The organism is Brevibacillus laterosporus DSM 25 (assembly GCF_002706795.1).
Lineage (GTDB): Bacteria > Bacillota > Bacilli > Brevibacillales > Brevibacillaceae > Brevibacillus_B > Brevibacillus_B laterosporus.
The window spans coordinates 4,968,604-5,400,144 of the sequence record NZ_CP017705.1 but is presented as its reverse complement, the minus strand read 5'-3'; the positions used below and the strand labels follow the sequence as shown (position 1 = coordinate 5,400,144).

Annotated in this window: 277 protein-coding genes, 15 pseudogenes and 3 riboswitches (1 of these 295 only partly in view); of the genes and pseudogenes, 231 read left to right on the top strand and 61 right to left on the bottom strand. The window is 40.1% G+C overall.

Annotation, left to right across the window (positions count from 1 at the left end; translation table 11 throughout):
• The first annotated feature begins 2 nt into the window (after positions 1-2).
• The 20 genes and pseudogenes from BrL25_RS26645 to BrL25_RS24535 all read left to right on the top strand — a co-directional run bounded on the left by BrL25_RS26645 (position 3) and on the right by BrL25_RS24535 (position 14,788).
• Positions 3-344, top strand: coding sequence for a cbb3-type cytochrome c oxidase subunit I (locus tag BrL25_RS26645; RefSeq protein WP_418230135.1), 342 nt, complete (start codon positions 3-5; stop codon positions 342-344).
• Between the two features lie 11 nt (positions 345-355).
• Positions 356-799: a hypothetical protein gene (locus BrL25_RS26640; protein WP_418230073.1), complete on the top strand. Its 444-nt coding sequence runs from the start codon at positions 356-358 to the stop codon at positions 797-799.
• A gap of 263 nt (positions 800-1,062) precedes the next feature.
• A pseudogene (locus BrL25_RS24580) lies at positions 1,063-2,678 on the top strand (ABC-F family ATP-binding cassette domain-containing protein).
• A 158-nt stretch (positions 2,679-2,836) separates the two neighbouring features.
• Complete coding sequence (locus tag BrL25_RS26135) at positions 2,837-3,745, top strand: hypothetical protein (protein ID WP_236848082.1); 909 nt, start codon at positions 2,837-2,839, stop codon at positions 3,743-3,745.
• Between the two features lie 50 nt (positions 3,746-3,795).
• A pseudogene (locus BrL25_RS26430) lies at positions 3,796-4,188 on the top strand (SNF2 helicase-associated domain-containing protein); the annotation flags it as partial.
• On the top strand, positions 4,186-4,704 hold the full coding sequence (locus BrL25_RS26175) for an SNF2-related protein (RefSeq protein ID WP_250645114.1): 519 nt from the start codon (positions 4,186-4,188) through the stop codon (positions 4,702-4,704). The pseudogene BrL25_RS26430 and the gene BrL25_RS26175, both read left to right, overlap by 3 nt.
• Positions 4,705-4,727: 23 nt before the next feature.
• A pseudogene (locus BrL25_RS26425) lies at positions 4,728-5,207 on the top strand (DEAD/DEAH box helicase).
• A 121-nt stretch (positions 5,208-5,328) separates the two neighbouring features.
• Positions 5,329-5,502 carry a helicase-related protein gene (locus tag BrL25_RS26120; RefSeq protein WP_236848080.1) on the top strand — a complete coding sequence of 58 codons (174 nt, stop codon included), beginning with the start codon at positions 5,329-5,331 and terminating at the stop codon, positions 5,500-5,502.
• Positions 5,493-5,759: a C-terminal helicase domain-containing protein gene (locus tag BrL25_RS26115; protein WP_236848079.1), complete on the top strand. Its 267-nt coding sequence runs from the start codon at positions 5,493-5,495 to the stop codon at positions 5,757-5,759. Before BrL25_RS26120 ends, BrL25_RS26115 begins: the two co-directional genes overlap by 10 nt.
• Positions 5,760-5,875: 116 nt before the next feature.
• Entirely contained in the window at positions 5,876-6,055 is a 180-nt protein-coding gene (locus BrL25_RS26110) for a hypothetical protein (RefSeq protein ID WP_236848078.1), read from the top strand.
• A gap of 153 nt (positions 6,056-6,208) precedes the next feature.
• Positions 6,209-6,406: a hypothetical protein gene (locus tag BrL25_RS26105; protein WP_236848077.1), complete on the top strand. Its 198-nt coding sequence runs from the start codon at positions 6,209-6,211 to the stop codon at positions 6,404-6,406.
• Positions 6,343-6,693 (top strand): hypothetical protein, encoded by a 351-nt coding sequence (locus tag BrL25_RS26100; RefSeq protein WP_236848120.1) that lies wholly within the window; start codon positions 6,343-6,345, stop codon positions 6,691-6,693. Before BrL25_RS26105 ends, BrL25_RS26100 begins: the two co-directional genes overlap by 64 nt.
• 145 nt (positions 6,694-6,838) lie before the next feature.
• Entirely contained in the window at positions 6,839-7,108 is a 270-nt protein-coding gene (locus tag BrL25_RS26095) for a 4'-phosphopantetheinyl transferase family protein (RefSeq protein ID WP_236848076.1), read from the top strand.
• Positions 7,084-7,380: a 4'-phosphopantetheinyl transferase family protein gene (locus tag BrL25_RS26090; protein ID WP_236848075.1), complete on the top strand. Its 297-nt coding sequence runs from the start codon at positions 7,084-7,086 to the stop codon at positions 7,378-7,380. The genes BrL25_RS26095 and BrL25_RS26090 overlap by 25 nt, the downstream gene beginning before the upstream one ends.
• Before the next feature lie 179 nt (positions 7,381-7,559).
• The gene (gene adh / locus BrL25_RS24560; protein ID WP_018670556.1) at positions 7,560-9,080 is read left to right on the top strand and encodes an aldehyde dehydrogenase; all 1,521 of its coding nucleotides are present in this window, start codon (positions 7,560-7,562) and stop codon (positions 9,078-9,080) included.
• Positions 9,081-9,118: 38 nt separating this feature from the next.
• A complete protein-coding gene (locus tag BrL25_RS24555; protein WP_018670557.1) occupies positions 9,119-9,460 on the top strand; it encodes a DUF779 domain-containing protein in 342 nt (113 codons plus the stop codon).
• Positions 9,461-9,790: 330 nt separating this feature from the next.
• Positions 9,791-10,849 (top strand): FecCD family ABC transporter permease, encoded by a 1,059-nt coding sequence (locus BrL25_RS24550; RefSeq protein ID WP_018670558.1) that lies wholly within the window; start codon positions 9,791-9,793, stop codon positions 10,847-10,849.
• Positions 10,850-10,852: 3 nt separating this feature from the next.
• Positions 10,853-11,887: a FecCD family ABC transporter permease gene (locus BrL25_RS24545; protein ID WP_018670559.1), complete on the top strand. Its 1,035-nt coding sequence runs from the start codon at positions 10,853-10,855 to the stop codon at positions 11,885-11,887.
• 57 nt (positions 11,888-11,944) lie between these two features.
• Positions 11,945-13,660: an ABC transporter ATP-binding protein gene (locus BrL25_RS24540; protein ID WP_026315059.1), complete on the top strand. Its 1,716-nt coding sequence runs from the start codon at positions 11,945-11,947 to the stop codon at positions 13,658-13,660.
• A gap of 78 nt (positions 13,661-13,738) precedes the next feature.
• A complete protein-coding gene (locus tag BrL25_RS24535) occupies positions 13,739-14,788 on the top strand; it encodes an NAD(P)/FAD-dependent oxidoreductase (protein ID WP_018670561.1) in 1,050 nt (349 codons plus the stop codon).
• Between the two features lie 196 nt (positions 14,789-14,984).
• On the opposite strand, the gene BrL25_RS24530 is transcribed toward BrL25_RS24535, so the two are convergent.
• Together BrL25_RS24530 and BrL25_RS24525 are read right to left on the bottom strand one after the other, a co-directional pair.
• Positions 14,985-16,637: an ABC transporter substrate-binding protein gene (locus BrL25_RS24530; RefSeq protein ID WP_018670562.1), complete on the bottom strand. Its 1,653-nt coding sequence runs from the start codon at positions 16,635-16,637 to the stop codon at positions 14,985-14,987.
• 131 nt (positions 16,638-16,768) lie between these two features.
• A complete protein-coding gene (locus BrL25_RS24525; RefSeq protein WP_018670563.1) occupies positions 16,769-17,791 on the bottom strand; it encodes an ABC transporter substrate-binding protein in 1,023 nt (340 codons plus the stop codon).
• Between the two features lie 303 nt (positions 17,792-18,094).
• Between BrL25_RS24525 and BrL25_RS24520 the strand changes: the two genes are divergently transcribed.
• On the top strand, positions 18,095-18,784 hold the full coding sequence (locus tag BrL25_RS24520) for a helix-turn-helix transcriptional regulator (protein ID WP_018670564.1): 690 nt from the start codon (positions 18,095-18,097) through the stop codon (positions 18,782-18,784).
• Between the two features lie 17 nt (positions 18,785-18,801).
• Positions 18,802-20,097 (top strand): L-cysteine desulfidase family protein, encoded by a 1,296-nt coding sequence (locus BrL25_RS24515; RefSeq protein ID WP_018670565.1) that lies wholly within the window; start codon positions 18,802-18,804, stop codon positions 20,095-20,097.
• A gap of 99 nt (positions 20,098-20,196) precedes the next feature.
• Here the strand turns inward: BrL25_RS24515 and BrL25_RS24510 are convergent, their stop codons facing one another.
• A complete protein-coding gene (locus BrL25_RS24510) occupies positions 20,197-20,901 on the bottom strand; it encodes a YjjG family noncanonical pyrimidine nucleotidase (protein WP_018670566.1) in 705 nt (234 codons plus the stop codon).
• 224 nt (positions 20,902-21,125) lie between these two features.
• On the opposite strand from BrL25_RS24510, the gene BrL25_RS24505 reads away from it, so the two are divergent.
• The 3 genes from BrL25_RS24505 to BrL25_RS24495 all read left to right on the top strand — a co-directional run bounded on the left by BrL25_RS24505 (position 21,126) and on the right by BrL25_RS24495 (position 23,608).
• A complete protein-coding gene (locus BrL25_RS24505; RefSeq protein WP_018670567.1) occupies positions 21,126-22,460 on the top strand; it encodes a CoA-disulfide reductase in 1,335 nt (444 codons plus the stop codon).
• 33 nt (positions 22,461-22,493) lie between these two features.
• The gene (locus BrL25_RS24500; RefSeq protein ID WP_018670568.1) at positions 22,494-22,874 is read left to right on the top strand and encodes a RidA family protein; all 381 of its coding nucleotides are present in this window, start codon (positions 22,494-22,496) and stop codon (positions 22,872-22,874) included.
• A gap of 161 nt (positions 22,875-23,035) precedes the next feature.
• A complete protein-coding gene (locus tag BrL25_RS24495) occupies positions 23,036-23,608 on the top strand; it encodes a DNA-3-methyladenine glycosylase I (RefSeq protein ID WP_018670569.1) in 573 nt (190 codons plus the stop codon).
• A 110-nt stretch (positions 23,609-23,718) separates the two neighbouring features.
• Here the strand turns inward: BrL25_RS24495 and BrL25_RS24490 are convergent, their stop codons facing one another.
• Entirely contained in the window at positions 23,719-24,984 is a 1,266-nt protein-coding gene (locus tag BrL25_RS24490) for an MFS transporter (protein WP_146066368.1), read from the bottom strand.
• Between the two features lie 61 nt (positions 24,985-25,045).
• Here BrL25_RS24490 and BrL25_RS24485 point away from each other — a divergent pair, with 61 nt between their 5' ends.
• The 5 genes from BrL25_RS24485 (at position 25,046) to BrL25_RS24465 (ending at position 28,686) form a co-directional block, all read left to right on the top strand.
• Positions 25,046-25,180, top strand: a complete 135-nt coding sequence (locus BrL25_RS24485; protein ID WP_018670571.1) for a 3-hydroxyacyl-CoA dehydrogenase NAD-binding domain-containing protein — start codon at positions 25,046-25,048, stop codon at positions 25,178-25,180.
• A 211-nt stretch (positions 25,181-25,391) separates the two neighbouring features.
• Positions 25,392-26,582 carry a hypothetical protein gene (locus BrL25_RS24480; protein ID WP_018670572.1) on the top strand — a complete coding sequence of 397 codons (1,191 nt, stop codon included), beginning with the start codon at positions 25,392-25,394 and terminating at the stop codon, positions 26,580-26,582.
• 208 nt (positions 26,583-26,790) lie between these two features.
• Entirely contained in the window at positions 26,791-27,003 is a 213-nt protein-coding gene (tlp, locus tag BrL25_RS24475; protein WP_018670573.1) for a small acid-soluble spore protein Tlp, read from the top strand.
• Between the two features lie 199 nt (positions 27,004-27,202).
• The gene (mnmA, locus tag BrL25_RS24470) at positions 27,203-28,333 is read left to right on the top strand and encodes a tRNA 2-thiouridine(34) synthase MnmA (protein ID WP_018670574.1); all 1,131 of its coding nucleotides are present in this window, start codon (positions 27,203-27,205) and stop codon (positions 28,331-28,333) included.
• Positions 28,334-28,350: 17 nt separating this feature from the next.
• Positions 28,351-28,686: a hypothetical protein gene (locus BrL25_RS24465; RefSeq protein ID WP_018670575.1), complete on the top strand. Its 336-nt coding sequence runs from the start codon at positions 28,351-28,353 to the stop codon at positions 28,684-28,686.
• 128 nt (positions 28,687-28,814) lie between these two features.
• Here BrL25_RS24465 and BrL25_RS24460 read toward each other — a convergent pair whose 3' ends face one another.
• Positions 28,815-30,212 carry an amino acid permease gene (locus tag BrL25_RS24460; protein WP_018670576.1) on the bottom strand — a complete coding sequence of 466 codons (1,398 nt, stop codon included), beginning with the start codon at positions 30,210-30,212 and terminating at the stop codon, positions 28,815-28,817.
• A 165-nt stretch (positions 30,213-30,377) separates the two neighbouring features.
• Here BrL25_RS24460 and BrL25_RS24455 point away from each other — a divergent pair, with 165 nt between their 5' ends.
• Positions 30,378-31,988: an acetate--CoA ligase gene (locus tag BrL25_RS24455; RefSeq protein ID WP_018670577.1), complete on the top strand. Its 1,611-nt coding sequence runs from the start codon at positions 30,378-30,380 to the stop codon at positions 31,986-31,988.
• Positions 31,989-32,183: 195 nt separating this feature from the next.
• Here BrL25_RS24455 and BrL25_RS24450 read toward each other — a convergent pair whose 3' ends face one another.
• Positions 32,184-32,297 carry a YjcZ family sporulation protein gene (locus tag BrL25_RS24450; protein ID WP_099327300.1) on the bottom strand — a complete coding sequence of 38 codons (114 nt, stop codon included), beginning with the start codon at positions 32,295-32,297 and terminating at the stop codon, positions 32,184-32,186.
• 156 nt (positions 32,298-32,453) lie between these two features.
• Between BrL25_RS24450 and BrL25_RS24445 the strand changes: the two genes are divergently transcribed.
• The 11 genes from BrL25_RS24445 to BrL25_RS24395 all read left to right on the top strand — a co-directional run bounded on the left by BrL25_RS24445 (position 32,454) and on the right by BrL25_RS24395 (position 43,748).
• On the top strand, positions 32,454-32,687 hold the full coding sequence (locus tag BrL25_RS24445; protein ID WP_018670578.1) for a hypothetical protein: 234 nt from the start codon (positions 32,454-32,456) through the stop codon (positions 32,685-32,687).
• Between the two features lie 356 nt (positions 32,688-33,043).
• Positions 33,044-33,367 carry a thioredoxin family protein gene (locus BrL25_RS24440; protein WP_018670580.1) on the top strand — a complete coding sequence of 108 codons (324 nt, stop codon included), beginning with the start codon at positions 33,044-33,046 and terminating at the stop codon, positions 33,365-33,367.
• A 111-nt stretch (positions 33,368-33,478) separates the two neighbouring features.
• Positions 33,479-34,531, top strand: coding sequence for an ABC transporter substrate-binding protein (locus BrL25_RS24435; protein ID WP_018670581.1), 1,053 nt, complete (start codon positions 33,479-33,481; stop codon positions 34,529-34,531).
• Between the two features lie 33 nt (positions 34,532-34,564).
• The gene (locus tag BrL25_RS24430) at positions 34,565-35,488 is read left to right on the top strand and encodes an ABC transporter permease (protein ID WP_018670582.1); all 924 of its coding nucleotides are present in this window, start codon (positions 34,565-34,567) and stop codon (positions 35,486-35,488) included.
• Positions 35,482-36,279 (top strand): ABC transporter ATP-binding protein, encoded by a 798-nt coding sequence (locus BrL25_RS24425; protein WP_018670583.1) that lies wholly within the window; start codon positions 35,482-35,484, stop codon positions 36,277-36,279. The genes BrL25_RS24430 and BrL25_RS24425 overlap by 7 nt, the downstream gene beginning before the upstream one ends.
• A gap of 65 nt (positions 36,280-36,344) precedes the next feature.
• Positions 36,345-37,565, top strand: a complete 1,221-nt coding sequence (locus BrL25_RS24420) for a branched-chain amino acid ABC transporter substrate-binding protein (RefSeq protein WP_018670584.1) — start codon at positions 36,345-36,347, stop codon at positions 37,563-37,565.
• Between the two features lie 70 nt (positions 37,566-37,635).
• Positions 37,636-37,746: riboswitch (SAM riboswitch) on the top strand.
• 147 nt (positions 37,747-37,893) lie between these two features.
• The gene (locus tag BrL25_RS24415) at positions 37,894-38,979 is read left to right on the top strand and encodes a sugar ABC transporter substrate-binding protein (RefSeq protein WP_018670585.1); all 1,086 of its coding nucleotides are present in this window, start codon (positions 37,894-37,896) and stop codon (positions 38,977-38,979) included.
• Between the two features lie 80 nt (positions 38,980-39,059).
• Positions 39,060-40,553 (top strand): sugar ABC transporter ATP-binding protein, encoded by a 1,494-nt coding sequence (locus BrL25_RS24410; protein WP_018670586.1) that lies wholly within the window; start codon positions 39,060-39,062, stop codon positions 40,551-40,553.
• Position 40,554: 1 nt separating this feature from the next.
• Positions 40,555-41,556, top strand: a complete 1,002-nt coding sequence (locus BrL25_RS24405) for an ABC transporter permease (protein WP_018670587.1) — start codon at positions 40,555-40,557, stop codon at positions 41,554-41,556.
• Positions 41,557-41,658: 102 nt separating this feature from the next.
• A complete protein-coding gene (locus BrL25_RS24400) occupies positions 41,659-42,750 on the top strand; it encodes a mandelate racemase/muconate lactonizing enzyme family protein (protein ID WP_018670588.1) in 1,092 nt (363 codons plus the stop codon).
• On the top strand, positions 42,747-43,748 hold the full coding sequence (locus BrL25_RS24395; protein ID WP_018670589.1) for a C40 family peptidase: 1,002 nt from the start codon (positions 42,747-42,749) through the stop codon (positions 43,746-43,748). Before BrL25_RS24400 ends, BrL25_RS24395 begins: the two co-directional genes overlap by 4 nt.
• A 753-nt stretch (positions 43,749-44,501) precedes the next feature.
• Here the strand turns inward: BrL25_RS24395 and BrL25_RS24385 are convergent.
• Positions 44,502-46,007: a class I adenylate-forming enzyme family protein gene (locus BrL25_RS24385; RefSeq protein ID WP_018670591.1), complete on the bottom strand. Its 1,506-nt coding sequence runs from the start codon at positions 46,005-46,007 to the stop codon at positions 44,502-44,504.
• A 198-nt stretch (positions 46,008-46,205) separates the two neighbouring features.
• Between BrL25_RS24385 and BrL25_RS24380 the strand changes: the two genes are divergently transcribed.
• From BrL25_RS24380 to dacB, 11 genes are all read left to right on the top strand, one after another.
• Entirely contained in the window at positions 46,206-47,429 is a 1,224-nt protein-coding gene (locus tag BrL25_RS24380) for an alanyl-tRNA editing protein (protein WP_018670592.1), read from the top strand.
• A 67-nt stretch (positions 47,430-47,496) separates the two neighbouring features.
• Positions 47,497-47,679 (top strand): hypothetical protein, encoded by a 183-nt coding sequence (locus tag BrL25_RS24375; protein ID WP_018670593.1) that lies wholly within the window; start codon positions 47,497-47,499, stop codon positions 47,677-47,679.
• A gap of 275 nt (positions 47,680-47,954) precedes the next feature.
• Entirely contained in the window at positions 47,955-48,929 is a 975-nt protein-coding gene (locus BrL25_RS24370; RefSeq protein ID WP_018670594.1) for a PfkB family carbohydrate kinase, read from the top strand.
• A 384-nt stretch (positions 48,930-49,313) separates the two neighbouring features.
• A complete protein-coding gene (tnpA, locus tag BrL25_RS24365; RefSeq protein ID WP_157775854.1) occupies positions 49,314-49,718 on the top strand; it encodes an IS200/IS605 family transposase in 405 nt (134 codons plus the stop codon).
• Between the two features lie 2 nt (positions 49,719-49,720).
• Positions 49,721-50,806 carry an IS200/IS605 family element RNA-guided endonuclease TnpB gene (tnpB, locus tag BrL25_RS24360; RefSeq protein WP_099327299.1) on the top strand — a complete coding sequence of 362 codons (1,086 nt, stop codon included), beginning with the start codon at positions 49,721-49,723 and terminating at the stop codon, positions 50,804-50,806.
• 188 nt (positions 50,807-50,994) lie between these two features.
• Positions 50,995-51,198 (top strand): hypothetical protein, encoded by a 204-nt coding sequence (locus BrL25_RS24355; protein ID WP_018670597.1) that lies wholly within the window; start codon positions 50,995-50,997, stop codon positions 51,196-51,198.
• 384 nt (positions 51,199-51,582) lie between these two features.
• The gene (locus tag BrL25_RS24350; protein ID WP_018670598.1) at positions 51,583-53,400 is read left to right on the top strand and encodes a SpoIID/LytB domain-containing protein; all 1,818 of its coding nucleotides are present in this window, start codon (positions 51,583-51,585) and stop codon (positions 53,398-53,400) included.
• A gap of 249 nt (positions 53,401-53,649) precedes the next feature.
• Positions 53,650-55,494: an LTA synthase family protein gene (locus tag BrL25_RS24345; protein ID WP_018670599.1), complete on the top strand. Its 1,845-nt coding sequence runs from the start codon at positions 53,650-53,652 to the stop codon at positions 55,492-55,494.
• 132 nt (positions 55,495-55,626) lie between these two features.
• Complete coding sequence (locus tag BrL25_RS24340; RefSeq protein ID WP_018670600.1) at positions 55,627-56,316, top strand: metal-dependent hydrolase; 690 nt, start codon at positions 55,627-55,629, stop codon at positions 56,314-56,316.
• Positions 56,316-56,960, top strand: coding sequence for an NUDIX hydrolase (locus tag BrL25_RS24335; protein WP_018670601.1), 645 nt, complete (start codon positions 56,316-56,318; stop codon positions 56,958-56,960). Before BrL25_RS24340 ends, BrL25_RS24335 begins: the two co-directional genes overlap by 1 nt.
• 291 nt (positions 56,961-57,251) lie before the next feature.
• Entirely contained in the window at positions 57,252-60,137 is a 2,886-nt protein-coding gene (dacB, locus tag BrL25_RS24330) for a D-alanyl-D-alanine carboxypeptidase/D-alanyl-D-alanine endopeptidase (protein ID WP_018670602.1), read from the top strand.
• Between the two features lie 84 nt (positions 60,138-60,221).
• On the opposite strand, the gene BrL25_RS24325 is transcribed toward dacB, so the two are convergent.
• On the bottom strand, positions 60,222-61,211 hold the full coding sequence (locus BrL25_RS24325) for a phosphotransferase (protein ID WP_018670603.1): 990 nt from the start codon (positions 61,209-61,211) through the stop codon (positions 60,222-60,224).
• Positions 61,212-61,472: 261 nt separating this feature from the next.
• On the opposite strand from BrL25_RS24325, the gene BrL25_RS24320 reads away from it, so the two are divergent.
• Together BrL25_RS24320 and BrL25_RS24315 are read left to right on the top strand one after the other, a co-directional pair.
• Positions 61,473-62,021: a cysteine hydrolase family protein gene (locus BrL25_RS24320; protein WP_018670604.1), complete on the top strand. Its 549-nt coding sequence runs from the start codon at positions 61,473-61,475 to the stop codon at positions 62,019-62,021.
• A gap of 14 nt (positions 62,022-62,035) precedes the next feature.
• A complete protein-coding gene (locus BrL25_RS24315) occupies positions 62,036-63,478 on the top strand; it encodes a nicotinate phosphoribosyltransferase (RefSeq protein ID WP_018670605.1) in 1,443 nt (480 codons plus the stop codon).
• Positions 63,479-63,567: 89 nt separating this feature from the next.
• On the opposite strand, the gene BrL25_RS24310 is transcribed toward BrL25_RS24315, so the two are convergent.
• Together BrL25_RS24310 and BrL25_RS24305 are read right to left on the bottom strand one after the other, a co-directional pair.
• Positions 63,568-65,421: an ATP-binding protein gene (locus BrL25_RS24310; protein WP_018670606.1), complete on the bottom strand. Its 1,854-nt coding sequence runs from the start codon at positions 65,419-65,421 to the stop codon at positions 63,568-63,570.
• Between the two features lie 22 nt (positions 65,422-65,443).
• On the bottom strand, positions 65,444-66,442 hold the full coding sequence (locus BrL25_RS24305; RefSeq protein ID WP_018670607.1) for a BMP family ABC transporter substrate-binding protein: 999 nt from the start codon (positions 66,440-66,442) through the stop codon (positions 65,444-65,446).
• A 332-nt stretch (positions 66,443-66,774) separates the two neighbouring features.
• On the opposite strand from BrL25_RS24305, the gene BrL25_RS24300 reads away from it, so the two are divergent.
• On the top strand, positions 66,775-68,472 hold the full coding sequence (locus BrL25_RS24300; RefSeq protein ID WP_018670608.1) for a M3 family oligoendopeptidase: 1,698 nt from the start codon (positions 66,775-66,777) through the stop codon (positions 68,470-68,472).
• Between the two features lie 140 nt (positions 68,473-68,612).
• On the opposite strand, the gene BrL25_RS24295 is transcribed toward BrL25_RS24300, so the two are convergent.
• Both BrL25_RS24295 and BrL25_RS24290 read right to left on the bottom strand, forming a co-directional pair.
• The gene (locus BrL25_RS24295; RefSeq protein WP_018670609.1) at positions 68,613-68,921 is read right to left on the bottom strand and encodes a protein YxiS; all 309 of its coding nucleotides are present in this window, start codon (positions 68,919-68,921) and stop codon (positions 68,613-68,615) included.
• A gap of 19 nt (positions 68,922-68,940) precedes the next feature.
• Positions 68,941-69,645, bottom strand: a complete 705-nt coding sequence (locus tag BrL25_RS24290) for a SprT-like domain-containing protein (protein WP_026315069.1) — start codon at positions 69,643-69,645, stop codon at positions 68,941-68,943.
• 191 nt (positions 69,646-69,836) lie between these two features.
• On the opposite strand from BrL25_RS24290, the gene BrL25_RS24285 reads away from it, so the two are divergent.
• The 13 genes from BrL25_RS24285 (at position 69,837) to BrL25_RS24225 (ending at position 80,632) form a co-directional block, all read left to right on the top strand.
• On the top strand, positions 69,837-70,241 hold the full coding sequence (locus BrL25_RS24285; RefSeq protein ID WP_018670611.1) for a DUF2203 domain-containing protein: 405 nt from the start codon (positions 69,837-69,839) through the stop codon (positions 70,239-70,241).
• 255 nt (positions 70,242-70,496) lie between these two features.
• Positions 70,497-71,564, top strand: coding sequence for an ATP-binding protein (locus tag BrL25_RS24280; protein ID WP_018670612.1), 1,068 nt, complete (start codon positions 70,497-70,499; stop codon positions 71,562-71,564).
• 130 nt (positions 71,565-71,694) lie between these two features.
• A complete protein-coding gene (locus tag BrL25_RS24275; RefSeq protein ID WP_018670613.1) occupies positions 71,695-72,630 on the top strand; it encodes a S66 peptidase family protein in 936 nt (311 codons plus the stop codon).
• Between the two features lie 109 nt (positions 72,631-72,739).
• The gene (gene deoD / locus BrL25_RS24270; protein WP_018670614.1) at positions 72,740-73,450 is read left to right on the top strand and encodes a purine-nucleoside phosphorylase; all 711 of its coding nucleotides are present in this window, start codon (positions 72,740-72,742) and stop codon (positions 73,448-73,450) included.
• A 127-nt stretch (positions 73,451-73,577) separates the two neighbouring features.
• On the top strand, positions 73,578-73,757 hold the full coding sequence (locus BrL25_RS24265) for a hypothetical protein (RefSeq protein WP_018670615.1): 180 nt from the start codon (positions 73,578-73,580) through the stop codon (positions 73,755-73,757).
• Positions 73,758-73,914: 157 nt separating this feature from the next.
• Positions 73,915-74,412 (top strand): hypothetical protein, encoded by a 498-nt coding sequence (locus tag BrL25_RS24260; RefSeq protein ID WP_018670616.1) that lies wholly within the window; start codon positions 73,915-73,917, stop codon positions 74,410-74,412.
• 251 nt (positions 74,413-74,663) lie between these two features.
• Positions 74,664-74,804: a hypothetical protein gene (locus BrL25_RS26085; RefSeq protein ID WP_236847756.1), complete on the top strand. Its 141-nt coding sequence runs from the start codon at positions 74,664-74,666 to the stop codon at positions 74,802-74,804.
• A 45-nt stretch (positions 74,805-74,849) separates the two neighbouring features.
• Positions 74,850-75,044, top strand: a complete 195-nt coding sequence (locus BrL25_RS24250) for a hypothetical protein (RefSeq protein WP_018670618.1) — start codon at positions 74,850-74,852, stop codon at positions 75,042-75,044.
• Between the two features lie 491 nt (positions 75,045-75,535).
• Positions 75,536-75,925 (top strand): VOC family protein, encoded by a 390-nt coding sequence (locus BrL25_RS24245; RefSeq protein ID WP_018670619.1) that lies wholly within the window; start codon positions 75,536-75,538, stop codon positions 75,923-75,925.
• A gap of 274 nt (positions 75,926-76,199) precedes the next feature.
• The gene (locus BrL25_RS24240) at positions 76,200-77,369 is read left to right on the top strand and encodes an FAD-dependent monooxygenase (protein ID WP_018670620.1); all 1,170 of its coding nucleotides are present in this window, start codon (positions 76,200-76,202) and stop codon (positions 77,367-77,369) included.
• Between the two features lie 86 nt (positions 77,370-77,455).
• Positions 77,456-78,406 carry a pyridoxal-phosphate dependent enzyme gene (locus tag BrL25_RS24235; RefSeq protein ID WP_026315070.1) on the top strand — a complete coding sequence of 317 codons (951 nt, stop codon included), beginning with the start codon at positions 77,456-77,458 and terminating at the stop codon, positions 78,404-78,406.
• 285 nt (positions 78,407-78,691) lie between these two features.
• Positions 78,692-79,465, top strand: coding sequence for a LolA family protein (locus tag BrL25_RS24230; RefSeq protein WP_018670622.1), 774 nt, complete (start codon positions 78,692-78,694; stop codon positions 79,463-79,465).
• Positions 79,466-79,666: 201 nt separating this feature from the next.
• A complete protein-coding gene (locus BrL25_RS24225) occupies positions 79,667-80,632 on the top strand; it encodes a YpdA family putative bacillithiol disulfide reductase (RefSeq protein ID WP_018670623.1) in 966 nt (321 codons plus the stop codon).
• A gap of 99 nt (positions 80,633-80,731) precedes the next feature.
• Here BrL25_RS24225 and BrL25_RS24220 read toward each other — a convergent pair.
• A pseudogene (locus tag BrL25_RS24220) lies at positions 80,732-82,109 on the bottom strand (MFS transporter).
• Between the two features lie 295 nt (positions 82,110-82,404).
• On the opposite strand from BrL25_RS24220, the gene BrL25_RS24215 reads away from it, so the two are divergent.
• From BrL25_RS24215 to BrL25_RS24185, 7 genes are all read left to right on the top strand, one after another.
• The gene (locus BrL25_RS24215; RefSeq protein ID WP_018670624.1) at positions 82,405-84,825 is read left to right on the top strand and encodes an exo-beta-N-acetylmuramidase NamZ domain-containing protein; all 2,421 of its coding nucleotides are present in this window, start codon (positions 82,405-82,407) and stop codon (positions 84,823-84,825) included.
• Positions 84,826-84,849: 24 nt separating this feature from the next.
• Positions 84,850-86,928: a glycoside hydrolase family 3 protein gene (locus tag BrL25_RS24210; protein ID WP_018670625.1), complete on the top strand. Its 2,079-nt coding sequence runs from the start codon at positions 84,850-84,852 to the stop codon at positions 86,926-86,928.
• Positions 86,929-86,941: 13 nt separating this feature from the next.
• A complete protein-coding gene (locus BrL25_RS24205) occupies positions 86,942-87,814 on the top strand; it encodes a divergent polysaccharide deacetylase family protein (RefSeq protein WP_018670626.1) in 873 nt (290 codons plus the stop codon).
• Positions 87,815-87,999: 185 nt separating this feature from the next.
• Positions 88,000-88,296, top strand: a complete 297-nt coding sequence (locus BrL25_RS24200) for a hypothetical protein (RefSeq protein WP_026315071.1) — start codon at positions 88,000-88,002, stop codon at positions 88,294-88,296.
• A gap of 20 nt (positions 88,297-88,316) precedes the next feature.
• A complete protein-coding gene (gene yidC, locus BrL25_RS24195) occupies positions 88,317-89,096 on the top strand; it encodes a membrane protein insertase YidC (protein WP_018670628.1) in 780 nt (259 codons plus the stop codon).
• Positions 89,097-89,317: 221 nt separating this feature from the next.
• On the top strand, positions 89,318-89,545 hold the full coding sequence (locus BrL25_RS26635; RefSeq protein ID WP_081621593.1) for a GNAT family N-acetyltransferase: 228 nt from the start codon (positions 89,318-89,320) through the stop codon (positions 89,543-89,545).
• A gap of 107 nt (positions 89,546-89,652) precedes the next feature.
• Entirely contained in the window at positions 89,653-90,084 is a 432-nt protein-coding gene (locus BrL25_RS24185) for a CHRD domain-containing protein (protein ID WP_018670629.1), read from the top strand.
• 312 nt (positions 90,085-90,396) lie between these two features.
• Here BrL25_RS24185 and BrL25_RS24180 read toward each other — a convergent pair whose 3' ends face one another.
• The 4 genes from BrL25_RS24180 to BrL25_RS24165 all read right to left on the bottom strand — a co-directional run bounded on the left by BrL25_RS24180 (position 90,397) and on the right by BrL25_RS24165 (position 94,445).
• Positions 90,397-91,761: a sensor histidine kinase gene (locus BrL25_RS24180; protein ID WP_018670630.1), complete on the bottom strand. Its 1,365-nt coding sequence runs from the start codon at positions 91,759-91,761 to the stop codon at positions 90,397-90,399.
• A complete protein-coding gene (locus BrL25_RS24175; RefSeq protein WP_018670631.1) occupies positions 91,762-92,445 on the bottom strand; it encodes a response regulator transcription factor in 684 nt (227 codons plus the stop codon).
• 308 nt (positions 92,446-92,753) lie between these two features.
• Positions 92,754-93,131, bottom strand: a complete 378-nt coding sequence (locus BrL25_RS24990; RefSeq protein ID WP_140576349.1) for a hypothetical protein — start codon at positions 93,129-93,131, stop codon at positions 92,754-92,756.
• Between the two features lie 36 nt (positions 93,132-93,167).
• Positions 93,168-94,445, bottom strand: a complete 1,278-nt coding sequence (locus BrL25_RS24165) for a glycoside hydrolase family 18 protein (RefSeq protein ID WP_018670633.1) — start codon at positions 94,443-94,445, stop codon at positions 93,168-93,170.
• 396 nt (positions 94,446-94,841) lie between these two features.
• On the opposite strand from BrL25_RS24165, the gene brnQ reads away from it, so the two are divergent.
• The gene (brnQ, locus tag BrL25_RS24160; RefSeq protein ID WP_018670634.1) at positions 94,842-96,164 is read left to right on the top strand and encodes a branched-chain amino acid transport system II carrier protein; all 1,323 of its coding nucleotides are present in this window, start codon (positions 94,842-94,844) and stop codon (positions 96,162-96,164) included.
• Between the two features lie 1,138 nt (positions 96,165-97,302).
• On the opposite strand, the gene BrL25_RS24155 is transcribed toward brnQ, so the two are convergent.
• Entirely contained in the window at positions 97,303-98,478 is a 1,176-nt protein-coding gene (locus tag BrL25_RS24155) for a radical SAM/SPASM domain-containing protein (protein WP_018670636.1), read from the bottom strand.
• Positions 98,479-98,614: 136 nt separating this feature from the next.
• Between BrL25_RS24155 and BrL25_RS24150 the strand changes: the two genes are divergently transcribed.
• The 3 genes from BrL25_RS24150 to BrL25_RS24140 all read left to right on the top strand — a co-directional run bounded on the left by BrL25_RS24150 (position 98,615) and on the right by BrL25_RS24140 (position 101,836).
• Entirely contained in the window at positions 98,615-99,133 is a 519-nt protein-coding gene (locus BrL25_RS24150; RefSeq protein WP_018670637.1) for a cation-binding protein, read from the top strand.
• A gap of 32 nt (positions 99,134-99,165) precedes the next feature.
• Complete coding sequence (locus tag BrL25_RS24145) at positions 99,166-100,260, top strand: TIGR04053 family radical SAM/SPASM domain-containing protein (protein WP_018670638.1); 1,095 nt, start codon at positions 99,166-99,168, stop codon at positions 100,258-100,260.
• A gap of 283 nt (positions 100,261-100,543) precedes the next feature.
• The gene (locus BrL25_RS24140) at positions 100,544-101,836 is read left to right on the top strand and encodes a NarK family nitrate/nitrite MFS transporter (protein WP_018670639.1); all 1,293 of its coding nucleotides are present in this window, start codon (positions 100,544-100,546) and stop codon (positions 101,834-101,836) included.
• A 58-nt stretch (positions 101,837-101,894) separates the two neighbouring features.
• On the opposite strand, the gene BrL25_RS24135 is transcribed toward BrL25_RS24140, so the two are convergent.
• Positions 101,895-102,602 (bottom strand): Crp/Fnr family transcriptional regulator, encoded by a 708-nt coding sequence (locus BrL25_RS24135; protein ID WP_018670640.1) that lies wholly within the window; start codon positions 102,600-102,602, stop codon positions 101,895-101,897.
• Positions 102,603-102,825: 223 nt separating this feature from the next.
• On the opposite strand from BrL25_RS24135, the gene BrL25_RS24130 reads away from it, so the two are divergent.
• From BrL25_RS24130 to BrL25_RS24105, 6 genes are read left to right on the top strand one after another with little or no spacing between them, the layout of a single operon-like run.
• Positions 102,826-103,866, top strand: a complete 1,041-nt coding sequence (locus BrL25_RS24130; protein WP_018670641.1) for a hypothetical protein — start codon at positions 102,826-102,828, stop codon at positions 103,864-103,866.
• Positions 103,853-106,027 (top strand): molybdopterin oxidoreductase family protein, encoded by a 2,175-nt coding sequence (locus BrL25_RS24125; protein ID WP_018670642.1) that lies wholly within the window; start codon positions 103,853-103,855, stop codon positions 106,025-106,027. Before BrL25_RS24130 ends, BrL25_RS24125 begins: the two co-directional genes overlap by 14 nt.
• On the top strand, positions 106,020-106,586 hold the full coding sequence (locus tag BrL25_RS24120) for a 4Fe-4S dicluster domain-containing protein (protein WP_018670643.1): 567 nt from the start codon (positions 106,020-106,022) through the stop codon (positions 106,584-106,586). Before BrL25_RS24125 ends, BrL25_RS24120 begins: the two co-directional genes overlap by 8 nt.
• Before the next feature lie 18 nt (positions 106,587-106,604).
• On the top strand, positions 106,605-107,135 hold the full coding sequence (locus BrL25_RS24115; RefSeq protein ID WP_018670644.1) for a QcrA and Rieske domain-containing protein: 531 nt from the start codon (positions 106,605-106,607) through the stop codon (positions 107,133-107,135).
• Entirely contained in the window at positions 107,125-107,310 is a 186-nt protein-coding gene (locus BrL25_RS24110) for a hypothetical protein (protein WP_026315072.1), read from the top strand. Before BrL25_RS24115 ends, BrL25_RS24110 begins: the two co-directional genes overlap by 11 nt.
• Before the next feature lie 29 nt (positions 107,311-107,339).
• Positions 107,340-107,747 (top strand): hypothetical protein, encoded by a 408-nt coding sequence (locus BrL25_RS24105; protein WP_018670646.1) that lies wholly within the window; start codon positions 107,340-107,342, stop codon positions 107,745-107,747.
• Between the two features lie 93 nt (positions 107,748-107,840).
• On the opposite strand, the gene helD is transcribed toward BrL25_RS24105, so the two are convergent.
• Positions 107,841-110,189 carry an RNA polymerase recycling motor HelD gene (helD, locus tag BrL25_RS24100; protein ID WP_018670647.1) on the bottom strand — a complete coding sequence of 783 codons (2,349 nt, stop codon included), beginning with the start codon at positions 110,187-110,189 and terminating at the stop codon, positions 107,841-107,843.
• Between the two features lie 379 nt (positions 110,190-110,568).
• The gene (locus BrL25_RS24095; RefSeq protein WP_018670648.1) at positions 110,569-112,554 is read right to left on the bottom strand and encodes a glycosyl hydrolase family 18 protein; all 1,986 of its coding nucleotides are present in this window, start codon (positions 112,552-112,554) and stop codon (positions 110,569-110,571) included.
• 331 nt (positions 112,555-112,885) lie between these two features.
• Between BrL25_RS24095 and BrL25_RS24090 the strand changes: the two genes are divergently transcribed.
• The 13 genes from BrL25_RS24090 to BrL25_RS24025 all read left to right on the top strand — a co-directional run bounded on the left by BrL25_RS24090 (position 112,886) and on the right by BrL25_RS24025 (position 123,878).
• On the top strand, positions 112,886-114,907 hold the full coding sequence (locus BrL25_RS24090) for a BglG family transcription antiterminator (RefSeq protein ID WP_026315073.1): 2,022 nt from the start codon (positions 112,886-112,888) through the stop codon (positions 114,905-114,907).
• A 7-nt stretch (positions 114,908-114,914) separates the two neighbouring features.
• The gene (locus tag BrL25_RS24085) at positions 114,915-116,048 is read left to right on the top strand and encodes an amidohydrolase/deacetylase family metallohydrolase (RefSeq protein WP_018670650.1); all 1,134 of its coding nucleotides are present in this window, start codon (positions 114,915-114,917) and stop codon (positions 116,046-116,048) included.
• Positions 116,039-116,416, top strand: coding sequence for a PRD domain-containing protein (locus BrL25_RS24080; RefSeq protein WP_018670651.1), 378 nt, complete (start codon positions 116,039-116,041; stop codon positions 116,414-116,416). Before BrL25_RS24085 ends, BrL25_RS24080 begins: the two co-directional genes overlap by 10 nt.
• A 12-nt stretch (positions 116,417-116,428) precedes the next feature.
• Positions 116,429-116,788, top strand: a complete 360-nt coding sequence (locus BrL25_RS24075) for an SFCGS family glycine-rich protein (protein WP_018670652.1) — start codon at positions 116,429-116,431, stop codon at positions 116,786-116,788.
• A 13-nt stretch (positions 116,789-116,801) separates the two neighbouring features.
• A complete protein-coding gene (locus tag BrL25_RS24070) occupies positions 116,802-117,152 on the top strand; it encodes a DUF4312 family protein (RefSeq protein WP_018670653.1) in 351 nt (116 codons plus the stop codon).
• A 23-nt stretch (positions 117,153-117,175) separates the two neighbouring features.
• Positions 117,176-117,964 (top strand): DUF4311 domain-containing protein, encoded by a 789-nt coding sequence (locus BrL25_RS24065; RefSeq protein ID WP_018670654.1) that lies wholly within the window; start codon positions 117,176-117,178, stop codon positions 117,962-117,964.
• 1 nt (position 117,965) lies between these two features.
• Positions 117,966-118,616, top strand: coding sequence for a DUF4310 family protein (locus BrL25_RS24060; RefSeq protein ID WP_018670655.1), 651 nt, complete (start codon positions 117,966-117,968; stop codon positions 118,614-118,616).
• An 87-nt stretch (positions 118,617-118,703) separates the two neighbouring features.
• Positions 118,704-119,804, top strand: a complete 1,101-nt coding sequence (locus tag BrL25_RS24055; RefSeq protein ID WP_026315074.1) for a DgaE family pyridoxal phosphate-dependent ammonia lyase — start codon at positions 118,704-118,706, stop codon at positions 119,802-119,804.
• A gap of 13 nt (positions 119,805-119,817) precedes the next feature.
• Complete coding sequence (locus BrL25_RS24050) at positions 119,818-120,540, top strand: KDGP aldolase (RefSeq protein ID WP_018670657.1); 723 nt, start codon at positions 119,818-119,820, stop codon at positions 120,538-120,540.
• Between the two features lie 346 nt (positions 120,541-120,886).
• Positions 120,887-121,582, top strand: a complete 696-nt coding sequence (locus BrL25_RS24045) for a response regulator transcription factor (protein WP_018670658.1) — start codon at positions 120,887-120,889, stop codon at positions 121,580-121,582.
• Positions 121,575-122,702, top strand: a complete 1,128-nt coding sequence (locus BrL25_RS24040; protein WP_018670659.1) for a sensor histidine kinase — start codon at positions 121,575-121,577, stop codon at positions 122,700-122,702. The genes BrL25_RS24045 and BrL25_RS24040 overlap by 8 nt, the downstream gene beginning before the upstream one ends.
• Positions 122,703-123,022: 320 nt before the next feature.
• The gene (locus BrL25_RS24035; protein ID WP_018670661.1) at positions 123,023-123,226 is read left to right on the top strand and encodes a hypothetical protein; all 204 of its coding nucleotides are present in this window, start codon (positions 123,023-123,025) and stop codon (positions 123,224-123,226) included.
• 313 nt (positions 123,227-123,539) lie between these two features.
• Positions 123,540-123,878 carry a hypothetical protein gene (locus tag BrL25_RS24025; protein ID WP_018670663.1) on the top strand — a complete coding sequence of 113 codons (339 nt, stop codon included), beginning with the start codon at positions 123,540-123,542 and terminating at the stop codon, positions 123,876-123,878.
• 313 nt (positions 123,879-124,191) lie between these two features.
• Here BrL25_RS24025 and BrL25_RS24015 read toward each other — a convergent pair.
• A pseudogene (locus BrL25_RS24015) lies at positions 124,192-124,682 on the bottom strand (Tn3 family transposase); the annotation flags it as partial.
• Positions 124,683-124,889: 207 nt separating this feature from the next.
• On the opposite strand from BrL25_RS24015, the gene BrL25_RS24010 reads away from it, so the two are divergent.
• Positions 124,890-125,174: a PBECR3 domain-containing polyvalent protein gene (locus tag BrL25_RS24010; protein ID WP_018670666.1), complete on the top strand. Its 285-nt coding sequence runs from the start codon at positions 124,890-124,892 to the stop codon at positions 125,172-125,174.
• A gap of 235 nt (positions 125,175-125,409) precedes the next feature.
• Here the strand turns inward: BrL25_RS24010 and BrL25_RS26630 are convergent, their stop codons facing one another.
• A complete protein-coding gene (locus BrL25_RS26630; RefSeq protein WP_372486483.1) occupies positions 125,410-125,724 on the bottom strand; it encodes a hypothetical protein in 315 nt (104 codons plus the stop codon).
• A 43-nt stretch (positions 125,725-125,767) separates the two neighbouring features.
• Between BrL25_RS26630 and BrL25_RS23995 the strand changes: the two are divergent.
• Positions 125,768-126,037 (top strand): annotated as a pseudogene (locus tag BrL25_RS23995) (Tn3 family transposase); the annotation flags it as partial.
• 137 nt (positions 126,038-126,174) lie between these two features.
• A complete protein-coding gene (locus BrL25_RS23990) occupies positions 126,175-127,017 on the top strand; it encodes an arylamine N-acetyltransferase family protein (protein ID WP_018670668.1) in 843 nt (280 codons plus the stop codon).
• An 859-nt stretch (positions 127,018-127,876) separates the two neighbouring features.
• Here BrL25_RS23990 and BrL25_RS23980 read toward each other — a convergent pair.
• The 4 genes from BrL25_RS23980 to BrL25_RS23960 form a co-directional block, all read right to left on the bottom strand.
• Positions 127,877-128,638, bottom strand: coding sequence for a class I SAM-dependent methyltransferase (locus BrL25_RS23980; RefSeq protein ID WP_018670670.1), 762 nt, complete (start codon positions 128,636-128,638; stop codon positions 127,877-127,879).
• A 124-nt stretch (positions 128,639-128,762) separates the two neighbouring features.
• Positions 128,763-129,449 carry a queuosine precursor transporter gene (locus BrL25_RS23975; RefSeq protein WP_018670671.1) on the bottom strand — a complete coding sequence of 229 codons (687 nt, stop codon included), beginning with the start codon at positions 129,447-129,449 and terminating at the stop codon, positions 128,763-128,765.
• Between the two features lie 467 nt (positions 129,450-129,916).
• Entirely contained in the window at positions 129,917-130,405 is a 489-nt protein-coding gene (locus BrL25_RS23965) for a hypothetical protein (RefSeq protein ID WP_018670674.1), read from the bottom strand.
• 61 nt (positions 130,406-130,466) lie between these two features.
• Positions 130,467-131,273 carry an ABC transporter ATP-binding protein gene (locus tag BrL25_RS23960; protein ID WP_018670675.1) on the bottom strand — a complete coding sequence of 269 codons (807 nt, stop codon included), beginning with the start codon at positions 131,271-131,273 and terminating at the stop codon, positions 130,467-130,469.
• Positions 131,274-131,526: 253 nt separating this feature from the next.
• Here BrL25_RS23960 and BrL25_RS23955 point away from each other — a divergent pair, with 253 nt between their 5' ends.
• The 27 genes from BrL25_RS23955 (at position 131,527) to sucD (ending at position 158,609) form a co-directional block, all read left to right on the top strand.
• A complete protein-coding gene (locus tag BrL25_RS23955) occupies positions 131,527-132,957 on the top strand; it encodes an NAD(P)/FAD-dependent oxidoreductase (protein ID WP_018670676.1) in 1,431 nt (476 codons plus the stop codon).
• Between the two features lie 97 nt (positions 132,958-133,054).
• Positions 133,055-133,207: riboswitch (adenosylcobalamin (AdoCbl) riboswitch) on the top strand.
• A 54-nt stretch (positions 133,208-133,261) separates the two neighbouring features.
• Positions 133,262-133,657: a DUF4430 domain-containing protein gene (locus BrL25_RS23950; protein WP_018670677.1), complete on the top strand. Its 396-nt coding sequence runs from the start codon at positions 133,262-133,264 to the stop codon at positions 133,655-133,657.
• Positions 133,647-134,198 carry an ECF transporter S component gene (locus tag BrL25_RS23945; protein ID WP_018670678.1) on the top strand — a complete coding sequence of 184 codons (552 nt, stop codon included), beginning with the start codon at positions 133,647-133,649 and terminating at the stop codon, positions 134,196-134,198. Before BrL25_RS23950 ends, BrL25_RS23945 begins: the two co-directional genes overlap by 11 nt.
• Before the next feature lie 268 nt (positions 134,199-134,466).
• Complete coding sequence (locus BrL25_RS23940) at positions 134,467-135,606, top strand: 1-propanol dehydrogenase PduQ (RefSeq protein ID WP_018670679.1); 1,140 nt, start codon at positions 134,467-134,469, stop codon at positions 135,604-135,606.
• Between the two features lie 191 nt (positions 135,607-135,797).
• A complete protein-coding gene (locus BrL25_RS23935; RefSeq protein WP_026315076.1) occupies positions 135,798-136,151 on the top strand; it encodes a BMC domain-containing protein in 354 nt (117 codons plus the stop codon).
• A gap of 2 nt (positions 136,152-136,153) precedes the next feature.
• Positions 136,154-136,591: a EutP/PduV family microcompartment system protein gene (locus BrL25_RS23930; RefSeq protein ID WP_018670681.1), complete on the top strand. Its 438-nt coding sequence runs from the start codon at positions 136,154-136,156 to the stop codon at positions 136,589-136,591.
• A 46-nt stretch (positions 136,592-136,637) separates the two neighbouring features.
• On the top strand, positions 136,638-137,210 hold the full coding sequence (locus BrL25_RS23925) for an ANTAR domain-containing response regulator (protein WP_003336170.1): 573 nt from the start codon (positions 136,638-136,640) through the stop codon (positions 137,208-137,210).
• Positions 137,206-138,627, top strand: coding sequence for a sensor histidine kinase (locus tag BrL25_RS23920; RefSeq protein WP_026315077.1), 1,422 nt, complete (start codon positions 137,206-137,208; stop codon positions 138,625-138,627). The genes BrL25_RS23925 and BrL25_RS23920 overlap by 5 nt, the downstream gene beginning before the upstream one ends.
• 128 nt (positions 138,628-138,755) lie before the next feature.
• Complete coding sequence (gene eutA / locus BrL25_RS23915; protein ID WP_018670683.1) at positions 138,756-140,186, top strand: ethanolamine ammonia-lyase reactivating factor EutA; 1,431 nt, start codon at positions 138,756-138,758, stop codon at positions 140,184-140,186.
• A 29-nt stretch (positions 140,187-140,215) separates the two neighbouring features.
• On the top strand, positions 140,216-141,580 hold the full coding sequence (locus tag BrL25_RS23910) for an ethanolamine ammonia-lyase subunit EutB (RefSeq protein ID WP_018670684.1): 1,365 nt from the start codon (positions 140,216-140,218) through the stop codon (positions 141,578-141,580).
• A gap of 171 nt (positions 141,581-141,751) precedes the next feature.
• A complete protein-coding gene (gene eutC, locus BrL25_RS23905) occupies positions 141,752-142,525 on the top strand; it encodes an ethanolamine ammonia-lyase subunit EutC (protein ID WP_372486628.1) in 774 nt (257 codons plus the stop codon).
• Positions 142,526-142,542: 17 nt separating this feature from the next.
• Positions 142,543-143,196, top strand: a complete 654-nt coding sequence (gene eutL / locus BrL25_RS23900; RefSeq protein ID WP_018670686.1) for an ethanolamine utilization microcompartment protein EutL — start codon at positions 142,543-142,545, stop codon at positions 143,194-143,196.
• Between the two features lie 10 nt (positions 143,197-143,206).
• On the top strand, positions 143,207-143,878 hold the full coding sequence (locus tag BrL25_RS26335) for a BMC domain-containing protein (RefSeq protein WP_018670687.1): 672 nt from the start codon (positions 143,207-143,209) through the stop codon (positions 143,876-143,878).
• Between the two features lie 3 nt (positions 143,879-143,881).
• Entirely contained in the window at positions 143,882-145,348 is a 1,467-nt protein-coding gene (locus BrL25_RS23890) for an acetaldehyde dehydrogenase (acetylating) (protein WP_018670688.1), read from the top strand.
• A gap of 113 nt (positions 145,349-145,461) precedes the next feature.
• Entirely contained in the window at positions 145,462-145,746 is a 285-nt protein-coding gene (gene pduA, locus BrL25_RS23885) for a propanediol utilization microcompartment protein PduA (RefSeq protein ID WP_003336180.1), read from the top strand.
• 131 nt (positions 145,747-145,877) lie between these two features.
• Positions 145,878-146,645 carry an ethanolamine corrinoid cobalamin adenosyltransferase gene (locus BrL25_RS23880; RefSeq protein WP_018670689.1) on the top strand — a complete coding sequence of 256 codons (768 nt, stop codon included), beginning with the start codon at positions 145,878-145,880 and terminating at the stop codon, positions 146,643-146,645.
• A gap of 10 nt (positions 146,646-146,655) precedes the next feature.
• Positions 146,656-147,291 (top strand): ethanolamine utilization phosphate acetyltransferase EutD, encoded by a 636-nt coding sequence (gene eutD / locus BrL25_RS23875; RefSeq protein WP_018670690.1) that lies wholly within the window; start codon positions 146,656-146,658, stop codon positions 147,289-147,291.
• A gap of 12 nt (positions 147,292-147,303) precedes the next feature.
• Positions 147,304-147,984: an ethanolamine utilization protein gene (locus BrL25_RS23870; protein ID WP_018670691.1), complete on the top strand. Its 681-nt coding sequence runs from the start codon at positions 147,304-147,306 to the stop codon at positions 147,982-147,984.
• Positions 147,985-147,996: 12 nt separating this feature from the next.
• Positions 147,997-148,269 carry a EutN/CcmL family microcompartment protein gene (locus BrL25_RS23865; RefSeq protein ID WP_018670692.1) on the top strand — a complete coding sequence of 91 codons (273 nt, stop codon included), beginning with the start codon at positions 147,997-147,999 and terminating at the stop codon, positions 148,267-148,269.
• Positions 148,262-148,807, top strand: a complete 546-nt coding sequence (locus BrL25_RS23860; RefSeq protein ID WP_018670693.1) for a BMC domain-containing protein — start codon at positions 148,262-148,264, stop codon at positions 148,805-148,807. The genes BrL25_RS23865 and BrL25_RS23860 overlap by 8 nt, the downstream gene beginning before the upstream one ends.
• A gap of 17 nt (positions 148,808-148,824) precedes the next feature.
• Positions 148,825-149,940: an ethanolamine utilization protein EutH gene (gene eutH / locus BrL25_RS23855; protein WP_018670694.1), complete on the top strand. Its 1,116-nt coding sequence runs from the start codon at positions 148,825-148,827 to the stop codon at positions 149,938-149,940.
• Between the two features lies 1 nt (position 149,941).
• Positions 149,942-150,415 (top strand): cupin domain-containing protein, encoded by a 474-nt coding sequence (locus BrL25_RS23850; protein WP_018670695.1) that lies wholly within the window; start codon positions 149,942-149,944, stop codon positions 150,413-150,415.
• A 253-nt stretch (positions 150,416-150,668) separates the two neighbouring features.
• Positions 150,669-152,129: a DASS family sodium-coupled anion symporter gene (locus BrL25_RS23845; protein ID WP_018670696.1), complete on the top strand. Its 1,461-nt coding sequence runs from the start codon at positions 150,669-150,671 to the stop codon at positions 152,127-152,129.
• Positions 152,130-152,294: 165 nt separating this feature from the next.
• Positions 152,295-155,138, top strand: coding sequence for a 2-oxoglutarate dehydrogenase E1 component (locus BrL25_RS23840; protein WP_018670697.1), 2,844 nt, complete (start codon positions 152,295-152,297; stop codon positions 155,136-155,138).
• Positions 155,139-155,143: 5 nt separating this feature from the next.
• On the top strand, positions 155,144-156,385 hold the full coding sequence (gene odhB / locus BrL25_RS23835) for a 2-oxoglutarate dehydrogenase complex dihydrolipoyllysine-residue succinyltransferase (protein ID WP_018670698.1): 1,242 nt from the start codon (positions 155,144-155,146) through the stop codon (positions 156,383-156,385).
• 140 nt (positions 156,386-156,525) lie between these two features.
• Positions 156,526-157,686, top strand: a complete 1,161-nt coding sequence (gene sucC, locus BrL25_RS23830; RefSeq protein WP_018670699.1) for an ADP-forming succinate--CoA ligase subunit beta — start codon at positions 156,526-156,528, stop codon at positions 157,684-157,686.
• A gap of 20 nt (positions 157,687-157,706) precedes the next feature.
• Complete coding sequence (sucD, locus tag BrL25_RS23825; protein ID WP_018670700.1) at positions 157,707-158,609, top strand: succinate--CoA ligase subunit alpha; 903 nt, start codon at positions 157,707-157,709, stop codon at positions 158,607-158,609.
• Positions 158,610-158,789: 180 nt separating this feature from the next.
• On the opposite strand, the pseudogene BrL25_RS23820 reads toward sucD, so the two are convergent.
• The 3 genes and pseudogenes from BrL25_RS23820 to BrL25_RS23810 all read right to left on the bottom strand — a co-directional run.
• A pseudogene (locus tag BrL25_RS23820) lies at positions 158,790-159,254 on the bottom strand (M24 family metallopeptidase); the annotation flags it as partial.
• A 446-nt stretch (positions 159,255-159,700) separates the two neighbouring features.
• The gene (locus tag BrL25_RS23815) at positions 159,701-160,471 is read right to left on the bottom strand and encodes an N-acetylmuramoyl-L-alanine amidase (protein WP_035311948.1); all 771 of its coding nucleotides are present in this window, start codon (positions 160,469-160,471) and stop codon (positions 159,701-159,703) included.
• A 22-nt stretch (positions 160,472-160,493) separates the two neighbouring features.
• Entirely contained in the window at positions 160,494-160,880 is a 387-nt protein-coding gene (locus BrL25_RS23810) for a hypothetical protein (protein WP_099327350.1), read from the bottom strand.
• A 260-nt stretch (positions 160,881-161,140) separates the two neighbouring features.
• Between BrL25_RS23810 and BrL25_RS23805 the strand changes: the two genes are divergently transcribed.
• From BrL25_RS23805 to BrL25_RS23795, 4 genes are all read left to right on the top strand, one after another.
• On the top strand, positions 161,141-162,427 hold the full coding sequence (locus tag BrL25_RS23805) for a helix-turn-helix domain-containing protein (protein ID WP_018670704.1): 1,287 nt from the start codon (positions 161,141-161,143) through the stop codon (positions 162,425-162,427).
• Positions 162,428-162,443: 16 nt separating this feature from the next.
• Positions 162,444-162,569: a hypothetical protein gene (locus BrL25_RS26290; protein WP_018670705.1), complete on the top strand. Its 126-nt coding sequence runs from the start codon at positions 162,444-162,446 to the stop codon at positions 162,567-162,569.
• A 267-nt stretch (positions 162,570-162,836) separates the two neighbouring features.
• Positions 162,837-163,037: an aspartyl-phosphate phosphatase Spo0E family protein gene (locus BrL25_RS23800; RefSeq protein ID WP_018670706.1), complete on the top strand. Its 201-nt coding sequence runs from the start codon at positions 162,837-162,839 to the stop codon at positions 163,035-163,037.
• 82 nt (positions 163,038-163,119) lie between these two features.
• Entirely contained in the window at positions 163,120-164,007 is an 888-nt protein-coding gene (locus BrL25_RS23795; RefSeq protein ID WP_018670707.1) for a PIN domain-containing protein, read from the top strand.
• A 718-nt stretch (positions 164,008-164,725) separates the two neighbouring features.
• Here BrL25_RS23795 and BrL25_RS24985 read toward each other — a convergent pair.
• The 4 genes from BrL25_RS24985 to BrL25_RS23770 all read right to left on the bottom strand — a co-directional run bounded on the left by BrL25_RS24985 (position 164,726) and on the right by BrL25_RS23770 (position 167,971).
• Positions 164,726-164,896 (bottom strand): hypothetical protein, encoded by a 171-nt coding sequence (locus BrL25_RS24985; protein WP_155802991.1) that lies wholly within the window; start codon positions 164,894-164,896, stop codon positions 164,726-164,728.
• A 191-nt stretch (positions 164,897-165,087) separates the two neighbouring features.
• Positions 165,088-165,624 (bottom strand): DNRLRE domain-containing protein, encoded by a 537-nt coding sequence (locus tag BrL25_RS23785; RefSeq protein WP_018670710.1) that lies wholly within the window; start codon positions 165,622-165,624, stop codon positions 165,088-165,090.
• Positions 165,625-165,781: 157 nt separating this feature from the next.
• The gene (locus BrL25_RS23780) at positions 165,782-166,342 is read right to left on the bottom strand and encodes a hypothetical protein (protein WP_018670711.1); all 561 of its coding nucleotides are present in this window, start codon (positions 166,340-166,342) and stop codon (positions 165,782-165,784) included.
• Positions 166,343-166,981: 639 nt separating this feature from the next.
• Positions 166,982-167,971, bottom strand: coding sequence for a CgeB family protein (locus BrL25_RS23770; protein WP_018670713.1), 990 nt, complete (start codon positions 167,969-167,971; stop codon positions 166,982-166,984).
• A gap of 290 nt (positions 167,972-168,261) precedes the next feature.
• Here BrL25_RS23770 and BrL25_RS26625 point away from each other — a divergent pair, with 290 nt between their 5' ends.
• Positions 168,262-168,462, top strand: a complete 201-nt coding sequence (locus BrL25_RS26625; RefSeq protein ID WP_161985537.1) for a superinfection exclusion protein — start codon at positions 168,262-168,264, stop codon at positions 168,460-168,462.
• 1,370 nt (positions 168,463-169,832) lie between these two features.
• A pseudogene (locus BrL25_RS23755) lies at positions 169,833-170,106 on the top strand (DinB family protein).
• A gap of 224 nt (positions 170,107-170,330) precedes the next feature.
• Here the strand turns inward: BrL25_RS23755 and pabB are convergent.
• Positions 170,331-171,869 (bottom strand): aminodeoxychorismate synthase component I, encoded by a 1,539-nt coding sequence (gene pabB, locus BrL25_RS23750; protein WP_236847755.1) that lies wholly within the window; start codon positions 171,867-171,869, stop codon positions 170,331-170,333.
• A gap of 283 nt (positions 171,870-172,152) precedes the next feature.
• Between pabB and BrL25_RS23745 the strand changes: the two genes are divergently transcribed.
• The 32 genes from BrL25_RS23745 to BrL25_RS23585 all read left to right on the top strand — a co-directional run bounded on the left by BrL25_RS23745 (position 172,153) and on the right by BrL25_RS23585 (position 251,741).
• Positions 172,153-172,803 (top strand): anthranilate synthase component II, encoded by a 651-nt coding sequence (locus BrL25_RS23745; protein ID WP_018670716.1) that lies wholly within the window; start codon positions 172,153-172,155, stop codon positions 172,801-172,803.
• A 255-nt stretch (positions 172,804-173,058) separates the two neighbouring features.
• Positions 173,059-173,505 (top strand): hypothetical protein, encoded by a 447-nt coding sequence (locus tag BrL25_RS23740; RefSeq protein WP_140576310.1) that lies wholly within the window; start codon positions 173,059-173,061, stop codon positions 173,503-173,505.
• A gap of 127 nt (positions 173,506-173,632) precedes the next feature.
• The gene (locus BrL25_RS23735) at positions 173,633-174,253 is read left to right on the top strand and encodes a TetR/AcrR family transcriptional regulator (RefSeq protein WP_026315079.1); all 621 of its coding nucleotides are present in this window, start codon (positions 173,633-173,635) and stop codon (positions 174,251-174,253) included.
• Positions 174,254-174,272: 19 nt separating this feature from the next.
• Complete coding sequence (locus BrL25_RS23730; RefSeq protein ID WP_018670719.1) at positions 174,273-175,835, top strand: o-succinylbenzoate--CoA ligase; 1,563 nt, start codon at positions 174,273-174,275, stop codon at positions 175,833-175,835.
• A 17-nt stretch (positions 175,836-175,852) separates the two neighbouring features.
• A complete protein-coding gene (locus tag BrL25_RS23725) occupies positions 175,853-176,266 on the top strand; it encodes a MaoC family dehydratase (RefSeq protein ID WP_018670720.1) in 414 nt (137 codons plus the stop codon).
• A 26-nt stretch (positions 176,267-176,292) separates the two neighbouring features.
• Positions 176,293-177,306, top strand: coding sequence for a 3-oxoacyl-ACP synthase (locus tag BrL25_RS23720; RefSeq protein WP_026315080.1), 1,014 nt, complete (start codon positions 176,293-176,295; stop codon positions 177,304-177,306).
• A gap of 1 nt (position 177,307) precedes the next feature.
• Positions 177,308-179,209 (top strand): 6-bladed beta-propeller, encoded by a 1,902-nt coding sequence (locus BrL25_RS23715; protein WP_018670722.1) that lies wholly within the window; start codon positions 177,308-177,310, stop codon positions 179,207-179,209.
• An 83-nt stretch (positions 179,210-179,292) separates the two neighbouring features.
• Complete coding sequence (gene fabG, locus BrL25_RS23710) at positions 179,293-180,054, top strand: 3-oxoacyl-ACP reductase FabG (RefSeq protein WP_018670723.1); 762 nt, start codon at positions 179,293-179,295, stop codon at positions 180,052-180,054.
• Positions 180,055-180,580: 526 nt separating this feature from the next.
• Positions 180,581-181,543 carry a 2,3-diaminopropionate biosynthesis protein SbnA gene (gene sbnA / locus BrL25_RS23705; RefSeq protein ID WP_018670724.1) on the top strand — a complete coding sequence of 321 codons (963 nt, stop codon included), beginning with the start codon at positions 180,581-180,583 and terminating at the stop codon, positions 181,541-181,543.
• A gap of 90 nt (positions 181,544-181,633) precedes the next feature.
• On the top strand, positions 181,634-182,902 hold the full coding sequence (gene fabD / locus BrL25_RS23700; RefSeq protein ID WP_018670725.1) for an ACP S-malonyltransferase: 1,269 nt from the start codon (positions 181,634-181,636) through the stop codon (positions 182,900-182,902).
• A gap of 45 nt (positions 182,903-182,947) precedes the next feature.
• Positions 182,948-186,688, top strand: coding sequence for a non-ribosomal peptide synthetase (locus BrL25_RS23695; protein WP_018670726.1), 3,741 nt, complete (start codon positions 182,948-182,950; stop codon positions 186,686-186,688).
• Between the two features lie 25 nt (positions 186,689-186,713).
• Entirely contained in the window at positions 186,714-192,788 is a 6,075-nt protein-coding gene (locus tag BrL25_RS23690) for a type I polyketide synthase (RefSeq protein ID WP_018670727.1), read from the top strand.
• A gap of 29 nt (positions 192,789-192,817) precedes the next feature.
• Positions 192,818-194,092: a diaminobutyrate--2-oxoglutarate transaminase gene (ectB, locus tag BrL25_RS23685; protein ID WP_018670728.1), complete on the top strand. Its 1,275-nt coding sequence runs from the start codon at positions 192,818-192,820 to the stop codon at positions 194,090-194,092.
• A 40-nt stretch (positions 194,093-194,132) separates the two neighbouring features.
• Positions 194,133-195,101 (top strand): ornithine cyclodeaminase, encoded by a 969-nt coding sequence (locus BrL25_RS23680; RefSeq protein WP_018670729.1) that lies wholly within the window; start codon positions 194,133-194,135, stop codon positions 195,099-195,101.
• Between the two features lie 28 nt (positions 195,102-195,129).
• Complete coding sequence (locus BrL25_RS23675; protein WP_018670730.1) at positions 195,130-202,893, top strand: non-ribosomal peptide synthetase; 7,764 nt, start codon at positions 195,130-195,132, stop codon at positions 202,891-202,893.
• 255 nt (positions 202,894-203,148) lie between these two features.
• Complete coding sequence (locus BrL25_RS23670) at positions 203,149-210,918, top strand: non-ribosomal peptide synthetase (RefSeq protein ID WP_099327298.1); 7,770 nt, start codon at positions 203,149-203,151, stop codon at positions 210,916-210,918.
• A 111-nt stretch (positions 210,919-211,029) separates the two neighbouring features.
• Positions 211,030-223,896: a non-ribosomal peptide synthetase gene (locus tag BrL25_RS23665; RefSeq protein ID WP_018670732.1), complete on the top strand. Its 12,867-nt coding sequence runs from the start codon at positions 211,030-211,032 to the stop codon at positions 223,894-223,896.
• Positions 223,897-223,965: 69 nt separating this feature from the next.
• A complete protein-coding gene (locus BrL25_RS23660) occupies positions 223,966-228,045 on the top strand; it encodes a non-ribosomal peptide synthetase (protein WP_018670733.1) in 4,080 nt (1,359 codons plus the stop codon).
• A gap of 27 nt (positions 228,046-228,072) precedes the next feature.
• Complete coding sequence (locus tag BrL25_RS23655; protein WP_018670734.1) at positions 228,073-233,760, top strand: MupA/Atu3671 family FMN-dependent luciferase-like monooxygenase; 5,688 nt, start codon at positions 228,073-228,075, stop codon at positions 233,758-233,760.
• Between the two features lie 21 nt (positions 233,761-233,781).
• Complete coding sequence (locus BrL25_RS23650; RefSeq protein ID WP_018670735.1) at positions 233,782-235,389, top strand: serine hydrolase domain-containing protein; 1,608 nt, start codon at positions 233,782-233,784, stop codon at positions 235,387-235,389.
• 56 nt (positions 235,390-235,445) lie between these two features.
• Positions 235,446-239,402 (top strand): non-ribosomal peptide synthetase, encoded by a 3,957-nt coding sequence (locus BrL25_RS23645; RefSeq protein WP_018670736.1) that lies wholly within the window; start codon positions 235,446-235,448, stop codon positions 239,400-239,402.
• Positions 239,403-239,606: 204 nt separating this feature from the next.
• Positions 239,607-241,136 (top strand): spore germination protein, encoded by a 1,530-nt coding sequence (locus BrL25_RS23640; protein WP_018670737.1) that lies wholly within the window; start codon positions 239,607-239,609, stop codon positions 241,134-241,136.
• A 6-nt stretch (positions 241,137-241,142) separates the two neighbouring features.
• Positions 241,143-242,246 carry a GerAB/ArcD/ProY family transporter gene (locus BrL25_RS23635; RefSeq protein WP_018670738.1) on the top strand — a complete coding sequence of 368 codons (1,104 nt, stop codon included), beginning with the start codon at positions 241,143-241,145 and terminating at the stop codon, positions 242,244-242,246.
• Positions 242,243-243,364 (top strand): Ger(x)C family spore germination protein, encoded by a 1,122-nt coding sequence (locus BrL25_RS23630; protein ID WP_018670739.1) that lies wholly within the window; start codon positions 242,243-242,245, stop codon positions 243,362-243,364. Before BrL25_RS23635 ends, BrL25_RS23630 begins: the two co-directional genes overlap by 4 nt.
• Positions 243,365-243,445: 81 nt before the next feature.
• Positions 243,446-244,042, top strand: a complete 597-nt coding sequence (locus tag BrL25_RS23625; RefSeq protein WP_018670740.1) for a hypothetical protein — start codon at positions 243,446-243,448, stop codon at positions 244,040-244,042.
• A 140-nt stretch (positions 244,043-244,182) separates the two neighbouring features.
• Positions 244,183-244,698 carry a hemerythrin domain-containing protein gene (locus tag BrL25_RS23620; RefSeq protein WP_018670741.1) on the top strand — a complete coding sequence of 172 codons (516 nt, stop codon included), beginning with the start codon at positions 244,183-244,185 and terminating at the stop codon, positions 244,696-244,698.
• Between the two features lie 153 nt (positions 244,699-244,851).
• Positions 244,852-246,435 (top strand): acyl-CoA synthetase, encoded by a 1,584-nt coding sequence (locus tag BrL25_RS23615; protein ID WP_018670742.1) that lies wholly within the window; start codon positions 244,852-244,854, stop codon positions 246,433-246,435.
• A gap of 308 nt (positions 246,436-246,743) precedes the next feature.
• Positions 246,744-247,394, top strand: coding sequence for a DsbA family oxidoreductase (locus tag BrL25_RS23610; RefSeq protein ID WP_018670743.1), 651 nt, complete (start codon positions 246,744-246,746; stop codon positions 247,392-247,394).
• Positions 247,395-247,440: 46 nt separating this feature from the next.
• The gene (locus BrL25_RS23605) at positions 247,441-247,845 is read left to right on the top strand and encodes a nuclear transport factor 2 family protein (protein ID WP_018670744.1); all 405 of its coding nucleotides are present in this window, start codon (positions 247,441-247,443) and stop codon (positions 247,843-247,845) included.
• Between the two features lie 272 nt (positions 247,846-248,117).
• Positions 248,118-248,861, top strand: a complete 744-nt coding sequence (gene gpmA / locus BrL25_RS23600) for a 2,3-diphosphoglycerate-dependent phosphoglycerate mutase (RefSeq protein WP_018670745.1) — start codon at positions 248,118-248,120, stop codon at positions 248,859-248,861.
• Between the two features lie 619 nt (positions 248,862-249,480).
• Positions 249,481-251,022: a PTS transporter subunit EIIC gene (locus BrL25_RS23590; RefSeq protein ID WP_018670747.1), complete on the top strand. Its 1,542-nt coding sequence runs from the start codon at positions 249,481-249,483 to the stop codon at positions 251,020-251,022.
• Positions 251,023-251,051: 29 nt separating this feature from the next.
• Positions 251,052-251,741: an N-acetylmannosamine-6-phosphate 2-epimerase gene (locus BrL25_RS23585; protein ID WP_197235430.1), complete on the top strand. Its 690-nt coding sequence runs from the start codon at positions 251,052-251,054 to the stop codon at positions 251,739-251,741.
• Between the two features lie 102 nt (positions 251,742-251,843).
• Here BrL25_RS23585 and BrL25_RS23580 read toward each other — a convergent pair whose 3' ends face one another.
• Complete coding sequence (locus BrL25_RS23580) at positions 251,844-252,656, bottom strand: MurR/RpiR family transcriptional regulator (protein ID WP_018670749.1); 813 nt, start codon at positions 252,654-252,656, stop codon at positions 251,844-251,846.
• 233 nt (positions 252,657-252,889) lie between these two features.
• On the opposite strand from BrL25_RS23580, the gene BrL25_RS23575 reads away from it, so the two are divergent.
• The 3 genes and pseudogenes from BrL25_RS23575 to BrL25_RS23565 all read left to right on the top strand — a co-directional run.
• Entirely contained in the window at positions 252,890-256,180 is a 3,291-nt protein-coding gene (locus tag BrL25_RS23575) for a DEAD/DEAH box helicase (RefSeq protein ID WP_018670750.1), read from the top strand.
• Positions 256,181-256,430: 250 nt separating this feature from the next.
• Entirely contained in the window at positions 256,431-256,721 is a 291-nt protein-coding gene (locus BrL25_RS23570) for a hypothetical protein (protein WP_018670751.1), read from the top strand.
• Positions 256,722-256,791: 70 nt separating this feature from the next.
• Positions 256,792-257,037, top strand: a pseudogene (locus BrL25_RS23565) (GNAT family N-acetyltransferase); the annotation flags it as partial.
• Between the two features lie 176 nt (positions 257,038-257,213).
• On the opposite strand, the gene BrL25_RS23560 reads toward BrL25_RS23565, so the two are convergent.
• On the bottom strand, positions 257,214-258,086 hold the full coding sequence (locus BrL25_RS23560) for an aminoglycoside 6-adenylyltransferase (protein ID WP_018670753.1): 873 nt from the start codon (positions 258,084-258,086) through the stop codon (positions 257,214-257,216).
• 321 nt (positions 258,087-258,407) lie between these two features.
• Between BrL25_RS23560 and BrL25_RS23555 the strand changes: the two genes are divergently transcribed.
• The 7 genes and pseudogenes from BrL25_RS23555 to BrL25_RS23525 all read left to right on the top strand — a co-directional run bounded on the left by BrL25_RS23555 (position 258,408) and on the right by BrL25_RS23525 (position 267,122).
• A complete protein-coding gene (locus BrL25_RS23555; protein ID WP_018670754.1) occupies positions 258,408-258,782 on the top strand; it encodes an FAD-binding protein in 375 nt (124 codons plus the stop codon).
• Positions 258,783-258,844: 62 nt separating this feature from the next.
• Positions 258,845-259,991 (top strand): annotated as a pseudogene (locus tag BrL25_RS23550) (IS3 family transposase).
• A 293-nt stretch (positions 259,992-260,284) separates the two neighbouring features.
• On the top strand, positions 260,285-261,709 hold the full coding sequence (locus BrL25_RS23545; RefSeq protein ID WP_099327287.1) for an IS4 family transposase: 1,425 nt from the start codon (positions 260,285-260,287) through the stop codon (positions 261,707-261,709).
• Between the two features lie 317 nt (positions 261,710-262,026).
• Positions 262,027-262,329 (top strand): hypothetical protein, encoded by a 303-nt coding sequence (locus BrL25_RS23540; RefSeq protein WP_018669844.1) that lies wholly within the window; start codon positions 262,027-262,029, stop codon positions 262,327-262,329.
• 1,395 nt (positions 262,330-263,724) lie between these two features.
• The gene (locus tag BrL25_RS23535) at positions 263,725-264,081 is read left to right on the top strand and encodes a lactococcin 972 family bacteriocin (RefSeq protein ID WP_236847741.1); all 357 of its coding nucleotides are present in this window, start codon (positions 263,725-263,727) and stop codon (positions 264,079-264,081) included.
• Positions 264,082-264,183: 102 nt separating this feature from the next.
• Entirely contained in the window at positions 264,184-266,475 is a 2,292-nt protein-coding gene (locus BrL25_RS23530) for a DUF1430 domain-containing protein (protein ID WP_018669847.1), read from the top strand.
• Between the two features lie 5 nt (positions 266,476-266,480).
• Positions 266,481-267,122 (top strand): ABC transporter ATP-binding protein, encoded by a 642-nt coding sequence (locus BrL25_RS23525; protein WP_018669848.1) that lies wholly within the window; start codon positions 266,481-266,483, stop codon positions 267,120-267,122.
• A 649-nt stretch (positions 267,123-267,771) separates the two neighbouring features.
• Here the strand turns inward: BrL25_RS23525 and BrL25_RS26075 are convergent.
• Positions 267,772-267,980 (bottom strand): annotated as a pseudogene (locus tag BrL25_RS26075) (hypothetical protein); the annotation flags it as partial.
• A gap of 152 nt (positions 267,981-268,132) precedes the next feature.
• Here BrL25_RS26075 and BrL25_RS26070 point away from each other — a divergent pair.
• The 20 genes and pseudogenes from BrL25_RS26070 to BrL25_RS26045 all read left to right on the top strand — a co-directional run.
• Positions 268,133-268,234: pseudogene (locus BrL25_RS26070) on the top strand (RNA polymerase subunit sigma-70); the annotation flags it as partial.
• 433 nt (positions 268,235-268,667) lie between these two features.
• Complete coding sequence (loaP, locus tag BrL25_RS23510; protein WP_018669850.1) at positions 268,668-269,258, top strand: antiterminator LoaP; 591 nt, start codon at positions 268,668-268,670, stop codon at positions 269,256-269,258.
• A 199-nt stretch (positions 269,259-269,457) separates the two neighbouring features.
• Positions 269,458-270,204, top strand: coding sequence for a 4'-phosphopantetheinyl transferase family protein (locus tag BrL25_RS23505; protein ID WP_018669851.1), 747 nt, complete (start codon positions 269,458-269,460; stop codon positions 270,202-270,204).
• Positions 270,205-270,337: 133 nt separating this feature from the next.
• Positions 270,338-271,006 carry an MBL fold metallo-hydrolase gene (locus BrL25_RS23500; protein WP_018669852.1) on the top strand — a complete coding sequence of 223 codons (669 nt, stop codon included), beginning with the start codon at positions 270,338-270,340 and terminating at the stop codon, positions 271,004-271,006.
• 20 nt (positions 271,007-271,026) lie between these two features.
• The gene (gene fabD / locus BrL25_RS23495) at positions 271,027-274,464 is read left to right on the top strand and encodes an ACP S-malonyltransferase (protein WP_018669853.1); all 3,438 of its coding nucleotides are present in this window, start codon (positions 271,027-271,029) and stop codon (positions 274,462-274,464) included.
• Positions 274,457-274,705, top strand: coding sequence for an acyl carrier protein (locus BrL25_RS23490; protein ID WP_018669854.1), 249 nt, complete (start codon positions 274,457-274,459; stop codon positions 274,703-274,705). The genes fabD (BrL25_RS23495) and BrL25_RS23490 overlap by 8 nt, the downstream gene beginning before the upstream one ends.
• On the top strand, positions 274,683-275,912 hold the full coding sequence (locus BrL25_RS23485; RefSeq protein ID WP_018669855.1) for a beta-ketoacyl synthase N-terminal-like domain-containing protein: 1,230 nt from the start codon (positions 274,683-274,685) through the stop codon (positions 275,910-275,912). Before BrL25_RS23490 ends, BrL25_RS23485 begins: the two co-directional genes overlap by 23 nt.
• 19 nt (positions 275,913-275,931) lie before the next feature.
• Positions 275,932-277,188, top strand: coding sequence for a hydroxymethylglutaryl-CoA synthase family protein (locus BrL25_RS23480; protein WP_018669856.1), 1,257 nt, complete (start codon positions 275,932-275,934; stop codon positions 277,186-277,188).
• The gene (locus tag BrL25_RS23475; protein ID WP_026314992.1) at positions 277,188-277,964 is read left to right on the top strand and encodes an enoyl-CoA hydratase/isomerase; all 777 of its coding nucleotides are present in this window, start codon (positions 277,188-277,190) and stop codon (positions 277,962-277,964) included. The genes BrL25_RS23480 and BrL25_RS23475 overlap by 1 nt, the downstream gene beginning before the upstream one ends.
• 77 nt (positions 277,965-278,041) lie before the next feature.
• Complete coding sequence (locus BrL25_RS23470; protein WP_018669858.1) at positions 278,042-287,194, top strand: non-ribosomal peptide synthetase; 9,153 nt, start codon at positions 278,042-278,044, stop codon at positions 287,192-287,194.
• 70 nt (positions 287,195-287,264) lie between these two features.
• Positions 287,265-288,149 (top strand): pentapeptide repeat-containing protein, encoded by an 885-nt coding sequence (locus BrL25_RS23465; protein WP_018669859.1) that lies wholly within the window; start codon positions 287,265-287,267, stop codon positions 288,147-288,149.
• An 89-nt stretch (positions 288,150-288,238) separates the two neighbouring features.
• A pseudogene (locus BrL25_RS26620) lies at positions 288,239-305,911 on the top strand (beta-ketoacyl synthase N-terminal-like domain-containing protein); the annotation flags it as partial.
• 283 nt (positions 305,912-306,194) lie between these two features.
• Complete coding sequence (locus tag BrL25_RS23455) at positions 306,195-328,508, top strand: non-ribosomal peptide synthetase (protein WP_018669861.1); 22,314 nt, start codon at positions 306,195-306,197, stop codon at positions 328,506-328,508.
• Between the two features lie 24 nt (positions 328,509-328,532).
• On the top strand, positions 328,533-340,679 hold the full coding sequence (locus BrL25_RS23450) for an SDR family NAD(P)-dependent oxidoreductase (protein ID WP_018669862.1): 12,147 nt from the start codon (positions 328,533-328,535) through the stop codon (positions 340,677-340,679).
• 15 nt (positions 340,680-340,694) lie between these two features.
• Positions 340,695-345,317: pseudogene (locus BrL25_RS26685) on the top strand (amino acid adenylation domain-containing protein); the annotation flags it as partial.
• A gap of 24 nt (positions 345,318-345,341) precedes the next feature.
• Positions 345,342-346,853: pseudogene (locus tag BrL25_RS26680) on the top strand (non-ribosomal peptide synthetase); the annotation flags it as partial.
• Between the two features lie 48 nt (positions 346,854-346,901).
• Positions 346,902-348,260: an FkbM family methyltransferase gene (locus BrL25_RS26675; protein ID WP_429795361.1), complete on the top strand. Its 1,359-nt coding sequence runs from the start codon at positions 346,902-346,904 to the stop codon at positions 348,258-348,260.
• A gap of 1,030 nt (positions 348,261-349,290) precedes the next feature.
• Entirely contained in the window at positions 349,291-350,751 is a 1,461-nt protein-coding gene (locus tag BrL25_RS23440; protein WP_018669864.1) for an LA2681 family HEPN domain-containing protein, read from the top strand.
• Positions 350,752-350,859: 108 nt separating this feature from the next.
• Positions 350,860-351,243: an AlbA family DNA-binding domain-containing protein gene (locus BrL25_RS26050; protein WP_026314994.1), complete on the top strand. Its 384-nt coding sequence runs from the start codon at positions 350,860-350,862 to the stop codon at positions 351,241-351,243.
• A gap of 46 nt (positions 351,244-351,289) precedes the next feature.
• Positions 351,290-351,505 (top strand): hypothetical protein, encoded by a 216-nt coding sequence (locus BrL25_RS26045; RefSeq protein WP_026314995.1) that lies wholly within the window; start codon positions 351,290-351,292, stop codon positions 351,503-351,505.
• 651 nt (positions 351,506-352,156) lie between these two features.
• On the opposite strand, the gene BrL25_RS23430 is transcribed toward BrL25_RS26045, so the two are convergent.
• The 3 genes from BrL25_RS23430 to BrL25_RS23415 form a co-directional block, all read right to left on the bottom strand.
• Complete coding sequence (locus BrL25_RS23430) at positions 352,157-352,615, bottom strand: hypothetical protein (RefSeq protein WP_018669865.1); 459 nt, start codon at positions 352,613-352,615, stop codon at positions 352,157-352,159.
• Between the two features lie 800 nt (positions 352,616-353,415).
• Entirely contained in the window at positions 353,416-353,664 is a 249-nt protein-coding gene (locus tag BrL25_RS23425) for a hypothetical protein (RefSeq protein ID WP_018669866.1), read from the bottom strand.
• 692 nt (positions 353,665-354,356) lie between these two features.
• Entirely contained in the window at positions 354,357-354,617 is a 261-nt protein-coding gene (locus BrL25_RS23415; protein WP_018669868.1) for a hypothetical protein, read from the bottom strand.
• A 305-nt stretch (positions 354,618-354,922) separates the two neighbouring features.
• Between BrL25_RS23415 and BrL25_RS23410 the strand changes: the two genes are divergently transcribed.
• From BrL25_RS23410 to BrL25_RS23400, 3 genes are all read left to right on the top strand, one after another.
• A complete protein-coding gene (locus BrL25_RS23410) occupies positions 354,923-355,240 on the top strand; it encodes a magnetosome magnetite crystal formation protein family (protein WP_018669869.1) in 318 nt (105 codons plus the stop codon).
• A gap of 361 nt (positions 355,241-355,601) precedes the next feature.
• On the top strand, positions 355,602-355,922 hold the full coding sequence (locus tag BrL25_RS23405; RefSeq protein WP_018669871.1) for a hypothetical protein: 321 nt from the start codon (positions 355,602-355,604) through the stop codon (positions 355,920-355,922).
• A 166-nt stretch (positions 355,923-356,088) separates the two neighbouring features.
• Positions 356,089-356,742, top strand: a complete 654-nt coding sequence (locus BrL25_RS23400) for an ABC transporter ATP-binding protein (protein ID WP_018669872.1) — start codon at positions 356,089-356,091, stop codon at positions 356,740-356,742.
• A gap of 143 nt (positions 356,743-356,885) precedes the next feature.
• Here the strand turns inward: BrL25_RS23400 and BrL25_RS23395 are convergent, their stop codons facing one another.
• From BrL25_RS23395 to spoVAC, 4 genes are read right to left on the bottom strand one after another with little or no spacing between them, the layout of a single operon-like run.
• Positions 356,886-357,092 carry a DUF1657 domain-containing protein gene (locus tag BrL25_RS23395; protein ID WP_018669873.1) on the bottom strand — a complete coding sequence of 69 codons (207 nt, stop codon included), beginning with the start codon at positions 357,090-357,092 and terminating at the stop codon, positions 356,886-356,888.
• A gap of 28 nt (positions 357,093-357,120) precedes the next feature.
• The gene (gene spoVAE / locus BrL25_RS23390) at positions 357,121-357,474 is read right to left on the bottom strand and encodes a stage V sporulation protein AE (RefSeq protein WP_018669874.1); all 354 of its coding nucleotides are present in this window, start codon (positions 357,472-357,474) and stop codon (positions 357,121-357,123) included.
• The gene (gene spoVAD, locus BrL25_RS23385) at positions 357,471-358,484 is read right to left on the bottom strand and encodes a stage V sporulation protein AD (RefSeq protein ID WP_018669875.1); all 1,014 of its coding nucleotides are present in this window, start codon (positions 358,482-358,484) and stop codon (positions 357,471-357,473) included. The genes spoVAE and spoVAD overlap by 4 nt, the downstream gene beginning before the upstream one ends.
• A 1-nt stretch (position 358,485) precedes the next feature.
• Positions 358,486-358,971, bottom strand: a complete 486-nt coding sequence (spoVAC, locus tag BrL25_RS23380; RefSeq protein WP_018669876.1) for a stage V sporulation protein AC — start codon at positions 358,969-358,971, stop codon at positions 358,486-358,488.
• Positions 358,972-359,113: 142 nt separating this feature from the next.
• Here spoVAC and BrL25_RS23375 point away from each other — a divergent pair, with 142 nt between their 5' ends.
• From BrL25_RS23375 to BrL25_RS23360, 4 genes are all read left to right on the top strand, one after another.
• The gene (locus BrL25_RS23375; protein WP_018669877.1) at positions 359,114-359,974 is read left to right on the top strand and encodes a DUF421 domain-containing protein; all 861 of its coding nucleotides are present in this window, start codon (positions 359,114-359,116) and stop codon (positions 359,972-359,974) included.
• 415 nt (positions 359,975-360,389) lie between these two features.
• Positions 360,390-360,586: riboswitch (cobalamin riboswitch) on the top strand.
• Positions 360,587-360,846: 260 nt separating this feature from the next.
• Positions 360,847-361,944 carry a FecCD family ABC transporter permease gene (locus BrL25_RS23370; RefSeq protein ID WP_018669878.1) on the top strand — a complete coding sequence of 366 codons (1,098 nt, stop codon included), beginning with the start codon at positions 360,847-360,849 and terminating at the stop codon, positions 361,942-361,944.
• Between the two features lies 1 nt (position 361,945).
• Positions 361,946-362,749, top strand: coding sequence for an ABC transporter ATP-binding protein (locus BrL25_RS23365; protein WP_018669879.1), 804 nt, complete (start codon positions 361,946-361,948; stop codon positions 362,747-362,749).
• Positions 362,750-362,840: 91 nt separating this feature from the next.
• A complete protein-coding gene (locus tag BrL25_RS23360) occupies positions 362,841-363,800 on the top strand; it encodes an ABC transporter substrate-binding protein (RefSeq protein ID WP_018669880.1) in 960 nt (319 codons plus the stop codon).
• A 450-nt stretch (positions 363,801-364,250) separates the two neighbouring features.
• Here BrL25_RS23360 and BrL25_RS23355 read toward each other — a convergent pair whose 3' ends face one another.
• Positions 364,251-365,111 carry a polysaccharide deacetylase family protein gene (locus BrL25_RS23355; RefSeq protein WP_018669881.1) on the bottom strand — a complete coding sequence of 287 codons (861 nt, stop codon included), beginning with the start codon at positions 365,109-365,111 and terminating at the stop codon, positions 364,251-364,253.
• Between the two features lie 160 nt (positions 365,112-365,271).
• Positions 365,272-366,663, bottom strand: a complete 1,392-nt coding sequence (locus BrL25_RS23350) for a hypothetical protein (protein WP_018669882.1) — start codon at positions 366,661-366,663, stop codon at positions 365,272-365,274.
• A 392-nt stretch (positions 366,664-367,055) separates the two neighbouring features.
• Between BrL25_RS23350 and BrL25_RS23345 the strand changes: the two genes are divergently transcribed.
• Both BrL25_RS23345 and BrL25_RS23340 read left to right on the top strand, forming a co-directional pair.
• Positions 367,056-367,874: a purine-nucleoside phosphorylase gene (locus tag BrL25_RS23345; RefSeq protein WP_018669883.1), complete on the top strand. Its 819-nt coding sequence runs from the start codon at positions 367,056-367,058 to the stop codon at positions 367,872-367,874.
• 53 nt (positions 367,875-367,927) lie between these two features.
• On the top strand, positions 367,928-369,136 hold the full coding sequence (locus tag BrL25_RS23340) for a NupC/NupG family nucleoside CNT transporter (protein WP_018669884.1): 1,209 nt from the start codon (positions 367,928-367,930) through the stop codon (positions 369,134-369,136).
• Between the two features lie 100 nt (positions 369,137-369,236).
• Here BrL25_RS23340 and BrL25_RS23335 read toward each other — a convergent pair whose 3' ends face one another.
• Positions 369,237-370,037, bottom strand: coding sequence for a DeoR/GlpR family DNA-binding transcription regulator (locus tag BrL25_RS23335; protein WP_018669885.1), 801 nt, complete (start codon positions 370,035-370,037; stop codon positions 369,237-369,239).
• Positions 370,038-370,421: 384 nt separating this feature from the next.
• On the opposite strand from BrL25_RS23335, the gene mtnA reads away from it, so the two are divergent.
• The 3 genes from mtnA to BrL25_RS23320 all read left to right on the top strand — a co-directional run bounded on the left by mtnA (position 370,422) and on the right by BrL25_RS23320 (position 373,798).
• Positions 370,422-371,483, top strand: coding sequence for an S-methyl-5-thioribose-1-phosphate isomerase (gene mtnA, locus BrL25_RS23330; protein WP_018669886.1), 1,062 nt, complete (start codon positions 370,422-370,424; stop codon positions 371,481-371,483).
• A gap of 35 nt (positions 371,484-371,518) precedes the next feature.
• Positions 371,519-372,370 carry a class II aldolase/adducin family protein gene (locus tag BrL25_RS23325; protein WP_018669887.1) on the top strand — a complete coding sequence of 284 codons (852 nt, stop codon included), beginning with the start codon at positions 371,519-371,521 and terminating at the stop codon, positions 372,368-372,370.
• 162 nt (positions 372,371-372,532) lie between these two features.
• On the top strand, positions 372,533-373,798 hold the full coding sequence (locus BrL25_RS23320) for an MFS transporter (RefSeq protein WP_018669888.1): 1,266 nt from the start codon (positions 372,533-372,535) through the stop codon (positions 373,796-373,798).
• A 99-nt stretch (positions 373,799-373,897) separates the two neighbouring features.
• Here BrL25_RS23320 and BrL25_RS23315 read toward each other — a convergent pair whose 3' ends face one another.
• Entirely contained in the window at positions 373,898-374,236 is a 339-nt protein-coding gene (locus BrL25_RS23315; protein WP_018669889.1) for a histidine triad nucleotide-binding protein, read from the bottom strand.
• A 307-nt stretch (positions 374,237-374,543) separates the two neighbouring features.
• On the opposite strand from BrL25_RS23315, the gene BrL25_RS23310 reads away from it, so the two are divergent.
• The 3 genes from BrL25_RS23310 to BrL25_RS23300 all read left to right on the top strand — a co-directional run bounded on the left by BrL25_RS23310 (position 374,544) and on the right by BrL25_RS23300 (position 377,297).
• Positions 374,544-375,809 (top strand): Glu/Leu/Phe/Val family dehydrogenase, encoded by a 1,266-nt coding sequence (locus BrL25_RS23310; protein WP_018669890.1) that lies wholly within the window; start codon positions 374,544-374,546, stop codon positions 375,807-375,809.
• Between the two features lie 278 nt (positions 375,810-376,087).
• The gene (locus BrL25_RS23305) at positions 376,088-376,951 is read left to right on the top strand and encodes a M15 family metallopeptidase (protein WP_018669891.1); all 864 of its coding nucleotides are present in this window, start codon (positions 376,088-376,090) and stop codon (positions 376,949-376,951) included.
• Between the two features lie 112 nt (positions 376,952-377,063).
• A complete protein-coding gene (locus BrL25_RS23300) occupies positions 377,064-377,297 on the top strand; it encodes a hypothetical protein (protein WP_018669892.1) in 234 nt (77 codons plus the stop codon).
• A 114-nt stretch (positions 377,298-377,411) separates the two neighbouring features.
• On the opposite strand, the gene BrL25_RS23295 is transcribed toward BrL25_RS23300, so the two are convergent.
• Positions 377,412-378,293, bottom strand: coding sequence for a LysR family transcriptional regulator (locus BrL25_RS23295; protein WP_018669893.1), 882 nt, complete (start codon positions 378,291-378,293; stop codon positions 377,412-377,414).
• A gap of 108 nt (positions 378,294-378,401) precedes the next feature.
• On the opposite strand from BrL25_RS23295, the gene BrL25_RS23290 reads away from it, so the two are divergent.
• Complete coding sequence (locus tag BrL25_RS23290; RefSeq protein WP_018669894.1) at positions 378,402-379,670, top strand: APC family permease; 1,269 nt, start codon at positions 378,402-378,404, stop codon at positions 379,668-379,670.
• Between the two features lie 111 nt (positions 379,671-379,781).
• Here BrL25_RS23290 and BrL25_RS23285 read toward each other — a convergent pair whose 3' ends face one another.
• Entirely contained in the window at positions 379,782-380,663 is an 882-nt protein-coding gene (locus BrL25_RS23285) for a YitT family protein (protein ID WP_018669895.1), read from the bottom strand.
• 315 nt (positions 380,664-380,978) lie between these two features.
• Between BrL25_RS23285 and BrL25_RS23280 the strand changes: the two genes are divergently transcribed.
• The 6 genes from BrL25_RS23280 to BrL25_RS23255 all read left to right on the top strand — a co-directional run bounded on the left by BrL25_RS23280 (position 380,979) and on the right by BrL25_RS23255 (position 387,008).
• Positions 380,979-381,377 carry a MerR family transcriptional regulator gene (locus BrL25_RS23280; RefSeq protein ID WP_236847739.1) on the top strand — a complete coding sequence of 133 codons (399 nt, stop codon included), beginning with the start codon at positions 380,979-380,981 and terminating at the stop codon, positions 381,375-381,377.
• A gap of 59 nt (positions 381,378-381,436) precedes the next feature.
• Positions 381,437-382,765, top strand: coding sequence for a hemolysin family protein (locus BrL25_RS23275; protein WP_026314999.1), 1,329 nt, complete (start codon positions 381,437-381,439; stop codon positions 382,763-382,765).
• Between the two features lie 380 nt (positions 382,766-383,145).
• Positions 383,146-384,528 (top strand): glycine--tRNA ligase, encoded by a 1,383-nt coding sequence (locus tag BrL25_RS23270; RefSeq protein ID WP_018669898.1) that lies wholly within the window; start codon positions 383,146-383,148, stop codon positions 384,526-384,528.
• A gap of 408 nt (positions 384,529-384,936) precedes the next feature.
• Positions 384,937-385,266, top strand: coding sequence for an antibiotic biosynthesis monooxygenase family protein (locus tag BrL25_RS23265; protein WP_018669899.1), 330 nt, complete (start codon positions 384,937-384,939; stop codon positions 385,264-385,266).
• A 235-nt stretch (positions 385,267-385,501) separates the two neighbouring features.
• A complete protein-coding gene (gene ytvI, locus BrL25_RS23260; protein ID WP_018669900.1) occupies positions 385,502-386,557 on the top strand; it encodes a sporulation integral membrane protein YtvI in 1,056 nt (351 codons plus the stop codon).
• Positions 386,558-386,777: 220 nt separating this feature from the next.
• Positions 386,778-387,008 carry a hypothetical protein gene (locus BrL25_RS23255; protein ID WP_018669901.1) on the top strand — a complete coding sequence of 77 codons (231 nt, stop codon included), beginning with the start codon at positions 386,778-386,780 and terminating at the stop codon, positions 387,006-387,008.
• A 167-nt stretch (positions 387,009-387,175) separates the two neighbouring features.
• On the opposite strand, the gene BrL25_RS23250 is transcribed toward BrL25_RS23255, so the two are convergent.
• A complete protein-coding gene (locus BrL25_RS23250) occupies positions 387,176-387,796 on the bottom strand; it encodes a pyridoxamine 5'-phosphate oxidase family protein (RefSeq protein WP_018669902.1) in 621 nt (206 codons plus the stop codon).
• A 459-nt stretch (positions 387,797-388,255) separates the two neighbouring features.
• Here BrL25_RS23250 and BrL25_RS23245 point away from each other — a divergent pair, with 459 nt between their 5' ends.
• Positions 388,256-389,596 (top strand): globin-coupled sensor protein, encoded by a 1,341-nt coding sequence (locus tag BrL25_RS23245; RefSeq protein ID WP_018669903.1) that lies wholly within the window; start codon positions 388,256-388,258, stop codon positions 389,594-389,596.
• A 67-nt stretch (positions 389,597-389,663) separates the two neighbouring features.
• Positions 389,664-390,644, top strand: coding sequence for a S66 family peptidase (locus BrL25_RS23240; protein WP_026315000.1), 981 nt, complete (start codon positions 389,664-389,666; stop codon positions 390,642-390,644).
• A 71-nt stretch (positions 390,645-390,715) separates the two neighbouring features.
• Here BrL25_RS23240 and BrL25_RS23235 read toward each other — a convergent pair whose 3' ends face one another.
• The 8 genes from BrL25_RS23235 to BrL25_RS23200 all read right to left on the bottom strand — a co-directional run bounded on the left by BrL25_RS23235 (position 390,716) and on the right by BrL25_RS23200 (position 396,730).
• Entirely contained in the window at positions 390,716-390,925 is a 210-nt protein-coding gene (locus BrL25_RS23235) for a DUF2905 domain-containing protein (RefSeq protein ID WP_018669905.1), read from the bottom strand.
• Between the two features lie 45 nt (positions 390,926-390,970).
• Complete coding sequence (def, locus tag BrL25_RS23230; protein ID WP_018669906.1) at positions 390,971-391,492, bottom strand: peptide deformylase; 522 nt, start codon at positions 391,490-391,492, stop codon at positions 390,971-390,973.
• A gap of 217 nt (positions 391,493-391,709) precedes the next feature.
• Positions 391,710-392,114, bottom strand: coding sequence for a VOC family protein (locus tag BrL25_RS23225; RefSeq protein WP_018669907.1), 405 nt, complete (start codon positions 392,112-392,114; stop codon positions 391,710-391,712).
• An 81-nt stretch (positions 392,115-392,195) separates the two neighbouring features.
• Positions 392,196-392,777 carry an SMI1/KNR4 family protein gene (locus tag BrL25_RS23220; protein WP_018669908.1) on the bottom strand — a complete coding sequence of 194 codons (582 nt, stop codon included), beginning with the start codon at positions 392,775-392,777 and terminating at the stop codon, positions 392,196-392,198.
• A gap of 441 nt (positions 392,778-393,218) precedes the next feature.
• Positions 393,219-394,793: an FAD-dependent oxidoreductase gene (locus tag BrL25_RS23215; RefSeq protein ID WP_018669909.1), complete on the bottom strand. Its 1,575-nt coding sequence runs from the start codon at positions 394,791-394,793 to the stop codon at positions 393,219-393,221.
• Positions 394,794-394,901: 108 nt separating this feature from the next.
• Entirely contained in the window at positions 394,902-395,333 is a 432-nt protein-coding gene (locus tag BrL25_RS23210; protein WP_081621567.1) for a TIGR03943 family putative permease subunit, read from the bottom strand.
• The gene (locus BrL25_RS26615; RefSeq protein WP_412679223.1) at positions 395,267-395,875 is read right to left on the bottom strand and encodes a DUF1980 domain-containing protein; all 609 of its coding nucleotides are present in this window, start codon (positions 395,873-395,875) and stop codon (positions 395,267-395,269) included. The genes BrL25_RS23210 and BrL25_RS26615 overlap by 67 nt, the downstream gene beginning before the upstream one ends.
• Before the next feature lie 48 nt (positions 395,876-395,923).
• A complete protein-coding gene (locus BrL25_RS23200) occupies positions 395,924-396,730 on the bottom strand; it encodes a permease (protein ID WP_236847738.1) in 807 nt (268 codons plus the stop codon).
• 315 nt (positions 396,731-397,045) lie between these two features.
• Here BrL25_RS23200 and BrL25_RS23195 point away from each other — a divergent pair, with 315 nt between their 5' ends.
• From BrL25_RS23195 to BrL25_RS23170, 6 genes are all read left to right on the top strand, one after another.
• Positions 397,046-397,633 carry a TetR/AcrR family transcriptional regulator gene (locus BrL25_RS23195; RefSeq protein WP_018669911.1) on the top strand — a complete coding sequence of 196 codons (588 nt, stop codon included), beginning with the start codon at positions 397,046-397,048 and terminating at the stop codon, positions 397,631-397,633.
• A gap of 36 nt (positions 397,634-397,669) precedes the next feature.
• Positions 397,670-398,290 carry a DUF47 domain-containing protein gene (locus tag BrL25_RS23190; protein WP_018669912.1) on the top strand — a complete coding sequence of 207 codons (621 nt, stop codon included), beginning with the start codon at positions 397,670-397,672 and terminating at the stop codon, positions 398,288-398,290.
• A 17-nt stretch (positions 398,291-398,307) separates the two neighbouring features.
• On the top strand, positions 398,308-399,306 hold the full coding sequence (locus tag BrL25_RS23185) for an inorganic phosphate transporter (RefSeq protein ID WP_018669913.1): 999 nt from the start codon (positions 398,308-398,310) through the stop codon (positions 399,304-399,306).
• Between the two features lie 176 nt (positions 399,307-399,482).
• Positions 399,483-399,911: an Rrf2 family transcriptional regulator gene (locus BrL25_RS23180; RefSeq protein ID WP_018669914.1), complete on the top strand. Its 429-nt coding sequence runs from the start codon at positions 399,483-399,485 to the stop codon at positions 399,909-399,911.
• A 180-nt stretch (positions 399,912-400,091) separates the two neighbouring features.
• Positions 400,092-402,374 (top strand): DEAD/DEAH box helicase, encoded by a 2,283-nt coding sequence (locus BrL25_RS23175; RefSeq protein WP_018669915.1) that lies wholly within the window; start codon positions 400,092-400,094, stop codon positions 402,372-402,374.
• Positions 402,364-403,746 carry a ribonuclease H-like domain-containing protein gene (locus tag BrL25_RS23170; RefSeq protein WP_018669916.1) on the top strand — a complete coding sequence of 461 codons (1,383 nt, stop codon included), beginning with the start codon at positions 402,364-402,366 and terminating at the stop codon, positions 403,744-403,746. The genes BrL25_RS23175 and BrL25_RS23170 overlap by 11 nt, the downstream gene beginning before the upstream one ends.
• Before the next feature lie 101 nt (positions 403,747-403,847).
• On the opposite strand, the gene BrL25_RS23165 is transcribed toward BrL25_RS23170, so the two are convergent.
• Positions 403,848-404,327, bottom strand: coding sequence for a DinB family protein (locus BrL25_RS23165; protein ID WP_018669917.1), 480 nt, complete (start codon positions 404,325-404,327; stop codon positions 403,848-403,850).
• 246 nt (positions 404,328-404,573) lie between these two features.
• Here BrL25_RS23165 and BrL25_RS23160 point away from each other — a divergent pair, with 246 nt between their 5' ends.
• From BrL25_RS23160 to BrL25_RS26330, 4 genes are all read left to right on the top strand, one after another.
• Positions 404,574-405,113, top strand: coding sequence for a GNAT family N-acetyltransferase (locus BrL25_RS23160; RefSeq protein WP_018669918.1), 540 nt, complete (start codon positions 404,574-404,576; stop codon positions 405,111-405,113).
• Between the two features lie 734 nt (positions 405,114-405,847).
• A complete protein-coding gene (locus tag BrL25_RS23150) occupies positions 405,848-407,644 on the top strand; it encodes an ABC transporter ATP-binding protein (RefSeq protein WP_018669920.1) in 1,797 nt (598 codons plus the stop codon).
• Between the two features lie 14 nt (positions 407,645-407,658).
• On the top strand, positions 407,659-409,449 hold the full coding sequence (locus BrL25_RS23145) for an ABC transporter ATP-binding protein (RefSeq protein WP_018669921.1): 1,791 nt from the start codon (positions 407,659-407,661) through the stop codon (positions 409,447-409,449).
• Between the two features lie 543 nt (positions 409,450-409,992).
• A protein-coding gene (locus BrL25_RS26330; protein WP_018669922.1) for a non-ribosomal peptide synthase/polyketide synthase crosses the window boundary here: on the top strand, positions 409,993-431,541 show its 5' portion. Its footprint extends 14,991 nt past the window's final position; only the first 21,549 of its 36,540 coding nucleotides appear in the window; it begins with the start codon at positions 409,993-409,995; its stop codon lies off the right edge, out of view.

Below are 431,541 nucleotides of genomic sequence, written 5' to 3'. Positions count from 1 at the left end.
AAATGCTACATGTTATCTTGACTTTAACCGTAGTATTCCCATCGCTTATGACGGCATTTTCGCTATTTGCCGTATTTGAAACATCTGGACGTAAAAAGGGTGCAAAAGGTTTGTTTGGCTGGTTTTGGAAATTGCCTTGGAAGGATGCTCGCTTCTTTGCTCCAATGCTGGGTATGCTAGCTTTTATTCCAGCAGGTGCAGGTGGAATTATTAATGCGAGTAACCAGATGAACGCAGTTGTGCATAATACAATCTGGGTTACGGGGCACTTCCATTTAACGGTCGGAACTAGTATAGCGCTTACATTCTTTGGAATTATACGTATTGGTTATTGCCAAATTTAACAGGCCGGAAAATGACCCCTGCCCTACATCGAGTGGGAATTTTGCAAGCTGTCATGTGGTCGGTTGGTATGTTACTGATGTCAGGAGCAATGCATTATCTTGGTTTGCAAGGTGTGCCACGTCGTACCGATTACACCACTTACTTTAACAATGCGGAGGCTCTAAGCTGGATACCTCCACAACAGCTAATGGGTTTTGGTGGTGCGATTCTATTCTTTGCAGGGATACTTATGGTAGGGATTTTATTCTATCTCATCTTTAAGGCACCAAAAGGCGAGGAAGATTATCCTATTGCTGAATCCCAAGAAGCAGTTGAGCGTACTCCAAAAATTTTAGAGCGCTGGTCTTTATGGCTCGGTGTTGCCGTATTCCTGATTATCGTGGCCTATGCATATCCGATCTATCAATTGATTGACCATGCACCTCCTGGCTCAAAACCGTTTATAACCTGGTAAAAAATCAAAAAATCATCTGCGGTATTTCCTTCTAAAAAGGAGTATGTCTGTGGATGGTTTTTTATTATGAGAAAGTAAAAAAAACTGTGTTCTACTTGAGTACTATTGGTCGCTTACATGAATTTTTAATTAAAAAAAGGAAGGATTCACATGCTAAAATTTGCTGTGTTAGGTGTTAATAAATAGAAGGGGTTAATTTTTAGATGTAAATGTAGTAAAATATACGTTTGAAGAAGAAAATGTATATTAAAGGATGAGATTGAATGATAAGTACAAATGGTGTTACCCTGCGATATGGGAAACGCGCTTTGTTTGAAGACGTAAATATCAAGTTCACACCTGGTAACTGCTATGGATTAATTGGGGCAAATGGAGCTGGTAAGTCTACATTCCTGAAGATTTTATCTGGCGAAATTGAACCAAACAGTGGAGAAGTTATTTTAACTCCTGGGGAACGTCTTGCCGTACTAAAACAAGATCATTATGAGTTCGATGAATGCGAAGTCTTGAAAACGGTAATGATGGGTCATAGAAGATTATTTGACATCATGGAAGAGAAAAATGCTCTGTACATGAAAGAAGATTTCTCTGAAGCAGACGGCATTCGTGCGTCTGAATTGGAAGGAGAATTCGAAGACTTGAATGGTTGGCAAGCAGAATCTGATGCTGCCGCTTTATTGATTGGTCTGGGAATTTCTGCTGAATTCCATGATAAAAAATGCTAGAGCTAGACGGAAGCTTAAAAGTACGTGTATTGCTGGCACAAGCTTTATTTGGAAACCCAGACATCCTGCTACTCGATGAGCCTACCAACCACTTGGACATCGAATCTATTCGTTGGCTAGAAAACTTCTTAGCTAACTATGAAATACTGTTATTGTCGTATCCCATGACCGTCACTTCCTGAACCAAGTATGTACGCACATTGCTGACATCGACTTTGGTAAGATTCAAATGTATGTGGGGAACTACGATTTCTGGTATGAATCAAGTCAGCTGGCTCTTAAGTTAATGAGAGAGCAAAACAAGAAAAAAGAAGAGAAAATTAAAGAATTGGAAAGCTTTATTGCACGTTTTAGCGCCAATGCTTCTAAATCAAAACAAGCAACTTCTCGTAAGAAGATGTTGGATAAAATTTCGTTGGATGATATTAAGCCTCCAGCCGTCGTTATCCATTTATTAACTTCAAGCCTGAGCGAGAAGCGGGTAAAAACATTTTGGAAATTGAAGGCTTATCCAAGACCCTTGAAGGTGAAAAACTTTTCGACAATCTTCACCTCATTATTAATAAGGGTGATAAGATTGCGCTTGTTGGGCCAAATGGCCACGTAAAATCAGCCCTGTTCCAAATTTTAATGGGCGAAATGGAAGCGGATAGCGGCACATTTTCTTGGGTGTTACAACTTCTCAAGCATACTTCCCTAAAGATAACTCTGAGTACTTTGATGGATGCGATTTATCGTTGGTTGACTGGTTGCGTCAATACTCAAAAAATCAAGACGAAACATTCTTGCGCGGCTTCTTAGGCAGAATGCTGTTCTCTGGCGAGGAAGCATTGAAAAAAGCCAATGTTTTGTCTGGTGGTGAGAAAGTACGTTGCATGTTGTCCAAAATGATGATGGTGGGCGCAAATGTTATCATGTTAGATGAGCCTACTAACCACTTGGATCTGGAATCTATTACAGCATTAAATAATGGTTTAATTGAATATGATGGTACAATGGTATTTGTTTCACATGACCATCAGTTTGTTCAAACCATTGCCAACCGGATAATTGAGATTACACCAAATGGTATCATTGATAAAATGATGACATACGATGAATATCTGGAAAGCGAAGAGATCAAACAACTTCGCGAAAAATTGTACAGCGAGTAATGAAAAAGAAAAGAGGGTTAACCGGTTAAGGCTAACCCTTTTACTAAAAGCTGGAGGGCATCAATGACGACGTTGCACGGTATCTGGTTACCAGATGCTTTTTTCTTTTCTGTTTGCGCGGCGGCGAGATTGTACCCGTCAGTAATTGGATGGAACAATTGTCGACCGAACAACAGATGAAATTGATGAAGTCTGGAAAAGTGGGCATCCGTACTTTTCAAGTTCCATATTGGTTTGATCAAGGTGAGTATTACCCGTCCAATAAACCAAAATTGATGGTACAACAGATTAATGGACTAAGTATTACCATGAAGGAAGCTTTACCATTCCTGTGGCAGACGGATGAAGCAATGTTACAGCATAGCGGTTTTATTCAAGGTGATAGCCTGCGCTACTACCAAAAAGTAGCTCAATTTGTCCTACATATGCTATGGCATGCAAATATTCGACCAGGTGTACAGGTACGTAAAGGAAAACGGTACGGCTATGCAGTGGCAGACGCCAGTTGGGATATAGACCTGACCAAGGAAGAAGTGCGCACATTTTCGCATACTTTGGCGCTTACTATGCCTGCCATCTGTCGAGCGTATGACCCACAAAAGACAGGTGGAAGCGACATCATGACAGATCCGCACCACATACAATCGGATTTTTTACAAAATGCAATACAAACTACCGTACTTGACTGGCTGGATTTGGAAAGCGAAGAGTTACGTCAACAGCTCAGCAAAGGTAAGGGAGATTTCTCTTTACAGTGGCTACGAGGATTACTCACTCGGGCTATGGAACCCATTGAGGGAACAACGAAAGAGCTGCAAAGCTTTAAGCAGCAAGTAGATATGTGGACAAAAGGAGAAGGACGGAATAAACGGGATTGTGTGGGGCAGTATGCAATGCGTCTGTACTTACGTCTGGAACCTCCTCAACAGCTCGAATTAGAAGTAGGAGAGTCTATTTTTACATTGCATGTGTATCTACAACCTGTGACAGAACCTTCTCGTCTTATTTCAGTTAAGGATATTTGGTTGGGATCTGGTGAGGCTGTAGCCTTTTTGGAAAGTGGTTAGGTAGAGCCCAAGAATTTTTGTTGGAACAATTGGGATGTGCGTCTTTACACATGCCAGCGTTAGCAGCAGTGCTGCGCCAAGGATTGGTGGAACAAATACAGTTGCCTGTACACGAGGCTTTTCATTTTCTACAAGAGATAGCCCCACGCCTGCAAGCAGAAGGAGTTGGTGTTCAATTACCTTCTTGGTGGTTAAAGCGTGGACGCAAACGGTTAGGCTTAAAGCTTAGAGTCATGCAGGATCACTCCCTTTACGCAGCGGATTCATCAGCTGTAATTCATCGTTTAGGTTTAACATGAAATCATCCGTTTTGATGCTAAAGCAGCTTTGGGGGACCAAGAAATAAGCTTGGCCGAGTTAGAAAAAATTGCAGATTCTAAACTCCCTTTATCCAATTAAGAGGGGAATGGACAGAAGTAAATCAAGAATCAGTTAAGCGGATGTTGCAATATTTAAAACGAGCAGAGCAAGATGAAATCACGCTTCACGATATGCTCTATTTGATGGCCGAGATGGAAGCAAGTGATGAATGGCAAGATATTCCCGTTGTTGATTTCGAACTTCCTATAGCGCTTGATGATTTATTACATGGACGACTAGAACAGAATTTAGACCATATTGACACCCCACAGGGTCTGCAAGGAGTGTTGCGCCCCTATCAAAAACGTGGGTATGCATGGCTACAGCTCATGTCAAAATTAGGCTTTGGCGTCTGTTTGGCAGATGATATGGGGCTGGGAAAAACGATACAGATGATTACAGTTTTAATGGCAGAGAAGCTATCAGCACCGGCTATAATCGTGTGCCCGACCTCATTGATGAATAATTGGAGTAAAGAAATTGAAAGATTTGCCCCAACACTACGGGTGTATACGCACCATGGACCAGAACGCTTGCATCAAAAAGACCTGCAAGCAAAAGTAGCTGAACATGATGTTGTGATTACTTCTTATTCTTAGTCAATCGTGATTTAGATGATTTAATGGAAATCAAATGGTCCTATTTGGTGTTAGATGAGGCTCAGAATATCAAAAACAGTAAAAGTAAACAGGCGAGAAGCGCCATGAAAATACATGCTCAACATCGAATTGCGATGACAGGTACACCAATTGAAAATCGGCTAAGTGAGCTTTGGTCGATCTTCCATTTTTTAAACCCGGGTTACTTAGGAACTTAACGCAATTTCGCACTCAATTCACGTTACCTATTGAAAGATATCGTGAGCAGGAACGTATGGAATCTCTACGGAAATTGGTAAAAACCGTTTATCTTGCGGCGTTTAAAAACAGATCCTAGCATTATTGTGGATTTACCAGAAAAAATCGAAAGTAAAACATATTGCACACTGTCAGAGGAACAGGCTACCTTATATCAAGCAGCCGTTAATCATATGATGCAAAAAATCAATTCGGTAGAAGGAATGCAACGTCGTGGTATGTCCTGCTACTTAAACTCATCTTAAACAAATTTGTGACCATCCAGCCCTTTATTTACACCAGTCTGCCGATCATTTAGATCGTCGTTCTGGTAAAAGTACGGCGTGTGACTGAACTTGTTCACGATATAATGGAGCAACAAGAGGCGTGTTACTATTTACGCAATATGTAGACATGGGAAACATGCTTGCCAAGCATTTTCGTGAGGTTTTACAAGAGGAAGTTCTCTTCTTGCATGGAGGGGTCAGTAAACAAGAGCGTGATGATATGATAGATCGCTTCCAGTCTGGTATGGGACCGCGTATCTTATTTTGTCACTAAAAGCTGGCGGTGTCGGTCTGAACTTAACCAGAGCAAATCACGTTATTCATTTGATCGTTGGTGGAACCCTGCCGGTCGAAAATCAGGCGACCGATCGGGCATATCGCATCGGTCAAAAGAAAAATGTGCATGTGCACAGGTTAATTTGTCAGGGAACGCTAGAGGAGCGCATTGATCAGCTGATGGAACGAAACGGGAATTGGCAGAACAGGTCATTCATTCTGGGAACAGTGGATTACCGAGTTATCTGCAAATGAGTTACACTCCTTATTTGAGCTACGTGAGGATTTGATCTGCCCAAGAGGAGGATGATTTGTTGTGAAACCGCAAAAATCGAGCGTACAGATTGAGTGGGTCGCCCGCTTAAAAAGAATTGATTCGAAAGGCGGGTGGGGCACAGCGGAATCAGCGTGGACGTACAAAAGCAAAAGAAGGCGGAGTACTAGAATGGGAAGCCTTTGATGCTGGCATAAAAGCAAAGGTAACAGGGGCGAATCAGGCACATTACACGGTCTCACTTAGCCCAAAAATCGATGCATGTAAGCCGCGATAAAGCTTTATATATGATTAGACAATCTCCTCTTTTACAGCTCAGTTATTAGGCGGGACATTTTCCGAAGAACTCGCTACTACTCTAGTTGATCAAGGATTAGAAGTTCTTCCAGATTCGCTAGAGGAATGGAATGCTCATTGTAGTTGCCCCGATATGGTTGGTTATTGCAAACATGTATACGCGTTGTATTATCAACTGCTAGCGGAAGCGGAAGATGACCCATTTGTCTTTTTTAGCATTTCTTGGGCTACAGCGTCTGATATTATAGGTGGTTTCGGGAGCAGTGGTTGCCAGAAAGCGTACCCTTTGCGGGAGAAGGCGTGGTACACCAAGAAAAATCGAGCCTACTAGAGCAATCCCCTTTACCTGAACTATTGGATACAGGTATCGATGAGGAAGTGGGGGCAGTGTTTTTGCGTAGAGCGGTTGACCACGGCTCCTTTTTTCAGACAGCCCCTCATTTTTCAGCGATGACTATTTCTTTTGCGCAAGAGAATATTCTACCTGAGCAACTGCTTTTAATCTGGGGACCACCTGCATTTGCTGTCCGAAAAGAAGCTGCGATGATTGGAGTCCTACAAGAAGTGTATCGGATTGTAAGTAAGAAAGCTGGAGAGGAGATAGCTACATTGCCATGAAAGTGTTTGCGATAAAAGTACCCGATACGTATACAGAAGAGTTGTATCGGGAGTTGCTTTCTCTGCTTCCGTTTGACCGTCAAGAAAAAGTGAATCGCTATCTTAAAACGGAGGATAAATGGCGTTCCTTGCTTGGGAGGTACTGGTGCGCGTGCAATTGGCTCAACGGATGCGTCTTTTGCCGAAAGAGATTCGATATGAGACAAATGCATATGGCAAGCCATTTGTTACGGGGGAGGGTGCGTGCGAATTTAATGTATCGCATTCTGCTAGCTGGGTAGTGACTGCTTTAAGTGCTTACCCAATTGGTATTGATGTCCAACAAATCAAACCAATTAACTTACAAATTGCTGACCGATTTTTTTCTGACAAGAGCGCCAAGACTTATTCTTGTTACCTGAAGCTGATCAACTAGAATGTTTTTTTAGATATTGGGCGTATAAAGAGAGCTATATTAAAGCAGTGGGGAAGGGACTTTCTTTACCGCTTGATTCTTTTACGATTCAGTATAAGTCCCCAAATAGAGCTACGGTATACGCTGATCAAATGCCTACTGGTTATCATTGTCGGGCTTTTCATGTGGACGAGATGTATAAAATAGCCGTGTGTACAAAAAAGGATCAGTTTTGTGAGCAGATTACAATTGTAGAAATGGAAGAGTTGGCAAGCAAGCTCTTACAAACATAGGTGGAAAGACGAAACGAAAGGGTTATCACATGTTTATGGGATAGCCCTTTTTTGTCGAATAAAGTCTCAAACTCTCTGTTTTTGTTTACAAAGTTCTGAAAATTACGATACTATTTATAGAGAATGAGCATAAGGTAAAACTATCAACCCTATTTGTAGGATGTGAAGGAGGTTTTCCCATGATTTATGCAAATCCGAATCAATCAGGAGCCAAGGTAACGTTTAAAACTAGATACGACAATTATATTGGTGGTAAATGGGTAGCACCTATTCATGGAGAATATTTTGATAATGTTACTCCGATTACTGGAAAAACATTTTGTGAAATAGCCAGATCAAGTGCCGAGGATGTTGAACTGGCACTTGATGCAGCTCATGAAGCCAAAGATGCGTGGGGCAGGACTTCCCCAGCGGAACGCGCAACGATCCTAAATAGAATTGCCGATCGAATTGAAGCTAACCTAGAGATGCTTGCGGTGGCTGAGACATGGGAAAATGGAAAACCTGTGAGAGAAACCCTAGCAGCGGATATTCCACTTGCGGTTGATCACTTCCGTTATTTCGCAGGTTGTTTACGCTCGCAGGAAAGTTCAATTAGTCAAATTGATCAGGATACAGTTGCCTATCATTTTCATGAGCCACTTGGCGTCGTTGGGCAAATTATACCGTGGAACTTCCCGTTGTTAATGGCTACGTGGAAGCTAGCACCAGCGCTTGCAGCCGGTAATTGCGTGGTGCTGAAGCCAGCAGAACAAACACCGGTTTCAATCCTAGTGCTCATGGAACTAATCGGTGATTTATTACCTCCAGGGGTAGTTAATGTGGTCAATGGTTTTGGGTTAGAAGCAGGTAAACCGCTTGCATCGAGTAATCGTATTGCTAAAATTGCTTTTACAGGTGAAACGACTACAGGAAGACTTATCATGCAATATGCATCGCAAAATATTATTCCTGTGACATTGGAGCTAGGTGGTAAATCGCCAAATATATTCTTTGAAAATGTATGTGCGAAAGATGATGCCTTTTTAAACAAGGCGATTGAAGGATTTGTCTTGTTTGCACTCAACCAAGGAGAGGTATGCACATGCCCATCCCGTGCGCTTATTCAGGAATCCATCTATGATCAATTTATGGAGAAGGCACTGGCACGGGTTGCCTCCATCAAACAAGGGAATCCTCTGGACACAGAAACCATGATTGGTGCTCAGGCTTCATCCGAACAAATTGAAAAAATCCTGTCCTATTTAGAAATTGGAAAAGCTGAAGGGGCAGAGTGCTTGATTGGTGGAGAACGAAATCAGCTGGGAGGTGAATTGGAAGGAGGATATTACGTCAAGCCGACTGTGTTTAAAGGACACAATCGAATGAGAATCTTCCAAGAAGAAATATTTGGCCCAGTAGTGAGCGTGACGACGTTCTCTGATCCAGAAGAAGCCTTGTCTATCGCAAACGACACGCTATATGGACTAGGGGCAGGTGTATGGACAAGGGATATCAATCAAGCCTACCGCTTTGGACGTTCTATTGAAGCAGGACGTGTATGGACTAACTGCTATCATGCTTATCCAGCACATGCCGCCTTTGGTGGTTATAAAGTATCTGGAATTGGGCGAGAAAACCATAAAATGATGCTGTCACATTATCAGCAAACAAAAAATCTTCTGGTAAGCTATAGTGATCAAGCATTAGGATTCTTTTAAACAGGCAGTAGCCAAACAACATGGGATGAGGGGATAACATGGGGGTACAGCCAAAGGTGTTGGCAACAGATGCAGCGCTCGCTTTAATTGAAAAGCTTACAGCCAAATATGGTCCCCTCCTGTTTCATCAATCTGGGGGCTGTTGTGATGGTAGTTCTCCGATGTGTTATCCTGCGGGAGAATTGTTAATTGGCGATCATGATGTACTGCTTGGAGAGATCGGCAATACTCCTTTTTATATGAGTGAAGCTCAGTATGAATATTGGAAGCATACCCAACTGATTATTGATGTGGTTCCAGGACGCGGAGGAATGTTTTCGCTGGAGGGACCAGAGGGTGTTCGATTCTTAACACGCTCGAGATTGTTTACAGAAGAGTAAACTTGTGAGTGAAATTGATAGATGTTAGGTGATTGATAATCAGAATATAGATAGTAAAAGGCTTGGTCGTTTTGAACGATCGAGTCTTTTTTTTGCCGAGACATGATATCAATTATTCATTTTGTACAAAAAAATCCTTCAGTTTGTCCATTGTCATGAATGATGGCAGTGATCTATAATCATTAAAGTGAAAATGAGAATCACTTTCATTAAATGGTGAGATCAGGAGGGATTTTTTTTCACATGATCACGTGGAAGAGACCATTTGATCATGAAGTTGTCTAAACACCAGAACAACTTACATATTACATTGATGAAAAGGTGGCACGAATGAGTCAAAAGGCCAATGTAAGTAAAGTAGCAGTTACAGACATCCATAACATCAATGTGAGTTCTCGTCCGTGGGCAGTGACATTGATAGTAATCGGTGGTCTTAGCTTGCTAGTACTAGCTATTATTTTATCCGTTTCCTTTGGGGCAGCCGATATTCATTTCCTTGTTGTCTGGGAAGCTATTTTCTCATTTAATCCAGATAGTACTCAACACCAAATTATACAAGAGCTTCGCTTACCACGTGTTCTTGGAGGAGCTATGGTTGGGGCTTGTTTTGCTGTTGCAGGAGCAATTATGCAAGGAATGACCCGAAATCCGTTAGCAGATTCCGGCTTGCTAGGAATAAATGCCGGAGCTGGTTTTGCTCTGGCACTTTGTTTTGCCTTTTTTCCAGGACTGCCATTTATGTATTTGATCTTGTGGTCGTTTCTTGGTGCAGGTGTAGGAGCAGGAATGGTATACGGAATTGGCTCGCTGGCTAAAGGCGGATTAACACCAGTTCGTCTCGTGTTAGCCGGTGCAGCACTGAGTGCTTTATTATCAGCACTAAGCGAAGGAATAGCCCTTTATTTTCGCATCGGTCAGGATTTAGCATTTTGGTATGCTGGGGGCGTGGCAGGGACGAAGTGGATTCAGCTTCAGATCATGTTTCCTTGGATTGCTGTTTCGATCATAGGAGCGATTGCTTTATCTCGTTCGATTACCATGCTTAGTCTTGGTGAGGACATCGCAAGAGGACTTGGTCAGAAAACCTTATTGGTAAAGCTGGTTGGGACTCTTCTTGTTTTAATTTTAGCCGGTGCAGCGGTTTCGGTAGTTGGTGCAGTAGGCTTTGTGGGGCTTATTATCCCCCATTTAACCCGTTATGTAGTGGGGGTCGATTATCGGTACATCATTCCCTGCTCAGCTATACTTGGAAGTTTACTGGTGGTTTTCGCTGATTTAGCTGCCAGAATGATTAACCCTCCCTTTGAGACACCGATTGGGGCATTAATAGCACTCATAGGTGTTCCGTTCTTTCTATATCTGGCACGTAAGGAAAGGAGGGAGCTGTAGGTTATGGAAAGTGTAACGACTACGAAAACAGAACGGCTTAGATTAAAACGTGGCTTCACGGTGATATTTATATTTAGCATTCTGATTATCATTGCTTTTATTTTAAGTATGAATACGGGATTTATTCGATTGTCTCCACTGGAATTGTTACAAACGCTGTTTGGAGCAGGTACAGACAAGCAGAATTTAATCTTGTTTGAATTTCGCCTTCCACGCATCGTGATCTCAATCTTGATTGGTGCTGGCTTAGCCGTATCAGGTTGTGTGATGCAGGGAATTTCCCGGAACGCATTAGCTGATCCTGGTATTCTCGGTATAAATGCAGGTGCTGGTTTAATGGTAATGCTATTCATTTCTTTTTATCCAACAACAGCAGCTGCACCGATCTTTTTATTGCCTGTTTTAGCTTTGATTGGTGCAGGCTTGACTGCAGCTCTTATCTACTCACTTGCCTACAAACGATACGAGGGACTTTCACCAACGAGACTTTTACTTAGCGGGATTGCTGTTGCAGCAGGGATAAGTGCTGCCATGATCGTTTTGACACTTAAAATCAGCCCGGAGAAATACCAATTTGTAGCAACATGGTTAGCTGGGAGTATATGGGGAACCAATTGGAATTTTGTTTTGTCATTACTTCCATGGATCTTGATCTTACTACCATACGTGTACTATAAGGCACGAATCATGAACGTACTAAATCTTGGAGAGCAGGCTGCCATCGGACTTGGCGTGTCTGTATCAAGAGAACAACTGGCTTTGATAGCAGCAGCAGTTGGACTTGCTGGCGCTTGTGTCGCAGTTAGTGGGGGAATTGGCTTTGTAGGACTAATTGGACCGCATCTAGCACGGCGATTGGTTGGACCACGACATCAAATATTGATCCCAACGGCAGCTCTAGCTGGGGCATTGCTTGTCATCACGGCAGATACGATTGGTCGATGGATGTTACAGCCATCAGAAATTCCGACTGGAATAGTGGTAGCTGTTATTGGTGCTCCCTATTTCCTCTATCTGTTGGCACGATCGAAAGCATAGCATGACTGTCTATATACATTGGTTGGAAATACAAAAAAGGGGGCTTTATTGAAAAACATGATAAAACGTTTCTTTGCCTATTATGTTCCTTACAAGAGATTGTTTATGCTGGATTTTGGCTGCGCAGTCTTTGCAGGTCTATTGGAGCTTTGTTTCCCACTTGCTGTTAATTATTTTGTTGACGATCTGTTGCCAGGCGGGAAATGGGATATCATTTTATGGGCATCGCTTGGCTTACTATTTATTTATGCCCTGAATACATTTTTACTTTATATTGTCAACTATTGGGGACATATGCTGGGAATAAACATTGAGACTGATATGCGCAAGAAACTATTCGATCATATACAGAAGCTGTCATTCCGCTTTTTTGATAACAACAAAACAGGTCATCTGATGTCGAGATTAACAAACGACATGAATCAAATTGGTGAGATGGCTCATCATGGACCAGAAGATTTATTCATAGCGCTGATGACTTTGACAGGTTCCTTTACACTGATGTTGTTCATTCATTGGAAACTTGCGGTATTTACCTTTGTGGTCATTCCTGTGATTATTTGGTTTGTTGTCTACTTTAATAAAAAAATGACCGAAGCCATTCACCAATTATTTACTGATATTGGAGATTTCAATGCGCGAGTGGAGGATAATGTTGGTGGCATTCGTGTTGTGAAGGCTTTTTCAAATGAGGAGCATGAGAAAACGAAGTTCGCAGTAAATAATAGTAGATTTCGTTTAACGAAGCTGGTTTCCTATAAGCTTATTGCCAAAAATGGGTCAATTAGTTATATGATGATGCGTTTTGTAACGGTTTTTGTGATGGTGTGCGGCACGTGGTACGTCATTAATAATGAGCTTACATACGGTGAGTTTATCGGCTTCTTGCTATTAACAAATGTCTTTTTCCGACCTATTGAGAAAATTAACTCTATCATAGAGAGCTACCCGCAAGGATTTGCCGGGTTCAAACGGTATGTGGAATTACTAGATACAGAACCAGACATTGCGGATGCACCTCATGCAGTTGAAATGGGGGTATTTACAAAGGCAATTCGTTTTGAAAATGTTTCATTTGGATATGAGAATGAAACGAAGGTACTAAATAACGTTCAGTTAACGATTAACAAGGGAGAAACAGTGGCCTTTGTGGGTCCATCTGGGGCGGGTAAAACGACTTTGTGCAGCCTGCTTCCGCGTTTTTATGAAGTACAAGCTGGAAAAATTATGATTGATAATGTGGACATTCGTGAGTTGAAACAGGAATCCTTGCGAAGACAGATCGGGATTGTACAGCAGGACGTATTCCTGTTTTCGGGGACAATCCGCGAAAATATTCTTTACGGGAAGCTACATGCTACAGAGAATGAGATATGGGAGGCAGTCAAAAGAGCAAGACTGGATGAATTTATTCTTGCTCAACCAGATGGATTGGATACGGTTATTGGTGAGAGGGGCGTTAAGCTGTCAGGGGGACAGAAGCAAAGGCTCTCTATTGCCCGAATTTTTATAAAAAATCCACCAATTCTTATTCTTGACGAAGCCACTTCAGCACTGGATACGGAGACAGAGGTCGCTATTCAGCAGGCGTTGACCGAGCTGTCAGAAGGAAGAACTACGCTTGTGATTGCCCATCGCTTAGCAACCATTAAAAATGCGGATCGAATCGTTGTAGTAGCAGACCAAGGAATTATAGAACAGGGAAGTCATCAACAGCTACTATCTGTAGGAGGCATATACAGTAGATTGCATGAAGCACAATTTGGTACCTAATTCTATTAATTGATGCTACATGCTTGTTTCTCTACTTGTGTGTATTACGAAAATGATTAGAAAGTTGGAGATAGGAATATGACTGAACAGCTAGAGCTATTTGATGTGACGATTATAGGGGGTGGCCCGGCTGGCATGTATACCGCTTTTTACAGTGGTATGCGTGATCTAAAAACGAAATTGATCGAGGCAAAGCCGGAGCTTGGGGGACGGATGCTCATTTATCCAGAGAAAATGATCTGGGATGTTGGTGGTGTGACCCCGATTCTATGTGAAAAATTAATCGGACAATTGGAACAGCAGGCTAGAACATTCGATCCAACAATCGTACTAGGCCAACAAATCACAGGACTTTCTCGACAAGAAGATGGAACATTTATTCTTACTGCGGCAACTGGTGAGAAGCACCATACGCGAACCATTATTTTAGCAATTGGGTACGGAATATTGACCATGCAAAAGCTAGGGATTGAGGGTGCTGATCGTTACGAAGTCACAAACCTACATTATACCGTTCAAGAGCTGGAGGTGTTCCGAGGCAAACGAGTGCTTATTTCAGGTGGTGGTAACTCTGCGGTTGACTGGGCTAATGAATTAGAACCAATTGCTGAAAAAGTAACGATTGTCCACAGACGAGATCAATTTGGCGGACATGAGAAAAACGTCTCAATGATGAGAGAATCTTCTGTAGATATACGGACACCTTATGCTGTAACACAGCTCCATAGTAATGGACAGAGTATAGAACAGGTAACGATCACCCATATGGAAACAGACGAAACTGAGCTCATCGAGGTGGATGCTGTGATTGTTAATCATGGACTAAAATGTGATTATGGTCCACTCGTCGAATGGGGGCTAGAAATGAAAGATGAGCTAGCCGTTGTGAATGGAAAGCTGGAAACGAATATACCTGGTATTTTTGCTGCGGGTGATTTTGTCGATTATGATAGTAAGGTTCGATTAATTGCTGGAGCGTTTACGGACGGGGCACTTGCTTTGAACAGTGCGAAGCTATATCTAGACCCTGAGGCGCCAAAAGTAGCATACGTTTCTTCGCACAATATTCGCTTTAAAGAAAAGAACAAGCAACTGGGATTGGATGATGATGATTACCGCAACGTATGATAAGAGGATTTTCAGCCATGCTCGTATGGTAATTATGCAGTAAACATCGTGATCATCTTTCAAAAAGAAAGCAGATAGACACAAGTCCAAATAGGGAGTGTCTGTCTGCTTTTTCATGTCTTGATAGAAAAATATTTGCTTAGCTAGCAGGACCAATTCGTTTTTTTGTAATACGGCTGAAAGGGCGCTAGGCTAACTAGACGATGAGCTGGGGGAGAGATTCAAGTAACCACTCTCTGGTCATTGCATCCGCATAATTCCATATCTCTGCTTCTATCAGATATACGTATCCATCGCGAACGGCTGGAAGGTTTTTCCACGAGGGGGTGTCCATTAGTTTATCGGTCGCTTGTTTAGATTCCACATTAGCTGATAAAAGCATGAAAATCCGATCACCAGCATATAGTGGCAAAGCTTCCTCCGAGATTTCAATAAAACCTGAACCTGAATCCAGGATTTCTTGTATTTTGGGTACAGGTTGAAAACCCAGCGGATGATAAAGTGCCGATGATAGACCTGTAGTACCCATGACATACAAATGCTTGCCATGTTCATAGATAAAGACGGAGGCGGTTTCTCCGGGTTTTATTTTGGAACGTAGCTGCTGCCACATGCTAGTAGCTTTTGTATCATACCCGTCTAACCATTTTTTTGCCTCTTTTCTCTTATCTAGTATTCTGCCAAGTGTTTGAATACGTTCAGCAAGAGGTGCAAATGAATTAAATGTAACCGTAGGGGCAATCCTTGAAATCTTTTTATATTCATTTTCGTCAGCATTAGCGAAAATAATCAAATCTGGTTTGAGAGCCATCGTTTTTTCCGGATTAATAGGTAAGCCGATATCTTGTACTTCAATTCCCCGATCTTTATAGATAGGGTGATCCATCAAAGCATATCCGCCACCGACGGCCTTCACACCTAAAGCCAGCAAATCCCCATATGTTTCTCCATGATAAATGATGCGTTTGGGATGCGAGGGAATTTTAACCTCATGACCTGTCCAGTCCTTAACTGCCTTTCCACGACGCATCAAAAGTGCATACTGCTTAGGAGCAATCCCTGTCATTTGACGAAAGCGGCGGTTGAAATAATATTCATCTGAAAATCCGACTTGGCAAGCAATTTCCCGCAGGGGACTGTTCGAATGGATTAATAATTCCTTCGAATGGTTAATGCGTAGCTCGGTCAAAAAGTCCAGCGGTTTTTTCCCCGTTAATTCTTGAAAGATCGTTGTGTATTTCCAGGGAGCTACATTAGCTAGGTGTGCAAGCTGTTTAACTGTAATGTTGTACATATAGTTTTTTTTCATATAATGAATCGTGTTTTCTACTGAGAGAGTTGAATGAAACGACTGATTGTAATGAAGATTATGTTCAAACAGAAAGCCTAGTAAGTCCTGAAAATGAAGATGCTGTTTAAACCATTCAAGCTCTGAATTATAGTTGTTTCCCGCATATAATGCTTCGGTAAGACGATTTAACCGTGAGAACGGGTATACCGCTATTTCCTGCTTGTCAGGCAAGATGTTTCCAGAATATGAGGTATGCTGGGATTCACCTATTTGGATTACGGTAAACGTAATCTGATAGAATTGAATTTCACTATCGTATCCATTTTCAATCTGAAGCGTACTTCCCGGGGGAAGTGAATAGCATTTTTCAGGCAATAATTGAAAGACGTCCGTGTCGATATGTATAGTGCCCTTTCCCTTATTAAAAATGAACAGGGTATGGTATTGAGAAGTTTCAATTTCGGACTTCCATCCTACTGGCTTAATGATCATTTCAATAGTTGATAGATGAAAAAGCAAGGAACGGAGTGGAACACAAGTAGATTTTAGCTGAGTCAATCTGTTCTCCTCCTCATTGGTGAGAATTATTATCAGTTCTGTTCATTGTATAAAAAGAAAAGAAGCTTTTCAATAATCTTTGAAAAGCTTCTTTTGTATTCTATTCACATATTTTGTAAGGGATAACCAGCTTATTTTTTAAGTAGCTTAGGTAATTCCTCTATCAGCCATTCTCTTGTTAAAGCATCACTACCAGATTTAACGATATCAAGGGAATAGACATGTCCCTGTTTTACGCCAGGTAGCTCCTTCCAAATTGCTGTTTTTAGTAAATCATCTGTAGATCTCTTCGCTTCATCAGCGATAGGAACGAGGATAAAAATCCGATCACCGGCATATTTTGGCAGAAGCTCCATGGATATTTCTTTAAATCCTGTATTATTGTTCAATATTTCTTGAATAGGTGCGGTTGGTTTAAAGCCATTTGGCTGGTATAGCACTTGTGAAAGCCCTGTGCTTGCCATGACAAATAACCGATTTCCAGGATAATAGGTGAACACAGAAGCAGTCTCGTCATTTCCTATCCCTGCTGCATGTAACTCATCCCACATCTTGTTATCCTTGGCATGGTAACCAGCCAGCCACTCCTTTGCTTGTTGCTCTTTCCCAACAATGCTACCTAATAAAGTGATACGTTCGTCCATCGGTGCAAAGGTATCGAACATAATCGTAGGTGCAATTTTAGAAAGCTGTTCGTATTCCTTTTCATCTGTACTTCCAATAATAATTAAGTCTGGTTCAAGACCCAACGCTTTTTCAAGGTTGATTGGAAAGCCGACATCTACAGTGTGTTGTTTGACTTTATCTTCATAAACTGTGTCTGTAATCCAATTGGAGGACGTACCGACAGCATTTATCTGTAGGGCTACTAAATCACTAAATGTTTCGCCAGCAAAAATGATGCGTTGTGGTGCAACAGGAATCACTACAGAATGCCCTTTATAATCTGTATATTTTTGTGTAGAAACAGTTGTATCCTTCATATCTGGTTTTGCGTTCTCAGAAGGGGTAGGTGTATTTTTGGGAATGGTTTGTATCGAAATTTTTTCTGTGCTGCTTTTCTGCTCTTCTGAAGGGCTACCACAGCCCACTGACACTGCTCCAATCATTGCAATCATACAAAAATTAACGATATATTTTCGGATTTGAATCATTGTACACGTTCCTCCAGCATGCTCATGTTATTTTAAAGTAATGATTATCATTATCAGCAACTAAATGAATAATAAAGGATGATTTTCAGTAACTCAATGGACAAACGCAATCCATCCATTTTATTTTGTACAAAAGGGAGAAGGGAAGTAGGGAGGGGGATGTAGGGAAGAAGAGATAGGCTGGATTGACATCATCTTCAAACAGTTTTAGGGACCAAAACATGTAGAAAAAATATTATTGTGATGATAAAATCTTATTATCTTTTTTATCGCTAACAATGATGGAAAACGGAGAAATACAGCATGCAGAATAAAACAGTATTACAGATGTATGTTCCACTCGTCTCCTTTATCGCCTCCATTCTCGGCAAGCACTCAGAGGTTGTATTACACGACTTATCACAGCAGGAAACCTCTATTATCGCGATTGAGAATGGACATATTAGTGGGAGAAAAATAGGGGATGCACCGACGAATCTGGTCTTACAGGTGCTACAGGATAAGACCTATTTAAAAAAGGAATTTATTGCAAACTATAAGGCATACGGTAAAAATGGGAAGGTTTTTCGTTCATGGAGCTATTTCATTAAAAATCCAGCAAATGAACTAATCGGTGTGCTTTGTGTCAATTCGGATGTGGAACATTTTGAAAAAGCAAAAGAGTGGATCGATAGCTTTTTACACATCGGGGAGCAACAGCAGGAGGTAGATCAAACAGGACGTAGAGATACAGAACACCTGCCGGAGCACCTGCATGGTCAGGCGGAGGATGTACTTGCTAGCATGATCCATCAAACGATGATGGATATACCAACTCCACCGGAACGGATGACGGTGCAAGAGAAAATGGAGATTGTGAAAAAATTGTACCATCAGGGTGCTTTTCAGTTAAAAGGCGGGGTACATGCGATCTCTAAGCAATTAAAATCCTCAGAACCTACTATTTATCGGTATTTACACAAAATCAAAGAAGAAGAGAAGGACTTATTTTAACGAAAAGGAAGACGGCTATGAGAGATATGAGCAAAAAGATTGTACAGCTATTAGAAAAAGAATTGGTTGTTGCTCTTGGGTGCACGGAGCCTGTAGCGATTGCTTGGGCAGCCTCTGTCGCCAAAAGTTATCTGGAAGCCGCCATTACCTCTATTGATGTAACAATTAGTGCTAATGTGATGAAAAATGCTATGGCAGTTGGAATACCCGGTATGCAACAAACCGGCATAGATTTTGTGTCTGCATTAGGTGCTTTGGCAGGCGATCATGAGCGAAAGCTGGAAGTATTGAAGAATGTCGTACCTGAAGCTGAACAACAGGCGCTCGAATTCGTTGAAGCTGGTAATGTCACGATCCAATTAGCGGACACTCCCAAAAAACTATACATTGAAGTAACTGTCCACACAGCCTCTGATTACGCCAAAGTGATCATAGAAGATATGCATACAGAGATCAGACGGATTGAAGTGAGTGGAGCCACTGTATTTGAAAAGGAATGCGATTACTATCATGAGCAGGGCGGAAAAGAAAAAGACATATGTGAAACCCTGACACTAGATAGTATCTATCAATTTGTTATGGAAATACCTCTTGATGATCTGACTCTGGTCAAACAAAGTATTGAGCTAAATAGAGCAATTTGCAACGAGGGTCTGAAAAACAACTACGGTTTACAAGTCGGTAAAATCCTCAAGGATAATGTTGCCAAGGGATTATTGTCTGATGACTTAATTACTCATGCCATGTCATTAACTGCCGCAGGTTCAGATGCACGGATGGCAGGAATCATGCTACCGGTTATGTCAAATTCGGGTAGCGGGAATCAGGGAATCTCTGTAACCATGCCGGTGGTAGCTGTTGCAGACAAATTGGGATCATCCGATGAACAGATGATTCGAGCCGTTACCTTTAGTCATTTAGTAGCCATTTGGATTAAATCAAAATTCGGTAGATTATCTGCATTGTGTGGGGTGACTGTTGCGGGAGCTAGCGCGGCTGCGGCGATTACGTATCTACTCGGCGGTAATCTCAATCAAATCTCTTTTGCCATTCAAAATACGATTGGAAATGTAACAGGTATGCTTTGTGATGGGGCAAAAGCAGGCTGTGCTATGAAGGTGTCTACCTGTACAGGAGCAGCCGTACAATCAGCTCTGCTGGCGTCACAGGGGATGGGGGTACCGGGAACAAATGGGATTATTGATGAAGGATTAGAAAAAACCATTGATAACTTCTGCCGACTAGGGAATGAAGGCTCTGGCAAAATGGATGAGCTGATGCTTGAGATGATGGTTAAGAAGCAAAAGAAATAAACAAGGACTATCATGTAATCTATAAGTGGGTCAATTGTGGCAATTTATGGATTACATGATAGGTAAGATCATGTAAAAAATTTTCGGTATAAATGAAATTTAAAGGATTGTTGAGTTGATTTTTAACATTCGATAAAGCTCATCAAGCTTTTGTATTTGATAGGTTGGCACAATATCAGTGTCATTAGGTTTCAATTCGGGATTGAACCAACAGGTGTCTAGACCGGCTAGCTGTCCGCCTTTTATATCCGCGCTTAGGGAATCTCCGATCAGTAAGCCTTTTTCTACGGAGAAATTAGGAATTCGGGCAAAGACGTAATCAAAATATTCCTTCATTGGCTTCTGAAACCCAGTATCCTCCGAAACAAAAATATCCTTACATAACGGATATAATCCTGAATCACGTAAGCGTTTATACTGAGTCTTGGAAACACCATTCGTAACAATATATATATCATAATGACTGTGAAGGCTTGTTATTAATTCAAAGGCCCCAGTAACCAGCTGATGTCCCTCTTCTAGGTAGCTACGATAGTTTTTCTCCAATAAGGCTCCATCAACCTCTTGATCATATTCCTTAAGTAGAATGGAAAAGCGTGTATTTATTACCTCATCTCGATCTATTTTTCCTTCCTCAAAGTCTCTCCATAGACCTTGGTTTATGCTTTTATAACGTGCTTCAATTTCAGGGGTTAAGAGAATGTTTTGATCCTTGAAAAGGAAGTGTAACGCTAAGTTTTCTGCTGCACCAAAATCTAAAAGTGTATCATCTACATCAAATAATAAGGTTTGATAATTTTTCAAAGCTCTCCCTCATTTTCTTACTTGTTGTTTTGTTTTTTAGTATAGCATTTTTTATTTTGTTATTTTAAAAAATGGAATTATGAATCAAAAAATGAAATATTCTGCAAAACTCGATAACAATAGAAATAACATGGATGCACTCGTCCTGCGGTGGCAATGCTAGCTGTTAGAATCCCTTTGATTGGGGTAAATAGCATATATAGCATACAAAAGGAGAGCAGCGGATGAAAATTATTATTATTGGTGGCGTTGCAGCCGGTATGAGTGCGGCAGCTAAAGCAAAGCGAATGCATAAAGACGCAGAGATTATTGTCTATGAAATGACGGAAGAGGTATCGTTTGGTGCATGTGGGTTGCCTTATTTCGTGGGAAATTTCTTTGAGAACCCTAACCAAATGATAGCCCGTACAAAAGAGCAATTTGCAGATTCGGGGATTTTGGTCCATACGAAGCATCAAGTGACTTCGCTTCATCCACAGACGAAAACCATTCGAGTAAAATCGTTAAAAACCGATCAAGAGTTTGATGATCAATATGACAAGGTTATGATTGCTACGGGAGCGTCTGCGGTTGTACCTCCGTTTGATAACAAAGACCTTGTGAACATTTTCACGCTAAAGAGTATGCAGGATGGTGTAGCCTTAAAAGAAATAGCAATGAAGCCTGATTATAAACGAGTAGTGGTCATCGGTGGGGGTTATATCGGGATGGAAGTCGTGGAAGCTATGCAAAATCTAGGGAAAGAGGTACGATTGATCCAAGCAGATAGCCGTGTGCTTCCTGAAACATTCGATGAAGAAATCACCGAGATCATGTCCGAAGGAATTCTTCGTAAAGGTGTACTTTTACATACGGAAGAGCGTGTGCAGGGTTTTGTCGGAGAAATGAGAGTAGAGCGTGTAATAACGGATCAGGGTCAATATCCAGCTGATATCGTAGTGATAGCTACCGGTGTGCGTCCGAACACGCAATTTCTTAAAGAGACAGGGATTACTATGCTGGAAAATGGAGCGCTTGTAATTAATGGGCATGGAGAGACTTCTCTTCCAGATGTCTATGCCGCTGGGGATTGTGCCACGGTCTATCATTTGGTAAAAAAGCAATCAGTCTACATCCCGTTAGCCACCACAGCCAATAAACTAGGGCGCATTGTAGGAGAAAATCTTGTGGGTCATAACAGCCATTTTCCCGGAACATTAGGCTCTGCCTGCATAAAGGTACTAGATTTGGAAGCAGGTCGTACAGGACTTTCAGAAAAGGAAGCAAAGGAGCTGGGGCTTTCCTATAACACAATCATGATTCGTGACAAAAATCAGACCAATTATTATCCGGGTCAGGTAGACATTCATGTGAAACTGATTTATGATGCAAAGACAAAGGTCATTCTTGGTGGACAAATCATTGGGAAACAAGGGGCTGTCTTACGGGTTGATGTGCTCGCAGCTGCCATTCACAACAAGATGACAACTGAAGATTTAGGAATGCTTGATCTATGCTACTCTCCACCATTTTCCCGAACATGGGATGTGCTTAATATAGCGGGGAATGTAGCAAAATGATCGAAGAGTAAAGAATCTAGGGGAGGATCAATAATGAACAGACAGGTTATTCATACCGAAAAAGCACCTCAAGCTATTGGACCATACTCACAAGCTATTGTAGTAAATGGCATGGCTTATACTTCAGGTCAATTAGGGTTTAAGCCAGGTACCGCAGACCTATTTGAAACAGTAGAAGAACAGACTCATCAAGCGATGAAGAATTTGCAGGCTATCTTAGAAGAAGCGGGTACAAGCTTGAAGAATGTAGTGAAAACGACTGTATTTGTTCAGGATTTGAACGACTTTGCCAAAGTAAATGAAGCCTATCATACATATTTTCAACAAGCTGCTCCTGCACGTAGTTGCGTACAAGTTGCTGCCTTGCCTAAAGGTGCGCTAGTAGAGATTGAAGCGATTGCAGTCGTTGAGTAAGAGCAGAGTAGTAGGTTAGGTTTTTAGGAAAAGCACCTTTGCTTATCATGAAGCATAGGTGCTTTTTTAGTATTAATTCTTGCTTACCGGTTTAACATTCGATATGATAGACTAATAACAAAAGAACGTTTGTTCGGTTCGGTATTAAGGAGGAAAAGTAAATGAATAGATGTGGTTGGGTAAATCAAGACCCCTTGTACATCGATTATCATGACAAGGAATGGGGCGTACCAGTCTACGATGATCGGTTACTCTTTGAATATATAAATTTGGAAGGGTCTCAAGCAGGACTTAGTTGGTACACCATCTTAAAAAAAAGAGAGAACTATCGTCTAGCTTTCGATCAATTCGAGCCATCCAAAATTATTGCCTACGATGACAAGAAAATAGCAGAGCTGATGAATAATGAAGGAATTGTGAGAAACAAGCTTAAAATACAAGCCGTTATTACCAACGCGAAGGCGTATTTTGCTATTGTAGATGAATTTGGATCGTTTAGCACATACATATGGTCATTTGTAGATGGAAATCCTATCCAAAATCATCCGTCTAGTTTACAAGACGTTCCGGTAACCACAGAAATTAGTGATAGGTTAAGCAAAGATTTGAAGAAGCGTGGTTTCAAGTTTGTTGGTTCTACGATTTGTTATGCCTTTATGCAGGCTGTTGGAATGGTAAATGATCATGTTCAAGACTGCCATTGCTATCAAAAGCAAGTAGCAGAGAAGAAATAAAGACCCTCTTCTAATTCATCTGTAAGAAATCCACAGGTATGTTATTTGCTACAACCGTTATTACATGCTCTTAGCTACCAGCGTTACAACAAAATCAGTTTGGATAGTACTTACATGTTTGGCGTTTGGTGACTTATTCGATCATGGGGTAACGTGAAACATAGGAACGCTCCAATTGCAGGCATTGCAAGAATCACACATAAAATAGGAAAAAGACCAATTCGATCAGCTAGCATTCCCAACACTAGTAAGCAAATGCCTGATAAACCACCCGTAAATCCAATAACAAGGCTAGAAGCCATCCCAGCACGTTTTGGCATTAAATCCTGGGCGAAAACAACAGCAACTGAGAAGGTAGACATGAGTACTAGTCCGAGTGTAAACAGCAGAAGCATCGCTGTAAAGCCATTCATCCACGGGAGAAGCAAGGCAAGGGGTGCACTAAGGATGAGAGACAATTGGAGAACTCGGCGCATGCCAAAACGGTCACCTAATGATCCTCCAGCTAGCGTGCCGATTGCTCCACCTAGTAAGAAAAGAAAGCTGTAGACCCATACATCCGATTCTTTCGTGCCATAGGTAGCTATTAGAAAAAGGGGAAAGAACATGACAATTCCTGCATTGGCTAAGGTTCTACAGGCGATCACTGTAACTAAAGCCTTAAGACCAGGCTTAATGGGTGGTTTTTCTGTAGCTTCAAGGAGGTTGTTTTTGACTTGCAAGGCTCCATTTCTCTTTGCAAAAAAGAAAAAGACACAAGCAAACACCATTGCGATGCTATACAACCAGATCGTTCCACCAAGACCGGTCAGGGAGAGGAACCACAAACTCAGCGGGGCCAAAGCCATTCCTGCATTCCCACCAATTTGAAAGATGGATTGAATGGTACCACGTTGCAAGCCTGGTAGTTGATGAACGCATTTGTTAGCGTCAGGATGATACGCCGCTGATCCGAGAGAAGCGATCATGACTGCGAATAATAACCAATAAAAATTGCCACTCCATGAAATCGCGTAAATGCCAGTACCTAGCATAAGAAATCCTAGAGGAATGAACCACGGTTTTTCACGTTGGTCTGAAAATAATGCGAGAAATGGTTGGAAAAAACCACCGAATAGATTGTTTACTAGTACAAGTAAACTCATTTGGGTGTAGGTAAGTCCGTAATACAGATGAAGTAAAGGTAAAATGGCTACAAGAACGCCGTTAAAAAAATCATTAGCCAGATGAGAGACACTTAATAGACCTAATCTGACTTTCATTTGTGCATACAAAAGGAATCCCCCTAATCGCCATCCATTTTCTATAGATACTTGTTGATATGGATAATCATATATCCATCTATTTAGAGATACAATCGTTTTGTGAAAATTCAAGTAAATCTTTCCCTGATTAGAGATTCTCTTTTACAAGGAAAGAAAATAGGGGGACTTGCATATGGTGAAAAGAGTAGCGGTCATTGGAGCAGACGTAATGGGGCACGGTATCGCTTTGGCATATGCCAGTGCTGGAATACAAGTCAACTTATTTGATCCAGATGAACGTATGCGTCAAAAACGATTAACTTGCTAGAAACGAGCATGAATCTGTTATGTTGAAACTGGAAAACTTGGAGTTAAGACAGGAAAAGGATTATTCACCTATACAGATGAAAAAATATCACGAGAAACGTACAGGCGTGATGTGCATTTTCTGCGTTTGTTAGCCTTACAACAAGAACATGATCTTGTATGAATACTTTCATGAGTAAAAGTAAGAACATCAGTGAAATGGAGGTTGTAGTATGACTGCTACTTCAATCAATAAAGGGATGTTTATGTATGCATGGACGGTTTATGAGGTCGGGACAGAGCATATTTTAACTGATATGCAAAGAATGGGGTGCGATACGGTGGTGCTAAATAGCAGCTACCATCAGGGACGGTTTTTTCAATCCCAAGCCGAGCAGTTTCTACAAGTACCACACGCAGGAATATTTTTTAGGCCCGATCCAACACGCTATGGTCGAATACAGCCAGTTGTACATCGTTCGATAGCAAAAGAGGAATTATTCCCACGGATGAGGGAAGCATGTCAAAAGCAAAATATGCATTTTCATACTTGGTGGGTAGGTGTGCATAATTCTGCAATAGGTAGCCAATTTCCTGAATTATGTGTTCAAAATGTATGGAAAGATACGTTTACATACAATTTATGCCCAGCTCAGCCAGACGTAAAGGAATATATAACAGCTTTATTCGAAGATACATTAATTCATGTTCAACCAGAACGGATTATGGTAGAAGCAGCTGCTTTTATGACGATGAAGCATGGCGGCCATCATGAGATAAATCTGTTGCATATAGGTGAAGCGGCGCAATGGTTACTTTCACTTTGTTTCTGTCCAGCATGTAAGCACACTGCGACGGAGAGCGGCATTGATGGAGATGCTGTACAAGAGTTGTCGAAACGCTTGCTCCAACCGATGCTAGCTCAAGATTACGGCCCACTCCCAGAAGAAGGTAGCCAAATCGCATACCTGATGCTCTCTTATCCTGAACTGTATGCATACCAGCAATCTCGTGAACAAACCATTACAGACCTAGTTGCTAGCCTGCATGAAATTGCAGGACGTTATCAGGTAAAAATAGATTACATTCCATCCTCTACACCGTTTTCTGTAAACCAATCCTTCTATGAGGGCGTGTCGTTACGAAACATTGCGTCCTATGTCGATCGTTTTGTTCCATTAATGTATACAGACCAGTCTGACTCTCTTCGGTACGGAGTTCAAAATCTGCGATTACACGATCCTCGACAAGAGGTTGGTGTTGCGCTTTCTCTACATCATCAACGAATGAAATCAAAGGGGGCTTTGATAGAGAAGGTGAAAACCGCGGTAGAAGAGGGAGCGAGTTGTCTATATTATTATAATTATAGTTTAGCAAATGACAGACGATTATCCTGGGTTCGAGCAGCCAACGAATCTGTTTAGCCAAGTTACATAAGATAAGTCGACTTTTTGTCACGTCTACGTCCGAATTTCAAATATTCGGGCGTTTTTTGCTGATACGGGATGAATCAATTTTAGCCAAAAACCTGATGTGGAGATAGAAAGTTATTACCTGTCAATGTGCATAAAATCTCCTTTTCGGGAAAAAAATATATGATATTCTAGCAATTTATTTAGGAGGAAAATACACATGGCAAAACCAGACGATCGTTCTGACAATGTCGCAAAGCTAAAACAAATGATCGAAAACACACAACAAAATATTAGCGAGACAAAAGATTACCTGCAAGCGCATGGGGACGAAATCTCCAATAAGGAACGCTCAGACCTAGAAAATAAAAACGCTCGTCGTGAAAACAGTTTAGATTCTTTCAGTTCCGAGGTTGAAGACGAACTGCAATAAGAAGGCATATATCTGATGTAATTGAGTGACCGTTAGTGCCAAGTGTACTGCGGTTTTTTTATATAGAGTAGCAATTTTGCATATCATTTCCCTTTCCTTTTTATTTTTAGTATAATAAACTTATTTTCAATCGTTCTTATTGTGAATATCAACTATGAATGGAAATAGGAAGTTTGTTGGTGCAGAGAGGGGATTTAACATGAAAAAACCTGAAGATACACGTGTCGTTGTCGGGATGTCCGGTGGGGTCGATTCTTCCGTGACCGCTTTGCTTCTCAAGGAACAAGGCTACGACGTAATCGGCATCTTCATGAAGAACTGGGACGATACGGACGAATTTGGTCATTGTACAGCAGAAGAGGATTATCATGATGTGCGCCGTGTATGTGACCAAATAGGTATACCTTACTATACAGTTAATTTTGAGAAAGAATATATGGATAAGGTATTCTCCTATTTTTTAGATGAATATAAAAGTGGACGAACACCTAATCCAGATGTAATGTGTAACCGAGAGATTAAGTTCGGTGAATTCTTGAACAAAGTCATGGACTTGGGTGCTGACTATGTAGCAACGGGTCACTATGCGCGTGTGGAACTACGTGATGGTGAATATAAATTGCTAAGAGGCGTTGACGAAAATAAAGATCAAACCTACTTTTTGAATCAATTGGGTCAGAAACAATTAGCTAAGACCCTGTTTCCGATTGGACATTTACCAAAAAAGCAAGTTCGTGAAATTGCTGATCGAGCAGGTCTTGCTACAGCTAAGAAAAAAGATAGCACAGGCATCTGCTTTATCGGAGAACGTAATTTCCGTGAGTTCCTCCAAAACTATCTGCCTGCGAAACCAGGCAAGATTGAAACAACAGATGGAGAGGTTATCGGAAGCCACGATGGCTTGATGTACTACACATTAGGACAACGACAAGGTCTTGGCATTGGTGGAGGAGCAGGAGAAGGACTGCCATGGTTTGTAGTTGACAAGGATTTAGAGAGAAACGTTCTCATTGTCGGACAAGGCTCTAACCATCCTTGGCTTTACTCATCTTATCTGATCGCTGAACAAGTGAAGTGGGTAAGTGATGAGCCAAAAGAAGATGTATTGACCTGCATGGCTAAATTCCGTTATCGTCAACCGGATCAACAGGTTACGGTTCGTCGCATTGAAAATGGTACCTACAAGGTCGAATTTGCAGAACCACAAAAAGCGGTAACTCCTGGGCAAGCAGTTGTCTTTTACCAAGGTGAAGAGTGCCTGGGTGGGGGTACCATTGATAAGGTATATATAGATGCGAAGGAAGCGGCAAAAGCTAACGCACAAGCTTAGTCGCAAGGAGGAACCGGATGGACAGTACAAAGAAATCGAAATTGCTGATCATCGGATTTTTGGTCGTAAGCGTACTAGCAGTTATTGCGGCATTCTTTGGATTTAGACAAGCAAAAGATGCGAATGTAGATACAATCAAGCAGGCAATTGCTCAGCGAGGCGGACAAGTTACTTCTGCTACTGTAATACCACTAGAAAAAAGCCCTTTTGACAAAAGTAATAAGGGTAACACGATTTATCAGGTAGAATATCAAAAAGCGAATAAAAGCTATGTTGCCTATTATCGAGCTTTTAATGAGCTGTCTATTATTCGTGAACCGGAAAAGTGGATTTATCCAGACGAGAAAAAATAAGGGGACGTCTATTAGAAGGAAGCGAATCAATAATTTCGATGATAATCAGAAAAAGCAGGTGAGGAGCGAAAACTCCTTCCTGCTTTTTTTGTATACTTTTAAGGCTTGAGCTGTTGCTTTGTACTGTATCAAGCTGATTTCTTAAAAGCGAATGGATAGATTAAAATAGCACTAAAGAAAAGTCCCATCCCCAGTAAAAGTGTTTCTAAATCTGCTATTCCTGTTTTAATCACCCACAATGAGTAAAGCGTTGCTAAAATTCCAACGCAACCATCCAGCACCCTTGTCCGTGTTTCACCTATACGATAAGTTTCACCCGTATAAACCAACTTCAGTTGATAGAGGGCAGATACAATATACGGAATCAGATAAGCTAGGGTTGCTACCGTGATGACAAAGGTAAACGCACCTGCGATCGTGTTAGAAATGGTGGAGAAGACAAAGAGCTGTGTGCATAAATTGGTAATTAATAGGGCTTGAGCCGGACTACCATGTTGATTCGTTTTTTCAAAGATTTTAGGGAACATCCCTGCTTGAGCTGCTTGATAAGATACCTCAGAACCTACTAAAATCCAGCCAATAGTTGTCCCCATTAGGGAGAAAATCGCTAGTAGAGCCAACACAATGCCTCCAGTAGGTCCCATAATAGCAACGAGTGCATCTGCTAGTGGTTTATCTGAATGACGAAGTGCTTCTACAGGTAGCACCCCCATGGTCAGTAATGTGATTAATACATAAATAAAAACAACAATTACTAATCCAAGGATGGTAGCTATTTTTACATCTCGCTGAGAGCGAGCTCGTGCTGATAGAATCGAAGCAGACTCTATTCCCACAAATGCCCATAGCGTTGAAATAGCGGCTAGATTGATTTGTTCAAGTAATCCATGCTCTACTGTAGAACCAGCTTCAGACATCGGATAATAGAACGAACCCATCATAGACCATTGGAAAATGGAAAGAGCAGCAACCATGAAAAAGACAAATCCGATCACTTTTGTGGCTGTTGCCATAAAATTAAGTCTGCCGGCTACTAGGGTGTTACGGCATAAAATGAAATGTGTCCCCCATAAGTAGATCGTACAGACTAAAAAGGTGATTAGTTTTCCCGTTTCAACCGGAAAAGAGCCAATTTGAAATAAAACGCTCGTTTGTTTCATGATAGGGAAAAAGGTGGAAAGATATCCGGCAAATGTTGTGATAATCGCTACATTTCCTGACCAATTCGCTACCCAATAACCCCAAGCAATTGTAAAACCAAATACTTTACCCCGTCTTGGATTGCGAAACAAGGCAGAGGCATAACTTTGTGGGCCTGCAGTAAGATCAGGTCGACGAATTGCTAAATTCCCAAAGACGAGCCCAATTAATAAGACTCCAAATCCGGTAAGCAACCATGCTAAGGTGACTGCTAAGGGACTAGCTAGTCTTGCTAAGGAACCCGGTAGCATAAAGATTCCTGAACCCACCATATTACCTACCACAATGGCGGTTAGCATCCAAGCTCCCCATTTTTTTGTTGTCATTGATGTTCCCTCCATGTTGCAAAAAACACGAACAAATCATAGCAGATGATTAATATTTATGCAATCAAACAGGATATTTACATATTTGTCTTAGAAAAAGGAATTTTCAGAAAATAAATAGAATTCCTTATTAAATAACAGTTACATCTAAGGGAGGGATTTATCATGTCAACAGATAAGCTAAGAGAAAATGAAATAATTGAGATTCCGTCGCTGTATAACTTTGCATCTGAAGTAGAGAGATATGCTCTCCTTCATCCCGAAAAGGCTGCACTTGTGATTGTCTCAGAAGATGGGAAGGAAGAAATGCTTTCCTACGAGCAATTACGCATTTATATGAACAAACTTGTGAACGCTTTCTTGAACTGTGGAATTGCTCGCTATGATAAAGTGCTTGTATTAGTACCACGTGGGATAGAAGCATATGGTATTTATTTAGCTTTACTTAAAATGGGTGTTGTCGTCATGCCCGGCTCTGAAATGCTCAGGGGGAAGGATATTGCGTACCGTGCTAATCATGCAGAGGCTAAAGCAATTATTGCTACAAAAGAACTGCTATCCGAAATAGATGGCATTCGAAGCGAGTGTGAGTCACTAGCGTATTTTATTTCAGTGGGGGAGCATAGAGAAGGATGGCAGGAGTTATCTGATATTCTAGAAGGAGCAGCAGAAGAAGCCCAGAGCGTAGTTACAGGCTCGGATGAGCTTGCCTTCTTATCTTACACGTCTGGTACGACTGGTGGTCCCAAAGGTGTCTTGCATGTGCACGGTTGGCCGTTTGCTCATTTGGCTGTTGCAGCTACATACTGGCTTGACGTTCAAGAGAATGATCTGGTTTGGGCAACAGCAGGTCCTGGATGGGCAAAGTGGATATGGAGTCCTTTTGTATCCACATTAGGCAAAGGTGCAACCGCGTTTGTCTATAAGGGTAAATTTAGACCTGATACCTATTTATCTTTGTTACAAAAATATCCCATTTCAGTTTTGTGTGCCACTCCGACGGAATACCGGCTGGTAGCGAAAATGCCAGATCTGGCAAGCTATAAGCTTACAGCTTTACGCTCTGCTTGTTCAGCAGGTGAACCTTTAAATCGTGAGGTAATCGAGACGTTCCGACGTACATTTAACCTGACTGTACGAGACGGATACGGGCAAACAGAAAGTACTTTGCTGGTAGGAACATTTGTTGGAATGGAACCACGTCCGGGTTCGATGGGGCGCCCTTCTCCCGTGGTACGAATTGCGATTATCGACGAGGAAGGCAACGAAGTGAAAAAAGGGGAGGTGGGAGATATTGCTGTCGATCGAGAAATGATAGCCTTATTTAAAGGCTATTTGAACGATCCAGAACGAACACAGCGAGCGTTTCGAGGTGATTGGTATGTAACGGGGGATCAGGGGTGTCAGGATGAGGATGGTTATATTTGGTTTGAGGGTCGTTCCGATGACATTATTATCTCGTCTGGTTATACCATTGGGCCGTTTGAGGTAGAAGATGCTTTAGTAAAGCATGAGGCCGTAGCAGAATGCGCAGCAGTAGCTAGTCCAGATCCCGATCGCGGACAGATTGTAAAAGCCTTTATCGTATTAAAACAAGGAGTGGAAGCTTCTGATGAATTGATTATTCAATTACAGGAGCATGTAAAAAGCTTAACGGCCCCTTATAAATATCCACGCAAAATTGAGTTCGTCAGTGAGTTGCCCAAAACGACTTCTGGTAAAATCAGAAGGATAGAGCTACGCCAGTCTGAAAGGTCTTCAGAGAGAATGAAATAGGATTAAAGATCATGTAAAAAGACGCCTTCATTCTGGCGTCTTTTTACTCTGTTATAAATCAGATATAGAGATGGTGACTCATATAGGAGACGGCTATATTCTTAGCTACCTAATTTCTAGTGATGGATATAATTCTGCCATTATTCACCAGCTCCTATATGAAATAGGCCATTTCTTACTCGGGTGTCTCAGTGCCTAGCAGCGGGAGCCGCAGCCATCGAAGCAGCAACTGATAATCACCAGTAGAATGAACAACACTAGGATACAAGAGAAATCGCCACAACCATTACCACCAAAGATACTTGACATTTTATATCACCCTCCTTTGTCTCTGCCCTATATCAATATGTCATGAATGGGTGGATGGTTATTGACAGAGATAAAGTTTTTGCGCCCAAAAAGATGGAAGCTTGGGCGAAAACAGGTTATGGTAAGGATTAAGAAAAGGTAAAGGAGGGAATGAACATGGGGGAGTGCAAGCTAGATCACAGTCAGGCGGATGTCTTGCAAAAATGGGCGGATCAACAGGCTTACGTACCAAAAGCATTGGCAGAGCAGATACAGGTATTTTTGCAAAAGGATCTGTCTCAGTCAACTTTAAACGAACTGTTTCATGCGCTTAAAAAATACGACTTGGCAGGAGACAGCGAGCGTGAAGTTCGCAACAAAAAGTTACTGGACTGGGTCTCTTTGCCGTAGATGAGAAAAAGCACTCTTTACGCAGAGAGTGCTTTTTTATCGATACTAATTTATAGTGGCGTAGGCGATTATAAATCATAAATTTGCTTTCATTGGTATGTTACTATTGAGCATGCTATTGCAAAGGTATTATCGAGGATTGTTGTGGGTCGTATTTTCTTTTGTTTTTGGTGGAGTGCTACGTGATCCAGCAGAAGCAGTAGTCGGACGTTTCGTTGTATTGTTATGTTTGGACATTGTGACACCCCCTTTCTACACAAAACCAATCTGACCCATAGTATGGCTTGTCTTGTTACAATCATTCATTATCCCCAAGAATAGGAATTTATTTTGTGAAGGGAGGGAAGAGAAGCAACGTGCGAGAAATCATAGATTACCAAAAAATGATTCAGGTAGATTTATTACAGACAGAATACTCGATATTCTATTTGTATACGCCATTGTGTGGAACCTGTCAAATTGCTAGTCTGATGGTTACGATGCTAGAGCAGCTCTTTCCAGAGGTAGTGTTTTATCGAGTTAATATTAATGTTCATAAAAAGCTAGCACAAGACTGGCAAATTACCAGTGTCCCTTGTCTCATTATTTACCAGCGTGATAGAGAAGTAGCACGAAAATATGCTTTTGAATCCGTGCCGGATCTATATTCTTGGCTAAAATCCTTTTCTAAAGTTCACTAGTAATCGGGTATATGCCCGATAAAATAATTTTCTAACTCTTCAAAAAATAATTGATTAATGGTAACATAGTTAAGTGTGTAGATACTTGTAGAAGGTAAAGGGGGATTCTGTGTGAAAGGTAACATAAGACAAGCAAAGTTCGTTTTGGCCTTATTTTCAACGCTTATGCTTTTGATTGCAACCGCCTGTAGTCAGACTAGCACGGCTCCAGCTAACAACCAAAGCGGAGCAGCTTCTGAACCTCAATCGACTGCAAATGAAGCTAAAGTCATTAAAGTCGGAATTGTGCAAATAATCGAACATCCTGCATTAGATGCAGCGAAGGACGGATTTATAGCCAAAATGAAGGCAAACGGTTTTGAGGAAAATAAAACCGTGGTATATGATCTTCAATCTGCGCAGGGCAATATGGATACAGCGATTCAAATTGCCAAAAAATTCGCTGGCGACAAGGTTGATCTCATTCTTGCTATTGGCACCCCAGCTGTTCAAGCAGCAGCACAAACAACCACAGATATCCCTATTCTGTTTACCGCAGTGACCGACCCAGTAACTGCCGGATTAGTTAATTCAATGGATAAACCAGGTGGTAATGTATCGGGTACTACAGACATGAATCCCATAGAAGAGCAATTATCGTTGATTAAAAAATTAAAAGCAGATGCAAAAAATGTAGGTGTAATTTATAACTCTGGGGAAGTTAATTCAAAAGTACAGGTAGATAAAGCTAAAGAGGTAGCTGGAAAATTAGGTCTGACAATTATAGAAGCTGCGATAACAAACCCAACAGAGGTAAAGCAAGCCGCAGAGTCTATGGTAGGTAAAGTAGATTCCTTTTATGTACCAACAGATAATATGGTAGTGTCCTCTATATCAGCAGTTGTAAGTGTAGCCGAAGCACAAAAAATCCCTGTGGTCGCTGGAGAAGAAAACTCTGTAAAGAGTGGGGCAATTACTACTTTTGGTATTGATTATAGTCAGCTTGGTGCCCAAACAGGAGATATGGCTGCTAACATTCTTAAAGGAGAAAGTAAGGTTGGCGATATGCCAGTGGAGTCCCAAAAAGAAATGAAGTTGGTCATCAATAAGAAGGCTGCTGAAAAAATGGGCATTACATTGCCAAAGGATCTAATAGACCAAGCTGTACAAACCTTTGACCAATAGGCAAATGATATAGGAACCAAAGAGGAGGAAGCAATGACCATTGCAATCGTTGGCGCATTCGAACAAGGTCTACTCTTCGCAGTCATGGTGCTAGGCGTTTTTTTAACCTTTCGAATTCTGAATTTTCCTGATTTGACGGTAGACGGAAGTTTTGCCATGGGAGGAGCCATCGCAGCTACAGTTATCATAGATGGAATGAATCCGTTTTTAGCAACCTTACTTGCAATGGTAGGTGGTGCGCTTGCAGGAATATTTACTGGGATTCTGACAACAAAGGGGAAAATAAATGGCCTCTTGGCAGGTATTTTAACGATGATTGCCTTGTATTCTATCAATTTACGTATCATGGGTAAAAAATCAAATTTACCACTTTTACGTGAGGAAACACTGTATACAAAAGCCCAGGCAGTCTCTATATTTGATTTTCACATTTATGGTGTCTCATTAGCGAGTACGATCGTTTTTCTCATTATGGTGTTGATCTTGAAAGTAGTCATGGACTGGTTTTTGCATACGGATTTGGGATTAGATATTCGAGCGACAGGTGATAATGATAGGATGATTCGTAGCTTCGGGGCTAATACAGATACGACTACGATTATAGGTCTGGCCTTATCAAATGCACTTGTAGCTGCTTCTGGAGCTCTAGTGGCACAACATCAAGGTTTTGCGGATGTAGGAATGGGAATTGGAATGATTGTCATCGGACTTGCTTCCGTCATTATTGGAGAGGTACTGTTTGGGACAAAAAGTATGATGCGACTCACGCTTGCAGTCATTCTTGGTTCTATTGTGTATCGATTAGTGATTGCGTTTGCTCTGCGTGCGGGTTTCCTCGCATCTGATATGAAGCTGATCACGGCGATTATTGTAATCGTTGCCTTGGTTTTACCAAACCTGATGAAGGGTGTCTGGAAAATAGGTAAAACGGTGAAAGGAGGCAAACGGTCGTGTTAGAGATAACCAATGTCACCAGAGTATTTAACCAAAATACTGTGAATCAAAAAATTGCACTTAACAATATTAATGTAAAGCTAGAACACGGTGATTTCGTGACGGTGATTGGTAGCAATGGTGCTGGAAAGTCTACTTTGATGAATACGATCTCCGGTGGAATCATCCCTGACACAGGAAATATTTTTATTGATCATCAGAATGTAACCAAACTGGGTGAGCATAAGCGAGCTGCGTTGATTGGTCGAGTTTTTCAAGATCCAATGGCAGGTACGGCTCCCCAAATGACGATTGAAGAAAACTTGGCTATTGCTTATTCCCGTGGTCGTCACCGAACGCTTTCCCTTGGTGTAACCAATAAAAAAAGGGTGTTTTTTCAAGAGAAGCTGGCAATGTTAGACCAGGGATTGGAAAATCGTTTGAAAACGAAGGTAGGCTTTCTATCTGGCGGACAACGTCAGGCACTGAGTTTGTTAATGGCTACGTTTATCAACCCCAAATTATTGTTGTTGGACGAACATACGGCCGCTTTGGACCCAAAACGTGCTCAGTTAATCGTTGATTTGACTCGAAAAGTAGTGGAGGAAAACAACCTGACCACGCTCATGGTTACTCATAACATGGAGCAGGCCCTGCATATGGGGAATCGTTTATTAATGCTACATGAGGGGAAGATCATTTTGGACCTTCCTCAAGAGAAAAAAGAGCAGATGACAACAAGAGATTTGTTGCAGGCCTTTGAAGAGGCAAGAGGCGGAGAAGCTTTCTCAGAAGATCGTTATATTTTAGCGTAAACCGCCGTGAAACTTTTAAAAATTCAGAACATTCAACTAAGTGAATGGCGAAAGAGGGACAAGACATGAAAGTAAATAAAAAATCACTTGCGTTCGTATCTTCCATTTTATTGGCTGGGGCTGCTTTGTCAGGTTGTGCAGGGGGGAATAATGCGAGCTCAGGCACTACACAACAAGGGGGCAGTGATGGGGGAAGTGCCTCCACAGGCGGAGAAAAAATTGTGATTGCTCTAGTTGGTCCACTGTCTGGTTCTGCATCAGACTATGGTGACTCCGCAAAAGCAGGTGCTGAATATGCACTGAAATTAAAACAGAAAGAATTAAAAGACTTAGGCCTCAATGTTGAATTAAAGCCTTTAGACGACCAAGCGGAACCAAAGCAGGGAGTTGTGAACGCACAGATGGCGATAAACGACAACAATGTAGTAGCAGTTGTAGGCCATGTGACTACCGGTTCATCTTTGTCTGCTGTAACGGCCTATGAAAAAGCTGGTTTGGTAATGGTTTCGCCATCTACAACAGGACCGGATTTTACTGAGGGTGGTAAAAAGGTAGCACATCGTATTTGTGCTCGTGATGATGAACAAGGACGAAGAGCGGCTATTTATGCGAAGAATACCTTGAATGTGAAAAATGCGATGATCATTCATGATAAACAAGCGTATGGTCAGGGCTTAGCGGATGAAGTGAAAAAGCAATTTGAGCAGGATGGTGTTTCTGTTCTGGGGTTTGAAGGCTTGACTGCTGGAGAGAAGGACTACAGCGCAGTGGTGAACCAAGTGTTAGCGAAGAAACCAGAAATGATCTACTTTGGTGGTTATTATGCAGAAGCTGGAATTCTAATTAAACAGTTGCGCGAAAAAGGATTTACCGGTGTGTTTATGGGCGCAGATGGTCTCGATTCCGGTGAAATGTTTACTATTGCTGGATCAGCAGCAGAGGGTGTCGTGTTTACTTCCACTGTTGGCGATGTAACAGCAACAGAAGAGGGGAAAAAATGGATTCAGGAATTTGAAGGCTCAACAGGCAAAAAATTGGGAATATTTACATCGTTTGGCTACGATGCGATGGCTGTAGCGATCAACGGTATTGAGGAAGCGGCTAAAGCGAATGGCAACAAAAAGCCAACCCGTGCCCAAGTGTTAGAGGCCATTCACAAAACACAGGACTTTACAGGACAGTTTGTAAACGTTTCTTTCGATGATAAAGGTGACAATAAGAATGCTCAGGTGTTTATTTATAAATATGCGGGCGGTTCTAAGAAATTTGAAGGTGAAGCAAAATAAGCTATTGACATGGTCAAGGACCCAGGTGTAATATCTGTTGTAAGAAAAAACGTTAAAAATTTAAAATACTCTCTTATCAAGAGTTGGCTGAGGGACTGGCCCGATGACGCCCGGCAACCTAATGTCTGTTTGACAAGACATCAAGGTGCTACCTCCTGCAGGGAAACCTGAGAGATAAGAGGCGTAGTGGGTTTTCATATACACAAGCCTCTTTTCTTAGGAAAAGGGGCTTTTTTATATCGAGTAGTACCCAGCTTTGAATGAATCAATGTACATTGTACATGTTTTCACAAACAGCAGATATATGACACCAAAGGGGAGAAACATTATGAAGGGTCTAATCAACAAAACATCTGTCTATTTATTCGCAATATTCTTATTATTAGGGAGTGTACTAAGTGGTTGTGGTGCAACTACAACCTCTACATCAAAAGCAACATCATCCGATAACGTGACAGCATCAAGTAGTGAAGCAAAAGGGGATCAAGGTACAGCAGATAAGAAAAAACGAATTGCGTTAGTGGTGCAATTTAATATTGGATCGTTTTCGTCTCAATATATTTCAGGTGTGAAGGAAGAGATAGAGAAGCTAGGTGGAGAACTGACGGTTTTAAGTGGGGATAATGATCTTGCCAAAATGGCTTCACATTTAGACGCAGCTGTTACCCAACAATTTGATGGGATTCTGTTAGATCATGGGCGTGCAGATAGTTTGACACCAGGAGTTCAAAAGGCCGTGGCCCAAAAAACTCCGATTGTAGCGTTTGATACAGGATTAGATATTCCAGGGGTGACGGTAGTAGAGCAAGATGATATCAAATTGGCTGAACAAACATTAAACCAAATGTCACAAGACACAGGTGGCAAAGGAAATATTGTGAAGATATGGGTAGCTGGTTTTACTCCAATGGAACGTCGTCAAATCGCTTATAAGGCATTTATGGACAAAAATCCAGGCTATAAAGAGATTGCTGCATTCGGCTCAGCGTCTGCAAATACAGCTTTGGATACACAAGCACAAATGGAAGCGATTTTGAAGCAGCATCCAAACAAGGGAGATATCACAGCGGTTTGGACTGCTTGGGATGAATTTGCAAAAGGCGCAACACGTGCTATACAGCAAGCTGGTCGCAATGAAATTAAGGTATATGGCATAGATATGAGCGATGAAGATTTACAGATGATTCAAGATCAGAATTCACCTTGGGTTGCAACGGCAGCTGTAGACCCTTCTGATATTGGGCGGGTACAAGCGCGATACTTGTTTAAGAAGCTGAAAGGTGAGCAGGTACCAGATAAGGTAAGCTTGAACCCTGTGCTAATTACACGTGAACAATTGCCTAAGGAGCCTGTGAAAATGGCTGATTTGAACAAGTACGTGAAGGAATGGGGAACTAGCACGCAAGGTCAATAAGAAAGAACAGGGGTGAAAGGGGTTTGGCAAAAAAGTTGCCAGACCCCTTGTAAAATCCGCGCATGGAAGGGGAGAGCACATTGACAGCATTAGAGATGAAAGGGATCAAAAAAGCATTTCGCTCTGTTCCAGTTTTATGCGGCGTGGATTTTGATGTGAAGCCAGGTGAAATTCATGCTTTGCTGGGGGCAAATGGAGCTGGCAAGAGTACGTTGATGAAAATTATGACAGGTGCTTATACGCTAGACAATGGTCAGATTTTCATAGATGGAAAAGAAGTTAGTCTGACACAGCCGCAAGATGCCAAGGCTCATGGTATCCAGTGTGTATATCAGGAAGTGGATACAGCACTCATCGGGTATGGAAGTGTGGCAGAGAATATTTTGCTGGAAGAATTTATTGAAGGGGGACGCTCTCCTTTTATCAACTGGCGAAGCCTGGAAGAAAAAGCAACACAGGCACTCAAGCGATTAGGACTTGATTTGCCCGTACAAAAAAAGGTTGAGGAATTAACTTTATCGGAAAAGCAGTTGGTTCTTTTAGCCAAGGCAATTGTACAAAAAGCTAAAATTATTATTTTAGATGAGCCAACAGCACCTTTAAGTCAAGCAGAAACAGTGCAGTTATTCCAGATCATCAAACAATTACGTGAACAAGGGATTGGAATCGTATTTATCTCCCACAGAATGCCAGAAGTCTTTGAGATTAGTGATCGAGTTACGGTGTTACGAGATGGGAAGCTGGTTATGTGTAAACAAGCAAGTGAGACCAATCCACAAGAAGTAATTACAAGTATGCTAGGAAAAGCACTGTCTCAGGAATATCCGAAAGAGCAGGTTAATATTGGAGAACGGTTGCTTGAATGTAGAAATTTACAGGCTGGACCACGTGTACGTAACCTTTCCTTTACAGTTCATGAGGGTGAAATTGTAGGGATTGCAGGCCTAGTTGGTGCAGGGAAGTCAGAATTAGCGCGAGTTTTATTTGGAGCTGACCCACTGACCTCAGGAGAAGTATACAAAAGAGGGCAAAAGGTGAAATGTACATCGCCAAAAGCAGCTGTTGATGAGGGGATTGTCTTGGTTCCCGAAGAGCGTCGGAGGGAAGGCATTGTTACAGAAGAATCCGTAGCTGTTAATTTAACAATGTCTACACTTCATAAATATAGCCGATTCGGGTTTATACGTTCTCTGTTAGTTAATGAAGCTGTGAAAGGCTTGATTCAGACATTACAGATTAAGGTGGCTAGCCCACAGATGCCCATTGGTTCATTAAGTGGAGGAAATCAACAAAAAGTAGTGATTGGCAAATGGCTGGCGACTGAAGCCGATATCTTTGTGCTTGATGAGCCGACGAAGGGTGTTGACGTAGGAGCCAAATCAGAAATTTATAGAATTATCGGTAATCTAGCTAAAAAGGGAAAGGGGATTGTGTACCTTTCATGTGAGTTCGAGGAGCTGGTAGGGATTGCAGATCGTATTTTGGTGATGTACGACGGAGCCTTCGTTAAAGAACTAAGCCGGTCACAAGCAACAGAAGAAACCATCATGTATTACGCGAGCGGAGGACAGTAGTATGGCACAAGGAACAGGTAAAGAAAAGCTTTTGCATCTTCTTTTTCGATATGGAACATTAGGTTTTATTGCGTTCATCATCGTTTTGTTTAGTATCATAAATGAGTATTTTTTCACGTTTAACAACATTACTGGCATCTTAAATTCAATCTCTATCGTTACGCTGGTAGCTATTGGAGTCACGTTTACTCTTATTGTCAATGGCTTTGATATGTCAGTAGGATCTATCGTATCACTAGCTTCCGTCGTGTCAGCCTCCATAATGGTCTGGTTTGAACAAAGCATGTGGCTAGCTGTTTTGGTACCGATAGTAGTAGGAGGTCTTATTGGGCTATGTAATGCTTTTCTTGTGGTGAAAGTCAGAATTCCTGATTTGTTAGCAACTTTAGCTGCTCTCTACATTGTGAAAGGAATTCATCTGGTATACACGAAAGGGTACTCGATTACTTCTAAAATGGTCATGCCAGATCAGACAACAGCACCAGGAGCTATATCTCCATCCTTTTTGAAAATTGGACAAGGGACGATAGCGAACGTTCCCATCTCTGTTATTATCATGATTGTAGCAGTAGTTCTGGTGTATGTCTTTCTTCATTATACGCGTTACGGACGTTTGCTCTATGCGGTTGGGGGTAATCGGGAGGCGGCTCGCTTATCAGGGATTCCGGTTGATCGCTACCGTGTTCTAGCCTATTTGCTATCAGGACTCTTTTGTGGTTTGGCAGGAGTTTTGATGACGGCGCGTATCGGGACTGGACAGGTAGATGGAGGCGCTCCTTTGTTAATGGATGCGGTCGCGGCAGCATTTGTCGGCTATTCTGTGTTAGGGGCTGGTAAACCAAATGTCGGGGGTACTTTTGTAGGTGCTGTTCTGATTGGTGTACTTTTGAATGCTTTGACCATGCTGAATTTGCCTTACTATGCACATGATATTGTAAAGGGTACTGTGCTTATTTTAGCATTGTCGGCTACTTACTATCAGTTGAGACATCGCTCCAGGTAAGGTTGGAATGGGCGAACCCAGATAATTTTGGTATACTACGGTTATTATTTTAACGTGTCATTTACTGAAGTATTCCATAATTCCAACAACTGGAGGTTCCTCATGAATATTACTGACATAGAGATCAGACGTCAATTTGTGCCGCTGATTAAACCTTTTAAAACAGCCTTGAGAACGGTAATTACTTCAGAATCGATCATTGTAAAAGTGACGACCGATACTGGATGGCATGGTTTTGGGGAAGCTCCTGCCACTGTGGTCATCACTGGTGATAGTCTTGATAGCATTGAGGGGGCTATCCTGCATGTTATTCGTCCACAATTAGTCGGAAAATCTCTGTCTAACTATGAAGATATTTTTCAAACACTCCATCGTTGCATTGTGGGCAATAATAGTGCAAAAGCAGCAGTTGATATGGCTATTTATGATCTAGTAGCGCAAAAAGCCAAAATGCCATTGTATCAGTTTTTAGGAGGCTTCCGAAGCAGTATGGAAACTGATTATACGGTTAGTGTAAACTCTCCTCAGGAGATGGGAGAGGACGCCGTTTCCTATTTGCAGGCTGGCTTTGATACGCTAAAAATTAAAGTAGGCAAAGATAATATTGAACATGATATCCTGCGTATTCAGGAAATTCGTAACCGTGTAGGCAATCAGGTCAAAATTAGACTGGATGCTAATCAGGGCTGGGGAGTCAAGGAAGCGATCCGCTCCATTCGCAAGATGGAAGAGATGGGATTGGCTATTGAATTAGTGGAACAGCCGGTTAAAGCACATGATATTGAAGGTCTAAAGATGGTTACGGACCATGTGGATACGCCAATCATGGCTGATGAAAGTGTATTTGGTCCAGCGCAAGCCTATGAAGTATTAACAAAACGTGCTGCAGATTTAATCAATATTAAATTAATGAAAGCTGGCGGTATTTATAAAGCTCAACAAATTAACCAATTGGCTGAGTTATGTGGTGTAGAGTGCATGGTAGGAAGCATGATTGAGACTCGTTTGGGAATCACTGCAGCTGCTCATTTTGCCGCAAGTAAAAAGAATATTACCCGCTTTGACTTTGATGCCCCATTAATGTTGCGGCATGATACAGTAAAAGGTGGCGTCGTGTATGAGGGGCGATTCATGAAGCTAACCGATGCGCCTGGATTAGGTATTACTGATGTGTTGGAGGTAGAACACACATGAGTACAAGTAAACAGCAGTATGTTGTTAGTGTAAATGTAGCAACCCTTTGGACGTCTCCTGAATCACCACGTGAGTTAGACCAGCCTGCATTACAAAATCCTGCTCAGCTCCTTGAGTGGTTGAAGGTTCTTGGCTATCACGAGCGGCTGGAACTTTGTGAAGCAAACAAAACACAGACGCAGGTATTGTTTGGAACAATTGTTCAAGTAGAGGAAGAGGCTGGAGATTGGGTAAAAGTGCTCGTCAGTGACCAGCCTACTCTCAAAAATAAAAAAGGGTATCCTGGATGGATGCCTCGTACTCAATTGGCTCTTGTCAATTGGCCAATATCTACACCAGACGAGCTAATTGCGATCGTACAAGTGAGCAAGGCGTGCTTGTATGTTGAAAAGGAAGGTCCTGACAAAGATGTTAGTGGAGAAGGTATGCTCCAGCAGAAAGCAATAGAGCTAGAATTGAGCTATCTGACTGCACTGTCTGTAGTCGAACAAGAAGATATGTGGGTTCGAGTACAAACACCAATCGGAGAGCGGTGGCTGAATAAGTCAGATGTGTCTATTCGTACACGTGATGAGAAGGGCGATGTGTCAGGAGAACTCATTGTGCAAGCAGGTAGGCAATTTCTAGGGTTGCCCTATCTGTGGGCTGGAGCCTCTTCATTTGGCTATGATTGTTCAGGATTTGCTTATTCCATGCATAAAGCATTTGGCAAAATAATTCCTCGTGATGCTTCCAATCAGGCAAAATTTGGTCTGGAGATACCGCTTGAAGAGGTACAACCTGGAGACCTGTTGTTTTTTGCCTATGAACAAGGAAAAGGTGCTATTCATCATGTAGCCATCTCCCTGGGAGGTACACGTATGCTTCATGCTCCTAAGACAGGACGGTGTGTAGAAGAGCTAGAGATTATAGGACACCCTGATTATGAATCAGAACTATGTATTGCCCGTCGCTACTGGCATTTAACAAAACCTATTTCTATTCATGACGATAAGTAATCCTAAACAGCGCTAGTACATCATAAACAGATGAAACAGCCCGACTTACCACTAGGAAGTGGTATGATGGGCTGTTTTACTTATGTACGATCATCTAAGGATGCGGGTTTATAAATGTAATGGATATCTTTCAAAAGAGAGAAGGGCAAAAAAACTACTCTTCGAAGAGTAGCAGTTTCGGATCATAAGTCATAGGATTAAAAAATGATTTCAGTGTACAGTCCTTACGATTATACATAACGTTTCCGAAAGAAATCCTAACATCTTCAAAAAAGGATGGGATTATGATTAAAGGTACGAGCTGAATTTCGGTAGCGAAGCGTAGGTGGTGTGTTTTACGAGCTTCTTTTTGGACCAAACAAAAAGAAACCGCCTCCAATGGCTACAATAAAGATAGAAATTAGGAGTGTGAACATATAGGAACCTCCCTCTACAAGTAAAAGTGCCGAAAGAAAACAAGTGAAATTTTTGTGTCTTCCTTATAATAACACAATTTTAACACATTTTTGTAACAATGTATTCATTAGTTTGCCCTAAAAATTGAAAAGCTCTCCTTTAAGAAAAACTAGTTCTGTTAAAAACGCCGCTCAGAACCGCCTTTGTCGTCTAAAGAACTCTGGATTAGTAAATTTATGAAAGTAAAAAAGGATAGGAAGCTCGCCTAACCTGAAAAAAAGAAAAACTTGGAACCAGAAGAGTAGTCTCTCCAAGTTTCCAAGTTTTTTACATACGTAAAGGCATCCACATCGCTTTTTATTCCATGACAAGTGCTTGTTCTCGTAAGCTTTGTTTAAGCACTTTTCCTAAGCTATTCTTAGGCAGTGCATCCGTGAATCTAATTTGAGGAATTTTATAAAGAGCGAGTCTTTGTTTGCAGTATTCGATAATGTTATCCTGCGAAAGGGCACTTCCTGTTTCTTTCACTATATAGGCACACGGGATTTCACCCAAAATTTCATCTGGGACAGCAATTACTGCTGCTTCTAAAACCTGAGGTAATTGCATAATAACATCTTCTACCTGATCGGGATATACATTCCTTCCACCAGACACAATGACATCCTTATATCTTCCCATAATATATAGGAATCCTTCCGCATCTAATTTGCCGCTATCGCCAGTATGTAGCCAATCTTCTCTCAACACCTTATTTGTGGCGTCAGGATTATTCCAATAACCCTTAAATACATAGGGGCTTTTCACAACGATTTCTCCAATTTCTCCGATAGGTAGCTCCTCACCCGTTTCGGGATGGATAATTTTACATACAACTTTTGGCATGAGCTTTCCAGCAGATTCGGCTTTTTCAAGACCCATTTCAGGAGTATAAAAGCTAATTCCAATTGCTTCTGTGCATCCATATGTGATTGACATAGAAATTCCTAGTTCGTGATATTGTTTGATTAACGTAGAGGGGACTTTTGTGCCGCCTGTGCTGGCAGTTTTAAGTGATGTCGTTTTTCTCTGGCTTTTGTTAAATTCATGTAGCATATAGGTAAAAATATAAGGGAAAGCAATCATCGTCGTAATACTCTCTTGATCAATCATTTCCCAAATTTTTACTGGATCATAATCATGCAAAAAGACAAGCGTATTACCAGAAACGATACTGTATAACATGTTATTAATCGAACTTAGGTGATAGAGATGGTGGACGGCAAGGAATCGCTCATTTTGATGAGCAGTGGAATTGGAAAAAAATTCTTTAAAGGATTCGGAGAAACTACGATGGATGAGCTCACAAGCTTTTGGATTACCAGTGGTACCGGAAGTAAAGCAGTAAAATGCGGTATCGGTTTCGCTTACGGTAATAGAGGGTTCTGTAACAGGATAGTTGCCCATAAAGATTTCTTCAAATGTTGCAGAGGTATCCATTCCTATACCAACTAGTATGGAAATGGGGAGTAGATCCTTTTCAGGAAGAGCTTTTGCAAATTCTTGGTCATAGAAGAGGATTTTCGGCGCAGATGTTTTGATGATACCTTCTAACTCATAAGAGGAATAAGTAAGATTTAATGGAACAACAATTGCCCCAATTTTTAATGCAGCCATCATGATAGTAGGAAAAGGGTGATTGTTTTTACACAATATGGCCACCCGATCACCTTTTTGTATGCCTATTCCCAATAAATAATGTGCCAATTGATTGACTCTTTCATTATACGTTTGAAATGAATAGCGGGTGGACCCACCAACGAGAGCTTCCAAACTAGGTGTTTTCTCAGCACGAATTTTTAGCATTGTTTGTAAGGAATACATAAGATAACCTCATTTCCTATTATTTTCAGCCGGAATGTAAGAGCTGTTTTTGAAAAAGATTAATCTTGTTTATGTATAAAATTGTATTTTAAATGTTTGGTTATTATGTATAATTTTACCTTATGTAAATGATTTTGTGTGCTACTTTTGCCCTTTTCACTCTGTTCCCTCTATAATAGAGGCGGAGGTGTGAGTAGCATGTTAATTTCAGCGACAACCAAACTCTACTATCAAAATCCTTATTGGCGGGAATGTACAGCAACCGTCTTACACCAAGTCACCGATGAATTTCAGAAAAACTGGGTTGCATTTGACCAAACCATCTTTTATCCAACAGGTGGAGGCCAGCCACACGATACAGGATACATAGGGCAACAAAAGGTACTAGATGTTGAAGAGAGAGAGGGAGTAATCTGGCATCAAATAGATAGCCCACTCGTTTCAGATGTAAAGCCAATTCAGATGAAAATTGATTGGGAGCGACGCTTGGATCATATGCAACAGCATGCGGGGCAACATATTTTATCCGCAGCATTTGCTGAGGAATATAGGGCGACTACCATCAGCTTTCATTTAGGTCAAGAAACCTGTACTATTGATTTGGATATGAAAGAATTAACCGATGAGATGGCAAAAGAAGTGGAAGCCTATGCGAATCAAATCGTGCTTGAGAATCGGGATATAACGGCACGTTTTGTAAATGAAGAAGAGCTAGAGAAATATCCGTTACGTAAAAAGCCGACTGTTGAGGAAGATATTCGTCTGGTTATTATTCCGGACTTTGACTACAATCCTTGTGGAGGAACACATCCAAATCGCACAGGTGAAGTAGGCCCGATCCTTATTTTGCAGTGGGAGAAGCATAAGGGGCATATTCGTTTAGAGTTTACAGTAGGTAAGAGAACAGTAGAGCGAATACATAGTAAGCATGCTTTGCTAAGACAGGTTAGCCGTCTTTTACAAACGAATGAAGCTGGTTTGCAGGAGGCTGTATTACGATTACAAGCGGAACAGAGCGCAATAGCTAATGAGCTGTTACAAGTAAAAGAAGAGTTGCTCTCCTATGAGTCAGTCGAGCTACTTCGTAAAGCAGAACCACTTCCTGATAGGATGTTTATTACGCAATTGTATGAAGAGCGTCCCTTGTCTGAGCTTCAAAAATTAGCACAGCTCATAACGAATCAGGCAACGAATGCGATTGTTCTTTTACTTACAGGTGGAACGAAGCAGCAATTTGTTTGTGCATGTGGGAAAGAGGCGCATATTGAAATGAACACCTGGGTAAAACGTATTCTACCACGTGTCGAAGGAAAGGGTGGAGGTAATATATTGATAGCACAAGGTGGTGCAGCTTCTACTTACAGTCTGGAGCAAATTCATACATATGCAAGAGAAGAATTGCATGCCTTGCTAGAAAAATAGGTTATTGAACGCTTTCTAAAAAAGCTATACAATAGAAAGTAGTTTTCGATGAAGAAGGTGTAAATTTATGTCAGAGGAACAAGCTCCAAAAAAAATTAGCTTAGCTGAAGCGATGAAACAAAGACTGGCTCAGAAAAAACAACAGTCAAATGACAAGGAATTTCAAAAAGGGAATCAATCAACTAAAGTTCTAAAGACGCAAAACAACAAGAAGCCTAACAATCAACGTAGAAGAACAGGCGGCTCATAGGATTTTTGACAACCAAAGCTTGGCATGAGCGAATGGAGAAACGCGAAATGTTTCTTGTTCGCTCTTTTACTTTTGAAAGGGTAAGCATAGAGTACGTTCGTTTTATCTGTATACAGAAGCACCATGTTTTTCTTCGATAAACAGGTATTGCCGAACAGTTTTGCCATTTAACTATTGTTGAATGTTATCGAATAAGGTAATATTACAATAATGTAAATGGCATATGGATTGGTTATCATGACATAAAACAATACAAAGACAGGAGTCTAGTGATTATGAGTCTTTTTCTCTCTGTTCTAGGAACAGTTTTTATGGATGTGAAAGGATTTCCGTTTCAAGCATATGAGGCCAAAAACCGGAATCTAGGTAATGTCCAATTTGTTCATGGCGGAGTAGGACGTAACATTGCTGAAAATCTTGGGAGAGCGGGCTGTCCAACCGCTTTTGTATCGGTACTAGAAACAACGGGTATGGGTCCAGACGTTGAGAATCGTTTGAAAGCAGCAAATGTAAGTACGGATTATTCTCATTATACCAAACATGGTGGAATGGGAATGTGGATGGTTATTCTGGATGAGACTGGAGAATTACAAGGCTCTATTTCTCAAATGCCAGATTTAAAACAGATGGAACAATTGATTAAGGATAGAGGAGAAGAAATCGTTCTGGCTTCCTCCCACATTATTACTGAGTTGGACTTAAATCACGAAATCATATCTCTAATCACGAGCCTAGCCAAAAAGCATAACAAACCAATCTATGGTTTGCCAGCTAATATGGAAATCGTGCTTGAACACCCAGAGCTTCTACATGAATTTGATTGTTTTGTTTGTAATAATTATGAAGCGGACAAAATTCTCGGTATTGATTTTACCAATATGGAAACTGCGGATCAATTAGCGGTACTCACTGACTACATGAATCATTCCGGTCTACAACAAATGGTAATTACGTTAGGTGAGAAAGGCTCTGTATTCTATGACAAGAAGACGGGAGCTCGAGGACACCAGCCTGTATTCCCTGTGAATCTAGTAGATTGTAGCGGTGCAGGAGATGCTTACTTCTCTGGTATTGTTATGGGACTCTCTACAGGTTTAACTCTTCAAGAAGCAGTTATATGTGGCACTAGAGTCGCAGGATGGACGATTGAGTCAACAGAGAGCATCTGTCCTGATTTGATGGAGAAAATTGAACAAAACCAAGAGATGCGTGACTTGCTTTTTCGACATAAATTAGTAGGACAGGCATAGAAAATCAGGAACTAACCCTTGAGGTTGGTTCTTTTTTTTGAAGCTTCTTTTTATATGATTCGTCACAAGGTAAGAAAATTATTTTACGTAATAATTAATTTTTAACAATGGGTCATGAAGATAAAGTTTATCAACCGTGCCGTAAAACCCCCTCTACGAATTTCGCTGATTGGGTAGAAAAAATTTGGCCTTCCAGAATCGTTTCTAAGGCGTTTTTCGATGGTGGGGAGCCATATTTGTACCCCATAAAAACAGATGAAAAGCCCTCTTTTTTGCGACAGGGGGCTTTTTCAACACTCTGAGTACTTTTTTTTTCGCTGATTTACGTTAGATATGCTAAATATATCTAACGGCATGTGGTATAATTAGCCATAGGTGATGGCTTTGAGTAGATCAGTGGAAAGTAACCACAATATCGTATTTGATTGTAAATACCACGTTGTCTTTTGTCCAAAGTATCGCAAAAAGGTTTTGATTGAACCAGTAGATGTTCGATTAAAGGAATTGTTTCTTGAAAAAGCACAGGAATTGCGTGCTGAAGTGGTTGAGATGGAAATCATGCCCGATCACGTTCATTTGCTCATCACATGCGATCCTCAATTCGGAATCCACCGAATAGTGAAACATTTGAAGGGCTATACATCCAGAGTTTTGCGGATGGAATTTAGACATCTCAAAAGTAGACTCCCCTCACTTTGGACAAACTCTTACTTTGTTGCCACAGTTGGGACTGTTCAACTGGATGTGATTAAACAATACATTGAGTCACAAAAAGAAAGGAGTGATTGAACATGCACAGAGCTTACAAATTTCGTTTGTATCCAAACAAAGAACAAGCAACACTCATCAACAAAACTATCGGATGCACTCGCTTTGTATTCAATCACTTTCTTGCGAAGCGAAAGGATGCTTACGAACAAGAACAGAAAACACTCAACTACAACGATTGCTCTGCCCTGCTCACACAACTCAAAAAAGAGATAGAGTGGCTGAAAGAAGTAGATTCCACTGCCCTGCAATCCACTTTGAAAGATTTGGATTCTTCGTACAAAAAGTTTTACAAGGAAAAGAAAGGATATCCTAAATTCAAGAGCAAGAAGAATCCAAAGCAATCCTACACATGCAAGATGAACATCAAAGTGGAAGGTGATCGCATTAAACTACCTAAACTTGGATGGGTTACATTTGCGAAGTCAAGAGAAGTCGAAGGACGCATTCTCTCGGCTACCGTTAGAAAAAATCCTTCAGGCACATACTTTGTATCTGTTTTGTGCGAAACAGAGATTCAACCCCTATTACAAGCAGAAAAGACTGTTGGAGTTGATCTTGGCATCAAAGACTTTGCCATTCTTTCGACAGGTGAGAAAATAGCCAATCCCAAAGTTCTTCGCTACTACGAAAAGAAGCTTGCTACTTGGCAACAGAAACTGTCCAGACGTAAAAAAGGTGGTCAGAACCGAGAAAAATCACGAAAACAAGTAGCTCGTCTACATGAAAGAATATCGAACACACGAAACGATTTTCTACATAAACTGTCAACTCAACTGATTCGTGAAAATCAAACGATCTGCTTGGAAGACTTACGTGTGGAAAACATGATCAAGAACCACAAGCTTGCGAAAAGCATTGCAGATGCGTCATGGTCGGCATTCAGAACCATGCTGGAATACAAAGCAGCTTGGTATGGAAGAACAATTTCCATTGTGGGGAAACAATTTCCGTCTTCGCAGTTGTGTTCTGGTTGTGGATACCAAAATAAAGAGGTAAAGAATCTCAATTTGCGTAATTGGACATGCCCGAACTGCGGCGTACAACATGATCGTGACAAAAACGCTGCCATCAATATTGAGCAAGAAGGACTTCGATTGTTGGCATAACCAACTGAACTGTGGGACACACAGGGATAGCTTGGTAAATTTCACTCCGTTAGGAGTGACTACCCAAGAATCCCCTGCGTTTAGGCATGGGGAGTGTCAAGCTTGTCGTATTTCCTTTCAAGCCATTAGGCATACTGATTAGCAAAAAAGGCGATGCCTTGTACAGCGTTAGGAGGCATGTAGAAGCAATGATTGGTTATCAAGTAACCTGGCAAGATGGAGGTCAAATAAAAAAAATACTCGATGATTTCTCTATTCCATATCGTTTGAAAAACCAGGTAGGTCAACTAATTTTTTTGTTTCCCCAGTTACCTTTTGGTAAAGATGTGTTTATTCGCGAAGTGTTTTCATTATATACCAGTACACTTTCTTCCCAAAATGAGCATAGTTAGCTTTTCATTCAGTAGGGTTGGGTTTCAGCAGAGGTATTTGCTGGTACTACAACCCTTTTTAAATGGAGTAAAAAATTTTAAAAAACAGTAGCATTGACATTTTATATAGAAAAAAATCCCAAAAAATAAATTGAATTTGGTTTTCGAAATTTTAGTAATACTAAACAAAATAAACTGATTTTTGAATATATACATGCATTACATATGGTTTTTAGCCTATTTCTGATATTTTTTTTCAAATTTAGTGAAACTATTTGCTAAGTCTTGAGTCTATAATAGAAGGGAAAGTTATCCAAAAAAAAACACAAAAGGGTAGCAAATGCTTGCCTGATAAAGACCTTTTAAGGGGACAGGCCTTGTATAGGAACTGAAAGGAGTTACAACATGAAAAAAACAAGTTCGATCCTGTCATTGGTGGTGCTCATGTCAACGGCCATCACACCGAGTGCTTTAGCAAGCCAGTTAAAAGCCCCTGTGCTTGTGGCTAGTAACACAGATGCATACCGATCAATGGATCAAATTAATCAAGGAACGTATCTCACGGAGAAAATCATGACGAAGGATGCGGCCAAGAAAACGATTGAATTGGAACGATCGGGGTTACTTACATTAGCGAATGATGTACAAGTATATCAATTATCTGGCGATTCGCTCGTTCCAAAATCTTTGGCAGATGTGCGTGTTGGTGCTGAAAATGTCAGAGTATATGTAAATGGGCAAAATCAAGTCAACCAGTTGATCCTAGAGGGAGAAACACGCGCAGATCGGATGCGCATAGGATTGTACAATACAGGCTTTGGTTCGCTTGATCACACTACATTTCAGGCAAAGTCAGCAGAGGGCTTGTACCTTATTGATAAAAAAACGAACCAGCAATATGAGGTTGCTCCCAATCAAGTTGTAAACATCACGAATCAGGGCAACACTCTAACTGTTAGCGTTAATAACCAAACGCTGGTTTCTATGTCGGAACGTCTTTATGTGGTACCTGCTGATAATAAAGATGGGATGACAGAGGTGTTGAGTCTCAAGCGGGCGCAAGGAACACCTAAATATCGAGGTATGCTGGAAATTCAACCATCCACATCTCATGGTAAGCTATCTATCATTAACGAATTGTCTCTTGAGCAATATTTGTTTCAGGTAGTACCGAGTGAGATGCCAGCATCCTTTGGAGAGGAAGCATTAAAAGCACAGGCAATCGCGGCACGTACATATGCCTTAAGCGATTATTATAGCAATCGCTATGCTGCAAAAGGCTTTCATGTAGATGATAGTACGATGAGTCAGGTTTACAACAATACCCCAGAAAATGCGAAAGTGACAAATGCAGTAGAGGCAACAACAGGTCTCATCATGAAGTATCAGGATGAGCTAGTTGATGCACGTTATTTCTCATCTTCTGCTGGAGTGGTGGCAGGACGTCACGAAATTTGGCCTGATACGATTACACAACAGTTTCCAGGAAGCAGTGTTCCTTATTTGATTCCACAGAGCTTTGTCATGGAATCTCAAAAGAAAGAAGGATTTTTACCAGTAACAATTGCAAGTGAGGAAGATATGCTTTCTTTTGTCAAAGATTTATCAATCGTGAGTGTGGATTCCCAATCTCCATTTTTCCGATGGAAAGTTGAATTATCCAAAGGGGAGCTACAAAATACGATTAACAAGAATCTAGCTGCTCGTGCTGCCGCTGATCCAAATGGGGTATTTATCAGCCATGGTGATGGGGAGTTTGTGAAGGGAACTATTCCTGCTAACGGTGTAGGTGAACTATATAATCTTTATGTAAATAAACGTGGTCAGAATGGAAACATTCAGGAGTTAATTCTGGAAGGAAGTAATGGTACTTTTAAAGTGGTAAAGGATTACAATGTACGTTATTTGCTTCGTCCTACTAAGATCTATACCGGTGGTGGAGATGTTATTCTTCATCGAGCTTCGGGTGATTCTTCTCAATATGACACAAAACAAGCAATGAAGAATTATAGCCTGTTGCCATCTGGTTTTGCTGCCTTTGAAGTAAGTCAAGATGAACAAGGTAATCTTCAAAACGTCATCATTTATGGTGGTGGAAATGGTCACGGCGTAGGGATGAGTCAGTATGGTGCCTCGACACTTGATAAGCTAGGGCTACCTGTAGAGCAAATTCTCCAAACCTTCTATCCTAACCACCAATTGGTAAATCTGTATCAATCTTAGAATGTAGAACTTTGTTGAATTCTTGTGTAAATTATGTCAATAAGAAAAGATGGCCGTTTGGTCATCTTTTCTTATAAGGTTTCATTCACAGAAAAAAGAGTTTACAATTATTGGATTATTCACAATCAGACTTATTTCCTGATAGTATAGGTGCTACTTTGAAAGGTTTATGGTAAGATATTTTGGTCGGAAACACCTCATACTAGGTAGGACCGGCCGACAATTGATTAAAAGAGAGGCTTACAAAAAATGAATTGGAAAAAATATTCTCTGATAACGTCTCTGTTACTCCTATCTAAATTCTTTTGGTTTAGAATTTTTATCTACGATGACCGCAACCCTTTTCGTTTGCTATGGGCCGAAACAAGCTCTGTTCTGTTGATCGTCGTAATCTTTACCTTGCTTTTTTATAAGCGTAAAACATTGATGTATACGATTGCTAACTTTTTATTGTCTAGCTTTATGCTGGCTATCGTTGTGTATTTTTCCTACTATGGAAAAATCATGACCTACCAAGCCTTCATGCAAATCGGACAGGTTAAGGACGTTTCTTCTAGTATATTTTCGTTAATTAAACCACAGTACTTTGTGCTCTATCTGGATTTAGTTATTTTCTTACTCTGGTATCGCTCTGTGAAAAAGAAAAAACAAGAGGTAGCCCAGGCACAGTTGGACATGACTTTGGTAAAACGTCTACTATTAGCAGCTTGTTGTGTGGTGGTTCTGTTCTCTTTAGAGGGGGTAAAAGCAGAACGAACTGCCGGAATTCAAAACGAAACAAAAAAAGCGCAACAACAAGGTTTAATTACTTTTCAGGTCAATAGTTTCTTGAAAGATCAGAAGGTTCCTGTATGGAATGAGGAGTATACAGCACGTATAAAGCAATTAAAGGCTGAACGTGAAAAACAGCAGCCGAAGCAATTATTTGGGGCTGCAAAAGGCAAAAATGTGATGGTTATTCAAATGGAGGCTTTCCAAAACTTTGTGCTTAATAAAGAAATAAACGGTGTTGAGATCACTCCAAATCTAAACGCTTTGATTAAGGAAAGCTATTATTTCCCACACTTTTTCCAACAGGTGGGGCAAGGAAACACCTCAGATGCTGAATTTATTAGCAACACGTCGATTTATCCAGTAGGGACGTCACCGATGTCTGTTTCTTTTGGGGAAAGAGAAATTCCGAGCTTGCCTCGCATGTTAAAGGAACTAGGCTATACTAGTATGACTTTCCACGTAAATAAGGCAGATTTTTGGAATCGAGACGTAATGTATCCGGGGCTAGGTTTTGATAAATATTATGATACTGAATTCTTTGGATATGAGGATATTGTTGGGCTTGGTCCATCTGACGAGATTTTATTTGATAAAACCTTACAGGTTTTGGAGGAACAACAAAAGCAAAACCGACCGTTCTACTCTCAAATCATTACCTTGTCGGGACACCACCCTTTTGTTATTCCGCAAGAGAAGATCACACTTTCATTACCACCAGCTTGGGAAGGGACAAATGTAGGGAACTATATACAGGCCCAGCATTATGTAGATAAGCAGCTAGGAGCTTTATTTGCGAAAATGAAGCAAAATGGACTCTGGGATAATACGGTTATTGCTCTCTATGGAGATCACTATGGCATCACACAAGACGAACAGGATAAAGATGGGAAACCGATTATCGAGAGCTTGACGGGACATGTTTACGATAAAGTGGATGCGTTCACGGTACCACTGATTGTTAAGGTTCCAGACAATACAACGGGCAAGACGATGGATAATATGGGTGGTCAGATTGATATTATGCCAACTATCGCTAATTTAGTTGGACTTGATCTTTCAAACACCACTTATTTTGGTCAGGACTTACTCAATACAACGCACAACGTATTGGGAGAACGTTTTTATATGCCAAGTGGTTCCTTTATTAATGATGACATTCTGTTTATTCCTGGTCAGAGCCTTGAAGACGGTTCTGCTACCAATATTAAAACACATGAAGCTGTTGTTGACTTGGAACCTTACAGAAAAATGTATGATGAAATTCTAGAGCTTTTGTCTATATCTGATGCTTACGTGAATCAATTACCAATGCGAGATTAAGCAGGATCATAATTTTTGAAGAGCCGTTGTTTAAAGACGGCTCTTTTTGTTGCATAAACCTAACAAAAGAGGACAGCCTAGCTTTTTTTCGTGTATAATAATGGATATTACACAGACGAAAAGAGGGTTATAATGCGCATTCAATTTCATGGGCACTCTTGTGTACAATTGACTCATGATCATCATTCCATCATTATTGATCCATTCTTGACAGGAAATCCTATTGCCACAAGTAAGCCAGAGGATATAAAAGTAGACTATATTTTATTAACGCATGGACATGGAGATCATATTGGTGATGCGGTACAGATTGCCAAACAAAACGATGCTACGATTATTTGTATGGTAGAGCTAGCCCATTATCTAGGCTGGAAAGGTGCCAAAACCATGGGATTTAACATTGGTGGAAAAGTTCAGCTCCCATTTGGCTCAGTAAAAATGACGCAAGCTTTTCATAGTACAGGCATTGTTTTTAACGACGAACAACAGATTATTTATACAGGAATGCCGGCTGGACTCGTCATAAATATGGGGGGTAAAACCCTTTATCATGCTGGAGATACGGGGCTTTTTGGTGATATGAGACTAATTGGTGAGCTGCACCAACCCGATATTGCCTTCTTGCCAATAGGTGACCATTTTACAATGGGACCAGAAGATGCTTTACTTGCTGCGGAGTGGACAAGGGCTAAAACAGTCGTACCAATTCACTTCGATACGTTCCCTCCAATCAAGCAGGATGGACATGCCTTTGTTAAGGAATTAGTGAAAAAGGGAGTACAGGGCAAAGTAATGCAACCGGGAGAAAGCTGGGAGGTATAATGGACGATCGACAGTTAGAAAGTGTTATTAAACAAATATCAACCCGTCAGCGTGGCATCCTAGGCCAGGAAGAATCTCGCAGAACAGCGGTGCTTGTTCCATTGATCCGTAATGAACGTGGAGAATGGTCTATTTTGTTCGAAAAGCGTGCTTCCACGTTAAGAAGTCAGGCGGGCGAAATTTGTTTTCCAGGCGGACATATTGAGCCAAGCGATCACAATGAATGGGAAGCAGCTAGACGCGAAACTTCAGAGGAGCTAGCTCTTGATCCTGATAAGATCGTGTATGCAGGAGATTTAGATATTTTAGTTTTGTCTTCGAGCTTACTAATTTATCCTTATGTTGGGTTTGTGCATACGAAAATCTCTGGGCTTACTCCTAACCCAGACGAGGTGGAGGAAGTTTTTGCTGTCTCGTTACAAACCCTTTTGGGCACCATACCTGATCGTTTTGATATTGACCTACGTTTTGAACCAGGTGAGGATTTCCCCTATCATCTAATTGCGAATGGGCGAAATTATAAGTGGAGACATGGAAAGCTACCTGAATATTTTTATGAAGCAGATGGTTACATTATCTGGGGATTAACTGCACGTATTCTTATGCATTTTTTACAATTTTTTCGCAAGCAATCAAAGAAATAAGTGTCAACGAAACTTATCGGAAAAATAAGGGAGACATGGTATATAAGGGACTGAAGTCCTAACTGTATCATGTCTTCTTTGGGTTTTTATTTTTTGAAAAATACAAATAATGAATATAAAATGAATAATTGGGCTGGTAAATGAATTGTATTTTACGAATTTATAGTTCTAGGCTTACCTGTTTTTGCTTATTTAAGAGTAAGGGCACCTTTCGTGTGATTGTAGGTTCCTACTTAACATGCATGGCAATGCTTGGCTTTGTTTACTCTATATAGAAGAAGGAGGAAAGCAATGAAGGGAAAAAACAGTCTTACGCTGTGCTCGCTACTTACAGTGGTGCTTCTTATGCAGCTGGTATTCACACCTGTTACCGCTTTGGCAAGCAAAATGGAAGCAAGCATGGTTGGCCGTCAGATAGATTCGTTGCTTGAAAAGCTTTCGCAAGAGGATGTAAGCAAAGGGATGTATGCAGGAATCTCTGTATACAATCTAAATAAAGAAGCCTTCTTATATCAGCATGAGGCAGATAAGAATTTTATTCCAGCATCTAATATGAAGCTGTTCATTGCAGCTGCTGCTTTGGAAGAATTAGGTGCTGATTATCAGTTTAAAACCGAAATATATACAGACGGAAAAGTGAGCCAGAATGGAACACTTCAAGGTAATCTCGTAGTAAAAGGCTACGGTGATCCAACTTTAGAAACAAAGGATTTACAAAAAATGGCCACTGAATTGAAACAAAAAGGGATCACAGGCATTCAAGGTCAGGTGTATGTGGATGAGAGCTATTTCGATGATATACGTCTGGGGCCAGCATGGATGTGGGATGACGAGGTGTATGCTTATAGCGCACAAATCAGCGGATTGTCTTTACATAAAAATAGCATGGAGGCAGTAATCACACCTGCAAAAGAAGTAGGGAAGCCAGCTTCTGTTAGCATAACACCCATAAATGAGTACGTAAAGGTTATTTCGACTGTCACCACAACGGATAGTAAGGAGAGCGAGGTCACTGTTGAACGAATGATTGGGCATAACCAATTAATCATAAAAGGTACAATTGGAAGAGATGCCATTCCTTATAAAGAAGACGTTACCATGGAAGATCCTGTCCTGTACGTTGGGGATGTGTTTCAGTCTATCCTACAGTCAGAAGGGATTTCGATCATCGGGAAAAAAACGATTCAAAAAACGAGCTTAGTCAAAGGAACACCTATCGTGACTCATTATTCTCGTCCTTTATCAGAGATCGTTCTAGCATTGAATAAAGATAGTGATAATTTTTATGCAGAGATGCTAACCAAGACATTGGGGGCGGTAAAAAAAGGAAGCGGTAGTTGGCATGCTGGTACAGAGGCAATCACCGAGGTGTTACGTGAGGCTAAGTTTCCAGGAACATATTTACAGGTAGATGGATCAGGATTATCTCGTCTTGATTTGATCACACCAAATCAGATGATAGCTCTTCTCCGTTATGTGCAAAAGAAAGAATATCAAAAAGCATTTGAAGCTAGTTTACCTATCGCTGGTATTGATGGTACATTAAAAAGCCGTATGAAAGAGACCAAAGCAGGTAGTAATCTGATAGCCAAAACCGGTTCAATGGGTGGTGTAAACAGCTTATCAGGGTATGTCACGGCTACTAATGGGGATAAACTTGCTTTCTCCATTATGATTAATGGAATCTATAAATCGAAGTACGCAACTCAGCTACAAGATTCGATTGGGAATGTGCTTGCCGAATACCCCGTGCTACCAGAAATACCCAGTGAAGTATCAGCTAAATCGACTTATGAATTAAGTGCACTGCTTGACCCGTTGTGGGAAGATCCAGCTCTAGCCAATGTGCATGGTAGTATGATTGTTAGTTCTTTAGATCGAGCAGGATCAAAAGTGACCTTGTATGAACATCAGGCGGATCGTTTGTTGATACCAGGTACGATTATCAAGGAGCTGACAAGCATTGGAGCGCTAGTAACATTGGGAGAGAATTATTCTTTTAAAACAGAAGTACTACTGTCGAAACCTGCCAACGCTGGTGGTGTGGTAGAGGGGGATATTATTATTAAGGGCTATGGTGACCCCACTTTACGTGCAGATCATCAAAATGATGAGGGGCAAGGACCCACATTGGAACAATTAGTTGGTTTTTTAACAGAAAAAGGGATCACACAGGTGAATGGTAATATTCTAATTGATCAGAGCTATTTTGACCGTCAGTTAGTAGGATTGGGCTGGCCGTGGGATGCTGAGAAGCAACTTGCGAAAATAAGCGCTCTCACAAGCGAAGCTGGAAAAGTAAAGCTTACTTATAAGCCTGGCTTGAAAAAAGGTGATCCGGTTATCTTTGATATGTGGCCAAAAACAAATTATGTAGTCATCTATCAAGATGCATCCACAGTCGGTAAGGGAGCAAATAATACGTTTATTATGAAAAAAGAACGAGCTAAAAACGTTTTTCGTTTGCTTGGAGAATTGCCAATGGGAACAAAAGAGCAGCAGGAGCTTGTCTCGGTAGAGGAACCAGCCATTTATTCAGGAGTACTATTTCTGCAAAAAATGAAGGATGCGGGTATCAAGGTATCGCCTACTAGTAAAGTACTTTTAGGACAAGTGACAAAGGAAGCGATGAAGCTAGGAGAGGTACAATCCTTGGCACTGCAAGATATCCTGACCTTGCAGAATAAAAATGATGATCATTTGATTGCAGAAATGGTCAATAAAACGATAGGAATAAGGAAAGCGGGAAAGGGAACGACTGAAGCGGGGTTAGCAGCTACCCAGGTGATTCTGAAGGCCTGGGGTGTAAATACGAATTATGACATGCTGGATGCTTCAGGTGTGACCCGTTATAATCTCCTTTCAGCAAGACAACTAAACGATGTCTTACTTAAATTAGCTGGGCAAAAGGAATATCCATTGTTTTACAACTCTTTACCCATCGCCGGTGTGGATGGGACACTGAAAAACAGGTTAAAACGCACAGATGCTCAGGGAAATCTGCGTGCATTGAGTAGCCAATTACAGGGTGTATCGAGTATTACCGGTTATGTTACTACGAAAAAGAATGAGCGTCTTGCTGTGACGATAATTCTAAACGGTTATACGAGCTCTCCAGAGCAAATGAGCAAATGGGAGGATAAAGTTTTGAAATTATTAGCTTCTTATCAAGAGTAAATGCCAAAGAGGGTCTGAAGGGATTGTGATATAGAGGTGATCTTTTTCGTAGCAAAAAAGGAAAGGTACAGAGAGTAGCCAAGCTCAGCAATAGAGCTTGGCTTTTCGGCACATGTAAAGTGTTTTTTTCCACTCATTCTTCACAAATGTAGCGACTTCTTTTGTGTTCATTTTTTTATACAAGCCTTTACGTAGAAAACGTTCGAACATGTGGGGGAATGCAAGGTCAATATAAAGAAGCCCTAGCTCGTGTGACTGTAGCGGATTTTCCTGTTGATATGCCTGTAAAAAAGATTTGAAGCGTGATGCGTTAAACGTTTTATGTTTACGCATGATCATAAAGTGCATTCGAGAAATGTCCTTGGAAACAAAATCGTGTCGGATGTCTTCCCAATCGATGAGATAAGGAGTGTTTTTGTGAAACATGGTGTTTCGAGGATGGTAATCCCCATGACATAAATAATGCTGATCATCTGGATACGATTTCCATTGGTGGTAAAATGGATAAGCAAGTAACTTTTTATAGGCCCATTCTGCACGTGATCCAAAACGTTTGCAGTAACGTACAATCCATTTGATTTTAGGAGATTCAGAGCGAAGATGCTTCTTATACCACTCATCAATACGTCTTTTATCCGCTTGATATTCATTTTCCCAGTCTAAGGCTCCCATGGCTCTACAGCCAGTTGGGGGAGAAAATCCTAAAGAGCGTTTATGAAACCGACCGATGAGTGAGCCCAGCCTTAAAATGTTTTCCATGGATGAAGCAGTGGGACTTTTTCCTGTAATCCATTCCTGTAAAATGTATTGTTTGTTTTCGAATGTAAAGTATGGTTGTCCGCTTACTGTTGGGTATTCACGTGGGATCAAAATGTTTTTTTCATGCAGATGCTCTTGAGCAGCCCGGATGTAGCGCATACGATTCTTCTGCTCTTGCTTTCCTTTGAGGAGATAAATGCCTTGATCGGTTATGATTTTACTTACATGTACAGATGAGATTCTACTTAAATTTTTACTCGAGCGTATTGTCAATCCATATTGTTCTTTCACTTTTTCTGCAAGATGCTTGTTCATGAGAATGCTCACATCCTCTAAGTCGTTATCTTTTCAGTTTATGACATACGAACAGTTGTGTACCTGTACCACTTGATTCTTGCCAACCGAGCGTCAAAAATCATGGAGCTACATACTTGGTTTTGGAGTACGGTTGGTGGATTACAAAGTGCTATTTTCTTGGTTTGACAACGGTATGTCCTCATCATACAATGATGCATATGAATGCAAAGCGGCACACATTTAGATGGAGAGCCGCCTTCGGGAAGGAGATGTGGCTGTATGAACCGTGCACTACTTATTATTGATTATACAGTTGACTTTGTCGCGGATGAGGGAGCACTAACATGCGGAGCACCTGGACAAGCTATTGAGAATCGCATTCTTTCGTTAATCGAAGAGTTTCTGCAAAACGGGGATGAGATTATCATGGCCGTTGATCTTCATGAGGAGAATGATCCTGACCATCCTGAGACAAAACTATATCCTCCTCATAACATTCGTGGGACACATGGCCGCGATCTTTATGGGGGTGTTCAAACGATTTATGAACAAAATAAAGAACGTATGATATGGATGGATAAAACAAGATACAGTTCTTTTACAGGAACCGATTTGGATATTCGTCTGCGGGCAAAAGGTATCACGGAAGTGCATTTGACTGGTGTATGCACGGATATTTGTGTACTCCATACAGCAGTTGATGCGTATAATCGTGGATTTCAAGTGGTCATTCATGAGGATGCCGTACAAAGCTTTTCGTCTACAGGGCATGAATGGGCCTTGCAACACTTCAAGAATGCGATGGGCGCTACCGTCGTGTCAAAATAAAGGAGCTGCCAGCTGTGAACTATGAGAATTTGACGTTACATACGGACAAATATCAGATCAACATGATGTATGCTCATTGGAAAAATGGTACGCACAATCAAATTCGTGTCTTTGAGGCTTATTTCCGGAAGCTACCTTTTGGGAATGGCTTTGCTGTGTTTGCCGGATTACAACGGGTTATTGAATATATAGACAATCTACACTTTACGAAACAAGAGCTGGAGTATCTGGCTGAGCAGGAAGAAAATTATGAACCGGCTTTCTTAGAAGAACTAGCAAAATTACGTTTTACAGGTCAACTTCGTTGTATGGCAGAGGGTACTATCATTTTTCCAAATGAGCCATTGCTACAGGTAGAAGCTCGTGTTTTTGAAGCACAATTAATTGAAACCGCAATCCTAAACTTTATTAACTACCAGATATTAATCGCGACAAAAGCGGCACGTATTCGTTTAATTGCTCCAAACGAGACTTTGTTAGAGTTTGGTACCAGACGAGCACAAGAAGCAGATGCAGCCGTCTGGGGAGCACGCGCAGCTTATTTGGCGGGTTTTGATGCCACGTCTAACATGCGGGCTGGTATGCTGTTTAAAATCCCTACAAAGGGTACACACGCTCATTCTTGGGTGCAGGATCATGCTACAGAGGAGGAAGCGTTTGAGAAATTTGCAAAGGCACTTCCTGAAAATGTGGTTTTGCTTGTTGATACATACGATACATTAAAAAGCGGGGTACCTAACGCCATCAAGGTGGGAGAAAAGCTACGCAAAGAAGGTAAACGCTTGAAAGGCATTCGGTTAGATAGTGGGGATATAGCTTATTTATCGAGAAAAGCTCGCAAGATGTTAGACGATGCCGGATTTCCAGAAGTAGCGATTATAGCATCCAATGATTTAGATGAGAATGTTATTTTTAACCTAAAAATGCAAGGAGCTCAAGTAGATACCTGGGGTGTCGGAACCAAGCTAATTACGGCGGAGGATAATCCGGCATTAGGTGGAGTTTATAAGGTGGTAGCCAAGAAAGAGGAAGATCACTACATTCCTACGATTAAAATCTCGGGAAATCCAGAAAAAATTACAACACCAGGAAATAAGCGTGTATATCGAGTAATTAACAAGGATACGGGCAAGGCAGAAGGGGATTATATCGCAATGGCAGAAGAACAGGTTCATGGTCTGCCACGAATTATGCTATTTGATCCCGTTCATGTTTATCTCCATAAATTCGTGGAGAACTACGAGGCAATCGAGCTGTTACAAACGATCTATACAGATGGAGTCTTGATGTATCAGTCGCCTTCTTTGGAAGAAACGAAAGAATATCATAAACAACAATATCAACTGTTCTGGGATGAGTATCTACGTAAATTAAATCCAGAGAGATACCCAGTTGATTTAAGTCAATTAGTATGGGATACCAAAATGAATCTTATATCGCAGCATAAACAAAAATAGAATAGATAAATAAGAGGGCGTTCGATTAGTCGAATGCCCTCTTTGTTTGTTGTAAAGTAAAGTTTTATTTGCTTTTTATGAATTTCTCACTACTCATTATGGTCTGATCCTTCATTCTTTTTTGATTGGTGGGGAAGGTCAATCGTAATGGTAGTACCTTTGCCTAATTTGCTCTCTATCTGCATTTCTCCACCATGATTGCTAACAAGACGCATTGTAATAGGCAAACCTAAACCGGTTCCTCCTTCTTTTACAGAGAAGAAAGGATCCATCACACGTGATAGATACTCATCAGGGATACCGTTTCCGGTATCAATAATGCGAATACGTACACCTGATGTTGTTTCGGTACAAACAACTTTTAGTTGGCCCCCTTGAGGCATTGCCTCCATGCTATTTTTCATTAAATTTAACAAAACTTGCTTCATTTGCTCCTGATCAACATAAAGAGAAATGGTTGGAGGACAAATAAATTTCATCTCAATTCCATGCAGAAGAGCTTCTCCCTTAGTTAAGGTAAAGATGGAGTTCAATAGCTCTAAGGCAGGAATTTCACGATTTATAGGCGTTGAGGGTTTTGACAAGAGCAACATTTCTGTAACGATTTTGTTCACACGCTCAATTTCTTGTAGGACAAGTGCCAAGTGGTATTTTTTACGTTCTTCCTTTGTGAGCTTTTGTTGTAATAGCTGAATAAATCCGTAGATTACTGTCAGAGGGTTACGAATTTCATGAGCGGCTCCAGCAGCTAATTGTCCGACTAAAGCCAGTTTTTCTGATTGATTAATATATTGTTGTACCTGTTCTTGTTCGGAAATATCGGATAAAACAACCATCCATCCCATATTTCCTTGATCGCTATCACGCAGGGGTACATAGGAAACTAAACCAAGGAAAGGTGAGTTATTCTTATGTAATAGCTCCATTTTTTTATTCTCAAACCAAACCGAATCACAATTAATGCTAGGATCATCTTTTGATACCCAGACTTGTGGAGTCACTGTGCGTGGATATGATTCTTCATCTAGTTGCACTAATTCTAAGGCTTTGCGATTAATATAAACTTCACCAGTAACAAAATGGCGGGTAATAATCCCTACAGGTAAGGAATCAAGAATCTGTTCTCGAACATGCTTTTCTTGGGCTAAAATTTGATTTTGACGTTCCCCTTGTTGAAAGAGAATGGAAATGTTACGCGACATCTTATTACATTCTTGTGCTAGTTCATAAAATTCATCGCGTACACTGTACGTAATTTGTTGACCAAAAGTCCCATGCGAAACCTCTCGCACTTGTCTCAGGAGCGACCGGATAGGACGCATTAGTTCTTTTCGGAAGTAGAGTGTACAAAATAAGCCGAACAAGATAGAGGCTACCGAAATGGTATATGTAATAATCAGTGAAAATTTTAATCGCTTGCTACTGTTTAGCACTTCTTCTGATGTTTTCGTTTCAATTGTTCGTAAGGATAAACTGACGAATTTCTCTAAATAAGCAATTTTGGGGTCTACCTCTGTGGTCAAAACGAAGGTAACAGCATCTACATTGTTAGCCTTGAGTAATGGATCTACTTTATTTAGAAAAATAAGATCTAATTCATGAATGAGGTCGATGATTTGGAAAAATTCCTTGTTTTCCTCATTTCGTTTTAACATTGTAAACGTATCTCGTAGCTCAAATACCGTATAGTATTTTTCCAGATAGTTCGGTTCACGAGTTGATACATACATTTGTAAGGCAAACATCTTGGTATACAATTGATTTTTTAGTTCTAATAAAGCATTGGTTTGCGGAACAACCTTTTGCGTTAAATGAGATTCCTCAGAGGTTACCTTGGTGATCTGATAACTATTAAGAATTGCAACGGAGCCAATGAGAAGCATCATCACAAAGTAACTTAACATCATTTTCATCTGAAATCCCATGTTGCGAAAAGGGGACATTAATATCCCTCCTAAGCCATTATCAATGGGCATTGGCTCGTTTTAATTTTTCTATGGTATGATTCATTTCCATTTGGACGGAGACAGGAACCATCTTTCCATAAGGACCTAAACAATTAACGTTTTCATTAAGCCCATACAACACAGTACCACTTTGAAGCTTTTTTTGAAGATATTGTTCAATTAAGGTTGTATAAATTTGTTCTACGTCTTGCACGAGGCTAGAAATTACATGGTTCGGAGCTAAGAAACGCTGGTCACTAATATATCCGATAGCTAGGACATTTCGCTTTTGCACCTCATTTATTACTTGTAAATTAATACTATCTCCGGCAGAGTAAATCACATCAGCTTTATGCTTAATCATTAAGTTACGAGCTGCTTTGACTGCAGCCTTCGTATCATTGTAATCGGGTATAAACTTGATCAAAGCTCTTGCGGAAGGATCTGTTTCTTTAACTCCACGTTCTAATCCCTTAGCAAGTGGCTTATCATTGGGCATATCTGCAACGATAAAGCCCACTGTTTTTGTTTTGGACATCAGTGTAGCCAGCTTACCAATAATATATCCCGCTGGTTCCATATCAAATTGAATGACTGTTTGATTTGGATAATGGGCAGTTCCATTGAGAGTGACAAAACGTGTGTTCGGATAAATTGCAGCTACTTCTGTAAATGGTTCTGAGAAAACAATTCCGTGACCCATAATTAAATCATAACCTGAATCTGCTAGGTTGGACGCGACTGCCTTAATTTTATGTCGATCCACTTCTTGCACGATCTCTAGGTCAAAATGGTACTTGTCTTGTAGTTTATACATAGTCTGTAATGCTGCACTATTCCATGCTTGATCGAAAGTAGGACCTTCTAAAATTAAAGCAATTTGGTGCTCGGCTACATTTTTTCGTGTGAACTCTTGAATTTGTTTCATATTTAAAAGAAACTGAAAGGTTAGGAGCAAAAGTAACCAGATTACCAAAGCTCCAATAATGTAGACGAAACCCTTGGATTGTTCGGTCACTTCATTTCCTCCCATAGGTGACATATACCATAATTGAACATTAGTTCTCATTTGCAAGATTCGACAAATAATAACAATTTCCTGCTTGGTTTAATCATACATATTAATAACATAAAAGATGTTTTTTTGAAATAAGTAAATTTTATCCTTTGAAAGTATAAATTGTAAGAAAAAACGAGAGATAGGCTAAATGATACAAATATATCAGGAAAATAGACATATTGAAATAAATTTTTGCTAATGGTAGTCAGTTTAATGTGATCCTAACAAAAAAAGCAGGAGTTTTCCTTTCAAAAACGAATCCAAATAGATAAGGGGGGAGATAACATACCATGTTACAATTTAAGAACTTTCCATATGAACGAATTGATATGTCACAATTAAAATATGAATTTACTGAACAGTTGAATAATTTTACAGAAATGAGTACTTATGAACAAGAAGAGGCAGCCATAACCGCCATACTCGCCTTACAGCGTAAATTCCTTACCGCTTGGAGCATTGCTAGCAATCGTTTTTGTATGAACACGGAAGATGATTTTTATAAGAAAGAACAAGAATTTTACGATGAGCAGGTTCCGTACTTTGATGAGTGGAAGAACCAATATTATCGTGCCATCTTACATTCTCCCCACAGAGAGAAGCATGAGCAAAAGTGGGGTAAGGTTTATTTTGCATTGGTAGAAAAGCAAATGAGTACCTTCTCTCCAGATGTTCTTTATGATCTGCAAGAGGAGAATAAATATTGTAGTGAATATGTAAAATTGATAGCAAGTGCGAAGGTTGAATTTGAGGGTAAGGAGCTATCCTTACCAGAGCTGGGACCTTATCAGCGATCAACTGATCGGGATATCCGTAAAAAAGCTATTGAAACAAAATATCAATACTTAAAAGATCATGAAGCAGAACTAGATCAAATTTTTGACAAGCTTGTTCAAATCAGAACGACCATTGCTCATAAACTAGGCTTTCCTTCGTTTGTGGAGCTAGGCTATGCTCGTATGCAGCGAATTGACTATGATCAAGAGATGGTTAGCGTATTCCGTGAACAAGTGAAAAAGCAGATTGTACCGGCTGTGAATCGCCTTAAAGAACGCCAACGACAACATATTGGAGTCTCGACTTTAACTTATTATGATGATCCTTTGTTGTTTCCTTCTGGGAATCCAGTACCAAAGGGGGACCCAGAGTGGATTTTAGAAAACGGGAGAAGAATGTATAAGGAGCTATCATCTGAGACGAACGAGTTTTTCCAAATGATGGTAGATAGAGGCTTGCTTGACGTGTATAGTAGAAAAGGCAAGGCAGCAGGTGGCTACTGTGATTATTTTCAGGATCAACAAGTTCCATTTATTTTTGCCAACTTTAATGGAACCTCACACGATGTTGTTGTACTAACACATGAGGTAGGCCATGCCTTCCAAGCTTATTCAAGTAGACACATTTCAATGCCTGAATGCATCTTCCCAACTAGTGAATCAGCTGAGATTCACTCCATGAGTATGGAATTTTTAACATGGCCATGGATGCCTCTCTTTTTTAAAGAAGACGCTGAGAAATTTAAATATGAGCATGTACATGATAGCCTTTCCTCTATTCTATATATTTGCATGGTGGATGAATACCAGCATTATGTATACGAAAACCACACGGCGAGCGTGGAGGATCGTAAACAGGCTTGGCGGCAGCTAGAACGGGAGTACCGTCCTTATTATAACTTTGAAGAGAATGATTATTTGGATCGAGGAAACTACTGGCACCAGCAGCGTCATATCTTCAAGTTTCCATTCTATTATATTGATTATGGTCTTGCCCAGATCTGTGCCTTCCAGTTTTGGCAATTAGCTAATAAAGATCGAGAACAAGCATGGAAAAACTACTTGCGTATTTGTGAGGTAGGAGGTAGCAAAAGCTTTACGGAGATCGTGGAGCTAGCAGGGCTACATTCACCATTTAAGGCAGGCTGTTTTGATTCAGTAGTTCAGGACATAGTAGACTGGTTAGAACAAGCCAATTATGAAAATATGTAAGAATGTAGTAGTATATGAATAGAATGACCGGGTGTACGCGACAAGCTACTACGTACGCCCGATCATCCGTGATCTTCAAACATTCAGGTTTCAACTCATAATAAGCACGCTTTTCCGTATATTGGTAATGAGTCATCTTCTTAGCTTTTTTGTTTTGCTAGTCTCTCTATCTCCTCATTCACCACATAAGCGAGATCGTCATTTTCATACATGGTTAACATTGCTAGTAGGGTTTCATTTTCAATGGTGCCAGCTTCCTCCTCGGGAACAGTTAGCTCCATTATTTGGTTAAGTAACGGATTTTGACCTTGCTTGGGATAAGCCCTTTGATATAGCTCATGTGGGTCAAGCCTATGATTCACGCACCATTGTGCAAAGACAAGAATCATCATATGTTCATCATGTTGATATTGTCGGATGATCTGTTCCTCTATTTCTTTACGGCTCATTTTATTTTCTCCTTTACGATTACACTTCTACTTGTACAAGACGCCCATCAGGCAAACGGATAACATACTCTTTACATACAAGTGTTGCTTTACAACAAGGGCTTTTATCCTTTTTACGCGCTTTTTTTAAAATATCTGCCTTTGTGCCGCACTCGGAACAGTATGTCTGATATCCTTCCAACATTTTAACCGCAAACAATGGAGCTCCTATACGCCTACATTCGGCTACGAACTCTGGTGTACCATCTGCAAAGGGCTTTTTTTGCAAGCACAGGTGGTAATGAACAAGCTCATGTTTGAGAGTGGCTATGACATGCTGGGCACCAAATTGGTTGTATTGCCACAGACTTTGTACAATTTTAATAGGCTTTTGATGTGTTCGCTCAAATATAAACCTTCCTGCGGCATCCTTTACCGATTTATCCCATTCGATAGGGATTTTACAAGGTCGGCCAAAATATTGAAGGCTTAATTGATTACCAATTTGATACAATTCCATTGAGGAAGAGGTGTCAATTCTCCAAACGGAACGCTCTTGAAAGCTGGTAGAATGTGATAAAGATTGTTGTTTTTCTTTTGTAAACTGTTTTATTTGCTGAATCAATTCATAAACGTCCTGATAGGAGAGTTTCTCCAATATCAGCTCACGTTTTGGGTCAACAACAAAAAGATGGGCGTATAAATATTTTAACATGAGGGCGGTTGGTTTTTGGTTACTATTCATACCTCTATTGTAGCGAGAGAAAAACAAAGATGGCAAGAAAAAATAACTACTTTTAGAGACGAGGTATTTACAGTTCTTTGGATTACATTAGAAGGCGTTTTCATGTAAAATATTTAGAAGAAAAATGAATAATGTGATAAGTCTGTTGTTATTTATAAGTAAATTTATAGCGTAGAAGGGAGAAAGTCTGTATGAGTAAAAAATACTTTAGTCTAGATGAAGCGAATGAATATATCCCGTTTCTAGAAAAAGAGCTCCTTTTTTTACGAGATCAAAAGCGCGAAATTTCTGAGAAATACCACCGTTTACAAATTGTTAAAAGCCATGTTGACCATATTGGGATTAATGACTTCGCCGATCATGAGGCTTTTGAATTAGAATGTCAGTTGGAATTTTTGCATATGGAGTATACCATGCATGCTGAAGCGATTGAAAAGCATGGTATGAAGGTTAAAGAAGTAGAGCTTGGGTTGGTGGATTTTCCAGCTATTCTAGATGGAGTAGAGGTATATCTCTGTTGGAAGTTAGGAGAGGGGAGTGTTAGCCACTATCATGGAGTGGAAGAAGGATTTCTCGGTAGAAGAAAAATTTCGTAGTTTCTACTCGGTTTCTTCTTCGTCTATGAATCAGAACTAACTCATAATACAAACGAGGGATGAGCTGAAGAAATATGCTTGTCCCTTTATTTTATTTAGCTTTAGATCGCTGTTCTTTTCATATACAAAAGACTAGTCATGTTTTTGCAGTTTAACAAAAACTGGTTGCAAGAAAATGTATATATAGGGTCGAATGTAAGAGGAGGATGTTTTTTAGTAGACAATTAAGGATCGCAAAGCTGGAGAGGGAAAACAATGCAGACTGAGTTAGCCACGTTTTCATTTCTGATGAACCAAGTAAAAGACATTATCTACTTGATAAAAGTAACAGCAGATCATCAATTTGTTGTGTTGCAGGTAAATGAAGCATTTTTAGAAGCTACTGGATATAAATATGAGGAAATTGTTGGGAAAAAAGTACAAGCATTCCTCAAAGAAGAATTAGTGCTCTTTTCTGTGGATAAATGCCAAGAAGCCGTACAACAGCAATCTACAGTCGAATATGAAGAAAGCCTGAACGCTCCGTTTGGTACATCTACGTACGAAATTGCCTTACATCCCATCCAGCAAGTAAACTCAACTCAGTTTGTAATAGGGATTGTACGCAACATTACAGAACGTAGATTAATAGAAGAAAAATTGTGTAAATCTGAGAAGCTATGGGTAGTAGGCCAGCTTTCAGCTGCCATTGCTCATGAATTACGTAATCCCTTAACCTCTTTAAAGGGTTTTCTTAAATTAATGGAGAAGCAAATGGAAAACAGGGATGAGGGGATAAAGAAGTATTTACAGATCATGGGGGGAGAATTCGAGCGAATCGAACAGATTGTTGATGGATTTATGCAGCTGTCTTTACCAGAACCTATACAACGTGACTTTCTATACCTCCCAAGCCTTGTAGAGGAAGCGATTGAGCTGTTCTATGAAGAAAATCAATCACTAATCCTAGATATCCAGATTGATTTTCATTTCTATGGAGAAATACCCATGGTTAGCTGTGATCGCGATTTAATGAAGCGAGTTTTACTCCACCTTTTCATGAATGCAGCCGAGTCAATGCCTGATGGGGGAGATATTTTTTTGACGGTGTATGTAAATGAGTTAGAGGTATGTATAGCAGTAGTGGATGAAGGTATCGGCATTGAAGAAGAACGCTTACAGCGATTGGGAGAACCCTTTTATTCGACGAAAGAAAAAGGAACAGGATTGGGACTTACTATGTGTTATCAAGTTGTGAAACAACACCAGGGGAGAATTATGATTCATAGTCAGGAAAAGGAAGGAACGATTGTTACCATTGCCCTTCCCATAAATCCTTTATAAAAATTCGACTTTTTGAAAAGATAGGTAAAGATTCATTAAAGAAGAGGGATAAGAAGCTTGATACAGCTCATACGTATAGAAAATGAGTTTGAAAAATAACCATGCATCAGACAACTAGGGGGAGTCGTACATGAATAAAGGACGTACATTACAAGTTGGAGATTGTGTTGGGTTACTAGCTCCCGCAAGTCCAGTAGAGAGTGATCGAGTAGAGAAAGCGATACAAGAGGTAGAAGCAATGGGATTACGTGTTAAAGTAGGGCCTAGTAGCTACCGATCCTTTGGCGGATATCTGAGTGATACACCGGAAAATAGGACTTGTGAATTGGAGAATATGTTTAGCGATCCCGAGGTGAATGCGATTTGGTGTCTGAGAGGAGGCTATGGTACACCACAACTTTTAAACTTATTAGATTACTCTATTATAGCAGAGAATCCAAAGCTATTTATTGGCTATAGTGATATTACAGCTTTGCATACGGCATTTATGCAAGAGGCTTGTTTAGCCACCTTACATGGTCCAATGGCAGCAGTAGAACCAGTTAATGGTTTTAATCCCCTTTCCAAAGGGTACCTAGAACGGGTACTTTTTTGTGCAGAGCCATTGGGTGAAATTGTAAACCCGCCTGAGATAGCTACTCGTTGTCTTGTGCCTGGTGAAGCTTCTGGCGCTATTGTAGGGGGAAATCTAAGCTTAATTTGTGCGACGTTAGGAACAGAATACGAGCTTGATACGACCAATAAAATTTTATTTTTGGAAGATATAGATGAAGAGCCATCTCAAGTGGATCGCATGTTAACTCAGTTAGCTTTAGCAGGAAAATTCTCCGATGCAAATGCAATCGTCTTAGGCTCATGGGAGGCCTGTTTGCCAAAAGAGGGGAAAGAAAGCTTTACGGTGGAGGAGTTATTTGAAAGAATTATTGTTCCCTTTCAGAAACCTACATTAGCCAATATGCAAATCGGACACGATTCCACTAATCTCCCTTTGCCATTAGGTGTAAGAGGTACTGTTATCTCTCATGAAGGAATACTCTGTGTGGAAGAAAGTCTAACGATAGAATGAGGATTGTGAGAATTTAGCTATGATATGTAAGTAGGATAGGGTATAATACGGGAGGCGTCTCTTTTGATGCCCGTCCAACTATCTCTTACATAACTGGAGGGACACGAACATGAGTGTACATATCGAAGCTAAAGAAGGCCAAATTGCAGAATCAATTTTATTACCAGGTGACCCATTGCGTGCCAAATACATTGCTGAAACATTCTTGGAGAATCCAGAGTGCTTTAATAATGTTCGCGGTATGTTAGGATTTACAGGTACTTATAAAGGAAAACGTGTTTCTGTTATGGGAACAGGAATGGGTGTACCATCTATTTCTATCTATGTTCATGAATTAATTAATTCATATGGCGTGAAAAATTTGGTTCGTGTAGGTACATGCGGTGCGATCCAAAAAGACGTAAAGGTTAGAGATGTCATCATTGCGATGTCTTCCTCTTCAGACTCTGCCGTTAACAAAGTACGCTTTAACAATATCGATTACGCACCAACAGCTAACTTTGACTTGTTGAAAAAAGCGTATGACGTAGCGACTGAACGTAACATGCCGACTAGAGTTGGTAACGTATTTACAAGTGATTCATTCTACAATGATGATGCGACTCGTCTGCCAAAATTGGCTGAATACGGAGTCCTAGCGGTTGAAATGGAAACAACTGCGCTGTACACAATCGCAGCAAAATTTGGAGCTCGTGCGTTGTCTGTCCTCACAGTAAGTGATCATATTTTGACAGGTGAGGAAACAACAGCTATGGAGCGTCAAACTACCTTTAACCAAATGATTGAAGTTGCATTGGAAGCAATTATTGCAGAAGCGTAAGAAATTGTTATAGTCGTCCTGCCTGTTTAATCGGGCGGGACTATTTTTTTACTTAAAAATGTTTCAAACTACATAAAAGCGGTTACAACCAATATGTGGAATTTAAAACACAGGGAGATGGTCATAGTTGATAGCTCAACTAATCGAGCAAACCGAGCGTGCAGAGAAACAATTAGAGCGTATTCGTCACAGGCTTTTGGGCATTCATCAACGATTAGATAGTACCGAAAACCGTTTATCGAAAATTCGGAGTCAACTAGTAACCATCGACCAGCGCTTAACTAACATTCAAAAAGGCTGTAGTTAACTTATTAAAATTCCACAAAAATAAGCCTTATCTGCAAAAAAGATAGGGCTTACTACTTTTATAAAGGTGATAAACTGTTCCTAGACAGAATTGGGTTTGAAAGTACAAAACAATGATTATACTGTTTCATACATATGAGTAGCAGGAGGAGAATCGTATGTATGTTCAGCTACAAAAGGATGCTCAAGGGCAGTTGGAAATCATTGTGCTGGGTGAAAAGGTACAACTAGATAGTAATAATGTAGCCCTTCTTTCTGGGCGTTGGGCAGAAGCATTAAAGCCTAGTGATTTGCCCAATGGCATTTCATTTCGTTTGGTAGGAGAATTAAGTAATGGACTCGGATTTTTTAAAGAGGATCACGTTACCTTTTCCAGAGGGAAGAATAGGACGAGTCTTGAATTTAAGGTAAGTTCGATTTACTACTATCATGAATGGGACGGTATGTTTTCATTAGATGATACCATTTTGAAACGTAAGCTTGTATTACAACAATCAGATCAATTTACGTTTATTGCACACGTGAAAAAAGAGAAATGCACTCATTTACGCTTTTACTTTGAGCTAGAATCGACAGAGGATCAGTCTTTGGTAGAAATACTAGAGATGGCCATGATTCGTTTGAGTTGTTTAGAAGGATATGGATATAAAATGTGAGACCCAGAAATGCTGGGTCTTTTTTTTGAGGAAAAAGGCTCAATTTGTATGCTTGTACGGTTCCAAAGAAATTATTTTTTAATATATTACTGGTGTATGGCAAGCATTTGTAAAATTTTCTGTGCCATGGTTATTTTGTTATAGAGAGGTGCTATAAGATGGAACTTTGCCGATTTTTTTGCAGATTGCTTGGTTACAAATCTTGTATTCCTCCGCTGAGAAACGTATGTAACAGGTTCCTAAATGTAGAGGTGGATATCACAACGACAGCGGGTGAAATTGTTATTTTTGTTGTAGAAGTTGGAAGTGGTTTCGTGAAAGGAATTGATTCGAGTAATCATATTGTGCTGATACCCTATACAGCTGTGCTAGCTATTCGACCAGCTAGCTAACGACAAACCATTGAAGATCATTCTCTTAAGAAAGGGGTTACAGCAATGCTTAGAAAAGAGCTAGAAGATTATGTGGGCTTTGAAGTACAGGTCCATGTGTTACAGCGTATTATTAATGGGATCTTGCGAGATGTAACGAATGCTACTGTAACGGTCAGGACACTAGATAGTCCCGGTTATGATGAGTATGTGGATGTCGAAGTGCCTATTTTGAATATCTCCTATGTAACCATTCTTTAGGTCATGAAAACACACTCGCTTTTTAATAGTATTCCAGTCCAAAATGAAGAAAAGCATTGCTCTGATTAGTAAAAAAACGTCATCTCCCCGTGGTGGCTTTTATCAGGGTGATCTTATTGTCAAGATTCCGTATGTAAAGCTTTAAACACTCGCTGGATTAGCGGGTGTTTTTTTATAGGGATGGTTTGACTGACCTAATTGCTTGGAATGTGATTTCAAGCTCTCTTGGTAGCGTAATACAAAGTACAAAAATGATCTGTAATTTTAATTTGTCTGTGGATGTATGTATAATCTGCTTGTTTTTAAACAAATATATTTTAAAAGTATAAAATGTCTTGATTTTATAAATATTTTTATTTAAAATGTCTGTAAGTCACAATTTCCTTTTTTTGCATAAGAACTATATATTTTCCAAAAGAAAGGAGGGTTTTGTATAGTTTGGTCTACTTGAAAAGGTGATGAAAGTGCAAGTAAATTAGGGAGGGATTTAGATGAAAAACTGGGTTCAGTTCAGAATAGCAAGACCAACAGATAAATTTGAAGAGGTTATCAGCTTTTATGAAACAGGTTTAGGGTTAAAACGGATAGGTAGTTTTGAAAATCATGAAGGGTATGATGGAATCATGTTTGGGTTACCTGATGCAGAATATCATTTAGAATTTACCAAGCATGTGAACGGAAGCCCTTGCCCAGCTCCAACAAAAGATAATTTACTGGTATTTTACATGCCTGATATAAATGAAATTCAGAAAATTACCGCTAGATTGCAGTCTATGGGCTATTATGCGGTGGAACCAGAGAATCCTTATTGGAAAGAAAAAGGTACTACCATAGAAGATCCTGATGGATGGAGAATTGTATTAATGAATGCAGCAGAGTAAGAGGCTGAGAAACGTTTACTTTAACCTTCACCTAACAAATAACAGTTCAGAGGATGTAACAGCATACGTTTAGTACGGATTTGTAGAGCCTGTTAGAATCACATTTTTAACAGGCTCTTTTGTATAAAATAGTGTCTGAATCTGATTTTCTGGATTTATTGCTGGTATCCATATTGATCTTCTATTTAAATACTCGTTCTTGTCATAAATTTCTATATGTAACAAGAATAAGTGATAATGATTTTCAATAATGTATATAGGAGGTGAATTATCCTTGAAAATTTTAATTTCGGGAAGTGGGATTGCTGGGTTAACATTGGCTAATTGTCTTTTATCTTATGGTTATCAACCTGTTGTTATTGAAAAAGCCAGTTCTTTTCGATCTATAGGTTCGGTTATTAGTTTACGCGGTGACGCCCTTTTTGTTTTAAGTAAACTAGGCTTACTAGAACATGTGAAAAAATGTGGGGTTGTAATAGAGACAAGGCGTTTTGTTCATGCAGATGGCAGTGAGTTGAGAAATATTGACTTCAGAAAGTTTCATATACAACAAGGTGGTTCAATTGGGATTCATCGTTTTTCCTTACATCAAATCCTCTATGAGGCTATTAAAAACCAAATTGATATTAGATTTAATACTACAATTCAATCTTTCACACAATACGAAGAAAGTGTTCAGGTTTGTTTTCAAGACGGTAAGGAAGAATCTTTTGATTTCGTGTTTGGAGCAGATGGTATCCATTCCCAAATAAGAAAATTGATCATGGGCAATCAATTTGAAGAACAGCTAGATGTAGGATTTTCCGTATTTACAATTCCTAAGCCTGCACTCCTAATCAGAAATTTGGATACAAACCAAACACTAGAGTCATTAATGCCAGGTTATTATGTTCAATGTGGTATGGATGAAGAGTATGTTTGGGGAATGTTTATCTACAAACAAAAGCATCGTGAACAACTGAAGAACGTTAACAATAAAGAATTTTTGCTATCTTTATGCAAAGATATTACATGGGGCATTAAAGAGATTATTGAACAAATTGATAACCCATTAAACATCTTTCAAGATACAATGACACTCGTAAAGCCATCAAAATGGAGCCAAGGACGAATTGTATTAGTTGGCGATGCCGCTCATGCTATGACATTTATGTCAGGAACCGGTGGTGGAAAGTCAATGTTAGGCGCCTACCATTTAGTTGAGGAATTAATGAACTGCTCAACACATAATGAAGCATTTCAAAATTATGAATCCTATTTAAAGCACGCAGTTCAAAAAACACAGAAAAAATCAATCAAAGCAGCTCACTTCTCTTCATCAGACAATCGGGTTATGGTCTACTTTAAGAAAGCACTTCTTAAATATTTTCCAACCTTTCTTATGAATGCCGTGTTAAAAAATCTCTTCATCGTAAAACCACAAAATACCTCAAATACTTTGTAAATAGGGTTGGAACAGACTGTAGTGCCAGTACTTCAAAACCTAAAATTCCATAGAATGGGGAATCTGAACTAATGAACAAATATCATATGAATGTAGAGTATTTACAAGAATTTGGGAATGCAATAGGCAACACCTCTCTAATCAACATCCCTTGCCCCGCACTTCATGGAAAAATATATGCGAAGTGCGAATGGGAAAATCCAACCGGTTCTATAAAAGATAGGACAGCTTATTTTCTAATGAGAGAGTTAATTACTACTCATCTGAATGAAAACAAAGAAGAAGACTTACATGTCTTAGAATATAGTGGAGGAAGCTTAGCTGTTTCCTTAGCTGTTATATGTAAAAAACTTGAAATACCATTAACGTTAGTTCTAAGCGCTGCTTCAAGCAGAAGCTTATTAGATAAAATAGCAGCTTTGCATGCGGAGATTATCCTTGTTGATAAATCAAAGGGTTTTTGGGGCGTTATGGAAGAAACCATTAGACTTAGTAAAGAAAATCCATCGTGGTCATTTCTTTATCAACATGAAAATAAAGCGAATTTGTTGGCACATAGAATGGGGACTGGCCAAGAAATTGTCAAGCAATTAGCAGGTAAGAAGATTGATGCTTGGGTAGCTTCAGTGGGAACTGGAGGAACCTTAATAGGAGCATATGAAACAATTAAACAAACACACCCCGATGTTGAACTTCATTTGGTAACACCTGCTGAGCTTCCCTATGGAAGTGAGCAACCTCCAAACGGTTTGAAAAAATATGCAGGATCAGGCGGATTAGGGCTTGGGAAAAAACAAACCTTTGTCGCTAGCCAAGAAATGTGCATTACGAAACAATGGAGTTGTACTTTCCAAGAAACCTTAGTGGAAATGAAGAATTTTTATGAGCAAACAGGTATACGTATTGGAACATCTGCAGCAGCAAATGTAATCATTGCCAAAAAAGTAGCAAGTAAACTTGGGCCAGAATCTACTATTGTTACTGTTTTTCCAGATAAAGGATCAGCAGAAGAATGGGAAGAAGCTGATAACCTTTAAACTAGAAGGAAAGGGCCGTAATGATTAGATTGCGGGTGAGAGGAAAGGATTCGACCTACAGAAAGCATAGATTTCTGTAGGTTTTTTCTGTTCCAAAAAGAAATGAAAAAAGTTGTTATATCATGTAACATTTATCAAATGTCTCCGTCAAAGGTAATGAAACAATAAAAAAACAAATTTGCTACATGAGAGCTGAAAGGCTGATAGAGTAGAAATCATGCATTGTTTTGACTATTTATTAACAAAATTAACATTTTATATTGAGGATTCGGGAGGTTTTTACAAATGAAAAAGAAAATGATCGCAGTCGTTTTAGCGGGAGCAACCCTAGTAGCAACAGGAGCATACGCACAAGAGAGTGTATATGATAAATATGTGAAAACAAATGTTTACGATGCAAGTGGGAAGGTGATTGGGCAGACGAGAGCAGGTACTGATTCTTTACTTGAGGCGAAAAATAGTAAAATGACGATGGATCAAGTATATGAAGAGTTAATGAAAAAAATGGAGATGGTTCCACTTTATAAAGAAACAACCGTAAAACGTGATCAAAAAGGAAAGATCATAACTTCCACAGCGAAGGAATGGTATAGTCCTTTAGATAAAGGATATCGGATTGAGGAAAAAGACAATACAGGGGTTGTCACCTATAATGTATTTAATGGTAAATCCTCTCTTAGCTATCGTGAAGGTGCTAAATCAGCAAGTGAAATCACGGCTGCATCTGAACAAAAGGTAGTAAACAACGATGTTTTTTATCTACGTGAATTAAAAAACAACCACAAGCTACAATTCCTAGGGGAAGAAACCATTAACAATCGTGCAACGTATCATATCATGGCGATCCCTACTGAAAAGGATGATCTTCAAGTAGAGATGTGGATGGATAAAGAAACGGGTGTTGCCATGAAGTCAATTACAACTGTTTTTGGCTTACAAGGGATCACTGAAGTAACAAAATTAGATTTTTATCCTGAGTTTACAAAGGGATTATTTGAACTTACAATGCCTTCTGACGTAAAAGTTTACAAAGATATGCAATTCGCACCGCAAAAATAAGCAATGGATATTTGAAAACAATCTAAAAGTGTATAAAAAGTGAAGGAAACCCTTGAGTATCTCCTAGTGTAAGGTGGGACTTGAGGGTTTTTCCTATGCAGAAATACACTTGTACAACACATTCCTTGGTTTACATGACTTATAATAAAAGAAAGGATAAAAAAAGAGATGCAAAGATTCAGCTGGAAGGAGAGTTCATCTATGGAGGAAATCATTATTATTGGAGCTGGCCCATGCGGTTTGTCAGCGGCTGTAGCATTAAAAAAACGCGGAATCAATCCGCTCGTGTTGGATAAAGGAAGCTTGGTACATTCAATCTTTCGCTATCCTACCTATATGATTTTTCATAGTACCTCAGAGCTATTAGAAATTGGGCAGGTTCCCTTTACTACTCCGAATGAAAAACCGACGCGCTTGGAGGCCTTACATTACTATCGAATGGTTGCCAAGCGTTATAATATTCGCGTGCAGACCTATGAAGAAGTGGGAAAGATCGATAAAGTCGATCATCATTTTGTTGTGTCTAGCACAGATCGCTTCGGTTCCTCCAACCAATATGAAACAAAGCGCGTTGTGATCGCTACTGGTTATTTTGACAATCCTAACCGCTTAGGCGTAGCTGGAGAAGAATTGCCAAAAGTAAGTTCCTTCTATACAGAGGCTCATCCTTATGCAGGGATGGAAGTAGCTATTGTAGGGGGGAATAACTCTGCTGTGGATGCAGCTATGGATTTAGAACGGGCGGGGGCCAAAGTCACAGTGATCTGTCGTAGTGAGGAGCTTTCTTCTCGTGTGAAAGCGTGGACTCGTCCTATATTTGAAAGCTTGTGTGAAAAAGGTCGTATCAAAGTGTACTATTCTTCAGAAATCCAAGAGATTACAGATAGAATGCTGACGATAAAAAAACCTGAGGGATTTACGCAAATTCCTAATGATTTTGTCTTTAGTTTAATTGGTTATCGACCTGATCGTCAGCTGTTACAAGCTTTGGGAGTAGAGCTAAATAAAGAAACGGGAGCGCCGATATTTGATCCAGCTACTATGGAGACGAATGTTCCCGGTGTATTTGTTGCAGGAGTGATTGTCTCTTCTTTACACGCTAATGAAATTTTTATTGAAAACGGCAGGTTCCATGGCGAGGTACTAGCTGAGAGCTTGGCTACGTAATAGATGAAGTGACCTAAGTATTTGCTTATTCTAGGTTGAGAGCAGATGAGCCGAGATCCTTTGTCAGGTTATCGGCTCATCAGTCATACTAGAATTACTTTATTTTCGTTTATAAGTCAACGTGTAAATGATGACTCCAAACAATACAGAAATTGTTAAAGCAAGCGACACATTGCTGTATAAAAAAGCAGTAGAAACGGACAATGTAGGAAGTATCGGGAAATCAAGTAAGTGTTTCGATAACAGCCCACCCACAATCGCTACCCCAATTCCTTCTGATAAAAAGCAGGATAGGTTAAGCATTCCCATTCCTGCACCGGTTTCTTACAGATGCGAGTGTTTCAGCAACACTAGAGGAGATCACGGTTTTAACAAATGAGAGACCTCCAAAAGTCAGTATCAACATTACGGTTGTTAGCCATGGAGATTTATCTACGAACAATGAAATAACAAGGAAGCTTAGCACTATAAAAAAGGCTCCAAGATACAATACAAACGTATTTCCTCTTTTATCCACCAGACTTCCACCAAGGAAACCGAAGAAAATGACGCTGATCGTACCGGGAAACAGGATACCTCCGCCAATCATCCCTGTTGACAAATGATATACATCCCTCATCATATAAGGAACCATCGAAATAAAGCCAGCAACGGTACCTAATAGAATACCTCCTACCAAAACGCCCATCAAAAACATCCGATTTCCAAACAAAGAAGGTTCAATAAAAGGTTGTTTCGTACGACGGATATACAGAGAAAATATCAAAAGCACGACAACGCTGATTAGTAAATAGAACCAGCTATTTACCACTGAATATAAGGTAAACAATACAATCCCAATGGATAGCAATACTGCTCCAAGTACGTCCACTTTTTCCTTACGTGAAGGTTCGTTCGGTAGTACTTGTATAAGGAACGAGAGTGAGATCAATGTGATTATAGGGAGAACAAAAAGGAGAGACCAGTGGAAATGATGCGAAATAGTTCCACCGATTGCAGGTCCAATTCCCTCGCCAAAGGCAACCATAGAGCCGATCATACCAAAAGCCCTGCCCCGACTTTCTGCATTGATATACCTTGCAACAATCACCATGAATATAGCTGGTACCGCAGATGCTCCAGCTCCCTGAATGGCACGTGCAACAATAACAGCAGGAAAATATGCTTGTGCTAGTAAACCAAAGAGTGAACCCCCACTGTAAATCAAAAGGCCAATAATTAGTAACTTCTTAACCCCATACGTATCAGAGATTTTGCCATATACGGCAGATCCGATAGCAAAAGCGATCATGAAGCTCGTATTGATCCAGTTTACATAAGAGGGCTGAAGACCATATTGTTGGGCAATATCAGGGAGTGATACATTAAACACTGTTTCATTAAAAACGCTAAAAAAGGCAAGAAAGCTAAGCCACAAGAGTATTTTTTTTGCGTTTCCAAAGGTGTGGATTGGTAGATCAGCTTCTAGGTCAGTCATTGCGTTGCTTCTTAATTCATTTCCATCTTTTTTCACCAAATGATGCCCCTTCCCTAAGTAAAGGGGAATCGCGCAGGTTACAGGGCAAATGATGCGTTTTCCCCTTGGATTTTTTGCGCCCGAATCATTACTGTGAACTTCATATAAACGCCTCCTAAAAAAATATATGTAACATTATATCATAAATAATTTTTGAATTGCCTTAATTTGTAAAACTAAATCTAAAGAGTCTTTTCATCTAATTTTTGTCATTTATTTCAGCCTTGAGGGTAGACTACAAGGCGAGGTGATGGAAGTGGGTAGCCAAAAGTTGCGAGCCATACGTCTTCAAGCTAGAAGTACCTATGTGTTCGTTTGCTTGCTTTTGTGGGTCAGTCTTGTTAATGGGAGCTCCTCTATCTTAGCTCATGAAACAAAGGTAAAGCAGGTGAATCAAGTTATTGCTGGTATTGATGTTCTCTTATTACATCCTGAGCTGTTAGCTGGTAAAAAAATTGGACTCATTACCAATCAGACGGGGGTAACCAAGGATTTGATTAATGATCTGGACGCGTTACAGCAAAAAGGTCTGAACGTAGTTGCGCTTTATGGTCCAGAGCATGGGATATGGGGGGTAAAGCAGGATGGTGAGCCAACTACATTTTCTTCTGTACCGACACATGTAAAACAACATCCTATCCCTATATTTGAACTATATCAAAAGAGACCAGAACAGATTGCTATACTTTTTGCTTCCACGGATATTCTGTTGATTGATCTACAGGATGTGGGGGTACGCTATTACACCTATGCTTCGACTCTTGCTTATGTATTGGAGGCTGCTAAATTGGCAGATAAACCAGTCATGGTACTAGATCGTCCCAATCCGTTAGGTGGAGTTAGGATAGAGGGACCTATATTAGAAGAAAAGTGGAACTCATTTATAGGAATAATGCCTATTCCTCTGCGCCATGCAATGACGATCGGGGAGCTTGCTCTCTTTTATAATGAAGAAATTATGCCTAACAAACGTGGAGGGAAGGTCAACTTACGAGTACTTCGAATGCAAGGCTGGAAACGTGAGATGACCTGGGAGCAAACTGGACTATTATGGGTAGCTCCTTCTCCTAATCTACCTACAGTAGATTCTGCTTGGCTATATGCTGCGACGGGATTACTAGAAGGAACAAATCTTTCAGAAGGAAGAGGGACAACTCATCCATTCGAATGGATTGGTGCCCCTTTTATTGATGCACATCGATTGCGAGTAGATCTTGAAGGGGCAAATCTTCCAGGGGTAGCCATTCGCGAAGCACATATGGAGCCGATGTATGGTAAATACAAAGGACAAACCATACATGGTGTGCAAATTTATATAACAGATCGAACAGCTTATGATAGCACCTTAACGGGGCTTACATTGTTACATATTATTAGGAAACGTTACCCTCAGCATTTTAGATGGAGAGAGGATGGCTGGATTCACTATATGGCAGGTACTCGTTCCTTGCAGGAGGCAGTGGATCATTATGACTTTACCTCAAATACTCGCAATCTACAGCAGATAATTCGCACGTGGAGAGAAGCTTTACAACCTTTTGTAAAGGTGCGTCAAAAATATCTGCTTTATCGTGAAAGTGGACCAGGAAAACGCGGAGAGGGGATGAGAGATGAAGTGAATCAGGCGATTGAGAAGGCCATTGAAGACAAGATAATTCCAGGTGCCGTAGTAGCAATCGTTTCAAGAGGAAAAAGGAAAATCGAACGAGCATACGGGCATGCCTATCTATATCAAAATAAAGCTGGAAAACTAGCAGAGAAGCCCGTAAAAATGACGGAAAAACATATATTTGACATCGCTTCCCTAACAAAGTTATTTACGGCTGTGTCGGTTATGCAATTAGCAGAGAAACAAATTGTGCACCTAGATAAGCCAGTGGCTACGTATCTCCCCGATTTTGCCTGTAATGGAAAACAGAATATTACCATTCGGCAGCTTATGACCCATACATCTGGATTTGCCCCTAGTATACGACTGTATAGGATACCAGGTGATCGTGAACATCGGATGAAGGCTGTACTAATGCTTAGACTCAAAAATCATCCAGGTGAAAAAGTAGTGTATAGTGATCTCAATTATATTGTGCTGGGGTACTTGATCGAACAGTTAACGGGTAAACGTCTGGATCAATATATGCAGGAGAATCTATTTAACCCATTGGGGATGAAACATACAGGATTTTGCCCCAAAGTAGATAAGAAGAAAATCGTAGCCACTGAACAACAGCCATGGACAAAACGTGACGTCATCTGGGGAAGTGTACATGATGAGAAGGCATGGGCCTTAGATGGTGTGGCTGGACATGCTGGATTATTTAGCAATGCAGATGATCTATTACAATTTGCTACTATGATTCTTCATAACGGAAAGGGAAGTAGAAAACGAGTCCTAAGAGCAGAGAGTGTACGAGAAATGCTCTCGAATCAATTATCAAATACTTGCTCGAAACAAATGGGGCTTGGATTTGAGCGAGATCAACCCTGGTACATGGGGCATGGTTTTGTCACGCCAAGCGTAGGACATACTGGATTTACGGGCACTTCATTGTTAATAAATCAACACCAACAGTCTATCGTGCTGTTATTAACGAACCGAGTGCATCCGACAAGAGAGAAACCCTCCCTCAATGCTTTGCGCCAAAAAATTGCTACCTTGGCTGCAATAGAAGGGGAGTAATCAACATGTGACGGAGGCCTATTCATGAAACGAAAGCATATTTTCGCTTATACGTCAGTCAGCTTGATTCTCTTTGCTTGTTTTTTCATTCCCCTTTTATCAAAGGACAGAGCAGATATCATGCGAACATCAACTGTTTCCACTATTTACCCTACGGATTTATTGTTCGCGCAAAATCTTCCTGAAACACCCAAGATATACTCCACCAAACAGATTCAATTACAGGCATTACATACCTATGCCGATGGGCATCTCACCAAGGCCCAAGCTAATATAAGCTGGAGCTCAAGCAATACGCAAGTAGCAACGGTTTCGAGAGAAGGGCTTTTAACCATACAGGGTAAGTTGGGTCAAACAGTCATTTTAGTGTCAGATGGAACCTACCATGATCGCTTGGTTCTTAAAAGAATGGACAAGAAAAGTGTGAAAATCCTTGCTGAGAAACAGGATAGATACGATGTTATTCCTCGGATGCTTGCTAACATGAGTGTGGCTGAAAAAGTAGGACAGACACTAATGCCAAGCTTTAGTATGTATGGTGGAAAGCCTTTCCATGAAGTGACACCAGAAATTGCGAATATGATAAAGAAGCTTCATTTAGGTGGCATCATTTTATTTAAAGACAGCTTAGATGAAACCAAACAAATTGTTCAACTAACGAATGCTCTTCAAACAACTCAACATAAATTTGGTTTACTTATTGGTACTGATCAGGAAGGGGGGATTGTTTCACGACTGAAACAAGGGACAAATATGCCAGGTAATATGGCATTAGGTGCAACAAGAAATCCAAATCTAGCATATCAGGCAGGACAAGTAATGGCAGACGAACTGCTTTCACTTGGGATCAATTTAGATTTTGCACCAACCATAGACGTCAATAATAATTCTAAGAATCCAGTGATTGGTGTACGCTCTTATGGTGAGAACCCACAATTGGTAGCCAAAATGGGGACTTCCTTTATTGCAGGTATGCAGAAAACAGGAGTCGTGGCTAGCGGAAAGCACTTTCCCGGACATGGCAATACATCGGTAGATTCCCATGTAGGCTTACCAGTCATTTCGTATGGGGAAACACAGTTGGAACAAGTTGAGTTCATCCCATTTCGACAAGCGATTAAGGAGGGGGTAGATTCTGTCTTAGTCGCTCATATAGCTTTTCCACAGATCGAGTCCACAAAGGTAATGTCTAATCAAAAGGGTAAATCTATTTACCTACCAGCAACCCTATCGCCTAGGCTCATCCAAGGTTTATTACGCAAAGAGTTTGGTTATGATGGATTAGTTATTACGGATGCTATGGATATGGGAGGTATTACACAACATTTCGAGACAGTGGATGCCAGTATTCGTGCAATGAATGCTGGTGCGGACATTATTTTAATGCCCCCAGATGTTGAAAAGGTAAGTCTAGGAATGCAGGAAGCTGTCATGGCGGGAGCGATTAAGAAAGAACGTTTGGATGAAGCTGTCAGACGAATACTGTCAGTAAAGATTAGAAGAGGAATTTTTCCGCAGGAACAGAGGCCAAGTGTACCTATCCTTCAACAAATCGCAGAGAAATCCATAACTTCAGTGGCCCACAAACAAGTGGAGCGAGCAATTGCTGAACACTCCATTACAGTGGTCAAAAATGACGGATTGTTACCTCTTCATCCCTCTTCGACACAGAAAATAGCTGTGATTGGTCAGAAATATACGAGTGAACTGACTAAGGAAATCCAGAAATATCATCAGAATACAGTAGCGATTACTATTGCCCATGTGGTCACAGCTGAGCAACAAAAAGAAATAGATCGTGCCGACGTATTGATGGTATTGCCAGATTCACTCTCAGGTGGCATACAATCCGTAAATCAGGTATTAACAAAACAGATTCAACAAAAGAAAAAGCCGGTAATTATGATTTCTACACGAAATCCATATCAACTGACTTATTTTCAAAACGTCCCTGTGTATGTGGCGCAATATGGATATGCAAAAGTAAGCTTTCAAGCCACAGCTGCGATTCTGTTTGGTAAATTGAAAGCGAAGGGAAAGCTACCTGTTACGATCTACGATACGAAAGGCAATGTTTTGTATCCCTATGGTCATGGACTTTAAGGATTAAAATAGAGTGAAAAGGGATGCTGTTGCACATACTACCAAAAAAGGTGTAAAGGTAGGTTTATGTATGTGGATTGCTTCTAAACTAGGAATAGTCTTGATGCTATGTGGAGCACTTGTATGCTCCTCAGTCACAGCTTCTGAACAAAAAATTCCCGAACCCATTAAAACACACAAAGTTGCCCTCATCATAGACGATTTTGGCAACAATATGAAAGGAACAGAGGAAATTCTTAATTTACCTATTCCTTTAACCATTGCAGTCATGCCATTTCTGCCAAGTACAAAAAAAGACGCAGAAATGGCCCATCAAAAGAAACACGATGTAATTGTTCACATGCCGATGGAACCAATGAAGGGTCCTAAAAACTGGCTAGGTCCTGGAGCACTTATGAGTAATTTAAGTGACGAGGAGATTCGTCAGCGAGTGAACAAAGCGATTGATGATGTTCCGCACGCAATAGGCATGAACAATCATATGGGATCTAAAATTACCCAAAATCCCCGTATTATGCGGATTGTATTGCAGGTATGTAAAGAACGAGGGCTTTTTTACATTGACAGTAAGACCTCTTATAAAAGCATTGTTGGGCAGGTCGCCCGAGAATTGCAGGTTCCTTACATTGAGAACATGATATTCTTAGATGATGTGCATACGACTTCACACATCGCGAAACAACTGAAGCTCATTAGTGAAAAAGTGAAGCAAAATGAAGCATGTATTGCTATCGGCCATGTAGGCCCTGGTGGCAAAAAAGTTGCCAAAGCCATACTCAGCTATTTACCTCAATTACAAAAAGAAGCCACTATCATGCATGTATCTCAAATGGTAAATGAGAAACAAGCTACACCCACAAAGACTGAAAAGGGGACGAAAAAATAAAGAAAAAACGATCACAGCCATAGCTCTATCTCAGGTCAATTTATGAGTGATTGGCTGCTTTTTTTTGTTCAAAAACAGTCTTCTCCTTCCTGAAAATGTTACTATCCAACCCACTCCCACAATGGATGGGCAGTATGTTACAATAGGAACTGTACTTGCTAGTAATGTACAGATAGGGAGGTGAGATGCACGTGGTGGATGAATTAATTGGTTTGTCATTACCTTATGTTTGGTTGCTCTTCTGGGTATCTATAATCGTGATTCCATGTTGTCAATTACTATTTACCCACATCGTTGGTAAACGTCAATCAATGCAATACGAAGAACGTTTTGAATGGCGTCAACAGCTGGTGACAATGCCAATACGTTCGTCTTTTATTAACTTATATCGACGCGTACCTATGCGAAAAGAGAAGCGAGCAACCACGTCATCAGATGATACACTCCCAATCGTTCTCCTTGTTTGTTTATCGAGTTTGTAAACAATGAGGAGGATTTGTTCATGAAAGCTGTACGTAAATCATTACCTGTATTTTTACTTGGTGCTTTGGTGTTGTTACTGAGCGGGTGTAGCAATACGGCTCCGATAACATCAGATAGTCCTGGTATCTGGGATCACTTTTTTGTTTATCCATTCTCTTGGTTGATCCAAAACGTTGCTAGCGTAACAGACGGTAATTATGGGTTAGCAATTGTCATTATGACGCTGTTGATTCGAACTCTTTTATTGCCTCTCATGATGAAGCAAATGAAAAGTGGAGCTTCCATGAGAAAGCTGCAACCGGAAATTGATAAACTGAAAAGAAAATATAGTAATTCCAATCAGGACCCCAAACAAGCACAAAAAATGCAAATGGAAATGATGGAACTGTACAAAACAAGCGGAGTCAATCCAATGGCAGGTTGTCTACCCGCTCTCGTTCAAATGCCGATTTTAATGGCATTTTACTTCGCGATTCGTCGCACACCAGAGATTGCTGACCATTCATTTATGTGGTTTAACTTGGGTCATGCTGATCCGTTTTATATATTGCCTTTACTAGCAGCAGCTACAACCTTTTTCCAAACGATGCTGTCAAGCAAAATGACTCCTGCTATGGGAGCTAATAATATGAAGATTTTCTATTATATGATGCCGATCATGATCTTTATGGCAGGGATGAATCTACCAGCAGCACTTCCGCTGTACTGGGTCGTGGGTGGAGTATTTTCGCTCGTGCAAACCTATTTTTTAAATAAGGTGTATCATCTGCCGCTAACTTCTTCTACTAGTACAAAATAAACGAAAATGATCACGAAGAGGATAGTTGTTCATTTGAGCATGGATGACTATCCTCTTTTCTTTGTTAAAAAAAAATTGTATTTTGCAGCCCACTAGATCATAGGTGAAATTGTAGAATTATGGAATGAGAATTGTATAGAAACAGCAGAATGTGAGTTAACAGAGGGCGATAAGTAGCTATCACACATCAGATTACGAAATATTGTGAATCTACATATGAAATGGTGTATGTAGCATTTGATGAAACATCTAAACTAGTCGGTTTTGGTCTCGCATCCCTAAAAAAAGATTTAATAATAGAGTACTGCTATGGGCAAATCGATGAATTGTATGTAGTCCCTGAATACCGCAGGCGGAAAACAGGGCAAGCAATTGCTGAGAAATTGAGTGACTGGCTCCATTCTCAAGAGGCTTCTCCTATTTATGTAAGCAGATCAGTTGCTCTCTGACGGAATCAAATCGTTAGAGGGCTGTTTATTTTGTATTCATCTGAAGTAGTTGAACATACAAGCCATTCTTGATCTTCTTAATAAAATACTATAAAGGAGGTATAGAGATGACAATACAATTTCGGGCTAAGCTGCGAGGTTCTGAGGAAGTCCCACCTGTTTTCACAAATGCTACTGGAACCGCTGCGTTCAAGCTAAGTGCAGATAATAGCCGACTTGATTTTCGTTTATCGCTACATGAGCTACGTAACCTGACTCAAGCTCATATTCATATCGGGGCAAGAGGAGTTAATGGACCTATAGTGGTATTCCTTTTTGGGCCAGTACAACGTGGAATTAGTGTATGCGATGCTACTGTGACTGGATCTATTACTAGTGCAGATTTAGTTGGTCCACTTCAAGGAAGAACACTCGCCGAATTAGTGCAACTTATTTTAAGTGGAGAAACCTATGTAAATGCTCATACCACTCAACATCCTAATGGGGAAATACGTGGTCAGATACGTAGAGTTGAAAAAGTTTGTATTTGTAAATGCTAGGCTGTTTACTCATTACTTTAAGTAGATAGGATCAAGACTCAACGCCTATTTCAGCAGAATGGGCAAAATTTTGACAGGCTTTAGATGTACGGTTTTGTCAAAGCTAATATCTGTTTGGAAATGAAAAGAAAACCCTTTTAGCAAACCGCCTGTAACAAGGCGGCTTTTTTAAGAAAAACTTCAATTAAATGAGATGTTACTATGGAAGTAAAGACTAGTAGTGACTGGTAGCCTATATGAAAAAGTCGTTTCCTATTTTGTAAAGAAACGACTTTTTATATACTAGTTATGGAGGAAGAAGGTCGATTCTTATTAACAGGGGAGCCATATTACAACCTCAGTTCCTCCCGTGTGTGTTCTTCGCATCTCGATACGCCCATGGTGCAAATCAACGATTGATTTGGCGATTGATAAGCCAAGCCCGCTTCCTCCTTTTTCACGAGTTCGAGATTTATCTACTCGATAGAACCGTTCAAATACATTTGCACGTTCTGCATCTGGAATTCCCACACCAGTATCTTTTATATGAATCTCAACCCAAGATTCGGTAGAAAAGACATGAACCTCTACAAAGCCTTCCTCTGTGTATTTTTTTGCATTATCTAACAAAATATCAAATAGTTGACGAATTTTACCTGTATTCATAGGCAGTGTTAATGGAGTATCCCAAGAAAAGTGAAGCGAAAGGTGTTTAGGAAAAACTGTTGTCCAAGTGGTACGGATTTCTTCTAACAAAGGAACCATATCTTGAGTCGCAAATATGGCTTCTCTAGAAGTATTATCCTGTAACTTAGCAAGAGATAGTAGATCTTCAATCAACTCAAAAAGGCGAGAACACTCTTGAAGCATGGCAGAAAGCGCCTCATCTCTTACCTCAGGATTATGCTTTCCCCAGCGTTGAAGTAGTCGTGCATAGCCTTCAATGATAGCGAGTGGCGTTTTAAATTCATGAGAAGCATCTGCAATAAATTGTTGTTGTTTACTGAAGGCATCCTCTACACGATCTAATAGGGAATTAAAAGCTAAGACTAAATCTTTGATTTCAACATCATTCGTGATTATGGGAAGACGTGTACCTAAATCTTCAGCTTCTTTTTTTTGAATCTGCTCAATCAATTGGGTTAACGGCTGTAGTCCAATTTGGGTCAATTGATAGACACCGATGGCTGAAATGACAAAGGTAGAGATAGCAGACCAGCAGAGAATTTGAATCAGAATCCGAAGAATGGGACGGATCTGTTCATTGTCCTGAATGATGGTTAGTAAGAGGACATCAGGAAAACCAGGTAATTGAACGGATTGCATGGAGCTAATCACATTTTTTTGATTACCTAAGTCCTCTTCCGTCCAACCAGTACCAATCACAGAGGCTAGGTTTTTTTTAGTAGAGGTTTCTAATAGAATCGCTTGATGAACATCAGCATATTTCAACAGTACATCCTTTACAACTTGAAGATTAGTTGTTTTATAGTCCAATGTTGCTTTCTGTAATTCATTTAAAATCGTAACAATCTTCTTTTGTAGTTGCTTTTGTTCATATTGATAGACCAAGTTACTAGTAGACATGTAGACAAACAAATTCATAAATAACAAAAACAGAGTCATTGCAGTAGTCAATATGATGGTTAACCGCCAAGTTAAGGAAGTGGGCATACGTCTAGCTACTTTTTTTAACATTTATTCCACCCGCAAGCTGTAGCCAACTCCACGAATGGTATGGATTAATTTTTTGGCTCGTTTTCGTTCAATCTTATTGCGTAAGTAGCGGATATACACATCGACTACGTTGGTATTGCCCATAAAGTCGAATCCCCAAACTGCTGTCAACAATTGTTCTCGTGTCAAAGCTTGTTCCTGATGATTGGCCAAGTACAACAATAGATCAAATTCTCGTGGGGTTAAAAGAATTTCCTTCGTATCGCGGAAAACACGACGGTTCTGTACTTGGATTTCAAGAGAGTCGATGTGAAGGATTTCCTGGTTCTTGGAAACAACCGGACGAAGATTAGCACGGATTCGGGCAAATAACTCTTCGATAGCAAAGGGTTTAGTTAAATAATCATTAGCACCGCTGTCTAGTCCAGCAACAATATCGGTAACCTCATTACGTGCCGTAAGCATGATGATTGGAACCTCACTCCCTGTTTCTCGGATACGCCGACACACCTCAATACCAGAGATTTGAGGAATCATGACATCCAATAGAATGAGATCGTACTCGTTATGTAAGGCTCTTTCAAGTCCAATTGCCCCATCATGACAAATCTCTACTTTATATCCCTCATTCATTAATTCCAATTGTAAATAACGTGCAAGGTTTTTCTCATCTTCTACTAAGAGAAAGCTCCCTGTCGGACTCATGCTCCCTGTCACCTCTGCTTTGTAAATCTATGCTGATATTCCAAAAAACAGGTATATCTGTAGTAGTGTAACCAGCTTATCCCTCTTTTACCAATTATCATTAAATTATGCTGGAGGTATTATAGAATAGTTGTAAGATATTACAAAGAGCGGAACGACTTTACTACACAAGATAAACAGGAAGCTTTCTCGCAAGGCTATTTTTATTCAAGAGCTTTATCACGATTAAAAGAGGTAAATGATCTAGTTCAAAATACAAGCATGAGTAGATTACTTTGGAAGGTTAGCGACTTGGGGGAGCCCATATGCTACTTAGAAAATCCTCCAGTTATGAGCCCTTGTGATAAAGGAGCAATACTTGTTTTTAGACTACTGTAAAACTGCTGAACGGCAGGAGTGTACAATAGGTGCTTTTGCTGATTATAGGCTCCAATTTTCATGTTTGAATCTTGTAATGAATGCAAATCATTCTGTAATAGATGAGCAGTTTCACTTTTGGGATAATCGCGTAGAATTTGACGATAGTAACCTTGCAAACCAGGTTGCAGTAGCAGTGTTTGCGGTTCATAAACCGGACTTTGCGGCATTCCTTTTATATAACAGAGCAAATAGGCGCGGTACATAGAATAGACAGTGTTGCGTTTTGTGCAAGAAGAGAGCTTGGCGAAATGAGACTGTCGGAACACACGACAGTCTCGCTTAGGTTACTCAGATCGGGTGTATCAAGATTTTTTAACTTGAAAGGTATGGTCCAATAGCACCCAGTTTTGCCTAAAGGGAATGCCTAATCTCCAATAGCTGATTCCACGTAATTTCAGCTCCTGCAATAAAGAAAACTTAGCACGCATGGAGCGTGCATCTTCAAACCAGACTTCATGCTCACGGCCTTGTTCATCGTAATACCGAAAGTGTGGTGCTTGCGCAACCGAGTCATATTGAATCGATTGCTGGTAACGTCGGGCTAGGTTAACCGCCTCTTTAGGACTCACTACTTTCGCATACTTGCCCCCTGGACGATAAGGAAGCGTCCAGTCATAGCCGTATAAATTTTGTCCCATCATTATTTTTTTAGAGGGAATTTCCGTTAGTGCATATTCCAGAACGCGACGTACCGGTCCGATTGGCGAGACAGCCATCGGAGGACCCCCACTATATCCCCATTCATAGGTCATGATAATCACAAAATCAACAATTTCCCCATGGGCACGATAGTCATGAGCTTCGTACCATTGCCCTTGTTGTGTAGCGCTTGTTTTCGGGGCAAGCGCTGTGGAGATCATATATCCATTTGCATGAAGACGGTCCCTTGCTTTACGTAAAAATTGATTATAAGCTTCACGATCTTTGGGATAAAGGTGTTCAATATCAAAATGAATGTCACTGAACCCATATCTTTTCGCTCTCTGTATAATCTCATCAAGCAAGCGATTTTGTTTTTGCTCATCATGTAAAATTTCTCCACCTAATTCCGCACTAAACTGATTATTTTCTATGTTTGTAATCACCATCATCAAGGTGGCTCCATTTGAGGTGGCGATAGCAGGCAAATCGTCCAACTCAAGTGAGGTAAGGGTCCCATCACGTTTGATTTGGTAGCTAAATGGAGCAATGTACGTTAGATAAGGTGCTGCTTCACGAGCAGTCCGTTCAGTTACAGCGAGGTTTTTACGTGGCTCTATGTAAGCATTAACTACAATCGTGGGCTGGGGTGGCTGAGGGATGGTTAAGACCATGCCAGGATAAATAGGTCTTGAAGCAGAAAGATCATTTGCTTCTGCTAGTTGTTGAACAGAAACATTAAATCTAATCCCAATCTGATAAAGCGTATCACCAGGCTGGACCGTGTACTGCTTCGGAGTAACGATTACGAGTGATTGACCTACTACTAGGCTTTGTTGGGGCGTAAGATCATTATCGTTGGCGATTTGTTCTACAGAGGTTTTATATCGATTGGCGATCCGATACAAACTGTCACCAGGTCGGACAACATAAATGATCATGAGGCCACCTCCTTGTTGTTTATCTATTTTACTCATATTCAGAAGGAAGCTAATTTAGATACTATTTTTCTTGGATGTATTGGGAGGGAATTACGTGATGCTTGTTTTTTATCAAGGGCATCAAATAGGCTTCCTTGTTTTACAATAGACACTGGGAGTCACCACCACCTCTTAAGTTTAGATCGCACTTAACTTATTAGAGATTTGGGGAGGTACTCCTTTTTCTATGCTCAAAAACTCTTGAGCCCGTAGGACTTATGAAATTGATTAAATTTTATTAATAAAATTTAAATTCTAATTGTTTGTTATTTTTTATCTCTTGCTTCTTAATAACTCATCCGATAGAATTGCTATATTGATTAACAAAAATAAAAAAACATGAATCAGGAGTTTGTTATGAATAATTCTTCTTTGAGATTTTCACAAATCTTCACGATTGGGTTATTGCTATTTGCTATCTTTTTTGGTGCCGGAAATGTGATTTTCCCTCCTGCATTGGGACAAGCAGCAGGAACGAATATGTGGATTACCATTATCGGTTTTATTGTGACAGATGTAGGTCTTTCTTTACTAGCAATAATAGCAGTTGCTCTTGCGGGTGGTAGTTTTGATAAATTAGGGGCAAAGGTTCATCCAACATTTGCAACCGTACTAAGTATTGTTATCTATCTGGCTATTGGTCCACTTTTTGTTATTCCACGTACTGGAACAGTATCTTTTGAAATGAGTGTGGCCCCTGTATTATCTGAGGGCAATGCGGGAAGATGGTGTTTCCTATTCATTTTCTTCGTTATCACATACCTCTTATCGCTAAACCCCACTAAATTAGTAGACCGTATCGGTAAAATCTTAACGCCTGTCTTTTTAGTTATGATCGGAGTTATTTTAGCGAAGGCTCTTATCTCCCCAATGGGAGCATTTGCTGAGCCAACAGGGGATTATGCTGAAATTCCTTTTTTTAAAGGATTTTTAGAAGGATTTTTAACGCTAGATGCTATTGGTGCTTTAGTAATTTCTGTTATTGTTGTAAATACGATTAAGCAATATGGGGTAACGGAAAGAAAAGCGATTGCCAAAAACATGATTTATGCTGGAATAATTGCTTCTATTGGACTAATGCTTGTTTATTTTGCTTTAGGGTATATTGGAGCTTCTAGTGTTTCACTTGGAGTAGCAAGCAATGGAGGAGAACTTCTTACAAATGTGATGAATCATTTATTTGGAGCAAGTGGGAATTTGTTACTGGGAGCAGTAATCATTTTTGCGTGCTTAACAACTGCTGTTGGCGTTACAGCTGCATTTGGTAACTATTTCTCAAAAATGTTACCGGGTATTTCTTATAAAAAGATTGTCTTGGCTGTTTGTTTATTTAGTTTCGGTATCTCCAACTTAGGACTAAATGCGCTTCTTCAAGTTACAGGGCCTGTATTAATGGTGCTATACCCAATTATCATTGTTTTAATTGTGTTATCGTTTCTTGATAAGTATATAACTGGAAAACCATCTGTTTATATTGTTGCAATGACAGTAGCAACCATTTTTAGTCTCCTTCAAGTACTTGAAGAACAGGGGTGGATGTCAGAGAGCATCATCCGTTATGTACAAATGATTCCCTTTTACCAATTGAAAATTGGATGGATGGTGCCAGCTGCTATTGGTGCTATTGTCGGATATGTCATGCCACAAAAGCCAGTGAAAAAAAGGGGAAAATTAACATAAAATAGAGGTGCTCCCACATTTTTGTCTAGTTTAGAGTTATGGCATTGTTTACATGAAAATGAAACACATGTTGCTATCCTACGTTTGATCTGCATTTTGATAGTCAATCGTTAACGTAAGCTGACAGTGATGTGGGTGTACTTATCGTTTGTAAAAAACCAATAAATTACAGAACTCTTCTTGGTTTCTTTAGCTCTAACGGACACTGTAATTTCAAAGAGCCCATTCCAAGCTCTTTCCGACAAATCCGATAAACCAAATGATAGAAAAATGCCAAACTAATGTTCCAGATCAAATGGACGATAGAAGAAGCCCCATCCCGATATGTCTCTGGGACCGTCTACTGAAAGTGTTCTCACCATTAGGTCACATTATATAGAAGGAACGAGTCGGTGACATTCCTTTGCTGTACCAAGACTAGCGCATCCTGGCAGCTTGCGCTAGTCTTGAGCAGATGTAGCTCGGACATCCAGGTTGATCAAGGCGCAAAAGGAGTAATCGGTAGCCACAACACCTATTGGCGGGCCCGAGTAGTTTAATACTTCAAAAGTAATAATGTTTACCCATTTTTGCTCTATTAGCGTCGAACATTCTCTAGACCAATACTACTTATATTTAAGCGTTGTGCTCTTTCCTTATGTACTAACTTTAATAGTCGTTTTATCTTACTAAGAGGTTGCGAAACCTCATGTCTTAAAATATCCCCAATTAGAAAAAATAAGTGAATTAAATAGAGGTGCTTGTCACTTCTGGTTTTTTTTCAATTTCTGTATCACTGAAATTAGAGCGATTAAAAAAACTACAACAACAGCGACTGATGTTAAGAACGCTACAAAAAGATACAAATTAGTCATACCGAATTGGTCGGCAAACCACCCCAACATTAATAAAGAAACACCAAATGTTAGATTAATCACAATCTCCAGCGCAGCCAATACTTTAGGCAGTTGAATAGCATCTATGCTCTGCTGAAAAAGAGTTCTTCTTATCGATTGTATACACTAGAAGTTTTACTTTCTTCTGGTCGTAGTTTTTGACAACTTGTACATTCAACAAAAAAGCGTGCAGACCTCCATACCTTTCGGTATTTTGTCTACACGCTGAGAGCTTTGCATATGGCAAAGCTCTTTCTATTTACTTATACTGATGCGGCCAAGTGAATTTCATCTTCGGTTAAATAGCATTGTGGATCAGATGCCCAGAAATCCCCATAGAACCCTTGTGCACGAGGCCGGAAGTTCCCGTTACAGACGGAGAAGTATTGACAGGTTGAACAGCGCCCATGAATCTTGGTTTTACGGTCACGCAATCCAAGAAGAATAGGATGTTCTCCTTGCCAAATTTCTGCGAAGGATTGTTCGCGTAGATTTCCAAGAGCAATGTTTTGACTAAATTGATCAGGATGAACAATTCCACGGTGATCAATATTACAAAAAGCGATACCAGAACGATTACCGCCATTGCGTTGCAGTTTTTCCCAGATGCGTTCTGCTAGCTCGGGATTGGTCTCCATCACTTTTAGATAGAGGTAGATAGCGTCTGCATGGTTATCAACGGTCAAAATTTCGCGTGGTTGTCCCGATTCTTGGAAATAATGAATTTTTTCAATAATAAAGTCTAAAGCCTCACGTGTTTGCTGATGAGTAATATCATCCTCGACTCCACCACGACCTGCATAAACGAGGTGGTAGAAACAGACGCGAGGAATGTTTTCTTTTTCAATCAAGTCAAAAATATCTGGCAAGGCTTCAATATTGTGTTTATTCATTGTGAAACGAAGGCCAACCTTTTGACCAACAGCCATGCAATTTCGGATTCCACGAATGGCTAGATCAAAGGCGCCTTCTTTTTGACGGAAAAAATCATGTGTCTTTTGCATACCATCTAGGCTTATGCCAACATAACTAATACCCAAATCTTTTAAGCGCTTTGCCTTTTTCTCATCGATCAGCGTGCCATTGGTTGAAAAGGTAATACGAATACCTCTAGAGATAGCATGTTCTGCTAGTTCAAATATATCAGGCCGAATGAGAGGTTCCCCACCAGAAAACAGGATAACGGGTACTTTCATATCTGCTAATTGGTTAATGACATCATGAGCTTCCTCTGTACTCAGCTCTCCCTCATATTTTTTATTTTCGGAACTGGAGTAGCAGTGTAAGCAGTGAAGATTGCAAGTTTTTGTAATATTCCAAGCAACGACAGGTCCATGCCCCTGATGAGTTCCTGTTTTTTGGTTCCGAGAAGCTTCTGAATATCGTAATTTATCTCCGAAGGTCGTAGTTGTTTCAAGTAAACTGGAAAGTCCTATCATCATATCCTCCCTTAAGCCTTTGTACAAACTTTCACGGCCTAATTCTAGCAAATTGCTGGAAAATAATTTGTGAGGAATATCACTTCTTGGAAAAGGCAACTTGGTTACAATCAAAAAAGAGTAAGGAGGGATTGGTATGCTGGAATACGAGAGCGATTTTGCTATGAAAAAGAAACATGAACACATATTGCTTTCCTATTTGTACAATGATCATAGCGAACTGGATGGAAGACTAAAGCACATTCTGTCACTCATACGTTATGGAACAAAATGGAACGAAGAGTTACATGAAGATTTGCATCGTTTCCTTCAATTCCTTCAAACAGATTTCCGTCGGCACATTATGGTGGAGGACGATATTCTATTTTTTACGTTAACAAATCGACTGGCAACGTTAGAGGCGCCATTACTGCTCATTAAATCAGAACATGATCGCTTATTAGAGATATCAGATCGCATTGGGTCAGAATTGAACCAGTGTGTGTTACAGGAACAAAAAACATCTACGATGGTTTGTTTGCTTAAGCAATTTGATGAGCTATTTGAAGAGCATACAATTAAGGAGGATAGGGTGTTGTACCCGATGGCTAATCAACTGCTGACGTTAGCTGAAAAAGATATCTTGTATCAGACAATCTCCAAACATTATAAATAGATACCATCTTGCCAATGGAGTGAGTGAACTACATGAATTACGACCAGAATCCTTTTATCGTGATTTGGGAAGTGACACGTGCATGTGCTTTGCGTTGTTTGCATTGTCGCGCGGTAGCACAGCCCAATCGTCATCCAGATGAGCTGAGTACAGAAGAAGGGAAGGAATTGTTAGATCAGATCAAAGCCATGGGGAATCCGCTTCTTGTTTTTACTGGTGGCGATCCATTAATGCGTGAAGATTTATATGAATTAATCGATTATGCAGTAAAAATTGGATTGCGCGTTTCGATGTCTCCTAGCGCTACACCACGTGTAACAGAAAAAGCGATCGTAAAAGCAAAAGAGGCCGGATTATCACGTTGGGCTTTTAGTTTAGATGGTCCTACAGCAGATGTGCATGATTACTTCCGCGGGACACCAGGCTCGTATGATATTACGGTAAAGTCGTTGGCTACTTTGCGAAAGCATGGTCTACCTGTTCAATTAAATACAACGATTTCTGTTTACAATGCGCATTTATTAGAGGAAATGTCCCAGATGGTGGAGGAATGGGATGCAGTGCTGTGGAGTGTTTTCTTCTTAATTCCTACAGGAAGAGGGCAAGCAAGTGATGCGGTATCCCCAATGGAGCAGGAGCGCATTTATCGCTGGCTGATCGAGAAGAGTCAGACTGCTAGCTATAGCATCAAAACAACAGCGGCACCTGCTTATCGGAGAGCACTTTATTTTGCAACCCAAAAAGACATGAAAACACAACCTGAGCAAGTAAAAAGGATGGATAATCTAGGGCGCTCGGTTGGGGGAGTTACGGACGGTAAAGGATTTGTGTTCATTTCTCATGTGGGTGATGTTCAACCAAGCGGATTTTTACCGATTTATTGCGGAAATGTACGCAGTACACCTCTGGCAGATTTATACCGTAATCATGCAGTCTTTCGATCGTTACGCTATCCGGATGGCTATTCGGGAAAATGTGGCGTCTGCAACTTTAATCAGGTATGTGGGGGATCACGCGCCCGTGCTTATGCAATGACGAAAGATTATTTGGCAAGCGATCCTTCATGTATGTACATACCTCCAAAATGGGAAGAAGGTTATGGACAAAAGCAACTGGGCTACTTTTAATAGGACAATGTGATCGTGAATAGAAACGAAGAAAAAGAAGCAAGAGATGTGATGTTGACATGCCTTGCTTCTTTTTGTATTCATTTTTAATTTTTTATACATTCACAAAAGAAAAGATGTTTTGTACAAAATGTGAAAACGCAAAACCATGTGATTAAAATCACAAAGTGCTATGTGAGAGTTGGATATGATTTGTGATGAAAAAGGTTGTTTATATAAAAAAGTTCAATTTCGTTTATAAACATGGGTTGAGCGTGTTTGAACTTAGTAGAGGAGGTAACCTATGTCAACAAAAGGAGTAATGAAATGGGAACCGGAGAATCCTGAATTTTGGGAATCTACAGGTAAAAAAGTGGCGAACCGTAACCTTTGGATATCTATTCCAGCCCTATTACTTGCTTTTAGCATTTGGTCCATTTGGTCGGTTGTTGCTGTTAATCTCAATAAAGTTGGATTTCAATTTACACCAGATGAACTATTTAGTTTAGCAGCTCTTCCAGGTCTTTCAGGTGCTACGCTGCGGATTTTATATGCATTTGTTGTTCCGATTTTCGGAGGACGTAATTGGACCGTATGCAGTACAGCTTCTTTGTTAATCCCAGCAATTTGGATTGGATTTGCTGTGCAAGATCCGGCTACATCTTATGAAACAATGGCATTGCTCGCAATTTTATGTGGTTTTGGCGGTGGTAATTTCGCTTCTTCCATGGCAAATATCAGTTTCTTTTTTCCACAAGCCAAGAAAGGCTCTGCCCTGGGTTTAAATGCGGGACTTGGTAATCTTGGTGTAAGTGTAGCGCAATTTCTAATACCAATAGTAATTGGAATTAGCGTATTTGGGAATTTCGGTGGTGGTCCACAAACAAATGGTACAACGCAATTATGGCTGCAAAATGCTGGATTTATCTGGGTAATTCCGATCATACTTACTACAATTGCAGCTATGTTTGGGATGAACAACCTTCCGATGACACAATCGATTAAAGATCAATTGGTTATTTTTAAACGCAAGCATATGTGGATTTGTTCATTTTTATACACAATGAGCTTTGGATCTTTTATCGGGTTTGCAACAGCATTTCCTTTGTTAACTCAGCACCAGTTTCCTGATGTAAATCCGTTGCAATATGCCTTTATTGGTCCTTTATTAGGGGCATTAGTTCGGCCGATTGGTGGTATGCTGGCTGATAAGCTGGGTGGGGCAAGGGTAACTCTCTACAATGTTATTCTGCTGATCGCTGCTACGGCTGGTGTCATCTACTTCATGAATAGTAAAGCATTCTGGGCATTTTTCGCCTGTTTCATCGTGATTTTCTTTACAACGGGAATATGTAATGGTTCCGTTACACGTATGATGCCTACGATTTTCCCGCCAAAAGAAGCGGCACCGGTCATAGGTTTTACATCGGCTATTGCGGCATATGGACAATTCTTTATTCCAAAATCCTTTAGCATGTCGATTAAGTCTACAGGTGCTCCAGATATTGCTTTATATGGGTTCTTGGTGTTTTATGCTGTAGCTTTAGTCTTGTTGTGGTATTTCTATGCACGTAAAAACGCAGAGGTAAAGTGCTAGATAATAGGCCGGCTTGATTTAAAAAAGAGTCTTGGTTGCCAATAACCAAGACTCTCTTTTAAATCTGACATATTTCATTGGGACAATCATCACAGCAGATGGCATCTTTTAAAAAGGAAAGATTTTTAATTAAAATATTTCCTTGTGCATTTTGCTCGATGACATCTTGCTTCTTTAAATCAGACAGCATGCGGTTTACACTTTCTCTGGTTAGCCCAATAAATTGGGCCAAATCCCGATTGGTGAGAGCAAGCGTAATGTAGATGCCTTTTTCATGTTGTTCTCCGTAGCTATTACTTAGTCGAATGAGAGTGGAGTATAGTGCTCCAATTTTTCCATTTAACAACAAATCACGGAATTTAGATTGGATGCGGCGATTCATGATACCCATCCACCGCAAAAATTCAGCACAGAACAGCCCATTCTTTAGTAGAAGGCGCTCTAATGATTGTCGGGGAATAATGTTGATTTCACCCGCTTGCAACATGCTGGCGGTAGTGTTGTAGCTTAAATTCTCTTCAAACAATCCGGGTACACCAACTAGTTCTCCATCGCTAAAGACTTGCAGGGTTAATTCTTTTCCGTCCGTCGTGGTTTTGGTCAGTTTCAATTGTCCGGATTCAATCAGGTATAAATGATCAGCCTTGTCTCCATCCATGAAAAGCACGGAGCCAGCAGCAAATTTTTTAGAAATAGAAATCTCTTTTAGATGCTGGGTAAAGTCGGGGGAGACTTGTTGAATGAATGTAAATCCTTGATTGCCCACAACGAGACCTCCATGCAAATTGACGTTTTCTTTGCGTATTTATTATAGCGATCAATAACTAGAAATGAAAGGCACTATTTCAAAATGTTAAAAATTTGTGCAGGTTCAAGTGATACTCATCACAATGAGCATGAAATGAATTAAGTACAATGACAATCGATCATCACCTAAAAAAGAAAAAACAGGGTAATAAAAACTAAAAATTCCAAGGGGGTAGTTGATCATGGATCGTGCTTTTGCATCCAAATTTGCCAAGAGAGCCTTTTGCATTATCTTGGTGCTGTTTTTCTTATCTTATGTAGGATCAAGGTCATTTACACATATGGATTTAGCATTATATGGCTATATGATTGGAACATTAGTGTTTATTGGTGGGTTTTTATATCGATTTGGCGCATGGGCAGAACGTCCACCTACAAAGCTTATCATTAAAAAAGGGATAAAGCTGCTTTTCCGTAAAAATAGTCCTCAAACAGCGACTGAACAGCTGGTGACTTATCGCTTTATCTGGAATCGCCATTGGTATCGCTGGACCCAACATATCCTGATAGGCTGGGGCTGTATGCTTGCTGCTTTCGTTACCTTCCCGCTTGTTTTTGGCTGGATGTACTTTACTATGCCGGTTAACAGAATGTACACGGTTGTATTTATGGGAATTGATTTGATGACAATTAAAGCGGATGGATTCTTAGCTTATTGTTTTTACAATGGCTTGAACATTAGCGCCTTTATGGTGATTTCCGGTGTTTCGATGGCCTTGTATCGTCGATTTAAAGATATGCAAGCTCGTGCAGAACAAAGCTTTGTATATGATTTTTTACCGTTATATCTATTAATGGCTATTAGTATTACAGGCCTATTCCTGACAGCATCCAATCTCTTTTTTGCAGGTTTTGGACATCCCGTATTAAAAATGATTCATCAATTTTTTGTGATTATTACATTAATTTATCTACCATTTGGTAAGCTGGCGCATGTGCCATTCCGTCCACTCAGTGTGTTTGCTCGAAATTATCGTCTTCATTACAGTGAACAATCAATGAAAACCTGTAAGCTATGCGATGCAAAATTCGTCTCAAGGGAGCAGTCAAACGACGTAATTGAGGTATTACAACAAAATCATATCTCTTTTGAGATGCAGGAGGGCTTCCACCTAGCAGAGCTTTGCTTGCCATGTCGTCGTAAATATCGAATGTCGCGTTTTACAGGCAAACCAACACATCACACTTTGAAGGAGGAGGGCAACCAGCATGCCAATGGATAAATTTCTTAAACAGGTTCCCAACAAAATTCATCCAGGTGAAAGACTTGTTGATACACACTGTAGTTATTGTGGAATGCAATGTGGGATGAAATTACGGGTGGACATAGCATCTAACAAGATCATTGGGGTAGAACCTCACTACGATTTTCCTATTAATCTCGGTAAGCTCTGTCCGAAAGGAACGACAGCATATCAACAGGTGAATCATCCTGATCGGCTTAAACGCCCGTTGATTCGTGATAATGCTGCTTTAAAAGGAACGCCAGAGGGCTTTCGAGAAGCTAGCTGGGACGAAGCCTTAGATCTTATTGTTCGAAAGTATAAGGAACTGCAAGAAAAGCATGGAAAAGATACTTTGTCCGTCTATTCTGGAGTTTCCATGACCAATGAAAAATGTTATTTGACCGGTAAATTTGCTCGTATTGCTTTACAAACACGTTATATTGATTACAATGGTCGTTTTTGCATGTCATCTGCGGCGGCAGGCTTAAACCGTAGCTTAGGGATTGACCGAGGCTCCACTATTCCATGGACAGATGTTCATCAGACAGATTGTTTGTTTATCACTGGATCAAATGCAGCAGAGTGTCATCCAACGAGCATGTTTCGTATTTGGGAAGTACAGAATCGAGGGGGATACCTAATTGTAGTTGATCCACGGGAAACACCTTTGGCGCGGCGAGCAGACATTCATTTAGATATTCGTCCTGGAACTGATTTAGCCTTAGCGAATGGAATTGTTCATTTGTTGATTGATAAAGGGTATGTCGATGAAGAATTCGTGAAAAACCACACAAATGGTTTTGAAGAAACACAGGAATTGGTAAAAGACTTTACGCCAGAGTATGTGAGTGAAATTACAGGATGTAGTGCAGAGAAAATAATCCGTGCAGCAGAGATTTATGGGAAGGCTCCTGATGCGATTGTCATGTTCTGCCGTGGTGTGGAACAGCAATCTAAAGGAACAGATAACGTATCAGCATATACGAATATGGCTTTAGTTACAGGGAAAATTGGACGTCCAAAATCAGGGGTTGCCACATTGACAGGACAAGGTAACGGACAAGGTGGACGTGAACACGGACAGAAGGCGGATCAGTTACCAGGCTATCGTAAAATGGACAATCCAGAGGATGTAAAATTAGTAGCAGAGCGTTGGGGGGTACCTGTTTGTGAGATGCCGTCAAAAGGGGTGTCTGCCTATGAGATGTTCCAACTGATGCTAGATAAAACCATCCGTTCTCTATACTTGTTATGTTCTAATCCAGCAGTAAGTGCACCTAATCAGCAACATGTGCGGTCAGCACTTAAAGAACTTGATTTTATGGTTTGTGTCGATTTCTATTTATCGGAATCGGCTGAATACGCAGATGTGATTTTACCAACGACAACCTGGGCAGAGGATGAAGGCACTACTACCAATCTTGAAGGACGCGTGATTCGTCACAAACAAGCCCAAGCTTGGTATGCAGAATCTAAGCCTGACTGGTGGATTCAAATTGAAATTGCCAAACGAATGGGACGGGGAGAATATTTTAGTCATTTACAATCTCCACGTGATATATTTTCTGAACTAACGGAGCTGTCTCGTGGCGCTATTGCAGATTATTCGGGAATTACGTACGAAAAAATTGAACAAAATCATGGCGTTTTCTGGCCTTGTGCGTCAGATGAGGATCAAGGACAGCCTCATTTGTTCCTAGATAAACAATTCTATCATCCAGATGGTAAGGCAAAAATTTGTGCTCTACCTTATCGCCCTCCAGCAGAAGAGCCATGCAAGGAATATCCATTGCGTTTAACAACAGGGCGTGTAGTCTTTCATTACCTATCTGGTAATCAGACACGCCGGATTCCCTTTTTAAAAGAAATGTATCCCGAACCATTGCTAGAGGTTCATCCCAAAACAGCAGAAGTATATGGCATCAAACATGGTGAGATGGTCTTATTAAAAACGCGTCGTGGTCAAGCCAAATATAAGGTGAAGGTAATCGAAGCGATTCGACCTGATACTGTTTTTGTACCATACCATTGGGGGAAGGACGAATCTATTAACCTGCTTACGAATCCAGCACTTGATCCTTATAGTCGTATGCCAGAATTCAAGGCATGTGCAGCGGAAATCGTCAAACTAGACAAGGGAGGAAAAGTCCGTGGCTAAGCACACTTTATATATTGAAATGGAAAATTGCATCGGGTGCCGTAGCTGTTTAGCAGCCTGTACGCAGTGTGGAGGCCATGATATGCGTAATCGTAATTATGTATTGGAGACCGACCCGTTTGTCAGCCGTCAGACGATTCCGCTTATGTGCTTGCATTGTGTAAATCCTGCTTGCGCCAGAAGTTGCCCTGCTCAAGCGATTCAGATAGCAGACAATGGGGCGGTTTTATCCGCTTTAGTAGAAAAATGCATCGGCTGTCAAAATTGTACGATTGCTTGTCCGTATGGTATCCCTAAATTTGATGAAGAACAGAACCTGATGTACAAATGCGATCTTTGCTACGATCGATCAAAGGATGGGATTCCTCCTATGTGTGCTTCTGTTTGTCCTACTAATACCTTGCAATGGTTAACAGAAGAAGAGTTAGCCCAGAAGCACGCTCAAATAGAGCTAGCCAACGGTAAATGGACAGCCAGCATGCTTGGTGCCCTAGAAGGGGAAACAAATGTCAAGATTAGTCTGCCTGGCATCTTACAAGGAAAACAGAAGCTATTCTAAGGGAGGGTGTCATACGATATGGAAGATAAACAGAAAATGATCGTCCCAAAGCAGGATGATAACTATACACATAATATTCATCGAGATAATGAGCGCAGGCTGGATCGACGTGGATTCATGAAAACGATGGTAGGGGCAGCTGGAGTATTTGCAGTGGCCTCATTACCATGGGGAACGCTAGCTGCACGTGAACTTCTCGGGCTTTCACCTAAGCAGGAAGAAAACATTCTAAAAATAGCGGATATAGCTCAGGTAGGCATCGGAGAAGCAGTCAATTTTGCTTATCCAAGTAAGCATGACCCAGCGCTACTAGTACGAATAGGGAAAGATGAATACAGAGCCTATCAGAATTCTTGCCCACACTTGAAATGCCCTGTGTTTTGGAATAAGGAGCAACAAGAATTATTATGTCCGTGCCATCATGGAAAATTTAGCGTTATGACAGGAGATCCGATCGCTGGCCCACCCAAACGTGCTTTACCGGAAATTAAACTAAAAATTGATGGTGGAGCTATTTATGCGACAGGGGTGAAACCATATGAAATCTAGCCAATGGAGAGTTATTTGCATGTGCTTGCTATTGTTGGCGAGTATCACATTTGTTCAATTGTGCGTCGATATGTTTTATGCCCAACGTTATGCTGAGGTGCTGTTATATAGCGGTCTAGCTGTCATTGTTGTACCAGTGGCTTCCTTTATCTATTTCCTTGATAAACGGAGATAGTTGATGGCCGATCTGAAGGAGGAGTGACGATGAACGTAGAAAAACAGGAGGTTCATTTTTTGCAAAAAATATTACCTCGTTTTGTGAATTGCGCTATGGAGATTCAGATCATTGATGTAGCTGAGGATGCGGAAAAAGAGGTAGCACCTCCGATTCATCGTCATTTGGCTAAATGGGAATTGATTGAAAACGATACGATGGTTCGTTTGTATTTTAATTCCTATCAGTTTATTGCTATTCCTGTGATTACAGATGGGGGTAGCCTGAAACAGGTAGGGGTACAGATTAAACAGGACAACCAAGCAAAGCCGGAATATGATAAATATCTGGAGAATGATCAAAGGGATTATGAGCAACAGACCGTGCTTCAGATGAATGATAGGGAGCGGAAATTAATCTATCAAATTGTCTTTAGTAGACCCTCTACAAAAAATTGATACAGGTTTAGACGAAAATTATCCCGTTCTCCTAAAAATGAATCTCTCATTTTTAGGAGAACGGGATTTTTGTGAAGGACGTATAGGGTGCGCCTACTCTTGTTGCCGTTCATACGTATCAGGAGAAACAGCCGCAATAAATGGACTCATGTCTTGGAGGCAATAGATGTGAAGTTCGTGCATAGCCCGGGTACATGCTGTATAAAGTAGCTTTCTATCGCTTTCTCTTCCATATTGATTTACTGAGGCATTATAGATTAGAACGGCATCAAACTCAACGCCTTTTGAAAGAGAGGCAGGAACGACAAGTATGCCTGGCTCAAAGCTAGCTGTGTCTTGCTCTACTAGCCGTATGGATAGCTCTGTTCGGAGAAGCTCATATGCTTCTTTACTTTCTTGCATTGTTTTACAAATGACAGCAATGGTACGATGACCTTTTTGTTGCAATTCTTGTAGACGTTTTGTAAGACTGTAAGTAAGCTGAGCGACGCTTCCCACTATTGCTAGAGTAGGTTTTTTACCGTCTCGATTGAATGGAATAATGTCTTTTCCACCTTCAACAAGTTCACGTGTAAACAAAACAATAGGTCGGGTGGAACGATAGCTGCGGGTGAGTTGAATGATTTCACTTTTGTCACGAGAAAATGTGGACGTAAATGCTGTCCATTCGTGAGTAGGGGTTGTATGGGCTAAAATCATTTGATTGTAATCTCCAAGTAAGGTCATATTACTAAAAGGAAACATTTTTCTAAAGAAGGCAAGCTGAAAGGGCGAATAATCCTGTGCCTCATCTAGGAAAACATGTAAAACCCGTGTACTCGCTTCGAATCCTTTGATTAATCCTTGCAGATAGAGATAGGGAGTAGCATCTTCATAAAAAAGCTCACGATCACTAAGCTTCTCAAGCGTCAAGGAACAAATGTTATCCCATTGTTTTGGGAGAGTAACCGTATACTTTTCTGTATATAGAGGAGTTGTAAACAACGTTTGATAGATCGTAGGAAAATCAAGAAATCCTAACCGTTTGATTCGTGCTCGCAACGGCTTAAAATGTTTGTTTACAATCATGCGCGCTAGTACTTTTTTCTCTTGCTCATGATCGTCAAATGAATTTCCTTTCAAGCGATTTTGTTTTACTAATTTTTCATAAGCTTGTTGGAAATCATCCTTATCCAAAAGTTCAAGCTCATCCTCCACCCAAGATTTCGCTTGCTCTTTTTTTGCTTGTATTTTTAATTGAGTAAGTAACCAGTCAGCTAGCTGTTTGATTCGCAAGGGGATGGAGATCGAAGGATCGAATGAATAGAATTTGTCAGCAACTTGTTTTCGGCTAATTAACACATCTCCTTGAAACGTTATATCATGAAAAATAAGCCCATGCGTACCTAACTGGTGAACATAGCATTCAATTACCTGTATAAAATCAGAGGTAGCCTTAAAGCGAATTGCCTCTAATCTTGTATTATAATCTACCTCATTACAAGCTGTCTGAACATACTCTAATTGAGAAAAAGGGTCTTCCATTTTAAAGGTTTTCCCGATACGTTTACTCAAATAATCCTGGAAGGTCGTTTGTTGCATGTTCTCTTCACCAAGCTCTGGTAGCACGGTAGAGATGTAGCTATTAAACATCGCATTAGGTGAAAATAAAACGATTTGGTCCGCACTTAGTCGATCTCGATAGCGGTAAAGCAAGTATGCGATGCGTTGTAGGGCGGCGGAGGTTTTGCCGCTCCCAGCCGCTCCCTGTACGACCAAAAGCTGACTTTTTTCATTACGTATAATCTGATTTTGTTCACGTTGGATGGTAGAGACGATGGTTTTCATCTGATTGGTTCCTTTTTTGCCAAGTACCTCTTGTAACAGCTCATCTCCAATAGTGACGCCTGTATCAAATAATCCCTCGATAGTACCATTTCTAATGATAAATTGTCGCTTTAATTCAAGTGATCCTGTTACAATGCCATCTGGTGTATCATATTGAGCCTCTCCAGGTGGATAATCGTAGTATAGGCTAGCAATAGGAGCACGCCAGTCAAAGATCAATAGCTCATCGTCTGTTTGATTAAGAAGAGAGGCGAGGCCAACATAAATGCGTTCTGCCCCTTTTTTCTGTAAGGCATGATCAACAAAGTCAATTCGCCCAAAGTACGGAGATTCACGTAAGCGTGTTAATGTACGTAATTGATTTTCGGTATGCCCATGCACACGTTCCCGCTCTGATAATATTTCTGCTTGTTGCTTGACACTAGCATAGGTTTCGGCAGCCTCATGGGGATCGTCTAAATTTACGGTCACATCGTCCCAAAAAGTTTTACGCATCTCAATTACATCAATCTGAAGAACATGTACGTCAGCCTCGTATTGTTTCATCCGACGATCAATTTCTTGAATCACTTGATTAACACGTTTTTGCTCTTTTTTCCAATTCTGATCTGTCATAACGAATTCATTCGCTCCTTTTTGATGAAATTGAATGTGTAGAGGGGGTTGACAATGACATCTTTAAATGATAAAATCTAAATAGGTAATTGCGACTGTTTTAAATCTTTGTGTTGAAGCATCTTCCATTCTACCATCATGAATGGAATTTTTCAATGTAATTTACAAGGTCTTCCGTACATAACGTAACAGTTTCTAGATCGTTTTCTTGTTGAATATACCTCCCGACTACTTCAATAGTGGACGGGGGGTTTTTGATTGGCAAAGAAAAGAGCCTGCAAATAACATTGCAGGCTCTTCTTTTTGTTGCAGACAAAATTCACATGCATAGTCTGTAGCTGGTCCCAATGTAAGTCGTTTTTTCAAACCATTCTGCCTACTACTGACGTTCTTTAGTAAGTTCTCCAAAGGCCTCTGTAGATATGCCCGTAATTGGCGAACCATTTATTTTGTAATTGGTAGGAACAGATGCTTTACCTGATCCTGCTCCACTCAATGTGAAAGATTTCCCAGGTGCAATTTCCGTTGCCCAACTTGGAGGCTTAACTTGGTAACTGTTTTGACCAGGTGTTAGTGTCGCATCCCAAACAGAAGTAAGCTGGCCTGAATAGTCAAATTGTAAGGTCCAATTTGAAATAGGTGTTTTCCCTGTGTTGGTAATTACGAGGGTAAAGTTGTAGCCAGTATCCCATTGTGATGTTACCTGAAAGTCCACCTTTGCTTGAATTTTGTTTGGATCAGGTTCGGTAGGGCCTTTAGGCTCCTGTTTGTATTCGATTGTGACGGTATGTGTTTGCCCTTTGGCAACTTGAACAGTGGTTGGTTTAACGATTGGAGTGTATTTGTAGGTGGTATCCTCAAATGGTTTTGCAGTGATGGCATAAGTACCTGTTGGCACTTGATCCACTAGCTTCTTTTGTCCAAAAGCAACGCTATAAGCAGCTCCATTAAAGGTAATTTCAGGTGTGAAGGTGTAAGACTGGTTTGCAACTTCTAAGGAGATAGCTCCATATTCCGTAGGGGTGGTGCCGGATTTGAAACCATTTGCGATCACACTAATCAAATCTTCTTTCGGATCACCTGTCACTTCCCAGACAATGATACCGCCATATCCATTTTGATTAACAAAGTTTACTTTTTCCTGTAGGGAGGTTGGATCTTCATAGGTAAACATTTGTTGTTTACTTTCACTGTAAATATAGGGAGCTTTGGAAACAGGATCGTAATACTTTTTGAAGGAGGAATCTTTTTCTAATACATCTTTAACATGGTAGTAAGGATTGTTACCTGCATTACGACCACCATCCCAAATTCCCTTTACACTTTCAGGAACAGTGGAGGCGAACAAACCAGGCAATTCAGGTATTGGTCCATCATTTTTTACTTGTCCCCATCCACGCGAGTAGAAAGGAGAGCCAACAATTAGCTTGTCTTTTGGAATGCCATACTTTTCAAAGTTTTTCAATGCTTGAGCTGTATTATAATTAACTTTGACTAATTCTTCATAAGGTTCTTTCGGATTTGGGAAGAGAGGGGAGTGATGACCTGTTTTATTTTCCCACGCCCCGTGGATGTCATAGGTCATTACATTGATGAAATCGAGGTATTGGGCATATTTATCAGGTTCGGTCTTGGCGATTTTATCCAATCCGCAACCTACTGCGGCTGTTAGCTCGTAGTATTTTCCATCTTCTTGTCCAGCTTTAGTAAGCGCTTTCCTAAGATCTTTTAAAAGGAGAGTAAAGGTTTGCTTTTCGGTATCATCTGCTTTTGGTGTACCAAGATCATTAGGATTATCTACTTTGTCAGGATCACGTTTAAAACCAGGGTATTCCCAGTCGATATCTGCTCCATCGAATTGCCATTGACGTATAAAATCGACCACACTCTTGGAAAATTTAGCTCTTGCCTCTGGTGTTTTTGCCACGTCATGGAACCCGGCAGACCTAGACCATCCACCGATAGAAATCATAGTTTTAACATGGGGATATTGTTTCTTATGCTTGCGAATAGAACCCAGTGTACCTGCATCAGGAGAACCCCACGTTGCTCCATCCATTAAGGCTTCCGTCGCTGCATATTTATCAAAATAATCGATAGTTCCAGTTGCCATGTTAATGTCTGCAAATGCATAGTTGAGATGAGTAATTTTACCCCAAGGAATTTTGGCAGGCGTATAATTGTTGTGTCCTGCATAAATCCCCCATTCTGGATAATACGCTACAATTCGCTTGTTATACGGAGAAGCAGCCGTCTTCGAATCTGAGGTTGAGGAGTTGCTCCTGTTCTCGGCAAAGGATGTGTTTGGTATAAGCATTGCTACCAAAACGAGAAGTGTAGATAGCCATGAGAAAAATCTTTTCATTTTTCAGCCTCCTTTTTAATATTTTTATCTACTATATTCCTATTATTTCCTGATTGCCTATTTTTTTCAATACTTTTTTTAATCTGAAATCATAAAAAATATTTTGTTAATTAACAATAGTTTTTTGTAACGTATTTTTCTTTTTGTTAAATTATTTATAAAAATATGCAAATAGCTGATAGTTTCGGCTTGTATCTATGAAGTATCGAATTTTGCACCATCTCATAGGGAAAGGAATCGAACTTTAAGAAAAGAGGAGACAGACATATAATGAAATCAACAAGTGATGGATGCGCTTACAACATTGATGAGACGGGGAGGAGAGGAAGGCATGCTGTCTTCGCGATCACGTGAAATTATTAAAACGTTGGTGTTAGCACCAGAACCACTCCGAATAAAAGAATTAGCAAAAGTCTTTCAAGTTAGTGAACGAACCGTCAAATATGATTTAGAGCATATCCGCGCTTGGCTTAAAGAACGCAATATACCTTTGTTATCTCAACCGAATAAGGGAATATGGCTGGAATGTCAGGAGCAAACCAAAAATCAGGTAATGGATTGGTTACAAAATCATAGGGCGAACGAAATTTTTTTACACCAAAACGAAAGGACTCGCTATATCGCTCTAGAGCTGTTATGTGAAGCAGAATATCTACGGATCAAGGATTTTACGGAGAGTTTATTGGTAAGTCGCAATACTATCATCTCAGATCTTGATGAGGTAGAGCGGTTCTGTAGCTATTGGCAATTGCAATTTGAACGGAAATTACGTGTTGGCTTACGAATTGTTGGTACAGAACTTCAGCGTAGGTTAGCACTAGAGCAGTTAATGTTAGATTTACTAGATGGCTCCGATATGTTTCAGCTAGTCCAGAGTATTTCACAAGAACAGGATAGTATGGCTCTCGTTACCCCTATTTTTCACAGATTGAAAATTGGAGAAGGGGAAACATATCGATTGCAAGAAGCATTAAATCGCATAGTGCTTCGTATAGGGAAAGAGCTACGGATTCACCTGTCAGACCGAGTACTTATCAGCCTATTGATACGTATAGGTATTGTTGTGCAGCGTTTACGTAGCGGATATGGCAATCAACTAGATACACTAGAGATTTCAGCTATTCACCAATTTTCCATTTTTACCTATTTTCAAGATGAGCTGCAAGTCCTGTTTGACCAGCTGTTCCTTACAATTACTGAGAAAGATATAGCGTTTATTTGTATGCCGACCATCGGTATGATAGTAGATCCACATGCATATGAGCATACGGTCGATTCCTACGAACAAGCAGAGATTTATGCGCTAACTGATGAGCTCATTCAAGCTGTATCCGACAAATGTGGAATTATATTTCGAGAAGATCCCGGCCTTATGGAACATTTATTTGCGCATCTAGCTGATCGTATTGTGAAATACAGAAATGGTGTTTTGGACCCGAATCCGCTGACCGATGATATCATCCGGACGTATCCTTCTTTGTTTACAGCATTGAAGCAAATTTGCTTAGAGAAGTTTGAGAAATATCAAATTCTACTTTCTAATTCTGATATCGCTTACATTGTGCTACATTTCCAAGCCGCTCAGGAGCGTTTATTAGGACATAGGCGAGTGCGTGCATTAGTTGTTTGTGGTACGGGTCGAGGAGTAGCAAGATTTCTACAAACACATTTGGAAAAAGAAGTAAAAACATTACAAGTGGTAGGCCTTTGCTCTAGTTTAGAGGTTGATAGCTTTCTACAAAGTCGCTCTGTTGACCTAATTGTTAGTGTAATCCCTCTACAGGCGAAAGTACCTGTTGTGCAAATAAATGCCCTGCCAACGAAACAGGATCGGGAAAAACTACAATCTGTTTTGAACTTGGTAAAAGCAAAGCAAGTCGAAGAAGCCTCGCAAGTAGGAAAATGGAGAGCTATAAGAGAAAAGTCATCTGCAACCATCCACACATCTAGTGTAGCAGGTATATCTTCTTATGATCCGTTATCAAGAGGGGAGCGAACAAATTCTTCTTTACTCACGAAAAACATGTCATCTGCCATGATTCAGGAAATGGAAAATATAACACAGGACATTATCCTGCAAGGGTTTGAGATTGGGATGAAATTGACTAGCCAATTCGCTCATCTTCTACCTGAAAAGAGGCAACAAGGCTTGCTTTTACACGTCCTGCTAATGATGAATCGTCTGTCACATGGTAGCTCGTATCTAAACTATGAGACAAGCGGATTGCAAGAATCTCGTCACATGCAGGCCTATCGGAACGAATTAGCCCAATTTTTTGAGCAAGAACACCTTACGTTGCCAACTAGTGAACTAACTGCCATCATGCGATATTTCACAGAAGAGAGGGGCTAAAATAAAAATGGACTACGATTTACTTATTTGCAATGGACATGTGATAGATCCAGCTAACAAGCGGAATGGTCGCTTTCATATTGGGATTCGAACGGGAAAGATTCAAAAGGTTTGGGAAGCAAATGATAGTCTGCCTCTTCCAACTGCCGAAAGGGTGATTGATGCGAAAGAATTCATCGTGACACCTGGACTAATAGACCTGCATGTGCATGTATTTACGGACAAAACTCCGCTTGGCATTCAAACAGATCGGATTGGTGTGCAGCAGGGTGTGACAACAGTGGTGGATGCTGGGAGCGCTGGTGTGGAAACCTATCCTACTTTTTTGGAAAAAGCCGTTACGAATAGTGAGACGGAAGTGCTCGCTTGGATCAATATTTCACGATTAGGGCTATGTGGAGGACTTTCGGAATTAGCTGATTTATCTCAATTGGCACCAGAAGAAACAGCTCGCCTGATCAAAAGTGATTCACGTATCTGCGGTATCAAAGCAAGAATGAGCGCTTCTGTTGTAAAAGAAAACGGAAGTAAACCCTTGCATGTAGCCAAAAAGGTCGCCAGAGAGCTGGAAGTGCCCGTGATGGTTCACATTGGAAATGCACCTCCAGCACTTCACGAGGTATTGGAATTACTAGAAGCTGGGGATGTTGTCACACATGCGTTTCATGGAAAAAAAGGCGGTATTTTTACAGAGGAGGGTAGCTTACTTCCAGAAGCAGAACGTGCGGTAAAACGTGGTGTAATCTTTGATGTCGGGCATGGTACATCTAGTTTTAGCTTTGCCACAATGAGACGTGCTCTACAGGTTGGGGTTAAACCGTACACTATTAGTACAGATATTTATCGGCATAACATAGATGGTCCTGTACATAGTTTGGCAATGACGATGAGTAAATTGCTAGCGTTAGGTGTTTCTTTGGATGAAGTGATAGAGATGAGCACACTCAACCCTGCTAAGATCTTACAAAAAGAACAAGAGATTGGAACCTTAACAGAAGGGACACGAGCTGATATAAGTCTGTTGCGAGTGAAAAAAGAGTCTTTGCAGCTAACTGATTCTGAGGAGGCTACCCTCACTACATCGAGCTATTTGCAACCAGAGCTCACTATTAAATCAGGAAAGGTATTGAAATGTATATGATGACAAGCATCGTAGAGGAAGTAGCTATATTATCTCCAATGCAAGATACAGAAGCGTACGAGCTAATCAGGTTGCTTGAAGCCATACAAGAGCTGACGAACCAGATTCCGTTGACGATTAGCAAGGACCGCTGGATTGCTATGGGAGTTCACCTGCTAGCCTTTATGAGACGAGTTCAAAACCAGGAGAAATTACCTGCCATTGATGCATCTTTAATGGAGGAAGGAGATGTGCGGTTACAGCAAATCTCGCAAAAGGTATTGGATGCTTATGGGCTTCAATATGACTTTTCGCTAGAACCAATTGAAATCTTTCTTTTACAAGTGCATTTAGAAGTAGCAAAGGCTGTTCTAGAAGAGACGAATTAGGAGGGAATTGTAATGGGTCAAATTAAGGTGGTTATTGGAGATCGTTTAGGTAAAGGACAAAATATTGCGAAAGGTATTGAAGCGGCTGGAGGGATACCTATCCTTATTCCAGGAGTAGGAGCAGATATGAAGGTAGGAGACTACATGCATAAGGAGAATGCCGATTTTGGCTTATCTTTTTGTGGAAGCGGTGGAGCAGGCGCTGTTACAGCTAAAACGAAATATGGCTATGATATTGAATTTGGCTTACGCTCCATAGATGCTGGAATAACTGCTTTGCGCGAAGGAAAAAAGGTGATTGGCTTTGGGTTTATGGATACCGAGGAATTAGGGAGACGGATGACAGAAGAGTTTAAAAAAATGAAAGGGTAGGAGGAAGAGGAGAATGTATAAAGAGCTTGATTACACGTTGACGTTAAGTGGGAGCGGAGATTCTAAAGAAGCTGCTTTTCAACAGGTGTTTGGTCAGATTAAAAACCAGATGGCTCGCGAAATTCCCGATCTTATTTTACGAATTGAACCAATGGATGTTAAGGTTTTGAAGGCAAATCAAATTACCTATAAAGAGCGCTTTCTAGGGATTTTGTTTCCACGTACTAGAACAAAGTATTCGATTGAAGTACGCATTTTGGTCCGTTTACGTGTAATTGAGCTATCAAAAATAGAATTTACAGAAGCAGAACAGTCAACTTCTGGTAGTGGGCTATTGAAATTTGCGAAGAATCCTAACACGTAAGCACGGAAAAGAGGGAGTAGCAGATGGGGATCACCTTGGTTATTATTGTAAAATCAATTATTATTGGTGCGCTCGTTGGGTTTGGAGTTGGAGCAGGGGCAGCTCGCATGTTTCACGCTCCCAATGTGCAAGGGATGGGTGCTTTTCGTACCTTTGGTGAATTAAATGCATGCGAAGGAGATCCTATATCTCACTTTTCATTCGGTTTGGGCTTTTTATTTAATGCATGGGCGTCTGTAGTAGGTGCAGGTGCATTGACACAGGACGTTGATCATCGTATTATCCCAAACTGGGCAGCAGCAGGCTTATTATGGAAAAATCGGAATGTTTCTGAAACTTTACATAATCCGAAAAAAATGGCATTAGTAGGAGCGCTTGTAGGTATTGTCGTGGTTGCCCTATTAAACTCTACAGCTTCCTCCATTCCATCCTCCATGCAATTAGTGGCGACCAAAGTATTGGTGCCTGCTGCTAACTGGCTGATTAACCCAATCATGCCAATCGTTTTCTGGATGGCTGCGATGGATGCTGGTAAACGTACCGGCTTATGGGGTACGGTGCTTGGGGGATTTGCTCACTTAATCATGGGGAATGCTGTCCCTGGTATTGTCCTTGGTATTTTAATCGGTAAAGGTGTTGACGATAGCGGTTGGAACCGTATTACGAAAACCTTGGTGGTTGCGGTAGTGCTATTGTACACATTGAGTGGTTTCTTCCGTGGCTTCGATGTAGCGTTCCTGCATAGTATTCAAGTGGATATTCCTCAATGGCTTATTGATTTACACAAATTGTTTGGATCAGAGGTGAAATAAAATGGATCAATCGTTAGAAAAACAAGGCTTTTGGATGTCTGAATGGGCCTTTCCTATCTTTGTTGCTTGCTTATGCTCTGGAATATTTGCTGGTACACATATGTATTATGTGCATCATGTAGGGGCGTTTAATGATATTGCTATCGTAGCTATGCTAGAGGCAGGTATCAAAGGCGGAAGCTATGGTGCTGCTGCTGCATTTGGAGCTAGCTTTTTGTTTGCCCGAGTTTTAGAAGGTCCGTTAGTTGGGATTTTGGACATCGGTGGTGCCCTGCAAACGGGAATTGGTATTGGAGTACCTGCGATGTTGCTGGGAGCAGGGATCGTTGCTCCAATAGAATCATTTCCGTTAGCGTTGTTAGTAGGTGCCGGTCTAGGTTTATTGATCGGGGTAATTATTATCTTAATTCGGCGCTATACAGTAGCTGGTTCCACCTCAACCTTTGGGGCAGATGTCATGATGGGTGCGGGTAATGCCGCCGGTCGTTATTTGGGACCTTTGATTGTTATCGCAGCGATTATGGCATCTATACCAGTTGGAATTGGTGCAACAATTGGTGCCGCCTTGTTCTATGCGTTTAAAAAACCGATTGCAGGTGGAGCAATCATTGGTGCCATGATTATGGGAGGGATTTTTCCGATTCCAACGTAAAAAAGGAAGCTTTTGAATTTGCCTAACGAAAACTCCCACTACTCTAGTTTTTTCAAGTACGCTAGAAACAGAAAGGCTGAAGAAATTATGTCAATCTATCAACAGCTAGGTCTTCAAGCCGTCATTAATGCGAGTGGAAAGATGACGGCGCTAGGTGCAAGTGCTGTCCACCTCGAGGTGGCTCGTGCTATTTCAGAAGCCTCGATGGATTATGTGGATATGCAGGAGTTATTAACTGCGGTCGGGAAACGTATCGCACAAGCAACAGGTGCAGAAGGAGGCTGCCCAACGCTCGGGGCCTCGGCAGGTATAGCAATTGCTACAGCGGCTATTATTGCGGGAAGCGATCTGGCAAAGCTAGAGAAAATTCCATTTTTACAAGGTGTTCCAAATGAAGTGATTATACAGAAGGGGCATTCTGTTCATTTTGGTGGAGCTGTCCCACAAATGATGGCTTTAGGGGGAGCTCAAGTGATTGAGGTAGGCCATGCCAATTTGGTAGAGGCTGAACATATTGAAGGTGCTATTAGCGAGAAAACGGCCGCGCTCTTTTACATCAAATCTCACCATGCCGTACAGAAAGGGATGCAATCTCTACAGTCCATGCTAGAGATCGGGCGTCGACATCTGCTCCCAGTGATTGTGGATGCAGCTGCTGAAGAAGATTTGCACAAGTATGTTCAAATGGGGGTGGATTTGGTCATTTACAGTGGTGGTAAAGCCATAGAGGGACCAACCTCTGGTTTTATCTGTGGCAGACAGCACTTAATTGATGCGTGCCATGCACAATACAAGGGCGTAGGGCGTGCGATGAAGGTTGGTAAAGAGGCGTTGATTGGTTTAGTAGTGGCACTAGAACGTTATGCCAATAAGCAAGATACGGGTAAGGAGCAGAAGGAGCGAATGCAATCATTTTTGGAACAAATAAAAGACTTGCCAGGAGTCACAGGGCGTATTGTTCAAGATGAAGCAGGTCGCGAAATCTACCGGGCACAACTAACCATTGATCCAGCCATAGCTGGTATGACGGCAATTGAGCTTGCACAAAAATTGAAGGAAGGAAATCCTTCTATTTATACCAGGGATCATTATGCCAATGTAGGAATCATCAATATCGATCCGAGACCCTTGCTTCCCCAACAAGAAAATCAGATTGCTCTACGTCTACGTGAGATTTGGCAAGCATAAAAGGAGGACAATGATGAGTAGCAATGTAAAAGTACGCGTCAATTTATTAGCAAGAGATCCTGAGAATGCAAAAGATATCATGGAGATACTAAACGGACAGGTATTAGTTGGCATTATGGTAAAATCATTTCCAAGTGTCGAACTGGCGGTCGAAAAGGTAGAGGAGTATCAAAGAGCAGGTATTCCAGTATCAGTAGGCTTAGGGGCGGCTGACCCCACCCAGTGGAAAAAAGTAGCTGACGTGGCCAAGCTCACCATCCCACCGCATGTGAATCAAGTATTTCCAGCAGCAGGTTATACGATTGGACTATTGGAGGGGGAAGGTGCGACAAATACAGTCGTCAATGCGGTTATTACCCCAAGCGGTACCATAGGTAAGGTATATGTGACGACAGGACCTGAGAGTCAAAAGTATGAGGAAGCTATCTCATGTGAAGCAGCGGCAGCATTAATTGCGGACATGGGTATACCTTCCGTGAAATTTTATCCGTTAAATAATCGATTAGATGAGTTGGCTGTCATGGTGAAGGCTGCTGTAGAAGCAGGTATTACGATTTTTGAGCCGACAGGTGGAATCACCGTCGAAAATATGGCTGAAACGGTGCGCGTTTGTATCGCAAATGGAGCGAGAGAAGTCATCCCACATATCTATACGTCCATAGTGGATAAAGCGACTGGTTTGACAAAAGTAGAAGATGTGCAAGCCTTAAAGATTTCATTGGCAGAGTGGTTGTAGGGTGTATTTGATTTCAATGTAGAAACGTAATTTCCATATCATCCCCTTTGAGTAGACAGTGTGAAATCCCAATTCATGTTGGGAATAAACACTCTATTTGGAGGGGAATTTTTTATGGGGAATTTTAGAATATGTAAATAAATGTCAGTAAGAGAATGTATATGAATCCTATCTATTCCATGCTAAAATCTTACATGAGAGTAGCTGTAAGGTCAGTGATCTTACAATACACTTAAAAATATCCAGTTGGTCAGGTCGTAACAAGCATAAAAAATGCCCAAGCGGATAGACGATCTGGAACCTGCCATAATTGCAGTAATGTGAACTTTATTTAGAGGTGGATACAATGAAGCGTATCACTATTTTAATAGCTGATGATGAGACAGAGATTGCAGAATTAATTGCGTTACATGTAAAAAAAGAGGGATACCATTATATTAAAGTGTCTGATGGGCAAGAAGCGATTCATGCAGTCCAAAATCATTCTATTGATCTAGCGATTTTAGATATTATGATGCCAAGGATGAATGGTTATGAAGTAACTAGGCTAATTCGAGAACAGTCTCAAATGCCTATTATTTTTTTAAGTGCAAAAAATTCCGATTTAGATAAAATCTCAGGATTAGTAATGGGTGCAGATGATTATATGACCAAACCATTTAACCCAATGGAACTGGTTGCTAGGATTAATGCTCAGCTCAGGCGTTCTATGCAGTTGAATCAACTGGCCGCGGCGAACAAACCTGTTGTGGAGGCAGGGGGCTTAATCATTTATCCTGATGAGCGAACCGTTAGTCTTTACGGCAAAACCATCGAGCTAACGCCAAAAGAGTTTGATATTTTGTATTTACTAGCCCGTTATCCTAAGAAAGTCTATAGTGCCGAAAATATTTTTCAACAGGTGTGGGGCGAAGCGTACTATGAAGGTGGGAATACCGTCATGGTTCATATTCGTACCTTACGGAAAAAACTTGGAGAAGATCAAAATAGAAACAAACTGATAAAAACAATCTGGGGGGTGGGGTATTCATTCAATGGGTAAAGTGATACGAAGCTTTCGTTTCAAAATGCTCCTGTTATTGGGTCTAAGCATGCTCTTGTCTGGCACGATCACCTACATGTTCTATAAAGCTCTTCAGTTTTATTATCATTCTCAGGTTAGGTTTGAAAATCCATTGACTACGATTCGTTATTTCATGAGAGATATGGGGGATATTAACTTTTTTCTGCTTATTTTTATCCCTCTTTCCATTTTGTTTTTCTTTCTCCTTACCAAGCCTTATGCCACTTATTTTCAAGAGATTTCAAATGGAATTCATCATCTCGCCAATGGAGAGTTTACAAGGAAGGTTCATATTTCAGCCAATGATGAGTTTGGAGATATTGCAAAAGATATTAAACTGGCAAGCGAGAAATTACAAAAAGCTGTAGAAAGAGGAGATTTTGCAGAAAGTAGTAAGGATCAGTTAGTTTTGAATTTAGCTCATGATTTACGTACTCCGCTAACTTCTGTTTTAGGTTATTTAGATTTCATTCTTCAGGACGATCAATTGACTTCAGAACAGGTCAGACATTTTACGACCATTGCTTTTACCAAGTCTCAGCGTTTAGAAAAGCTGATTGATGAATTATTCGAAATAACTAGAATGAACTACGGAATGCTTACAATTGAAAAAAAACCAATCGATCTAAGTGAACTGCTCATACAATTAACAGAAGAGCTATACCCTGCTTTTGAGAAAAATCAACTGACAGCTAGATTGAATGTAACTCCGCATCTGAATATTTTGGGGGACGGAGAACTGCTGGCGCGAGTGTTTGAAAATCTTTTGACCAATGCAATTCGTTATGGAAGTGATGGTCAGTTTGTAGATATTACCTGTTATCTGGATGTAGAAGATGTGGTAGTGGAGGTTGTCAATTATGGAGATTGTATTCCTTTAGAAGAGCTGCCACATATATTTGAAATGTTTTATACAGGTGACCAAGCACGAACCCATCAGGGAGGAAGTACAGGTCTGGGATTATTCATTGCGAAAAATATTGTGGAGCAGCATAATGGAACGATTTCAGTTCAAAGTAATTTGATTCATACACGTTTTGAAGTGCGTTTACCACAGAAGTCTGACCATAAGAACAATATAGAAAGTCCAAGTCAATAATGTAAGAAAAATTTTATATTTACCCTACTTTTTTTAAAAACAGTTTTCCCTATCCTACGGATGAAGGGGGAAGCTGTGGATGAAAAAGTGGGGTTTTTTACTTGTCATCTTATTTTTGTTATTGGGATATAAAACGATCCTACAGGATGCGGATTACACAAAAAAAGTAATATCGATCGTGAAAAATATGAGGTCACTTAGTGTCCTAATTCCTAAACTGTAATGAAACTGACAAGAAAATGGAGATGAAAAATCATTCGATGAATAAAAAAGGGAAGAGGTATAAATGACCACAAGAAACAAGTAGGGAGGTATATGATATGCGAAAAAAATGGTGGACATTGCTACTTACCGGGGCACTTGTGATTGGAATAGGGAGCTACGCGGTCTTTTCTGGTGAAAAGCAACAGGGCGTTTCCAGCACAATGGCAAAAGCTGAAAAAGGGGATTTGGAAAGTAAGATTCTAACTTCAGGGATCGTCAAAGTCAGAGATGCGTTCACGAAGTGGAGCGATTGGACGTAGGAGTGCGGATTGAAACGGGAATGGATGCTTGCGTCTTTGACAACAACATAGTGGTCGCTCTTACAAATAAGCCTTCTAAAAATAGGGAAAGGCTTATTTGGCTTGGCCAACTGAAAAATCCCATGGAATTATCTAATCAGGATGATGATGAAACATTAAAGATCATAGCTGTAAGGAGGGGTACAAGGTGTCATTAAATCAATAAAAATCCACCGGAAATAAATATTTGTAATAATCGGAAGGGATTACCATATAACTCTAGAATAAGTCTCTTATGTATAAAATATTATAACAGTGTTAGGAGGATTTAAAAATGTTTAAAGGTAATTCCATCTTCCTTTCTGTCATCTTGTCACTATCGATTTTATCTTCTTCCCTAGTATTAAGTCCTGCAACCATTTCAGCAGCCGATCACGGAGCTATACCAATCAATATTACTAAAGATCAAAAAGGTATTCTTCCTGTAATCTGGGCCATTGCAGCGATAGTAACAGCAGGAGCTACCACTTATACTGTCTATACCGTTCATGAAAGAAATTCTGAAATGGCCGAACGACGTGCTCAAGATTGTAAAGATGCAGGGGGAGTTCCAGAAGTAAAAAATACTTTTCCTGGTATTGGATTTGATGTAAAATGCAAAATTCCACAATAATCAGTAAGAGGAAAAAAATGTTCTACCCCCTGTTGATTATAATCTTAGTTATTGGTTGCTTTGTTTTGTTGAGCCTTCTACATATTAGAAACTACAAGTTTGCAGAAGTGCAATCACAAGATTGTAAAGAAGCTGGAGGCATTCCAGAAGTAAGAAATACCTGGGGTGGATTAGGATTTGTAATTACATGTAAAACAAAAGATTTAACATAAATACCATTTACCATAAAACGCGAATTTACAACGCTAAGGAGCTTTGGCCATAAAGTTAGCCGGTTTTCACCACTCTAAGGTGTAACCGGCTTTATTGCTATCTATTCTTGGTTCAATGGCCTCAATGATTCTAAGGTGGTAACTCCTTTTGAGTCAAAACGGTACTCGTCAAGAAAGTTGATATGTTCCCATCCTAATGGAGACATATTCTTTAATAAATCCTCTCGTAACGCTCTTTTACTTCGGAGTAGGTCCGTAGCTTTGCCTAAATAAACCGTATTCCAAATACTAATTGCATTAGGATGTTCAAAGCACTTGCTCGCTGCAACTGATCCTGCAAAGTACGTTCTCTGAGTTCCCTATGTTTCCTGAAGAAAATGGCTCGTGCCAGTGCATTCATTGCTTCTCCTTTGTTTAACCCCCGTTGGATACGGCGCTGCATCGATTCGCTTGAGATGTAATATAGGATAAAGATTGTCTTTTCAATTCGTCCCATCTCTCGAAGTGCTTTGGCAACTTTGTTCTGGCGAGCATAGGAGCCAAGCTTACCCATAATGAGCGCACCGGGCACTTTACCCTCCCGAATAGAATGTCATTGGGGGTGCAATAGTGTCTGGAGAGCGAAATGCACAGATAAATGCACAGATAAATGCCGTAGACCCTCCTAAGAACAGGGACCGGATGAGTTATTCCGGTCCTTTTTTCGTTCACTCAGTATGGGGGGGAGTTTTCGTCAAAATGTTGGCGGTACCTCTATAGGTAATGTAGAAAAATTCAACAGGTGGTAGGGAGGAAAAACGTGTACACCGTTAATCAAAATACAAATCGAAGGCAAATTGTCGGCGTCTTGGACGTTGGCACGATCAACGCATTGCTTGGCACCAACCTCCCATCCACGGAAGTTTGGATGTATTCTGGCTTTATCAAGCATGTGAAGAAAAAGCATAAGGGGAACTTTGAGGCCTACCATCACCTGATCCCGGACATCATTGCTAACCCGGATTATGTTGGCCAGAATCCCACAGAGCCGGACAGCGTAGAGTTAAATCAAATGCGTTACGCCGGATCTGTTGCTGGCAATTAAGCTCGATCCTACTGGATACCTGTATCTTTCCAGCTTTTACGACTTGAAAAACGGCCCGTACAAGATTCAACAACAGCCATAGAAAAGGCAAAAAGACCCTCAAAACGAGGGTCCCTTTTTCGTTGGTTAAATGGCAGGGCGGCGTATCCTGCATCTCTTTTAACCCAGAGGGCGCATGAGGAACCTTTCCCACCTCACCGCTTCAGGAGGGATTTCTAGGAGTCCTTTCAGTCCATCAGCAATTCTTTTTTTGTATTCCTTTTTCTTGCTTTGCAATAAATTTCACCGCGGATTTATGGTAAATCAATTTGTAGTCCGAATTCTCGTTTTGCATCCTCCCCTGATACATACCTTCTTCACTATTTAACTGTTCTAATTCTTGTGTAGACAATGGTTCATGATCCGGATCCACCATATCAATTTTTTCCCAATCTTTAGGTTTCTTTTTTGAGCGTTGAACAAGAAATTCTAAAAAATCAAATGCTGCTTTTTCATCTTGTTGATCAAGATGGTCTATCAATCGATACAATTCTTCTTTACGAATAGCCATGTGTTAACCTACCTTCAGTATTGTTTCAAATGTCCGCTAACATATTGCTGGTTCTCTTACACTAAATAAAGTCAATGCAACTCATCTTATCCAAGCATTACAACAAAATGGAAAACCTACCATGTTAGGGCGAGCAATTGGAGAATTTGGACGAATTTTTAAGACACGTTATTTGCTTTTATACGTAAATGATGAGAACTATCGTCGAAAAATTCTAACTCAGTTAAATAGAGGTGAAGCAAGACATAGTTTGGCCAGAGCTATATTCTATGGAAAGCGAGGCGAGCTTCATCATTCTTACCGAGCAGGCCAACCTCTTTTATAGCCCGTCCCATATAAAATACCTAACATCGAAAAATTCGATTTTAATTTTTTATACTTGATTATATATTTTAAAAGTGTAACATATAATCAATGGATAATTTACCTATAAATGGAAGGTGGTATACAATGTTAACCGAATTACAAAAAAATTTTTTCTCCCGGTTACAGATATCTCCAAAAGAAGATGTAACCTTTGAAGATTTACATGGAATTCTTCTGCAAATGGGATATGTACTACCCTATGAAAATTTAGACGTTATGGACAAGAATATCCAAAAAATTTCTAGAGAGAATGTCCAAGAAAAATTACTATTAACCCATTGCGGAGGACTATGTTACGAGCTTAATTCCTTATTATATTATTTTTTAATTGATTGTGGATTTGATGTCTATCGAGTATCTGGTACGGTCTACGATTTAGGGGGTGGTAAGTGGAAACCTGATGATGGGCATGTGATTATTATTTTAAATTATAATAATCAGAAATACATTATAGACGGGGGGTTTGCCTCACATCTTCCTTTATATCCAGTCCCATTTAGCGGGGAAGTCATCTCATCTCAAACAGGAAAATACCGTATTCGTAAACAAAATACTGAAAAAGGAACCTACCTACTAGAAATGAAAAAAGGAGAAAATGGGGAGAGCGCTCAATTCCTTGATTCTGAACCTACAAATACATGGCGCACTGGATATGCATTTACATTAGATGAAATAGATACAAATAAAGTAAATGTTATACAAAATATTATTGTTGAGCACCCAGAATCTCCCTTTAACAAAGGATATATTATCTGTAAATTAATTGAAGATGGGCATATTTCACTTACTAAACGAAGTTTTACAGAAACCAAAAAAGGCCAAAAAAGAAAACGAACCATAAATGAAGAAGAGTATCATCAGATTCTTACAGAAGTATTTAATATTGTTCCGAATAAATACCTCGATAAAACTTTAGAAAGAGGCTAGCTTAAACTTGAACTAACTCATATAAAATTTCTCTTCCACTCTAAAGCTAAATTTGTTGAAATAAAATTGCATTTTATTCATATTGTTAAATAATTCCCAATTGAAGCTGTTGGTATACTTTATTTGCAATATGTTTTGAGAGTGGAAAACAGAGCTTCTTATGCAGTATCACAAAAAACCACTCGAAAGAGTGCTTTTTCCAGGCTGTGGAGAAAACTTTCTCCTTTTCCTCTTTTTATGTGTCAACACTGATAAAAAAGAGGAAAAGGAGAGATTTATTATGATAGGGGCATGAAAAAATCCTCGTGATAAACGTGTATCAGTTTCTGTAGAAGAGTTAGTTCCACCAGAACATTTTCTTCGTGCCGCATACTTTTTTGTTTTTCCGTTCGCTCCTTTTTTAGCATGTTTTAAGAAGTTTCTATTTTAATAATAAGTTTCTTAGTAGCCCCCCTGACGGGGGACCTATCGGTGGGCTGGTATTGAAGGGAATGTGGTTATGAACTGTATGGAAAAAAACTTTTGGAATGCAAATACGAAGGGGGACACAACTGCGGATAAAATGTTAGCTGATGAGCTTATTTTGATTTTGATATTGAAAACACAATGGAAAGTTAGTGATGCAATGGGGATGAATCAAAACAAAGAAATGTCCGAATTTAGGGGATTCGGACGGTCGCCTCTCTTTCCCTCCTATAATTAATTTTTATTTATAACTAACTCTATCAGCTTCATAGTATTGCACATCTATAACTTTTTTACATGTGTTGTCTTTATAACGTACAACGGTCACATAATAAATATCCACTTTATCAGCAGAATCCCGAACCTTCCAATCCCAATACTAAAGGCCACCCTATCATGCTTTGTTAGCAATCGCTTCAAAGGTAATCATTTTTGTTGTTTTTGTTGGATATACACCAAACTGATAATCAGCAGAAATGATAATTTGATCAAATCCAATTTTCTCAAGAATCAATCTAAATTCTTCTACACCATACCAACGTAGGGGAAAACGTTCTAGCTCTGTTTCTATCAGAGTACCTTTTCGCCATTTCTCATACCTGCCATAAGAAATGCTATATTGATTAATATGATCTACTTCAACTAAGGTATCTTGATACGTGATTACATCAGCATTGTCACATGTCCACGTCCTTGTTGAGGTTGTACCAAAGGTAAACTCTGTTTGTAAAAATAGATCTACGATTAATTTCCCGCCGTTCTCCAAATTATGATAGAAATTCTGTAAGGCTCTGATGGAGGATTCTCTCTCATAAAGCAACAAAAATGTGCCAGTAGGTACGATAATCGTTTGATACGAAGTAGGTGATAAATAGGTTTCCATATTGGCTTCAAAAAGGGTAGGAGATAAGCCTCTTTTTTGACAGTGATTCTGGCAGATTCGAAGCATTTCTGGGGAGCTATCGTAACCATCTACGTGTAGGCCACTTTCCAATAGTGGAATAAGTATCCGACCTGTACCTACAGCTGGTTCAAGGATTTTTCCTTTATTTGAGAGTAACCTTTCCTTATAAAATTCTACATCACCAAAAGAACGACCAATTGGTTTATCCAAATCATATACTTCTGAAGATAAATGATTATAAAAACCCAGCATAGCAGTACCTCCTTACTTATCGGAATATTATATCATTTTGTTGGCGAATAAAAAAGTCCGCTTGCACATGAATTCTCATGTACAAACGGACCTCTTATTTTGAAAGGATAGCTAGTAAAAAAACCTATCCTTCTTTTGTAAATGTAAAGTTTCGTGCTATATATAAAATCGGTGTAGAAGCTGCCGAAACCACAAATTTAATCAGATAAGTCGTGATTAAAATGTGAAACCAAATATTCATAGGCAGTTCCCCTAGGAAAGCAATGGTGCAGAAGATTACGGTATCAACTAATTGGCTAATTAAAGTACTTCCGTTATTTCGAATCCACAATTGATTTCGTTTCGGACATATCTTCTTTAAAAAAGTATAAATACGCACATCTAAAAACTGGCTAATAAAGTATGATGTTAAACTAGCGATTGCCAGACGTGGTAAGAGACCAAAGATCATAGCTAACGCATCTTGTTTCGTCAGTTCGTCTGGATGGGGCACAAATTTCAAAGCCATCTGCATGATAATGGTTGTGGTGATTAGCGTAAAGAAGCCAAACCAGACGGCTTTTTTTGCCTGCTCTTGCCCATATTTCTCATTGAGTAGGTCACTACATAGATAAATGGTAGCATACATCGTATTTCCAAGCGTCATGGCAAAACCAAACAGCTCGACGATCTTCACCACTTGAATGTTGGCGAGCACGGTGGCAAATCCAATCCAAGCATACAAGCCTACTTTGCCAAAAAAACGATAGCATACTAAGAATAATACAAAATTGACCAGTACAAAGCCAATCCCAAACCATAAATTAAACATGTATCCTCCTAGTTTTGATAACGCGGGAGATCTCGAACCGCGAAGAGTGTATGAAGTTGTCACAACGATTCATTGTAACAAGCTTCACCCTGTGGTTCAATGCTTTTTTCCACATCAGTAGTTATTCTTTGATTGAGGGGTATCGTTTAACCAGCTTTCAAAGAATTTTTTTAGAGATAAACAAACGAATACAAAAAGCGTTCCTCCTACCAAAGCAAAGAAGAGCAGCAAATGGCTACCCCCTATATTTGAAATTGCTATAGAACCATATCAAAAATTCCATCGACCCATTCAGGATTCTCAGCTATATGATATTCTCGGCATAGATTATTGTGGACCTTCTTATATTCTACGATGATGCAATGTAACACAGGGAGGATTTTAACTGAATCTCTACTACAGTCCCAGTTTGCAAGAAGAGTTAGTTGCCAGTTTTGCAAGTTACTACTGCTTCCTTCCGTTTTTTTTCAATCACCAAGAGTATTCGGCTGTATTCCTGCCTCCATAAGCCATGCTGCCGCTACTAAGAAACGCAAGGTGTCGACGCATTGTAGGGCATAGTACATTTCTTCTCTCATTACCCTGCGGTAAGTTTCGTGAACATAAGCAAAAAACTTGGATCGCGATATTTCAATGTCTTCGGTGGTCGGTGTATATAATAATTGCATGGACTGCTCCAGAATGTTCGTCATCATTCCATCCGTATCATGTGTAATTCGTATATTTTGTAACCAGATGGAGGGCTGCATTTCTTCTGTTTGATAATAAAAGGAGTCCACCTTTATAAAAGAAGAAAAATGTGCAACACTGTAATTTGCTAACGGGTCATCCTCATAAAATAAAACGTTCCCCCAGTTTTTCGCTCGTTGCTTCTTGTTTGCCCGATACTCTTCAAAAAACTCATCTTTGACGATAATGCGAAGATCAATGTCGGAATAGCCCCCAATCATGCTCACTTATAGGGAGCTCCTTTTTTCTTTTTCCCATAAGTTTTTCCTATATGTAGATAGAGACCCCTCAAAGACGCTTGCCAACAGGTTCTTGGCAAAACAACCAATGTCGACCCATAATGTGTTCAAGCTGAACCGGAATTCCGAAAAAACGGGATAAAAGCTCGGGAACAAGCATGTCATTAGTCCGACCAGAATCAAAAATGCTCCCATCTTTGAGCAAGAGCGTATGCGTGAAACAAGGTAAGATCTCTTCAATATGATGGGTAACGTAGATAATGGTAGGGGCATTAGGTTGTTTAGCAAGTGTATCAACGTATTGTAATAATTGTTCGCGAGCTATGAAATCAAGACCTGTTGTAGGTTCATCTAAAATCAACAACCGCGGGGATGCCATTAGGGCACGGGCTAATAAAATACGTTGTCGTTCACCCTGTGACAAAACCTGATAGGTACGGTGCTGTAAATGAGTACAACCAAATTGTTCTAATAAGGCCTTTGCCTGCTCTACTTCATCTTGAATCGTCGGTTCGTATAGGCTTAGAGAAGCGTGCTTACCGGATAATACAATATCTATGGCGGTATCACTTCCTCGTAGCTGTTGTTGCAGAGAACTACTAACAAGACCAATTTCTTTACGTAACTGCCGCAAGTCATAGGTACCAAATTTTTTTCCAAGAACCTCAATTTCTCCAGACGTAGGCCAAAGATAGCCGTTTAGGAGTTGTAGGATGGTAGATTTACCTGATCCATTTAAACCTAGTAGACACCAATGCTCTTTAGAATGAATGTCCCAGCTTATCTCTTTGAGAATAGGTGTGTCGCCACGTTTCCAGCATATCTTGTATAAGGTAAGGATTTGTTCAGCTTGCACGAACAGGCTCTCTCCTTTTTCGTCATTTTAAACATTGTACTAATTTTCTGTCTTATTTATCAATCTAGAAATGAAAGGATATGAGTGGAATATCGTTTAATCCTGCGTTTTGCAAAGAAGGATGCAAGGTAATAACACGAATAAAAATCATGTTTATATAAAAAACGTTCGGAATTAATCTTGATTATTCAAAAAGTGATGTTATAATCAATAGGGTTTGTAATTTCCTAACATTTTCAAGGGGGCAACTTCTATGAATTATGATGTTATCATTGTCGGAGCTGGTCCAGCAGGAATTTTTACGGCGTATGAATTGATTCATAAAAAACCAGATTTACAGATCCTGTTGATTGAAAAAGGACACAATATTTACTCACGTCGCTGTCCCATCCTTGAGAAAAAAATCAGTAAATGTCCGCCTCCAGCAGGTCGAAAGGATTATAGTGGTTGCTTACCAGCTTGCTCTATTACCAATGGATTTGGGGGAGCAGGGGCTTATTCAGATGGAAAATTCAACATCACGACAGAATTTGGCGGCTGGATGACTGATTATTTAGCACCTTCTGAAGTACTCGAACTGATAAAATATGTGGATGAAATAAACTTAAAACACGGAGCAACGCCCCATATTACTGATCCAACTACGGATGCGGTCCGTGATATAGAACGTAAGGGGCAAGCAGTTGGACTTAAACTATTACGTGCTAATGTTCGTCATTTAGGCACAGAGCAAAATTTAGAAATTTTGAAGAGGATCTACGAAGAGCTAGAACCACAAATGAAGATGATCTTCAAACAGGAAGTGGAAGATATCATTGTTGAGAAAACAGACAATGGGAAAGAAATTCGCGGGATTACCTGTAAAAAGGGTCAGGAGTATCGGGCAAATAAAATAGTTATTACTCCTGGCCGAGACGGTTCACAATGGTTTGGCGAGATATTGAAAAAACAGGGCTTACGGTTGATTAACAATCAAGTAGATGTGGGAGTTCGCGTAGAAACCACCAACGTGGTGATGGAGGAAATCAATAAGCATCTGTATGAAGGGAAATTTTTATTTAAGTCTTCTACGGATCAAATTGTGCGTAGTTTTTGTTCCAATCCAAGCGGTCATGTTGTCGTAGAGAATCACAGCGGTGTTATGGCGGCTAATGGTCACGCATATAAAGATGAGAAGCTTGGTTCGCCTAACACGAACTTTGCCTTGCTTGTGTCTCATGTATTTACTGAGCCATTTGATAAGCCGAACGAATACGCTAAAGAGGTATCACGACGTGCTAATGATCTATCCAACGGCTCGGTGATTGTACAACGCTTTGGTGATATAAAACGCGGTCGTCGTTCCACAGATAAGCGACTGAAAGAGGGATTTATTGAACCAACGTTAAAAGAAGCTGTGCCAGGTGATCTCGGCTTAGTATTACCTTATAATACGATGAAAAGCTTAATTGAAATGGTGGAGGCACTTGATCATGTTACGCCAGGTATTGCCAGCGAACACACCCTGTTTTATGGAGTAGAAGCGAAATTCTATTCAGCACGCCCACATTTGAACCTTCACTTTGAAACGGAAATTATTGGTTTATACGCTGGTGGTGATGGAGCAGGTTTAACACGTGGACTCGCGCAGGCAGGGGCATGTGGCGTTCATATCGCTCGGGGAATTTTACGTCAGCTATCTTAAAATATGGAAGAATACAACTATATTTTGTCACAACAGTATGATTGTCAAGTCCATTTCTTGTGCTATAATGTTTTCAAATGGGTCACACCTCATTTACTTAAATAAATTTATAGTTTTAGGTGATGGAAGTTTGGTGTAAATCCAACGCGGTCCCGCCACTGTGATAGACTGTTTTTTAGTCTTAAGTCAGGTCTTTTACCTAAAAACTATTGAAAGGCTAACCATTTCGAGGCGAAGGTGGTTAGTCCATGTCTAGTGATGTTTCCCGCCTCGCTAGACTTTTTTAATGGAGAAAGGAGCGAATATGTTAAAAAAGGTTTGTCAAATCGCCTTACTTGTTGCACTTGCAATGGTAAGTGTAATAGGTTGTTCAAAAAATGAAGTAGCACAAAACACAGCAGCAGAAGAAAAGGTTGAAAACAAGATCGTTGTGGAGGTTTCAACTGATCAGGGTAAAACCAAAGTTGCTGAAAAAACGATTCAATTCAAAGGGGATCAAACCTTGTATGAGTTGATGAAAACCAATTTTAAAGTGGAAGACGATAATGGATTTATTACGTCGATTGAAGATGTAAAACAAAATCCAGCAGAGAAAAAGTATTGGCTTTACGAAGTGAACGGTGCACCTGCGGTTACAGGAGCAAAGGATCTCAAAGTAAAAGATGGCGATGTCGTAAAGTGGGATTTACATGCTTCCTAATTATCAAATGCAAAAAGCACCATTATCCAGTGTGAAAGGTATTACGCTACTAGCTATCTTAGCTGCCTTGTCTGTTGCTGGACGGATTGCTTTATCGTTCATACCTAATGTACAGCCTGTGACAACAATTGTCATTCTTATGACAATTCTTATGGGACTTCGATATGGTTTGTTACTTGCGATAATTGTGATGATTTTGTCAAATATGGTCCTAGGAATTGGAATTTGGACTTTGCCACAAATCATTGCATACTGTGCGATTGTCGTCGTAACCAGTATATTTATGCGTCCTCTCTTTTCAAAGCTCTCCTTGTTTGTGATGGCCCTTTATGCCGGATTTACAGGATTGCTATACGGGTTTATCATCTCTCTTTGTCAGATACCGCTTTACGGTTCAACTTATTTTCTTGCTTATTATCTAGCAGGAATCCCCTTTGATACGTTGCATGCAATTGGGAATTTCGTTTTTTATTTCGTACTAGCACCTCTTTTACTCCCTTTGTTACACAAATTGATAAATCAACATTTTGATAAGTCTTGACAAACTGAACAGGCACAATGTAGTGCTTGACGAATCTTATCAAACCTTTGATGCAAAAGGTTTTTATACACAAAGACGTGTATAGTGTTTTTAAAAATAACAACCAATACATAGTTGACTATATGATAAATATAGTAGTACAGTATTGATAGAAAACAGAATACAGGTTACACAAAGACGTGTTACTTATGTAGATAGCAAAGAGGCTTTTAAAGGGAATACTCCCTTCTAAAAAGCCTCTTTTTTTATTTCAAATGGAGGTGTCAGCATGGATAAGGTAAGTTTTAAAACAGACATTTACATGGGACAAGGTGCTTTGAATCGTCTACAGGATCTGAAAGGAAAACGGATTTTTATTGTCACCGACCCTTTCATGGTTCAATCGGGAATGATTCAACAAGTCATTAACCAAATTGATGAAAGTAATGAGCACATGGTTTTTAGCGACATCGTTCCAGATCCACCGATCGAGGTTGTTGTAAGTGGGATGAAAGCACTCAGTGAGTTTGAGACTGAAACGATTATCGCACTGGGAGGAGGCTCCGCTATCGATGCCGCGAAAGCAATGAAATATTTTGCGAAACAAGTGTCCGCACAACAAGATCTTCCTTTCATTGCTATTCCGACAACAAGTGGAACAGGTTCAGAAGTAACCGCATTTTCAGTCATAAGTGATCAACAAAAAAATATTAAGTATCCACTTGTGTCGAATGATATGACTCCTGAAGAAGCTATTTTAGACCCAGAGCTAGTAAAAAGTGTCCCTGATTTTATTACAGCCGATACAGGAATGGACGTTCTAACACATGCTATCGAGGCATTTGTTTCTACAAAAGCAAATGATATTTCTGATGCTTTTGCTGAAAAGGCGATGAAGCTCGTTTTTGAATATTTAGTAAGAGCATACAAGGATGGTAATGATTTAGAGGCACGTGAAAAAATGCACAATGCTTCCTGCCTTGCAGGGATGGCCTTTACAATTACATCACTAGGTCTAAATCATGGAATTGCCCATGTAGCTGGGGCTAAGTTCCACATTCCTCATGGTCGGATGAATTCTTTATTGCTTCCACATGTGATTGAATACAATGCGAATTGTGGAACAGGATATGGCGAAGTTGAAAATCAGAAAACGGCCAAGAGATACGCTGCTATTGCCAAAAGCTTAGGTCTACCAGCAAGCAATACGCGAAGTGGGGTACGTAGCTTAATTAATGCGATTAAGCAATTGCAAAAACAATTGAAAATGCCAGCGAATTTGCGGGATTGTGGCATCGAGTATAAGCAGCTAGAAGAAATGAGAAATGCGATTGCAGAAGGGGCGCTAAAGGATGGATGTACAATAACAAATCCACGTGTGCCAACGGAAGAAGACGTTATTGGAATTTTGAACAAAATGTTTCAGTAGCGAATATTTTGTCGAAATTCGTCTAATGAAGTATTGACATCGTTTACAAGTTCAAATATAGTGAAATTAACACAACGACGTGTTAAGAATTTTAATTGAGAGCGAAGAGGCTCCTTAAAAATTGCCATGTGTATTTTTTAAGGGGCCTTTATGTGTTTTTAATGTTTTTTCAAGCAGATGGGATGAGGTTTATGAGCCAAAACAATGAGAAACAACGTGTTATTCAAGAGTATGTACCGGGTAAACAAGTCACACTAGCTCATATCATAGCTAATCCGAATCCAGATATTTATAAAAAGCTAGGATTAAGTAGTGATACGAAGGATGCAATTGGTATTTTAACCATTACCCCAAGTGAAGCATCGATTATCGCTGCTGATATAGCAACGAAAGCTGCTGGCGTACTTATTGGTTTTGTGGATCGTTTCAGTGGATCAGTGGTGGTTACAGGCGATGTATCCTCTGTGGAGTCCGCATTAAATGAAGTGTTGCTTGGCTTACAAGATATTTTAGGATTTTCAGCTACGAAGATAACGAGAACGTAGTTATGAAGAAAATCATTTTAACAGGAAATACAGGATGTGGTAAGACCACTTTATGCCAGCGACTTCACGGACATGTGATCGCCTATAAGAAAACACAAGCGATTGAAACTTTCGACCAAGCCATTGATACACCTGGGGAATGTATAGAAAATAGAGGTTTATATAGAATGTTGCTTGTGACAAGTGTCGATGCGGATGTCATTGGCCTTGTGCAAGATTGCACAAACGAGGATTGTTATTTTCCACCCTCTTTTGGCTGTGTATTTGCGAAACCAGTTATTGGTATCATCACAAAAGTAGACATTGCCAAAAATGCGGAGGACGTGAGAAAAGCTAGGGAATACTTACTAGCAGCTGGTGCTTCGCAAATTTTCGAAATCTCTTCTACTGAAAACATAGGTATAGAAGAGCTACAGAACTACTTAAATGATGACGAATAAGATTTGAGAAGTATTTATTTTGCTTAGACAATGAGGTGTGGTACCCATGAATGGAAAAATTGTAGTAGTCGATGACGAGCCTATTACAAGAATGGATATTCGTGAGATTTTAAAAGAAGCGAACTACAATGTAGTAGGGGAAGCTTCAGACGGTTTTGAGGCCATTGAGTTATGTAAAAAGCATTTGCCTGATCTAGTGATTATGGATATTCAGATGCCTATCCTAGATGGATTAAAAGCGGGAAAAAGAATCCTTTCGGAGCAATTAGCTGGTGGAGTCGTTCTGTTGACAGCCTTTAGTGATAAAGAAAGTATTGAAAAGGCTTCTAGTATTGGTGCTTTGGGTTATCTAGTGAAACCACTTGATGAAAAATCTTTCATACCAATGGTTGAAGTCACCATCGCCAAAGGAAAAGAATTTCGTAAGCTAGAAAAAAACTATACAAAGGTCTCTCAAAAGCTAGAGGAACGAATTGCAATTGAGAAGGCAAAAGGGATTTTGATGAAAGAAAATGGTTTTTCTGAAGAAGAAGCGTATCAGACCATTCGTAAATTGAGTATGGATAAAAGATGTCCTATGATTGAAATCGCTACCACAATCGTGATCTCTTATGATTAGAGAAACAATTACGCAGTTGTGTAAAAAACATACTCATTTATCAGACGCTGAAATTCAGAAAATCATTGAAGTAGCCCATTCTAATGAATTATTTGATTTGCAGGAGGGAAGGGACCTTTTTATTGATGTCCTTTCAAAACTGACAAACGAAGCTATTGTTGTCTACCATCAAACTCATGGGATTGCGCAATCATTGTATCAATGTCCTGTTGTTGGCGAAGTTGCTTTAAGGGAAAATGAGCCTGGTGTACTCCGGACGTTAGAAACAGGAGTTATGTCAGTGGGACTTGTTGCAAAAACCCAAGAGAACCAATTGGTTCGACAAACGGTATATCCAATTCACCTAGATGGAAAAGTCATTGCTGTACTTATCTATGAAAAAGATGTAAGTGAAAACATCAATGCTAATTTTAAAGTAACCAAAAACGATTCCCAATACGAAGATATAGCATCTACCGTAACAGCTATGATCAGATTTAATGAATCCGTTATCAATCAGCTTGATGACGCTATATTAATCTTTGATAAAGATGGTTTTTTAAAACTGAAGAATAGCAAAGCGGATAGACAATATAAAAATTTGGGGTATTTAGAAGACATACAGGGTCTACATTACGATAACCTGTCTTTAGATCAAACTTTGTTTGTAGAAGTAATGAGGGAATTTGACGAGACAAACCTAAGTCAATTCCAGAAAGATGTACATGTTGCTAAGTATTTCTTTCAAGTAAAAAGATTGTTGATTGATGAGCGTGACTTGCGTTTAGTCGTTATTTTACATGACGTAACGGAAATTAAAGATAAAGAAGCTGAAATTATCTCAAAATCTGTGGCTATCCGTGAGATTCATCATCGTGTTAAAAATAATTTGCAAACGGTAGCTTCCTTACTGCGTATCCAATCTAGACAATGTGAAAGTGAAGAAGCAAAGAAATGTCTGAATGAGAGTGTAAGCAGAGTGCTAGCTATCGCTGCCACTCACGAGCTACTCTCTACACAAATAGAAGCTAACGTAGATTTACTTGAAGTTATCGAGCTAATCGCAGCTAATATTCAACGTTGCTTTGTTAATTGTAAGAAGATAGATATACGTATAGAAGCTAATCAAAAAATTTGTATAGATAGTAATCGCACAGTTGCTATAGCGCTTATTATCAATGAGTTGCTACAGAACTGCTACGAACATGCCTTCTCTGATCGGGAGGAGGGAATTGTAAGGGTTTCCTTGTGTGTAGAAGGAAAGCTTGCAACCATTGAAGTGGTGGATAATGGGAAAGGCTTCTGTGTCGATAAATGTTCACAAGAAAGCCTAGGTTTATCTATTGTCACAAGCTATGTTAAGGATAAACTAAAGGGGAGCATGAAAATTGCTTCTACCGAAAATGGAACATCTGTTACTTTTTCTTTCAAAATATAATATTGATACTACAAAGACGTAGTATGAAATAAGCAAAGAGGCTTAAGGTTATATATTCTCAGTTGATGGGGATGTATGTAACTTTAAGCCTCTTTTCTTTTTTCTACTAGCTATAAGGGGGTGACAAAATGAAAGAGGAATTGCTAAGCGTAGGTATCGATATGGGAACATCAACAACCCAAATTGTGTTTTCTAAGCTGTATATTCAAAACTTAGCCTCAACGTTTTCTGTTCCACGTATCGTCATCACCGATAAAGAAGTGATATACCGAAGTGATATTTGCTTCACGCCATTGCTCTCTGCTAACAGAATTGATGTTCAACAAATTAAGGTATTTGTGCAGGAGCAGTATGAAAAAGCTGGCATAAAAAAAGAAGAGATTCAAACTGGCGCCGTTATTATTACCGGCGAAACGGCACGAAAAGAGAATGCGAATGAGGTATTACTTACCTTGAGTGGCTTTGCTGGAGATTTCGTTGTTGCAACAGCTGGTCCTGATCTTGAAAGTATTATTGCTGCAAAAGGAGCAGGGGCACATACGTATTCGAAGGAACATTCCACTTCAATTGTCAACATTGACATTGGTGGCGGTACTAGTAATTTAGCGGTATTTAGCCACGGAGAATCACAAGATACGGGTTGTTTAGATATTGGTGGGCGATTGATCAAGGTAGATCCCGTGACTCATGAAATCATCTATATCGCACCTAAAATCAACATGTTGATTCAAAAAAGAGGATACGACATACAGCTAGGGCAAACCGCTACAGCAGAGAAGTTGCAACCAATCATCCAAGAAATGGTTTGGCTTTTAGAAGAAAGTGTGGGTCTAAAAGAGAAAAGCGATTTTTATGAAACGATTCTCACTCATAGAGGATTAAAGCTAGACAAACCGATTGCATGCATTTCCTTTTCGGGTGGTGTAGCCGATTATATCTATCAGCATGAAGAGAAGGATGTGTTTCATTACGGAGATATCGGCATCTTGTTAGGAAGAGCTATTGCTGCCTCTCCACTTATGACACAAATGAAAGTCTTTCATTCTGTAGAGACAATTCGTGCAACAGTTGTTGGTGCTGGTTCTCATACTACTGAAATAAGTGGTAGTACGATCACTTATACAGAGGAAACGTTCCCGATTAAAAACGTACCGATTCTAAAAGTAGCTATAACGGACGAATCAGGAGACGAAGAGAAACTAGCACAGGCCATTCGCGAAAAATTAGAGTGGTTCAAAGTAGATAATGATTTACAAAAAGTAGCGATTGCCATTGAAGGGAAAAAGAATCCTAGCTTCCCCGAAATTCAGATATACGCTAAAGGAATACACAAGGGGATGGCTGAGCTACTTGAAAGAGAGTATCCATTCATAGTGATTGTTCACCATGACATGGCGAAGGTACTAGGACAAACCCTATATGCACTACTGAACTACAAAAAAGATGTTGTGTGCATCGACAGTATTCAGGTAGACAATGGTGATTACATTGACATTGGGAAACCAATTGCCAATGGAAAGGTATTACCCGTAGTGATCAAAACACTCGTATTCAACTAAGAGATGTACAAATGAGAGGAGGAGCTTTTGTGATCTTAAAGACGAAATTATTTGGTCGGATGTATCAATTTTCATCCATTATCGAAGTCCTAGCAAAAGCGAATGAAGTAAAATCTGGGGATACATTAGCCGGTGTTGCTGCTACTTCAGCTGAAGAACGCGTTGCTGCTAAGGTTGTTCTAGCTCAACTAACATTAGCTGATTTACGTAACAACCCTGTTGTTCCTTATGAGAAGGATGAAGTAACACGCATCATCCAAGATCAAGTGAACGAAAAAATTTACGCTGAAATTAAAAACTGGACAGTTGAAGAATTGCGCGAGTGGATTCTAAACGAGAACACAAAAGAGTCTGATATCAAACGCATTTCCAGAGGTCTAACTTCTGAAATGATCGCAGCAGTAGCAAAAATCATGTCCAACCTTGACTTGATTTACGGAGCAAAAAAAATCCGCATTACTGCTCATGCAAACACAACAATTGGTCGTGCAGGCACGCTATCTGCTCGTTTACAGCCTAACCATCCAACCGATGATCCAGACGGTATTACAGCTTCCTTAATGGAAGGTTTAACTTACGGTATTGGTGATGCGGTACTTGGTTTGAACCCAGTAGATGATTCCACTGAAAGCGTTGCGCGTGTCTTAAAAAGATTTGAAGAGTTTAAACAAAAATGGGAAATTCCTACTCAAACTTGTGTATTAGCTCACGTAACTACACAAATGGATGCTATCCGTCAAGGAGCTCCTACAGATTTGATTTTCCAATCCATTGCTGGTTCTGAAAAAGGAAACGAAGCATTTGGTTTTAATGCTGCGACGATTGCTGAAGCTCAACATTTAGCTTTGCATGAAGGTACAGCTACTGGTCCAAACGTAATGTATTTTGAAACAGGACAAGGTTCCGAATTGTCTTCTGAAGCTCATCATGGAGTGGACCAAGTAACAATGGAAGCACGTTGCTATGGTTTTGCTAAGAAGTTTAGTCCATTCCTTGTGAACACAGTTGTTGGCTTTATTGGACCTGAATATCTCTACAACTCTAAGCAAGTTATTCGAGCAGGTCTTGAAGATCACTTCATGGGTAAATTAACAGGTATTCCAATGGGATGCGATGCTTGTTACACCAACCATATGAAAGCAGATCAAAATGATATTGAAAACTTAGCTGTATTATTGTCAGCTGCTGGATGTAACTTCTTCATGGGTATCCCTCATGGTGACGACGTAATGTTGAACTATCAAACAACAGGATACCACGATACAGCTACCTTACGTGAGCTGTTAGGCTTGGCTCCAATTAAAGAATTCGAACAATGGATGGAAAAAATGGGCTTCATTGAAAATGGAAAACTTACGAAAAAAGCCGGAGACGCTTCTGTGTTCTTAAAGTAAAGAAAGGAGGAAACAACAGTGAACGAAAAAGAACTAAAATCCATGATTGAAAGCATTCTATCTCAAATGATGGACAGCCCTAAAGAGGCAGTAGCTACACAAGAAATGGTATCACAAGAAATGGTTACTCAAGCAATCGCAGCAAGTGGTCAACAACATCAAGAGGAATCTATGATTAGTGATGAATTCTTGGAAGACATCACAGAAGTTGACATTAAAGCACAGCTTTTGATTCCAGACCCTGAAGATAAAGAAGGGTATCTGAAAATGAAAGAAAAAACCCCTGCTCGTCTTGGGATTTGGAGAGCAGGCCCACGTTATAAAACATCTACATCCTTACGTTTTCGTGCTGACCATGCGGCAGCACAGGATGCGGTATTCTCCTACGTACCTGAAGAATTTGTAAAAGAAATGAATTTGGTATCGATTGAAACGCTTTGCAAAGACAAAGATGAATATATCACTCGACCAGATTTAGGTCGTCAGCTATCTCCAGAAACCATCCAATATGTAAAGCAGAACACAACGCAATTTGCGAAGGTTCAATTGGTTGTTGGGGACGGATTAAGCTCTGCTGCAATTGAGGCTAACCTACGTGACATTTTACCATCCATTACGCAAGGTTTAAAAATGTATGGAATCGAAATCGGTAATATTTTATTCGTAAAACATTGCCGTGTACCTTCCATGGATGTCATCGGTGAAATTACAGGAGCAGATGTTGTATGTCTTCTAGTAGGGGAAAGACCTGGTCTAGTAACAGCAGAATCAATGAGTGCTTACGTTGCTTATAAGCCAACAGTTGGTATGCCAGAAGCGAAAAGAACAGTTATCTCCAATATTCACCAAGGTGGTACACCAGCAGTAGAAGCTGGGGCTCATATTGCAGAGCTAATCAAAACCATGATTGATAAAAAAGCTTCAGGTATCGATTTGAAAATGTAGGAAAAGGAGGAAGTCTGATGAAAAACGAACCTATCTACGCAAAAGTATTAGGAACTAAGCTGATCTCTAACGTGAGTCCTGATATGGCTGAGAAGCTAGAACTAAAACCACATCACAAAAGTTTGGGAATCATCACAGCTGATATTGATGATGTGACATATACCGCATTAGACGAAGCAACCAAATCAGCTGATGTAGATGTTGTTTATGCAAAAAGTATGTATGCGGGATCAGCTAATGCATCTACAAAACTAGCTGGTGAGGTAATTGGGATCATTGCAGGTCCAAGCCCAGCAGAAGTGAAAAGTGGACTTAGTGCTGCTATCAACTATATCGAAGACTCAGCACATTTCGTAGGTGCAAATGACGATAATTCGATTACGTATTTCGCACATTGTGTCTCCCGTACAGGTAGCTATTTGTCTCAAGTAGCTAATATAAATGAGGGCGAAGCAATTGCCTATTTGATTGCACCTCCTCTCGAAGCAATGTACGCACTTGATGCAGCTCTAAAAGCAGCAGATGTGAGCATTGGAGCTTTCTTTGGACCTCCATCTGAAACCAACTTTGGTGGTGCCTTATTAACTGGTAGTCAATCTGCATGCAGAGCAGCATGTGATGCATTTGCAGCAGCCGTTCAATTTGTGGCTGACAACCCTACCAGTTACTAAGGGATAATCCATGAAAAATCAAGCATTAGGACTTGTTGAGACGAAAGGACTCTTGGGAGCAATGGAAGCTGCTGACGCTGCTCTCAAAGCCGCAAATGTTACATTCATTGGTTTTGAAAGATTAAAAAAAGATGGTTTGGTGACAGTCAAGGTAACAGGTGATGTTGGAGCAGTACAAGCTGCCGTTGACGCAGGAAGTGCTGCTGCTAGACAACTAAACTGTCTCTTCAATAGTCATGTCATCGCAAGGCTACATGAAGAAACAGCTAAAATCGTCACTGTTGATTTGCCAAAAGAGACACCAAAAAAAATGCCTAAAGAATTACCTGCAAAAAACATCCAAAGCACTCCTCTTGAAGTAATTACAAAAGCGAAAAAGCCAGAGGCAGCACCGGTTGTTGATCACGTAGAAGAAGTCTCTGTTCAACTAACTGAAAATGCTCAAGAGGGAACACAGGATGAAAATGATGTGGTAATTCAAGAGCAACAACTAGAAGAAGCTACCTCCCTTGTTTCTTCTGGTAAAAAGAAAGAAAAACGACTAGAAGATATGAAACTAGCGGAGTTAAGAAAAATAGCTTACAAGTTAAAATTAACAACCATTTCGAAAGTGCAAGTAAAGTATGCAAAAAAAGATCAGCTTATTAAAGCGATTGCACAACATGAGGGAGAGAAGGAGTAAAAAATGGAAGTTCTAGACAAAGACCTAATGTCCATTCAAGAGGTACGCACTTTAATCAAAAAAGCAAAAGAAGCTCAAGTCAAACTAGCTTCCATGACACAAGCACAAATTGATTCCATTGTTAAAGCGATGGCAGATGCTGCTTATGAGAATCGTGAGAAGTTAGCTAAAATGGCAAACGAAGAAACAGGTTTTGGTCGTTGGCAAGATAAGATTGTCAAAAACGCATTTGCTTCTAAGCATGTTTATGAAGAGATTAAAGACCTTAAAACCGTTGGTATCTTGAATGAAGATAAAGAGAATAAAACAATGGAAGTCGGTGTACCTGTAGGTGTTGTAGCTGGTTTAATTCCATCAACAAATCCTACTTCCACCGTTATCTATAAAGCAATCATCTCTCTTAAATCGGGAAATAGTATTGTATTTTCCCCACATCCAAATGCACTACGTTGTATCTTAGAAACAGTAAAAATCATTAGTGAAGCTGCTAAAAAAGCAGGTTGCCCAGATGGTGCTATTGCTTGCATGACTGTACCAACTATTCAAGGGACAGATCAATTAATGAAGCACAAAGATACGGCTATGATTCTAGCTACTGGTGGTACAGCTATGGTAAAAGCAGCCTACTCCTCTGGTACACCAGCAATCGGTGTAGGACCTGGTAATGGACCAGCATTTATTGAAAGAAGTGCTAACATTCCATTAGCAGTAAAACGTATCCTTGATTCTAAAACGTTTGATAACGGAACCATTTGTGCTTCTGAACAATCCGTTGTTGTAGAAAGAGACAACAAAAATGCAATTGTTGAGGAGTTCAAAAAACAAGGTGCTTACTTCCTTTCCAAAGAAGAGAGCCAAAAACTAGGAAAATTCATTATGCGTGCAAATGGTACAATGAATCCTCAAATCGTAGGAAAAAGTGTTCAACACATCGCGAAATTGGCTGACCTACAAGTTCCTGAATCAACACGAGTTCTTATTGCTGAAGAAACAGAAGTTGGAAGTAAGGTTCCATACTCTCGTGAAAAATTGGCCCCAATCCTCGCTTTCTACACAGAAGATAACTGGAGAACTGCATTAGATCGTTGTGTTGAGATTTTAAATAACGAAGGTGCTGGACACACAATGATGGTTCATACGAACAATGAAGCTATCGTTCGTGAATTCGCTTTGAAACAGCCTGTATCCCGTATCCTTATTAATACACCAGGTACTTTAGGCGGTATTGGTGCGAGTACTGCTCTATTCCCAGCGTTAACATTGGGTTGTGGAGCGGTTGGAGGAAGCTCAACTTCCGATAACGTTGGCCCACTAAACCTACTTAACATTCGTCGTGTGGCTTACGGCTTGAAAGAATTAGAAGATATTGTAGAAACAAGAGCAACTGAAGTAAAAGAACCTACTCTTGAAGCTACTAATAAAGAAGAATTAATCAGCTTAATTGTAAAACGCATTTTAGCTGAAATGTAAGACCCAGTTACGCTATAAACTTGGCTAGTTCAAGTTTACTTATATACATGATGTGCTGCACATCACATGTACTATTTTAAAAATCATAAAAACATTCTAGGAGGAATTTTATTATGGCAAACGCAAATGCATTGGGAATGGTAGAAACTAAAGGACTAGTTGGAGCTATTGAAGCAGCAGATGCAATGGTAAAAGCAGCAAACGTTACATTGATTGGTAAAGAACAAATCGGTGCAGGTCTAGTAACAGTTATGGTACGTGGAGATGTAGGTGCAGTTAAAGCAGCAACAGACGCTGGAGCAGCAGCAGCAGAACGCGTTGGAGAATTACTATCTGTACATGTAATTCCAAGACCACATACTGAAGTAGATGCAATCTTGCCAAAAACAGCAGAATAATTATAGCAGAATAATTATAGTCGGATGGATGCAGAAATTTTTGCATCCATCTCCCTATCTACCATATTGGGGTCAGGTAAGCTTCTTGGCTAGCAATTGTGAGAAGTTTTTCCGACGAGGGATGTGAACATATGGCTCTTATCACAGAAAGCGATTTGCGAAAACACTTTAAAAATCAAGATGCAAAAGATACTAAGATTTATGAAGTGAAAAAGGGCGTCATTCTCACGCCTTCTGCTAAAAGTTTTTTAACAGATCATCAGATAGAGCTACGCTACTTTGATGAGAACGCAACCCAACAACAGAGTGCTCATGTGCCAACACCGGAACTTTCAACTAAACCATCCATTCGCTATGAAACAATCTATGGTGGATATCTTGAAAGTAAACCAGAGCATATGACTCATTTATATGGAAATCTCCTTGTCTATAAAGACCATCCTCGCATAATTTTTCGTGGAAAACTAGATTCATTAGAAGCTAAGATTCTCCAAGCACAAATTACTGGAGTAAAAGCAGGGCTACCAAAGCTGGCGGCTGATTTGGAAGAAGTACTTCTATTTGTACGAAATATTTTGCGCTGTGAAGTTCTTGGTGAGAGGCTGTCTAATATCCAATTGTTAGATATGACATCTGATGAAATAAGAGAACAATCTCATCATCCTAAGAAATATTTCGGGTTAGATCATTTTAAGCCGAGCTATGAAATGGGTGAGATGGTTGTTGCCTTAAATTCATTGCGTACTTTCACGAGAGAAACGGAATTGTTGGCTTATCAAGCATTTAAACAAGAGCACGGAAGTGTGGAACGTGAAGACATTATTCAAGCGTTGAATCGCCTTTCCTCCTTATTTTGGATATTAATGTTTCGCGTTCGTATAGATAAATACAAAGCTTGAGGAGAGAACTATGAAAAACGATCTGATTGAAAGCATTGTAGATGAAGTAGTTAAACGTGTTAATGAAGAGATGTGTGTTCCTATTGAAGCATCAGGAAAACATGTTCACTTGAGCAGAGCTGACATTGACGCTTTGTTTGGACCTGGCTATGAATTGACAAAAATGAAAGATTTGTCTCAGCCTGGACAATATGCTTGCAAGGAACGGGTTACGCTAATTGGTCCTAAAGGTGCTTTGCATAATGTAGTTGTACTTGGACCTGAACGTAAAGAGACGCAAGTAGAGATTGCTTTAACAGATGCTGTTGCACTAGGAGTTAAAGGTCTTGTTAAAGAGAGCGGACAGATAGAAGGAACACCAGGAATTGTAATTGCCTCAGCTACTAATATGGTTCAATTGCAAAAAGGATTAATCGTTGCAAAACGCCATATTCATATGACTCCTGAAGATGCGGCAAAACATAATGTTGCTAACGGCGAAACGGTTCAAGTTAAGGTATTCAGCAGTCGACCATTGATTTTCGATGATGTAATGATTCGTGTGAGCCCGTCCTATGCAACATTCATGCATATTGATTATGATGAAGCAAATGCGTGTGGATTTACAAAAGGTACTATGGGGAAAATTTTGAAGAAAAGTACCTAGGAGTGTGAAAAAATGAACATAGAAGCTTTAGTCGAAGCGGTTACAAAAGAGGTATATAAAAAGCTTCAAGGTATGAAGCCTTTGCAGGAACAGCCAATCAAGCGGCAAAAAGCAATCATTATGGACAACCAAGCACACCCTGAAATTGAAGCACATATAGAATCACACTACGATTTTCAATATTACGATGAGCAAACGAGGGATTGCGATCTCGTTATCATCCCGACTATTTGCATTCAGCTACTAGGGAATCTGGCAAATGGCATCAGTGCGGGAAGTCGTGAACGTTTTATTTTAACCATGCTTTTAAAAGGTAAAAAAGTAGTCGCTTTAGAAAATTCCATGGTTTATAAAAAATATAAACAGACGGCAAACCCGTTGTTGTACAAGCAATACGAGGAGTTTGAAGAGAGAATCAAGAGTTTTGGTATTCAAATGGTTCAAGTATCTGACTTACTCAATATTGATGGCAAAGAACATAAACCAGAGGTTGCAAGTACTAAGCAAGAGAGCGAGATTGAACGAGAAGAAGTTCGTCAGGAAGTTATTTCTAAGAAGCTGATTACAGAATCTGATTTGAAGAAATTTCATCTGCGCAAAGTGAATCAAATCATCGTGAGCAAAAATAGTATTATTACACCACTTGCAAAAGATTATATCAAAATGCAGCAGATTCAAGTACGGAGAAAATAACGGGGTGAACGTATGATTGTTGGAGAAGTTGTCGGCAGTCTTTGGGCTACGAGAAAAGATGAAAAGCTAAATGGGTTAACGTTTCTAGTAGTTAAACCGCATTCATATGATGAAAACACTTCAAAGGAATGCTTTGTTGCCGCAGATCATGCTGGAGCGGGTATAGGTGACACCGTTCTTGTAACGAAAGGCAGTGCAGCAAGAAGCTCCATGAAAGATCAGAACGTACCCATTGATGCAGTTATTGTGGGCATTGTAGATTCTCTGGAGATGAACAATGAGTAGTTCCATTGGCATTCTTGAATTAAGAAGTATAAGTAAAGGATATGAGACGGCTGACTTCATGCTAAAAAAATCCACCGTGGATATCCATCATATGCGTTCCATTTGCCCGGGTAAATTTCTAATCATTGTTAGTGGTGATACTGCAAATGTACAAGAGTCCATGGAGACCGCAAAACAGGCCTCAAAGGATTTTCTTGTGAGTGAGTTTATTCTAAATGGTGTTCATAACGACATCGTTAATGGTTTGAAAAAAAGCTACTCAACTGAGCCTATAAATGCCATTGGAATTTTCGAAACATCCAACGTCTCATCTGGTATTTATGCGATAAACCTTGCCTTAAAAGGTGCCCATACCTTCTTGAAAAGAATCAACCTAGGTATGGGTATCGGCGGCAAGCTCGTCGCTGTCATTACTGGAAGTGTAAGCGATGTTGAACAAGCGATGGATATAGCTGTTACGTCTATCGATCAAAAGCGAATCGTTCATTATACCGTTATGCCATCACCAAGTGAAGAGATCAAAAAACAGTTTCGGTAAGAGCGGAGGAAGTATGTATGGGAATAAATGAAATCATTATTTACTTAATGGTCATTTTTATGGTTTTGGGTGCGATTGATAAGTGTATTGGGAATAAATTTGGCTTAAGTCAACAATTCGAAGAGGGTATTATGGCAATGGGTGCCTTAACGCTAGCCATGGTAGGTATTATCTCTTTGTCTCCTGTATTAGCCAAAGTGCTTAGTCCTATTGTTGTACCATTATTTGATGCACTAGGAGCAGACCCAGCAATGTTTGCTACTACGATTTTAGCAAATGATATGGGTGGCTTTGCATTAGCGCAAGAACTAGCGAAAGATCCAGAAGCAGGAATGTTTGCAGGGGTTATTTTAGGTGCTATGTTAGGGCCAACGATCGTTTTTACGATTCCAGTTGCTCTAGGTATTATTCGTAAAGAAGATCACAAGTTCTTAGCAACAGGTGTTCTATCAGGAATTATTACAATTCCGATTGGTTGTATTGCTGGTGGACTAGTTGCTGGTTATTCAATTGGCATGATTTTAACCAATCTAGTGCCAATTCTCATTTTTGCGGCTCTTATTGTACTAGGATTAGTGAAATTCCCGAATGGAATGATCAAAGGCTTTACGATCTTTGGCCAATTCATCGTTATTGTGGCAACGCTTGCATTAGCAGCTGGCATCATTGAACAACTAGTGGGTCTGACTATTATTCCAGGACTAGCTCCTATCTCAGAAGGTATTCAGATTGTTGGAGACATTTCCATTGTCTTAGCAGGAGCGTTCTGTATGGTATTTGTTATTACAAAGCTGTTTAAGAAGCCATTGCTTAAATTGGGTAAAGTACTTGGAATGAACGAAGTTGCTGCAGCAGGGATGGTTGCTACTCTTGCTAATAACATTCCGATGTTTGGAATGATGAAAGATATGGATGATAGAGGTAAAATTATTAACGTTGCCTTCGCTGTATCAGCAGGATTTGTTCTTGGTGACCATTTAGGATTCACAGCAGGTGTTGCAAAAGATATGATTTTCCCGATGATTGTTGGTAAATTAGTCGGTGGTATTACAGCAATCTTTGTAGCAATCTTCATTTCTAAAAAGATGATTGAAGGAAAAAAAGATAAAGATAAGAAAACGGAGGTTGCGTAAAATGGAAAACTTAGATATTAAAGCCATTGAAGAAATTGTCCGTAAAATCATTACTGAAAAAGTAGGAGCTAGCACAGCATCAGCTCCTGAAGAATTCCCAAAACATCGGGATAGTAGTGGTGTTACCTCTATACCTTTACAAGTTGTACGTGTAGCAGAAAAAGATCGTTTGGATACTGGCAAAAAAGAAGATATTGTTTATTGCAAAGATCTATTTTCATTAGAAGAAAGTCCACGCTTAGGTTGTGGAATTATGGAAATGAAAGAGACAACCTTTGACTGGACCCTTAATTATGATGAAATTGATTATGTAATAGAAGGGTACTTGGAAATCATCATTGATGGTCGCAAAGTTAGTGCAAAAGCAGGAGAAATCATTTTAATTCCAAAAGGAACAAAAATCCAATTTTCTGTACCTGAGTTTGCTCGCTTTATGTATGTAACGTATCCAGCAGATTGGGCAACTCAAAAATAATCGGATACGTGAAATACACATTAATAACGTTAATAAAAATGATATAACGTTGATAATTAGGTTGTCGAGGATACTCGACGGCCTTTTGTTTGTTTCAAATAAGCAAATAGCGGAAATATCATATAAAATCAAAGTTTAGTAAATAATAAAACAATAAAGTAAATTATAAAACCATCCGGTCTATTCTTCTATTCGTTATAATTTATAGTGTAACAACTTGGTTATACTACTAATAGACAAGGGGGGTATTATAGTGAGCTTTAGTCGAAAGAATATCATCTCGTTAAGCATCGCACTAGCTGTACTTGTTATTATTCTGTTACTCCCAACACCAGAGAATTTACCACTTGCTGGTCAAAGAACCCTAGCTATCCTAGCATTTGCCGTTATTTTATGGGTTACGGAAGCGGTTACATATCCAGTGAGTGCGGCTTTAATTGTTGGGCTTATAGCTGTTTTAATCGGATTCTCACCAACAGTTGAAGACCCAAATGTTCTGTACACAACTAAGAAAGCGCTTACTATGGCACTAGCAGGCTTTAGCAATTCAGCCGTAGCGTTAGTTGCGGGGGCATTGTTCCTAGCTGTAGCGATGGAAATCACTGGCTTGCATAAGCGTATCGCACTATTGGTACTATCAAAAGTAGGATCAAAATCAAATAATATCGTACTTGGTACCATTCTTGTAAGTATTGTTCTTGCTCTGTTTGTTCCGAGTGCAACAGCACGAGCAGGTGCCATTATTCCAATCTTAATGGGTATGGTTGCTGCTTTTGGTCTAGAGAAGAATAGCCGTCTTTCTGCCTTGCTGATGATTACAACAGTCCAATCCATCTCGATATGGAATATTGGAATTAAAACAGCTGCAGCTCAGAATATGGTTGCCCTAGGTTTTATGGAAACCGCTTTCAATTACCATATTTCTTGGGGGCAATGGTTCATCTATGCAGCACCATGGGCAGTTATCATGTCTGTCATTCTCTACTTTGTTATGACGAAATTAATTAAACCGGAGCTTAGTGAAATACCAAATGGCCGAGAGTTAATTAAAAAACAATTGGCTGAGCTAGGTAAGCTGACTCCTAAAGAATGGCGTTTAATGATAGTTTCCTTACTACTCTTGTTCCTTTGGTCTACAGAGGGAGTCTTGCATACGTTAGATTCCACTACAATTACACTTGTGGCAGTTGCCGTCCTTTTATGCCCTGGCATTGGGGTGTATACTTGGAAGCAAGTAGAGCAAAAAGTAGGATGGGGAACGCTAATTGTATTTGCGGTTGGAATGTCCTTAGGGAACCTCTTATTAAAAACAGAGGGTGCTCAATGGATTTCCAAAGGTATGTTTGAATCAATGGGTTTAACTGTCATGCCAGTGATTACTGTTATTATCATATTAACATTATTTAACATTTTGATACATCTAGGATTTGCTAGTGCAACCAGTTTGGCATCTGCATTTATTCCAATTGTTATTGCATTGGTAACTGCAATGGAGCCTACGTTTAACAAGCCTGGTATGGTCTTAATTCAGCAATTTGTTATTAGTTTTGGATTCCTATTACCAGTAAGTGCACCGCAAAATATGCTTGCTTACGGCACAGGTTCCTTTACGACCAGAGACTTTGTTAAGTCGGGTGTACCTCTTACCATAGCGGGCTTTATTCTCATAATTGCATTTAGTATGACTTATTGGCAGTGGATGGGTTTACTTTAGGACGCAAAAGGTTTAAATTGTTTAATGGGATTGATCTCCTTCTATTTGAAACCGCTTCGATTAGGTATTTTCATCCAAATGGAAGTTTAATGGAAATAAAAGGAGTTCAACAAACCTCAATTTCGTGCAGGTCATAATCACAACAAGACTGTAGGAGGGTTACAAATGAGTATGAATAACAAACTGCCAGCTAGCCCTTGGGCAGAATTTTATGGACCGAATCTTGGTTATGTGTTTGAGCAATATGAGATCTATATGGAAAATCCGGAAGAAGTACCTGCAGACTTACGAAAATTGTTTGATAATTGGGGATCGCCGGTCCTTCCAGAAGATGGTCTTCATAGTCAGGTAACACCTGAAAGCTCCGCACCAAGGACGTTGCCATTTGCAAAAATGAAGAAATTCGTTGCTGCTCTTCAGTTGGCAGATACAATCCGTGGGTTTGGACACTTAGGTGCTAATCTCTATCCTTTGGAAGCTCAGACTCCACAAGCGGATATGTTGCATCTGGATCAATATGGTTTGACCGAGGCTGATCTTCGAGATATTCCAGCTGAGTTCATTTGCAACCAACAGCCGGGTCGTTTCGCGAATGGATGGGAAGCGATCCAGTATTTAAAAGAGACGTACACAAGCAATATTGCCTTTGAATTTCAACATGTGGATGAGGCAGAAGAAAAAGCATGGATTCAAAGCATGATTGAGTCTGGCGAAGTAACTAAGGAACTCTCTTTGCAGAAAAAGACTGATCTTTTAAAAAGATTGAACGAGGTAGAAGGTTTTGAAAAATTTCTACACAAGCAATTTGTAGGAGCAAAACGCTTCTCCGTAGAAGGTTTGGATGTCCTAGTTCCTGTTATTGATGAGATTGTGGATCACTCTGTTCAAGCGGGAACAAATGATGTAACCATCTCTATGGCGCATCGCGGGCGTTTAAATGTATTAACTCACGTACTGGGCAAACCTTACGAAGATATTTTTAGTCAATTCCAGCATTCACCAAAAGAAAAGTTGGACAAGGCCCAGGAAGCTAATGTCGGCTGGACAGGTGATGTAAAGTATCACTTTGGGGCGGTTAAAGAAATTAAGAATGGCGACAAGACAACACGCATCACAATGGCGCACAATCCAAGTCACTTGGAAGTATCAGGGTCTATCGTAGAAGGCTATACGAGAGCTGCTCAAGATGATCGCTCTCAAGCAGGCTATCCAAGACAAGATGTAAACAAAGCTATTTCTATCCTTGTTCACGGTGATGCTGCATTCCCAGGACAAGGTGTAGTTGCTGAAACTCTTAACTACTCTGGCATCAAGGGCTATAAAACGGGCGGAACAGTACACATCATCGCTAACAACCGTGTGGGTTTCACCACGGAAAGCGAAGACTCGAGATCCACTCGATATGCGAGTGATATTGCCAAAGGGTACGGGATTCCAATCATTCATGTGAATGCGGATGATCCTGAAGCATGCATAGCTGCCGCAAAATTAGCCTTCCAATATCGTAGCAAATTTTACAAGGATGTACTGATTGACCTGATCGGCTACAGACGTCTTGGACATAACGAAATGGATGAACCAATGGCAACAAACCCGATGACCTACATCGTGGTTCGGAAACATCCAACGATAACTCAAATTTACAAAGATCGTTTGATCGAAAGAAATGAACTGTCCAAAGAGCAAGTAGACGCGATAGAAGAAGCTGTCAAACAGACATTTATGAAAGCTTATGAGAAAGTAAACAAAGCACATGACGACTCTGGATTTATTCCTGATCTACCAGATGCGGTCAAAATTGGTTATCCAAACGTAAAAACCTCTGTTGATTTGAAAAAATTAGTAGAGATTAACGCGGATTTATTAAAATGGCCTGAGGGATTCCATGTCTTTGATAAACTAGAAAAAATCTTATCCCGCCGTCAGCAAGTCTTCACGGATAACGGGAAGATTGATTGGGCACATGCAGAAGCTCTAGCATTCTCCACTATATTAGGAGACGGAACACCTATTCGTCTAAGCGGTCAGGATTCTGAACGTGGTACGTTCTCTCACCGCAACATAGTATTACATGATTCTCAGACGGGCGAAACGTATTCTCCATTGCATGGTTTGCCATCTGCGAAAGCTTCTTTTGAGGTGCGCAACAGTCCATTGTCTGAATACGCCGTACTCGGATTTGAATATGGCTATAATGTTTTTGCTCCAGAAACGCTTGTACTGTGGGAAGCACAATTCGGGGATTTTGCAAACACGGCTCAAGTAATATTTGACCAATATATTTCAGCTGGTCGTGCAAAATGGGGTCAGAAATCAGGTCTTGTGATGCTACTGCCACATGGATATGAAGGTCAGGGACCAGAGCACTCCAGTGCGAGACTTGAACGTTTCTTACAGCTTTCTGCGGAAAACAACTGGACAGTAGCTAATCTTTCTTCTTCTGCTCAGTATTTCCATATTTTAAGAAGACAGGCTGCCATGTTAAACAAAGACGAAGTAAGACCATTGGTGATTATGTCACCGAAGAGCTTGCTACGTAATCCTTCTGCGGGATCATCTATTGATGAATTTACTAAAGGGGAGTTTGCAACGGTTATTGAGCAGCCAGGTTTAGGACAAAAACCTGAAGCAGTAGAGCGCTTAGTATTCTGCACAGGAAGAATGGCTGTTGATTTGTCCGACCAAGTAGCGGACGTCGGAAAATTTGATTGGTTGCAAATTGTTCGAGTTGAGGAACTATACCCGTTCCCGACAGAAAAAATCAACGTGCTAATCGGCAAATACAAAAACCTGCGTGAAATTATTTGGACGCAGGAAGAACCAAGAAACATGGGAGCATGGACTTTTGTAGAACCACGTTTAAAAGCACTAGCACCAAAAGGAGTAAATGTATCCTACAACGGACGTATGAGACGCTCTAGTCCGTCGGAAGGAGATCCAGTTGCTCACAAAAAAGAACAACAACGTATTCTTGCACAAAGTGTTACTAGAAACTTGGTAAGGGTGTGATAGAGATGGCAGAGGTAAAAGTACCAGAATTAGCAGAATCCATTTCAGAGGGAACAGTAGGTAAGTGGCTTAAACAGCAAGGTGAGGCAGTAGCCATGGGGGAAATCCTACTTGAATTGGAAACCGATAAAGTAAACGTAGAAATTATCGCTGAAAATGAAGGTGTGTTAACGCAAGTATTAAAAGAAGAGGGTGACACCGTTAAAGTGGGTGAAACCATTGCAGTTATTGATGAAGCTGGAGCAGCATCAACACCAAAAGCGGAAAGCAAACCTGCGCCAACTTCACAACCTGCACCAGAAGTAAAAGCACAACCAGCTACTCAAGAGGAAGAAAGTAAGCAGTCTGTAGTAGCTTCTCCAGCGGCTAGAAAGCATGCTAGAGAACGCGGAATTGACCTAAATGAAATTACTACAATGGATCCGTTAGGTCGCGTTCGCAAACATGATGTTTCTACTTTTGATCCAAGCCAGCAAGTAGCTACACCAAAACAAGCGGCTCCTGCTCCAAAAGCGGCGCCACAAGCTGAAGAGGTTAACCCTGCTAAACCAGTTGAGCGTCAAAGAATGTCTCGCCGCCGTCAGACGATCGCAAAACGCTTAGTAGAGGTACAACAATCAGCAGCGATGCTAACTACTTTTAACGAAGTAGATATGACAGCGATTATGGCTCTACGTAACAAACGTAAGGATGCGTTTGAGAAGAAAAATAATGTAAAGCTTGGCTTTATGTCCTTCTTTACGAAAGCAGTTATTGGTGCGTTGAAAAAATTCCCGCTCCTAAATGCTGAAATTCAAGGCGATGAAATCGTATTGAAGAAGTTCTATGATATCGGTATTGCTGTATCTGCACCAGAAGGCTTGGTTGTTCCAGTTGTTCGCGATGCAGATCGCATGAGCTTTGCTGAAATTGAAAAAGGAATTGGTGATTTAGCTGTAAAAGCAAGAGACAACAAGCTAGCTTTGTCTGACTTGCAAGGTGGAACGTTCACTATCACAAACGGTGGCGTATTCGGCTCTCTATTGTCCACACCAATTCTAAATGCTCCACAGGTAGGTATACTGGGTATGCATACAATCCAGACTCGTCCAGTAGCGATTGATCAAGAACGTATGGAAAACAGACCGATGATGTATATCGCGCTTTCCTACGACCACAGAATCGTTGACGGTCGGGAAGCAGTAGGATTCTTAGTAACAGTGAAAAACCTATTGGAAGACCCAGAATCTCTATTGCTAGAAGGCTAATATTCACGTATGAATACGGTCTGCCTCTTCTTTGCCTGAGCGCGGTGAAGCAAGTAGGAGGGAGGGGCAGACCTTTTTATAAAAGTAGTACAAGATAGTTGAATTACAATGGTTCCTACCAGGTAACAGGAGGATAATCGATGAACATTCATGAGTATCAAGGAAAAGAGGTTCTGCGACAATATGGGGTTGCTGTTCCAAACGGGAAAGTAGCTTTCACTGTTGAAGAGGCCGTAGAAGCAGCAAAAGAACTAGGTACGAAAGTATGCGTTGTAAAAGCTCAAATCCACGCAGGTGGACGTGGTAAAGCTGGTGGTGTAAAAGTAGCTAAGTCGCTAGATGAAGTAAAAGCATACGCAAGCGAAATTCTGGGCAAAACGTTGGTAACTCATCAAACTGGTCCAGAAGGTAAAGAAGTAAAACGCCTTTTAATTGAAGAAGGTTGCGATATTAAAAAAGAATATTATTTAGGTCTAGTTTTAGATAGAGCTACTTCCCGCGTGGTATTGATGGGCTCCGAGGAAGGCGGCACTGAGATCGAAGAGGTAGCAGCTGCAACACCTGAAAAAATCTTTAAGGAATATATTGACCCGGTAGTTGGCTTAACGCCATTCCAAGCTAGACGCTTAGCATTTAACATCAATATTCCTACAGAGCTTATCAATAAAGCCGCAGCGTTTATGACAGCTTTGTACACTGCTTTTGTTGAGAAAGATTGCTCAATCGCTGAAATCAATCCGCTAGTCGTAACAGGCGATGGGAACGTAATGGCATTGGATGCAAAACTGAATTTTGATTCCAATGCATTATACCGCCATAAAGACATTATGGAATACAGAGATTTGGAAGAAGAAGATCCAAAAGAGATTGAAGCATCTAGATATGATTTAAGCTACATTTCCCTAGATGGTAACATCGGTTGCATGGTAAATGGCGCAGGTCTAGCAATGGCTACAATGGATATTATCAAACACTTTGGTGGAGACCCTGCCAACTTCCTAGATGTAGGGGGCGGTGCTACTGCTGAGAAAGTAACGGAAGCCTTTAAAATCATTTTGTCTGATAAAAATGTAAAAGGAATTTTCGTTAATATCTTTGGTGGAATTATGAAGTGCGACATTATTGCTACTGGTGTAGTTGAGGCAGCGAAACAATTAAGCCTTGAAGTACCATTGGTTGTTCGTCTTGAAGGTACAAATGTTGATTTGGGCAAACAGATTCTAACAGACTCTGGTTTAAACATTACCTCTGCTGACTCGATGGCAGACGGCGCTCAAAAGATTGTATCACTCGTGGGTTAATGGTTAGGGGGAAAAAATAAGTGAGCGTATTTATTAATAAAGATACAAAGGTAATTGTCCAAGGTATTACGGGTTCAACAGCTTTGTTCCATACAAAACAAATGTTGGAATATGGCACAAAAATCGTAGGTGGAGTAACTCCTGGTAAAGGTGGTACAGAGGTAGAAGGCGTGCCAGTATTCAACACCTTGTCAGAAGCAGTTGAGAGCACTGGTGCAACGGCTTCCGTTATTTATGTACCAGCTCGCTTTGCAGCAGATGCGATCCTAGAAGCGGTTGACGCTGAGCTAGATTTGGTTATTTGCATCACCGAGCATATCCCAGTTCTTGATATGGTAAAAGTAAAACGCTACATGGAAGGCAAGAAGACTCGCCTAGTAGGTCCAAACTGCCCTGGGGTTATTACACCAGATGAGTGCAAAATCGGTATCATGCCTGGTTACATTCATAAAAAAGGCCATGTAGGAATTGTTTCCCGCTCTGGTACCTTAACTTATGAAGCAGTACACCAATTAACAGTTGAAGGTATCGGCCAATCAACAGCAGTTGGGATTGGTGGAGACCCGGTAAATGGAACTAACTTTATTGATGTGCTACAGGCATTTAATGAAGACCCTGAAACGTATGCGATCATTATGATCGGTGAAATCGGTGGTACAGCTGAAGAGGAAGCGGCTCTTTGGGTAAAAGAGCATGCAACGAAACCAGTAGTAGGCTTCATCGGTGGACGTACAGCGCCTCCAGGAAAACGCATGGGACATGCTGGTGCTATCATCTCTGGTGGTAAAGGGACAGCAGATGAAAAAATCCGTGTAATGAACGAGTGCGGCATTAAAGTAGCAGAGACTCCAGCAGTAATGGGTGAGCTATTAATTTCCGTATTAAAAGAAAAAGGCCTGTATGACAAGTGCAAAACTCACTAATCATACCAAGCTAAGCTGGTAGATTAGAGTTAAAAAAAGGGTAGGGCGAGCAGATGAATGCTAGGCTCTATCCTTTTTTATTTGGTGCTAAAAACATTAATCCTTTCATTGTATTCGCTTTTTAGAATAAAGGATGATAAAGCTGGGCCTCTAATTTGTATTTCCCCTAACAATGAAGGGTTAGCAGCCCTTAGGGAAGGTAGTTAATACTTCGACTCCGTTTTCTGTCACTAGTACATCATCCTCAATACGAACCCCACCTATGCGTGGATTATAGATTCCTGGTTCGATAGTAAAAACCATCCCCTCCTGAAGGTCGCCCTGCGCTTTACTGTGAACTGAGGGATATTCATGAATTTCTAAGCCAATACCATGGCCTACACGATTAATAAAATATTCTCCATATCCTTTGTTTTCAATGATGTCACGGGCTGCTAGATCAACACTAGCGATAGGCGTATGGGGACGAACAGTTTCAATGGCCCGAAGATTAGCCTGTAGGACGCTCTCATACATATCTTCAAGTACATGATTTATTTTTCCAACAGCAAACGTTCTTGTCAGATCAGAGACATATCTACTCACAAAAACCCCAGCATCGATTAGTAGTAATTCCCCTACTTGAATCGGCCGTTCTGTTGGATCTGCTACGGTATTGTTATCGCCCCGACTAGTTGGATCACCAGTTTGAATCATGAAGCTTTGGATAAGGTAGTGACTCCCATATAAACAAAGAAATCCCCTTCCAGCAAATATAGCCAGAAGGGGATAACTATTTTACTTCATTTGTTTGTTCAATTCATTTTTCCATTCATGAAGAGTAGATTCAATCAATCCTTTAACTTCCTCATCGGTTACTTTAATTTTTTTCGATCCATACTAGCGAGAACCTTTTAAATGAACAAAGGCTTGCTCTACGTATTGCACAGCACGTAGTGCATGCTCTTTTTTGATTTTACCTTTGAGAAACTTAACTAAATAAAAAATAGCCCATGTTCCTACTGCTAACAGTAGAAGATGAGCTACATCTAGTATGATTTGACCTAATAAAATACTTATTTTATCATACTTCTTTTTACATTTTTGCTTTCTTATTTAACTTCTTTCAGAACATATTCAACTGCTCGATCAATAAAAGAGATTACCTCAGCACGAGTTGCTGGCTTATCTGGATGTAAATTGCCTTTCTCATCTCCAAGTACAATGCCTTTCTCATACAAACGATCTGCCGGATCAGAAACCCATTTCATCTTTTCAGGAATGTCTTTAAAATATTTTGACATGATATATACCACCTTTTCTTTTGTAATATTTTCTGTATTTTTAGAAGTGTCACCGTGTAATTCTTGTCCAACTTTCTCTTTAAACAAAGCCCACTCATCAGGATTATTTACAAACCATCGGTGACAATCCTTCCAGCCAACAACTTCCTTATGTAGCCAAAGATCATTTTCAGTTAGGTTATATCGCTTTAATAGCTGTACACAGAAATCTAAAAGAGATTGATAAGTTTTAGAAGTCATCTTCCCACCCATATCTATATGATTACATTCAGTGCCAATCGTGCAGTTGTTAGGATATGTACTTAAACGTTTCAAAGCAGAAGTAGTGTATGTAGTTGAACCTACGTGATAAGCCATTTCATTTTCAGGAACGCATCTTAAAATATCACCATTTAAATCTATAATGTAGTGAGCTGATCCATAGTTTGTTTTTCCAAATTTACGAATCTCAAAAAATCCCCATGTATTAATTGCCTTTTGCATGGGTGCAGCTACCCAGTGTATGACAATTCCTTTGATCGTTTTTACTTTTAAACGAGGTCTGGCGTAGTCGTTAGGGGTAAGTAGTTTTTCAATCATTTTCAAATATAATCGCCTCCAGTTATTTCAAAAAATTAACAGCAGATGCATTCAAACCGAGTAATACACAGAGGATTAAACCAATTAGCATAATCAATTTATTAGTGGTTTCTTGATACCATTTTTTTTCATCATTGCCTTGAGAGATTTTTGTCTCAGAAGATTTAGATTCTCGAATTAACCTAATTTCCTCACGTTGTTGTCGCATCTCTTCACGTTGCTGGTCAGCAATAGTAGTTAGTTTGGTAATGTTTTCGGTCATGGTCACAATAGCATCATTAAAAAGTTTCTCACTTTGTTTAATGCTTAAATTAATATCTCGAATATCTTCTTTTGTCTCTTCTTTGAAAGAGTTAAGTTCTCTGTGTAAATTCTCAATTTTCACTTCTAAAACTTGATTACTGGACATGGTAGCAGTTCCTTTCAACATAGAGTCGTTTGTCGAATGAGCATAAATTGACTAACCCCCTTTCCAACGAATAGGAATGGATTTACTTGGTTTTGAATTTAAAATTTGAAGATCACCTTTCTTGTTTTAAAAAATAAATAAAATTATTTAATCCAATAATTTTTATTGTTATTTACAAAAAAATACAATAAAGTTAGAATTAAGTTAAGACTAATAAAGGATGCAATGATATTATTTATAAATTATGGAAGGGGATTAACATGAGTGTGAGTCTAACTTTCACAACATTGGGGGAACTGATAAAGGGGAAAAGAGTAGGGATGGGGATTAGCTTATCAGAATTGGGAAGACTGTCAGGAGTTAGTAAAGGGGTCTTATCGAAGATTGAATCTGGAGAAACGAAACGCCCAGAGCTTCGGACATTAAAACCGATTGCAGATGTTTTAGAAATCCCCTATGAAGAGATCATCGAACGCTATGTTGAAATAGAACATCGGATCGAAGTCTTGGATGATATATTACAGTTGTGCATTGAAGTCTCAAACCCTTCTCTGATGACTAAGGTGGCAACGAAATTCCTTGAAAATTCTAAAGAAGAAACATATGTACTATTAGAGCATGTACATAGGCTGGCTAATAAAACTGTAAACAATGAAGTTAGACTGTCGTTATACAATACAATTATTAAATATGCAAGAGGACACGGTATTCCCATGTACATAGCCAAATCGTCCCTGCAAAAATACCTAATTGAAAGACAAGATTTTAAAACTATGGAGGAGTCATTTAAAATTGGCGAAGAAGTTATTCATTATGTAGATTTTTTATCTGAGGAAGAAAAGATAATTTTATATTTCAGAATGGGGCTTCAAGCATATGCTATAAAGAAATATAAAGATTGTATTGAACTATGCAAAGCAGGGATTGCATTAGAGAAAAATGATACAGAGCTAAAAGCTAGAGCATATTTAGCAATGATTAACTCACTCTATTTTTTAGGGTTTTATGATGAAGTTGAGAGGTTTCTGACTGTCTATAAAGAATTTGATTATCATTTTGTCAATGAATCAGCTACATTGACTCAAGCAATGGTAAAGGCGAAAAGAAAGGAATACGAAACAGCCATCCCGCTGTTACTTGTGTGTCTACAAAACACCAGCAAGGGTTCAAAAATTCATGCAGTTAATGAATTATTTGAACTATATTTAGAGATGGGGAAATTTGATTCCATTGCAGAATTAATTGCGCAGGAAGACAACTTCTTGAAAATTGAATCAAAAACACCTTATAAATATTATTCAATTGGATTGTATTTTCAATATAAAGCGAATTACCAAATTTTAATTAAATTATTTGAAGAAGGATTGGATAGTTACCTTAGCAGCATGTCTGCATATGGGAAAATCAATGCTTATCAAGATATTAATCAATGTATGGAAAGCATACTTGATTTTTATATATCCAAAAACAAATATCTTGATTTACAAATGCTACATAAGCTCCAAAAGGTATATAATGGAATTACGCAGGATAAGATAATTAGTTAGCATAGGAGGGATTGAGATGAAAAAGGCAATTATAACGATTTTCATGACTTTAGCAATGGTAATTTCTATAGGCTCTATTGATTCTTTCTCTCATGTTGCAGAAGCTAAGATAATACAGTATGCGTATGACCCGGGCTATTGATAATTTTGTTACTTTTGAACGCTATTAATTAGCGTTCTTTTTTTTTGTCGTAATTTGTAAAACGTTTCAATTTGATGTATTTTTTAGGGAAATATAGAACGTGATGGTAAAATAATGCCCAGGAGGAAGAAAGGAGGTGTCATCTTTAATTTATATGGCTCAACAACGAAAAGGGGCGTTCCTATGGTGTGCAAACTAATGGGAACGCCCCCACCCTGAGCAACAAAAAATGTTACTCAAGTTCATTTTACCACTCACTTACAGAATATGAAAACAGAAAATTCTCAACTCGAAAATGATTTACAAAAAATTATTGAAATCCTCCGTCAAGAATTTGTGATGTTGTATTACAAAGAAGGCTCATTTGTACACCCAACCGTACTTCAAATGAGCCAGCAACTAGATGATTACATCGTTGCAATTCAAAAGCTTAGTCTCACAAAATTGACAGAAGTAAATGACAGATGAGAATAGGTTGTAGAAAAAGTCCTTTAGAACAATACAAGAAATCTACTTCAACAAAAACACCAAAAAATCAGGAGGAATTTATATGAAAAAATTGGCAGGTTTAGCTCTGTCTACCATGTTAGCTTTGAGTACTTTCTCCATAGTTCCTGAAGCCTATGCGAAAGAGCTTAGTAAGGAAGAAACAGTTACAGTTGTTAAAGACTACATGGATAAACACGTTCCCGAGCTTATACATGATTTGGAAAAATTGAAATCAAAGAAGATAGAAAGCTCTGAAGAAATTGAAAAAGTTATTAAGGAACACTACAACAAATTTCCAGCACCCCAAGAGATGAATAGTCCTTCTATAAGCGTTGAAGATATTTTCCCAGAAAAATCAGAAGCACTAAAGCTTTATAATGCTAAGAATAAAAAAAGTTTTTCTGTAGGAAATTTTATGGAAAAGCAAAATAGCCCTGCTGGCTATGGTCAATTTATTGATTTTAATAAGAAAGATGGTGAATTAGTCGTATATGTGGGAGACGCAGGTGAGGTAATTGTTCAATCTCTTAGCACAATTGAAGAACCATCGTTAAACACTAAGGAAGTCAAAGCAAGCGCTAAAGCTAAAACAACAGAAAAAAAAGAATCTAGATATGAATTTTATAATGGCTGGGGGTTAAAATCTATAGAAGTATGGGCAAAAGGTCAATTTGAATATGACGGGAAAAAAGTAAAAGCAGTATATAATGATGGAGATTGGAAAAAATATGTTGGTGGCACGATACTAACTGTTGATGAAAGAGCTTTGGGGAAAGTAAGAAACTTCTCTGAAGAAAACAATGACTATTGCGAAGTATACACAAGACTAAGAGCAGAGGGTATCATAGGGTGGAAGTACTTTGGGATCACCCTAAATACCGAAACATTTGAGGTCTATGTAGGGTCTACAGTTAAGGGAAGTACTTACGGTGGGATAAACGAACTGTAGGTAACAAAAAAAGGCTAGGTTATATTATCTAGCCTTTTTTCTCTTATAATAAAATAAATATGCTATTAGCATAAATAAAATTACTGTCATAATAAATTGAGTGAATATAGCTCCTTTTGGAAGTAACAAACCCACAAGTACTATTACTGCAAAAAAGGCTATAATGATAATGGTTAGCTTTTGCATCAGTCGCAAATACACTTAAACCCCTCCTTTCACACTTTACAATATAATAACATATTTACCTTATTTTTAAAATAACAACCTACAGGGTATGAGTTGTTTGCTGAGCCTCATCATCCTACAAAATAAATACATAGCCAGCATCTGCATCATATTTTAGATTCCTTACTGTAATCCTCGCATGCATGTCACTAATTCTTCTTACCCTTACCGTAATTCTAGCTGGAATTTTTACATCACGGTATCCTCTAACTTTGATTTCTGCATTTAAGAATCCTGAGTTGACTTGAATACTACAAGGAAAATCCCTAACATGTCAAACAACCATTTGGCTAGAGAAAAACTTCCTTGATGAGCCACCAAGTTTATTTTTTTCTCGTTGTCGAACAGTCAATGAACATGTAAGATCACGATTTCTTTCCTTCTTCTCAATACTAAAGGTAGATGGCAAATTCTTTGCATAAGCAACTCTAATGTTTGCACGTAGTTGTTTAAAACGTTCTTTTTTCTCAATGCTCAGATTGGAGAATAACCCTTAATGCTTTGCTACACGTACAGTCAATGAAGCATCTAACTGGCTCATACGTGGTTTTTTCTCAATGGTTATTGAACCTAATATAGATGAATTTTCTAATCTTCTTACTGTAAGTTTAGCAGGAATTGTAGCTTCTTCGGATTTCTTCTCAATAGACATGAAAGCCGACATTGAATTGTTTCGTTTGCCTACTACATCCATTGAGCAGTTTAGCTCAGTGTCTACCGATTTTCTTAAAATAGATAGTTGAGAATTAAGTCTTTTGTTTTGTATTTGCTGTTTACATTAATGGAAGCAGCTAGGATGTCCTCACCGTTAGCACGTATAGATAAAGTTGCTGGTAATTTTCCTAAAGCTAAACTTCATATAAGCTTATAAAACCCTACTTCTAATATAGGGGGAGTGGACGATTCCCTTGTTTGTAGCTGAATAGTTGATTGCTCATTTTGTTCCTCTGCAAATAAAAAAACACCATGATTGGGTGTTTTTCCTTCATACCATTCTTTAACTAAAGAGAAGACATCAATTTCAATATATCCATCAGCATGAGTAATGTACTTCTCAGTTATCTTTCTACCTTGAGGTGGCTGATTACTCCATGTTACGTCATGTTCTCGCCAATCATCGAGAATTTCAAACAAAGCAAGATTAATGGGCGATTCTAAGTATCCACAGTAAAGCTTTAACTTAGCTCGTTTTAATTCTTTTCCTTTGGGTAGCTTAGATAAATCAAATTCAACCAATCCACGAAAGCGCTCTGAATTAGTCCTACCAATTAGCATACTAGGATCTGAGCCATAGCTAAGAGTAGGAATACCCTCACGAATTGTACTGTCTTTAATGGATGCTAATTCGTGAATCTCTAATGGTCGCTCAATCGTTTCAAAACGACCTGCCATTTTGTTTTTAGGAGTTATTGTAATAGAAGCTGAAAAATGATTTAAATAGGGATACTTATAGAGGCAGGAATGGTAGGCTGCCTAAACCCCCATACAGAAAACTTCCCCTTCATATGTATTGTTCAAATATAATCACACCTTCTCATTGTATTGAAAATTAACTTTCAGAGGCAGGTACAGCTTCTACATAAATATTAAATTCACCAGAGTGAGCGACATCATCTGCATTAGTTACAATCCGCACATAAAAAGATACGTTCTCATCTCTCTTTTGAATATCTGTGAAGGTTAGCACTTGTTCAGGAATAAAAGAATTTTCCGTTTTGGATAATTGAATTTGAGTTTGATGATATATAGGAGCGTGCAACTCAACTTTTAGGTTCTTAATATCCATTCCTTCTTTATTTGTTAAGTTAACTTTAACAGGGAGGGTTGTTTGTCCTGCAATGATAGAGCCAAAGCTAAGATATTGGAGTACTTCACCAGCGTCAGTTGAGTAGTATTTTCCCTTTTCATCAGAAAACATCAACCCGATATAGTCGCCAATCCAACTATACACATATGTATTAGGACTACCGTATTCATCTTCTGCATTAATTTCTATAGTGTTGGTGGAGCCAATAACGATATCTTCAGAATTAAGTGTGGTTTGGAATTTATAAGGAGTGAAATAGAGGTCAGTAAATCCTGTGGCTGGATATACTTGTTTTCCATTCAACTTAACATTAAATCTAATTTTGTCATTTTCCTCATCTCCAAAAGTAATTTCAAGTGTTCTCCCAATTAGATCGCCGATAATACAGTTTCTAAAAGAAAAATGAGTGATGGAGTTAAGCCGGTAATAGATATACGAAATAAAGAAGCGTTAGCAGTATTTAAAGAATGCGATTACTTACAAGTTCAAATTTATAATCATGGGGATCATGTCGTACATGCTTGGGGCTATCATTGGTTCTTCCTTTGCAGAACGTTGTTTTGAATCCATATAAATCACCCTCCAACTAGTGGATACCCTTTCTATCTTGTATTCTAGGTTTCTCTATTTTAAAAATCTGTCCAGTTGGGATGGAATTTAATCTAACATAGGATACTGGTGAAGCTTATCCTTAACAATTGGAATAAAAGTAGCAAGCCTTTTAAGCTTGCTAAGAAGTAATCCACTATGTGAAAACCGTACCTTCATTTTATCAATTTTGATTTGGTCATAGATTCGATTCGTTCTATGATATAGAAGGAAAGTCTCTTTTGCTTTCTCTCTTTATTCTATAAACTAATGTTCAGCCAATAATATTGTACTCCAAGGTAATAAAGGGGGCGGTCATGGATACATAATGGTTAATACTCTGGGAATGCATCTTTATCGATACATAGCTTTTCTATACTCAGCTAAAATTTTCGGCCAAATCTCAGTAAGGGTTTTCTGATAGGCAAAGTTTTTAATCGCGTAATCACGTCCAGTCTTTGCGATTCGAATCCGTTCATCTTCATGCGTTAGATAATACTTAATTTTCTCTACTGTCTCTTCGGGAGAACTGGAGACTACACAATTTACTTCAGGAATAAGGTTGATACGAACTGCTGGGGTATCAGAAGTAAGTAAAAAACCTCCTGACGATAAGATATCAAAAGTGCGATTGCTCAATTGATCGTTACAGCTTTGTAAACTAATGGAGATTTTTGCAGAATTATAAACCTTTGGTGTTTCAATATAGGGTAAAATACCATGTAGCATTTCAGGAGGTATTATTTTATTATGGTGAAGATGAACATTTTCCCATCTTTTTCCCCAGATTCTAGTATGAAAAGGCTGCTCGAAAAGAGGAATTATAAGATCAGAAATACTCTTATGTCTAACTTCACTTTGACCAAAATGCCCGTTTGCAATTAAAGCGACATCACATTGATAATTTAGATTAATTGGTACAGGTTTGTGAAAAGCGGGATTACAGCCTACATTAAAAAACGTAGCAGGTATCCCTAAATTAAGATAATTTCGTATGCAAGTAGTACTTCTTGTTAAAACATAATTAGGTTCAATCGTTTTAACATATAAAAGTGACCATTTTTGATGGTGTAGCCAATCTTCTTCAGCAAAATAAACATGAAAAATATTATGTTTTTGGAGAATTTCTTTAACTAAAGGTAACCTTCCTTCATTGTGGAATGGCACATGCCAGATATCCCATCCCATACTAAATGCCATATCTGGATGAAATGTATTGATTGCTTGTTCCAGTGTGTCTTCATTAAAATTTTCTAAATAAATAATTTCGTGACCTAGCTTTTCAAGCGCATTTCCAATTGAATAGCGAAAAATATCAAATGATAGTATAGCTAAAATTTTCATGATGTAACTCCTCAGCATAAAATTATATGGAGCAATAAGTCCATTTATACGAAAAAAAACTCCTATACAGGACTGGTAAGTTGGATTTTGAATTTGTTACAGGATATGTTTTTTGAAGAAAAATGATTGGGTGATTTAGCTGGAATAGAAAGAATGGTTTGAAAATGGGGATAAAGGTTCTTCATAAAAAAGTTTTTGCTATAGTAGTTTTCTTTCTTAATGGAGTAAACATTTTCATATTCATATCATTGTAATCAAAAAGAGAATTTTTAAAATGATTTGAATTACATATTGGCGAACAAGCAGGACTGATATACAACACACTTGCCGATTATGATCTATTTCAGTATGACAATAACATCAAACCGGATTATGCAAATGCTACTGTTGTAGAGTTTTGGGATGAAGAAGAACAAGATTGGCTAGAATGGTCTGATGAAGAAACTGGAATTGATGATATTAACGAATATTTTAAGCAGAACGAGTCCTAAAACAACGATAACCTGCATATCTCCCATATAGGAAATAAGTGCAGGTTACATTAATAGTCTATACGTTATATAACAGAAATATACTACAAGTGATGATTTTACAAATGAAATATCACTTATGAAGTAAAATAAACAATGATAGAGGTAGTGATATTTATGTTAGGTGTTAAATCATGTTCTATAGTGCTTGGTCTAATAACAGCAGCAGTATTTAATCCACTAAATGTTTCAACTCAGAATCAGTATTCAACGTTCGTCTATTAGATAGTCAATGTTATTCCATCGAATATATGTATTAATCAAATAGTGCAATCTTAAAAGAATTCAAAGGTGCTTAGTTCTTTTTTGTTTAAGTCATAATCAATTATAATTATATTTATTAGACCTCTACTCGGAAAAGAACAATAAGACATTCGGGTCTTACATGTTTGAAATATGATGTAAGACCCGAATATTTAAGGAGAAGACTGGGGAGCATGAAATATTTACTAACTTTTATATATGTCATAGTGGGGAAAATTTTTTTGTTTACATATTTCGATCCCAAATTTTTTGGTTATACAATTCAGTACTATTTCAGCACCAGTGTTTTCTATCTAATTCTTTTAGGTTTTATTGCCATTTCCATAAGGAGCATTTTGAACAGAAAGGTAGACAATGATCGTATTAATATTTTATTGTCTTTAGTTATATTTGTTGGGTTCTATTTTTTGACTTTATATATAGGTAAATATATTGTTGAAAATCATATGGCTCATTTACTTTGAACAATATTATTAGTCATTTGTAAACTAATTGCACATTTTACGTTAAACTGTGAATGAGATGACTATCTAAGGAATTATTCAAGAACTAAAATTGACATTGCTATTATTGCTTTACGTCCTACAAAAAGTGATTTAGAAGATTTAGAATCAATACTTAACAGGGTTTTATCCAGAACCAAACATGGTTTATCACATATATAAAAACCGAGAAAATGATTATGTTAATGTCAAATTGTGGTTGTCTGCTGATATGGGAACACTAAGAATAACAGATCTCTTCCTCAAGTATTAGGTGTGTTATGCAAACTTCCTCATGAGACTTGGATTGAGGAGGGTATTTCGTTAGATACCGTACATAAATGTAATATTGGATATTTTATAAGGGAAGATCGAATATCAATACCTCATTATGATATAGATGGAAATTAATTGGAATCCGTGGCAGGGCAATGTTAGACATCTTCGCAAAATAATCAAGCTTGTTTCAAAATAATGCATTTCTTATTTGATTCATATAATATTTCACTCTACAACAAAAGAACATTTGTTCGATTCGGGATAATGATAGATGAGTTTGTTCCATATTAGGGCGGAGTGATGTTCATGTTTTCATTTTTTCAGTATAATTGGCAGGTTAGAGATGAATGGTTAGAGTGGTGTAAGAAGCTTACTACAGAAGAGCTGTTGATGAACCAGGTTGGGGGAGTTGACAATATTCTGTATACCCTTTTGCATATTATTGATGTCGAATATAGTTGGATTTGTGCCATCCAAGGAACACGAGATTCATCATATTGGTCAACTATCTGTCTGGGCGAGGGAATTACATAGAAAACCAGTTTCTGCAAGTTTTCTTGGTCGGGAATACCTAGATTAGGAGTTTAACCAAGTATTATTCTAGTTTATTGACCATATGCATCGTGGGGGAAAGGGGACGAATGGACCTTTTTGATGTGAGCTAATGCTTGTTTACAATAGATCTCATCATCAAAAAGGTGTGAAGACAGATAGCTGAAAAAATAAATGGCAAAAAAGTAAATGCGTCAGAGTTTTCGCTTATCATCCATGTACTAAGCATTGGTTCTTTGGCTATATACGAACTCAAGCATTCGTATCATGTAACGTCCATAGTTGTTCGTCAAATTTTCCATAACGAGAAATGGTTAGCGCTTTGATTAAAGCATGTCCTTTTAACAAAATTTCCTCAAATTCCTGTTCTGGATCGGATAGACTTACAATGGCACCTCCTACACCTACTGTTGTAGATTGTGGGGACATCACAATCGTTCGTATGACAACGTTGAGGTCAATCGTTCCGTTTAATCCAAGAAATCCAATGGCTCCAGAATAGATGCCACGAGCATCCGTTTCTAATTCATCGATGAATTTCATCGTTCGTAATTTAGGAGCTCCAGTCATTGAACCTCCTGGAAAAGCAGCACGTATGCAATCGATAGCTGATAATTCAGGTCTAAGTGTCCCCTGAATGGTAGATACCATCTGGTGTACGGTTTGATAGGATTCAATAGCCATTAATTTGGGTGCACAAACACTTCCAGTTTCACATACTAGCCCTAAATCATTACGCAGAAGGTCGACAATCATGAGATTTTCGGCTCTGTCCTTTTCACTGCTACGTAATTGTTCTTTAAGGCGCATATCCTCCTCAGGATCAGAACTACGTCCTATTGTGCCCTTTATAGGCTTGGTTTCAACCAATCGATTTTGATCGATTTTTAGAAATCGCTCTGGAGATGAGCATAAGACACTTAGGTCATTAAATTTGAAAAAGGCGGAGTAAGGAGCTGGATTAATCTCGCGTAGAATTCGATAGGTCAATACTGGATCAAAACTCTCTTGAGTTCGAATTCTATTTGTTAAGCAAATTTCATAAGTTTCTCCGTCTAAAATATATTGCTTGCATGCTTGTATGTGATCTACATATTGTGAGTATGATTGACTCAACTGAAACGAAAGTGGTTGGTTGCCATCTGTATTTGGGATCTCTAAAGCTGGTTGCAGTGGAAGGTTTTTTAGCTTTTGCTCCATATTTTCAAACCACTGATCAGCTGAAGCGGGTTCATTAGATGGTACAATACTAACCAAATAGATACATTTCTCCTGATGATCAAAAGCAATCATGCGATCGGAATAAATAAACATTGCGTCAGGGGTTGTCGCTGTGTGGCGTATCTTAGCGTCACATTCTGCTTTTAATTCATAGCCAAAGTAACCGACGAATCCCCCATTAAAATCAAAAGGCAATTCAGCAGATTCTTGTTGCATAGTGTATAGTTGACGGTCTAAATAATCAAAAATACTCTCAGTGATTTCAGCTTGTCCTGTGGAATGCTTAATTTTGATCTGTTTTGTCGCTGTTTCATAGGAAATCACTTGGCTTAGTGGACCATCGTTTGTTCCCATAAATGAAAAACGTGACAAATTTGATTCTACACGACTGCTATCCAGCCAGTATGTATATGCTTCTGTTGAGAATAAATGAAGAAATACTCTTTCCGGTTCTACATACATCGTTATTTTTCGGCTGATAACCTTGACAGTTGGCAATGTATCTGTCTTTTTGCGAGATATCCCCTGAGGGACAATTGAATGAAGTGGAATGTTAGACAAAATACACATCTCCTTATATGTGTTAATCGCGTAATTATTGTTTCTCTGAAATTGCCTCCCTTAGATAGTTACATAAAAATGATACCTATTGCAAAATTAATTTTTGAGAAGTCTAAAAGACCTGTGAAAGCATGAGGGGAAATCTGGATGGAATTACTTATCTTAAGATGATTTATTGATCGTCGATTTTCGCTTATTATTGATACAGCATGTTACTTGAAAACAATTATCTAAATAACAATTCCCAGTGTGATGTGAGCATGGCCTTCTGCAGTGGAAAGGAGTAAAGACTTTGAAGACTTTATTAATTGACAACTATGATTCCTATACGTTCAATCTTTATCAACTTTTCGCGTCTACAAGTGGAGTGTTACCAACAGTCGTTCGAAACGATCAATTTACATGGTCGGAATTACAGAACCTGTCGTTTGATAACATTGTCATTTCACCTGGACCAGGAACTCCTACAAATGAAAAGGATTTTGGGGTTTGCCGAGAGGTCTTGCGTGAAGCTGAAGTCCCAATTTTTGGGGTTTGTTTGGGACATCAGGGGATTGGCCATATATTTGGTGCCAAAGTAACTCATGCACCAGAGGCGATGCATGGGAGATTGAGCAAAATTTGGCATAATGAGTCGCCGATATTTAGTGGAATCCCACAAGGTTTTCAAGTGGTTCGGTATCACTCACTTATGGTTGAGGATAGGCTTCCTGATTGTCTTGAGAAAACAGCGTGGACAAGTGATGGCATCATTATGGGATTGCGTCATAAAGAACGGCCTATTTGGGGAGTACAGTTTCATCCAGAGTCGATTTGTACTGAATTTGGTCAACAATTAGTTAAAAACTTTACAGAGCTGACCAGAAACTATCAGTTTTCAGAAAAAATGCAAATAGAGAGCTCTGAAAATCAACATTTACATTTGAAATGTCTAGTCATTTAATGAGAACATAAGAGGCTTGAATAAAGTAGATCCCCTTCCAGATAGCGTGAGTTTAGGAGCGCATTGGAGGGGATTTTTTGTTTTTCGGGTAACTATCCATTGAAGCGGTTTTCCTGACTTGTTAGAGTAGCTAGCCAAACTAATATCATGCTCATTTATGATAAGGGTGATTTTATAGAGGCTCAAAAACTACTTGAATTCACCCCTAAATTGCCAATGAAATTATCAAACGAGTGGATAGCAGAAGAGGCATACGTGACGAAAAAAATAAATTTCAGCTTTCCAGAGAATGAGGCAGAACGAGAATATAGAGTGCTCAGTATGAGATTTGCTAGTACGGATAAGCAGAAAACAGATGGGATTTCAGGGTTTTCCTTCAACCAAATCAGGGATAGAAAAATGTTTATGGATATGAAAAAGAACGGACATGTTCCTTTCGAGCGAATAGATGGAAAGAGATTTGTTGTCAAAGTAACACCAGTAACCATAGAAGGTAGGGAAGTACTAAAAACAGAACCATATAAAATTGATGAGGAAATGAGCTCTCCAAGAGAATCAGATATCACCTCTTATTTTTGGCTCGAAAATGACATATGCTACAAAGTCTCCTTTACAGAAAATGGAGATAGTGAACAGAAGGTGATAGCTTCTCTAATCAAAGAAAAGTTGGTTGATGTAGATAAGGTAGAGTCAGTGAGATAATTGTCGGAACAAAGGGATGGAATCAGTCAGAATAATCTGGACTCTATCCCTTTTCTTTACATAAAAATATTGAAAAAATCAGAAAATTAACTATAATAAAAACTGAGAGGTGATTCAGGTGTCAGAAATGGAGCGACAACTAGGGCAAACAGCCACGATACACATGACAAAAAAAGGGCTAGAGACTAGACAAAAATTGTTGACAGCGGCCGAGCAGGTATTTGGTGCAGGTGGATACTATGAAGCGTCCATCGTTATGATTACACAAGAGGCCCAAGTAGCTCAAGGCACTTTTTATAATTACTTTCCTTCCAAAAAAGCAATTTATGAAGAGCTAATCAGACAACTAAGCCGTGATTTGCGTTCCAAAATCAAGATTGAGGTGACTACAGCCCATTCTCATGAAGAAGCTTTGCGTCTTGGATTCCAAGCATTTTTTCGTTGGGTAAAAGAACACCGGAACCTATATGGGATTGTACAACAAGCAGTGTTAGTAGATGAGGAGTTGTATCGCTGGTACTACGATAAGCTAGCGAGTGGATTTATCAAAAGCTTGACTGCTGCCATGGAAGAGAAGGCTTTTCGCTCACTAGATAAGGAGACGTTAGCTTATTGTCTGATGTCAATTGGACAGTTTTTAGGCATGAGATGGGTTTATTGGGAAAATCAGGAGGTACCAGTGGAAGTATTTGAAACAGCGATGAGCTTTATTCTGCAAGGTATGGGGAAAAAAGATGAGAATACGTAAATAGTAAAGGAGGATGTCTATGCATGGGATTGCTTACTGGATTGACCAGCGAGCACAGAATACTCCTAATCGAATAGCCATCATTACAGAAGAGCAACAGCTTACCTTTAAGGAGATGGCGCAAAAGGTGAATCAGTTCGCTCGATTTCTGCAACAGGAATGTCAGGTTGCCGCTGGAGATCGGGTTGGAATTTTATCACAAAATAGCACGTCCTATGTTTTATTGTTGTTTGCCATTGCTAAGCTAGGCGGTATTGCGGTTCCGCTCAATATACGATTGACCGCGAGTGAGCTTTCTTATCAGATAGAGGACAGTGGGACCACTGTGTTGTTTACGCAACATGAATTTCAACCTGTAGTCAAGCAACTGGGAATGGACGGTCATTTGAAACAAATTATTTGGATGGATCAAAAAGAACAGTTTCTATCTGAAGAAACGTTAGAATTAGCAACCACTGTTATTGAATCTAATTTTGAAAACGCTATCAAAGAGGTAGCAACTGAACCTTTCGTTCATGAAAAGATAGATGCTAATGCTTCTTATCTAATCTGCTACACCTCTGGTACTACAGGCCGTCCAAAAGGAGCAGTATTAACCCAAGAAAATATGTTCTGGAATGCGATTCATAATCTGACCTCCCTAGATATTACATCAAGTGATCGCTCTATTATCTTGCTTCCCTTATTTCATATAGGAGGAATTGGGCTGTTTGCTTTTCCAACGTTGTTTGCGGGAGGTAGCATTGTTATTTTGGGTAGATTTCATCCAGACAAAACCTTAGAGATGATTCAACAGTATCAAGTGACAATCGTTATGGGAGTCCCGGCTATCCATGATGCGCTTAGAAGAAGTACATTGTTTTCCACTACAGACCTGAGCTGTGTCCGTTGGTTTTATAACGGAGGTGCTCCGTGCCCACATGAGCTGATTTTGTATTATCAAGACCGTGGTCTTCCTTTTGGACAGGGCTTTGGTCTAACGGAGACATCACCCACTGTTTGTATGCTTTCAGCTGAGGATGCATCGCATAAGGTTGGTTCCATTGGTAAACCTGTCCTATTTTGTGAAGTTCGGTTGGTGGATGAATATGATCAGGAGGTGGCTAACGGAGAAGTAGGAGAGCTGGTAATTAAAGGTCCCCATGTGATGAAAGAGTACTGGAATTTACCAAATGAGACAGCAAAGGCAATACGAAATGGTTGGTTTTATACAGGTGATTTAGCGAGAAAGGATGAAGATGGTTTCTTCTACATTGCTGGCCGTCGTAAGGAAATGATTATTTCTGGTGGCGAGAATATTTATCCTTTAGAGGTAGAGCAAGCGATTGGCTCATTGCCGGAGGTAGTTGAAGTGGCTGTGGTTGGAGTAGCGGATGAGAAATGGGGGGAGGTAGCGAAGGCTTTTGTAGTTGTAAAAGAAGGTGCTACGCTTACCGAGGAAATGCTCCAACAAGCGTGCCTACAGATAATAGCTAAATATAAAATGCCTAAATATTTCGTTTTTTTATCGGAATTGCCTCGGAATGCGACAGGAAAAATCAATAAAACAGCTCTACAAAAGATAGAAACGATTCATGGATGAGGAAGGTGGATGAAACAATGAGTTATAAGATCGGACAGAGTGCCTCTTTTAGCCGAACCATTAGCGAAACAGATTTTGTGATGTTTGCCGGATTAAGTGGGGATTATAATCCCATCCATGTTGATAAGGAATATGCAAGTGATACTCGGTTTGGACAGAGAATTTCCCATGGATTACTCACAGCTAGCTTATTATCCCGTTTACTAGGCATGCATTTGCCTGGTGTAGGTTCTGTCTATAAAGATCAGACCTTACAGTTTAAGGCCCCTGTTTTTATTGGAGATACCATCACAGCAACTGCTACTGTGCAAGAGTTCAATGAAGAACGAAGAAGTTTGACTTTAGTAACAGAATGCACGAATCAGCACGGCCAAGTAGTCCTTACTGGAATAGCTACCATGGTTGTGCCAAGAGAAGGGGAGAAGGTATGAATAGACAGCAAAGTGAGATGACGGACATTTCAATCGGAATTGAGGCGACTGGTGTTTACTTCCCTCCTCACGTAGAAACAGCAGACCTCCTAGCCGAAAAAACGGGTATTCTGGCATCGGTTATTATTGAAAAGTTTGGACTTTATGAAAAGCATGTGGCAGATGACACGCTTCATGTAACTGATCTGGCGGTAGAAGCTGCAAAATCGTTTGTGGGAAAGAAAATTCGTCCAGAAGAGCTTGATGTCATTATCTATTTTGGTAGTCCGCACAAGGATTATTACGTGTGGTCGTGTGCAGCTAAAATTCAGCATGAGCTAGGTGCTACAAACGCGTATGCCTTTGAAATTATGAATGTAAGCTCCTGCTTTCCTATCGCATTAAAAGTGGCAAAGGATATGTTAACGGCTGATAACAGTATTCACAATATTCTGTTGGTTGCTGGATGCAAAGAATCAACCATCATAGATTACGACAATCCACGATCTCGGTTCATGTTTAACTTCGCTGATGGTGGAACTGCTGCATTAGTTACACGTGGAGCTACTAAAAGTCGAATTTTGCAATCTGCTATTATCACAGACGGATCATTCCACGATGATGTCAAAGTACCCGGAGGTGGTAGTAAAAACCCTACCAGCCACGATACGGTAGAGGAGCGACTCCATTATATTGACGTCACCAACCCTTCCAGTATGAAGGAGCGTCTTGATCCCATCTCCGTTCCTACTTTTATCAAGGTAATAGAGATAGCGCTTCAAAAGAGTGGGAAAACCACGAAGGACATTAAACTGCTCTTGCCGTTGCATACCAAGCGTTCTATGTTTCGAGAATTATTACAACGTCTAGGCTTATCTGAGGAGCAGGCGATTTATTTGGATCATCATGGACATATGTCAGCATTAGACCCATGTATTGGTTTTCACTTTGCACAGGAGCAGCGTCAGTTACATAAAGGAGATATTGTAGTAGCAGTGAGTGCTGGGACAGGTTATACCTGGGCAGCTACCATTCTTGAATGGTTGGGAGAGGATTCATAATATGAAAAGCCTGGAAAATCGTACATTTTTCCATAAGCAACCAAGAAATCAAAAGCTGTTCACGACCAAACTACTCGCAATAATCTGTTCAGTAGCTCTATTTTTGCTAGTAGGCTCACCTGTTGCTGCTTCGAGCTTTACATATTCTGAAGCTTGGGGAAATAACGCAGATGATTCTTCGATGTTTCGAACCCCAGTCGCTATGGCGAAGGATCATTCTGGCAATTTATATATGGCTGATATGGGAAATCATCGGATTGTGAAAATGAATAAGTCTGGTAAGATTTTAGAAACCTTTGGGAGTCTTGGAGACAAATCAGGGGAGTTCAACATGCCATTTGGAGTCGCTATTGATAAGTTGGGTAATATTCTAGTAGCAGACACAGGTAATTACCGGATACAAAAATTTGATAGTCAATTCCACTTTTTGAAAAGCTGGGGGACTCGTGGAAAAGGGGAAGGAGAGTTTGGATTTCCACGCGAGCTAGCGGTTGACAGCAAAAATAATTATTATGTTACTGATGAATACAATCATCGTGTGCAAAAGTTTGATCAAGATGGTACGTATTTACTAACGATTGGAACCTATGGAAAAGGGCAAGGAGAGCTTGCCCTCCCACAAGGAATTGCAATTAGCCCGACTGATGAGGTATACATTGCTGACACGTTCAACAACCGAATACAGGTGTTTACAGATAAAGGGAAGTTCGAAAGACAGGTTGGAAAAGGTGAATCTGGTATCGGTCCCTATCAGTTTAATTTTCCTAGAGGCATTAATTTTGAGCCCTCCTCGGGTGCATTTTTCGTAGCAGATACTTTTAACAATCGTATAATGAAATTTGATCAGCAGGATCGTTTTCTGTATACCGCGGGGCTATTTCCGATTTTAGTCTATCCCAATCAGGTCCTACCAGATGGGAATGGATCATTTTATGTAACAGACACAGGTAATAACCGAATTGTTGTCTATAAAGATGCTACGCTGATTGCTGTGCTAGATCGTTTTATCGGAGAGGCACGTGGTGACAAAAAGCAATATGCTGGTCCATTTGATGTAGAGATTGACAAGGGTGGCAATATCTTTGTTGCCGATTCATTTAATCATAGGATTTTAAAGTATAACGCTAGTGGGACTTTGGTGGGGAAATGGGGAAGCAATCTGGGAAATGGTGGCCCTAATGCTTATGGCAGTTTGCCTGGCCAATTTATTGTTCCACGTCAGATCGCCATAGATGCTTACGGATTTGTATACGTTGCTGACTCTGTGAATCATCGCATTCAGAAATTTACCAACTCAGGTATTTTTGTAGCTACCTATGGGTCGATGGGGTATCTCAGTGGCTTTTTTCAATTTCCAGCAGGTGTAGCAGTTGATAGTAAAGGAAATATCTTTGTAGCTGATACAGTAAATCATCGAATTCAAAAATTTAATCCATTTTTTGTTTATATGACAGAATGGGGTGAAAAAGGGACAAAAGACGGCCAGTTTAACCAGCCAATGCAACTTACCATCGACTCAAAAGATAATGTATATGTGGTAGATCGTAATAATCATCGTATTCAGAAATTTGATAATAGCGGACGTTTTCTCACCAAATGGGGTACAAACGGTGGAGCAGGTTCAACAGATCCGTTGGAGAATTGGAAGGAAGGAAAGGGGGATTTATTCCTGCCAATCGGTATTGCCATTGATAAGCAGGATCGTGTTTATGTAACGGATACCTCGAACAATCGAATGGAGCTATACGATCAAGAGGGAAGATTTCTTGAGGAGTGGGGCCAGTTTAGTGGAGTAGACGGAGATTTTTTCTCTCCCCAGGGATTAGGTATTGATTCGTCAGGGGCCCTTTGGATTGCAGATGGACTGTTACAACGTATTCAAAAATTCGTCCCATCCAAGTAAGGAAAGAGTTGACCTTTAGTATGAATATTGATTTATCGGTGGAATATATTTCAAATAGCTGATAGAGAGGAGAAACAGTTATTATGAGTCGAATAAATACGAAAAAGCTACAAGATAAAGTAGTGATCGTAACAGGCGGCGCCAATGGAATAGGCAAAGAGACCGTTAAGCTATTTTTAGCAGAAGGTGCGAAGGTGGCCATCGCTGATTATAATCAAAGTGCAGGTATCACCCTTTTGGAAGAGTGCCAGCAGGCTGGTTTTAAACATGTTAGATACGTACAGGTGGATGTTTCAGACATAGCGAGTGTAGAGCAGATGGTACAAAATGTAATAGAAGCATTTTCAACGGTGGACATTTTGATTAATAATGCCGGTATTACACAAGATGCTATGCTAGCGAAAATGACGGTAGAACAATGGCAACGGGTGATCGATGTTAACTTAAATGGGGTCTTCTATTGCACAAAAGCTGTCATTCCACATCTCATCGAGAAAGGTGCTGGAAAAATCATTAACACATCATCTATCGTAGGGCATGCAGGTAATATTGGCCAAACGAATTATGCAGCATCCAAAGCAGGAGTAATTGGCATGACCAAAACCTGGGCTAAAGAACTAGGCAGGAAGGGGATAACGGTGAATGCAGTTGCGCCTGGCTTTATTGAGACATCAATGGCTTTAAAGGTACCTGAGAAGGTACTATCAAATTTGATTTCTCAGATACCGTTACATCGTCTGGGGCAGCCATCTGATATTGCGAAAGCGTATCTTTTTTTAGCTTCAGACGATGCGGACTACGTAAACGGTACTGTGTTAGAAGTTAATGGCGGGTTGTCTATTTAAAACACGTTACGATAAAGAGCGCTGATCTCATGATGATTGGCGTTTTTTATTAACAAAGTTTAAAAATTACTTTTTTGGATAAAAAAATGCTGGATGAAAAATTTTATTCATAGAATATAAGAGATGGTTATTTGGATGATATTCTTTAAATTCAATAACAGTCTCTATTTTTATAATAATAAAATAATTACCTTTTTTTAAAAGTGTAAATATAGTAAATTCTGGATTTTGGTCTTATAGACATTGCTGGAAAGTTTAGGTATATTAAAAATATGGAAAATTATTTTCAATTATATCCTTTAATAGTAAACTTTATATGAAAAAGTAATTTTTTGTCCCTCAAGAATTAAAAAATGTTTACATTTTGTTTTGAATTTACTCATAATTCACTTTATAGTGATTTAATCATCACATAAAGCAGCTAGAATATTTATTTTGGATGATTGAAGGTGAATAGTATAAAGATTTTAAAAAAACATACGCACAAATCGTCGCAATATGAATATCAAAGGGAGAGGTAATTTTAATGTTAGTAAAACTAGACGAGTTACACTCATTTATTGGTGATACGCCTCTTTTACATTTGAAAAACGATACCATTAATCTTTATACCAAACTAGAATTTCAGAATTATAGTGGAAGTGTGAAAGTTCGGCCAGCTTACTACATATTAAAATCTGCAATTGAGAGAGGCGAAATAACCCCTAATACCACTGTAATAGAATCAACTTCTGGAAATTTTGGCATTGCATTGGCATTGTTATGTAAAAAATTAGAAATCCCTTTCATTCCTATTATTGATAGCAATATTAATGAGGTATATGAAAAGATTCTACGTGTAACTGCTACAAATGTGATCAAAGTAACCGAGCGAGATGAGACAGGTGGTTATTTGTTAAATCGAATTAAAAAGGTAAATGAACTTCTGACTACGATCAAAGATTCATTTTGGACAAACCAGTATGCAAACCGGGATAGCTTCCTTTCCCATTATCATGGATTAGGCAAGGAAATTGCAGATGCCTTTGAACATCTAGATTATGTGTTTATCGGTGTTAGCTCATGTGGAACCATTGCTGGCATATCTCGCAGATTGAAAGAAAAGTTTCCATCTATTAAGGTTATAGCAGTGGATACAGAGGGTTCGGTTATATTTGGGGATAGTCCTAAAAAACGCTTTATTCCGGGGATTGGTTCTAGCATGGTTCCAGAAATACTCAAGGAGGCTATTATCGACGAGGTAATTCATGTACCTGAGTATCGAGCAATCCAAGGTTGTCACGAAATGCTAGAAAAACATGCTTTATTTGTTGGTGGCTCATCAGGAAGCTCGTATTATGCTATAAAGCATTATTTTGCCGACAAGACATTTCATACGCCACCGAATGTAGTCTTTATTTGTCCTGATAGCGGTTTATCTTATGTGGATACAATCTATAACAAAGATTGGGTGGAAAAATTCTGCATAAATCCGGTAGAAACGACTTAAATCATCATATAAACGTTTACATAATGCACTGTTTTTGGCTGATATTTATTACTAAAAAACCAAAATATGTAATGGGTGAGTGATGAATACATGAGAGATTTAGCATTTGTGTTTTCTGGACAGGGATCACAATATGTCAATATGGGAAAAGCGTTATGCGATCAGTACGCCATTGCTAGAAGAACCTTTGAAGAGGCTGAACAGATAGTAGGATTTAATTTACTCAAACTATGTATAGAAGGTGATCTTGAGGAACTGACCAAAACCGCTAATGCTCAACCAGCTATTCTAGCTACAAGTATTGCCCTTTGGCGTGTTTACATGCAGGAGATAGGTGTCAAACCTCATTTCGTCGCTGGACACAGCTTAGGTGAATATTCTTCACTTGTTTGCGCTGGAGCGATGAAATTTTCACAGGCAGTACGTTTAGTCCACAAACGTGGGTTATTTATGCAGGACATTACAACTCAAGGAACTGGAGCAATGGCCTCTGTTTCTGGAATAGACAGGTCTGAGATTGAAAAGGTTTGTCTAGAATATTCAGATGAGACGAACTTTGCGCATCTTTCTAATATTAATTCTTCACGTCAAATCGTTATTTCTGGTCATCGCCAAGCGATTGAAAAGGTAGCAAAAATACTTGAAGGGATGGGAGCTACAGTAATATTCTTGCGTGTTAGTGCTCCATTTCATAGTCCACTGATGCAATCAGTTGCTAGCTCTTTACAGGCGGAGCTTCAAAAAAATAGGTATCAGCCCATGCGTTACGCGGTGGTTGCTAATGTCAATGGACAACCTTACACAAGCAGTGAACAAATTGTAGAAAACTTAACCAAACAAGTGACAGCTCCGGTCCAATGGCTTGCCACTATGCAGTTTTTTTATCAAGAGGGCATTCGAAAAGTGATCGAGTTTGGGCCTAATAAGGTCTTGCGTAATTTAATGAAAAAAGAGTATCCAGATGTACTTTCCTATGCTTACGATGTAGCACAGGATGTTGCTGGTGTAAAAGAAATAATGGGTTTCCCGAAGGACCATCAACCATTTGTTCCTAGTGTAATTACAAAATGTCTTGCTATTGCGGTTGCGACTCCAAATCGAAATTTGAACGCTGATGAGTATCAAAAAGGCATGATTGAGCCATATCGGCGGATACAAAAGATGCAATATGAGCTAGAGGAGGCAGGTGCAGAACCGACCATAAAACAAATGCGTGAAGCCCTTGATATGCTTACATCGGTATTTTTAACCAAGAAAACCTCAACTGATGAACAGAAAAAACGCTTTGATGAGATTTTAGAAGAAACCGGGACGGGCTATCTGCTCCCAGATCTACAGGATTACCGATTTGAAAATTGATTTTACCGTCACTTTACTAAGGATGACGGAAAAGGAGCTTTTCACTTGGAAAAAAAACCTGAAGTAACCAAAATTTATCCGCTGACTCCCTTACAAGAAGGTATTTTATTTCACTCCATTGTACATAACGATTCGGGAGCCTATTTTCAGAGCTTGACTTTTTCAATTGAAGGTAACGTAGATATCGATATTTTTTTAAAAAGCGTCAATGTATTAATTGAACGTCATGATATTTTACGTACAGCTTTTGTATATGAAAAAGTAAAAAAGCCGATGCAACTGGTGCTTAAAAAACGGGAATTAACTAGCATTCATTTTGAGGATATTTCCAGTTTGAGCGAACAGGAGGTTTATGTACAAGGTTATTTAAAAAAGGATAAGACACGAGGATTTCATTTGGCTAAAGAAGTCCTTATTCGTATTGCTATTTTTCAGACATCGACAGAGTGTTATAAAGTGGTTTGGAGCTATCATCATTTAATTATGGATGGTTGGTCACTTGGTATTATGTTTAATGAATTTTTACAAATTTATGATTCTTTTGCTTTTCATAAAAAACTAAAGCTTGAACCGGTTCATTCCTATCAGCAATTTATACAATGGCTAGAAAAGCAGGATAACGAGCAGGCCAAGGAATATTGGGAAGGTTATCTAAAAGGATACGATCAATTGGCGATGGTGCCAAGTTTGATCAATAAAATGAATGTGAATGGTTATGAGGCAAAAGAGGCGGAATTTGAGATCAATTTTGAAAAAACGCAACAGCTTAATAAGCTTGCGCGGCAGAATAATGCTACATTGAGCACGGTATGGGAAGCAATATGGGGATTGGTTCTCCAGCGATATAACAATGTAGATGATGTCGTGTTTGGATCTGTGGTCTCTGGTCGAAATGCTGAGGTAGCAGGAATTAACCAAATGGTCGGATTGTTTATTAATACAGTTCCGGTACGTATCAGAACCGATCGAGTAGAAACGTTTGCACAGCTTGTTCAAATGGCTCAAAAAAGCTCAACTAGGGCAAAAATGTATGATTTTTTTCCACTTTATGAGATGCCAGTAGGAACAAAGATGAGTCAAGGACTCATTGACCATGTCTCAATTTTTCAAAAGTCACCAATAGATATGAATGAGTCAAGTAACGATTCAGGCACTAGAGGGCTTGGTCAAACGATAACCCATGTTGAGTTATTGGAACAAACCAACTATGACTTTAGCATCATGGTCATCACCGGGGAGTCGTTGATCATTCGAATGGGCTACAATTCCAAAATACATAGTTACCAATATATCAAAAGAATCTTTGGTCATATTCAGGAATTGATAGAACAAATCATAGCTAATCCAGAAATCAAGCTTAGCCAACTTAAGATTACGACTCTAGCAGAAGAGAGTGAACTACTTGAGCAATTCAATGACACTCGTCTTCTATATGATCGTAGCAAGAGCATTCACGAATTAATTGCTATACAAGCTAAAAAAACACCTGATCAGATAGCGGTAGTATGTGAAGGAGCCCAGCTTACATATCGTGAACTGGATGAACAAGCGAAAAGGGTCGCTAGCTGTTTAATCGATAAAGGAGTGTCTCCCAACACAATTGTTGGGTTAATGACCGAACGTTCATTGGAAATGATGATCGGCTTACTTGCGATTCTTAAAGCCGGTGGGGCATATTTACCAATTGATCCGACATATCCTGAGGAGCGTGTGAAATACATGCTCATAGACAGTGGCGCTAAGTTGGTACTTACCCAACGCCACTTAGTCTCTGATATACAAACGGTGCAAGAATACATCTATCTAGACGAAGCATTAGCTTATGAAGAAGAGTCTTTATGGAAAGAAAATGCTACTACGTCAGAAGATTTAGCGTACGTGATTTACACTTCCGGTTCAACAGGGCTACCAAAAGGAGTAATGATTCCCCATAGAGCCGTTCATAATTTTATTCAAGGAATCACAGAGAAACTTACTTATACTGCGGGAAAAACGATCCTAGCTCTTACTACCATTTCCTTTGATATTTTTGTAGTAGAAACCTTAGTACCACTTACTCAAGGAATGCGTGTAGTTATTGCAACAGAAGCCCAGCAACGTGACCCGAAATTGTTGAATGAGCTGATCAAGGTAACGAATATCAATTCTTTACAAATCACACCCTCTAGACTGCAATTACTTTTATACAGTGAGGCAGATTGTTTTAGCCAATTGGAACAAATCATGATAGGAGGAGAAGCACTTCTACCGTCCCTATTAGCTCAGCTTAAAGAACGTACACAAGCCTGCATATTTAATATGTATGGTCCTACAGAAACGACCATTTGGTCATTAATACAGGACTTGACTAGTGTACCTACTATTACAATTGGAAAACCAATAGCCAATACACAAGTTTATATTCTCAATAAACACAATAGCTTACAGCCAATAGGGATAACAGGTGAATTGTGTATAGCAGGTGACGGATTATCCAAAGGTTATCTGAATCAAGAAATACAAACTGCGGAAAAGTTTGTTTCGAATCCATTTCAGACAGAGAGTTTCATATATCGCACTGGAGATTTAGCAAGATGGCTTCCAGACGGAACGATTGAGTTCAAAGGTAGAATAGATCATCAAATTAAGATAAGGGGCTTCCGAGTTGAGCTTGGTGAAATTGAGAATTGTTTATTAAAACACCCAGCAGTTAACGAAGCAGTGGTAGTGGTGGAGGAGATTGGTGTTTCACAGAATCTCTGCGCTTATTACGTGGCGGAACATAACGTGAATACTCATGAACTTCGTCAGTTACTTAGCCAAGAATTACCTGAATACATGGTTCCAACACACTTTGTTTCCCTAAAGGAACTTCCGCTTACAGCTAACGGTAAGATCGATCGCAAGCAATTATTTAAACCGATCGAAAGTATACGATCAAATGAAATGATCATTCAACCTCCTAATACGGATGTTGAGCGAGAGTTAATGGAAATATGGAAAAATGTGTTGAACCGTGATGTCATTGGTTTACATGAAAGCTTTTTCGATTTAGGCGGGAATTCAATTCTATTAGTACAGATGCATGCCCAAGTAGATAAAAAGTATATCGGAAAAATAGATATTGGAGATGTTTTTTCCTACTCTACGATTGCAAAGCTAGCCAGCTATATTGAATCGAGGACAGAGGACAATATACCATTGATCGAAATTCCAGCCATACTGTTTCCTCCAGAATATTTTGATGGAAACGAAGTTAAAAAAACGAGTACCCGATTCACTTTTGCTTTTCAAGATGATATGGTTGCTGGCTTAAATATGGTAGCAGATCGGTACAGTGTAGATATAGCTGATATTTTACTTGCGATGAATCTTTATTTGTATTCTGAAATCTGCGAGTTGACTGATGTCACTATTCAGTGGCAGACAACAGACAATAGAACCATTCCTATTAACGTAAACATGAACAACATTGAAGATTTTGGCGAATTATTTAGACAGGTAAGAGGAGCCCGAATACAGCCAAATACCCTTGAGATATATTCTATTCAAGCATTAGAAAATAGCTTTACAAGAAAAACGAGTAAACAAGTATGGCCGTTATTTACTGAATACTTTTCTCAATCAAATGAATTCAATCGCTTGTTTGATATTATATTTGCATTGCAAATCGAGTCGACGACGATCGCTTTTGAATGTCGATATGATCAAAAGAAATTAAACCATGGAAAAGTGGAAGAACTAATTTATGGGTATCTCAAGCTACTTTCTCTCATGCTAGAAAATGAGAAAAATTCAACTATCTAATCGGGATGGAAAAGAGGGGAGATAAGTGAAGAAGAAATTACTAGATTTAACCGGGATAAATTTGACACAAAAAGATGAACGCACGATTGTTCAGACGAATAGCGTGAAAAAGAATGACATTGCAATAATCGGAGTTTCTGGACGCTTTGGAGAAACGCAGAATGTAGATGAGTTTTGGGAGGCTTTGCGTAACGGTAGTGATTGTATTCGTACGATCCCTGAGTCACGACAAAAGGATATCGATCGGTTTATTAACCATGTGCAACCACATATGCAAAAACGGTATTTACATGCTGCCTATTTAGAAGAAATTGATCAGTTTGATTACCAATTATTTTCGATTTCACCTAAAGAAGCCAGTTTAATGGATCCTAATCAACGCCTATTTTTAGAAACAGCATGGTCAGCAATTGAAGATGCTGGCTATGGTGGACAAAAAATTATGGGAACCAGAACAGGAGTGTTTGTTGGTTATAGCGCTGATTCAGACTCAGGGGAGGATTATAAGCAATATATCAAAAATGTTGCTCCATCTCTGTCTGGAGCAGCGGTTCCCGGTAACATAAAGTCTATCATCGCTAGCAGAATTGCTTACACGCTCGATTTGCATGGGCCAAGTATGGTAATTGACACAGCTTGTTCATCTTCTTTGGTTGCTGTTCATTTGGCGTGTCAGGCGATAAATAATGGTGAGTGTGATATGGCTCTTGCAGGAGGAGTCAAAATTATCATGCTTCCCTTAGGTGAAGACTCTGATTCAGGAATCGGTATTTCTTCACGAGACGGACGAGCCAAAACCTTTGACAATCGATCAGATGGAACGGGTTTTGGTGAGGGTGTTGGCGTTGTAATGTTAAAAGCTCTTGATCAAGCCATACATGATAAGGACCATATTTATGCTGTGGTCAAAGGAAGTGCTTTCAACCAAGATGGTCATTCAATTGGAATAACTGCTCCTAACTCACTAGCACAGGAAGATGTGATTGTTAGGGCTTGGCAAAATGCAGAAATAGAACCAGGGACAATTCAATATATTGAGGCTCATGGAACCGGGACATCTCTAGGTGATCCAATTGAAATTAAGGGAATCCAGCGAGCTTTTGAAAAGTATACAAATCAAAAACAGTTTTGCGGTATCGGCTCGCTAAAGACTAACTTTGGACATCTCGACCATGCAGCTGGAATTGCCGGTTTTATCAAAAGTATATTGGCGCTAAAACATAAGGAAATTCCACCTACAGTGAATTTCCAATATCCCAATCAAAAAATCTCCTTCGACCACTCACCTGTCTATGTTAATGATTGTCTAAGAGAATGGGAATCTAATGGGCATCCGCGTCGTTGTGGAATCAGTTCATTTGGATTGAGTGGTACGAACTGCCATATCATTTTGGAAGAAGCACCAGAACCTAAGTTGCGTACTCAACTACAAGATCAAACATCAAAGCCGTACATCTTATCATTGTCAGCAAAAACAGACGACGGATTGCTTCAGCTAATAAATGATTACCTTCAGTTTATTAGTAAAAATGAGAATGTAAGTATAGCTGATCTTGCGTATACGTCTAACACAGGTAGAGGACATTATGAGTCTCGATTGGCACTAGTAGCATGTAACTGTAAGGATTTGGTGGAACAACTTTACTTATGTAAAAAAGAGGGAATTGGTACTAACGAACGAATGGGTTGTTATTCGAATTCATTTAAAGTAATTAATGAGCAGAAACCTATCCGTAGTGAAAAAGAGATAACGGAAGCTGATATTAGACAGTTGACTGAGCAGGCCAATTCTTTAATTAGCCAGCTCGTAATGGTAGAGCCTTCGGAAGTGCTACTTCAGCAATTGTGCCAATTATACGTCAGTGGAGCTGAAATAGATTGGGAAAGGCTGATGCAGAAAGAACAAGTTCACAGGATAAGTCTTCCCGTATACCCATTTAATCGAAAGCGTTGCTGGGTGGAGCCGGAAGCTGAAAATTCTTACCCAATCATAAAAAAATCATTAAAAGAACTTGATCTACCCCTACTTGATCGATTAGAAGCAGATTCGATTGAAACTATTATTTATGCAACAGATTTTAATGTGGACAAGCACTGGGTACTACATGAACATATCGTCAATGATAAATTTGTTGTACCTGGAACCACTTATCTCGAAATGCTACTTGAGGCTTGTTATCAACAAATACCAACTAGACAAGTTCAAGTAGAGAATCTTGTTTTTCTTGCTCCATTAATTTGTGAACGTGGTGAGTCTCATGAGGTCCAGACCATTTTAAAAGAAAATGGACAATCCTATGACTTTATTATTGCAAGTCGATACAACGGAGAATGGGTGAGACACGCTCAAGGGACAGTAGCATTTGGCGTACATTATGATGCATCAATGATAAAGCTTGAAGAAATAAAAAACAGATGTGACATTGAGCGCAATGAATTCATTCAATACGAGGAGGATTTCTCTGGATCTGGGGCTATCATTACAGGCCCTCGTTGGAATAATGTGCAGCATACTTATATCGGTAATGGTGAAGTACTTGCTTATTTTAGTCTTCCAGAACGTTATGAAGCAGATAAAGGTTTGTATCATTTTCATCCTTCCCTAATGGATAATGCTGTTAACTTAGCCATTAACACAGTAAGTCAGGATTTTTATCTGCCGTTTACATACCGTATATGTAAGGTTTACAGCACAATGCCCAACAGATTTTACAGTCATCTCAGATTAAAGTCTGATCAGTCTGACAATAAGGAAATCATTAATTTTGATGTGACGTTGGTAAATGAAGAAGGCGTCGTATTTGCAGAAATAGAAGATTATGCGATTAAACGTGTACATCAAATGGACTTGGGAGTAAACAAAGCAAATAAATCTCCCTTTTATTACGGGATAAAATGGATTGAAAAAGAGATAAATCCTAGAGAAGAAAGTTCCAAAGATCTGGGAACTGTCCTTATCTTTAAAGATGAGACAAGCATTGGTGAGCAGATGATTCAGGCATTTGATTCCATTGGCAGGCCGTGGATTCAGGTTGAAATGGGAGCAGAATTTAAAGAGGTTGACCAACGCACCTATAAAATAAATGGTCTTCAAACGGACTATACCACCTTGATTGGGTTACTGAAAGAAAGAGGTATTACTCAAATCATACACTTGCTATCTGTTATGGAAAAGCAGGATGTCAATGATCTAACGGACTTGGAAGAAACGCAGAAGAGAGGGTATGAGAGTCTCGTCCGTCTGACGAAAGCATTATTAGAACACAACATTCATGAGGAGATAGAGATATTGCTTGTGGCTCCTTATGTATACGAATTGAATGAACAGCAGGAATATATTCATCCACATTACGCTACCATGTTTGGATTGGGAAAGGTGGTAAGTCAAGAGTATCCTCATTTATTGTGTAGAGCGTTAGATATTGACAAATTTACTTCAGGGGATACCATCCTTGCCGAGCTAGGAAGAAAAGACAAGGATTATCTGGTGGTGCACCGTAATAATCAAAGATTTGTGGAGGAATTTTACGAATGTAACCTAGACGATGTTGCTACTGATTCTATCGAAATTCGTGAAAATGGAGTTTATGTAATTACAGGTGGTCTTGGTGCAATTGGACTTGAAATGGCTAATTATCTTGCTTCCCAGGCCTCTGTCAATCTTGTATTGATTAATCGATCTTCATTACCAAGCAAAGAGCTTTGGGGACAAGTAGAACAACAAACCCAGCCCAAATTATATCGACAAATCACAGCAATCCGTAAGATAGAATCGCTGGGAAGTAATGTTACGGTAGTAAGCGCCGATATTAGTGATCAGGATGAGTTGCAAGCTGTACTTACCCAAGTCCGATCACAATTTACTACCATCAATGGCATTATCCATAGTGCTGGTGTAGCTGGTGAGGGATTTATCCTACGCAAAGAGGAGGTTAGCAGTCAACCTGTTTTATCTCCAAAAGTAAGGGGTACTTGGTTATTACACCATCTGACTAAAGATGATCAGCTTGATTTCATGGTACTGTTTTCATCAATTAACTCACTTTACGGTGGAGTTGGACAAGGGGACTATACTGCTGCCAATGCTTACCTAGATGCATTTACCTCATTGCGCAATCGCCATACAGGGAAGACATTGACCATCAATTGGGCTGCATGGAAAGAAGTAGGGATGGCTGTGGAATACGGAGCTAATCACGATTTAGGATTCTTTAAGTCCTTGTCAACTCAAAATGCCATCCAAGCATTTCAGCAAGTTTTGCATAAACGGATGAATAGAGTAACGATAGCAGAAATCAATTATGATAATACCCTTGATCATATGGATACTCTTACATTTAATCTAGAAAAACCTATTATATCCAAATTGACAAAAATGAGTAGGTTAAAAGAAATAAAACAAGGAGCGGTAACGTCCCAAGTATTACCAGACGTTATGGTGTCGGGGCGTAATGCTGGTGAGAGTTATTCTGTAAATGAGCGATTATTGGCTCAGGTATTTTGTTTGGAATTAGGACTTGATGAAATAAATATCTACGATGATTTCTTTAGTCTCGGGGGAGATTCTATTATTGCCGTCAAGATCGTAAATTCAATTCAAAAGTATCTGAATAAGAACATTGGAATCAGTGAAATATTCCAAAATTTAACTATTTTTGCACTTGCAGCACATCTTAGTTCTCAAGAAGAAGGTAATAAAAAAATCATAATCTCTGAGCAGAATACAGAAGCACCAAACATCGTGTTGGAATCGGAGGAAGGAATTGAACTAACAGGTATGCAGCGGCACATCTACTTCCTTCAATCCTATAATCCGTTTATGACTGAACTTACCATGCTTACCGAAAAAGAGCTTTCTACATCTGTTGACATTGAGTTGTTTCAAAAAGCTGTTGACGCAGTTACCCAACAGCATGAGTCTCTACGGACAATTTTCCGAGAAGAGAATGGACTACCCAAACAAGTCATTTTGCCATTTATGAGTGTAGAGACAGAATACGAAGACCTATCCTTTGATTCAGATGCAAGCCAGCTAGCTAAAAGGAAGCTGAACGAAGCTAGAATTCGAGCTTGTCAGCTTTCAAAGTCAACATGGAGTCCGATTTTGTATCGTTTACCAGAAAAGAAAGCTCTCTTTGGTCTCATTATTCACTCACTGATTGGAGACCAGTGGAGTTTGGAGTATATTGCTAATGAAATTCTTCAAGTTTATAACGATCTAATAGAAAATAAAGAGATTGCACTTCCACCTACGGGCAACTATATCTCTTGGATACGCGATCAGCTTAGTTGGGAAAAGAGTGAAGGGTTTCAAACAGACCAAGCATACTGGCAACAGGAATTACGTAATCCTCTTCCTCAATTAAACCTAGCAACGGATTTTCAACGTCCTAAGACTCCAAGCTATCAAGGAAGCTTTTATCCTTTTCAGTTAAAGGATGAGGAAGTATGGAAATCAATTCAAGAAACAATCAAACGGGTAGATATTTCCTTGGAAACCTATCTATTGTCTGCCTATTACCTTCTGTTGCACAAGCTTACGCTTGATACAGATATCATCATAGGGATGACAGCTCGTCACCAAGGTGATTCAGATAGTAATGAAATTGTGGGGGCACTGACGAACATCTTCTGTATGCGTGTGAAGGTAGAAGAAACAGAGACGATTGAAGAACTATTTGCCAAGGTAGAAAAAACGAGATTTGCAGCTACTACACACAGTCGTTATCCATTTGATGCTATAGTCGCCCAGGTTAATGCTCAACGTAGTCAACGAAGTCAACGAAGTTCGATCTTTTCGACAATGTTCCAATGGCATGAATCAATGCCTACTTTAAACGATGGTGTAAGCTTGTACGATTTAAGCTTGGTAGGTGTGGCTAACACAGAACAACTACATTTCCGATTCGAGTTTGATACAAATCTTTTCAAAATAGAAACGATAAGTAAGCTAGCACAGTATTATTTGAATATCTTGTATGAAGTCAGCAATAGTGGTTTACGCATTCCAGATGTACAGCTTTTGTCTCAAAATCAGATGCAAGAATTGAAAGCATCGCAGGTATCAAGTGTCATGGGAGATTTTGAATTTAATTTTTAACTTACAAAACTAACTAGAGGAGAATCTCAATGCTTACGCAAACAACTTCCATATTTGAACAACTAGAGTCTAATGTTCGTTCTTATTGCAGAGCTTTTCCAGATGTTTTTATAAAGGGAAAAAATTCAGCTATGTATACCAAGTCGGGAGCAAAATTCATTGATTTCTTTGCAGGAGCTGGAGCTCTCAACTACGGGCATAATAATGATTTTATCAAAAAAAAACTTATTGCCTATTTAGAAACCGACGGGCTTGCTCACGGTTTAGATATGCACACCTCTGCCAAAGAAAACTTTTTGCAGACGTTTAATGACTTGATCCTTCGTCCCAGAAATTTGGAGTATAAAGTGATGTTTTGTGGACCTACTGGAGCAAATGCGGTAGAAGCAGGACTAAAGATCGCCCGTAAGACGAAACAACGCTCAGGTATTTTTGCTTTTACAGGTGGCTTTCATGGAATGTCTTTAGGGGCTTTGTCTGTTACCGCCAATAGCTACAATCGTCAGGCGGCAGGCGTTGATTTACCTCAAGTCACATTCATGCCGTACCCTACTGATTTTTCTTTCGATACGATTGAATATATCGATAAAATGATTAGCGACAGTCATTCTGGTATTGCTAAACCAGCTGCGATTATTTGTGAAACGATTCAGGCAGAAGGCGGTATTAACGTTGCCCCTATTCAGTGGCTTCAGAGGTTACGTCAATTGTGTGACAAGCATGATGTGCTGTTGATTTGCGATGAAGTTCAGATCGGATGTGGTCGAGCAGGCTCTTTCTTTTCATTTGAAAGAGCTCCTATTGTTCCAGATATTGTGGTACTTTCCAAATCTATTAGTGGCTATGGTTTGCCAATGTCGCTCTTGTTGTTTAAACCAGAATTAGATATTTGGCAACCTGCAGAACATAATGGAACATTCCGTGGTAATCAACTAGCCTTTGTTGCTGCCGAAGCTGCCTTACATTACAGAGAAATGGAACAATTAGAAGCAGAGGTTCTACGTAAAGAAAAGTTTGTGAAGCAATTTTTGAATGAACATATTGCTAGCTTGCACGACCAGATTGATGTACGTGGAATGGGGTTAATTTGGGGAGTAGATGTAGCTAAAGTTAGTGATTCAGGAGTAAATGTTGCGAAAAAGGTAGCAAAGCGTTGCTATGAGCATGGCTTAATCATCGAGTGTGTAGGTCGCAATGATACAGTGATTAAACTTCTCCCTCCGTTAACCATTGAATGGAATGAATTACAAAAAGGATGCGATATATTACAACAATCAATGAGGGAGTGTTTGAGCAGTTTATAAGCAGACAAGATCCAAAAAAGTGAGAGGAGATCATCTACAAATGAGATATTTACATGAAAAAGACTTGCTTACCATCGGAATGAACTGGGATGAAACGACCTCTGTTATTGAACAGGCTGTGAGATGCTTGCAGCAGGATGACTTTGCCCAACCGATAAAACCTTATTTACGCTATGGGCAAGAGCAAAATCGAATTATCGCTATGCCTGCTTTTGTGGGAGGTACGATTAATCAAGCAGGGATTAAGTGGATTGCTAGCTTTCCGAATAATATTCAACAAGGTATTCCCCGAGCGCACAGTGTCACCATTCTAAATAATGCACGTAATGGCGTTCCAGAAGCTATTATTAACACAGCATTACTTAGCGTCATCCGCACAGCTTCCGTTAGTGGAATGATAATTAAACATTATGATAACGTTCGCACTCTCAAAGATATCACAGTTGGTATTATCGGCTGGGGTCCGATCGGTCAATATCACTTTAAGATGGTTACTGCTTTACTAGGCGATCGAATTAAAAGTATTTACTTATATGATCTTAGTCCAATTGAAATCGCGACAATTGACTCGTCTGTAAAAGATAAGGTTATCATCGCTAAAGGGTGGAAAGAAGCCTACCAAAATTCAGATATCTTCATAACATGCACAGTGTCCAAAGCACCATACATTGATGCTAAACCAAAGACAGGTTCTCTCCTACTCAATGTTTCGTTACGTGATTTTACGACAGATATTTTTCCGTATGTAAAAGATTCAATCATTGTAGACAACTGGGAAGAGGTATGTCGGGAAAAAACAGATATAGAGTCTATGCATTTGTATTGTGGTTTACAAAAGGAAGGCACGAAATCCATTATTAACGTGGTTTGTGACAATGCCATGTCTAGTTACCGTGAAGATCAGAATATTATGTTTAACCCCATGGGTATGGCCGTTTTTGATATTTCGATAGGACATTATTTTGTAAGAAAAGCAGAAGACTTAAAGATAGGACAACTATTGGAATAAACATAACATGTAAAATGGGGGGATTCCAATGAGTACCAATTTTTTGCATAATATTCTACTAGCAAGCGGACAATTTGAGCAAGAGCGTTCCTATTGGCTTCAACAATTGGAAGGAGTCACTGATTTTAGTGGTTTCCCCTTTGAAACACGCCCACTTGCCAACAAAGTAGTGGACATGAATTCGGTCAGTTATCCAATTCCACCTGCGATAGTGGCAATTATCAAGCGAATGAGTAACAACTCAGACTATGGAATATACATGTTCCTCCTTGCGGGGATAAAGTATCTTTTGTCTACATACAAACAGCATTCAGATATTATTGTCGGGATGCCTGTTTTTCAGCAAAAAGAGGATGATAAACAGGCTTTTTCCAATATCTTGCCAATCCGTTCTAATTTAGATCGTTCACTAACCTGGAAACAGGTGCTCCCTACATTAAAAGGTACGATAACAGATGCAGTGAAAAATCAAAACCTGCCATCCAAATCAATTGCTGGCTTGTTGGGGATTTCAAATGAAGAAAAAAGTAGACCGAACTTTGGAACTATCGTTTTGCTTGACACGATACATGATCAAGCAAGTGTAGAGTCGATTACTGCCGACATGGTGTTTCACTTTAAAAAACATGATGAGGGTCTAACACTCCAACTAGATTATCACCCAGGTCTGTATAGTGAAGAGAGTATTGGACAGGTAGTGAATCGTTTATTCGTCGTTTTGCACATGATTACTAGTAAAACGGGTGAATCACTTCAATCAATGGATCAACTCCTTACGCATTGGAAAGGTTCATATACGAATGTATCTAAATTACAGCTACCTGTGGAACATTCACTTTCAAACTCTACACCCATGAAATGGGGGAATAAAGAATTTACCCTCTCTCATGAGGAAAACAAACGACTTACAGAACTAGCGAAAATAGCTGGTAGCTCTCTTTCAGTTGCGCTATTTAGTGTTTGGCAATTGCTTCTTCACCGTTATACAGGCGAAAATGACATTTTAAGTGGATGGTTAAGACAGGATGAGCCTAGCAAAAGTTCTCCTCTCTCCATTTATAGTGATTTTTCGGGCAATCCTAGCTTCATAGAGTTGCTTCGGCGCGTTCAACGTACAATAGACGCTATCATAATTGAACAGGAGTTTTCAGTTTATCAGCTACCTGCCTTTCAAATTTTATTTGTAACGGGAGAGATAGATTATCCATCATGGACTGATGATACAGAGCTTGCTCTTACTATTTCTCAAAGAGAAACAGGCTTAGTAGGTACAATCTTTTTTGATACAGAACGCTTTAGAGAGGATACGATCCAACGATTAATACAGCATCTAACTACAATGCTTAAAGATATTATGGTTCATCCTGATATCTCGATTGGGCAGATTTCTCTGTTAGATGATTCTGAGCGTGACTTACTACTTACTACGTGGAATGATACGAATACTCCATTTCCTAGTGAATCGCTTGTTCAAGAGTTATTTGAAGAGCAGGTCAGACAATATCCAGACCAAATAGCGATTATTGATGGAGAGATCGAGCTTACCTACCGAGAATTACATGAGAAATCTAACCAGATGGCTCATCGCCTTCAACGATTAGGAGTGCAGCCAGACACGCTCGTAGGGATTAGTATGGAACGATCTCCAGAGATGATCATAGGCATCCTAGCTATTCTTAAAGCGGGAGCGGCTTATCTCCCGATTGATCTAACCTACCCTGAGGAGCGAATTTCCTTTATCATCAAGGACTCGCAATTAACTGTGCTGATTACGAAAGAGTCTCATTATCAACAGTTTGCAGACTATAACATGACAGTAGTGTTAATAGATAGCGATGTTCAGGGGTTTGATCAAGAAAGCTTATCAACACCTAGTAGTAACGCTACTGCTACGAATATGGCTTATGTTATCTACACCTCTGGTTCAACAGGTACCCCAAAAGGTACAAGGATCACACATCAGAGTATTAATCGTCTCGTAAAAAATAATTCATATGTAGATTGGGAGTCTACTGATCGTTTAGCGCAGGTCAGTAATACGTCCTTTGATGCATTTACCTTTGAATTGTGGGGTACGTTGCTTCATGGGGCTACGCTTGTACTCATTGCGCCAGATGTTGTTTTATCTCCTTACGCTTTCCAGAAAGAAATTCATCATTATGGGATTACTATGATGTTAGTAACGACTGCCTTGTTCAACCAATATGCAGGGGAAAAACCTGAACTGTTTACAAACATTACGGTTTTATTTGGGGGAGAAGCTGCTGATCCTAAGTGGGTAAGAGTAGCCTTAGAAAAAGGTAAGCCGAAGAAGTTAATTAATGTCTATGGACCAGCAGAATGTACAGTGTTTACGACAACACATCATGTTACTCAAGTAGCGGCTGATGCTTTATCAATTCCAATCGGGAAGCCTATTGCTAATACCCAAGTCTATGTCTTAGATCAATATTTACAAGTAGTCCCTATCGGGGTTCCGGGTGAACTGTATGTGGGGGGACCTGGTCTTGCACTAGGATATTTACATCGACTCGAAATCACAAGTGAGCGCTTCATAAAAAATATATTTTCTTCAAATGAAACGGACCGTTTATATAAGACTGGGGATATTGTGCGTTATTTGCCAGATGGCACTTTAAGCTATATTGGACGCGAGGATGATCAAGTTAAAATACGCGGATTCCGAATTGAATTAGGTGAAATCGAAGCTGTTTTGGGGCAGCATCCAGAAATTCGGGATGCGGTAGTAATGATGAGAGAAGATCAAAATAGTAACAAACAACTGATTGCCTATTTTACTGCCTACAAACCAGGGGTAGTAACCACTTGTGAGTTACGCAGTTTTGCAGAGAAGAAAATACCAATGCATATGATTCCTGCTACGTTTATCTATTTGGATCATCTACCGGTTACACCAAATGGAAAAGTAGATCGAAAAGCATTGCCAGCTCCTTTTCTTGAAAGAGAGGAAGGGAATACGCCGTTTATTGAACCCGTTACTGATACAGAGATAATCCTATCCGAATTTTGGAAAGAAATTTTAGGAATTGGTCGCATCAGTATCATCGATGACTTTTTTAATAGTGGCGGTCATTCTCTTCTTGCTACTCAGCTTTTATCAAGAATATACCATGCCTTTCATATAGAAATATCATTACGAACGTTCTTTGAAAATCCAACGATCCAAGCAATGGGAAAACAGATTGACCACATCATATCTTCAGGAGAGCAATCGGTATCCGTTCCGCTGGTTCCTGTCTCACGAGATGATGATCTTGTCCTTTCGTATACTCAACAAGGAGTTTGGTTTATTGAACAACTGGAACCTGGAAGTGCAACCTATAATGTCCCAGTTGCAAACACACTCAAAGGAAGTTTAAACATTGATGCTTTGGAGCGTGCAGTAAATGAGATCATTCGTCGACATGAAATTTTGCGCACCAGTTTTATCTCCAAAGATGGAAAACCTTATCAACTCAGTCATCCATTCCAATCCATTCGCATTCCTTTGATTGAAATGAGTGATGTTCCTGCCCCAGAACGCCATCAGCGAATTATCGATATGGCCAATGAGGATGCTAATCGATCGTTTGATTTAACGAAATGTCCGTTGGTGCGTTTCATATTATTTAAAAAAGATGAAGAGAGTTACGTCTTTTATTACACCATGCATCATCTTATCATGGATGGTTGGTCCTTACAGATATTTACACACGAATTATCTGTTTTATATGAAGCATTTAGTCAGGGCAAACCTTCTCCTTTACCAGAAATGCAGCTACAATATGCCGATTTTGCTGCATGGCAGCGCAAGTGGCTAGATGGTAAAGTGATGAATCAACAATTAGCCTATTGGAAAAAGCAGTTGGCTGGGAACTTACCAGTTTTACAATTACCGATAGACCGGACCCGTCCAAGTGTAGCCAGTGGCGCAGGTCAGCGTGACACTTTAGTTATGCCGAAAGAACTTGTTAATAAATTACATGTTCTTTGTAAACGTCAAGGCGTGACTCTTTATATGGCCTTACTTTCAGCATTTAAAGTACTGCTTAGTCGATATTCGGGAGAAACCGATATATTAGTTGGTTCTCCAATTGCTAATCGTACACGCTTAGAGACAGAGGGTATGATTGGATTCTTTGCTAATACAATTGTATTACGTTCTCAATTGAGTGATAACCCAACATTTACTGAACTTCTAAAACAAGTACGGGAGGTTACTCTTGAAGCGTTTTCCAATCAAGATGTTCCATTCGAAAAATTAGTGGAAGTATTACAACCTGAACGTACAAAAAACATCACCCCAATTTTTCAGGTCATGTTTACATTGCAAAATACTCGTCGTACCGATTTTAAACTCTCTGATGAGACACTGATTCATCCGGAAATTGATAGAGGCACGTCTATGTTTGATCTTTTATTTGATATTGCAGAGCATCCAGATGGTCTGCTGTTGGTAGCAGAATATAACATGGATATATTTTTTTCAGCTACCATTGGCCGTATGATGGAGCATTATCGGGAGCTGCTAGAATCCATTGTGGAGCTTCCAGAGCAACCAATTTCTGATCTAAATATGTTGACAAAACAAGAAAAAATCCAAATTCTCGAGGATTTTAATGACACAAAATGTGATTTTCCACTAGACAAAACCACGCATGAATTATTTGAAAAGCAAGTGGAATGTCGACCTACTGACATTGCTGTTATACATCGGGATCAACAAATGACGTATGAAGAATTGAATGCTCGGGCCAATCAAATGGCGCGCTTTATCCGTAGAACCGGTATGAAAAATGAAGAGATAATAGCTGTTTTCTTAGAACGTTCCATCCCAATGATGGAAAGTATCCTAGGTATTTGGAAAGCAGGTGGGGCTTACATACCTATTGATACGGCCTACCCCATACAACGAATTATAGGTATTCTCGAAGGTTCAGGGGCGGCGGTACTGATCACTACATCGAAATTTGTTACTCCAGAGATTATACAGAACTATAGGGGTACCATTATTTGTATTGATGATCAAATGGACGCCATCAATCAAGAAAGGAAAGACAATCTAAGTGTTATCGTTGAGCCTGACCATCTTGCTTATATCATCTATACATCAGGATCAACAGGTAAGCCAAAAGGGGCGATGGTAGAGCATATCGGATTAAACAATCATCTACACATGATGATAAAGCAACTTAAGTTGAGTGAAGATTGCCGCATCGCCCAAACTGCTTCTCACTGCTTTGATATTTCTGTGTGGCAATTTTTTACATCTATTATCTTGGGTGGAACTACTATCATCTATGATAATCAGATGACTATGGAGCCTACCTCTTGCATTGAGCAGATTATTAAAGATCGGATAAATATCTTTCAAGTTGTTCCATCTGTTTTGTCCGTTATGCTGGATCATGTGGAAGAAACCAAATTGTCTCTAGAGTGTTTTCGATATGTAAGCGTCACAGGAGAAGCAATTAAACGTAGTTTGGTAGCCAGATGGTTTAAGCTCTTCCCGCATATTCCGTTAGCGAATGCATATGGGCCTAGTGAAGCATCAGACGATGTTACGATTCATATCTTAGATCAGTTGCCCCAAAGCGAAATCGTTCCTATTGGTAAACCTTTGCACAATTTTAAGATTTACATTGTTGATGAAAAAATGAATCTCTGCCCGGTTGGGATTAAAGGCGAAATTTGTGTGTCTGGTTTAGGGGTTGGACGAGGATATTTGAATGATCCAGAAAGAACCGCCAAAGTATTTATGGAAGATCCGTTTGCTGATCATAAAGGAGTACGACTTTACAAAACGGGAGACATGGGACGTTGGCTTTCTGATGGAACACTGGAGTTTTTTGGACGTAAAGACTATCAAGTTAAAATTCGTGGGTTCCGTATTGAATTGGAAGAAATCGAAAACCAAATTAACAATCATCCCGATATTTTGGAAACGGTAGTAATGGATATTGAGGATACAAGGGGTCAGAAAAGTTTATGTGCCTATGTAGTGTTGAAACAAGATGTCCCTATTAATCAACTAAAAAGTCATTTAGCAAATGCGTTACCTGACTATATGATTCCAGCCTTCTTTGTAAAAATGGAGAGGCTTCCCTTGACTACAAATGGGAAAGTGGATCGTAAGGCGTTGCCAAAACCTGATCGTAATGTTGTAGAAAGCAAATACGTAGCACCACGTACCATAATTGAAGAAAAAATAATTGCTATCTGGGAAAGTGTGCTTGATACGAGTGGAATAGGTATCGAAGATCATTTTTTTGAAAATGGTGGGCATTCACTGAAGGCAACAACGGTTATTTCGCGTATCAATAAAGAATTACAGGTAGATATCTCCCTGCGGGAAATTTTTAACAGCCCAATCATTAAGGATTTAGCACAGGTTGTAGAGAACAGTGCCAAAAAAGCTTATCCGATGATTCAACCTGTAAAAAAACAAGAGGCATACCAGCTTTCTTCTGCACAAAAACGTATGTTTATAGTAAATCTACGAGATTCAGAGAATATAGCCTATAATATTCCGAACATGTTTATTATTGAGGGGAAACTGGACAAACAACGCCTTCATCAAGCCCTTCAAAAACTGGTGGAACGTCATGAGATTCTTCGCACTTCTTTCGGATGGGAAAAAGGAGAACCTGTTCAATATGTTCAGGACAAGCTAGAGCTAGACTTGAAAGAAGTAACATCAACACACGAACAGCTTCACAGCGTTGTTCGGTCACTTGTGGCTCCTTTTGACTTGGGCAAGGCACCACTACTGCGTCTTTTTGTTGTCACGGTGGAAGAGGGATACCATGTGCTTGTCTTGGATATGCATCATATCATAATGGATGGATCATCCATAGCAATTTTGCTAGATGAACTGGTGCAGTTCTATCAGGAGAAGCAACTTCCAGAGCCAAGAATTCAATACAAAGATTTTTCAGCTTGGCAAAACAAACTATTGATGTCAGAGATCATGCAAAGTCAAGAGAAATACTGGCTGGATCAGTTTACTGGTCAATTACCTGTGCTTGCACTGCCAACAGACTATCCACGTCCGTCAGTGAAAAGCTTTGAGGGTAACTATGTTGAGTTCTGTGCTAGTAAGGAATTGACGTTAGGATTGCGAAACTTAGCCAGTTCTACAGGTACAACACTTTACATGGTTTTACTTGCTGCATATCACGTGCTGCTATCAAAATATGCTCGTCAGCAAGACATCATTATTGGAACACCGATTGCTGGTAGGCATCATGCAGATCTTGAAAAGGTAATCGGCATGTTTGTTAATACATTGGCCATACGTTTACAATCTGAGACTCAGCAGACATTTAGTGAGTTCCTGCTTGTAGTTAAAGAGCATGTATTACAAGCCTTTGATAATCAGGATTATCAATTTGACATGCTCGTAGAAAAGCTAGATGCAGCAAATGATGAATCTAGGAATCCTTTGTTTGACACGATGTTTATACTACAAAATATTGAGGAGCCTTACATCACAGAAGGTAATAATGTTACTGATAAGCTGTCCATATCTCGCTTTGATTATAAATACCGTATGTCTAAATTTGATCTGAGTGTCATTACGATAGAAGCAGATGAGGAGTTAGTATTTCAATTTGAGTATGCAAATATATTATTTTCAAATAGCACGATAAACATTTTAGGAGAATCCTTTCTTAAGCTACTTACTATAATTGTGACTGAGACAGATAAAAAATTATGTGATTTGGAGATTACTGAGTCCATTGATCTGATTGAAATGGATATTTCTGATCAATTGAACTTTCATTTCTAAATAAAACTGCTAAGTAGTAAGACCTTGGGATAAAACCCATGGTCTTACCTTTCTTCCTTAATTTATTATAGTATTAGTGAAAATTTTTAAATTGTATGATATTGTTAAGTTGTGGAATTTTCTGGCGTATTGAAATTTTTTCTTTTTTCATCAACTTCTTTATTTATCTATGCCTACTAAAAAAGCATAAGAAATTATGCAGATAGGTACATTCTATATCTGAATAGAAGGCCGAAAAGAGTACAAAAGGAGTGGATGTGCGTGGGGAAAACAATGAAGATTGAAAAAACGAACGTAGAAGAAATTTTGGGATTAACGCCTTCTCAAGAAGGAATATTATTTTACTATTTATATAATCTTGAAAGTAGAGAGTATTATGAACAATTGTCTATACATGTGGAAGGCAGGGTTCAACCAGAACTAATAAAGCAAGCATGGGATTACATTGCGCAACAGAACGAGATGCTACGAACTATTTATCGGTGGGAGAATTTAGAAAAGCCGGTGCAGATCATTTTAAAGGATAAGCCAGTACCTTTTAGACAGATTGATTTATCGATGGTACCTATAGAACAAAAAATGGAAAAACTTGCAAATGTAAAGCTACAAGACCTCCAAGAGCCATTACATCTACATATAGAACCGTTCCGTTTTACTTTGTGTAAATTGACGGACAATCATTATGAAATGATTATTACGAATCATCATATTCTGTATGATGGATGGAGTAATGGTGTTTTACTTAGCGAATTTTTTCAAGCTTATCATAATCTCAAAGAAGGACAGGAAAATACGGCAAAAGAGAAAAGTAAATTTAAAGATTTTATCAAATGGAGTCAATCTCAGCAGGAGAAGGAAGAAGTTACTCTATTTTGGAAAAGCCTTCTTGATGGATTCGATACAAAATCAGATGTACTTGCCCGTAAAGAATATAACCTTGAAGCTTCGAAACAGGGGAAAAGCTATACATATGGTTTCACACAGAGCTTGACTAAGCGTTTAAAAACATTTGTACAAGAACAAAATATTACAATCGCTACCTTTTTTTACACAGTTTGGGGCATGGTGTTACAACGCTATAATAACAATCAGGATGTTGTGTTTGGTGTAACTAGTTCAGGGCGTACAGCGCCGATTAAAGGGATCGATCAAATGGTAGGTCTCTTTATCAATACACTACCGTTACGTGTAAAAAACCGTTCAGATGAGACGATTATCGATTTGCTACAAATGGTTCACCAACAAGTGAAAGAACGAGAAGCTTTTGAAGCAATTCCACTTGTTGATGTCAAAAAATGGACTCAATTGGATAACCAGGAATCGTTATTTGATTCTATTATGATCGTCCAGAATTACCCGATTGATTTTAGCCTGATGAACAAATTTTCCGATTTGTCAGTCCGGTCCTACGAGATGAACGAATTAACCAATTATCCGCTATGCTTGGAAATCGTCATGAAAGAGGATGTAGAATTACGAATCACTTATCACCAAAATCGTTTTGACGAATCTACCATCGAGCGTATTGCTGGGCATGTGCTACAAATGATAGAAGAGATACAAAACGACCCATATGCAAACCTCTTTTCTATTAAGATGATAACTCCTCAAGAGAAAACGTTGATTCTTGAGAAGTTCAACGATACAACAGTAGATAATTTACAAGAGCAAACCATTCACCAGTTATTTGAGAGTCAGGTGGAGCGTACACCGGATCAAGTAGCGATAGTCTATGAAGGTGCGCAATTAACATACCGTGAATTAAATGAGCGAGCGAACCAATTGGCACGAACTCTGAGAGCAGAAGGAGTAGGACCTGATCAACTGGTTGGGATTATGGTAGAGCGTTCCTTGGACATGATGGTTGGGCTATTAGGAATCCTGAAGGCGGGAGGAGCTTATGTCCCGATTGATCCAGCCTATCCAGAAGAGCGCATTCGCTACATGCTAGAAGATACGGGCGCCAAACTGGTAGTGGTACATAGTCATTTACAAGAGAGAATCACCTTTTCTGGAAAATGTCTCGCTCTGGATGAGGAAGCTTCCTATCAGGATCTCACAACCAATCTTGAGCCGATTAGTACCCCAACTGATTTAGCGTATGTTATATACACATCAGGTTCAACAGGTAGGCCTAAAGGGGTCATGATTACTCATCAATCAGTTATCAATCATGTATATGGTATTACGGATCGGATTGATTTTACTTCAGGAAAGTCTATCCTTTCTATTACGACAATTTCATTTGATATATTCATTTTGGAAACGTTCCTTTCGCTAAGTAAAGGGGTAAGGGTTGTCATAGCTAGTGAAGCTCAACGGGCTGATCCCAAAGCATTATGTGAAATCATTTGGAATGAGAAAATCGATATGCTTCAAATGACACCTCCTCGTATGCAAATGTTATTGTCTTCCATGCATGACACAGAGCGGGTCAAATGTTTAGAGGGAGTTCGTGAGATTATGCTGGGGGGAGAAGCCCTACCTGTTTCATTGCTACAAGCCTTACGTACCTACACTCAGGCACGATTGTATAATATGTACGGTCCTACCGAAACCACTGTTTGGTCATCGGTCGCAGAAATAAAGACAGGGGAAGCTATCACAGTTGGTAAGCCGCTCGCGAATAATTACTTCTATGTTTTAAGTGATCAAAATCAGCTTCAGCCAATAGGTGTGGCAGGTGAGCTATGTATTGCGGGTGAGGGACTAGCACGGGGCTACTGGAACCTTCCAGAATTAACAGCTAAAAAGTTTGTAGAAAATCCATTTGTGCCAGGAAGCTTAATACATAAAACAGGTGATTTGGCAAAATGGCTTCCAGATGGAACCATCGAGTGTTTAGGGAGAATCGATCATCAAGTTAAAATTCGAGGCTATCGCGTTGAACTTGGAGAAGTAGAAGCACAGCTTGTGAAGATAAAAGAAGTGCGGGAAGCTGTTGTAATTGCGCGGGAAGATCAAGATGGGACCAATCATTTGTGCGCTTATTTTGTGGCGGAAAAGCAATTGACTGTAAATGAACTAAAAAGAAGCTTGTCTTACGAACTTCCTAATTACATGGTTCCATCTTATTTCATGCAGTTGGATAAATTACCTCATTCACTAAACGGAAAGATTGATCGTAAGTCTCTCCCTGCTCCAGAGGGGTCTAGTATCCACACAGGAGTAGAATACGTAGCACCTCGTACAGAGATAGAAGGTAAAATGGTGCAAATCTGGAGTGAGATCTTACAGATCGAAAAAATAGGAATCAATGATAATTTTTTTGAACTGGGTGGCCATTCTCTCAAAGCATCCCAATTTGTATCTACATTACGAAAAGTCTCTAACAAACAGCTTCCGCTACGAGCAATATTTAATAGACCAACAATTGCAGAATTAGCGTCATTGGTAGAAAATGAAGCATCTTTAGATTACGGGAAAATTGAAAAAGCACCTGTACAAGATTACTATCCGATTTCTTCTGCACAGAAAAGATTGTTTGTGCTAGATAAAATGGAACAGGGTTCAACGACCTATAACATGCCAGGAATGATTTCACTAAAGGGCAATGTAGATCGTAACCGTATAGAACAAGCATTTCGTCAACTAGTGGATCGCCATGAGGCTTTACGGACATCTTTTCATTTTATAAATAATGAGGTAGTTCAACAGATCCATCCGAAGGTTACGTTCTCCATGTCAGAGCATTCATTACAGGAGAGTGCGAATGCAGAAATAGATCGGTCCGTATTGATTACCCAAATAGTTGAATCATTTGTGCAGCCGTTTGATCTGCAACAAGCGCCGCTCTTAAGAGTCAAGCTTGTACATATAGAGAAGGAAGAATATCTTCTCTTGGTTGATATGCATCACATCATATCAGACGGATCAACGATTGAATTGTTTATTGAAGAATTCATGAGCTTATACGCGGGTAAGTCATTACCTGAATTGGCTATTCAGTATAAAGATTATACGGTCTGGCACAATTCACAGGTAGCTTCAGATGAATGGGCTAAAAAAGAACAGTATTGGCTATCACAATTTGCTGATGAAATTCCAATATTGCATCTTCCTACCGATTTTGCCCGTCCTCCAATAAAAAGCTTTATGGGGGATCATGTGTTGATGAGGTGGAATAAAGAAGAGACTGCCGCGATCCATCAATTTGCTTTAGAAAACAACGTAACTCCTTTTATGGTACTTCTTGCGACATATCATTTCTTGCTGGCTACATATTCAGGCCAAAATGATCAAGTGATTGGAACGCCATTTGCAGGGAGAACACATGCTGATTTGCAAAATGTAATGGGGATGTTTGTAAACACATTACCGATCCGTAATCGCGTGGAAAAGGGGGATAGCTTCGTTTCCTTTCTTGCAAGAGTGAAACAAAACGTATTGTTAGCTTATGAGCACCAAGAGTATCCGTTTGAGGAATTGGTTCAAAAGCTGGATGTTGAACGGAATGTAGACAGAAACCCAGTGTTTGATACCATGTTTATTTTACAGAATATGGACAGCAAAGAGCTGGCATTAGAGGATATTTCCATTAGTCAATTGGAGTTTCCAAATAAAACATCTAAATTTGACCTAACTCTTGAAGCAAAAGAAAGGGAAGGACGATATCATTTCCGCCTAGAATATTGTAAAGATTTGTTTCACAAAAGAACGGCAGAGCAACTAGTAAAACACTTTATTCATTTATTAACAAAGGTTACGAAGAGTCCTGATTTTACTTTTGATAGTCTGGAATTGTTATTACCAGAAGAAAAAAATCAGCTTCTCGTTGAATTTAATGACACGGTAATGTCCTATGACCAGGATAAAACGATCCATCAATTATTTGCTGATCGTGTAAAGCTAACTCCTAATCAAATCGCAGTCATGTGTGAAGAACGATCGCTTACGTATCAGGAATTAGATGATAAGGCTAATCAAATCGCTCATTATTTACTCGAGCATCATCAGGTACAACCGAATCAATTAATTGGAATACTTATTGAACGTTCTGAATTCATTTTAATCGCAATGCTTGGAATTCTGAAGGCAGGAGCTGCCTATGTACCAATTGATCCTGTATTACCCGATGAACGAATAAAGGTAATCGTAAATGAAGCAAGCATAAGTGTTGTCCTATCAACTTCGCGTTTTATCCATCAGCTTAATGCGTTGCAATGGGAATGTCCAACTTTACATACCTTTGTATGCCTTGACAAAGACGAGATTACTTCCATTGACTCCAGCCAAACAAACGAACTGCTTGATCAGAAATTGTGGAATCATATCGGTTCAGTCGGGGATGATGAGATTTCTATTGGCGGCTGGGTAAGTAGCTATACGGGACAACCCTTCTCACTAGAGGAAATGAGTGAGTATAGTAAAAACGTGCTGCATAAGCTAAAATCTCATCTAAATTCTCGGACGAGGGTTTTGGAAATTGGATGTTCATCAGGTTTAACTATGTTTGAGCTAGCTCCCTATGTTGGTTCTTATTATGGTACTGATTTATCTGATGTCATTATTGAGAAAAATAGGCAAAGAATGGTGCATGAAGGTGTTTCTAACATTAAACTTACCACTTTACCTGCTCACGAAATTGATCAATTGGATGAACGAGATTTTGATGTAGTGATTTTAAATAGTGTCATTCAATATTTTCCTAATCATAATTATTTACGCTTTGTTTTAGCAAAAGCACTAGAGTTGATGGGGAAAAATGGGGTTTTATTTGTTGGCGACATTATGGATTTGTCGTTGAAGGAACAGATGATACAGTCATTAACGGAACATAAGAAATCACAGAGTGATGATGATAAACATCGTACAAAAACAGAATTTACAACTGAATTGTTTATCTCGCGTTCTTTCCTAGAAGATTGGCTATTGAAGCACGACGAGGTTACACATGTTACTTTTTCTCAAAAAGAACACAGCATTGAAAATGAGTTAACTCGATATCGATATGATGCATTGTTTACTATTGATAAAGAGTGTCTACCAGAGGATTCCCTGACGAAAAAGAATGTGGACATTCAAGGCAGGCGGCAAAAGGGTGCTTCTATTATAAATAGACAGCCTACACAAGCAATAAATACTCAAATAGCTGCTCATTCACTTTGTTACGTTTGCTTTACTTCTGGCTCAACTGGGAAGCCGAAAGGTGTAATGATTGAGCATCGTGGTGTGCATAATTTTATAGAAGCTGCTGTAAAAATCATTCCTTTTGAAGAGGGAAAAAGGCTTGTCTCTGTTACTAATATTAGCTTTGATGTACTAGTGTTGGAGACCTTTGTCCCATTGCTAAAAGGAGTTACTGTAGTTATCGCTACGGAAAGTGAACAACGTGATCCTAAACGCTTGAGCAGGTCGATCATCAACAGTAAAACAAGCATGATACAAGTCACTCCTTCACGTCTTCAGCTCCTTATGAATGATAAGGAGTGTCATCACAGCTTACATCTGCTTGAAATCATTATGATCGGTGGAGAAGCTTTTTCAACTGTTCAATTAAAAGGACTGCAAGCCATCACACAGGCCAAGCTGTTCAATTTGTACGGGCCTACTGAGACAACGGTTTACTCCGCGATTGCTGATTTAACTCACAAAGAAACAGTAACCATCGGTCAGCCAATAGGAAATACTAGTATCTACATTGTAGACAAACATAAAAAACTGGTCCCCATTGGCGTCCAAGGAGAACTGTGTATAGCGGGGGATGGTGTAGCAAGAGGTTATCTGCATCAGCCAGAGCTGACCTCAGAAAAGTTTGTGTCCGATCCGTTTCATGCTGACAGTACTGTGAGAATGTATTGTACAGGTGATCTAGCGAGATGGTGTGAGGATGGTACGCTTGAATATTTGGGACGATCTGATCATCAGGTGAAAATTAGGGGATATCGCATTGAATTAGGGGAGATTGAAGAACGATTACAAAGCCACGAAGAGATTACGGAAGCTATTGTTCTTAGTAGCGAGGATACGTTTGGCAATAAAATATTGATTGCCTATATTGTCGCCCAAACCGAGCTTTCGGTTGCACCTCTGCGTGAGTTTGTAAAAGAAGCACTTCCTGAGTATATGGTTCCGGCACATTTTGTACAAATAGAGAAGATGCCGCTCACGCCAAGTGGTAAGGCTGATCGTAAAGCGCTCGAAAATACCACATCTAGACTTTCTACAGGTACTGCGTTTGTTGCGGCCTCAAATGAGATAGAAGAAGTACTGCTTTCCATTTGGGAAGAATTACTTGGAGTTACAGGCTTTGGTATTCACGATAATTTCTTTGACCTTGGTGGAAATTCTTTATTATTGGTACGAATGCACAGCCGTGTGGATGAAAAATATCCCAATCATGTGACTGTTACTGATATGTTCACTTATCCATCCATTAATAAGATCGCTACATTAATTATGCATGGTGATATTGAGCAAACTAGAACGTTTAGTTTACCAAGCATTTCTATGGCCCGTGATTACTTTGCTAGTAATCAGATGAGTGAGGCAGGTTCTTTGTTTGAAGCAGAATTAACTCCTGCTACTGTGATGAAATTACAGCGATTGGCGGAAGTAGAACAAGTGACGATAGAGGATGTATTTGTTGCTACTTATATGTTTTTGCTCGCTCAAATTAGTGGGTCTAAACAATTATCCATTCAGCTATTAATGCAAACTCCAAATCAGTTCATGTCATTAGACGCAGATATAAGTTCAATGACTAATTTTTCTGAGTTGTTCCGCTATGTCCATCAGAAACAGAAAGCGGAAGATGATATCAAGGTATATGAGCCAGATAGTCTCTCTGGACTTGTCATGTCCAAAGAACCATTTACTATTACTCCGTTACTTTACCGAAAAGGACTTGCAACGAAGCGTAGTGAGATGAATGACATATTTGATATCCTGCTTGAAATTGAACAGGGTAGCAAAAATATATACCTCCGTCTTGATTATCAACAACAATTGCTTAGAAGCGAAAAAATGAAAGAATTGCTTAATGCTTATATGAAACTCCTTACAATGATCTTAGAAAATTATTAAGTTTCACAAGGATCGGTATACTCAAAAAAGTGTTGCCTGATTCAATTCATGGAATGCATAAAGGATCAGGCAACAGCCATTGTAACCTGAAGAAGAAGGAGTGAGACATTTTTGCTCAATTTTCATTCATTTAAACTTGACGATCTAATTAACGAAGATGTAAGTGAAATTAAAGCTGTTGATAAGAAATCCATTGCAATTATAGGAATGTCTGGTCAATTTCCCATGGCTCCTCATTTAGAAGCTTTTTGGAGTAACCTTTGCAATGGGGAAGATTGCATCACGTCCTTTCCTGAAACGAGGAAGGGCGATACTGAAGTGTATTTACGTACGGTTAAGTCTTCTGCTGAATCTACTTATTACGAGGGTGCCTTCTTAGAAGAAATCGACAAATTTGATGCTTCCTTTTTTCGACTTTCTCCTAAAGAAGCTTCTTTCATGAGTCCAAACCAACGTTTGTTTTTGGAAACAGCATGGCATGCTCTTGAAGATGCGGGTTACGGTGGTGAAACATGCAAAGGGAGCAAGACGGGAGTATACGTGGGGTTTAGTGGAGATGCCTTGCATGACTACAAAGGGTTGATAAATGAAGTTGGACATGAATCGATCCCGCTGTTTATACCAGGTAATTTGTCGCCGATTATTGCTAGTCGAATTGCTTATTTATTAGATTTGAGAGGCCCATCCTTAACGATTGATACTACTTGCTCCTCATCGGCGGTGGCTATTCATACCGCTTGCCAAGCTCTTCGAAACGGGGAGTGCAATATGGCAATTGCGGGCAGTGTAGGTCTGCATTTTATGCCGTTAGACAATGAATTAAAACTAGGGATTGAATCATCGACACGACGTACAAGAGCTTTCGATAGGAATTCAGATGGAACAGGCGCGGGAGAAGGTGTGGCCGCCCTTATTTTAAAACCTTTACACCAAGCAATTCATGACCGTGACCATATCTATGCAGTGATTAAAGGAAGTGCGCTTAATCATGATGGTACGTCCAATGGTCTGACAGCACCTAATGTGCTGGCTCAAAAAGAAGTAATTCTTGCGGCTTGGCAGGATGCAGGGATTGAACCTGAAACCATTTCTTATATAGAAGCGCATGGTACGGGTACGGCGCTGGGTGATCCTATTGAAGTGGAAGCCATTCAAAAAGCATTTCGTACGTTCACTGATCGGAGCCAATTTTGTGCAATAGGTTCTGTTAAATCAAACATTGGTCATCTAGGATCAGCAGCTGGCATAGCGGGGATTATCAAGTCGGTTCTAGCATTAAAACACAAGAAAATCCCACCAACTCTTCATTTTGAAATGCCGAATCGTCAGATAGCATTTGAGGATTCACCGGTGTATGTTAATACGGTTTTGCGTACATGGGAAGCAAATAAAGAACCTTTGAGATGTGGCGTTAGCTCATTTGGATTAAGTGGAACCAATTGCCATATCATCCTGGAGGAAGCTCCTGTACAGGAGCATGAGGTAGCAGATTGTTTGCCTCAGCGAGTTGAGATTTTAGCGATTTCTGCCAAAAACTTGACCACTCTTCAAGTGCTGGTACAAGAATATATCAGTTTTTTGTCAGATAAATCAGATGAGATTCTATCAGATATTTGTTATACGGCTAATAGAGGCCGCTCACATTATTCTCATCGTCTTGCCCTGACATTTTCTACTAAGCAGGAGTTAATGGAACAATTAGAACAAGCAGCTATCGTATTATCAACAATTAACCCAAATGAGTCAAGATCACATGTTGGTCATAACTTATACTATGGAATACATAAGATCGTGCGCGAACAACAGAGTGATCTTTCGAGAGGAAAGGTTAGCGAACGAGAAATTCAAGGATTGACGCAAGAAGCAAAAGAAGCAGCCCAGAAATACCTAGATACGGACCGGAAAAATTCTGAAGCTTTAGTTAGCTTATGTCAGGCTTATATGTCAGGAGCGCTTATTGAATGGGACCTTATCTATAGTAAAGAAAATCGAAAAAGGATGAGCGTACCTGTATATCCTTTTGATCGCAAGCGACATTGGATTGAATCCCGAACAGCGTGTAGAGACGAAAGAGAGGGAAATATTTTGAAGAATGCACAGTCTAACATCTCTGAAGTAAACAACGATCATTTCAAGAATCAGAGAATGGAAATGATTTTACAGAACGTAAAACACATGGTGTGCACGCAAGCAGGAATAGATGAACAGGAATTTGATGTGCATGCTAATTTTTATGATCTAGGATTTGATTCTATTCTATTTATTCAACTGAACAACCAAATCAAAGATACATATGGTGTTCAAATATCTTTTAATATGTTTTTTGAAGAATTAAATAACACATACAATCTAGTAAATTATCTAGTGCAAATCTTACCTAACAGTTTCTTTGTAACTGACATGAAGTGTGAGGCTATAGCTACGATACCATCTCAAGAAAATGTACAGGCAACAAGCATCGAGTCCTCTTTGCCCCACGTTTCTGACTATAAACCAGTTCTTGCGGGTAATGGACAGACCGATTTAGGTGGGCTCGAACAATTAATGAGTCAGCAATTAGAAATAATGGCAAAACAACTGGATGTATTTCGTTTACTACAGCCAAAAGCTCAGGAGGAGAGCTTAGCCCAAGCTCCTATAGCAATGGATGAGCATCGTTTACAAACTAAAGGAGAAGCTACGAATGTAAAAGAGACTCCCGTTGGTTTTAGAAGTCTAGCAAAAGAAAATAATAAAAAAGAAGTGTTCGTTCCCTATCAAAAGGTTTCTTTCGAGTCAACGCATAACGTAACAATGCAAGAACGTAGCCATCTACATGATTTTATAACTAGGTGTTCTGACAAAACTCGCTCCTCCAAGTTGTTAGCGCAAAACTATCGTAATGTACTTGCTAATAATCGAAATGTGGCGGGATATCGTTCCACATGGAAAGAAATGATATACCCAATCGTTAGTGATCGAGCCATGGGCTCAAAGTTATGGGATATCGATGGAAATGAATATATAGACGTATGCATGGGGTTTGGAGTTAACCTACTTGGACATAATCCTGCCTTTATAACAGAGGCTATTAACGAAGAGCTGAAGCGCGGTTTCCCAGTAGGGCCCATGTCACGATTGAGTGGAGAAGTGGCTCAATTAATTTCAGATATCACAGGAGTAGATCGTGTTGCGTTCTATAATTCAGGTACGGAAGCGGTCATGGTTGCTGTCCGGATAGCGCGAGCTTTTACAGGACGTTCGAAAATTGCTATCTTTGCAGGTTCTTACCATGGCAGTTTTGACGGTATTTTAGCTCGCTCTGATACGGCTAAAGACGATGGAAGCTCCAAACCGATGGCTCCAGGTGTTCCAACAAGCATGAGTGAGGATATTCTGGTGCTTGAATATGGAAGTGAGAAGTCCTTACAAATCATCCGGGAAAATGCCGATGATCTGGCAGCGGTATTGGTTGAACCAGTCCAAAGCCGTGATCCAGAATTACAGCCAAAAGAGTTTTTACACTCTCTGCGTGCCCTGACAGCCGAGCTAGGTACAGCCCTAATTTTTGATGAAGTGATTACCGGTTTCCGTATCCATCCAGGAGGTGCCCAAGCATGGTTTGGTGTTCAGGCAGATATGGTAACCTATGGAAAAATTGTTGGAGGCGGGATGCCAATAGGTGTTGTTGCCGGAAAAACGGCCTATCTAGATTGTATTGACGGGGGATACTGGCAATATGGAGATCAATCTTATCCACCAGTTGCAGAAAAGCGTACATTCGTCGCAGGTACATTTTGCCATCATCCCTTAACCATGGCAGCCGCCAAAGTGACTCTAGAGCATCTAAAACAACAAGGGAGTACCCTACAAGAAGAGGTAAACCAACGTACAGCTCGTATGTGCCAGACTTTAAACTCTTATTTCAGAGAGCAGAATGTCTCCATTCGAATGGTTCACTTTGGTTCGTTGTTCCGTTTTGTAGTAAAAGGTACGCAAGAAATATTATTTTACCATCTGCTGTTACGTGGTATTTACACCTGGGAAGGAAGAAACTGCTTCTTGTCCACTGCTCATAGTGATCAAGATGTCGAAAAGATTATTGATGCAGTTAAAGACAGCATAGAGGAGATGAAGAGAGCAGGTTTTTTTTCTAACACTCCCTTAGAAGAGAACATAGATAAGGGAGTTAAAGACGAGTTACAGGTACCGCTATCAGAAGAACAAAAGCAATTATGGTTTTTTTGTCAACTGGGAGAGGAAGAGTCGCGTTCGTATAATGAATGCTTCGTGCTTCAACTATCAGGTCAATTAAAATTGGATGGAATTCGTCAGGCAATACAGCAACTTGTTGATAGGCATGAATCTCTACGAACAACAATAAGTACAGATGGCGAATATCAGTGTATACATCCCAAAATGGTGATTGACGTCCCATTGGTTGATTTTCAGGATCAAAAGGGCATGGATGCAAAAAAACAAGCGCAAGCTTGGATGGATAACGAGGGTAAACAAGTCTTTAATCTAGAAAAAGGCCCGTTATTCAAAGCCTATATCCTACAGATAGAAAAAGACGTTTATCAGCTAGTTTTCATTATTCATCATGTTATTGCGGACGGTTGGTCAATAGGTGTTCTTGTTAAAGAACTGGAGTCCCTTTATACCGCTGCCTATCATCACCAGAAGATAGATCTCCCTGAGCCTATGCAGTATCGAGATTTTATAGTATGGCAAGACAAGCAGCAGAATCAGCTTTCAGAAGCATTATCTTTTTGGGAACAACAGAGTACAAAATCGTTTGAAGTACTAGATTTCCCGAGCTCAAAAATGAAGCCTGCAAAACGTAGCTACATAGGAAATCGAACAACTCTGATTCTAAAAGCTGATGTAGCGAACAAACTAAGAGAGTTTAGTAAGAAACAGAGAAATAGCTTATTTATGACTATTTTAGCCTCTTTTCAGGTATTTTTGCATAAGATAACAGGTCAAAGTTCTATGTTTATTGGCATCCCTAGTGGGGGACAAGCGCTTGCAGGCTCCTCGCATTTAGTAGGGCAATGTGTAAATATGCTACCTATTCATGGCCAAATTGACCCAGATATGACCTTTGCCGAGGTTAGTAGCTTAGTGAAAAAGAATGCCTTTGAAGCTTACCAGTATCAGCATTGCTCTATGGCTTTAATTGGCAAAATGCTAGCAGCTCAATCGAATAGTCCTAAGCTACCTGGAATTACTGCAACCTTCAACATGGATCGGCCGACAGGCAATTTACAATTTCCTGAATGTGCAGTAGAGTTTGTACCTTTTCCAAAGGTTTCAACTAAGCAAGATATCGGACTTAATGTTATTGAAGTAGGATCTGAATTACATCTTGAGTTTGAATATAACGCTGATCTCTCAGAAAATGGAATAATAGATGGTTGGATTAATGGATTTTCTAGATTAGTAGAGGACTTGGTGAATGATTCTGATCGCTCACTTTCAGGTATTTCACTCTTATCACATCTGGTAGCATCACAGGACTTGAAAGAGAAGAAATCTCTAGAAAGTAAGGGGCAACTGTTTATTCATGAGCAAGTAGAAAAATGGGCGTTAGAATATCCTAACAAGAATGCTGTTTTATGTGGTAATAACGAAATTACATATCAATCGCTTCATGAACAGTCTAATCAATTGGCTCGCTGGATTCAGCAACTGGATGTAGAACCCAATAAGCAAATTATCATTTGCTTACCTACTTCTGTCGAAGCGATTGTATGCATTCTTGCTGTAATAAAAGCTGGCTATACGTACACCTATATAAATAAAGAAGCGACCGATATAGTACAACATGCAGTAGTCATGACACGCGAAGCAACACCACTTGTCAAGGAAAACGCTAAGCAGATTATTGATCTACAGGAAATACAGGAAGATGTAAAACAGGTAGCTTCATCAAACTTACAATTACAGAATAGCGCAGATAAAATTGTGCAAATCGTTCAAGGTGTTGGTGGTTTTACTCATCAACAGCTCATGTGTTATGCAGAAGCAATCAAAGAAAAATGTAAGCTTACAAGCACTGATTGTGTGTATATTACTTCGTCTAATGAAGTAGATTTTTGGGAAAAATTTTGGATACCGGTACTGGTAAATGGAGCTACTCTGCGAATAGCTCATCAAAAAGATGCTTTATTCGACTATAGCAATGACACTGGAAAAATCATTTTAGTTCATAGAGGAAGCAAGTTAGACGAGGATACAAAGCGAATGCTTACTTCCCTACAAGAAGTTGATCTTCTCAAGCTTGTTGTCCTTGATACGGAAGTATTGCTTTATCATCACCTACCTAATTGGAGGGAATTTTTGCCGAATGGTTCGAGGCTGTTGCGCACTTTTAGCATGAAGCAAGTTCCGATGCTTATTACAGCACATGAAGTATCTGATTTGGAAATGGCGTCACTGCAAAAGGTTCCATTAGGAAATCCAATAGGCTTTTTTCAACCAGATATAGTAGATGATCAGAGACAGCCAGTAACCTTGGGTGTAGCAGGGAATTTGTGCCTTACATGGGGACATGGTGATAAACAAAATGTGTATGCTACCAAGGAATTAACTCGATTACTACCAGAAGGTGAATTTGAGTATATAGGAAATATAGATAATCAGGTGAAACGCAATAACCATCGCATTCATACACACGAAATTGAAGTGGTGCTTGAGCTATTCCCTGGTGTGGACAGGGCAATCGTGAGGATAGCTGATGATCAGGGTAAAAAGAAAGAGCTTTTGTCTGCGTATCTCTTTACTAGTCAGCCAGATCAATTGGATATTCAGGAGCTTCGCTCGTTCTTATTATCCCATCTTCCAGAATACATGCGGCCTACTCATTTTGTAAAACAAATGGGAATGCCTCTGCGCAAGGATGGAGGGATAGATCTTTCTGAATTACCTGATCCGTTCTCCTGCCAAGATTATGAGGGGTGTTCCACTCTACCTGCTAATGATACAGAGGAGAAAATTTGGTCTATCTGGAGTGATGTTTTAGGAACAGAACAATTTGGTACGGAAGATAACTTTTTTGATCTTGGCGGTCAATCTCTACAAGCATCTACCATTGCCATGAGAATGCAGAAGGAATTTGATTGTTTTATCCCTTTGCACCATATGTTTCTCTATCCAACCATCAGGGAGCTAGCGGCTAATACTGTAAAGGAAACTGGTGTGAGTGTACCTGTTTTTACGAAATTGGCAAAACAAGACTATTATCCGGTTTCTTCTGTCCAAAAACGATTATATGTTCTATCAGAGCAGCAAGCCCATAGTGGAACCAGCTATAACCTCCCTGTCGGGGTTTGTATCGAAGGAATACTGGACTATGCAAAACTCCGTGAACAGATTAAGCATGTTATTTCGCGTCATGAATCATTGCGCACATCTTTTCACCTTAGAGAGGGTGAGATTGTTCAACGAATTCACGATGAAGTAGACATTCCATTGGTGTTTATAGAAGGAACAGAGGAACAGCTAAGTAGTATCACAGAGGAATTTGTTCAACCCTTTGTGCTTTCTGAGGCACCTCTAATACGCCTGCAACTAGTAAAAATAACAGAGGAAAAACACGTTTTGCTACTGGACATGCACCATATTATTTCAGATGGACTAAGCATGAATATCTTGATAAAAGAACTGCTTTATTTATATCAGGGTGAACAGTTGCCAGAACTAAGTGTCACCTATAAAGATTTTGCAGCCTGGCAGAATTCATTTTTATCTACAGAAAATGTGCAGAAGCAAGAAGAATATTGGCGTAATGTATTAGCCGAACCGCTCCCAGAATTAAACCTGCCTGTTGATGTAGCAGTGAATACGGGTCAAAATGACCGGGGTCATGTGCAAAGTTTCAAGATTGATGCAGAAACAACAGCAGCTCTCAAAAAAATCAGTGATCAGTGCAGGGCAACCATATATCATACCCTATTTGCTGTTTATGAGATTTTTCTTGCTAAATGCTGCTATACCGAGGATATAGCGGTACTCACTGTGACCTCTGGTCGTACTCATCCGCTAGTCGAAAATATGGTGGGTATGTTTGTCAATACACTACCTGTCCGCTTACAAGTGACAAGTAATAAAACATGGCTACATTTAATTGAAGAGATGAAACAGCAAAGTGTGGAAATGATTGAAAACCAGGATTACCCACTTGAATATATGGTAGAGCGACTTCAATTCCCTATCGAAAAGGTTCGCGCAGGTTTTACGTATCAAAGCGCAGATCATGAATTACCAAATACCTTATCGGCAGAAGATTTAACGCTGACCCCTTTTGAGGTTAAAAATTCAGCTACTCGTAGTGATGTAAGCTTGCTAATCCAAGAAACGAATGATGGCTTATCCTGCCTTATGGAATGTAATGCTGCTATTTTTAACGAAACAAAGCTGGATGTATTGATCGATTGGTTCAAAAAGCTACTCATAGAACTGCTTGAGCATCCGATGAGCGAAATTAGTAAGATACAAATGAGCAATGGCACGGAAAACTCACTATTTAACCATTTGGCATTATCAAAAGCTGATTATGAATGTGTTTATCCATTAACAACTACTCAACGAGACATGTATTACGATATCTTGCTTAACCAAAACAATGGGCTATCGTATCTCTTCGTCTCCTCCATAGATCTCCCAGCAAAGATCAACAAAGAGCTATGGAAGCAAGCAACTGAGCATGTTTTTAATCAGACACCGCAGCTTCATGCTCATCTAATCAAGGATGGGGCTGCAATTTATCAAGCAGTTAAGAAAAATAGTCCGTTTTCCTACGATGAATACGAAACTGATGGAGCCGAAACAAGCAGTGCTTTTATAACCAAGCTGATAGAGCAGGAGCTAAACGTTTCATGGAACTTATTTGAGCCAAAGCTTGCCACATTCGTATTTGCTACTGATCAGGCTGGGAATCATACGTTTTGCATCTTAGCTCATAATCTCATTATTGATGGTGTAGCAGTAAAAATTATTATTGAGCATATCGCAGCGAGCTATGAAGCTTTGGAGAACGGTACAGAATATAAACCAAAGGAAACAGAGAGCTTCTCTGCTTATGTTTCGAATAACTTACAATCGTTTGATACCAGTATCATCAAAAACTATTGGAAGGAAAAGCTCTCTAATGTGGAGCAGCTTGCCACGAGTGGTATAGAGAAGCAATCAGCAGTCGTAAATCAAAGAACTCAGATACCTGTTGAACTGTTTGCACAGATCAAGAGATATTGTGAAAAGGAGAAGGTGCGGCTTTCTCATTTCTTATGGGGAGTATATGGTTTGTTGGTTAAAACTTATAGCAACCAGCAATCCGATTTTCTGATACGTAATATTATCAATGGACGACCACGTGAGTATTCACGCACAGTCGGAAACTTTTATCAAGTGACACCTCTATTGTTTCCACGTCATATTTTTACCCCTGATATGGAGATGAAAGACTATTTCGCTCACTTGATGAAAATGAAATCAGAAGATGCTACATATCGTGATATTTCCATGATGGAGCAAAAAAATATCCTGGGAGAAGAAGAGATATCTTTTTACTTCAATTATCTTAACTTTACGATGATTCCCGTTTGTCAAGAGATGATTCATATTAATTATTATCATCTTCATTATTCTGAGCGACAGGTGAATATATGGGTCAAAGCGTTTTCAGATTCAGTTGAGCTTTCCATTTACTATGATCAACAGGTATTTCCGGGTGAATCATTCTTAGATTGCTTCATTCATATAGCTAAGCAGATTACAGGTGGAAAAAATACTTTGTCGGAATTAGATTATCTGGGAAATCAGGCGGAGATAATCAATCAATTCAATGCAACAGAGCGCGATTTTGACACAAAACGTTCCATTCACCATTATGTGGAAGAGTATGCGTTGAAACAACCTGAGAAGGTAGCGCTACGTTATCAAGATTGTCGAATTACCTATCAAGAATTAAATGAATGGGCGAATCGACTTGGCCATTTCCTAAGTAAAACAGGACTAACAACAGAAGGATTGGTCGGTATTTACATGGAGCGATCACCACGTATGGTAGAAAGTATCCTTGCTGTTTGGAAGGTAGGCGCTGCTTATTCACCAATTGATCCAAAATACCCATTAGATCGTGTATTCGGGATACTTCAAGAATCGAAAGCGCAGGTGCTACTAACTACTAGTGATCTGGTGAGCGACACAGTAAGAGCAGGTTTTGTAGGAAGAATAATCTGTCTCGACCAAATAGTAGATGACCTTATGAAGGAAAGTGGAGATAACGTAAACATACCACTTGATATGAACCAGCTGTCTTACGTCATTTACACGTCTGGCTCTACTGGAAAGCCAAAAGGTGCGATGGTGGAGCATATCGGGATGATGAACCATATTTTTGCGAAAGTTGATGGAGTAGAAATAACGGCAGAAAGTATCGTTGCGCAAAATTCTTCTCATTGTTTTGATATTTCGGTCTGGCAGTTTTTTGTTGCTCTTGTATCAGGTGGAACTACTGTTATCTATCCAAATGAGTTGATTCTCAATACGAAGCACTTTATTGAAAAAGTTAAGCAGGACAGTGTTACTGTATTAGAAGTGGTTCCTTCCTATTTGTCAGTAATGCTTGATCTACTAGAAAAAGAGGTTCAAATCTTCCATTCACTTGAGTACCTGCTTGTCACAGGAGAGACTCTTAAACAAAACGTAGTGGAGAAATGGTTCAAACTTTATCCTTTAATTCCAATTATCAATGCTTACGGTCCAACTGAAGCATCTGACGACATCACTCATTACTATATGGATTCAGTACCAGAAATGCCGGCTATCCCAATTGGACAGCCATTGCAAAATTTTAATATTTACATTGTGAATGAAAATCTTCAGCAGTGTCCAATTGGTGTCAAAGGTGAAATTCTTGTTTCTGGAATTGGGGTAGGTCGTGGATACCTATACGATACTGAACGGACTCAAGCGTCATTTATGGATGATCCGTTTACTGATGAAAAGGGACGCCGTATGTATAAAACAGGGGATTTAGGGCGATGGCTCTCTGGCGGAATCATCGAATTCTATGGACGTAAGGATCATCAGGTAAAAATTCGTGGCTTCCGTATAGAGTTAGGTGAGATTGAGAGCAAGCTGGTTCAAATTCCGTCAATCAATGAAGCCATTGTAACCGACCTTGAAGATGAGTTAGGGAACAAGTATCTTTGCGGGTATATAGTCTGCAAGAGCAAGGTAGATAACGCAGAAGTGAAGGCAACCTTATCGAAAGTATTACCTGGATATATGATTCCTTCCTATCTGATCCAATTAGATCAGATGCCGGTGAATACAAATGGAAAGGTAGATCGTAAAGCGTTACCTGTACCTGTAATAGATGCAACAAGAGAGGTAATAGAAGCAGAAAATATAACAGAAGAAAAATTGATACAAATATGGGAAAGTGTGCTTGGAATAAAGGGTATCAGTGTGACCGATCATTTCTTTGAAAACGGTGGGCACTCGTTAAAAGCAATCATGCTTTTATCACGTATTCACAAAATTTTTGATGTCGAAATGAGTCTGCGGCAAATCTTTGAAATGCCGACGATTAAGGAACAGGCGACGTATCTTCGCAATGCGGAAAAGAGCATGCATTTTTCCATTCAGCCTGCACCAAAAAAGGATTGTTATCCCCTTTCCGATGGACAGAAGCGCCTCTTCCTACAACATCAACTAAATATGGAAAGCACCAGCTATAATATGCCAGGCGTAATGTTGATGGAGGGTGAACTGGACAAGGGACGACTTGAAAATGTTTTGCAAGAAATTGTAAATCGTCATGAAAGCCTTCGTACCTCGTTTGACCTAGTAGATGGGGAACCGATGCAGATTATTCAAGAAGAATCTCAGCTAACCCTCAATTACATGAATGTAGAGGAGCGAGATATAAATGAACAAATCAAGTTTTTTGTCCGTCCGTTTGATTTGAGTAAGTCTCCACTACTTCGGGTGACAATAGCGGAACTGTCCGATAAGCGACACTTATTATTAGTCGATTTGCATCACATCATTTCTGATGGTGTGTCTATGGGCGTCTTAATTCGAGATATGATGGATTTATATCAAGGTAAAGAGCTTGCTCCACTTCCCATTCAGTACAAGGATTTTACCAATTGGCAGGCACAAGAGGGCAAAAAAATCATGGATACGCAAGGAGAATACTGGAAAAAAATATTTGCTAATGAAGTTCCCGTTCTCTCGCTGCCAACGGATGGGGATCGCCCTAAAATGAGGAGATTAGAGGGTGAACGTATACGTTTCGTGCTTGATTCAGATATAAGTCAAGGAGTATATGAGGTAAGTAAAAAGAGCAATACAACCATTTTCATGGTGTTAATGGCGACTTATCAGATCTTACTGGCCAAATATGCCAATCAAGAGGATGTTGTAACAGGTACTGCTGTTGCAGGGCGTTCACATTCTGATCTTGAAAACGTTATGGGGATGTTTATTAATATCCTACCAATACGTACACAGCCTCAAAGCGGTAAAACATTCGTAGAATATCTTGGCGAAGTGAAGCAACTAATTTTGCAGGCATTTGAGCACCAGCATTATCCGATGGAACAATTGCCAGAATTATTGAAGCTTTCACGTGATCTTAGCCGCAATCCACTATTCGATACGATGTTTAATATGCAAAACATGGAAATTCCTGAATTGGAATTGGATTGCATTCGGGTTTCACCTTATCCATATGTTACTAAAGTCGCAAAGTTCGACCTAACGTTAGAAGCAAAAGAGCAATACAACCAACTTTATTTCGAACTGGAATATGCGACAAGCTTATTTACAAGGGAAACCGCTGAACGAATGATCCGGGATTATCAGCATATTCTGCGTTCGATCGTATTAGATGATCAAGTAAGATTACGAGACATTGCCTTGGAAAAATCTTTTACTAAAGTGAAAAAATCGATTCAAACAGAAATCGACTTTAATTTCTAATGGCGTATCGAAAAACAAACCTGATCACCCTTGGGCTAAGAAATTGGTCCTTTGGGTGATCGGGAATTTATGAAGAAAACCTCGAGGAAAGGCTTGATCAGAGGTAATCATGCAAATGGAGAGGGGGAAAAATTAGCGATGGATAACATTACACAAAATCTGCTTCTCTCAAGTGGAGAATTAGAAGAAGAGCGGCACTATTGGTTAAAAAAGCTAGCTGGAGCTGAGCAGATGACCATCTATCCACCTGATTTTTCAAGAGGTGAGCAGACAGATACCGACATGACGAGTATACCTTTTACTTTTCCTGATGAAGTGAGTAAATGGATTGTACAATTGGTCAACGGGTCAGAGTATGGCATATATATGGTTCTTTTAAGCGGAATCAACTGTTTACTCTATAAATATACTGGTTACGAGGATTTGATCATTGGAATGCCTGTGTTCAAGAATGATGCCACAGCAGACCTGAGTCAGCTACTTGCCATTCGAACGCAGATGACACCAAGTGATACCTTTCGTACCATTTTGCATCAAGTGAAGCAATCTGTAATGGAAGCTGATCGTCACCAAAATATTCCAATTATGAAAATTTTAAAAGAAGTGGGACTGTTAAACGAAGATCAGCGACTCCCTACTTTTCCAGTGGTAGTAAGCCTTCACAATATTCATAAGGAAATAAATAATAATGATTTAGACCTTCATTTTCACTTTCACTATTCAGGAGAGCATCTTACTGGGGAAATCGTATTTTCTCAAGCAGTTTTTTACAAAGAGACTGTGAATCAAATGTTCAAGCATCTCTTCCATATGTTTATGACAATAATGGAGGACTCTACTAAACCATTAGTAGAGCTACAAGTAATGAGTGAAGATGAGTCTAATCAAATAATCCATGGCCTTAATCGGACAGAGAGGCCCTTTGCACGAGAAAAAACGATTTCAGACTGGTGGGAAATACAAGTTAAACAGACACCTGATCAGGTCGCTGTGGTGTATAAAGACCAGTCACTTACCTATAAAGAGGTAGATGAAAGAGCTAATCAGATTGCCCAGCATTTGCGTCGCCATGTCTCCATTCAGGCAAATGACTGTGTCGGAGTAATGGTTGAGCGGACAGAAGAAGTAGTGATTAGTTTACTAGCGGTTCTCAAATCGGGAGCAGCTTATGTACCGATTGATCCCACTTATCCAACTGAGCGTATAGCATATATGATCAATGACAGCAAGATGAAGGCAGTAGTGACTCAATCCGCTTATTTGAATCATTTTGATCAAGATATTTCTGATGACTGCAAAAATATTTCTTTTATGGTTCTTGATCGGGATCAAGAAATGATGGCACAGGAGCCAGCTTCTGTACTGGAGTCGATCCATACCGCTGACAATCTAGCTTATGTTATCTATACGTCAGGCTCAACAGGCAATCCTAAAGGTGTTATGGTAACGCATAGCAATGTAGGTAATTTTTTTATCGGGATGGATGAAAGCCTACAGCCAATAGAGGGAGATACGTTTCTATCGGTAACGACCATATCATTTGATATTTCTGTTTTGGAGCTATTATGGACAATAACAAGAGGAATTCGTCTTGTCTTGGTAGATACGCAGGAGGACACATTTGGTAGCTATGATAACTACCTTGACCTACCAAATGTTGAGATGATCACAATGATGCAATGTACCCCATCTCGACTTAAACTGCTTATGGACTCTCCTTACTCGCAACGTTTTTTACAGTCTCTTCGGGTTTTGTTAGTAGGAGGAGAAGCATTTCCTGCCCAATATGTGGACGAGCTACATATGAAAACCAATGCAAGAATATTCAACATGTATGGTCCTACAGAGACTACAGTTTGGTCTGCGGTCTATGAAATACCTAGACAAGATACTAAGCAAAACAACAACATAACAATAGGAAAACCAATCGCAAACACTCAAATCTATATTCTTGATCAACATCAAAAGCTGGTGCCTATCGGAGTACAAGGGGAGATTTGTATAGCTGGTGAGGGAGTAGCGAAGGGATATTTGAATCGCTCCGAACTGACAGAGGAAAAGTTTGTATTGAATCCCTATGGTAAGACTCGGGATGAAAAAATGTTTAAAACGGGGGATATTGGCAAATGGCTCGCGGATGGAACCCTACAATTTCTCGGACGTGCCGATCATTTGGTAAAAATACGTGGATACCGAATTGAATTAGGTGAGATAGAATATACATTGAATCAGCATCCTGAAATTTCCAATTCTATCGTATTAGCTCAACCAGACCATCAAGGAGATATGCAGCTCTCAGCCTTTCTGGTCATGGATCAAGAAGGAGAGAGAGAACCATCAACGCAGGAAATACGTGAATATCTTATGCAGCATTTACCTGTGTATATGATGCCGCATTTTTTTAGTAAGATATCTAGTTTTCCGCTTAAACCAAACGGAAAAATTGATCGTCAAGCGCTCTCTATGCTGACTCGTAGTGATGAATCATCTACTACGTTTGAAGCGGCTCGTGATGAAGAGGAAGAGGTACTTACCACTGTTTGGAGGCAGGTACTTGGGGAGGATAAGATTAGTATTCATGATCGCTTCATTGACTTAGGAGGTGATTCAATAAAAGCCATGAGGGTTGTTTCTGAACTTTATAAGCTTGGATACAAACTTCAGGTGAAAAACCTGTTTGAATATCCAACGATCATTGAATTGCGGCAACATGTACAGCCAGTAAATCAGTGGGTCAATCAGGATATTGTTCAAGGAACCGTTCCATTGACACCTATTCAACACTGGTTTTTTGCCCAATCGATGGAAGAAAAACACCATTATAATCAATCGGTAATGTTAGATAGCCACTCTCCAATTGATTATGAAAGCTTGATTAAGGTTTTGGACAAACTGACTGCTCATCATGATGCCCTTCGGATAACTTATCGACAGGAAGAAAATGGTGTTGTGCAGACCATACGGGATACAAGTCATCCTGTCTATGAATGTCAGGTTTTTGATTTAACAGGTAAATCAAAAACAGTAAAGGATGTGAGGAGTGACATTCAAAGCATATGTCGAGAGCTGCAATCAAGTCTTGATTTGTGGAATGGCAAGCTATTTAAAGTTGGTTTGTTTCACACTGATTACGGTGATCATTTATTTCTTACCTTCCATCATTTGATTGTCGACACCCTTTCTTTACGAATTTTATCAGAAGATTTAGAGCTGGGTTATCAATTGGCAGTGAACAATCAATCTGTTTCGTTTCCCGATAAAACGGACTCTTATTTAACCTGGTCACAACAGCTAGGCGAATATGTTAACTCGTCTGAGTTGCAAAAAGAGCTTTCCTACTGGATAAAAATAAGGGAAGAGTCTCTTGGAGCAGGTAGTGCTTTTGGAAAAATAAGCGAAAACGAACGGTTGGCAGTAAGCCTTTCAGCTTCAGATACTCAGCTATTGCTAAAAGAGGTTCATCGGGCTTACAATACCCAAATTTATGACATCCTTTTAACGGGACTTGGAATGTCTCTTCGCTCATGGATGAAATCGGACAAGATACTCATTGATGTCGAGGGTCACGGACGTCACGAGTTGAGTGAGCAATTGGATATAACCCGTACGGTGGGATGGTTTACCACAATGTATCCAATTCTTTTGGACATGAGTCATCATGCTGATCTTTCGACGCAAATTAAAGAAATGAAAGAGCACTTAAAGAGGATACCTAATCAAGGAATAGGATATGGACTACTCAAATATCTTGGAACTGATATGAATAAACAATCATTGTCAGGTGAATCGCAATCAACTCTCTTATTTAACTATCTCGGACAAGTGGATACGGATAGAGAAGGTACTATTTTTCAGCTCTCCTCCATTCCACCAGATTGTACCATCAGTAGTGTTAATGAACGTACCCATAATCTAATCTTCACGGGGATGGTACAAAATGGAGAGCTGACATTTTGGGTGGACTATAACAGAAATGAATTTTCGCGAGATACTATGCAAAGTGTATTGGAAGGGTTTTTCAGACATCTGCAAGAACTGATCCGTCACTGTACAAGTAAAAAGAGCCAAGAGTTTACGCCAAGCGATTTTGGAGACAAAAATCTATCGATGTCAGATTTGGATGATATTCTAAGTCTGTTAGAAGAGTGATCTCTTATACATGAGCAGAGGTGAAATATGGAGACAAACAACGCACAAATTCAGAAAATATATTCTCTCACTTCGACACAAGAAGGAATGCTATTTCATTCCATAATCGACCATACATCTGGAACATACTATCAGCAAGCAGTCTTTACAGTAGATGGCTTGCTTCAGACAGATCTTTTAGAGAAAAGTTTTAATCTCCTCATTGAGCGGTACGAGATTTTTCGGACAATGTTTGTATATGAGAAAATTCAAACACCCAAACAAATTGTATTGAAGGAGCGGCCACTTCTGATTCAGGTCGTCGATATATCACATCTTGATAATGAAAAGAAGGAATCCTATGTCGACGAGTTTATAAAATCGGATCGATCAAACGGGTTTGATCTAACTCATGATACTTTATTTAGAGTAACAATCATTCAAACAGGAATTGATAGCTATTACATTATTTGGGGATACCATCATATCCTTATGGATGGATGGTCATCTAGTATTGTATTAGATGAGCTCTTCCACATTTACGATTGTCTTCGGAATGAAAAAATATGTGAACTTGGAACTGTGCAACCCTTTAGTCAGTTCGTCCAATGGCTAGAGAAACGAAATCATGAGGAAGCCAAAACATATTGGAAACAATATCTTGATCAATATGAGCAACCAAGGAGTCTACCAGCCTTTGGTGAAGGTGGTACATCAGGAAAATTTAAACATGGGGAAGTTATCTTCGAATTAGATGAGAAGATGACCGAAAAACTGATACAGATTTCTAAACAACGCCAAGTTACTATCAATACGATATTTGAAGCATGCTTCGGTGTATTTTTGCAGAAGTACAGCAATCATACAGATGTGGTATTCGGATCGGTTGTTTCGGGGCGTCCTCCTACGTTACTCGGCAGTGAAGATATGGTTGGTTTATTTATTAATACCGTTCCGAAACGAGTGAAATGTGAAGATAATCAAGTTTTCTCATCCTTATTACAAGAAATACAGCAAGCTTCACTTGAGTCCAAAGATTATGAGTACTATCCTCTCTATGAAATTCAGGCGCTATCTCAGTTGAAGCAAGAGCTGATCTCACACCTTTTGATTTTTGATAATTATCCACTCTCAAAAGGGTTAGAACGTTTGCAAGATAAACAAAATATGGGCTTTTCTGTAACAAGCATTCAATTTACTGAACATCCAAATTATGATTTGACTTTGCATATTCAAATCGATCAAGTGGTAAAGATAAAGATTATTTATAATAAACTGGTTTACATAAAAGAACAAGCTGAACAATTCAAAACACATTTTATGCATATTCTTCATACGGTTACGTCTGAATCAGATAGTCTGATTGCTAATATAGAATTATTGGATCAAGCAGAAAAAAATCAAATCATTCATAAATTCACCAATAATGAACAAGTCTTATGTGGTGAAAAAACAATTCAAGGCTGGTTCCAGGATCAAGTAACGGAAATTCCAGATGAAACAGCAATTGTTTATCGTGATCGAACATTGACCTATCGTCAACTAGACGAGCTTTCGAATCAGCTTGCCCATTATTTGCGGGTACAGTATCAAATTCAGCCCAGCGATCTGATTGGAATCATGCTAGACCGTAGTGAACAGCTTATCGTAACCTTGCTGGCTATTTTAAAATCCGGGGCAGCCTATGTACCTATCGATCCAACGTATCCAGTTGAGCGTATTCGCTATATTATTCACGATAGTCAAATGAGAGTACTCTTGACGGAATCACGTTTTCAAAACCGAATAGGTGATACATCTGAATCGGTTACCCTACTCCTTGATCAAGTACATGATCAGCTGGTAAATCAATCAATTGATGTACCCCATGTGATAAACAAAGGATCAGATTTGGCCTATGTTATCTATACATCTGGCTCGACAGGTAATCCCAAAGGTGTAATGGTCACGCATGCAAATGTAAGCAACTTTTTTACAGCAATGGATCAAAAGCTGCAACCTAATGCAACTGATGCTTTTTTATCAGTAACAACGATTTCCTTTGATATTTCTGTGCTAGAACTATTCTGGACACTAACACGTGGAATCCAAGTTGTCATAAGCCCTGATGATACATATGAAAACTACGACAGTTTTTTAACAAATAAGGAACAGCCGGAGATGGATTTCAGTGTATTCTTTTTCTCAAGCTACGACCACCAAAAGGTAGATGAGAAATATTCATTGCTTTTGGAGACAACCAAGTTCGCAGATGAGCATGGATTCAATGCTGTATGGACTCCAGAACGTCATTTTCACGAGTTCGGTGGGCTATACCCTAATCCATCCGTCATCAGCTCAGCGCTTGCTATGATTACTCAAAACTTACAGCTCCGCTCTGGTAGCATCGTATCCCCTTTACATGATTCCCTGCGTATCGCTGAAGAGTGGTCAGTCGTGGATAATCTTTCAAAGGGACGAGTTGGCCTATCGTTTGCACCGGGCTGGCATGTGGACGACTTTGTTTTACGCCCAGAAAACTACGAAGAGCGTTATGCTCATATGTTTAGACAAATGGAAGAAGTCCGTCAATTATGGCGCGGTGAGAAATTAACTCGTATAAATGGAAAAGGATATCCTATAGAAGTTCAATCATTTCCAAAACCAATTCAATCTGAGGTTCCAGTTTGGGTGACGACAACAGGGACCGCTGAATCCTTTATTCAAGCTGGAAAAATGGGAGCCAACATTTTAACTCATTTCCTTGGACAGGACATTCATCAATTAGAAAATAATATTCGCCTTTATCATGAGACTCTACTCGATAATGGGCACGATCCAAAGCTATTCAAAATTTCTATCATGCTGCATACCTTTATTGATGATGATATTGAGTATGTACATGACAAAGTAAAAAAACCGTTTTGTGATTATCTAAGATCTAGTGTCAGCTTAATACGTAATTTGGCTAAAAATCTTAACATCGGCACAGATATGCTAGACATGAACAACGTATCAGAGGAGGATATTGAGCAAATTTTAGAAGTTGCTTTCCAACGCTATTGGAATACGGCAACCTTACTTGGTACACCAGAGACTTGCAATAAATTAGTTGAGCAGCTCTATCATATCGGTGTAACTGAGATCGCTTGTTTACTTGATTTTGGTATTGATCATGCCTCTGTTGTTCAAAGTTTGCATCACTTAGCTGCTTTCAAGGATAGGTACGCTAAAAAAGGCGAGAATGAAGCTTTATCTGGCGCCACAGTTTCACGAATTCGACCGATAACCATGATGCAAACTACGCCATCAAGGCTCAAGATGATTGCCGCTGATCCTAGCTCTCAGAAATTTTTACAATCTCTAGAGACCTTATTAGTGGGCGGTGAGGCTTTCCCTTCGTCACTGATGCAACAGCTACAAAGGCAAACAAAGGCAAACATTTACAATATGTATGGTCCGACAGAAACAACAATTTGGTCGGCGATCCATAAAATAGCTGACACAGAGCAAATTGCCTACATTGGAAAACCGATAGCTAACACCCAGATTTTCATTCTTGATGAGCACCATCATCTTCTACCGATAGGGGTTATCGGTGAAATTTATATCGGTGGAAAAGGAGTAGTGAAGGGTTATTGGAATAAAGAGAATTTGACTCGAGAGAAATTTATTCCGAATCCATTTTCTTCTGATCCACGTTCTCGTTTGTACCAAACAGGTGACTTAGGACGATATCGAGCAGATGGAACACTCGAATTTATTGATCGGAAAGACTACCAGGTCAAAATACGTGGCTATCGCATGGAGTTGGGTGAGATTGAAACAGCAATCCTTAAACATGAAGATATTGCAGAAACAGCGGTTACTACTCAAATGGATGAAAATGATGATAAACAACTCGTTGCCTATATTGTCTGGAAAATGGGAACAAATCAAATAAACAAAAATGTGACCCAGCTTCGCAGTTTCCTTGCGGAGAGGTTACCTAGCTACATGATCCCTGCTTATTTTGTATCCTTGGAACAATTACCCTTAACACCAAACGGTAAAATAGATCGGAGTGCCTTACCGATAGACTGGACATTGATAGACACGGGCGTTGAATATGTGGAGGCTTCCAATGATAAAGAGGATGTATTAGTTGCTGTTTGGCAAAAAGTCCTTGGTGTTAATAATGTAAGCGTCCATGACAATTTTTTCTCTCTAGGTGGAGATTCGATACGAGCGATACAAGTGTCTTCCTTAATTCAAAAATATCAATATAAAATCCAAATTAACGATTTATTCAAATACCCAACTATCAGAGAACTGTCTATGTATGTGAAACAAATTAAAACGAAACGGACAACTAACCAATTGGTTGAGGGGAACGTACGTTTAACGCCTATTCAACATTGGTTCTTTCAGCAAAATGTAACAGATGCCCATCACTACAATCATGCAGTCATGATTCATCATGAACAAGGCTGGGACGAGCTATTACTACAAAAGGTATTTACACGACTCGTCGAACACCATGATGCCCTGCGTATGACTTTTCATGTAGAAGGGGAGCAAGTAATACAGAATATCCGTGGACTTACCGATTGGCTGTTTGATTATACATTGATAGATTTCAGGGGTAAGCATGTGACACCAGATACGCTCGAAGCCGAAGCATCTAATATTCAGGCTGGATTTGATCTTAGCACAGGTCCATTGATGGCGATTGGACACTTTAAAACGGATCACGGTGACCATTTGTTGATAGCTATTCATCACCTTGTAGTTGACGGAATATCTTGGCGAATTCTGCTTGAAGATCTTGCAAGTGGCTATATGCAGGTACTAAATGGAGAGGCGATTTATTTTCAGGATAAGACGGATTCTTTTAAAGAATGGTCAACAGAACTACATGTTTATGCCAATAGTCAAACCTTACGAAAAGAATCTTCTTATTGGGAACAGCTGGCTAACGTACCGATGGTATCCTTACCTCAGGATCATATTGTAATCGATGATTGTATGCAGGATAGTAAGACATTAACTATGCATCTTAATCCGGAAGAGACTAACCATTTGTTAAAAGAAGTTCACCATACCTACAATACGGAAATAAATGACATATTATTGACGGCTCTTGCTCTTACGATGAGAGAGTGGACTGGTGAAAGTCGCACCTTCATACATTTAGAGGGCCATGGTCGGGAGCCAATCAGTGAAAATATAGACATTTCACGGACGGTTGGCTGGTTCACTTCTCTTTATCCTGTGTTGCTTGAAACAAAAGAAGAAGATATCGCCTATCATATTAAATATACAAAAGAATATCTACGAAAGGTTCCGAATAAGGGAATTGGCTATGGTATCTTACGTTACTTAACATCTGCTGACAAAGGGGAAGCGAGCCATCTTATTATAAAACCCCAAATTATGTTCAATTACCTGGGGCAATTTGATCAAGATATCTCAACTGATGCCTTTAAAATCTCACCTTATAGTACAGGGCCAACCCTAAGTCACAAAGTGGAGAGACAGTACAATTTTGAAATTGTGGGTATCATCCAAGATAGTTCTTTACGTCTTCACTTTGAATATAACCAAAACATGTACGATTCCAGCACAGTACAAAATATTATTGCTTTATACAAAAAACATCTGCTTGAAATTATCAACCATTGTCTCAATAAGGAAGGAAAAGAAATCACTCCAAGTGATGTGGGAAATGATACGCTCTCAATTGAAGAGTTGGCTGATTATCTAGAGCATTTATAGGAATAAGAAGGAGAGATTTGTATGCTACTTATAAAAGAGCTTGAGCATCAAATCATGATGGAAATGGAGCAGGCCCGTGTACCGGGTCTGGCCATCGCCATCATTCATAATAAGGAATTAATATATGCAAATGGATTTGGTGTTACTAGTGTGCAAGACTCAGGAGTAGCTATAAGTCCTCAGACTTTATTTCGTATAGGTTCGATTTCTAAGTTGTTTACGTCTACGTTGATCATGAAATTAGTAGAGAATGGGCTTCTTGATTTAGATACTCCAATCATAAATTACATTCCCTGGTTTTCACTTCAAAATCCAGCCTACAATGCTCTGTTAACCCTTCGTACTTTATTGAGCCATTCAGCAGGATTCAGCAACGGGGGAGACTATCTCGGGAGTAGAGAATCAGATGGTTTACGTCGACATGTATCTGAGGAGCTTTCAAAAATGAAATTGATGGCACCACCAGGAAAGCTTCATACATATAGTAATTTTCATTACAATCTAGCAGGCTGTGTAGCAGAAGAGGTTACTGGAAAAACATTTGCTACTTTAATGCAAGAACTGGTTTTTTCACCTCTAAAAATGAACAGTAGTACATACGATCCGCTGTTTGCAATGACACACTCACTAGCGCTGCCACATTATATAGATGATGATCAGATTTGTGTATTGCATCGCTTTTTAGAGAATACAGCATATTATCCATCTTTTTTTGCAATGTCAACAGTCACAGATTTGGCTAAGTTTGCCCTCTTACATATGAATAAGGGATGCTACTTGGGTAAGCAATTACTTCAATCTGAATCCATTCAGCAAATGCACGAATATAACACACCACTCTATAACACGTATCAAAGTGGATTTGGGTTGGGGTTTTTCTTGCAAGAAACAGAAAATGGACTTCGCATCTCCCGGCATTTTGGCGATATTAGTAGCTATAGTGCTGATTTTGTTATGCACACAGAGGCTGGGAGTGCTGTAATTATCCTTAATAATCGCCCCTTCCAACATGACAAGATCACCCGTCTCGTTTTTGATCAATTACAATTGCCGCATGCTCACGTAAAAACCTCAAAAGAATTATTCAAAGGTAGTAGTAACGAGGAGGATTGCTTAGGTATCGCAGGAACCTTCTTTGGAACTAATGTGGGGATTGCAGAAATTACGAAGGAAGATCAGTCTCTGCTGATCTTAAATAACCAACGAATTACGCTTCAGATTAAGACAAGCGATTTCTTACAGGGTTATGACGAAGAGGGTAACCATGTGATGAATATGGGAGTGATAAGGGAAGAAGATGGCTGCGTGCAGTATCTTATGATAAACAACAATCGTTGTCATCGTTACTTAATGCCATCTGGTAGGACGTCTCTATCAGAAGAGGCACTAGAAGCTTGTTGTGGAACCTATTCACATCACGGATTTCCAGACTGGGTTTATCATGTAACCTACCAAGATAATAAGCTCATCATGGAAGAGGATGGGATTACAGATGTTCTTATCCCAATTGAACATGGTTTATTCGTGAGTGATACTTTTAAATCGGTACAATTTCACATCGATGAACAAGGGCAGGTTCCCTATTTTTATCTACATGGCACTTGGAAAATGGAACGATTACATCGGTAATTATCTCTATTCAAAATAGGAGTAATCTATCTTGCACCTCTAGGAGGCTTTCATTCATGACGACTAGCAAAATTACAGAAAATCTCATACTCTCCAATGAAAAATTAGAAAAAGAAGAAGTATACTGGCTAGATCAGATGAACGGGATTAGTGTGCTTTCTACGTTTCCTATCGAATTTTTGCGTACATCGTTGGATGAATTCCAAAAGGGGGTTATCACTTATTCGTTTTCGGAAGTGATAACAGAAAAAATTCGGATGATTGCAAATCAATCTCCATACGCGATATTGACTATTCTTGCAACTGTCCTTGCAGATATTCTTTCACGTTATACCGAAACAGAGGATATTGTTTTTAGTATGCCTGTTTTTAAACAAAAGAAAGAATTGAAGACCGTAAACAAATTACTACCGCTGCGTATTCAGGTACAACGTAATGAGATGACTTTTAAACATTTATTGATGCAAATGAGTAAAAAAATCAATGAAGCGAGTCAAAATTCAAACTATCCATTTCACCAGATAATAAAAAAATCTGGATTGCAGGTTGAAGATGGTATATTTCCATTGTGCAATACTTGCATTATGTTAGAAGACATCCACGAGAAAAATAGCGTTAGCCAAATAAAAGCTGATTCGCTATTTATCTTTTCTCAGAATAAGGGTAATCTACAACTCACTCTTGAATATAATGCTAGTTTGTATAGTTATGACCGCATGCAAATGATCGTTCATCATGTAGAGAATTATCTCTCTGAAGTGATGAGAGAACCTGATAGAAGCTTAATGGAGATTTCATTTTTAAGTGAAGCTGAACGTCATCAATTACTTTATGATTTTAACTCGAGTAGTTTTGACTATCCGCGCCATAAGTCGGTATCCCAGCTTTTCGAAGACCAGGTAGAACGTACGCCTGATAGGATCGCTGTTGTATTCGAAGGGAAACAATTAACCTATCGTGAATTAAACCATCGGGCGAATCAAGTAGCTTGGTTCTTACATGAACAAGGGGTTAATGAAGATACGATTGTCGGTTTTATGGTGGAACGTTCTCTTGAATTATTAATTGGCATCCTTGGTATTATCAAATCAGGTGCTACATACCTACAAGTGGACCCGGATTATCCAAAAGAACGAATTAACTATTTGCTTATCCATTCTCAAACTTCTGTGATACTAACCCAGCAAAAACATAAAGACAACGGCAATCTAAAACAGGCTCGCACTTTTATCATCGAAGATATTTTGACGCAATCAAATGTTCGTACTGAAAATTTGAATCTACTTTATCAACCTGAAAATCTTCTGTATGTTCTCTATACATCAGGTTCTACAGGCAATCCAAAAGGAGCCATGATCAAACACCATTCGTTTGTCAATCTATTATACTGGCATATCAACAAATTGTCGTTTTCAGAAAATGAACGGGCGCTGTTAATTGCACCTAGCAGTTTTGATTTGGCACAAAAAAATTTGTTTAGTGTGTTACTAGTTGGAGGGAGATTGATAATCTATTCTCCGGGTCCATATGATTATCGTCATATTTCTACCGTGATCGATAAAGAGCAGATAACAATGATCAATTGCGCTCCTAGTGCCTTTTACCCCTTGGTTCATGGAAATATCGACGATGATTTTGTTAAGCTAAGAAGTATTCGCCACATTAGTCTTGGTGGTGAACCGATCAACATGGGTAATCTACAGTCTTGGATCAAATCGCCCCATTTCAAAGCGGAGCTCTCAAACACATATGGCCCAACAGAGTGTACAGATATTTCTGGATACCATATTTTGAATAAGGAAGAATTACATCAAATTACTACGGTTCCTGTGGGCAAACCAATTCACAACGCCAAGTTTTATATTTTAGATAAATATTTGCAGTTGCTTCCACCGGGGATTCCAGGTGAACTATGTATTGGTGGAGAAGGGGTGGGAAATGGTTATTTTAACGCTCCAGAGCTAACAAATGAGCGTTTTATCGATACACCTCATTTAAGCGTACCACGTGTCTATAGAACAGGTGATCTGATGCGTTGGCTAAAAAATGGCGATCTTGAATTTATTGGGAGGATTGATCATCAAGTAAAGATTCGAGGTTTTCGTATCGAGCTGGGGGAAATAGAAGCAAGGCTTTTACAATACCCTGGCATGAGAGAAGTTATTGTTCTTGATAAAACAGACGAACACGGGATGAAATATTTGGCTGCTTATTTCGTGTCAGAGAATGAAGTGACTCTTGATCTAATTTCTAATTTTGCTCAAAGTCATTTACCAGAATATATGATTCCTTCTCAATTTATGCAGTTGCCTGAATTTCCACTTACTCCAAATGGGAAAATCAATCGGTTGGCACTGACTCAATTACAAGATTACCTTACTTCATTTACTTCATATGAAGTTGCAAATACTCCTCTGCAAGAAGAATTGCTAAGAATTTGGAAAAACATTTTAAAACTCGAAAAAATCGGGAGACATGATAATTTTTTCCGGATAGGAGGTCATTCCCTTAAGGCAATGATGCTAGTAACTATCCTGTACAAAGAATTCAATGTGAGTCTTTCAATTAAACAAATCTTTGATAATCCCACCATTGAGTTATTGGCGCAGTTGATTGAAGTGTCTGGTGACTCTGCCTTTATCCAAATTCCATTGGAACCAGTCGAAGAGAGGCCGTATTACCCAATCTCTGCTGCCCAAAAGCGAATGTTGATTGTTGACGAACTAAATCAAGGGGATACAAGCTATAACATTCCTTCCTGCGTAATTATTGAAGGACCAGTCAATCCAGAACGTTTTGAGACAGCTCTTATTCGACTCATCGAGCGTCATGAAGCACTCCGTACCTCTTTTGAGTGGCAAGGGGAAGAGCAGGTTCAACGAGTACATAAACAGGTAAAATTTCAAATGAGTCAACGCAAAATACAAGAGGATGAGGTTATTGATTTAATTAGAGAATTCGTAAAACCATTCCATTTATCACAGGCCCCTTTGTTTCGCGTCGGCTTGTATGAGCTAGGTCCAGATCGTTATTTTTTGATCATGGACATGCACCATATCATTTCTGATGGTATATCTATGGGAATCTTAGTCGAAGATGTTATCGACTTATATAAAGGACAGGAGCTTTTGCCACTACCGATACAATATAAAGATTTTACACATTGGCAGAATCAATGGTTTGCTTCTGAGCAAGTAAAAAAACAAGAATTGTATTGGTTGGATACGTTCGCTGGTGAACTTCCAACTCTTCGCTTGTTGACGGATTATCCACGTCCTCGAATACGTACAAACGTAGGGGACAGAATTTCCTTTATGCTTTCTAAGGCTGAGAGTGATGAACTTAATCGAATCGTCCAAGATAGTGGATCTACCTTATATATGATTCTGTTAGCGGCATATAATATATTGTTGTTCAAGTGTACAGGACAGGAGGATATCGTTGTTGGTACTCCTGTAGCAGGGAGACAGCATGCTGATCTGGAAAGAGTAGTAGGGATGTTTATTAACACATTACCAATGCGTAACTATCCTAAAGCTTCGAAAACATTTGCAGAATTCTTTACAGAAATAAAGATACGAACCCTTCAAGGGTTTGATCACCAGGATTATCCTTTTGATGCTTTAGTAGAAAAACTCAAAATACCAAGAGATTCGAGTCGGACTCCACTATTTCAAACCATGTTTACTCTACAAAATATGAACCAAGCAAAGATAGAATCGGAAGAATTAACTTATACAGCCTATGACTTTTCGGATAATACCTCCAAAATGGATTTATCAATCATTGCCGTTGAGACTCCTGATGGCTTATTATTTGATCTGTATTATTCAAGTAACTTGTTCAAACGAGAAACGGCTGAAATCTTAGGGCAAGCGTATTTACAGATTATGAAGCAACTCCCATCTCGCTTTGACAAGACGATTGCTAGCTTTGAGCTTGAATTTAACTCAGGTGAACGCAATTCGTCAGCTCAAACAGATGCTTTTGAGGATGAGGAATTCGATTTTTAAAGAAACGTCAAAAAAAGTGTAGTAGCAAGGTAATCATCTCCTGCTCCTGCACTTTTTTTATCTTCTTCGAGGTAGATCGAGTTTGTAGGAATATTTTTCTACAATTTATAAAAGAATAATATCCAAGATTTTCTGCCATGTGCATAATATCCCACTAGTGGTGCATACTTAACATACAGTCTAAGGACATGTAGAGGTGATTGCATGCCCAAACATCCTTTTTTTGAACGAAGTATGAGAAAAGGTCTCACGTACACTGATTCCAAAATCCAAAATGACCGAGTTACGACATCGCTTGAAGACAATATAAATCAAATACTGTCCAAGCTTGATCAGATGCCAGATCTTACAGTACAGCGCTTTTCGTGGAATCAAGGGGAAGAAGCCGCCATTTTATATATGGAGGAACTATCTAATAAAAAGCTGATCTATGAAGATGTACTTTCTCCTATATTAAAGGACATGATCTCACTTACACAGATTGAGGAGTCTTCGTTAGTAAGCTGTGAAATGAAGCCAACACACTCATTTGAGATGATTGAACATAGCTTGCTCATAGGTAAAAGCATCTTGTTGTTTAATAACCATGCCACAGCATATCAGGTCAGTACAATTTCATATCCAGATCGGTCTATTGAAGAGCCATACCTTGAGCCAACGATTAAAGGCGCGCATGATGGCTTTGTTGAGAATGCCTCGAAAAACCTTGGTTTGTTACGTAGATACATACCTAGCCCCGAATTAAAGCTTCGGCAGATGAAAATTGGAGAGCGGGGAAAAGTCAATATTACGATGGCTTACTTGGGGGATGTAGCTAACCCAGAGGTCATCGAGGAATTAGAACGACGCATTCAAGCACTGAGTCAAGATGTCATTATTAATATCGGGGAATTACAGCAATTAATCTCGAAGAATACATTCACAGTATTTCCGCAGTTTTTAGTTACAGAACGGCCTGACACAACTGCGATGCAAATTTTACAAGGACGGATAGCAATCATTATGGATCGTTCTCCAGGTGTACTTATTGCACCGATGAACCTGATTGGTTTTTTGCAAACGAAGGATGATTATAATGTCAATTGGCTACTAGCCTCGTTTGTGCGAGTGCTCCGTTATATTGCTTTTATGATCTCTCTTGTGCTTCCAGCATTTTATGTAGCGACAATTTCATTTCACTTTGAAGTGATTCCGTTAAAGCTGCTGTTATCCATTGGGGAATCCAGAGAAAAAGTGCCGTTTCCGCCAGTATTAGAGGCTTTAGTAATGGAGTTGTCATTGGAAATGCTTCGGGAAGCAGGCCTTCGTTTACCAGGTCCGATTGGCCAAACGGTAAGTATTGTGGGTGGTATTGTAATCGGGCAGGCTGCGGTACAGGCTGGTATCGTGAGTAATATTATGGTGATTGTGGTATCCATCACAGCAATCGCTTCCTTTATCATCCCTTACTACGATATGTCGTCTACCATTCGTCTACTTCGTTTCCCCATGATGATGCTTGCTTACTTCTTTGGTTATGTAGGGATTATTATGGGTTTAATGATCATGTTTATCCACCTCATTACACTTACTTCGATTGGGATGCCGTATGGTTCGCCACTTTCGCCGGTTCGAATGAAAGAATGGAAAGATGCTATTGTACTTGCAGCCCCAAAATATTTGACAACCAGGCCTCATAGTGCAAGACCAATACAGGAAAAGAAGAAAAAGGCTACTGATCCAACAGATAGGTGATGGTAGATGGATTATGTAAAGCACAATCAAATAACGCTGTATCAATATATTTTTTTAATTGTGGGCAATCAGGTAGGGTTGGGGATTTTGTATATCCCGCGAGATTTAGCACGTGAAGTAGGAATAGATGGTTGGATATCCATTGTGTTGAGTTGGATCATTGTTTGTATTGCTAGCATTATTATCACAAAAATGATGGCCAGAAATCCAGAACTTACGCTACGCCAGTCTTTACGCTTATATTGTGGTCCAATTATCGGATGGATTGTGTATTTTTTGATAGCGGTTCATCTTATCGTTTTTACTTATGCGATAATAGCAGGATCTATTTTTTTAACACAGATATGGGTTCTACAGAGAATTTCGAGCCTCTGGCTGATGAGCTTATTTGTTATCCCTATTTATATGTTGTGTTCTCATGGTTTTAAAAACATTGCTCGATATGCTCAATTTGCTATTCTGATTAGTGTGTGGATGCCTCTGCTGTTGTTGTTCCCCTTACAATATGCAAATCCGTTTTATCTGCTCCCTATCATGCGTGAAGGGCTCGACCCTGTTATAAAAGGTGTCATGCCTGCTATCACCTTTTTTTGGGGCTTTGAAATGATCATGTTTTTCTATCCTTATTTAAAGGATAAATCAAAAGCAACAGCAGCTGCCCTTATTGCCAATACCATTTCTATGCTGGTTTTGTTGTTTGTCACCATCATCTGCTTTCTCTTTTTTTCACAGGAACAAGTGGCTAATTATATGTGGCCTACTCTTACATTATTAAAATTGGTGGAGTTTCCATTTTTAGAGCGTTTCGAAGTCATTTTTCTGTCGTTTTATTTGTTTATGCAATCGATTTCTTGGATTACCCTTAGCTACTTTTCTGTCTACACCCTAGAGAGTCTATGCAACGCTAAGATGAAATCGAAGCACTTTCTGATTTTTTTAGGATGTCTTGTAGTCATTTCTTTTTTCTATTCGCCTAGTTTTTCTGAGGTCCGTAATTTTTTAGAGCTGGCACAGCCACTCAGCTATTTCGTAAGCTATTTGTTTCCTCTCATCTTCTTACTGTATCTTGTCATGTTTCAAAAGGTCATACAGAGGAGGCGTGAGAGATGACGAAAAAATATCACATTCAAATTTTCATGTGGATCAGTCTGTTCTCTTTGTTAATGAGTGGGTGTTCGCAACGGATCAATATTGAGAATGCGACGTTTAATTTAACACTTGGGTTGGATAAAAAAGGAAATGATCTGTATTACTATTCCGTTAGTCCCGTATTTAATAAGGATGCTTCTAAAAAAGTAGAAGCTCATGAGGTCAGAGCATCCAGCATTCGCAACGCACGTAATTTCTTTGATGCTAGCTCTATTGGACTTTTAACAACTGCTAAATTACAGCAGGTTTTGATTGGAAAAGAATTGTTGGAATCACATGATGTATTCCCGTTATTAGATGTTCTGTATCGGGACGTGACTAGTGCTAGCAATGCGAATGTTTTAATGGTGGATGGGCCAGTGAAGGATGTTATCATGTTTGGAGCAAAAGACAAGCCACGTCTGCCCATATACCTTGGTCAGTTGATTGATTCGACAGCAGTGCGTAACCTGATTTCACGTTCGACGTTACTCGATTTTCAATGGACGGTTATGGAGAAGACGATTACACCTTATATCGGAATTGTCAGTAAAGAAAAAAATCAATTGAATATAAAAGGGACAGCTTTATTGAATCAGCAAGGAAAAGTTGTGACTACTCTTTCACTACAGGAGACTACAATTATGCATATGCTTCAACGCTTTCATAGAGGGTTGTTTTCCTTGTCACTATCGCTTAAAGAAACCAAAAATAAAGCTGACAATAAAATCATAAGCGCTACCTTTGAGCGTGTGACTCGCAAGGTACAACTAGTAAAAAAGGATAATCATTTCTACTACACAATCCAACTAAAAATGGATGCGAATCTAAATGAAAGCATAAACCTACTTTCTAAACAGAACACGATGAAATCAATTGAAAAGTTTCTGGAAAAATCAGTAAAAAAAGAAGCAGAGAGAGTAATAAAAAAAATACAGCAGCACAAAGTAGATCCTATGGGCTTAGGCGATTATATGCGAGCGTACTATTATCCTGATTGGAAAAAGATGGAGATGGACTGGGGAAGTGCACTTGCAACTATAAATATTAATATTGAACCTGAAATTAGGGTAATCTTCAACGGTTTAGTTCAAGAATAACAAGGCAATAGTTACGCTATACAAAACAGAGAAAAGCTAGTAGAATAACTGTATTATAACAGATGAGGGGGAGAACGTGTTATGGTGTCATGGGAACAAGTTGAGCATATGCCATTAAAACAAGTCGTAGATGAAGTGATTGAACGACACACTAGCATTCATGCAAGTTGGAGCATTCCTCCTCGATCAAAAAAGCTATCAGTTGCTCATTTAGTCACGCCGGATACCTTATTGTGCCAGATTAGTCTTTCGAAAAGCCTCCATCGTTGGGTAAATAGGCAGAGCACAGAGTCTGGGGATTTATTGCTTGCTTGGACAAATATTGGACTTTTAGTTGAAGGCACGATGAAATGGTTTCTTAGCGTTTTTCATGAGGAAGTTCGACAAGACTGGGAGAACCAAGTAGTAAAATTTAAAGATCACTATTCCCAAGAATCGTTTTTATACATGATGAGAAAATTTTTTCACCAGCGTATTTGGTTTGGAAATGGAGATTTTGACCGATGGGTGATGCATGTTCACGAATGTCGCTTCTACGGTCTTAGTGATCAGCAACAATTGCAAGGTCGTATGGAGCGGATTGATGAGGCTGTTCGTGTCTACTTACACTTTTTACGTTTTCATCAGGAATTAGTCGAACAGCAATTCATCCATCAGGCAGAAGAGAGTAAGGGGTAATGACCCAAAAGAATTTAGGCATCTCTTGAAAGGCTAAAGGGAGGTGCCTATTTTATTTTGGTAAAAAGGTTACAACGTTCTCACTATTTCTAGCAAAAACAAGTATACTAGAATCAGATAAAACAAGGAGGGAAAGTGCCGTGCATAAAGAGTTATCACCTGCTTTTGTACAATTAAAGAACGAGCATGGTCCGCTCCGTCAATTAATGGAAGAGTTATATGAACAGGCCGTTACAATGGGGAAAACAGGAGATGAGAGAAGCTATGTTCAAACTCTGCGTTCATTGGAAGAGAAAGTAGATAGCTTTTTGCTTATGCTAGAAAAACACGCCAATCGTGAAGAGGTCTTATTATTCCCCATGATGTATACATTAACGGGTGGAGAGAACGGACCTATTGCTGTCATGGAGGAGGAACACAAGGAAGCCAAACAGCACTTAGCACGTTTCAAAGAAAAAATGAGCACAGTAGGTTTGAGTATTGATAAGAACACAGCTATAATTACTGCCGATCCAGTAGCAAAAGCCTATGTAGTTTTATCCGATCACTTTATGAAAGAAGAGATGGTTCTTTTTCCAATGGCAAATCAGCTGCTTTTAGAAGAACAGAAGGACGAGCTAGAAAGACGGTTAACAGAAGCAGACAGAAAAAAATAGGATGGAGATCAGAGAAAGGAGACTGTTCAACGTCTGGGCAGTCTCTGCGACAGTCAATGTCTTGTGAAAAACAATAGGTTTCTTTGTGACAAAACATTCTGAAAACAAACTGAACCCATATATAATAAAGAGAAATAGTGGGGAGGTATGGAAATGAGAGAAATTCAACGAACTCGCCGCAACACATTAGGGGATATTGTCAGAAGAAGTAGTCGTCGTTTTCCGAATAAAATGGCTCTTCGCTTTGAAAACGAAGAAGTTACCTATCAACAGCTGGATTCTTTAATAAACCAAACAGCTCAGTACATTTGCTCTCAGGGTTTGCAAAAAGGTGAACGGGCTGCTGTGTTATCTCGTAACTCACTTGATTTTGTAATCGTTACGTTCGCTCTAGCAAAAGCGGGGGTTATTATGGTTCCGATTAACTATATGCTGAATGTAGAAGACATTGCATATATTATGGAACATGCAGAGATTCAGGCTTGTTTCGTTTCGCCGGAATTCCTAGCTGTAGCGGATAAAGCGTATGAGATCGTTGGCTGTAAACTACGACTACGCGCAATTATTTCACACCCTGCCGATCCCATTAAGGAATGGATGCCGCTACGTAGCATAATTGCTCACCTGTCAACAGAGGAGCCAGATGTGGACTTGGAAGATGATGACATCGCTCATATTATGTATACGAGTGGTACAGAGTCCAAGCCAAAAGGTGTTATGCTAACTCATAAAAATTTGTTAGCCGAATACGTGAGTACAATCTTAGATGGTGATCTGACGGAGCAGGATATTGCACTTCATGCTTTGCCGTTGTTCCACTCCGCTCAACTCCATTGTTTTTTAGGTCCCTATTTATATGTTGGTGGTAGTGGAATTATTTTGGAACAAGCTACGCCTTCACTGATGCTCAAGACAATAGAACAATTTGGGGCAACCCAGCTTTTTTGTCCGCCTACTATTTGGATAGCTTTATTGCGTTCTGAGGATTTTGGTACACGTGATGTATCTACCTTACAAAAATGCTATTACGGAGCTGCTATTATGCCTGTAGAAATTATCAAAGAGCTTAGTATGCGCTTACCTCAAGGTCGGTTGTATAATTTTTATGGACAAACAGAAGTAGCTCCACTAGCAACCGTCTTAAAACCACAGGATCAACTGCGTAAAACAGGCTCGGCTGGAAGACCTGCGTTACATGTAGAAACGAAAATTTTTGATGAGCTGGGTAATGAAGTACCTATTGGCAACATCGGTGAGATTGTGCATCGGAGTAGCCACGCCATGCTTGGTTATTATAAGGATGAGGAGAAAACGAGAAGTGCTTTTCAAGGGGGCTGGTTTCATAGTGGTGACCTCGGTTTCATGGATGAAGAGGGCTATATAACAGTGGTAGACCGTAAAAAGGATATGATTAAAACAGGAGGAGAAAATGTAGCAAGTCGGGAAATAGAAGAATGGATTTACCAGCATCCCAAGGTTTCGGAAGTGGCAGTGATCGGTGTTCCGCATCCATATTGGATGGAAGCAGTTACGGCTATTGTGGTACCCAAAGCAGGGGAAGAAATAGTGGTGGATGAATTATTCGAATTTTGCAAAAGGGGACTTTCTTCCTTTAAAGTACCTAAGTTCGTTGTTTTAGCGGAGCAGCTACCACGTAATCCTAGTGGGAAAATTGTAAAGAGAGAGCTACGCATACGCTATCAGACGTTGGCTGAAACTGATAAGCTACATGGGTAGCATTGATTAGGGGTTTTCTCAGAAAGGAGAGAAGGCTCCTTTTTCATTAGGAACAGGTTTAGAGCAAGGAGATCGGATTGTTTAGTAGATGAATGAGGATATTTTTTTGACGTATGACAAATTCTAAAATAGTTATTATAAAATGGTTGACTTACATTTTAGTTGTAACTATAATTGTTACATGTTCATTAATAATAATCGTACTGTTTAGGAATTCTGCAAATTCATAGTAGATGAACATGCATATTCTTGGATTTTTTATTGTAACTAGGGTGGTTACGACAATTGGAAAGCTGGGGTAATGATCTATGACGATAAAAATTAAAGCTTACTCTGATTTTATATGTCCATTTTGTTTTTTAGGAAAAGGTCCTTTAGATGAGATCGTTAAGGAAAAAGATGTAGAAATAGAATGGATGCCATTTGAATTACGTCCAAGTCCTTATTCAAAAATTGATCCATGGAAGGAACCTGATAAACTTAGCTCTTGGGATTCATTTATTCTTCCCACTGCTAAAAAGCTAGGGGTTGACATGCGTTTACCACGTGTTTCTCCGCATCCATATACACACCTGGCGTTTGAAGGCTATCAGTACGCGAAGGAACATGGAAAAGGTAATGAGTTTCACCATCGAGTGTTTACTGCATTTTTTCAAGAGGAACAAAACATTGAAGATATCGAGGTGCTGACAAAACTAGTGGGTGAAGTTGGACTTGATATGGATGAATGTAAGGAAGCCTTGGTAACACGAAAATATAAAGAAGTGCATCAAGAGCTACTGAAGCATGCCTATGAAGAGGCGCAAATTATGGCTGTCCCAACGTTAGTGATTGGTGACGAAGTGGTTCAGGGGTTAGCTAGCAAAGAAACCTTAGCAAAAATTATTGATAAGGAACTAGGTAAAAATAAGACAACCGAATTTGATGGATTGCAATGCTCTTTGGATGGAGAATGCTAATAGAAAGACATCGGACTTCCTTATCTAAATCTGGAGGATACAAATAATGGGTCAACCAACCAATTTAGAAATAATTCGCAGCACATACGAAGGTCCATCTTCTTCAAATGCTCAGCATTTACTTGCAGCACTTTCGAATTTCGTAGAATGGACTGAAGCCGTAGGTTTTCCATATGGCGGAACATACATTGGTGTAGAAGCTGTCATGCAGAATGTATTTAGCCGTTTGGCAACTGAATGGGAAGATTATAAAGCAAGTGTGCATTCTTATCATGAAGTGAACGAGAAAGATATCATTATCGTTGAAGGGGTTTATTCCGGAACCTATAAAAAAACAGGGAAAGCATTTCAAGCCGATTTTGTACACATTTATCACCTTTGTTCTGGTAAAATTGTTAAATTTAAACAATACGTTGATAGTCATGTGGTTCAACAGGCTATGACATTTTAATTAAAAATCAGTTAAAATAAATAAAAGATAGCCGTTAGTAATAGGCAGAATATTTGGGGCAAGTAGGAACGAATGATTACCACGTTCTAGTTGCCTTTTTCTATTCTTTTTATATCGTTTTCGTACCTTTCTTATCGGAAATAAAATACCAAATTAATGCTATACTACATACTAAATAACATGACTTGAAGGTAAGCAAAAAATCGTTCATGTAGACACGACAGGCTGATCAGTTGATAAAGGACCTTTTTTCGAAGGAAGGGGAATCCGTTATGATTAAACTAGTACTTATTCGGCATGGACAAAGCCTATGGAATCTTGAAAATAGGTTTACAGGGTGGACAGATGTGGATTTGTCAACGAATGGACTTCAAGAAGCAAGAGAAGCAGGAATGATTCTGAAGAAAAATGGGTATGTGTTTGATGTAGGATATACCTCTGTTTTAAAAAGAGCAATTCGTACCTTATGGATTGCTTTACATGAAATGGACCTCATGTGGATACCTGTTTATAAAACATGGCAATTAAACGAACGTCACTACGGAGCCCTTCAAGGTTTAAATAAGGCGGAAACGAGTGAAAAATATGGAGCAGAGCAGGTTCAGATATGGAGAAGATCAACCGATGTACGACCACCTGCCCTAACAAAAGATGATAAACGCTTTGAGGCCTCTCATCCAAAATATAAAGGGTTAAAGGAAGGGGAATTTCCTCATACCGAAAATCTAGAGGATACCGAAAAACGAGTGTTAGCGTATTGGAATACTGAAATTGTTCCCACGTTGAAAAAAGGACAAAAGGTTATTATCTCTGCTCATGGTAATACCTTACGGGCGCTAATCAAATATCTAGATCAAATTTCAGCAGACGGTATTGTAAGCTTAAACATTCCAACTGGTATACCGCTTGTATATGAATTGGATGATCAATTAAAACCAATTCGTCATTACTATTTATGTATGGACGGCAAGGTTCCTGAAGGCGAAATCGCTAAGCATATTGATATGAATAAATAAAAAGTCTTGTTTGGCTTGTAATGCTTACGTTTCAATAATGAATTGTAGGGAGTGAAAAGTAAGATGAAGATGCAACGCGGAAAATTTGAGGGATTACAAAGGTTATCGAATGATAAAGGAGTAATTAAGTGCAGGTGTTACATCGGAATTATTCCGTAAAACAATTGAGTTCGCCATTGAAGCTGAGTCTGCATTTTGCGGTGTACTTTGTGGACGAGCTACATGGTTTGACGGTGTTGCTGCTTATGGGGAAGGAGAAGAAGAGGGGCTACGTCAGTGGCTACAAACCAAAGGGAAGTATAATATCGATCATTTAAATGAATTATTAGATAAAGCCTCTCCATGGTGGTCCATTTATGGAAATATAGAAGACATTCAAATTATAGACTAGTCCCAGCCCCTTTGTAGAATAAAGGTAAACCGGATAGAAAGAAGAAAGTAAAACCAGTGCATTGCTGTAACTACAGGAGTGTACTGGTTTTATTTGTCATTGTATGTAAGAAAGAGCGTAGGATTTGGAGATCATGAGAACGATTACAAAAATACCTTGACGAAAATTATTACCTTAATTTAAAATTAAAACGAAAATAATTTTCATAATAGAACTGGGGAGAAGAAAATGAGCGTATTCTTTGAACAAGCACAGCGCTTTGGGAAATCATTCATGCTACCTATCGCTGTTCTTCCTGCAGCGGGTTTATTACTTGGTATCGGGGGAGCGTTATCGAATCCCAATACTTTGGTAGCGTATCCATTTTTAGATGTACCTTGGTTACAAGCTATTTTCACCATTATGAGCTCAGCAGGTTCCATCGTGTTTGCTAACCTAGCTATCATCTTCGCGGTTGGGATTGCAGTAGGTTTGGCACGTTCTGATAAAGGAACTGCTGGACTTGCGGCTGTATTGGGTTATTTGGTTATGAACGCTACAATCAACGCGATGCTTATTATTACGAGCAAACTGGCAGCTGAGAATTTAGCAGCCGTTGGTCAAGGAATGACGCTTGGTATTCAAACATTAGAAACAGGGGTTTTCGGTGGTGCTGTTGTGGGTGTTCTAACAGCTCTCCTGCATAACCGTTACAACAAGATTGAGCTACCCCAATTTTTAGGATTCTTTGGTGGTTCACGTTTTATTCCCATCATCACTTCATTTGCCTCTATTTTGCTGGGAGTAGCTATGTTTCTTGTATGGCCACCCATTCAGGCAGGGATTTTTAAACTGGGTGGCTTAGTTGAATCAACTGGGTATATTGGTACATTCTTCTACGGATTTATTCTTCGGCTACTAGGGCCTTTTGGCTTGCATCATATTTTCTACATGCCATTTTGGACGACTGGCCTTGGCGGTTCGTTAGTTGTTAACGGAACATTAGTAGAAGGAACACAGAAAATTTTCTTTGCACAATTGGCTGATCCGAACACAACGCAATTTTATATTGGAACAGCACGTTTTATGTCGGGGCGCTTTATTACCATGATGTTTGGATTATTAGGAGCAGTACTTGCCATGTATCAATGTGTAAAGCCGGAGAATCGCAAAAAAGTTGCAGGTCTATTGCTTTCGGCTGGTCTAACATGCTTTTTGACAGGAATTACGGAGCCGATTGAATTTTCTTTCTTGTTCATCGCACCTGTTCTATATGCTGTACATGCATTCTTTGACGGTTTAGCGTTTATGATGGCTCATGTATTCCAAATTACGATTGGTCAAACCTTCTCTGGTGGATTTATTGATTTTGTTCTGTTTGGGATTCTTCAAGGAACTGCGAAAACCAACTGGTTATATGTGCCGGTAATTGGTGTTTTCTGGTTCTTCCTATACTACTTCACTTTCCGTTTTGCGATTAAGAAATTTAATATTAAAACTCCGGGACGTGAAAATGATCAGGCTTCAACCGGGACTGAAACGGATGTAACCCAAACGAATCGCGCAGCAAGTATTATTGAAGCCTTAGGTGGCAGCGAAAATATCAAAGACGTGGATTGTTGCGCGACTCGCCTACGTATGACTGTTTTTGACGGCGAAAAGGTGTCTGAAGAAGAACTGAAGAAGACGGGGGCAAAAGGTGTCATTATGAAAGGAAATGGAGTTCAGGTTATTTATGGACCACACGTGACTATCATCAAAAATGAAATTGAAGAGACATTGGGAGTGTAGGTACCGTGAATGAGATGACAAACGAAGCAATAAAATCACAAATGAAACATGGTCTGGTAGTATCATGTCAAGCCTTGCCTGATGAACCCTTACACAGTGCGTTTATTATGGGGAGAATGGCACGAGCGGCTGAAGAAGGCGGTGCTGTTGGTATTCGGGCCAATACGAAGGAAGATATTGCAGAAATTAAAAAGCAGGTCAACCTACCAATTATGGGAATCGTCAAACGAGATTACCCCGATTCAGAAATCTATATTACTCCAACCATGAAAGAAATAGATGAGCTAATCGAGATAGGTTGCGAAATTATTGCGTTAGATGCGACTGATCGAATTCGACCAATTGGGAAAACACTAGAACAATTTGTTCAGGAGGTAAAAGAGAAATATCCTCACCAATTGCTAATGGCGGACATTGCTACCTTGCAAGAAGCGAAAAAAGCAGAGGAGCTTGGCTTCGATTTCGTTTCTACTACGCTTGTTGGTTACACACCTCAGAGTATCGGGCATAGGCTGTACGATAACGATTTTGCCCTTCTGAAAGAAATGCTCACGTGTATTTCTGTGCCAATGATTGCGGAAGGAAATATTTTAACTCCTGATATGGCAAAGCGTTGTTTGGAATTAGGGGTTTATGCTGTCGTTGTAGGAGGAGCGATTACGCGACCACAGCAGATTACAAAACGCTTTGTTGATCAAATTTCGAAAGCAAAAGAATAGGTATTTACTCATTGATTCTCTCTAGCAGTAAGGGAGAAAAAAGGTGAATGAAAAAAGAAGGCTTCGCCGATTGATAGGGAAGCCTTCTTTTTTGTGCCAAGATTAACCTTGTTTATGCTGATAAAGCACTCGCAAGGTTTCTTGTCTTTTAGCCAATAAATGAGTATCCTCGGCTAACAGCATAGAAATGACATCAATGATGAAATAGAACGCAAGCTGGCTTTGCACGAATTGCAATTCATCACTTCGTCGTAGATTCGATGTGAACAGGACTATATCGGATGTATCGGTGAGGGGCGTGTGATTATAATTTGTGATGCTAATTACGGTCGCTTCATGTGACTTTGCCTCTCTTGCAGCATCAATGACTTCACGTGTCAACCCCGTGTTTGATAGACAAATGACCAAATCATTGCTAGTTAAAAGTGAAGCATCCATAAGCATCATATGAGGATCAATAATCGCATCGACAAGTAAGCCAAACCGAACCAATCTGTTTTTCATCTCCAAGGAGGTTAAGCCTGAACTACCGATTCCATAAATATGAATGACACGCGAGTTCATAATCAATTCAACGATCCGTTTGATAATAGCGGGGTCAATCATTTCGATAGTAGATTGGATGATCTGCAAATAGGTATTTCCTACTTGAGCAAACGTATTTTCACTCGGTTCCACAGGAGCGACCTCACGACTCAGCATAATTTTAAACTCGACAAAATTATTACAGCCGATCTTCTTACAGAAGCGGGTGATGGTCGAAGTGGAGGTTTCTACTTTCTGCGCTAATTCTTTAATATTAATATTTAGCATTAGATCTTTATGCTTACGGATATACTCTGCGATTTCTTTTTCCTTTGAAGAAAGCAGGTGATAATTAATTTGGATGCGTTCGAAGACTCCTGCTGTAGACAAAAGTTGGGCACCTACCTCTCATGAATGAAATACTTTTATTATACTGTTTGATTTAAAATTGGACAAAACATATTCATAACCTAGAAGTGGATGACCCTTTTTATTTACCTTGTGAAAACCGATGAAACTGATTTGCTAGGAACCTTTTCTTATTTGGGCCTGATTCTGCTATCATAAGTACGAAAGTAATCCCGGATAGAGCAAATTTACATGCAAAAGGAAGGATCAAAACAATGAGCTTTCAACTGAGTCGAAGGATCATTAAAACCCTGTGCGGCCAGATCTCTTACGATAAAGGTGACGTATATTATCAAACGGGAAAAGTGATGATTACGCATTATGACCCGAATCAACAAAGCTATGAAGCAACGGTAAATGGCAGTAATGGTTATCAGGTTACGATTACATTAGAACAGAGGGGGGGAGTAAATGCAGAATGCACATGCCCCAAGCTTTCTTCATACGACAAATTTTGTCAGCATATTGCCGCTGTATTGTTAAGCATACGAGATAGTGATCAGGATAGTAGTGCAGTTCCCCGTTCCGTTAATACTCAGGTACATGATAGGGCAAAATTTGCTGGCTCTACGGATAGGCCTGCTCCGTTTCCCGATCAAAATCAAATGGCAAATCATATGCTGAAGATGTTCAGCCACAAATCGTTGCGTCCAAGCAGTACGCGAGCTTTCTTAGATACAAGGGATGTACTTGATGTAGAGTTTATTTGTAGACCCTTCCATTATGGTTATGGCAAGTACATGTTTGGCCTTGAGCTTAAATTAGGTCCAAAGCGACTATATATTGTTAAGAATATAAGAGAATTTCTTGGTCGAATGGATCGGCGAGAAGGGGTTCTTTTCTCTAAACATTTTGCTTATGATCCCGAGCATCATAGCTTTCAAAAAGAAAATGATGAAGTGCTCCGGCAATTAATCCAAATTAGTCAGAACGAGAAGATGTATCGAGATACATGGAATAATTTTGTCCATGCCAATAGTAAGAGCGGTGATCGCATGCTTCTAATCCCCCCCTTTTCATGGGAGCCACTTCTAGCCCTGCTAACGAAAGCTCCATTGGTGAAGCTCGGACAGGGAGAGCGCCTATTCGATGGTATCCATTTATCCGATGAGCCATTACCCCTACAATTTGAATTCGATCAAGCGCAGTCTGAAGGCTATCAGTTGGATATTCAGGGATTAGATAAGCTCACAGTAATGGAATCATATGGTGTAGTTCTCTCAGAAGGAAAACTTATAAAACTACAGCATGAACAATGCAAACGGCTCATTGAGCTAAAAAATTTGCTCGAAACATCTCACCAGAATCAAGTCCAGATAAAAAAAGAGCAAATGGAACCTTTTATGGAAAAGGTGATACCCGGTCTGATAAAGCTAGGAAGTGTCCATATCGCCCAAGCTGTTTCTGAGCGAATTGTGCAAACACCTTTGCGGGCAAGGCTATATTTAGATCGTGTAAGAGATCGACTACTAGCGGGCCTTGAGTTTCAATACGGGGATATTGTCATCAACCCTTTGGAGGGCACAAGCCGGAAGAAAGACACTGACCCGATTCTCATGAGGGATGGTGATCAGGAACGACGAATTCTTGAACTGATGGAAAAAAGTTCTTTTGTGATGACGGAAGCAGGATATTTTATGGATGATGAAGAGGCAGAATATGAATTTTTATACCATGTCGTTCCACAGTTAGAGAAGCTTTTAAAGGTATATGCGACTACGGCAGTAAAAGTAAGACTTCATACGGGGCATACCCCGCCTAAGGTAAGCGTAGATGTAGATGACCGAATGCAATGGCTTGAATTTAATTTTGACATGGCTGGAATTCCCGACTCAGACGTCCGAAAGCTATTAAAATCGCTTGAAGAGAAACGGAAATATTATCGATTACCTAACGGAGCATTATTACCGCTGGAGAGTGTGGAGTTCCAGGAAATCTCTAACTTTATGGATGAAATAGGGATACGAATGGAAGAATGGAAGGAAGCGAATTTACGCCTTCCATTAGTCCGGGGACTTCATTTGATCGATTCACAGGAAAGAGGAAAGAACGTCAAGCTGGGTAAATCATTTCGACGGCTTATAGAAAATATCCGAAATCCTGACAATCTGGATTTCCCAGTACCAGATAGTCTGGCTCACGTACTTCGAGATTATCAGGTGTATGGATTTCAATGGATGAAGACGCTAGCTCACTATCATTTCGGTGGAATTCTGGCAGATGATATGGGACTTGGAAAAACATTGCAAAGTATCGCATTTATCGCCTCCGTACTACCAGATATCCGAGAGCAGGAAATGCCAGCGTTAATCGTCTGCCCAGCTTCTTTGGTGTACAACTGGCGAAATGAGCTGAAAAGATTTGCGCCCGAAATTCGGACGGTTATCGCTGATGGTAGCAGAATGGAGCGTAGTAGCATCATACGAGACGCATCTAAAGTAGATGTTATTATTACCTCTTACCCACTACTGCGTAGGGATATAGATTTGTATGTTGTCCCGATGTTTTATACTCTTATTCTGGATGAGGCCCAGGCTTTTAAAAATTATATAACTCAGACAGCACAAGCGGTAAAGGAGATCCAAGCCAAATATCGCTTTGCTCTTACTGGAACACCTGTGGAAAACAAACTGGAGGAATTGTGGTCGATCTTTGACGCAGTATTCCCCGAACTGTTTCAGAATCGGAAGGCGTTTCATAATGCAACACAAGAAATGCTAGCTAAGAGGATTCGACCCTTTTTATTACGTCGTTTGAAAACCGATGTACTGAAAGAATTACCCGAAAAGATCGAATCAATACAGGCGTCCACGCTTCTACCTGATCAGAAAAAGCTGTACGTGGCCTATCTGGCAAAATTACAGCAGGAGACATTAAAACATTTGGATGAGGATGGATTTCAAAAAAACAAGATAAAAATTCTTGCTGGTTTGACCCGACTTCGCCAGCTATGCTGTCACCCTGGTTTGTTTGTCGAGGGCTATTCAGGAAGTTCCGCCAAGTTTGAACAATTGCTAGAGATTGTTCAGGAGTGCTTAAGCGCAGGGAAGAGGCTACTAGTGTTCTCACAATTTACCCAGATGCTTGGATTTATTGGGCGAGAGCTAGGTTATCTTGGAGTACCATACTTTTATTTGGACGGAAACACACCGACTGCCGAGCGGGTTGAGCTGTGCAGCAGGTTTAATGAAGGTGAGCGCGACTTATTTCTGCTTTCCTTAAAAGCTGGTGGTACTGGCTTGAACCTGACCGGAGCAGACACGGTTATTCTGTATGATCTGTGGTGGAACCCGGCTGTAGAGCAGCAAGCAGCTGATCGTGCACACCGCATAGGACAGAAAAACGTAGTACAAGTTGTTCGCCTCGTCACACAAAGCACCGTAGAAGAGAAAATGTATGAGCTCCAGCAGAAAAAGAAAAATTTAATTGAGGAAGTAATTCAGCCAGGTCATGAAGCTTTGTCTACTTTAACAGAGCAGGAAATCCGGGAGATTTTGATGATCTGATAAATAACCCTGTCTGAAGTCTCTTGGTGTTTTAAACAACTCTCAATGATACGGACTTCTAGAAACACTCCGTATCATTGGGAACACCTATTTTACAAATAAAGAATAGTACTATAAGATTATATAAATTCCAAATGTTGCATGCTCATACAGTTCGACTATTATAAATAGCTAAAAACGGATGGTAGACAGAATGAATGTAAGATTATACAAGAGTGAAAAAATCATAATGAAATAACGGAGGAATCAAATGCCAAATAAGAAAGCATACGTAAACGTTGAACTATTAAAACCCATGCATATAATACCAACCAACATAACATGTATTCAATGTGAAGGAAATGCCTCTTACATTCAGTGTGCGATTCCTAATCGAGAAAACAAAACCATTCAGATCATAGCTAGATCAACGTATTGTAAAAACCATGTAGGATTAATAGCTTCAAAACGAGATATTCCAATAGCGAACACTGATGAAGAGCTCAAAAGTTTGAGAGTAAATGGCGACTATGATGAACTGTGGAAGAAACTATTAAGCTGATCATTAATTTTTTCAATGCGAGTGAAGCTTACATAATAGAGCAGAGAGTGAATGAGTGATGATGCTTGTGAGGAAAGAGACTGATAGCCTCGCTTTTCTTTACATGCATCCGAACTATAAGGGACAGGGATACGGTAGCATTTTGTGGAGTTTTGTAAAAGAAAAAGCAGTTGAATTAGGGATAGTCAAGTTTACTATTGATAGTAACCCTCATGCAAAAGGATTTTATCTAAAAATGGGGGCTAAGCAGATAGGAGAAATACCTTCTACTGTGTTTAAAGATCGAATGCTACCAGTATTGCAGTATGAATTCTAAGCAACTGCATCTACCATATCACCATTAGTAGAAAGCATATCAAATTACATCAGATGAGTGTAAAAAAACCAGTCACAAACACGAAAGCTAATGTGTTAGACTGGTTTTTCATTTTTCTATATAGCCTACATTTTTTCTCTGAAATTTTAGTGGAGGACCATATAGCTACCTAAAAATCAGTAAATGTTGGTGGCATGCAAAGGCAATGTTTGGACATGTTTTAAAAAAGCCGTAACCCGCTGATCTTCTTCTTGAGGATATTTATAATGTAAATGGTTTGCCACGTATTTTGCTGTACTGCGAAATAAATTCCCCATTGTAAAGAGCGCTTTCCATGTACTTTCGTAGCTCCCATCGGCATAGGTGGATAGAAGGGACTCCCAGCTTTGCTTTGAAAGATACTTTTCCAAGTACTTTCCATTTTTTCCTACACTGACTGAAAAACCAGTTTGGACACCAACCTTCCATTCCAGCATGGTAAGCAGCATTGGTCTTACATTCAAGCTAAGGTGGTCCTGCGCGTAAAGAATTTCTCTTCTCCACAACCCTTTTGCTACATAAGTGGAGACCCACCAGAATTCATTGCAACAATCTGCAAAAAATTCAGCAGACGGACGTTTTACCCAATAATCTACATCGGTTGGAGGAGGGATCTCAGGAAGAGCGTTATCTTTGTCCATTAATATGATCAGTAGCTTATCTTCTTTGCAATACTCTTCTGCTTCATGTAGGGGAATTAAGGTAAGGTCAATACGGTTTCCATCCGTAAACAACATCAGGTACGAGAAACGCCTACCTAACTCAGGGGGAAACATGGACATGGCCTCAGGAGTTTGTAAAATGATTCGATCCCCAAAAACTTGAATCCACTTGGGATCTCGAATAAAGGAATCCATATCGGTTACCAGATAACTAATATCAAAATCCTGAAACATGTCTTTGGGCACATTTGGATTCGTTCGTGACCCCTCTAACGCTACTGCACGGATGCGTTCATCGTTTTTTGCAAATCCGAGGATCATATCTAGCATTTCTTGTTCAGATCTCATGATTTTTTCTAACCTCCGTATTTTTAAAGTTGATGAATGTAGGAATCCAGTAGGCGGTCCACGAGTTCGAATCGTACGAAGGCTAGTTTTGCAAATAGGTTATAACTTGTTAAAGATTTTCTTCATTTTTTCTCGTCCTTTCATAAAAAGCTTGTTTTTATATGAGCTAATTAAGTTCAGTTTATCAAATTTGTTTATTCTTAGGATACGAATAATTCCACTACCTTTGTATATATAAGGATAAATGTAAAACAATAATGAGGAATTATTATGCTTTGAGCAAATTTGACAGGAGGGATTTGAATAAAACGGTTATCCTCATTGCCAAGTGAAATAAAGCCTCATTATCAAGTTGTCGTTATTGGCTCTGGTTATGGAGGGAGCATTGCTGCCTCTCGTATGGCTCGCTCTGGGCTAAAGGTTTGCCTGTTAGAGCGTGGTAAAGAATTTCGACCTGGGGAATTTCCTAATACTGAATTTGAAGCTGCGAGGGAAATATCGATTACATTACCAGAATTAACCACAGGGTCTTCTTCTGGCTTATATAACTTGCATGTAGACGAGGATATCAATGTGCTTACAGGCTGTGGATTGGGTGGTACTTCATTAATAAATGCAAACGTTGCAATAAAAGCCGAGCCTCGTGTGTTTGAATGTACGTGTTGGCCTAAACAAATTCGTAATGATTGGAGTTAGTATAGTTTCATGGACACATCTTGGTTAAGTTCTTACAATGAACTTATAGGAGATGAGTACGGATGAAACAAAATAGTACAAACAAGAAATACAAGGAAGATTTTAAAAGAACAATTGTAGACCTTTATCATTCTGGTCACAAGGTAAAGAGTTTATCTAGCGAATATGGCATATCAGAAGTAACCATTTGTAAATGGGTGAAAGAATTTACTCCTTTCGGAGAAGGAGTAAAAGCCATTACACCAAAAGAAGTCGCTGCTATGCAGAAAGAAATGCTCCGATTGAAGCAAGAAAATGAAATTCTAAAAAAGGCTATGGCCATATTCGCGAAAAAATAGACGTAGCTGAGTTAAACCAATTCATTGAGACGAATAAAGAAAAGCATCCTATCCAGATTATGTGTGAGGTACTAAATATACCAAGGCGCACTTACTACTCCTATAAGAAAGAAGCTTCCCCTCGTGAAAATGAAAACCAGCAGATTACGAAAAGAATCATGCAAATTCACCTGGAAAGTAAGGGACGTTATGGTGCTCCAAAAATCACTTTCTGCTAAGAAGTGAAGGTGTTTCTATTAGTTTGAAGAGAACTCAGCGACTTATGAAAAAGGCAGACATTCGATCAATTACAAGGAAGAAATTCCGCCCGCAATCAAGTAAAGATAGAGTAATAGAAAGACCTAATATACTAAATCAAGACTTTACAACAACATCTAGTAACGAGAAATGGGTAGCAGATATTACCTATATCCATACTCTTCGAGATGGATGGTGCTATTTGGCATCCGTTCTTGATCTACATTCAAAGAAAATTGTTGGATACTCTTTTTCTCAGAATATGACAGTAGGGTCAGTTTTACATGCGTTAGAAAATGCATACGTCACTCAAAAACCCGCAAAGGGTTTCGTGTTTCATACCGATTTAGGTACACAGTACACAAGTCAAGATTTCGCACAGCGTGTTGAGGAATATCACATAATTCACTCATGTAGCAAAAAGGGGTGCCCCTATGATAATGCCTGCATGGAGTCATTTCATGCTATACTGAAAAAAGAAGAAGTAAACCATGTGACGTACATAGATTATAAGTCAGCAAAGCTTGCGCTTTTTACATATCTAGAAGGCTGGTACAATCGCAAACGGATACATGGAGGTTTAGGATACAAAACACCACAAGCAGTAGAAGATTTGCTGAGAAACGTATCCTAGCACTTAACTTTTTTGTGTCCAAGATATTGACTCAGATCCAAGGTGTAGAACGTTTTCTATGTGAATTTAGAAACTAATTATCTTATTGAACTTAATATTAAGCAAGAACATAAAAAAAGCGATTCCTTAGCGTACAAGAAATCGCCTTTTTCTTTATAGAATTCTTCTTAACGTACGAAATTCGCGTTTTGTTGGTGTTACCCCATCGCCATCAACTTAAAATAATTTAGTACCCCCAAAACGAAAAATACGCTATTCTTTCCGTAGATTCCTAGGAGAGGATGGCGTATTTTATGGAAATCTTAGACGAGCTACAGCTTTTTTCTCAAGAGCTCCAGCGTTGCTTAGTGCCTGAAGCTCTTGAAGAGCTTGCCAGAGAAGCTGGTTTTACCAAACGGAAAAGTAAGTATCAGTCTCAGGAGTTAGTTGCACTTTGTGTATGGTTAAGTCAAAAGGTTGCGAGCACATCTTTAATGAAATTATGTAGTCGTTTAGAGGCATACACTGGGATATTAATGAGTCCGGAAGGACTAAATAAGCGATTTAATAGGCAAGCCGTACAATTTCTTCAACGACTATTTTCACACCTTCTTATTCAAAAGCTATACGCTGCCGATACATTACCTCATGGTTACGCAACTTTGTTTCATAGAATCCGCATACTAGATTCCACTACTTTTCAGCTTCCGGATATCTTTGCTTCTGCTTATAAAGGATTTGGGGGAAGTAGCCATACAGCCGGTGTTAAAATTCAGTTAGAATATGACCTTCTTAGTGGACAGTTCCTACACGTTGAGGCGGGACCAGGAAAACAAAACGACCGAACCTACGGTTCTATTTGTCTAGAGACTGTTCAGAAAAATGACTTATGTATTCGTGATTTAGGCTACTTCGATTTACAGGATTTCGAACATATGGATATGAGAGGAGCTTATTATATTTCTCGTTTAAAGTTAAATAATCGTGTATACCAAAAAAATCCTCACCCGGAATACTTCAAAGATGGAAAAATAAAGAAGCAATCTGAGTATATCCAGTTAAATATGGAAGACCTTATGAATCAAATCCAACCAGGCGAGACGCATGAGATATCCAATGTTTACATAGGTCAGTATCAAAAGCTACCAACCCGGGTTATTATTCATCGGCTGACAGAAGAACAGATTCAAAAGCGACGGAGGGATCAAGCTATTAAAGAAAAAAAGAAAGGAATCGTGTACTCGGAGAGAAGTAAACGATTAAGTGCTATCAATATTTATATTACGAATGCCCCCTCGACAGAGGTTCCTACCGAAAATGTTCATCCTTTGTATTCATTACGCTGGCAAGTCGAAATTCTCTTTAAAACATGGAAGTCTTTCTTTGGTATTGATCATTGTAAAGAAATCAAACAAGAACGCTTAGAATGTCACCTGTACGGGCAACTTATCAGTATTCTTATTTGTTCCTCCACCATGTTTCGAATGCGGGACCTTCTACTAAGAAAACGAAAAAAGGAACTGAGTGAGTACAAGGCCATACATATGATTCAAGATTACTTTCCACTTCTACATAGGTCCATAGAAAAAGACACCACAGAAATGTCAAAGATTCTCCTTCGCCTGTTCAACCTCCTACAGCGTAACGGGCGGAAATCTCATCGATACGAGAAAAAGACAGTCTTTGATATACTGGGTGTCGTATACAATTATACCATGTCTCAAGATCGAGCTGCATAGTATCAAAAATTTAGACCCGCTAGGGTCTATTTGTCATGCACACTTTTATCATGTATGGGTTAGCCCGATAAAAAATAACTACTATCCATCTATAGTGGACCATAGTGGATTCTTAAGTTGATGGCGATGGGGGAAGCCCGGATATAGAGAATTTACTCTACATTCATATCTAAAAGAGAAAAAAAGGAATATGTTAAATGTTTCTAAAGGCGTGTTGTATAATTAAATCATAAGGGATCCACTTTGGGAAGATCAGTGAGATGTAGCAATATCTAATATAATACTAGGGTTTCTGTTGTATCACAAAAAAGGTTTTGATGGTACTAGTAGATGGTATAGGTGGTGGCAGGGACTTCATAAATTTTTTAGGAGAGATGATTGTAGTGGATAAAGAATATATTCCGGATTCCGAAGTGATTGAAATTCTCGACAGTGGTAAGACACTCCGTTGCGATACAATAAGTGGATATGTTTCACTTAAGCTACAAAGGGAAGGGAAGTATATAGGCAAGTACAAAATAACGCTTGATGGAGAGAGTCCAACAGATTTTTATGGAGATACTGGGATTATAACGGGGACAATTCTTAAGGGGCTTAAAGACGGATGGTACATAGTCTAGATTGAATCTCGATCTGAATAATTATAATATGTATGGTTATGGTTATATCATATTGCCGAGTCTTCAAGTGAGCAATAAACGTTGGTTTTAAAATAAAAAATGGAAACCTTGACTAAAATTTACAAAACAAGCTATACTAAAAGCAGGTAAGAGACAAGTGCATAGACCGAAAGGGTCTTGACAGTGTTGAGTGGCAGAAACAAAAAAGTAGTTAATCCAAACACTTTGCAAGGGCGGTTGGGTTGGCTACTTTTTTGTCATCTTATCAGCAATTGTAATCATAAGATTTACTAATTGAAGGATAATACTGACAATATAGTAAATTGCTTGCTCCATATTCAACACCTCCTTACCTACGAGATGTTGAACCCCTATGCACTTGCCTACAAATATAATACCATATTTTTCAATATATTGGTTATTTTGTTTCTTTTTTTGAAAATAGATTTATCTTCTATCTCAAAAGTCTTTTGCTGAAATCTGATTCGTAGGACATTGATGCCGAGTATTTATGGGGCGATATTTTACACCATGAAGGAAACCTGCATTTTATTGGGGGGCTAGTAAGCGACTCTAGAACGAAGGTTGTATAAATTTTAACAAATCAAGGCATTGGCTCGATCGGGTCGCTTGTCTGGTTTTGCAGAGCTTTATTTTTGGGAGGATATTACCTGTGTAGCGCAATGATATTCAGAACGGGGGCTTCACTTGGAGTATTTTACAAAATGGTGTACCATACACTAAGAAGTTTTACAGACTCAAAAGAACTCGCTTCTATTCCGAGTTCTTTTTTTACGAGAAAAGGGTTGAGCTTTAGAATGCTTTTGGGTGTTTTTTGTTGTTGGGATTTTTAGTATTTACAAAAAACTCGTTTAGATATAACTGCAATCCTTCTTATCATAAGGGGTGCCAACGTTTTTTTGAATCAGAAAGCTCAATGGGAGTTTTGAGAACTGAACCCTGACAGAATCAAAACACTTTAGTCAAATTAAGCAGCCAGTTGCCGAGATTTTATCGGTGACTGGCTGTTTTGCGATTTTTAGCGGAAAAGATGGGAGAAGAAAGGACACCAACTGATTAATCCGAAGCGGCTTGAAAAAAGAACACCACTAGAAAGGATATACTATATGTAGTGATAAAACGGATTCGTGAGCGTACTGAAAATGATCCTGAGAACCCACAATGCCTAGTTTCCAACTATGGGAAAGGAGACGTTTTGTACCTAAGAAAAAAAGAAGGTCCTTTCGAAGCAAATAATGGCCAACACTTCTTCAGGAACTGATTTATATAAAAATGAAATTTGTTCCAAAAAATGTCATAAATTAAAATTTTTAGGATATAAATTCATGATAATATATTCATGAAACAAAAATATAAAAATTAAAGGAGATGGCAATGATGTTGAAAAAAGGCATGGTAGGCTTGATTGCAGTACTGACTTTGGCAATGGGCTCTCAAGCGATGGCGACAGATGGTAAGGCTGAACTGGTCAACTCTAATGTGACTCCGTTCAAGACGACAGGCATTGGTGGTGGTGATTGGAATTACGGCTCATCCAAAATTGGTGCTCAAAAGAAATGCTGGTCCTATTACAAACACCCGGAAAAATTTCATTCTGCGACAGCTATCATAGGAGACGATGAAGATACGGATTATGCGGAAGCTGGCGAATGGGCAAAGGCAGAAGCATATGCAGACAAGAAATATACCTGTTATGCACACTGGGATAATAAGGCAAAACGACCTAAATAATATAACGATTACAAGCAACTACCATACGTTACTCAGAAGAGTAACGTATGGTATGTTTTTGAGAAAGGTCTGAATTTTTCATCATTTGAGGGGGCGGGTGAATTGAAAAAAACATTAGCTAGTTTGCTAGTCTTTATTTTCGCAGTTTCTTTTTTGTTGGTTTACAATCAAACCTCTCAAAATGAACTTGATCAAATGGAAAAGGCAGGAGAGGGAATTTCAAGGCAGTTTGGGATTCCTGACTATGCGAATTTTTCTTCACCGGATGAGATGTACCCGATCTTACTAGAAGCGGCCATCGAGAGCAAGGTCAATATTTTCAAAACACACATCAATTACGGCGTAGATGACGAGGTTCAAATTCACAAATACGTGCTGATGACAACCAGCACCCGGTTATTTGATTCTTTTCGATTAGAAAAGGGGAAGTTTCTGACCTCGGACGACACGCAGCAGAGTAATTCCTTCCTATCAACGGTAGATACCGGTAACCAGGATCAGGTAGGTATACTCAAAACTTTTGGTAATAACCACCTGTTCGAAATAAAACCGCTTAAGGTTGCTTATGAACATCTTCCCGTAACAGGCCAGTATTTTGTCGAAGCATCTGAAGAACGATACAATGAGTTTGTTGACCGAGTCATCAGCAAAATAATTTCTAATAAAATGGCTGACCAAGGGGCTTTGTTTACTCCTGAAGATTTTAAGGGTCAATCTTACAATTCAGGAGAAATGGAAATCAAGGAAGACTTCTTTACATACATTAGGTACTTAATTATTATCATCGTGATCATTATGCTCATCTACTATATTTTTAACGAGTCCAAGCGGATCGGCGTTATGAAAATGCACGGCCTGTCTAACTTGTATCTATGGTACATAGTCGTAGGGAGATTAATTACCATTATTTTTGTTCTAACTACAACTACCTCTGTACTTGCAGCCTTGCTAATAAAGGGCACAACTGTTCAGTTCATAGGAAGTGTTATCATTTCTCAATTGATCAGTTATATCATTGTCACTTTAATTTCATTCATCGCCTATATCTACATCTCTAGAATCAAGGTAGTCGATGTAATCAAGAACCGCAAAGAAACGAATGGCATCTTCGTTTTGAACACCCTACTCAAGACTGGATGCACGATATTTCTCATCCTGATCATCCTTTCAACCTGGAGTCAGTATAATGATTTGCATATCAAGCAGGAAAATCTGAAGAGTTGGGAGCGCAGCAAGGATTATGGTGTGTTCTATCCCGTAAAGGTTGGGAATGATTTGGAGGATTTACAGAAAGGATCACACAAAACGACTGTAACTAAAGTCACAGGACTTTACCCTCTACTCAATCGAATGGGAGCCGTATATATTCACGCGAGAGCATATGAGCAAAAATCGCTTGTTCTTAACAGGAAATTTGACGGCATACGTTCTATTTCGGTAAATCTTAATTATCTGCATGAGTTTCCTGTGTATGATATTCAAAATAATCCTGTAAAAATTTTTGAAGATACAAGTGATTTCATTTTGCTTGTACCTGAAAAATACCGTGATAATGAAAAAGATATTATGGATTACTTTAAGAAAAGCAGAAAGAGTCGTCTTGAAGCGGATGAGAACCTGTTTAAAATAAAGATTCCAGATCGCGTAAAGAATCAACAGATTACAATCGTTTGGATTGCTAATGATCAGAAAATTTTTAGCTTCAACCCTGATGTATTTCGCTTAGAAAACAATATCATTGTAGATCCGATCATTCAAGTGATCACTGAGAAAAACAGTCTTGTTGCAGATAAGGCAAACATGATGATCGGTGGTGGGGGCCGAGATCCGTTAAAGGTGAAGCTGATCAATAGAGACAGCCAGCAGACGTTAAAGGCGCTGGAGCCAGAACTCAAAAGGCTAGAACTCGATGACAACCTGACAAACCTAATAGCAGTTGACCAGTACGTTTTAGAGCAGATATACGATCTACAAAAGCAGAGGAACCAGCTTTTGCTCATAAGCTTCGGACTGATAGCGGGGTTATTAGTGCTTGTTGTGCAGAATCTGAGTGTATTCTTCAGCAAATATCAACGAAGATTTATCGTTCGCAGATTATTTGGCGCTGATTTTTTTAAAACGTACAAGGAGTATATGTGGCTTTTAACAATGACATGGGTGATTCAATTGGGTATCTGTTTCCTTATTAACAACGGGCTGGCATCTAGTTTGGTGGAGAAGGCGGGAAGTGTTTTTGCAGTGGCGTCATCCATCTACCAAGCAATCGGATCATCTGATATTAATGTGCTTGCAGTAGGGGGTGGGGTATTCTTATTTGAATTAGTAGCGTCCGTTCTTGCACTTTTCGTTATCGAGCATAAAAACAAAGTGGAAATCCTGAAGGGAGGGGTTTAAGTAGCATGAAAACGGTATGTGAACTAGTGGATGTCAGTAAACGTTATCAAGACCACTTGGTTCTTGAACATATAAATTTGAAGGTCTATGAGGGTGAAATGCTCGCCATTACTGGGAAAAGCGGGTCTGGAAAGACAACGGTTTTGAATATCATGGGATTGCTGGAAAATCCAAGTGGTGGCACTGTCAAACTGTTTGATAAGATTCCCCCGCGGATTGGTTCAGCTCAAGCAAACAGGCTTCTCAGGACAAAAATCGCTTATTTATTCCAAAATTATGCATTAATTGATGATGCAACAGTGGAATATAATCTTGAAATTCCGTTACTCTATTCAAGAAAATCAAAAAAGGAAAAGCAAAAGTTAAAAATGGATGCGCTGGAGAAGGTGGGGATGGATATACCGCTCAAGCAAAAAACATACGGCCTTTCAGGTGGAGAGCAGCAGAGGGTGGCGATTGCGAGAACCTTGTTAAAACCCTGCGACATCATCCTTGCCGATGAACCTACTGGCTCATTGGATATTGACAACAGAAACGAAATTGTTAAGCTTCTAAAGGGACTCAATAATGAAGGCAAAACAATCATTTTCGTTACACATGATCAGTATGTTGCGGAAGAGTGTGACAGAATCATAAAACTGTTGTGAGGATTAGATCTGCGTGTTTAATTAAACTTCTTGTATGCTATCCCATAATGTCCTTCCTTAAAGTGATCTTTCCCTGTCAAGTGGACAACTTAATCCCCATCTAGCCTGCCTGAGTTCGGTAATCTACCGAACTTATTTTTTTAAAATCTAGATACTTTGTTGATTATTTTGGCACCGATCCATGCTGCCTAGCTACTTGGCTTGCGTTTCAGACTTCTTGAATGAGTTGCTGTTTAAATTCGATTGAATAGTGTTGTGTTATCGTTGTATAAAAAATCCCCCTCTGTGCTCTCGATATTAGCTTCATCGGATAAGAGGGGATGACTCGAATCCAATTTCGGGGGTTAAGAAAAAGCGTATCGTTAAAAATATAATCTGGATTCATTACAGGACAAAAGACCAATGGAACTTAAACTGAATGAGTAAAAGATGCAATTGGAAAAGAAAACAACAATGCTTGATTCGTTAGACGAAAAGTATCTACATGGGGAATTGGAAGCTAACAACTCTAACAGACTTTCTAGTAAGGTACAGAAGGAAATAGTACAGATTAATTGAGATTTTAACAAAGAAAGGGAACTTGGTAGGCTCAATTTCTTGTTGCTCCGTCTATATGGTGATCGATCGAGTAATTCAAGGAGAACTAACCGATAATCCGTGCCCGGAACGATGTTGTTTCCGTTTCTTGATCCTTCATGCGTTGCGCCATGATCGAGTAGGAAATGCCGCCACAGAGCACAAATAGTAACGTCGTGTGATCGCAGCAATCCTCTCGTTCAGCCCGAACTTTTGAAAATACATCCCTATGACAGCCAACCCCCGTGCTGCATCAAGCTCAACAAGACGCCCCTTTGATTTGCCTACAGGAGGATAAACCGGACACGCAGCTGTATGACATGAAACTGATTCTAAAAAAATAGCCTCTATCTTGTCAGGATATTATCTCGAGATTTCAATAACTGAAGATGAGGTAGCAAAACAGCGACATCTGTGGAATGCGACGACGTGGAGATAAGGCACAGCTTAAGATAGAAAGATCGAAGATTTATCAGAACAACGATATTCTTAATGATCGTAAAAAGAAAGTCGTGATTGGTTGCTTCAGACTGGAGAACTGTTTCATCGGCATGCAAAATATCCGGCTTGCAGCATATGCTCACGAGTCCGCTCCGCTAGGAGAAGATAGCCATGTTTCCCCCTGTTTCTCATACCATTTTAGCTTAGCTATCATCCACTTTCTATTCTGCAGTAAATTAGCCGAACGTCGTTGTGTAATAAACGGATTACTATTCTTGTATGTATTTAACAGTATAGTAGGTTTATTGAAATTTTTAATAATATTGAAATGGAATATTCTATATGTTAAAATGTTAGAGGGTGGTAAAAATAGGGAATGATTTAGTTCCCAACACGATTTTTTGATGGTCTTTCAAACCTCCATAGAGACAAAAGAATCGTTTTCTGCTAGAGGAGTAAACGATGTTTCCAAGCTGATAGCGTTTTTTCTATCTCGATTGGATGGAAAGGGAGGAGTACTTCGATAAAATGGGTTGGTATGTACTTTTTGTTCAAGCAGGACAAGAAGACTTAGTTCGGACAATGATTTATAAGTTTTTTGTCCGGGGGAGCATTCATGCAATTGTACCTAAAAGAAAAATAATAGAACGTAGACAAGGTAAGAATTACGAAATTTGCAAAACAATTTTTCCCGGTTATGTTTTTGTGAATACTAAGATGAATGTAAAAACTTATTATAAACTTAAGAAAATACCAAGGTATTATCGTCTTCTAAATAAGTATCAAAACACTAACGAACGAGATAAAAAATTATGTGGGCTTGATATGGGAAATGTTAAAGAAGATGATTTCGAATTATTTTCAAAGATTGAAGACGAAGAAATGGATCAAGTCCTGCAACTTATAGGGAAAGACGAAGTAATTGACTTTTCCTTCTTTTATGTAGAAGATGGACGGGTTACAGTGCATGATGGTCCATTAAAAGGGAATGAAGGAATAATAAAGAAGATTGATAAACGTAAAAAAAGAGCTCGAATCGTTCTACAGATTATGGGAAATGAAAAAATGATAGATATCGGCATTGAGATGTTGACGCCATCAGACAATGGTAATTGTTAATTAGTTAAGTGATTAAAAAAATCAGAGTCGAAACCAATCGTTGCTTCGGTACGTTGGTGTAGCTTTGAGGTCATATTGCAATAGTGTAGTGTATATTTTACATATAGATGACAGGGCGAAGCTGTACCTATATTTGGATGGTAGAAAATTTGTCTTTTCATAGTAAAGTATTTTGAAATCTTAAGGAGCTTCGATAAACGTGGAGAGCAGCTATGATAGATGGGCAGTTTCGATTACTGACAGCCAAGATGATAGTTATAGAGTGTATTTATCTTTATTTCCGACAACGGGCTTGAGTCAAGCCTCAAAGGAAGTTTATTATTTGCATCCAATCGAGCGCCGTTATTTTGATCTACTTAAGTTTGACAGGCGAATTCAGAGCTATTTGTCTGGAAGAATGGCTGCCAAGCAGGCAATTTCTAAGTGTATCCGTGAGAAGCGTCTAGAATCTATCTGTATTGATCAGGGAATATTCCAGCATCCCGTTGTGGTGCATCCCCGCAAGGGAAATTATCAGGTCAGTATTACGCATTGTCACAAGCTTGCAGCATCAATAGCCCATACGGATTATATGCCAATGGGGATCGACTTAGAAAGCATAGATGAACGTCTACAGTCTATATTGGAATCACAGATGACAGATTCAGAGGTTTTGTTAGCCAATACTGTAAATTCCCATTATTCAGGGTTCTTGACTGTATTGTGGACGGTAAAAGAGGCATTATCCAAAGTTTTGCGGACTGGGATTACGGTTCCACTTCAACTGTTTGAACTTAAACGAATGGAACAGCAGAATGGCTATTTTGTCAGTCGATTTGTTAATTTTCCCCAATACGAGGCGATCTCTCTGCTATTCAAGTATGAAGTTTGCTCTATTGTTTATCCAAGACAGATGAAATTAGATATCGAACCTATCAAACAATTATTAGTTAAAGCAGGTCTGTGAAACATAAGATAAAAATACGGTAGATAGTTTACGTTTATGGTGCTAATATTCAGCACCTCTTTTTTGTAGGGTGATAAGACTTTTTTAGAAACAAGTGTTTAGCACTTGGCAACTTTAAAAGAGGTACAAAGATATGACTTATGATGTAATGGTATTGAGATTAGGGAGAAAAATAATTAATTATGTCTATATTATAGTAGATCGTTTGACCAAGCAAGCAGCAATTGTTGATCCAGCTTGGGATATGCCTGCAATTTGCAGTGTAATAGAGAAAAATAATTTGCAAATCGTGATGATTTTACTCACTCATTCCCATGAGGATCATGTTCAATTAGTAGAACCGTTAGTATCTAGATATAATTGTAAAGTTTACATATCAATACATGAGGCTCATTTTTATCAATTTCAGTGTTCCAATATGCAAGTTTTAAATGATGGAAGTAGGATATTATTGGGGGAAACTGCAATTACCTGTATTTTAACACCCGGTCATACAGTCGGGGGAGTGTGTTATTCGTTATCACACAGTTTGTTTACAGGGGATACGATCTTCATAGAAGGCTGTGGGATATGTAGTACATATGGAGGGGATCCTTACCGGATGTTTGAGAGTATGCAGAGAATTAGATCGATGATTGAACCGAATGTATTGATCTATCCAGGGCATTCTTTCGGTATATTTCCGGGTAAGCCTATGAAATATGTAATAGAAAATAATTTATATTTTCAAATTGACGACGTTGAAACTTTTGTGAGATTTCGAATGCGGCCTAATCAACCCAAAAATTATAAATATGTTTGATACTTTGAAGGAGTTAGGGAATGGATCGTAAGCCAATAATTTTTATGTTTTCAGGTCAGGGATCTCAATACAATCAAATGGGAAGACATTTGTATGAAAATGAGGCTGTTTTCCGAAAGTGGATGCATAATTTAGATGTAATCGTTCAAGATCTAGTAGGAATCTCTATTGTCCATAAATTATATCATGAAAATAAACATATAAGGGAGCCATTTGTTCGGTTGCTATATACTCATCCGGCTATTTTTATGGTGGAATATGCGTTGGCTCAAGTTTTTATAGCCAACGGAGTGGAACCTGACTATGTACTTGGAACGAGTTTGGGAGAATATACAGCTGCTTGCATTTCCGAAGTGGTAACAATAGAAGATTCAATTACATGTCTAATTAAACAAGCAAAATTAATAGAAGAGAAATGCCCTTCAGGCGGAATGACAGCTATTATGGATGAGGCGAGTCTATTCGAACAAAAGCCAATTTTGTATAACCAAAGTGAATTGGCAGCATTAAATTTTAAAAAGCATTTTGTGATTTCTGGATCGTCCGATTCACTACAACAAATTGAAAGTTATTTGGAGAATCAAAATATCTTGTTTCAAAGAATTCCTGTTAGCTTTGGTTTTCACTCACGATACATTGATCCAATTAAAGATGAATTTACTACATTTTTAAAGAAAATTGATATTCGTATGCCCAAAATCCCGATCGTTTCTTGTGTAGACGCTCAGATTCGTAATTTTTTGCCACGGGATTATTTATGGTCTGTCGTTCGCCAGCCCATTTTATTTCAAGAAGCGATTCAGACTATTGAAAGTGTGACATCAGGTAATTACTTCGACTTAGGGCCTAGCGGTACCCTTGCTCATTTTTTCAAAAAAAACACCGCATCTGGGTCGACTTCCAAGAGTATTCCAATATTGAGTGCTTTTCAATCAAATAACAATCGTTTAGAAAATGTGCTACAGGAGTACAAATCATCGAAAATCGATACCCAGAAAAGGAGAGTTGATAGCAGAATGATAGCTTACCTATTTCCAGGACAAGGTTCTCAGAAAAAAGGGATGGGGGAGGGACTGTTTGATGAATTCCGAGAAATAACAAACAAGGCAAGTGGAATATTAGGTTACTGTATCAAAGAATTGTGTTTATCTGATCCTAACAAGCAACTTAATCAAACACAATATACTCAACCAGCGCTCTACACTGTTAATGCGTTAAGTTACTTAAAAGCAATATCAGATTCGGGTAGGAAACCTGATTTTGTAGCCGGACATAGTTTAGGAGAATATAATGCTTTATTTGCAGCCGGGGTAATTGACTTTGAAACAGGTCTCCAATTGGTGAAAAAAAGAGGAGAATTGATGAGTCAGGCAACCAACGGTGGAATGGCAGCAATTCTGGGTCTTACTCAGGAAGTAATACAAAAGATACTGATCGAAAATGATTTGTCATCTATTGATATTGCTAATTTGAATGGTTTAAAGCAAATTATCATTTCTGGGCCTGTATCGGATATTGCTAAAGCACAGGGTATTTTCGAATCTTCTGGGGCAACCATGTATATTCCGCTGAATGTAAGTGGTGCCTTTCATTCACGTTACATGTTAGAAGCAAAACAGAGATTTTCAGAGTATATCGGAAATTTCAATTTTCAATCATTTAGAATCCCGGTCATTTCTAACTTTACGGCAAGACCATACCGATTGACTGAAATCAAGACCAATATAATTGAGCAAATAGTTCAGCCGGTGCGGTGGACGGAATCGATACAGTATCTTATGGGGATGGGGGTTTCGGATTTTTTAGAAATTGGTCCTGGAACGGTCTTGAGTAAATTAGTTGAAAAAATTAAAAGGGAAGTAGAGCCCTTGAAAGTTGATATCTACCAAGAAAGGCAAGTATGGAGTGAAATGAATCCAATGGCCGTTGGGATGGAAGTTGAATACAATGATGAACCAGTAAATCCTTGGCTTAGTCAGGTACAAGAAATGGAGAGGCCACCAGCAGTTGTTACGCTTAACTCTTCTAAATCCAGAGCGCAGTCATCGACAAATTCAGTTGCATTAGAGTGCTCATTTTCCAATCAGATAACAGCCGAATCTTTAGGCGACTCCGAGTTTAAAGAAGATTATAGCCTGCAATACGCTTACCTTGCCGGTGGAATGTATCATGGAATTTCTTCAAAAGAATTGGTTGTATGTATGGCGAAGCTTGGAATGATGGGTTTTTTTGGTACTGGGGGTTTGGATTTACAGCAGACCGAAGATAGTATCAGGTATATTCAATACCATATTGCTCATGGACAAGCCTACGGTGTTAACTTGGTGCATAATTTGAGAAATGCGGAACGAGAAAATAAAATGATTGATCTTCTCCTACGTATGCAAGTTAGAAATGTAGAGGCATCGGCTTTTCTAACCGTTACACCGTCTCTCGTTCGATTTCACGCTAAAGGATTAAAACGAGATTCCAATGGGAATGTGGTCACTTTACATAAGATTATAGCAAAAGTATCTCGACCGGAAGTTGCGGAAACCTTCCTAAGCCCTGCTCCGGAGCATATTCTTCAAGAACTGCTGAAAAAAAATCAAATTACACCGGAAGAAGCTGAATTATCAAGAGAAGTTCCTGTTGCTGATGATATATGCGTTGAAGCCGATTCAGCTGGTCATACCGATGGCGGAGTCGCTTATACCCTAATTCCATCCATGTCACGGTTGCGGAACGAAATGATGGAAAAGTACAAATATCATAAGCGGGTACGAATTGGCGCTGCAGGAGGAATTGGAACTCCCGAAGCAGCGATGGCCGCGTTTATGTTAGGTGCAGATTTTATCCTTACTGGTTCGATTAATCAATGTACGGTAGAGGCAGGAACAAGCGACAGGGTAAAAGATTTATTGCTGCAAATGAATGTTCAGGATACGGACTATGCTCCGGCAGGGGATAGTTTTGAAATGGGCAGTAAAGTTCAGGTGCTGAAAAAAGGGTTATTTTTCCCATCGCGGGCCAACAAATTGCACGAATTATATCGTCGATATAATTCGTTAGATGAAATAGATGAGCAAACATTAAAGCAAATTCAGGAAAAATATTTTAAGCGAAGTATCGCAGAGGTGTATCAGGAGATTAAGGCCTATTATCCAGCCCAAGAGATTGAGAAGGCTGAGCAAAATCCGAAGCATAAAATGGCTTTGGTCTTTAGATGGTATTTTGGATACGGTACACGCTTAGCTTTAAGTGGTAGTGAAGAATCCAGAGTAGATTATCAGATTCACTGCGGACCTGCTTTGGGAGCTTTTAATCAATGGGTGAAAGGTACCGAATTAGATAACTGGCGGAATCGGCACGTGGATAAGATCGGTATCAAAATCATGAAAGCAACTGCAGACTTACTCAATGATAGAATTCATTCATTTTTGCTAAATCAAACTATTTTAGGAGGAAAATATGAATAAGCAGGAGATTTTCGAGATGATTGTGCGCATTATTTGTGAGGTACTTCCGGAATTGGAGGATCATCATTTCAAATCGGAAGATCAGTTATTAGATTTAGGTGCAAACTCGGTGGATCGAGCTGAGATTGTAGTTCAAGCAATGGAAGAATTGAACTTAAATATTCCTCGTGTAGAGCTTTTTGGTGTGAAAAACATCGGGGAATTAGCAGAGGTTCTATATGAAAAATTACAGTCAGCCTGAGTTGTACATTACTGGCATCGGAGTTACTTCGACGATTGCTCAAGGGAAAGAAGGTTTTTCTTCTGCATTGCTACGAGGAGAGCATGCCTTTGGAGTTATGAAGCGTCCAGGTAGACAAAAAGAGACTTCATTTATCGGGGCTGAGATTGCATCTTTGTCTGATCCGCAAGCACTCTCTAAAAAGTTACTTCGTAAAGCCTCTTTTTCAGGTCACGTAGCGATGATCACTCTTCATGAAGCATGGATGGAGGCCAATTTGGATGCAGCAGAGCCTGCACGTATCGGATTGGTAATCGGAGGTTCCAATATCCAACAGAGAGATGTGTTGCAAACCTTTGAAACCTATAAAGATCGCTCTGTTTTTATCCCCCCTACTTATGGCATATCCTTTATGGATAGCGACTTATGCGGGTTATGTACAGAACAGTTTGGGATTCAGGGGCCAGCTTATACGGTTGGGGGGGCGTCTGCAAGTGGTCAACTAGCTGTTATTCAGGCTATCCAGGCCGTTTTGTTAGATCAGGTTGATATTTGTATTGCTATGGGGGCATTGTGTGATATTTCCTATCTGGAATGTCAGGCATTCCGTGCGTTAGGTGCTATGGGGACAGAGCGCTATGCAGAAGATCCTGCAAAGGCTTGTCGTCCCTTTGATGAGAATAGGGATGGATTTATTTATGGAGAATCATGCGGAGTAGTCGTCATAGAACGACAAAACACAGCTCTTAGCCGCAAGGTCAAGCCGTATGCAAAAGTATCAGGTTGGGCTGTACAAATGGATGGAAATCGCAATCCTAATCCTTCTTACGATGGAGAGGTTCACGTGATACAGAAGGCATTGAATAAAGCAAGATTAACACCCAAAGATATTGATTATATAAACCCGCATGGAACAGGTTCGATCGTTGGGGACGAAATAGAACTTAAGGCAATTAGAAATTGCCAACTCGATCATGCTTACATTAATGCAACAAAATCTATTACTGGTCACGGACTAAGTGCTGCGGGTACAGTTGAAATTATTTCAACAGTGCTCCAGATGAAAGAGTCTCGGCTTCACCCCACTAGAAATTTGGAAAACCCGATAGAGCCTTCATTTAATTGGGTGCGAGAGCAGTCGATTTCACACAAGATTAAACATGCACTAAGTTTAAGCATGGGATTTGGTGGTATCAATACGGCAGTTTGTTTACAAAATTTGTATTAGTGGTAAGGAGATAAACATAATGGTTTCTGTTGGAATAGAAGCGATGAATGTTTTTGGTGGGACAGCATATCTGGATGTCATGCAGTTAGCAGAGTATCGAAAATTGGACATAGGTAGATTTGAAAATCTGTTAATGAAAGAAAAATCAGTGGCATTGCCATATGAAGATCCGATCACTTTGGGGGTCAATGCAGCAAAACCAATTGTGAATTCTTTATCTGAGGAGGAGAAAAATCGGATTGAATTGGTAGTTACCTGTACGGAATCAGGGATAGATTTTAGTAAATCAATAAGTACTTATATTCATCACTACTTGGGACTTAATCGGAATTGTCGTTTATTTGAGCTTAAGCAAGCTTGCTATTCAGGAACTGCCGGACTACAGTTAGCGGTTAATTTTGTGTTGTCCCAAATCTCACCTGGAGCAAAAGCTCTTGTCGTTGCAACTGATATTTCACGCTTCTTGATCGCTGGGGGGGACATTTTGTCAGAGGAATGGTCTTACGCAGAGCCAACCGGCGGAGCGGGGGCTGTTGCTATTCTCGTTGGAGAAAATCCTAGTATGTTTCAAGTAGATGTGGGGGCTAATGGGTATTATGGTTATGAGGTAATGGATACATGCCGTCCCGTTCCTGACAGCGAGGCAGGAAATGCGGATTTGTCCCTATTGTCTTATCTGGATTGTTGTGAACAGACTTTTTTAGAGTATCAAAGAAGAGTCGTTGGTGTTGATTATCAAAAGACATTCCAATATCTCAGCTTTCATACTCCTTTCGGAGGTATGGTGAAAGGGGCGCACCGTTCAATGATGCGGAAAATCCTTAAAGCCAAGTCTGCTGAGATAGAGTCTGACTTTGAACAGCGTGTGTTACCAGGACTGAATTATTGCCAGCGTATCGGTAACATTATGGGAGCCTCTGTGCTTTTATCACTTGCCAGCACGATTGATAATGGAGATTTTGATACAGCCAAAAGAATTGGCTGTTTTTCTTATGGGTCAGGGTGCTGTTCGGAATTCTATAGTGGGGTTGTAACCTCTCAAGGTCAGGAGCATTTGCGTCGCTTTGAGATTGAAAAACAGTTGAACGAGCGTTATCACCTATCTATGGACGAATATGAGGAACTATTAAGAGAAAGCGGCATGGTCAAATTCGGTACTAGGAATGCTAAGTTGGATTTAAATTTATTTCCAGAAGCACTAAAATCAAATTTCGGAAAGCAAAGATTAGTTTTAAAAGAAATCAATGAGTACCATAGAGAGTATGAGTGGTTATGATAGACTTCCAAACGATCAAGGTACATATTAAAGAAAAGATTTGCTTCATCCAGTTTTATCGTCCTGAAGCAAATAATACTATGAATGATCGAATGATTGAGGAATTTCACCATGTTTTGAATTTATGTGAAGAAGCAGCAGTAACTGTCGTGGTTCTGGAAGGATTACCGGAAGTTTTTTGCTTGGGGGCCGATTTCGAGAGCATCCACCGAAAAATAGAAGAGAGAAGTGTTACTGGTGGGGACCCGGAACCCATATATGACCTGTGGTTAAGGTTGTCAAATGGACCGTATATAACAATTTCCCACGTACGTGGAAGAGTTAATGCCGGTGGAATAGGGTTCGTTGCAGCCAGTGATATTGTACTAGCTGATCTAACGGCTCAATTTAGTTTATCGGAATTATTATTCGGACTGTTTCCAGCTTGCGTACTGCCGTTTTTAATTCGACGTATCGGTGTTCAAAAGGCTCATTATATGACTTTGATGACTTGGCCGGTAGGTGTTCAGCAGGCTCATGCTTGGGGACTTGTTGATACATACCATACGGAGAGTGAAGTGTTGCTTGGCAAGCATTTGCGTCGTCTTAAATTACTATCTCGATTCGGGATCTCTTCATATAAACGTTATATGAACATGCTGCATCAGTCGCTTTATCAATCTAAATTGATAGCGTTATCCGCTAACAGGGAAATGTTTTCCGATTCGGCTAATCTTGAGCGGATTTATAAATTTGTAGAAACGGGTCGTTTTCCATGGGAAGACAATCACCAGTAGAAGAAATGAGTCAACCGTATAGGCAGTCTTATAAAACGAAGTATTTTGTAGGGATTATAAAGGGGAGAGAATAAGAGATGAGCGATAATCTTCAAAGTATAGTCGCTAAAGTAAACTCGTTATCTGTTGACAAGCAGCAAGCGTTGATTGCTCTCCTTAAAAAGCAGGGCATCGACATCTCGCCGTATGTCGTTATACCTAGAAGTACAACGGAAAGTGACGACGATATACAGCTCTCATTCGCACAGCAAAGACTTTGGTTTCTAGCGAAACTTGAGGATAACAGTGGCTATTATAACATTCCCCGGGCATGGAGGCTTAGTGGTAGGCTGGACAAGCAGGCCTTGTTTCGGGCACTGCAGGAAATTACGACAAGACATAGTGTGCTTAGAACACGTTTCGTTGAGCGTGAAGGAGTTCCCTATCAGTGTATAGATAGCCCAAGTCCGTTGGTCATTCAAGAAGGGGACGTGTACTCGGAGGCACATCTTCTCCGTCTATGCGAAGAGGAAGCACTGGCCCCATTTGACCTTGGTGCCGAGAGTTTGGTCCGGTTAACATTGCTCAAAAAGTCGGAGATTGAACATATACTTTTGGTCACTATGCATCACAGTATATCTGATGGTTGGTCTTTAACAGTCTTTATTAATGAAGTTAAGAGTTTATATACTTCCTATTGTGCTGGGGAGTCTTCAAAGTTAAAGCCGCTTCAGATTCAGTATTCCGACTTTGCTCGGTGGCAGCGACACTGGTTGACAGGAGATGTGAAGGAAAAGCAGCTCGGTTACTGGCGGGAACAACTAAAGGATATTAATGCCCAGTTGGTGTTACCAACAGATCGTCCAAGGCCTGCGGTCAAAACTTATAACGGTTCTCGTGAAGGATTTCTTTGCCCGCCTGAGTTGCTGGAAGACCTGCGTAAACTGAGTGATGAGCATGGTGCTACTCTCTATATGACGCTGCTCTCAGGGTTTATGATCTTGTTAAGGAGTTATACCCAGCAAACAGACCTGACTATCGGTACACCAATCGCAAACCGAGATCGATCTGAGCTTGAAAATCTAATTGGTTTATTTGTGAATACACTCGTGATTAGAAGCGATTTGTCTGGTGATCCAACGTTTGCAGAGCTTCTGGGGCGAGTCAAAATGACGGCGCTTGATGCTTTCAGTCACAAAGATATTCCGTTTGAATCGGTTGTAGACGCATTGGACTTGGAGCGCAGCAGGAGTTATTCTCCACTGTTCCAGGTGATGTTCGTATTACAAGAGTCAGTCGCGCAGTACAATGATAAATTGGTTGATTTGGCTATTTCCCAAGTTGATTATGATTTTAAAATCGCAAAGTATGATTTAACACTGGACTTGCAAGAAACAGCCAAAGGGCTAGAAGGACTTTTTGAATATAATAGTGATCTCTTTGACCGATCGACCATCAAACGGTTTGCTGATCACTATCTGAATTTGTTAAGCCAAGTGATTAAGAACCCTGAGCGAAGGCTATCGGAATATGAATATTTAAGCGAAGCAGAACGAAATCAGTTGTTAGTCGAATGGAACCCGGTTGCGAAGTATGCAACAGACATATGCCTGCATGAAATGTTTGAAAAAGAATGCAAAATATCGCCTGATCGTATTGCCTTAACATTTGAAGATGAAGAGTTAACTTATCGGCAATTAAATGAGCGGGCTAATCAGGTCGCACACTGTCTACATACTATGGGGGTTAATCCTGATGATTTGGTGGGACTATGTTTAGAGCGTTCGATTGACATGGTTGTTGCCATTCTAGGTATTTTGAAGGCTGGTGGGGCATACGTACCGATCGACCCTGCTTCTCCTGCAGAGAGAGTTCGTTATATTTTGGAGGATTCTGGTGCGGCGTTGTTGCTAACTCATTCAGAATTGGTTCCGCAGATAACAGTAAATGATAAGCTAGTTGTATGTCTCGACAATTATGATTTTAATGGGTATGATACCTCTGATATTCCGGTATCTTCCATTAGTCTTGAGCCTAAACATCTAGCTTACATAATCTACACATCAGGGTCTACAGGCAAGCCAAAAGGTGTTATGGTAGAGCACAGAAATGCTACCCGTTTGTTTAACGCTACGCAACCCGAGTTTGGCTTTACACGTGACGACGTGTGGACAATGTTTCACTCGTTTGCGTTTGACTTTTCTGTTTGGGAAATGTGGGGAGCCTTGGCCTATGGTGGAAGAATTGTTCTAGTTTCCAAGGCAACGGCGCAGTCACTGGACGATTTTTATACACTGCTCGTAAAGGAGCGGGTCACTGTCCTTAACCAAACACCAACGGTATTTGAGCAATTGATTTCAGTCGATGCCGTGAGAAGAGAGAATCTCTCACTCAGATATGTAATATTCGGTGGGGAAGCCTTAAAACCGGCCATCCTCAAACCTTGGTTTGATTGGCATGGGGACGAATCCGTTCAATTGATTAACATGTACGGCATAACGGAAACAACGGTTCATGTCACGCATCACCGATTGCGTAAACAAAATATAAATCAGAAAAGTGTCATAGGTAAGAAAATATCTGATCTAGCTCTATATGTACTAAACGAACAGTTTTTACCAGTTCCTGTTGGGATTACCGGGCGTATGTATGTCGGCGGTGCCGGGGTTACAAGAGGTTATTTGAAGCGCCCAGATTTGACGGCGCAACGCTTTATCCTCAATCCATTTGGTACTATAGATGGCGAACGGTTGTATGATACGGGAGATCTGGCGCGTTGGTTGCCAGATGGAAGCTTGGAGTTTATGGGACGAGCCGACGATCAGGTCAAAATAAGAGGTTTTAGGATTGAGTTAGGTGAAATTGAGTCACGATTATTAGAACATCCAACGGTGGATTCCTGCTGTGTGATTGCACGTGAAGATACGTCTGGCAATAAGATGCTTGTGGCTTATTTAGTATTTACCGATGGTTGTAACGAGCTTGATGGAAGCCATTTTAATGAATTGAGCAGCTTTTTAAAAACGATGCTGCCAGACTATATGGTACCGAGTGCTTATGTTAAGCTCGAAAGATTGCCAGTCACATCAAATGGTAAAGTAGATCATAAAGCTCTGCCGCAACCAAGTATTGATGTTTTTTCTTCCAGTTCATATTCTGCACCGCGTACAGAGACTGAAATCATTTTAAGTAGTATTTGGAGTGAACTTTTAGGTTTTGACGAAGATAAAATTAGTATAAATGATAATTTTTTTGCCCTAGGTGGTCATTCTCTGCTAATTACAAAATTAATTGCTAGAATCCAAGCCCATGGATTGTATTGCGATGTCCTTACAGTATTTACCGCGCCAACATTGGAAGTGCTTGCTGCATCTCTAGATAATAACAATATTTCGATGGGCTGTGAAGTGCCCGAAAATATGATTCCTTTCGGCTGTGATCACATAGCTCCTGATATGTTGCCGCTTGTTAAACTTAGTCCGGAGGAAATCGATGTTATCGTCTCTACTGTGCGCGGAGGCGCGCGTAATATTCAGGATATCTACCCATTAGTTCCGTCACAAGAGGGGATTTTGTTCCATCATTTGATGGATCCAAAGAAGGATCCTTATGTAATACCTGTACTATTCCGCATTCATTCAAAAGAACGATTGGATCAATTTATGGATGCATTGCAATATGTGATCGACCGCCATGACGCTTTACGTACTGGGGTAATTGTAAATGGTCTGGCCAAACCGGTGCAGGTGGTCCTTAGGTATGCTGCATTGCCTGTCAAGACGATTATTCTTACTTCCGAAGTTGACGCAGAGCAACAAATGCGCGACAAGATGCATGAGCCTGAAGTGATCGATATTACACATTCACCTCTATTGCGGCTCAAGGTTGCTAATGAACCAGGAACGGATGTATGGTACGGTCTATTTTATATGCATCATCTAATAGAAGATGCAACCTCATTAAAGTTGATTATTCATGAAATGCTGGCGCATTTCTCTTCCACAACGAATCAACTCGAGAGAGCTGTACCTTACAGAGACTTTGTTGCCCATACTCAGCATCAACTCGAAGCCTATAATGCTGAAGCATTTTTCCATAAAAAGCTGGGTGATGTAACCGAGACTACATCGCCATTTGGTCTATACGATGTACATGGTGATGGCAGTGATATTGCAAGTCTCAGACGTTCGCTTCCTGCTCTGCTTGCGGACGAGATACGTTCACGAGCAAAAGAGTTTGGAATAAGCCCTGCAAGCATCTTCCATGCTGCATGGGCGTTGGTAGTTGCAAAGTGCAGTGGACGTGAGGATGTTGTGTTCGGGACCGTACTATCCGGTCGACTACAAGGTGTACCAGGTGTTGAAAGAATAGTGGGGAACTTTATCAATACATTGCCGATCAGGCTCTCTCTATCCGGTAAAAGTGTTGCCGAAATGGTACATGATACAGACGCGGAACTAAAAGAGCTGATCCGATATGAACAGACATCACTAATTCTTGCCCAGAGCTGCAGTGGTGTAGGTAATGATGCTCCTTTATTTACAGCGATGTTGAATTATCGCCACTTTGAAGAAAATGTGTCTGCTCATGGTAGCGGTGATATCCATGATTTTGGGGTAGAATGGCTTGATTCTTTGGATAGAACCAATTATCCTGTCGGTCTTTCTATAGATGATCTGGGAAATGAATTCTCGTTGAATGTTCAGGTTGATCGTTCGCTAGCAACCGAGGCGGTATATTCCTATATGGAATCCGCTCTGAAGGGGATTGTTACGGCACTACATGATAGTCAGACAGCGGGCACGTATGTTCTGGATATCGAAATCATATCAGATGGTGAACGTACAATCCAGCTTATTGACTGGAATCGGACGAAAAAACCATATCCATCGGAAAGCTGTCTGCATGAGTTATTCGAGCAGCATGCGAAGACCACGCCGAACAAAATTGCAGTGGAATTCGGGGATGAGATGGTTACATACGGCCAATTAGATGCACGTGCTAATCAACTTGCTGATTATTTGCGCGAGCAAGGTGTTGGACCGGATGTTCTAGTCGGTTTATGTCTCAGAAGATCAATAGAGATGGTAGTCGCCATCTTGGGAATTCTCAAGGCTGGAGGCGCTTATGTTCCAATCGATCCAGATTATCCCGCTGAACGGATTAGCCATATAATAAGTGATTCTGGGTTTAGATTGTTGATTACTACTGAGAAATTGGCAGAACATATTCCTGTTATCGATCAACTATTAATTTATATGGATGCTGACAGTTTGGAATCTATGCTTGCTGGTCGTCCTAAAACTAGTTTGATTAGTGAAGAGCGCATCGTTACTCCCGAAAATCTTGCATACGTAATATATACATCAGGATCGACAGGTAAGCCTAAAGGGGTAATGGTTGAGCAGCGTGGCGTAGTAAGATTGGTGCGTAATCCAGATTATTTCCCGGCTGATCCTGACACAGTAATGCTACATCATATGTCCATTTCGTTTGATGTTGGTAGTCAAGAATTATTGATACCTCTCATGAACGGAGGACGTCTGGTCATTCTTCAGGGCGATGCAAAAGACATGAATCAAATCATCGATTGTATTAATCAAGCAGGTGTTACGATGCTTTCGCTGTCTGCAGCGTTTCTTCCGGCATTTGCAGAGGCTGTAAAAACACGCGCGATAGGACTAACGTACCTTGGAGTAGGGGGAGAAGCATTTTCTGCATGTGACGTGAAGTCCATCTATGATTCTCTTGAAAATATTACGATCGTCAATGCTTATGGACCAACGGAAAACTCCATCGCTTCTACTTGTTATGTGATACCAAGAGATATCCCTTTGGATGGCATTATTCCTATTGGAACGTCAATTGCTCAGACTCAGGCATATGTCGTTGATAAGAACTTGTGCCTTTTACCTCTTGGAGTCATTGGAGAGTTGTGTGTTGGCGGCGATGGCGTTGCCCGAGGATATCTGAACAATGCTGAGCTTACAAGTGAACGCTTCGTCAAAAATCCATTCAGCGATAAAGAAGCGGCGAGACTTTATCGTACGGGTGATTTGGTACGATGGAACGCTGATGGACAACTAGAGTTTAAAGGGCGGTGCGATAGTCAGGTAAAAGTGCGCGGGTATCGAATTGAGTTGGGTGAGATCGAGACAGTTCTTGGAGCTCATCCCGCTGTAAATAATGCTATCGTTTCAACGTACTCAGCAGGTGAGAATGACGTTCGACTAGTGGCGCATATTTGTCCTACAGCTGGATGTCTGGATGAGCTGTCCCAGGCGCATAACGATGAAAACCTGAAGCGTTGGACAACGGTATTTGATGATCAATATGAAGCAGTAGACCAAGCGGAAGACAATGCAGAGCAAAATTATATTGGCTGGAATAGTAGCTATACAGGTGAGCCGATTTCACAGGAGCAAATGGAAGAGTGGGTTTCCGGTACGGTTGACAGAATAAGAGATTTACATCCTAAAAAGCTGCTGGAGATAGGTTGCGGCACCGGGTTATTGTTATATCGCTACGCCCCGGTATGTGATTTTGTTCAGGCTATTGATATATCTGAGTCAGCCCTGAGAGGAATTCAAAAACAGCTTGACCGCAAGTCGTGGAAGCATGTCAGCTTGACTAGAAGCGATGCATTGAATTTAGAGCAGTTTGCCCAAGGCCGTTTCGATACGGTTGTGGTGAATTCGGTAATCCAGTATTTCCCGAATAGACTCTATCTTGAGCAAATGCTATCTAATATCATTCGGTGCATGGTACCGGGCGGGAAAATCTTTATCGGCGATGTGAGAAACCTGGATCTTTTTGATGCACATCTAATAGCTATCGAACGTTGCCAGGCTAATTCTCCAATAAAATATGAGGTATTGACAAGCAGAATTCACAGGCGGGCACAGCAAGAGACAGAGTTATTGGTCAGTCCTTCATTCTTTACTTCCTTGACAGAACTGATTCCCGAAATCGAGCGTGTAGACATACTCGTAAAAAAAGGTATCGGCGATAATGAAATGCTTAGTTACCGGTTCGATGTTGTTCTTACCACTCGAGCGGAAGCGGACAGTGGTGGATGCGAGAATGCTCCGATTGAATGGTATCCGTTTAGCAATGTTGAGAACGTATTTCGTATGCTCGAATCAAACGCCTACGATGCTTTTGGTATTCACGGGTTTGTTAACGGACGTGTACAGGAGGATGTATTGATCGCTGACAACGTATTGCACTCTGTCGCAACAGGGATGGTAACGCCTATAAAACAAAAGGGGCGCTTGTCGGAGCGTGCTCTTGAGCAAGTGGAGCAACTTGCTGATATGATTCGCTTTGCAGAAAGTCATGGTTATCGTTGTGAAGCGACTTGGTCTCAGGAGAATACGGCTCATTTGGATATTATTTTTGCAAAAGGCAATATGCCACAGGTTCAGGCCCGAAGCTCTTATGTCACTGCACGACTTACCAACTATCCGCAGATTTCATTGTTAGGACAATCTTTATCGAAGGTTTTCAAAAACCATTTGTCCGGTTTGTTGCCCGACTATATGATACCTAGCACTTATATCTTGCTCGAAACCTTACCTTTGACACCTAACGGCAAGGTTGACAAGTCGTCGTTACCTAAACCGGATGATTCGGATTACGTAAAAGCAAATTATTTGGAGCCGCGTACTGAGACAGAGAAAGTAATAGGTAAACTGTTTCAGGAATTGTTGGGTGTAGACAAAGTTGGCGTTTTTGACAATTTTTTCGATTTAGGGGGACACTCGCTAATCGTTGTCCGTCTTGTTAGTCGGGTAAAACAATTGTTAGGAAAGGATCTTCCTTTCAAAGCCATATTTGAGAATGCGACTGTGGAATTGCTTGCCAGTGCAATACAGTCACAGGAGGATTCCACGGATAATCTACCTATCGTTGCAAGAACACGGACGGAAGAGGGGGTACCTTTATCTCTTGAGCAGGATGAGCTATGGTTCCTACGCTTTGGTGACAGTTATGTGCCTAGTAACGAAAATGTACTTTCAGCATATCGCTTGATAGGGAAGGTTAATATAGAGGCTCTCGTTAAGAGTGTCAAGGAAGTTGTGCAGAGGCATGAGATGCTTCGAACTAGCTTTATTGACGTGGATGGGGAAGTGAGACAGGTCGTAAATTCCCCTTCAGTGTTCAGACCACTAATCAGTACAATTGAATCCGAATCTCAGTTTTTTGAATTGTGCTTAGAGGAAAAATCTCGAACCTTCCACCGATATGAGCCGTATTTATTCCGGTTCCATTTGGTTAAACATTCAGATGATGAATCTTTTCTAATTATTTCACGTCCTTGGGGATTGTTTGATGGTTGGTCTACAGGTGTGATGATGAAGGAACTTGAAGTACTCTATCAGAATTACTGTGAATCTCGTTCTGCTGACTTACCGTTGCCGATGGTGCAATACAGCGACTTTGTCTTATGGCAACAGACCACTGTTTCCAGAGCCCGTCTTGATGCGCAGGTAAATTACTGGCGTAAAACACTCGCTAATTATCATGGGGAATTACAAATAAATTCCGATTATGCTCGCACTGACTTTACTGGCTTGAAAGCCGCGAAAATGGAAATAACTCTGCCTTCTGAGCTTGTGACTGAACTACAAAGCTTCTGTCAGGTTCATGGAGTTACGTTATATATGGTACTCTTGTCTGCCTATTCAGTGCTCTTGAGCGGATACACAGAACAACAGGATATTTGTGTATTGTCGCCAGTTTCTAAACGTTCGACAACGGAGCTTGATCATGTCATTGGGTACTTTGTCAATGTTGTGGCGATGCGGCTTTCTATTACCAGAGACATGCGGTATACCGACCTAATTTCCCGAACGAAGAAAGTGGCCATAGAGGCATTCGCGAATAAGGATCTTCCATTCTCAAAAGTAGTGAAGATGTTAGGAGAAACCGCTAACTCGTCCTTGTTTAATGTGATGTTCAACTTGATACGATTACCTGATGCTGAACAAATATCATCAGGTCTGAAATTAGTTCCTGTAGAACTTAGTAAAGATGCTACCAACTTTGACCTGAGTTTAGTATTATATGAGACGTCTACGCTCATACAGGGTTATCTTGAATATAACGCTGACCTCTTCAGAGAAATAACCATTAAATCTATGATGGAGAGGTATCAGATTATTCTTAAGACGGCGCTACAAAACCCGAATGCAAGTGTGGCACAACTTATTTCGAAAAGTAACCTCAAATTAGGGAATCGAATATAGCGAGTAGCGTTGGCGACAGCTGCTAAAATAATGATTTTGGTATTAAACATAGTTTGCGAGGAGAAAGACGATGAAATATCTAAATGATGATACTATTACGAGCAAGAGATGCGATCATTTGCGTGCTGACTGCGAAAGCTGTTTCGGATTGTGCTGTGTCGCATTATGCTTTTCAGCTTCGGATGGTTTCCCCATTAATAAAGATGCAGGTACACCCTGCATCAAGCTGCAAAAAGATTTTCGATGTGGTATTCACGAAAGCCTCAGTAAACGAGGTCTTAAAGGTTGTATAGCTTTTGACTGCTTTGGCGCAGGGCAAAAAGTTTCTCAGGTCAGCTTTGGTGGCCAAGACTGGCAGCAAGCTCCTGAATCTGCTAAGCCGATGTTTAAAGTGTTCTTAATCATGCTGCAAATTCATGAATTACTCTGGTATCTGACAGAAGCTTTGATGTTACAAGCTGCTTTGCCTATCCATGATGAGCTCCGTTCCGTGCTTGAAAAAACGGAAAAACTTACTTATCTTAGCCCGGACGAGCTCATGAAGCTGGACGTGGCAGAGCACCGAGCTATTGTAAATACACTACTGCTAAAAACCAGTGAACTTGTGCGAGCTCAGGCGCGCATCAAGAAAAAGCATCGGCCGGAGCAAAAGGCTCGTTCAGGACGTAAGAAAAACATTGGTCGCGGTGCCGACCTTATTGCCGCTGATCTGAGAAAAACGGACCTTAGAGGGGCTGACTTAAGAGGAGCTTACCTGATCGCTGCTGACCTGAGAGGAACCGATCTTAGTGGAGCTGATCTTATCGGGGCTGATTTCCGGGATGCTGATCTAAGTGGAGCTGATCTATCCAAAAGTATCTTTCTTACTCAGTCTCAAATCAGCTCAGCAAAAGGGGATAGTAGGACAAAATTACCTTCGTCACTCTCTCGTCCAGAGCACTGGGTTACGATATGATCATATAGATTATTTTCTGGGGTGAAAACATGTTAACGATTTTAAACAATTATGCACATGGTTATGTCACCATCCCTGTTATTATTGCCTGCAAAAAACAAGGCCTTTTTGAGATTTTAGATACAAATAATCCGGTTCCTTTTACCACCCTTGTTCACCGCTTGCAGGCAAATAGCGGGCATCTTCGAATAGCATTGCATACTTTGGAATCTTTAAACTGGGTTTCTAAAAACAGTAGCGATGAATATGTATTAACTCCTGAAGCGGAGATTCATCAGAAAATCCCGCAAGATATTTTGGACTTAATGTCATTTCCTATGCAGGATTACGTAAATCAAGCAAAGAAAAAGCATAGTCTCAAAAAATGGATGAAATTATCCGGGAAGAGTTGGAATATAGACAATCCTATGTACTCCCAATTTCTTGATGGTATGTTGATTATTCCGCTGCTTCTTACTTTGAAAGAATATGAACAATTGGGTAATTCGGATAATCCGGAAGTACCATTGTTATCAAAGCTTAGCCCTGCAGTACGCGAAAAAATTGTAGCGTTTTTTATCAATCAAGGTTGGCTGACCCAACAACATGGAGTAGATAGATTTACAGACATCGGCCGATTTATTGTGGATCGAATTTTTATTACAGCAACGGTCGCTTCCTATAGACCAATGCTTTCAAAGATGTCAGAAATAATATTCGGAGATTGTAAATCTGTCTTTGAACGGGATTTGTTGGATCACGAACTGCATGTAGACCGTACGTTAAATGTAATTGGAAGTGGATTTCAACATGAAAAATATTTTTCTGATATGGAAGAAATCATACTATCTATATTTAATCGTGAACCTATTGACGAACAGCCTAGATATGTTGCGGATATGGGGTGCGGTGATGGAAAACTACTTGAAAAAATATATGCCATTATCAAGAATAAATCGCTAAGGGGCAAGGCGCTTGATGAGTATCCGATTAAGCTAATAGGTATAGATTTCAATGAGAAAGCATTGAATGAAACTGCTAAAACCCTTAAAAATATAGATCATGTCGTTTTAAAAGGTGACATTAATGATCCCGAGCAGATGATCGCGGATATAAAAAATAGAGGCATTCATGATGTAGATAATATTTTACATGTTCGTTCTTTTCTCGATCATGACCGGCCTTATATTCCACCATCCGATATTTCTGCAGCTGAAGCACGATCCAAAATTCCGTCTGAAGCTGTCTATGTTGACAGAGCAGGAAAAAGTATACCAGCAACCTCTGTTATGCAAAGCCTAGTAGAACATCTGGAACGATGGTCATTCATTATTGGCAAGCATGGCTTAATTGTGCTTGAAGTACATTGTTTAGAACCCAAAACAGTCAATGACTTTATAGATAAGTGTGAAAATCTACATTTTGATGCGTATCATAGATTTTCACAACAGCAACTGGTCGAGGCGGATAAATTTTTAATGGCAGCAGCGGAAATCGGGTTATTTCCTGATAAGAATACTTGTAAAAAGTATCCAAAGACATTGCCGTTTGGACGGATTACTCTAAATCATTTTACGCCAAGAGAATATAGAGTGCGCTTTGTGCGAGAAGCAGATTTGCCAGCTTTACAATTAATAGAAAACCAATCTTGGGAATCTGGTTTGCAAACTCCTTTAGCTGTTCTTAAAGAAAGATTGAAAAAGTATCCTGAAGGACAATTGGTACTCGAATTGGATAATCAAGTTGTAGGCGCTGTTTATTCGCAGCGAATTGCGAACAAGGATGATTTAAAAGACCACTCTATTGAGACGGTAGAAAGCCTGCACATCAAAGAAGGAAGTATCATTCAATTACTAGGCGTAAATATTCTTCCGGAGATGCAGCATCGAAATTTGGGCGATCAATTGCTAGAGTTTATGCTGCAGCGATGCAGTCTGATGAATGGTATCCAGTCGGTAGTAGGCATTACAAGATGTAAAGAGTTTCATAATTATACTTCAACAAACATTCAGGAATATATTACAATTCGTAATGTACAGGGAAGATTAGTTGATACTACGTTGCGATTTCATGAAGTGCATGGGGCGAAAATTTTGGAGCCTGTTCCTAATTATCGTCCTCATGATAAAAAGAACAATGGATATGGAGTTTTGTTAGAATACGACATTTTTAATCGAAAACGTTCCGATATTCAATTGAACAGCAAAAATCCCAAAAAGATCGCCAAGGTAGACGATACGGAAAAATTGAATTCGATTAAACATTTTATAGAGAACACAATTACATTTATTCTTGGGAGTACAAAAGAGGATGGATTCTCATTAGAACGGCCATTGATGGAAATGGGATTGGATTCCGCTGATTTGCTGGAACTTAACGAACAAATCAGTTATAAATATCAACTCCCACTCAAGCCCACTTTTTTCTTTACGCATAATACAGCTGAGCGAATTATTACGTACTTACAAGAGCACGTTGATGATGTAGCATCGGAAAGGACTGCGAAAACTCAAGAAACGGTTATTCCGAAACAAAGCGTTCGAAATAATTACAACGACTTGGATGAACCGGAAGTTATCGTACATGATTCAGCAATTCAGCAAAATGGGATCGCTATCGTAGGTGTAGCTTGTCGACTTCCAGGCGGTATCGTGAACAAACATCAATTTTGGGAACTATTAATAAACGGCAACGATGCCATAGGTAAGATGCCTCCTAAAAGATGGAATTGGCCACCTGATATTGATCCTAGTAATCAGCATAAGGGGATCGATACGGGTGGCTTTTTAGATGATATCGCTCATTTTGACGCCTCCTTTTTCCGTATATCTCCAAAAGAAGCGGAAATTATGGATCCCCAACAGCGAATTTTATTAGAAATGAGCTGGGGTTGTCTGGAGGATGCCGGATATAAAGCAAAAGCCTTATCAGGCAGCAAGACAGGTGTTTTTATTGGTGCCAGTGGCTCTGATTACAATAGACTTCTTGATAAAAATATTCAGGAGGTAGAAGCTCATTTCGGTATAGGGGTTTCTATGGCTGCTTTGGCTAATAGAATTTCTTATTTCTATGATTTTAATGGTCCGAGTATTCAAATTGACACAGCTTGTTCAAGCTCTTTGGTAGCTGTTCATGAGGCTATTAAATCCTTGAACCAAGGAGAGTGCGAACAAGCTTTAGTTGGCGGAATACACATCATGTGTTATCCATCCAACAATATCGCTTATTATAAAGCAGGAATGTTGTCGAAAGACGGAAAATGTAAAACCTTTGACAAAGAGGCAAATGGTTATGTACGCGGTGAAGGGGCAGTAATGATCCTTTTAAAACCTGTAGAACAGGCTATTCGTGATCAAGACTCAATCTATGCAGTCATAAAAGGTACGGTAATAAATCATGGAGGTCAGGCGGGCGGGCTGACTGTGCCGAACCCAGAAAAACAGGCTGATTTAGTAAGCGAAGCCTTAAAAACTGCTAAAATCGAACCAGAAACTGTAGGGTATATTGAGCTTCATGGTACGGGCACTTCATTAGGAGATCCGATCGAATTTAGTGGACTAAAAGAGGCTTTTGCCCAGCTTTCTAAGACGAAAGAGGAACATCATTCGCAACCTTACTGTGGCTTAGGTTCGGTTAAAACGAATATTGGACATTTAGAAGCCGCTGCAGGTTTAGCAGGTCTTTTAAAGGTAATTCTAAGCATGAGGCATCAAGCGCTTCCTGCTTCTTTGCATTTCAAGGAATTGAATCCACATATCGATTTTTCGAACACTCCTTTTTACATGGTAAATAAAAATAGGCCATGGACACTTTCAAATGGTCAAACAATACGACGTGCAGGAGTGAGTAGCTTTGGATCCGGCGGTGCCAATGCACATGTAGTGCTTGAAGAAGCTCCAATCGTCAACAGACAAGGTAACAGGAAATCATCCAGTTATATCATTGCTTTGTCAGCCAAATCAGAAGAAGCGCTTCAACAAAGAGAGAGGGATTTGGCACTTTGGCTGGAGCAGGAAGGAAAACAGCACGATCTTACTGACATTAGTGCCACCTTGCTTTTGGGGAGGGAACATTTTGAAGTCAGATCTGCTCTTGTGATCAAAGATGTTCAGGAACTGCAAGAAAAACTCAAGGAAAGTCTTCTTCATGGCCATGTTGACGGATATTTTAGGGAAAACCGGTTGCAAAAAAGAGATCAGGCTGAGCCTCTGTTTGAACAGGTAGGACAGATGATTCTGAAAGAACTGTCAGAAGGCATGGAATGGAGTGTGGCAGAATACAGCAATAAACTGAGGACTTTGGCTGAATTGTTTGTGAAAGGATATGAGCTAGACTGGAAAAATATTTTTGTTGCTGACAACATATCACGAATCAGTCTTCCAACCTATCCTTTTGCCAAAGAACATTATTGGGTGCCTGAATTAGTGATTACCAATCCAACGAAAAGCAGTCCATCAACTAAAGAAATAGAAGAATCCTTTGACGAAAAATACGTAGTACCACGTGCTATGTGTCTTTTGAAAAAACAATGGGAACCTAGTGAGTGTCATTCGGCTAAAGTCGTGGAGCGGTCGATTGTCATTTTGAAAACAGAAGACACAGAGAAGTTGGCCAATTGTCTTGCCCAGTATTTCTCTGGTAGCATAGTCGTAAACTTCCATGATCTTTTATCTCAATTTCCGCTTTCAGGAAAAGAATGGATAGAGTGTGATGGCATTATCGATTTGGTTGGCTGTGGATTTGATAAAAATGAGTCATTGGATTGGATTCCATGGATTCAGCAGTGGATTGAATATGGCCATAATCAGAGCTTAATGTTGTGCGTGACTAAAGGATTGGAGTCTTATTTTCATTCATCTGTCAATTTGTCCGGGGCTTCCCGTGCCGGATTGTATCGTATGTTACAGAGTGAATATGGACATCTGCGGTCGCGTCATATGGATGTGGAACGAACCACCGATGATCACGAGCTCGCCAAACAGATTGTTTCCGAATTTTTGATAGATAGCGAAGATGCTGAGGTTTGTTATCGGAATGGAAAACGTTATCGAGCCTATTTGCAGGAATATCAAGTGGAAGAGCAAGGGGGGCAAAAAATAGCGTTCCCTGAAGAATATGTGCTATGGATTACCGGTGGGACACGCGGGCTTGGATATTTATGTGCCCAACATTTTGTAACAAACTATGGAATTAAACGCGTAGTGCTCACAGGAAGAGAGACTATTCCTCCTAGAGATCAGTGGGATTTATATATACGACAAAACCATCCCATTGTGCAAAAAATTAGAAATGTACAAGCGCTGGAAGCACAGGGTGTTCAGGTTCGAGTTTTATCAGTTTCATTGACGGATGAACATGCTGTAAAACAGAGTCTGCAAGAGATAAAAAGTACATTAGGGCCTATCGGAGGGGTCATTCATTGTGCTGGTATCGACAACACAGACAATCCTGCTTTTATCCGCAAGTCTATCGATAGCATCCAGCGTGTTGCAGATCCTAAGGTTAGAGGTCTTGATATCCTTTATCAATGCGTAAGAAATGAGCCTTTGCAGTATTTTGTCCTGTTCTCTTCGGTATCGGCAATTATACCAACTTTGGCTTCCGGACAAAGTGATTATGCTGCAGCTAACGCCTACATGGATTACTTTGCAGAAGCGAATTATCATACTTGTCCAATCGTCAGTATTCAATGGCCAAACTGGAAAGAGACCGGAATGGGTGAAGTCAAAAACAAGGCTTATCAACAAACTGGATTGTTAAGTCATACGAATGCAGAAGGGCTAAAACTTTTAGATTACATCCTCTCAAAAAAGATGGGACCCGTGGTTTTGCCAGCTGTGGTTGAGCCAAATCTATGGAAGCCGCATAAATTAATGCTACGAAGAAATCAGGAAGCCAATTCGCTGATTGCTAGGACACAACTCCTGAAGACGGTTGACACTAATTCTGCATCACAATCAGATACCCTTATGGGTGCGACTCGAACATGGCTAATTTCGTTGTTTTCTAAAGAATTAAAGATGGATCCTTCGAAATTGGAGACAGAAACGCCATTTCAAGAATTTGGAGTGGACTCTATTTTTCTGGCTCAAATATTGCGATCAATAAATCAATATATTAAAGCCGATTTAGATCCATCTCTTTTATACGAATTTTCAACCATCGAGCTTCTTTCGGCATGGCTTATTGAAACATATTCAACTGTATTATCGACAGTGCTTCCTAATGTGCAAGATTCGTTGTCTGTTCTATCTGACCGTAACATAGAGAGTCTATCATTGGAAAAAGAATCGCAAAGAAGAGCTGACATAACGAAGGGAAATCTATTAGATGTTGCTATAATTGGACTTTCCTGCCGTTTCCCGGGTGCAGACAATATTGAAGAGTACTGGAATATGTTGTCGGAAGGCAAATCAATGGTTCGTGCGGTGCCTCAAGAACGTTGGGGGTATTTGAGCGGATTTTACGCAGGAATGCTCGATAACATCAGGTGTTTTGACCCGAAATTTTTCCTGCTCTCAGAAGAAGATGTCAAGGCGATGGATCCACAGGCTTTATTGTTGCTCGAGGAAAGTCTCAAGCTATGGTATCACGCAGGGTATACCCATCAAGAAATGAAAGGAAAGTCGGTAGGGGTTTATCTTGGGGCACGAAGTCAACACAAACCAGAAGAATTCAGTATTCGTCAAGCTCAGAATCCTATACTAGCTTTCGGCCAAAACTATTTAGCAGCTAATATTTCACAATTCTTTGATCTTCGAGGACCAAGTCTTGTGTTGGATACGGCTTGCTCTTCTGCATTAGTTGTGATGCATATGGCAATGCAAGCCTTGAGCAGCGGAGAGGTTGAATCCGCTCTCGTCGGTGGAGTCAATGTGTTAAATACGGATGAAACCCATCGGATATTGCAACAGCGGGGGATATTGAATCCTGAGTCATCGTTCCATGCTTTTGACCAGCGCGCCAATGGAAATGTGTTAGGAGAAGGCGTAGGTATGGTTTTGTTAAAAACAGTGAAGCAAGCAGTGGAGGACGGGGACCAAATTTATGCCGTCATTAAAGCATCTGCAATTAATAACGATGGACGAACTGCGGGACCGGCAACCCCTAATTTGCAGGCGCTTAAAGAGGTTATGCAAACTGCACTAACCAAAAGTGCCAAAAAAGCGGAAGAGATTAGCTATATTGAAGCGAATGCCTCAGGTTCTCAGGTGACTGACTTGCTCGAACTTAAGGCAATCCAATCTACTTACCGATCTCATACTATTGCTCCTTTGGGATTAGGATCGATTAAACCTAATATCGGGCATCCGTTATGTGCGGAAGGCATTGCAAGCTTGCTTAAAGTGGTTCTGATGCTTCAGCATCGAAAATTTGTTCCCTTTTTGTCTGGAGAGCAGCCGCCAAAGTATTTTGACATAGAATCGTCACCGTTTTATTTTTGTCGAAATAGTAGGGAGTGGACAAATCCTTCTTTGATTGCAGCAATAAACTGTTTTGCCGATGGTGGCACTAACGCCCATGTTATTTTGGAAGCTTGGGATGACCTATCTTCGCGCGTAATAAAGCGACATCCGATAGCTCCTCCAAAATTAGATAGATGTGAGATTGTCCCTTTAACTGAAAAAACGCAATCTTTAATACCGGCAAATAAGAGCAAAGTAGTAGTAGTTAAGAAGACATTAGACATCAAAGATCCTGTTTTACAGCATCATAAGGTTTATGGTCAGTCATTGTTGCCGGGACTGGCCTATATTGATTTGTTATATCAAGTATTTGCGCGGAATGGGTATAAGTACCATAACCTTGAACTTCGCAAATTAACCATCTATAACCCGTTAACTGTGGGAGAAGATTATAATGTTGTGCTTAGTATTGAGTGCTCTGAAAGGAGCGATGGCCAATGGCAGCTTCGTGTGGAAGGGCAAGAAGAACACATCGGAAGCTTAGTTGCAGATAAAAAACTATATGTCACGGCAGAAATGCATCAAATAGAACCGGCTGTTTTTGATGAAACACTTGATGTAGAAACCATTCAAAAATCAGCGAACAAGATATACAGTTTAGAGGAGTTATATACACGAAGCAGGCGTCAGGAATTGGTTCATACCGGATTTATTAAGGCAGAAGGTAGGGTTTTTGATTTAGATTCTGCAACTATTGTAGATATTTCCCTTGGTCACGAGGCTATGCCAAGTGCAGGCGATTTCCTGTTTCACCCGACACTTATTGATGGCAGTGCGGTAGGATCTAAATTGTTTCCTACATTGGTTGACGGGGAACCGCAATTATTTTTGCCGCTCTATTATGAATCCTTCCGTGCCTCTTCTCTCTTGCAAAGACACTGCTACACGCGGATTCAAAATTCATCGGTACAACAGAAAAAAGAACTTCTTTCTCTGACAATGGAATTTTTTGATAGTACCGGCAAAAAAGTAGGAGAATTAAAGCAATTCATTAATAAATTGGTTCGAGATGCTGGATTAATTGATCCTGCTCGCCAGAAAACAGCACTGCCGTCGATAGAGGATGTGGCTTCATCAGTGCCTCCATCTGTCGCTCAATCTATCACGTCAAGCGTCTCAGTTGATGACAATAGAGTCTCATCGATTGAATTTGAATCTTTTTTACGGCAATTGATCGCAGAGCGATTGAAAAAACCGATAGAGCAAATCGATACGCAGACTGGTTATTATGAGATGGGTTTAAATTCGCAAAAATTGTTGGAGGTTGTAACTGCACTTGAGCACAAAATTGAAGACTCCTTATCTCCGACTTTGTTATTTGAATACACGACAATTGCTGAATTAGCAGCTTATCTCACTGAACATTATCAATCGCAAGAGATTGAACAAATACCAGAAAGCAGTTCGATACTTAGAGACTCTTCCACAGCTGAGAATACGTCGAATTTTAAGTTTGAACCAGAGGATTATTCGTCTGAAAAATCCAGTCTTATAAGTTCTTCAGCAAAGGAAGACATTGCGATAATCGGGATGTCGGGACGCTATCCTGGAGCAAAAAATCTCCAAGAATTCTGGTTGAATCTAAAAGCGGGTAAAGATTGTGTCAGTGAAGTTCCGAAATCTCGTTGGGAATGGCATCAATTTGATGGATTGCAGTCGCCCTCAGACAAAAACATGTCTAAGTGGGGGGGATTCTTAGATGATCCGGAATGCTTCGATCCTCAATTTTTCCGAATATCGCCTAGAGAAGCAGAGATTATGGATCCACAAGAGCGTTTATTCTTGGAAACTTGTTGGGAAACGATAGAAGATGCCGGCTATACTCCCCAGACATTGGTTAGGACGAAGGGGAAGAATGCAAGACGACAAGTAGGCGTATTCGTTGGTGTCATGCATAAAGATTATGCCTTTATCGGTGCCGAAGCGTTATCTTCGGAACAGGTATTTCCTTTGTCATTGAACTATGCTCAGATTGCCAATAGGGTTTCTTATTTTTGCGATTTCCACGGCCCTAGCATGGCGGTTGACACCGTTTGTTCTTCTTCTCTCACAGCCTTACATATGGCTTTAGAAAGTATTAGGCATGGTGAGTGTGAGGTAGCTCTGGCTGGTGGTGTCAATCTATCTTTGCATCCTCATAAATATTTATCTTATGGGATGATGGATTTACATTCCAGTGATGGACATTGTCGTACATTTGGTAAGGGTGGCGATGGATATGTGTCAGGCGAAGGCATTGGTGCTGTCCTGTTAAAACCGTTAACGAAGGCAATTCAAGATGGCGATCATATCTATGCGATGATTAAAGGCAGTAGTATCAATCATGTGGGAACAGTTAGCGGGATTACGGTACCGAGTCCTGTTGCACAGGCGGATATGATTGCGACATGCTTGGAAAAAACTAGGATACATCCGCGAACAATTAGTTATGTAGAAGCACATGGAACAGGAACATCTTTGGGGGATCCGATTGAGTTGCAGGGGTTAGAGAAAGCTTACCGTCAATATACGCACGATAAGCAATACTGCGCGATTGGTTCCGTTAAATCCAATATAGGGCATGCTGAGTCCGCTGCGGGAATTAGTGGTCTTCACAAGGTGGTACTGAATCTCTACCATAAAACTCTAGTTCCTTCCTTACATTCAGAGGAATTAAATCCGTATATTAGTTTTGAGAAATCTCCATTCTATGTTCAGCGCTTAACCGAGGGTTGGAAACAACCTGTGATAATGGAAAATGACCAGGAAGTTCGTTATCCTCGTCGTGCCGCTTTAAGTTCCTTTGGAGCTACTGGATCAAATGCTCATGTTATTTTGGAGGAATATATTCCTACTGAAGCAAACGTGTCACAAGGCACCGAGCAGACAAAGTCTACATTATTTATGATTCCTCTTTCTGCGAAAAATAAAGAACGACTGCATGTCTATGCAGAGAACCTGCTTACTTTCCTCAAAAGGCAGCAATCTTCTGACGGCAACGCAGAACAAGGAACATCGAATGATCAAACAAAACGTCGAGAAAATCTGGAGTTACGGATCCGTAGGATTCTATCGAGTCTTATTCATGTAGAAGAAGAGGCCATTGAATTAGAAGAAGATTGGAATGAGTATGGAGTAGATGCCATTCAGTTCATGCGTATTGAGGAAGAGATTCAAAAGGAGTGTAAGGTTGAGATCAACATTAAGGAACCGGATCAACCTTGTTCTATTGTCTCTGTAGCGGCGAAACTCTTAAATCACTATGAGGAAGGCAAGGATGGTCAAGAATCCGCCCTTTCTTCCTGCGGAGTCAATTTGGCAGATTTAGCCTACACATTACAAGTGGGACGCCAAGCGATGGAAGAACGGATGCTATTCATCGTTAAAGATGTCCAAGACTTAATTACAAAACTAGAAGATTTTATAGACAATAAAAACTTGAATAAGCATTGCTACCAAGGAAATGTCAAACAAAATAAGGAAATCATTAAGTTTTTTGCAGTGGATGAAGATTCAAAAGAATTACTCCACAAATGGATCCTGAAAGGAAAGCTTGAAAAGTTAGCGGAATTATGGACAACAGGCTTAGAAATGGATTGGGATTTATTATATGGCGACAGAAAGCCTAGACGGATTAGTCTGCCAACCTATCCCTTTGCCAAGGAACGCTATTGGATAACTAAGAACGAAAGCAATACACGTACAGTGCTTCAAGGTATGGGGATAAATAGCTCATCATTCGAACGTCAAGTCAAGTATGTACAGAAGTCGTGGAGAAAATCAGAAGCTATTAGTTTTAATGAGAGCAACGGTCTCATGCTGATCTACCATAACAGCTCTACAAGAGCATTGGCTGAATGTATTGCTCAACAATATGGCAATTCCATATTGTTGCAAAAAGGTCAGTTAAGCAACGTCTGGCAAGAACAAATGATGGAATGTGACGTTTGGGTTAATGTAGCAGAGATCGAAGAATTTGAAACATCTCTTGAGTCAATTCCTTATCTGCAACGATTGATAGAAAATAGCAGGTCTGTTAGTGGTCTAAAGCTCATCCATATTACGAAAGGGCTTGAATCATTCCAGAATGATAATGTCAATGTGTTTGGTGCAGCATCGGCAGGTCTGTATAGAATGTTGCAGAACGAATATTCCTCTCTTAGCAGTCGTCATGTTGACCTTGATCCTAAGGATGAAGATCTGACACGGCAAGCCGAAGTCATTTTGCGAGAAATCCAAACGCAAACAAAAATAAATGAAGTTTGCTATCGCAATGGCGTACGTTATGAGTCCATTTTAGTGGACTTCGATCTCGACCGTATTCATACAGAGTCAAAAACACTTACATTTAGCGACGACCACGTTTTGCTGGTGACCGGCGGAACAAGAGGATTGGGAATGCTGTGTGCTCGCCATATGGTTACGAAGTACGGAGTTAAACAGCTTGTCTTAACCGGGCAGGAGAAAATTCCCGACAGAAGCAAGTGGTCACAATTAGATCAGTTTTCTGCTTCGGTACAAGAAAAAATTAAGGCAATCGAAAGCATAGAAAAACAAGGTGTTACCGTCAGGGTCTTATCGGTACCGCTTAATGATGCTGATGCCGTTCGGTCTGAAATATCTGCTATAGAGTCCTCTATGGGACGAATTACAGGTGTTATACATGCAGCAGGTTTAGCTGATTTTATTAATCCTGCGTTCATCAGGAAGGACCAGGAGAGTATAGCGCGGGTGTTATCACCTAAAGTAACGGGAACTGAAAACCTATTACGTTGTCTCAATCCAGATCATATAGCGTTTGTTCTCCTGTTTTCATCGGTAGCATCCGCTATTCCTAGCTTGGGTGCTGGACAAAGCGACTATGCAATGGCAAATGCTTTTATGGATTATTTCTCGGAATCAACCGCTTCTTCCAAGGTTCCTATGGTGAGCATTCAATGGCCAAGCTGGAAGGAAACGGGCCTTGGGGAAATTAAAAGTCAGGCTTATCTCAACACTGGAATCAAGAGCATTACAGATGCAGAAGGCTTACGCATCCTGGATGAGATTCTGGGAGGAATAAATGCCCGAATTGTAATGCCAGTGGTTGTCAATGGCCGGGATTGGAGCCCAGGTCATTTGTTGAATAATGTCCCACGTTACAATGCGAAAGATAAGCCAAGTAAAGGAATGCAGAAGCAATCTGCAGTGGTTGGGCAACAGGCAGGTATTGATGCTATTGAAAGGGCATTATCGTTTTTGCAGCCGATATTTGAATCCGAGTTAAAGTTAAATCCTAACCAACTTGACAAGGATACATTGTTCGCTGATTATGGCATCGATTCGATCTTGATGGCACAAATTTTACAAAAAATAAATCGAGCTTTAAATATACGAATCGACCCGTCTATTTTACTTGAGTATTCAACGCTAGATGCATTTGCTATTTGGTTTTCAGAAACGTATCTTGAACAGTTGAGCTCTTACGGCAATGAGGAGGATAACACATGGAACGATCTGGAGGAGCCAACCGTTCTAGAAGCAAAGGACATTAAATATATGGAAGAATCACCGACTCCAACCCCTCAATGTATGAGCGAAAAAGAGATATACCCTTCGATGAGCGAGGACATCGCTGTTGTGGGCATGGCGTGCCGTTTTCCCGAGGCTGAGAATCTAGAAGCATACTGGGATCTCATTTCAGAAGGCCGTTGTGCGATTAAACAAGTACCTGAGACGCGCTGGAATATGAAGAGCAATTACTATGCTGGATTGGTAGATGATATCTACAGTATTGATCCGCAGTTCTTTAACCTCCCAGCAGAAGATGCGAAGGTGATGGATCCTCAAGCTATAGTATTGTTAGAGGAGAGTCTGAAAGCCGTATATCATGCTGGATACAGTCAACAGGACATAAATGGCGCTAATATTGGCGTTTATATTGGAGCAAGGACAATTGGTGAAATAGACAAGTCAGCAATGGAGAACGCTCGTAACCCAATCAGAGTGATGGGACAAAACTATCTGGCAGCCAATATCTCGCAATTTTTTAATTTTAGGGGTCCTTCTGTTGTATTGGATACGGCATGTTCCTCATCGTTGGTGGCCATGCAGGTCGCAATTGATGCCTTGAAGGGCGGTTCTCTTGATGCTGCATTGGTGGGTGGCGTCACTCTTTTGACTAGTTCTTATGCACACGAACTGTTTGCCCGTCGTAATTTGCTGCAGAAAAATGGAGAGTTTCACATCCTGGATCGTCGGGCATCAGGTGTCGTACTAGGTGAGGGATGCGGAGTTGTACTCTTAAAAACACTGTCTCAGGCAAAACGCGATGAAGATATCGTATACGCAGTTGTTAAAGGAATAGCGATTAATAATGACGGTAGAACCGTTGGACCTGCCACACCAAATATAAATGCACAAAAAGAAGTTATGAAAACTGCATTACAAAAAAGCGGCTGCACGCCGAATCAGATCGAATATTTAGAAGTAAATGGTTCCGGCTCAGAGGTAACGGATCTGCTGGAAATCAAGGCCGTGGAGTCTGTCTATCGGGCACAGACATCGAATGCGCTATATCTGGGATCAGTAAAGCCGAACATAGGACACCCTTTGTGTGCTAAGGGTATCGCAAGTTTTATTAAAGTGGCATTGATGCTTAAAAAACAATCACTCGTGCCATTTTTGTCCGGGATAGAACCATTGGAACATTACTCCTTGCAGGAGGCGAATTTTAAACTTTCTAATAAAAAGATAGCTCACGCACTAAAATTCGCGTCGATAAATTGTTTTGCGGATGGAGGTACAAACGCACATGTGATCTTAGGGCATCATGATGACGGTCAATATAGCCCTATCCGTCGTCCACTATCTCTTCCGGTGATGAAGCGCCTTGATCTCAAAGCCCTGTCACCTTTGCATACCAAGGATGAGGTTTTCGCTAAGGGTACCGTCGTTCTAGATCATGGCTTTACGAAATCTTTATCTTGGAATGATAAATTGTCCGTCAATCACCCGATCATACAAAATCATGTTGTGTTTGAAGAAAACGTGTTGCCTGGTCTTGCCTGGATAGACTTGCTCTATCAGTGGTGTTTGGAGGCTGATCTTCCATATGGCTTGCTAGAATTGAAGAATCTGACTATTTACCGCCCTCTAATCGTAAGCGAATCGCACCCAGTAAAATTAGTTATAAATGCGAAATTGGAAGAGAACGGCTGTTGGGTGATTCAGATTACTGGAACCGGTCAGGCAAAGGTGGATGGAACAGAAGCAGCCGTGCTTTACGTTTCGGCAGAAATGCATCGGAGTGAGCCTTCTGCGTTTACTGAAGTTGTGGACATTTCGCAGATTCCCGTGCTTGCAAGGGAAATAGTCGATTTAGGTGAAATATACTCGGATTACACTCAAAACAGCTTGGTGCATACCGGGGTCATGAAGGGACGAGGGGCTGTTCTGATAGGGGATAACGAGAATTGGATTCATGTTTCGATTAACGAAAGTGATAGAGATATCAATGAGCGCTACCTGTTTCATCCCGCCGTGTTAGATGCAAGCGTAGTTGGCGCCACACGTGCGGTATTAGGAAAGCTCGCTGATGATCAGTTATATTTACCGTTATATTACGAATCGTTCAATGCGAGCGAGCTATTCGGTAGAGAGTGCTATACGCGCATCAATCATTTTGGCACAACGGTGACTCAGGATTTGGTAACCATAACATTGGAGTATTTCTCATCTGACGGACGCAAAATAGGTGAACTGAAGAACTTGAAAATCAAAGCAGTTCGGAATGAACGTTTTTTAAAGAAAACGCAAAACAATACACCAAAATCTCTTCCTGCACAGCACAAACAAGTACCAAATGTAACGCTAGAGGCACTATTGAAATCTATGATTGCGTCATACGTGGGTGTCAATGAAAAAGAAGTAGGCGAACATAAAGGATACTATGAGCTTGGTTTGGATTCGATTATGTTGTTGCAAGCAGTGAAAAACCTCAGTTCAGCGATCGGTGTAAAACTGTCGCCAACGATTTTTTTCGAGCACTCAACAATATCAATGCTAAGCGGATATTTATGGCGTCAATACCCTGCTGAAATAGATAGGTTGCTAAACAAAGAAAGCGCATTGCAAACGATGGAAAGTACTAAAAGTATTACTGAAGTTGCATCTCTTATTTCAAATGAGCCTAAATCTTCCATGACGGTAGACATAAGTGAAATAAAATGCTCATCTGCTTCGGTGAATTCGTTGGGGATAAAAGATGTCGCGGTTATAGGGATGGCTGGTCGTTTTCCTAAATCGGCAAATCTCGAAGAATTCTGGGAAAATTTATGCAATGGTGTTGATTGTATTACAGAAATTCCACACACACGATGGGATAACAATTATTTTGACGGGATAACATCTCCCTCCGGAAAGCCTATGTCCAAATGGGGTGGGTTTATTAGCGATGTGGAGTGTTTTGATGCAGGTTTTTTTGGCATTACACCTGAAGAAGCAACGCGGATGGATCCCCAAGAAAGACACTTCCTAGAAGTATGTTGGGAGGGGATCGAAAATGCTGGATATACACCGGATAACCTTGTTGCCTCCAGTGGGGAGCATAACCGACGAATGGTGGGAGTGTTTGTAGGTGCTATGCACCAGGACTATGCGATGCTCCAAAGTGAAGAGTCGCGTGATACTAAGGATATTCCTTTATCGTTCAATGCTTCATTAATAGCAAATCGTGTATCGTATTTTTGCAATTTCCATGGTCCTTCTATTGCAATTGATACGGTATGCACGTCTTCCTTAACGGCTATTCATTTAGCGATCGAAAGCATATACAGAGGTGAGAGTCAGGTTGCGATTGCAGGTGGAGTAAATTTGTCGATACATCCAAGCAAATATCAAAGCTATGGCATGCTGGATATGCACTCTAGTGATGGTCGTTGCCATTCATTTGGAGCAGGGGGTGATGGATATGTATCCTCCGAAGGTGTCGGAGTAGTCATCCTTAAACCGCTAGACCAAGCATTGATGGATAAAGATGCAATCTACGCCGTTATCAAGTCAAGTGCTGTGAATCATGTAGGCAAATCAAGCGGCATGCACGTACCAAGTCCAGTCGCTCAAGCATCTGTCATTACGGATTGTTTAGATAAGTCGGGCATTGATCCTGAAACAATAAGTTATATGGAAGCACATGCGACAGGTACATTAATCGGAGATTCGATTGAAGTAGATGCATTGACAATGGCATTCCGAAAATATACGCAGAAAAATAGTTTTTGTGCTTTAGGCTCGGTTAAGTCAAATATCGGCCACGCTGAATCAGCAGCAGGTATAAGTGGGGTGACGAGTGCAATCTTGCAACTGCATCATAAGAAAATTTTGCATCCCTTGCCTAGCAAAGAAATCAATCCTTATTTGAATCTTGAATCATCCCCTTTCTATCTATCGAGTAAGGTTATGGATTGGTCGGACGACAAGATATTAAAAGGGGATGTGCGCAGGGCAGCCGTACATTCCATAGGCGCAACCGGATCTAATGCACATATTATCTTGGAGGAAGCACCTGAATACGTTGATGCCCGTCTGGTTGATGAAACGCAGGGAGTACTAATTCCTGTGTCGGCTAAAAATCGAGAAACTTTGACCGAATACATTCGCAAGCTAGTTGGGTTTATTGAGGCTAATAAGAATATCCCGTTGTCCCGTTTAGCCTTTACAATGCAGACAGGACGGATTGCTTGTCGGGAGCGTTTTATTACGTTGGTTACTAGTTTGGAGGAGTTATACTCTCGTTTCCATGAGTTTTTAAACGGACAGCAAAAAATTGAGAACAGTTGGTATGAATCAGTCGATGAAACGAATGAAGATCAAGGATTATGTAATAATGACGAGGAATTGGAGCAAATGATTTCCATGCGGATGGATAAAGATAGGCTTAAAAAAGTCGCGGAACTATGGAGTAAGGGCTATTCTATCGATTGGAAGACAATGTACACGGAAGTTCCAGGGCGTGCTCATTTGCCAACATACCCGTTCAGTAAAGAGAAATATTGGATTACGAGCAGATCAACGGAGAATCATCCGGAGTCTAAAAATCTTTCTAAGTCGGAACCTAGATCCACGATGCACGTAACATTTATACGCGCAGACGATACAGGCAGAATAGAGCATAACGATGATAACCATGTCGCGTTAAGCCGAAGTGAAAAAGCATTATTATTTTGCCGTAAACTAGTGGCTGACGTGATGAACAAACCGGTTGAAGCTATCAAAAAAGATGACGGTTTTTTTGCGATGGGATTGACTTCAGCTGCGATTGTAAGTATGGCATTAGAAATTGCCGATAAGATAGATCCTAGTATTTTTCCTAGTCGATTATTCCATTATAAAACTGTGTCAGAGTTGTCGGCGTTCTTAGAAAGTCACTACCCGACTGCATTGGATAATCTCATTGCTGTACAAAAAACAAAAGCTTCATCCAAGCCATCGCCCACCATGTTTACAAATAATAAATGTGAGGACCCAAATATTGAAAACGTTGATCGAAAACTATTGAATGCACTAAGCGAACTGGAGAAAGGTTCTATCGATATTGATGTAGTGTTGAAGTTAATTGATTAATCAAGGGGGGAATAATTAAATGAACCTTGGAAATGTTAGTGAGCTTATCGCCCAATATAAGGGCGGTAAGCTACGTAAATCCGAAATCAAAAATATTCTTCATAGGATGCAAAACGAATGGAAGAAACAACCGTTGTCAGAAGGTCAAAAAGGTCTTTGGGCTATCCAGAAATCAAATAAAGAATCGTCAGCTTATCATATTCCTTTATGTTTTCGGGTCGTTGACTTGGATCTGAGCTGCTTTACAAATGCATGTCATTTTATCCTAGAACAGTATCCGATTTTGAATGCGGTGTTCACAATGGAGGGTGCTACTCCTTATCAGGTTGATTCAAAGCACAAATCTCTGAGTTTGACGCTAGAGGACGTCCATTCACTGTCAGAGGCTGACTTAATCACACATATTCAGAACCGGATGCAAATGCCTTTTGACTTGGAAAAGGGTCCCCTTTTCCGAGTGTCCGTATTTAAAAACTCTGGCAGCGAAAGTATCGTCCTGATCACGATACACCACATTATTATTGATGGAGGGTCTGTACCGGTTCTGCTTCAAACGTTGTTTGAAGCTTATGAAACCTACATGAATGGGCGCAAGCCAGAAGTTAAGACATTAGACTCAACTTATGCTGATTATGTTGAAAGAGAGCAAGCGCTGATAAATATGAACGGCAGTGCCTATCTGGCATATTGGGAAGATAAGCTGAAACAGCCTTCGCCACGACTAAACTTACCACTGGATAAAGCTCGCTCATCTGTAAAGTCTACAACAGGTGATATATGGAGTCAGCATATTGACATAGTTCAAGGAGAGCGCCTAAAAAGTTTTGCAGCCAAACAGGGAGTATATGTTTGGACTGTCATTCTCGCGGCGTTTAATGTGTTATTGCACAAATATTCAGGCCAGAATGACATTATGGTCGGTATGCCTGTTAACCAGCGCAACGAGAAGCGTTTTGAGAAGTTGATTGGATTTTGCATAAATATGATGCCTGTGCGCAGCAAAATCAGCATGGAAACTTCGTTTGAAAGCTATTTGGACAGGCTCCAGAACGACGTCATTGACGGGATGGCATGCAGCTATCCTTTTCCATTATTAGTTAGAAAATTAAACCTTGGTTACGACTCTGTCCTGTCACCTCTATTTCAGACTTCTTTCGTATATCAAGATGTACTCGACCCGCTTTTAAGAGAAGAGCATGGTTTCACATTGATGGATGAAATTCAGCAGCAGAGTGAATACGAAATTACACTTGAAGTGATGAATAAGCCCGATGGTATGCTGTTGAACTGGAAGTATGATTCAAGTATTTTCGAGCAATCTACGATCGAACGTATGGGGCAACATTTTACAAATATAGTAGAGAGTATATTAGTAGATCCATCTGCAAAAATCTGTGAAATCTCAATGTTATCTCAACAAGAAGCAGATCTGATCATGAACGAGTGGAATAGCTCAGAAGTCCAGTATCCGCAAGATATGTGCATCCATCAGCTATTCGAGCGAAAAGCCCTCAAGAGACCTCAAGATATAGCCGTTATGGACAGCACTGATCATATTAGCTACAAAGTATTAAATCAAAAGGCTGATGCACTGGCTGCCTACCTTTCCTTTGAAGGAATCGGGACTGGGAGTCTTGTTGCCGTTTGTGTCGAACGTTCATTGAATATGGTTGTTGCGCTACTAGGAATTCTAAAGACGGGTGCTGCCTACGTTCCAATTGACCCGAACACTCCCCATGAGCGGGTTGGGTATATTCTTAAGGACTCAGGTGTAAAAATAGCACTGGTACATGGAAAAACTAATCATTTCTTGGATAACGTCCTAATGCAATGTGGAACGGCGTTGGAGGATATTCGTCTTGTTGACCTGGATATACAATGTGAGCAGATATACAGCACTTCGCCGGAGAGTGATGTGTACGTAAATAACGTTGATATCGATAATCCGGCCTATGTGATCTATACCTCAGGTACAACAGGTGCGCCAAAAGGTGTATGTGTTACACATAGAAGCATTCTAAATACACTGTATTTCCTAGAACAAGAATATCCTCTAGGAAAGGAAGATAGATATCTCCTTAAAACGAACTATACTTTTGATGTATCAATCGCTGAACTTTTTGGTTGGTTTGTAGGGGATGGTTGTCTGGTTATCGCACCACCAGGAGCTGAGAAGTCTCCAAGCAAGCTTGTTGATTGCGTGATTCGGTTCGGGATTACTCATATCAACTTCGTACCGTCCATGTTAAGCTTGTTTTTTGATGCTGCGAAAGAGAATTATCAGCAGGGAGAAAGCAGGTCTCTTAAATACATATTGGTCGCTGGTGAAGCCTTCCCTAAAGAACTAGCCGATAAATGCGTATCCCTGTTTGATGGAGCACGTGTGGAAAACGTGTACGGTCCAACGGAAGCCTCAATTTATGCAACTTATTTCTCTTGTAAAAATAGTAATAGCAACAATACAAACATTCCGATTGGAAGGCCGATTGCTAATACAAAGCTATATATTTTGGATCGGGTAACAAACGGGCTTTCGCCAATCGGAGTACCTGGTGAGCTGTGTATTGCGGGACCTGGTTTAGCAATGGGCTATTTAAACAATGAGGAACTTACCAATAAGGTATTTATAGAAAACCCACTTGTTCCCGGTGAAAGAATATATCGCACCGGTGATTTGGCTCGTTGGCGGTCAGATGGTGTTGTTGAATATATGGGCCGCCTTGATTTTCAGGTCAAGGTGAGAGGGTTTCGGATTGAATTGGAAGAGATTGAATATCATCTTGCTCACCATGACTATATTAAAGAGTGTGCCGTTGTTGTTAGAGGGTCGGAAGATACGGCTCAGTTGGTTGCGTATTATGTACCAGTTGCAACAAGCATGAAATCGACATCTGAAGATGCACACACTCTTAAGAAATATCTTGCCAGTAAGCTACCTGCCTATATGGTACCGGATTTCGTAATACAGCTTGAACATTTACCACTTACTTTAAACGGCAAGTTAGATAGAAAATTTTTGATGAATCGAACAATTACGATACACCAAAAACCACAGACTTCTGCTAGAGAAAATGTTACACAAGATCGAGTTCTAAGCATTTGGAAAGATGTTTTAAATATCGAAAACCTAGAGCCCACAGATGCCTTTTTTGAGGCTGGTGGTAACTCTTTGCTTGCAGTGACGCTGGCAGAAAGGATCAGCACTGAATTCAACGTATCTTTTGATTCTACAGACCTGTTTACATATCCAAATGTCAATTCGATCTGTAAGTATTTGTCTGAAACGGGAAGCGTACAGGTTTCTATTGAGGAGGAGGCTGAATGTCCTCTTGATAGTTACTCTGCCCATGCAAAGGGATGTCCACAGTATTATAAAGAAAGTGCGGCAGTCATCGGAATATCATGTCATTTCCCTGGTGCCCGTAATTATAAAGAATTTTGGAATAATCTGATGGATGGAAAAAATTCAGCAGTCTACTTTGACGACAATGTATTACGGAAGTCAAATATTCCTCCGGATATTTTGGGAAATCCAAATTATGTCCCTGTGAATATTGGTCTAGAGGAGAAAGAGAGCTTTGACGGCGAGTTTTTCAAGCTGTCACCTAGTCATGTTGCTCTTATGGATCCCCAATTCCGTCAACTTTTGCTTCATGCATGGAGGGTTGTGGAAGATGCGGGCTACTATCATAAAAACATTCCGAATACAGGTGTATACGTAACCACAGCGAACCACAATTACGGTGCATTAAGTGAATATAGTTTTAGAACGAAGGAAGTTACGGAATCCCCCGAACAGTACTTGGCATGGGTATTGTCCCAAAGTGGATCCGTCTCTTCGATGATCTCCTATCAGCTAGGTTTTACAGGACCAAGCCTATCGGTCCATTCTAACTGTTCATCATCAATGAGCGCTCTTGATCTAGCGTTTCAAGCCTTGATGAGCGGGAAGATTGATTACGCTATTGTAGCTGCAGGGGGAATATCTCATTTAGACCGAAAAGGATATATCTATCAGCCTGGGCTTAATTTCTCCAGCGATGGACAGATCAAGACGTTTGATAGTAACGCGGACGGTATGATGGGAGGAGAGGGCGTTGGTGCAATCCTGTTAAAACGCGCGTCTGATGCTGTAGAAAGCAACGATCATATTTACGGCATACTAAGAGGAGTAGCTACCAATAGTGACGGTGGTGACACCCCTGGTTTTTATAGCCCTAGCGCCAACGGTCAAGGGAAAGTCATACAGAAAGTGATTGAACAAACAAAGGTTAGCCCGGATACCATCACATACGTGGAAGCACATGGCACCGGAACTAAGTTAGGTGACCCGGTTGAGTTTAAGGCACTCACGGATGTTTATCGACGTTATACCTCCAAAAACTCATTTTGCGTTATAGGATCGCTTAAACCTAATATTGGTCATCTTGATACGGCAGCAGGTCTAGCTGGATGTATCAAGGTTTTGCTCGCGTTACAAAACAAGCAAATTCCGCCTTCAATCAATTATTCAGCACCAAATCCCAAAATCGATGTAGAACAATCACCGTTTTACATTGTGAAGGACGCCATTCAGTGGTCAGTTGATGAATATCCGCGTAGAGCTGCAGTAAGCTCTATCGGACTTGGCGGAACAAACGGACATGCTATTTTTGAAGAATATGTGGACATGCTTTCCTATAAGAATGACATCGAATCTTGTGACAACGATAATGGGTTTATTGTACCGGTGTCGGCTCACAAGGAATTGATACTATCATCCTATGTCAATGCGTTATATGAGTACGTACAGACTTTAGACTCTGGCAACGATCGAACTCAATCCCAGCGCTTGCTGGCTAACATAGCTTATACATTCCAGACGGGACGCGCCCAGATGAAATATCGTGTTGCCTTTGTTGTGCAAAACCTTGCCCAGTTCTTGGAGGGCATGCAACAATATCTGCATGGGAACCAATCATCCTTGTATGTAACAGGGTTGCGGGAGAAAAACAGCAACCACGTGGTAGTGGAAAAGCATGCTTCTAATATGACAATAAGAGATAATGTGTCTGAAATTGTGCAGGCATGGGTTTCTGGTGCAAATATAGACTGGACTATTTATTATCCGCCTGCAGTTTTTAAACGTATGAGTTTACCGACCTATCCGTTTGAATTGAAATCGTACGACTGGCCACAACAGAATTCAGATACGCATAAAAATACAAGTTTAGTAGGTAGCCCAATTCACTCTCTGCTTCACCGAAATGTATCTACGTTTGATCAAATCAAATATAGGTCTTTTTTTAGTGGGCGTGAATTTTTTCTGGCCGACCATATTGTAGACGGTCGAATGTTAATGCCTGCAGTTGCCGTACTGGAAATGGCTCGGGCTGCAATAACGAATGCCATGCAATGTGAAGACGAAATGGAACCACATATAAAGTTCAAAAATATATCGTGGATACGTCCGATATACATTCTTGAAACGGGTATTGTATTGGACGTAGAGCTGGTTCGTGTTAACTCAGGTAAGGATGACAGAATCAAATTCAGCATTGTTAGTGTTGAAAAGAATGAACTTGTTCAGCATGCAGAAGGCGAAGCGATTATTTTACCACTTAAGAGAGAAGCGAGCGCTGACGTGAAGGCGCTGTTGAACAAAGCTACGGGAATATCTATCCCAAAAGACGTTTGTTATGACTACATTAAGCTAGCAGGTATTGATTACGGAGATTCATTTAAGATTGTAGATATTGTTCATCGAGGTATAGAGGCAGGTGCTCCATTTGCAATCGGAGAATTGCGGTTACCGGATGCATTGTCCTCTACATCCAGTCAGTATCTTCTACACCCAAGTATGTTGGATGGTGCCATTCAGACTTCCATAGGACTCGTATCGGATCAGGTTGTTGGTAGAATGAAACAACAAGATACATCGGTCTTTCAGAAACAGGACATTATGATTCCGTTTTCAATGAAATCTATGGAGATCTATGGATCTTGTAAAGAGCACATGTATTCGATCGTTCGCGATGGTAACTCGTCCCAAAAAAGCACGTTTTCTAAGTTGCTCGATATCGACTTAGTAGATAAGAATGGAATGATATGCGTGAGAATGAGAGGAGTCGGTTATCGGAAATTTTCCGATAGTAGAATTCATTCTAGGAATGTGACACAACCGCAAACAGCCAAGCAGCATACAATCATTCCGGTATGGAAGCCTGTCTGCTTATCTGAAGGTGGAAAAGTATTTTCAGCCAACCATACTGAAGCTGAACTAGGGACTACATTAGTATTCTATACAAGTGATAAGTATTACTTAGAGATTAAAAAGAAAATAAGTGGAGAATGCCGTCATATCCTGATTAAGCCGGCAGATACAATCGACGTACTACAAGGTATGATTGAATCAGAAAATGTGAGCCATATTATATGGTTTGCTCCCGCTGGATCAGATTCAAATTCACATGTCAGAAATTTAATAGAAGATCAAGAATCTGGAACATTTCATTTATTTCGATTGATAAAGGCATGTTTACACTTAGGCTATGGTGTTAAAAAGCTACGTTGGACCGTGGTAACATTCTCCTCTCAAAAGATTAAAACGGATGATCAGGTAAACCCTGCTCATGCAGGAGTTCATGGCTTGATCAGTAGCATGGCGAAAGAGTATGCCCACTGGGATATTGCGCTTCTTGATGTACCGAGTGACATGCCTGTTCCATTAGACGAAATTGTTTCCATACCTTCCACAAATGGGAAGACGCTTGGGTTACGTAACAATCAATGGTTTGCTCAGGAGTTAATGACCGTGCAAACACAGCCGAATTATACAGCAGGCTATCGAGAGTGCGGCGTGTATGTAGTTATCGGCGGCGCAGGAGGGATCAGTGAACTCTGGACTCGATACATGATTGAACATTACCGGGCAAGTGTAGTATGGATTGGGCGTCGACCTATGGATCAGCATATTCGACAACAACTTGATTCTATAAGCAAATTCGCTGATAAACATAATGCAATTGTACCTATTTACATTTCAGCGGATGCGTGTGATCGTTCACAATTAACACGTGCGTATGAAAGAATACGTGAAATATATCCGACTATTAACGGTGTTGTTCACTCAGCCATCGTACTGGCCGACAAAAGTCTTGCTTATATGGATGAAGAATGTTTTAAATCCGTGATGTCAGTTAAAGTTGACGCCAGTGTCAATATGGTTGAGGTATTTTTACAAGAGAGACTGGACTTCATTCTGTTCTTTTCTTCAATTGAATCATTTGTTAGAGAAGCAGGACAGGCCAATTATGCAGCAGGATGTACGTTTATAGATTCTTTTGCGCAGGCACTTGGTAGCGATACGGATTGGTTTAAAGAAAAGGCACAGATTAAAACCATGAACTGGGGATATTGGGGGACCGTTGGTGTAGTTTCTGATGATTTTTATAAGGAAAGAATGGCAGCCTTGGGATTTGATTCTTTAGAAACGGATGAAGCTATGACCCATCTCCAGAGATTCCTTTCCGGTCCTTTTTCTCAGATTTCTCTTGTAAAAACGCTTAAAGATGATGCACTTGAACTTCTGGGGGATTTAGGAAACGCTCGTCAGTTAGTTGCAACCATTCCCAATGTGCTTGAGGATAAACATATATGGAGCAATATTGGGGGAGATGCAGCACAGATTAATGCTCTAATGGAAACCTTGCCTCCACAGTCTATGCAAGATATGACCCTAAACCTTATATGTGGAATATTAAAGGATTTATCAAGAAGTTCCGAAACAGGGGACTCGAAACTTAATCTGCCAAGTTTGTATCGGATGTTACCAAAAAATATGCATCGTTGGTTGGATGAAAGTAAAAGGCAACTCCTGCTTAAAGGGTTTGCCAAACAGGATAACGGCGGAAATCTTGTGCTTGACGAGTCTCTAGCACGATCCACAAACGTGATGTGGCATCAATGGGAAAGTGAAAAGCAAGCGTGGTTAAAAAATAAAAATCTTACACCACATGTCCGATTGGTAGAGAACTGTCTTAAAGGACTTAAAGACGTGCTACTAGGCCAAAAGAAAGCAACTGACATTATCTTTCCAAACTCATCTATGGATGCCCTTGATGGGATCTATAAGGGAAGCCCGGTTGTTGACTACTTTAATCTGGAACTGAGCAGAACCCTCTGTGACGTTATCAAGTCACAATTGATCCATCGTCCAGATGCTAGATTTCGGATCCTTGAAGTAGGGGCTGGAACTGGTGGTACAACGACAAACGTGTTAGCGGCACTAGAACCATTTTCCGACTCGATTGATGAGTACTGCTATACTGATATTTCAAAAGCATTTCTTAACCATGCAGAAGAAACTTTCTTAAAAAATTATCCTTATCTAAAAACGAGAATTCTCAATATAGAAGATAACCCGGTCGATCAGGGCTTCGAGGAAGGTTATTATGATGTAGTAATCTCAACGAATGCCCTGCACGCGACTTCTAATATCCGTAAAACAATGCTCAATATTAAGTCAGTCATGAAGAATAATGCTGTTGTGCTGCTAAATGAAATGTGCAGCAACAATATCCTTGCCCACGTAACATTTGGGTTGCTTGATGGATGGTGGTTATATCGGGATGGAGAGGTGAGAATTCCCGGAAGCCCGGGTCTGACTGGTGAGTCATGGATCGATATATTGTCAGAACTCGGATTTATCAATGCCACACTCCCTGATATAAAAGCAAAATGCCTTGGACAACAAGTTATTGTTGCAGCGAGTAATGGCATTATATTTGATAGTGATTTCTATACTCGTACAACTACGCCAACCTACCAGGATGTAAAAGGAGATGCTTATGCTGATTTAAGCCCAGTCTCCCGATCAGGTGTTGAGCGTACTGCTGCACAGACCTCAAACAAGGATCTGTTAATAGAAATGACGCAAACCTACTTAATCAGATTGATCAGCGAGGCACTAAATGTTCCCGAGTCCGAGTTGGATGTTGATACTGATCTTGAGGAATACGGTCTTGACTCCATTCTGGTTGTAAAGATAAATAACGAACTTGCGAACCGGTTCAACAATTTAGACAGCTCGCTATTGTTTGAATATAAGTGCATATCTGCACTTACTAACTATCTTATCTCGGAAAGGTTTGAAGAGTTACAAGTCTTAATGGGCAACAGCGGATCCTTGGGTGAAGGTACTGACTCTGAATCGGAGTTAAGAAAGCGTTGTGCGAACTATTTGAAGTCCATTATCGGCAAGACGTTAAAAGTGGAAATTACGGATATAGATGAATATAGGAGTTTGTTTGATTATGGACTCGACTCTATCTTAGTCGTAAAAATAAATAATGATCTATCGTCTAATTTCAAAGAACTTGAATCTTCCCTAGTGTTTGATCACCCGACGATATCCGAATTGGTGAATTATTTGATCTCGACAAGGAAGGAAGAGCTCGCCAATGTCTTAGGCATGGTTTCCGAGCATATAGTGACGAACTCTCAATTCGGTGCTGAGTCAATAGAAAGTCATAGCAGGATATCACTAGATTCCTCCATAAGCAAATCTGTAAAAATGGCATCTACTATACAGCCTAAGATTGCTATAGTTGGGCTGAATGTACGGATGCCAGGTGCAGCAAATGTCGACGAATTTTGGGAGAAGATTGCTAACGGCATTAATTGTATTACACCATTCCCAGCGGACAGATGGTGGTATGACGATACCCCGATTGAGAACAAGTATGGCGGATTTTTGGAAGATGTGGGCTGTTTTGATGCACCGTTCTTTGGTATTTCAGAAAAAGATGCGGCGATGATGGATCCTCAAGAGCGAGTGTTCATTGAAACGGTGTACGGAGCGATTGAGGATGCCGGCTATACCCCTGAGAATCTGGCCGATTCACGCAAGATTGGTGTGTTCGTAGGCGTTATGAATGCTACTTATAACAAGCGTGCATCTTATTCATCGATCGCCAATCGTACTTCTTATCTGTTTGACTTTCAGGGTACCAGCCTTGCAGTTGATACGGCATGCTCTTCGTCGTTGACGGCAATTCATCTAGCAGTTGAAAGCATACTCAGAGGCGAAAATGAATGCGCGATCGCTGGTGGTGTAAACTTGCTTTTAAATATGGATCATTTCAAGCTTTTGTCAGACTTGAACATGCTTACTCCAGACCAAACATGCAGACCATTTGCGGAAAATGCTAATGGTTTTTTGGTTTCCGAAGGTGTCGGTGCAGTTGTATTGCGTCCATTAGAAAAAGCAATAGAAAATGGAGACCATATTTACGGCATCATTAAAGGAAGCGCAGTTAACGCTAGCGGCAGATCGTATAAGTATAATGTTTCGAATATGAAAGCCCAGGTGGATGTTGTCGTCGAGGCTATGAAAAATGCTGATGTCACGCCAAATGCACTCAGCTACATCGAAACCCATGGTACAGGTACATCTCTTGGAGATTCTATAGAGGTATCTGCACTTAAGCGCGCATTTCAGACAGAATCTGACGGTAGTGAGCGCTGTGCAATCGGTTCTGTTAAGTCAAACATCGGGCATAGTGAAAGTGCCTCTGGTATGGCTGCATTAGCAAAAGTGCTAATGCAACTCAAACACCGTAAGCTGGCTCCATCAATCAATTGTGAAGAACTCAATAACGGGATTATCTTTTCAAATACCCCGTTCTACGTACAGCGAGAGTTGACTGATTGGGTACCCCCTGTTCAAAAAGACGGCAATCCCACTCTTATAGCGGGTATTTCCTCTTTTGGAGCCGGCGGTTCTAACGCGCATATGATTATCGAGGAATACCATCCTGAATCGTTGTACCAGCATCTTGGAGAGGTTACGCATTCGCGTAAAACAGTGCTGATACCTTTATCTGCTCAAAATATAGAGAGACTTGAAATAATCATCAGCAATCTCGTTCATTATTTGGATAAATGCAAGTATAACCTTGAAGATATTGCCTATACTTTGCAGCTCGGACGTGAACATTTGGAAGCCCGTATTCTGTTTAGCGTCTCATCAGTAGAAGAGTTGGTGACTAAGCTTCAATCTGTGCTGAACAACGGTTTGACTGATGTGGTAATGATCAAGCATCTAGATAAATTAGCCAGAGAATATGCCAAAAACGAAGCCGGACAAGAGTCGATCATTGCCGCGATTAAGTCTTATGACGAGGAATTGATCTCAGCTCATTGGCTGGGTGGTCACCCAGTGCCTTGGGATTTGCTCTATTCATTTGCGCGTCCATATCGCGTCAGTTTGCCCACGTACCCATTTAAAAAGCTATTTTATTGGGAGACGGAGCCTAAGGAAGTGTGTGAAATTAGTGAGAAACAATCTAAAATTGACGCTCTTCATATATCGACAGCGCCAGTGAAGCATTCATCAAAAGAGCGCCTTTTCGAGGCAGAAACAAGCTTATTCAGTGTGGCCCAAATGTTTCTAGCAAATGCGATTGAAGAAGAGACTTCCTATCCAATGAAAGCAAGCAGTTTCGAAACAAGCTTTCTTGACTTGAATTTGCCTTCAAAATCGTTAATCCGTATTACACAGCTGATTAGAAAACAAATTGATGCACAGTTTGACTCAGCGAGCATTTTTGAGTACTCCACAGTCAATGCATTGGCTTCCTATCTGAGCGAAACGTGCCCGGATAGAATTCAGGCACTCATAAAACGCACGGATGAGCACCATAGTAGTGAACATCATTCTTCTATTGATGAGCCGGGTGCGGAGAAATATGCTTACCCGCTGTCTTCATCTCAACAAGGCATTTGGGCGTTGCAAAAAGCGTTTCCGGAATCTAGTTCCTATAATGTACCAATGTGCTTTCGGACAAGCCAGCTTGATCGAAAGTCACTGGAGAGAGCGTATCAGTACACGTTGACTCAACATCCAATATTAACCAGTGTAATTGGTGAGAAGAATGGCGAGCTAATCATGATTGAAAACTCAGGTTCTGCGCCTAACATCGTAGAAGCAGATTTAACACATATGAGTGAGTCCGAAGCACTAGCATATATGAAACAGGAGTCAAGCCAGCCTATTAGCTTAGATGAAGGACCAATATGTAGGCTTCATGTCTATCGCACATCTGGCAATGCAGCTTTCATCTTGTTTAATGTGCACCACATTGTGTTTGATGGACAGTCTGCAATTGTGTTTATGAAAACCCTTTTCAAGTCTTATCAAACTGTAACAGATGGGGGGGTTCTTTCCACTCAAGCGTCAGTTGCTACATACAGCGATTTTGTCAGTCAAGAACAGCAACTGGTGACAAGTGAAGAGGGGACCAGCCGATTAGATTACTGGAAAAGGCAATTACACAACGCGCCTACGCCAATCGAGCTATACACGGATCACCCCCGAAAAGATAAGTTTCTTGTGTCAAAGGGTGGTGCTACCTTGAAGTATAGTATGTCTGCTGAAGAGAGTCGTGCTGTAATACAAACGGCGCATCGTCTAAATGTTTATTCATCAACCGTGTTCATGACTATGCTCAATGTTTTACTTTACGTCCACACCCAACAACGGGACATTGTTGTGGGCATGCCTATAAACTGCCGTGATGGGCAGCTTTATGAAAATGTAATTGGTAATTTCGTAAACATGATTCCTGTCAGGACTTGCATTAATGATCAGGACAACTTGGATACTCTATGTAAGAATTTACAACGTGCAGTCATTAACGGCGTATCGAACAGCTACCCGTTTCCGCTTTTAATACGAAAACTTGGGCTTACGGCGGATTCTGGTTCTGCGCCGCTGTTCCAAATTGCTTATATGTATCAGGATTGGGCAGATACAGAATCAGTAGGTAGACATTCTTTTCAGTATGTAGAGGGAATTCATCAAGAGGGGGAGTATGAGCTAGTTCTTGAGGTCATCGAACCTTCCAATCCGGATAAAAACTATGCCCTTAATTGGAAATATAACGATGAATTATTTGATGAGGAGACGATCAGTTGTCTAAGTAGTCATTTCCTTCAGTTGCTCAATACGTTCATCAGCAATCCTGCTCAACCCGTTGATGCCGTTTCGGTGATGTCTAAGGCTGAAGCTGACCGAGTGTTGAACCAATGGAATGACACAAAAACCGATTACCCGCGTGAAATGTGTGTTCACCAGCTTTTTATGAGAAAAGCAAAGGAAGTACCTCATGCGACTGCGTTGGTATATGATGATACCCACGTTAGCTATGCTGAATTGGACGAAAGAAGTAACGAACTTGCATCCTACTTACAGCAGCTCGGTGTCGGCCCGAACAAATTGGTTGCTGTCTATGTGGATCGCTCCGTGGAACTCGTTGTCTTGTTGTTGGGGGTATTAAAATCAGGCGCTGCATATGTTCCTCTTGACCCTGAATATCCGGATGAGCGAGTTGCCCATATTTTATCTGATTCTGGTGCAAAAATTGTGTTGACGCGATCTTCGTTTGCTACAAAGCTAAAAAGGATTGTCGGCGATTTGGATGTTATAACCAAGCCTCTAATTACAACGATAGACGAAGAGGCCCCGCAAGAGGTTTCCATGATTCATGAAATGCAGAGTACAACTAGTCTGGCAACCAGTGATGATCTCGCATACGTCATTTATACGTCCGGTAGCACTGGTAAACCTAAGGGCGTAATGGTTCATCATCAAGCTCTGACAAACTTTTTATTTTCGATGGCGAAGGAACCCGGTCTAGGCGTGGACGACATCATGCTGGCCGTCACAACACATTGCTTTGACATTTCTGTGTTAGAGTTATTTTTGCCTTTGATTCAGGGGGCTACGTGTTATATCTGTGATACTGCCACCTCTAAAAATGGAGATTCCTTAAAGGCGCTCATAGAAAAAGTTCGCCCGACCATTATGCAAGCTACGCCGTCTACTTGGTCGATGTTGTTTTATTGTGGATGGCGCAATCCGGAGAAACTCAAAATCCTGTGTGGTGGAGAGGCAATGTCTACATCACTCAGGCAGCAGATTTGTGACTTGGGCACAGACGCTTGGAATCTTTACGGCCCGACAGAAACTACTGTCTGGAGTACGGTGAACAGAGTGAGTGCCAATGGGCCTATGACTATCGGCAAGCCAATTGCTAACACGCAAATCTATATTTTAAATGATCGCGGTAAACCAAATCCTGTGGCAGTTCCAGGAGAGCTTTGTATTTCAGGGGATGGAGTTTCAAAAGGATATTGGAACCGTCCGGAGTTGAGTGCAGAAAAGTTCATTGATAACTCACTTACATCAACTGGGAGACTGTACAAAACCGGTGATCTGGCACGCTGGAGACCTGATGGCAGCATCGAATATCTTGGACGCATTGACTCTCAAGTAAAGCTCAGAGGATATCGCATAGAGCTGGGGGAGATAGAGGCCCAATTAATGAATCATTCGGCTATAGACCAGTGTGCAGTCGTTGATAAGGTTCTCGGGGAAGAAAAACAGCTCGTTGCTTATTTTACGAGTCGGTCATCCAATACTAGAGATACACAAGTAGATGAGCTTGAGTTGAAAACTTATCTTGCTAAAAGGTTGCCGGGATATATGGTACCAGCATATTTTGTCGCACTTGACAAATTGCCGCAGACACCAAATGGAAAATTGGATAGGAAGCAGCTAAGAAGCTTGCCGATATCAAATAGACGACCAACTGAAACGGCAAATGAGAGAGGATACAACGTAAGCGCTATACTAGCTATCTGGCAAAATGTATTGGGGATAGAGAATATACGTGCTGACGAAGGCTTTTTTGAAGTCGGCGGAAGCTCGGTGTCTGCTGCAATCGTTGCCAACAAGATAAGTAAGACATTCCAAGTTTCGTTCTCGGTAACTGATATGTTTAAATATTCGAAGGCTCGGGATATAGCCGCATATTTGGGTAGAATCGGAAATGAAAGCAAGGTTGCCGTTACATCTTTAAAAGATATAGACCACGAAAAAGAGAAAGAGGGGCAGCAAATTAAATCGGATACATTACCTGATTACTACAAGAACAGTGTGGCAATTATCGGGATCTCATGCCAATTCCCTGGTTCAGATAATTATACGCAGTTTTGGAATAACCTTGTAAATGGTGTGGAAAGCGTTAGGTTCTACTCGCAAGATGAACTAAAAGAGATGCATATGAATCCTGACGTAATAAAGGATAAGCGTTTTGTTCCAGCCCAGTCATCACTAGAAGGTAAATATGATTTTGATCCTGAGTTCTTTAAAATTTCTGCGAGAGATGCTGAACTATTGGATCCTCAGCTGCGTTTATTGTTGAGTAATTCGTGGAAAGCAATCGAAGACGCTGGGTATGTTCCATCTGAAATTTCGGATGCTGCTGTTTATATGTCTACCTGCAATTCTCAATATCATGCAGACCTTATAAACAATACGGACAAAAAGGATTCGGAAGCACTGGTCAACTTCTTGATGTCGCAAATGGGAACAATTCCAACGATGATTTCATACAAGCTAGGCTTAAAAGGGCCAAGTATGTTTATTCACACCAACTGCTCGTCTTCCTTGAGTGGGCTATCCATTGCTTTTAATGCGATACAGGCAAAACAGTGTACACATGCATTGGTAGGTGCTGCAGCTGTTTATGCGCCGACAGGTGTTGGATATCTTTATGAGGAAGGGCTCAGTTTATCTTCCGACGGTCATTGCAAAGCGTTTGATGCAAGTGCCGATGGAATGATCGGAGGCGAAGGCGTAGCTGTCCTGCTTCTGAAAGATGCAGTACAGGCTATTGAAGATAACGATAATATTTATGCGATTATTCGTGGCATCGGTATTAATAACGATGGAAACGACAAATCTGGTTTCTATGCACCAAGTGTTTCAGGGCAGTCGGATGTAATTAAACAGGTGTATAAAGCTACCAATATCAACCCAGATACCATTTCCTATGTGGAAGCACACGGTACTGGCACTAAGCTTGGTGACCCTATAGAAATATCTGCATTGTCTGATGCTTATCGCGAGTTTACAAGCCGGAATCAATATTGTGCAATCGGCTCCGTAAAAAGCAATATTGGTCATCTTGATGCGGCAGCTGGTCTGGCAGGATGCATCAAGACAGCGTTGGTACTTCGTAATGGCTATGTACCAACTTCTATTAACTATCAACATCCCAACCCAAATATAGCGTTTGAAACATCTCCGTTTTTTGTGGCTGCCGAGGGACGTCCACTGCAACAGAGCGATTCTCCGCTCAGAGCTGCACTGAGCTCTTTTGGGATTGGTGGAACAAACGTACATGCCATTCTTGAAGCACCAATACTTCAGGGTGACCGTACACAGCAGAAAAGAGGTCTTGTAGAAAAGCCTTCCATTGTTCCGCTTTCTGCTCTGAAGCAAGATAACCTTAAGCAGTATGTTGAAGCGATGCTGGACTTCTTGCTGTCATCGAGCGGACAAGTCAGTCTCAACTCCATAGCATATACATTGCAGGCGGGGAGGGTATCTTTGCCATGTCGGATAGTATTTCTTGTCCGGGATATTACAGAGTTGATTGAATCACTTACATTATATGTTGAAGGAAAACAGGATAACCGACGCTTCATTGGAGAAATGAGCAATAATGGCATAACCTCTATCATCAGTGATGAGGCTGATCAGGCACTCTTGTTAAATCAGTGGATTGATACGGGAAATCTCACGAAAATTGCGCAGTGGTGGGTAGCCGGGGGGAATATACATTGGTCCAGCCTGTATGGCGATCAAAGGCCACCGCGAGTGAGTGTTCCTACCTACCCATTTAGCAAAGAGATCTATTATCTTGAAAAGAGTAGCATGAAGCAGGTAATGAGCCCTGTGCCGTCAACTAAGGATGAATACTCGATTATGACATTTGAAGAATGCTGGGAAGCTTCACCGATTCAACAAACGAATTTAGTTGAAGGCAAAACAGTCGTTTGCTTTCTTCATGATTTTGAAGCACAGCAGATATTTACTGACTACGTTTCTGTGTATGCCTCCGGTTTGAATGTTATATACGTTGGCAAGGGGGACATCTTCCAAAAAGTATCAGATACGTTCTATGTTATTGATAGCAATGATCCAAATGCGGTAGTGCATTTGTTTGATGATCTTTATATGAATCGCATTGATGTTTGCTCGGTTGTCTATATGTGGACCGTAGAAGAGAATCGGGCACTGATTGATACGTCTTATGTAATAGGGGTCATTCAAATGATAGCCCGGTCACTCCTAAATATTCCTGATGTTGTTATCGCAGGAACATATGTAAATGATATTGAACAGGCGTCCCTTGATTGCTTGATTGGTATTGAAAGATCGATTAAGCAAGTGTTTACTGATACGACCGTAAGAGTGCTTCTGAGTGAGGATATGCCTGATCTAGAATATTGGGCGCCAATTGTGGTAAAAGAATTATCCAGCACGAAGCGCACCAGTGCATTATATAGCGATGGGGTTAGGTATAGTAGTGTAATCCGTCCTGTCTCGATCCCTAGCGATCCGGGAACACCCATCGTTCCTGGCGGTACTTACGTTGTTGCAGGTGGAACTGGAGGTATTGGTAGAAAGCTAACTGAGTATCTCGTTACTAATTATAATGCTCAGATTATCCTGATCGGTAGAAGCGATTATGATATCACCTCTGCCAAATGGATACAGAACCTAGGCGAAAAATCAAAGCTCATAACGTATTGGCAAGTTGATATAAGCGATGCCGATGCATTAAGCCAGCATTATGAAGTTTACAGGAAGAATAATACGTCCGTTAACGGGGTATTTCACGTAGCAGGAATTGCCGAAAAGTCTATTTTTACCGAAAAGAGTTTTGATGATATAAACAAAGTGTTATGTCCTAAAACCTACGGCACGCTGTCTATAGAAAAGGTTTTTGGTTCTGCATCCCTTGATTTTATTTGTCATTTTTCTTCTATTGCATCAGTTATTGGTGACTTTGGAAGTTGCGACTATGCTATTGCCAATAGGTTTCAGTCGAGCCTTACTCGAGCAAAACAGACGGACACTGAACAGTCGTTTCCCGTATACTCAATAAATTGGCCGATTTTGGAGGATGGCGGTTTGGGATCAATGGCACGCAAGGGCAAGGACAAGCACTCGATGGAAATGTATTTAACATCTAGCGCCCAGAAACCTCTTGACTTTGCCAAGATGATGAATCTGCTGTTCGCTACTCTTCAATCTGGCTGTGTTAGTCCAATCATTGTCAATGTTCAAAATAGAAGGGCAGAAAGAGTGTTGGGCGAATACCTATCGAGCGCTGTCCGAATGATCACTGTCAATCCGAGTGAGGATAACCTGACTGATAATTGTGATTGTAATGCTAAATCAGAAATCGACATTTTTACGACAGTTGCTTCCGTAGTAAAAGATATCGTCAGTTCACTTTTAAATGTTCCAATTGAGAAATTGGAATTAACCAAAAATTTTGCTGACATTGGTTTAGATTCCATTAGACTGGCTCAATTCGCCAGACTTCTCTCGGAGAGATTCGGTGTAAGCATTTTACCTTCTGTGTTCTTTGACTATACGAACATTTCCGAGTTGATTGAATACATCCTTGAGCGACACAACACTACTATTGCCTTATCATTATTGGAACAGGAATCAGAAGTTTCGGAAATAGTGACAAGTTGCCATGCAAGTGAACGACTTCTTCCTGAAGATTCACAACTTGTACGTAACAGCGAATCGAGTGACAAATGTGATGAGGACGATGATGCGATCGCAATTATTGGCATGAGCGGATTATTTCCAGAGGCAGAATCGGTCGAACTTTTTTGGAGAAATATCGTAAATGGTCGTGACTCTGTCAAAGAAATACCGAAGTCGAGATTCGATGTAAATGCGTATTATTCAGAAGAAGCTACGCCAATGACGACGAATTGTAAATGGATGGGCTCAATCGATAAGGTAGGCGAGTTCGATCCACTATTTTTTGAGATTTCGCCAAGGGAAGCCCGGACGATGGATCCACGCCAGCGCCATTTGTTACAAGAGGCATGGAAAGCCCTTGAAGACGCCGAAGTGGGCCAGAAGGAACTGGCTTGCAATACTGTAGGTGTATTTGTCGGTGCTGAGCCGGGCGACTACCATCTTGTTACTGATGATATTACGGTTACATCAAATAGTGATGCAATCCTAGCTTCTCGGTTATCTTATTTCTTAGATCTATCAGGACCGGTGCTAGCAATTAATACAGCTTGCTCGTCCGGCCTGGTCGCTGTTCATCAGGCATGTGCCAGCTTGCGAGCAGGTGAGTGCGATATAGCTATTGTGGCTGCTGCAAATTTTGTCTTGTCGCCTGATTCCTTCATTGCATTAAGTCAGATGGGAATGCTCTCTGCGGATGGAAAATGCCACTCCTTTGACGAACACGCCAATGGAATGGTTCCTGGAGAAGCTGTTACTGTCCTAGTGCTTAAACGAAAGTCCAAAGCTGAACGTGATGGAAATTCTATCTACAGCCTAATAGTGGGAAGCGGTATTAACTACGACGGCAAAACAAATGGTATTACAGCACCTAGTGGACGTGCTCAGCAAGCGTTGATTACGTCGGTCTACCAAAAGTACAATATCAATCCTGCCGATATAGGCCATATTGTTACACATGGTACAGGAACGAGACTGGGGGATCCCGTTGAAATAAATGCCTTAATTCGTACTTTCGAGGATGTCACGGACAAAAAAGGCTATTGTGCATTAACATCAACCAAAACAAATATCGGCCATACCTTTGCGGCCTCCGGTAATGTCAGTCTAATCTCGCTTTCCGAGTCCGTTCGACATGGTGTTATCCCTGCATCGTTGAATTGTCAGAATGAGAGTGATTATATTAACTGGCACGATAGTCCGTTTTATGTAAATCATTCGACTAAGGAGTGGTCGCATTCTGGAAACGGTACACGTACGGGAGCTGTAAGTGCCTTCGGTATGAGTGGGTCCAATGCACATGTAGTCCTTCGCGAATATGTTCCAAAAACATACGTAGCTCCGGATCCTTCTCCTGGCTATTTGCTGTTATTGTCAGCGAAGACACAAGAAGCTCTTAACGCTCGAATCGCTTCAATGATTGAGCTGTTTGAACATGAAGAGATTAATCAATCTATGCTAGCTCGGATCAGTGATACTCTAGGCAAGGGACGTCATCATTTTAGATACAGGTGTGCAATCGTGGTTACTTCTGCCCGTGAAGCGTTACATGTATGGAGAGGGGTTCTCAGCGGAACGCCAGATGAACGAGTGTATGCAGGCTTAGTGGAGCGTAATTTCACTGCTGATTCTTCTGTTGTTCATGAACTTGCACACAAGTTTAAACAGTTAAAGCAGCTTGGCATCAGTCAAGAGGCTTACATTCAGCTTATTACGGACCTGGCACAACGCTATATTGAAGGATACACCCTGCCATGGCAGAAGCATGATTATCAGGCAGTTGCGAAAGGAATTTCTTTGCCTCCGTATCCATTTTTCACAAAACGTTATTGGAGCAAGCAAAAGCAGGAGATGCTCGTTTCCAGTGAGACAGACACTCATCCAGTTGGCAGCCAATCGGAGGAAAATCAAGTTCAAAAGACTGCTATCGGAAGACAACAGCACAAATCAAAGAGCTTGACGGGATTACGAAATGATTCCGGAAATAAGGGAAATATAGTTGAACTTGTATCACTAGATCACTACTTGCGCTCTTCGAGAAAGTCTGCGATCCATGTGCTTAAACCGAATGATATTGTCCTTGCTCCATTGCCGCTTTATGCAGTCGGATCGACACTCAAGTCGCGAAAGGATGAAAAAAATGCGAAAGTGCTTAAGAAGCATGATATTTTAGAAGACTTGAAGTCTGCGGCCGCCATCAATTTCAAGGGTATGGTACCTACTTTAAATAGAACGGGTGTGATGGTAGAGCATCTGATTCCATATTCCAGCGACTTCGTCGAATACGCGGGTATCTGTGGTGGAGAGGTTCTTGATATTGGATGTGCGTATGGGGTAGCAACAATCGCAGCATTGGAAAACGGCGCCAGAGTTTTCGCTGTTGACCTGGAGCAAAAACATTTAGATATCCTTGAACAGCGTATTGATGAACAATTTCGAGATCAGCTTACTTTGAAGCAAGGCAAACTCCCAAATATAGATTTTGAGGATGGACAGTTTAGTGCAATTCATGCAAGTCGTGTGATTCATTTCCTAAGTCCGGAAGAGGTGAAGATAACACTGCAGAAGATGTACCGTTGGCTCAAACCAGGTGGGAAGGTTTTCCTGAGTACAGACTCCCCATATTTTGGATATTGGCAATCCAAAGCGCCAGATTATGAGCGCCGTAAGCGGGAGGGTGATGCATGGCCCGGCTTTATCGAGAATGTAGCAGATCACTTTGATCCGGTTGATGTGCAGGGCGGGCCTAGTCTGATTAATGCACTGGATCCCGATGTATTTGAGCGGGAATGCATGGCTGCTGGCTTTACTGTGGAGAAACTTGGATTTTTCGGTAGCGTTGGTGTGGATCGCAATGCACAACATGCACCGGATTCGGGCATGGAGCATGTGGGCATTATCGCACAAAAACCGTTCTTGCCTAATAAATCGAAACTTAATCACCGTAATAGTGTTTTTTCAAAAGATGGAGTTTGTATAAACTACGAAGTATCTGGTAACGGCGGTATGACCATTGTGCTTGTCCACGGTCTAGGATGTAATTCGAGCTTCTGGGCTAATCAAATTGAGTATTTCAGTAAGAAATATCGTGTAGTTAACATTGAGTTGGCCGGTCACGGAGATTCTGGTAGCAATCGAGAAAAATGGACCATTGACGCCTATGCCAATGATGTAGCCTCAGTGGTTAACAGTCTGGAATTGACCAATATTGTGTTGGTTGGCCACTCACTAGGTGGTCCCGTTATTGTCGAAGCAGAGTACCTCATTAACGGAAACGTCATTGGTTTGATCGGAGTGGAAACTTTGCATAACGTTGAGCCAAGGCATCTTTCCGCTGAGCAATTAGAGATATATGTAGACTCTGTCTTCGAGTGTGACGCGGAGATAAAGGATATGTTTTTGCCCGGGGCAGATCCTTCATTGATCAAGCTGGTCGAATCTGTCCGGAATTTGGTAAGCAAGCATATTCTGGAAGCTTCATATCGTGGTATGGTCACATATATGCAGACTGTGAGAAACAGGATTAGAGTTCCAATAACATTGATAAATTCATCATCATGGTTAACAACTAACGTTAATGCCGCTAAACATTACGGCATTAACGTTGAATCAATTGAAAACGTTGGCCATTACAGTATGCTCGAAGCACCGGAGCGGCTCAACAAAACGATTGAAAACGTAGTTGCAAAATATAAGGTTTTGGTCACGCAATAGTAAACAAGCGGGGAGGAAGTCAATATGAATCGAAGGGAAGAAGACGTGTATTTATTTCTTAGGGAAAGTATGGCGCACGAGCTAAGTGTTGATGTTGAATTGATCCAGCCTGATGTTCCCTTTATTGAGATGGGTATGGATTCTATTATAGGTGTCAGCTGGATAAGAAAAATAAATTCGAATTTCAATTTGTCCATACCTGCAACAAAAATATATGCCTATCCGACCCTGGGAGAGTTTCACCAATACCTTCTTTCAATACTAGGTGATTCAACGGTAGAGCGGGTAGATCATGTAGAAGATAAATTAACCACAAATGTACGCCATGATGTACAACATGTAAATTCAAATGAAGGGCCTATTAAGCAGATTGATGAGGCTGCTCCTGATGTTTCAGGAGCAGCTTTGTTTGATGTTGTGTCTGAACTTAAAGGGGCTTTAGCTGCTGAACTAGATCTCAATACATCTTTTATTGATGAAGATACACCATTCACAGAGCTTGGCCTCGACTCAATAATAGGGGTTACCTGGATACGTAAAATTAATAGCAGGTTTAAACTGTCTCTTCCCGTTACGAAGGTATACAGCTATCCAACGATTTCAAAATTTGCTGAGTACTTGATCCAGAAACATGGTGAAATACTTTGCGATGTTTCTGCTCAGGAAGTGGAGAATCCTAAATCCTCAATTATTCAAAGTGAGATAACCGATCCTGTATTGTCGCAAGTAAATGCCAGTCCGATTTCTGTTCAAGATGTTGATCCAAAGCAAGTACTTGCTGCTGCACAGGTTGCCGCTTCAATCACACCTTTGGAGCGTATAAGCGCCAAAGCACCTGCGAGTGATCAAACTGGTAGTAAGACTGAAGGTGAGAGTGCAATTACATGCGATATCGCAATCATCGGAATGTCTGGAAGCTTCCCACAGGCTCAAAATCTGGACGAATTCTGGAACAACATCTTGGAGGGGAAAGATTGTATTTCAGAGGTACCGCCTTGGCGTTGGAAGTCGGATGAGTTTTATGATCCAAAACCTGATATACCCGGAAAAACATATAGTAAATGGATGGGCGTTCTTGAAAACGCAGACAAATTTGACCCTCTGTTTTTCAATATCTCGCCGATTGAGGCGGAACAAATGGATCCTCAGCAGAGGCTAATGCTACAGGAAAGCTGGAGATGCATTGAGGATGCAGGATATGATCCTTTTACCTTATCAGGCAGTAAATGCGGTGTATATATCGGGTGTTCTCCAAGCGGATATGGAGGAAATCTCGAATTAACAGATTTAAATGCTCATCAGAACCTTGGTAACAATATGGCTGTCCTTGCCAGCCGTATTTCGTATTTTCTTAATCTGCGCGGGCCATGTCTTTCTATTGACACGGCTTGTTCTTCTTCATTGGTTGCGATCGCCAGTGCATGTGACAATTTGTTGTTGGGAAACATTGATCTGGCGTTATCTGGTGGAGTGTGGGTAATTCCAGGGCCAGGACTTCACGTGGCTATGAGTCAGCTTGGAGCTCTTTCCCCGGATGGACGCTGCTTTGCCTTCGAGAGCCGTGCGAACGGATTCGTACCGGCGGAAGGTGTGGGTGTTGTCATGTTAAAACTACTTGAAGATGCAGAGAGAGACAGAGATCATATCTATGCGGTGATCAAGGGCTGGGGGATTAACCAGGATGGTAAAACCAATGGCATCACAGCCCCTAATGCCGATGCACAAGCCGATCTTCATCGGAGTATTTACCAAAAATTTAACATAAACCCTGAAAACATACAGCTCATCGAGACACATGGAACCGGTACATCACTAGGTGATCCTATTGAAGTTGAAGGGCTTGTCAGCGCATTTAGTGAATATACCGATAGGCGCCATTTCTGCGCACTAACTTCTGTAAAAAGTAATATCGGTCATACTGCTTGCGCGGCTGGTGTGGCGGGTTTAATTAAAACGGCTTTAGCCATTAAAAATAAGGAGCTTCCTCCTATTGCAAACTTCTCTAGTTTGAACCCGCATATTGATTTTAACGAAACACCATTTTATGTGAATGAAAAACGGAGACATTGGGTGCAAACTACGGGTTTGCGTCAAGCTGCCGTGAGTTCATTTGGATATAGCGGGACTAATGCACATATTGTGTTGGCGGAAACACCATACGTGGAGGCAGATAGTCCGGACAATCCTTCTTACCTGATCGTGCTTTCTGCAAGGGATGGGAAGCAATTAGAGGCTCAGGCAAGAAACTTATTGTCTTACATTAGCCAGAAGCCAGACATCGTTATTGGGAATATAAGTTATACCTTGCTGGTGGGCAGAAAACACTTCCGCAATAGAGTGGCTGTTGTAGTTAGCAATTTATCTGAACTGTCTACAGAACTCATGAAATGGTTAGAAAAGGACCCTAGCAGTCGAGTTACAACTGGTAATGCGACCCCACTTCCTATAACAAATACAAACCCTGAATTGGAGTCGTTTTATCACTCTGTCAAAGTATGCCACATGGAATCGAGTGAGGCTGAATATGCGAGTGCATTATCGATTGTAGCTAAGCTATATATAAAGGGTTACAACCTCCCATTTGTGAAATTGTTTGATACTAAGAAGTATCGTCGGGTTTCATTACCGACATACCCGTTTGTACAGCAATCTTACTGGCTTAATCATGACATAACGACTATGAAACAGGATCGTGTATCTGGGGAGATACGTATGTACCCCGTGACCCACAGTGATACCTCAATTGGGGATCGTATTAGCTTTACAGCTAGTTTGGGAGCCGATGACTTTTTTATGCGTGATCACAAAGTAGGTAATACTATGGTTGTGCCAGGAGTTGTCTATGTAGAAATGGCCCGTGAAGCGATACAGAGAGCGATGGCGATGACTGCTGGCACTCGGTTGCGGTCATTCTCTGAATCGCAGATTCGCTTACAGAACGTCATCTGGCTCCAGCCAGGCGCATTAACTGGTAACGAACTTTCGTTAGAATTACGCGTGTTGCCAAAATCAGACGATAGGTTCGAATATACGATTATGGAGTCAGGTGGGAATGAGGAGATTTTATATAACCAAGGTGTTGCACGGTTAGTTCCTGGGGTTACCCCTGAGATACTAGATATTGAAGAGTTGGCACGCATCTACTCAGAGCGAATAATCTCTTCACAAGAGTTTTATCGCATTTATAACGATATAGGTCTTATATATGGATCGTCACATCAAGCGGTAGTGGAACTACGCGTGGGTCAGGGCGAAGATTCCCTCCCAGGCGTGCTAGTGAAACTAGAGAACCCACGTAGTAAAGAAGAGCATAACGATGGGTTCGTGCTCCATCCAAGTATTATGGATGGTGCCTTGCAAGCTACGATAGCATTAGGTCTCGAAACTAGTGAAGTAACGAGATTCGATAGTAAAGCCAGACTTCCTTTTTCCTTCGATAGCCTCGATATATGTCAACCAACACCGAATCGAGCTTATGCATGGATTAGGCATTCTATAGGCGGATCAAGGAATAGTTCCGTTCAAAAGCTGGATATCAGTATATGTGATGAACAAGGTAATATTTGCGTCGACATCAAAGGATTTTCATCCCGAGAATATGTTGCTTCGATGCCTAATCATGAAGATGTTTCGTTCATTACCCCTATATGGACACCTACTGATTTAAAGCTTAGCCAAACGTACTCTATACCTGAACAAGATGTAACTCATAAAGTAGTGTTGCTTGGCGCTGTAAATCAAAAATTGGTAGACAATATAAGAAAGTTGTTGCCTGAGTCGATCGAGCTAGAGCGTATTCAAATGGACGTTAACTCACTCAGCGAACGCTATGAATCTGCCACACAGTATGTTACATCACTGATAAGAGAGTGGGCGGAGGCTGGTTATTCACGCAAAAAACTCCTGCAAGTTGTTGTCGTTGACAATGAAACAAAGGAGTATCGAACGTTATGTGGAATTTCCGGCTTACTTAAGACGGCTTCTTTAGAATATCCTACGATTAGAACGCAGTGTATCGGCTGGTTTGATGAGATGGATCCCTATATTTTTAAAGATTTCATCTACTCTACAGCGGCTCAGGAAGTAAGGGATTTCAAATATAGCGGCAATATCATGTATCACAAAAAGTATGAAACCTTGTCAGATCATAATGAAATCGGTGGTGCCTTCGCATTGCGTGAAGGGGGGACCTACCTCATTACGGGAGGCATTGGCGGATTGGGTCGTATATTCGCCCGTTTTATAGCATCTAATCTTAAGCGTGGTGCGGTTATTTTGACCGGACGCTCGACACGGGATCATCATATAGAGGAGTTCCTAAATTCCCTACGAGGAACAGAATTCAGAGCCGAGTATGTTCAGTGTGATATTTCGGAATCAAATTCTGTAGAGAAATTGTTTGATTACATCGAGACTAGTTATTGCGAGCTAGCAGGAATTATTCACGCAGCAGGCACACTAAATGATGGATATATTATGAAAAAATCACGCAGTGCTATTCATGACGTGTTATCGCCGAAAGTTGCGGGTATAGTAAACCTGGATCAGGCAAGTAAAGTTCACAGGCTTGATTTTTTCGCTAGCTTTTCTTCAAATGTAAGTGAATTGGGAAATCCAGGGCAATCTGATTACGCTGCAGCAAATGGATTTATGGATGTTTACTCCGCTTGCCGTGCGGATTTGGTCGTTGCAGGACAACGCTATGGGCAAACACTTTCTGTTAATTGGCCGCTTTGGGCCGAAGGAGGCATGAAGGTTGATCATGACACCGAACAACAACTTCGTTCACAGGGCCTAGTTCCCTTAGGTTCACTTGAAGGGATTGAGGCGTTCCAGCAAGCACTGCGCTTTGGTCGCAGTCAGTTATGTGTATTTGCAGGCAATACGGATCGGGTAAAGAATGCGTTTGAGATGTATTCAACAATGTCGCTTGACACAAAGACGCAGGACGTTGCTGCTCAAGCCGCTAATGGAAATAATGGAAGCATTTCTATGGATAAGGAGCAATTGCTACATCGTATACAGACTGCCTTAATTGAAATGGTAACGGAGCAGTTGAAAGTTCAGCCGGATGACATTGATATCTATAATGAACTAAGTGAATACGGGTTTGATTCGATCAGCTTTACCAAGTTTGCCAATACAATCAACAGTAAGTATGATGTTGGGCTCGCACCTACCATATTTTTCGAATATCCGACACTTGGCGGAATATCTGAATATCTTCTTGAGGAACATGGGTCATTGTTTGCGGAGCAGTGGTGCGATCTGTCAGGCAATGAGGTGCTTGGTGATAAATTTGGTAAAGAAGCTGATGAGAAAGTCCAGAATGATCGGACTGTGAGCAAGCAGCTGCCGCGAGATCGTCAACGTGTTGCGATTATCGGGATGAGCGGTTGTTTTCCCCAAGCAGATGATTTGGATCAATTCTGGGATAACTTGTTGAACGGGGCAGACTGCATTACCGAAATTCCCTCCAGTCGCTGGGACTGGCGCAAACTACAAGGTGATCCAAAGTCTGGAGATGGTAAAACCAATGTGAAATGGGGCGGCTTCATCAACGAGGTGGATCTCTTTGATCCCCTGTTCTTTGACATTTCACCGCGAGAAGCTGTGTCCATGGATCCACAGCAGCGTTTGCTGATGACACATGCATGGCTTGCGCTTGAGGACTCTGGTTATGCACCATCCAGCTTAGCAGGGTCTGACACGGCAGTTCTGATTGGAACTGCACCAAGCGGTTACGGCAATTTGCTTTTACAGGCACGCCATCTAGGTGAAAGCTATGCATCAACAGGCATATCTGGCTCAGTTGGCCCTAACAGAGTCAGCTATCTGCTTGATTTGCATGGTCCTAGTGAGCCGATTGAGACAGCATGTTCTAGTTCTCTAGTTGCAATACATAGAGGGGCAGAACTGATACGCCGTGGTGAAGTAAGCATGGCTATTGTCGGCGGGGTTAATACCATTGTTAGTCCTGATCTTCACATCAGTTATAGTCGTGCAGGAATGTTGTGCGATGATGGACGTTGTAAAACATTTTCCGATAAGGCTAACGGCTATGTAAGAGGCGAAGGTGTTGGCGTGTTAGTGCTCAAATCTTTGGAGTTGGCAGAGGCCGATGGCGATCACATATATGGTGTAATTCTCGCAAGTGTAGAAAATCATGGAGGACGTGCGAATTCGCTTACGGCACCGAATCCTAATGCACAGGCCGAGCTTATTAAAGCCGCGTATCGACAAGCTGATATTGATCCGAGCACAGTCACATTTATAGAAGCCCATGGCACAGGGACTGAGCTTGGTGACCCTATTGAAATAAATGCACTTAAGAAAGCTTTTGGCGAAATACACGAAGAGAGGGGAAGCGATCTGAGCGTAGCTCCGGCCTGTGGCATCGGCTCAGTCAAATCAAACATAGGACATCTCGAACTTGCTGCAGGTGTAGCAGGTGTTATCAAAACATTGCTCCAGATGAAGCATAAAACGCTTGTCAAAAGCTTGCATACGGATACGATTAACCCATATATCAGGCTTGAACAGAGTCCTTTTTATATTTTGCGGGAGAATCGTCCTTGGGAGACTCAAAAAGGAAGTAATGGAGAAATAATTCCGAGAAGGGCAGGGGTCAGCTCATTTGGATTTGGCGGAGTGAACGCGCATCTTCTGCTTGAGGAATACACTATTCAAGAATCGGAGAAGAAAGGATTAGATAACAGCAGACAAACTACCTATCCTATTGTACTATCCGCACGCTCCGAACAACAACTTTTACAAATCGCCAGCAGTTTACTAGATTTTGTTGACGTGAATCGTCTCAATGATCAAGATTTGGCAAGTCTAGCGTTTACCTTGCAAGTTGGAAGGGATGCAATGGAAGAGAGACTTGCTACGGTTGTCCGTAATATGAAAGATCTAAGAGAGAAACTGGAATCCATTTGCGCAGAACAGCCTAATTATATCTCTTGGTACAAAGGGACAGTCAAGCAGTCCGCAATGCAGTTGGCGACATTTAATTCAGACAAGGATCGGCAGAAGGTAGTATCTGATTGGGTACAGCGGAAGAAATATGAGCCCATTCTCGACCTATGGGTTCAGGGACTCCATTTTGACTGGATGAGACTCCATTCAGAAGGACAAATGCCGAATCGGATGAGCCTACCAACTTATCCTTTTGAAAGACAAAAGTATTGGGTAAAAGGAGGAGATACGGGCAGTCACCTTCATGAAAGCTGTAATGTACAACCTGAAAGTGTGTCTCAGATACATCCATTAATCCATCAGAATATTTCAACTTTACATGAGGCTGTTTTCTCTTCCCACTTCGATGGCAGTGAGTTTTTCCTTGCAGACCATATTGTGAATGGACACCCTATGCTTCCTGGAGTTGCCTATTTAGAGATGGCCCGAGAAGCAATCGTTCGTGCGGCAGGTGCCGCAACAAACATCCATGTGGCATTAGATAATGTTGTATGGCTCAAACCAGCAATTGTTACAGATCAACCAGTTGATTTGCGTATCCGAATTCACTCGCCACATAACAATGAATTAAGTTACGAGATTTACACGTTATCCGACGGTAAAGATGTAGTATTTTGCAAGGGCAATGGTTGCCTAATGGAAACCTCCTCAACCATCAAAACTCGTAAATTGGATGTGAATCAATTACTTACATCATGCAGTCTACAACGGGTGACTGGTGATGAAATTTACACAGCATACGACAACTTGGGACTTCACTATGGACCTACGTACAGAGCAGTGATGGAAGTAAATTGCGGTATTGATAATATGGGCAACCCTCAAGCGATTGCAAAATTATCATGCCCAGAAGCAATCCTTCCTACGTTGTTTGAATTTATGCTGCATCCATCAGTGATTGACAGTGCACTTCAAGCATTGTTGGGCATGAACATTAGCTTCGTTTCTGAAAAGCAGCAGCAGCGATTAGGCGTGCCGTATGCACTTGATTTCGTAAATATTTATTCCGAAAGCCCTAGCGAGGCTTATGCTTGGATACGCTACAGCGAAGGAAATGCTCCGGGTAATCCTATACGTAAATTGGATATCAGTGTGTTTGATGCTGAAGGTAACGTATGTGCAGAACTGGGCGGATTAAGTTCCAGAGAATTTAAGGAGCGCGATACCGACAGTGCTCCATATTTGTTGTATGGTCCCGAATGGGTACCTGCACCGCTGCCCAGTATCGAAAGTGTAATACCAAGTAATGCTCATATCTTTTTAATAGGCGATATCAATTCCGATCAGAAGAGCCGGCTTGAGCAGGTATTGAGCAGCAACCAGCTCATGTTTATCCCTGTAAAAGACACTTCATCAGATCAACAATATGTGGACGTGGTACAAAGGTTGTTTAGGGCTATCCAACCTCTTGCTTCCGTACGTACTATCACCCAGACGCTAGTTCAGGTCGTTATTGTCAATATGCCTGAAAACGCAGGAGCTTCTTTAGCTGGTGTCTCTGGTTTACTGAAGACTGCAGCTCTTGAGAACCCTAACCTGAATATTCAGTGCGTGGAGATTGATCGCGAGCTTGAAGCAGATGAGTTAATTGATACTTTAATACGCAACAGTGCTGATCCAGATGCGAAAGAGGTGCGTTACAGCGGGGAAGAGCGCCTAGTAAAACGTATGGTTGAACTCTCGAGCATACCTGAAGTACAGAATAGTTCGATTTGGAAAAACGAAGGGATATACCTAATTACTGGAGGCTTGGGTAAGCTTGGTCTTACTTTTGCAAGAGATATAGCCACACACGCTGCCAAAGCCACAATCATCCTGTGTGGTCGATCTCCAATAAGCGCAGAAAAGCAATTGGAAGTGGACTTGTTAAATGAACTTGGTGTTAGCATTGTCTATCAATGTGTCGATATTTCTAGCTATGAGCAGGTCAAGCGTTTGGTAAGAAGCATTGAGATGACACATGGAACTCTCACAGGTATCATTCATTGCGCAGGTATCATCAAAGACAGATATATCATAAATAAACCAATTGAAGATCTGGAAAGTGTGTTAATGCCTAAAGTTTCCGGTACAGTTAATTTGGATAGAGCAACAAGCACACATCCGCTTGATTATTTTATTTGTTTTTCGTCCACATCAGCCGAACTTGGGAATCCGGGACAAAGTGACTATGCTGCCGCAAATGCTTTTATGGATAAGTATTCTCTGTATCGTAACCAACTTGTCCGTGAAGGTAAGCGAGTGGGCCACACGTTGTCTATCAACTGGCCTCTGTGGACTGAAGGAGGTATGCAAGTTGAAGAAGGGATGCGTAAACGCATGGCGATGAAGGGCATTGGCACGCTTAGTACGGAAAAAGGTCTGGAAGCGTTTAAAAATGCAGCGCGTGCTCAATTGGATCAGGTGCTCATTATCTCCAGCGACCCTGATAGTGAGTCTGAAAGAAAGCAGACTCAGACAACCGAAGCGTCTGCAGTACCGGCCCATTTAAAAATCCCTTCGGATTCTGCGCTACGAGAAACGGCACTACGGTATTTTAAGAAGGTAATTGCCGATGCATTATCAATGCCTGTCGAGCGTTTGGATATTGATGCACAATTGGAGCGGTATGGAGTGGATTCGATGTTGTCCATGGATCTTATCTCTCATCTTGAAAAAACGTTTGGTTCATTATCTAATACACTGTTTTTCGAGGTTCAGACCATTCGCGATTTGACGGACTATTTTATCGATCGACATCGTTCTGTACTGAACTCGCTATTTGGCGTTAAAGAAAATTCCTCCGTTGGTTCAGTTCCAAATCTAATGCAGGAGCAAGAAAAACCTGTACTGTCTAGCAAAACTGATGAAGAGAATGAAAGACCAATACCGTCAAATCAAGTAAAGTCAACAGATGTTGCCATTATTGGTATGGTTGGACGTTATCCTAAAGCACGGAATGTCAATGAGTTTTGGAATAATCTTGTGAGCGGCACAGATTGTGTAAGCGAAATTCCTACTGAACGTTGGAATCTCAACGATTTTTTTGATTCAAATAAAGATTCTGTTAGTACCAGCTACTGTAAATGGGGCGGTTTCCTAGATGATGTTGATCAATTTGATCCACAGTTTTTCAACATAACACCTCGTGAAGCAAAATTGATGGATCCACAGCAACGAATATTTTTGGAAGCTGTTTGGGAATTGCTTGAAGGAAACGGTATAACTCAGTCCAAGATAGACATTCAGTACGATCGGCGCGTAGGAGTTTATGTAGGTTCGATGTATCAGATGTACCAAGCAGAAAACACTGACATCGTCGGAAATGCATTAACTTCTATCTCATCATACAATATGATAGCCAATCGGGTATCTTACTATTTCGGTTTTGAAGGCCCTAGTGTTGCTGTGGACAATATGTGCTCTTCTTCAGCGATGGCGATACATCTGGCGTGTAATGCGCTGGCACAGGGTGAAGCCAAACTGGCAATTGCCGGCGGGGTAAATTTGAGTATTGATCCTAAAAAATATATCGCGTTGAGCCAGACGCAGCTTCTTGCAAGCAACCCTCATAGCAGAAGCTTTAGTGATGGTGACGGATATTTGCCGTCAGAAGGTGTCGGTGCCGTATTGTTAAAACCTCTCAGTGATGCAATCAAAGATGGTGATAATATTATGGCGGTGATCAAGTCGAGTTCATCTATGCACGGCGGCCGCTCCAACGGGTTTATGGCACCTAGATACAAAACACAGGTAAACGTAATTGAAGATTGCCTTTCCCGTGCAGGGCTCGTTCCCGATGATATCGGGTATATTGAGGCCGCTGCCAATGGTGCGGCACTTGGCGATGCAGTCGAGATTAATGCAATGGCCCATGTGTTTAGAAACACAGAAAAAGCTATCCCAATAGGTTCGGTGAAGTCGAATATAGGACATCCGGAAGCTGCTTCGGGAATCGCTCAGTTAACAAAGGTGGTATTGCAACTTGAAAATAATATAATCCCACCGATAATGCAGTTCGGACAGGTAAACCCAAATCTCAACATAGAAAATCTACCATTCAGGTTGACAAGCGAACTTGAGACATGGCCGGAAGTTTCTCAGCAAGATCAACACCAGTCAGGCTATTCCCCAAGACGGGCATTAATCAATTCAATTGGTGCCGGCGGTAGTTATGTGAGCTTAATTATTGAGGAATATATAAATAGAAAAACGAATGCCCCTGCGGATATGGAAATAAATTCTCAGCTCATTGTGTTATCTGCCAAAGATGATGAAGCACTTCGCAGGGTAGCTGAAAATTCCATTCATTATTTAGAAGAGAACAAGGAGATAGTTTTAACGAATTTAGCGTATACGTTGCAGCTTGGACGCAATGAGCTTCCTGTACGTCTTGCCTTTACTGCCCGATCCGTGGATGATGTGGTGGCCAATCTAGTTTCTTACTTAGGAAAGTCTTCGTCCAAGGGATCTCATAATCAGGCGATATATACAGGAAATGCAGAAACCGATTTTGCCGAGTTGGAATTGCTTGTTACAGGTCGACGAGGTGAGGAGTTTGTACATGCGTTGGTTTCCGATCGAGACCTGGATAAACTTGCGGCGCTTTGGGTTAAGGGTTGCCGCGTAGACTGGTCCAGTCTGCATGATCAGTCACAACGTACGATTATGTCGTTTCCGACATATCCCTTTAAGAAAAGTAGGTACTGGCATTCAGAGGGACTTTATTCGAAAACATTGCCGCAGCAAAGTTTAGCACCAGTTGAGCAGGTCAAAAACCAAGCGCATACCGGTAAGCCTGATTTTGTCGCCTATCTGATTGAGTTTTTTGCAGAATTCGTGGGAGTGGCAATGGAACAAATTCCTGTCGACAAGGATATACATTCTATGGGCATAGACTCTCTTGCATGGATCAGACTCCAACGTAAAGTAGAAAAGGATTTCGGTATCCAATTATTATCCACTGAATTACTGAATTTTACGAAGATAAGAGCACTTGCTGATTGTCTCGAAGACAAGCTGGTTTCTCAAACGTCTAATGATCCAATTGATAAGGATAAGGGCGAGAAAAAGTTAGTACAAGTTTCTGATTCTGATAGCGTTCCTCTTGAATCTAATATCAATGAAATAGAAAGAAAGATGAAAATGCTAGAAGATTTTAAAAATGGAGAAGTCGGACTAGAAAAATTGAAGATATCATTTCGCCAGTAAAGGAGTTTAGCCCACATGAATGAAAACGAAATATTACTGGGGTTCAAAAACGGAAAGTATACGATGGAAGAAGTATTAGAGTTCTATCAGAAGCTCAAAAATAACGAGATCAGATATCCGCTTTCAGAGGGTCAGAAGGGTTTGTGGATGCTGAACAAACTTGATCCGACTTCTAACGTTTATAATATTCCAATATGCTTCCGTATTCGTGCTAATGTTGATATAGAGAAGCTTAAACAGGCGTTTGGTCTGGTAGTTACCCGTCACGATCAACTTTCTTGCGTAATAATTGAAGATGGAGGGGTGCCTTATTTGGCGCCCCAGCCTTTCAATCCTGAGACATTTTCGTCAATCGAAAACGAAGTACCTGATGAAGACGAGCTCTTATCTCTTTTAAAGGAGGAGGCAAAGAAACTGTTCGATCTGGCTCGTGATCCATTCATACGAATGAACATTTATAGCATATCTCCAATCGAACATATTGCTCTAATTGTCGTTCATCACTTGGTATTTGATGGCGCGTCAACCCCTGTTTTTTTGGCCGATCTGCTCTCGTTCTATGAAGCTGCTGTGAACTGTCGTGATGCTGAAGTGTCTGAAGAAGTCATTATGTATGACCAATTCGTTGAATGGGAACAAGATTATCTTTTCGGAACAAAAAGTAAGACAGATAGAGAATATTGGCTGTCCAAGCTCGAAGGTGAGCTCCCAACTTTATTACTTGACATTGAACAGCAAAATGAAACCTGTGTCAGTGCACAAGGGACAACCTTGGCAACCCAACTAACTGGTTCCAAATGCACTGCCGTATCTGAATTCTGCACAGAGCTTCGGGTTAAGCCTACGGCCTTCTTTCTCTCGATATTTCAGATATTATTGCAACGATATACAGGGGAGAATGACCTGATAATCGGTATCCCTACGATGGGAAGGCCAAAACTGGAGTTCTATGATGTAGTTGGTTACTTTATAAATATGATACCGCTACGCAGTATGGTTAATGAAGATAGGTTTTATTCAGACTATTTGACTGAACTTAACTATGCGATCGCAGAAGGGATGGATCATTCCATGTATCCATTTCCCCGCATTGTTCAGGATCTAAACATCCAGAGAAACATACAGACACCGCCTGTATTTCAGGTTACTTATACCTTCCAAAACAAAAATCTGTTTAAAATCTCGGCAAACTCTCCAACACTTGGTGAAGTTGAGTACGTTGAGAAACTTAGCCAGGAAGGTGAGTTCAAGTTGTCACTTGAGGTGTATGAAAAGCAGGATCGATTTGTAGTGTGCTTCAAATATGATGCAAACAAATTTGACGAAAAAGACATTGCCTCCATGATGAACCACTATAATAACTTACTTACAGCGGTTATGCGTAACCCAAGAGCACCTATTGGAAGCTACTGTTATTTATCTGAAAAAGAGCGAAATCAAGTGCTTATTGACTGGAATCGTACAAAGGTTTCATATCCTGAGGAGCGTTGCCTGCATGAAATCTTTGAAGCTCAAGTCAACGCCCATCCAGACTCCGTTGCTTTGGAATTTGAGGGGCTAAAATTGAGCTATAAACAACTAAATGAACGGGCAAATCAAGTGGCTGCTTACCTGCGCCAATCTGGTGTTCGAACGGAAACTGTGGTAGCGCTTTGTGCAGAGCGTTCTTTTGAGATGGTGATTGGTATCTTAGGGATTGTTAAGGCGGGGGGTGCTTACTTGCCCATAGATCCAGCTTATCCTGCTGAACGCATAAACTACATGTTAGAGAATGCAGGTGTCAATCGTATGCTCACTCTGTCATATCTAGCTGACGCGCTGCCCACGGAAAATATGAATGTTGCCTTTCTTGATACCGGTGAGGATTTGGGGGGAGAAGCAGTATTTGCGAATCAACCTACCACTAATTTGACACGTTCAGAGAGCGGGGTAGAGACGAGCAATCTAGCATACGTAATGTATACTTCGGGATCCACCGGGCTACCGAAAGCCGTTATGGTAGAGCATCGGGCACTGACAAATCGTATAGACTGGATGCAAAAAGAATATAAACTCAGTACATACGATGTCGTTTTGCAAAAAACCCCTTTTAGTTTCGATGTATCCGTTTGGGAATTTTTCTGGCCTCTTATCACTGGCGCACGCATGGTCATCGCCAAACCGGGTGGTCACGCAGATCCTGAGTATCTGACTTCGTTGATTCAGTCCTCAGGCGTCACAACACTCCATTTTGTACCATCCATGTTCAGGATTATTCTGGGACAGGAAGCGTGGAGTTTATGTCGCACCATTCGTCATGTATTTTGTAGTGGTGAGGCGCTGGCGCCAGATCTTGTTACAAAGCACTATGCACAGAATCACGCGCCGCTTATTAATCTATACGGACCGACGGAAGCTGCTATAGATGTGAGTTATTGGGCTTGCTCAAATAACAATGGGATTAACGCTGTTCCTATTGGTAAGCCCATTCAAAATGTACAGTTATACGTACTGAACAATCACTGCTCTCCTCAGGCAGTGGGCTGCCGGGGACAGCTTTACATAGGTGGAGACTGTCTTGCCAGAGGTTATTTGAATAACCCTGAACTCACCGCCGAAAAATTCATTGCTAATCCTTTTTCAAATGATAAAAATGCCCGTTTGTACAAGACAGGAGATATAGTTCGATGGTTACAAGACGGTAGCTTAGAATATTGCGGTCGTAGTGACGATCAAGTGAAGATTCGCGGAGTACGCATTGAACTTGGTGAGATTGAAGCAAAGCTGAACAGCGTTAAGGAAGTGGATTCTTCTTTGGTGATCGTGCGGGAGGACAACCCTGGCGATCAACGTATAGTCGCTTATGTTGTTCTGTCTGACGGAGCTCAAGATACGGATGTAGGGGGCACGCTGACGAAGGTTCTTAAAGAGACGCTGCCTGATCACATGATCCCTAGTGCATATGTCGTGCTCGATGAGATTCCTGTCACCGCAAACGGTAAAGCAAACCGCTCGAAATTACCTGCCCCGGAATGGGATGCATATACATCTCAAGTGTATGTGGCCCCACGCACTGAAACGGAGACACTGCTAGTAGATATTTGGACAGAAATCTTAGGTTTTGAAGCAGGTCAAATCGGAGTGAATGACAACTTTTTTGCGTTAGGCGGACACTCCTTGCTTATTCCTAAACTGCTTGCTCGCCTTCAACAATATGAATTGATGGCAGATATACGAAGTGTATTTGAAGCACCGACACTCGCACATTTAGCATCGGAAATTCAAGATGCGGCTACGCTGGAGGCTTATATGATTCCTCCTAATAAGATTCCGGAGGGATGTAAACATATTACGGCTGACATGCTCACCCTGGTGTCACTTAGTGACGAGGAGATTGACAGCATTGTATCTGACACACAAGGCGGGTCAGCTAACATTCAAGATATCTATCCGCTGGCACCTCTGCAAGAAGGGATTCTTTTCCATCACCTGATGGACGTGGAAAATGATCCTTATGTGCTATCAGGTTTATTTTCATTTGACAACAGAGAGCGGCTAGACCAGTTTGTTTTTGCGTTGCAGAACGTAATTAATAGAAACGATGTGCTAAGGACTGCAATTGTTAGCAAGGGAGTTTCGCAACCTGTACAGGTGGTTTGGAGACGAGCTGAACTAGTTTTGGAAATCATTCAGCCTACTCCAGGTGTTGATGCGCAGCAGTATATCCGAAGCATGCTATCCGGTCCTCATGTGATGGACATCAGCGTAGCCCCAATGATGCAACTCAAGGCCGTATGTGATTCAGAAACAGGCGTGTGGTATTTGTTGTTTAATATGCACCACCTTGTGGATGATGCCACCTCGCTTGGATTCTTGTTCGCAGAAGTTGTTGCTTATTTAAAAGGGAAGGAAGCTAGTCTGAGTACTCCTATTCCATACAGGGAGTTCATTGCACACACAATGAAACAGGTGAACTCGCTTGAAGCGAAAGCTTTCTTTGAAAGAACGCTAGGTGATTTGAATGAACCAACGTTGCCATATGGATTAGCAAATGTACATGTTGACAGAAACATCATTAATGTTTTTAGCAAGTCATTCCCTGCAGACTTATCCAGCAATATCCGTGCATTCGCAAAAAGGATGCATCTGAGCCCTGCAAGTATTTTTCACGCAGCTTGGGCAATGGTTATTTCTACCTGCTCGGGTAAAGAGGATGTCGTCTTCGGAACCGTGCTGTCTGGTCGATTGCAGGGAGTACAGGGAGCTGAGAGAATGCTTGGGAATTTTATCAACACACTGCCGTTACGTGTTTCTCTCGCCAACAAATCAGTCAAACAGTTGCTGCAAGAAACTGATGTAATATTACGAAACCTAATTAAATATGAGCAAGCATCTTTGTCTCTCGCCCAGAGCTGTTCCAGCTTGGATAACGATATTCCGCTGTTTAACGCTGTGTTAAACTTCCGCTTCATGAACGCTAGTGAACGAATTAATGAAGATGAACTTGCACAGTTCGGTATTAAGTCACTTGTGGGTGTCTTTGAGCGTACTAATTATCCGCTGTTTTTATCCATTGATGATCAGGGTGTCGATTTCTCGGTCGAGATCCAAGCTGTGCAGTCACTCTCTTGTGAGTCCATCCACAGCTATCTGGAGAACGCTGTTTCAGAAATCATCAACGCAATGTCAAAAGAAGCGGCCACGAGTACCCTTGTTTCAACGATTTCTATCCTACCTCAGCCTGAATTGGCGGAAGTCGTTGAGGTTTGGAATACGACCGAACGAGATTATCCTAACGATATGTGTATTCATCAAGTATTTCGTCGTCGGGCTCAAGAAAATTCAGAACGTATAGCCATTCTCTATGGAGACAATTCAGTTACATACGGTGAACTGGACCAGATGTCGACTGACCTTGCCAACGATTTAAGCCAGAGCGGTGCAGCGATGAACAAATTTGTTGCGGTAGTAGCTGATCGATCTATAGAGATGATTGTAGGACTGCTCGGTGTGATGAAAGCGGGGGCTGCCTATATTCCGATTGATCCGGAGATACCAGAAGAGCGCTTGGCACACATATTAACTGATAGTAAAGCTGGCATTGTGTTAACGCACGACAAATATAAAGAACGAATAAGCAATGTGCTGAATAACCTCCTTCATGAGAACGGGGTGACTGACCGTCCTTTAATTATAGATCTGAAAGACACAGTTTCGAGGGAGAAGTCTGAGCACGGTCATCTGTACAATGATGAAAATAGCATGGCAATTACGAATGATAGCCTTGCCTATGTGATTTATACATCGGGAACGACAGGTAATTCCAAAGGAGTTTGTGTAACACACAAAAGCATCATGAATACACTCTATTTCCTTGAGGAGATGTACCCTGTTGAAGAAAATGATTACTATATACTCAAGACTAATTATACGTTCGATGTATCCATTTCAGAGTTGTTTGGTTGGTTTGTTGGCAAAGGGCACTTGGTTATTCTGCCTCCGGGCGATGAAAAGTCTCCGTATGAGCTTATCCGTCACATTGAGAATTATAGAGTTACGCATATCAACTTTGTACCTTCAATGCTTAGAGAGTTCCTGCAATCAGCACAAGGAAACAAATCCTTTCTGGAAAACTGTTCCATCAAATACCTGATGGTCGCTGGCGAGGCATTTCCGAAAGAGCTTGTGGAGCAAACTACCACAACATTTAAGAATGTGAAAGTTGAGAACATTTACGGTCCAACTGAAGCTGCGATATATGCAACTGTTCACTCTTGTTCCAATCGTGAACGCACAGGAATGATCACACCGATTGGCAAACCGATTGGCAACGTTCAAGTTTATATTGTGGACAGCAATTGCAAGCCAACTCCTATTGGTGTTCCAGGCGAATTGTGCATCTCAGGAGCCGGCTTAGCTCAAGGGTACCTTAATAATGATCAATTGACTAAGGAAAAATTCATCGACAATCCTTTTCAGTTTGGCACTAAGTTGTATAAGACTGGAGATTTGGCTCGTTGGTCACCGGATGGGCATATTGAGTATTTGGGCAGACTTGATTTTCAAGTAAAAATCCGTGGCTACCGGATCGAGCTCGGAGAAATTGAACATCATCTAAATCAACATCCTGCTGTTAGAGATGCTGTTGTGGTCAAGCGGGAACTCATAAGAGGTGAAGATACATTGGTTGCGTATCCTGCAATCGATAGGAAATCTGCATCTACATGCTATAACATTCTCACCATGTTGGAAGAAGGTACATTGGCGCAAGACGACTTATATGAACTTGATAACGGAATGGAAGTATGCGGCCTAAATAAATATGAAATCGATATGCTCTATAGGGATAACTTTTTAAACATGCTGCCAGATGTTTCCTTAAAGGAAGGGGATTGTGTGTTTAATGTAGGGGCAAATATCGGTATGTCCAGCCTTAGTCTATTATCCAAGGTGGAAGGCTTGCGTATCTATTCTTTTGAGCCTATTTATCCTGTTTATGAGATCCTTTGCAAAAATAGTCGAATTGATGGAAGCAATTCAATAATCCCTGTTCACGCTGGGCTTTCTAATTCTGTGAGAGAAACTCAGTTCGATTATTATCCAGATCTATCTCTGATTTCTGGTGAGTACAAGGATTCAGACACATCTGACATTATTAGATGCCAGCGCTATCTCACAGATGCAGGGAAGATAGACGGTAAAGCTCTTTCATACACTCATACAGGTAAGATTCTAGAAAGCCAACATGTAAATGTGTCACTAACAACAATTTCTGAACAAATCCGAATACTAGGATTGACGTCGATAGCACTAGTGAAAATAGATATTAACAATAGTGGACTGGAAATCCTTGAGGGTATTGACGCCGAGGATTGGGAGAAGATTGATCAGTTTGTAATTACAGTATTTCCAGTTCTCAGTGAGATCGATAAGCTCAAAGAACGCCTTAGTGCACAAGGCTTTAAACATGTAGTGTCCTACTATCCGGAAGGAAATGAAGGCGGGAAATATAACTTAATTGCGAAACGTGATGTTACAGGACCAAAATCAAGTAATTCTCAGAGCAATAATATCGATCTTAAGTATATAGGTACGAAAAAAGTAAAAGATTTACTAATAACTCACTTAGAGTCAAATCTGCCGGATTATATGATACCAACTAGGATCGTTTTGATGAATAAGTTGCCGCTTAGCCAAGTAGGAAAAGTCGACTACAAATCACTTCCTATGCCTAAAAGAAGCTCCACGTTTGAAGAGCATATCGGGCCACATAATCAGTTGGAAGAACTATTGACTTCCATCTGGGCTGAGCTTCTCGATATGGAAGTGGGAAATATTAGTGTGAACGAAAGCTTTTTTAGCTACGGAGGACACTCATTGTTGGTAATGAGAATGCTTAACCGGATTAAGCAAAAAACGGGTGTGGAACTGCCGATAAAGAGTATATTCAACAATCCCACTGTTTCTGCAATTGCTGTGGAGTTGAACCAATTCATGCCGGAAGTGTCCGATAATGCATCTCAAATTACAGAGAAAATACTACAGGGTATAGAGATGATTGAAGGACTTACGGAGGAAGAGTTGAGCAAATTGCTCGGCTGATAAGCGAAGCAACATAAAAAAAGCTAGCCTTTCTTAAGTCAACGTAGCTATCTTAATTGCAAATGTGTATTTGACCATAAAAAAAACTGAATTCTCATTGTTAGTTTTGTGTAACAAAGAGGATGCAGTGATGTAGACTTTTCACTTTAGGGATTTTTTGTAACGACCTTAGACAAATGAATGTTTAGGGTCGTTTTTATTTATCAAGTGTCTAATTAAGCCATAACCGTAAATTCCTCCATTTGCATAGATGTCAGAACATTCATGAAGTTATTTCGTGAATTCTAAAAGAAGATCCACATTGTCTGTTATGAATATGTCTTAGATAGACGATTATTAATTTAATACTACACACTGGATTTTGAACTATGTAAACCTATCATCATACACTGATAAATTATTTTATAATACTCTCTTAAATTTGTTGTTGAGAGAAGAAATTCCTTAGTGAATAATTGGAAAGCGTAGTTCTCAGGTTACTGTACATTCTGATAACAGAAACAAGAATGAGACGTATAGCTGAATGCAATGATGGGTCACCTTTAAAAATTTATAACTGAAATGTTCCAGTATAGTCTTTATTTATTCCCTTTGTATAACTAAACAAACATACTCCTTCAAAAATATATGAAGTTTTGAAGGGGTATGTTTTACTACTTGGGTCATTAATTAGGCTATGTTATGGTTGGACACTATCCTCCAAAACTTGCTCTCTTTATTTTATTTTGATTCTAAAAAACATAATATGGTAAAATACGTTTAGAACATACAGCACAATTATATAATAATCTATGATTTTATTTTGTGAAGAAAACGGGCTAGATTGTGAAAAGTCTAGGATTTTGTACTCATCAATTATTAGAAACTTGGTAGAGCGAATACGAAAATTATGACATTTTAAATAAAGTAAGGATGAACTCTATATGCAATAAATGAATCAGTACATATCATTGGAAATAATGCAGATAAAGCCTTAGATGATGGCGATGTTAAAACTTTGAAGGAAATATCAGAGAATTGTTTAAACCTGATGGATGACGATAATTACAATATTCTTGAAAAAGGGATTATTGCTTATCATGGAGCAACTTCTTTTAGTAATTATATACAACTCAAGTACAAAGGTGCATTAATCTATTCAGATGAAAAGAATAACGAAGAAGATTTTGAGATGTGCTTGCTTTTATTTCGAAAATCGATAGACTACTTATCTGAACATCGTTACAATTTGGACAATTACACGGAAGACAGTATAGATTTAAACTATTGCGAAACGTATCTTTCTATGGCATATACTAACTTTGCTAATCTTTTACTACAATGTGGGAGAATAATAAACGCGCTCTCATATTTGAGAATTGGAGTAGGACAAAAATTTCCAATGGCGATCGGAAACTATGCTGGATTTTTGATGGATTATGCTTACTTTAATTATGATGAAGGGCACCAATCAGTTTTTGCTAATGAATCTTATCGATTATTGTTGGAAGTATTAGAAGATCAGTCTGAACATGTTCATGATGAGGCACGTGCGCATTATGAACGATTGATCGAAAAACTAAAGGAATTTTTCCCTCTCGATTTTTTAGAAAAACCATACGAGTTTGGTGAATTTTCTCTTGGAGATTCCGAAGAAGAGATCGACTATCGCAAATGGTGTTTAAAACATGTGTTGTTTCTCAACACATTAAATGATGCGTTTACCAAATCAGTCGCAGCGACTGATATTCTTCATCTTCCAAGTATTATTGCTGATATTGATGAAGGACCAAGATTTCATGGTTTGTTTAATCAAATTAAGCAAGAGTATGTATCGGCCAGATACATGGTGTTTGATGCACTTTATAATAGAACACCCCATTTTTCTGATAAGGACGTCTATATTGTTAACACGTTGGACTATCCTACTTATGGTATTGGTCTGGAAAAAATAAAATATGCATATCGGAGCTTATATTCCCTATTTGATCGAATGGCGTATCTTGTGAATGATTATTTTGCACTAGGCATCAAAGAACATAATGTGTCATACCGTTCTATTTGGCAAAAAAAAGCTGGAAAAGGTAAAAATGACCCGACTGTAGACTTGAAAAAGAAAATGACAACGGAAGGTATGTTCAATTTACCGTTAATTGGCTTTTATTGGTTGTGTAAAGACATCGGAAAACAAAAAATTAAACACCATTATTTAGATCCAACTATAGAACAATTGGCTAATATTCGTAACATTTTAAAGATTCATGATAGTTTTTTATTTCCTAAAACAAGAGAGTTTCGCGAAAAAACAGTTGATCCGTTAGCGTATTCAATCACAATTGATGATTTTAGAAATGCAGTAATTCATCTCCTTTCGTATGTTCGAGAAGGGATTATTTTGTTGTCTTTGGCTATACACGTGGAAGAACAACTTAAAGTAAAGTTCACAGGTTCAGATCAGCTTACACCGTCCATGTACATAGGTCAATATGATGATGATTGGAAACGAATTTAGTAATTATAATAACGCAGTAATTCATTTAATACTGTATGTTTAATAACGTCTTAGGAGTATTAATTAAATAATGAGAGACCGTAGACTTTAATTATATAAGGAGCAATAATGAGCTATAGTATAGAGACGAAAATAAAAAATTTAATAGAGGGTAGATTCGAAGGCGATTATTGGGATTTCAAGCAAGAATGGCACAAAGACGCCGAAAGATTGTTACATGATATTCTTTGTTTTGTAAATACAGTTCATGACAAGGATTGCTACATAATAATAGGAGTATCAGATACTGGAGAAGTAATTGGGGTAAAAGAGGAGGGGAGAATGAAGCAAGCAGCTATACTCGATTTACTTTCTAATACAGTTTTTGCAGGGGACAATACTCCCGAAGTAAAGGTAGATACAATAATAGTAGAAGATAAAAATATTGACATTCTTACCATATACAACTCCTACAGTGTTCCTTACTATTTAAAGACAACAATTTCTCTTTGATAATCAAATTGAAGAGGAAGTATATGCAAAAAGAAGATTTGATGCAGTGGTTTTATATTATGAGAATGAAGAGGAAAAAATAGCATTTGAATCATACATTGAAAACAATCAGAAAATAATAGATCTTTATATAGACGAGGCTGACAATGTTTATTTTACAGTAGACTCTGGAAATGAAGGGGAAGTTCAGGTAAATAAACATAGATTATCAATAGGGTTAGCCTTAAATAAGGCTTTACAGGAATACAAAGGATATTATTAATTTGACCATATAAGAGTAGAAAATAGATACGAGTTGATATCATTCATAAATGTACTGTTAGAAAATTCAACCATGTTTTTAGTATGATATGGTTGCAACTATTCAGAACGGGATAAGTGTAGATAATGACCTCCTCCAATTGGGTAGTTAAAATTGTCATGACCTTTCCGACGTTCATGTGAAACTGTTGACGTCAAGTACTACCATAAGTCTGTTAGCAATAAAATAGTGTTGGAGTATAACAACTCATAATTACTCAAGCAGTGACAAGAAAATGCACCCTTTAGCTAAAGAGTACATTTTCTTGTCATCAGTCAAAGATAAATAGAGTAGATACCCTTTTCTTCATTCTATTGAGTCCGATAATAAATCTTATGTAAACAATAAAAAGTAAGTAACTTCTGAATCGGATTATTTGTTTACATAATGTTGATTACAGTTGTCTATGAGATGTGGTTACTTTGTTTAAATAGGGGTTTGTGTAGTAATGGAACAAAAACGGCAATAGAAATTGGTAAGGCCTCTATTATTAGTAACCTCACCAATTTTATTAACTCGAGTCAATTTCATAAATTAAAGCCCTACGGGATGCAGATAAGTTTTATGTTAGCTGTAGCATAAAAAAACAGAAATGAGAAAGGTGGCCTTTGGTCACCTCCTCATTTCAACCTCCCCCCTTTCGCTTCTGGGTCCGCTTAAAGATGGACGGTGGCCAGTCCAAAGATGCTGTGGATCTTCAGAGCCATATCCCCATTTCCCCATAAACTTTGTTCCATTATCATAAAATTCTAGATAAATTCTGCCGCTACGAACTGAGTTATAAGTAGACCGCTTCCATGTTCCTACTAAAAGGTTCCTTGGTGATAAAATTCCTGATATTTCGCCAATTTCACCCTGTTCCATCGAAGGGAGACGAAAATACCCTTTAACATTTTTAGTAGGAGTAATGCTAAAATTTCCTTGATCATCATAATAAAAAAATTGTATATCTCCCTTGTCGTCTGTAAGCCAGAGTCCCCCAATATCCAACGGTTGTACATTTTGTTGATAAGGGTAGACGTATGATACGTAATTATTAGAAGGATAGTACCACGTTTGCCATTTATCCATATATGACAAGCCTCCTTTTTAGAAGAAGTTCTATAGACACCAGTCTAATCTAGATTATGCCTACTATAAGAAAAGGTGTTTGTCTAATTAAAATATATGTAGCTTCAGCAATATAGTCTTCACATTGAATAATGTGGCTTAGAGTGGAAAATAACAGCAAGTTTGTAAGAGGAAAAAGGAAAGGTCAGAGAAAACATTGAAAATGATCTGCAGTATCGCTACAAAATGGAAGTCGATAGAGGGGAATATGTACTTCATATCCCTTATGCGACCAAAAGACTTTAGAAAAAACAGTCTATGACATCATTCGGGCAAATGAGTCTTGAAGCTGATCTGAAGAATTTATTGAGGTAGACGCTTTATTGTGATGAATTAGGCTTAACATGGTAAATTCAAAGGGTTTGTTTTTGAAAATATTTCTAATGCCGTTTTTGTTCCATTACACACAAACCCCAAATACTTCTCTTCTTGGAAATGACCTGTGACAATCCGTCTATAGGGGCGTATTAAAATACACATTAAGCTGTACTCAGTTTGCTATGAGGAGGCTCTCACTTTCACAAAGAGTTAATTCCTAGTGGTCAAGGTCGGAATTGATAGAAATGATACGATATGTGTATGGTGACACAAATATAGTTACCAAGACATAAGTCAGAAACCTTATTATTGCAAGGTTTTTATGATAAGGGGTACCCACAATTGTGTCATTCGACAACAAGCATACAGAAACATATGTTTCTATTGATTTCAGTTCTTAAAAATGCTATTTCATGAACTGAAAATAAAAAGGAACCATCTTATTAGATAGTTCTACTTATGTCTCCTTTTATACTCATGTCAGTCTTTTTACCTATATCGTTAATTCCATCTGCAACTTTTGGTATATCAAATTTATTGTAACAAATGAATAGAACAGACTGGTATCCTTCTATACATTCTTTAATTCGATATAGATCCTCAATAGAATCAATCCATTCACGACGTTTGTAATTATTAGCTAGTGTCTTTAGATTGAAGACTTCTTGAAAATGAATTATGCGGAATCTCATTCAATTAGGTAGCTCATAAGTGTTAAGACCTTTTCTCCGGTCACGTGAAGCTACCTGGCGACAAGCACTGCCACAATACATTGCATCACGTCTGCGGGATTCAAGCTGTCCATAGCAAACTATGCACAGCTTAATGCTGTATTTCAATTCTTAATCGCCTTCATAACAGATTGTCACACATAGTCATTTCCACGAAAAGAAATATTTAAACGGCATACCATTTCTCAAAGACAATATGGACATTATTACCGATAATAAAGATATCTGGTATTATTTTTAATATTCAAGCTAAAAGGAGAGATAATTATATGTCTAATACTGCAATGATAACATTAAGAATTATACTTTACGGAACTATGATTTATTTATTTAATATGTTCATTCCAAGTAATATGATAGCAAATGGACTCGGTTTATTAGTTGCTGGATTTATTTTAGAAATTATATTCAAAAAAAATTTTTTTAAAAAAATAAAACATAGTCCCTCAAAACCCACGTAGGAAAACAGTATTTTCTACAATGCTTTTTTCTTTAAAGTTGAGGTGTCTTCCCTATGTCTACGATTAAACAAAAACACAAAGAGAAGTTGAGGAAAGAGTAAGCCGCTTACCCTATTTCGTTGATCTCTATTTTCAATATCTAACAACTGAGAAGGAATGCTCCCCTTCTACTTTACGTGAATATGCAATTGACTACCAAATATTTTTTGAATGGATGATTGTGGATTGTTTAACGACTGGAAAAACAAGTAATGAAATCACTCTCTCAATCAATCTAAAATCCGAGTAGAGTCCAAATAGTGTCGAAAGTAATGTTTTTATGCCTGTTACAATCAGTTGCTTAGGGTTATACCAATTGACCATGCCTGGTCTGGCTGTAGGATCGTGCCACATTCGAGCAGCTAATGGAGGAATGTGGGAAAGTTTTGAGTATGTTTTATGTTTTTTCTTCATAACGGTCTAATTCACCTCAAAAATAATGAGTTGTCTGTCAACGTAATAACCTGCTAAATGATACCATTTCACTAGGTGAACATTATGCTATCAAGAACCATCATCTCCAATATAACCCTTGATTAAACTAATTTGTCTGTTATCTCAAAACAAGTCCAGATGCAATACAAAACCAAATCTATATTTCTTCATTACCCATTTATGAAACCTTACAAAATTGTTATATTTACGTAAGGTTATTCAATAGTTGAATTATGATGGAAATGTAATAATAAGAGCATAAGAAATCATTAGAGGTGAATGTTATGAAAGGAAATCATATTTTATCTTCTTTATGTTACTTCAGTGTCTTTTTCGCACCATTTTTATTACCGATTATTGTCTATTTCGTAGGTGACAAAGCTGTTCAATTTCATGCTAAAAAAGCATTGTGGACACATCTTGTTCCCTATGTAACCTTAGTTATTGGACTCGTAGTATCAGGAACCATTGGGTTGAATCAAGGAACGGAGACAGCAGTCGGATTTAGTATCGTAGCTACTTATGCTATTACTGCTATTGTGATGATTTACTATTTCATTTGGAATATTGTTAAAGGTGTAAAGGTATTAAATGAAATGTAATCTTACACCGAGAGTTCGGCTATATTGTTTGTTTCGTTTAGGAAACCGTATGGATAAAATCTATACGGTTTTTTTCTTATTGTAGTAATAAAACAGAAAGATCGTCCGTCTAATTTGTGTATTTCTTGAATTGGAGTGAGAAAATGTGGAATGCAATCATGAGGTCGAACGATTATTTATTCAATACAAAAATGATATTTACAATTATCTTGTCTACTACACAGGGAGCACGGATTGGACACAGGAGCCGAAACTGCTGAAATTCTAGGCTGGAGTCAAACAAAGGTAAATGTCACTATGCACAGGGCCATCAAGCAACTGCAAAAAGAATTAGTCCATTCTGCAAAGGGAGGAATTAGACATGAATCTTTCCCATGAGCAAAAACAACTGCTTGATAAACTACAAAATATGCCACGTTATGCTTTACATGGGCAGAAAAATCAAGAAATTCAAGAAATGATAGCAAAGAAAGTTAAACAGCATAGAGCCATAAAGAGGGTAGGTTATCGTTTGAAATGGGGAGTCACATGTGTAGCCATATTATGTATTTGTGTTGTTTTATATAAAAACAATGAGAGGATATTACCTGCTTTACAGTCAACAGGTAGTCCTAATTCGTATGGATATCAGGAAGTGTCTGGCAATATCAAAGTCTGTCAAATGATTCTGATAGACATGTAGTTGCTTTATATTTTGTCACAACCCATTTAAAACAAAAGGGGTTATCTGGCGATGAATACATTTTTCTCTAGTTGATAAAAAGTTGATTTTTATTTGTTTCAATTAAGAAAAAAGAAAGGAGCTTACCGATGAAAGAGATAAAATTGAGGTCAATCATGTACACAAGGTGATTGGTAGAAGAAAAATCATTGATGATATTTCGTTTGAGGTGCTAGCTGGAGATATCTGTGGTTTTATCGGTCCAAATGGAGCAGGTAAGACAACTCTGATTCGAATGATGACTGGACTGATTAAACCAACAGATGGCCAAATTCTTATTAATGGTGTGGATGTAACCACAAATAGGGAGCGGGCACTTATGGAAATAGGAGCAATGGTAGAAACGCCTATTTTCTTTGAATATATGTCTGGAAGAAAAAACCTTCAAAACTTAGCAAGATTAAACCCCGATATGTCGAGAAAAGAGCAATTACATAAAGTTGAACAAGTGCCTGAGATTGTTGGACTTAAGACGGATAAGAGCGATAGAGGTAATGACAAAGTCAAAACATATTCGCTGGGAATGAAGCAACGGTTAGGAATTGCTCAATCCTTATTAAATAACCCTCGCATCATCATATTGGATGAACCCGCAAACGGGCTTGACCCTATGGGCATGAGAGAGTTAAGAGAACTAATCGTAAGGCTACTGTATACACAGGCAAATGCTGGACTTGGTTTGTACATTTGTAAATTGATTGTGGAAAAACATGAAGGGACAATCAAGGCGTATAATCACGGTGAGGGTGGCGCTGTCATAGAGTTTACGATTCCTGTGTGACTTGTAGCTCCTGAGAATTTTATATTGAAATCGTGGAGATGAGCAAGGTATGTAATTTTTGGAAATGTCTTGTTTGCAAAAAGAAAGAGGTTAAAAAGGGTATGATAGATACCAACCCTCCTACCTCTTTCTATGTGCCATTCCTAGAAGCCTTTATACTGAGGTTCTTCTTGTTCCAATTGTTGAACACGAGATTCTAATTGGTCAATAATGGTTTGTGCTTGCTCAGCTGATTGTGTAAATGCTTGCTTTGCCTTTTTATTTTGTGTACTTAATGCAAAGGTTTCTAAATTAGCCTGTGCACTTTTTAAACTAGCTAATGTTTGTTTTACTGATGAAGCTACTGTCATCCTTATCACCTCCGGATTTAGTATGTCTCTAACTCTTTGGTTTAAATACAAGTGCCCCTAAAAAACCAAAAATAATAGCAGCAGAAATACCTGCACTGGTCACTTCAAAAATGCCTGTAATGATCCCGATGATTCCATCGCGTTGCATTTCTGCCATAGCTCCATGGACTAGGGCATTCCCGAAACTCGTAATGGGAACGGTAGCACCAGCTCCAGCCCATTTAATTAACGGTTCATACCAGCCGAGTCCATCCATAATGGCTCCAACTACCACTAGGGTCGACATTGTATGAGCAGGTGTTAGTTTGGCAACATCCATTAATAACTGCCCGATGACGCAGATGATGCCTCCTACGATAAATGCCCAAATAAAAATGCTCACTCATTTCCCCCCCTCTCAATAGCTACAGCGTGTGCTATACAAGGAATCGTTTCATTTTGTTGAAAACTGAGTGGTGAAAGTAAAGCGCCTGTTGCCACTACTAAAATTCGATTCCATTCCCGATTAGTTAACCGATTAAGCAAATGACCATACGTAACAGTAGCACAGCATGCACAGCCGCTACCTCCTGAGAACACCTCTTGATTGTCGTTATAAATTAATAATCCACAATCTGTAAAAGCTTGTTCACGAATGGAGAACCCATGTTTCTTTAACAATTTTCCAGCGATCGAATGGCCAACTTTTCCAAGATCACCCGTAACAATCAAATCATAATAATCAGGTCCAATTTGCATATCTCGAAAATGGGCTTGTATAGTATCTACTGCAGCGGGAGCCATAGCTGCCCCCATATTAAAAGGATCAGTCAGACCCATATCAACGACCTTCCCAATCGTAGCAGAGACAACTTTTGGCCCTGCCCCTTTAGGTGCAACAATAGCAGCTGCAGCGCCAGTTACCGTCCACTGTGCAGAGGGAGGCTTTTGTGAACCATATTCTGTGGGATAGCGATACTGTTTTTCAGCAGTCGAATTATGACTGCAGGTTCCGGTAAGAACATAATTAGCTGATTGGCTATCTATCAATTGAGCTGCTAATGCTAACCCCTCCATGGAGGTTGAACAAGCACCAAATACCCCTAGATAGGGCACCCCAATGGTACGAGCTGAAAAGCTTGAGGAGATAATTTGGTTCATCAAATCTCCTGTAATCAGATAATTGATATCTCCTTTTTGTAAACTTGCTCGTTTTACTGCGAGGTCAAATGCCTCTTCTAGCATGATTTTTTCTGCCTTTTCAAAGCTGTCTTGTTCCAGCCAGGTGTCACTGTGAAGAATATCAAAATCATTTGCAATTTTTCCTTGGGCTTCAAAAGGTCCACCAATTGTAGCAGTGGATAAAATCGTTGGTTTGGATGGAAAAATCCAAGATTGATGTCCCTTTAACATCTCAAGATCCTCCCATACCTACCGCATAAGTGAAAAACCATTTAAGTAATGCGATAAAAAACGCGGCAACTACACCAAAAACGATAACAGATCCTGCTAATTTAAACATGTTACCGCCTACCCCAAGTACATACCCTTCACTTTTGTGTTCAATAGCTGCTGAAGCAATCGAATTGGCAAAGCCAGTAACAGGAACAGCAGTTCCAGCCCCTCCAAATTGTGCTATCTTGTCATAAACGCCAAAACCAGTCAGAAGAACAGAAATAACGATTAGAACAGCAGAGGTCGGATTTCCAGCGCTTTTTTCATCAAAGTGAAAAAAGTGAATGAAAAAGGTTTGAATAACTTGTCCTAATAAACAAATCAAACCACCAACCCAAAAAGCTCGAATCGTATTTTTAAGCACAGGTCGGGGCGGTTCTAACGCTTTTGCAAATGCTTGGTATTCGATTTGGGTTGCCGTTAATTTTTTGTTTTTTGTAGCCATTTTTAACTCCTTCATTAAATGTAGTCAAAGTTAATTTGGAATACAAAGCCAGTTTTTATACCTTACTTTCATATATAAAAAATCACAAAGTAACACAACCTAAATGAGACAGAAGGTATTAGAAGTTCTAGGGAGGGTATTTATGCCTGAATTCTGGGAGATTGTTTTTAGATCAATTGTTACGCTTTTTACATTATTGTTCTTGACGCGATTAATGGGAAAACGTCAAATTGCCCAAGCCACTTTTTTTGAATATATTGTGGGTGTCACAATTGGTTCTATTGCGGGATTCATTTCTGCTGACGTTGATGATAGGTTTATGAATGGATTTGTTAGTATGATCATTTGGGCCCTTGTACCGTTTCTTTTCAGTTATCTATCGGTCAAAAGTAAGACAGTGAGCGATATGGTTGAAGGAAATGCTCGTGTGTTGATCCAAGATGGTAAGATTATGGAGGACAATCTCAAGAAGGAGAATTATACAGGTGAGGAATTGTTAGAACAATTACGCCTAAAAAATGTATTCTCGATAGCTGATGTTGAGTATGCGCTATTAGAACAAAATGGTCAGATTAGTGTTCTGCTAAAAAAAGAAAATCAACCACTTACTTCCAAAGATCTGAATATCCAAGGTGCTCCAAGTAGAGAACCTCAGACGGTCATTTTGGATGGAAATATTATGCTAGAGCCTTTGGCAACCACAGGTTTATCAAAAAGATGGCTTGAAACAACTTTAGATAAGATGGGCATCGTCTTAGATAACGTTTATATCGGACAAGTAGATAGTTACGGGCAATTGAATGTAGATTTATATGATGATCAAATTACGGTACCGGTGCCACAAGAGAAACCATTGACATTGTCCACGCTAAAAAAATGTCAGGCCGATTTGGAGACTTTTTCTCTTGAAACGAAAAATAACGTGGCTAAAAAGGAATATGAGCAGGGTGCTCTACGCTTAAAACAAATGATAGAAGGGGTAAAACCTTTTTTACAAAGCTAAAAAGGGTTACGATACGGACGCTTTGAATACAAATATTAGGAGCTTTGAAAGAGTGCAAGTAATTTTGATTAATTGGTTAGCACTCGCTACAATACAGTATTTCAACAGAGGCCGAGTATAAAATCGGTTGCAACTTGCTTGAAAGGTAAGCTATCCTTAATTGGATGGCTTTTTTGCTTTCTATACATATAATTTAGAGATAAAAAAATAAGTGTTACAAATATGAGAAATCTAGGAATTACGATAATAAATTAATAACATAATAAACTTTATGTAAACAAATAATGATCTGAATACTACCAAACTACAAACATTACGTAAATATTTTACAAAGTTCTTACAAACATATCACAAATTCACCATTACCTTGCCATGTTCCACCAAATCGTGTTACACTCACAAACAATTACAACATATTTTATATCCATGTTACGGTGTTTGATTTAAGGATCAGACTTAAAAGGGAAGTTCGGTGAAAACCCGATGCGGTCCCGCCACTGTATATGGGGAGCTACATCCGATACACCACTGTTCACTTTTACAGAGAATGGGAAGGAAGGATGATTGCGACGATCCATGAGCCAGGAGACCTGCCGTAAGATGTAACACTCCCACGAGGATGGGCAGGTGTTTGGGCAGGTCGTGTGGTGACATTATACATACGCCTATAAGGAATTGGTTTGTCCAAAAACCCAAGCATCTGTCTCCTTTTGGAGCGGATGCTTTTTTGTTTCAAATCTCAGAATAATAAAATGGTAATGGGACGTACAGGTCCAACTCGGTGCTACCTGCACCTGAAGCTTGGGTGATCACCAAGCTTCTTATTTCAAATTATGCTTTTGTTTACTTTGCATTACACAGGGGGGAGAAGCATGCAACAAACCGCCACGACAGCCCCAACGTCAGTTAACAGCATCGGTACACATTATACAAAAAACTGGATAGCGAAATTGATTGGAAGCGGCGTGGTTTTATTTTTATCTATGACGGTGGCAATCATGCTGGGACCAGTGCAAATTGACCCAGTTACCGTTTGGAAGGTAATAGGTTCACATGTTCCTTTTGTCCAAAACTGGATAGTAACTGATGTACCTAACGCTCAAATGCATATTGTTTGGGATATTCGAATGCCACGTGTTTTATTATCTGCGATTGTAGGTGCCGGCTTGTCTATTGTTGGGATCGCCATTCAGGCATTGATTCGTAATCCTTTAGCTGATCCCTATATCCTAGGCGTATCATCGGGGGCATCGGTGGGGGCAACAGCAGTGTTGTTATTTGGTAGCCTGGGAGTATTTGGTTCGTATGCGCTTTCTTTAGCGGCTTTTTTAGGCGCTCTAGCTTCGATTGTATTGGTGTTTCTTTTGTCGCTGGTAGGTGGGAGAGTGCAATTAATACGTCTGTTGTTAGCTGGAATAGCTGTTTCTATTATGTTGTCAGCGCTTACTAGTTTTTTTATTATGCTGGCACCGAGAGCTGAAAGTCTTTCAAGTGTGCTGTACTGGATGATGGGGAGCTTCACTCGTGCCAAGTGGGAGTCACTTGTATTGCCAACTATTGCGGTAATTGCTTTCTTTCTATTTTTATGGATGAATGCGCGCAACCTAAATTTGTTGATATTGGGGGAAGAAACCTCTACGCTGTTGGGTTTACATCCAGAAAATATGCGTAAGATCCTACTGATTACGATTTCCCTTGTTACAGGTTTACTGGTTGCTGTAAGCGGTAGCATTGGCTTTGTTGGTTTAATGTTACCCCATATCTTTCGGTTGTGGGTGGGGTCTGATCATAGGAGGCTAATTCCTCTTTGTGCCTGTGGAGGGGCCATTTTTATGGTCTGGGCAGATGTATTAGCAAGGTTGATCATTGCACCTGAGGAATTACCGATCGGAATAGTCACAGCGCTTTGCGGCGGTCCATTTTTTATCTGGTTACTACGTCGTAGGGCGTACACGTTTGGAGGAAGCTGATGTGACCGTAAAATTGGGCGTGGACAAGCATGTAGAGTTAAAGCAAGTAGGCTATGAGACCCAAGGGACATGTATTTTGCAACAGATAGATTTACACGTACAAAAAGGAGAATTCGTTGGCTTACTTGGTCCGAATGGTAGTGGTAAATCTACTCTTCTTAAGCAAGTATATCGAACCCTTTCACCCACGACAGGTAGTATCTTCCTACTTGAAAAAGAACTTGGACGATACCAGCAGAAGCAATTAGCAAAAGAACTGAGCGCAGTGGTACAAGAAACACAAATTCAATTTGATTTTAATGTATACGAGCTTGTACTGATGGGACGTTCTCCACACAAGAGTATGTGGGAAAATGAGAATAAGCATGATATAGCCTTAGTGGATCAGGCTCTAGCTCAAGTTGGCTTACAGAGCATGGGTGACCGGAGTTATCTGAGTTTATCTGGTGGAGAAAAGCAGCGTGTTTTATTGGCTAGAGCTATTGTGCAAGAGACCGATCTTTTATTGCTAGATGAACCAACTAATCATTTGGACATTCATCATCAATTGGGGATGCTACAGTTGCTAAAACAACAGCAAAAAAGTGTACTGGCTGCCTTACATGATCTCAATTTGGCTGCTATGTTCTGTGATCGTCTCTATATGCTAGAAAAAGGGGTTATCGTTTGCTCAGGAACTCCTCAAGAAGTGCTTCGACCTGAAATTTTAGAACGAGTGTACAAGATTCAAACGGAAGTAACCGTTCATCCCATTACAGGCAGAGTGAACATTAATTATTTGATACCAGACCATGTTAGTAGTTAAATAAATGAAAAGGTAGGAAAACAAGATGAACAACGTAAATAGGCAAAGTTCCAGTATGAAGAAACAGGGCCTTTTGCATAGAGGTCAAAAGATGATGATTACGATGTTTGCAGGGCTTACGTTAGTAGTCAGCGGCTGTGGAAATGGGGCCACTCCCCAAGTAGCTTCCACTAACTCTCAACCAGCTGCTGAGAAGATTCAAATTAAAAATGGAGAACATACCTTAACATTTGAACAAGCTCCTAAGCGAGTAGTGAGCATGAATCAGCACGTTACTGAAATGCTTCTAGCATTAGGTGTTGAAGAGGTAATGGTTGGTACCGCTTATCCTGACGATGAAGTCCTGCCCGAATATAAGGCAAAATATGATCAAATCAAACTTTTGTCTAAGCAGTACCCTTCACTAGAAGTCTTTTTAAGTGTAGAGCCTGACTTCGTAATCGGTAGAAGCTCTGCCTTTACAGCTAAAGGGATTGGCAGTGTTGAGGAGCTACAAAAAATTGGTATCCCAGCTTATACCATTACAGGAACGGTATCTAAGCATCCGACGGTCGATGAAGTCTATGAGGATATGATACAGCTGGGTAAGATTCTACAGGTGGAAGATCGTGCTAAGGATATTGTTGCTAAAATGAAAACAGACATCCAATCTATTCAGCAAAAGATAGGAACCATAGACAAACCAGTCAAGGTTTTGGTCTTTGACAGTGTTAATTCAGGTCTATATACAACAGGAAATTCATTAGAAACTCGTCTAATAGAGATGGCCGGTGGACAAAACGTATTTGGTGATTTGGAAAAGTCATGGAGTGAAGTGAGCTGGGAGGAAGCAATTAAACGTGCTCCTGATGTTATTGTAATCAATGATTATGATAAACCTAGTGCAGAGGAAAAGATTAAATACTTATTAGAAAATAAAGCACTTTCCGATATACCTGCTATCAAGAATAAGCGATTTGTTAGCTTGCCACTCTCTGATGTATTTGAAGGTGTTCGAAATGTGCGAGCGGTAGAAATACTTGCAAAAGGATTTTATCCAGGGAAATTTTAATACACTGTCGCACAAGTAGTTCAAAGGTAAGCAGTTATCCCTGCAACCTTTTTGTAACCAAATCGGTCAGAGATTGTGCATAGGTACATTCATATGGATTGATACCATTTGCACCAGGATTTGTGTGGGAGGATTGGGTTCAACAGATTCTATGCAAGGAGTCATGTAAGGAAGAAATGAAGTATCCATCTTCCTTATTTTACCTCCACCTGTATTTATACTGACGAGGTAAATAACTAGATTCAAGACACATTGATAAAAACAAGCTAACAAACAATTTCACAGCAACAAGCGAAAAGTTGTTTTATAACGTCAAATAACGATGATTTGAATAAAGGCCAACTACTTTCCTTTTTGAAGAAGGAATCTGTTAGATGAAATCCTCCCATACACTTTAACCGCCATGCTGCCACCACAGCTATGGCGGTTTTTTTATGAGACTCAAATCAACTATTTATGACCTTTCGTTGGGAGAAGGGAAGGTAAATTCGCCTTAACAGGATACTGATTCCGTATGCTAATTAACTCCGATACCGTAATCATTTCATATCCGCGTTTTTTTAGCTCCGGCAAAATTATTTTCAATGCATCTACGGTTTGTTGACGATCACCACCGTGGTCGTGGAATAAAATGATATCGCCATTTCGTACATTTCTCAGCACCTTGTTGACGATCTTTTGTACCCCGGGATTCGTCCAATCTTTTGTATCTTGATGCCAGGACCACATGACAACCAAGTATCCCATATCTTTTGCTGCACCCACAATTTTTTCATTATAACTACCACCAGGTGGACGAAATAGAGTAGGTACTACCCCTGTTGTTTTTTGAATAATGGATTGAGCAGATTCCAATTCAGTTTTTATTCGTTGTTTTGAAAGGCGTCTCATATCTGGATGGGTGAGTGTATGATTTGCCAGCTCGTGATGTTGCTGTACCATCTGTTTTGCCAGCTTGGGATTTTTTTGAACACGGGTACCGACCGTAAAAAAGGTGGATTTAACCCCATATTTCTTTAATAGCTCTAAGATTTGAGGGGTGTAGGACTCGTTTGGTCCGTCATCAAAGGTTAGGGCAATTGCTTTCTTTTCTGTAGGCAAGTCCCAAATGGCTTCTCCACGTTTTTCATAATAATCGCGGTTTTTTTGTCGGATCGTTACCTCAAAGGCGAGGGGACGCCCGATGAGTAGCTTTTTCTCAACAGAAAGCGGTGTTATTTGCTTTGCATAAAGGGTATCAGACCAAGCTTGTGAAGCCAGTAGGCCTATAACAAGTAGCAGGCAGAATGTATAGCTGATTTTACGTAGCATGAAGGGCTCCTTTCGATCCGCTTTTCCTTCTTGAACCTTCTCAAGAAATTCTTACACACATGCTAGTATGCACTTTTTTTATCAAAGCATGAGATATAGGCGGAAAGAGGATGGGAAGAAAAAAAGCCCTGCTAGTAAGCAGAGCTTTTGGAACATTTTCTTATTTATAGTCACCTAATAGATAATTATAGAAGGGAGCATCTACATAAAAGGGATAGGAAGTTATGTTTACCTTAGGGTCAATCTTCTTAAAACCAGCAACTACTTGAGCCGATTTATCGTTTAACGAGAAGGATTGGGCCATGTAATTGTCTTTTTCCATATAGTTATTGGTAATCTGTTTATAGCCCTTCATTTCATTCATCGAGAAGTAGAGGGGCTGCCACCAAGATGAGATAATCAACCCCGATTGATCTTCCTTGTCTTTTTTTGCATAAGAGTGAATGATCTTATCAAAGGCTTCTTTATCAGCAACAGATGTGAATTCAAAACTGATATCGTATTCTTTGGAGTAGGCGATGTATTTTCCGTTATCAATCTTTACTACTTGATAGTCAGGAGTGATTACAGGCTGACCCCATTCGGCTAAATAGATAAAAGCAGAGGTTTTTGGCTCCAGTTGTACTTTTGCTATCAATCCTTCACTTTTTAACAATCCGATCAGTTGAATGGCATGCGTTATGTCGCTATGGCCATAGGTGAGCGAAAGAGTCGGGTCAAAACGTGGAGAGAATCGCTTATCTTTGAGATTATAGCCTGTGACGATATCTTGTTTAAGTGCTTCGTCTACGATTTTTTGTAATTCTTCCGCTTTGATTAAACTGGTGGTTTTCCAAGAATGATAAACCTTACCATAAATATCTTCATCGCTTGTTAGACCAAGAAAATGCTTATATTCACCTTTATATTCCAGCACTTTTCCGATCAACAAAGCTGCTATTTCAGGAGAAACAGCTTGATTTTTGATAACGGTTTGAGCAATAGATTCCGGGAGTAGCTTTGTATCAATTGCTACGGCAATTTCTTGCGCTACCTTAATAGGAAGCTGCCCCGTTTTATACGTGAGGGAGGCAGAAGCAAAGGCTTTTTTTACTTTAGCCTCCGGATACGTATAGGCTAACTCTTTAAGACCAGCAGCGCGAACTGCATAAGAGACGGCATCTTGTGTTGCTAAGGATTCGTTTGGTTTCAAAGTTGTGGAATTGATGATCCCTTGTTCTTGCAGAGCAGGAACAGCTTGTGCTAGAGTAGAACCCGCTTTTGCATCTGTAATTGAAATTTTGCTTTCTTTGGATGGTTGCAAAGCAAGTATTGTCGTTAGTGCTTGTAGATAATCAGCTTGAGTTACCTGTTTTTGAAAGGTGAGCTGATAATTGGTTTGTAAGAATTGAGCATATTCATTGGAATGAAGGGTAGCAACTGAAGAAGATGCTCCCTGAGACGCAAGCAGTAAAGTCTCCTGAGCATAAACAGAGGAAGACGTTGTTAAAACGCTTAAAGCTAAGACAAAAGCTAGTCCAGACTTTTTCATTGGATGCAGAGTTCGTTTCATGTTTGTTTGGCCTCCCAATTAGATGAATTTTACCTGAACTAAACTTTTTTACAAAAAAAGGTTTAGTTTGCTACCCAGTAGTAAAATCCATAAAATTACAATATAAAGACGTTTTTATACCCATATTATAAAGGGATAGAAGAGTTTTTTAAAAGGATTATTTTTTTGGAATGTAAGTAAAATACATTAAAAGTTTTGTTTAGTAATCAAAAAAAACAATTTAACATGCTAAAATACGTACAATGTTCTGTTTTAACTTGATTAAATTCGGATATTAAAATAAAATAGGATTGCACCACTCGATTGTTGATTTATATTTGGTAATGTTGTGTTTTGTGGTATTTGCACAAGAAACGAATGATAAGACAGAAAAAACAACAGGGAGGTTTCTTATGCATAAGTGGGAAGCTATAGATGAAGCTAACAGATATATACAAGAAAGAATAGATCAAACGCCAACAATCGGATTGATTCTAGGATCGGGCTTAGGAGAATTAGCGGATGAGTTAGATGATGCCATTGTTATTCCCTATCAAGAGATTCCTCATTTTGTGATGTCGACAGTGGATTATCATGCAGGTAAGTTGATCGTTGGTAACCTTGAAGGGAAAACGGTTGTCGCTATGCAAGGTCGCTTTCATTATTATGAAGGTCATAGTATTGAATCGGTAACATTTCCTATTCGAGTAATGAAAATGCTGGGAGTTGAGCAACTTATTTTGACAAACGCCAGTGGTGGCTTACATATAGACCAGCAGCCAGGGGATTTAATGTTAGTAACGGATCACATTAATTTGATGGGGATAAATCCGTTGATCGGGGCTAATGACGAGCGACTAGGAGATCGCTTTCCTGATATGAGTACCACATACTGTAAATCCTTAGCTCTGGTAGCGAAACAGGTAGCAACACAGACAGGCGTTTCCTTAAAAGAAGGTGTCTATGTAGCTTTTACAGGTCCTTCTTTTGAAACACCGGCTGAAGTTAAAATGGCACGAGTAATAGGAGGAGATGCAGTAGGTATGTCGACGGTACCAGAGGTGATTGTAGCCAACCATACTGGCATTAAGGTGTTGACTATCTCTTGCATTTGTAATTTAGCGGCAGGTATTTTACCGCAACCTATTACGGCTGAAGAGGTTTATGAGGCAGCGGGACAAGCAAAAGAGAATTTTTCTAAGCTGTTACGAGGTATCGTGAAGAATATGTAAGTCACAAGGTTATATGAATAGGTATTAAATAAAAAACAGAGGTGTAAGTCATCATGGATTTTCTACGAGGCCTCCTTGGGGTAATTGCTGTTCTATTTATTGCGTTCTTGTTTTGCAACAATAAAAAAGGGATTAAATGGCGTCCGATTCTTGGAGGACTAGCTGTTCAGTTTCTGTTCGCTTTCATTGTATTAAAATGGGAGGCAGGTCGAGCTGTATTAAGTAAGTTCACCGATGTAATGAATCATATTATTAGTTATGCGAATGAAGGGATCAACTTTCTTTTTGGTGGACTGTACACCCCTGATTCTAAAATTACGTTTGTCGTAGCATTTAATGTTGTTCCGATGGTTATTTTCTTTGCAGCCCTGATTTCAGTTTTGTACTATGTCGGTGTTATGCAGCTTTTTATAAAATACATTGGTGGCGGTATTTCTAAAATATTAGGTACGAGTAAGGCTGAGTCGATGTCAGCAGCTGCGAATATTTTTGTAGGTCAAACAGAGGCACCTTTGGTTATTCGTCCCTTTTTAGGCCAGTTGACTCGCTCAGAGCTATTTGCTGTGCTTACAGGGGGGCTTGCCTCTATAGCGGGAACAATGCTTGCTGCATACTCCTTGCTAGGTATCCCGATGGAATATTTGCTGGCGGCTAGCTTTATGGCGGCTCCTGCTGGATTAGTTATAGCCAAACTATTCTTCCCGGAGACTGAAAATATGAAAGAACGGGAAATAAAACTGGAAAAAAATGAATCAACAAATATATTCGATGCAGCAGCACGTGGGGCTGGAGATGGCTTATATTTGGCACTTAATGTAGGAGCGATGCTGTTGGCATTTGTCGCCTTGGTCGCGTTGGTGAATGGTGTGCTTGGCTATGTTGGGGGATTGTTTGGCATGGAGTTAACCTTACAAAGAATTTTTGGGTATCTTTTCTCCCCTCTGGCTTTTGCAGTTGGTGTACCATGGTCTGAGGCTCTTCAAGCAGGTTCTTATATCGGACAAAAAATCGTATTAAATGAATTTGTTGCTTATATTGATATGGCTAAGAATATGGCAAATTTGACACCTAAAACAGTAGCGATCTTAAGCTTTGCGCTGTGTGGATTTGCTAACTTTGGTTCCATGGCGATGCTGATTGGGGGACTTGGTTCACTTGTACCTGAGCGTCGTAGTGAAATTGCTCAAGTTGGAATGAAGGTTATCTTTGCGGGCACATTGGCTTCCTTGTTAAATGGTGCGATTGCTGGGATTTTCTTGTAAGGGTGGTAATAAACAAAAAACGCAGTTTCCAACCCTATATGGGCAGGAAGCTGCGTTTTTTCGTACCAATAATGTTTCCGCGTTTTCTCGCAAGTAAACCTTAGGAGGAAGTAGTGGGTTCCTCGGGAGCAGTATCCATATTCTCATCGTCGATCTCAATATTATATCTGCTTAATAGTTGTCGCCATTCTACAGATAAGGATTGATCTGTTACCACTTTTGTGATGCCTTGGAAGTCGGTAATAAATGTGAAACCAGCTTTATCAATTTTTGTATGATCTAGCACTAAGATTTTTTGCTCTGAATTTTTTAACATAAGCTTTCTAATTTCTGCTTCAAATTCGTTAGAGTCCGTAGCGCCTCGTTGGAGATGAAGACCCGTACAGGAAACGAAGGATGCATCGGCAAAATAATGGGAAAGGGCACGGGTTGCTGAATGACTCACATACGAAAGGGAGCGCCGTTGTAGCGTTCCGCCTGTAGAGATTAGCTTTACATGCTCAGCATCGGACAACTCTAGCTCGACCTTAAATGAATTGGTTATAACCGTAAGATTCTGTTTATTTTTTATTTTTTTGGCAATATATAATGAAGTAGTGCTGGAATCAAGCATGATTGTATCGCCGCTTTTAATGAGTTGAGCGCATTTTTCTCCTAGTTTTTCCTTTACATCGACATAGTAGCTTTCACGTACCCAGAGTGGGAAATCAGAGCGTAGTCCATCATCTAAAATAGCTCCTCCATAAGTACGGACCAAAATGCCTTCCTTCTCTAATTTGTCTAAATCACGACGTATGGTCTCTTCAGAAACAGTGAATTGTTTACTGAGCTCGGTTACCATCACATTTCCTTGTTCAAATAGCATATTCATGATTTTTTTGCGACGTTCGATTGCTAACATAATACCTCCCAAAACAATGATCTATCCCAATTGACCTACAGGTAAATATATCTGTTCTCTTGCCAAAAAGGATACCAAAAATAACGTTGTAAAAAAAGATGGAAAGAAAAGAAAGTTGAATTGTCGTGACAAAGGAAGAGAAATACGGAGAAGGAGTAGAAAAAGTTTGATGAAAGGGCTGGAAAGCGGTTGAAAATAGGGATCTAGATTAGTAAAATCAAAATATCGGTCATTATATATGTTTGATTTTGTGGTTTTGTGTGTTTTTTAGATTAGTAGCAGAAAATTTTTTGTTTTTTTGCTATAACAGAGATAGAAGACAAACAGTAATTTTATACCGTTCATACTTGATTTGACCGTTTACAAATAGGGGGAGGCTCTCACATGGCAACGTTTATTCAATCGGTTCGTTTTGAAAACAACACTTTATTTATTTTAGATCAGACGAAACTTCCAACTTTGAAAGAATTTTTAGAAATAGACAACATAAAAGATGCCTGGGATGCCATTAAGGAGCTAAAGGTAAGAGGAGCACCCGCGATTGGGATTGCTGCCGCTTATGGGCTACTTTTGGGAATCCATGATGCACCAGAGGATTCCTTTGAGGCCTTCTACGATGTATTCACAAAGCAGAAAGAGTATCTAGCCTCTTCAAGACCTACAGCTGTAAATTTATTTTGGGCGCTAAACCGTATGGAACAACGTGCACTAGCTGATCAGCACTTATCTGTCACTGAAATTAAGCAACGTCTCGTTACAGAAGCGCATGCGATCCGTGATGAGGACGAGGAAACATGTCGCATGATTGGTGAATATGCGCTGACGTTGTTTGAGGATGGTATGGGAGTGTTGACGCATTGTAATGCTGGTGGGATTGCTACGGCACGTTATGGTACAGCACTTGCGCCTATTTATTTGGCAAAAGAAAAAGGCTGGGATATCAAAGTATTTGCCGATGAGACTCGTCCTCTTCTACAAGGAGCTCGTCTAACAGCGTGGGAATTACATGAAGCGGGTATTGATGTTACGTTAATTACGGATAACATGGCGGCAATGGTGATGTCTAAAGGCTGGGTACAGGCAGTTATAGTGGGATGCGATCGAGTTGCTGCTAATGGTGATGTAGCTAACAAAATTGGAACTTATGGGGTAGCCCTACTGGCAAAAGCTCATGGGATTCCATTTTATGTAGCAGCACCGATGTCTACTATCGATCTTGAAACTGCTACAGGAGCCCAAATTCCGATTGAGGAGCGAGAAGCTGGCGAAATTATTGAAGGGTTTGGTAAGCAGACAGCACCGATTGATGTCAAAGTCTTTAACCCTGCCTTTGATGTGACTCCACACGATTTAATAACAGCGATCATTACAGAGAAAGGCATTTTACGAGCTCCTTACGATAAAGCGTTGACAGATCTGTTCCAAGCCACTGAGAAAAGCAACTAGATTGATTCACAGGACACAAGGAGGACAAACTAACCATGAACGAACCAACGAACGAACAGATGCAAAAGGAAGCTAAAATAAAACAGGATATCTGTGAGATTGGGCGCAAAGTATATGAAAAAGGCTTTGGTGCGGCTAACGATGGAAATATTTCGGTTCGTCTTTCTACCAACGAGATTTGGATCACTCCAACCGGTGTAAGTAAAGGAGCTTTGCAGCCAGAAATGCTGGTCAAAGTAAATGGACAAGGTGAAGTGTTAGAAGGAGAACTTCGGCCTACTTCTGAGATGAAAATGCACTTGAAAGTATACGAAATGCGTCCAGACATTGGTGGAATCGTTCATGTTCACCCTCCGTATGCTACAGCTTTTGCAATAGCGGGACTTCCATTAGATTTTGCAACTTTGCCAGAATCGGTAGTGCTCCTTGGGACCATACCTGTAGCGAAATATGCGACTCCCTCCACGCAGGCTCTCCCTGAGTCCATTGCTTCTCACGTCATGAACCACCAGGGGGTTCTGCTAGAAAACCACGGGGCACTTACATGGGGAAAAGATCTTCAAACCGCCTATTATTTGATGGAATCACTAGAATTTACCGCGAAAATTAACTGGATTGCAAGACAAATGAAGGGGGCTCGGGAATTGTCAGTAGAACGGGTACAAGAGCTGGTAGCGTTGCGAGAGAAAATGGGTTTCATGGGGGAGACACCAGTAGGAGTCATTTGTCCACCAGGAATTGATGTATGCTCTGCATCTGAACAGTCTACCTCAATCAAAGAATCTCAAACGCTGACTGTCAAAATAGATGAACAACAAATGGAACAGATTGTTAACCGGGTAACCGAGGCGGTTATTTCCCGGTTACAGCTTCCAAAAATAAAATAGGAAATGCATCCGAAAGAAAAAAATGCGAAGCCTACTTTATTAAGGTCTTCGCATTTTTTTTGGTTGAAAGTTACGTGAAAAAAATCATGTATACAATAAAACAGATGTGATAGGATATAGAGATGCTTCTACTAGGAAGCATGTATTAAAGGGGGGAATCAGGTGGAAACCGTAAAAAAACCGCATATCTTATCAAATCCATTTATACGCGTTATTCTATTGTCTGGAGTATTTTTACAGCTAGGCACTTGGGTGCGAAATTTTGCTATCCTTTTGTATGTTATGGAAATTACCCATAATGATCCTTATGCGGTCTCCATGATTTCTGTAGCGGAATTTGCTCCTATCTTTATTTTCTCATTTATAGGTGGGACGTTTGCTGACCGTTGGAGACCAAAAAGAACGATGGTGTGGTGCGATATTTTAAGTGCCGTTTCCGTTTTTGGTGTTCTACTTACTCTCATGTTTGGGTCTTGGAAAGCAATATTCTTTGTTACGCTGTTTTCTGCTATCTTGTCTCAATTTTCACAACCATCGGCAATGAAACTATTTAAACAGCATGTTCCAGCAGAACAGTTGCAAGCAGGAATGGCGATGTTTCAAACGCTAATGGCAATCTTCATGATTGTTGGACCAGCTATTGGTACCATGGTATTTCAGAGTTTTGGAATTGATGTTTCGATCGCCTTGACAGGAGTTGCGTTTTTAGTTTCAGCAGCCGTGCTGTATAGATTACCAGCCGATCAGAAGCCCAAAAAGAACGATGCTACCACAGGTATTTTAAAAGAAATGACTGACGGGTTCCGTTACGTCTGGTCAAAAAATGTATTACGGACTCTAAGTTTTTGCTTTATGATGGCAGGCTTAGCAGTGGGGTTATTACAGCCATTGGGTGTATTTATAGTAGTGGAGCAGTTAGGCTTACCTAAAGAGAATTTACAATGGTTTTTGATGACCAATGGTGTAGCTATGTTAGTAGGTGGGGCTTTGGTGATGACGATCTCTAAAAAAATCTCCGCTCAGAAACTATTAGCTATCGGTATGATTAGTAGTGCCATTTCGGTCATTGGAATTAGCTTTTCACAAAATTTTATGCTAGCACTTGCTTTTCAATTTATTAACGGATTATTCTTTCCCTGTATCCACATTGGGGTCAATACTTTGATCCTAATGTCCGCAGAAGAAGATTTTGTTGGACGGGTTAATGGAGTGCTTAGCCCCTTATTTTCCGGAATGATGGTTGTGATGATGAGCGTATCTGGTGTTGTAAAGGAAACTTTTACGTTACAAGGAAGCTACCAAATAGCAGGATTATTCTTTGTAGTCGGGGTCTTTGCGGTAATACCACTGTTTAAACTTCAGCTACAAAAGCCACAGCATACAGATAATGCGTCTCAACCAGCCTCTGAACCACAGCCGGACTCATAGGGTATGCATTATCTTTCACGCATTTGAATAAAGAAAACACACAAGTCAGCTGGTTATACTGGTTTGTGTGTTTTATTTATTTATATGTCAAGGATTAGCTTACATATTCCATTCCAATTGTCTGCCGCCGATAATGTGATAATGTAAGTGGAAGACGGTTTGCTGACCATGTTTTCCGGTATTTGTTACCACGCGGAATCCGTTTTCTTCTAAACCAGCTTCCTTTGCTACCTTTTGAATCGCCAAGTGGAGGTTACCAATTCGTTCTTTATCTGATTCATCCAATCCCATAACGGAGGAAATATGTTTTTTGGGAATTACCAGGATATGTACAGGTGCAATGGGATTTATATCGTGAAATGCGTATACATCATCATCCTCATATACTTTTTTGGAAGGAATTTCTCCTTGAATAATTTTACAAAATAAGCAATCCATATAAAAATCTCCTCTCATTGATTAATATTCTTCCTCTTATTGTAGTAAAATTCCAATCAATTTACTAGTTTACTTACCCAATCGGCTCATTATTTTCTGGGAAAGCGCAAAAAGAGACAAAAAACCACTCGTATGTATACAAATAGCAAAATCCTACATACTAAAAAATGAAGGAAATTGTTACAAGAGTGCGAAAGTTATCAGTAAAATCAAAAAACACAAGGCATTTTATATTTCATTTTTTGTAATATTCCTTTACAATGTTAGAAATCCTTTATCATAGTAGAGAAAGAGAGTGGGGGAAACCATGGCACAACAAGCGACAAAAATGACGGAAAACTTAAATCCGTACGAAATTGTTCAAAAGCAAATTGAAAATGCTGCGAAATTGCTTGATCTTCCTCGAGCAGCGGTAGAGATTTTGAAAAAGCCCAAACGTGTTGTCAGTGTATCTTTTCCAGTGAAGATGGATGATGGAACTGTTCGTGTATTTGATGGGTATCGTTCGCAACATAATGATGCTATTGGTCCAACTAAGGGTGGAATTCGCTTCCATCCACAAGTAACTCTTGATGAAGTTAAGGCTCTTTCTATGTGGATGTCATTTAAATGCGGTGTGGTGCATTTACCGTATGGTGGTGGTAAAGGTGGGGTCATTTGTGATCCACGAACGATGAGTCAAGGAGAATTAGAGCGTGTCAGCAGAGGATTCATGGAGGCTATTCACGATGTAGTTGGACCCGAAAAAGATATCCCAGCACCTGATGTCTACACGAATGCGCAGGTAATGGGATGGATGATGGATACCTATAGCCGTCTAAAAGGTGCGGTTACGCCGGGGGTTATAACGGGAAAACCACTAATTCTTGGCGGGTCAAAGGGTAGGAATGAGGCTACAGCACGTGGCTGTGTGTATACGATTCTAGAAGCTTTACAAGAAAAGGGCATGTCCCCTACCGATGCAACAGTAGCCATTCAAGGCTTCGGCAATGCTGGGCAAATCGCAGCTAGACTTTTGCATGAAATAGGCGCTAAAGTAGTAGCTGTTAGTGATTCAAAAACAGCTATCTATGCAAAAGCAGGGTTGCATATACCTGATGTCATTACAGCAAAGGAAGCGGGGTCCTTAGGTAATGTAGCTGGGGCTAGCCTCATTGCACATGATGAACTGTTAGAAGTTGAAGTGGATATTTTGATTCCTGCTGCTTTGGAAAATGTGATTACTTCAGCTAATGTAGATCGAATTAAAGCGAAAATTATTGCAGAAGCTGCAAACGGTCCAACAACACCAGCAGCAGATGAGGTCTTGCAACAAAAGGGGATCCTGGTCATTCCAGATATTTTAGCCAACGCAGGTGGAGTGACGGTTTCTTACTTTGAATGGGTGCAAAACCTCATGAACTTTTACTGGTCAGAATCAGAAGTAAATGACAAATTAAAAGACGTAATGGTACGTTCTTATCAGGAAGTAAGTCAGATTGCTAAACAATATCAAACAGACAGAAGAACAGCCGCTTTTATGATCTCTTTACTCCGCATCACAGAGGGAATGAAAGCGAGGGGCTGGATATAATTCCTTGCTAACACGATCGATTTTTCTTATGATAACTGTATGATATGTTATTTCCCGCCGGAAACTATACCCGGCGGGTTTTGCTGTTCCCCCACGTTCCTGTAGGTGCTTTTATAGTATGTTGATCAGGTTGGTCAGCGTGTTCAATTCAATCGCCTTTTTTAAGTAATAAGGAAACCCTTTCCTTATTAGGATCGTCACTTACGTTGTACAAATTTTTTCCGCATGAAGCAGTTGAACAGACCTTGTGATTGGAAAGAGGAGGAAAAAAGGAAATTATGAAAAGCGTGCGCACTATTTCAGCTACAGCTATACTTATCGCACTATCTGCTTCATTGGTTGCTGGGTGTCAGGAAACATCGAATAAGACGCCATCTACAGGCTCAGAGAATGCTCAAACCACTGAGACTAAGGGGACGCAATCTGGTCAACCAACAGAGCCAGTAACAGACAGTAAGGAACGTACCGGAAATGAGCCTACAGGTGCATCTTCAGGAAATACTTCAGCACCGGCTACCTCGACGGACGGCACAACAGACAAGTCGGGAAGTAAATTACAAGCAGTGACTCCAGAGAGCATAGAGGTACTTGTTAATAAACAGTATAAGTTACCTGATAGCTATAAACCTCAGGATCTTGTCTATCCAGATGTTCCTTTTTTGTTTAAAGAAAAAATTGAAAAGCGTATGATGCGTAAAGAAGCAGCAGATGCTCTACAACAAATGTTTGCTGGCGCTAAGCAGGAAGGCATAATGTTGGCGGGGGTATCCGCTTATCGTTCTCATACTACACAAACAAATTTATTTAATCGTTATGTGAAAAAAGATGGAGAGGAAGCGGCCAAAAAGTACAGCGCAGAACCAGGACACAGCGAGCATGAAACAGGACTTGCCATTGATGTTTCGGGAAGTACAGGGAAATGTGCAGCAGAGGACTGTTTTGATGGTACTCCTGAAGCTGTTTGGTTAGCTGATCATGCGCACGAATATGGATTTATTATTCGCTATCCAAAAGGGAAAGAAGCCATTACGGGCTATCAATATGAACCATGGCATCTGCGTTATGTTGGTAAAGAAGCAGCTAATGAGATTCATGATAAGGGTATAACACTTGAAGAATATTCAAATGCTCCTACAGCATAAAACTCTTCCATGGAATAATTTTTTTGAATTTCGTTGGTAAAGATGTGACCCTTTTGGATTGTAAATCGTCTTAGTAGATAGGGGATTTTCCTCTACGTAAGGAGTGGGTTACATGAGTATGAAATTACAATCGCTCACAGCTAGCTTTTTAACAGCGAGCATGCTGTCAATAAGTCCAGTTTGGGCAGAAGAGATGACAAGTAGTATGCAAACCAAAAGCAAAGAAGTTGTGACCATACAAACACCTGAGAAAACACATTCAGAAATACAAAAGAAGATAAAAAAACCAAAAAATGCTTCCAGAAAAAAATCTGTCCACGGAGACATACAATCGAATAATAGGTGATTTGTATTCAAAGGAACCAAAAAGGAGTGTGTGCTTAGAGAAGGCACACACTCCTTTTTTTGATTGAAGATAAAGTATTTGTTCTTGTTCTCAGAAGGCAAGTAACGACAGTGGTTATTTTTTTTCTTCTAATAAATCTAAAAAATGCTGGAAAGCTTTAGAAACTCGCTTTTTACGATGATATACAATTTGACGGAATACCCGGATATCTGGATGTGTAAAAGGAAGAATGGCGAGCTTTCCCTGTCTTACCTCCTCAATAACGGCAAGTTTTGGCAATATCGAGACCCCTAAACCATACGAAACACATTGCTTGATAGCCTCTAAACTGCCAAATTCGTACGAAAGCTCAGTTTTAACCCCGTTCTGTTGAATTACTCTTTCTAACATATCACGGTAACTACAGCCTTCTTCGGTCACAATCATAGTTTCGCCTTCGAGATCATGAACGCTCATTTGTTCGAGGGAAGCTAATGGATGATCCGGATTGCCAATTAAGACAAGCTGCTCCTCTGTTAGTACATGACAAATCAAATCAGGATCATTGTGTTGTCTGTCCATGATGATTGCAATATCAAAGGTGCCATTTTTAACACCTTGGACTAAATCACGACAAATTCCCGGTTGTAGAAAAAGCTTGATACGTGGATGTTTCCGGCGAAGTGCTTGTAGATGAGGAGGTAAGTAAAATGCTGCTAATGATTCTACTGTACCTATAGTAAGCAAGCCAGTTAACTGAGTTTGCTCGGATAGATTTTCTTTCACCTCATCTAAAAGAGCCAAAATCTGTGAAGAATAATGCAACAACTCTTCACCACTATCGGTTAATCTAATTTTCCGACCATAGCGTTCAAATAAACTGGTCTGAAATTCTTCTTCCAGACGCTGGATTTGAGTTGTTACACTTGATTGGGCGTAGCCTAGTATTTCTGCGGCTCGTGTAAAGCTTTGCTGTCTTGCCACTTCGCGAAAGGTTCGAAGATAATATATGTCCATGTTTTCCCTTCCTATCAAAATTATCGATTGAATTTATCAAATATTATAGATAACACCGATGGGAAAGTATATGGTAAAGTGAGGTCAACTTATTCTAGGAGGACTATTATGACAACGCAAAGTGTAGCAGCTCAAACCTTAAAGAAAACGTTGACCCTGCCTCAAATTGTAGCTTTATACATAGGAGCAGTACTTGGATCAGGAATTTTGTTAATTCCCGGAATAGCTGCTGAAATGGCTGGACCTGCGTCTTTATTGTCTTGGATTACCATGTCATTTGTAATGATACCGATGGCGATTACAATGGGACTCTTATCTGCAATTCATCCCAGCGCGGGGGGTGTTTCCCATTTTGTCAGACTCGTTTATGGTAATCGTTTTGGAAATTTAGTTGGTTGGTTCTTTTTATTGTCAGTTCCCATTGGTGCACCGATCCTGGCAGTAACAGGTGCTACCTATGTAACCACACTGTTAGGCTGGGAGCATAGCAGTGTGTATCTAATGGCGGCCATGATAATTGCAGTTGTTGTGGGCATGAGCTTTTTGGGAATGCAGGTGACAGGGCGCTTGCAGACGATTGTGGTTTCCTTTATTTTGGCCATTTTGGTATTGGCCATTGCTTCTGCCGTACCACATGCAAAGCTAGAGGCCTTTACACCATTTGTTCCACATGGTTGGCTTTCGATTTTTCAATCTGCTAGCTTATTGTTCTGGTGTTTTATTGGCTGGGAGGCAGTAACTCACTTGTCAGAGGAGTTCGTTGATCCAAAGAAAAATGCCATTAAAGGAGTCATGATTAGTTCAGGTCTAGTAGCCCTTCTATATGTAGGTGTAGCGATCATGACGATTGCTACCTCTAGCTATGGTGGAAGTACCAAAGCTTCACTTAGTACGATGGTACAGCTAACTTTTGGTCAAGCGGGGGGCTGGGTGGTTGCTATTACGGCTCTGTTTATCTGTCTAGCTACTGCAAATGCTTACGTAAATGCAGCCGCGCGAATTGCTTTTTCGTTAGCGAAAGAAAAAAATGCTCCTGCCTGGATGGGTACCTTACATTCAAGAACACAAACTCCTTTGGGAGGACTTCTTTTTCTTAGTGGTGGTTTTGTACTAACGTTACTGTTACTTGCAAGTGGAGCTATCTCACTAGAGAAGCTGATTCAGGTACCAAATGCTACTTTTATGGCTACATATCTAGGCGGGTGTCTTGCCGGAATCAAGCTTTTGCGTGAAAATAAATGGGGGTATATCTCTGCATGGATTTCTCTTGTGGTCACCCTGTGTTTATATCCTTTCCTTGGTTGGGGTGGGTTGTACCCCATATGTATTTTTCTACTGGTACTTATATTTGATAAAAAGAAGTGTAAACCTATATAGGATGCAGGATCTGAAAAAGGAACTCCCTTTGCAAACAAAAAGACCCACGAATGTCAGTGTTTCGTGGGTCTGCTATAGTATGTACCTATAGATCTTATGAAGAGAAGGGTGTTACCAGGTCTCTTTAAAGTTACCTACAATACGTTTAATTGGTGCCACAGTAATAAAAGCTTCTGGATCAGTAGCAAGTACTATCTTTTTGGTTTCCGACCATTGGTGTTTTACAATAACGCACATTAGTACCTGTTTGTCTTGATGTGTATAGGCACCACTCGCATTCCAAATGGTCACGCCGCGTCGAACTACTGATTTTGTGATCGCTTCGGCTACCTCATCCCCTTTTTTGGAAATAATAGTAACTGTAATCCGATCGATATGATTCAGAACCAAATCAACTGTACGAGCTCCAATGTACATAGAGATGATTGTATACATCCCTAGCTCTGGATTACCAAAATAGGACGACGCTATCACGATTAGGGCATTAATACACAGTCCAAAAACGCCCATCGGAATTTGAAAATACTTAACAGCGATTCTGCCTAAGATGTCTGTTCCACCAGTTGAGCCACCCACGCGTAGTATAAAGCCTGTTCCCATACTAGCAATTAACCCACCAAAAACAGCACCCAATAAGATATTGTGGGTCCATAATTGCTTTTGTGGAATCACATTGAGAAAGATTGAGATACAAACAACTGCGTAAATGGTATAGCAAATAAATTTCTTGCCAATTTTAAGATAACCGAGAATCAATAAAGGAATGTTTAGTACAAAATATAAAGTACCAACACTCATCCCTGTGAGTCGATAAAGAAGGGTACAGATTCCGGTTAAACCACCGGGTAAAAGCTGATGGGCGGCAATTAGCGTATTAGCTCCAAAGGCAAACACTGCGCAACCGATTAGAATGCCTAGTAGATCACGACAAACACAACAAACTGGATGGTAAAAAAAGCGTATTGTTTTCTCAGGAATGTCAGCAGTACTCATGTCGTTTCGTCTCGTTCTCCATTATTTTTTCTAGTTTGTAATACTCGTATGATTTTACCTAAAGCTATGCAAAGATTCAATAACAATTAAGAGTTTGAAAAAGGCAATGATATGAATTTTTATACGAGAGCCAGCGTGACAGAGAGCAACAATGTCTGTCAGGTTGGTAAAGTTAGCATATAGGCTAAAAATGCTCCTTTTTCTCCAAATTCGACAACCATCACGTTTGACTGTATGCTTATTGATATGACATCATTAGTAGCAGAAAGGGGGGAAAGTGATGGGGCAGTGTATCGTATAGGAGAATTGGCTGTTTTGGCAAACATTTCAAAGCGAACTGTGGATTACTACACCAATTTAGGTCTCTTGCAACCGAAGCGGTCTTCTTCCAATTATCGTTATTATGATGAGTATGATTTAGAAATTTTGCAGATGATTGAGCAATGTAAGTCATTACACATGCCGCTCTGTAAAATAAAGGAATTGGTAAAGAATAAACGGGAAGCACCCAATGCAGAACAACTGCTGGGATTGACAAGAGATGTTAATCAACGTATGCAACAGCTCGAACAAGAGATGAGCTTGCTGACAAGCCAGATTAATTCTCTGTCGGAAGAGGAGCAACATGAGATTCGACAAAAACTGTCGGTACAAGGAACCACGCTTTTACACTCTTTGTTACTACTTTTGCCTTACAAGCAGGAAAAAAATTAGAGAGAGAACGACTCGATGGAGGTGAACACCTTAATTCAGCGATGGATTAAGGTAACTGGTTGGAGATATTTAATTTAGTCATGGTATTCATTTTGATTGCCTTTACTGGATTTTTCGTGGCGGTAGAATTTGCGATAGTCAAGATTCGTACGAGTCGCATTGATCAATTGGTTGCGGAAAAGAAACCAGGTGCATTAGCAGCAAAGAAGGTAATTACCAACTTGGATGAGTATTTGTCCGCATGCCAGTTGGGAATAACGATTACAGCAATGGGTTTGGGATGGCTAGGTGAACCTACTGTACATCATATGTTGCAGCCCCTTTTCGAAAGAATGAATATTTCGGGAGGAGTAGCCAATACCCTTTCTTTTATTATTGCGTTTGGAACCATGACATATTTGCATGTGGTAGTAGGGGAATTAGCTCCTAAGACTTTTGCTATTCAAAAAGCAGAGCGAGTAACTCTGTTATTTTCAAAACCATTAATTTATTTTTATAAAGTGATGTATCCATTCATCTGGGCTTTGAATGGTTCCGCGCGCTTTCTTACCGGGGTATTTGGTTTAAAACCAGCCTCTGAACATGAAATGGCTCACACAGAAGAAGAGCTACGACTGATCTTATCAGAAAGTTACCATAGCGGTGAAATCAATCAAACCGAATTTAAATATGTAAATAATATATTTGAATTCGATAACCGGATTGCGAAAGAAATCATGGTACCGCGCACAGAAATGGTAGGTCTCTATCTGGATGACCCGATAAAAGAACATATCAAAACTTTAAAATCTGAACAATATACTCGTTACCCTGTTTTTGGCGAGGATAAGGATGATGTAGTCGGGATTGTAAACGTTAAAGACTTCTTCATTCATAGCTTGGGTGAGAGTGAGCTACAGATTACGAGTTTGAAAGAGTTTACTCGTCCTGTCCTAAAAGTAATAGAGACTATGGCCATCCATGACCTCTTAGTGCAAATGCAAAAAAAACGTATTCAAATGGCTATTTTGTATGATGAATATGGGGGCACTGCTGGATTGGTCACTTTGGAAGATATCATTGAAGAAATAATCGGTGAAGTCCGTGATGAATATGACGAAGATGAACGCCCTCGCATTCAAGAAATAGGGATAAATCATAAAATTATTGATGGGAAAGTGCTGATCAGCGAAGTAAATGAGATGTTTGATCTGTATATGGATGATGAAGATGTAGATACCATCGCAGGCTGGATGCTTATGCAAAATCCTGATTTGCGAAAAAATGCCCCGATTATATACGAGGGCTACGAGTTCCGTATTTTAGAAAAGGATGTTAATCACATTAAACGTGTGGAGATTAAGCCTGTTGATCAGCCAGAAACAGAAGCATCGGTTGATAAGCAATAATTCACATGTAATCACAACGAGTAAAGTATAAGATGCTAGAAGGCATTTCTGGATTAGCTTATTCGGAAATGCCTTCTAATCATTATCCTAAAAATATGGACAAAGATTATCAGGGATTCTGTTAACTCTCAATTGAATTTTGGGCGTAAACCATGTAACATGTAATACATGGTTTACAATACCTAAGAGTTTATGTAGGCTAAACTACTGGTGCTTTATCTTACAGGGTAAGCGCAAAGCGAGCAGGTCATACATACACATTGGTAAACGGCATGATTACGCTGTTGACTGTTAAGTGAAGCATAAGCTCTCATCCCGTACTTTTTAGAAAGGGGCGAGAGCTTTTCAATACTTATTTGGATAAAAAGGAGTTTTAGAGAATGAGTGTAACCATGGACAAAATCGTCGCTCTTGCCAAACACAGAGGATTTGTATTTCCAGGATCTGAAATTTATGGGGGTCTTGCTAATACGTGGGATTACGGTCCGCTTGGTATCGAGTTAAAGAACAACATTAAAAAGGCTTGGTGGAAAAAATTCATTCAAGAATCTCCGTACAATGTTGGAATTGACGCGGCGATCCTGATGAATCCGAAAACATGGGTTGCATCTGGTCATGTGGGCAATTTCAACGACCCAATGATCGATTGTAAAAAATGTAAGGCACGTCATCGAGCAGATAAACTGATTGAAGATAAACTCGCAGAAAAGAACATCGAGCTAGTTGTTGATGGTCTACCTTTTGAAAAAATGCAAGAGCTTATTTCAGAACACAGCATTGTGTGCCCAGATTGTGGTAGCCAGGATTTCACAGATATCCGTCAGTTCAACCTGATGTTTAAAACATTCCAAGGTGTAACGGAATCTAGTACGAATGAAATCTTTCTACGTCCAGAAACGGCACAAGGTATCTTTGTAAACTTTAAAAATGTCCAACGTACTATGCGTAAGAAGATGCCATTTGGTATTGGACAGATCGGCAAAAGCTTCCGTAATGAGATCACACCAGGTAACTTTACGTTCCGTACACGTGAATTCGAACAGATGGAGCTTGAATTCTTCTGCCAACCTGGCGAGGATATGAAATGGTTCGAGTTCTGGCGCAACTACTGCTTCCAATGGTTGTTGACATTGGGAGTAAAAGAAGAGAACGTTCGCCTTCGTGATCATAATGACGATGAATTATCCCATTACAGCAAAGGCACTAGCGATATTGAATATAAATTCCCGTTTGGTTGGGGAGAGCTTTGGGGTATTGCAAACCGCACGGATTTCGATCTGAAGCAGCATATGGAGCATTCTGGGGAAGATTTCTCCTACCTTGATCCTGAGACAAATGAACGTTATGTACCTTATTGCATCGAGCCATCTCTTGGTGCAGATCGTGTAACGCTATCATTCTTGATCGATGCGTATGAGGAGCAGGAGCTTGAAGGTGGAGATAGCCGTACCGTTTTACGTTTCCACCCAGCGCTAGCACCTTATAAAGCAGCTATTTTCCCATTATCCAAAAAGCTGTCTGAATCAGCTATGAAAGTGTTTGCGGACTTGTCCAAGGATTTTGTGGTAGATTATGATGAATCCGGTTCTATTGGTAAACGTTATCGCCGTCATGATGAGATCGGAACACCGCTTTGCATTACGTACGATTTTGAGTCCGAGCAGGATGGCATGGTAACGGTACGTGATCGTGATACAATGGAACAAACACGTGTAGCGATTGCAGATTTGAAAGCCTTCATTGAAGCTAAAATTTCTTTTTAAGCATGTACAATTTGCTACAAGCATAGCACGATAAATTGCCTTACTGGTTTGATCCTATTTCGTAAATATAATAATTCTTTCATCAAATATTTTGGTGTTACAAAAAGCCGTTCTTTATCCAGCTTGGAGAGGACGGTTTTTTTGTCGGGAGGAATGTTTCAGAGAGAACCAGTATCAAGCTTTACTAGAGCATCGGAAGTATCTAAAAAACGTAATTGGTAAACGTTAGCTTGTGTACGTGTAGCATATATGGTTCGGTAAGAATCTGGACCATATATGCTTGATTTACAATTTGCATGATTCAACAATTGACTATGATAATCTTTATCAACTAAAATGAAGAAAGAATGATACTGAATAGCAAGTAATGGTTGTTACGAACGATACATATAAAGGGAGTGTAAGTTCATGTTCATCCAAACAAAAACGATTATCGTAAAAGAAGGTACCTCAGACTTGGTCGTTAAGCATTTTACTGGTGAAGGCGACATTGAGAAGATTGAGGGCTTTATCGATTTGAGCGTGTTAGTAAAACGCACTCGTAAAGGCCATGATGAAGAAGTCATTGTGTTAATTCGTTGGGAATCAGAAGAAGCCTGGAAAAGATGGGAGACAAGTGAAGCGCATCTGGAAGGTCACCGACAAAGCCGTGGCAAACCAAAGCCAGATCATATCGTAAGTTCAACCCATGGCGTGTATGATGTAAAGTCTAGTAAATCTGCTATCGTACAGTCATAATGAGAGAAATGCTGTAAAAATGACGCTGGTATAGCGTCTTTTTTCATGTTGTTCTTCCTCCTAAAACAGATCTAAACGTATTATTTAAGGAAAATTTTAGCATAAATTAAGCGTGTCTTAAGGTATAGCTCTATAAACTTATAAGCAGGTATGTTACCATACAAGTAGATAAAAGGATAGATTTCCTATTGTTAAAATGGGAATAGAGAGAAGAGAGGAGCCTTTCATACTACCTATGAACTTCATAAATAAAAAGAGAATAATAAAATGGGGGAGCATCTTACTTACTGTTCTTTTCCTTCTTTTTATTATTCCAGTGTCCACTCCTTTGTTACTTGCCTTGCTGACGGCGATCGTATTAGAACCCTTGGTTGGTCTTATGCAAGAGCGATTCAAGCTGAGGCGGAATCCCTCTGTGTTGATTGTATTTTTTTTCTTTGTTCTAGTTATCGCTTTAAGTGGATACCTTATGATAACAAAAGCGACCACACAATTCTTGCAGGTAGTTGAGAATATTCCGCATTATATTGATCTGGGTTCCTCGCTTTGGCAAGAGGTGCTGGATCAAATTTGCGCTTTTTCCGTAGGTCTACCAAATGCATTAGTTGAAGAGGTCACCAAACAGATTAGTGTATTAGTAGGGACAATAAAATCAGGGCTGTTATCCTATGTTAATGCAGATACAATTAAATATATTGTAACAAAAGTACCTGCTTTTTTCGTTAATTTTCTTGTTTATTTAATCGCCCTATTCTTTATCATGGCTGATTTAGATAAGCTCAAAGCTTCGTTTTATGCAAAATTAACGGAGCAAACCGAACAAAGGGTCAAATTTATTTTTCATAAAATAGCGTCATTTTTTACTGGCTTTTTTAAAGCACAATTCTTGGTAAGCTTAGTTATTTTTGCTGTTACGTTGGCTGGATTGCTCATTATTCAGCCAAAAATAGCGTTGTTTATGGCGCTTGTCATCTGGATTATTGACGTAATTCCGATAATAGGTTCTATTGTGATTATGGCGCCATGGTCGATTTTCCATTATGTTACCGGTGATTCTGTCATGGGAACCAAGCTGTTACTTCTAGGGATCGTCCTGTTAATTATCCGACGAACAGTCGAACCTAAAGTGATGGGCAAACATATGGGCTTGTCTCCTATTGCTACCTTAGCCTCTCTATTTATTGGTATTCAGCTATTTGGTGGGGTGGGTTTACTCGTAGGTCCTTTATTAGTGATCACTTATAAGGCAATGAGAGAGTCTGGTTTGCTCCAAATAGATTTTAAGCTATAGCTGAGTTAACCAGTAAACAAAATAATGTAACTGGGTGAGCTACCTTTTTTCGAGTAAAGAATAGCTGCTTACTAGGTATTAGAAGAACTTTATACGTACAGCAGAATATAATGAAATTGTGATGATTTTTCTATTAGTTTTCCATATTATTTCTTTATTTTTCTAGTAGAATAAAAAACAGCGAGGAAGAGATTACAAAACCATGGAAGGAGAGAAGAGCATGTCTTATGAAATTTCATATTTTACTGGACCTGTTTTATTATCGATGGCTATGATCGGCTTCTGGTTCTCTACGGTTTTGGTACGGAAAGATCTTCGCACACAAACCGTTGAGGCAAGTATCCAAGACGTAAGTGAACATCATAAATTATTGAAAAAAATGGATGATGCCACCTATAAAGATGTTACACAAAAATTGCAAATGAAAGCTAAGAAAAAACAGAAGCAATAGTAGCAGGGACATTGGAATACCGAAAGTGCATGTGAATTGGACAATGTATTACAGAAAAGTGAAAAAGTAAGCCTCCCATAGGGCTGTCGGATACAATTCCGGCAGCCCTATTACATTATGAAAGGATTTTAGAAAGAACTAGGGCTCTTTTTACCTGAAATCATGATTTAATATAAACGCTTGGTGTAGCTATCATGTAATAGGTTTGCTACATCCTCCGCGGAAAATTTAGCATGCTCGGCCAACATTACTGCTGGCTTGGGAAGGCTTTCCTTTGGGAGCCAGCTAGTTGGTTGCCAGAGGCCAGAACGTTTAAAGGCTTTAGCGCAATGTACAAAACATTCGTTCACTTCTACAGCAATTCCCAGCTGAGGCACGCGGCCTTGCACTTGCATTGGTTCGAGAAGCTCTTGATCTGCAATGACCCGTGCTTTTCCGTTAATACGTAATGTCTCTTCAAGTCCTGGAATGATGAAAAGTAAACCTACATATGGATTGGATATAATATTTCGTAGAGAGTCGACTCGACGGTTACCAGGGCGTTCAGGTATGAGAAGATGATGGTCATCTAGTACATGAACAAATCCCGGTTGGTCTCCACGAGGAGATGCGTCACAAAGGCCTTCTTTGTTGCTTGTAGATAAGACTAAAAAAGGTGCCTTCGCTAAGAAGGAGCGACAATGCGCATCTAAGAATGGAATAACCTTGTTACTGGCTAGAGGGCTTGGTGTACCAGTCAGTGTAAGCAGTTCTTCTTCAGATTGGATAGTGTGTTGAAAGGGCTTCATCTAATCCAACTACCTTTCATAAAAAGATATGTTATATTATTGTAATGTTCTATAAAATACAGGACAGAGTTCATCATATCATATTTTGAATATTTTGTTTGGTTACCTTTTTTTCTTGGACAAGATGAAAACAGCATGTAGCAGTAAAGCTACTAGAGAAAGAGAGTGAGTAACTGTGTATTCCATTAGCCAAGTGGCGGAAATGGTAGGAATTCCTACTGGCTATAATGGTATAAAATAGAATATACACCTTTCATAACATAAAACTTCTATAGGAAACTATAGGGATTTTTTATTTGAAAAAACAATAAACATTTTCTATCAAAATAATTCACATGCTTTTAACGAATAGTATCAGGTCAATGATTTACAATGATGTATAAGGTTTGTATAATTGTGATGGCTTGTGAATATTTGATTTATTTATCCAAAATATATTAACAAAGTTGATAGAAAAATATGGGAAAAAGCTTTTTATTTTCGAGTTGGTTTCGAACAAAGTCAGAAGAATCTTCGCAAACAAAAATGTTTAAAGAACAGATTGCAAGTAGCCAAGTCAGCATGAATATAAAGCATTCAGAAATTGAAACCCAAATGAAAATGATTCGTCTGAGTCAAGAGGATTTAAAAATAGCTAAAGCATTACAGCCAATTATAGCGACGCATATTCATGATATTGCCAAAACCTTTTACAAAACAATTCTTAGTGTCCCTCACCTAAAACAAATTTTGACCAAGCACAGTACAGTAGAGCGACTGGCAAAGAGTCTAGAGTTACATCTGATGGATATGTTTGATGGACATATAAACGACGGATTTTTACGAAAACGCTTTAAAGTAGCAGAGGTTCATGTACGCATTGGATTGGAGCCGAAATGGTATATCGCAGCATTTCAAAATGTTCAGGAGCATGTATTGAGAATTATTTTTGATCAAATTCTAGATTCGAAGCAATTATTAGAAGCAAGCATTGTTGTTTCTAAAATGTTTAACTTTGAACAACAAGTAGTACTTGAATCTTATGAGAAAGAAAATATGCGACGTGAGCAAGAATATCGAGGACGTGAGCAAATCCAAACGAAAATGGCGGATATTAGCTTTATGCTTGCATCATTAAGCCAGCAAACCACTTCTTCGGTGGAACAGTTGATTTCTAGCGGTCAAGATATGAATATTGCTGTCCAGCATAGTGCGGACAAATCCAAAGAGACCCTTCAGTTAGCGAGTGAAGGACAGCAACGAATGAAAGAACTGGAGTCACGTATTCGAGATATTAGTAATGGTATGAATGATATGGAAGGGTTGATTGAAAAGCTGAGTCACTCTTCAAATGAGATTCAAAAAATTGTAAATCTTGTACAACAAATTGCAGAACAGACGAATCTCCTTGCGCTTAATTCCGCTATTGAAGCTGCTAGAGCTGGAGAGCATGGACGTGGATTTTCCGTCGTCTCTCAAGAAGTACGTAAGCTGTCCGAACAAACTAGACAATCCGTTCAAGATGTTTCTTCCCTTATTGCCCAATCGAGTCAATTTATGCAAGAAGTCGTTTCCTCCATCCGCCACATTCAACTCCTAGTAAACAAGGGACAAGAAGAGTCAGATCAAACAGAAGTAGCACTCAATCAAATCGTAATTTCCATGCAAACAAGCATAACCGAGATTGACCGAGCCACTACCAAAATGGCACAATTTATTGAAGATGTCGAGATGATTGGGAATTCAACCTATAAGGTTTCTGAATCAGCCCAATCATTAAATCAGTTACAAGATGAACTAGAACAACAAGGCAACAGGTAAGGTAAACTCACGAAGGGTAGCTAATTAGAAACGCTTAAAAGAAAAGGGGAATTGTCATATGGAGGTTATTTTTCCCGAGAAATTACAAAAGGGGGATATGATTCGTGTCATATCTCCTTCCCGTAGTTTAGGGATTATTGCGAAGGAGATACGTGAACAAGCACTATATGTGTTAGGTAAGCTGGGGTTACGCGTTACGTTTTCAAGACATGCAGAGGAGATGGATCATTTCTCATCATCAAGGATTGAGTCAAGGGTAGCAGATATCCATGAGGCGTTTACTGATCCCGAGGTGAAAGGTATTTTGACAACTATTGGGGGTTTTAATGTTAATCAACTGCTACCTTATCTGAATTATGAGTTGATTAGAAACAACCCTAAATTATTATCTGGATACTCTGATATTACAGCTCTACAGAATGCTATTTATGTAAGAACAGGGCTTGTCACTTATTCAGGTCCTCATTTTTCTACGTTGGGTATGAAGAAAGGTCTGGAATACACGGTCGAATACTTCCAGAAATGTTTCATGGAAAATAAAGAGATGATCATACAATCCTCAGAGACTTGGAGTGACGATGCTTGGTATGCTGATCAAGAAAATCGTGAATTTATACCAAATGAGGGAGTGTACATGATCCAACCAGGAGAAGCTAGAGGTAAAATATTAGGTGGAAATTTATGTACGTTAAATTTATTACAGGGAACCCCATTTATGCCAGATTTGAACGATGCCATTTTGTTCCTAGAGGATGACTACCTTAGTTTTGCTGAAGAATTTGATCGTAATTTACAATCGTTACTCCACACTCTTATATACCGAGGGCAAGTGAAAGGGATCTGCTTTGGTCGCTTTCAAAAACAATCAAACATTTCCCCTAATGTGTTAAAAGAGATGATTCTGACGAAACGTGAACTACAAAATATCCCTGTGATTGCTGGTTTAGACTTCGGGCATACCACACCTTGTTTTCCATTTCCAATAGGGGGAATGGCGGAATTCGTGGCCAACGAACAAGGAACCGAGCTTCGCATTTTAAGACATTAAGTACTTAAAACGTAAATGGCAAGTTATACAATGTCAAACGTCATTGCTAACTTGCCAAAAATTTTCATTATTTATTTGAAAAAACGAATGACGTACATGATAAGTGATAGCACCACGCTAATAATAATGCAGGTAACGACAGGAAAATAAAAACGAAAGTTCTCCTTTTCTACCACGATGTCACCGGGTAACCGCCCTAGATGCAAAAAGCGACCACCTACCTGCCAAAGTAAACCTACTACAATCAAGACGACACCGATTACGACTAAGGTTTTTCCCATATGTACTCCTTAACTGCCACCATAACGATCAGTGATGATCTCCGTTTACAAAGCATTTTGCTTCGAAAGCTGAATCATTTGATACACGTCTACTGGTTTTTTTGTTTTCTCTTGAAAAAGATGCCCATTTTTTACATGATCAATGTACAAGACACCGTCCAAGTGGTCCATTTCATGCTGGATACAGCGTGCTTTATGCCCTGAAGCCTCAATAATTACTTCTTCCCCCAGACGATTTAATGTTTTTACCACAATAGATTCAGCTCGTTTCACAGCACCGTACATACCTGGTAAGGAAAGACATGCTTCATATTCAAAGGTTTCTCCCGTTCGAGAAATAATTTCTGGATTGAGTAATTCTACTAATCCGTCACCACAGTCCAGGATCGCAATTCGCTTTAAGAAGCCCACTTGTGGCGCTGCCAGACCTGCTCGACCAGGATCAGCATAAAGTGTATCAATTAAATTTTGTAATAATTTTTGTTCCCGATCTGTGATGTTGGTAATAGGCTTGCATACTTTGCGTAGCACAGGATCACCAAGTTGTCGAATCATCAATTCAGCCATGTTGAAATCAATCCTTTCCTTCTCGGTTTATTCATATTGTTTTCCTTCCATGATTTACAGTTATTGTGTTAAAAAAGGACTGTAAATTTATGGATCTATTCATATTATACGTTTTATCGGCTTGTTAGTGAAAGGGTTAAGATTGTTGCTATCCCCTTATAGTTACAGAAAATAAACAAGACTTGTCAGCACGAAAGGACAGCCTCTTGTTTATTTTTTAGACACTCTGATTATCTCTAAGCTCGATAATCGTTCCTTCAGGAGCGAGTAATTTTAGCAACCGCCCATTTTCCACGGTATAGATTTCCTGTCCATCCTTCATTTTTACGCGGTGGCCTAAACTCTTCACTCGTTGAAGCTCTGCATCCAAATTTTCCACCCACAAACACAGATGGACAAGTCCTTGGGCATTGGTGTTAGGAGGATCTAGTAATTCACCAGCTTTCCCAGTTTGAAGTTCGATGTAAAAGGAATCTAGACTTAACCATGTATTAAATTCACGTTGGTGAAAATGAGGTGTTTCCTGAACGAGCTTAAATCCTAACGCTTCTTGATAAAACTGTAACGATTCCTTATATGTATTTGTTTGGATACAAATGTGATGAACATATTTACGAATCATGTTATTGCTCCTTAAGCTAGTTGTTTTTAAATCGGATCATTTAAATCGTAACTACAAACTGTTCATTACAGCAAATCAATATTAATAGTCAATCTCTTCCCAATCCTGTAAATTTATATTTGAATGTTTTACTAGATTAGTAAAGCTGTCAGCAACATAATAAATAAAATCTGGATCATGAACATAGGCGATAATCTGTCCTGTTTTTCCGTCTGAGGCTGGATCATAATCTAGCATAAGATACAGACTGCCGCCCGCTAATTGAGCAAATGGAAACCATTTCTTGTTGAATAGATAAGGCTTAATTCTAGCATCTAGATGTGAGATCTCTTGTTCATCATAATATTCGCTAAGGAGTTCATCATTATCGCAAAAATAGCCTTTTGTTTCTTTCATTTCGTCAAGGGAGTATAAATAAAAAGGTTCTATACAGCCTTCACCATATTCAGGATATAAAATATGAAAGTGGTAGCCGCTACCATTCTTATAACGATAAAATTCTTTAAAATCTTCAGGTAGCTTGATATCAAAGAGCGTTTCAATTTCCTGAAGGTTTTCTGCGGATGCCCCTTTCAGAGAAAGATAATTGTCATATTCTTCTTGTACATCTTCGCCGACTTTAATAGATAACAACCGTTCAAGCTCTTCAATCTGTTTCTTCATTGTGCTTATTCCACCTCAATATTATCTATACAATGATATGTATTACCATTGATTATACTTGAATATAGGCTGGTGTAAAAAGAGCATAGTTTGTTTTACTTTCGTATACCATCTGGTGTGATAGGGGGATGCTCTTATTGCAGGAATCAGGGAAAATTCTGATATTGTGATGCCTTGGGGGAGGATGGAGTGGTTCTCTTACAGGTAGAATGGATCCGAGTGAAAAATTGTTGAAAACTACCTGCAAAATAAAAGTTCATCTACTGCTTACTCAATCAACATATTTGGAGAGCAGGTATTTTCAAGATTTTATCACATCTATCTTAAAAAACTCGGCTACCCTAGTAAACAAATCCCTTGATGAATAGGGACTTGTACTGACTAGTAGCCGAGTTTTATTTTGAAACGGAATGCAACTATAAATGGGTAAGGATAAAATGATTAGACAGCTGAGAGCTTAGGCCAGAACAACTCTACTCCTTGCTTGGTTAGTAATTGTTGATAATCTTTTAGCTTGGTAGAATCCTCCCACACTTCTCTAGGTTGATATCCTTTTTCGACACAAAAAGCGGCTAGCATCCCTGCTGACTCCCCGATATTCCATTCGACGGGATGCAGTCGATAACAACCGTTCGTGATGTGAGTCGTCCCAATGTTTTTGCAAGCAGGCAATAGATTATTAACTCGAATAGGGATTAGCGCGCCCAATGGGATTTGAAATGGCAAAGAGGCAACATCTATATAGTTTGTACCTTCCGTGGTTGGATGCAAATCAATGCGATAGCTACCAATACCAATCGTATCTAGGAACGGTTCGGCACCCTCATCACCCCTCCATTCTGCGCTCACATGCTGTTCAAGAACAGTAAATGCTGCTTTAATACGTCGAGATTCTCGAATGTATGGATATTTAGCTAATCCATCCGTAGTTCCCATCACATCAGGTCGTAAGCGTAATCCAGGATATCCTTCCTTACCATCTGGTCGAGGTGCCTCTGTTTGCATCCAGTACAATAGCGATAAGCTTAATTGTTTCGCTTGATACAAATGCTTAGAGACATCTTCTTCTGGAAGGTCATAAATAGGGGCTAGCCAATAATCGTTTTGTGGCCAGTTTACCAGAGTAATATCTGTAGAAAAGGTACCAGGAACAAAATTTAATTGATCAATGATTCGACGATAGGTATATAAAGAAAATTTTTCAGTATCAGGGAACAGGGAATATTCAATTGGTTGTAATGTTCTAGGGTCTGCAGCTGTAAAGCTTAGCTGACGAGCTGGCCAAAAATCAGGCTTGTAATTCCGCCAAAAGTCGTAGTCTGCTGGTTTATCTATGATGTGGTTTTCTCCTTCCACATAGTCCATAGCAAACACATATGTCGAAGCTTGAATGTCAAAAGGTCTTGCATCCCCGTCTATAGCATGAGGCTCACCCGTATCGTATTGAGATTCAGCTCCCGTAACATATTCGACGTTAGCCATTGGTAAAAGATCTCCGCATTCTGTAGCATCTAGGAAATAAGGTGCTTTTATGGTAAAGGTAATACCGCTATCACACTGGGAAAGCGTAACAGAGCAAACGGTATCCCCATCTGTTTCAACAGAAGTCGCTTTGCAGCGGGTTATAATCGTAACCAGTCCGCTATGTACATAAGGTGCTAACATTTCTTCCATGACGGATAAATAGACACGTGGATCGGCACATAGCCGACTGACACTGCCGTTACCAGGATCAAGATTGTATGTTAATCGAGCTTCTGTCGTCAACGGGAAATGCTGACGGTAGTAGTCGCGCACCTGATTGCGAAATTGGCGATAGGTTTGGGTACAACCGAACTGTTCAATCCAACGATGTTCATCAGGTGGAACGGCTTGACTGGTAAATTGCCCTCCAATCCAGTCTGTCTCTTCTGTAAGTACTACTTTTTTTCCGAGTCGTGCGGCGCCTAATGCTGCTGCAAATCCGCCTACACCGCCACCAATAATGGCAACCTCTGTTTCTAATTCCTTATGCATCTAAACAACCTCCTTTAGTGTATATGAAAAAACAGGGTACATATTGGTTTTAACACAAAAAGAGGTAGTTGAAACCTAAAATTGTAAAATAATAAAATATTTCGCAAACTAATTGTTAGGAATGGCGGAATAATAGACGTAAGGGTCTTTTGGTGCAGGAACCTGTGAGATTTGCTTCGCTTGTAATACGAGTAGTTCATTGCCTTCATACGTTGTCAAACCTAATGCTCCATTCACCTTAACCCAGCTATCTGTCTTAAATTCCTTGGCATTGGGCGATTGAACGAGAACTCCAGATACCCGTGCGTCTGCGGTACAACATGACACAGAGAAACGAGCCACTACAAATTCATTTTCTTGCATATTGGGCTGACGGTAGACAAATCCCATCAGTTCTAACGGATGGCCATCAAATTCATGAGTAAACACAGATAGTACAGTTAAACCATCTAAAAAGTTTTGATCGGTTAGTTTCAGGACAGGATCCTGGTACAACGAAGTAGCGAACTCCTGATAGAAATCACCAAACCCCTCAAACATCTTCCGGACTTCCTGTGTAGAGAGAGTATTGGGGGGACGCTTAAAAGTAGTGCCATTGGTGTTTGGGCTGGTAGTTGTAGTAGGTTTGTACTAGCTGAAGTATTTGCCTGAGAGCTAGATGACTCTATGTCTACAGAGTTATTTGTAGCATCTACACGGTTCTTTTCAGTCTCCTTTGAAAGTAACTTTTTTGCATCTCCCTGCAAAAGATTAATCCCTTTTTGCTTGGCTATCGCACTATCTAGCACTTTATCAGGCATAAACAATCCCATAAAAACAGGAAGCAGAAAGAGTCCATACACAAATGTACTACTCCAGCGAGAAGATGGTAATCCATGTAGCCCACCACAATCGCATATTTCTTCGCTTTGATTCTTTGCCTGTCGTATTTGCCAAAAACTGCTTCCCGTTAATAACAGTAAAATAACAAAGGTAACATAACATAAAGTATGTAAACGGGGTGCCAGATAAAAAGTAATGGAGCCTGTCCAAAGCAGATGAGCTAAGACCAGCGAAAAGCCTAGCAAGATAAGGCTACGCATATAATAATGATGTTTCTTCGTTCGGTGATGCATCATCCAGACCTCCTTTTATAAGGGATAGAATAGGGTTAGTAGCAAAACAGATAACGTAACTAAACAAATAAATTTGGCCACAAAACCGATTCGGAAAACACTTAGTAGCAGTAGGGTATTCTTTAAGTCGATCATCGGACCAAACACCATGAAAGCAAGTAAAGAACCTTTGCTAAAAGTGTTAGAGAACGACGCCGCAATAAAAGCATCTGCTTCCGAGCAAAGGGAGAAAATAAACCCGAGCCCCATCATTGTTAGATTGGCGTAGAGGGGAGTATCCGCAAAAGAAATCAGGTCATCTCTAGCAACATACACTTGAATAATTGCGCTGATCAACGCTCCAAAGATAAGAAATTTTCCCATATCAAAAAATTCATCGACCGCGTGAGTAAATGTACTACTAAGCTTTCTTGTTTGCTTATGAAGATGCTGTTGTTCATGCGTTATTTCATATTCACTACCCAACTTCAAGGGGGTGGTTTTTTGTGTGAAAAAGAGAATAATTCCTACCACGGCTGCAACGATAAAGGCAAACAGCGTTCGATATAATACCATTTGCGGTTCAGTTGGAAACGCAGTATATGTTGCTGCCATCACAACTGGATTAACGATTGGGCCTGCTAACAAGAAAATCATTCCCACATAAACCGGCATACCCTTATGAATCAAACGTCGCACAATTGGTACGATGGCACACTCACAGATAGGAAAGATAAAACCTAGCATGGTAGCAAACGGAATAGCTATCATTGGATGCCTAGGTGTCCATTTTCTCACGGTCTCATCACTAACGAAGGTTTGTAATAATGCAGAAAAAAACACACCAATCAACACAAATGGAATGGCTTCAAGCTAAATGCTAAAGAATAACGTTTTTACATGTAATAGCTGTGGGGAATAGAGTAGATTGGGAAGAGTGGTAGGGAGCTGACCTTCTGACAAAAATAGGTATAAGAAAGCTCCGATTTATTTTCGGGAGATTTTTTCTTACGTATAATTAAGATGAAAAAGCCTATTACATCGTTTACATTTCTGACACAGCTGATTTTTCTAACAAATTGACATCTGTTCTGTCTGTGAACTATACTTTTCTTTGCAAGTAAGTGCTTGCATTCATAAAAACTAGGGTGAAAAGAGATGAGGAAAGAATCGACAAATGATAAAATTCTGCAGGCTACAATAGACTTGTTAAAGGAACAAGGCTACAGAGCTACGACTACAAAAGCAATTGCCGAAAAAGCCGGAGTCAATGAAGTGACGATTTTTAGGAACTTTGGCAGTAAAGACAAAATTATGGAAATGATCGTGCAAAGGCACACTTTTCAGATGGACAACATAAGAGATTACTTCACATGGGAACTGGAAGTGGACCTGTTACATATCGGCCAATATTTTTTGCGGCAACTTACTGAGATGCAGGATATTATTTCAATTAGTTTTCGAGACCCAACTGTGTTTGCTGAGCTTGTGAAAAAAATCTCGATACAACCAAATCAATTTAAACAAATGCTGACTGATTATTTTGCTAAAATGAAGGAAAAGGGTAAGATAGCTGATATTGATTGTGTTGCTACGGCAGAATTATTTATTTGTCTCACCACAGGCTACTTTTTTATGCGATTTAGTCTGTGCCGTTCGTTAATTACGTTGAATGAGCAAGAAATAATACACCATACTATAAACACATTCATCCGAGGGATATCACCTGGGACTCCTTCTGATTAGTTTTGCACGAGATTTGGAGAAAGAGGAGGAGCATTTATGATTTTTAGACCAAAGGACGATAAATTTTTTAGCACGTTGAGCCAGATTGTAGGTATAATTGAGGAGTCTGCTCAGTATTTTGCCCAGTTTCCTGAGAAGAACGATGGGGATCTGGTTACCTTCTCTAGTGTCATGAAAGACTACGAGCATAAGGCAGATACACACATACATAAAGTAATTATGGAGTTAAATAAGGCATTTATCACACCGATTGAGCGTGAAGACATCTTGGCTTTGGCTGTTAAGCTGGACGATGTGCTAGACGGTTTTGAAGAGCTGTCCTCTCGCTTGGAGATTTATAATATCCAAAAGTGGGACGAGCACATGGAGGAGTTTACTGTTCTATTACTTGCGGCTACCAAGGAGATTACAGGAGCAACCGATCTGCTGTTCCAAAAGAAAATGAATGAGATTCATCCCTATGTAGTAAGGATTAACGACCTAGAATCAAAAGCGGATGCAGTGTTAGATAGAAGTATTCGTCAACTTTTTGCTTCTCAAAAGGACCCGATTGCCATCATGCAGTATAAAGAGATTTATGAGATGTTCGAAGGCGTTGCAGATAGCTGTGAAGATGTAGCCAATGCACTTGAAACGATCATCATGCGAAATGTCTAAAGAAAAGGGGTTCCATGATGGATAGTGTACTTTTTATTTTGGTTTGCATCATCATCTTAGGTTTGACTTTTGATTTTATTAACGGTTTTCACGATACAGCCAATACAATTGCCACTTCCGTTACCACAAGAGCGTTGCCTCCTCAAGTAGCGATTGTAATGGCGGCTTTGATGAATTTTTTTGGTGCGTTATTGTTTACAGGTGTAGCCCAAACCATTACGAAAGATATTGTCGATCCTTTTTCCCTTGAAAATGGTTCGATTGTACTTCTATGCGCCCTTATTGGAGCAATAGCTTGGAATCTCATTACGTGGTATTATGGAATTCCTAGTAGTTCGTCACATGCGCTGGTTGGTTCAATTGCTGGTGCTGCTATCGCTTCAGAAGGTTTATGGAGCTTAAATTATTCAGGGTTTATTCGTATAATGGAAGCTTTGCTCATATCGCCTGTCGCAGCGTTGGCTATTGGGTTTTTAGTCATGTCCTTATTCAAAATCGTATTCCGCAATTCTAATCTGGCTAAAACGAACAAGGGATTTCGCATTTTTCAAATCATGACAGCTGCTTTGCAATCATTTAGCCATGGAACCAATGATGCTCAAAAAACAATGGGGATTATGACGATGGCTTTAATCACAGCGGGCTTCCAGACAACTACAGATATTCCAACATGGATTCGTGTATCTGTCGCCTTAGCAATGGGACTTGGTACCATGGTAGGTGGATGGAGAATCATTAAAACAGTTGGAGGCAAAATTACCAAATTAAAACCGGTTAGCGGTGCGGCAGCAGATTTGTCGTCAGCCTTTATCATTTTTGGATTTACTTTCCTGCACTTGCCTGTTAGTACCACACATGTAATTTCTTCCTCAATTATGGGGGTAGGATCAGCACAGCGTGTGAAAGATGTAAAGTGGGGAGTAGCACGACGAATCGTGTTCACTTGGATAATCACTATGCCGATAACTGCACTGTTATCAGCTGGTTTATACAAGGTAGTCATGCTATTTGTGTAAAAGAATACACCTAAAAGATAAAGAAAACCGATTATGTTCATAGAGGAGCAGAGTCTGTTTGAAAGCTACCCCCTACATGTTCTTTGGAGGTATATCTTTTAGGTGTTTTTTTTGTGTGAGAAAAGGTATAAAGTAGGGGTAGCGGCTATCTAATCATGGAATAGGGGGGAACGCAGATGGTAAATAGTCGTTTTGCAGTAGCTATTCATATCCTTTCAATCGTAGCATCTACACCCTGTGGACAGGCTACATCGGCTTATATAGCTGGCAGTGTAAATACAAATCCTGTGGTAATTCGTCGTATTAGCAGTATGTTAAAAAAAGCAGGAATGATAGAGTCTAAGGTCGGAGCCCCAGGTGCCACGTTAACGAAAAGCCCAGAGGAGATATCTCTTCTTGATGTTTACAAAGCAGTACAAAGCCCTGATGAGCTATTTGCAATCCATGAGGAACCTAATCCAGCATGTCCAATTGGAAAGCAGATCCAACATACTCTGACTGATGTTTTTTTGAGTGCCCAGCAGGCGATGGAGCAAGAACTGGCAAGTAAAACAGTAGCAGATGTGTTACATGGAATGGGTATGGGTAAAAATGTAAGAGAGTAGGCCTCATCATCACGTATGAAGCGTATTAACATATTGTTCATCTAAAGCTAGCGATCGGTCTTTCGAGAAAGATTGTTAGCTTTTTCTAATCAAGGATATCTGTAAATATTATTGATTACTGGAAGCTCGTTTTTCCTTGACACTTTACGTACAATAGAAAGAGAAGAGGGTGATCGATACATGCTACGAAAGAAAAATATGGCGGAACTTTTGGAAGAGTTTCGGTCCGACGAGCGGATGAAACAAAACATCGTCAACTGGACGACGATTCCGCCTCGTGATCCACAAGTGGTGCCATTCCCAGAACAAATAGATGAACGGATCGCACAAGCGTTGAGTAGACGAGGAATTTCCTCTTTATATACACATCAAGCGACAGCCTTTCGCCATATTCAGAATGGGAAGCATATTGTGGCTGTAACACCAACGGCTTCAGGAAAAAGCATGTGCTACCACTTGCCCATTTTGCAAACGTTGGCTAATGACACTCAGGCGAGGGCATTATACATGTTTCCTACTAAAGCCTTGGCCCAGGACCAAAAGAGTGAATTACATGAATTAATTAATGAGATGGAACTACCGATAAAATCGGAGACCTATGATGGGGATACACCTGCTACTATTCGGCAAATGGTCCGCAAAGCAGGAAATATTGTAATTACAAACCCAGACATGTTACATTCTGCGATCCTGCCTCATCATACAAAATGGGTCGCTTTTTTTGAACATTTGAAATATGTGGTAATTGATGAGCTACACACCTACCGTGGTGTGTTTGGGAGTCATGTTGCTAATGTGATAAGACGTTTAAAGCGTATTTGCTCATACTATGGTTCTCATCCACAGTTTATTTGTACTTCTGCAACCATTGCCAATCCATTACAATTAGCAGAACAGATTACAGAGGAACAGATGGAGCTCGTAGATAATAATGGGGCTCCCACAGGGACGAAGCATTTTATATTTTACAATCCACCTATTGTAAATCACCAATTAAATATTCGTCGTAGTGCTACATTAGAAGCTCGAGACATTGCGTCCGCTTTTTTGACAAATGGAATTCAAACGATTTTATTTGCGAGAAGTCGTGTGCGTGTGGAGATACTTTTGACCTATTTACAAGAGCTGATCCGCAAAAAACTGGGACCCAAGACAATCCAAGGCTATAGAGGCGGATATTTACCGTCACAACGACGACAAATTGAGCGTGGATTGCGGCAAGGTGATATTGCCGGGGTGGTTAGCACGAATGCACTAGAGCTAGGAGTAGATATTGGACAATTACAGGCATGTGTTATTACAGGTTATCCAGGCTCCGTAGCTAGTACCTGGCAACAGGCAGGAAGAGCTGGGCGTCGCCAAGATGAGTCTGTTGTTGTCATGGTTGGTAGTTCTTCACCGCTTGACCAATATATTATTCAACACCCAGAGTATTTTTTTGAACGAAATCCTGAGTCAGCTCGTATCAATCCTGACAATCTAATTATTCTCGTGGATCACATCAAGTGTGCAGCATATGAATTACCTTTTACAAAGGGAGATACATTTGGTCGAGCTGAAATAGTAGAAATTCTAGAATTCTTAACGGAAGAGCAGATTCTGCACGCCTCCAAAGGAAAGTGGTTCTGGATGAACGATTCTTTCCCAGCCCATAACATCAGCTTACGCTCTGCTTCACAGGAGAACGTGGTGATTGTCGACATTACCGACCGCGGACAGGAGAAGGTCATTGGAGAAATGGATCGTTTCAGTTCAATGACATTGTTACATGAAGAAGCGATTTATCTGCATCAAGGGGTACAGTATCAAGTGGAAAAGCTGGATTATGAAGAGAAAAAGGCTTTTATCCGTGAGGTTAAGGTCGATTATTATACAGATGCTAATTTGGCGGTACAATTAAAAGTACTAGAGTCAGATGCTACACGAAAGCAGAAGGAGACTGAATTGGCTTACGGGGAAGTAGCTGTTAATGCTATGGCAACGATTTTTAAAAAAATCAAGTTCGAGACCCATGAGAACATTGGATCAGGACCGATACATTTGCCAGAAGAGGAATTGCATACGAATGCAGCATGGATTAGTTTCCCAGAGTCCATTTTACAAACGATTGGTCAAGAGGAGGTAGAGCTTGGGCTAGTTGGGGCTGGACATGTACTGCAACACGTTGCCCCTCTATGGGTAATGTGTGATCCGAAAGATTTACATGTGATCTCACAGCGCAAAGCAGTTCACTCGAATCAACCAACTATATTCTTCTACGATCGCTATCCAGGTGGCATTGGTCTTAGCGAACAGGTGTATAACCAGATGGAAACCATACTTGCTAAAGCAGAAGAGATGATTAGCTTATGTCCATGTGCGTCAGGGTGTCCTTCGTGTATTGGATATGTGGAACGGGATGGAAAAGAACTAGCACTATCTTTATTGCGGGTGGCGCAGGGGGGGACAGCGTTTGTCTCTTAAAAATAAATTGCAACGGATGAAAAAGCATCTGACGCTTGATAGTAGTATCGAGCATATGGACCAAAAGGAAAAACGTGCTGAGCCAGAAAAACAGAGCGAAATATCAGTGTTCAATTCACATAAACCAGAGGAGTTCGAATGTAAGCAAAGTGTACATGAAACACCTCAATCGCAGATTCCCTATGCAGATACATGGCGACGGCTTCAAGCCAAACCATTCTTTGGCGAAGAGGAGTATGCTATGGTGCGAGAGGTTCGTTATCCCTTAGATATGATTCATGGGAACTACGAATTTGCGGCTTTACTTGACGTTATTCATAAATGGAACGAAAGCGGTTTGGAGCATCCTCTGTCTATCGCTAACAAACGCCCGGAGGATTTACTTTTTTTTGATACAGAAACAACTGGTTTACATGGTGGGGTGGGAAATACCATCTTTTTATTGGGCTATAGTAAACTGGAACAGGATGAAATAATCGTTCGTCAGCATTTTTTAACAGACCCTTTTTCTGAAATTACGCTGTATCAGTCATTTTTAGCTGATGTTAAGGAGTCCAAACAATTAGTTACCTATAATGGAAAATCATTCGACTGGCCTCAAGTAAAAACTCGACATACGTTGGTACGAAAGGATGTACCAGCCTTGCCTGTGTTTGGACATATCGATTTGTTGCATGGTGCGAGAAGATTATGGAAGAATGAGCTCGTTTCATGTAGGTTGTCTATAGTAGAACAACAAAAGCTGGGGATCAGGCGCTTGGAAGACGTACCTGGTTCACTAGCTCCAATGCTTTATTTTGATTATGTTAGAGAGCGGAATCCAGAGCATATTGCTGGCGTGCTTCAGCATAACGAAGTAGATGTTCTATCCCTTATTACACTCTATATTCATATCTCTAATATGCTACTGTCTGTAGAGACTGTGACGATGTCTATGGAAGAGCGATATGAAGTGGCGCGTTGGTATGAAGCGGTCGGATCAGAGCATATGGCTCTGTCTCATTATAGGGAAGTGGCTCGTAGTAAACATCCCTATGCCGTGCGGGCAAAAGCTGCGCTGGGGCATATATTCAAGCGTCAAAAGGAGTGGAGTAAGGCTCTTTATTGCTATGATGCTTGTATGAAAGACAAAGAGTGGGGTAGTGAGGAAATTTGTATTGAGGCAGCCAAGATTTGTGAGCATCAATTAAAAGAATATGATAAGGCATATGCATACACAAAAATGGCCTTCGAGCGCTGGCAAAAGAAAACGGCATATTTGCGGCAAAGGAATAAAGCAGAACGCGAAATGTACGAAAAAAGACTCTTGCGATTAGAGAAGAAACTAGGGCAGACTAGTGAGAGCTTGTTTGTTGAAGATGTTACAAAGTAAATGTGAACTACAATTTAACCTTATCAATTTACATGGTTTGAAAAAAGACGTTTCCTCAGTAAGTTGTGACAGGTACGGAAGGGAATGTCTTTTTATCTTTCTTAATGCGGTACTTCCTCTATTTTCAAACCGAATATTTGTGGAGGCTCAATGTGATTTGCTTGCATGTACGCAGAAAGCTGACCTCGATGATGAATTTCATGTTCAGTCATTGCCATTATGATTCTCCAAGCACTGACTTCATAGCCTAAGAGATTTTTCACCTTCATCGTTAATTGCTCAGGCTCTAGCTGCTGAAGGCCTGTTAAAACGGTACCATGGCAATTCTGTAGATAATGTATAGCCTCTTTCATAGTCCTGCCTTTATCAGGATCATGCCCATAATATTTCCATTCATTTTGTCTGATCACATGATAAAACATTAATTCTGTAGAACCCAAATGTCGAACGATATCACCAATTGAAAATTTATGATCATCTGGGCGCCAGTCTATGAATTGCTCGGGAATCACAGTCAAGTACTTCAAGGTTCGTTTTCGAACCCCTTCGAAATTTGATAGTAATTCTTCTTTCGTTATCATGTAATCTCCCCTTTACATGTAGCATTTCCTCTCCTACATCTTATAGCTAAGACACGACTTCTTCCATAAAAATTGCATACAAACTGCAATTTAATTCCATTTATAAACATGCAAAACAGCAAGCAAGAGTGAGCATGCAGGCTAAACATTTGCAGGTTCACTCTTTTCTGCTCATTTGGGAAGAAAGACAGTCATTGTTCCTTTTTCCAGCAAGAATGATATGATCTTGAGTGGGAGGGGATAAGAATGATTTTTCAAAACGGAAAAATAGTTGTTAGGAAACTAGCAGAGGAACATAAAGAATGGCTTGTAAGATGGCTCACAAACCCGATTGTATTAGAATACTATGAGGGAAGAGACAATCCTCATGATGTAAGTAAAGTATCGCAAAAGTTTTATGATGACAATGGAGAAGAGACCCGTTGTATCGTTGAATATGATGGACAAGCAATCGGATATATACAGTTTTACTTGGTTGATGAGGAAACCAAACTTGATTATGGCTACACCGACACAGAAGTTGTTTATGGAACAGATCAATTTATTGGAGAGCCTGAGAGATGGAACAGTGGCATGGGCAGACTACTCGTTCGGGCAATGGTGGAATATTTACATAAGGAAAAAGGAGCAGATAGGGTAGTTATGGACCCTCAAACATGGAACGAGCGGGCGATTCGTTGCTACGTAAGTTGTGGTTTCGAAAAGGTGAAATTACTGCCGAAACACGAATGGCATGAAGGGGAATTAAGGGATTGCTGGCTACTCGAACACAAAAATCATGAATAACAAATAACAACAAAGCTTAATGAAGTGGATGGGCAAAATAAACGCAAAGTGGATGGTCTCTATTATTACCATCATGAGGTATGATAAATAAAACGGTAGAAAGAGTTGAAAATAATGACTTACCTCATACCTTTCATTTTTTTGATCGTTTTGGTAGCTGCTATTGGGACTATCATGGTAGGGATAAAGCCAAAAGATCAAAATTATGGTACGAAGACAAAAAGAAATCTGACAAGATTAACAATGTTTTATGTAATATGTACCGTTATTTTTTTGGGAATTTTCTTTTATTTCTTTTATAAGTAGAAGTATGATTTGAAGCATGCATGATAAAACAAGCCCCAGCAGGCTCGTGAAGGTTTAGTAACGTCGAGAAGCTTGGTATTGTGGCCGAGCTTTTCTTGGCATGTCAAATTATTTTGTTAACATCCGATAGACTGTTCAGGCACTATATTCATATAAAAGTGCACTTGTATAAAATAAAGCAATCCTCTTTTTCATAGCCCTCTCCTTAATCTGAGTTGCCTAGTTTACAATTATACAAGCTGACTACCATATGGTTAAGTATTTTCACTAATAATCCTGCCTTAAAGGGAATGAAATGCAAGTATAAAAAATTGCTTAAATTAAAAATTGAAGAAACTTTGTAAAAAATTAACTAAACAAGAATTGAAAAATAGTGTACTCTTATTTATGGATAACAAAAATCAAGGGAATCTTGAGGAGAGAACAACTTGTTAAAACGAATACGTAGTCAAGTACAAGAATCAATGTGGGGAAAAATAGTAGCAACAATTTTTACATACTGGTATTTTCTACTTTTAATTGTGATCTGTAGCATTGTAGCTGTTCTTGTAGAAGTTGTGATTGGATACAATATTCAGCAGATGGTCTCTTATTCTATGAATGACACTCAGGATCGTATGAGCATCTTATTGTATGTGTTTGGAATATGTGTCGTTATCGGAATGGTTTCACACTTCTTTGTGAAATGGATATCTACGAAATTCAGTTCCTCCATTATAAGAGATTTACGAAATCGTTTTGCTGAAAAATTAGAACATGCAGCTTTTTCCTCTGTAGAAAAATATAACACGGGTGATCTTTTATCCCGATTTTCTAACGATTTAACAATTGTGCAACGTTTTTTGACAGAACATTTTCCAAAGCTAATCATAGAGCCGCTAATGTTTATTGCTGCTTTTATATACCTCTTTTTGGTTAACTGGAAACTTATCCTTTTTAGCTTGTCTTTAGTTCCTTTTGCATTACTTTTTGCAGCTTTGATAAGTAAACCTCTAAATGCCTACTCCTACGAACTACAACAACAGGTCGGTCGTACAGCCTCTATTATGAAGGACACTATCTCAGGAATTCCAATCATCAAAGTGTTTCATTTATATGAATCTTTCTTTCGGAAATTCAAAATGGCAATCGAACAAATGTTACAAAAGAGTCTACAGATTGAACGTAGACATGCTTGGCTAAATCCCCTTCATATTATATTTATGTCAAGTCCTTTGGTATTTTGTATTCTGTATGGAGCTTACCTAATCGCTCATCAAGAATTGAAAGCAGAGGAGTTAATTGCCTTTGTTTATTTCTTGGGACATATTATACAGCCTGTTTCGGTTATTCCTGACTTAATTATTCAATTTCAACAAGCACTCGGGTCGTATAGACGTACGGGGGAAATTTTATCGTTGCCTGAAGAGAAAATCCTTTCCATAGGTTCCGTACCAAAACATTACTTATCCAAAGACCTTTGCTTGCAGTTTGAACGAATCTCCTTTACATATGATGGACAAAAACCTCCAGTTCTACATAATTTACATTTTGAATTAAAAACAGGTAGGCATATTGCGCTTGTTGGACCAAGTGGAGGTGGCAAATCAACGATTGTGAAACTACTTTGTGGCCTTTATGTTCCAAATACGGGCCATTACCAGGTCAAAGACGATCATTCCTATTCACAAGATTGGGATGCCGCTTTGTTACGATCTTTCATTGCTTATGTACCACAGGATGTCTTTCTTTTTTCTAAGTCAATTGCCGAAAATATTGCCTTCGGAAAAGAAGATGCAACCCTAGGTGAAATTGTAGAAGCTGCGAAATTGGCGAATGCACATAAATTTATTTCGGGGTTGTCTCAGGGCTATCAAACTGTGGTTGGTGAGGGAGGCTTCCAATTATCCGGTGGTCAAAAGCAACGGATAGCCATTGCACGCGCCTTTATTAAGAATGCACCTTTTATTGTCATGGACGAGCCTACTTCAGCTTTGGATGCTCAGTCAGAGCTTTTGTTCCAAGAAGGACTTAAAAAGCTTTTAGAAAAAAAGACGGTTGTGATGGTAGCACATCGCTTTTCTTCCATTCGACATTGTGATGAAATCTGGGTGTTGGATCGTGGAAATATTGTAGAACGGGGAACCCATCGCGAATTAATGGACGTAAATGGATTGTATCGGAAGCTCTATAATCCACAGATTGAGCATCACCATCTCATGCAACCTAGTTTTTCAGTGGAGTAAATGGGAGGAATACCATGGAATTACAAGGATTTCAAAAAGCCTATTCAGAATGGAAGGATATGCTAGTATTTCTAAAATCGCGACGTCGAGCCTATCTTTTCGCATTACTGGCCGACTGTACCATTATGGGAGCATTACCAGTAGCAATCAGTTTTGCGCTCAATGAATTAATTACAGCATCAGTCAATGGTAGTTTAGAGCAATTGATCCGGTCAGCTATCCTGATTAGTCTAACCTTTCTTTTATTTAGTGCAGTTGTTCCTATCATCCACTACAGTCTACAACGAATCATTAAGAAGACAATGGCTGATATAAGAGTAACACTGTACGAACATCTTACGAGGCTACCCGTTCCCTATTTTGAAGCTAATCACCCTGGGGAAATGGTATCTCGTATCATTAACGACGCACACAACATGGAAGAGGCATACGGAGAGAGTATGCGCAATATTTTACAAAATGCGATGACTTTGATTATGGTGACTACCACGATGTTGATCATGGATTGGCGATTTTCTTTAATCTTTATTGTGTTAGGTATTGGTATCACTTTTGTTAATGTGCGTTTTGTTCAGCCATTAAGGGAGACAAATGATCGGCTTCAGGCAAAATTAGGGGAAATAACTGCAAAAATTGCTGGATTCATAGAAGGATTGCCTATTATTAAAACATTCTCTGCTGGGAAAGTAGTTAGAGAGGATATAGCTGATACAAATAAGGAGTTAACCCAAACCGCAAATAGTCAAGGTTTTAAGACTGGATTATTAGATGCTATCAATTTTTTGTTTAGTTTTGTTATGTTTGGCGGTATGTTAGTAGTTGGGCTGTTTATATATTCTAAAAATGAACTAGGTGTTTTAGGGCAATTGGTGCAGTTACAGACGACTATGGTGTTTATTTTTTTGGAGTTTGGCAGAATTATTGCTTCCCTACAGCATTCCTTATCAGGCTCAGCTAGAGTCTACGGATTGTTGAACCAACCAGTTGAAGAAATCGATCTGGTCATTACTGATAAAACACCCCAGCAACAGTTAGATTATGTGAAAAATTCCTCATCTATAGAAGCATTTTCGCTACAGGATGTTGTTTTACAACGTGGTATGGACCAGATATTAAATCATGTCACTCTGTCAGTTAGAGTAGGTGAATTAGCTGCAGTTGTGGGAACAAGTGGTTCTGGGAAAAGTACGTTACTAAAAGCGCTATTAGGGTTTTATCCCCCTGCGAAAGGCGACATCTATTTCTTCGCTAAAAATGCAAAAACTCACACGCTTACGCAGGTGAGAGAATTGATAGCATATGTTCCACAGGATCCGCATTTATTTGAAGGAACGATCGAAGAGAATATTAGATTCGGGAGGCCGGATGCAGAGGAAGGGGAACTTATTGAAGCAGCAAAAGCTGCATTTGCTCACGAATTTATTCTGGAGCTACCTGATGGATACAAAACACGAATTGGAGAGGATAACGTACGTTTATCAGGAGGTCAACGCCAGAGAATCGCCATTGCGCGTGCTTTAGTATCGAAATCTCCGATTGTTTTGTTTGATGAGCCTACGTCTGCTCTGGATTCACATTCGGAAACGTGTGTTCGTGATGCGATTCGTTCATTGAAGGATCAACGCACCGTCATGATCGTAACACATCAAATGCAAACAGCAGAAATAGCGGATGTCATTTTTGTTATGGAGCAGGGGTCTATTGTGGATCATGGGTCACCAAATGAGATGAAAGCGAAAGAGGGACCATACTTACGTTTATTTGCAGGGGAAACAAGTTCTAACAAAGCAATCCCTATCCATTAGTATAGTACGATCATTAATAGGGCACCTTGTACTCTTCATTATGAAATTTACAGAAGTACATATTGACGTTCATAGAATTTACAAAAACTTCAATGGAAGAATAATACTGATATGGTATAATGAGTCGTAAATGTTCAATTTTCTTAAATAATATTTTTATGCAATATATGAATAAGGTTAAAGGTTTGCTGATGCAACAATATATTGTTCACTAAGGAAGGAGATCGAGTATGGTAGCATACAACCGTTTCAATTATCCTTGAGTAAAAGAGGTGATGGTACATATTTGGTAGATTTATAGATTCATGTACACAAAAATTTTTTCTCATATCCTATTGATTTATCTGCATAAATAACGCTCTTTCCATCCACAAGCAATTCCTACATCTCTAGACAGAAATCCCATAAATCATAGATTAACGCGCGTCATTTTTCCTAAACATACAGTCAAACTCTGCAACATGCTGGTAGCATCTACATAAGTAAGCAATCATAGTATTTTTTATCCCTAAAACTATAATTTCTAACAAGAGGTGCAGCAATATGAATAAGGACTTGATTCAATTATTTCCGTTGACTCAGCCTCAACAAAGGATTTGGTACTCTGAGTTACTTTATCCAAACACGGGTGTGTCGACGATTTCATTGACAATTAAAATGAAAGGCAATATTAATCTGAGTGCCTTGCAACAAGCTTTAAATATGATTATTTGCCGGCACGATGTCTTTCGGATTAAAATAACAGCCCAGAATGGGTATCCACAACAATATCTGGAGGAGTATAGCGACAAAACATTCGAATGTTTTGATTTTTCTGGAGTTGATAGGGAAGCTCAGGCACTAAAATGGTTGGATCAGCACAGTCGTACACCGTTTGAACTTTTACATTCAGATTTGTATCAATTTGTCATTTGCAAGATTAGCGACCAAGAATATTGGTACAATGTCAAAATTCATCATATTGTTTGCGATGGTATCTCTGCAAGAATGTTCATTAATCAAGCAAACGAATACTATTCCCAGATTGCTAGTGGCCAGCTTCCAGAAATAGCAGAGAATCATTCTTATTTCGACTTTATACAAACGGAGCAAGACTATGAGGAATCAGACCGCTATCAAAAGGATAAAACGTATTGGGTGGATAAATTTAGCACCTTACCTGAAGTGATAGGGTTTAAATCATATAATCCTTTTACCTTAAGCACAGCTGGAAAAAGAAAAAATATAATCTTAGAAGATAGCTTGTATCATAACCTGTACGAATTTTGTAAACAGACTAAGAATAGTATGCTTACAGTCTTTATGACTGCGTTGTACATCTATATGCATAAAAAGACAACACAGAACGATGTTTCAATTGGTACATTCTATGCGAACAGAACTACCAAAAAGGAAAAAGAAATGTTAGGAATGTTTGTTAGTACAGTGCCAACACGAGTATACGTAGATCCTGACATGGACTTATCTTCCCTTTTACAAGTTGTATCAAAAGAGCAGGTTTCGATCCTACGCCATCAAAGATTCCCATACAATCGAATGATGGAAGACTTGCGACAAACACATCAGCATAAGGACCTGCAACGTCTTTTTGGTGCTTCCGTACAGTACCGCGCCATGAATTATTCGCAGTATGAAAATGTTGGAATTGAGGTTGACGAGAATTTTTGTGGAGACGTCATAAATGACTTTGAAATGAATGTTATTGAATTAGACGATCATAAGATTCTGTTTCAACTAAATTATCGAGCAGAGTTGTTTACAGAAGAGGAGATGGAACAACTAGTTCAACAGTTCTTTATCATTATTGAAACAATCATTCATCATCCTACTTCAAAAATTGCGGACATCTCGTTGCTTCGAGAAGAAGAGAAGAATTATATTTTATCAGTATGTAATAACACTCAAGCGGACTATCCACGTGAAAAACTGATTCATCAACTGTTTGAGGAACAAGCAGCACGTACACCAGAGCAAGTGGCTGTCATTTGGGAAGGGGAACAACTCACTTATCAGGAATTAAATGAAACCTCCAATCAACTAGCGTATTTTTTAAGAGAGAAAGGGGTTACTGCTGATAGTGTTGTTTCCATTATGGCAGAGCATTCCTTGGAATTGGTTGTAGGGATTCTCGCCATTTTAAAAGCCGGAGCTACCTATTTACCAATTGATCCTGATTATCCAGAAGATCGAATTCAGTATTTACTAGAGGATAGTCAAACAACTATTTTGCTAACGCAGCAAAAATTTTCTACTAAATGTACTTTTAACAAAGAGATTTTTTACTTAGACAATCAAGAGCTATATCAGGGAAGTACTGCCAATCTTGAACATATAAACGACATGTATGATCTAGCTTATATCATTTATACCTCAGGTTCCACTGGAAATCCGAAGGGAGCTATGATCACTCATCAGGGGCTTGTCAATTATATTTGGTGGGCTAGAAAAGTGTATGTACAAAATGAGACTGTTCATTTCCCACTTTATTCGTCCATTTCGTTTGATTTGACCGTCACGTCTATATTTACCCCTCTTGTTTCTGGGAATACGATCTACATTTATAGTGGGGAAGACAAGGTACAGGTTATTCAAGACATTCTTACAGATAATAAAGTTGGAATCATAAAACTAACCCCTACACATCTAAAACTAATCGAAGAATTCGATGGTACGAACAGTAATGTTAGAAGATTTATTGTTGGTGGCGAAAGCTTACATACGCAGCTCGCTAGCAAAATAGATCGTAATTTCGGTGGGAATGTCCAAATTATGAATGAATATGGACCTACGGAAACAGTAGTAGGCTGCATGCTCTATGTATTTGATCCGAATAATACTTCACAAAACTCTGTACCAATTGGTGTACCCGCCGACAATGTAAGGATCTATCTATTAGATACAGCTTTGCAGCCAGTGCCAATTGGCTTCATTGGAGAGATGTACATTGCTGGGGATGGGGTGGCCAGAGGCTATTTACATCGACCTGAGCTAACCGCGGAAAAATTTATAGAAAACCCCTTTAGACCTGGGGAAAGAATGTATCGAACAGGTGATCTTGCGAGATGGTTGCCAGATGGAAATATGGAATATGTGGGTCGAATTGATCACCAAGTAAAAATCCGTGGCTACCGTATTGAGCTTGGCGAAGTCGAAATACAGTTATTGAAAATGGAAGCAATAGAAGAAGCAGTGGTAGTCGCTAGAGAAGATGCACACGGTCAGAAGCAATTGTGCGCGTATTTCGTAGCAAACAAGCAATTGACTGTAAGCGAGCTAAGAGCCGAACTTTCACAAGAGCTACCTACGTATATGGTTCCATCCTATTTTGTACAATTGGATAAAATGCCACTGTCTCCAAATGGCAAGATTGATCGTAAAATGCTACCAGCACCAGAGGAGAGTATCCAAACGGGTGTAGAATATGTAGCACCTCGCACTGCTATGGAACAGACATTGGTATCTATTTGGCAGGCTGTATTAGGAGCTAAGAAAATTAGTGTATTAGATAATTTCTTTGATCTGGGAGGAGACTCCATTAAGTCTATCCAGATCTCTTCAAGGATGCTTCAGGCAGGCTTTAAGCTGGAAATGAAGGATTTGTTCAGCTATCCAACCATTGCACAATTGGGTCGACATATTCAGCTTATTACGAAAATTGCTGACCAGGGTGAGGTAGTGGGGGCTACCTTACTGACCCCGATTCAGCATTGGTTCTTTGAACAAAAACTAGTTGAACAACATCATTATAACCAAGCTTTCATGCTTTTCATGAATAAAGGTTTTGATGAAACAGTACTTCGCTCAGTCATACAAAAGATTGCCATTCATCATGATGCATTACGAATGGTAGTTCGTGAAACAGGTAATGGATATGAGACTTGGCATCGAGGAGTAGGAGAGGGTGAGCTTTATAGTCTTGAAGTAATAGATTTGAGAGATGAAACAGACTGCACCCAAACGATAGAGACAAAAGTAAATGAAATTCAAAGTAGCATTTCTCTGACAGAAGGTCCATTTCTCAAATTGGGACTGTTCCAATGTCAAGAAGGGGATCACCTACTGATTGTCATTCACCATTTGGCGGTAGATGGAGTTTCGTGGCGAATTTTATTCGAAGATATCGCGAGTGGCTATGAACAAGCCCTAAAAGGTGAAGCAATTAGTCTCCCACAGAAAACGGATTCCTTCCAAACGTGGGCCGAGCAACTATCTCTTTATGCAGACAGCGAGGAATTACAAAACGAAGTATCATACTGGCAACAGATTGAACAAATAGATAAGACAGATTTGCCAAAGGATTTTATCCAAGAACAGTCAGTTGTTGGAGAAAGTCAAATCGTAGCAGTACAGTGGACGGAGCAGGAAACAGAGCAGTTGCTAAAACAAGCAAACCGAGCCTACAACACAGAGGTTAACGATTTATTGCTTACAGCTTTGGGAATGGCTATACACGATTGGACTGGTACAGAGAAAGTGCTGGTGAATGTAGAGGGACACGGTCGTGAATCCATTATTCAAGATATTGACGTTACCCGTACAGTAGGTTGGTTTACAAGCATGTATCCTGTTGTTCTTCAGATAGGAATAGATCAAGATGTCTCTCAACGGATTAAACTAGTCAAAGAAATGATGCGTCAAATTCCACATAAGGGGATTGGTTATGGTATTTTACGCTACTTAACCGACTCTGAAGATAGAGACATAGGCAGAGCAGAGCCTGAGATCAGTTTTAACTATTTAGGTCAATTTGATCAGGATTTACAGCATAATGCTCTGCAACTGTCGAATCATTCAAGTGGAGCATTTGTAAGTGGACAGGCAGCGAGGAAATATACACTTGACTTAAATGCAATGGTCACTGGTGGATCGTTAAAACTTACAATTAGTTACAGCGCCACTGAATATCGCAAAGAAACAATGGAGCGATTAGGGGAACTATTACGTGTAAGCCTACATCAGGTGATTGCACACTGCGTAGCGAAAGAACAGGTAGAATTAACGCCAAGCGATCTGTTGTTAAAAGGACTGACTGTTGAGGAATTTGACCGGTTTGTTGCACAAACGAAGCATATTGGCGAGATTGAGAATATTTACTCCTTGACACCGATGCAGAAAGGTATGCTGTTCCACAACCTGATGGATTCACAGTCAGGGGCGTATTTTGAACAATTAACGTTTGAAATACAGGGAAGCTTTGATGTCATTACTTTTGGTAAAAGTCTGGATTCCCTCACACAAAGACATGCAACATTGAGAACCAACTTCTATAGTGGATGGAAAGACGATCCTGTTCAGGTCGTTTATCGACAAAAGAGCAGTGAGCTATACTATGAAGATTTGCGCGAATTGGACGAGGTAGATCGTGAGTTGTACCTGACTACCTTTACCAGCAAGGACAAAGCAAGAGGATTTGACTTGGCTGAAGATTCTCTGATGCGTGTTTCGATTTTACGTACAACAGCAGAAACCTATCATTTCATTTGGAGCTTCCATCATATTGTGATGGATGGCTGGTGCTTGCCAATAATGACTAAAGAAGTGTTTGAGGGCTACTCTGCTATTCTGCAAAAAAGACAACCTGAGTTGGAGGACGTAACGCCATATAGCCAGTACATCGATTGGTTAGAGCGTCAAAATCAAGAGGATACAATCAAATATTGGAGCAATTTTTTGGTAGACTACGAGAGTCAAGCTCTCTTGCCAAAAGAGAAGCCCCAGAACAGAGAGGGCTACTCTGCTAAGAAGTTGACTAAGGTGCTTACTAAGACACTGGTTGCCCAAATGAATCAAGTCGCGAAGCAACATCAGGTGACAATTAATACGTTCATGCAGACTGCATGGGGCATTTTATTACAGAAATATAATGGTAATCAGGATGTTGTTTTTGGTAGTGTTGTTTCGGGAAGAAGCGCCGATATTCCAGGTATTGAAGGGATAATTGGCCTATTCATTAATACCATTCCGGTACGGATTCGTTGTGAAGGGGAAGAAACGTTAGGCGAAGTATTGCGAAAAGTGCAGGAGCAGGCTTTGGAATCGCATGCTCACGATACACATCCTCTCTATGACATTCAAGGTCTGACTACACAAAAACAGGATTTAATTAACCACATCATGGTGTTTGAGAATTATCCTGTGGAGCATGAGATGGGACAATTGGGAATTGGTAAACAAGCCAACTTCACGATTGTAGATGTAAAAGTAACAGAACAAACAAACTATGATTTCAATATAGCTGTAGTACCGGGCGAAGAGATGAAGCTTTTACTAGATTATAATGCGCATGTATATGATGAAGCAGGCATTGAGCGAATCGTGATGCACTTTGTTCATATGCTGGAGCAGATTATTGAAAATCCACATGCCCGCGTAAATGAATTAGAAGTTGTGACACCTATTGAGAAAGCGCAGCTTCTCGATGTGTTCAATGATACTCAGGCGACCTATCCGAGCGAGAAGACAGTGTACCAGTTGTTTGAAGAGCATGTAGAGAGAACCCCAGATCAAGTGGCGGTCGTTTATGAAGAAAAACAATTGACTTATCGTGAATTAAACGCGAAAGCCAATCAACTAGCACGAACCCTGCGGGCAGAGGGAGTTCAGGCAAACGATTTAGTCGGAATCATGGTAGAACGTTCTTTAGAAATGATAATAGGTATCTTTGGGATATTAAAAGCTGGAGGAGCCTACGTGCCTATTGATCCAGATTATCCAGAAGAGCGTATTCGTTATATGCTGGAGGATTCCGGAGCAAAGCTGTTGCTCATCCAAAGTCATTTGCAGGAGCATATCGCATTCGATGGAACACTCCTAATGCTCGATGATGAGATAGTGTACAGCGCTGACGATACCAATGTTGAACCAATCACTGGACCTAATGATTTGGCTTATGTCATATACACATCTGGAACAACGGGCAAACCAAAAGGTGTCATGGTGGAACATCATGGGCTGTGCAATCTACAAACGTATTTTGAATACAATTTGGGACTGAGCGCCGGTGATCGAACCGTGCAATTTGCCAGCATGTCATTTGATGCAGCGTGCGCAGAATTTTTTAAAGCATTTATTTGTGGCGGAACACTCTATATACCTTCTACTTCCGTCATTATGAATTATCGTTTGTTTGAAGACTATATAACTACCAATCAAATTACTGTCGCGGCCTTGCCTCCTACTTATGCAATTTATCTGGAGCCAAGCAATATGCCTAGTTTAAAAACGTTGATCACTGCTGGGTCCGCTTCCTCTATTGAGTTAGTGCAGAAATGGAAAGATCATGTGTCGTATTTTAATGCCTATGGTCCGACTGAAGATACGATTTGCTCCTCCGTATGGTCTTATGACCGAGAGTCTATGTCTGAAAAAGTTGTACCTATCGGTCGACCTCTTAAGAACCATCGGATCTATATTGTTGATGCAGACGGTCATTTACTACCTATCGGTGTTCCAGGCGAGCTATGCATCGCTGGAGTAGGGCTAGCACGAGGTTATCTGAATCGACCAGAGCTTACAGAAGAAAAATTTGTTAATAGCCGTTTTAGAGAAGGCGAGCGAATGTACAGAACGGGCGATCTGGCTAGATGGATGTCAGATGGTACCATTGAATATTTGGGTCGAATTGATCATCAGGTAAAAATCCGTGGGTACCGTATTGAGCTTGGTGAGGTTGAAGCGCAGCTGTTGAAGATAGATTCGGTTCAAGAAGCGATTGTCATAGCCAGGGAAGACGAGGCAGGACAAAAGCATTTAAGCGCCTATTTTGTTGCTGAAACCCAGCTGAGTATGGCTGAACTCAGAAGCGAATTATCTCATGAATTACCTACTTACATGATACCGACCTACTTTGTGCAATTGGAGCAAATGCCACTTACTTCAAATGGAAAAATTGATCGCAAAGAGCTACCTGCACCTGAAGAAAACATGCACACCGGGGTGGAATATATTGCTCCTCGGACAGAAATGGAGCAACTGTTGGTATCCATTTGGAAAACGGTTTTAGGAAGTCAGCAAATAGGTATCATGAATAATTTCTTTGATCTGGGAGGCGACTCAATAAAAGCAATCCAAGTCTCTTCTAGATTACTTCAATCAGGATACAAGTTGGAAATGAAGGATTTGTTTACATATCCAACTGTAGAAAAGCTAAGCCCACAGCTTCAACTGATTAGCAAAATAGCAGATCAAGGGGAAGTAAAGGGTCAAATAGATCTTACACCAATACAGCGGTGGTTCTTTGAACAGATGCCGGTTGAATCGCATCATTTCAATCAAGCATACATGTTATATCGGAAGCAAGGGTTTAAAGAGTCTGCACTTCGTGAGGTAATGCAAAAGCTTGCATCTCATCATGACGCTTTGCGAATGGTATTTAATCAGACTGAGAGTGGGTATGAGGCGCGAAATCGCGGCGTAGATGAAGGGGATTTATATACTTTAGAAGTGTTTGATTTCAAAGAGAAAGCAGATTGCTCTAAGCTGATTGAAAAGAAAGCAAACGAAATTCAAAGTAGCATCAACATAAATGAAGGGCCGCTCCTGAAACTTGGTTTGTTCCATTGCTCAGACGGAGACCATTTATTGATTGTTATTCATCACTTAGTAGTAGACGGAATTTCATGGCGAATTTTATTCGAAGATCTTGCTACAGGTTATGAACAAATAATGAATGGAGTAGCCATCCAATTACCACAAAAAACGGATTCATTCCAAACATGGGCCGAACAATTATCTTTCTATGCAAATAGTGAAGCTATGGAGAGGGAACAAAAGTATTGGCAACAAATTGAGCAAATAGAGATGCCACTACTTCCAAAGGATAGTCCACAGGCGAAGAAGCTGGTGCGAGATAGTGAAATTGTTACTGTTCAATGGACTGAGCAGGAAACGGAACAATTGCTAAAACAAGCGAATCGTGCGTACGGAACAGAAGTAAATGATCTGTTACTAACTGCACTTGGGATGACAATCCATGCATGGACGGGAATGGAGCAGGTCTTCGTTAATCTTGAAGGACATGGTAGAGAAGCTATCATTGAGGATATTGATATCACTCGTACAGTAGGGTGGTTTACAAGTCAGTACCCAGTAGTTGTAGAGATACAAGCGGATAAGAACCTATCTCAAAAAATCAAGACAATTAAGGAAGGGCTACGCCAGATTCCTAACAAAGGGATTGGGTATGGCATCTTGAGATACTTATCTACACTGCAAGATAATCTTATATTCAAACTAGAACCTGAAATTAGCTTTAATTACTTAGGTCAGTTTGATCAGGACTACCAAAACAATGAGATGCAATTATCATCGTATTCAGTTGGAGACGTAGTAAGTGAGCAGTTAGAAATGAAAACCGCTTTGAATATAAACGGTATGATTTCTAATGGGCGCTTGGAGATGTCAATCAGATACAGTAGCAAAGAATACAAGAAAGAAACAATGGAAGAAGTAGCTATGCTGCTACAAGCATCGTTACAGAATGTGATTACACACTGCGTGACGAGAAAACGCACAGAACTTACTCCGAGTGATGTGTTGTTAGCTGATCTGAGCATTGAGGAACTTGATCAGATAGTGGAACAAACACAGGAAACAGGCGAAGTGGAGAACGTATATGAATTAACTCCGATGCAGAAAGGTATGTATTTCCACAGCCTGATGAATCCACATTCAGGTGCTTATTTTGAACAAACAACCTTTGATATGACGGGAAGCTTTGATATCAATGCGTTTGCTAAAAGTTTAGATGCATGGGTACAAAGACACGAGGCATTACGAACAAATTTTTACAATGGCTTAAAAGACCAGCCAGTTCAAGTGGTGTACCGATATAAAAAAGGTGAACTTTACTACGAAGATTTACGTGAAATGGATACAGCTACACGTCAATCCTATGTCGCTACTTATACGAGTGAAGACAAAGCAAAAGGATTTGATTTAGCCAAAGATTCATTGATTCGCGTATCAATTCTTCGCACAGAGGAAGAAACGTACCACTTTATTTGGAGCTTCCATCATATGGTGATGGACGGTTGGTGCGTGTCTATCATGGTCAAAGAAGTCTTTGGTGGCTACATTGCAATTCGGGAAAATAGACAACCTGAGTATGCTGCTCTAACTCCGTATAGCCACTATATTGAATGGCTAGGACGTCAAGATCGGGAGAGTGCAGCTAGTTACTGGAGCGAGTATTTAGCCGGGTATGAACAGCAAACGTTGTTGATCAATGATAATAAGCAGGGTAAGGAAGACAATGCTGATGGTTATGCAGCAACCAAATTAAACTACACGTTTAGTAAAGAACTTACCAAGAGATTGGATCAAACAGCTAAGCAGAATCAAGTAACAATTAATACATTGATGCAGACGGCATGGGGAATTATGCTCCAGAAATATAATAATCACCATGATGCTGTGTTTGGTAGTGTCGTTTCTGGAAGACCAGCTGACATACCTGGTGTTGAAAATATCCTTGGTCTGTTTATCAATACAATCCCGGTCCGTATCCGTTGTGAAGCAGACGAAACGGCTGTACAGGTAATGAGAAGGATTCAGGAACAAGCATTGGCATCTAATGCGTTTGATACCTATCCGCTCTACGATATTCAGGCGCTTACAGAACAAAAACAGGATTTAATCAATCACATTATGGTGTTTGAGAATTATCCAATGGAACAGCAGATTGAGGAATTGGGAAGCACTGGACAGTCAAAATTTGCAATTGGCAATATCGATACAGTAGAACAAACGAACTATGACCTTAACCTGATCATCATGCCTGGCGAAGAATTGGGAATTTGCTACGGCTATAACACCTTAGTATATGATGAAACGAGCATTGAACAAATACAGGGTCATTTTGTTCACATTGTCGAACAAATCGCTTCCAACCCGCAACTACATGTAAGTGAATTAGAATTGGTTACTGCAACTGAAAAAGAACAAATTTTATCTGTATTTAATGATACAAAAGAGATTTATCCGCAGGACATAATGCTTCATCAATTGTTTGAATGCCAGGTGGAACGTACACCAGACCAGATGGCGATTGTTTGCGAAGAAGAAAAGCTTACCTATCGTGAATTAAATGAACGGGCTAATCAATTAGCGAGAACATTGCGAAAGCAAGGTATAAAATCCGATCAATTAATAGGAATCATGGCTGAGCGGTCGCTAGAAATGATCGTTGGGATGTTAGGGATTTTAAAAGCTGGCGGGGCTTATGTGCCGATCGATCCTGAGTATCCTGAGGAACGCATCAGCTTCATGCTTGAGGATGCGCAAGCTGCATTGCTCCTGACACAACGTCATCTACAGGATCGAGTATCGTTTACAGGTACAATTCTATTGTTAGATGAGGAAACATCTTACCAGACAGAAGCTTCGAATCTGGAACCGATACATGGACCACAAGATTTGGCTTATGTCATCTATACTTCGGGGACAACAGGTAAACCTAAGGGTGTTATGGTAGAGCATGCAAGCATTGTAAACACGATTCTTTGGAAGGCTGACTCTTATCAGTTTTCAACGGAAGATCGCGTGCTGATGGTAACTCCATTTGTATTCGATCCATTCCTTACACATTTATTCGGACCTTTGGTATCGGGATCAACCGTATATGTACTGCGTGACGAAGAAAGTAAGGATCCTGAAGCGATCAAAACAGCAATTACTCAGCATCAAATGACACACTTCCAAAGCTCACCTAGCTTTTTATGGGCGATTGTCGAGACAATGAAACCACAAGATTTACAGTCAGTAAAAAATATCGCAGTTGGTGGAGAGAAGATCGTTGCTTCACTTGTTAAAAAAGTGGCGGAATTGAATCCGAACATTGAAATTTGCAACGAATATGGTCCTACAGAAAGTAGTGTAGTTACTACATCACTATCAATTACGAAACCAGAACAGGAACTGTCAATTGGAAGACCAATTGCAAACAAACGTGTTTATATTGTAGATCAACACAATCAGCTTCAACCAGTTGGCGTAGCCGGTGAGTTATGCATAGCTGGTGCAGGATTAGCTAGAGGTTATCTACATCTTCCAGAGCTTTCAAGAGAGAAATTCGTGGAGAATCCATTTGCACAAGAAGAGAAAATGTATAAGACTGGGGATTTGGCGAGATGGCTACCAGATGGAACCATTGAATATTTGGGACGTATCGACCATCAGGTAAAAATTCGTGGGTATCGTATCGAGCTTGGCGAGGTGGAAGCACATCTGTTACGAATCGATTCTGTGCAAGAGGCGATTGTGATTGCACGGGAGGAGCAAGAGGGGCAGAAGCATCTATGCGCGTATTTCGTAGCAGATAAGCAGTTAACTGTAGGTGAGATTCGAAGCGTAATGTCTCAAGAATTACCTAGCTTTATGATTCCAGCTTTCTTTATGCAAATAGAACAGATGCCTCTAACTACAAATGGAAAGATTGATCGTAAAGCATTGCCTGCACCAGAGGGTGGCGTGCAAACAGGAGTAGAGTATGTAGAGCCACGTACACCGGTTGAGCAAACACTGGTTTCGATTTGGCAGGCTGTATTGGGAAGTCAACAGATTGGTATTTTAGAGAATTTCCTAGATCTTGGGGGAGACTCTATCAAAGCCATTCAGGTTTCTTCCAGATTACTTCAAGCAGGATATAAGCTTGAGATAAAAGATTTGTTTAAATATCCAACAGTGGCTCAATTAAGCCCACATCTTCAATTGGTTAGCAAGATTGCAGACCAAAGGGAAGTGGTTGGTGCGACAAAACTAACACCAATTCATCACTGGCTTTTTGAACAAAAATCAGCTGAACCACACCATTTTAACCAAGCAGTCACCTTGTATCAGAAGCAAGGATTCGATGAAGTGGTACTGCGTCAAGTAATACAAAAGATTGTGGAACATCATGATGTTCTACGGATGGTTTTCCGAGAAACCGGCGATGGATATGAGGCTTGGAATCGCGGGGTGGATGAAGGGGAGCTATATAATCTTGAGATAATTGACCTGAGAAACGTGATTGAACTAGCACAGGTAATTGAGGCGAAAGCAAACGAGATTCAAAGTAGTATTAACATAACAGAAGGCCCATTAATGAAGCTCGGACTATTTAAATGTTCCGATGGCGATCATTTGCTGATAGTGATTCACCACTTAGCAGTAGATGGTGTCTCTTGGCGAATTCTGTTTGAGGACATTGCGGCAGGTTACGAACAAGCGTTGAATGGACAAGAAATTCGTCTACCTCAAAAAACCGATTCATTCCAAACTTGGGCTGAGCAGTTGTCTCACTATGCCAACGGTCAGACGATGGATGCTGAACGAGCATATTGGAATCAAATCGAACAGATAAAGATGATTCCGTTGCCTAAAGATCAGATCCAGAAGGAGTCATTAGTACGAGATGGGGAAATCGTTACTATACGTTGGACAGAGCAAGAAACAGAGCAACTCTTAAAACAGGCAAATCGCGCCTACAATACAGAAGTTAACGATCTGTTACTAACAGCGCTTGGAATGGCTATTCATGCGTGGACAGGAACGGAACAAGTAGTAGTCAATTTAGAAGGTCATGGTCGGGAATCTATCCTTCCAGATGTTGATATTTCACGTACAGTGGGCTGGTTCACTAGCCAGTTCCCAGTTGTTATGGAGACTGGCACGAACAAGAATATCGCTCAGCAGATTAAAACTGTTAAAGAGGGACTTCGTCAAATCCCGCAAAAGGGTATCGGCTACGGTATTCTCAGATACCTTTCTGAGCCCAAAGATGGTATTACATTTAAGGCTGAACCTGAGATCACTTTTAACTATCTAGGACAATTCGATCAGGATTTGCAGCGCAATGATATGCAATTTTCACCTTATTCAAGTGGAGCAGCTGTTAGCCAAGATAAGGAACGTAGATATACTCTGGATATGAATGGTCTGATTTCAGGAGGAGTATTGGAACTTACGATTGGCTATAACGGTAAGGAATATCAGCAGGAAACGATTAAGCATGTTGCTGATTTGTTACGTTCCAGCTTGCAAGAGGTAATTAGACACTGCGTAGCTAAGGAACGTACAGAATTGACACCAAGTGATATCTTGTTAAAAGGTCTGACTGTTGAAGAACTGGAACGTTTAGTGGAGGATACTCAGCAAATAGGTGAGATTGAGAACGTCTACCCGTTGACCCCGATGCAAAAGGGGATGTATTTCCACAGCTTGATGAATCCATCGTCCGGAGCTTATTTTGAACAAACAACCTTTGATTTGATAGGAAGCTTCGATGTCGTTGCTTTTGGAAAGAGTTTAGATCTCTTGACACAAAGGCATGTTGCATTGAGAACAAATTTCTACGATGGCTGGAAAGACTTACCGGTGCAAGTAGCTTATCGAAACAAACGCAGTGAACTTTATTATGAGGACCTGCGCCAAATGGATAAGGAAAAACGTGATGCTTATCTCACTGCCTTCGCGGTTGAAGATAAAGCAAAAGGGTTTGATTTGGCCCAAGATTCACTCATTCGTATATCCATTTTACGTACAGGGGAAGAAGCATATCACTTGATCTGGAGCTTCCATCATATCGTGATGGATGGCTGGTGCTTATCTCTCATGACAAAAGAAGTGTTTGGTAGCTACTTTGCCATTCGAGGAAATAGGCAGCCTGAGCTTGGAGATGTAACACCATATAGTAACTATATCGAGTGGCTGGCACAGCAGGACGATGCTGAGGCATCCGATTACTGGAGTAACTATTTAACCGGTTATGATCAACAAACCTTGTTACCAAAAGGGAAGACGCTACACAAGTCTGAGGGTTATGTTGCTTCGAAGCTTACTCGTCAGCTTGGCAAAGAGCTAACCGAGCGTTTACATCAGGTAGCAAAACAAGCACAGGTGACAATTAATACGTTGGTACAATCAGCGTGGGGAGTTACCTTGCAAAAATATAATGATAGCCAAGATGTTGTTTTCGGAAGCGTCGTTTCTGGAAGGCCAACCGAAATTCCTGGAATTGAAAATATTATTGGTTTATTTATCAACACAGTTCCAGTCCGTATTCGTTGCGCAAAAGAGGAATCTTTTGCAGATGTAATGATACGTGGACAGGAGCAGGCTCTTGCGTCTCAAGCATTTGATACTTATCCGCTATACGATATCCAACGACTAACTGCACAAAAACAAGATTTGATTAACCATATTGTCGTGTTTGAAAATTATCCAATGGGGGAACAAATTGAGCAGTTGGGTGATGGCGATGGTGAAAGCTTTGAGATTGCAAATATCGAAATTATGGAACAAACCAACTATGATTTCAACCTATCTATCATTCCAGGAGAAAATTTAGATGTTTGCTCAGAGTACAATGAAGTTGTCTATGATCAGGATAGCATTCAACAGATTTTAGGCCATTTTGTACACATTCTGGAGCAAATCGCGGACAATCCACAGATTCTTGTAAACGATCTGGAACTAATAACAGAAAGAGAAAAGACAGAAATCCTTGAAGTATTTAATGATACTGACATGCCTTATCCACGAACATTGACAATTCAACAGCTATTTGAGGCACAGGTAGAAAGTGCCCCAGATCAGGTAGCGGTTGTTTATGAAGGAAGTCAGCTAACATACCGTGAGTTAAATGAAAAAGCAAATCAGCTGGCTCGCACATTGAGAACTGCTGGAGTACATGCTGATCAATTGATAGGGATCATGGTTGAGCGCTCAGTAGAAATGATAGTCGGTATTCTAGGGATTTTAAAAGCCGGGGCCGCCTATGTACCGATTGACCCTGAGTATCCAGAGGAACGCATTAGCTATATGCTGGAGGATGCAGGAGCCAAACTGCTCGTGACCCAAACTCATTTACAGGAGCGTGTAGCTTTTACAGGAAGAATCGTAATGCTTGATGATACAGCAGCATATAGCAACGATGATTCCAATCTGGAACCAATCCAAGCTCCAAATCATTTAGCGTATGTGATTTATACATCAGGAACAACAGGTAAACCAAAAGGTGTCATGATTGAGCATCAACAGCTGACAGCAATGGCTCATGCATGGAAAGTAGCCTATGGGTTAGATGAAGAGCGGCCAAAAGTATTGCAGTGGGCAAGCTTCTCCTTCGATGTATTTACGGGAGATTATGTCCGTTCACTATTACATGGCGGAACCTTGATTATATGCCCAAGTCATTCAAGACTAGAACCTGCAAGTATTTATGAGCTAATCAGAGAACATAAGGTTTCTATCTTTGAATCGACACCAGCAATTTCTATACCACTCATGGATTATGTTTATGACAACCAATTGGATGTTCTTTCATTGAAAACGCTAATTATTGGTTCCGATCAATGTCCACCAGATGCGTTTGCGAACCTGATAACTAGATTTGGCTCACACATGCGTATTCTTAACAGCTATGGGGTAACAGAAGCGTGCATTGATTCTAGTTTCTTTGAGCAGACGGACTCTCTTCTCGTTATGAATATACCGATTGGTAAGCCGTTACCTAACGTAAAAATGTATGTTTTACATGAAAACAATGTGATGCAGCCAATTGGGGTACCAGGAGAATTATATATAGCTGGAAGCGGTGTGGGACGAGGATATTTGAACCGTCCAGAGTTAACAGCAGAGAAATTTGTAGAGAATCCGTTTGTTTCAGGAGAACGGATGTATCGAACAGGTGACTTGGTAAGATGGCTACCGAATGGCAATATTGAATACTTGGGTCGAATCGATCATCAAGTAAAAATTCGCGGGAACCGAATTGAGTTAGGAGAAGTAGAAACACAGCTCTTAAAAATTGCGAAGATAAAAGAAAATGTAGTCGTTGCCCAAGAAGATCAAGCCGGAAGAAAGTATTTGTGCGCTTACTTTGTAGCAGAACAAAAGCTATCTTCGAGTGAGCTAAGAGGGGCATTGTCGCAGGTGCTACCGAGTTTCATGGTTCCTTCGTATTTCATGCAAATGGAGCAATTACCGCTTACACCGAATGGGAAAATCGACCGTAAAGCGTTGCCTATCCCAGAAGGAAATGTAGAGAACGAAATCGAATACGTGGGACCTCGCACAGCGGTAGAGCGAATACTCGTTTCCATTTGGGAAGCTGTTTTGGGTACAAAAGCAATCGGGATCATGGATAATTTCTTTGATCTTGGCGGTGACTCGATCAAATCTATTCAGGTTTCTTCACGCTTATTACAGGCAGGTTTTAAGCTGGAGATGAAAGATTTGTTCCGCTATCCGACTATAGCCGAGTTAAGCAAGCATATTCATTCGGTTACAAGAATAGCTGATCAAGGAGAGGTATTAGGGGAATCGTTGTTGACACCGATTCAACGTTGGTTCTTTGAGCAATCCTATGCAGATCCTGATCACTATAACCAAGCAATGATGTTATACCGGACAGAAGGCTTTAATGAAACAGCTCTTCATAAGGTAATGGACAAAATTACGGAACACCATGATGCGCTACGGATGGTAATTCGCGCTTCTGAAGGTGAGTATAAGGCATGGTACCGTGGAGTAGGTGAAGGAGAATCCTATAGCCTAGAAGTTTTTGATTTCAAAGGCATCGCCAACTGCGCTCAGGCGATCGAAGAGAAAGCAAATCAGTTGCAGGCGAGTATCAACTTGAGTGAAGGACCACTTCTAAGGCTCGGTCTATTCCGATGCGAGGACGGAGATCATCTGCTTATCGTGATCCATCATTTAGTTGTAGATGGGGTTTCGTGGAGAATTTTGTTTGAGGATATTGCAAGTGGTTATGAACAAGCAGTTAAGGGAGAGGTCGTTCGCTTCCCGTATAAAACAGATTCGTTCCGTACATGGGCAGAGCAGTTATCCCAATACGCAAACAGTGAAAAAATCGAGCTGGAACGAGAATATTGGCAGCAGATTGACCAAACAAAAGCCACTCCATTACCGAAAGATAACAGACAGGTAACTTCGTTGATGAAGGACGTTGAATCTGTCACTGTTCATTGGACAGCTCAGGAAACCGAGCAACTGTTAAAACAAGCAAACCGGGCATATAACACAGAAGTAAATGACTTATTGCTGGCAGCCTTAAGCTTAGCGCTTCATTCTTGGACAGGAATGGAACGAGTGCTGGTTAACATGGAGGGACATGGCAGAGAGGCTATTCTTTCGGATGTCGATATCACACGAACAGTAGGATGGTTTACGAGTCAGTATCCTGTCCTTCTACAGATGAACGCTGGCAAACAGCTGACTACATTAATTAAAACTGTTAAAGAAGGTCTCCGCCAAATCCCGCAAAAGGGAATAGGCTACGGAATCCTAAGGTATTTGTCTGACGGCCATCAGGAGCATACATTCACAGCTGAACCTGAAATTAGTTTTAATTATCTCGGTCAGTTTGATCAAGACTTACAAAACAACGCTATTGAGCTATCTCCTTACTCAAAAGGCTCAGACATGAGTGCAAATGCGACCATGCAATATGCCATGGATATGAATGGCATGATTTCTAATGGTGCCTTGTCAATGACAATCCATTACAGTGGCAAAGAGTATCATCGCGAAACGATGGAGCAGTTCAGTAAGCTTTTACAAGAAAGCTTACGTGAAGTAATTGAACACTGCGTATCGAAAGAACGTACAGAACTGACGCCAAGTGATGTTTTACTACGAGGTCTAACAGTAGAAGAGCTTGAACAGATTGAAGTTCAAACCAGACACATTGGTCAAATAGAAAACATATATGCAATGACGCCAATGCAGAAGGGGATGTGGTTCCATAGTCTCATGGATCCACAATCAGGAGCTTATTTTGAACAAACGACGTTTGATGTGCTTGGACGCTTTGATGCTACTGTTTTTGGACAGAGCTTACAAATGCTGTTCCAACGCCACGAGATTTTTAGAACAAACTTCTACAATGGCTGGAAGGACCAACCGGTTCAAGTTGTGTACCAAAATAGAACCCATGCGCTTCATTATGAAGACTTGCTGGGAATGGATGAAGTTGAACGCGAATTGTACATGCAAGACTTTATCCAAAAGGACAGAGAAACTGGATTTGACCTTAGTCAGGATACGTTGTTGCGGTTGTCCATTTTACGAACAGGTACAGAAGAATACAGAGTCATCTGGAGTTCCCATCATATTCTAATGGATGGCTGGTGCTTATCTCTGGTTGCTCAAGAGGTGTTTGAAAGCTACTTTGCCATTTTGCAAAATAGAGAACCGAAATTGGCAGAGGTACCTCCTTATAGTGCTTATATCGAATGGTTACAACGCCAAGACACGCAGGAAGCATCTACCTATTGGAGCAGTTATTTGGCTGGGTATGACCAACAAACGACGGTGCCTAAGGAGAAGGTACAAAGGAAAGAAAATCCTGTATTCGACCATCGTTTCTGCGATTTGGGTCGAGAACTGACCGCGCAGATGAATGGGCTAGCAAGACAACATCAGGTGACAATCTATACGTTAATGCAGACTGTGTGGGGGTTGATGCTTCAGAAGTACAACGGTAGTCAAGATGCTGTCTTCGGAAGCGTGGTTTCAGGAAGACCGGCTGATATTCCAGATGTTGAGAGTATGATTGGTCTGTTCATTAATACCATTCCGATCCGTGTTCGTTTGGAGGCGGGTGATACTTTTACTGAAGTGATGAAACGAAGTCAAGAGCATGCATTAGCATCCCATGCGTATGACACGTATCCACTTTATGAAATCCAAGCCTTGTCTGAACAAAAACAGGATCTGATTAATCATATTATGGTGTTTGAGAACTATCCGATGGAACAGCAAATGGAGCAAGTTGGTGGTAATGATCCAGATGCCTTTAAGATTGCTAACGTTTCGATTGTAGAACAGACAAACTATGACTTTAATCTAAATGTTTTGCCTGGGGAAGAGATTAGAGTTCATATTGAGTACAATGCGACCGTGTTTGACCAAACAGGAATTGACAGGATTCTAGAGCATTTTGTTCATATGCTACAGCAAGTGGTCAAGGATCCATATGTACCTATAAATCAACTGGAACTGGTAACAGCTGAAGAAAAAGCACAAATCTTACTCGGATCTCACAATATTGTAGCTGATTATCAAGAAGAGAAGACTGTCCAGCAATTGTTTGAGAGTCAGGTGAAACGTACACCAAATCAAGTAGCAATTGTATGCGAAGGTGAGCAGCTGACTTATCGTGAACTGAATGAGCGAGCAAATCAGTTAGCAAGAACCTTGAGAAGTAAGGGAATACAAGCGGATCAACTGGTAGGGATCATGGTTGAGCGTTCTGCTGAGATGATGGTTGGGATTTTAGGAATTCTAAAGGCCGGTGCTGCTTATGTACCGATCGATCCTGAGTATCCTGAAGAACGTATCAGCTACATGCTAGAGGATGCGAAAGCAGACCTATTAGTTACGCAGAGTCACTTACAAGATCGTGTTTCCTTTACGGGAAGTATGGTGATGCTTGATGACTCAGAGGCCTATAGTGAAAATGCTTCAAATCTGGAACCGATACAAGATCCAAATCACTTAGCTTATGTCATCTATACGTCTGGAACAACAGGCAAACCAAAAGGGGTAATGATTGAGCACAAGCAATTGACTGCCATGTCCAACGCTTGGAAATTAGCCTATGGGTTACATGAACAAAATCCAAAAGTCTTGCAATGGGCTAGTTTCGCCTTTGACGTATTCACGGGAGATTATGTACGTGCTCTCTTGAATGGTGGGGAATTAGTGATTTGTCCGAGTCATGCTAGATTAGACCCTGCTAGCATTTATGAGCTAATTAGTAGACATCAGGTTACCATTTTTGAATCAACACCAGCTATAGCAATTCCACTTATGGATTACGTCTATGAGAACAAGCTAGATATCCACACCTTGAAAACGCTGATTGTGGGTTCAGACCAATGCCCTGTAGAAGCTTTTGCTCAGTTACTAAGTAGATTTGGTGACCATATGCGTATTCTTAACAGCTATGGTGTAACAGAAGCGTGCATTGATTCAAGCTTTTATGAGCAGACAAATTCTCTCTTGTCGTTGAATCTACCGATAGGAAAGCCATTGCCTAACGTAAAAATGTACATTTTAGATGAGAATCGTGCTATCCAGCCTGTAGGCATTCCAGGTGAGCTGTATATTTCTGGAATAGGTGTGGGGCGTGGTTATCTGAACCGTCCTGAATTGACAGCTGAGAAATTTGTAGATAGTCCATTTGACGACAACGAAAGAATGTACAGAACAGGTGACTTGGTCAGATGGTTAACAGATGGAAACATCGAATATGTAGGTCGAATCGACGATCAAGTAAAGATTCGTGGAAACCGAATTGAGCTAGGTGAAATAGAAGCACAGCTGTTGAAAGTACATTCGATTGAAGAAGTTGTGGTTATAGCCCAAGAGGATTCTGGTGGACAAAAGCAGTTATGCGCCTATTTTGTAGCAGACAAGCATCTTACTGTAAGCGACCTCAGAGCAACATTGGTACAAGAACTGCCTGGATATATGATCCCGTCTTACTTTGTACAGCTTGAGGAGCTGCCTCTAACACCAAACGGAAAAATTGATCGAAAAGCATTGCCTGCTCCAGAGGGTAGCCTGCAAACAGGGGTAGAGCATGTAGCACCACGTACTGCATTAGAAGCTTCCTTAGCGCAAATTTGGGAAGAGGTACTGGGGATCTCAAACATTGGAATAAAGGACAACTTCTTTGAGGTTGGAGGTCACTCGTTACGTGCTACAACGTTAGTGGCTAAAATACACAAAGAGTTGGGGATAAACGTAGCGTTACGGGACGTATTTAGTTCTCCAACGATTGAGCAAATGGCAGCAGGAATAACAGACATGGAATCTGAAGCTACGTATGCTTCTGTGCCTATTGCTGAGCAAAGAGATTTCTATCCTGTCTCATCCGCCCAAAAACGATTGTATATCTTAGGGCAGATGGAGGGTGGAGAGCTCAACTACAATATGCCGAGTGTCCTTTTGGTAGAGGGCCCGCTTAATCGAACATTTTTAGAGGAAGCCTTCAGAAAATTGATTGAACGTCATGAAGCACTGCGAACTGGATTTGAAATGATAAATGGAATGCCAATCCAGCGAGTGTATCAGGATGTG

Bases quoted from the DNA above. Each gene is read 5' to 3' on its own strand.
- BrL25_RS23415 (WP_018669868.1), bottom strand. From the start codon at position 354,617: ATGAAGAAAAAACATAAAACATACTCAAAACTTTCCCACATTCCTCCA.
- BrL25_RS23795 (WP_018670707.1), top strand. From the start codon at position 163,120: ATGAAAAAATTGGCAGGTTTAGCTCTGTCTACCATGTTAGCTTTGAGT.
- BrL25_RS24445 (WP_018670578.1), top strand. From the start codon at position 32,454: ATGGGGGAGTGCAAGCTAGATCACAGTCAGGCGGATGTCTTGCAAAAA.
- eutL (WP_018670686.1), top strand. From the start codon at position 142,543: ATGAAAAACGAACCTATCTACGCAAAAGTATTAGGAACTAAGCTGATC.
- BrL25_RS24355 (WP_018670597.1), top strand. From the start codon at position 50,995: ATGATTGGTTATCAAGTAACCTGGCAAGATGGAGGTCAAATAAAAAAA.
- eutC (WP_372486628.1), top strand. From the start codon at position 141,752: ATGATTAGTGATGAATTCTTGGAAGACATCACAGAAGTTGACATTAAA.
- BrL25_RS23210 (WP_081621567.1), bottom strand. From the start codon at position 395,333: ATGTTTGAGGGGTTTGGTGATTTCTATCAGGAGTTCGCTACTTCGTTG.
- BrL25_RS23165 (WP_018669917.1), bottom strand. From the start codon at position 404,327: ATGATAACGAAAGAAGAATTACTATCAAATTTCGAAGGGGTTCGAAAA.
- BrL25_RS24340 (WP_018670600.1), top strand. From the start codon at position 55,627: ATGCGCATTCAATTTCATGGGCACTCTTGTGTACAATTGACTCATGAT.
- loaP (WP_018669850.1), top strand. From the start codon at position 268,668: ATGGGTTGGTATGTACTTTTTGTTCAAGCAGGACAAGAAGACTTAGTT.
- BrL25_RS23355 (WP_018669881.1), bottom strand. From the start codon at position 365,111: ATGCTACGTAAAATCAGCTATACATTCTGCCTGCTACTTGTTATAGGC.
- pduA (WP_003336180.1), top strand. From the start codon at position 145,462: ATGGCAAACGCAAATGCATTGGGAATGGTAGAAACTAAAGGACTAGTT.
- BrL25_RS24535 (WP_018670561.1), top strand. From the start codon at position 13,739: ATGACTGAACAGCTAGAGCTATTTGATGTGACGATTATAGGGGGTGGC.
- BrL25_RS24400 (WP_018670588.1), top strand. From the start codon at position 41,659: ATGAATATTACTGACATAGAGATCAGACGTCAATTTGTGCCGCTGATT.
- BrL25_RS23815 (WP_035311948.1), bottom strand. From the start codon at position 160,471: ATGATTGAAAAACTACTTACCCCTAACGACTACGCCAGACCTCGTTTA.
- BrL25_RS23195 (WP_018669911.1), top strand. From the start codon at position 397,046: ATGAGGAAAGAATCGACAAATGATAAAATTCTGCAGGCTACAATAGAC.
- BrL25_RS23675 (WP_018670730.1), top strand. From the start codon at position 195,130: ATGAGTACCAATTTTTTGCATAATATTCTACTAGCAAGCGGACAATTT.
- BrL25_RS23185 (WP_018669913.1), top strand. From the start codon at position 398,308: ATGGATAGTGTACTTTTTATTTTGGTTTGCATCATCATCTTAGGTTTG.
- BrL25_RS24180 (WP_018670630.1), bottom strand. From the start codon at position 91,761: ATGTTAAAAAAAGTAGCTAGACGTATGCCCACTTCCTTAACTTGGCGG.
- BrL25_RS24175 (WP_018670631.1), bottom strand. From the start codon at position 92,445: ATGAGTCCGACAGGGAGCTTTCTCTTAGTAGAAGATGAGAAAAACCTT.
- BrL25_RS23430 (WP_018669865.1), bottom strand. From the start codon at position 352,615: ATGGATAAATGGCAAACGTGGTACTATCCTTCTAATAATTACGTATCA.
- BrL25_RS23725 (WP_018670720.1), top strand. From the start codon at position 175,853: ATGAGTTATAAGATCGGACAGAGTGCCTCTTTTAGCCGAACCATTAGC.
- BrL25_RS24230 (WP_018670622.1), top strand. From the start codon at position 78,692: ATGAAAAAGAAAATGATCGCAGTCGTTTTAGCGGGAGCAACCCTAGTA.
- BrL25_RS24505 (WP_018670567.1), top strand. From the start codon at position 21,126: ATGAAAATTATTATTATTGGTGGCGTTGCAGCCGGTATGAGTGCGGCA.
- BrL25_RS23680 (WP_018670729.1), top strand. From the start codon at position 194,133: ATGAGATATTTACATGAAAAAGACTTGCTTACCATCGGAATGAACTGG.
- BrL25_RS23540 (WP_018669844.1), top strand. From the start codon at position 262,027: ATGGTACTAGTAGATGGTATAGGTGGTGGCAGGGACTTCATAAATTTT.
- BrL25_RS24545 (WP_018670559.1), top strand. From the start codon at position 10,853: ATGGAAAGTGTAACGACTACGAAAACAGAACGGCTTAGATTAAAACGT.
- BrL25_RS23345 (WP_018669883.1), top strand. From the start codon at position 367,056: ATGCATAAGTGGGAAGCTATAGATGAAGCTAACAGATATATACAAGAA.
- BrL25_RS23840 (WP_018670697.1), top strand. From the start codon at position 152,295: ATGAGTATGAATAACAAACTGCCAGCTAGCCCTTGGGCAGAATTTTAT.
- BrL25_RS23215 (WP_018669909.1), bottom strand. From the start codon at position 394,793: ATGCATAAGGAATTAGAAACAGAGGTTGCCATTATTGGTGGCGGTGTA.
- BrL25_RS24370 (WP_018670594.1), top strand. From the start codon at position 47,955: ATGAGTCTTTTTCTCTCTGTTCTAGGAACAGTTTTTATGGATGTGAAA.
- BrL25_RS23450 (WP_018669862.1), top strand. From the start codon at position 328,533: ATGAATCGAAGGGAAGAAGACGTGTATTTATTTCTTAGGGAAAGTATG.
- BrL25_RS24380 (WP_018670592.1), top strand. From the start codon at position 46,206: ATGTTAATTTCAGCGACAACCAAACTCTACTATCAAAATCCTTATTGG.
- BrL25_RS26640 (WP_418230073.1), top strand. From the start codon at position 356: ATGACCCCTGCCCTACATCGAGTGGGAATTTTGCAAGCTGTCATGTGG.
- BrL25_RS24285 (WP_018670611.1), top strand. From the start codon at position 69,837: ATGAGTAAAAAATACTTTAGTCTAGATGAAGCGAATGAATATATCCCG.
- BrL25_RS24125 (WP_018670642.1), top strand. From the start codon at position 103,853: ATGCCAATGGATAAATTTCTTAAACAGGTTCCCAACAAAATTCATCCA.
- BrL25_RS23575 (WP_018670750.1), top strand. From the start codon at position 252,890: ATGAGCTTTCAACTGAGTCGAAGGATCATTAAAACCCTGTGCGGCCAG.
- BrL25_RS24430 (WP_018670582.1), top strand. From the start codon at position 34,565: ATGACCATTGCAATCGTTGGCGCATTCGAACAAGGTCTACTCTTCGCA.
- fabD (WP_018670725.1), top strand. From the start codon at position 181,634: ATGAGAGATTTAGCATTTGTGTTTTCTGGACAGGGATCACAATATGTC.
- yidC (WP_018670628.1), top strand. From the start codon at position 88,317: ATGAAAGCTGTACGTAAATCATTACCTGTATTTTTACTTGGTGCTTTG.
- BrL25_RS24280 (WP_018670612.1), top strand. From the start codon at position 70,497: ATGCAGACTGAGTTAGCCACGTTTTCATTTCTGATGAACCAAGTAAAA.
- def (WP_018669906.1), bottom strand. From the start codon at position 391,492: ATGGCTGAATTGATGATTCGACAACTTGGTGATCCTGTGCTACGCAAA.
- BrL25_RS23785 (WP_018670710.1), bottom strand. From the start codon at position 165,624: ATGGCAGGTCGTTTTGAAACGATTGAGCGACCATTAGAGATTCACGAA.
- BrL25_RS23295 (WP_018669893.1), bottom strand. From the start codon at position 378,293: ATGGACATATATTATCTTCGAACCTTTCGCGAAGTGGCAAGACAGCAA.
- BrL25_RS24415 (WP_018670585.1), top strand. From the start codon at position 37,894: ATGAAGGGTCTAATCAACAAAACATCTGTCTATTTATTCGCAATATTC.
- BrL25_RS23945 (WP_018670678.1), top strand. From the start codon at position 133,647: ATGCTTCCTAATTATCAAATGCAAAAAGCACCATTATCCAGTGTGAAA.
- BrL25_RS23395 (WP_018669873.1), bottom strand. From the start codon at position 357,092: ATGACAGTAGCTTCATCAGTAAAACAAACATTAGCTAGTTTAAAAAGT.
- BrL25_RS23650 (WP_018670735.1), top strand. From the start codon at position 233,782: ATGCTACTTATAAAAGAGCTTGAGCATCAAATCATGATGGAAATGGAG.
- mnmA (WP_018670574.1), top strand. From the start codon at position 27,203: ATGAAAAAACCTGAAGATACACGTGTCGTTGTCGGGATGTCCGGTGGG.
- BrL25_RS23640 (WP_018670737.1), top strand. From the start codon at position 239,607: ATGCCCAAACATCCTTTTTTTGAACGAAGTATGAGAAAAGGTCTCACG.
- BrL25_RS24085 (WP_018670650.1), top strand. From the start codon at position 114,915: ATGGACTACGATTTACTTATTTGCAATGGACATGTGATAGATCCAGCT.
- ytvI (WP_018669900.1), top strand. From the start codon at position 385,502: ATGAACTTCATAAATAAAAAGAGAATAATAAAATGGGGGAGCATCTTA.
- BrL25_RS23930 (WP_018670681.1), top strand. From the start codon at position 136,154: ATGAAGAAAATCATTTTAACAGGAAATACAGGATGTGGTAAGACCACT.
- BrL25_RS23315 (WP_018669889.1), bottom strand. From the start codon at position 374,236: ATGGATTGCTTATTTTGTAAAATTATTCAAGGAGAAATTCCTTCCAAA.
- BrL25_RS24090 (WP_026315073.1), top strand. From the start codon at position 112,886: ATGCTGTCTTCGCGATCACGTGAAATTATTAAAACGTTGGTGTTAGCA.
- BrL25_RS24310 (WP_018670606.1), bottom strand. From the start codon at position 65,421: ATGTCCCCTTTTCGCAACATGGGATTTCAGATGAAAATGATGTTAAGT.
- fabG (WP_018670723.1), top strand. From the start codon at position 179,293: ATGAGTCGAATAAATACGAAAAAGCTACAAGATAAAGTAGTGATCGTA.
- BrL25_RS24525 (WP_018670563.1), bottom strand. From the start codon at position 17,791: ATGATTCAAATCCGAAAATATATCGTTAATTTTTGTATGATTGCAATG.
- BrL25_RS23340 (WP_018669884.1), top strand. From the start codon at position 367,928: ATGGATTTTCTACGAGGCCTCCTTGGGGTAATTGCTGTTCTATTTATT.
- BrL25_RS23285 (WP_018669895.1), bottom strand. From the start codon at position 380,663: ATGAGTACTGCTGACATTCCTGAGAAAACAATACGCTTTTTTTACCAT.
- BrL25_RS24455 (WP_018670577.1), top strand. From the start codon at position 30,378: ATGTCAACAGATAAGCTAAGAGAAAATGAAATAATTGAGATTCCGTCG.
- BrL25_RS24165 (WP_018670633.1), bottom strand. From the start codon at position 94,445: ATGATCATTTATGTTGTCCGACCTGGTGACAGTTTGTATCGGATCGCC.
- BrL25_RS23715 (WP_018670722.1), top strand. From the start codon at position 177,308: ATGAAAAGCCTGGAAAATCGTACATTTTTCCATAAGCAACCAAGAAAT.
- BrL25_RS23525 (WP_018669848.1), top strand. From the start codon at position 266,481: ATGAAAACGGTATGTGAACTAGTGGATGTCAGTAAACGTTATCAAGAC.
- BrL25_RS24260 (WP_018670616.1), top strand. From the start codon at position 73,915: ATGTATGTTCAGCTACAAAAGGATGCTCAAGGGCAGTTGGAAATCATT.
- BrL25_RS24065 (WP_018670654.1), top strand. From the start codon at position 117,176: ATGGGGATCACCTTGGTTATTATTGTAAAATCAATTATTATTGGTGCG.
- BrL25_RS24130 (WP_018670641.1), top strand. From the start codon at position 102,826: ATGGATCGTGCTTTTGCATCCAAATTTGCCAAGAGAGCCTTTTGCATT.
- BrL25_RS24450 (WP_099327300.1), bottom strand. From the start codon at position 32,297: ATGTCAAGTATCTTTGGTGGTAATGGTTGTGGCGATTTCTCTTGTATC.
- eutA (WP_018670683.1), top strand. From the start codon at position 138,756: ATGAAAGAGGAATTGCTAAGCGTAGGTATCGATATGGGAACATCAACA.
- BrL25_RS23350 (WP_018669882.1), bottom strand. From the start codon at position 366,663: ATGAAACGAACTCTGCATCCAATGAAAAAGTCTGGACTAGCTTTTGTC.
- BrL25_RS26105 (WP_236848077.1), top strand. From the start codon at position 6,209: ATGGTTGGTTATTGCAAACATGTATACGCGTTGTATTATCAACTGCTA.
- BrL25_RS23890 (WP_018670688.1), top strand. From the start codon at position 143,882: ATGGAAGTTCTAGACAAAGACCTAATGTCCATTCAAGAGGTACGCACT.
- BrL25_RS24105 (WP_018670646.1), top strand. From the start codon at position 107,340: ATGAACGTAGAAAAACAGGAGGTTCATTTTTTGCAAAAAATATTACCT.
- BrL25_RS23615 (WP_018670742.1), top strand. From the start codon at position 244,852: ATGAGAGAAATTCAACGAACTCGCCGCAACACATTAGGGGATATTGTC.
- BrL25_RS24210 (WP_018670625.1), top strand. From the start codon at position 84,850: ATGAAACGAAAGCATATTTTCGCTTATACGTCAGTCAGCTTGATTCTC.
- BrL25_RS24110 (WP_026315072.1), top strand. From the start codon at position 107,125: ATGAAATCTAGCCAATGGAGAGTTATTTGCATGTGCTTGCTATTGTTG.
- BrL25_RS23805 (WP_018670704.1), top strand. From the start codon at position 161,141: ATGAGTGTGAGTCTAACTTTCACAACATTGGGGGAACTGATAAAGGGG.
- BrL25_RS24335 (WP_018670601.1), top strand. From the start codon at position 56,316: ATGGACGATCGACAGTTAGAAAGTGTTATTAAACAAATATCAACCCGT.
- BrL25_RS23605 (WP_018670744.1), top strand. From the start codon at position 247,441: ATGGGTCAACCAACCAATTTAGAAATAATTCGCAGCACATACGAAGGT.
- BrL25_RS23235 (WP_018669905.1), bottom strand. From the start codon at position 390,925: ATGGGAAAAACCTTAGTCGTAATCGGTGTCGTCTTGATTGTAGTAGGT.
- BrL25_RS23940 (WP_018670679.1), top strand. From the start codon at position 134,467: ATGGATAAGGTAAGTTTTAAAACAGACATTTACATGGGACAAGGTGCT.
- BrL25_RS26050 (WP_026314994.1), top strand. From the start codon at position 350,860: ATGAGCTATAGTATAGAGACGAAAATAAAAAATTTAATAGAGGGTAGA.
- BrL25_RS24480 (WP_018670572.1), top strand. From the start codon at position 25,392: ATGACTGCTACTTCAATCAATAAAGGGATGTTTATGTATGCATGGACG.
- eutD (WP_018670690.1), top strand. From the start codon at position 146,656: ATGAAAAACGATCTGATTGAAAGCATTGTAGATGAAGTAGTTAAACGT.
- BrL25_RS23190 (WP_018669912.1), top strand. From the start codon at position 397,670: ATGATTTTTAGACCAAAGGACGATAAATTTTTTAGCACGTTGAGCCAG.
- BrL25_RS24420 (WP_018670584.1), top strand. From the start codon at position 36,345: ATGAAAGTAAATAAAAAATCACTTGCGTTCGTATCTTCCATTTTATTG.
- BrL25_RS24035 (WP_018670661.1), top strand. From the start codon at position 123,023: ATGCGAAAAAAATGGTGGACATTGCTACTTACCGGGGCACTTGTGATT.
- BrL25_RS23980 (WP_018670670.1), bottom strand. From the start codon at position 128,638: ATGCTGGGTTTTTATAATCATTTATCTTCAGAAGTATATGATTTGGAT.
- BrL25_RS23870 (WP_018670691.1), top strand. From the start codon at position 147,304: ATGAACATAGAAGCTTTAGTCGAAGCGGTTACAAAAGAGGTATATAAA.
- BrL25_RS23925 (WP_003336170.1), top strand. From the start codon at position 136,638: ATGAATGGAAAAATTGTAGTAGTCGATGACGAGCCTATTACAAGAATG.
- BrL25_RS23220 (WP_018669908.1), bottom strand. From the start codon at position 392,777: ATGAAGAAACAGATTGAAGAGCTTGAACGGTTGTTATCTATTAAAGTC.
- BrL25_RS26175 (WP_250645114.1), top strand. From the start codon at position 4,186: ATGTTGCAATATTTAAAACGAGCAGAGCAAGATGAAATCACGCTTCAC.
- BrL25_RS23180 (WP_018669914.1), top strand. From the start codon at position 399,483: ATGGTAAATAGTCGTTTTGCAGTAGCTATTCATATCCTTTCAATCGTA.
- BrL25_RS23325 (WP_018669887.1), top strand. From the start codon at position 371,519: ATGAACGAACCAACGAACGAACAGATGCAAAAGGAAGCTAAAATAAAA.
- BrL25_RS23250 (WP_018669902.1), bottom strand. From the start codon at position 387,796: ATGAAGCCCTTTCAACACACTATCCAATCTGAAGAAGAACTGCTTACA.
- BrL25_RS23610 (WP_018670743.1), top strand. From the start codon at position 246,744: ATGACGATAAAAATTAAAGCTTACTCTGATTTTATATGTCCATTTTGT.
- BrL25_RS23270 (WP_018669898.1), top strand. From the start codon at position 383,146: ATGAGTGTAACCATGGACAAAATCGTCGCTCTTGCCAAACACAGAGGA.
- BrL25_RS23255 (WP_018669901.1), top strand. From the start codon at position 386,778: ATGTCTTATGAAATTTCATATTTTACTGGACCTGTTTTATTATCGATG.
- BrL25_RS23975 (WP_018670671.1), bottom strand. From the start codon at position 129,449: ATGTTTAATTTATGGTTTGGGATTGGCTTTGTACTGGTCAATTTTGTA.
- BrL25_RS24495 (WP_018670569.1), top strand. From the start codon at position 23,036: ATGAATAGATGTGGTTGGGTAAATCAAGACCCCTTGTACATCGATTAT.
- fabD (WP_018669853.1), top strand. From the start codon at position 271,027: ATGGATCGTAAGCCAATAATTTTTATGTTTTCAGGTCAGGGATCTCAA.
- gpmA (WP_018670745.1), top strand. From the start codon at position 248,118: ATGATTAAACTAGTACTTATTCGGCATGGACAAAGCCTATGGAATCTT.
- BrL25_RS24055 (WP_026315074.1), top strand. From the start codon at position 118,704: ATGTCAATCTATCAACAGCTAGGTCTTCAAGCCGTCATTAATGCGAGT.
- BrL25_RS24070 (WP_018670653.1), top strand. From the start codon at position 116,802: ATGTATAAAGAGCTTGATTACACGTTGACGTTAAGTGGGAGCGGAGAT.
- BrL25_RS26335 (WP_018670687.1), top strand. From the start codon at position 143,207: ATGAAAAATCAAGCATTAGGACTTGTTGAGACGAAAGGACTCTTGGGA.
- BrL25_RS23375 (WP_018669877.1), top strand. From the start codon at position 359,114: ATGCCTGAATTCTGGGAGATTGTTTTTAGATCAATTGTTACGCTTTTT.
- BrL25_RS24540 (WP_026315059.1), top strand. From the start codon at position 11,945: ATGATAAAACGTTTCTTTGCCTATTATGTTCCTTACAAGAGATTGTTT.
- BrL25_RS24375 (WP_018670593.1), top strand. From the start codon at position 47,497: ATGTCAGAGGAACAAGCTCCAAAAAAAATTAGCTTAGCTGAAGCGATG.
- eutH (WP_018670694.1), top strand. From the start codon at position 148,825: ATGGGAATAAATGAAATCATTATTTACTTAATGGTCATTTTTATGGTT.
- BrL25_RS26635 (WP_081621593.1), top strand. From the start codon at position 89,318: ATGGTGTATGTAGCATTTGATGAAACATCTAAACTAGTCGGTTTTGGT.
- BrL25_RS24245 (WP_018670619.1), top strand. From the start codon at position 75,536: ATGAAAAACTGGGTTCAGTTCAGAATAGCAAGACCAACAGATAAATTT.
- BrL25_RS24050 (WP_018670657.1), top strand. From the start codon at position 119,818: ATGAGTAGCAATGTAAAAGTACGCGTCAATTTATTAGCAAGAGATCCT.
- BrL25_RS24500 (WP_018670568.1), top strand. From the start codon at position 22,494: ATGAACAGACAGGTTATTCATACCGAAAAAGCACCTCAAGCTATTGGA.
- BrL25_RS23655 (WP_018670734.1), top strand. From the start codon at position 228,073: ATGGAGACAAACAACGCACAAATTCAGAAAATATATTCTCTCACTTCG.
- BrL25_RS23370 (WP_018669878.1), top strand. From the start codon at position 360,847: ATGCAACAAACCGCCACGACAGCCCCAACGTCAGTTAACAGCATCGGT.
- tlp (WP_018670573.1), top strand. From the start codon at position 26,791: ATGGCAAAACCAGACGATCGTTCTGACAATGTCGCAAAGCTAAAACAA.
- BrL25_RS24325 (WP_018670603.1), bottom strand. From the start codon at position 61,211: ATGAACAAGCATCTTGCAGAAAAAGTGAAAGAACAATATGGATTGACA.
- BrL25_RS26645 (WP_418230135.1), top strand. From the start codon at position 3: ATGCTACATGTTATCTTGACTTTAACCGTAGTATTCCCATCGCTTATG.
- BrL25_RS23860 (WP_018670693.1), top strand. From the start codon at position 148,262: ATGAGTAGTTCCATTGGCATTCTTGAATTAAGAAGTATAAGTAAAGGA.
- BrL25_RS23570 (WP_018670751.1), top strand. From the start codon at position 256,431: ATGCCAAATAAGAAAGCATACGTAAACGTTGAACTATTAAAACCCATG.
- BrL25_RS23630 (WP_018670739.1), top strand. From the start codon at position 242,243: ATGACGAAAAAATATCACATTCAAATTTTCATGTGGATCAGTCTGTTC.
- BrL25_RS23410 (WP_018669869.1), top strand. From the start codon at position 354,923: ATGAAAGGAAATCATATTTTATCTTCTTTATGTTACTTCAGTGTCTTT.
- BrL25_RS23935 (WP_026315076.1), top strand. From the start codon at position 135,798: ATGAGCCAAAACAATGAGAAACAACGTGTTATTCAAGAGTATGTACCG.
- BrL25_RS24115 (WP_018670644.1), top strand. From the start codon at position 106,605: ATGGAAGATAAACAGAAAATGATCGTCCCAAAGCAGGATGATAACTAT.
- BrL25_RS23730 (WP_018670719.1), top strand. From the start codon at position 174,273: ATGCATGGGATTGCTTACTGGATTGACCAGCGAGCACAGAATACTCCT.
- BrL25_RS24405 (WP_018670587.1), top strand. From the start codon at position 40,555: ATGGCACAAGGAACAGGTAAAGAAAAGCTTTTGCATCTTCTTTTTCGA.
- BrL25_RS24520 (WP_018670564.1), top strand. From the start codon at position 18,095: ATGCAGAATAAAACAGTATTACAGATGTATGTTCCACTCGTCTCCTTT.
- spoVAC (WP_018669876.1), bottom strand. From the start codon at position 358,971: ATGGCTACAAAAAACAAAAAATTAACGGCAACCCAAATCGAATACCAA.
- BrL25_RS23145 (WP_018669921.1), top strand. From the start codon at position 407,659: ATGGAATTACAAGGATTTCAAAAAGCCTATTCAGAATGGAAGGATATG.
- sbnA (WP_018670724.1), top strand. From the start codon at position 180,581: ATGTTAGTAAAACTAGACGAGTTACACTCATTTATTGGTGATACGCCT.
- BrL25_RS24275 (WP_018670613.1), top strand. From the start codon at position 71,695: ATGAATAAAGGACGTACATTACAAGTTGGAGATTGTGTTGGGTTACTA.
- BrL25_RS23800 (WP_018670706.1), top strand. From the start codon at position 162,837: ATGAAAACAGAAAATTCTCAACTCGAAAATGATTTACAAAAAATTATT.
- BrL25_RS24150 (WP_018670637.1), top strand. From the start codon at position 98,615: ATGCTGGAATACGAGAGCGATTTTGCTATGAAAAAGAAACATGAACAC.
- BrL25_RS23440 (WP_018669864.1), top strand. From the start codon at position 349,291: ATGGATGACGATAATTACAATATTCTTGAAAAAGGGATTATTGCTTAT.
- BrL25_RS24320 (WP_018670604.1), top strand. From the start codon at position 61,473: ATGAACCGTGCACTACTTATTATTGATTATACAGTTGACTTTGTCGCG.
- BrL25_RS24080 (WP_018670651.1), top strand. From the start codon at position 116,039: ATGTATATGATGACAAGCATCGTAGAGGAAGTAGCTATATTATCTCCA.
- BrL25_RS24185 (WP_018670629.1), top strand. From the start codon at position 89,653: ATGACAATACAATTTCGGGCTAAGCTGCGAGGTTCTGAGGAAGTCCCA.
- BrL25_RS24300 (WP_018670608.1), top strand. From the start codon at position 66,775: ATGTTACAATTTAAGAACTTTCCATATGAACGAATTGATATGTCACAA.
- BrL25_RS24345 (WP_018670599.1), top strand. From the start codon at position 53,650: ATGAATTGGAAAAAATATTCTCTGATAACGTCTCTGTTACTCCTATCT.
- BrL25_RS24155 (WP_018670636.1), bottom strand. From the start codon at position 98,478: ATGATAGGACTTTCCAGTTTACTTGAAACAACTACGACCTTCGGAGAT.
- BrL25_RS24295 (WP_018670609.1), bottom strand. From the start codon at position 68,921: ATGAGCCGTAAAGAAATAGAGGAACAGATCATCCGACAATATCAACAT.
- BrL25_RS23290 (WP_018669894.1), top strand. From the start codon at position 378,402: ATGACAACGCAAAGTGTAGCAGCTCAAACCTTAAAGAAAACGTTGACC.
- BrL25_RS23770 (WP_018670713.1), bottom strand. From the start codon at position 167,971: ATGAAAATTTTAGCTATACTATCATTTGATATTTTTCGCTATTCAATT.
- BrL25_RS24515 (WP_018670565.1), top strand. From the start codon at position 18,802: ATGAGAGATATGAGCAAAAAGATTGTACAGCTATTAGAAAAAGAATTG.
- BrL25_RS23545 (WP_099327287.1), top strand. From the start codon at position 260,285: ATGGAAATCTTAGACGAGCTACAGCTTTTTTCTCAAGAGCTCCAGCGT.
- BrL25_RS26290 (WP_018670705.1), top strand. From the start codon at position 162,444: ATGAAAAAGGCAATTATAACGATTTTCATGACTTTAGCAATGGTAATT.
- BrL25_RS24550 (WP_018670558.1), top strand. From the start codon at position 9,791: ATGAGTCAAAAGGCCAATGTAAGTAAAGTAGCAGTTACAGACATCCAT.
- BrL25_RS24045 (WP_018670658.1), top strand. From the start codon at position 120,887: ATGAAGCGTATCACTATTTTAATAGCTGATGATGAGACAGAGATTGCA.
- BrL25_RS23990 (WP_018670668.1), top strand. From the start codon at position 126,175: ATGTTAACCGAATTACAAAAAAATTTTTTCTCCCGGTTACAGATATCT.
- BrL25_RS24145 (WP_018670638.1), top strand. From the start codon at position 99,166: ATGAATTACGACCAGAATCCTTTTATCGTGATTTGGGAAGTGACACGT.
- sucC (WP_018670699.1), top strand. From the start codon at position 156,526: ATGAACATTCATGAGTATCAAGGAAAAGAGGTTCTGCGACAATATGGG.
- BrL25_RS23245 (WP_018669903.1), top strand. From the start codon at position 388,256: ATGGGAAAAAGCTTTTTATTTTCGAGTTGGTTTCGAACAAAGTCAGAA.
- odhB (WP_018670698.1), top strand. From the start codon at position 155,144: ATGGCAGAGGTAAAAGTACCAGAATTAGCAGAATCCATTTCAGAGGGA.
- BrL25_RS23265 (WP_018669899.1), top strand. From the start codon at position 384,937: ATGTTCATCCAAACAAAAACGATTATCGTAAAAGAAGGTACCTCAGAC.
- BrL25_RS23865 (WP_018670692.1), top strand. From the start codon at position 147,997: ATGATTGTTGGAGAAGTTGTCGGCAGTCTTTGGGCTACGAGAAAAGAT.
- brnQ (WP_018670634.1), top strand. From the start codon at position 94,842: ATGAATAATTCTTCTTTGAGATTTTCACAAATCTTCACGATTGGGTTA.
- BrL25_RS23300 (WP_018669892.1), top strand. From the start codon at position 377,064: ATGAGTATGAAATTACAATCGCTCACAGCTAGCTTTTTAACAGCGAGC.
- BrL25_RS23465 (WP_018669859.1), top strand. From the start codon at position 287,265: ATGAAATATCTAAATGATGATACTATTACGAGCAAGAGATGCGATCAT.
- BrL25_RS26615 (WP_412679223.1), bottom strand. From the start codon at position 395,875: ATGCGTAGCCTTATCTTGCTAGGCTTTTCGCTGGTCTTAGCTCATCTG.
- BrL25_RS23175 (WP_018669915.1), top strand. From the start codon at position 400,092: ATGCTACGAAAGAAAAATATGGCGGAACTTTTGGAAGAGTTTCGGTCC.
- BrL25_RS23305 (WP_018669891.1), top strand. From the start codon at position 376,088: ATGAAAAGCGTGCGCACTATTTCAGCTACAGCTATACTTATCGCACTA.
- BrL25_RS23225 (WP_018669907.1), bottom strand. From the start codon at position 392,114: ATGATTCGTAAATATGTTCATCACATTTGTATCCAAACAAATACATAT.
- BrL25_RS23455 (WP_018669861.1), top strand. From the start codon at position 306,195: ATGAACCTTGGAAATGTTAGTGAGCTTATCGCCCAATATAAGGGCGGT.
- BrL25_RS24075 (WP_018670652.1), top strand. From the start codon at position 116,429: ATGGGTCAAATTAAGGTGGTTATTGGAGATCGTTTAGGTAAAGGACAA.
- BrL25_RS24385 (WP_018670591.1), bottom strand. From the start codon at position 46,007: ATGTATTCCTTACAAACAATGCTAAAAATTCGTGCTGAGAAAACACCT.
- tnpB (WP_099327299.1), top strand. From the start codon at position 49,721: ATGCACAGAGCTTACAAATTTCGTTTGTATCCAAACAAAGAACAAGCA.
- pabB (WP_236847755.1), bottom strand. From the start codon at position 171,869: ATGTGTATTTTGTCTAACATTCCACTTCATTCAATTGTCCCTCAGGGG.
- BrL25_RS23660 (WP_018670733.1), top strand. From the start codon at position 223,966: ATGAAGAAAACCTCGAGGAAAGGCTTGATCAGAGGTAATCATGCAAAT.
- BrL25_RS23425 (WP_018669866.1), bottom strand. From the start codon at position 353,664: ATGAGATTCCGCATAATTCATTTTCAAGAAGTCTTCAATCTAAAGACA.
- BrL25_RS24225 (WP_018670623.1), top strand. From the start codon at position 79,667: ATGGAGGAAATCATTATTATTGGAGCTGGCCCATGCGGTTTGTCAGCG.
- BrL25_RS23535 (WP_236847741.1), top strand. From the start codon at position 263,725: ATGATGTTGAAAAAAGGCATGGTAGGCTTGATTGCAGTACTGACTTTG.
- BrL25_RS23590 (WP_018670747.1), top strand. From the start codon at position 249,481: ATGAGCGTATTCTTTGAACAAGCACAGCGCTTTGGGAAATCATTCATG.
- BrL25_RS24290 (WP_026315069.1), bottom strand. From the start codon at position 69,645: ATGAATAGTAACCAAAAACCAACCGCCCTCATGTTAAAATATTTATAC.
- BrL25_RS23485 (WP_018669855.1), top strand. From the start codon at position 274,683: ATGAAAAATTACAGTCAGCCTGAGTTGTACATTACTGGCATCGGAGTT.
- BrL25_RS23160 (WP_018669918.1), top strand. From the start codon at position 404,574: ATGATTTTTCAAAACGGAAAAATAGTTGTTAGGAAACTAGCAGAGGAA.
- BrL25_RS23955 (WP_018670676.1), top strand. From the start codon at position 131,527: ATGAATTATGATGTTATCATTGTCGGAGCTGGTCCAGCAGGAATTTTT.
- BrL25_RS23880 (WP_018670689.1), top strand. From the start codon at position 145,878: ATGGCTCTTATCACAGAAAGCGATTTGCGAAAACACTTTAAAAATCAA.
- BrL25_RS23480 (WP_018669856.1), top strand. From the start codon at position 275,932: ATGGTTTCTGTTGGAATAGAAGCGATGAATGTTTTTGGTGGGACAGCA.
- ectB (WP_018670728.1), top strand. From the start codon at position 192,818: ATGCTTACGCAAACAACTTCCATATTTGAACAACTAGAGTCTAATGTT.
- BrL25_RS23310 (WP_018669890.1), top strand. From the start codon at position 374,544: ATGGCACAACAAGCGACAAAAATGACGGAAAACTTAAATCCGTACGAA.
- BrL25_RS23490 (WP_018669854.1), top strand. From the start codon at position 274,457: ATGAATAAGCAGGAGATTTTCGAGATGATTGTGCGCATTATTTGTGAG.
- BrL25_RS23950 (WP_018670677.1), top strand. From the start codon at position 133,262: ATGTTAAAAAAGGTTTGTCAAATCGCCTTACTTGTTGCACTTGCAATG.
- BrL25_RS24200 (WP_026315071.1), top strand. From the start codon at position 88,000: ATGCACGTGGTGGATGAATTAATTGGTTTGTCATTACCTTATGTTTGG.
- BrL25_RS23405 (WP_018669871.1), top strand. From the start codon at position 355,602: ATGAATCTTTCCCATGAGCAAAAACAACTGCTTGATAAACTACAAAAT.
- BrL25_RS24985 (WP_155802991.1), bottom strand. From the start codon at position 164,896: ATGTCGGCTTTCATGTCTATTGAGAAGAAATCCGAAGAAGCTACAATT.
- BrL25_RS23360 (WP_018669880.1), top strand. From the start codon at position 362,841: ATGATGATTACGATGTTTGCAGGGCTTACGTTAGTAGTCAGCGGCTGT.
- BrL25_RS24140 (WP_018670639.1), top strand. From the start codon at position 100,544: ATGTCAACAAAAGGAGTAATGAAATGGGAACCGGAGAATCCTGAATTT.
- BrL25_RS23670 (WP_099327298.1), top strand. From the start codon at position 203,149: ATGTGCGTGGGGAAAACAATGAAGATTGAAAAAACGAACGTAGAAGAA.
- BrL25_RS23645 (WP_018670736.1), top strand. From the start codon at position 235,446: ATGACGACTAGCAAAATTACAGAAAATCTCATACTCTCCAATGAAAAA.
- helD (WP_018670647.1), bottom strand. From the start codon at position 110,189: ATGACAGATCAGAATTGGAAAAAAGAGCAAAAACGTGTTAATCAAGTG.
- BrL25_RS23560 (WP_018670753.1), bottom strand. From the start codon at position 258,086: ATGAGATCTGAACAAGAAATGCTAGATATGATCCTCGGATTTGCAAAA.
- mtnA (WP_018669886.1), top strand. From the start codon at position 370,422: ATGGCAACGTTTATTCAATCGGTTCGTTTTGAAAACAACACTTTATTT.
- BrL25_RS24350 (WP_018670598.1), top strand. From the start codon at position 51,583: ATGAAAAAAACAAGTTCGATCCTGTCATTGGTGGTGCTCATGTCAACG.
- BrL25_RS26630 (WP_372486483.1), bottom strand. From the start codon at position 125,724: ATGGCTATTCGTAAAGAAGAATTGTATCGATTGATAGACCATCTTGAT.
- BrL25_RS23635 (WP_018670738.1), top strand. From the start codon at position 241,143: ATGGATTATGTAAAGCACAATCAAATAACGCTGTATCAATATATTTTT.
- BrL25_RS23335 (WP_018669885.1), bottom strand. From the start codon at position 370,037: ATGTTAGCAATCGAACGTCGCAAAAAAATCATGAATATGCTATTTGAA.
- BrL25_RS26675 (WP_429795361.1), top strand. From the start codon at position 346,902: ATGTTGGAAGAAGGTACATTGGCGCAAGACGACTTATATGAACTTGAT.
- BrL25_RS23810 (WP_099327350.1), bottom strand. From the start codon at position 160,880: ATGTCCAGTAATCAAGTTTTAGAAGTGAAAATTGAGAATTTACACAGA.
- BrL25_RS23735 (WP_026315079.1), top strand. From the start codon at position 173,633: ATGGAGCGACAACTAGGGCAAACAGCCACGATACACATGACAAAAAAA.
- BrL25_RS23500 (WP_018669852.1), top strand. From the start codon at position 270,338: ATGACTTATGATGTAATGGTATTGAGATTAGGGAGAAAAATAATTAAT.
- BrL25_RS23470 (WP_018669858.1), top strand. From the start codon at position 278,042: ATGAGCGATAATCTTCAAAGTATAGTCGCTAAAGTAAACTCGTTATCT.
- BrL25_RS24395 (WP_018670589.1), top strand. From the start codon at position 42,747: ATGAGTACAAGTAAACAGCAGTATGTTGTTAGTGTAAATGTAGCAACC.
- BrL25_RS24060 (WP_018670655.1), top strand. From the start codon at position 117,966: ATGGATCAATCGTTAGAAAAACAAGGCTTTTGGATGTCTGAATGGGCC.
- BrL25_RS24095 (WP_018670648.1), bottom strand. From the start codon at position 112,554: ATGAAAAGATTTTTCTCATGGCTATCTACACTTCTCGTTTTGGTAGCA.
- BrL25_RS24465 (WP_018670575.1), top strand. From the start codon at position 28,351: ATGGACAGTACAAAGAAATCGAAATTGCTGATCATCGGATTTTTGGTC.
- BrL25_RS24025 (WP_018670663.1), top strand. From the start codon at position 123,540: ATGTTTAAAGGTAATTCCATCTTCCTTTCTGTCATCTTGTCACTATCG.
- BrL25_RS24555 (WP_018670557.1), top strand. From the start codon at position 9,119: ATGGGGGTACAGCCAAAGGTGTTGGCAACAGATGCAGCGCTCGCTTTA.
- BrL25_RS24040 (WP_018670659.1), top strand. From the start codon at position 121,575: ATGGGTAAAGTGATACGAAGCTTTCGTTTCAAAATGCTCCTGTTATTG.
- BrL25_RS24460 (WP_018670576.1), bottom strand. From the start codon at position 30,212: ATGACAACAAAAAAATGGGGAGCTTGGATGCTAACCGCCATTGTGGTA.
- BrL25_RS23850 (WP_018670695.1), top strand. From the start codon at position 149,942: ATGGAAAACTTAGATATTAAAGCCATTGAAGAAATTGTCCGTAAAATC.
- BrL25_RS24235 (WP_026315070.1), top strand. From the start codon at position 77,456: ATGAATGTAGAGTATTTACAAGAATTTGGGAATGCAATAGGCAACACC.
- deoD (WP_018670614.1), top strand. From the start codon at position 72,740: ATGAGTGTACATATCGAAGCTAAAGAAGGCCAAATTGCAGAATCAATT.
- dacB (WP_018670602.1), top strand. From the start codon at position 57,252: ATGAAGGGAAAAAACAGTCTTACGCTGTGCTCGCTACTTACAGTGGTG.
- adh (WP_018670556.1), top strand. From the start codon at position 7,560: ATGATTTATGCAAATCCGAATCAATCAGGAGCCAAGGTAACGTTTAAA.
- BrL25_RS23625 (WP_018670740.1), top strand. From the start codon at position 243,446: ATGGTGTCATGGGAACAAGTTGAGCATATGCCATTAAAACAAGTCGTA.
- BrL25_RS24250 (WP_018670618.1), top strand. From the start codon at position 74,850: ATGCTTAGAAAAGAGCTAGAAGATTATGTGGGCTTTGAAGTACAGGTC.
- BrL25_RS24485 (WP_018670571.1), top strand. From the start codon at position 25,046: ATGGTGAAAAGAGTAGCGGTCATTGGAGCAGACGTAATGGGGCACGGT.
- spoVAD (WP_018669875.1), bottom strand. From the start codon at position 358,484: ATGTTAAAGGGACATCAATCTTGGATTTTTCCATCCAAACCAACGATT.